The 410331-nt window shown below is 66.4% G+C and carries 367 protein-coding genes, 2 tRNA genes, 1 other RNA gene, 8 pseudogenes and 1 riboswitch (1 of these 379 cut by a window edge); of the genes and pseudogenes, 230 read left to right on the forward strand and 148 right to left on the reverse strand.

Annotated elements, in window-relative coordinates; genetic code table 11:
- On the reverse strand, window positions 1–285 hold the start of the coding sequence (locus AC5Y3Z_RS08165) for a sensor domain-containing protein (RefSeq protein WP_463824675.1). The gene continues 372 nt to the left of window position 1, outside the view; the window shows 285 of its 657 coding nt (coding positions 1–285); it begins with the start codon at window positions 283–285; its stop codon lies off the left edge, out of view.
- Window positions 286–486: 201 nt separating this feature from the next.
- On the opposite strand from AC5Y3Z_RS08165, the gene AC5Y3Z_RS08170 reads away from it, so the two are divergent.
- The 10 genes from AC5Y3Z_RS08170 to AC5Y3Z_RS08215 all read left to right on the forward strand — a co-directional run bounded on the left by AC5Y3Z_RS08170 (window position 487) and on the right by AC5Y3Z_RS08215 (window position 10903).
- Window positions 487–1086 carry a MerR family transcriptional regulator gene (locus AC5Y3Z_RS08170; protein WP_463824674.1) on the forward strand — a complete coding sequence of 200 codons (600 nt, stop codon included), beginning with the start codon at window positions 487–489 and terminating at the stop codon, window positions 1084–1086.
- Window positions 1083–3920, forward strand: a complete 2838-nt coding sequence (locus AC5Y3Z_RS08175) for a DUF4349 domain-containing protein (protein ID WP_463824673.1) — start codon at window positions 1083–1085, stop codon at window positions 3918–3920. The genes AC5Y3Z_RS08170 and AC5Y3Z_RS08175 overlap by 4 nt, the downstream gene beginning before the upstream one ends.
- Before the next feature lie 49 nt (window positions 3921–3969).
- Complete coding sequence (locus AC5Y3Z_RS08180; RefSeq protein WP_473139517.1) at window positions 3970–4482, forward strand: hypothetical protein; 513 nt, start codon at window positions 3970–3972, stop codon at window positions 4480–4482.
- Window positions 4475–5086 (forward strand): RES family NAD+ phosphorylase, encoded by a 612-nt coding sequence (locus tag AC5Y3Z_RS08185; protein ID WP_463824671.1) that lies wholly within the window; start codon window positions 4475–4477, stop codon window positions 5084–5086. Before AC5Y3Z_RS08180 ends, AC5Y3Z_RS08185 begins: the two co-directional genes overlap by 8 nt.
- Window positions 5087–5134: 48 nt before the next feature.
- A complete protein-coding gene (locus AC5Y3Z_RS08190; RefSeq protein ID WP_463824929.1) occupies window positions 5135–5962 on the forward strand; it encodes a hypothetical protein in 828 nt (275 codons plus the stop codon).
- A gap of 439 nt (window positions 5963–6401) precedes the next feature.
- On the forward strand, window positions 6402–7334 hold the full coding sequence (locus AC5Y3Z_RS08195; RefSeq protein WP_463824670.1) for an SAM-dependent methyltransferase: 933 nt from the start codon (window positions 6402–6404) through the stop codon (window positions 7332–7334).
- Window positions 7335–7478: 144 nt separating this feature from the next.
- On the forward strand, window positions 7479–7958 hold the full coding sequence (locus tag AC5Y3Z_RS08200) for an ATP-binding protein (protein ID WP_463824669.1): 480 nt from the start codon (window positions 7479–7481) through the stop codon (window positions 7956–7958).
- Window positions 7959–8017: 59 nt separating this feature from the next.
- Window positions 8018–8467: an anti-sigma factor antagonist gene (locus AC5Y3Z_RS08205; protein WP_463824668.1), complete on the forward strand. Its 450-nt coding sequence runs from the start codon at window positions 8018–8020 to the stop codon at window positions 8465–8467.
- A 232-nt stretch (window positions 8468–8699) separates the two neighbouring features.
- Window positions 8700–10646 carry a molecular chaperone HtpG gene (gene htpG / locus AC5Y3Z_RS08210; protein WP_463824667.1) on the forward strand — a complete coding sequence of 649 codons (1947 nt, stop codon included), beginning with the start codon at window positions 8700–8702 and terminating at the stop codon, window positions 10644–10646.
- A 41-nt stretch (window positions 10647–10687) separates the two neighbouring features.
- The gene (locus AC5Y3Z_RS08215; RefSeq protein WP_463824666.1) at window positions 10688–10903 is read left to right on the forward strand and encodes a hypothetical protein; all 216 of its coding nucleotides are present in this window, start codon (window positions 10688–10690) and stop codon (window positions 10901–10903) included.
- Here AC5Y3Z_RS08215 and AC5Y3Z_RS08220 read toward each other — a convergent pair.
- Together AC5Y3Z_RS08220 and AC5Y3Z_RS08225 are read right to left on the reverse strand one after the other, a co-directional pair.
- Window positions 10900–11868: an aldo/keto reductase gene (locus AC5Y3Z_RS08220; protein ID WP_463824665.1), complete on the reverse strand. Its 969-nt coding sequence runs from the start codon at window positions 11866–11868 to the stop codon at window positions 10900–10902. The genes AC5Y3Z_RS08215 and AC5Y3Z_RS08220 overlap by 4 nt on opposite strands.
- 127 nt (window positions 11869–11995) lie before the next feature.
- Window positions 11996–12307 carry a hypothetical protein gene (locus AC5Y3Z_RS08225; RefSeq protein WP_463824664.1) on the reverse strand — a complete coding sequence of 104 codons (312 nt, stop codon included), beginning with the start codon at window positions 12305–12307 and terminating at the stop codon, window positions 11996–11998.
- A 190-nt stretch (window positions 12308–12497) separates the two neighbouring features.
- Between AC5Y3Z_RS08225 and AC5Y3Z_RS08230 the strand changes: the two genes are divergently transcribed.
- Entirely contained in the window at window positions 12498–13265 is a 768-nt protein-coding gene (locus AC5Y3Z_RS08230; protein WP_463824928.1) for an SDR family oxidoreductase, read from the forward strand.
- 114 nt (window positions 13266–13379) lie between these two features.
- On the opposite strand, the gene AC5Y3Z_RS08235 is transcribed toward AC5Y3Z_RS08230, so the two are convergent.
- A complete protein-coding gene (locus AC5Y3Z_RS08235) occupies window positions 13380–13979 on the reverse strand; it encodes a PaaI family thioesterase (RefSeq protein WP_463824663.1) in 600 nt (199 codons plus the stop codon).
- A gap of 164 nt (window positions 13980–14143) precedes the next feature.
- Here AC5Y3Z_RS08235 and AC5Y3Z_RS08240 point away from each other — a divergent pair, with 164 nt between their 5' ends.
- Window positions 14144–14755 carry a PadR family transcriptional regulator gene (locus AC5Y3Z_RS08240; RefSeq protein WP_463824927.1) on the forward strand — a complete coding sequence of 204 codons (612 nt, stop codon included), beginning with the start codon at window positions 14144–14146 and terminating at the stop codon, window positions 14753–14755.
- Here AC5Y3Z_RS08240 and AC5Y3Z_RS08245 read toward each other — a convergent pair.
- Window positions 14752–16449, reverse strand: a complete 1698-nt coding sequence (locus AC5Y3Z_RS08245; protein ID WP_463824662.1) for a 3-ketosteroid-delta-1-dehydrogenase — start codon at window positions 16447–16449, stop codon at window positions 14752–14754. The genes AC5Y3Z_RS08240 and AC5Y3Z_RS08245 overlap by 4 nt on opposite strands.
- Window positions 16450–16551: 102 nt before the next feature.
- Between AC5Y3Z_RS08245 and AC5Y3Z_RS08250 the strand changes: the two genes are divergently transcribed.
- Genes AC5Y3Z_RS08250 through AC5Y3Z_RS08260 form a run of 3 tightly spaced genes read left to right on the forward strand, consistent with a single transcriptional unit; the run spans window position 16552 to window position 18810 of the window.
- A complete protein-coding gene (locus tag AC5Y3Z_RS08250) occupies window positions 16552–17688 on the forward strand; it encodes a 3-ketosteroid-9-alpha-monooxygenase, oxygenase component (RefSeq protein WP_463824661.1) in 1137 nt (378 codons plus the stop codon).
- A complete protein-coding gene (locus AC5Y3Z_RS08255) occupies window positions 17685–17963 on the forward strand; it encodes a ferredoxin (protein ID WP_463824660.1) in 279 nt (92 codons plus the stop codon). Before AC5Y3Z_RS08250 ends, AC5Y3Z_RS08255 begins: the two co-directional genes overlap by 4 nt.
- Window positions 17964–18018: 55 nt before the next feature.
- The gene (locus tag AC5Y3Z_RS08260; RefSeq protein ID WP_463824659.1) at window positions 18019–18810 is read left to right on the forward strand and encodes an SDR family NAD(P)-dependent oxidoreductase; all 792 of its coding nucleotides are present in this window, start codon (window positions 18019–18021) and stop codon (window positions 18808–18810) included.
- Window positions 18811–18813: 3 nt separating this feature from the next.
- Here AC5Y3Z_RS08260 and AC5Y3Z_RS08265 read toward each other — a convergent pair whose 3' ends face one another.
- From AC5Y3Z_RS08265 to AC5Y3Z_RS08295, 7 genes are all read right to left on the reverse strand, one after another.
- Window positions 18814–19890 (reverse strand): hypothetical protein, encoded by a 1077-nt coding sequence (locus tag AC5Y3Z_RS08265; RefSeq protein ID WP_463824658.1) that lies wholly within the window; start codon window positions 19888–19890, stop codon window positions 18814–18816.
- Between the two features lie 84 nt (window positions 19891–19974).
- Window positions 19975–20883: an alpha/beta hydrolase gene (locus AC5Y3Z_RS08270; RefSeq protein WP_463824657.1), complete on the reverse strand. Its 909-nt coding sequence runs from the start codon at window positions 20881–20883 to the stop codon at window positions 19975–19977.
- Window positions 20880–21704 (reverse strand): SDR family NAD(P)-dependent oxidoreductase, encoded by an 825-nt coding sequence (locus AC5Y3Z_RS08275; RefSeq protein WP_463824656.1) that lies wholly within the window; start codon window positions 21702–21704, stop codon window positions 20880–20882. The genes AC5Y3Z_RS08270 and AC5Y3Z_RS08275 overlap by 4 nt, the downstream gene beginning before the upstream one ends.
- Window positions 21701–22162 carry a nuclear transport factor 2 family protein gene (locus AC5Y3Z_RS08280; protein WP_463824655.1) on the reverse strand — a complete coding sequence of 154 codons (462 nt, stop codon included), beginning with the start codon at window positions 22160–22162 and terminating at the stop codon, window positions 21701–21703. The genes AC5Y3Z_RS08275 and AC5Y3Z_RS08280 overlap by 4 nt, the downstream gene beginning before the upstream one ends.
- A gap of 62 nt (window positions 22163–22224) precedes the next feature.
- Window positions 22225–23214, reverse strand: a complete 990-nt coding sequence (locus tag AC5Y3Z_RS08285) for an acyl-CoA dehydrogenase family protein (protein WP_463824926.1) — start codon at window positions 23212–23214, stop codon at window positions 22225–22227.
- A 35-nt stretch (window positions 23215–23249) separates the two neighbouring features.
- Window positions 23250–24395, reverse strand: coding sequence for an acyl-CoA dehydrogenase family protein (locus tag AC5Y3Z_RS08290; RefSeq protein WP_463824925.1), 1146 nt, complete (start codon window positions 24393–24395; stop codon window positions 23250–23252).
- Entirely contained in the window at window positions 24395–25171 is a 777-nt protein-coding gene (locus AC5Y3Z_RS08295) for a crotonase/enoyl-CoA hydratase family protein (protein ID WP_463824654.1), read from the reverse strand. The genes AC5Y3Z_RS08290 and AC5Y3Z_RS08295 overlap by 1 nt, the downstream gene beginning before the upstream one ends.
- 94 nt (window positions 25172–25265) lie before the next feature.
- On the opposite strand from AC5Y3Z_RS08295, the gene AC5Y3Z_RS08300 reads away from it, so the two are divergent.
- Entirely contained in the window at window positions 25266–27146 is a 1881-nt protein-coding gene (locus AC5Y3Z_RS08300) for a flavin-containing monooxygenase (RefSeq protein WP_463824653.1), read from the forward strand.
- Window positions 27143–28024, forward strand: coding sequence for an SDR family NAD(P)-dependent oxidoreductase (locus tag AC5Y3Z_RS08305; protein ID WP_500001804.1), 882 nt, complete (start codon window positions 27143–27145; stop codon window positions 28022–28024). Before AC5Y3Z_RS08300 ends, AC5Y3Z_RS08305 begins: the two co-directional genes overlap by 4 nt.
- Here the strand turns inward: AC5Y3Z_RS08305 and AC5Y3Z_RS08310 are convergent.
- The 6 genes from AC5Y3Z_RS08310 to AC5Y3Z_RS08335 all read right to left on the reverse strand — a co-directional run bounded on the left by AC5Y3Z_RS08310 (window position 27965) and on the right by AC5Y3Z_RS08335 (window position 32953).
- Window positions 27965–28648, reverse strand: a complete 684-nt coding sequence (locus AC5Y3Z_RS08310; RefSeq protein WP_463824651.1) for a Dabb family protein — start codon at window positions 28646–28648, stop codon at window positions 27965–27967. The genes AC5Y3Z_RS08305 and AC5Y3Z_RS08310 overlap by 60 nt on opposite strands.
- Entirely contained in the window at window positions 28641–28988 is a 348-nt protein-coding gene (locus tag AC5Y3Z_RS08315; protein ID WP_463824650.1) for a hypothetical protein, read from the reverse strand. The genes AC5Y3Z_RS08310 and AC5Y3Z_RS08315 overlap by 8 nt, the downstream gene beginning before the upstream one ends.
- Window positions 28981–29904 (reverse strand): LipP1 family hormone-sensitive lipase, encoded by a 924-nt coding sequence (gene lipP1 / locus AC5Y3Z_RS08320; protein ID WP_463824649.1) that lies wholly within the window; start codon window positions 29902–29904, stop codon window positions 28981–28983. Before lipP1 ends, AC5Y3Z_RS08315 begins: the two co-directional genes overlap by 8 nt.
- Entirely contained in the window at window positions 29901–30701 is an 801-nt protein-coding gene (locus AC5Y3Z_RS08325) for an IclR family transcriptional regulator (RefSeq protein ID WP_463824648.1), read from the reverse strand. Before AC5Y3Z_RS08325 ends, lipP1 begins: the two co-directional genes overlap by 4 nt.
- 143 nt (window positions 30702–30844) lie before the next feature.
- Entirely contained in the window at window positions 30845–31753 is a 909-nt protein-coding gene (gene bphC / locus AC5Y3Z_RS08330; RefSeq protein WP_463824647.1) for a biphenyl-2,3-diol 1,2-dioxygenase, read from the reverse strand.
- A 15-nt stretch (window positions 31754–31768) separates the two neighbouring features.
- Window positions 31769–32953, reverse strand: a complete 1185-nt coding sequence (locus tag AC5Y3Z_RS08335; RefSeq protein WP_463824646.1) for an acyl-CoA dehydrogenase family protein — start codon at window positions 32951–32953, stop codon at window positions 31769–31771.
- Window positions 32954–33039: 86 nt separating this feature from the next.
- Between AC5Y3Z_RS08335 and AC5Y3Z_RS08340 the strand changes: the two genes are divergently transcribed.
- Together AC5Y3Z_RS08340 and AC5Y3Z_RS08345 are read left to right on the forward strand one after the other, a co-directional pair.
- Complete coding sequence (locus AC5Y3Z_RS08340; protein WP_463824645.1) at window positions 33040–34686, forward strand: flavin-containing monooxygenase; 1647 nt, start codon at window positions 33040–33042, stop codon at window positions 34684–34686.
- On the forward strand, window positions 34683–35489 hold the full coding sequence (locus tag AC5Y3Z_RS08345) for a mycofactocin-coupled SDR family oxidoreductase (protein ID WP_463824644.1): 807 nt from the start codon (window positions 34683–34685) through the stop codon (window positions 35487–35489). Before AC5Y3Z_RS08340 ends, AC5Y3Z_RS08345 begins: the two co-directional genes overlap by 4 nt.
- A 151-nt stretch (window positions 35490–35640) precedes the next feature.
- Here the strand turns inward: AC5Y3Z_RS08345 and AC5Y3Z_RS08350 are convergent, their stop codons facing one another.
- Window positions 35641–36492, reverse strand: a complete 852-nt coding sequence (locus tag AC5Y3Z_RS08350) for an alpha/beta fold hydrolase (RefSeq protein ID WP_463824643.1) — start codon at window positions 36490–36492, stop codon at window positions 35641–35643.
- Window positions 36493–36585: 93 nt separating this feature from the next.
- Between AC5Y3Z_RS08350 and AC5Y3Z_RS08355 the strand changes: the two genes are divergently transcribed.
- Window positions 36586–37467 carry a universal stress protein gene (locus AC5Y3Z_RS08355; protein WP_463824642.1) on the forward strand — a complete coding sequence of 294 codons (882 nt, stop codon included), beginning with the start codon at window positions 36586–36588 and terminating at the stop codon, window positions 37465–37467.
- A gap of 9 nt (window positions 37468–37476) precedes the next feature.
- Here AC5Y3Z_RS08355 and AC5Y3Z_RS08360 read toward each other — a convergent pair whose 3' ends face one another.
- From AC5Y3Z_RS08360 to AC5Y3Z_RS08370, 3 genes are all read right to left on the reverse strand, one after another.
- Window positions 37477–38259, reverse strand: a complete 783-nt coding sequence (locus AC5Y3Z_RS08360; protein ID WP_463824641.1) for a glutamate racemase — start codon at window positions 38257–38259, stop codon at window positions 37477–37479.
- Between the two features lie 4 nt (window positions 38260–38263).
- On the reverse strand, window positions 38264–40198 hold the full coding sequence (locus AC5Y3Z_RS08365) for a methyltransferase domain-containing protein (protein WP_463824640.1): 1935 nt from the start codon (window positions 40196–40198) through the stop codon (window positions 38264–38266).
- A gap of 153 nt (window positions 40199–40351) precedes the next feature.
- Window positions 40352–41347, reverse strand: a complete 996-nt coding sequence (locus AC5Y3Z_RS08370) for an NAD(P)H-dependent flavin oxidoreductase (protein ID WP_463824639.1) — start codon at window positions 41345–41347, stop codon at window positions 40352–40354.
- A gap of 115 nt (window positions 41348–41462) precedes the next feature.
- Between AC5Y3Z_RS08370 and AC5Y3Z_RS08375 the strand changes: the two genes are divergently transcribed.
- Entirely contained in the window at window positions 41463–41828 is a 366-nt protein-coding gene (locus AC5Y3Z_RS08375; RefSeq protein WP_463824638.1) for a bleomycin resistance protein, read from the forward strand.
- Here AC5Y3Z_RS08375 and AC5Y3Z_RS08380 read toward each other — a convergent pair.
- Complete coding sequence (locus AC5Y3Z_RS08380; protein ID WP_463824637.1) at window positions 41825–42217, reverse strand: DoxX family protein; 393 nt, start codon at window positions 42215–42217, stop codon at window positions 41825–41827. The genes AC5Y3Z_RS08375 and AC5Y3Z_RS08380 overlap by 4 nt on opposite strands.
- A gap of 100 nt (window positions 42218–42317) precedes the next feature.
- On the opposite strand from AC5Y3Z_RS08380, the gene AC5Y3Z_RS08385 reads away from it, so the two are divergent.
- Both AC5Y3Z_RS08385 and AC5Y3Z_RS08390 read left to right on the forward strand, forming a co-directional pair.
- Window positions 42318–43466, forward strand: a complete 1149-nt coding sequence (locus tag AC5Y3Z_RS08385) for a sulfotransferase family protein (protein WP_463824636.1) — start codon at window positions 42318–42320, stop codon at window positions 43464–43466.
- A complete protein-coding gene (locus AC5Y3Z_RS08390) occupies window positions 43456–44514 on the forward strand; it encodes a DUF7064 domain-containing protein (protein WP_463824635.1) in 1059 nt (352 codons plus the stop codon). Before AC5Y3Z_RS08385 ends, AC5Y3Z_RS08390 begins: the two co-directional genes overlap by 11 nt.
- Here the strand turns inward: AC5Y3Z_RS08390 and AC5Y3Z_RS08395 are convergent.
- Window positions 44511–45290, reverse strand: a complete 780-nt coding sequence (locus tag AC5Y3Z_RS08395) for an SDR family oxidoreductase (RefSeq protein ID WP_463824634.1) — start codon at window positions 45288–45290, stop codon at window positions 44511–44513. The genes AC5Y3Z_RS08390 and AC5Y3Z_RS08395 overlap by 4 nt on opposite strands.
- Window positions 45291–45400: 110 nt before the next feature.
- On the opposite strand from AC5Y3Z_RS08395, the gene AC5Y3Z_RS08400 reads away from it, so the two are divergent.
- From AC5Y3Z_RS08400 to AC5Y3Z_RS08415, 4 genes are all read left to right on the forward strand, one after another.
- On the forward strand, window positions 45401–45835 hold the full coding sequence (locus AC5Y3Z_RS08400; protein WP_463824633.1) for an SRPBCC family protein: 435 nt from the start codon (window positions 45401–45403) through the stop codon (window positions 45833–45835).
- Between the two features lie 2 nt (window positions 45836–45837).
- The gene (locus AC5Y3Z_RS08405; protein WP_463824632.1) at window positions 45838–46620 is read left to right on the forward strand and encodes an SDR family NAD(P)-dependent oxidoreductase; all 783 of its coding nucleotides are present in this window, start codon (window positions 45838–45840) and stop codon (window positions 46618–46620) included.
- Between the two features lie 18 nt (window positions 46621–46638).
- Window positions 46639–47817 (forward strand): acyl-CoA dehydrogenase family protein, encoded by a 1179-nt coding sequence (locus AC5Y3Z_RS08410; RefSeq protein WP_463824631.1) that lies wholly within the window; start codon window positions 46639–46641, stop codon window positions 47815–47817.
- A 70-nt stretch (window positions 47818–47887) separates the two neighbouring features.
- On the forward strand, window positions 47888–48622 hold the full coding sequence (locus AC5Y3Z_RS08415) for a 3'(2'),5'-bisphosphate nucleotidase CysQ (protein WP_463824630.1): 735 nt from the start codon (window positions 47888–47890) through the stop codon (window positions 48620–48622).
- Between the two features lie 28 nt (window positions 48623–48650).
- Here AC5Y3Z_RS08415 and AC5Y3Z_RS08420 read toward each other — a convergent pair whose 3' ends face one another.
- Complete coding sequence (locus AC5Y3Z_RS08420) at window positions 48651–49859, reverse strand: MalY/PatB family protein (RefSeq protein ID WP_463824629.1); 1209 nt, start codon at window positions 49857–49859, stop codon at window positions 48651–48653.
- Between the two features lie 138 nt (window positions 49860–49997).
- Between AC5Y3Z_RS08420 and AC5Y3Z_RS08425 the strand changes: the two are divergent.
- Window positions 49998–50108: pseudogene (locus AC5Y3Z_RS08425) on the forward strand (dihydrodipicolinate reductase); the annotation flags it as partial.
- Here AC5Y3Z_RS08425 and AC5Y3Z_RS08430 read toward each other — a convergent pair.
- Window positions 50109–50954, reverse strand: coding sequence for an SDR family oxidoreductase (locus AC5Y3Z_RS08430; RefSeq protein ID WP_463824628.1), 846 nt, complete (start codon window positions 50952–50954; stop codon window positions 50109–50111). It abuts the pseudogene before it with no gap.
- Between the two features lie 139 nt (window positions 50955–51093).
- Between AC5Y3Z_RS08430 and AC5Y3Z_RS08435 the strand changes: the two genes are divergently transcribed.
- From AC5Y3Z_RS08435 to AC5Y3Z_RS08460, 6 genes are all read left to right on the forward strand, one after another.
- Window positions 51094–52089, forward strand: coding sequence for an LLM class flavin-dependent oxidoreductase (locus tag AC5Y3Z_RS08435; protein WP_463824627.1), 996 nt, complete (start codon window positions 51094–51096; stop codon window positions 52087–52089).
- The gene (locus tag AC5Y3Z_RS08440) at window positions 52086–53273 is read left to right on the forward strand and encodes a cytochrome P450 (RefSeq protein ID WP_463824626.1); all 1188 of its coding nucleotides are present in this window, start codon (window positions 52086–52088) and stop codon (window positions 53271–53273) included. The genes AC5Y3Z_RS08435 and AC5Y3Z_RS08440 overlap by 4 nt, the downstream gene beginning before the upstream one ends.
- Window positions 53274–53551: 278 nt before the next feature.
- Window positions 53552–55126, forward strand: a complete 1575-nt coding sequence (efeU, locus tag AC5Y3Z_RS08445) for an iron uptake transporter permease EfeU (RefSeq protein ID WP_463824625.1) — start codon at window positions 53552–53554, stop codon at window positions 55124–55126.
- A gap of 31 nt (window positions 55127–55157) precedes the next feature.
- Window positions 55158–56306, forward strand: a complete 1149-nt coding sequence (gene efeO / locus AC5Y3Z_RS08450) for an iron uptake system protein EfeO (RefSeq protein WP_463824624.1) — start codon at window positions 55158–55160, stop codon at window positions 56304–56306.
- Between the two features lies 1 nt (window position 56307).
- Window positions 56308–57591, forward strand: coding sequence for an iron uptake transporter deferrochelatase/peroxidase subunit (efeB, locus tag AC5Y3Z_RS08455; protein WP_463824623.1), 1284 nt, complete (start codon window positions 56308–56310; stop codon window positions 57589–57591).
- Window positions 57592–57644: 53 nt separating this feature from the next.
- Window positions 57645–58451, forward strand: a complete 807-nt coding sequence (locus AC5Y3Z_RS08460; RefSeq protein WP_463824622.1) for an MBL fold metallo-hydrolase — start codon at window positions 57645–57647, stop codon at window positions 58449–58451.
- Here AC5Y3Z_RS08460 and AC5Y3Z_RS08465 read toward each other — a convergent pair.
- Genes AC5Y3Z_RS08465 through AC5Y3Z_RS08480 form a run of 4 tightly spaced genes read right to left on the reverse strand, consistent with a single transcriptional unit; the run spans window position 58448 to window position 62416 of the window.
- Window positions 58448–59434: an alpha/beta fold hydrolase gene (locus AC5Y3Z_RS08465; protein WP_463824621.1), complete on the reverse strand. Its 987-nt coding sequence runs from the start codon at window positions 59432–59434 to the stop codon at window positions 58448–58450. The genes AC5Y3Z_RS08460 and AC5Y3Z_RS08465 overlap by 4 nt on opposite strands.
- An 18-nt stretch (window positions 59435–59452) precedes the next feature.
- Window positions 59453–60772 (reverse strand): M23 family metallopeptidase, encoded by a 1320-nt coding sequence (locus AC5Y3Z_RS08470; RefSeq protein WP_463824620.1) that lies wholly within the window; start codon window positions 60770–60772, stop codon window positions 59453–59455.
- On the reverse strand, window positions 60769–61641 hold the full coding sequence (locus AC5Y3Z_RS08475) for a sulfurtransferase (RefSeq protein ID WP_463824619.1): 873 nt from the start codon (window positions 61639–61641) through the stop codon (window positions 60769–60771). Before AC5Y3Z_RS08475 ends, AC5Y3Z_RS08470 begins: the two co-directional genes overlap by 4 nt.
- A gap of 40 nt (window positions 61642–61681) precedes the next feature.
- Window positions 61682–62416 carry a hypothetical protein gene (locus AC5Y3Z_RS08480; protein ID WP_463824618.1) on the reverse strand — a complete coding sequence of 245 codons (735 nt, stop codon included), beginning with the start codon at window positions 62414–62416 and terminating at the stop codon, window positions 61682–61684.
- A 108-nt stretch (window positions 62417–62524) separates the two neighbouring features.
- On the opposite strand from AC5Y3Z_RS08480, the gene AC5Y3Z_RS08485 reads away from it, so the two are divergent.
- Both AC5Y3Z_RS08485 and AC5Y3Z_RS08490 read left to right on the forward strand, forming a co-directional pair.
- Window positions 62525–63067, forward strand: a complete 543-nt coding sequence (locus AC5Y3Z_RS08485; protein WP_463824617.1) for a TetR/AcrR family transcriptional regulator — start codon at window positions 62525–62527, stop codon at window positions 63065–63067.
- Complete coding sequence (locus AC5Y3Z_RS08490) at window positions 63064–64314, forward strand: cytochrome P450 (protein ID WP_463824616.1); 1251 nt, start codon at window positions 63064–63066, stop codon at window positions 64312–64314. The genes AC5Y3Z_RS08485 and AC5Y3Z_RS08490 overlap by 4 nt, the downstream gene beginning before the upstream one ends.
- Here AC5Y3Z_RS08490 and AC5Y3Z_RS08495 read toward each other — a convergent pair whose 3' ends face one another.
- Both AC5Y3Z_RS08495 and AC5Y3Z_RS08500 read right to left on the reverse strand, forming a co-directional pair.
- Window positions 64315–65907: a Na+/H+ antiporter gene (locus tag AC5Y3Z_RS08495; RefSeq protein WP_463824615.1), complete on the reverse strand. Its 1593-nt coding sequence runs from the start codon at window positions 65905–65907 to the stop codon at window positions 64315–64317.
- A gap of 21 nt (window positions 65908–65928) precedes the next feature.
- Window positions 65929–67017: a DUF5685 family protein gene (locus tag AC5Y3Z_RS08500; protein ID WP_463824614.1), complete on the reverse strand. Its 1089-nt coding sequence runs from the start codon at window positions 67015–67017 to the stop codon at window positions 65929–65931.
- Between the two features lie 220 nt (window positions 67018–67237).
- Here AC5Y3Z_RS08500 and AC5Y3Z_RS08505 point away from each other — a divergent pair, with 220 nt between their 5' ends.
- The gene (locus AC5Y3Z_RS08505) at window positions 67238–67663 is read left to right on the forward strand and encodes a protease inhibitor I42 family protein (protein ID WP_463824613.1); all 426 of its coding nucleotides are present in this window, start codon (window positions 67238–67240) and stop codon (window positions 67661–67663) included.
- Entirely contained in the window at window positions 67660–68358 is a 699-nt protein-coding gene (locus tag AC5Y3Z_RS08510) for a mycothiol-dependent nitroreductase Rv2466c family protein (RefSeq protein ID WP_463824612.1), read from the forward strand. The genes AC5Y3Z_RS08505 and AC5Y3Z_RS08510 overlap by 4 nt, the downstream gene beginning before the upstream one ends.
- Here the strand turns inward: AC5Y3Z_RS08510 and AC5Y3Z_RS08515 are convergent.
- On the reverse strand, window positions 68338–69483 hold the full coding sequence (locus AC5Y3Z_RS08515; protein WP_463824611.1) for an acyl-CoA dehydrogenase family protein: 1146 nt from the start codon (window positions 69481–69483) through the stop codon (window positions 68338–68340). The two genes, AC5Y3Z_RS08510 and AC5Y3Z_RS08515, sit on opposite strands and share 21 nt — an antisense overlap.
- A gap of 25 nt (window positions 69484–69508) precedes the next feature.
- Window positions 69509–70069 (reverse strand): TetR/AcrR family transcriptional regulator, encoded by a 561-nt coding sequence (locus AC5Y3Z_RS08520; protein WP_463824610.1) that lies wholly within the window; start codon window positions 70067–70069, stop codon window positions 69509–69511.
- 81 nt (window positions 70070–70150) lie between these two features.
- On the opposite strand from AC5Y3Z_RS08520, the gene AC5Y3Z_RS08525 reads away from it, so the two are divergent.
- The 5 genes from AC5Y3Z_RS08525 (at window position 70151) to AC5Y3Z_RS08545 (ending at window position 75101) form a co-directional block, all read left to right on the forward strand.
- Window positions 70151–71638, forward strand: coding sequence for a serine/threonine-protein kinase (locus AC5Y3Z_RS08525; protein WP_463824609.1), 1488 nt, complete (start codon window positions 70151–70153; stop codon window positions 71636–71638).
- A gap of 262 nt (window positions 71639–71900) precedes the next feature.
- Window positions 71901–73127, forward strand: a complete 1227-nt coding sequence (locus tag AC5Y3Z_RS08530; protein WP_463824608.1) for a M24 family metallopeptidase — start codon at window positions 71901–71903, stop codon at window positions 73125–73127.
- Window positions 73124–74284: a M24 family metallopeptidase gene (locus tag AC5Y3Z_RS08535; RefSeq protein WP_463824607.1), complete on the forward strand. Its 1161-nt coding sequence runs from the start codon at window positions 73124–73126 to the stop codon at window positions 74282–74284. Before AC5Y3Z_RS08530 ends, AC5Y3Z_RS08535 begins: the two co-directional genes overlap by 4 nt.
- The gene (locus AC5Y3Z_RS08540; RefSeq protein ID WP_463824606.1) at window positions 74284–74736 is read left to right on the forward strand and encodes a VOC family protein; all 453 of its coding nucleotides are present in this window, start codon (window positions 74284–74286) and stop codon (window positions 74734–74736) included. The genes AC5Y3Z_RS08535 and AC5Y3Z_RS08540 overlap by 1 nt, the downstream gene beginning before the upstream one ends.
- Before the next feature lie 98 nt (window positions 74737–74834).
- Complete coding sequence (locus AC5Y3Z_RS08545) at window positions 74835–75101, forward strand: hypothetical protein (protein WP_463824605.1); 267 nt, start codon at window positions 74835–74837, stop codon at window positions 75099–75101.
- 23 nt (window positions 75102–75124) lie between these two features.
- On the opposite strand, the gene AC5Y3Z_RS08550 is transcribed toward AC5Y3Z_RS08545, so the two are convergent.
- The 4 genes from AC5Y3Z_RS08550 to AC5Y3Z_RS08565 form a co-directional block, all read right to left on the reverse strand.
- Window positions 75125–76696: a serine/threonine-protein kinase gene (locus AC5Y3Z_RS08550; RefSeq protein WP_463824604.1), complete on the reverse strand. Its 1572-nt coding sequence runs from the start codon at window positions 76694–76696 to the stop codon at window positions 75125–75127.
- A 350-nt stretch (window positions 76697–77046) separates the two neighbouring features.
- Complete coding sequence (locus AC5Y3Z_RS08555) at window positions 77047–78402, reverse strand: hypothetical protein (protein ID WP_463824603.1); 1356 nt, start codon at window positions 78400–78402, stop codon at window positions 77047–77049.
- Window positions 78380–84805 carry an SNF2-related protein gene (locus tag AC5Y3Z_RS08560; protein WP_463824602.1) on the reverse strand — a complete coding sequence of 2142 codons (6426 nt, stop codon included), beginning with the start codon at window positions 84803–84805 and terminating at the stop codon, window positions 78380–78382. The genes AC5Y3Z_RS08555 and AC5Y3Z_RS08560 overlap by 23 nt, the downstream gene beginning before the upstream one ends.
- Entirely contained in the window at window positions 84798–90035 is a 5238-nt protein-coding gene (locus AC5Y3Z_RS08565; RefSeq protein ID WP_463824601.1) for a RecQ family ATP-dependent DNA helicase, read from the reverse strand. The genes AC5Y3Z_RS08560 and AC5Y3Z_RS08565 overlap by 8 nt, the downstream gene beginning before the upstream one ends.
- Window positions 90036–90190: 155 nt before the next feature.
- On the opposite strand from AC5Y3Z_RS08565, the gene AC5Y3Z_RS08570 reads away from it, so the two are divergent.
- From AC5Y3Z_RS08570 to AC5Y3Z_RS08580, 3 genes are read left to right on the forward strand one after another with little or no spacing between them, the layout of a single operon-like run.
- Window positions 90191–90814, forward strand: a complete 624-nt coding sequence (locus tag AC5Y3Z_RS08570) for an AIM24 family protein (protein WP_463824600.1) — start codon at window positions 90191–90193, stop codon at window positions 90812–90814.
- Window positions 90815–90823: 9 nt separating this feature from the next.
- Entirely contained in the window at window positions 90824–91522 is a 699-nt protein-coding gene (locus AC5Y3Z_RS08575) for an AIM24 family protein (RefSeq protein WP_463824599.1), read from the forward strand.
- Complete coding sequence (locus tag AC5Y3Z_RS08580) at window positions 91519–92283, forward strand: AIM24 family protein (protein ID WP_463824598.1); 765 nt, start codon at window positions 91519–91521, stop codon at window positions 92281–92283. The genes AC5Y3Z_RS08575 and AC5Y3Z_RS08580 overlap by 4 nt, the downstream gene beginning before the upstream one ends.
- A 22-nt stretch (window positions 92284–92305) precedes the next feature.
- On the opposite strand, the gene AC5Y3Z_RS08585 is transcribed toward AC5Y3Z_RS08580, so the two are convergent.
- The 3 genes from AC5Y3Z_RS08585 to AC5Y3Z_RS08595 are packed head-to-tail and all read right to left on the reverse strand — an operon-like array spanning window position 92306 to window position 94745.
- Window positions 92306–92974, reverse strand: a complete 669-nt coding sequence (locus AC5Y3Z_RS08585; RefSeq protein WP_463824597.1) for a TerD family protein — start codon at window positions 92972–92974, stop codon at window positions 92306–92308.
- Between the two features lie 31 nt (window positions 92975–93005).
- The gene (locus AC5Y3Z_RS08590; protein ID WP_463824596.1) at window positions 93006–94142 is read right to left on the reverse strand and encodes a DUF475 domain-containing protein; all 1137 of its coding nucleotides are present in this window, start codon (window positions 94140–94142) and stop codon (window positions 93006–93008) included.
- Between the two features lie 27 nt (window positions 94143–94169).
- The gene (locus AC5Y3Z_RS08595; protein WP_463824595.1) at window positions 94170–94745 is read right to left on the reverse strand and encodes a TerD family protein; all 576 of its coding nucleotides are present in this window, start codon (window positions 94743–94745) and stop codon (window positions 94170–94172) included.
- Window positions 94746–94999: 254 nt separating this feature from the next.
- On the opposite strand from AC5Y3Z_RS08595, the gene AC5Y3Z_RS08600 reads away from it, so the two are divergent.
- The 6 genes from AC5Y3Z_RS08600 (at window position 95000) to AC5Y3Z_RS08625 (ending at window position 101322) form a co-directional block, all read left to right on the forward strand.
- Window positions 95000–96100: a hypothetical protein gene (locus AC5Y3Z_RS08600; protein WP_463824594.1), complete on the forward strand. Its 1101-nt coding sequence runs from the start codon at window positions 95000–95002 to the stop codon at window positions 96098–96100.
- Window positions 96101–96123: 23 nt separating this feature from the next.
- Window positions 96124–97284 (forward strand): HpcH/HpaI aldolase/citrate lyase family protein, encoded by a 1161-nt coding sequence (locus AC5Y3Z_RS08605; RefSeq protein WP_463824924.1) that lies wholly within the window; start codon window positions 96124–96126, stop codon window positions 97282–97284.
- Window positions 97281–98552 carry a phosphoribosyltransferase family protein gene (locus AC5Y3Z_RS08610; RefSeq protein WP_463824593.1) on the forward strand — a complete coding sequence of 424 codons (1272 nt, stop codon included), beginning with the start codon at window positions 97281–97283 and terminating at the stop codon, window positions 98550–98552. The genes AC5Y3Z_RS08605 and AC5Y3Z_RS08610 overlap by 4 nt, the downstream gene beginning before the upstream one ends.
- Entirely contained in the window at window positions 98549–99658 is a 1110-nt protein-coding gene (locus tag AC5Y3Z_RS08615) for a cysteine protease StiP family protein (protein ID WP_463824592.1), read from the forward strand. The genes AC5Y3Z_RS08610 and AC5Y3Z_RS08615 overlap by 4 nt, the downstream gene beginning before the upstream one ends.
- A complete protein-coding gene (locus AC5Y3Z_RS08620; RefSeq protein ID WP_463824591.1) occupies window positions 99655–100458 on the forward strand; it encodes an HAD family hydrolase in 804 nt (267 codons plus the stop codon). The genes AC5Y3Z_RS08615 and AC5Y3Z_RS08620 overlap by 4 nt, the downstream gene beginning before the upstream one ends.
- A 162-nt stretch (window positions 100459–100620) precedes the next feature.
- Window positions 100621–101322: an HNH endonuclease family protein gene (locus tag AC5Y3Z_RS08625; RefSeq protein ID WP_463824590.1), complete on the forward strand. Its 702-nt coding sequence runs from the start codon at window positions 100621–100623 to the stop codon at window positions 101320–101322.
- Window positions 101323–101410: 88 nt separating this feature from the next.
- On the opposite strand, the gene AC5Y3Z_RS08630 is transcribed toward AC5Y3Z_RS08625, so the two are convergent.
- Entirely contained in the window at window positions 101411–103405 is a 1995-nt protein-coding gene (locus AC5Y3Z_RS08630; RefSeq protein ID WP_463824589.1) for a serine/threonine-protein kinase PknD, read from the reverse strand.
- A 396-nt stretch (window positions 103406–103801) separates the two neighbouring features.
- The gene (locus tag AC5Y3Z_RS08635) at window positions 103802–104224 is read right to left on the reverse strand and encodes a DUF6636 domain-containing protein (RefSeq protein ID WP_463824588.1); all 423 of its coding nucleotides are present in this window, start codon (window positions 104222–104224) and stop codon (window positions 103802–103804) included.
- An 85-nt stretch (window positions 104225–104309) separates the two neighbouring features.
- Here AC5Y3Z_RS08635 and AC5Y3Z_RS08640 point away from each other — a divergent pair, with 85 nt between their 5' ends.
- From AC5Y3Z_RS08640 to AC5Y3Z_RS08660, 5 genes are all read left to right on the forward strand, one after another.
- Window positions 104310–105059 carry an Rv3717 family N-acetylmuramoyl-L-alanine amidase gene (locus AC5Y3Z_RS08640; protein WP_463824587.1) on the forward strand — a complete coding sequence of 250 codons (750 nt, stop codon included), beginning with the start codon at window positions 104310–104312 and terminating at the stop codon, window positions 105057–105059.
- Window positions 105060–105072: 13 nt separating this feature from the next.
- The gene (locus tag AC5Y3Z_RS08645) at window positions 105073–105930 is read left to right on the forward strand and encodes a serine hydrolase (RefSeq protein ID WP_463824586.1); all 858 of its coding nucleotides are present in this window, start codon (window positions 105073–105075) and stop codon (window positions 105928–105930) included.
- A 53-nt stretch (window positions 105931–105983) separates the two neighbouring features.
- Window positions 105984–107531 carry a serine/threonine-protein kinase gene (locus AC5Y3Z_RS08650; protein ID WP_463824585.1) on the forward strand — a complete coding sequence of 516 codons (1548 nt, stop codon included), beginning with the start codon at window positions 105984–105986 and terminating at the stop codon, window positions 107529–107531.
- Window positions 107532–107608: 77 nt separating this feature from the next.
- On the forward strand, window positions 107609–108337 hold the full coding sequence (locus tag AC5Y3Z_RS08655) for a potassium channel family protein (protein WP_463824584.1): 729 nt from the start codon (window positions 107609–107611) through the stop codon (window positions 108335–108337).
- A 64-nt stretch (window positions 108338–108401) separates the two neighbouring features.
- Window positions 108402–108992 (forward strand): class I SAM-dependent methyltransferase, encoded by a 591-nt coding sequence (locus tag AC5Y3Z_RS08660; RefSeq protein WP_463824583.1) that lies wholly within the window; start codon window positions 108402–108404, stop codon window positions 108990–108992.
- A gap of 5 nt (window positions 108993–108997) precedes the next feature.
- Here AC5Y3Z_RS08660 and AC5Y3Z_RS08665 read toward each other — a convergent pair whose 3' ends face one another.
- The 3 genes from AC5Y3Z_RS08665 to AC5Y3Z_RS08675 all read right to left on the reverse strand — a co-directional run bounded on the left by AC5Y3Z_RS08665 (window position 108998) and on the right by AC5Y3Z_RS08675 (window position 112198).
- Window positions 108998–110362 carry a flavin monoamine oxidase family protein gene (locus tag AC5Y3Z_RS08665; protein ID WP_463824582.1) on the reverse strand — a complete coding sequence of 455 codons (1365 nt, stop codon included), beginning with the start codon at window positions 110360–110362 and terminating at the stop codon, window positions 108998–109000.
- A gap of 66 nt (window positions 110363–110428) precedes the next feature.
- The gene (locus AC5Y3Z_RS08670; protein ID WP_500001805.1) at window positions 110429–111754 is read right to left on the reverse strand and encodes a cytochrome P450; all 1326 of its coding nucleotides are present in this window, start codon (window positions 111752–111754) and stop codon (window positions 110429–110431) included.
- Window positions 111755–111847: 93 nt separating this feature from the next.
- Window positions 111848–112198, reverse strand: coding sequence for an MmpS family transport accessory protein (locus AC5Y3Z_RS08675; RefSeq protein ID WP_463824580.1), 351 nt, complete (start codon window positions 112196–112198; stop codon window positions 111848–111850).
- Window positions 112199–112292: 94 nt separating this feature from the next.
- Between AC5Y3Z_RS08675 and AC5Y3Z_RS08680 the strand changes: the two genes are divergently transcribed.
- Entirely contained in the window at window positions 112293–113390 is a 1098-nt protein-coding gene (locus AC5Y3Z_RS08680; RefSeq protein ID WP_463824579.1) for an NAD(P)H-dependent amine dehydrogenase family protein, read from the forward strand.
- A gap of 121 nt (window positions 113391–113511) precedes the next feature.
- On the forward strand, window positions 113512–115362 hold the full coding sequence (locus tag AC5Y3Z_RS08685) for an Hsp70 family protein (protein WP_463824578.1): 1851 nt from the start codon (window positions 113512–113514) through the stop codon (window positions 115360–115362).
- A gap of 6 nt (window positions 115363–115368) precedes the next feature.
- Here AC5Y3Z_RS08685 and AC5Y3Z_RS08690 read toward each other — a convergent pair whose 3' ends face one another.
- From AC5Y3Z_RS08690 to AC5Y3Z_RS08705, 4 genes are all read right to left on the reverse strand, one after another.
- On the reverse strand, window positions 115369–116211 hold the full coding sequence (locus AC5Y3Z_RS08690) for a putative sodium/potassium/calcium exchanger (protein ID WP_463824577.1): 843 nt from the start codon (window positions 116209–116211) through the stop codon (window positions 115369–115371).
- Between the two features lie 179 nt (window positions 116212–116390).
- Window positions 116391–117338, reverse strand: a complete 948-nt coding sequence (locus AC5Y3Z_RS08695; protein WP_463824576.1) for an SDR family oxidoreductase — start codon at window positions 117336–117338, stop codon at window positions 116391–116393.
- 296 nt (window positions 117339–117634) lie between these two features.
- Window positions 117635–118258, reverse strand: coding sequence for an MBL fold metallo-hydrolase (locus AC5Y3Z_RS08700; RefSeq protein ID WP_463824575.1), 624 nt, complete (start codon window positions 118256–118258; stop codon window positions 117635–117637).
- Window positions 118258–119343, reverse strand: a complete 1086-nt coding sequence (locus AC5Y3Z_RS08705; protein ID WP_463824574.1) for an S-(hydroxymethyl)mycothiol dehydrogenase — start codon at window positions 119341–119343, stop codon at window positions 118258–118260. Before AC5Y3Z_RS08705 ends, AC5Y3Z_RS08700 begins: the two co-directional genes overlap by 1 nt.
- Window positions 119344–119457: 114 nt before the next feature.
- Here AC5Y3Z_RS08705 and AC5Y3Z_RS08710 point away from each other — a divergent pair, with 114 nt between their 5' ends.
- The 3 genes from AC5Y3Z_RS08710 to AC5Y3Z_RS08720 all read left to right on the forward strand — a co-directional run bounded on the left by AC5Y3Z_RS08710 (window position 119458) and on the right by AC5Y3Z_RS08720 (window position 121940).
- Window positions 119458–120477, forward strand: a complete 1020-nt coding sequence (locus tag AC5Y3Z_RS08710; RefSeq protein ID WP_463824923.1) for a class I SAM-dependent methyltransferase — start codon at window positions 119458–119460, stop codon at window positions 120475–120477.
- Window positions 120474–121313: a serine hydrolase domain-containing protein gene (locus tag AC5Y3Z_RS08715; RefSeq protein ID WP_463824573.1), complete on the forward strand. Its 840-nt coding sequence runs from the start codon at window positions 120474–120476 to the stop codon at window positions 121311–121313. Before AC5Y3Z_RS08710 ends, AC5Y3Z_RS08715 begins: the two co-directional genes overlap by 4 nt.
- 114 nt (window positions 121314–121427) lie before the next feature.
- On the forward strand, window positions 121428–121940 hold the full coding sequence (locus AC5Y3Z_RS08720) for a DUF3145 domain-containing protein (protein ID WP_463824572.1): 513 nt from the start codon (window positions 121428–121430) through the stop codon (window positions 121938–121940).
- A gap of 10 nt (window positions 121941–121950) precedes the next feature.
- On the opposite strand, the gene AC5Y3Z_RS08725 is transcribed toward AC5Y3Z_RS08720, so the two are convergent.
- The 3 genes from AC5Y3Z_RS08725 to AC5Y3Z_RS08735 are packed head-to-tail and all read right to left on the reverse strand — an operon-like array spanning window position 121951 to window position 125025.
- Window positions 121951–122577 carry an Rv2253 family sensor-like surface protein gene (locus AC5Y3Z_RS08725; protein ID WP_473139518.1) on the reverse strand — a complete coding sequence of 209 codons (627 nt, stop codon included), beginning with the start codon at window positions 122575–122577 and terminating at the stop codon, window positions 121951–121953.
- Entirely contained in the window at window positions 122495–123448 is a 954-nt protein-coding gene (locus tag AC5Y3Z_RS08730; RefSeq protein WP_463824570.1) for a diacylglycerol kinase, read from the reverse strand. Before AC5Y3Z_RS08730 ends, AC5Y3Z_RS08725 begins: the two co-directional genes overlap by 83 nt.
- Entirely contained in the window at window positions 123445–125025 is a 1581-nt protein-coding gene (locus AC5Y3Z_RS08735; protein WP_463824922.1) for an FAD-binding oxidoreductase, read from the reverse strand. The genes AC5Y3Z_RS08730 and AC5Y3Z_RS08735 overlap by 4 nt, the downstream gene beginning before the upstream one ends.
- A gap of 47 nt (window positions 125026–125072) precedes the next feature.
- On the opposite strand from AC5Y3Z_RS08735, the gene AC5Y3Z_RS08740 reads away from it, so the two are divergent.
- The 3 genes from AC5Y3Z_RS08740 to AC5Y3Z_RS08750 all read left to right on the forward strand — a co-directional run bounded on the left by AC5Y3Z_RS08740 (window position 125073) and on the right by AC5Y3Z_RS08750 (window position 128599).
- Window positions 125073–125645: a TetR/AcrR family transcriptional regulator gene (locus AC5Y3Z_RS08740; protein WP_463824569.1), complete on the forward strand. Its 573-nt coding sequence runs from the start codon at window positions 125073–125075 to the stop codon at window positions 125643–125645.
- Window positions 125645–127180, forward strand: coding sequence for a glycerol-3-phosphate dehydrogenase/oxidase (locus tag AC5Y3Z_RS08745; RefSeq protein ID WP_463824568.1), 1536 nt, complete (start codon window positions 125645–125647; stop codon window positions 127178–127180). The genes AC5Y3Z_RS08740 and AC5Y3Z_RS08745 overlap by 1 nt, the downstream gene beginning before the upstream one ends.
- A gap of 102 nt (window positions 127181–127282) precedes the next feature.
- Window positions 127283–128599, forward strand: a complete 1317-nt coding sequence (locus AC5Y3Z_RS08750; RefSeq protein ID WP_463824921.1) for an MFS transporter — start codon at window positions 127283–127285, stop codon at window positions 128597–128599.
- A gap of 85 nt (window positions 128600–128684) precedes the next feature.
- Here AC5Y3Z_RS08750 and AC5Y3Z_RS08755 read toward each other — a convergent pair whose 3' ends face one another.
- From AC5Y3Z_RS08755 to aceE, 8 genes are all read right to left on the reverse strand, one after another.
- Complete coding sequence (locus AC5Y3Z_RS08755) at window positions 128685–129572, reverse strand: type IV toxin-antitoxin system AbiEi family antitoxin (RefSeq protein ID WP_473139519.1); 888 nt, start codon at window positions 129570–129572, stop codon at window positions 128685–128687.
- Between the two features lie 149 nt (window positions 129573–129721).
- On the reverse strand, window positions 129722–131143 hold the full coding sequence (locus AC5Y3Z_RS08760; RefSeq protein ID WP_463824566.1) for an acyl-CoA carboxylase subunit beta: 1422 nt from the start codon (window positions 131141–131143) through the stop codon (window positions 129722–129724).
- Window positions 131144–131213: 70 nt separating this feature from the next.
- Window positions 131214–132467: a 3-oxoacyl-ACP synthase KasB gene (gene kasB / locus AC5Y3Z_RS08765; protein WP_463824565.1), complete on the reverse strand. Its 1254-nt coding sequence runs from the start codon at window positions 132465–132467 to the stop codon at window positions 131214–131216.
- Between the two features lie 82 nt (window positions 132468–132549).
- Window positions 132550–133800, reverse strand: a complete 1251-nt coding sequence (gene kasA / locus AC5Y3Z_RS08770) for a 3-oxoacyl-ACP synthase KasA (RefSeq protein ID WP_463824564.1) — start codon at window positions 133798–133800, stop codon at window positions 132550–132552.
- Entirely contained in the window at window positions 133797–134144 is a 348-nt protein-coding gene (gene acpM, locus AC5Y3Z_RS08775; RefSeq protein ID WP_463824563.1) for a meromycolate extension acyl carrier protein AcpM, read from the reverse strand. Before acpM ends, kasA begins: the two co-directional genes overlap by 4 nt.
- A gap of 75 nt (window positions 134145–134219) precedes the next feature.
- The gene (locus AC5Y3Z_RS08780; protein WP_463824562.1) at window positions 134220–135128 is read right to left on the reverse strand and encodes an ACP S-malonyltransferase; all 909 of its coding nucleotides are present in this window, start codon (window positions 135126–135128) and stop codon (window positions 134220–134222) included.
- 140 nt (window positions 135129–135268) lie between these two features.
- Complete coding sequence (locus AC5Y3Z_RS08785; protein ID WP_463824561.1) at window positions 135269–136582, reverse strand: PucR family transcriptional regulator; 1314 nt, start codon at window positions 136580–136582, stop codon at window positions 135269–135271.
- A 64-nt stretch (window positions 136583–136646) separates the two neighbouring features.
- The gene (gene aceE / locus AC5Y3Z_RS08790; protein WP_463824560.1) at window positions 136647–139436 is read right to left on the reverse strand and encodes a pyruvate dehydrogenase (acetyl-transferring), homodimeric type; all 2790 of its coding nucleotides are present in this window, start codon (window positions 139434–139436) and stop codon (window positions 136647–136649) included.
- Between the two features lie 149 nt (window positions 139437–139585).
- Between aceE and AC5Y3Z_RS08795 the strand changes: the two genes are divergently transcribed.
- The 4 genes from AC5Y3Z_RS08795 (at window position 139586) to AC5Y3Z_RS08810 (ending at window position 141440) form a co-directional block, all read left to right on the forward strand.
- Window positions 139586–140176 (forward strand): Rv2240c family protein, encoded by a 591-nt coding sequence (locus AC5Y3Z_RS08795; RefSeq protein WP_463824559.1) that lies wholly within the window; start codon window positions 139586–139588, stop codon window positions 140174–140176.
- A 183-nt stretch (window positions 140177–140359) separates the two neighbouring features.
- Window positions 140360–140782 (forward strand): DUF3052 domain-containing protein, encoded by a 423-nt coding sequence (locus AC5Y3Z_RS08800; RefSeq protein WP_463824558.1) that lies wholly within the window; start codon window positions 140360–140362, stop codon window positions 140780–140782.
- On the forward strand, window positions 140782–141243 hold the full coding sequence (locus tag AC5Y3Z_RS08805; protein WP_463824557.1) for a peroxiredoxin: 462 nt from the start codon (window positions 140782–140784) through the stop codon (window positions 141241–141243). The genes AC5Y3Z_RS08800 and AC5Y3Z_RS08805 overlap by 1 nt, the downstream gene beginning before the upstream one ends.
- A gap of 125 nt (window positions 141244–141368) precedes the next feature.
- Window positions 141369–141440: transfer RNA gene (locus AC5Y3Z_RS08810), tRNA-Val, on the forward strand.
- Window positions 141441–141449: 9 nt separating this feature from the next.
- Here AC5Y3Z_RS08810 and AC5Y3Z_RS08815 read toward each other — a convergent pair.
- Window positions 141450–142232 (reverse strand): NUDIX hydrolase, encoded by a 783-nt coding sequence (locus tag AC5Y3Z_RS08815; RefSeq protein WP_463824556.1) that lies wholly within the window; start codon window positions 142230–142232, stop codon window positions 141450–141452.
- Window positions 142233–142322: 90 nt separating this feature from the next.
- Here AC5Y3Z_RS08815 and AC5Y3Z_RS08820 point away from each other — a divergent pair, with 90 nt between their 5' ends.
- From AC5Y3Z_RS08820 to AC5Y3Z_RS08850, 7 genes are all read left to right on the forward strand, one after another.
- On the forward strand, window positions 142323–143066 hold the full coding sequence (locus tag AC5Y3Z_RS08820; protein ID WP_463824555.1) for a VWA domain-containing protein: 744 nt from the start codon (window positions 142323–142325) through the stop codon (window positions 143064–143066).
- A 109-nt stretch (window positions 143067–143175) separates the two neighbouring features.
- Window positions 143176–143673 (forward strand): hypothetical protein, encoded by a 498-nt coding sequence (locus AC5Y3Z_RS08825; protein ID WP_463824554.1) that lies wholly within the window; start codon window positions 143176–143178, stop codon window positions 143671–143673.
- Between the two features lie 13 nt (window positions 143674–143686).
- Complete coding sequence (locus AC5Y3Z_RS08830) at window positions 143687–144856, forward strand: zinc-dependent alcohol dehydrogenase (protein ID WP_463824553.1); 1170 nt, start codon at window positions 143687–143689, stop codon at window positions 144854–144856.
- A gap of 69 nt (window positions 144857–144925) precedes the next feature.
- Entirely contained in the window at window positions 144926–145177 is a 252-nt protein-coding gene (locus AC5Y3Z_RS08835; protein ID WP_463824552.1) for a hypothetical protein, read from the forward strand.
- A gap of 58 nt (window positions 145178–145235) precedes the next feature.
- Entirely contained in the window at window positions 145236–145898 is a 663-nt protein-coding gene (locus AC5Y3Z_RS08840; protein ID WP_463824551.1) for a nitroreductase family protein, read from the forward strand.
- 78 nt (window positions 145899–145976) lie between these two features.
- On the forward strand, window positions 145977–146159 hold the full coding sequence (locus tag AC5Y3Z_RS08845) for a hypothetical protein (RefSeq protein WP_463824550.1): 183 nt from the start codon (window positions 145977–145979) through the stop codon (window positions 146157–146159).
- 1 nt (window position 146160) lies between these two features.
- Window positions 146161–147285 carry an epoxide hydrolase family protein gene (locus AC5Y3Z_RS08850; protein WP_463824549.1) on the forward strand — a complete coding sequence of 375 codons (1125 nt, stop codon included), beginning with the start codon at window positions 146161–146163 and terminating at the stop codon, window positions 147283–147285.
- Between the two features lie 109 nt (window positions 147286–147394).
- Here the strand turns inward: AC5Y3Z_RS08850 and AC5Y3Z_RS08855 are convergent, their stop codons facing one another.
- Window positions 147395–148210: an oxygenase MpaB family protein gene (locus tag AC5Y3Z_RS08855; RefSeq protein WP_463824548.1), complete on the reverse strand. Its 816-nt coding sequence runs from the start codon at window positions 148208–148210 to the stop codon at window positions 147395–147397.
- Between the two features lie 52 nt (window positions 148211–148262).
- On the opposite strand from AC5Y3Z_RS08855, the gene AC5Y3Z_RS08860 reads away from it, so the two are divergent.
- Genes AC5Y3Z_RS08860 through AC5Y3Z_RS08870 form a run of 3 tightly spaced genes read left to right on the forward strand, consistent with a single transcriptional unit; the run spans window position 148263 to window position 152869 of the window.
- Window positions 148263–149294, forward strand: coding sequence for a cobalamin biosynthesis protein (locus AC5Y3Z_RS08860; RefSeq protein ID WP_463824547.1), 1032 nt, complete (start codon window positions 148263–148265; stop codon window positions 149292–149294).
- 21 nt (window positions 149295–149315) lie between these two features.
- Entirely contained in the window at window positions 149316–151085 is a 1770-nt protein-coding gene (locus AC5Y3Z_RS08865) for an ABC transporter ATP-binding protein (RefSeq protein WP_463824546.1), read from the forward strand.
- Entirely contained in the window at window positions 151082–152869 is a 1788-nt protein-coding gene (locus tag AC5Y3Z_RS08870; RefSeq protein WP_463824545.1) for an ABC transporter ATP-binding protein, read from the forward strand. Before AC5Y3Z_RS08865 ends, AC5Y3Z_RS08870 begins: the two co-directional genes overlap by 4 nt.
- A 75-nt stretch (window positions 152870–152944) precedes the next feature.
- Here the strand turns inward: AC5Y3Z_RS08870 and gjpA (AC5Y3Z_RS08875) are convergent, their stop codons facing one another.
- Window positions 152945–154171 (reverse strand): outer membrane porin GjpA, encoded by a 1227-nt coding sequence (gjpA, locus tag AC5Y3Z_RS08875; RefSeq protein ID WP_463824544.1) that lies wholly within the window; start codon window positions 154169–154171, stop codon window positions 152945–152947.
- 145 nt (window positions 154172–154316) lie between these two features.
- Window positions 154317–154499, reverse strand: a riboswitch (cobalamin riboswitch).
- 128 nt (window positions 154500–154627) lie between these two features.
- Window positions 154628–155824, reverse strand: coding sequence for a ribosome hibernation factor-recruiting GTPase MRF (gene mrf / locus AC5Y3Z_RS08880; protein WP_463824543.1), 1197 nt, complete (start codon window positions 155822–155824; stop codon window positions 154628–154630).
- 112 nt (window positions 155825–155936) lie between these two features.
- Between mrf and rpmB the strand changes: the two genes are divergently transcribed.
- The 3 genes and pseudogenes from rpmB to AC5Y3Z_RS08895 all read left to right on the forward strand — a co-directional run.
- Complete coding sequence (gene rpmB, locus AC5Y3Z_RS08885) at window positions 155937–156173, forward strand: 50S ribosomal protein L28 (protein ID WP_463824542.1); 237 nt, start codon at window positions 155937–155939, stop codon at window positions 156171–156173.
- Window positions 156173–156337 carry a 50S ribosomal protein L33 gene (gene rpmG / locus AC5Y3Z_RS08890; protein ID WP_463824541.1) on the forward strand — a complete coding sequence of 55 codons (165 nt, stop codon included), beginning with the start codon at window positions 156173–156175 and terminating at the stop codon, window positions 156335–156337. The genes rpmB and rpmG overlap by 1 nt, the downstream gene beginning before the upstream one ends.
- Window positions 156338–156339: 2 nt before the next feature.
- A pseudogene (locus AC5Y3Z_RS08895) lies at window positions 156340–156481 on the forward strand (uS14 family ribosomal protein); the annotation flags it as partial.
- Between the two features lie 234 nt (window positions 156482–156715).
- On the opposite strand, the gene AC5Y3Z_RS08900 reads toward AC5Y3Z_RS08895, so the two are convergent.
- From AC5Y3Z_RS08900 to gjpA (AC5Y3Z_RS08925), 6 genes are all read right to left on the reverse strand, one after another.
- Entirely contained in the window at window positions 156716–157450 is a 735-nt protein-coding gene (locus AC5Y3Z_RS08900; protein WP_463824540.1) for a class I SAM-dependent methyltransferase, read from the reverse strand.
- A 201-nt stretch (window positions 157451–157651) separates the two neighbouring features.
- Window positions 157652–159151, reverse strand: a complete 1500-nt coding sequence (locus AC5Y3Z_RS08905) for a PE-PPE domain-containing protein (protein WP_463824539.1) — start codon at window positions 159149–159151, stop codon at window positions 157652–157654.
- A gap of 58 nt (window positions 159152–159209) precedes the next feature.
- The gene (locus AC5Y3Z_RS08910; protein WP_463824920.1) at window positions 159210–160721 is read right to left on the reverse strand and encodes a PPE family protein; all 1512 of its coding nucleotides are present in this window, start codon (window positions 160719–160721) and stop codon (window positions 159210–159212) included.
- Between the two features lie 328 nt (window positions 160722–161049).
- Window positions 161050–161712 (reverse strand): GAP family protein, encoded by a 663-nt coding sequence (locus AC5Y3Z_RS08915; RefSeq protein ID WP_463824538.1) that lies wholly within the window; start codon window positions 161710–161712, stop codon window positions 161050–161052.
- 79 nt (window positions 161713–161791) lie between these two features.
- Window positions 161792–162616, reverse strand: coding sequence for a class I SAM-dependent methyltransferase (locus AC5Y3Z_RS08920; protein WP_500001806.1), 825 nt, complete (start codon window positions 162614–162616; stop codon window positions 161792–161794).
- A gap of 95 nt (window positions 162617–162711) precedes the next feature.
- On the reverse strand, window positions 162712–163902 hold the full coding sequence (gjpA, locus tag AC5Y3Z_RS08925; protein ID WP_463824536.1) for an outer membrane porin GjpA: 1191 nt from the start codon (window positions 163900–163902) through the stop codon (window positions 162712–162714).
- Between the two features lie 306 nt (window positions 163903–164208).
- Here gjpA (AC5Y3Z_RS08925) and AC5Y3Z_RS08930 point away from each other — a divergent pair, with 306 nt between their 5' ends.
- Genes AC5Y3Z_RS08930 through AC5Y3Z_RS08945 form a run of 4 tightly spaced genes read left to right on the forward strand, consistent with a single transcriptional unit; the run spans window position 164209 to window position 180900 of the window.
- Window positions 164209–173355, forward strand: coding sequence for a non-ribosomal peptide synthetase (locus AC5Y3Z_RS08930; protein WP_473139520.1), 9147 nt, complete (start codon window positions 164209–164211; stop codon window positions 173353–173355).
- Window positions 173352–178802 carry a non-ribosomal peptide synthetase gene (locus tag AC5Y3Z_RS08935; RefSeq protein ID WP_463824534.1) on the forward strand — a complete coding sequence of 1817 codons (5451 nt, stop codon included), beginning with the start codon at window positions 173352–173354 and terminating at the stop codon, window positions 178800–178802. Before AC5Y3Z_RS08930 ends, AC5Y3Z_RS08935 begins: the two co-directional genes overlap by 4 nt.
- Before the next feature lie 5 nt (window positions 178803–178807).
- Window positions 178808–179866, forward strand: a complete 1059-nt coding sequence (locus tag AC5Y3Z_RS08940; protein ID WP_463824533.1) for a saccharopine dehydrogenase NADP-binding domain-containing protein — start codon at window positions 178808–178810, stop codon at window positions 179864–179866.
- Window positions 179863–180900 carry a Gfo/Idh/MocA family oxidoreductase gene (locus AC5Y3Z_RS08945; RefSeq protein WP_463824532.1) on the forward strand — a complete coding sequence of 346 codons (1038 nt, stop codon included), beginning with the start codon at window positions 179863–179865 and terminating at the stop codon, window positions 180898–180900. The genes AC5Y3Z_RS08940 and AC5Y3Z_RS08945 overlap by 4 nt, the downstream gene beginning before the upstream one ends.
- Before the next feature lie 71 nt (window positions 180901–180971).
- On the opposite strand, the gene AC5Y3Z_RS08950 is transcribed toward AC5Y3Z_RS08945, so the two are convergent.
- The 3 genes from AC5Y3Z_RS08950 to AC5Y3Z_RS08960 all read right to left on the reverse strand — a co-directional run bounded on the left by AC5Y3Z_RS08950 (window position 180972) and on the right by AC5Y3Z_RS08960 (window position 184573).
- Complete coding sequence (locus tag AC5Y3Z_RS08950; RefSeq protein ID WP_463824531.1) at window positions 180972–183311, reverse strand: FtsX-like permease family protein; 2340 nt, start codon at window positions 183309–183311, stop codon at window positions 180972–180974.
- On the reverse strand, window positions 183308–184072 hold the full coding sequence (locus tag AC5Y3Z_RS08955; protein WP_463824530.1) for an ABC transporter ATP-binding protein: 765 nt from the start codon (window positions 184070–184072) through the stop codon (window positions 183308–183310). The genes AC5Y3Z_RS08950 and AC5Y3Z_RS08955 overlap by 4 nt, the downstream gene beginning before the upstream one ends.
- A 138-nt stretch (window positions 184073–184210) precedes the next feature.
- The gene (locus AC5Y3Z_RS08960; RefSeq protein WP_463824529.1) at window positions 184211–184573 is read right to left on the reverse strand and encodes an ArsR/SmtB family transcription factor; all 363 of its coding nucleotides are present in this window, start codon (window positions 184571–184573) and stop codon (window positions 184211–184213) included.
- A 95-nt stretch (window positions 184574–184668) separates the two neighbouring features.
- Between AC5Y3Z_RS08960 and AC5Y3Z_RS08965 the strand changes: the two genes are divergently transcribed.
- Window positions 184669–186639: a heavy metal translocating P-type ATPase gene (locus AC5Y3Z_RS08965; protein WP_463824919.1), complete on the forward strand. Its 1971-nt coding sequence runs from the start codon at window positions 184669–184671 to the stop codon at window positions 186637–186639.
- A 12-nt stretch (window positions 186640–186651) separates the two neighbouring features.
- Here the strand turns inward: AC5Y3Z_RS08965 and AC5Y3Z_RS08970 are convergent, their stop codons facing one another.
- From AC5Y3Z_RS08970 to AC5Y3Z_RS08980, 3 genes are read right to left on the reverse strand one after another with little or no spacing between them, the layout of a single operon-like run.
- Entirely contained in the window at window positions 186652–187500 is an 849-nt protein-coding gene (locus AC5Y3Z_RS08970) for an SURF1 family cytochrome oxidase biogenesis protein (RefSeq protein WP_463824528.1), read from the reverse strand.
- Window positions 187500–187997: a low molecular weight protein-tyrosine-phosphatase gene (locus AC5Y3Z_RS08975; RefSeq protein ID WP_463824527.1), complete on the reverse strand. Its 498-nt coding sequence runs from the start codon at window positions 187995–187997 to the stop codon at window positions 187500–187502. Before AC5Y3Z_RS08975 ends, AC5Y3Z_RS08970 begins: the two co-directional genes overlap by 1 nt.
- Window positions 187990–188667: an HAD-IA family hydrolase gene (locus tag AC5Y3Z_RS08980; RefSeq protein ID WP_463824526.1), complete on the reverse strand. Its 678-nt coding sequence runs from the start codon at window positions 188665–188667 to the stop codon at window positions 187990–187992. Before AC5Y3Z_RS08980 ends, AC5Y3Z_RS08975 begins: the two co-directional genes overlap by 8 nt.
- Before the next feature lie 79 nt (window positions 188668–188746).
- Here AC5Y3Z_RS08980 and cobC point away from each other — a divergent pair, with 79 nt between their 5' ends.
- The 8 genes from cobC (at window position 188747) to AC5Y3Z_RS09020 (ending at window position 194677) form a co-directional block, all read left to right on the forward strand.
- Window positions 188747–189811, forward strand: a complete 1065-nt coding sequence (gene cobC / locus AC5Y3Z_RS08985; protein ID WP_463824525.1) for an Rv2231c family histidinol phosphate aminotransferase CobC — start codon at window positions 188747–188749, stop codon at window positions 189809–189811.
- A complete protein-coding gene (locus AC5Y3Z_RS08990) occupies window positions 189808–190941 on the forward strand; it encodes a Nif3-like dinuclear metal center hexameric protein (protein ID WP_463824524.1) in 1134 nt (377 codons plus the stop codon). Before cobC ends, AC5Y3Z_RS08990 begins: the two co-directional genes overlap by 4 nt.
- A 22-nt stretch (window positions 190942–190963) precedes the next feature.
- Window positions 190964–191701, forward strand: coding sequence for a zinc ribbon domain-containing protein (locus AC5Y3Z_RS08995; protein WP_463824523.1), 738 nt, complete (start codon window positions 190964–190966; stop codon window positions 191699–191701).
- Complete coding sequence (locus tag AC5Y3Z_RS09000) at window positions 191698–192825, forward strand: bifunctional RNase H/acid phosphatase (protein ID WP_463824522.1); 1128 nt, start codon at window positions 191698–191700, stop codon at window positions 192823–192825. Before AC5Y3Z_RS08995 ends, AC5Y3Z_RS09000 begins: the two co-directional genes overlap by 4 nt.
- Window positions 192826–192877: 52 nt before the next feature.
- An RNA gene (gene rnpB / locus AC5Y3Z_RS09005) (RNase P RNA component class A) lies at window positions 192878–193287 on the forward strand.
- A gap of 138 nt (window positions 193288–193425) precedes the next feature.
- Window positions 193426–194028: a DsbA family protein gene (locus AC5Y3Z_RS09010; protein WP_463824918.1), complete on the forward strand. Its 603-nt coding sequence runs from the start codon at window positions 193426–193428 to the stop codon at window positions 194026–194028.
- Between the two features lie 38 nt (window positions 194029–194066).
- Window positions 194067–194297: a type II toxin-antitoxin system Phd/YefM family antitoxin gene (locus AC5Y3Z_RS09015; RefSeq protein ID WP_463824521.1), complete on the forward strand. Its 231-nt coding sequence runs from the start codon at window positions 194067–194069 to the stop codon at window positions 194295–194297.
- Complete coding sequence (locus AC5Y3Z_RS09020) at window positions 194294–194677, forward strand: type II toxin-antitoxin system VapC family toxin (protein WP_463824520.1); 384 nt, start codon at window positions 194294–194296, stop codon at window positions 194675–194677. The genes AC5Y3Z_RS09015 and AC5Y3Z_RS09020 overlap by 4 nt, the downstream gene beginning before the upstream one ends.
- Before the next feature lie 18 nt (window positions 194678–194695).
- Here the strand turns inward: AC5Y3Z_RS09020 and AC5Y3Z_RS09025 are convergent, their stop codons facing one another.
- Complete coding sequence (locus AC5Y3Z_RS09025) at window positions 194696–196231, reverse strand: CYTH and CHAD domain-containing protein (protein ID WP_463824519.1); 1536 nt, start codon at window positions 196229–196231, stop codon at window positions 194696–194698.
- 107 nt (window positions 196232–196338) lie between these two features.
- Between AC5Y3Z_RS09025 and AC5Y3Z_RS09030 the strand changes: the two genes are divergently transcribed.
- On the forward strand, window positions 196339–196560 hold the full coding sequence (locus AC5Y3Z_RS09030; RefSeq protein WP_463824518.1) for a hypothetical protein: 222 nt from the start codon (window positions 196339–196341) through the stop codon (window positions 196558–196560).
- Window positions 196561–196568: 8 nt separating this feature from the next.
- Here AC5Y3Z_RS09030 and panB read toward each other — a convergent pair whose 3' ends face one another.
- A complete protein-coding gene (gene panB, locus AC5Y3Z_RS09035) occupies window positions 196569–197411 on the reverse strand; it encodes a 3-methyl-2-oxobutanoate hydroxymethyltransferase (RefSeq protein WP_463824517.1) in 843 nt (280 codons plus the stop codon).
- Between the two features lie 257 nt (window positions 197412–197668).
- On the opposite strand from panB, the gene AC5Y3Z_RS09040 reads away from it, so the two are divergent.
- The 7 genes from AC5Y3Z_RS09040 (at window position 197669) to AC5Y3Z_RS09070 (ending at window position 207186) form a co-directional block, all read left to right on the forward strand.
- Complete coding sequence (locus AC5Y3Z_RS09040; RefSeq protein WP_463824516.1) at window positions 197669–199228, forward strand: alpha/beta hydrolase; 1560 nt, start codon at window positions 197669–197671, stop codon at window positions 199226–199228.
- 148 nt (window positions 199229–199376) lie between these two features.
- Window positions 199377–200936: an alpha/beta hydrolase gene (locus AC5Y3Z_RS09045; protein ID WP_463824917.1), complete on the forward strand. Its 1560-nt coding sequence runs from the start codon at window positions 199377–199379 to the stop codon at window positions 200934–200936.
- A gap of 67 nt (window positions 200937–201003) precedes the next feature.
- On the forward strand, window positions 201004–202344 hold the full coding sequence (glnA, locus tag AC5Y3Z_RS09050) for a type I glutamate--ammonia ligase (protein ID WP_463824515.1): 1341 nt from the start codon (window positions 201004–201006) through the stop codon (window positions 202342–202344).
- Between the two features lie 84 nt (window positions 202345–202428).
- Window positions 202429–205425, forward strand: coding sequence for a bifunctional [glutamine synthetase] adenylyltransferase/[glutamine synthetase]-adenylyl-L-tyrosine phosphorylase (locus AC5Y3Z_RS09055; protein WP_463824514.1), 2997 nt, complete (start codon window positions 202429–202431; stop codon window positions 205423–205425).
- Window positions 205422–206069, forward strand: coding sequence for a PaaI family thioesterase (locus tag AC5Y3Z_RS09060; protein ID WP_463824513.1), 648 nt, complete (start codon window positions 205422–205424; stop codon window positions 206067–206069). The genes AC5Y3Z_RS09055 and AC5Y3Z_RS09060 overlap by 4 nt, the downstream gene beginning before the upstream one ends.
- A complete protein-coding gene (locus AC5Y3Z_RS09065; protein ID WP_463824512.1) occupies window positions 206066–206926 on the forward strand; it encodes a TIGR03619 family F420-dependent LLM class oxidoreductase in 861 nt (286 codons plus the stop codon). Before AC5Y3Z_RS09060 ends, AC5Y3Z_RS09065 begins: the two co-directional genes overlap by 4 nt.
- Window positions 206927–206964: 38 nt before the next feature.
- Window positions 206965–207186 (forward strand): hypothetical protein, encoded by a 222-nt coding sequence (locus AC5Y3Z_RS09070; protein ID WP_463824511.1) that lies wholly within the window; start codon window positions 206965–206967, stop codon window positions 207184–207186.
- A gap of 63 nt (window positions 207187–207249) precedes the next feature.
- Here the strand turns inward: AC5Y3Z_RS09070 and glnA (AC5Y3Z_RS09075) are convergent, their stop codons facing one another.
- A complete protein-coding gene (gene glnA, locus AC5Y3Z_RS09075; protein ID WP_463824510.1) occupies window positions 207250–208686 on the reverse strand; it encodes a type I glutamate--ammonia ligase in 1437 nt (478 codons plus the stop codon).
- Between the two features lie 219 nt (window positions 208687–208905).
- Here glnA (AC5Y3Z_RS09075) and AC5Y3Z_RS09080 point away from each other — a divergent pair, with 219 nt between their 5' ends.
- On the forward strand, window positions 208906–209337 hold the full coding sequence (locus AC5Y3Z_RS09080) for an RDD family protein (protein WP_463824509.1): 432 nt from the start codon (window positions 208906–208908) through the stop codon (window positions 209335–209337).
- 4 nt (window positions 209338–209341) lie between these two features.
- Here AC5Y3Z_RS09080 and AC5Y3Z_RS09085 read toward each other — a convergent pair whose 3' ends face one another.
- The 5 genes from AC5Y3Z_RS09085 to sucB all read right to left on the reverse strand — a co-directional run bounded on the left by AC5Y3Z_RS09085 (window position 209342) and on the right by sucB (window position 215016).
- Complete coding sequence (locus AC5Y3Z_RS09085) at window positions 209342–210094, reverse strand: DUF4191 domain-containing protein (protein WP_463824508.1); 753 nt, start codon at window positions 210092–210094, stop codon at window positions 209342–209344.
- 26 nt (window positions 210095–210120) lie between these two features.
- On the reverse strand, window positions 210121–211056 hold the full coding sequence (gene lipA, locus AC5Y3Z_RS09090; protein WP_463824507.1) for a lipoyl synthase: 936 nt from the start codon (window positions 211054–211056) through the stop codon (window positions 210121–210123).
- Entirely contained in the window at window positions 211053–211742 is a 690-nt protein-coding gene (lipB, locus tag AC5Y3Z_RS09095; protein ID WP_463824506.1) for a lipoyl(octanoyl) transferase LipB, read from the reverse strand. Before lipB ends, lipA begins: the two co-directional genes overlap by 4 nt.
- A 459-nt stretch (window positions 211743–212201) precedes the next feature.
- Window positions 212202–213125: a TIGR01777 family oxidoreductase gene (locus AC5Y3Z_RS09100; protein WP_463824505.1), complete on the reverse strand. Its 924-nt coding sequence runs from the start codon at window positions 213123–213125 to the stop codon at window positions 212202–212204.
- Window position 213126: 1 nt separating this feature from the next.
- Window positions 213127–215016: a 2-oxoglutarate dehydrogenase, E2 component, dihydrolipoamide succinyltransferase gene (gene sucB / locus AC5Y3Z_RS09105; protein ID WP_463824504.1), complete on the reverse strand. Its 1890-nt coding sequence runs from the start codon at window positions 215014–215016 to the stop codon at window positions 213127–213129.
- A gap of 224 nt (window positions 215017–215240) precedes the next feature.
- Here sucB and AC5Y3Z_RS09110 point away from each other — a divergent pair, with 224 nt between their 5' ends.
- Window positions 215241–217025 carry an SDR family oxidoreductase gene (locus AC5Y3Z_RS09110; RefSeq protein WP_463824503.1) on the forward strand — a complete coding sequence of 595 codons (1785 nt, stop codon included), beginning with the start codon at window positions 215241–215243 and terminating at the stop codon, window positions 217023–217025.
- Between the two features lie 11 nt (window positions 217026–217036).
- Here AC5Y3Z_RS09110 and AC5Y3Z_RS09115 read toward each other — a convergent pair whose 3' ends face one another.
- The 3 genes from AC5Y3Z_RS09115 to AC5Y3Z_RS09125 all read right to left on the reverse strand — a co-directional run bounded on the left by AC5Y3Z_RS09115 (window position 217037) and on the right by AC5Y3Z_RS09125 (window position 220200).
- Complete coding sequence (locus tag AC5Y3Z_RS09115) at window positions 217037–217381, reverse strand: aminopeptidase (protein WP_463824502.1); 345 nt, start codon at window positions 217379–217381, stop codon at window positions 217037–217039.
- Window positions 217382–217483: 102 nt separating this feature from the next.
- Entirely contained in the window at window positions 217484–219043 is a 1560-nt protein-coding gene (locus AC5Y3Z_RS09120; protein WP_463824501.1) for a leucyl aminopeptidase, read from the reverse strand.
- A gap of 11 nt (window positions 219044–219054) precedes the next feature.
- The gene (locus AC5Y3Z_RS09125) at window positions 219055–220200 is read right to left on the reverse strand and encodes an adenylate/guanylate cyclase domain-containing protein (protein ID WP_463824500.1); all 1146 of its coding nucleotides are present in this window, start codon (window positions 220198–220200) and stop codon (window positions 219055–219057) included.
- Between the two features lie 14 nt (window positions 220201–220214).
- On the opposite strand from AC5Y3Z_RS09125, the gene gcvT reads away from it, so the two are divergent.
- Together gcvT and AC5Y3Z_RS09135 are read left to right on the forward strand one after the other, a co-directional pair.
- The gene (gene gcvT / locus AC5Y3Z_RS09130; protein ID WP_463824499.1) at window positions 220215–221318 is read left to right on the forward strand and encodes a glycine cleavage system aminomethyltransferase GcvT; all 1104 of its coding nucleotides are present in this window, start codon (window positions 220215–220217) and stop codon (window positions 221316–221318) included.
- Window positions 221319–221372: 54 nt separating this feature from the next.
- Window positions 221373–222479 carry a branched-chain amino acid aminotransferase gene (locus AC5Y3Z_RS09135; protein ID WP_463824498.1) on the forward strand — a complete coding sequence of 369 codons (1107 nt, stop codon included), beginning with the start codon at window positions 221373–221375 and terminating at the stop codon, window positions 222477–222479.
- A gap of 17 nt (window positions 222480–222496) precedes the next feature.
- Here the strand turns inward: AC5Y3Z_RS09135 and AC5Y3Z_RS09140 are convergent, their stop codons facing one another.
- Genes AC5Y3Z_RS09140 through AC5Y3Z_RS09155 form a run of 4 tightly spaced genes read right to left on the reverse strand, consistent with a single transcriptional unit; the run spans window position 222497 to window position 225524 of the window.
- Entirely contained in the window at window positions 222497–223237 is a 741-nt protein-coding gene (locus AC5Y3Z_RS09140) for an adenosylcobinamide-GDP ribazoletransferase (RefSeq protein WP_463824497.1), read from the reverse strand.
- Entirely contained in the window at window positions 223234–224289 is a 1056-nt protein-coding gene (cobT, locus tag AC5Y3Z_RS09145) for a nicotinate-nucleotide--dimethylbenzimidazole phosphoribosyltransferase (RefSeq protein WP_463824496.1), read from the reverse strand. Before cobT ends, AC5Y3Z_RS09140 begins: the two co-directional genes overlap by 4 nt.
- Entirely contained in the window at window positions 224286–224819 is a 534-nt protein-coding gene (locus AC5Y3Z_RS09150) for a bifunctional adenosylcobinamide kinase/adenosylcobinamide-phosphate guanylyltransferase (protein WP_463824495.1), read from the reverse strand. Before AC5Y3Z_RS09150 ends, cobT begins: the two co-directional genes overlap by 4 nt.
- A 6-nt stretch (window positions 224820–224825) precedes the next feature.
- Window positions 224826–225524: a DUF3043 domain-containing protein gene (locus AC5Y3Z_RS09155; protein ID WP_463824494.1), complete on the reverse strand. Its 699-nt coding sequence runs from the start codon at window positions 225522–225524 to the stop codon at window positions 224826–224828.
- A 157-nt stretch (window positions 225525–225681) separates the two neighbouring features.
- Between AC5Y3Z_RS09155 and AC5Y3Z_RS09160 the strand changes: the two genes are divergently transcribed.
- A complete protein-coding gene (locus AC5Y3Z_RS09160) occupies window positions 225682–226758 on the forward strand; it encodes a glycerate kinase family protein (RefSeq protein ID WP_463824916.1) in 1077 nt (358 codons plus the stop codon).
- 87 nt (window positions 226759–226845) lie between these two features.
- Window positions 226846–227202 (forward strand): HesB/IscA family protein, encoded by a 357-nt coding sequence (locus AC5Y3Z_RS09165; RefSeq protein ID WP_463824493.1) that lies wholly within the window; start codon window positions 226846–226848, stop codon window positions 227200–227202.
- A 4-nt stretch (window positions 227203–227206) separates the two neighbouring features.
- Here AC5Y3Z_RS09165 and AC5Y3Z_RS09170 read toward each other — a convergent pair whose 3' ends face one another.
- Window positions 227207–227857 carry an Rv0361 family membrane protein gene (locus AC5Y3Z_RS09170; RefSeq protein ID WP_463824492.1) on the reverse strand — a complete coding sequence of 217 codons (651 nt, stop codon included), beginning with the start codon at window positions 227855–227857 and terminating at the stop codon, window positions 227207–227209.
- A gap of 183 nt (window positions 227858–228040) precedes the next feature.
- On the opposite strand from AC5Y3Z_RS09170, the gene AC5Y3Z_RS09175 reads away from it, so the two are divergent.
- Complete coding sequence (locus AC5Y3Z_RS09175) at window positions 228041–229015, forward strand: carbohydrate kinase family protein (protein ID WP_463824491.1); 975 nt, start codon at window positions 228041–228043, stop codon at window positions 229013–229015.
- A gap of 139 nt (window positions 229016–229154) precedes the next feature.
- Here the strand turns inward: AC5Y3Z_RS09175 and asnB are convergent, their stop codons facing one another.
- Window positions 229155–231131, reverse strand: a complete 1977-nt coding sequence (gene asnB / locus AC5Y3Z_RS09180) for an asparagine synthase (glutamine-hydrolyzing) (RefSeq protein ID WP_463824490.1) — start codon at window positions 231129–231131, stop codon at window positions 229155–229157.
- A gap of 179 nt (window positions 231132–231310) precedes the next feature.
- On the opposite strand from asnB, the gene ctaC reads away from it, so the two are divergent.
- The 4 genes from ctaC to AC5Y3Z_RS09200 all read left to right on the forward strand — a co-directional run bounded on the left by ctaC (window position 231311) and on the right by AC5Y3Z_RS09200 (window position 234587).
- Window positions 231311–232399: an aa3-type cytochrome oxidase subunit II gene (gene ctaC, locus AC5Y3Z_RS09185; protein ID WP_463824489.1), complete on the forward strand. Its 1089-nt coding sequence runs from the start codon at window positions 231311–231313 to the stop codon at window positions 232397–232399.
- 8 nt (window positions 232400–232407) lie between these two features.
- Window positions 232408–232827, forward strand: coding sequence for a cytochrome c oxidase subunit 4 (locus AC5Y3Z_RS09190; RefSeq protein ID WP_463824488.1), 420 nt, complete (start codon window positions 232408–232410; stop codon window positions 232825–232827).
- Window positions 232828–232998: 171 nt separating this feature from the next.
- Window positions 232999–233937, forward strand: a complete 939-nt coding sequence (locus tag AC5Y3Z_RS09195) for an MmpS family transport accessory protein (protein WP_463824487.1) — start codon at window positions 232999–233001, stop codon at window positions 233935–233937.
- Complete coding sequence (locus AC5Y3Z_RS09200; protein WP_463824486.1) at window positions 233937–234587, forward strand: DUF2561 family protein; 651 nt, start codon at window positions 233937–233939, stop codon at window positions 234585–234587. The genes AC5Y3Z_RS09195 and AC5Y3Z_RS09200 overlap by 1 nt, the downstream gene beginning before the upstream one ends.
- A 62-nt stretch (window positions 234588–234649) precedes the next feature.
- Here the strand turns inward: AC5Y3Z_RS09200 and qcrB are convergent, their stop codons facing one another.
- Genes qcrB through ctaE form a run of 4 tightly spaced genes read right to left on the reverse strand, consistent with a single transcriptional unit; the run spans window position 234650 to window position 239055 of the window.
- A complete protein-coding gene (gene qcrB / locus AC5Y3Z_RS09205; RefSeq protein ID WP_463824485.1) occupies window positions 234650–236317 on the reverse strand; it encodes a cytochrome bc1 complex cytochrome b subunit in 1668 nt (555 codons plus the stop codon).
- Window positions 236314–237543 carry a cytochrome bc1 complex Rieske iron-sulfur subunit gene (gene qcrA / locus AC5Y3Z_RS09210; protein WP_463824484.1) on the reverse strand — a complete coding sequence of 410 codons (1230 nt, stop codon included), beginning with the start codon at window positions 237541–237543 and terminating at the stop codon, window positions 236314–236316. The genes qcrB and qcrA overlap by 4 nt, the downstream gene beginning before the upstream one ends.
- Window positions 237540–238403 (reverse strand): cytochrome bc1 complex diheme cytochrome c subunit, encoded by an 864-nt coding sequence (gene qcrC, locus AC5Y3Z_RS09215; RefSeq protein WP_463824483.1) that lies wholly within the window; start codon window positions 238401–238403, stop codon window positions 237540–237542. The genes qcrA and qcrC overlap by 4 nt, the downstream gene beginning before the upstream one ends.
- Window positions 238404–238443: 40 nt before the next feature.
- Window positions 238444–239055, reverse strand: coding sequence for an aa3-type cytochrome oxidase subunit III (ctaE, locus tag AC5Y3Z_RS09220; RefSeq protein ID WP_463824482.1), 612 nt, complete (start codon window positions 239053–239055; stop codon window positions 238444–238446).
- Between the two features lie 139 nt (window positions 239056–239194).
- Between ctaE and trpD the strand changes: the two genes are divergently transcribed.
- Entirely contained in the window at window positions 239195–240274 is a 1080-nt protein-coding gene (gene trpD, locus AC5Y3Z_RS09225) for an anthranilate phosphoribosyltransferase (protein ID WP_463824481.1), read from the forward strand.
- Here trpD and AC5Y3Z_RS09230 read toward each other — a convergent pair.
- Window positions 240212–242053: pseudogene (locus tag AC5Y3Z_RS09230) on the reverse strand (DEDD exonuclease domain-containing protein); the annotation flags it as partial. The gene trpD and the pseudogene AC5Y3Z_RS09230 overlap by 63 nt on opposite strands.
- 101 nt (window positions 242054–242154) lie before the next feature.
- Between AC5Y3Z_RS09230 and AC5Y3Z_RS09235 the strand changes: the two are divergent.
- The 4 genes from AC5Y3Z_RS09235 to pimB all read left to right on the forward strand — a co-directional run bounded on the left by AC5Y3Z_RS09235 (window position 242155) and on the right by pimB (window position 245788).
- Entirely contained in the window at window positions 242155–242409 is a 255-nt protein-coding gene (locus AC5Y3Z_RS09235) for a hypothetical protein (protein WP_463824480.1), read from the forward strand.
- A gap of 173 nt (window positions 242410–242582) precedes the next feature.
- Window positions 242583–243737 (forward strand): peptidoglycan hydrolase RipC, encoded by a 1155-nt coding sequence (ripC, locus tag AC5Y3Z_RS09240; protein ID WP_463824479.1) that lies wholly within the window; start codon window positions 242583–242585, stop codon window positions 243735–243737.
- Window positions 243738–243778: 41 nt separating this feature from the next.
- The gene (locus AC5Y3Z_RS09245; protein WP_463824478.1) at window positions 243779–244600 is read left to right on the forward strand and encodes a hypothetical protein; all 822 of its coding nucleotides are present in this window, start codon (window positions 243779–243781) and stop codon (window positions 244598–244600) included.
- A 51-nt stretch (window positions 244601–244651) separates the two neighbouring features.
- Window positions 244652–245788, forward strand: coding sequence for a GDP-mannose-dependent alpha-(1-6)-phosphatidylinositol monomannoside mannosyltransferase (pimB, locus tag AC5Y3Z_RS09250; RefSeq protein ID WP_463824477.1), 1137 nt, complete (start codon window positions 244652–244654; stop codon window positions 245786–245788).
- A gap of 24 nt (window positions 245789–245812) precedes the next feature.
- Here the strand turns inward: pimB and AC5Y3Z_RS09255 are convergent, their stop codons facing one another.
- Window positions 245813–247615: an AMP-dependent synthetase/ligase gene (locus AC5Y3Z_RS09255; protein ID WP_463824476.1), complete on the reverse strand. Its 1803-nt coding sequence runs from the start codon at window positions 247613–247615 to the stop codon at window positions 245813–245815.
- A gap of 104 nt (window positions 247616–247719) precedes the next feature.
- On the opposite strand from AC5Y3Z_RS09255, the gene AC5Y3Z_RS09260 reads away from it, so the two are divergent.
- The 5 genes from AC5Y3Z_RS09260 (at window position 247720) to AC5Y3Z_RS09280 (ending at window position 251162) form a co-directional block, all read left to right on the forward strand.
- Window positions 247720–248109 (forward strand): polyketide cyclase / dehydrase and lipid transport, encoded by a 390-nt coding sequence (locus AC5Y3Z_RS09260; RefSeq protein ID WP_463824475.1) that lies wholly within the window; start codon window positions 247720–247722, stop codon window positions 248107–248109.
- 118 nt (window positions 248110–248227) lie between these two features.
- Window positions 248228–248662, forward strand: coding sequence for an SRPBCC family protein (locus AC5Y3Z_RS09265; RefSeq protein WP_463824474.1), 435 nt, complete (start codon window positions 248228–248230; stop codon window positions 248660–248662).
- A complete protein-coding gene (locus AC5Y3Z_RS09270; RefSeq protein WP_463824915.1) occupies window positions 248659–249933 on the forward strand; it encodes an ArsA family ATPase in 1275 nt (424 codons plus the stop codon). Before AC5Y3Z_RS09265 ends, AC5Y3Z_RS09270 begins: the two co-directional genes overlap by 4 nt.
- Window positions 249930–250325, forward strand: coding sequence for a hypothetical protein (locus AC5Y3Z_RS09275; RefSeq protein WP_463824473.1), 396 nt, complete (start codon window positions 249930–249932; stop codon window positions 250323–250325). Before AC5Y3Z_RS09270 ends, AC5Y3Z_RS09275 begins: the two co-directional genes overlap by 4 nt.
- A gap of 87 nt (window positions 250326–250412) precedes the next feature.
- The gene (locus AC5Y3Z_RS09280; RefSeq protein ID WP_463824472.1) at window positions 250413–251162 is read left to right on the forward strand and encodes a lysophospholipid acyltransferase family protein; all 750 of its coding nucleotides are present in this window, start codon (window positions 250413–250415) and stop codon (window positions 251160–251162) included.
- Between the two features lie 24 nt (window positions 251163–251186).
- Here the strand turns inward: AC5Y3Z_RS09280 and AC5Y3Z_RS09285 are convergent, their stop codons facing one another.
- Window positions 251187–252464, reverse strand: coding sequence for a glycosyltransferase 87 family protein (locus tag AC5Y3Z_RS09285; RefSeq protein WP_463824471.1), 1278 nt, complete (start codon window positions 252462–252464; stop codon window positions 251187–251189).
- A gap of 66 nt (window positions 252465–252530) precedes the next feature.
- Between AC5Y3Z_RS09285 and AC5Y3Z_RS09290 the strand changes: the two genes are divergently transcribed.
- The 3 genes from AC5Y3Z_RS09290 (at window position 252531) to AC5Y3Z_RS09300 (ending at window position 255478) form a co-directional block, all read left to right on the forward strand.
- Entirely contained in the window at window positions 252531–253424 is an 894-nt protein-coding gene (locus AC5Y3Z_RS09290; RefSeq protein ID WP_463824470.1) for a hypothetical protein, read from the forward strand.
- 137 nt (window positions 253425–253561) lie between these two features.
- Window positions 253562–254053 (forward strand): polyadenylate-specific 3'-exoribonuclease AS, encoded by a 492-nt coding sequence (locus AC5Y3Z_RS09295; protein ID WP_463824469.1) that lies wholly within the window; start codon window positions 253562–253564, stop codon window positions 254051–254053.
- Window positions 254054–254089: 36 nt separating this feature from the next.
- Entirely contained in the window at window positions 254090–255478 is a 1389-nt protein-coding gene (locus AC5Y3Z_RS09300; protein WP_463824468.1) for a class II 3-deoxy-7-phosphoheptulonate synthase, read from the forward strand.
- A gap of 10 nt (window positions 255479–255488) precedes the next feature.
- Here the strand turns inward: AC5Y3Z_RS09300 and AC5Y3Z_RS09305 are convergent, their stop codons facing one another.
- Window positions 255489–256760, reverse strand: coding sequence for a protein kinase domain-containing protein (locus AC5Y3Z_RS09305; RefSeq protein WP_463824467.1), 1272 nt, complete (start codon window positions 256758–256760; stop codon window positions 255489–255491).
- A gap of 97 nt (window positions 256761–256857) precedes the next feature.
- On the opposite strand from AC5Y3Z_RS09305, the gene AC5Y3Z_RS09310 reads away from it, so the two are divergent.
- Complete coding sequence (locus AC5Y3Z_RS09310; protein ID WP_463824466.1) at window positions 256858–257262, forward strand: Rv2175c family DNA-binding protein; 405 nt, start codon at window positions 256858–256860, stop codon at window positions 257260–257262.
- Here AC5Y3Z_RS09310 and AC5Y3Z_RS09315 read toward each other — a convergent pair.
- A complete protein-coding gene (locus AC5Y3Z_RS09315) occupies window positions 257249–258796 on the reverse strand; it encodes an alpha-(1->6)-mannopyranosyltransferase A (RefSeq protein ID WP_463824465.1) in 1548 nt (515 codons plus the stop codon). The genes AC5Y3Z_RS09310 and AC5Y3Z_RS09315 overlap by 14 nt on opposite strands.
- 4 nt (window positions 258797–258800) lie before the next feature.
- Window positions 258801–259862 (reverse strand): polyprenyl synthetase family protein, encoded by a 1062-nt coding sequence (locus AC5Y3Z_RS09320; RefSeq protein ID WP_463824464.1) that lies wholly within the window; start codon window positions 259860–259862, stop codon window positions 258801–258803.
- 234 nt (window positions 259863–260096) lie between these two features.
- Here AC5Y3Z_RS09320 and AC5Y3Z_RS09325 point away from each other — a divergent pair, with 234 nt between their 5' ends.
- The gene (locus AC5Y3Z_RS09325) at window positions 260097–261002 is read left to right on the forward strand and encodes a mycobacterial-type methylenetetrahydrofolate reductase (RefSeq protein WP_463824463.1); all 906 of its coding nucleotides are present in this window, start codon (window positions 260097–260099) and stop codon (window positions 261000–261002) included.
- Window positions 261003–261006: 4 nt separating this feature from the next.
- On the opposite strand, the gene lppM is transcribed toward AC5Y3Z_RS09325, so the two are convergent.
- Both lppM and AC5Y3Z_RS09335 read right to left on the reverse strand, forming a co-directional pair.
- On the reverse strand, window positions 261007–261654 hold the full coding sequence (gene lppM, locus AC5Y3Z_RS09330) for a lipoprotein LppM (protein WP_463824914.1): 648 nt from the start codon (window positions 261652–261654) through the stop codon (window positions 261007–261009).
- Window positions 261655–261770: 116 nt separating this feature from the next.
- Window positions 261771–262376, reverse strand: a complete 606-nt coding sequence (locus tag AC5Y3Z_RS09335; protein WP_463824462.1) for a GNAT family N-acetyltransferase — start codon at window positions 262374–262376, stop codon at window positions 261771–261773.
- A gap of 284 nt (window positions 262377–262660) precedes the next feature.
- Between AC5Y3Z_RS09335 and AC5Y3Z_RS09340 the strand changes: the two genes are divergently transcribed.
- The 20 genes from AC5Y3Z_RS09340 to AC5Y3Z_RS09435 all read left to right on the forward strand — a co-directional run bounded on the left by AC5Y3Z_RS09340 (window position 262661) and on the right by AC5Y3Z_RS09435 (window position 285163).
- Window positions 262661–263065: an SCO2097 family morphological protein gene (locus tag AC5Y3Z_RS09340; RefSeq protein ID WP_463824461.1), complete on the forward strand. Its 405-nt coding sequence runs from the start codon at window positions 262661–262663 to the stop codon at window positions 263063–263065.
- A 423-nt stretch (window positions 263066–263488) separates the two neighbouring features.
- Window positions 263489–263920 (forward strand): division/cell wall cluster transcriptional repressor MraZ, encoded by a 432-nt coding sequence (gene mraZ / locus AC5Y3Z_RS09345; protein WP_463824460.1) that lies wholly within the window; start codon window positions 263489–263491, stop codon window positions 263918–263920.
- A gap of 1 nt (window position 263921) precedes the next feature.
- Entirely contained in the window at window positions 263922–265094 is a 1173-nt protein-coding gene (rsmH, locus tag AC5Y3Z_RS09350) for a 16S rRNA (cytosine(1402)-N(4))-methyltransferase RsmH (protein ID WP_463824459.1), read from the forward strand.
- Window positions 265091–266215 carry a cell division protein FtsL gene (ftsL, locus tag AC5Y3Z_RS09355; RefSeq protein WP_463824458.1) on the forward strand — a complete coding sequence of 375 codons (1125 nt, stop codon included), beginning with the start codon at window positions 265091–265093 and terminating at the stop codon, window positions 266213–266215. Before rsmH ends, ftsL begins: the two co-directional genes overlap by 4 nt.
- The gene (locus AC5Y3Z_RS09360; protein ID WP_463824457.1) at window positions 266212–268200 is read left to right on the forward strand and encodes a peptidoglycan D,D-transpeptidase FtsI family protein; all 1989 of its coding nucleotides are present in this window, start codon (window positions 266212–266214) and stop codon (window positions 268198–268200) included. Before ftsL ends, AC5Y3Z_RS09360 begins: the two co-directional genes overlap by 4 nt.
- Window positions 268201–268250: 50 nt before the next feature.
- Window positions 268251–269828, forward strand: a complete 1578-nt coding sequence (locus AC5Y3Z_RS09365; protein ID WP_463824913.1) for a UDP-N-acetylmuramoyl-L-alanyl-D-glutamate--2,6-diaminopimelate ligase — start codon at window positions 268251–268253, stop codon at window positions 269826–269828.
- Window positions 269825–271324, forward strand: a complete 1500-nt coding sequence (locus AC5Y3Z_RS09370) for a UDP-N-acetylmuramoyl-tripeptide--D-alanyl-D-alanine ligase (RefSeq protein WP_463824456.1) — start codon at window positions 269825–269827, stop codon at window positions 271322–271324. Before AC5Y3Z_RS09365 ends, AC5Y3Z_RS09370 begins: the two co-directional genes overlap by 4 nt.
- Window positions 271321–272421, forward strand: a complete 1101-nt coding sequence (mraY, locus tag AC5Y3Z_RS09375) for a phospho-N-acetylmuramoyl-pentapeptide-transferase (RefSeq protein WP_463824455.1) — start codon at window positions 271321–271323, stop codon at window positions 272419–272421. The genes AC5Y3Z_RS09370 and mraY overlap by 4 nt, the downstream gene beginning before the upstream one ends.
- Before the next feature lies 1 nt (window position 272422).
- Complete coding sequence (gene murD / locus AC5Y3Z_RS09380; RefSeq protein ID WP_463824454.1) at window positions 272423–273868, forward strand: UDP-N-acetylmuramoyl-L-alanine--D-glutamate ligase; 1446 nt, start codon at window positions 272423–272425, stop codon at window positions 273866–273868.
- A 5-nt stretch (window positions 273869–273873) separates the two neighbouring features.
- Window positions 273874–275451 carry a putative lipid II flippase FtsW gene (gene ftsW / locus AC5Y3Z_RS09385; RefSeq protein WP_463824453.1) on the forward strand — a complete coding sequence of 526 codons (1578 nt, stop codon included), beginning with the start codon at window positions 273874–273876 and terminating at the stop codon, window positions 275449–275451.
- Window positions 275448–276650 (forward strand): undecaprenyldiphospho-muramoylpentapeptide beta-N-acetylglucosaminyltransferase, encoded by a 1203-nt coding sequence (murG, locus tag AC5Y3Z_RS09390; protein ID WP_463824452.1) that lies wholly within the window; start codon window positions 275448–275450, stop codon window positions 276648–276650. Before ftsW ends, murG begins: the two co-directional genes overlap by 4 nt.
- Window positions 276647–278104 (forward strand): UDP-N-acetylmuramate--L-alanine ligase, encoded by a 1458-nt coding sequence (gene murC / locus AC5Y3Z_RS09395; RefSeq protein WP_463824451.1) that lies wholly within the window; start codon window positions 276647–276649, stop codon window positions 278102–278104. The genes murG and murC overlap by 4 nt, the downstream gene beginning before the upstream one ends.
- A gap of 41 nt (window positions 278105–278145) precedes the next feature.
- Window positions 278146–279063 (forward strand): cell division protein FtsQ/DivIB, encoded by a 918-nt coding sequence (locus AC5Y3Z_RS09400; RefSeq protein WP_463824912.1) that lies wholly within the window; start codon window positions 278146–278148, stop codon window positions 279061–279063.
- 670 nt (window positions 279064–279733) lie between these two features.
- Window positions 279734–280876 (forward strand): cell division protein FtsZ, encoded by a 1143-nt coding sequence (gene ftsZ, locus AC5Y3Z_RS09405; protein ID WP_463824450.1) that lies wholly within the window; start codon window positions 279734–279736, stop codon window positions 280874–280876.
- A 100-nt stretch (window positions 280877–280976) separates the two neighbouring features.
- On the forward strand, window positions 280977–281684 hold the full coding sequence (gene pgeF, locus AC5Y3Z_RS09410) for a peptidoglycan editing factor PgeF (protein ID WP_463824449.1): 708 nt from the start codon (window positions 280977–280979) through the stop codon (window positions 281682–281684).
- A gap of 5 nt (window positions 281685–281689) precedes the next feature.
- Window positions 281690–282478: a YggS family pyridoxal phosphate-dependent enzyme gene (locus AC5Y3Z_RS09415; protein ID WP_463824448.1), complete on the forward strand. Its 789-nt coding sequence runs from the start codon at window positions 281690–281692 to the stop codon at window positions 282476–282478.
- A gap of 64 nt (window positions 282479–282542) precedes the next feature.
- Entirely contained in the window at window positions 282543–283226 is a 684-nt protein-coding gene (locus AC5Y3Z_RS09420) for a cell division protein SepF (RefSeq protein WP_463824447.1), read from the forward strand.
- 192 nt (window positions 283227–283418) lie between these two features.
- Window positions 283419–283712 carry a YggT family protein gene (locus tag AC5Y3Z_RS09425; protein WP_499919284.1) on the forward strand — a complete coding sequence of 98 codons (294 nt, stop codon included), beginning with the start codon at window positions 283419–283421 and terminating at the stop codon, window positions 283710–283712.
- 254 nt (window positions 283713–283966) lie between these two features.
- Window positions 283967–284770, forward strand: coding sequence for a DivIVA-like cell division protein Wag31 (gene wag31, locus AC5Y3Z_RS09430; RefSeq protein WP_463824445.1), 804 nt, complete (start codon window positions 283967–283969; stop codon window positions 284768–284770).
- A gap of 114 nt (window positions 284771–284884) precedes the next feature.
- Entirely contained in the window at window positions 284885–285163 is a 279-nt protein-coding gene (locus AC5Y3Z_RS09435; protein WP_463824444.1) for a transcription factor Iwr1, read from the forward strand.
- A gap of 8 nt (window positions 285164–285171) precedes the next feature.
- On the opposite strand, the pseudogene AC5Y3Z_RS09440 reads toward AC5Y3Z_RS09435, so the two are convergent.
- Window positions 285172–285885: pseudogene (locus AC5Y3Z_RS09440) on the reverse strand (phosphoribosyltransferase); the annotation flags it as partial.
- Between the two features lie 205 nt (window positions 285886–286090).
- Here AC5Y3Z_RS09440 and AC5Y3Z_RS09445 point away from each other — a divergent pair.
- From AC5Y3Z_RS09445 to AC5Y3Z_RS09465, 5 genes are all read left to right on the forward strand, one after another.
- Window positions 286091–286915: a PPE family protein, SVP subgroup gene (locus AC5Y3Z_RS09445; RefSeq protein WP_463824443.1), complete on the forward strand. Its 825-nt coding sequence runs from the start codon at window positions 286091–286093 to the stop codon at window positions 286913–286915.
- A 27-nt stretch (window positions 286916–286942) separates the two neighbouring features.
- Window positions 286943–288088: a PPE family protein gene (locus AC5Y3Z_RS09450; protein WP_463824442.1), complete on the forward strand. Its 1146-nt coding sequence runs from the start codon at window positions 286943–286945 to the stop codon at window positions 288086–288088.
- Between the two features lie 450 nt (window positions 288089–288538).
- A complete protein-coding gene (locus AC5Y3Z_RS09455; RefSeq protein ID WP_463824441.1) occupies window positions 288539–289252 on the forward strand; it encodes a MerR family transcriptional regulator in 714 nt (237 codons plus the stop codon).
- A 28-nt stretch (window positions 289253–289280) separates the two neighbouring features.
- Complete coding sequence (locus tag AC5Y3Z_RS09460; RefSeq protein ID WP_463824440.1) at window positions 289281–289553, forward strand: hypothetical protein; 273 nt, start codon at window positions 289281–289283, stop codon at window positions 289551–289553.
- Window positions 289554–289746: 193 nt separating this feature from the next.
- Window positions 289747–289986 carry a metal-sensitive transcriptional regulator gene (locus AC5Y3Z_RS09465; RefSeq protein ID WP_463824439.1) on the forward strand — a complete coding sequence of 80 codons (240 nt, stop codon included), beginning with the start codon at window positions 289747–289749 and terminating at the stop codon, window positions 289984–289986.
- A 496-nt stretch (window positions 289987–290482) separates the two neighbouring features.
- Here the strand turns inward: AC5Y3Z_RS09465 and AC5Y3Z_RS09470 are convergent, their stop codons facing one another.
- A complete protein-coding gene (locus tag AC5Y3Z_RS09470; protein WP_463824438.1) occupies window positions 290483–290812 on the reverse strand; it encodes a carboxymuconolactone decarboxylase family protein in 330 nt (109 codons plus the stop codon).
- Window positions 290813–291077: 265 nt separating this feature from the next.
- Between AC5Y3Z_RS09470 and AC5Y3Z_RS09475 the strand changes: the two genes are divergently transcribed.
- Window positions 291078–291842 carry a recombinase zinc ribbon domain-containing protein gene (locus AC5Y3Z_RS09475; RefSeq protein WP_463824437.1) on the forward strand — a complete coding sequence of 255 codons (765 nt, stop codon included), beginning with the start codon at window positions 291078–291080 and terminating at the stop codon, window positions 291840–291842.
- Between the two features lie 48 nt (window positions 291843–291890).
- Here the strand turns inward: AC5Y3Z_RS09475 and AC5Y3Z_RS09480 are convergent, their stop codons facing one another.
- From AC5Y3Z_RS09480 to AC5Y3Z_RS09500, 5 genes and pseudogenes are all read right to left on the reverse strand, one after another.
- A complete protein-coding gene (locus AC5Y3Z_RS09480) occupies window positions 291891–292325 on the reverse strand; it encodes a type II toxin-antitoxin system VapC family toxin (protein WP_012394840.1) in 435 nt (144 codons plus the stop codon).
- Window positions 292326–292328: 3 nt separating this feature from the next.
- Window positions 292329–292783: pseudogene (locus tag AC5Y3Z_RS09485) on the reverse strand (type II toxin-antitoxin system Phd/YefM family antitoxin).
- Window positions 292784–293269: 486 nt separating this feature from the next.
- Entirely contained in the window at window positions 293270–293848 is a 579-nt protein-coding gene (locus AC5Y3Z_RS09490; protein ID WP_012394838.1) for a carboxymuconolactone decarboxylase family protein, read from the reverse strand.
- Window positions 293811–294983 carry a zinc-dependent alcohol dehydrogenase gene (locus AC5Y3Z_RS09495; RefSeq protein WP_012394837.1) on the reverse strand — a complete coding sequence of 391 codons (1173 nt, stop codon included), beginning with the start codon at window positions 294981–294983 and terminating at the stop codon, window positions 293811–293813. The genes AC5Y3Z_RS09490 and AC5Y3Z_RS09495 overlap by 38 nt, the downstream gene beginning before the upstream one ends.
- Window positions 294980–295348 (reverse strand): annotated as a pseudogene (locus AC5Y3Z_RS09500) (TLP1 C-terminal extension domain-containing protein); the annotation flags it as partial. The pseudogene AC5Y3Z_RS09500 and the gene AC5Y3Z_RS09495, both read right to left, overlap by 4 nt.
- 275 nt (window positions 295349–295623) lie before the next feature.
- Here AC5Y3Z_RS09500 and AC5Y3Z_RS09505 point away from each other — a divergent pair.
- The 5 genes and pseudogenes from AC5Y3Z_RS09505 to AC5Y3Z_RS09525 form a co-directional block, all read left to right on the forward strand.
- Entirely contained in the window at window positions 295624–296148 is a 525-nt protein-coding gene (locus AC5Y3Z_RS09505; protein WP_008256180.1) for a TetR/AcrR family transcriptional regulator, read from the forward strand.
- A gap of 53 nt (window positions 296149–296201) precedes the next feature.
- Entirely contained in the window at window positions 296202–296639 is a 438-nt protein-coding gene (locus tag AC5Y3Z_RS09510; protein WP_041325313.1) for a PaaI family thioesterase, read from the forward strand.
- Entirely contained in the window at window positions 296639–297550 is a 912-nt protein-coding gene (locus tag AC5Y3Z_RS09515) for an alpha/beta fold hydrolase (RefSeq protein WP_012394833.1), read from the forward strand. Before AC5Y3Z_RS09510 ends, AC5Y3Z_RS09515 begins: the two co-directional genes overlap by 1 nt.
- A 92-nt stretch (window positions 297551–297642) precedes the next feature.
- Window positions 297643–298221 carry a TetR/AcrR family transcriptional regulator gene (locus AC5Y3Z_RS09520; RefSeq protein WP_172827193.1) on the forward strand — a complete coding sequence of 193 codons (579 nt, stop codon included), beginning with the start codon at window positions 297643–297645 and terminating at the stop codon, window positions 298219–298221.
- Between the two features lie 147 nt (window positions 298222–298368).
- A pseudogene (locus AC5Y3Z_RS09525) lies at window positions 298369–298794 on the forward strand (IS1380 family transposase); the annotation flags it as partial.
- Window positions 298795–298863: 69 nt separating this feature from the next.
- Here AC5Y3Z_RS09525 and AC5Y3Z_RS09530 read toward each other — a convergent pair.
- Entirely contained in the window at window positions 298864–299829 is a 966-nt protein-coding gene (locus AC5Y3Z_RS09530) for a helix-turn-helix transcriptional regulator (protein WP_046188922.1), read from the reverse strand.
- Window positions 299830–299991: 162 nt separating this feature from the next.
- On the opposite strand from AC5Y3Z_RS09530, the gene AC5Y3Z_RS09535 reads away from it, so the two are divergent.
- The 7 genes from AC5Y3Z_RS09535 to AC5Y3Z_RS09565 all read left to right on the forward strand — a co-directional run bounded on the left by AC5Y3Z_RS09535 (window position 299992) and on the right by AC5Y3Z_RS09565 (window position 307791).
- Window positions 299992–300312: a 2Fe-2S iron-sulfur cluster-binding protein gene (locus AC5Y3Z_RS09535; protein WP_012394830.1), complete on the forward strand. Its 321-nt coding sequence runs from the start codon at window positions 299992–299994 to the stop codon at window positions 300310–300312.
- A 71-nt stretch (window positions 300313–300383) separates the two neighbouring features.
- Window positions 300384–301724 carry a cytochrome P450 gene (locus AC5Y3Z_RS09540; protein ID WP_046188902.1) on the forward strand — a complete coding sequence of 447 codons (1341 nt, stop codon included), beginning with the start codon at window positions 300384–300386 and terminating at the stop codon, window positions 301722–301724.
- Complete coding sequence (locus tag AC5Y3Z_RS09545) at window positions 301721–302923, forward strand: NAD(P)/FAD-dependent oxidoreductase (RefSeq protein ID WP_012394828.1); 1203 nt, start codon at window positions 301721–301723, stop codon at window positions 302921–302923. Before AC5Y3Z_RS09540 ends, AC5Y3Z_RS09545 begins: the two co-directional genes overlap by 4 nt.
- 261 nt (window positions 302924–303184) lie before the next feature.
- Entirely contained in the window at window positions 303185–303595 is a 411-nt protein-coding gene (locus tag AC5Y3Z_RS09550; RefSeq protein ID WP_016889191.1) for an SCP2 sterol-binding domain-containing protein, read from the forward strand.
- Between the two features lie 48 nt (window positions 303596–303643).
- Entirely contained in the window at window positions 303644–305260 is a 1617-nt protein-coding gene (locus AC5Y3Z_RS09555) for a fatty acid--CoA ligase (protein ID WP_016889190.1), read from the forward strand.
- Window positions 305261–305306: 46 nt separating this feature from the next.
- Entirely contained in the window at window positions 305307–306413 is a 1107-nt protein-coding gene (locus AC5Y3Z_RS09560; RefSeq protein WP_012394825.1) for an NDMA-dependent alcohol dehydrogenase, read from the forward strand.
- 277 nt (window positions 306414–306690) lie between these two features.
- The gene (locus AC5Y3Z_RS09565) at window positions 306691–307791 is read left to right on the forward strand and encodes a BtrH N-terminal domain-containing protein (RefSeq protein ID WP_042789224.1); all 1101 of its coding nucleotides are present in this window, start codon (window positions 306691–306693) and stop codon (window positions 307789–307791) included.
- Window positions 307792–308126: 335 nt separating this feature from the next.
- Here the strand turns inward: AC5Y3Z_RS09565 and AC5Y3Z_RS09570 are convergent, their stop codons facing one another.
- A complete protein-coding gene (locus AC5Y3Z_RS09570) occupies window positions 308127–308411 on the reverse strand; it encodes a hypothetical protein (protein WP_012394823.1) in 285 nt (94 codons plus the stop codon).
- Here AC5Y3Z_RS09570 and AC5Y3Z_RS09575 point away from each other — a divergent pair.
- The gene (locus tag AC5Y3Z_RS09575) at window positions 308379–308756 is read left to right on the forward strand and encodes a PaaI family thioesterase (RefSeq protein WP_016889187.1); all 378 of its coding nucleotides are present in this window, start codon (window positions 308379–308381) and stop codon (window positions 308754–308756) included. The two genes, AC5Y3Z_RS09570 and AC5Y3Z_RS09575, sit on opposite strands and share 33 nt — an antisense overlap.
- Window positions 308757–308918: 162 nt before the next feature.
- Here AC5Y3Z_RS09575 and AC5Y3Z_RS09580 read toward each other — a convergent pair whose 3' ends face one another.
- A complete protein-coding gene (locus AC5Y3Z_RS09580) occupies window positions 308919–309608 on the reverse strand; it encodes a TetR/AcrR family transcriptional regulator (RefSeq protein ID WP_012394821.1) in 690 nt (229 codons plus the stop codon).
- 73 nt (window positions 309609–309681) lie between these two features.
- On the opposite strand from AC5Y3Z_RS09580, the gene AC5Y3Z_RS09585 reads away from it, so the two are divergent.
- A complete protein-coding gene (locus AC5Y3Z_RS09585; protein WP_012394820.1) occupies window positions 309682–310551 on the forward strand; it encodes a metal-dependent hydrolase in 870 nt (289 codons plus the stop codon).
- Between the two features lie 166 nt (window positions 310552–310717).
- On the opposite strand, the gene AC5Y3Z_RS09590 is transcribed toward AC5Y3Z_RS09585, so the two are convergent.
- Window positions 310718–311350: a TetR/AcrR family transcriptional regulator gene (locus tag AC5Y3Z_RS09590; RefSeq protein WP_074319847.1), complete on the reverse strand. Its 633-nt coding sequence runs from the start codon at window positions 311348–311350 to the stop codon at window positions 310718–310720.
- Between the two features lie 129 nt (window positions 311351–311479).
- On the opposite strand from AC5Y3Z_RS09590, the gene AC5Y3Z_RS09595 reads away from it, so the two are divergent.
- The 10 genes from AC5Y3Z_RS09595 (at window position 311480) to AC5Y3Z_RS09640 (ending at window position 323942) form a co-directional block, all read left to right on the forward strand.
- The gene (locus AC5Y3Z_RS09595) at window positions 311480–312346 is read left to right on the forward strand and encodes an SDR family NAD(P)-dependent oxidoreductase (RefSeq protein WP_012394818.1); all 867 of its coding nucleotides are present in this window, start codon (window positions 311480–311482) and stop codon (window positions 312344–312346) included.
- A gap of 1 nt (window position 312347) precedes the next feature.
- Window positions 312348–313271 carry a hypothetical protein gene (locus AC5Y3Z_RS09600; RefSeq protein WP_012394817.1) on the forward strand — a complete coding sequence of 308 codons (924 nt, stop codon included), beginning with the start codon at window positions 312348–312350 and terminating at the stop codon, window positions 313269–313271.
- Window positions 313268–314767: a flavin-containing monooxygenase gene (locus AC5Y3Z_RS09605; protein WP_012394816.1), complete on the forward strand. Its 1500-nt coding sequence runs from the start codon at window positions 313268–313270 to the stop codon at window positions 314765–314767. Before AC5Y3Z_RS09600 ends, AC5Y3Z_RS09605 begins: the two co-directional genes overlap by 4 nt.
- Window positions 314768–314814: 47 nt before the next feature.
- On the forward strand, window positions 314815–316332 hold the full coding sequence (locus AC5Y3Z_RS09610; protein WP_012394815.1) for a flavin-containing monooxygenase: 1518 nt from the start codon (window positions 314815–314817) through the stop codon (window positions 316330–316332).
- Window positions 316329–317294, forward strand: coding sequence for an alpha/beta hydrolase (locus AC5Y3Z_RS09615; protein ID WP_012394814.1), 966 nt, complete (start codon window positions 316329–316331; stop codon window positions 317292–317294). The genes AC5Y3Z_RS09610 and AC5Y3Z_RS09615 overlap by 4 nt, the downstream gene beginning before the upstream one ends.
- 61 nt (window positions 317295–317355) lie before the next feature.
- Window positions 317356–318891, forward strand: a complete 1536-nt coding sequence (locus tag AC5Y3Z_RS09620; protein WP_012394813.1) for a flavin-containing monooxygenase — start codon at window positions 317356–317358, stop codon at window positions 318889–318891.
- 115 nt (window positions 318892–319006) lie between these two features.
- On the forward strand, window positions 319007–320464 hold the full coding sequence (locus AC5Y3Z_RS09625) for a cytochrome P450 (protein ID WP_012394812.1): 1458 nt from the start codon (window positions 319007–319009) through the stop codon (window positions 320462–320464).
- Window positions 320461–321114, forward strand: coding sequence for a transglutaminase-like domain-containing protein (locus tag AC5Y3Z_RS09630; RefSeq protein ID WP_012394811.1), 654 nt, complete (start codon window positions 320461–320463; stop codon window positions 321112–321114). The genes AC5Y3Z_RS09625 and AC5Y3Z_RS09630 overlap by 4 nt, the downstream gene beginning before the upstream one ends.
- Window positions 321115–321128: 14 nt before the next feature.
- Entirely contained in the window at window positions 321129–322754 is a 1626-nt protein-coding gene (locus AC5Y3Z_RS09635; protein ID WP_016889183.1) for a fatty acid--CoA ligase, read from the forward strand.
- A 66-nt stretch (window positions 322755–322820) separates the two neighbouring features.
- Complete coding sequence (locus AC5Y3Z_RS09640) at window positions 322821–323942, forward strand: acyl-CoA dehydrogenase family protein (protein ID WP_016889182.1); 1122 nt, start codon at window positions 322821–322823, stop codon at window positions 323940–323942.
- Window positions 323943–324078: 136 nt separating this feature from the next.
- Here AC5Y3Z_RS09640 and AC5Y3Z_RS09645 read toward each other — a convergent pair whose 3' ends face one another.
- Window positions 324079–324558 carry a transposase gene (locus AC5Y3Z_RS09645; RefSeq protein ID WP_078321963.1) on the reverse strand — a complete coding sequence of 160 codons (480 nt, stop codon included), beginning with the start codon at window positions 324556–324558 and terminating at the stop codon, window positions 324079–324081.
- A gap of 356 nt (window positions 324559–324914) precedes the next feature.
- Here AC5Y3Z_RS09645 and AC5Y3Z_RS09650 point away from each other — a divergent pair, with 356 nt between their 5' ends.
- On the forward strand, window positions 324915–325451 hold the full coding sequence (locus tag AC5Y3Z_RS09650) for an HD domain-containing protein (RefSeq protein ID WP_012394808.1): 537 nt from the start codon (window positions 324915–324917) through the stop codon (window positions 325449–325451).
- Window positions 325452–325461: 10 nt separating this feature from the next.
- Here the strand turns inward: AC5Y3Z_RS09650 and AC5Y3Z_RS09655 are convergent, their stop codons facing one another.
- Together AC5Y3Z_RS09655 and AC5Y3Z_RS09660 are read right to left on the reverse strand one after the other, a co-directional pair.
- Entirely contained in the window at window positions 325462–325929 is a 468-nt protein-coding gene (locus AC5Y3Z_RS09655) for an NUDIX hydrolase (protein ID WP_012394807.1), read from the reverse strand.
- Window positions 325930–325934: 5 nt separating this feature from the next.
- Window positions 325935–326753 (reverse strand): hypothetical protein, encoded by an 819-nt coding sequence (locus AC5Y3Z_RS09660; protein WP_012394806.1) that lies wholly within the window; start codon window positions 326751–326753, stop codon window positions 325935–325937.
- Window positions 326754–326992: 239 nt separating this feature from the next.
- Here AC5Y3Z_RS09660 and AC5Y3Z_RS09665 point away from each other — a divergent pair, with 239 nt between their 5' ends.
- The 4 genes from AC5Y3Z_RS09665 (at window position 326993) to AC5Y3Z_RS09680 (ending at window position 332195) form a co-directional block, all read left to right on the forward strand.
- Complete coding sequence (locus AC5Y3Z_RS09665) at window positions 326993–327337, forward strand: SCO3933 family regulatory protein (RefSeq protein ID WP_011893911.1); 345 nt, start codon at window positions 326993–326995, stop codon at window positions 327335–327337.
- Between the two features lie 89 nt (window positions 327338–327426).
- Window positions 327427–328860, forward strand: coding sequence for an FtsK/SpoIIIE domain-containing protein (locus tag AC5Y3Z_RS09670; RefSeq protein WP_012394805.1), 1434 nt, complete (start codon window positions 327427–327429; stop codon window positions 328858–328860).
- Entirely contained in the window at window positions 328857–330362 is a 1506-nt protein-coding gene (locus tag AC5Y3Z_RS09675) for a replication initiator (RefSeq protein WP_012394804.1), read from the forward strand. The genes AC5Y3Z_RS09670 and AC5Y3Z_RS09675 overlap by 4 nt, the downstream gene beginning before the upstream one ends.
- A 186-nt stretch (window positions 330363–330548) precedes the next feature.
- Window positions 330549–332195 (forward strand): recombinase family protein, encoded by a 1647-nt coding sequence (locus tag AC5Y3Z_RS09680; RefSeq protein ID WP_012394803.1) that lies wholly within the window; start codon window positions 330549–330551, stop codon window positions 332193–332195.
- Here the strand turns inward: AC5Y3Z_RS09680 and AC5Y3Z_RS09685 are convergent.
- Window positions 332177–332262: transfer RNA gene (locus AC5Y3Z_RS09685), tRNA-Leu, on the reverse strand. The genes AC5Y3Z_RS09680 and AC5Y3Z_RS09685 overlap by 19 nt on opposite strands.
- A gap of 110 nt (window positions 332263–332372) precedes the next feature.
- Here AC5Y3Z_RS09685 and AC5Y3Z_RS09690 point away from each other — a divergent pair.
- The 3 genes from AC5Y3Z_RS09690 to AC5Y3Z_RS09700 are packed head-to-tail and all read left to right on the forward strand — an operon-like array spanning window position 332373 to window position 334849.
- Window positions 332373–333713, forward strand: a complete 1341-nt coding sequence (locus AC5Y3Z_RS09690) for a M20/M25/M40 family metallo-hydrolase (protein ID WP_463824436.1) — start codon at window positions 332373–332375, stop codon at window positions 333711–333713.
- Window positions 333714–333732: 19 nt separating this feature from the next.
- Window positions 333733–334260: a YbhB/YbcL family Raf kinase inhibitor-like protein gene (locus tag AC5Y3Z_RS09695; RefSeq protein WP_463824435.1), complete on the forward strand. Its 528-nt coding sequence runs from the start codon at window positions 333733–333735 to the stop codon at window positions 334258–334260.
- 28 nt (window positions 334261–334288) lie between these two features.
- On the forward strand, window positions 334289–334849 hold the full coding sequence (locus AC5Y3Z_RS09700; RefSeq protein ID WP_463824434.1) for an alpha/beta hydrolase: 561 nt from the start codon (window positions 334289–334291) through the stop codon (window positions 334847–334849).
- On the opposite strand, the gene AC5Y3Z_RS09705 is transcribed toward AC5Y3Z_RS09700, so the two are convergent.
- From AC5Y3Z_RS09705 to AC5Y3Z_RS09715, 3 genes are read right to left on the reverse strand one after another with little or no spacing between them, the layout of a single operon-like run.
- Window positions 334846–335922: a quinone-dependent dihydroorotate dehydrogenase gene (locus AC5Y3Z_RS09705; protein ID WP_463824911.1), complete on the reverse strand. Its 1077-nt coding sequence runs from the start codon at window positions 335920–335922 to the stop codon at window positions 334846–334848. The two genes, AC5Y3Z_RS09700 and AC5Y3Z_RS09705, sit on opposite strands and share 4 nt — an antisense overlap.
- 2 nt (window positions 335923–335924) lie before the next feature.
- The gene (locus AC5Y3Z_RS09710; RefSeq protein ID WP_463824433.1) at window positions 335925–336167 is read right to left on the reverse strand and encodes a DUF5703 family protein; all 243 of its coding nucleotides are present in this window, start codon (window positions 336165–336167) and stop codon (window positions 335925–335927) included.
- On the reverse strand, window positions 336164–337138 hold the full coding sequence (locus AC5Y3Z_RS09715) for a YncE family protein (RefSeq protein ID WP_463824910.1): 975 nt from the start codon (window positions 337136–337138) through the stop codon (window positions 336164–336166). Before AC5Y3Z_RS09715 ends, AC5Y3Z_RS09710 begins: the two co-directional genes overlap by 4 nt.
- Window positions 337139–337295: 157 nt before the next feature.
- Between AC5Y3Z_RS09715 and AC5Y3Z_RS09720 the strand changes: the two genes are divergently transcribed.
- From AC5Y3Z_RS09720 to AC5Y3Z_RS09760, 9 genes are all read left to right on the forward strand, one after another.
- On the forward strand, window positions 337296–337598 hold the full coding sequence (locus tag AC5Y3Z_RS09720) for a hypothetical protein (RefSeq protein WP_463824432.1): 303 nt from the start codon (window positions 337296–337298) through the stop codon (window positions 337596–337598).
- 63 nt (window positions 337599–337661) lie between these two features.
- Window positions 337662–338492, forward strand: coding sequence for an undecaprenyl-diphosphate phosphatase (locus AC5Y3Z_RS09725; RefSeq protein WP_463824909.1), 831 nt, complete (start codon window positions 337662–337664; stop codon window positions 338490–338492).
- A complete protein-coding gene (locus tag AC5Y3Z_RS09730) occupies window positions 338489–339211 on the forward strand; it encodes a histidine phosphatase family protein (protein ID WP_463824431.1) in 723 nt (240 codons plus the stop codon). Before AC5Y3Z_RS09725 ends, AC5Y3Z_RS09730 begins: the two co-directional genes overlap by 4 nt.
- Before the next feature lie 64 nt (window positions 339212–339275).
- The gene (locus AC5Y3Z_RS09735) at window positions 339276–339863 is read left to right on the forward strand and encodes a DUF3090 domain-containing protein (protein WP_463824430.1); all 588 of its coding nucleotides are present in this window, start codon (window positions 339276–339278) and stop codon (window positions 339861–339863) included.
- Window positions 339847–340662, forward strand: a complete 816-nt coding sequence (locus AC5Y3Z_RS09740; protein WP_463824429.1) for an SCO1664 family protein — start codon at window positions 339847–339849, stop codon at window positions 340660–340662. The genes AC5Y3Z_RS09735 and AC5Y3Z_RS09740 overlap by 17 nt, the downstream gene beginning before the upstream one ends.
- A gap of 17 nt (window positions 340663–340679) precedes the next feature.
- Complete coding sequence (locus AC5Y3Z_RS09745; protein ID WP_463824428.1) at window positions 340680–341468, forward strand: 3'(2'),5'-bisphosphate nucleotidase CysQ; 789 nt, start codon at window positions 340680–340682, stop codon at window positions 341466–341468.
- A 456-nt stretch (window positions 341469–341924) separates the two neighbouring features.
- On the forward strand, window positions 341925–343160 hold the full coding sequence (mshC, locus tag AC5Y3Z_RS09750) for a cysteine--1-D-myo-inosityl 2-amino-2-deoxy-alpha-D-glucopyranoside ligase (protein ID WP_463824427.1): 1236 nt from the start codon (window positions 341925–341927) through the stop codon (window positions 343158–343160).
- Window positions 343161–343184: 24 nt separating this feature from the next.
- Complete coding sequence (locus AC5Y3Z_RS09755) at window positions 343185–344087, forward strand: SDR family oxidoreductase (RefSeq protein WP_463824426.1); 903 nt, start codon at window positions 343185–343187, stop codon at window positions 344085–344087.
- Window positions 344088–344091: 4 nt separating this feature from the next.
- Window positions 344092–345270 (forward strand): FAD-dependent monooxygenase, encoded by a 1179-nt coding sequence (locus AC5Y3Z_RS09760; RefSeq protein WP_463824425.1) that lies wholly within the window; start codon window positions 344092–344094, stop codon window positions 345268–345270.
- 2 nt (window positions 345271–345272) lie between these two features.
- On the opposite strand, the gene AC5Y3Z_RS09765 is transcribed toward AC5Y3Z_RS09760, so the two are convergent.
- On the reverse strand, window positions 345273–346163 hold the full coding sequence (locus AC5Y3Z_RS09765; protein WP_463824424.1) for a PAC2 family protein: 891 nt from the start codon (window positions 346161–346163) through the stop codon (window positions 345273–345275).
- Between the two features lie 350 nt (window positions 346164–346513).
- Here AC5Y3Z_RS09765 and metH point away from each other — a divergent pair, with 350 nt between their 5' ends.
- The 5 genes from metH to AC5Y3Z_RS09790 all read left to right on the forward strand — a co-directional run bounded on the left by metH (window position 346514) and on the right by AC5Y3Z_RS09790 (window position 353464).
- Window positions 346514–350305 (forward strand): methionine synthase, encoded by a 3792-nt coding sequence (gene metH, locus AC5Y3Z_RS09770; protein WP_463824423.1) that lies wholly within the window; start codon window positions 346514–346516, stop codon window positions 350303–350305.
- 73 nt (window positions 350306–350378) lie between these two features.
- A complete protein-coding gene (locus AC5Y3Z_RS09775) occupies window positions 350379–350660 on the forward strand; it encodes a phosphoribosyl-ATP diphosphatase (protein ID WP_463824908.1) in 282 nt (93 codons plus the stop codon).
- Window positions 350661–350662: 2 nt separating this feature from the next.
- Window positions 350663–351508: an ATP phosphoribosyltransferase gene (hisG, locus tag AC5Y3Z_RS09780; RefSeq protein WP_463824422.1), complete on the forward strand. Its 846-nt coding sequence runs from the start codon at window positions 350663–350665 to the stop codon at window positions 351506–351508.
- A gap of 106 nt (window positions 351509–351614) precedes the next feature.
- The gene (locus AC5Y3Z_RS09785) at window positions 351615–352097 is read left to right on the forward strand and encodes a DUF4126 domain-containing protein (RefSeq protein WP_463824421.1); all 483 of its coding nucleotides are present in this window, start codon (window positions 351615–351617) and stop codon (window positions 352095–352097) included.
- Window positions 352094–353464: an FAD-containing oxidoreductase gene (locus AC5Y3Z_RS09790; protein ID WP_463824420.1), complete on the forward strand. Its 1371-nt coding sequence runs from the start codon at window positions 352094–352096 to the stop codon at window positions 353462–353464. Before AC5Y3Z_RS09785 ends, AC5Y3Z_RS09790 begins: the two co-directional genes overlap by 4 nt.
- 79 nt (window positions 353465–353543) lie before the next feature.
- Here the strand turns inward: AC5Y3Z_RS09790 and AC5Y3Z_RS09795 are convergent, their stop codons facing one another.
- A complete protein-coding gene (locus AC5Y3Z_RS09795) occupies window positions 353544–354341 on the reverse strand; it encodes a thioesterase family protein (protein ID WP_463824419.1) in 798 nt (265 codons plus the stop codon).
- Window positions 354338–355189, reverse strand: coding sequence for a RecB family exonuclease (locus AC5Y3Z_RS09800; RefSeq protein WP_463824418.1), 852 nt, complete (start codon window positions 355187–355189; stop codon window positions 354338–354340). The genes AC5Y3Z_RS09795 and AC5Y3Z_RS09800 overlap by 4 nt, the downstream gene beginning before the upstream one ends.
- An 84-nt stretch (window positions 355190–355273) precedes the next feature.
- Between AC5Y3Z_RS09800 and trmI the strand changes: the two genes are divergently transcribed.
- Complete coding sequence (gene trmI / locus AC5Y3Z_RS09805) at window positions 355274–356116, forward strand: tRNA (adenine(58)-N(1))-methyltransferase TrmI (protein ID WP_463824417.1); 843 nt, start codon at window positions 355274–355276, stop codon at window positions 356114–356116.
- 21 nt (window positions 356117–356137) lie between these two features.
- On the opposite strand, the gene AC5Y3Z_RS09810 is transcribed toward trmI, so the two are convergent.
- Window positions 356138–356434: a DUF503 domain-containing protein gene (locus tag AC5Y3Z_RS09810; RefSeq protein ID WP_463824416.1), complete on the reverse strand. Its 297-nt coding sequence runs from the start codon at window positions 356432–356434 to the stop codon at window positions 356138–356140.
- Between the two features lie 6 nt (window positions 356435–356440).
- Entirely contained in the window at window positions 356441–357055 is a 615-nt protein-coding gene (lppK, locus tag AC5Y3Z_RS09815; protein ID WP_463824415.1) for a lipoprotein LppK, read from the reverse strand.
- A gap of 283 nt (window positions 357056–357338) precedes the next feature.
- On the opposite strand from lppK, the gene arc reads away from it, so the two are divergent.
- Window positions 357339–359168 (forward strand): proteasome ATPase, encoded by a 1830-nt coding sequence (arc, locus tag AC5Y3Z_RS09820; RefSeq protein WP_463824414.1) that lies wholly within the window; start codon window positions 357339–357341, stop codon window positions 359166–359168.
- Window positions 359169–359185: 17 nt separating this feature from the next.
- Here arc and AC5Y3Z_RS09825 read toward each other — a convergent pair whose 3' ends face one another.
- Together AC5Y3Z_RS09825 and AC5Y3Z_RS09830 are read right to left on the reverse strand one after the other, a co-directional pair.
- The gene (locus AC5Y3Z_RS09825; RefSeq protein ID WP_463824413.1) at window positions 359186–359827 is read right to left on the reverse strand and encodes a hypothetical protein; all 642 of its coding nucleotides are present in this window, start codon (window positions 359825–359827) and stop codon (window positions 359186–359188) included.
- Between the two features lie 9 nt (window positions 359828–359836).
- On the reverse strand, window positions 359837–360997 hold the full coding sequence (locus AC5Y3Z_RS09830; protein ID WP_463824412.1) for a hypothetical protein: 1161 nt from the start codon (window positions 360995–360997) through the stop codon (window positions 359837–359839).
- 191 nt (window positions 360998–361188) lie between these two features.
- On the opposite strand from AC5Y3Z_RS09830, the gene dop reads away from it, so the two are divergent.
- The 11 genes from dop to AC5Y3Z_RS09885 all read left to right on the forward strand — a co-directional run bounded on the left by dop (window position 361189) and on the right by AC5Y3Z_RS09885 (window position 373130).
- Window positions 361189–362685, forward strand: a complete 1497-nt coding sequence (dop, locus tag AC5Y3Z_RS09835; protein WP_463824411.1) for a pup deamidase/depupylase — start codon at window positions 361189–361191, stop codon at window positions 362683–362685.
- A 115-nt stretch (window positions 362686–362800) separates the two neighbouring features.
- Entirely contained in the window at window positions 362801–362995 is a 195-nt protein-coding gene (locus AC5Y3Z_RS09840) for a ubiquitin-like protein Pup (RefSeq protein WP_065049939.1), read from the forward strand.
- Window positions 362992–363858: a proteasome subunit beta gene (gene prcB / locus AC5Y3Z_RS09845; RefSeq protein WP_463824410.1), complete on the forward strand. Its 867-nt coding sequence runs from the start codon at window positions 362992–362994 to the stop codon at window positions 363856–363858. The genes AC5Y3Z_RS09840 and prcB overlap by 4 nt, the downstream gene beginning before the upstream one ends.
- A complete protein-coding gene (gene prcA / locus AC5Y3Z_RS09850; RefSeq protein ID WP_463824409.1) occupies window positions 363855–364616 on the forward strand; it encodes a proteasome subunit alpha in 762 nt (253 codons plus the stop codon). The genes prcB and prcA overlap by 4 nt, the downstream gene beginning before the upstream one ends.
- A 119-nt stretch (window positions 364617–364735) precedes the next feature.
- Window positions 364736–366094 (forward strand): Pup--protein ligase, encoded by a 1359-nt coding sequence (gene pafA, locus AC5Y3Z_RS09855; RefSeq protein WP_463824408.1) that lies wholly within the window; start codon window positions 364736–364738, stop codon window positions 366092–366094.
- 80 nt (window positions 366095–366174) lie between these two features.
- Window positions 366175–367173, forward strand: coding sequence for a helix-turn-helix transcriptional regulator (locus AC5Y3Z_RS09860; protein WP_463824407.1), 999 nt, complete (start codon window positions 366175–366177; stop codon window positions 367171–367173).
- Window positions 367170–368138, forward strand: a complete 969-nt coding sequence (locus AC5Y3Z_RS09865) for a helix-turn-helix transcriptional regulator (RefSeq protein WP_463824406.1) — start codon at window positions 367170–367172, stop codon at window positions 368136–368138. Before AC5Y3Z_RS09860 ends, AC5Y3Z_RS09865 begins: the two co-directional genes overlap by 4 nt.
- A 91-nt stretch (window positions 368139–368229) precedes the next feature.
- On the forward strand, window positions 368230–368481 hold the full coding sequence (gene tatA / locus AC5Y3Z_RS09870) for a Sec-independent protein translocase subunit TatA (RefSeq protein WP_463824405.1): 252 nt from the start codon (window positions 368230–368232) through the stop codon (window positions 368479–368481).
- Window positions 368482–368599: 118 nt separating this feature from the next.
- Window positions 368600–369460, forward strand: coding sequence for a twin-arginine translocase subunit TatC (gene tatC, locus AC5Y3Z_RS09875; RefSeq protein WP_463824907.1), 861 nt, complete (start codon window positions 368600–368602; stop codon window positions 369458–369460).
- A 107-nt stretch (window positions 369461–369567) separates the two neighbouring features.
- Window positions 369568–372309 (forward strand): DEAD/DEAH box helicase, encoded by a 2742-nt coding sequence (locus AC5Y3Z_RS09880; RefSeq protein WP_463824404.1) that lies wholly within the window; start codon window positions 369568–369570, stop codon window positions 372307–372309.
- A gap of 92 nt (window positions 372310–372401) precedes the next feature.
- Window positions 372402–373130, forward strand: a complete 729-nt coding sequence (locus AC5Y3Z_RS09885) for a DUF4333 domain-containing protein (RefSeq protein ID WP_463824403.1) — start codon at window positions 372402–372404, stop codon at window positions 373128–373130.
- Between the two features lie 3 nt (window positions 373131–373133).
- On the opposite strand, the gene AC5Y3Z_RS09890 is transcribed toward AC5Y3Z_RS09885, so the two are convergent.
- Window positions 373134–374090 (reverse strand): 5'-3' exonuclease, encoded by a 957-nt coding sequence (locus AC5Y3Z_RS09890; protein ID WP_463824402.1) that lies wholly within the window; start codon window positions 374088–374090, stop codon window positions 373134–373136.
- A 41-nt stretch (window positions 374091–374131) separates the two neighbouring features.
- Here AC5Y3Z_RS09890 and AC5Y3Z_RS09895 point away from each other — a divergent pair, with 41 nt between their 5' ends.
- Window positions 374132–375259 (forward strand): M24 family metallopeptidase, encoded by a 1128-nt coding sequence (locus AC5Y3Z_RS09895; RefSeq protein WP_463824401.1) that lies wholly within the window; start codon window positions 374132–374134, stop codon window positions 375257–375259.
- 156 nt (window positions 375260–375415) lie between these two features.
- Here the strand turns inward: AC5Y3Z_RS09895 and AC5Y3Z_RS09900 are convergent, their stop codons facing one another.
- The 4 genes from AC5Y3Z_RS09900 to AC5Y3Z_RS09915 all read right to left on the reverse strand — a co-directional run bounded on the left by AC5Y3Z_RS09900 (window position 375416) and on the right by AC5Y3Z_RS09915 (window position 381965).
- Window positions 375416–376198: a DUF5631 domain-containing protein gene (locus AC5Y3Z_RS09900; protein WP_463824400.1), complete on the reverse strand. Its 783-nt coding sequence runs from the start codon at window positions 376196–376198 to the stop codon at window positions 375416–375418.
- A 2062-nt stretch (window positions 376199–378260) separates the two neighbouring features.
- On the reverse strand, window positions 378261–379220 hold the full coding sequence (locus tag AC5Y3Z_RS09905; RefSeq protein WP_463824399.1) for a hypothetical protein: 960 nt from the start codon (window positions 379218–379220) through the stop codon (window positions 378261–378263).
- Window positions 379221–379335: 115 nt separating this feature from the next.
- Window positions 379336–381639, reverse strand: a complete 2304-nt coding sequence (locus AC5Y3Z_RS09910; protein ID WP_463824398.1) for a putative alpha/beta hydrolase — start codon at window positions 381637–381639, stop codon at window positions 379336–379338.
- An 11-nt stretch (window positions 381640–381650) separates the two neighbouring features.
- A complete protein-coding gene (locus AC5Y3Z_RS09915; protein WP_463824397.1) occupies window positions 381651–381965 on the reverse strand; it encodes a DUF2563 family protein in 315 nt (104 codons plus the stop codon).
- A 202-nt stretch (window positions 381966–382167) separates the two neighbouring features.
- Between AC5Y3Z_RS09915 and AC5Y3Z_RS09920 the strand changes: the two genes are divergently transcribed.
- Window positions 382168–383622, forward strand: a complete 1455-nt coding sequence (locus AC5Y3Z_RS09920) for a phosphoinositide-specific phospholipase C-related protein (protein ID WP_463824396.1) — start codon at window positions 382168–382170, stop codon at window positions 383620–383622.
- A 12-nt stretch (window positions 383623–383634) separates the two neighbouring features.
- Here AC5Y3Z_RS09920 and AC5Y3Z_RS09925 read toward each other — a convergent pair whose 3' ends face one another.
- Window positions 383635–384045: a F420-dependent biliverdin reductase gene (locus tag AC5Y3Z_RS09925; protein ID WP_463824395.1), complete on the reverse strand. Its 411-nt coding sequence runs from the start codon at window positions 384043–384045 to the stop codon at window positions 383635–383637.
- A gap of 35 nt (window positions 384046–384080) precedes the next feature.
- On the opposite strand from AC5Y3Z_RS09925, the gene AC5Y3Z_RS09930 reads away from it, so the two are divergent.
- The 4 genes from AC5Y3Z_RS09930 to AC5Y3Z_RS09945 are packed head-to-tail and all read left to right on the forward strand — an operon-like array spanning window position 384081 to window position 387482.
- A complete protein-coding gene (locus AC5Y3Z_RS09930) occupies window positions 384081–384830 on the forward strand; it encodes an SDR family NAD(P)-dependent oxidoreductase (protein ID WP_463824394.1) in 750 nt (249 codons plus the stop codon).
- Window positions 384827–385999 carry a precorrin-6y C5,15-methyltransferase (decarboxylating) subunit CbiE gene (cbiE, locus tag AC5Y3Z_RS09935; RefSeq protein ID WP_463824393.1) on the forward strand — a complete coding sequence of 391 codons (1173 nt, stop codon included), beginning with the start codon at window positions 384827–384829 and terminating at the stop codon, window positions 385997–385999. Before AC5Y3Z_RS09930 ends, cbiE begins: the two co-directional genes overlap by 4 nt.
- Window positions 385996–386745, forward strand: a complete 750-nt coding sequence (cobM, locus tag AC5Y3Z_RS09940; protein ID WP_463824392.1) for a precorrin-4 C(11)-methyltransferase — start codon at window positions 385996–385998, stop codon at window positions 386743–386745. The genes cbiE and cobM overlap by 4 nt, the downstream gene beginning before the upstream one ends.
- On the forward strand, window positions 386745–387482 hold the full coding sequence (locus AC5Y3Z_RS09945; protein ID WP_463824391.1) for a cobalt-precorrin-6A reductase: 738 nt from the start codon (window positions 386745–386747) through the stop codon (window positions 387480–387482). The genes cobM and AC5Y3Z_RS09945 overlap by 1 nt, the downstream gene beginning before the upstream one ends.
- On the opposite strand, the gene AC5Y3Z_RS09950 is transcribed toward AC5Y3Z_RS09945, so the two are convergent.
- From AC5Y3Z_RS09950 to cobG, 3 genes are read right to left on the reverse strand one after another with little or no spacing between them, the layout of a single operon-like run.
- The gene (locus AC5Y3Z_RS09950) at window positions 387479–388951 is read right to left on the reverse strand and encodes a precorrin-2 C(20)-methyltransferase (protein ID WP_463824390.1); all 1473 of its coding nucleotides are present in this window, start codon (window positions 388949–388951) and stop codon (window positions 387479–387481) included. The genes AC5Y3Z_RS09945 and AC5Y3Z_RS09950 overlap by 4 nt on opposite strands.
- Window positions 388948–389574 carry a precorrin-8X methylmutase gene (locus AC5Y3Z_RS09955; RefSeq protein WP_463824389.1) on the reverse strand — a complete coding sequence of 209 codons (627 nt, stop codon included), beginning with the start codon at window positions 389572–389574 and terminating at the stop codon, window positions 388948–388950. The genes AC5Y3Z_RS09950 and AC5Y3Z_RS09955 overlap by 4 nt, the downstream gene beginning before the upstream one ends.
- A 9-nt stretch (window positions 389575–389583) precedes the next feature.
- The gene (cobG, locus tag AC5Y3Z_RS09960; RefSeq protein ID WP_463824388.1) at window positions 389584–390675 is read right to left on the reverse strand and encodes a precorrin-3B synthase; all 1092 of its coding nucleotides are present in this window, start codon (window positions 390673–390675) and stop codon (window positions 389584–389586) included.
- Between the two features lie 71 nt (window positions 390676–390746).
- Between cobG and AC5Y3Z_RS09965 the strand changes: the two genes are divergently transcribed.
- Together AC5Y3Z_RS09965 and AC5Y3Z_RS09970 are read left to right on the forward strand one after the other, a co-directional pair.
- Entirely contained in the window at window positions 390747–391421 is a 675-nt protein-coding gene (locus AC5Y3Z_RS09965) for an alpha/beta hydrolase (protein WP_463824387.1), read from the forward strand.
- 82 nt (window positions 391422–391503) lie between these two features.
- Window positions 391504–392895: an FAD-dependent oxidoreductase gene (locus tag AC5Y3Z_RS09970; protein WP_463824386.1), complete on the forward strand. Its 1392-nt coding sequence runs from the start codon at window positions 391504–391506 to the stop codon at window positions 392893–392895.
- 33 nt (window positions 392896–392928) lie between these two features.
- Here the strand turns inward: AC5Y3Z_RS09970 and AC5Y3Z_RS09975 are convergent, their stop codons facing one another.
- Window positions 392929–393762, reverse strand: a complete 834-nt coding sequence (locus AC5Y3Z_RS09975) for an SDR family oxidoreductase (RefSeq protein ID WP_463824385.1) — start codon at window positions 393760–393762, stop codon at window positions 392929–392931.
- A 354-nt stretch (window positions 393763–394116) separates the two neighbouring features.
- On the opposite strand from AC5Y3Z_RS09975, the gene AC5Y3Z_RS09980 reads away from it, so the two are divergent.
- Entirely contained in the window at window positions 394117–394440 is a 324-nt protein-coding gene (locus AC5Y3Z_RS09980) for a hypothetical protein (protein WP_463824384.1), read from the forward strand.
- A gap of 257 nt (window positions 394441–394697) precedes the next feature.
- On the opposite strand, the gene AC5Y3Z_RS09985 is transcribed toward AC5Y3Z_RS09980, so the two are convergent.
- Complete coding sequence (locus AC5Y3Z_RS09985; RefSeq protein WP_463824383.1) at window positions 394698–394994, reverse strand: CDGP domain-containing protein; 297 nt, start codon at window positions 394992–394994, stop codon at window positions 394698–394700.
- Window positions 394995–395105: 111 nt separating this feature from the next.
- Here AC5Y3Z_RS09985 and cobN point away from each other — a divergent pair, with 111 nt between their 5' ends.
- Entirely contained in the window at window positions 395106–398681 is a 3576-nt protein-coding gene (cobN, locus tag AC5Y3Z_RS09990; protein ID WP_463824382.1) for a cobaltochelatase subunit CobN, read from the forward strand.
- 18 nt (window positions 398682–398699) lie between these two features.
- Here cobN and AC5Y3Z_RS09995 read toward each other — a convergent pair whose 3' ends face one another.
- From AC5Y3Z_RS09995 to AC5Y3Z_RS10010, 4 genes are read right to left on the reverse strand one after another with little or no spacing between them, the layout of a single operon-like run.
- Window positions 398700–399503, reverse strand: coding sequence for an SDR family NAD(P)-dependent oxidoreductase (locus AC5Y3Z_RS09995; RefSeq protein WP_463824381.1), 804 nt, complete (start codon window positions 399501–399503; stop codon window positions 398700–398702).
- 15 nt (window positions 399504–399518) lie between these two features.
- Window positions 399519–400160: a TetR/AcrR family transcriptional regulator gene (locus AC5Y3Z_RS10000; protein WP_463824380.1), complete on the reverse strand. Its 642-nt coding sequence runs from the start codon at window positions 400158–400160 to the stop codon at window positions 399519–399521.
- On the reverse strand, window positions 400144–401289 hold the full coding sequence (locus AC5Y3Z_RS10005) for a sulfotransferase family protein (RefSeq protein WP_463824379.1): 1146 nt from the start codon (window positions 401287–401289) through the stop codon (window positions 400144–400146). The genes AC5Y3Z_RS10000 and AC5Y3Z_RS10005 overlap by 17 nt, the downstream gene beginning before the upstream one ends.
- Complete coding sequence (locus AC5Y3Z_RS10010; RefSeq protein WP_463824378.1) at window positions 401286–402488, reverse strand: DUF1214 domain-containing protein; 1203 nt, start codon at window positions 402486–402488, stop codon at window positions 401286–401288. Before AC5Y3Z_RS10010 ends, AC5Y3Z_RS10005 begins: the two co-directional genes overlap by 4 nt.
- A gap of 123 nt (window positions 402489–402611) precedes the next feature.
- On the opposite strand from AC5Y3Z_RS10010, the gene AC5Y3Z_RS10015 reads away from it, so the two are divergent.
- Window positions 402612–403001 (forward strand): PPOX class F420-dependent oxidoreductase, encoded by a 390-nt coding sequence (locus tag AC5Y3Z_RS10015; RefSeq protein ID WP_463824377.1) that lies wholly within the window; start codon window positions 402612–402614, stop codon window positions 402999–403001.
- Window positions 403002–403016: 15 nt separating this feature from the next.
- On the opposite strand, the gene AC5Y3Z_RS10020 is transcribed toward AC5Y3Z_RS10015, so the two are convergent.
- Window positions 403017–403709, reverse strand: coding sequence for a dienelactone hydrolase family protein (locus AC5Y3Z_RS10020; RefSeq protein WP_463824376.1), 693 nt, complete (start codon window positions 403707–403709; stop codon window positions 403017–403019).
- A 73-nt stretch (window positions 403710–403782) separates the two neighbouring features.
- Between AC5Y3Z_RS10020 and AC5Y3Z_RS10025 the strand changes: the two genes are divergently transcribed.
- The 3 genes and pseudogenes from AC5Y3Z_RS10025 to lnt form a co-directional block, all read left to right on the forward strand.
- Window positions 403783–404268, forward strand: coding sequence for an FxsA family protein (locus AC5Y3Z_RS10025; protein WP_463824375.1), 486 nt, complete (start codon window positions 403783–403785; stop codon window positions 404266–404268).
- Window positions 404269–404277: 9 nt separating this feature from the next.
- The gene (locus AC5Y3Z_RS10030) at window positions 404278–405882 is read left to right on the forward strand and encodes an amidohydrolase (protein WP_463824374.1); all 1605 of its coding nucleotides are present in this window, start codon (window positions 404278–404280) and stop codon (window positions 405880–405882) included.
- Window positions 405840–408570: pseudogene (gene lnt, locus AC5Y3Z_RS10035) on the forward strand (apolipoprotein N-acyltransferase); the annotation flags it as partial. The gene AC5Y3Z_RS10030 and the pseudogene lnt, both read left to right, overlap by 43 nt.
- Window positions 408571–408586: 16 nt before the next feature.
- Here the strand turns inward: lnt and rbpA are convergent.
- Entirely contained in the window at window positions 408587–408922 is a 336-nt protein-coding gene (gene rbpA, locus AC5Y3Z_RS10040) for an RNA polymerase-binding protein RbpA (protein ID WP_149655556.1), read from the reverse strand.
- A gap of 169 nt (window positions 408923–409091) precedes the next feature.
- Between rbpA and AC5Y3Z_RS10045 the strand changes: the two genes are divergently transcribed.
- Both AC5Y3Z_RS10045 and AC5Y3Z_RS10050 read left to right on the forward strand, forming a co-directional pair.
- Window positions 409092–409442, forward strand: a complete 351-nt coding sequence (locus AC5Y3Z_RS10045) for a hypothetical protein (protein WP_463824373.1) — start codon at window positions 409092–409094, stop codon at window positions 409440–409442.
- 355 nt (window positions 409443–409797) lie between these two features.
- Window positions 409798–410331, forward strand: a 534-nt coding sequence (locus AC5Y3Z_RS10050) for a beta-ketoacyl synthase N-terminal-like domain-containing protein (protein WP_499919612.1), incomplete at its 3' end; no start/stop codon positions are given.

A 410331-nucleotide genomic window follows, 5' to 3' on the forward strand; every position in this document is an offset into this window, starting at 1 on the left:
CTGGGTGCGGGCTTCGCGTCCGGTGTACGTCGCCGGGAACAGGGGATAGCGGCCGAAGCCGACCACCCCATGACATGCCGCTGGATCAGCGCCGATGAACAGCGCCGATTGCATGTCCTCCTCAGAAAGCGGATTGCCGGGCACCACGGAAAACGACCCCGACGGCGTCAACAGGTCGTCCAGTTGCGACGGCTGGATGGGTCCGCTCGACGATGTCGAGCCCCGCTCGGCGACCTTCGCAGTGCCCGGTACGACGTGGCTGCACCGGCTAGGGCGACACTGCACACGAGCGCCAATCGGACAAGACCCGGCGCTGTCCGCCGTGGGTGGCGTCGGGCGGGCGAATCGCGACCGTCGGCAGCAGGCACGATCGGCTCTCCTTCGCAGAACATGAATGGCCTTCCTAGCATCCACCATGCGAACCGGAAATTCGCGACCTGAGCACCAACATTGACAGTGTAATGCTAACAGTGTCACTATCGACTTATGCCCGACAGTCCGTCGTGGACCCTGGATGAGCTGGTCGGCCGGGTGGCCGCCGCGCTGGACAGTCCTGCATACCCGGGTGCGCGCAACGGGCGGGTCCGCGACCTGCCTGATCGACGCGTCGTGCGCTGGTACACCACCACCGGGCTGGTGGACCGGCCGGCCATGCAGGGGCGTAACGCGGTCTACACCACCCGCCAACTACTCCAGATCGTCGCCGTGAAAAGACTGCAGGCACAGGGATTTTCGCTGGCAGACATCCAGGCCGAGCTGGCCGGGGCCGGCGAGGACAAGCTGCGGGCCATCGCCGGCGTGCCCGACCACCTGCTGGGCGTGCAGGCAGTATCGACACCCACGCCGGAGCCCGCCCGCAGAGCCCGGTTCTGGGCCGAACCGCCCACCGAGGCCGCAACCAACGGCACAAGCGATGCCGACGTCACCACGCTGACCGCGGTGAGTCTGCCCGGTGGCACGCTGCTGCTCGTCCCCGGTCAGCCTGACCACGACGACATCCACGCGATCCGGGCGGCCGCCGCGCCGCTGATGCAACTGCTGGCCGATCGCGGTCTGCTGGCCCTTGATGAACGGAGCTCACCATGACCGTCCCCAACGTCACATCAGCGACCGCGGCGCAGCACGCCGACAGCCCCTCCGGGTTGGGCGCGCTGCGCACCGAGCGAGGCAACCTCCCGCTCGATCGCATCGACGTGCGGGTCGAGATCACCGGGCTCACCAGCCAAATCGAGGTGCGCCAGGAATTCGTAAACACCTTCGACATTGCGCTGGAGGCCAGCTACGTCTTCCCACTGCCCGCACACGCCGCGGTCACCCGGATGCAGGTGACGGTCGACGGCCGGCCCGTCGCCGCCGAGTTACGTGAGCGGGAGGCTGCTCGCCGGGCCTACGACGACGCGGTCGCGGCGGGCCGGGTGGCCGCCGTCACCGAGGAGGAGCGACCGGACATCTTCACCATGCGGGTCGCCAACTTGAAGCCGGGTGAGCGGATCGGCGTCGCGATCACGCTGGTCAACCCGCTGAGCTACCGGGACGGCGAGGCAACGCTGCGCATTCCACTCGTCGTTGCGCCGCGATACGTGCCCGGCAAGCCGCGCACCGGCCTCCCGGTCGGCGACGGCTACGCCGACGACACCGACGCGGTTCCCGACGCGTCGCGCATCACCCCGCCGGTGCTCTTGCCCGGATTTCCCCATCCGGTTGCACTGAGCATCGAGGTCGGGATCGATCCCGCCGGTCTGGATCTGTCCGAGGTGCGCTCCAACCTGCCCACCGTGGCCTGCGACGATGGACGCTTACGGGTGCAGCCCGGCGAACGAGCTGACCGGGACTTCATCCTGCGGTTGCGTTATGGCACCGACGACCACACCGCGACGCTCGTCCTGGTTCCCGACGCCGACGGTGACGAGGGCACCTACCAGCTCACCGTGTTGCCGCCGGACGACGGCACACCGCGGCGTCCGCTCGATCTGGTGCTGGTGCTGGACCGCTCCGCCGGCATGGCCGGATGGAAGATGCCTGCCGCGCGGCGGGCCGCTGCACGCATCATCGACTCCCTCCGCAGCGACGACCGGTTCGCGGTGCTCACCTTCGCCGACCGCTTCGACCACCCGCAGGGCTTCCCCGACGAACTGGTCGAGGCCAGCGACCGCAACCGGTACCGCGCCGTCGAGCATTTCGCCCGCGTTGATGCCGCCGGCGGCAAGGACCTCCTCGCGCCCCTGCGCCATGCACTCGAACTGCTATGCGGGACTGCGGATGCGCGTGACGCCGTCGTCGTCCTGGTCACCGATGGACACGTGGGCAACGAGGACCAGATCCTGCGCGGCGTCGCCGATGACCTGAGCGCGGTACGGGTGCATGCGGTCGGCATCGATCAGGTTGCCAACGGGGGATTCCTCGGCCGGCTGGCCGGAATGGGCGGCGGCAGCGCCGAATTCGTCGAAAGTGAAGACCGCCTCGACGAAGCGATGGAATCGATTCACCGCCGCGTCCAAACGCCCGTCGCGTACGCGCTCACCCTGAGCGCCGAGGGGTTGGCGACCATCGACGACACCGCCAGCCCGGCCCGGCTACCCGATCTCTATCCGGGCATCCCGCTGGTGGTGGCCGGCCGGTACCGCGGGGATGCGACGGGGTCGCTGACGGTCAGTGGTGTCAGCGGTTCGGGCGAGGCGTGGTCCAGGACTGTGACGGCAGAGCGCTGTGACGCCGTCGGGGTCACCGCCCGCTGGGCGCGGGCGCATCTGCGCGACCTCGAGGATCTGTACGTCTCAGCATTCGCCGGCAACGGTCACGGCTCGCGCCTCGAACTGGCACAACGGATCGTCGACACCTCGGTGCGGTTCGGCGTGCTGTGCCGGTTCACCGCCTACGTCGCCAGCCGAGAAGGCCGGGTGATAGCCGAGGGGCAGATCCCGCACCGCGTGCTGCAACCCGTCGAAGCGCCGGCCGGTTGGGACCGGGTCGCCGACTCAGGTCTTCCCGTCGCGATCACGTCCAGGTCCGCACGCGAGCCCCGAACAGTCAAGCTGCGCAACGTCATTGCGGTGGCGGTGGCGGGCCTGCTGGTGCTGGCTACCGGATGGGTCTGGTCGCTCGGCCGTGAGGACTCCGCCGCCGCCACGCGCAATGGCGCGGTGGCAGGCAAACCCGCGCCGTCCACGATGGCGGGCCGGCCGGCGATAAGAGGTGGAATAGCGGAAAACACCGTCGTCCCAGCACCTTTGGGGTCACCAGAAGCCCCGCAAGATTTCTCCACACCCCGCGATGTCGTCACCAACGGATCGCTGCGGCTGCGGGTGGCCGAACCCGCGGCGGCCGCCGACCGGCTGGTGTCGTCCGTCAGCGATGCCGGTGGACGGGTCGACTCCCGAGCCGAGCACTCGACGTCGTCGTCACCGATGGTTGATCTGGTGTTGCGCATCCCGGCAGACAAGGTGGATGCCATCTTGGCTGACGCCAAGAAACTCGGTGCAGTGCAATCGATGTCGATCCGCTACACCGATGTCACCACGCAGCGGGTGGACCTGGATGCGCGCATCGACGCGTTGCAAACCTCCGTCACCCGGCTGCTGGAACTGATGGCGAAGGCAACCAACACCGCCGACCTGCTCTCCGCCGAGTCCTCACTGACGCAGCGGCAGGCCGAACTCGACTCACTCAAGGCTCAGCGCACCGCGCTGCACGACGACGTCGCCTACGCCACCATTACCGTCAACCTCTCGGCCGAGCCGACGGTGGACCGTGCCGGTTTCCTCGGCTCGCTCGAACGTGGTTGGCATTCCTTGCTATCGACCGCTCACCGCGCTGTGTTGATGGTCGGATTCCTCATCCCGTGGCTGGCCGTGCTGGCGGTGCCGGTCTTGCTCGGGGTAGTGGTGGTGGTGCGCCGCAGGTATTCCCGCCCGCCAGGCTGAGCGTGTTTCAATTGTTTAAATTAGCGGCGGTTCGGATAGGATGGGTCGCATGTCTCCGATGAGCACGCTCGTCAGCCAGGTCGAGGAAAGAGTTCGGCGCGATCCCGGTTTCGCCAAGCTGCTCGACGCCATGCTGGGCGCGCCGACCTCGCCCATGGGGGAGCTGGAACGTGCCGCCGCCCGCACGCTGAACAACGAACGCCGCCAGGGACTGATGGACGACTTTCGGGCCGGGGCCATCTCCACGCGCGAAGTCCAGTCGCGCCTGGGTTACGAGACGCCGCAGGCGGTGCACGAGTTGCGCCGACGCGGCAAAGTGCTCGGCGCGACGGTCGGCAACAACACCTGGTTCCCGTCCTGGCAGTTCGCCGATGGCCGGTTGCGCACCGACCTGCCCCAGATCCTGGAATTGCTCGCGCGATTCACCTCCGACGCGGTGGCTGCTGACCGCGTCATGCGCATCAGACGCGACGAGTTGGCGGGCGCGTCGATCTCCGAAGGTTTGCGCCGCAAGAAGACCGCCGCCACGGCATGGCAGCTGCTCGCCGCCGTCGGTGCCTAGCGTTGCGGCCGGGTATCGCGGCCCGTTGCCCTGGCAGCGACCGGCCGGACTGGCCAGTCGCACCCTGTCCGCCGGCGTCGTGTTGTGGCGGGTCGAGGCCGCCGAACCTGCGCAGTGGACCTGGGGCGGATTTCCCCAGCCGCGCTTCAGGTTCGACCCGTCGTCGGGAGGATTCCGTACCCGCTACGCCGCGACCGCCCACGAAGGCGCCTTCCGCGAGCGCTACCGCGACACCGGACGGGTGATTCCCGCCGACCACGTCGATCAGCACGTGGTCCGTCTGGTCTCGAATCGACCGTTGCGGATTCTCGACCTGCGGACCCAACGCAACCTGGATGCCCTGGACGTCGACGACCAGATCAGCACGGGGCAGCAGGCCCGCGTCTGGCAACAGTGCCATCAGCTCGCCGACGCCGCCCGACGCTGGTGGCACGATCTGGACGCCATCGTGTACCGCTCGCGAACCACGCCCGAAACATCCACCAATTACGCCTTTTTTGCGCACGACGCGTTCACGATCGAGTCATGGTTACTCGCGGATCGCACCGATATCCTGGTCGACTTGGTGCTTCGGCATGACTTCACTGTCGACTGGGAGCTTTGAATCGTGACCGCAACCGCGTCGCGGCTGCGCACTGCGTTGCGGGCGATCGTGCGCGCTTCGGCGTCTCGCCCTTATGCGGCCCGACGCGCCGCGCGGGACTTCACCAAACCGCTGTTGCCGGCGGTGTGGGCCGAGATCCGCTGGGCGTTCCAGCCGCCGTGGACCTGGTTGTCCGGCGTGGTCGCCAACCTCGTCCTGGCTGCGGTCTGGTTGCTGGTGCAACCGCTGACCACCGTCTACGACCACCACTCCACCCGTCACTTCCATCACCATCAGCTCGACTGGGTGGTCCTGGTCAGCACCTACTTCTCCTCGTTCGTTCTCGCCGATGTCACCACCACGAATCTTCTTGGTGCCGACCACTTTCGGGTCACGAAAGGGTTGTCCGACGGGGTTGCGCTGTGGCGGGTCCTGGTGATCAAGAATCTGGCGCTGATAGCGATCGTCGGGATACCGACCCTTGCGGCGGCGGCGGCGTTGACGGTGTGGAAGGAGGGAATACCCCAACTGGCGATGACGATTCCGAACGTCGCGGTGCCCATCATGTCTTGGATTGGCGTGGGCAACGTCATCTCGGTGCTGCATCCGGTCTCCGTCGAGCCCCTGTTGCGGCGCTGGCGGCAACGCCACAATCTGCGCCGCAGCATCGGCTGGCTGACGGCGATCACCCTTCCCTACGCCCTCTACTACGTCGCCGACCCGATGGACGGCGTCGAGCACCGCTTCCTGTGGACCCAGATTCCGGCCGCGATCGGACCGGTGTTCGGGCGCGACACGAAAAGCTTTGTCCATCTCGGCATGGCGCTGCTGGTGTGGGTGATCGGGACTTCGGCCGCGGTGGTCTGGGCGCGCAAGCGCGGCCTGCGATTCGGGTGAGGTGAGAAACCGTCCGGTACCGCCTCTTCCCTCGAAGGTCCCGGTAGGAGGACAATCGCTCGTTACCGGTTGGCATACAGGAGGTGGGTGATGAACCGTTCTGTGCGGCGTTTCGCACTCGGCGCTGTCGCCCTGACGACAACGATGGTTCCCGTGGTGATCACTCCGGCGCCAAGCCGCGCCGACGACTGCGCACCCGGTTGGGCGTGGAGCGTGGAACTGAATGAATGCGTGTTCGTGCTGCCCGCAGTGAACGGCCCAGGAGGGCCGGGTGGTCCCGGTGGACCGGGCGGACCGGGTGGACCCGGCGGGCCCGGGGGCCCAGGAGGTCCCGGCGGCCCGGGGCGACGCTGACGCTGCACCTCCGCGCCGGCCGCTTATTAACCTAGCTAAGTGTTATACTGGCTAAGTATCACCGGTTGGATGAGGGGAATGCTTCGTGCCACGTACCGACAACGACACCTGGGACCTGGCCACCAGCGTGGGCGCCACCGCCACCATGGTGGCCGCGGCCCGCGCGATCGCGACCAATGCCGACAGCCCGGTGATCGACGACCAGTTCGCGGAACCGCTGGTCCGCGCCGTGGGCGTCGACTTCTTCACGCGCTGGGTGTCCGGCGACCTGGCCGCCGCTGACGTCGACGACGACGAATCGAGCTGGAAGCTCGAGCACATGCCGGACGCCATGGCCGCCCGCACCCGATTCTTCGACGGGTTCTTCCAGGACGCGGTGCAGGCCGGTGTCCGGCAGGCGGTCATCCTGGCCTCCGGGTTGGATGCCCGCGCCTATCGGCTGGACTGGCCGGCGGACATGACCGTGTTCGAGATCGACCAGCCAGAGGTGATCGCGTTCAAGACCACCACCCTGGCAGGCCTGGGCGCTGCTCCCAAAGTCGACTTGCGCACCGTCGCCATCGATCTGCGACAGGACTGGCCCACCGCGTTGCGCGAGGCAGGCCTGGACACGAACCGGCCGACGGCCTGGATCGCCGAAGGACTGCTCGGATACCTTCCGCCGGAAGCGCAGGACCGCCTGATGGACAACATCACCGCGCTCAGTGCGTCGGGCAGCCGGTTGGCGGTCGAAGCCATCCCGGACCGGCCCGAGCGCGACGTCGAGCAGGCGCGCGAGATGATGCGCCGGTCCACCGCCAAGTGGCGTGCGCACGGCTTCGAGTTGGACTGGGAGAACCTCGGCTTCGAAGGCGAGCGCAAGGATGTCGCCGAATACCTGCAACGCCTGGGTTGGCAGTCCAGCGGCACCCAGATGAGTGAGTTGCTGGCCGAGCACGGGCTGGACCTGGTTCCGCAGGCCCACGACTCGGTGACGATGGCCGACACCATCTACTACACCTCGGTCCTGACTAGGTGAGCGCACCGCGCTGGCGTCAAAAGCTGAGCTGACCGGCCCTTCGGTGCCCGGTCGGTGATCGAAACCGTCGGGTCACGCCCTAAAGCACTGGGGGACTGATCACATCAGGTGTATCCGCCCCACCTATGGGGTAGCCCACAGCCCGTGAGCGGTACGACGTCCAGCGATCAGGTCGGTTTCAGTGAAGCCGACCAGCTCTGGCTTTCGCACACCGGGACCGCTGACCCGCACACCGTGGCGATGTTCCGGCGCGACCTGAACGACTGGCTGAGCCGCAACCTGGAACTCGACGAGGACCGCTCGGCCGACATCGTGCTCGCCGCGGACGAAGCCCTGTCCAATTGCGCCGATCACGCGTACCAGGTCGTCGAGCAGGTCGGCAGCATGACGCTGCAGATCACCTACAGCCCGGTGACCACCGAACTCAAGGTCTGCATCAGCGACTACGGCCGGTGGATCGAACCCAATCCCGCGGCCATCAACGCGGTACGCGGTCGCGGCATCATGTTGATGCGCTCGTTGGCTGACGAGTGCTTTATCGACGGCGGGCAGGCTGGCACGACAGTCTGTCTGCGTTTTCGCGGCTGTCCGCCTAATAGCTACGTGCTGAGCCAAGCCAGCTGACATGCGGCGTGAACCCGGGCAGATGCCCACCCTGTCTGCACGGAATGGAGGAGCGCAGCATGAGCCTGGCCGTCACTGAAGTGTTTGCCGCGCCGGTGCGGTTGACGCCCCGCCTGGTTGCCGAACTCGGAGCTGAACACAGCACGCTGCGTGCGGCCGTGCAGGGCTTCGACGCGGCGGTGATCGTCTACGTCGGCGGCGAGATCGACGCCAACAACGACGAGACCTGGCGTCAACTGCTCGCCGAAGCCTCGGCGTTCGCGACTGCGCCGCAGCTTTTCATTGTCGACGTGAACAGCGTGGACTTCATGTCGTGCTCGTCCTACCTGGCGCTGGCTGACGCGGCGCGCTGGTGCCGTCAACGCGGGATCGAGTTGTGCCTGGTCAGCCACCAAACGTCGGTGGCCCGCACGGTCGCCGCGTGCGGCCTCGCTGATGTCCTGACGGTGCATTGCGGGGCACCGCACAGTCTGCAGCTGACGGACCCGCCCCAGAACCAGGCGTGCTGACTCAGCTTCCAGGTCATCTGAAAGTTGCGGTGCTGCATCAGCCGCGCCACCGGGAAGCCGGATCGCCGTGGACATGGCCGCCGCCCCCGGATTGCCTGCCTTGCGGAGGTGGTCGACGAACTGGTTGCCGCCGGGCGACCGACGACCACCGACTGTTAGCCGCCACCCGAGGCTGACCGGCGGATCGCGTCTCGATACATTCGGACGCGATCGACACGTCGGAAGGAAACTCATGAACGCGCAGGTCGAGCAGCTGGAATTCCAGGCCGAGGCCCGGCAACTGCTGGATTTGATGGTCCACTCGGTGTACTCGAACAAAGACTCGTTTTTACGGGAGTTGATCTCGAATGCTTCTGATGCGCTGGACAAGGTGCGCCTCGAAGCGCTGCGTAATAAGGATCTGGACGTCGACACCTCCGACCTGCACATCGAGATCGACATCGACAAAGATGCCCGGACTCTCACCATCCGGGACAACGGCATCGGCATGACCCGTGCCGAGGTGGTGGATCTGATTGGCACACTGGCCAAGTCGGGGACCGCCGAACTTCGCCAGCAGCTCAAAGAAGCCAAGAACGCCGAGTCCTCCGAAGAGCTCATCGGCCAGTTCGGCATCGGTTTCTACTCGTCGTTCATGGTGGCCGACAAGGTCGAATTGCTCACCCGTAAGGCCGGTGAGAGCGAGGCCACCAAGTGGGAATCCACCGGTGCAGGCACCTACACCATCGAAGCCGTCGAGGGTGCGCCGCAAGGCACGTCGGTGACCCTGCATCTCAAGCCTGAGGACCTCGAGGACGAGCTGCACGACTACACCTCGGAATGGAAGCTCAAGAGTCTGGTCAAGCAGTATTCGGACTTCATCGCGTGGCCGATCCGGATGGAGGTCGAGCGCACGATCCAGGTCCCCGTTGCAGGTGCTGACGAGGGGTCCGACGAGACCCGCGAAGAGACGGTCACGGATACCGAAACGCTCAACTCGATGAAGGCGCTGTGGGCGAAGTCCAAAGACGAGGTCACAGCCGAGGAATACAAAGAGTTCTACAAGCACATCGCGCACGCCTGGGACGACCCGCTGGAAGTCATCGCGATGAAAGCCGAAGGAACCTTCGAGTACCAGGCATTACTGTTCATCCCGTCGCAAGCGCCGTTCGACCTGTTCAACCGCGACGTCAAGACCGGTGTGCAGCTGTACGTCAAACGGGTGTTCATCATGGGCGACTGCGACGAGCTCATGCCCGAGTACCTGCGGTTCATCAAGGGTGTCGTTGACGCACAAGACTTGTCGCTCAACGTATCTCGCGAGATTCTGCAGAAGGATCGGCAGATCAACGCAATCCGCCGGCGGCTCACCAAGAAGGTGCTCGCCACGATCAAGGACATTCAGTCGGAGCGGCCCGAGGACTACCGCACCTTCTGGACCCAATTCGGGCGGGTGCTCAAAGAGGGCCTGATGTCGGACTTCGACAACCAGGAGACCCTGCTGACCATCTCCTCTTTCGCCTCGACGCACAGCGAGGAGGAGCCGACGACGCTGGCCGAATACGTGGCACGGATGAAAGACGGCCAGACGCAGATCTTCTACGCCACTGGTGAATCCCGCCAGCAGTTGGAGAAGTCACCGCATCTCGAGGCGTTCAAGGCCAAGGGTTACGAGGTGCTGTTGCTCACCGACCCGGTGGACGAAGTCTGGGTCGGCACCGTCAGCGAGTTCGACGGCAAGGCACTCCAGTCGGTGGCCAAAGGCGAGGTGGACCTCGGTTCCGACGAGGAGTCCTCGTCGGCCGAGCGCGAAGAACAGGAGAAGGATTTCGCCGACTTGCTGACCTGGCTCAAGGAGACATTGAGCGAGCACGTCAAGGAGGTACGGCTGTCCACTCGGCTGACCGAGTCACCGGCCTGTCTGATCACCGACGCCTTCGGTATGACTCCGGCGCTGGCCCGGCTGTACCGGGCCTCCGGGCAGGAGGTGCCGGTCGGTAAGCGGACTCTGGAGCTGAACCCGAATCACCCGCTGATCACCGGGTTACGCCGGGCGCACGCCGACCGTCCGGACGACGCTGCGGTCGCCGACACCGCCGAATTACTGTACGGAACAGCGCTTCTCGCAGAAGGGGGAGCGTTGGAAGATCCGGCGCGCTTCGCCGCACTGCTCGCTGAACGGCTGGCCCGCACCGTCTAGACAGGCGATTGAAAGCTGTCCGCAGCGGTTATCCGGTCCGCATGACGGTGTTCAGAGCCCTCAACCCGTGCGGCGAGGTCGTGGCGACCAGCAATTTCGACACCGCGGAGGCAGCGCACCGGTGGTTCGCCGAGTCCGTCGCCGGCCGATATGCGTCGGGTTGGCGGATGCAGGTCGACGACGACGGGCAGTGGGCGAACTTCGACGACACCGGCGGCTTCACAGCTCCGCTGAGTCGCCGCCGCGTGCCCGGTTAGAACGGCAGCTTTTCGCGAACCAGGTCGGTCAGGAAGCGGCCTGCCGACACCGGTCGGAACGCGCGGGCCGCGGCCGTCAGTGCGTCGTGTGAATCCTTGCTCAGTTCGATGTCGGCGGCGGCGACATTGAATTCCAGCTGTTCGACGCTGGATGCGCCGGGAATGGCGACCACTCCCGGCAGGTTGATCAGCCAGGCCAGCGCGACCTGGGCAGGCTTGGCGTCCACCTCGGCGGCGACGTCGCGCAGCGTCTGTAGCAGCGGCTCGACCCGCCGGAGGTTCTCGGTGCCGAACAGGTAGTTCAAACTCCGCACACCGCCGGGGCGATTGTCGGGACCGTACTTGCCGCCGAGCAGGCCCTGCGACAGCGGGCTGTAGGCGATGACGATCCGATTCTCCCGCTCCGCGAACGGGACCATGTCGTCCAACGCGCCCGGGTTGGCCAGTGAGAAACTGACCTGGTTGCTGATGACCGGGCGCCCCAACGCCGCATCGGCTTTCTTCCAGCGCTCGAGGGAATAGTTCGAGACGCCGGCGGCGCCGATCCTGCCGTTATCGAGCAGGTCCCGCATGCCGGGCATGATCACCGTGTCGGGCACCACCGGGTTGGACTGGTGGATCTGGTACAGCGGGATGCGGTCCAGTTGCAGACGTCGCGCGCTGGCCTGTTCGCGCTGCTTGATCACTGCCGGGAACGGCGCGACCGGGAAGACCTTGCTCGCCACCGCCACCTCGGCGCGTTCCTCGCCGAGTGCCTCGCCGAGGATCCGTTCGCTCTTGCCCAGGCCGTACACCTCGGCGGTGTCGAACAGGGTGACTCCCAGGGCACGGGCGCGCTGCACGATGTCGCGTGCGGCCCCTGAGGCGTAGTTTTCGCCGTACCCCCACTCGCGTGAACCGAACTGCCAAGTACCCAGACCGATCCGGCTCACCCGTCCGACGCCGTCGACGTCAACATATTTCATAAGCCCACCGTATACGGCCGTATTGTCCGGCTCACCCGCGGTGCGGCTGCTCTGGCACGAAAAGCGTTGGCCGCAAATCGTTTCCGCCGATAAACCCCGCGCGACGGAATGGCACCGCGACCTGTGGTCAACTGGCGGGCGGTGGGGCGGCGTCGTCGGAATGCGCGTGGTGCCATTGCAACTCCGCGGCACGAACCTGCTGGTGAGTGTGGCGTAACCACACCAGACCGGCGGCACCGACCGCGAGCGCAACGAGCACCGCCGCCACCCCGACCGACGTGTGGTGCGTGGCGAACGCGGCCAACCCTACGACCAGCGCGATCACACCAGCGGCAACCGCGATGATGCCCGGCGCATTGGCACCGTTCTTCATTGACTCGCCGGCGTGCCGGCGGGTGGTTCGGTAGTGGTCGACCGGGTCGATCTCGGGCTGGCTCATTTCTTTCCTCCTGAGAAGGAGAACTACCCGTCAGTTAGCGGAGCTAAACGGTGACGGGCCCGACCGGCCCACCCGTCCGCGGGCGGTGCGGCGGTCGCGGCAACGACATGCTGCGAAACCGGTAACCCCGTTCTCGTCCGGCCTCGGGCGTATGTCATGCTCTGTCGCGGAGGTCGATATGGCGAAAACGGTGGTGATCGGCGCCTCGAGCGGGTTGGGGCGCTGTATTGGTGTCGGATTGGCACAGCGTGGGGATCGGGTGGCGCTGCTCGCCCGACGGCGTGAGCGCATCGAAACAGCTGCGGCCGAGGCCGGGCACGGTGCGATCGCTGTCGAATGCGATGTGACTGATCAGGCATCGGCGCAGTCGGGAATCGGCGCGGCAGCCGAGGCGCTGGGCGGCATCGACAACGTCGTCTACGCACCCGCGATCAGCCCGCTGGTCCCGCTGGCCGATACCGACGCCGCGACATGGCGGCAAGTGTTCGACACCAACGTGATTGGAGCGGCGTTGGCGACCGCGGCGGCGATTCCGCACCTGACATCGGTGGCGGGCAAAGTGGTTTACCTGTCTTCGGATGCCGGCACTTTCGGACCGCCGTGGCCCGGACTCGGCGCGTATGGCGTCAGCAAGGCAGCGCTGGAGCGTCTGGTCGAGGCGTGGCGCGCTGAGCACCCCGACGTCGGCTTCACCAACCTGATCGTTGGCGAGTGCGCCGGCGGCGAGGGAGACGCCCAGACGGGGATGAATGCCGGCTGGGATCGGGAATTGGCCATGCAGGCATATCCGCTCTGGGTGTCCCGGGGCTGCATGCCGGGCAAGTTGATGCCCGTCGACGACCTCGTCGACGTGGTGCACACCATTCTGCGCACCAACGCATCGACGTCGATGCCCGTGGTGGTCGCCCGCGGGGCGCCGGCCGCGGCGGGAGCCGTGCTGGAATACGGCAAACGCTGAGCGGCGGGAGCGGGGTGGCCTCCGATGGTGACGCTGCGCTGGCGGCGGGGCTCTCTCGCACTTCGCCGCCGTGGGCGCAGAGCCGAGTAGCCATGCGCGCAGCGTCAACGCACCCTAGGTGCGCGGATGGATGAAAACCCCTTCCGCTGAGACCAATACGCCATCTGCGCCGCTGATCTGCCCGACGGCGAATGTCTTGACGCCTTCGCTCCGGTCGACCCACGCGTCGGCGCGCAACGGCTGATTCAACGGGGTGCGCTGGTGATAGCGCAGCGTCAGCGTCCCGGTGTACGCGGGCCGTCCCGGCCGGTGCGCGGTGGCACCGAGAATGTGGTCGAGAATCATTGCCGAGATCCCGCCGTGCACGTGCCCCATCGGGCCCTCGAACGCGGCGCCGAGCACAAACTCCGCCCATACCGATCCGTCGCTTTCGTGATGAACCACCAGCGGCGGAGCAGACGGATTGCGCACTCCGATAACGACATTGCCCGACGCGATGCCCTGCCCATCGTTGATGTCGCGTTCGCCGAACGTACCGGGCATCAGCTCGGCGCTGAGTTCGCTTGTCACGCTGTCGATCTTGGCCGTGGCGGCGGCGATGATGTCGTGGCCCACCTCGGTGCGAATCGTCGCGTCGATCAGGCGTCGCACCGACATCGCCAGCGACTCGTACACCGGCAACGAATCAGTCATCGACGCAAACGAATCCACCATGTCGCCACCATAGAACAGTGACCCGGCCGCGCCGGCAACGCCGTGTCCCAATCAGCGGTCATCGCAAGCGAGTCGGTGCACCCGGTTGTTAGTCTGGCGCAGTGGAGCAGACCAGCGACAAGGGCAAGCCGGCACTTGCCGCCACCAGCTGGGCGTTGCTGGGCATGATGTCCTATGAGGAGGAAGTCTCCGGCTACGACCTGAAGAAGTGGATCGACTGGAGCGTCGACCTCTACTACTGGAGCCCGTCGTACAGCCAGATCTACACCGAGCTGAAGAAGCTGGAGAGCCTCGATCTGGTGACGTCGCGCGTCGAGCGTGACGAGGGCACCCGCAGCCGCAGGCTCTACAGGATCACCCCGGCCGGGATGGCAGCGATCACCGACTGGACCAACAATGCGCCCCTGGACCCGCCGGTCCTCAAGCACAGCATGCTGTTGCGGGTGACATTCGGGCACCTGAGCAACCCGACCCGGCTCAAGGAACTGCTACACGAACACGTGGCGTACGCAGAAGCCCGATATCGCAAGGCGATTGAGGACGCTGAGGGGGCGGAGGCCGAACCCGCTTGGGCCTACTCGGTGATGGCACTGCGGTGGGCGGCAAAGTACTACGCTGCCGAGCGGGAGTTCGCCCTGGAACTCATGAAAGACATCGACGAAGCCAACGCCATCATCGAGCAGGCAGCCAAGGGCGGGTTCGGTAAACCGCGGCCCACCCCGGGATACTGGCGTGAAATTGAAAAGCAGGTCGACGCCAAGCGCGCCGCCGACTAATTCGACGCGTCGCAGGCGGCGATGTAGCCGTAGACCAGGCCCTGTGCGATCGTGGCGCCTGCGCCCGGGTAGGTGGTGCCGAACGCATTGGCGGCGGCATTGCCGATCGCGTACAGACCGTGGATCGGGGTGCCATCCTCGCGCAGCACCCGCGCCCGCCCGTCGGCTTTGACGCCACCGCAGGTACCGAGGTCGCTCAGCACCATCTTCACCGCGTAGAACGGCCCGTTGCGCAACGGGCGCAGGTTCGGGTTGGGCCGGATAGTTGGGTCTCCGTAGTAACGGTCATAAGCGCTGCGGCCCCGACCAAAGTCCGGATCCGCACCGGCACAGGCATTTTCGTTGAACCTGCTCATCGTGTCGGTGAACTCCGCGACCGGCAGCCCGATCCGCGCGCCGAGTCCGGCTAAGGTGTCGGCGCGAGCGGCGATGCCGGCGTCGTACCAGGCCTGCGGCACCTTCATCCGCGGAAACAGCTCGGCGCCAAAGACATAACTGTTGCGGTACTGCTGGTCTAAGACAATCCACATTGCCTCAATCGGGTTGCCGGAACGCTCGAGGGCCAGCAGTCGCTGCCCGAAGGACATGTAGTCGGCTGCCTCGTTGGTGAACCGGCGACCGTGCTGGTTCACGATCAGGCAACCCGGCAGTGATCGTTCAGCCAACATCACAGCGGGCGACTTGCCGGGCAGCGGCGCGATCGCAGGGAACCACCACGCCTGATCCATCAGGTCGATGCCGGCGCCCCGATCCTGCGCTGTGCGAATTCCGTCGCCGGTGTTGCTGTCGGCGCCCAAACTCAGATGCGCGCCCAGCGATGCGGACTGAAACTTCCACCGCATGTCCATGTTGTGGTCGAAACCCCCGGTGGCCAGGACCACCCCGCGGCGGGCGGTGATGGTGATCTCCCGGCCCCGGTGCGCCACGACCGCACCGGTGACCCGGTCTGCCTCGCCGTCGAGCCGCACCAGCGGGGTGTCGGTCCAGATCGGGATGCCGGCGCGCAGGACACCGGCGAACAGGCCGGCCATCAGACCCTGCCCGCCCGCTGCGTACCGCCTGCCCACCGCCAACCCGGCCACGCCCTGCGCGATCCGCTTACCGAAGGTGGGAATTCCCTTGCGCGGCACCCGGGTTACCAGATTCATCCAGCGGTAGTCGGCACCCGTCGTCGGGATCGCGAACGCGGCTTCCAACACGCCGGGTCGCAATCGGTCCCGATAGGGACCGAGCATCGAGGTGTTGAACGGATAGCACTCACAGGTGCGGCCCGCCGCACTGCCGCCCGGTTCCTCCGGGTGGTAGTCGGAGTAGTCCCGGGCCCAGAACAGCCGCAGCGGGGTGGTCCGCCGCAGCATATGGACCGTCGCAGGAAGCTGGTCCAGGAAGCCGGCCGATCGCTGCGGGGGTGCCGATCCTGCGACCACCGCGTCCAGGTAGGTGGCCGCCTGCGCGGCGGAGTCCCCGGCGCCGGCCTCGTCCAGCACCGGCCCGCCCGGCAGCCACAGGGCACCGCCCGAGCGGGCGGTCGATCCGCCGACGTAGGACGACTTCTCCACGACCAGCACCGACAGCCCGAGCTCGTGGGCGGCCAGCGCCGCAGCCAGCCCGGTGCCGGACCCGACCACCAGCAGGTCGACGCAGGTGTCGTCGACGGGAAGTCCGGCCGGGATGGTCGTGCTGGGTGCGCTCACCCCTGGGACGCTAGGCCGGTGCGGCACCGTACCGGAAGAGGTCTCCTGATCAGTGGAACAGGTGATCCCCCATCGCCGGCCGGGAGGCGTTCAATGGGTCCTATGAGTTCGCACACCGACGCCGATGAAATCCGGCTCATCGAAGCGCAGGCCGCGCCGACCCGGTTCGCCCGCGGCTGGCACTGCCTGGGTCTGGTCCGGGACTTCGGGGACGGCACACCCCACGCGATCAACGCCTTCGGTCAGAAGCTGGTGGTATTTCGCAGCGGGGACGGCGACATCAATGTGCTCGACGGATACTGCCGTCACATGGGCGGTGACCTGTCGAAGGGCGAGGTGAAAGGCAACGAGATCGCCTGCCCGTTCCACGACTGGCGGTGGGGCGGGGACGGTCGGTGCACACAGGTCCCGTATGCCAAGCGCGCGCCGCGGCTGGCCCGCACGGCGACGTGGACCACGCTGGAGCAGGACGGCATGTTGTTCGTCTGGAACGACCCCGAACGCAACCCGCCGGCACCGGATGCCACCATTCCGCGCATCGAAGGCGCCTCCAGCGACGAGTGGACCGACTGGCATTGGTACACCACCGTCGTCGACAGCAACTGCCGCGAGATCATCGACAACGTCGTCGACATGGCGCACTTCTTCTACATTCACGGCTCGCTGCCCACCTACTTCAAGAACATCTTCGAAGGGCACGTGGCGACGCAGTACATGAACGGCGACGGCCGGCCGGACATGGGCGGCACCGAGGGTGCGCGCATGCTCGGCACCACCTCGGTGGCGTCCTACTTCGGCCCGTCGTTCATGATCGACGACCTCACCTACCACTACGAGGACGGCGACCAGCAGACCATCCTGATCAACTGTCACTATCCAATCGACGCGAATTCCTTTGTGCTGCAATACGGCATCATCGTCAAGAAATCGGCGTCGCTACCCGACGAGCAGGCCATGCAGACCGCGATCAGTCTCGGCGACTACGTCAAGATGGGTTTCGAGCAGGACGTCGAAATCTGGCGGCACAAGGCGCGCATCGACAATCCGCTCCTGGTCGAAGAGGACGGACCGGTCTATCAACTGCGGCGCTGGTATCAGCAGTTCTACGTCGACGCCGCCGAGGTGCAGCCGGATATGGTGGACCGCTTCGAGTTCGAGTTGGACACCACCCGGCCCTACGAGGCCTGGATGAAGCAGATCGAGGCGAATATGGCGGCCAGGGCGGGCTCGGTCCCATGAGCCTGTCGTCCCGCGCCGACAACCGCCTCGACGACATGCCGATGGCGTCGGTCGGCTGCCACAGCTGCGGTGCGCAGGTACTGGTCCGCAAGAGCAGCTGGAACCAGACCAGCGTGCAGTGGGACGCCGACGCATCAGCGCGATGCCTCGAGCGCCGGGCCGCCATGCAGATCGCCGGCCACCATCGCGGACTGTTCCTGGTCTGTTCGGCGCTGCGGGACTCGATCGAGGCGGCCGTTGCGGCGGGGGAGTTGGCGATCGTCGACGACGGCTGAGCGCCATGCCGGGGGTGCCGAACAGCCGGCCGCACCCGTCCTACAATTCGCTTCGATGAATGTTGCGGTGGTCACCGGGGCCAGTCGCGGTGCCGGACGCGGTATCGCGGCGGCATTGGCCGCCAAGAACTGGCGGGTGTATGCCACCGGTCGCACCATCACCGATGCTCCGCCCGGTGGGATTGCGGTGCGCCTCGATCACCGTGACGACGACGCGGTGGCCGCATTGTTCGAGCGGGTTCGTGCCGATCATGGCGGCCTGGACCTGCTGGTCAACAACGCCGCGGCGGTGTCCGATGATTTGGTGAACCCAAAGCCGTTCTGGGAGAAGCCTCTTGAGCTTGTCGACGTACTCGATGTCGGCCTGCGATCGAGTTACGTCGCGTCGTGGTATGCCGCACCCCTGCTGGTCGCACGGGGCCGCGGGCTGATCGCGTTCACGTCGTCACCAGGCTCGGTGTGCTACATGCACGGTGCGGCCTACGGCGCCCAGAAGGCCGGGGTGGACAAGATGGTCGCCGACATGGCAGTGGATTTCGGCGGCACGGGCGTCGCGACGGTCTCGATCTGGATGGGCATCTTGCTCACCGAGAAGCTGCGCGGCGCCTTCGCAGCTAACCCGAAGGCGCTGGCCAAGACGGCAGAACACGCCGAAACCCCGGAATTCACCGGGTATTTGATCGATGCGCTGTACGGCGATCCGGAACTCGGCGCGCTGAGTGGCCAGACGTTCATCGGCGCCGAACTCGCCGAGCGGTACGGCATCACCGACGAGGACGGCCGCCGACCGCCGTCGCACCGTCACCTCGGTGCGCCGCGCACACCCAGCACGGTCGTGGTGCGCTGAAGCTCAGGCCAACTGAAAAGCACTGATGGGCGCCGCCTCTGGATACTGCGCCGGACCGCCGATGTCGAAAGCGGCATTGAGGGCGGCGATGAACTCCGGATTGTGCAGCGGCTCGCTGGGTATGTCGAGCTTGATGCCCCTGGCATTGACGTCGTCGACCATGATGTCGACGGCCTTGTCTGCGGTCAGGTCGTCGGTGCCCTCCATGTTCTTCTTCAGTTCGTCGAGGTCGGAGAAGACCTCGGCCGACCAGTGCACCAAGAAACGGAGTTCGTCGGTGTGGTGGCGGCCAATCACCTCGTGCCCATTCTTGAGCAACCACTGATCGCGGTCGCCGGGGTCGCCGGTGAACACGGTGTCGAACGCCAGCCCGGCCGGAATCTGGTGTTCCAGCGGGCCGTTGGCCTCGCCGCGGTGCACCATCATTTCGTTCTGCACCACCACGCCGCGGTTGTAGATCGGCGGCAACACCCGCTGAGGTGCCTTGAGCGGACCGTCGGGCCAGTAGGTGAATCCGCTGGTGCTGTCGAGGGAAAACCACGTGATCACCTGCGCCGTCTTGATCAGGTACTCGGTGAACAGGCCGGACTTGCCCATCACACTGGTGAGCCAGGTAGGTGCGTTCTCGTGCCGCACGCCGCGGAAGCTCGGCGAATCCAGGTGCCCCGGATCGCGATTGGCGCAGGGGCCGTTGATGTTGAACAGCATCAACTGCGGCTTGGCGTATTCGGCACCCCAGTAGCTCTTGGCCATCTCCAGGAACCGGGCGTGATAGAAGCAGTCGTGCAGTTGCGGGTAGAGCACCGCGCCATAGTTGGCCAGGTAGCCGCGGAACGTCGGGGTCAAGAAGAGGTCCAGGGACGGCGTGTAACCCTCGTGGAACAGACCGCTCATCGTCGCGATCAACTCATCGGCGGAGGCGAAATGTTGGGAAATGATCAGCCGCCATGGACCTTCGGTGCGGACCACGTCGAGTAACCGCTCGCGTTGATCATCGGTGTAGACGTCAGCGACTTCGCGGGGCGGTGCGGCGGGACGCAGCACATCCGATAGCTCCTCGCGCCGCTGTGCGGAATGCATCACGTGTCTCCTTGTCGCAGTTGCTTGTTCAATCGTGTGGGGTGCGCGCCCGGGCAGCGTCCGGGGTGTCCGGTGACCGGGACGTTAGAAGGGAACGCCGTTGGCGAGTTTGGCGCGCAGCAAGGCTCCGAGTTCGGCGATGGCCAACCGGCCCCGCGCGGTCACCCCGGGCCGCATCAGGAAACCGTGATACATCCCGGGGTAGCGGGTCAGGGTGGTCTGCACGCCTGCGTCGCACAGCCGGGCCGCATAGCGCTCTCCCCAGTCGCGGATCGGATCGCAACCTGCGGTGACCACGATGGCCGGTGGGAGACCGGACAGGTCAGCTGCGTAGGCCGGAACCAGGTACGGGTCACCGGGTGCGCCGGCGTCCCCGTCGGCCACCGCGTGCAGGAAGTCGATGTCGTCGCGGCTGAGCATCGGTGCGTCAGCGAGCGACGTGATGGACGGAACGGTCATGTCGCGATCCAGACCGGGATACAACAGCACCTGAGCGCAGAGCCGTGGCCCGCCGCGGTCGCGGGCAGCCAGGGCGACCCCGGCCGCCAGTGATCCACCGGCGCTGTCGCCGACGACGACGAGCCCGTCGACCCATGGCTGACGTGCGGCCCACTCGGCCGCGGCATAGGCGTCGTCGAACTGGGCAGGGGGCGGGTATTCCGGCGCGAGCCGATATTCGACCGACACGACCGTTGCACCGGAGGTCGATGCCAGCGCGCGGGCGAGCGGTTCGAAGGAATGGTTGGAACCCATGACCATGCCGCCGCCGTGGAAGTAGACCAGCGCCGGTCCGACGGAATCGCTTGTCGGCCGGTAGATCCGGACCGGAACGGAACCGGCGAAAGCGTCGTCGATGCAGACCATCTCGGCCATGTCGTCGGGCAGCGGAGCAGCTTCGATCGCGGCACGCATCGCGGCCAGGCCGCGCTGCCGCATCGGCGGCAGCGGACCGAACGACGCCACCCGTGCGGCCGCGTCCGGATCCAGACTCATGTCAGCTCTGGGCAACGTTGTGTGGCAAGGGATTCGGCGCGGTCGCGCATGGCGTCGACGACCGACGGTTGGGTCACCAGATAGAAGCGTCCCTGGGCCGCCTGCTCGAACAGCGTCGCGGCGGCCGCCCACGGATCCATGGCCGTGGCTTTGACGTCGAGCATGGCCCGCCGTTGCTTCTCTGCCATGCCCACATCGCCGTTCAGGTCGACCCCGCCGGCCGACTCGAAGATGTTAGAGGTCACCGCACCCGGCAGGACAGCCTGGACGTGAATGTGGTTGTCGTGCCCGGCGGTTGCCACCTCCAGACGCAGACATTCGGTCATTGCCAGCACGGCGTGTTTGCTCATGATGTAGGGCGTTTGCAACGGGATTGCCACCACCGCACCGACCGACGAGAGATTCCATACCCACACCTGTTGCCGGGTTGCCATCATCTTCGGCAGAAATGCTCTGACGCCGTGGAAGACTCCGCTGATGTTGACGTCGACGACGCGCTGCCAGTTGGCCAGCGGTGTGTCCCACAGGTAGCCGAATTGCTCGACCCCGGCGTTGTTCACCAGTAGCCGGACCGGACCCAGCTCCCGGTAGGTGCGGTCGGCCAACTCCTGAACAGCACCCGCGTCGCGGACGTCGCACACCACGTCGACGGCGCGGTCGCCGAGTTCGTCGCGCAGCGACGCCACCGCCGCGGCATCGATGTCGGCGAGCACCACCGTCATGCCCAGGTGGCTCGCGTACCGCGCCAGCCCGGCGCCGATTCCGGCACCGGCCCCGGTGATGACGGCAACGCCGCCGGCGAAAGTGTCGCGGGCGCTCACGACCCCGTGGCGGCATGCCGCTCGGCGAGCAGCACCGAGTTGGTGGTGTCCAGCACGACGTCGATGTCGGTGAACTGCAACCCGTCGGCCGTGCGGCGGACACCCACCTCAGCGACGCCGCTGGACACCGCGAACGGCACGAAGTTCGCGACTTGGTTGACGAAGATGTAGAACCGCGCCCGGTCGACGGCGGTCCGGTGCACATTGGTGGCGTGGTGCCGCAACGGGTAGGGGCTCTGCTCTCGGTGTTGGGACAGCCACTCCATGACCGCATCGCGGCCACGCAGCTCCGGCGACATCAGTTCCTCGAAAGGGCTTGCGCCACTGTCGCTTCTGCTGACATAGCGGATGTCTTCGGTGAAGCATGCGGTGAGCTCGTCGTAGTGCGCCTCGTCGTAGTGGTACCAGAAGCCGGCGATGAACTCCTGCAATTCCGGCAGCGTGATGTCGTTGCTCATGGGGCCAGTCAACCCTGCTGAATCAGGGATGAGACCCGGCTTGTCCGGTCAGTGGAACACCATCAGCACCCCGTGATCAGACCCCACAGCCCGCCTGCACTCGCATACAGGGCCGCGTCGGTCACCTGATCGTCCCAGTACCGCAGCGAACCGAACTCCGAGCGCCAGGCCAGCGCGGCCCGGGTGAATTCGTGCAAACGGTGCTCACGGGTGGTACCGATGGCGCCGTGCACCTGATGGGCATTGCGCACCGCCACCGAGGTCGCGTGCCCCGCACACGAACGCGCCACGGCCACCAGGAACTCCAGGTCGGGCGCCGTCCAATCGCTGGCGACCCCGGCGGTCGACGCGGCTTCGGTCGCTGCCCGGGCGAGCGCGGCTTCGGCGGCCAGGTCGGCGACGAGATGTTGTACCGCTTGGAATTTGGCCAGGGGGCGACCGAACTGGGTACGGGCAGTCACATGCTCGATGCACAACTGCAGGATTCGGTCGAGTGCGGCGCACACCTGAATCGCACGCACCAACCCCGATCTCAGCCGCAACTGGGTGATCTGGGCCAGGGTCACCGGTAACCCGGGCAGGTCGGTGACGTCGACGGTCACCTCGTCCCGTGGCTCACCGACCAGGTTGCTGCCAGGCATGATGTGCAGGTCGTCGACCGGGAGATCGGCGGCACGGTATCCGCCCTGCGCCCGCCACACCACCACGACGTGATCCGCCGCGGCCGCCCACGGCACACCGCTGGCGCGTCCGTGCTTGTCGAGCATGCACACCGTCCGCACCGCCGCGCCGGCCGGCGCCCCCAGTGCCGCCAACAGCCAGCACGCCAGTAAATCGTGCTCCGCCAACGGGATTCGAACGCCATGGGACGCCGCGGCGCTTAGCAATTCGGCCGCTTCGTACCACCCGGCGCCGCTGCCCCCGTCCTGCTCGGCGCCGGTGAGTCGCACCAGGCCCAGTTCGTCGAGTTGCTGCCACAGCGCGCGATCCAGTTCGACCGTCGTCGCGGGCGCCGGCTTGGCGCGGTAGTCGGCGAAGACGGAGTCCATCATGTCGACCAGGTCCCGGTCGACGACCGTCCGGCCGGTCACCGTAACCCCAATCCGCGGGCGATGACCCCACGCAACACCTCGTTGGTGCCCCCGCGCAGCGTGAAACCCGGTCGCTGGTCGACCGCCGCCCGGACCAACTCCGTGTAGATCGCGTCGGGGGCATCCAGCACGTCGGCGAACTCCGCGATGTCTCCCTCGGTCGTGGTACCCAGCACCTTGACCACCGCGGCCGGGATGTCGGCCGGATCGTGGCGCTCGAGGGCGCCGGCCACCGCGGTCGACATGTGATGCAGGCCCGCGACACGGGCCACCAGCCGCCCCAGACCCGCATCGCGGGGAATCGCGTTGGCGGCCATCCGATCCGCGCAGACCGCCAGCAGCGGGAAGGTGGACAGGAATCGCTCGGGGCCACTGCGTTCGAAGGCCAGCTCGGACGTGACTTGCCGCCAGCCGTCGCCGATCTCACCGAACACCATGTCATCGGGCACCACCGCACTGTCCAGGATGACCTCGTTGAAATGGTGGGCGCCGTTCATCGAGATGATCGGGCGGATCTCGATGCCGGGACTGCGCAGGTCCACGATGAACTGGCTCAGGCCCGCATGCCGGTGCTGCGGGTCCACCGGTTCGGTACGGGCCAGCGCGATGAACGCTTCGGCGACATGGGCGCCGGAGGTCCACACCTTCGTGCCGGACAGCGACCAGCCGCCCTCGACCCGCTCGGCTCGGGTACGCACGCTGGCCAGGTCGGAACCGGAATCGGGCTCGCTCATCCCGATGCCGAAAAAACATTCCCCGCGCACGATCCGCGGCAGAAAACGCTGCTTCTGCGCTTCGGTGCCGTATTTGAGCAGCGACGGGACTATCTGACGATCGGCGATCCAATGCGCCGCGACCGGGGCGCCGGCGGCCAGCAGCTCCTCGGTGACCACGAAGCGGTCGGTGAAGGTGCGGCCGTGCCCGCCGTACTCGGTCGGCACCGTCATGCCCAGCCACCCGCGTTCAGCCAGCGCGGCGGTGAAGTCCTCGTCCCACCGCGACAACCAGGCGTCGACCGACGGGACGAATGTGCCTGCGGCCAGCTGCTCGGCGATGAACGTGCGCACCTCGGCCCGCAGCGACGCGGTCTCGTCGGTCTCGATGCCGGCCGCAGGCACCAACCGCGGGGGCGCGGTAGCCATCAGCTTGTCCGCCACTTGGCGATGCGCTGCTCGTGCTCGGGATCGCGGTGCGCCAGCGGCTGCATGGCAGCGGCCATTCCCAGCGTCGACTCGAGCGACCCGGTGCGCGACTCCTGCAGCAGCCGCTTGGCCATCCGCAATGCGTGCGGCGGGTTCTTGGCGATCCGTTCGGCCAGCTCCCGCGCTGCCGGGAGCAGGTCTTCGTGCGGTACCACCCGGGTGACCAGACCCCACTCCAGCGCGGTCGCAGCGTCGATCCGGTCCCCGGTGAACGTCATCTCGGCGGCCCGTTGGTACCCGACGACGCGCTGCAGGAACCAGCTGCCGCCATCGCCGGGGATGAGGCCGAGTTGGACAAAACTCTCCGCGAAAGATGCACGCTCAGAAGCGATCCGGATATCGCACATGGTCGCCAGGTCACAGCCGGCGCCAATGGCGGCGCCGTTGATCGCACCGATCAAGGGGACTTCGAGCCGGGCCAGGGCCCGGGGGATGCGCTGAATTCCGTCGATATAGGCATGCCGTTGGTCAAGGGGACTCAGCCCGAACATGCCGGCCTGGTCGGCCATCTCCTTGACGTTGCCGCCCGCCGAGAAGATCTTGCCTGCAGCGGTCAGAATCACGGCGCGGACCTCGGTGTCGGCGTTGGCGTCGTCGACCGCAGTCTCGAACGCGGCGATGACGTCCTTGCCGGTGATCGCGTTACCCACGCTGGGCAGGTTGATCGTCCAGGTCCGGATCGGTCCGTCGGAGGCGATGTCCAAAGCGTTGCTCATGCTGGCCACTGTAGGGAGTCCGATTTCGGGCTCGTGTCCCGCTCAGAGGAAAGACTCGTCGTCGACCTGCTCGCCGGCTCCGATACTGACGGGCATGCCCACGCTCGATCCCGGAGAACTCCGGCGCAACCTGCAGCAGGCTGACCCGGGCGTCCTGGTCGCCGTGCTGGCTCAGCTCACCGGCGACCCGTCGGTGGTCGACACATTCGGCCCGCGCATCTCACACATCCCCGACCCACCGGAACGCGCCGGGGTCGCCGATGCGGCCACCGCGCAGGCATTGGTCACCGCGGTGATGGCTGCCCTGGATCGGCCCGCCGCGCCGGTCGCGGACCCGGCGCTGTTCCAGCGACTGTTGCCGGTGGCGCTGGGCAGTGAAGTGGACGACGAATTCGTGCCGCTGCTGCTCGAACAGGGTGGTTTTCAGCCTTCCCAGCCGACGTTGCCGCGCACCGTGCCGATTCCGTCGTCGACGACGGTGGCGATCGTCGGCGCGGGCCTGGCCGGCATCGTCACCGCACTAACCGCCACCGACGCCGGCGTCGCCTTCGAGATCTTCGACCGCAACGACGAGGTCGGTGGCACCTGGCTGACGACCACCTACCCAGGCATCGGCGTCGACACACCGTCGGCGTACTACTCGTTATCGCGCGAGGTGAATCCGGAATGGAGCAGCTACTACCCGCAGGGCGCCGAGTACCAGGCGTATCTGGTGGCGCTGGCTGACAAGTACGGGCTGCGTGCCCATACGCGGTTCGGCACCGAGGTCGAAGCGCTGTGGTGGGATGAGGACAATTCCCGGTGGCAGATCCACGCCGTCGACCGGCACGGCAACCGCTTCGTCAGCCACGCCCGGGTGGTGGTCACCGCGGCCGGTTACCTCAACCGCCCCCGCTGGCCGGACCTACCGGGCCGAGAAACCTTTGCGGGCAACAGCATTCACTCAGCACAGTGGGACCCGGCGCTGGAGCTGACCGGACAGCGGATCGCCGTCGTGGGCGCTGGATGCACCGCCGTGCAGATCGTCGATGCCTGTGTCGATCAGGTCGCGCACCTGACACTGTTCCAGCGACAACCGCATTGGGTGGCGCCGCGTAAGCGACCGACCGACGACGTCCCGGAATACCGCCGATACCTCGGGCGCCATCTGCCGCATTACGCGAAATGGCACCGGCTGAAGTCGTTCTGGGGCACCGCGGACAACAACTACCCGGTCATTCTGCGAGACCCGGACTGGGCTGGATCGCATCTGTCGATCTCACCGGCCAACGACGTGCTGTTGCAGATGTGTCTGGACTACATCGACCGGACCTTCGGTGCGGGAAGCGAATTGGCGAAGAAGGTCACGCCTGACTTCGCGCCCTACGGTAAGCGGATCATCCGCGATCCCGGCGGCTACTACGCGGCGCTGACCCGCGACCATGTCGACGTCGAGGCCCGCGAACCCGCGGCGGTCAACCCCGCAGGCATCGTCACCCAGGACGGCAGACAGCTCGATCTCGACGTCATCATCTACGCCACCGGATACCACCTCGACTTCTTGTCCACCATCGACATCCGCGGGCGGGACGGGCGCAGGCTGGCCGACGAGTGGGGCGACAGCCCGGCTGCCTACCGCGGCGGCACTGTGCCGGGCTTTCCCAATCTGTTCATCAACTCTGCACCTAACTACAGCCCCGGCCACGGCGCAGGCGCCAATTTCTCGATGGAGGTGATGGCGCACTACATCGTCGAGTGCCTGCAACTGATGGCGCTGCGCGCGGCGACCACGATGGAAGTGACCCGCGAGGCGTACGAGGAGTATGTGGCCGGAATCGACGAGGCGATGGCCGGCACGGTCTGGTGCCACACTCCCAACGCACACACCTACTACCGTTCCGGTTCGGGCCGGGTCGTGGTGGCCACCCCGTACCGGTTGGTCGACCTCTGGCATCAGCACCGCGCGCCGGTCGAAGAGCATTTCGAGTTGCGATGACGGGATTACTCTGCGACCGAACGGCTTTGGTGACGGGCAGCAGTCGCGGGATCGGCCGCGCGATCGCCCGGCGACTCGCCGCCGAGGGCGCCACCGTCGTAGTGACGGCGCGCTCGCTGGAGCCCTCGCAGTCGGTGCGTGGCGGGATCGGCTCGGCGCTGCCCGGAACAATCGGTGAGACGATTGCACTGATCGAGGCCGCGGGGGGTCGGGCGATCGGCGTGGCGGCTTACTTGGAAGATGCCGCGCAGCGCGACGGACTCATCAATGCGGTGCTCGACCGCACCGGCCGTATCGACATCCTGGTGAACAATGCGGGTTTCGCCGACTACGCGATAGTGGAGGACATGTCGCTGCAGACTTTCGACCGAACGGTCGACCACTACCTGCGGATACCGTTCTTGTTGACCAAAGCCGCTGTCCCGCAGATGCGTAACCAGGGCGCCGGCTGGATCGTCAACATCGGGTCGGTCACCGGGGTGGCACCGGTGCGTCCTTTCCGGGATTACAACAAGACCGCCGGCGACGTCGTCTACGCAGCGTGCAAGGCTGCGCTGCACCGCTTCACGCAGGGGGTGGCGGCCGAGTTGCTGGACGCCAATATCGCGGTCAACTGTGTGGGTCCTTCGACGGCAGTGCGCACTCCCGGTGCCGCGCAACTGATTCCGGAGACGTTCCCGACCGAACCGGTCGAGTACCTGGCCGAAACGGTGCTGGCGATGTGTCAGCTACCCGCTGCCGAGCGCACGGGTGTGGTGGCGTTCAGCCTGCATTACCCGTGGTCACACAGCCTGCCGGTGCATTCGCTGGACGGCCTGTCAGTGCTTCCGTCGCTCGAGCCCCCCGCGACCGCCAGCCCCAATATCCCCGTCGGATAACCGCTCCCAGTGCACAGTCGCGGGCAGCGTGCAGAAACTGTGGCACACCCGATCGCGAACGATGGCCTCGGGGCATTCCGGGTCGAACCACCGGTCCACCACCGCCCAGTGGATCGGATGCATCAGATAGGGACCGACCAGACCGTCGGCGTCGGTAAAGGCCTGCTCGAACACGTGCGTCCACCGCGTCTCGCCGACCGCTTCGTCGACCCTACTCAGCTGCCATGCGGTGATGGTGTTCACGTAGCGCGGCATGGACCGGAGTTCGTCCTCGAACCGCGCGATGGTGTCACCGCCGGTGCCGGGTGTGACCCGCAGCAGCAAAGTGCGGTAAACCGTACCGCGGGTGCAGTGGGTGCGGACCGGGTGACCCGGATAGTTGGCCCCGTTGATTCGCGTCACCCCGGGATCCCCGACGGCCGCCGTGAAATCTGCTGCGAGTGCGTGCCATTCGTCTTCGGAGGCAAAGCGCAGGTGAATGAGAACATCGCCGCCGTTGCGGGAACCGGGCATCGTCGGCTGTGCGATCCAGTACGGCGCGCGAGCCGCGACCGCCCGCACGTCGGCGATGATCCGGTCGCGGTCACACGCGGCTACGTCCAGCAACCTGGTGACGCTATACATCGCAGAGACCGTCGATGTCCTGCGGGGCCGCGGCGAAAGACCGCGACCGTTGCTCCACCAAGTCGGCTATCCGCGACCACCAATGGGCGAGAGCGGGATCCGATCGCCCCTGCCAGGTCATCTCCCACCAAGCCTGCACACTGGGCAAGGACCAGGTGATCGTGACGGTGTTGACGTCGTCGTCGAACCAGATCGGCGGGCTCACCAGGACGTCGCGCAGTGTCATGCCCCGATTCCGCGCGCCCGGGGCATAGTCGGCGAGGTAAGCAGCCACGAATTCGCGGGCACACCCCCGCCGGGTGACCACCCGGTCGATCACCACCACTTCTCCGTCAGGCATGGGACGACGCCACAACCGCGTGCAGCGCCGCGCAGGCCTGCTGCCGAGCAACAATTGCGATGTCCAGAGCAGGCATGCTCATGAAACCGTGTATGCCGCCGTCGAATTGAGTCCGCATCACGGTTACGCCAGCGGCCTGTAGGGCGTCCGCATAAGCCGATGCCTCGTCGCGCAGCGGATCGTGTCCGGCGATCACCAACACGGCGGGCGGCAGACCCCGCAGGTCGGCGTGCAGCGGCGCGGCGTACGGGTGGGTGCGATCTGCCGGCTGGGGCACGTACTGGTCCCAATACCACTGCATGGCCGGCTTCGGGTTGTAGTAACCGCTTCCGAACAGCCGGTAGGACTCGGTATCGAAGTCGGCCGCCAGCACCGGATAGATCAGCAGCTGCGCGGCGAGCGCCGGTCCACCGCGATCACGTGCCATCAGCGTGGTCACGGTGGCCAGGTTGCCGCCTGCGCTGTCTCCGCCAACCGCGATACGGCCGGTCTTGGCGCCGAAGGCTCCGGCGGCCGCCGCAGCGGTGACCGCGTACATGTCTTCTGCCGCGGCCGGCCAGCGATGTTCCGGCGCCAGTCGATAGCCTACCGAAATAACAACGGCTGGAACCAGATTGGCGAATGCACGACACAGGCCGTCGTGGCTGTCCAGATCGCAGAACACGAACCCGCCGCCGTGGGCGTACACCAGCACCGGCAGATCGTCACCGTGTGGCCGGTAGATCCGCACCGGGATGTCGCCGCCGGGGCCGGCGACGAGGTCGTCGCGAACGTCGGCTACGTGTTCGGGCTCGATTGGTGGAACGAAGCGCGCCCGGATCGCCGCTCTGGCTTGGGCGCCGGACATGGTGTGCACCAGCGGAAATCCCGCGTCGAGCGTCTCCAGCAGCGCGGCGATCTGCGGATCGAGGATCACGCGTATTGCAGCGCGGGGCGCAGCGGTCGCAGCGGCTGCAGGGTCGGAGCGACGCGTTGCGGGCCGTCCTCGACATTGCGCCAGATGCCCATCGCGATCATGCGGACCGGGGCGGCCAGCCGCTGGTCGAACATCATGCGGTTCATGGGACCACACACCGACACCGCCGCTACGGCTTCGGCGGCGGTACCGATCGGGGCGGCGACGCAACCGAATCCGAGTAACGATTCCTCCCGCTCGTAAGCGACGCCGTGAGCGCGCACCTTCGCCAATTCGACCGCGAGCTGGGACCCGGTGGCGATGGAGTACCTGGTCTTACGCACCCGCAGGTCCACGGTGGAGTCTCCGTCGCGGTAGGCCAGCATCGCCTTGCCCACTGCCGTGCAGTGCGCCGGCTGACGACCGCCAACGCGGGTGGGCAGCGCGCTCCCGATGCGCTCGCCGACCTTGTCCAGGTACACCACGTCGGTACCGTCCAGCACTGCCAGATGTACGACAAGACCTGTGGCGCAGTGTAATTCAGCTAGCAGCGGTTTGGCGGCGCGGACCAGCCGATCCTGGTGGACCGCCAGCGAACCCAACTCGACCAGCCGCATTCCGAGTTCGTAGTCCCGTCCGCTGCGCCGCAACCACCGCAGCTGTACCAGTCGCTCGAGCATCCGGTGCGCCGACGATCGGGGCAGACCGGTGCGGCGCACGATCTGGGCCAAGGTGAGCCGCCCGGGTCCGTCGAAGGCGTCCAGAACCAGGGAGATGCGGTCGATGACGGCGCTGGGGGTTTCGACGGTGCCCGACATACAACCTCCTACATGGAATATTCCTAATAGGAATACCACACGAGTGTGTCGGCTGTCACCCTCACCTGCCGAGCAGACGCAGAATCGTCCAAATCATTGCCCCGTGATGCGATTCTGCGTCTGCTCGCGCCACCTCGCGCCACTTACATCCGCATCGCCGCGGGCGGCTCGTCGATCCACTGGTGCCCCCAGTAGCTGTCGGCGGTGATTTCCTCTGCGGTGTAGGAGGTTTCGTCGACGCGCATACCCTCGGTGCCGAACTCGATGTCCCAGTCGCCGGGGGCACGCACATAGAACGACACCATCTTGTCGTTGGTGTGGCGTCCCAGCGTGGACGACACCTGGAAGCCGTCGGCATTGACGCGGTCTAGTGCCTGCCCGACAGCGTCGAGGGTGTCCACTTCGACCATGACATGGACCAGTCCCGGGTCGCGCTGATGCATCGCGGGAGCTATGGCCAAACTGTGGTGGCGGGCATTGATGCCCAGGAATCTGACCCGGATCGGTCCGAACTCGGCGGGCAGCGGTATCCGAAACGCGCCACGCGACCGGAATCCCAGCACCTCGGTGTAGAAGTCGAACAACCCGTTAGGGTCCCGCGCCGGTACGACCACATGACCCAGGCCCTGGTCGCCCGTCACGAACTTCGCCCCGAACGGTGTGACGACCGGGCTGTGGTCCAGCACGGCGCCGTGAAACACCTCCAGGGTGGTGCCGGCCGGGTCCTCGAAGGTGATGACCTCTTCGACCCGGCGGGCGTCGGCTTCCCCGACTGACAACTCCTTGACCGGGACGCCGGCGCCGTCCAACGCGGCCTTGACCCGCCGCAACGCGGCACGGTCGCGGACCTCCCAGCCGACGGTGATCACCCGGTCGGTCTCGCCAGGCACGACGATGATGCGGGCGGCCCGCTCATCCATCCGCAGGTACAACGCATCCGGGTCGGGGCCCTTCCCCTCGGCGAACCCCAGCACGCCGAACGCGAACTTGCGCCATCGCTCGATGTCGGCGGTCGAAACTGTAATGTAGCCAAGGCTTTTCAAGTCACTCACGGACAACTCCTCAGATCAGATCAGTGCGCGCAGCGGCCCCATCGGCGGTTCCACGCCGAACGAGCTGAGCGCCGAGGCGTGGTAGGTGGAGCCGGGTACATGGATGGCATGCATCTGGCCGACGTGCACGTCGCGCCAATAGCGTTGCAACGGCTTGTCCATTCGCGAGGCGTTGCCGCCCGAGCGGGCGAAGATCTCGTCGACGGCCGACACCGCCCGCCACACCGCGCGCACCTGGGTGCGCCGGCCGGCGGCGCGGTCGGCGAAGGACACCTCCTTGCCGGCGGCGACCATGTCATAGATGCGGTCGGCGTTGGCCAGCAGCTCCTGGCGCGCGGCGTTGATGTCGGCAGCGGCTTCGCCGATGGCGTACATGACGTAGGGATCGTCCTTGATTGCAGTCCCGGTCGCGCCGACCCGCTCCCGCTGGTAGTCCAGGTGCGCAGCCAGCGCCCCTTCGGCGATCCCGATGGTGGCCGCGGAGATGCCCAGCGGGAACATCGTCGACCACGGCATCAGGTAGAGCGGTTCAGTCATCCCGGCCTCGCGCTGCGCGGTGCCGTCCATCACCTTGGTCGCGTCCATGGTCCGGTACGTCGGCACGAATGCGTCGGAGACGACGACGTCCTTGGACCCGGTCCCGCGCAGCCCCACCACATTCCACGAGTCGTCGACGATCTGATAATCCTTGCGCGGCAGGATCATGTGAATCATCTTCGGGGGCATCAGCGGTACGCCCTCGGAGTCGGCCAGCATTGCACCCAGGATGATCCAGTCGCAGTGGTCGGTGCCGGAACTGAATTGCCAGTGTCCGTTGAACAGGTAGCCGCCGTCGACCGGCTTGGCCACGCCCTGCGGCGCGTAGGGGGATGCCATCCAGGTGTCGACGTCGTCGGCCCAGATCTCGGCGGCGACCTTCGGGTCGGCGTAGGCCAACTGGTAGGGATGCACGCCGACCACGCCGACGATCCAGCCGGCCGCCGGATCCAGTGCCGCAGTTGCCATCGTCGTCTCGGCGAATTCGCGGGGATGCACCTCGAAGCCCTGGTACTGCTTGGTCTGCAGCAGCCGGATCAACCCCACCGACTTCATCATCTTGACGGTGTCGTCGGTGAGCCGGCCGATCCGCTCTGCCTCGGTGGCCTGCTCGCGCAGTTGGTCGGCTAGCTCTACTACTCGGTCAAGTACCCGCTCGCTCATGCTGTCGTCCTAACGTATGTGGGGCTGCATCTGTGTCTACTCCACTGGGCGCTGCGACTCACCGGCAATCCCGGTCAGCGGACCAGATGCGTCGCAACCCCGGCGGAGGTCCTACGGTGAACGGTGTGGACGATGAGCAGACCCTGGATGCGGTCGTGGTCGGGGCCGGATTCGCCGGTCTGTACGCCCTGCACAAGCTGCGTTCCCAGGGGCTGTCGGTGCGGGTGATCGAGGCCGCGCCGGCGCTCGGTGGTACCTGGTACTACAACCGCTATCCGGGCGCGCGCTGCGATGTGGAAAGCGTCGACTACTGCTACTCGTTCTCCGATGAACTGCAGCAGGAGTGGGACTGGACCGAGAAGTACGCCACCCAGGCCGAAATTCTGCGCTACCTGAACTGGGTCGCCGACAAGCTCGACCTGCGCCGCGACATCGTATTCGAGACTCGCGTCGTCTCGGCCGTGTTCGACGAGGCGACGTTGCGTTGGACGGTCAGCACCAACACCGGGGAAACATTCACCGCGCGGTTCTGTCTGATGGCTACCGGACCGTTGTCGGATGCGATGATCCCCGACGTCAGGGGTCTGGACACCTTCGCAGGCGAGGTCTATCACACCGCACACTGGCCGCACGAGCCCGTGGACTTCGCCGGAAAGCGGGTCGCGGTGATCGGCACCGGATCCTCTGGCATTCAGACGATTCCGATCATCGCCGAGCAGGCCGCACATCTCTACGTCTTGCAGCGCACCCCGAACTTCAGTGTGCCGGCCGGCAACGCGCCCTTGTCCGCAGCAGAACTCGCCGAGATCAAGGCCGGCTACGCCGAACGCCGCCGCCTGTCCTGGCTCAGCGGTGGCGGCTCGCCGCACCTCACCGCGGCGAAGCCGACGATGGAATTCAGCCCCGACGAGCGGCGTGCTGCCTTTGAAAAGCGTTGGCAGCTGGGCGGTGTGCTGTATTCAAAGACATTCCCGGATCAGATGACAGACGTGACGGCCAACGACGAGGCGCGCCGATTCTACGAGGAGAAAATCCGCGCCGTGATCGACGATCCCGCGACAGCAGAGTTGCTGATTCCCAACGACCATCCGATCGGGACCAAGCGAATCTGCACCGACAGCAACTACTTTCAGACCTTCAATAAGCCGAACGTATCGCTGATCAGCGTGCGCGCCACCCCGATCGAATCGATCGACCCCACCGGCATCAACACCTCAGCCGCCCACTACGACCTTGATGCGATCGTGTTCGCCACCGGTTTCGATGCGCTGACCGGGGCGCTGGGCAAGATCGACATCGTCGGTCGCGACGGAGTGTCGTTGCGCGATAACTGGGCACACGGACCCCGTACCTACCTCGGCCTGGGCATCGACGGATTCCCCAACCTGTTCGTGATTTCGGGCCCCGGGGCTCCCGCCGTACTGGCGAACATGGTGTTGCACGCGGAGGCGCACGTGAACTGGATCGCCGACGCCATCGGCTACCTCGACGACCACGCCTATGCCGCAATGGAACCCACCCGGGATGCGGTGGACGGTTGGGGCGTGGAGTTGAAGCGACGCGCCGACGCGTCCCTGTTCGTCAAGGCCGACTCCTGGTACATGGGCGCCAATGTGCCCGGAAAGCCACGCGGTTTCATGTTGTTCGTCGGTGGGTTCGCCACCTACAACCAGATCTGCGCTGAGGTCGCCGATGCCGGCTACAAGGGATTCGACCTCCTCAAGGCGCCATGAGCACAGGTTTGGCGGGCCGGGCCGTCCTGGTCACCGGGGCATCGCGGGGGACCGGCCGGGTGCACTGCCTCCGGTTCGCTGAGGAAGGCGCCGACGTGATCGCGCTCGACTTCCCGCAGGCCGCCGACGAATTACGCGTCACGGCAAGCGAAGTCGAGGAACGTGGTCGCCGTTGCGTGACGGGCCTGGCTGATGTCGCCGATCTCGCTGCGCTCACCGGTGTCGTCGACGCCGCGGTCAGCGAGGTGGGTCGGCTGGACGTGGTGATCGCTAACGCCGGGATCCACACCGCCGGCGCGCCGTCATGGGAGCTGGACCCGCAGGTATGGCAACGCACACTCGACATCAACCTCACCGGGGTGTGGCACACGGTCCGGGCGTCGGTGCCGCACCTCGGCCCGGACGGGGGATCGGTGGTCATCATCAGCTCCACCAACGGAATTCGGGGTACCGCCAACACCGCGCACTACACCGCCAGCAAGCATGCCGTGGTCGGCCTGGCCCGCACGCTGGCCAACGAGCTCGGCGCGCGCAGGATCCGGGTCAATACGGTGCATCCCGGCGCCGTGGCGACCCCGATGGTGCTGAATGACGATACTTTCCGTCGCCTGCGTCCAGATCTGGAGAATCCGACGGCAGCCGACGCCGCCGAGGTGCTGATGGCGCGCAACCTGTTGCCGGTGCCGTGGGTCGAGCCGGTCGACATCGCCAACGCCGTGGTCTTCCTCGCCTCCGAGCAGGGCCGATACATCACCGGCACCCAGCTCGTCGTGGATGCCGGTCTGACGCAGAAGACCACATGAGACTGGCCGGTAAAGTTGCCCTGATCACCGGTGCGGCGCCGAACGCTGAAGCGACCGGCTTCCCCGGCGTTGACACTGCGCCGGCGGTGTCGTGCTCCCGCAGTTTTGCGCCCTGCACGCAGAGTGATGTGTCGTCGGCCGGGGCCCATGACTAGCGGGACAGGAACGCCAGCACTGTGCTCTCGAACGCGGCCTTGGCTTCAATCATCGCCCAGTGCCCACAGTTGGGGAATACGTGCAGTTCGGCATTGGGAATGGTGCGCATCGGGATCAGCGCCATGTCGAGCGGGCTCACCCGGTCGTCGCGTCCCCAGGTCAGCAAGGTCGGTGCGGTCACCTTGTGCATCACCGCCCACGGCATCGGTCGGTCGGCGGCGCTCATCGCCGCCATCATCGCCGCATACGCGGCCTTCCCGTACATGCGGCGCGCTGCGGCCAGGGTCTGGGGATCGATGGCCAGTTGCCAGCGTTCCTCGACGAGTTCCTCGGTCACCAAGGCCTGGTCGTACACCATCGACTTGAGCCAGTCGACGAGTCGTTGCCTGGTCGGTTCTTCGGTGAACTCCTGCAGCAGTCGGATTCCCTCGCTGGGACCGGGACTGAAGGTGTTGGTGCCGATGCCGCCGATGGTCACCAAACGGTCGATACGGTCGGCGTGCCGGATGGCGAAGTTGATCCCCACCCCGCCCCCCATCGAATTGCCGATGATGTGTACCCGCTCAATATCCAGCGCATCCAAGAACGGCGCCACCACCCCCTGGGCGGTGATCATCGGGTGGCCACCGAGATCGTCGGTAACGCCGAAACCGGGGAATTCCAGGATGAGGCAACGGAAGTGGTCCGCGAAGGCGGGCAGTACACCACAGAAGTTGCGCCACCCGGTCACGCCGGGGCCCGAGCCGTGTAGGAACAGCAGGGTGGGTGCGCCGTCGTTGGCCGAGTCGTAGTAGCGCAACACACCGGCGGAGGTGTCGATGTCGCGGAGGTCAGAAGTGTTGGGCACCACCGTCACCCTGCCATGCTGTTGCAGACGCGCGGCGGCGGTGTACCGCTGAGCGGGTATGTCGGTGTTGGAGAAGTGTGAGGAAGGAATGAGATGAACGCATCCGTCGAGCGGCAGGGCTTGGTCGTGGGAGTTGACGGGTCGCCGTCATCGAACGCTGCCGTTGTCTGGGCGGCCCGTGACGCGGCGCTTCGCAATGTCCCGTTGACCCTGGTTCACATGCTCAATGCCTACGTGCCGACGTTTCCGCAGATACCGCTGCCGGGCGGGGCGGCGGTATGGCAGGAAGACGACGGCCGCCGGATACTCGGTCAGGCAGTCGACCTTGCGCACGAGGCCGTGGGCGCGGATCGGACGATTCAGATCGCGAGCAAACTGAAGACCTCGCCGCCGGTCCCGACACTGGTCGAGCTGTCCGAGCGGGCCGAGCGGATCGTCGTCGGCAGCAACGGGCGGGGCGTGGTAGGGCGGGTCCTGCTGGGTTCGGTGAGTTCCGGTGTCATGCACGGCGCCAAGTGTCCTGTCGTCATCGTCCGCGACGAGGAGCCCGCGCCTGCCGCCGATGCTCCGGTGGTGGTCGGAATCGACGGGTCGGAGGTCTCGGAACTGGCCACCGACATCGCGTTCGACGAGGCGTCGCGTCGTGGTGTCGAGTTGGTGGCGGTGCACGCCTGGAGCGACGGCGAGGTTCTCGACCTCGGCGGGTTCGACTGGGCGGAGCTGGAGTCACAAGCGGGACAGATCCTGGGCGAGCGGCTGGCCCGGTGGCAGGAGCGCTATCCCGATGTCACCGTGCGACGCCGGGTGGTCCGGGACCGGGCGGCCCGCGAGCTGATCGATCAGTCCCGCTCGGCGCAACTGGTGGTGGTCGGAAGCCACGGCCGCGGCTGGATCGCCCAGCTCATGCTCGGCTCGGTCAGCCACGCGGTGGTGCATTCGGTGCACACGCCGGTGATCGTGGCGCGGCCCAGGTAATCCGCCGGGTCAGCAGGCCACGGCGGGTGGGTCTCGGTACCCGACGGTGGCAGCAGTCAGGACGGTGCCCCAGGCCCGCGCCGCGCCGCGCCGCATCGCCTCCGGGTCGCCCGAGGTGAGGAAAAGTCGGGTGGCCGGCGCCGCCTGCTGCAACTGCGGATACCGCGCGGCGATCGCGGCGGCCATGTGTTCGGCCGGATCGATCAGCCGGGTCTGCGGTAGCGCGTCCGCGAACCAGCGGGCGGCAGCGGGGTAGTGCGTGCAGGCCAGCACCAAGGCGTCCATTCGACGAAGCGGCGCCAGGATTTTGGCCAAATCCGCCCGAAACCGCGGGGAGCCGGTGTGACCGGCTTCGATGTGCGCGGACAGCGGCTGTGCCACTCGGGACACCACCACCCGCCCGGATCGGGCGAGTCCGCGGCGGTAATGACCGGCGGTGATGGTGCGCCGCCCGCCCACCACCCCGACGCGGTCCAGCTCGTTGGGAACCGAGGCCAACCCATGAGTGATGATTCCCCGCACCGGAACCGTGGCGGCGCCCAGTCGGTGCGTCACCGTGCTGGCAGCGTTGCAGGCCAGCGCCACCTCGGTCACGCCTCGCTCGGCCAGTGCGCTGACCACTGTCAACAGCCGATCGGTCAACTCATCGGCGGTCATCCGGCCATACGGCAGCACACCGGCATCCGACCAGTACAGCACCGGCAGGCCGGGCACCGACCGGTCCAGGGCTTTGAGCAGGCCGACACCGCCGATACCCCAATCGACGATGCCCAGGCAGGAATTCGGGCTCATGGCGTCACGGGTAAGACAAGGGCGCGGTCTGCCCCTTCGTCAACGGTCCGGAGTCGAAGGCCAGCACCCGCGCGGACATGGTGGCTGTCAATGTGTGCAGTCGGCTGTCGGGGAAACGGCTGCCGAAATACCACCGGTACTCGTGCTCGGCACGAATTGGGTTGTGTTGCAGCATGTTCTGCCAATCCGGGTGGGTGGTCAGGGAGGCCAGATCGGTGACGAACTGAGGCCGGGTGCGTCGGGTGCGCACGTGTGCGGCGGCCGAGCGGGCCAGCACCGGTAGATCGCGCATCCGGGCCGGTTTTTCGACCATATCGACCACCCACAATCGACCACCGGGAGCCAGCACCCGGCGGATCTCGGCCATCACCGGATCCCAATCCAGGTAGCGGAACGAGAGGAACGAGACCACCACGTCCACGTGATCGTCAGGCACGTCCAGCACGGGTCCGTCGACCTTGCCGAAGCGCAGCCTGCCGCGGCCGTGGCTGCGCTCGCGTGCCCGGGCGAGCATGCCAGCCGAACTGTCCACGCCGACGGCGAAGTCGATGTGGCCGTTGTCATCCAGGGCGCGCAGCAGAGCGCCGTTGCCGCAACCGATCTCGAGCACCCGAACGCGGCGGCCGAGGTCGTCGTGGACCGCGGCAATCCGATTGGCCACCCACTTCCACTCCGCGTCGCGGACCCGGATGTCGGCGTAGGCGCGGTCGTAGAGTTCAGCCACCCGGTCGTACGAACGCTCGGGATGGGTTGCGGCGGGCCGACTTTCCATCATCGGTTCGGCGGCGCAACCCAGATACTTGCGCATACTTCCGGACCACCCGTGCGACTTCTTGCCCGGAGCCGCGATCAGGTAAAGATTCGGGCGAGCCGCCGGTTGACGGCCCGCCCACGCAAACCGGTCCCTGCGAGCGGACACGGTGGTGTAGTTGTGGTTGCCGAACGCGGACACCCCGAACACGTCGGCGAAGAACGGGGCGAACCAGCGCGCGGTTCGGCAGGCGTGGAAGTAAGCCCGTCCGTCGGGGGTGAACGGAATGGTGATGGCCCGCCATTCGTGCGGTGAGAACTGCTCAGGCCACTCCGTGGAACCGAACATGGGGCCGTACATGCCCGCATGGCCGATCAGGTGCAGTTGACTGAGCACCCGACCGCACAGCGCCAGCCAGGCGAGTTCGGTTTCAAACTCAGTCTTGTGGCGCAGACCGGAGACGATCACTTCGGCCTCGGGGTGTGCGGCGGACAATTCGCGTCCCATGGTGGCGGCCGCCACGGCGAACTCCGCCGAACCGCCGCGGTAGTGGGTGGTGTATCCCACCCAGATGACCGGCTTGGTCTGAGTTTTCGGCGCGATGGCGGCGAACGGGATGCGGGGATGGTCGCCTGCTGGGATCCAGGCGCCGTAGTCGCCGACGAGTTCGAGCGCCTCGCGGTACTCCATGTCGAACACTCGCATGCCGGCCGGTGGCGGGCTGTACAGGTGCAGCGTGATGCCGTCGGTCTCGGCCGCCATGTCGTGGATGACGTCGGGCGAAATCGTGATCGCCGCCGCCGGCTGCCGCGTGGTCTCCTCGGTAGCCGCGAGTTGTGTTCCCGCCCAGTCGAATCGGCGTTCGTGGAACCGCCCGGTGACGGGGATGACGATGCCGCTGGAGCCGCCGTGGTCATGGGGGGCGCACCGGTGGCCCGGTCGCCAGCGGGCGAGCATGATCTCCACCCGGTCGTCGACGCGCAAAATCGACCGCGAGTAGGGTTCGCCGTCGTTGGGGTCCTGCGCCAGTGCAGACAACAACGGTCTGGCTGCCGCGGTGGCGGCCAGCAGTTCAGGTCCGGGGACCTCGCCGCTGATCGCGGCCGCGGTGAGCGCGTCGAGCAGCGGTGCCAATTCGGCGAGTCGCTCGCGCAGGTCAGGAGGCAGCGGGTGCGCGATATCGGTCATTTCAGGTTCCCTTTTCGACGAAGCCGCCCGAAGTGGCCGTCGTAATGGCGTGGGTAGATGAGTCGTTGCGATGTTGTTATCGACGCAACGTTCTCGCCGGGACCTAAAAGGATTCTTGAAAGATTCTTGGAGCGCCTGGCCGGCGCCGAGATGTCAGGCCGAAGCCGGGGCTGCTGCCGAGGTCATGCCGGCCAACCGGCCCGAAATCAGTTCCTCTGCTTCGCTGACGATACGCGTCACCAGTTCGCCGACGGTGGGGATGTCGTTGATCAGACCCATGGCTGTACTGACGCTCCAGATGCCGGCGTCGACATCACCGTCGTCGAATACCTTGCGGCCCCGGGTGCCGGCCACCAGGTCCTTGATGTCCTCGAACTGGCCGCCGTCCTTCAGGATTTCGACGACTTCGCGGGACACCACGTTGGAAGCCACCCGTGCGGTGTTGCGCAGGCTGCGGAAGATCAACTCGGTGCCGCGCTCGTCGCCGGCCACGATGGCCTCCTTGACGTTCTGGTGGATACACGATTCGGCGGTGCACATGAAGCGCGAACCCATATTGATGCCGTCGGCACCCAGCGCCAAGGCGGCGACCAGGCCGCGGGCATCGGCAAAACCGCCGGAGGCGATCATCGGGATCTCGATTTTGTCAGCCGCCGCTGGGATCAGCACCAGGCCAGGGATGTCATCCTCGCCGGGGTGGCCGGCGCACTCGAAACCGTCGATGCTGATGCCGTCGACGCCCAGGCTCTGCGCTTTGACCGCATGGCGCACCGAAGTGCACTTGTGCAGCACCTTGATTCCGTTGTCGTGGAACATCGGCAGATGCGGTGCCGGGTTGGAGCCGGCAGTCTCGACGATCTTGATGCCCGCCTCGACGATCACCTGGCGGTATTCGTCGTACGGCGGCGGGTTGATCGCCGGCAGGATCGTCAGGTTCACCCCGAACGGCTTGTCGGTCAGGTCGCGGGTCTTGGCGATCTCATTGGCCAGATCTCCCGGTGTCGGCTGGGTGAGCGCCGTGATGAAACCCAATGCGCCCGCATTGGCAACGGCGGCAACCAATTCCGCGCGCCCGACCCACTGCATGCCGCCCTGGGCGATGGGGTGCTCGACGCCGAACGCCTCGGTGAACTTCGTAGTCAGTGCCACTCTGCTGTCTCCTGTTGTGTGCTGCTCCCGCAAGTTACGGTAAGCGGCGCCGATGCGTTCGGTGACAGCGGGCTACCGAATCCGGTGGCTCCGAGCCAGGTGACAGACTGCCGAGGTGCCTGACGTCGAATTCACCTCAGTGGCGCCGATCGTGCCCGTGCGCGACCTCGCGGCCGCCTTGGACCGCTACCGCCGGCTCGGTTTCGACACCCGCGCCTACGACGGCCCCGACCGCTACGGCTTCGTCGACCGTGGATCGGTGTCCCTGCACCTGACCGAGTGGGCCGAACACGATCCGCAGACCACCGCCGCCGGTGTCTACCTGTACGTCAGTGACGCCGATGCCTTACACGCGCAGTGGAAAGCGTTGGACGGTCTCGGCGGCCGGCTGCACCCGGTGCGCGAAACTCCGTACGGATTACGAGAGTTCGCCTATGTGGACCCGGACGGCACCCTGCACCGCGTCGGGTCGCGAACTTAACTGTTGCGGTAAACCTTGAGCGCGGTGGTGATCATCGGAATCTGCAGCGGCAGACGGGCAATGGCGAGGGCTCGCATGTACCACGGCTTGTCCCACCACAGCCGGACCATGTTGACATTGCCGGGAAAGACCCCGAGAAACAGCGCGACGGCCGCCAGCGCCCCGAGTTTCCGGGTTTGCGGCGCAAGCAGTAAGGCCCCGATGCCGACCTCCGCGACGCCGGAAGCGTGAGTGTAGAACCGCGCGGTTCCGGGCAGTTCGACCGGGATGATCTCGTCGAACGGTTTGGGTGCGGCGAAGTGCAGGATCCCCATGCCGACCAAACCCGCACCCATCCGGGATGCGGTTTTCTGGGCTGAGTCACGCTGAGCTATTGCAGTGGAGGTCATGCACCCAGTGTGACCGACCGACTAGCCATACAAACTTGGCATGGCTGTATTCCCTAATCGGTATTACCGACCGCACCGCTCTGGCTCTATCGTCGGCCGTGTGCCCTCCATCGATCAGGTGCTCGGCGAGGCCCGCGCGCAGACCGGCCTGAAAGACTTCGGTGCAGAATCATTCCGCGACGGTCTGGCTATCCTGCTGTCCGCACTCGACCGCGAAGCTCGGCTGAACGACCGGGGACAGGCGTTTTTGCGGCAGCGCATCGTCGGTTATCTCGCACAGCGTCTGCAGGTCGAGGACTGGTATCGGCGGCACCCCGAAATCGACGACGTGCCGCTGGTGCAGCCAGTGATCGGACTGGGGCTGCCGCGTACCGGCTCGACGGTGTTGTCGATGTTGCTGGCCCAGGATCCCGAGGTGCGCTATCTGCGCCGGTGGGAGTCGTCGCAGCCGTGCCCGCCGCCCGCGACGGTGCGGGGACCCGACCCACGCATCCCGCCCGACAAGGGCGAAATGGTCGGCACCCGTTACCACGTGCCGGCCGCAGTCCACGGTCCGATGGAATGCCACGAGCTGATGGCGTTGAATTTCACGTCGCACATCTTTCAGTCGTTCGCCGAAATACCCTCCTATTCATCGTGGTTGGTCGACTCGGCGGATCTGACGTCCACGTACCGCTATCAGCGTCGGGTGATGAAACTGTTGCAATTCGGGGAGCCGCACCGGCCTTGGCGGTTGAAGTGTCCGTCGCACGTGCTGTGGCTCGACGCCTTAAATGCGGTTTTTCCCGACGCACGGTTTGTGATGACACACCGCGACCCCACCGACGTCATCTTGTCGGTTGCCGACCTCTACGCCGACATCATCGGGTCGTTCAGCGACGACGTCGACCTCAAGTACATCGGCCGGCTCAACGTCGAACACTGGTCGCGCGGCATGCAACGGGTCCTGGAATTCCGCGCGGACGATGCCGACGAGCGCTTCTACGACATCGATTTCGTTGCCATGCAACATGATCCGATCGGTGTGGTCACCGAGTTGTACGGTTGGCTGGGGTTGCCGGTGGGGGAGGAGTTCGAAGCGCGCATGCACAGTTGGTGGGCGGCAGCGGCCGCCGAACGCGAACCGCCGTCGCACGCAGACCCGGCGGCGTTCGGCATCGACTTCGACGAGCTGCGAGCACTTTTCGCCGGATACGTCGGCGCCGCGCGGAACTGGACCGCCAATGTCAAGGATTCACATGTCCATTGACCTGACCGGCGGTATCGACCCGGCCCGCGAACTCGTCTTCGCGCAACGCCCCGACGACCCGGAGATGCGTGACTCGGTCAGCTTGTGGGTGGTCGACGACCGCGGCGAACTGGGCTTGCCGCGTATCGGTATCGAAGCGGTCGCCGCCAACTGGGACGCCCATGACATTCAGGTCAATGTCGCGTTCCCCGACGGGCGCGTGTACCGGCTGCGGACCAATGGCACGTCGCTACCGGCGCTGGACAATGCCGGCCGACCCACGGTGCTCGGCGCCGGCGGCTTGGTGTTTCAGTGCATCGAACCGTTCAAGACCTGGACGATGAGCTACGACGGGCCCGCGGTGCAGACTTCGTCCGCCGATCTGGTCCGAGGCCGCAAAGACGGCCCGACGGTCGCTATCAGCTTTCACGTCGAGGCCACCATGGCCGTTCCGCCTTGGGTGCAGGGTGCGCTGCGGACCGACGCCGCGCTGCAGCTGCAGGACTCGATCGGCAACATGATGGGTGGCCCCCGCTACGAACAACTGTTCACCGCTGTCGGGCGGGTATCGGTCGCTGCAACCGAAAAACGTTTCACCGGAAGCGGATTGCGGATCCGCAGACAAGGGGTGCGCAAGCTCGCCGGATTCTGGGGGCACTGCTGGCAGTCCGCGGTCTTCCCCAGCGGCAAGGCATTCGGTTACATCGCCTACCCGCCGCGGCCGGACGGCCAGCCGAGCTACAACGAGGGATTTGTGTTCAGCGGCTCCGGCACGCTGATACCGGCACGCGCGGTGCAAGCACCCTGGCTGACCCGACTCGAACCGGGGCCCGACGACGTGTCACTGGTGCTGGAGACAGCCGAAGGAACCGTCGCAATCGACGGGCAAACGGTGTTCACCACCCACGACATCCACCACAACGACGATATGTATTCGATGCAGGCGCTCAAGCAGGAGACGTCCAGCTTTCCCGCGGTGCAGCAGGCGGGGGTGCGCTATCGCTGGGACGGCGAGGAAACCTTCGGCATGCTGGAACGGTCCAACCCGCTCGACAAGCTCACGCGTTAAACGCCGGTGGCGCGGCGGTTGATCTCGCGCAGCATCCAGGTCGGCGCGGCGTTGGCGATAGTCATCAGTGCCTTGGCCTGCCTGCCGACCGCATAGTGCGGCCCATGCGGCAGCCGGGGCCGGCCCTGCGCGATCTTCAAAATCGTGTCGGCGACGTCGTCAACGGTGAGCGAAATTCCCATCGTGCGCGTGCTGCCGGTGTCCACACCGTCCACCATTCCGGTGTCGACGAACAGCGGCCACACCGCACACACCCGGATGTCGTCGGCGGCCCATTCCAAATCGAGCGCTTCGGTGAGTCCGCGGATCGCGAACTTGGAGGCCGAGTACGTCGCGAGTTCGGCCTGACCGTACATGGCGGACGCAGACGACACGTTGATGACCTGAGCGTTGGGCGTCGCGCGCAGATATGGATATGCCGAATGGCAGCCGTTCAGCGTTCCACCCACATTGACGTCGATGATGCTGCGCTGATCCGGCAGTGATATGTCCACAAAGCGGCCGGCCTTGAGGATGCCGGCATTGTTGATCAGCACATCCAACGTGCCGCCGGTGTGTTCGGCCAGTTCGCGGAGCCGGGTGGCCCAGGCGTCCGGGTCCTGCACCTCGAGGGAGTCCACCACCGCCTCGGGCCGCAGCTGTTCCCGCAGCTCGTCGAGCGCCTTGCGGTTACGGCCGTACGCGGCAACCCGGTAACCCGCCTCGTCGAACTTGAGCGCCGTGGCGCGGCCGATGCCTGCGGTCGCGCCGGTGATGGCGACGGTTTTGCTGCTCACGGTTCATGTCGTTCCCCCCTGGCGCAGGGTGTAACCGGAATCGGCAAGGGTAAATGCCGTTGCACCAGCGGGCAATAGCCGGGCAGCGCCGGCGTTTAGCATGAGTGGCCATGGTCGAAATTCGCGTGGAACGCCGAATCGCCGCACCCGTGGAACAGGTCTTCGACTGGCTGGCCGACCCGGCGGCCCTGGTCGCGGCTCCGCTGGTGATCACGTCGGGGTGGGCGAAGAACTCACCGGCCGAGGGTGCGGGCGCGGTCCGGGAAGTGTGGGGGGCCGGTATGTGGTTCCGCGAAGAGATCACCGCCTACGACCGGCCGCACAGCTACACCTACCTGATCGTGCGCTCGGTCCCCGGATTCGATCACGAGGGCGGCACCTTGACCTTCACCCCCTCCGGCGATGGCACCCAGGTGGACTGGCTGACCAACTACACCCACCCGGTGTATGCCGGCGGCAAGCTGATGGAGAAGGTCAGTCGCCCGCTGCTGCGGCTGAGCTTTCAGGCGATTCTGAATCGCTGCGCCAACGACCTGGAGAGCTGACGATGCCGGATCGAGCACGCTCGCGCACATTCGTCGTGACGGGGGCCGCATCGGGCATCGGGTTGGCCACCGCGCGGCGACTGCTCGACGAAGGGGGCACTGTCGTCGGCGCCGACCTGGCGGCACCGCCGGATCTGGGACCGCGGTTCTGCTTCGTCGCCGCCGACGTGAGTGACGAGGCCGCGGTCGCCGCGGTATTCGCCGCCGTGCCCGACCGCCTCGACGGTGTGGTCCATTCCGCCGGTGTCGCGGGTGGCGGCCCCGTTCACCTGCTTCCCCGATCCGAGTGGGACCGGGTCATCGCGGTCAACCTCACCGGCACATTTCTGGTGGCCAAAGCGGCATTGGCCAGGATGATCGAACAACCCCGGGTCGACGGCGAGCGCGGTTCGATCGTGACGCTGGCCAGTGTCGAGGGTCTGGAGGGCACCGCGGGCGGCAGTTCCTACAACGCCGCCAAAGCCGGCGTGGTGCTGCTCACCAAGAACATCGCGGTCGACTACGGGCCCAGTGGGATCCGGGCCAACGCGATCTGCCCGGGCTTCATCGAAACCCCGCTAGCTGAAAGCGTTTTCGGTATGCCGGGGATGGAGGGCCCGCGCGCTTCGATCACCCGTGAGCACGCTCTGCAGCGGCTGGGCCGGCCCGAGGAGGTCGCGGCAATGGCGGCTTTCCTGGTGTCGCCGGACGCGTCGTTCGTGACGGGTCAGGCCATTGCGGTCGACGGCGGCTACACGGCCGGCCGCGACCACGAGGTGGTGCAGATGTTCGGGTTCCCCGAGTAATGCTGATAGGACAGACGAATGACCGCGATCAAGAGTGAATCGGTGCTGGCGCAGGCGCAGCGGATGCGCGAGTTGGTACAAGCCGAAGCTGCGGCGTCCGAACGGAACCGCACCCTGACCGACGCGATCGTCGACGAGCTGTGGGCCAGCGGGCTGATGACGGCGTTGAGTCCGCCCGAGGCCGGTGGCAGCGAGCCGTCACTAGCCGAGATGATCGAAACGTGGATCGAAATGGCCTGGCAGGATGGGTCTTTCGGTTGGATCGGGATCGCCAATCTGCCGTCGCGGTTCGCTGCGGCCACCTATCTTCCCGACGACGGCTTCGCCGAAGTGTTCACCGCCCACGACAACCACGTCACGATGGGCGGCCAGTTCTTCCCCAACGGACAGGGCATCGTCGTCGACGGCGGGTACCGGGTGAGCGGGGCCTGGAGCTTCGGTTCGGGCACCGGCCATGCACAGTACGTGGCGGCGGGGTTCTTCCCGATGGACAACGGCGAGATGCGCTGGATCGGCGACGGCATCCCTGACATGCAGGTGGCTGTCATGCCGCGCGCGGAGATCCGGTTCAACGACGGCTGGCACGTGCAGGGGCTTAAGGGCACCGGGTCCTATGACTACAGCGTCGAGGACGTGTTCGTGCCGGCCGGACGCACGTTCGCGCTGTTCGAGCGGGTGCCGCAGCGCGGAACCTCGCCGGCTGCCCGGATGGGGCTGATGCCGGTGACCGCCGCCGGACACGCCTCCTGGGCACTCGGGGTTGCCAAGAGCATGCTCGACGACGTCACCGATCTGGCTGCGACGAAATTCCGGATGAGCGACATGGCGTCATTGGCCAGCCGACCCACCTTTCAGAAGGGGTTGGCACACCACGTCTCGGCCTGGCGTGCGGCGCGTCTGCTGGTTCTCGACTCTTTCACCGCCGCCGAATCCGCGGTTGCCGCCGGTGCCGACCTCAGTCCGAGCCTGCGCGCGGATATGCGCGCGGCAGCGGTGTACGCCACCGACACGGCCCGCGAGTGCGCCGAATGGGCTCACCTGGTCGCGGGCACCAGTTCGATCCGCGAAGGCAGCCGCCTGGAACGTGCTTTCCGCGATATCTACACCGGCACCCAGCACGCGTTCATCAGCGAAAAGGTGGCGATCGACGCGGCGCAGATCTGGCTGGGCGTCATCGAAGACCAGTTCGGGCTCTGAGAGCGCTCACGCGTAGACAGGTAAAGACGGTTAACATTGCCAACATTTCCCTGTTGAGAAAGCTGGTGGCATGAACGATCATGACCTGGCCGCGCAGTTGGCCACCGACGCAGGCCAATTGCTGCTCGGCGTGCGTGCGGAGTTCGCCGACGCGGAGGCCGGTGAACGGAAGGCCGCGGGGGACAAGCGATCTCACGATTTTCTCATGACGGCACTGAGCCGTGAGCGCGGCGACGACGCAGTGCTCTCCGAGGAGGGCGCCGACGACCCGGTCCGGTTGCGGTCGCAGCGGGTGTGGATTGTCGACCCGTTGGACGGCACCCGCGAATTCTCCGAACTCGGGCGCACCGACTGGGCGGTCCACGTCGCCCTTTGGGAGGCCGGTGAGCTGGTGGCCGGCGCCGTCGCGCTGCCGGCGCAGGGCGTTACCCTGGCAACGCCCGAGGTCGTGCCACCGCCCGCCACCCCCGACAAGCCCCGCATCGTGGTGTCGCGCACCCGTCCGCCTGCCATCGCGCTGGCCGTGCGGGATGCGCTGGACGGCACCCTGGTCGAAATGGGTTCTGCCGGAGCAAAAGTAGCGTCGATCGTGCAAGGTTTGTCCGATGTGTACGTGCACGCCGGGGGCCAGTTCGAATGGGACTCCGCAGCGCCGGTGGCCGTCGCCAGGGCAGCAGGTCTGCACACCTCGCGTATCGACGGGTCGGCGCTGGCTTACAACCAGTCCGATCCGAGACTGCCGGACCTGGTGGTGTGCCGTCCCGAGTTCGCCGCGGCGGTGCTCGCCGTCACCCGGAACTCGTGATCGACGAACGACTCGCACCGGCTGCAATTCAGCGGCGCTCGCGCACCGCTCGTCCCATCCGCGAAACCGCTTCGGTCAGAATAGCTTTCGAGGTAGCGAAGTTGAGTCGGACGTGACCGGATCCACCGGTGCCGAACACGTGTCCGGAACTGAGCGCGACGCGGGCCCGGTCCCGAAACCAGCGTGCCGGCCCGGACAGGTCGGCCACCACTTTGACCCCCGCGCTGTGCGCGTCTTCGATGCCGAGTTCGCGACAGTCCAACCAGGCCAGATACGTGCCGTCCGGGCGCAGCAGCCGCACTGCGGGCAGGTGTTCGGCGACCAGATCGCCGAGCAGCGAACGGTTTTCGTCTAACCCGGTCAGGAGTGCGTCGAGCCAGTCGCCGCCGGTGCTGAAGGCCGCGGTATGCGCGATGAGCCCCAGGTGACTGGCGCCGTGGCCCACCTCCTCGGGCATCCGGCGCAGGTCGGCGGCCGATTCCGGCCCGGCGATGGCCAGTCCCGCTTTGATGCCGGCCAGATTCCAGGCTTTGGACGCAGACGTCAGCGCCAGAGCGTTGTCCGCTCCGGGCACACTCAGATAGGGGGTGAAGCGCGCCCCGGCCAAGACCAACGGAGCGTGAATCTCGTCGGACACCACGCGGATATCGAACTGGCGGGCAAGTTCGGCGACACCGCTCAGCTCGGCGACGGTGTGTACCGCACCCGTCGGGTTGTGCGGGTTGCACAACAGAAAAGCGACTTTCCCCCTCGCCCCTGCCGACTTACGCGCCTGCGCAAAAGTATCCGCCAGCACATCCGGGTCGATTCGGCCCTGCGGGCCCAGGGGCGCTTCGACCACGCGCCGGCCATCGTGCGAGATGAACGCGTAGAACGGGGCGTACACCGGGGAATTCACTATGACGGTGTCACCCCGGTCGGTGACCAGTCGCAGCATCTCAACGGCGCCGAGCATGACGTCGGGGACGACGCGGGTTCGGCCCACCGACAGCCCGGCCCACTGCCAGCGCTGCGCGGCGAACTCGCTCACCGCCTCGGCGTACGCCTTGCCGTGCGGGTATCCGGTGTCGCCGGCGTCGACCGCCCGCCGGATAGCCTCGGCCACCGACGGCGCCAGCCGGACGTCCATCTCCGCGACCCACAACGGCAACACATCGGCCGGGTGGGCGCGCCATTTCATGCTGGTGCGGTGGCGCAACTGCTCGAGAGTCAATTCCTCCAGCGGGTTGGCCGTCACTCGCGGCAGTTTAGTTGAACGCTTGCCCGCCCCCTCGGCTCGCGGGAGCCAGGCAATGCTGAACAAATGTCAGGTTGACGGCACGGAACAGCGGCTGCAGTTTCTCACCAGGAAAGGATCGACGTGGTGTCCACGACGTCGACGGCGATGCGCGTCGTCAACGCCGTGCCCTACGTGGTCGCCGCTGAAGCGGGCCTGCTCAGCTCGCTGGACGTGCCGATGACCCTGCCGCGGAACGCATTCGACTGATCAGGCCAGTTGAACGCGGCCGGTGATCAGGTCCATGATCGCCTTGCCGGGCGCGAACGATCCGGTGATCGACGACATGGCGTGGCCCTGGTCGACGTTGAGCGTGATGCCGTTGATAGAACCCGACGCGGCGCTGTTGAGCATGATCATCGCTTTGCCGATGTCCTCGGGTGTCAGCGTCGCGCTGCCGGTGTCGTCGCGGTAGTCCTGCGCGAAAGTCAGCCACAGGTCGGCATTCGCGCGGGCCAGCGGGGTGTCGGTGGGACCGGGGCAGACAGCGTTGATCCGCACACCCTTCTTCTGGAAGTGGTAGCCCTGCCATGCGACATAGCCGTTGATCGCCTTTTTGCTGAAGCCGTAGTGGATGATGCCCTGCGGTTCGCGCTCCTGACACCAGTCGTGCGCCGACTTGTAGTCGGGCGTGGCCAGGAAGTCCTGCACCAGCTCCAGGTCGTTCTCCCAGCCCATCCCGGCGACCGACGAGATGAAGCAGATGGCCGAGCCCCGGGGAAGCAGATCCTTGGCGAACAACCGCTCGATGAGGTGGCGGTGCCCGATGAAGTTCACCTGCATCAGCTTCGGTCCGTCGGCGACGCCCGCGGCAGAAAACAGAGAGTGGACGGGCCCGTCGAGTTCGTCGACCGCCCGGTCGATCGAGTCCTGGTCGCTGAGGTCCAGCGAGATCACTTTGTCGGCGTCGTAGTCAACGGACGCGAAGTCCATCACCGTGACATGCGCGCCGAGGTCCTTGGCGATCTGTGCGGCGGCTGCGCCCATGCCGGTCGCTCCACCGACCACCAATACCCTTTTGCCCTTGTAGCCTAGTAAGTCTGACGCCGTCGTCATCTTTCCTCTTTTCCCAGGTGGTTGCTCGATGGACGTTACAATATCCGGACCAGATGTTAGTTTCAAACTAGCTGTTGACCCCGTTCGCCAGACCGACGTAGCGTACGTGGCACAAATATTAGGTTGTCTAGGAGATGGCGTGTACACGCTGCGCTTCGACATGCGGGCTCCGGCGTTCGGGGCGAATCCGACGGCACTTTATGCCGCCGCCCCAGCGATGTGCGCCTGGGCGGAGGGTCACGGCGCCCTGGCCGCTGTGGTCTGCGAGCACCACGGTTCTGAGGACGGGTATCTGCCGTCTCCGTTGTTGCTCGCCTCGGCGATAGCGGCGCGCACCGAGCGGCTGGCGCTGAGCCTGATCCTGATCCTGCCGTTCTACGACGCGGTGCGACTGGCCGAAGACATGGCAGTCCTCGACATCTCCAGCGCCGGGCGGGCGTCCTACATCATGGCGCTCGGATACCGGCCCGAGGAGTACGAGATGTTCGGGTTGGCACTGGGTGACCGGGGCCGGCTGGCCGACGAGAAGCTGGGTCTGCTGCGCCGTCTGCTCGCCGGTGAGACGGTCGTGCAGGACGGGCGTCGGATTGCGGTGACTCCGCAACCGCTGACACCCGGCGGCCCAGCGATGATGTGGGGCGGCGGCAGTCTGGCCGCCGCGCGGCGCGCCGGGAGGTACGGGCTGGGCATGCTTGCCAACGGCAATGTCCCGGGTATGCGGGAGGCCTACGAGAACTCCTGTCGCAAGCACGGTTTCGAACCGGGGCCGGCGTTCTTCCCCGATCGCAATACGCCGTCGGTTACCTTCGTCGCCGATGACGTGGACCAGGCGTGGTCGGAGCTCGGAGAGCACCTGCTGCACGATGCGCGCACCTATGCCGCGTGGAATCCCGGCAACGAGACGTCGGCTGGCTTCTCGCATGTGGACACCGTCGACGAGCTGCGCGAGACGGGTAAGTCGCACGTGATAATAACGGTGGAACAAGCGGTTTCGCGAATCCGGTCCGGCAAGATGCTGACCCTGTCGCCATTGTGCGGCGGGGTGCCGCCGGACGTGGCGTGGCCATATCTGAAGCGGGTCGGTGAGGTCGTAGTGCCCGAAGCCGCTCGTCCGCTCGCCGCGGGGACTGCATGACGACGACCGAGATCTATTACGATCCGTTCGATTTCGACATCGACGACAACCCGTATCCGATCTGGAAGCGGATGCGCGACGAGGTTCCGCTGTACTACAACGACAAGTTCAACTTCTATGCGCTGAGCCGGTATGAGGATGTCGCCCCCGAATTGACGAACTGGGAGACCTACCGGTCGGGCCGTGGTACCACGATGGACATCATCATGAGCGGTATCCAGGTACCGCCCGGTGTGATTCTGTTCGAGGATCCGCCCCTGCACGATCTGCATCGCCGGTTGCTGTCACGGGTTTTCACACCGCGGCGGATGGAGGCGATCGAACCGCTCACCCGAGACTTCTGTGTGCGGGCGCTCGACCCGCTGGTCGGTTCGGGCCGCTTCGACTTCATCGCTAACCTGGGGGCGATGATTCCGATGCGCACCATCGGCTACCTGCTGGGCATCCCCGAGGAAAGTCAGGCCGATATCCGCGATCGGGGTGGGAGGGCGATTAACCTGCGCGAGGGCACATTTCGGGCGATCGACGACGATTTGTTCGAGAAGAGCTATGAGGTGTTCTCCGAATACATCGATTGGCGGATGGAGCACCCTTCCGACGACGTGATGACCCAGTTGCTCAACGCCGAGATCGAGGAGAACGGGGTGGTGCGGCGGCTGGATCGCACCGAAGTGCTGATGTACACCAGCATGATCGCCGGAGCGGGCAACGAGACGACGACCCGGCTGATCGGCTTCATCGGTCAGCTGTTGGCCGAACATCCTGACCAACGTCGCGAGATCGTGGCGGATCCGTCGCTGATTCCGGGAGCGATCGAGGAGGTGTTGCGCTACGAAGCGCCGTCACCGGTGCAGGCGCGTTACGTGGCGCGCGACGTCGAGTGTCACGGGGCCCTGATCCCTGAGGGCTCGATCATGTTGCTGCTCAACGGTTCTGCCAACCGCGACGAGCGCAGATTCCCCGATGGTGAGCGGTTCGATATCCATCGCAGTGGGGGACACCTGAGCTTCGGTCACGGTCTGCACTTCTGCCTGGGTTCGGCGCTGGCGCGCATGCAGGCGCGGGTGGCACTCGAAGAGGTCATCAAGCGGTGGCCGACATGGGAAATCGACTATGCCGCCGCACAGAAGGCGCACACGAGCAGTGTGCGGGGATGGTCAAGTTTGCCGGTGATCACCGGATAGGTCCCCGCACCGGGGACCGCGCCGTCACTCGCGTCCCAGTACTCACCGTCCGGCTGTGTGCAGACGATTGCCCGGCTCCGAGCGACAATCCCACTCCAGCGCGACTTTGCGGGTCAGCACACGCGTCTGGTCACACTGCTGTGCCACGGTGACATCATGACGCCCGAGTGGGTTCAAGCCGTGACTGGGGCGACGCTTGTGACGGCGGGGACGGTGCGGCCAGCAAAGGGCCTCCGCGTGATTTCAGCGATGCCCAGCACCTAGTTAGGCTGTGCTAAGTGAACGGCGTGTTTATCGGCACCTTCCTGATCGGCCTGCGCGAGGGCCTGGAGGCGACGCTCATCGTGAGCATCGTCGCCGCTTTCCTCAAGCGCAACGGCCGGTCGATCCGGCCGATGCTTGCCGGCGCGGCCCTCGCGGTTCTGCTCAGTGTGGGCGTCGGGGTCGGGTTGGATCTGCTGTCGGCGGCGCTGCCGCAGCGACAGCAGGAAATGATGGAAACCGTCATCGGGGCGGTCGCGGTGGTGTTCGTGACCTCGATGATCATCTGGATGAACCGCAACCCGGGCCGGCTCAAGGGCGACCTCGAACGTGAGGCCCGAGACGCTCTCGGCCGGGGCAGTTTCCTGGCGCTGGCGCTGATGGCCTTCCTGGCGGTCCTGAAGGAGGGCTTCGAGACGGTGGTCTTTCTGCTGGCGACGGTTCAGGCGTCGCACGACAGCCACTGGGCGGCTGTCATCGGCGGGTTGACAGGGATCGCGGTGGCAATCGCACTCGGTGTCGGCCTGTACTTCGGCGGCCTGACTCTCAACTTGAGCCGTTTCTTCCGTATCACCGGTACGTTCCTCGTCTTCATCGCCGCAGGGCTGGTGCTCAGCGCATTGCGGACCGCCCACGAGGCCGGCTGGGTGGCGATCGGGCAGCAGCAGGTACTCGACCTGTCGTCCTGGATCCCGGGCAGTTCGGTGCGTGGCGCGTTGATCACCGGGTTGTTCGGCATACCCGCCGATCCGCGGCTCGTCGAGGTGCTCGGCTGGCTGCTCTACGCGGTACCGGTGCTGACGATCTTCCTGTGGCCCGCCCGCAGCGTCGCCAACGCCACTGCCCGTCGCAGGCTGCTGGTGGCCACCGCCGGGGTGCTGATCATCGTCGCGGCGGTGCTGCTGATCGCGGTGCCGGCCCGAAACTCCACACCCGCCGCGCACGCGCGCACGGTGACCGACCATCGCGGCCGCCCCGGCACCGTGTCGCTGGCCGGGACGCTGAGTGGTCGTTCGCTCTCGATCACCACTGACGGCGGACCGGCAGGTACCGTCGCGCTCGTCGCCGCCGGCACGGATTCAGTGGACGGCGTGCCGGTCCGGGTGTGGCAGGCGACACTGCCCGCACCCGCCGACGGCGCCCCGACCGCCACGCTGGCCGAGCTGGCGGGTCTGACCGGCGGCCGCCTTCCAGTGGGAGTATCCGCATCCCGCACCCCGGGCCCGTTTCAGGTCCGATGGGCCACCAGTACCGTGTACACCGTTCGCGCTCAGGATGATTCGGTACTGAGCGCGCAGGCGACAAGCAACCGCACCGCCGTCCTCAGCGGCGGCGGACTTGCAGCGCCGAAGACAGTCAGCCTCGGCGGGCTACCCACCGACTGGGTGACTATTGACGACGAGTCGGTCACCGCGCAACTCAAAGCCAACTCTCAACTGCACGCCGAACGTCTTCTGTGGCGGCTCTGGCTTCCGTTGGTGCTGGCGGTCTTCGCGTTGGGTTGTATAGCCACCGCGCTGCGCAGCCACCGCACCGAACACGCGCAAGGAAAGGGAAGAGTCGCCAATGCCGAAGCGCACCAGCCGGTCTAGCGCGGCCATCGCGACCGCCGCAGCAGTGCTCATGACTGGGTGCAGTTCCGGCGACGCCGACCCGCCCAGGTCCGGGACCCACCAGGTCTCGGTGACGATGACCAACGACAGCGGCAAGGACCGTTGCGTGCTGAGCACCACCACGGTGCCGGCCGGACCGGTGACATTCACGGCGTCGAACACGAGTGCACCGGGCATCTCCGAAGTGGAGTTGCTCAAAGATCAACGCATCGTCGGCGAAAAAGAGAACCTCGCCCCAGGGTTGGATTCGGTCTCGTTCACCGTCACCCTGGACGGCGGCTCGTACCAGATCTATTGCCCGGGCGCTGAAATCGAGTACCAGACCCTGACAGTGACCGGGCGGGCTCCGGCGCCGGCCACCGGCACGGTGGCGACCATCCTGGGCCAGGGCACCAAAGATTATGCGGCCTACATCGTCAATCAGATCGAGCAGTTGAACGACGCCGTGCAGGGGCTCAATGGCGCCGTCCAGGCCGGGAATCTCGACGGGGCCAAGACGGCCTACGCCAGGGCGCGGCCGTTCTACGAACGTGCTGAGACCAGTGTCGAGGGGTTTGTGCTGCCCGGGTTTGCCGTCGGCGACAACGCCGGCAACCTCGACTATCTGATCGACATGCGCGAGTCCACTCCGGTGGATGCGAAAGTCGGTTGGAAAGGCTTCCACGCCATCGAACGTGACCTGTGGCAGGCCGGGGCCATCACCGCCGGCACTAAGGCGCTCAGCACCGAATTGCTGGGCAACGTGGGCAAGTTGAAGGACACTGTCACCAGCCTGCAGTACCGGCCTGAGGACCTGGCAAATGGGGCGGCGGACCTGATCGAGGAAGTGCAGAACAATAAGATCACCGGCGAAGAAGAAGCCTTCAGTCACATCGATCTCGTCGACTTCGCCGCGAACGTGGAGGGTGCTCAGCAGGCCTACGCGGCGCTGCGACCGGGGTTGGACAAGATCGACAGCAATCTGGTCAAGCAGATCGACCAACAGTTTCAGGATGTACTGACCGTGCTGGCCGGGTATCGCGACCCGACAGCGTTGGGCGGCTACCAAACTTTCGTCTACGAACTCCAGGCCCGTGACGCACCGAAGTTGACCGCGGTCATCCAGCCGTTGCACCAGAGCCTGTCCGTGGTAGCCCAGAAAGTGGTCACGGCGAACTGACATGACCGACGACGACAGCAACGAACCGCCGAAACCGTCTGGCAGCATACCGGTTTCGCGGCGACGAGTGCTCGGCGGCACGATGCTCGCCGGACTGACCGGTGCCGTCGGGGGCGGGGCGGCCGGTTACGCGATGGCCGAGCGCGGTGACCGAGACGATCACGACACGGTCGATCTAAGCCGCCGCTACCCTTTTTACGGGCAGACGCACCAGGGCGGTATTGCGACGCCCCCGCAGCGCTATTGCGTATTCATGTCCTTCTCGCTGGCCCCCGGCGCCGGACGTCCCGACCTGCAGGCGTTATTGGCCCGGTGGTCCGCGGCGGCCGCGGTGTTCCAGCAAGGCAATCCCGTTGGCGCAGTGCAGCCGTCGGTCGAAGTGCAGCCACCGGCCGACACCGGCGAGGCCTTCGGGCTCAGTCCCGCGGGTCTGACCGTCACCGTCGGGCTGGGACCGTCGGTGTTCGGCGACAGGTTCGGACTTGCCGGCAAGCGGCCGGCGTTGTTCGCCGACCTGCCGCCGCTCAACGGTGATTATCTGGACCCACGGCTACGCGGTGGCGACGTGTCGGTGCAGGCTTGCGCCGATGACCCGCAGGTCTGCTACCACGCCACCCGCAACCTGACCCGCCTGGGTCGCAATATCGCCGCACCGCTGTGGCAGGTGCTCGGTTTCGGTCGTGCCTCGGCCGGCCCCGGCCAGGCCACTCCGCGAAATCTGATGGGGTTCAAGGACGGAACTCGCAACGTGATGACCGCCGAGCAGTACCGCCGGTTCGTGTGGGTCGACAACAGCGATCAGGCCTGGATGAACGGCGGTACCTACCAGGTCGCGCGAAAAATCCGCATGCTGCTGGAAACCTGGGACACCGACCGAATCGGTGACCAGCAGCAGGTCATCGGTCGCAGCAAACAGGAGGGTGCACCGCTGGGCGGCAACGCCGAATTCGACACGCCGGATTTCGCGGCAACGGGACCGGACGGAAAGTCGGCGATCGACCCGCTGTCCCATATCGGCTTGGCCGCACGGGAAAACAACAACGGCATCATGATCCGCCGTCGCTCCTACAACTACACCGACGGACTGGACGCCACCGGCCAGCTCAACGCCGGGCTGCTGTTCATCTCCTATCAGAATGATCCGCAGAACTTCATCCGGCTGCAGAACCGGTTAGGCGCCAACGATTTGCTGAACGAGTACATCCGGCACATCGGGTCGGCGATCTTTGCCGTACCTCCCGCGCCCAGCCAGGGGCACTACATCGGTCAGTCGCTGTTCAGCTGATTGGTTCAGCAGTAGGCGTTTCAGTTCCATTCCTGCGGGAACACGCAGCCATCATGGACATCACCGTGACCTTTGTCGGAAACGCCACGACGCTGATTCGTGCCGGGGAGATCACGGTGTTGACCGACCCCAATTTCCTGCACAGGGGTCAGCACGCGTACCTCGGCCACGGCCTGATCTCCAAGCGCCGCAAGGAGCCTGCTCTCTCCATCGAGCAGCTGCCGGCGGTAGATGTCGTTCTGCTGTCACATCTGCACGGGGATCACTGGGACCGGGTGACATCGAAACGACTGAATCGCGAACTACCGGTCCTGACCACGCCGCCCGCGGCGAACAGGTTGCGGACGAAAGGATTTGACCGGGCGACGGCACTATCGACCTGGCAGACCCACCACCTCGTCAAGGGTGACGTCCAGCTCACGGTGACGGCGCTACCGGGCCGGCACGCTCCGGTGTGGGCCAATCGGCTCCTTCCGCCGGTCATGGGCAGCATGCTCGAGTTCGGCTCCATCCACGCAGCAGAGAGCCGACGCATCTACGTTTCCGGGGATACCTTGCTCATCGACGAACTGGGCGAGATTCCGGTTCGGTTCGATGCCATCGATGTCGGCATACTGCACCTGGGCGGGACCCGGCTGCCCGCCGGTTCCCGATTGCCGTTCGGGCTCACCGTGACGATGGATGCGCAACAAGGCGCCGGACTTGTCGAGCTGCTCGACCTGCCGAAGATGATTCCGGTCCACTTCGACGATTACACCGTTTTCGCTTCTCCGCTGGCGGATTTCACGGCAGAGATGCAGCGTCGCGGCTGGGCGGACCGTGTCATCGAGATCGAACGCGGTGCAACGGTGTCACTTTAAGCCTTCTGATCCACCAACACCGCCCCCTCAGGTCGGTCTCCGAGTGTCTGCAGATGCAGGTTGATGTCTTTGCCCTGTGCGGTGAGCCGAAGGATGTGAGCGAGCTCGGCCGGGGCATCACATTGCAGGTAGTGATCGGCGGTCGGTATCACCCAGTAACGGCTCTGGCCCGGCATATTCCGCAGGTAGGCCTGCCAGACGTGGTTCGCGACCCGCAGCGGGGCTACGGTGTCGTGCAGGCCCCACACCAGAGTGGCGTTGACGGGGATCTTGGAAAGAGCCTCGAGCCAACGCTTTTCATCGGCAGCGCGCTCGTGCAGATACTGGATGGTGTCCGGCAGGACACGGATGCCGTCGTTGTAGGCAAAGCATTTTGCCAGGGCGGAGATCTCGGCATCCCCGGTGGTGCGGCGCGGCATGAAGGTGGTGATCCCGAGTCCGGCGGCCAGTAGCTCCGGGGTGGTTTCGGCGGCGGCTGCCCGTCCCGTTGCGGAGTCGAGCAGCGCGAGTTGGAACGCGGTGAGGTTGGACAACGGCAGGTAGATGTTTGCATTGGTGATGATGAGATCTACTGGCAGTGCGGACTTCTCCGCCAACAGGCCGGCCGCGATCATGCCGACGCTGCTTCCGCGGTCATGGGTGATCATGCGGTAGTCGGTCAGTTTCCAGACCTCAGTGATCGCGTGGACCAGCAGTCGTGCGTCGTCGTAGAGCGAGTAGACGTACGGCTCGGGTGGTTTGTCGGATACACCGTAGCCGGGAAAGTCGAGGGCGAAAATCTCGAAATCTTCGCTCAGTGCACGCGCCAACGGGTAGTAGTCGACACTGGACGTCGGGAAGCCGTGTACGCACACCAATGCGGGCGCCCCCGGTCTGCCGAACCGGCGCAAAAACACCGTGACCCGCTGCCCGTCGTTGGCATCGGTGGTCGATCGCCAGCTCAATTCCGTTCCGCCACTGTGCCATTCCACGAAAATGTCCATGATCTCGGCCTTTCGAGGTTAGGTGTGGGGGAAGGTCACGACGCCCAGCAGCAGGGGCAACTGATTGGTTTTCAGGACAGGTGCCGGCAGCATCGCGGGCCCGAAAAACGAACCGCTGAGGTAGTTGTCGGCATTCCACACCTGATTCGCGTCGAGCTGACCCTGGTAGCTGAAACCTTCGATGACGTACGGCAGGGCGTCGGCCTCGAACAACGACGGGCCGCTCATCAGCTGGAAATGCAGGTGCGGGGCATTGGAATTGCCGGTATTGCCCAATCTGGCGATCTGCTGACCCTTCTTGACCTGGTCACCGGGCTTGACCATCAGCGAACCCTGGATCAGGTGGGCATACATGGCATAGACGCCACTACCGAGATCCATGATGATGTGGTTGCCGTCGACATTGTCCACGGTCAGCTTCGCGGCCAGTTCGGGCACGGACGCGGGCAGGATGCCGGGTACGTTGGCCTCGAGAGCGTCCAGCGTCGAGACGATGGTTCCGTCGGCCACGGCGTAGATGCCCGAGCCGTAGTCGCTGAAGCTCTCGTTCCTGGTCCGGTCACCGGTATAGAAGTTGCCCTGGTCGTTCATCCGCATCCAGTCGATCGCGAAGCGCTGGCTGTTGTTCAGTTTCATGTTGAGCGGCAATATCGCGTCGCGATGCGCCCAGCCGGGATCGCAGCAGCCGTTGAAAGCCACCCAATTGTTGCCCCGCACCGGCGGCGCGATGGCACGCGGCGTGCCGGCCGAGATGTCGAACGGGGCGCCCAGCATGTCGATCGGGCCCGGAACCTTGGAGGCGCCCGGATTGGTCACCCCGGTTCCGTGCAGCCGCAGCATCACCGCCCGGGGGAAGTCGGTCAGCTTGTCCAGGCGGAAATCGAGCAGCAACGACCTGGACGTCGCGGGTGCGATGGTGAAGTCGGGTGCGGGTGCGGCTGGCAGGATCCGCAACCGGTTGCAGTTGCCGAAGGTGCAGGCGGGATCGACCAGCTGGTTGCCGGAGAACGACGCCAGCACGCGTTTGGGGTCGCGGGCGTCGACGACGTCGACGGCGGTCAGGGCGGAGGGTTCGGCACTGGAGTTGGTGACCTGCATGTCGAAGGCCAAGTGATATTTGTCGTCGGTGCCGGGAAACGGAAACGTCGGCCGGCTGATCGGGGCAACTGTCAACGGAGTGAAGGCATCGGGCACCGTGATTCCGGCCAGCGGATCCGTCCTATCCGGACTGCTCGTCCCGCCGGATTGTTTCGGAGAAGCTGCGCAGGCAGTGAGGGCGAGCACGAACCCGATGACTGCCAAGCTTTTCCGTGCTTGGCTGCGCCGATCGGACGTCATTGTGCCTCCTCGATCAACCCGGGTGAGCGTTGCACGGGACGCGTCGGGTCCGAGCTCCACTCCGACCACGAGCCGGGAAATAACGCCGCCGGATAGCCGGCAGCGGCCAGCCCGGCGACCACCACGGCGGCGGTCACCCCGGACCCGCAATACACTCCGACAGCCGTATCCGGTTCAATACCATTGTCGGACAGGTGTTTTCTCATAGTCTCTGTCTCGAGGAAGCTGCCCTCGGGGGTCAACAGTGTCCCGAACGGCAGGTTCTTCGCGCCGGGAATGTGGCCCGCGACGGGGTCGACGGGCTCGCTGTCGCCTCGGTAACGTTCGGGAGAGCGTGCATCGAACAATTGCACGCCGCCCGCACCTGCTTCCTCGGCCGTCAGGGTTGGTCGGCCGCCGGCGTACAGATCATCATGTGGCACAGTCACATTCCCGGCCGGCGGTTTGACAGGCCCGGTCTCTACTGCGCCCCCGCATGAGCGCCACGCAGCCAATCCACCGTCCAGGATGCGCACATTGGGCAGTCCCGCCGCGGTCAGCACCCACCACGCGCGGGCGGACCCGGCGCGGTTCCAGTCGTCGTAGACGACGATGAGCTCGCCTTGGTGGATACCCCACCGGCGCGCGGCCGCCTGCAGCTGAAATCCCGACGGCAACGGATGGCGGCCCCGGCCGGCCACCTGGTGGTCGCTGAGATCGTCTTCGAGCGAGACGTAAACAGCACCGGGTAGGTGTCCGGCCAGGTAGGCCGAAAGTCCGTCCGGGGTGCCGAGTTGCCAGCGGACGTCCAGGATGGTCAGTGGATCGCCGGCTTCGATGAGGTTGACCAGCTCGGCTGCACTGATCAGCACCTCGCTGCGCACGTTCACTGCTCAACTCTAGCGCCGGGCGCACGGCCAGTCCTGAGGGTCAATCTTCTTCGGGCCAGGCCTGCCAGCTGATCATGCTTCGCAGGGGACCGGCAAATAACGGTTGCACCGCATCGGAGCGCCAGCGCTCCTCGACCAGGGGTGCCACAGCAGCCGCGACAGCCAGCGGGTCATTGTCGAGGTAAACCACAGTGATGTACTGCGGCTCGGACCGCCAGCCGCGCGGCGCCGGATTCCATGTAGGTCCGAACATCCAGGCACCCGCGGTCCCGGGTGCCGCCAGCAGCGCCGGATAATGTTCGGCGACAGACCAGTTCAGCCACTGATCGAACCGCGGGCCGCGCGGTTCCTCGACGATCAGCAACACGCCGCGGTGCGGGCGGAACGGCACTACCTCGGCGGAGACCGCCGATTGAGGCGCGGCGTGGCACTGCAGTAGAGGCAGGCCGCCGATCTGCAGCAGCGGCCGCATGCTGGGCATGCGACCGATGTCCCGCAACGTCCGACCGAGGTCGATGAAGTCGTCCAACGTGTCCTGGACCGGGTCGCCGACCAGGTAGTGCACGGCGTTGCCGATCTGGCCCAGCGGGCCGTGCGACGCCAGGCGGGCCGATGGATAGGCACCGTCGGCGATCCAGCGCAGTCCGTACACGATGCCGGGCAACCGATACTGCTCGGGCATGTGGTCCAACAGGTGCCAGCGCAGATAGCTGCCGTCGTCACCGGGTGGCGCCGCCGCGGTGAAGCTGAAAATGCCCGCCTTGACGCGGTTCACGAGGTACTCACCGCGCAACACCCCTCGTGGAACTCAGTCGGCTTTGCGGTCCCGGTGCTCATCGCGGTAGATTCTAACAGTGCTCGAATTAATCCGAACGAGGATTCAATGACCTCCGCGGTACGCCGTCCGTACGGGGAGCTGGACCGTGACCAGGTGGTGGCCTCGCTGCACACTCTGGCGCGACGTGTCGGCGTGCAGCACGTCACCATGCGGGGAATCGCGGCCGAACTCGGGTCGGCGGTGCCGTCGGTCTACTACCACGTGCCGGGGAAACAGGCCGCTCTGGACCTGCTGGCAGAATCGGTACTTGCCGACATCCCGGTCCCGCAGGACGGCCCGTGGGATCAAAGGGTCGCCGAACTGTATTGTGCGGCAAGGGAAGTGATACTGGCGGTTCCAGGCATCGCGAACATTCTGCAGACCGGCGGGGGTGGGGAGCGGGCCCGGCGGTTGGACCGGTTGAGCCGCTCGCTGCTGGCCGAGGCCGGTCTCGCCAAACCCGTTGCCGCGGCCGCTCATACGGTGCTGTACACCTATCTGCTGGGTTCGGTCAGTCTGGATGAGACGCGGCCGTCCAAACGCCCGTCCACCGCGCGCTTCCGTGCCGGACTCGACGTGATCATTGCCGGGATCAAGGCCTCCTCATGACCGTTCCCAAGCTCGGCTCGTTGGTCGTCGAAAATCAACACGGCCCCGCCGACCGGGACGCCGCAACGGTGCTGGATCCCGACACCTTCGTCGTCGGCGCGCCGTTCGACGCCCTGCAGAGACTGCGAGCCACCGCACCGGTCCATCCGGTGCAATTGCACGGCCTGCCCCGGGCGTGGCTGCTCACCCGGCACGCCGACGTGCGACTGGTCAGCCGCGACACCAACACCTTCACCAGCAACAGAGGCAACACGCTGGTCGAGGTGGAGGCAGCCCCGACCTCGGCGATGCTGCCGGGGATCGACCCGCCGCGCCACGTCAAGATCCGCAAGCTGATCAACCAGGGTTTCACCGTCCGCAATGTGCAACGCCTGGAACCGCACATGCGCAAGGTCGCCCGCGACATCGTCGCCACTATCACCGACAAGGGTGAATTCGACGCTGTGCCAGACATTTCCGCGGAGATGTCGCTGCAGGTGATCGCCGACGTACTGGGTGTGCCGGCCGAAGACAGGTTGGACGTGTTCCGGTGGAGCAACGCCATCGGCAGCCTGGGCATCGAAGATCCCGACTACGCGCCCACCCCGGAAGCGCTGGGTCAGGCCGCCGCTGAAATGTTCGCCTACTGCAACCAATTGGTGAAGCACCGACGCACGCACGGGCTGACCGACGACATCCTGTCGGCGTTGCTGGCCGCCGAGGTCGACGGCGAGAAGCTCAACCGCGACCAGCTCAACGAATTTTTCTTACTGCTGGCCGTTGCCGGCAACGAGACCACCCGAAATACGCTCAGCCACGGCATTTTGGCGTTGTCGCAGCACCCGGAACAACAAGCGCTGCTGGCCCGCGACCCGTCGGCGGTCAAGCCTGCCGTCGAGGAACTGTTGCGCTGGGCCACGCCGGTCCTGCACTTCCGCCGTACCGTCACCTGCGATGTCGAAATCGGCGGGCAAGAGATCCCCGCCGGCGACTGGGTGCTGATGCACTACCTGTCGGCCAATCGCGACGAGGACGTGTTCGACCGGCCCGATGAATTCGACATCACCCGGACCGATGCCGGTCATGCCGCATTCGGTGGCGGGGGAGTGCACTTCTGTCTGGGCGCTCAACTCGCGCGTCTGGAACTGCGGGTGATGATCGAAGAGCTGTACGCCGGCGTGCCCGGTCTCACCGTCACCGGCGAGCCGGAGCGCCTGCGGTCCTCGTTCTTCCACGGCATCAAACGACTTCCGTGTAGTACCGGCTAGCTACTCGACGTCTGCCGGTCCGAGCAGTCGGACCTCTTCCAGGTCCATGGTGGCCTGCACCTCGCGCAGCACGATGTCGTCAATCTGTCGTTGGTCGCGCAGTTTGGTGACGGCTTGACGTTTGCGGTCCAGGACGCGAAGACGCACCTCCCGGATCAGGTCGACCTTCTCTGCCAGTTCGTTGGTGCCGGGGTCGTCACCGCCGGCCGCCACGAGTAGGGCGTGCTCCTGGTATTCCTTTTCCAGACGCGCCAAAATTTTCGGTTCCACGTCGAGTTCGGCGGCGACTTCCGGCAACGCCTCGAGAGCTGCCTGCGCCCCGCGCGTTCGGGCCAGCTGCACTTCGTCGGCGCGGTCAACGTCTTCGGGCAACCGTGCCCACCGAACGACGGCGGGCAGGGTGCTGCCCTGGACCAGAACCGTCACCAGGATCACCACCGAAACGACGAAGATGATCAGGTTGCGGTCGGGAAACGGTGCGCCGGTGTAGGTTTCGAGCGGTACGGCCAGGGCTGCGGCCAGCGACACCGCGCCGCGAAAGCCTGCCCAGCTGGTGACGGTCCGTTGGCGAAAGTCAACATGCCGGCTCCGGCGTCGCATGCTCTTGTCGACGGCACGCCCCAGGACGGTGGTGAGTTCGACCCAGGCGAACCGCGTGACGATGACCACGCCGGTGACGGCCAGTGCCAGCATTGTGGCGCGTCGCAGCCCGTCGCCGTGGTCGTTGATGCCGCGCAGCGCGCCGGGCAGTTGCACACCGACGAACACCCACAGCGATCCGTTGATCAGGAACGTCGAGATGTCCCAGAAGGCGAAGGACTGCAGTCGCGACCGGGCCCTGATGACCCGTGGACTGACATAGGTGATGACGAGAGCCGAGACCAGCACCGCGACCACACCGCTGCATTCGACCGATTGGGCAAGCAGGAAGGCCGCGAACGGCGTCAGCAGGCTCAGCGCCCCCTCCTCGAGCGGTGCGTCGATGCGGCGACGCAATAGTGTCACCAGGAACCCGATGATCAGCCCGGCGGAGATGCCACCGAGGTAGGAGTAGATGAACCGCGCGGTCAGCGCGACCGGGCCAACCTCGTGGCCACCGACGGCGACGGAGACGGTCACCCCGAACAGCACCAGCGCCGTGCCGTCGTTGATCAAGCTCTCGCCCCGCAGCACGGTCAGCGCGCGCCGCGGTAGCTTCTTGGCCAGCCCGGCGACCGCGGCAGCGTCGGTGGGCGAGAGCACGGCACCCAGCACCGAGGCGGCATGCGACTCCATGCCCAGCGCCCGTGCGGTCCAAGACACCGCGAACGCGGTGGCGATCACCAGTCCGATGCTGGTCATCACGATGATCCGCATGTTGGCCTTGATCTCGCGGAAGCTGGTGTTCAGACTCTCCCAGTACAGGATCGCCGGCAGGAAGAGCAGCAGCACGAGTTCGCCATCGATGTGCACATTGCCGAAGCGAGGAATCAGCCCCAGCAGCACACCGAGAAAGATGAGCAGAACCGGTGGGCCCACGCGGTAGCGGCGGCCCAGCAGCGTACCCAGGACGACGGTGGCAACCAGCGCGACGATGACGACAAGCGCAAACACCTGCCCATCCTTGCCTATGGGCTACGAGCAGTCGCAGCAGTCTCCGCAGTCGCAGCAGCAGTCGCAATCGCAATCGCAATCGCAGCAGCAGGCATCGGTGCAGCGGTCCCAGCAACCCCGCTTCTTCTTCGGCTCGGGAGGAAGCTGGCCGGGAGGCGGGTATCCGCCGGGTCCGTATATGCCGTATTGGTTACCGCCGAAGTTGATGCCGTCCTGTTCGCCGTGCGGGCTGCCATACGGGTAGTTGGCCCGCGGGACGGCACCGGCGAAGGTGCGTGAGACCGAGCGGCGTATTTCTTTGGTCAACAGCCGGCGCGGCAGGCGATCGTCGGTGAACTCGACATCGGCCAGTGCCAGTTCGATGCCCAGCACCGCATCATCGCACAGCGTGCGGACCTCGGCCATGGATATCCCGGTGGCGGCCAACGGATTCCACTTTCCATGTGTCAAATCGTCGTGGTAGTCCTCGACCGCGTCCAGCAGATGCGCGACCCGTCCGAAGAGTTGTCCGACCTCGCGCAGCGGTGCCGCATTGGCAGGGCGGCCGGCCAGCACCGCGGTGTGAGCGAATGCGGCGGCCACGGCCGTCTCGGTCGGCTCGGTGACGGTCAGCAACGGACTGCCCGGACCCGTGGTCGCCTCGAGTTGCATCTGCCGGTCCATGGCGCGGACCAGCACGGCGGTGTCGAAACCCAAGCGGCGGCCGGTATCAGTGCCGCGGCGGACCCACCGTTCGGCGACGCGTCGCGCAGCCGGACGTATCCCCGCCATGCCGACTACGCCGTCGCGGTCATCCACGTGGTCACGGACCTTCGCCGCGGCCAGTGCCAGCGACACCACAGCGGCCAGACGCACGCATTCGCCGGTCGCGACGTCGGCGCGTTTCATACCGCGCAGCGGGCAGGGCCCCGCGGTGCGACGCATCGGCTCCGCCTCCGACTGGGCTTCAACGAGCAGCGAGACGATCAGGCCGTCGTAGTTGGTGGCGATCCGCGCCGCTTGCCCGTAGTCGTCACGCAGAGCCAGGCACAGACCGCACAGTTGGGCGCGCCAAGCCGCGGTGAGTTCGCCGCCGAGATGATGACGACAGGGCCGAATGATGCCAAACACGGATTGAAGTTACCTGACCAGGCTGCGGTGCGTCCGCAAACGCGTATTCGATGTGGCGCGCGAATGGCTGCCGCACTGTGGCTATTTCACCAAACACGTTGTCCGCCAGGGTTATCCAAGTGCACTCAGTGCGTAGCACCGATGATCGTGCCGCAACGGAGGTGCACCAGATCCGGTCAGCGCGCACCGGACTGGGGCGGTGAACGGTTAGGGTGCACTGATGAAGGTCAGGCTGCTGGCGGTGGCGACCGTGCTGGTGATGCTATCGGGGTGTTCGAGTCCGGGCAGGGCATCGACCAACGCCATCGACGTGTCCATGGACGAAGTGTTGAAGCAGAACGCCATTACTCGGGATGTCACTCTGTCGGTGGGCGACACACTCAAGGTCTCGCTGGGCGCCAACCACAGCACTCCTTATCGTTGGACACCCGATCCGAAGATCGCCGACGGCGCGGTCCTGACGCAGACCGGTCACGAATACGTCCGGGGTAGCACCGACCGGGTGGGTGCACCAGGCACTGAGGTCTGGACGTTCACCGCGTCGACCGCCGGGACGACCACACTCGTCGCCGATTACGGTTCCATCGTCGGTGATGCCCCGCCTACATGCACGTTCACCGCCAATGTGGCGGTGCGCCAGCCGTGACCACCGTCGATTTCCACTTCGACCCGATGTGCCCGTTCGCCTTCCAGACGTCGGTATGGATCCGTGCAGTGCGTGCGCAGCTGGGGATCACCATCGACTGGCGGTTCTTCAGTCTTGAAGAGATCAACCGGGTGGAGGGCAAAAAACATCCCTGGGAACGGGATTGGTCATACGGCTGGTCGCTGATGCGGATCGGCGCGTTGTTGAGACGCTCGGATATGGACCTGCTCGATCGCTGGTATGCCGCAATCGGACACGAACTGCACACGTTGGGTGGCAAGCCGCATGATCCCGATGTCGCCCGCAGGTTGTTGGTTTCGATCGGTGTCGACGACACGATTCTCGATGCGGCACTAGCGGATTCGACGACCCACGATGAGGTACACACCGAGCATCAACGGGTCGTCGACGCGGGAGGCTTCGGGGTGCCGACGCTGTTTATCAATGGCCAGTGCCTGTTCGGGCCGGTGTTGGTAGATCCGCCGACAGGGGACGGGGCGGTCAAGTTGTGGAACGTCGTCACCGGCATGGTGGAATTGCCGCACGTCTATGAAATTCAGCGTCCCAAGTCCGCCGTCGACGCCGAGTTGATCGGCCGCAGTTTGCGGCCCTACCTGGACGGTCGTGACTGGGTCAGCATCAACCGCGGTGAGGTGATCGACTTGACGAGGATTTCAGACCATGGCCAGCGGTGAGATCTTAAGCCCGATTGCCAAGGCGCCGGCCAGTTCTCGGCTGGCGTCGTAGTCGAAGATCACATGGCCGCTGAGCACGTCGATGTCGCGCTTGGCCCGCTGCAGCGGATTGTTCAGAAAATGTGCACTCGCGCCGGAAGCCTCGAGTAGGTGGCCGACCACCGCACGGGATTCTGTCACGACATGGGCGGCGGCCAAGCGGGCGTCAGCCCGCACGGTACGCGGAACCCGTTCTCCGGCTTGCAGAAGCGTCTCGATCCGGTTAATCGTGTCGGCCACCAAACCGTGTAGCGCGCGCAACCGAACCCGAGCTTCACCCAGCCTCGCCTGCGCCGCGGGCCTGTCTTTCTGCTTGCTGCCCTCATAGGCGATGACGCTCTCGCAGAGCCGGTCGGTGAACAGATCGACCACTCGCTCGGCAGTACCCAATGCCGGCATCGACGCGAGGAATGCCAGGGCGGGCACCATCGGCCAGCGATAGAGGGTCGTGTCGTGCAGCAGCGCTCCCGGCGCGGTGCCGCCGTAGATATCGGTGACCTTGACGAGTCGGTGCTCGGGAACGAAGGCGTTCTCGACCACGATGTCATTGGAGCCGGTGGCGCGCATGCCGTCGGTCTGCCAAACGTCGACGATCTGATAGTCCTCGGCAGGCACCAGCACCAACGCGGGATAAATCCCGTCGTCGGGTCCGCAGAGCGCACCGACGATGGTCCAGTTGCCTTCCATCACCCCGGTGGCCCACGACCAGCGACCGGTGAGCCGGACGCCCCCGGCAGTCGGTGTGCCGCGCCCGGTCGGGGCCAGCGGCGAGGAGGCCAGGAATGGAATGGATGCGAAACCGTCCGCCTGCGCCCGCTCGCCGAACAGTGCCAACATCCAGTTGTGCAGAGTGAAGAAACCCGCTGTCCAGGCGGTCGAGGTGCAACCGTGGGCGAGCCGGCGGACTGGATCCAGGATCGCCTGGAAGTCAGCCTGCTGACCGCCGAATCGGGCAGGCTTGAGCAAATCGAGCAGACCTGACTCGTGCAATTCCTTGACGGTGTCAGCTGGTAGTCGCCGAAGTTCTTCGGCCTCTCGGGCGCGTTGCTGAATCCGTTGCACGAAGTCGTCGGAAATGACGGTCACTGCGACACCATACCTTTTGGTATGTTCACTGCCGCAACATGAAGTCGAGAAAGGCCTCATGGTGCAACCATTTCCGGGGCGACGGACCGGTCAGGTGCAGCAGTCCCACGCCGGCGGCGAAGGTGGTGTTAGCGCGCAGTTCGGCTTCATCGTCGTCGAAGCCATAGTCGCGGAATGCTTGGCGCACTGCGCTGAGTAGCCGGCGGTCCGCCTTCTGGACCGCATCGGCGACGGCCGTATCAGAGCGAGCCCATTCGCGCATGGCCCGTTCCAGTGACCATTGTCTCGGCTGTACCAGCGACGTCATCATCCGGGACAGGCGGTCCCGCGCCGGGATGTCGCGCAGCTGTTCGATATCGCGACGGTCTTCATCTTTGAGCTGGGCCCAGGATTCGATCATCGTCTGACGGTAGGTCGCCATGTCGACGAAGTGCCAGTAAAAGCTGCCTTTTGTGACGTGCAGTCGCGCGCAGAGGCGGTCGAGTTTGAGTGCGTTGAGGCCTTCGTCGGCGATGATCGCGTAGCCGGCCTGCAACCAGTCGTCGACGGTCAGCCGACTGCTGCTCGACGTGCGACCGGTCGCCATGGAATCGCAGCCTACGTATCGTCGCCGAATAACGGGGGCCCTGGATGGGAACCCTGGTATCTGCCAGGAAAGGACACGTGCATGACGTCGCCGCACAGCGGCTCACTACTCGGTACCCGGTTCGGACCCTATGAATTGCGGTCCCTGATCGGCGCGGGCGGAATGGGCGAGGTGTACCGGGCCTATGACACCGCCCGAGGGCGCATGGTTGCGGTCAAATTGCTGCGCCGAGAACTGGCGGCGGACCCGGCGTACCAGGAACGTTTCCGGCGAGAGTGCCGATTGGCGGCGCGGCTGCAGGAACCGCATGTCATCCCCGTGCACGACTTCGGTCAGATCGACGGCGTGCTATTCATCGACATGCGCCTGGTCGACGGAGGCACCCTCAAAGACCTGCTGCACGAGCGCGGTGCGCTCGATCCGGCACACGCGGCGTTGATCACGACGCAGGTGGCCTCGGCTCTGGATGCGGCGCATGCCGACGGCCTGGTACACCGCGACGTCAAGCCGGAAAACATCCTCCTCACCGCCGACAACTTTGCCTATCTCGTCGATTTCGGCATTGCTCAGGCGGGCGGTGACCCGAGTATGACGGCGGCGACAGGCTCGTTGCTCGGCTCGTGCGGTTACATGGCGCCGGAACGGTTCACCGGTGACCGGGTGGGTGCGCAGACCGACGTCTACTCGTTGACGTGCGTGCTCTACGAATGTCTCACTGGCGAAAAGCCTTTCGAGGTACCCGAGATTCACCAGCTGATCAGTGCACACATGTTCTCGGCGCCGCCCCGACCCAGCATCATGCGCCGGGGAATCGACCGGTCCTTCGACGACATCGTCGCCACCGGAATGGCCAAACAGTCTGCGGCACGGTTTGCTTCGGCAGGTGAGTTGGCGACGGCGGTTCGCTTGGCGGCCGGGTCCAACGTGGCACCAGTTCCCGCCCCGGTTGCGGCCATCGCACCGGCTGTGCCACGTCGCACGGTGCGCACCCGGCCGTTCCGGGTGCAATACCCGAACCCGGACGCTACCGGCAACAGTCCTTACCCCGTCCCGCCACCGCCACGGCCGGTGGTCCAGAAGTCTGGCCGGGGACCGGTTCTGGTGGGCGGGCTGGCGGCGGCGATGCTGGTCGTCGCGGCTGTGCTGGCCGGCATCTTGGCGTTCGGCTCCGGATCTGTACGCGATACCGCGGTGCCGGGTGCATCGACATCGCCTGCGTCGCAGTCGTTGTCGCTGTCCGGCCCGGTCGATGGTGCCGACGAATTGGGCTTCGTCGGCCACCCGGCAAGATGCGACGTCGGAAACCCTCCGGCAGCGGTGGTGCGAACCGCCCAGTCCCTGGCGGTGATCTGCCAAACCGGGTCGCAGAGCTACTACTACCGCGGTGAACGGATCCGGGACGGGGCCAACATCGAACTCCGTAACGCGGTGCGGGTCTCCGATGGATTCGATGTGACCAACCCGTCCAACGGAGTTCGTTATGAGATTCGGCCGCGACAGCTTTCGATCATCAGCGGCGATCATGTGGATTCCGCCGAGCCGGTGTTGCAGTACGCCACATCACGTTAGCGGCGATATGCGTGTTGAGAATTCTTGCGCCTGTTCCGCCAGGAACGGCTTGAACTTGTGGCATGTGCCAGGCGGTAGGCGCCGTCGACTTCGTTGATGTCCAGTGCGGGTTGGCCCTCGGGCCGCGGGACGCCCATCGGATACCTTCCCGGGCGAACTAGTGGACGCCTCCGCGGTTCGTCGGCGGTGCCACGCCTCCGGCGCTCGATTGTCACTGGGCTATCTTTGCGTTATTACGCTGTTCGGCCGCGCGGAGAAGTGGGTGGGCGTCATCAAGGACTGGGCAGCGGGAGCCACCATCGGCGGATTGCAGATCCCTGACCGGCCCGATCTCGCACGGATGCGGCGGGATCGGTATGCCCGGCTACAGTCCCAGCTCTCGTCGCAGCGGCTGGATGGCCTGGTCTTACTCGCATCCACCTCGGTGACGTACGCGACCGGTGCCGCGATGCCGGCCATGGACGGCGACCGGGCGGCACTGTTCCGCGCGGTCGCGATCGTGGTCAAGGGCGAGCCGATGCCCCACCTCTACTCGATCGTCGCCGACGGGGTTCCGCTCGGTGTGCACCTGCACCCACCGTTGTTTCCCGATCTCGACGACGGGATCGATGCATTCGCCGCTGCTGTGGCAGACCATTTCCCGACTGGTGCCCGGGTGGGAATCGACCACTTGTCACACGCGATGGTCCGCCGATTGCAGGGTGTTTCATGGGTGGACGCCGCCGGCGTGATGGGTGCGGTCAAATTGGTCAAGACGGTGGACGAAATCGCGTGCGTCCGGGAGGCGCAGCGGCTCAACGAACTGGCGATGGAAGCAGCGTTGCAGGCGTTGCGGATCGGACTGCGCCAGAACGACTTGAGTGCGGTGTTCCTGCGCCACGTGTTCGAGTTGGGGGCTTCGGCAGGCGGCATCGACCCGATCTTTCAGGTGATGCCACCACGGCGGTCACAGGGCCCATGGACGTTGCACGGTGACCTCGCATACCCGACGGTCACCACCGACCGCTTCCTGCGGTACGGCGACGTCATCTGGGTGGATGCCGGGATCATGTGGGAGGGGTACGCATCGGGCTACGGACGTACCTGGATCACCGGACGACACCCGAATGCAACTGAGCTCGCCCAGTTTCGCCGCTGGCGCGCCGTCGTCGATGCGTGTCTGGAGGTCCTGGCACCGGGACTGAATGGCCAGCAACTCTGTCAGGCGGCCATCGATGCCAACAATGGTGTCCGGCCGTGGCTTTCGCACCTCTACCTGGCACACGGGGTGGGCGTCGACAATGCCGAAATGCCGCTTTTCGGAACCGACCTGGGCAACGAATTCGACGCGGGCTTGGCTCTTCAGCCGGGCATGGTCGTGGTGCTGGAACCGGTGATCTGGGAGGACGGCGCGGCGGGATTCCGCGCCGCGGACATCGTGGCCGTGACCGATCGGGGCTGGGTCAAGCTGAGTGGTTCCAACTACCAGCCCTTCGGGTGTGCCCCGTGACCCCGGTGCCGCGCGATCCAGGGGTGCGCGTCGGGACGATGAGCCTGGAGGACGGTGCCCGGATCGACTTCGGCTGGCTGCGTGGCGAGCGGCGGCTGAAAGTGCTGTCGGGCATGGAAACTCACGATCTGGATGCGTTGATTCTCAGCGGTCCGGGAAACGTGCATTACGTGTCCGGTGCCCGGCTGCTGGGCCGGGCCGGGGTGCTGCCCTTCACCCCGCTGGCCGTGGTGGTGCGCTCGACTGGACGTGTCCATTTGCTGTCGTCGTGGGACGAGGGCGTCCCGCCGGAAATCGGTCGCGAGGACCTGTACGGGATGAGCTGGAACCCGAGGAAGCTGATGGCGTCGGTGGCGTCGATACCCGGGATGCGAAAAGCCAAGCGGATCGGTACCGATGGAACCTCGCCGTCGTTCGTGTTACTGGCCGGGCTGGCCAAACTCGGGGAGATAGTGGACGCCGGGCCGCTGATGGAGGCCGCACGCCGGGTGAAGACGGCTGAGGAGATCACCTGTCTGCACGTGGCATCCGCAATATCGGAGTCGGCCCTGGGTGCGCTGGAGGCCGCGTTGCAGCCAGGCGTTACCGAGCGGGAGTTGCTCGGGGTCTACTACGCGTCGATCGCGGCGCTGGGATCGCCCGTTGCACCCTCGGAAAGTGTTTGTTTCGCAACGCCTTTGAGTGGATCGGTGCCTTTCCGGCACCTGGCCACAGACCGACCAGTGCGGGAGGGGGAGTTGATTGTCCTGGCGCCCGGGGCACTGTATGCGGGATACGAAGCTGGGTTGGCCTGCACGCGGATGGTCGGTGGGTCGAGGTCTGTTCGGGCTGCCGCGCTGCTGACGGCGTGCTCGTCAGGTTTGGATGCGCTGGTGGCTGCGTGCCGGCCCGGGGTTACCGGTGCCGATCTGTATCGGGCCTGGGAGCGGTTGGGTCGTGGTGAGCCGGCGGTGTTGTTGGCCCATGGGCTGGGCTTGGGTGCGGAGGCGCCGGCGATCGGCCTGGGACGCGGTCTGAACGCGTCATTGGCGGAAGGGATGGTGTTGAGCGTGCAGTCCTGGGTGACCGAAGCTGGTGTCGGAGGGTGTCTGGAACGTGCCACGGTCCTGATCGGCAGTGCGCGTGGCACCGTGTTGTCCCGCTACGGGAGGTCGTAATGGGTTCGCAGTCGGTCGTTTTCAACCATGTCGGTTTGTGCGTCCGGAGCAGGGAGCGGTCGCGCAGGTTCTACGAGGGCCTGCTCGGATTCGAGTACTGGTGGGAGTTGGACGCGCCGGAGGAGGGGACTGCTCAGCTGCTGCAGCTGCCCCGGCCGGTGGGGTTGCATGCGACCTATCTGGTCAGGGACGGGCTGGTGCTGGAGCTGCTGGACTACTCGGGGCGTGTGGTGTCCGGTGGCGGCGAGCGGACCATGGATCAGGTCGGGTTGACCCACATCTCCTTCTCGGTGTCAAACCTGGCGGCGGTACTGGATCGCGTCGGCGACTTCGGGGGCGAGGTGGTCGACGGTACGGTGTCCGCGGGATCAGCGATGGTCAGGGATCCGGACGGGCAGTTGCTGGAGTTGTTGACGGACGGGTGGATGCAGGTGTTGCCGGCGCGTCCGTAGGGCCGCTTCGCCGCCCGAACCGAAATCCCCGGACATTTTATTCTTCCTTGCGCGCGCCTCACCGAAAAGTCTCAACTAGAGCTTTAACCTTTCGATCCATGACCGTTCGGGGGTGCCTGCACTTACCAGAGCTCGAGATTCTCTCGGCACTGGACTTTGACACCGAGATTCCGTGTATCTGCCAGAAGTTCTGCAACGAAGCTGAGCATCCGGCCGATTGGTGGATCACCCTGTCGTGTGGTTGCCGATACCCGTTCTGCAAGAAAGCGTTACAAATCTCCAAGATCCGGTTGAAAGTGCGGTCGCTGACGTGCCGGTTGTGCTCGGCACCGGACATCACCATCCGGAGCGTGAAGCGCGCCTAGCCAGCTGGGCTCTGACTGGCGATTCAGTTGTACGCCGTGCTCTGCGCCACCGGGTGCGTCGTGCTGATGAGCTTGGCGATGCAGTGATCGCGGTCGAATCCCCTGCTGCTGCACCATGACAACGCGCCCCTGGCGTCGCTGAAGCTGTACCCCGCGATGGTCACCCAGTAGTTCGATTCTGAGAACGTCGACCAGTCGCCGGACCACAGCAGCTTGGCGTTGTAGAGCGATCGCAGCCGCTCGTGCTCCTGTAACGCCATCGCGTTGTCCCAGGCGACGCCACCCTCGACGGTGCCCGGACGCTTGGAGCTGAGCTGCGGAACCCATTTGTTGGCGGCTTCCGATGCAATCAGGGAGCGGTCGAGGTTGACGTATTGGCGCAATTGCTGCTCGGCCGTCTGTGCCTGCGCCGCGGTCGTGGTCGGAATCGCCACCGAGCGTGTCGTCGTCGGCGTCGTAGTTTGGTCAGTCGGCTGAGCCGTCGTCTCGTAAGCGGGTTGCGTCGAAGTTGGATAGGCGACCGCCGAGGAGGGGTAGTCCGAACCCGAGTTGCGGTTCGCCACGACCGCGACCGTGAGGACGACGACGACCACCACCAGTGCGGCCGCGAGCGCGGCCAGCGTGGGCACCAGGTACCGGCGCGCATCCTGCCCCGGTGGGGCAGCGAAATATGTTGGCGCAGAGCTGAATTGCCTGTTGAAATGCTGATTGTTGCGCGGTGGGGGTTGATACTGCGATGCGAAAACCGTGTGATCGGGACCCGCTGTCGGCCTGGGTGTCGACAAGGCGCGCTTGGCCGCGCGCGCAAATGCGCCGGCGCTGCCGTAGCGATCGTCGGGGTGTTTGGCCATGCCGCGGGCGATCACCTCGTCGAGGGCCGGCGGAATCGTGGACCTGGCCATACTGGGCCGCGGCGGCGGCGACGACAAGTGAGCCGCTATCACCTGCTCGGTGTTGCCGACGAAGGGCTGACGACCGGTCAATGCCTCGTAGAGGACACAGGCCAGCGCATACACGTCCACCGCCGGTGTTGCGGGCGCTGCGCTGTTCAGTCGTTCGGTCGCCATGTAGGCGAAGCTGCCTACCTGATAGCCCGTGACGGTCAGATGACTCTCTCCGGGTGTCTCGGCGATGCCGAAGTCGACCAGGTACGCGAAGTCGTCGGCGGTGACCATGATGTTCTGCGGCTTGACGTCGCGATGGATCAGCCCGTTGGCATGCGCGGCGTCCAGCGCTGCCGCCACCTGGCTGATGATCTCGACGGCACGTGTCGGCGTGAGGACCTGCGTGGCGATGATCTCGTGCAAGGTCTGGCCCTGGACCAGCCGCATGTCGATGTACAGCGTGTGGTCGATCTCGCCCCAGTCGTGAATCGGAATGACGTGTGGCTCCTGCAAGATCGCCGCCGCCCGCGACTCACGCAGGAATCGCTCCCGGAACGTCGCGTCGCCGGCCAACTGTTCGCTGAGTACCTTCAGCGCGACGGGCCGGCGCTTGTCGGTGTCGAATGCCTCATACACCTCACCCATACCGCCCTTGCCGAGCAGTCGGTGAATCTCGTACTTACCGAACGTCCCGCCCACAAGTGTTTCCATCGGATTCTGCCTTCCTCCCCGCAGTCAGTATGCGACAGGGGTGTGACACCCGTCAGGCGTTTGCCGAGAAAGCTCGGCCGCGGATGCTCAGTGGTGTGTTTAGAGCTGAGTGCCGCTATCAATTTTCGTAGAAGCCGCTGTCAGGGAGGTGCGGAGGGCTGGGTTTCCGAAACGGGTGTGGCTGATGTGACACTTGTGCCGTGGTGGCCGTCGGTTTGCTGGCTCTCCCGTCGCGGCGGCCCGATGTGAGACGGCTCGGACGGATGCCCGTCGCCAGGTCGTAAGCAACTCGAGTCAGCGACGCCGGCGGCGGGTCAGAGCGGACGTTCATCCATGTACCGACGGGCGCGTCAGCGCAGGTCCACCCAGGACGTCGCAACCTGTATGTACTTGCCATGAGTCGCGATCTGGGACCAGTCGACGTTGTCGCCGAAGGGCAGGTATTCCTCGGCGCGGTTGGTGACCGTCGTGTACCAGTTACCGGAGTAGTCGCCAGTTTCACAGATGTTTATTGCGGCCAAGTACAGACCGGTGATGGTGAAGCGTACGACTGCCAGGTGTTGGACCACCCGTTCGTCGTAGCCGGGAGTTATTGGCGCCCACGCGGTAACGATCCTGAACTGACGAACTTTTGGTGCCAGGTCGCGCCACGTCATGACTTCGTTGACTGATCCCCAGTCGTCAGTGGCGGTGGTCACCCATTGATCACCGCGGCGTACGGCGACATAGTTGTAGCGGCCACCACCCTTGTCGAATCGAACGACTGATCCGTCGATGGGCTCCACCGCAAACGGCCTCGTTGCCGTGCCTTTCGTCGGGAGGGGAGCAAGCTCCTTCTGCATTGCGCTGAGGTCGTAACTCAATGGATCAGCCCGCTCGGGTACGAGCGCGGGCACCGTGCGGGGATCACCGTCCAATAGTTCAGGCGTCGCTTCGCTTGCCTTGATTGCACAGATCCGAACCTCGGCGGCGACCTTCGATCCCCTGATGTCGGCCCAGCACACGGTAAGCAAGCCGCGGTCTCTCAGGTGCTTGATCATCGGAAGAAACTTTTGACTGGTCTGGGGCGTGAGTTGACCGATCTGCTCGTTGTTGATGCGTACTCCCACAAGCGATTTCCGGCCTTCTCTGCCAAGCTCGCGGAGCGTGACGAACAGAACTCCACGGCCGCTTTTCGGAACATGCTTCAACAGGGCGTCGTAGTGCTCGTCTTCCCGGGTGACCTGGACAATCGACGAGCGCGGCAGCATCGTGTAGGGCTCTGTAGGCGGAATGTTGAACGGCAACGCACTTTCGGGATCGCCCAACGAAATCTGCGCGGTGGCATGGAATTCGATCCCGTCCCAATTGTCATATTCGGATGCCCACACCCTGCCTTTGGTCGTGGGCAGGAATCCCGAAGCGACAACTCGCCGCACGACTCCGGCCCAGCGGGGCGCAACCTCAGCTCCGAGGTAGCCGATCGTGTGCCCGTCGACGCGAACTGAGATAGCCGATTGCCCCCGTGACCCGTTTGGTTCCGGTACCAGAACCGCTGTGATGTCGAATGTTTGTCCGTCGCCCGCCCAGTCCGCGGGTAGGAGACTACGGAGCGCCGGCAAGAAAGCCGGTTCCACCTCCAGTTCGTGATCGCACCAGCGCTCATCGGTCCACAGGCTGAAGAACCTCGGCATCTGCCACTCCTTACAGCTGGCCCGCTCGCTCATCGAAAAACCTCGACACCGACGGAGGCACCGGAGTCGACTTGTCGTTGCCCTTGCGCAGCCATTGGTGATCGGACTTCTCAACGACGATTACATGATGCGCATCAGCACCGATCAGCATGCCTTTGGTCGAGACGAAACGACCGTGCTGGCGCGCTTCCTTATGCGTGGGCGGACGAACGTTCAGACATGCCGGACAAAGCAGTAGGCTTTCGAATGATTTTGTCGCACAACGTTTGCAGAGCGCTGACTCGCAGCAGTGGCACGCGGTCATCCCCTCCGTGCACATCGCGCAAACTCGTTCGCCGCAGTAAATGCAATACCCGTTGTCAGGGCCGAAGTGGCCCTCCCTGTCAATGACACCCACGTCGAGCGGACACCCGGTGGTGCAGTCGAGTTGGCGTGCATCGGTCCGGGCAGGGCCGAGATCGACCGCATGCCACCAAAGACGACCTCGTTCGTCGGTGACTGATTCCTCGACGCGAGCCGCGATTGTCAGGGCGGCCCGATACCGTCGGTTCTGCCATCGTATTTTCATGGCAGTGGCGAACCTCGACGGCAGCGCACCGAACTCGGGAGTAGATGCCATTGCGTCCGGCATCCAGATAGCGAACGCACGCTGGGTGCTGTCAGGCGACACACGCATACCCGTTGGTTTGATCGACCCGACGGGTCGCACCTTTCGATCAAACTCGACCGCGTTGAGCACAGACGAGTAGGTGATCTTGTTCGGATCGATGAAGTCCCTGACCTCGTCCGCGTCATCAACGCCCAGTGACCGGGATAGTGCGGTTGCCCATACTGCCAGCGGCGATTCAACAATGGTGTGCCACGATGTTTGCCCGGCGATTCGGATCCCCAGTACGAGGAGTGAAGCGAGACCCGCCACCACGGCCTCGGCAGCTTCCGAAGCTGCGTGGGCATGAATCGTCGGATTCGGATTCCAGCCCTCGCCCACCCACGCCCAGTCGGTTGACTCATCGATCCAGGGGCTGAGCGAATCGTCAAAGCCGGATCGTCCAATGGTCCGATCGACCAGTCCGGACGGTGTGATGATCACGTCCTGCCCGACCCGGTTCCACCACATCGTCAGTTCGATCGGGTCGACCGGTTGCGTACCCTGCAATACGCGTTGCAGTTCGGCAGGTGCCGGTCCTGTAGCGCTGGGCAGCATGCTGGGCGGCTCGAACTCGTCGAGGATCACCTGCGCCAGAACGGCTTCGGTGCTGGGGAACCATTGCAACCGCTTGCCCTGGGCATGATCGTCCAAAGCCCACGACGCATAGAAGAAACGTTGCGACTGCACCACCACATGCGGCGTGTCGAGAGTGGCCTCGGCATCGAGCGGTTCAATCACCGGGGCGACCTGCACGCCGAATCTGCGGCTCGCAGCCAAACGAAGACGATAGTCGTCGCTGATCTCGTTGCAGCCGAATGCAACCCAGCGATCGACTACGCCGTCCCGCAGCACAATCCGCTCGGCAGTCTCACCGCGGTTCAGCACCACGATCGTCGCGTCCGAGTCGGTGCCGATGAGCACCATTGCACCGGCCGCGGCCAGGTCCGTCGGCAAGTCCCGCAACTGCTCGTCCGTGGCGGGAACCAACTGACCGCATGCCGAACATGTTTCGCCCGATCGGCAATCACCGCACATATCTCGGGCGCAGATCGAGCAGGCCCGCACTTGCGGGTCTCGACCACAGTCCGTGCACGCCGCCGCCCCACACACCAGACACTGTCTGGACGAGACCTGGTATGTGGCCGACAAGCAACGCCGACACACCTGTGCCGAACAACCCGGACACGCCACACCAGCCCGCCCATCTACCGGATCACAGGCCCCACATGCCCAGGTTTCGCACGCAGCGCACTGTGCGGACGTACCAGCGGCATAGAAGTGGCCCTCTCGGCAGACACCAAAATCGTTGAGCCGGAACTTGATATCGTCGAGTTTCGGTGCGACGGGCACACCGTCGAAAGTTCGGTAGAGGTGCGCAGCGGTCCCGTGTCCGCGCCATGTCTCGTGGACCTCGTATCCCGTGCACACCACCGCGGTGAATGCGCGACGCGCCCGCTCGAGGAGATGCCTACCGACATCGGGGGGCATCGCATTGGCATCGAGATTGTCTGTCTGTTGACCTGCTACTCCCAAGGCGACAAGTGAGCTACGTTCTGCCGGAACCAATTCGACACCTGGTTCGACTGCGGCGATCTCGGCGACGGGCTCCAGGCGGCGTTCCGCCAGCTCGCATTCTGAGGGGGACAGCACGCCCTTAACCGGCATCCGTTGCGCGTCCGCTAGTTGACCGACACGACCGCCCGGAGCGCCGAGAGTGCACAGCACATTGTGCCAGGCCAGTTGTTCCCCGAGCGAAGCGGAGTCGGGTACGGCGACCCAGTTGGTCACCGTCGCTGCTGCATTGGTGTCGTGCATCGTCACCAGGACGGCCTCGTTGCGGCACTGCACGGATATCTGCAATCCAGCGAGTCCGGCCTCGGCAAGAATCGTGCTGTCTGCGGGTGGGCTGCGCCAGTGCACGGGCACCGTCTGCTCGTCAACCACTTTCCAACCGGATGCGTCGTCGGATTGAACTATCCGCTCGAGGAGATGATCCGGCTGTAGCCAGACTTCATGATGCCGAGGCCGACGGGTCAGCATGATGGCCGGGGGCGTCGGCGGCGGTGCTTCCGCGCGCAGGATCGCCAGCAGTTGGGCCAGCCCAGCGGAACTTTCACCCGCCACGGCCGGCGTCTCATGCGCAGGCAGCTCGCTCGCATCGAAGTCGTCGATCACGGAACCGTCCCGGTCGGCACGGGAGAGTTCGATGTCGACGGTGCCGGTGCTGCGCATCAGCAGGCTGGCCGAGTCCAGAGGCTGCGGGCGGTCGCTCAAGTCCCGCAGTACCAGTCCGATGTCTGCGGGAAACCCATTCTGGGCAGCGTAGGAGCGCAGGCCAATTCGGCGCGGATCGCCGACATCCTCGTCGCGGACAACCAGTGACGGCACCGGGTGCCCCGGTCGCATCAACCGGGCAACACGGTCGCCGACGACAAGCGTCGCACCTCGATTGAGGCGCCACGCCACCCCGAAATTGTCGTCGAGCTCGGGCGCCCGCTCAGGCTCCCCGCACCCAAGACACAGTTCACCGGTGAATTTGCGGCACAGGCCGCAACACGACAGACCGCACACTGTGCAGTCGGCAAACACCCCATCGTCACCGCACGCCCGGCACAGCGTGTTGTCACAGGAGCCGCATTGCACGCCTTCTGATTCGTCGATCAGGTGGGAATCGCAGCACAGGTCGAGAATGGTGATGGTCCGTTGCGACGCAGCGCTTTTGATCTTCGGCGGCCTCGGCAGTCCCCATTCGTAGGTCAATGCGGCCTCACAACCGCGTGGGCCAACCCAGGTTTCTTCGATCAGCCAGTCGTTCTCGTCGAGAATGAAGGCCAGCATCTTGGCGCGGGCCCGGATATCGGGGACCCGGCTGAGTCGGTCTTCCTCGGAACTCAGCGCATTCCGCAGGCGCTGCTGGTCGTCGGGGCCGGCCTCACTGATCTGCGCCAGGTAGGCGGTCTGGATGCGCTGAAGCTCCCGCCGGCGCTCAGCGGTCACTTCTTCTGCCATGTCTTGTCTGAGGGCGTCGAGCGTATCAGCGGCTGCACGCTCGAACTCGGTGATGAGTTGTGTTGGTTTGCCGAATGCCACTGGCAGGGACTCGCCATCCTGCAACGGCCGGCGGGGCAACTTAGCCTTCTTGCGGGCGTTGATGTCGGCGGTGACAACGTATTCGGTCAACTCGGTTTCACCGATGGTGGTCCGGAACGTCGCCTGCCCGCTCCACGTCCCCGCTGAGACAAACCGTCGTTGTACGAGCCTGATGTTGGGGCTATGCCGCAGCGGACTGGGTCCTGGATCCTCCGGAATCACCGGGACGGTCGCGTGCATGTCGCCGCGCATCTTGAGCAAACCGAGCAACTCGTCGAAGATTGGAGACCCGACGGCACACAGTTCGGCGTCCGGATGCTGTTCCATGCCAAGGCGATCGAATGCCACATGCAGCAGCTCGCGTCCGTCGAGTTCCTCGGCGACGACGGCGTTGAACTGGACGGTCAAGAACGCGCCTTCCCCCTCGCCGGTGTCGTGGACGACTTGTGCGTCGAGTGCTTTGAAAACCTCCCGTACCCATTTCTGAACTTTGCGCTGCCGCTTGCGTGCACGTTCGGCGACTTCCGGAGCCAATTCGTTGCTGCCGGCCTTCGTGAGTTCCTTTCGATGCTCAAAAGCTCCTGCCATCCAGCTGCTTTGACCGCTGTCGGCCGCGATCAGCGTCTTTGCGCGCTGACGCGCATCGGTAAGCTCGGAACCCAGCTTTGACAACAGCCGCTCCATCCGAGTGTCATCCTCGGCGAAAAGCGCTTCCAGCACGCGAGATTCGAATGTCGCGGACTTCGACTCGTCGAGCTCACCCAGGATTGTCGTCACCTGTCCGAACAGCAACTCGAACATGCGCAGCTTCTCAGCGAGCAACCGGTAGACCTGCTCGTCGATGGTGTTGCGCGCGAACAGGTTCGCTACGAACACCTCGTCGCGGGGCTGGGTGAGGCGGTCCACACGTCCGATTCGCTGCTCGATTCGCATCGGATTCCAGGGCAGGTCGTAGTTGAGAACGCAGTTGCAGAATTGCAGGTTCTGGCCTTCGGCTCCGGCATCGGTAGAGATCATGATCGGTGCCGCGCCCGATCGGAACGCGGCAACAGTAGCTGCGCGCTCACCGGTGGACATCGAACCATGGAAGGCGCGCGCGTCGAGACCCTCCTGCCCGAGCCGACGCAGCAAGCCGGTCACGGTGTCGGTGTGCTGGGTGAAGATCAACACGCGCCCGTGTTCGCGCACCCACTCGCTGGTGATGCGCAGCGCGGCGTCCTCGCGAGCAGAGTGTTGGATGTCCATGGCGAGATGCCCGAGCTCCTGCAGTGCAACGCGCACCCTCTGATCGGGGTGCCGATCCGCCATGCGCAGCGCAGTCGTCCCCATCGAGAACGGGCTAGCGGTCAACCGCAGTGCCAGGCTGCGCCGGCGCATAGTGTCGGCCGGGTCGCGCATGATGTTGCGCAGTAGCTCAGTGCTCAACGCGTAGAGTTCGTGCTCCCGCGGCCCGAGATCGATCGGCACGTCACTTGGTCGCCGTTTGACGCGATCTACTCCGGCCTGGGCTCGCGTGGTGCGGATCATTGCGCTGCTGATGAGGCGGCGCAGCGCCGCGGGATCGTTGGGTGTGCGGGGGTCGTTGCCGCGCATGTACTGGCGCCTGAATTCGCCTACCGAGCGGAAAGTTCCGGGCCGGAGAAGCTCGATCAGGCGATACAACTCGAGCAAGTCATTCTGTATGGGCGTGGCGGTCAGGAAGAATGCGTAACGGCACTGGGTGGTCAGTGCGGTGATGAGTTCCCGCCTCTTGCGGGCGCCCGAGCCGGCGGCGCGGTGGGCCTCGTCGACGATCACGATGTCCCAGGCCTTTGTGGTGAGTTTGTCGACCGCGCGGGCGCCCAAGGTCAGGCTGAGGATGAGCTTGTCCTGGTTGCCGAGTTGAGTCCCGCTGAGTGCCACGTCGAAGGACAGATCAAACTTGCTGCTCATCTCGTCGCGCCACTGTTCACGCAGGGGGGCGGGGCACAAGATGAGGACACGCTTCGCCAAACCGCGCAGCGTGAGCTCCTTGATCGCGAACCCGGCCTCGATGGTCTTTCCCAGCCCGACTTCGTCGGCCAATACTGCGCGGCCGCGTAGCCGGGAAAGCGCATGACGTGCAACGGCTTCTTGGTGCGGCATTCGTTCGACGTTGGCGACGTCCACCGCCAGCAACTCGTCGAAGTTGTCCAGCGTTGCCAGCTTTTCGCCCTGCAGCCGAAGCTTCACCAGATCCAAGGTGTCGAATCCGGCGCCCTCGAGCTGTTCGGTGAGGAGCTCCCGCGCTGACGTAAGGAACCCTACGGCTCTGTTTTCCTTCGTACTCCAGTCATATTCGGAGTCGGGGTGAAACTGCCGGTCTACTGTCCTCCTGCGAGCCGCCTTACGAGCGGCTCGGGTCTTCTTTCGCGGCACATCACGGTCATTGATCAGCGTTGCCGTGCCCGGCGGGAGCACCGCCAGTCGATATACCTGATCGACTGCCCGCAGCCGTAGCAGACCATTATCCTGACCGTGCTCTTGGAGCCGCTCAAGCAGCATTTCACCACTGATTTTGCGGCTGCGCCCGCTCCATTGAGCGATGAATTGTTCTCCTTCGAGCTCGATGGTGATGCTGGTGCTGTGCTCGGGCAGCAGTAGCGCTGTGCGCTCATTCGCGGTTACAACGAGCTCGCCGGTCTCGAGCAACTGGTGGGTGATTCGCTTCTCAATCATGTTGCGTGAAGGGAACTCCGAGGGTTTGTGCACCCAGTTCGGTCACCACGAGTGATTGGTATGCGCTCGTAGATCCATCGCGTTGGACCGCTCGGCGCTGGATCAGGTTCTTGCCGATGCACTGTTGCACTGCCGTGTCCCAGCGCTTTTCACCATTGCGGACATGTCGCAGCGAGCCGAACTGTGGGCAGCTCAGGACACCCTGGCCCAGCGGCCGGCCTTCGCCGAGAGACTCTTTGCCGAGCACCGCTGCCCGCAGGCTGGCCTCGCCGTAGCTGCCGCGTTTAAAGCTTGACGCCCAGGCCACTGCTTGCAGGACGATGAGTTCGGCGTTGACGAGCAGCTCGGGATCGGCGACGAGATGATCCGGTAGTGCGGACCACGGCGCGGAAGCTCCGTTGCAGACATCGCATTCGGTGATAGCGCGACTGGCGCAATCGGCGACTTCGTCACCGAAGTGCTTAGCCACGGCCACTCGTCGGCACATCGATTCATCGGTGGCATAGTCGATAATCGCCTGGAGGCGCCGGCGCTGCCATTCGTTCCAGCGCGCCGATTCTCTGGCCAGCTCGACCCGAGGCGCGACCCTGCTGAACAACTCGACCCGGCGCAGTCTGCGGGAGCTGGAGAAGGTGACGAGCCGATCGAGGCTCCACTCGATCAGTCGCTGCTCCAAAACGTCCGGGTCGTAGCCACGCTTGTCCTTGAGCTCCTGGAAATCCAGCTGCACGCGGACATTGGGCCGAGCCCGATTGGCTTGATAGAACAACTCGCGAAACAGACGGCGTTCGTCTCCGGAATCAGGTTCCTTGAAACCGACATCCACGGTCCCACGTGCAGAGCAGTCGAGGCCCTGTTTGAGCACCCCGACCCGTTCGAGCCGCGCGATATTGATGTTGAGTTCGTCGTCGTCGATGGCGAGCGCGTCCGCCATCTCGTCGACGTCGAAGACGCGGCTCTTGCCGCGTTCCGGGCACTCCCACAATGCGGTGAGCAACCGTTGGGTCAACTCGGCGTCCGCTGTCGACTCGTGAGAACTGATCAAACCTCTGCGGAAGCCGATGTCGCGCCGGGTATACAACAGCAGGCAGTCTCCGGTGAGGTCACGTTTGCGTGCGGCTCTGCCGGCCTCCTGCGCGTATCCGTCGAGGGAGTCCGGCAAGTCGTAATGGACGACCCAGCCGATATTCGGCTTGTTGATACCCATCCCGAAAGCCTTGGTGGCGACGATGATTCGGGCGGTGTCAGAGTCGAAGTCCTCTTGCACCGCGTCACGTTGCTCGGGGACCATCCCCGCGTGGTAGGGCCGTGCGGCGTGGCCGGCGCGCCGCAACAGCGCTGCGATCTCCTCGGCGAGTGCACGCCGGGTGACATAAACGATTCCCGGTTGTTTGTCCGCCCAGGCGACAAACCTGAGCAGTTCGCGGCTGCGTTCCCGGTCGCTGCTGCACAGCACGACCCGGAAACGCAGGTTCGGCCGGTCGCTGGGTTCCCGTACCAATACCGGATCCTGCATCTGCAGTGCGGAGTTGATGTCGGTTTCGACTTCGGGTGTGGCCGTGGCGGTGAGACCAGCTCGCGGCGGCCGCGCGTCGAACGTTGCGACCGAGGCCGGGACCTGACGGAACTCGGGTCGAAAATCGTGTCCCCACACTGAGACACAGTGCGCCTCGTCGACGACCACACGGTTGAGTTGCTGCCTGCCCAATGCTCCGCGCAGCACCGGGTCGCGCGCTAGACGTTCCGGAGAAACGTAGAGGAGTCGCACCCGTCCCTCGGCGGTGTCACGCAAGATCTCGGTCTGCACCACCTTCGACGTCCCGCCGGTGATGCCCTGGACGGGTCGGATGCCGCGGCGGCCCCGCAGGTCGTTCATCTGGTCTTTGATCAACGCGATCAATGGCGACACGATCACCGTGGCACGCGCCTCCGGCGCCAACAACGCAGGCAATTGATAGCACAACGACTTTCCGAAACCGGTGGGCAGCACCGCCAGGAAATCTCTGCCGTCCACGAAAGCGCGCATAACCTCCAGCTGCTTGGGATGGAGATCGGCGATTCCGAAAAGCCTTTCCGCGGCCTCAATGAATTTGGCGGTCGGATCCTCGCCCGGAATGAGGCGCAGATCCTCCAGCAACTGGGTGACGTCGTCGCGGCCCAATGCAATTGCCGTGCTCAAATCGGGTTTAGAACCCGTGACGAACTCGATCGCGCGGGTCCAGGCGTCGTCGCGGTCGAACGCCTCATGGACGGTCGGCCCGGGCAGGGAATCGAGGATCACGCGTTGTGCCTGGGTGGGGGAGTGGAGCCGACGGTCGCACACAAACGCCGCGCCGCGGTCTTGTTCGTTACGGATCAGACGCCCGAAGCCTTGCGTGAACTGCATTGCGGTCAAAGGCAATACGTAGTCGAGGAAGGGGTCACCGCCACGCTCGGCGATCGCTCGCTGCCGGGCGGCCACGAGCGGATTGTCCGGATGCGGGTAGGGCGGCTTCTCCAGGAACAGGTACGACAGCGTTTCGCCGGGTGCGTCGAAGCCTTCCCAGTAGGACTTCAAGCCGTACAGTACGGTTCCGGGTTCGGAGCGAAATCGGTGCAGGATCTGCGACCGCCCTTGTTCACCTTGGACGAGGAGGTCGACGCCGCGTTCCGCCAACTCGGCGGCATGCGCTTTGACCTGCGCCGCAACAATTTCCATGCGTGTGCGGGCGGTGAATAGAGTAAGTGTCTTCCCGCCGGACAGCGAGAGGAATCCGGTCTGGTCGGCGGCCATCTCCTCGCAGAACTCGCGCTCGTTCGACGGGATCGGTACCGGCAGATGATTGGTGAGGATGAACAGCGACTGCTTTGGGTAGTCGAACGGCGACGGCAGGGTCAGAGCCCGGAAGCTCCCGTCCGCAGGCTCTGGGTCGATCCGGATACCCAGTCGCGAGGCGAGGTAGTCAAAGCGGTGCTGCACTGTGAGCGTTGCCGAGCACAGCACCGTCGAATGGGTTTGGTCGACGATCGCCTGCTGAAATCGCGGAAACACGTGAATTGGGATGCGCTCGTACGTCCAGGCCGCGGGATCGTCGGGTTCGGCGGCGATTTGGTAGACCCACAGGTGGTCGTCCGGGAGTTCGTTGAGAGTGCCCAGCACCTCAATGGCTGTATCGAGCCTTTCGATGTGACCGCGCAAGCGCCGTCGCGCAGAGGATGTTCCGTTGACGTCGGTCAGGGACAGACTCAGTGCGGTGACTGCCTTTCGGAACTGGATCAGCCAATACCGGGTACTGGACGCGGTTTGCCGCAGATCCCGGAACTCAGGGCGGCCGGTGACGACACCGCCGCGTAGCACCGCGGAGACCGAGTCCCCTGCGTACTCGTGCAGGTAAGTGGCGATCGCCGCAGCCAATTCGTCTCTGCAACCGAAGATTTCAGCGCCGGCCGACCGCAGGGCTTGAATGTTCTGTCCCACGGTCTCGTCGCCACCCGCCCGGGATCTGACCTCACGCACCAGCTTCGATTGCGGTGAAAGGCTATTGACCAGGATTTGGAGTTCGAGGGCATCCACGCGTTGGGTCCACGCGGCAGTCAGGCTGTCTTCCAGGGCATGTGCCTCGTCGAAAACGAGATCGGCGCGGCCGTCGGTGAGAACATCGCCGGGAGCGCGGCCGCCGGCCTCCCCGGTCCAGCTGGCAATGAGAGCGTGGTTCACCGAGAGCACTCCCGGTGTTTTCTCCATGCCCGTGGTCTGCTGGATGAGTGGGCAGGTATGAGCCCATTTGCAATTCGCGCGGTCACATCCGCTCGCGGTTGTGCGCAATCGTGCCCGGGTGCGCGCGTAGTGTGCGTCTCCATGGCGGAGGACGTGGTCGGTGACGTCATCCCAGGTGCCAGTCGGGGATGCAGTGATCGCGCGGATAGCGACAGCCATCGCGAGCGCTGAGGACTCACGGTCGGACAGCGCGTCTTCGAGTTCTCGTGCGCAGACGTAGTTGCCGACGCCTTGAACCTGTCGGAACGGAGCCCGCAGCAACCCCTCGTCACGCAAGCGTGCGGCTTCGTTGCGAAGCTGACCCTGCAGTGCCTTGGTAGCGGTGGCGACGACCACCGGTCGTCCGGGCCTGGAGGCGCGCCCCAGTGCGGGCAGCAGGTAGGCGAGTGACTTTCCTGTTCCGGTCGGAGCTTCAACCGCCAGGCGCCCACCACCGTCGACGACCTCGGCAACGGCCTGAGCCATCTCACGCTGCGCAGGCCGAGGTCGCCGGTCCGGCCTGGACAGGAGCAGCGCCAGGTCATCGCGAGCTGCCGACCACGCGTCGGAAGCCGGGGAACCCGTTGGCATCAACAACGGATCGGGTGCACGGGCCAAGGCAGTTAATTGCGGTGCCGCTGCCAGCGCCGGCAGCAAGGCGACCAGCGGGTGATCGAACGCTTCGAGCGTCGCGATCACCAGCTGCCAGGCTGGCTGCCGAATATCGACAGCGGCCAGCAGTCGCTGGACGACCGCAGCGGTGGCGATGGCGTCCGACAACGCGTGATGCGGATTAGGGTTGGCGATGCCGTAGCGGTCAGTGAGATCCGCCAACGACCGGTTGGGCATCGCAACGTCGATCAATGTCGAAAGGTGCAGAGAGTCGACACACGCCGGAAATTGCGGCGGATCCAGACCAGCCCGGCGGCTTGCCTTCTCCACGAATTGCCGATCGAACGCGAGCAGGTTGTGCCCGACAAGGACGTCGATGTCATTGAACGCGGCGTTAACCGCGTGTAGCGCCTGGCCTAGGGAAACGCCCCCCTTTGCATCAGGACTTTCCGTCCCTGACAGGACGGTGAAATCCAGGATGGGGATGCCGTCCAGGCGCACCAGCGCGATTTCCACAATGTCGTCTGTGGCCTGATCGAGCCCGGTGGTCTCGATGTCGAGGACCGCGACCCGGTCCGCAGGGACACGACGCACGCGTGTCGGTCGGTACCAATCGGTATCGGTGAGCGTGTCGTTGTTGGAGTGGTCGGCTTCCGAGTAGGAGACGAATTGCTTGGAGGCGACGGCGAGCAACCCGTCTGCGTTCAGTTGGAAGCGATTCGGATATAGATCCGGAAGCTGGGCGAGACGCTCGATTCTTTGGTGGAATCCTTGCAACCTGAGCAGTTCCAAAAGGGCAGCCGTTGACTGCGGGCCCTGCTCCACGAGGATCTGGTGTGCCGCCTGGAAGGCCGGAGGCATCGGCCGACGTAGCTCAGTCATCCACATCCTCCGCTGCGCGGAACAAGAAGCGCATTTCCCGAACCTTACTTAGCGGCGCCGACAAAGTGAGCGGTTTTGCCGACTCGCCGTAGCTGACCCGCGCCCGATGATCAGCTAACGTTTGCGCTGGCAAGTCAACAGGCTGGGGAGCGTACATGGCGCAGTTGTATCAGCAGCACAAAAAGGTGATCGAAGCCCATCTGAACAACACCAGCATCCGCGCATTGACCGGCGCCATGGTGGCCTACGAGGGCAACATCGCGTTCAAGAACGCCGGCTTCGGGGGTGGCTCGGGCATGCTGGCCGGGCTTAAGCAACGCGTCACCGGCGAGGCGCTGAGCCTGATGGAATGCACCGGCCAGGGCCGGGTGTTCCTGGCGGTCAACGCGCAGAACGTGACGATCATCAACCTCAACAACGAGCAGTTGCAGGTGGAGTCGCGCCAGTTGCTCGCACTGGCCGGCAACCTGCAGACTAACGTGACGTTCACCGGTCTGCGCGGAGCCTCCTCCGGCCAGGGGTTGTTCACCACCGTGGTCACCGGTCAGGGCCAGGTCGCGCTGCTCTCCGCGGGCGGCCCGCTGATTCACCTGGAGGTCAGTCCGCAATACCCCCTGGTGGTCGACCCCGACGCCTTCGTGTGCGCGAAAGGCCAGATGCAGCAGTCGTTTATCACCGACGTGTCGTGGCGGACGGCGATGGGCCAGGGCAGCGGTGAGAACTTCTCCCTGCGGTGGGACGGCCAGGGCATCGTTTCAATACAACCGGCCGAGCGCTAGGGAGCCGCAGTGGTATTCACCAAGGTCAACTCGAAGGTCGTCAAGGTCAATGTCGGCCAGGCCGGCGGCGTCGTGGCCCGCACCGGAGCAATGCTGTTCTACACCGGCGACGTCGCCTTCGCGCCGCACCAGGTTCCCGGAGCGGGGCAAATGGGCGGTATGGGCGGCATCGTCCGGCTCGCCGGGCGCATGATGCAGGGCGAACACGAGCGCACCATGATCGCGCAGGGCAGCGGCGAAGCGCATTACGGCTACGCCGGCCTTGAAGTTCACATCGTCGAGATCCAGCCAGGCCAGGTGCTGCGCGTCGAGGCCTCGCGGTTGCTGGCCAACACCGCCGGGCTGCAATCCTCGGTGGTTTCGGTGGCCAGCACCGGCGGTGGTGGCGGCGGCGGGATGATGGGCATGTTGCGTGGCGCGGCCAGTGGCGCACTGACCGGCCAGGGCTTGTGGACGACGCAGCTGTCCGGACACGGCGCCGCGGTGCTGCTGGCGCACGGCGGGGTTCTCGAACTTCAAGTGGGAGGCCCCAATCCGATAGTGGTGGATCCGCAGGCTTTCGTCGGCGTGTACGGCAACGTGCAGACCGAGTTGAAGACAGCGATGAGTTGGCGGGACGCGGTAGGACGCGGATCGGGTGAAGCGATGCAACTGAAATGCCATGGGCAGGGAACCGTTTTCGTGCAAGCGTCGGAGGAGAAGCTGTGAGCACGTTTGGCCAATCGCTGAATCCGAACACGCTGCCCAACGACGACAACATTCCGGACAACGCCTACGCGTTCTGCATCGACCTGCTCAACCCGTGGTTCATCCGTAAGGGCGCCATGATTGCCTACTACGGGCAGATGCAGTTTCGGGCACTGACCCACGGTCTACAGGGTGGGCTGATGCACATGGTCTCGCAACAGTTCTCTGCGCCACTGTATTTCGGTGATTACACGGTCGCCGAGGGTCAGGGCAAGCTCATCATCGGCGACCGCGGCTATGACATCAACTCCTATGACCTCGACGACGGCAACCTGACCATCCGCGCGGCCAATCTGCTGGCGTTCCAACCGGGTTTGTCGCTCAACCAGTCGATCGTGCCGGGCTTCGTCACCCTGATCGGCACCGGCAAGTTCCTCGCGTCCTCCAACGGTCCCGTCATGTTCGTTGAACCACCGGCGCGCGTCGACCCCGAAGCGTTGGTCGGCTGGGCGGATTGCCCGTCCCCCAGCCATCACTACGACCAGCGGTGGATCGGCAGCTTCCTCGCTGCGGGCGCGGCGCGATTCGGCATCAACTCGGGTGAGGAACGTCAGTTCGATTTCACCGGCGCCGGCACCATCCTCATCCAATCAAGCGAGAAGGTGCTCAGCGACTCAGCGGTGGTGCGCACCATCGAATCTCAGCTCTACGGACTGACCAGCGGCGGATTGCAGCGGCTCAACCAGGTGATCACCGCGCAGCTGACGCAACAGCACCACTAGCGCTCGGCGTTGGGGCGATGCCTCAGTCCTTACGGCCGGCCTGCCACTGCAGACCCCAACCGTAGGCCTGGTCGAGAAACCGCTGGCTGCCGCTGATGTATTGCACCTCGCGGTTGACGTGCAAGGCGCCCTGGGCGTAGTAGACCTGGGCGATCGCGCAGATGCGCGCCTCGTTGTTGGGCGAGTCCATCCGGACCTCGATCTGCGGCCCCGATGTCGGGTACAAGGTGACCACGCCGTCGACTGCCGCCCAGTTCGGTGCGCCCTCGTAGATCATCGCGAAAATCAAGATCCGCCGAAAGCGTTCGGGCTGTTCGAGATTGATGCGCATATTCTCCCCACCGGCCGCTGATCCGGTGCGGTCGTCGGCATCCAGGGCGATGTAGGGAGCCCGGTCCAGCGACCCGTACGAGTTCCCCAGCGCCTGGACGACACCTTTTTGTCCGGTGGACAACTCATAGAGACAACCCAGGTCGAGGTCGACGGCACCGGCGTAGCCGCCGGTGTTCCAGTTGAGGTTGACCCGCATAACGCCTTGTTGCTCACCGGCTTTGGTCAGACTGATCCGCGGGGCATCCTTGGTCAGTTTGATTTTGGACAGGTTGACTCCGCTGGGGGCCGACGGAGGTGGTGGATGCGATGGCGCCGCAGCTGGAGTTGACCGGGGCCGCTTGGTGTAATCGATTGCCATTGCCGGCCTTTCGGTGACGTTGGACGTGCCGCTATTCAATCTCGGCAGGCTGCGGTTCCGGTGTTTCCTCGGCCGCTTCGCGACGGTTGCGGACCACGCTGGTGAGGAACGCCGCGCCGATGAGCACCACGCCGATCATGCCCGTGACCACCTCGGGCAGCTCGTATTTGGGGTTCACCGACACCAACAAGATCACCGCCAGGGCGCCGATCGCCCAGTGCGCGCCGTGTTCGAGGTAGACGTACTCCGACAGCGTTCCCTTGCGCACCAGGAAAATGGTGATCGAACGAACGAACATCGCCCCGATGAAGCCCAGGCCCAGCGCGATCAGGATGGGGTCGGCGGTAATCGCGAAGGCACCGATCACTCCGTCGAACGAGAACGACGCATCGAGTACTTCCAGGTAGAGGAACAAGAAGAAACCCGCTTTGCCCGACGCCTTGGCGAGGTCGGAGGGCCCGACCCGGGCCGGCTCGTCGGATTCGTCCCCGTCCCCGTCCCCGTCCTCGTCGACCTCGAACATGGACCCGAGACCGTCAATGACGATGTAGGTGATCAGGCCCAACAATCCCGACAACATCACCGTGGCGCGTTTGTCGGGTTCCGCGGCGAACTGGGAAGCCAGCAGGATCGACCCTGCGGCCACCGCGACCGCCAGCTGGTCGAGCTTGCCGGCTTTACCCAGCGGCCGCTCCAGCCACGACAACCAGGTGATCTCGCGTTCGCTGAAGATGAAATTCAGGAACAGCAGCAGCAGGAACGCTCCGCCGAACGCGGCGATCTGGGGGTGCGCGTGGTGCAGTGCGGTCTCGTAGCTAGGAGTGCCGTCAGCAAACGTCTCGGCGTGGTTGGGCGGCGGATTGAGCGCTCGGTCGATAGCCTCGCGCGGCCCCATGTGAGCGGTGATCCACACCACCAGCAGTGGAAAGACCAACCGCATACCGAACACGGCGATCAGGATTCCGATAGTGATGAAGATCCGCTGCCAGAATTCGTTCATCCGGCGCAGCACGGTCGCGTTGATGACCGCGTTGTCGAACGACAGCGACACCTCAAGGACGCCCAGGATGGCGCACAGGATCAACGCATGAACACCGCCGTAAAACCAGGCGACGATGAGCGAAATGATCGTGACCAGAAATGACGGCCAGAAGATCCGCAATGCCATACCAGCCCCCCTACCAGGCCGGACGCCCTAGACGTTGACGCCGTAGTCGCGAGCGATGCCGGCGAGGCCGGATGCGTAGCCCTGCCCGATGGCGCGGAACTTCCACTCGGCGCCGTGACGGTAGAGCTCGCCGAAGACCATGGCCGTCTCGGTGGAGGCGTCTTCGGAGAGGTCGTAACGGGCCAGCTCGCTGCCGTTGTTGCGGTCGATGACGCGGATGTAGGCGTTCTGGACCTGCCCGAAGCTCTGGCTGCGAGCGTCAGCGTCGTAGATCGACACCGGGAAGAAGATGTTGGTGATGTTCGGCGGGGTGGCCGCCAGGTCGACGTTGATGACCTCGTCATCGCCTTCGCCCTCACCGGTGAGGTTGTCGCCGGTGTGCTCGATGGTGCCTTCCGGTGAACGCAGGTTGTTGAAGAACACGAAGTGCTGGTCGGAAAGCACCTTCTTGTTCTCGCCGGTGGCGATGGCGCTGGCATCGAGGTCGAAGTCGGTGCCCGTGGTGGTCCGAACGTCCCAGCCCAAGCCGACCGCAACCGCCGTCAGATTCGGCGCCTGCTTCGTCAACGAGACATTGCCGCCTTTGCTCAGACTGACACCCATCGAACACCCCTCCAGATGATTCAAAGAACTTTGTCGGACTAGATACCTGCAAACACCAGTCGTTGCCAACCGTAGTACACCAGCGCTGAGTAAAGCGACGGCTATCGGTAGGGATTCTTGAGCCCCGCTAAGATCGGACTGTGCGCGGGCGGTGGTTCAGACGGTCTCGCGAGCCCGGCAACAACGCGCACCTCGGTCCGGCGCAAGCGGCTCTGACAGCATCGTTTCTGGACCTGGAAAACCGCCGGAACGTGGTGGAATCCCTGTTTGAGGCCGCCGCGGCGGTCGAGCCGCAGCCCTCCCTCGAACCGCAGTTCGACGCCGTCCGCGCGGCGTGTTACGACGCTACCGCTGCCTACCTGTCCGCAACCGGATCGGACAGCGACGGGCTTGGCGCCTCCCGGAAGCCGTACCAGCTGACCGGGGCTACCGAACGGGCGCAGCAACTTATCGATTCGGCGCGGCACGGCCTGGATCAGTTCCATGAACGACACCGCGCGACGATGGACGCGGTGGCCGCTCGCGGCGTTGCTGCGCAAGCCGAGGCTGCTGCGGCGACCACCGAAGCCGATGGTGTCGCGCAGCGGTTGGCGCAGACCGCGCCTGCATTACGGGCCTACCCGTCCGTGCACCGCGCGGGTGAGGAATTGACCGCGGCATACGACAACCTGCAGTCGGTCCGTGCGCAGCGCAACGTGGCGTCGCTGGCCGGTGCCAGCCGCCGACTCAGGGCCGCCGTCCAGGCGGTTTCTGAGGCTCTCGACGCGGCGCCCCAGCTCGACGAACGGGCACAACAGACGGTCGCCTCGTTGCGCACCCGGCTGGATGCGTTGCGCAACCGGGTGGACAGTGTCGACGCCAACCGGTCAGCGCTGCTGCGGGAATTTCACGCCAACAGTTCGAAGGATCTGCTCGACAACGGCCCGGCGAGTCAGAAGCATCTCGAACGCGCCGACGAACTGCTGGCGCGCGCCTCCGCCGTTCAGCGCGAGCGCCAACCGGAAGCGGTGCTGGACCTGGCAACCCAGGCGCGCGCCGAGCTGTCCGCAGCCGAAGAACGCATCGATGCCGTCGCCGACCGGCTTGTCATGCTCCGCGAGCTGCGCAAGGATCCGGCTAGCAAAGAAAAAGAGGTGCGTTTCCGGCTGCGGGACGCCCAACGGTTAGCGGTCGACCGCGGCGCCGCCAAGGAATGGGGTACGGCGTTGGACGCCCAGGCCACCCGCATCGACCTGCTGGTCGAGGGTCTCGGTGTCCCGCACCCGGACTACTGGGGCTATTACCGCGGGATGGAGGACGTATCGAAGTTCATCACCACGATCGTCAACCGGATCCGGCAGGGAGCGGCGAAGTGAGGCACCCGTCGTCGGCGACGGCGATTCGACATTTCCACCATCTGGCGCCAGCCGAACAGGAACGGCTGTTCATCCGCCCTCCGGAGGTGCTGGCCGTCGACGGCGACCGTGAGCTGCTTGCCGTCGGGTTGGGAGCCACCCTGTACATCCCCGCTGACCGGGCCGAACTCGCGGCGACCGTCGCCAGGCGTGCCGCCGAGGGGGTGTGCTCGATGGTCTTCGACCTCGAGGACGCCGTCGACGAGGGTGCGGCAAGTGGTGCACTGAGCAACGTCGTCGGCGTCCTTGATGAGCTTGCCGTGACCGCAGATGCGACGCAGGCAATGCTTTTCGTGCGGGTCCGTAGCGTGGAATGCATTTCCCGCATCGCGGAGGCATTGGCCGACGGACGGGATGTGTTGACCGGATTCGTGATCCCGAAGTTCTGCGCGGCAACTGGCGAGCGGTTTCTGCAAGAGATCACCAACGCCGGCCGAACCCTCGGCAGACACCTGTATGGCATGCCGGTGCTGGAGTCGGCGGAGTTGGCTTTCCGCGAAACCCGCAGTGGTGAGTTGACGGCTATAGCCGAGGTCCTTGCCGGGCACCGGGATTCAGTGTTGGCTCTGCGCATCGGTGCGACCGACATGTGCGGGCTGTTCGGGATCAGGCGCGATCGCGACCTCACGATTTATGACGTGCGGGTGATCGCGGACGCGATCAGTGACATCGTGAACTACTTCGGTCGTGCGGACGGTACCGGATACGTGATCACCGGTCCGGTATGGGAGTACTTCGCCGATCACGAGCGATTGTTCCGGCCGATGCTGCGGACGACGCCGTTTGCTGAGCACGACGCGGTGCGGTTCCGTGATCAGTTGGTGAGCCGCGACTTTGATGCCCTGCTGCGCGAATTGAGCCTCGACCGAGCCAACGGCCTGCACGGCAAGACCGTCATCCACCCCTCGCATGTGCCTGCTGTGCACGCACTGGCCGTGGTGACTCACGAGGAATACCGCGACGCCCTGGACGTTGCCGAGGCCGAGGTGAGTGGAGTGCGCCGCTCGGAATACCGGAACAAGATGAATGAGCCACGGCCGCACCGTATTTGGGCCGACCAAGTGCTACGTCGTGCTCGCGTCTTTGGTGTCACGCGGCAGGGCGTGTCCTTCGTCGACCTGCTCACGGTGCTTGCTGGACGATGACCCGATCGCATTGGGCAACAAACTCTTTCGGTTTCGCGGTCCTGGACAGCGATGGGACCGATCCGGTCTCGGTGACTGATCTGGTGTTGCCCGGACTGCGCCGCAACCCACGCCGTGCCCACTTGCTGGTCTCGACCGTGCTGGGTAAGCACATCGCTGCGTCGCCGGCCTCGGTGACTGGGGCGGGGCACCGGCTCGGCGACCGCATCCGTGATGGCATCGACGGTGAACTCGACGTGCTCGGAATGGCGGAAACCGCGACAGGATTGGGGCATTGTGTCGCCGATCGCGTCGACGCCGCCGTCTATATCCACACGACCCGGCGACCCGCGGCGCCGGAGCTGATCTATGCCGGGTTCCAGGAGGGGCACTCCCACGCCACGGATCACACGCTGCAACCCAGCACCGGCGACTTGCTCGAACAGCGACGGACCTTGGTCATCGTGGACGACGAAATCTCCACCGGTAGCACGGCGTTGGCCGCCATCTGCGCTCTGCAGCGTCGAGCACCCCGATCACGTTACGTGGTGGCCTCCCTGGTGGATGTCCGCGAGCCGCACCACGAACACGCGGTGCAGCGCACCGCCGCGGAACTCGGTGTGCAGATTGATCACGTGAGCCTCGCCAGAGGGCGGGTCACTCTGCCGGACAGCATGGTTGACGACGTGAATGCGTTGCCGTCGCCAACGCTCAATGCCGCGTTCGGTGCTCGCGCCGGCTCCGCCCGCCGGATCGAGGTGGCCTGGCCCGACTCGATCCCGGAAGGAGGCCGACACTGCTTCACCCGGGCGGACCGCCCGGCGCTGGACCGTGCCTTGGAGCATGCGGTGGCCCAGGTGGCTGACGGGTTGGACGCCGGTCGCCCGGTGTTGGTGGTGGGTCACGAGGAGTTCATGTACCTGCCGCTGCGGGTGGCAGACGGGCTCGCGGGTGCGGGGCTTGCCGTGCGCTACCAGTCCAGTACGCGGTCGCCGGCCTACGTGCGCGATGTGCCGGGCTATCCGCTGCGCCGCGGGTACCAATTCAGTGCGTGTGAGCCAGGCGACGACGCGCCCCGGTTCCTCTACAACGGGTGGGCTCCCGAGGAATCGGGTGGTGAAACCCAGCTGGTCCTGATGGTGGACTCTGGCGCCGACACGCTGCGCCTCAACGAATCTGGCGGCATCGTCGATGTCTTGACCACAGCAGGCTACGACATGCTGGTGGCAGCGGTGCACGGACCGGACGTGGCCGGACTGGCCGTCGCGCGTTGCGGTGCGCACTCGTGAAGCCGCTGCGCGGGCCGGCTTTCGGGTCCTACACCGCCGAAGAGGTGAGCTGGCTGCTCACCGACCTGTCCGAGGTTGCGCTGGAGGCGGACACCCTCGAACGGGAGCGGGAGATCCAAAGCGGCCGCGCGCATTACGCCGAATCCCTGCCCATCGAGTACCAGCCCGACCACGACTACCGCGAGCTGTTCACCACCGTCTTGGCGGAGAGCGCGAGACGGCTTGCCGTCGCCGTCGGCGTGGTCACTGAGTTGGTACTGGCCGAGCGCGGCCGCGACGTGGTCCTCGTATCGCTGGCCCGGGCCGGCACGCCGATCGGAATCCTCATGCGGCGCTGGGTGCTGCGCCGGCACGCCAATGCCGTTCCGCACTATGCAATTTCGATCGTCCGGGATCGGGGGATCGACACGGTGGCATTGGATTACCTTGCCGCTCAACATGCTCCGGAGACGGTCGTGTTCGTCGACGGTTGGACTGGGAAAGGTGTCATCACCCGCGAACTCAGCGCCGCCTTGACGGAGTATCACCGGGTGACCGGCATCAGGTTCAACGATGACCTGGCCGTGCTGGCCGACCCCGGGCACTGTGTGCGCACCTACGGAACTCGTGACGATTTTCTGATCGCATCGGCCTGCCTGAATTCGACCGTCTCGGGTCTGGTCTCCCGTACCGTGCTCAACCCCCACCTGCTGGCCCCGGGGGAGTTTCACGGCGCCAAGTTCTATCGTGAGCTGGCCGCCGACGATCAGTCCGCGACCTTCCTCGACGCAGTGTCGGTGCACTTCGAGGACGTCGCCGAGGACGTCCGGCAGGGCGTGGCAGCGGTCCGCGGCAGCGACCGGGCGCCGACCTGGTCGGGGTGGGCGACAGTCGAGCGGATACAGCGCGAATACGGCATCGCCACCACCAACTTCGTCAAGCCTGGCATCGGCGAGACGACGCGCGTCCTGCTCCGGCGGGTGCCGTGGCGAATTGTGCTGCGCGACAACGACGATCCTGCCCATCGCCATATCCGGATGCTGGCGCAGGCCCGCAATGTGCCGACCGTGCACGATCCCGACCTGGCCTTTGCGTGCGTCGGGCTGATCAAGGACATCACCGCATGACGGCGCTGATCGCCTGCGACCTGGACCGCACCCTGATCTACTCGCAGCGCCACTTCGGTGCTGAAGACCGCACCTGTGTGGAGATTTACAACGAATCGCCGGTGTCTTTCATGACTACCGAGGCGGAGGCCGGGCTGCGGGCACTGGCCGCTCGGGTGACAGTGCTGCCCGCCACCACCCGCACCGTTGTCCAATACCAGCGAATAAAACTGCCGGGCGGCCCTTTTCGTTATGCGGTGACGAGCAACGGTGGCAACATCCTGGTTGACTCGGTGGCCGACGCCGAATGGAGCAAGAAGATGGCCGCCCGGATCAGCGGCGGCGGGCCGCCGTTGACGGACATCGTCGCCGCGTTGAAGGCACGCATCAGCGATGACTGGGTGCTCAATTTGCGCGTGGCCGAGAATCTCTTCTGCTACCTCGTGGTCGACGAGGCCTCGATGCCGGCCAATTTTTTGGACGACTGGGCGGGTTGGTGCGGGGACCGCGGCTGGACGGTGTCCCGGCAGGGCCGCAAGATCTATGCGGTGCCCGAGAGCTTGCGCAAGTCGCATGCTGTCGCGGAAGTACGCCGACGCCTGGTCGATGAAGGTGCGTTACCGGAAACGGCGCCGGTGCTGGCCGCCGGTGACGGTGCACTGGACGCCGACTTGCTGAGCTACGCTGACAAGTCCATTCGCCCCGCGCATGGCGAATTGCATGTACTCCACTGGCAGTCACCGCGCACGGTGGTGACCGCCTCCAGCGGCGCCCGCGCGGCCGCCGAGATACTGACCTGGCTGGCTCGGCAGGCGCGCTGACCCGGTGTGACCAGCGGTTCGGTGCGATACGCGGCGGCTCCGTCAGACGGGCTCCACCACGCGACACCGGCTGCGCCGCACTGTCGGTGGCCCGCGGTAGAACTGCGATATGTCACATTGTGCGGGGACCGGGTGAAGCGGCGGAGGGTCGCCGAGGCGTTGGTGATCATCGGGGTCTTGCTGGCCGTAGTGGTCGGCTGCGCGTCGCCGGTCACTCAACCCAAAGCGGTGCCGCCGAATCCCGTGGCGGCGCCTTCGCCCACCACGTCCAGCGCTACCCTCGCCCCGGGCATTTCTCAACACATCGCTCAGTTGTTGAGCTCAGCCGTCGTCATCCCGCGGCTCGCGAACGTCCCGGGATATGAACGAAGTTGCAAGGCGGGCAAGGGTTGTGTGTTCGGGCCGGCGTGGGCCGATACCGAACACACCGGATGCGATACCCGTAATCGGGTGTTGGGGGCGCAGTTGACCGACGTTGTGTTCAAACCCGGGACCAGGAATTGCAAGGTAACCGCCGGAATCCTCCAGGACCCGTATTCCGGCGCGACCCTCGTGTTCGGCGGCCCCGCCCGCGACGCCATCGAGATTGACCATGTGTTCGCGTTGAAACGGGCGTGGGATGCCGGCGCGGCGCAGTGGTCCGCTGCGCGGCGCCTCGAATTTGCCAACGACACCAAAAACCTGCTCGCGGTGTCGGCGGCGGAAAACGGGCGCAAGTCCGACTCCGGCCCGGACGAGTGGCTGCCAACCAATCGCCAGTTCACGTGCCGGTTCATTGAGATCTACCTCGGCGTCGCGGTCAAGTATCAACTCGCCGTCACTGCAACGGATAAGTCTGTCGCTGAAAGTAATTGCCCGCCATGACTGTTCGGGTTCAGTGCGAATGCGCCCGCAGTCGCGTGGTAAAGATCGCCAAATAGCGACTGCTGCATGACCGCTGTCGCAAGTATTACTACTTCGGCTTCAGTGCCACGATCTGGCTGTTGTGTCCTCCGACATAAACGGTGCCGTTCCTGTCGACCGCCAAACCCCACGGATTGTCGAGTCCGGTGAAGCGCAGCTCGACTTGTTCTGAGGATCCTGGGGGCAATTTGAGGGTTCGATTGTGCCCGGCGTCGTTGACGTAGACCGCGCCCTGACCGTCCAGCGTTACGCCGCCGGGTTTCTTCAGGTTTTCGAAGCCCACCTCTTGCTGGTCCTTGCCGGGAGCCAACATCAGCACCCGATTGTTTCCCCCGTCAGCGACGTACACCGTTCCACCGCTGCTGACCACCAAACCGGTCGGACTGTTCAACCCGGAAAAAGGCACTTCTTCTTGCACGATCGACCCGTCGCGCAGCATCACCACCCGGTTGCGCGCGGTGTCGGTGACATAGACGGTGCGGCTGCCGTCCACCGAGAGGCCGGTCGGGTCTTGCAAGTCGGTGAAATGCAGCTCCTCTTGTTTCTGTGATCCGGCGCGGAGCACCAGCACGCGCCGGTTGCGGGCGTCGTTGACGTAGACCGAGCCGCCGGGGTCGGCGGTCACCCCGGTCGGATAGTTGAGGCCCTCGAAGGGCAGCGGGTGCGGCGCGTCCGCGCCCGCGAACAGCGCCAGAATCCGGTTGTGCGGGCTATCGGCGACGTAGACCGTGCCGGCCGCGTCGACCGACAGCCCCTGCGGTTCGCTCAGCCCGCGAAACGGCAGCGTGATCTGGTGAAACTCTTCGGTGGCGGGACCCGAACTACCGAAGGCGACAACCCCGGTCAGGATCGCTGCCACCGTGACCAGGACCGCCGCTGCGACGGCCTTGCGCCGCCACCACGGCTTCGACGGTTGCGGCGGTGTGGTGGCCGGCCGTGCGGCAACCGGCGCAGGGGTGGGAGGTGGAGTTTGCGCCGGTCGCGCCATGGTGGGCGGGCCAGGGTCATGCTGGGGCAGCGGGGTCCGCGGGCCAGGGTCCTGCTGTGGTGGCGGGGTTCGCGGAGGCGGCATCCGCGGGGGCGGCGGCGGCGGGGGCTGCGGTGGCGGGAATCGAGGCGGACGCGGGTCCGGGCGCGCGCCGAAATGGTCGTGGATCGGGACAGCCGGCCGCATCAGCGTGGGTTCCGCTTGTGGCGGTGCGACGAGCGCATCGTTGGCGGCTTTGGCCAACTCCACCGCGGTGTCGTACCGGTCGTCGGGGTGTTTGGCCATGCCTTTGGCGATGACGACGTCCAACGCCCCCGGCAACCCGGGATTGGTGCTGGTGGGCCGCGGCGGCGGCGCAGTGAGGTGACTGGTGACCTGTTGCTGCAGGGTGGTGCCCGGAAAAGGGTGTTGCGCCGTCAGGCATTCATAGAGCACACACGACAACGAGTAGACATCCGAACGGGCGTCGACGGTTGATGTGCTGAAGCGCTCCGGGGCCATGTAATGCCACGTTCCGACAAAGTCTCCCGCCTTGGTCAACGCCAGATCGCCTGCCGCGCGGGCGATTCCGAAGTCGATCAGATATGCGAAGTCGTCGGGGTCGAGCAGGATGTTGGACGGCTTGACATCGCGGTGCAGCAACCCGTCGCGGTGGGCGGCGTTGAGGGCTTTGGCGACCTGGTTGATGATGCCGACAGCGCGCGCGGGCGCCATGGGCCCGGTGTTGAGTTCGGCCTGCAGGTCGCGCCCCTCGATCAAACGCATGTCGACGAACAATCGACCGTTGATTTCCCCGTAGGTGTGAATGGGAATCAGATGGGGATTGTTCAGCCGTGCGGTCGAGTGCGCTTCGCGTCGAAAGCGTTGCTGGAAAATCGCGTCGTTGGAGATCTCGGCGGGCAGGATTTTAAGCGCGACGACTCGTTCGGTGGCGGAGTCGTACGCCCGCCACACCTCGCCCATGCCGCCACGGCCCAGCAACTCGATGAGCTGGTATTTCCCGAACGACGTGCCCTCCAACAAGCCCTCCATCAATTTTGCCAGCAACCCAGCCAAACCATAATGCTCCTTTTCCATGGTCGACCGCTAGGCTGCCCCTGTTTAGCTGCATCAAGTCCGGGCCGGGTGGCGCGCGCTCATCACCCCTTGATCCTCCGGGTCCGCCAATAAGGTTGATTCACAACACAGCTCGTGAATCGGACCCGAAGATGATGCGAGGCAACGTCATCGCTCACCTGTGCGCTGAGCGCGCAACTGGGATCGGTAAGCGCACCGGTTCGGTCCCCGCAGACCGTGCACGGAGCTCATCGTGCCCATAGTGCTGGACGTCGCCGCTGTCCTTTGGACGTCGAGAGCGACCTCGGCCGTTCCCGTAATTCCCGGACCGACCCCGAGCAACACCTGCGCGAGGCGCTTGACAGCTGAAATTTGCTGAGCGCCAATGGGAATGGGCTACCCGAGTTCGAAGGAGTCCCGCGACACTCGGAAGAAGTGCTTGCTGGCGGTGTCGGTGCAGCGCACCCCCGACTGCTCGCTGAGGCACGTCAATGTCCCGGCGCTGATGGTTTTGCCGTAGTCGAGAGTCGGTTCACCCGGCACTTCTGTGGTGTCACCGTGACAGGTGACCGCTCCGGGTTTGCCCGGCGACAACGTGAATCGGTTGCCCCACTTGATGTGTTGGGCGCACTCGGGGGGTGGCGGCGGAGTGAAGGTGTAGTCGCTGATGTCACACTGGACCAGCGTGCTGTCCAGAATGCAGGTGATGTTGCCGGACGGGGATTTGAAGTTCTTCGAGTCCGCGTGTGCAGTGGCCGGTAGGGCGAGCGCCGTCACGGCCGACACCGTTGCAATGGAACCGAGCATCACGATCCGCATTTTTCAGAGCTTAGCCCCCGCGGTTCACAGCTGCGACGGTTCAGGTGAGGGGCGTGAGCAGGCGCCCGGTTGTTACCATCGCGCGGTGAGCCGAGTATCCAGGCGCGACGTGCTGAAATGCGCCGCCGCAGCACCGCTTGTCCTCGCCGCCACGGTCACCGGTCCACGCGCCGCGGCCGCCGGGATCGCCGGCATGAGCGTGTTCCTTGACCCCGGTCACAACGGTGTCGCCGACGCGTCGATCAATCAGCAGGTGCCGAACGGCCGCGGCGGCACCAAGCCGTGCAACACCTCGGGCACCGCGGCAAGCAACGGATATCCCGAACATGCGTTCACCTGGGATGTCACCAACATGGTGGCGGCGAATCTGAGCGGTTTGGGCGTCAACACCCAATTGTCCCGGGGTGACGACAACTCGGCCGGGCCCTGCATCGACGACCGCGCCGCGCGTGCCAACGCCGCGCACCCCGACGCGATCGTCAGCATCCACGCCGACGGCGGCCCCGCGTCCGGACACGGCTTCCACGTCAACTACTCCAGCCCGCCGCTGCGACCTTCTCAAGAGGGACCGTCGATGCAGCTTGCCAACGCGATGCGCAGCGCCCTGATTGCCGCCGGCTTCCGCCCGGCCAACTACATCGGCTCCGACGGTCTGTATGGCCGTGCGGACCTGGCCGGCTTGAACTTCGCGGAATACCCGGCCGTCCTCGTCGAACTCGGCAACATGAAGAACGCCGAGGACGCCGCCCAGATGGAAACCGCCGACGGTCGGGCCCGATACGCCACCGCGGTCACGCAAGGAATAGTTTCTTATCTCCAAGCCAAAGCGGGGTAGCGCCCGACGGGTGATGACGGTGGCCGCAACGCTGGTTGCGGCGGCCGCGATTGTCACGCTCACCGCCGTCTACACCTACCGGCACGGACCGTCGCCGCCACGCTCGGACCCTTCAGTGCCACCGGTGCCGCCCAGCGCACCCACCCCGCACGCGGCCGACCTGGCCGGCGATTTCACCCAGCTGGCCCACCGGCTGAACGCCGCGATGGGCCTGGCGGTGGTCGCCGTCGGAAGTGCAGAACCGCCATTGACATACGGCGACTGGCAGCAGGGCCCGGCCTGGTCGACGATCAAAGTACCGCTGGTGATCGCTGCCTACCGCGCGCAGGGAAAAGTCACCGACCAGATGAAGGCCGCGATCATCGAATCCGACAACGCCGCAGCCGAAGCGCTTTGGCAGCAACTGGGCGATCCAGCCACCGCCGCCGCCACAGTGCAGCAGGTCCTGCAGGAGACCGGTGACCCGACGACCGTCGAATCACGAAGGCTGCGAAGGGAATTCACCATATTTGGACAGACGAATTGGTCGCTGACCAATCAGGTGCGGTTCACCGGCCACGCATTCTGCAACAAGGCAAACGCGCCGATTTTCGCTCTGATGGGCGACATAAGCCCGCAGCAACGCTGGGGCATCGGCCAACTCCCCGGTGCTCAGTTCAAAGGCGGTTGGGGTCCGTCGCCAGCTGGCAAATACCTTGCGCGTCAACTGGGTGTCCTTGACACCCCGACCGGCAAGGTCGCCGTCGCGATCGCCGCGGAGCCCGAGTCCGGCCTGTTCGACGACGGCAAACGCGCACTCGACGCCGCCGCCAGCTGGCTGACCAGTCACCTAGCCCAGCTTCCCGCCGCCCAGTGCAAGGCCGACAGCTAGACATCCCGTGTTGTGCCGCATAATTCCTACGGGAGGCGATGACGGTGTCAGCGGTGGATCAGCGTGTCGGGACGACCTTCGGCAAATACACGATCACCGGTGTCCTTGGCAAAGGCGGCATGGGGGAGGTCTACGAGGCCTACGACAACCAGATCGGCAGGACCGTCGCCCTCAAGATCATCAAGAGTCAGTACGCCAACGACCGCAAGTACCGCACCCGCTTCGAGCGGGAATCGCATGCCGCGGCGACTTTGCAGGAACCGCATGTCATCCCGATACACGGATTCGGCGAGATCGACGGTTCGCTGTTCATCGACATGCGCCTGGTTCGCGGCAGAGACCTAGAGACTTTGCTGGCCAACGGCCCGCTGGATGCGAACCGGGCAGTGATGATCATCAACCAGATCGCCGCGGCCCTCGATGCCGCGCATGCCGACGGCCTCGTCCATCGTGACATCAAGCCGCAGAACATTCTTGTCACCCCAGCTGATTTCGCGTACCTGGTCGACTTCGGAATCGCCGAAGTGGTGGGCGAGCATACCCGGCTGACCGCCACCGATATGCGCGTCGGCTCGTGGGCCTATATGGCGCCCGAACGTTTCACCGGCACCGAGATCACGCCTGCCGCCGACATCTACTCGCTGGCCTGTGTGTTGTACGAGTCGCTGACCGGCCAGCTACCTTTTCCAGCGCAGACCCAGGGTGGTCTCGTCGCGGCCCATATGTCGTCGCCGCCGCCTCGACCCAGCCTGGCCAACCCGCGGGTCCCGCCGGCGCTGGACGAGGTCATCGCGCGCGGCATGGCCAAAGAACCTGACGATCGCTACGGCAGCGCCGGGGCATTCGGTCGCGCTGCCGAACGGGCGTTGCGCAGCGGCGCGCGCACCGCGGTCGACCCCGTCGATTGCACCGAAGAGATGCCGACCCGCGCTGCGGCATGGTCGCCCGTGCCCCCGCCGCCGCGTCAGTATGTCTATCCGCAAACTGTGCCGCCGTCGGGTCCGCAGCCGGTGTCGGTGCCGGAACCTCAGCAGCCGCCGCGGCGGCGCTGGGTCGTTCCCGCGGTGGTCGGCGCATCGGTGGTGCTGATTCTCGGCGCAGTCGGCATGGTTGTCGGCCTGCTGGCGCAACCGGACCCGCCGCACGCCCCGTCGTCAGCGACGGTGCCGCCGACCATTCCGCCCTACGCCGGCGAAAGCGCCCCAACGTCTATTCCGCAGGAATCGATCCCGCCGCGCCCGGCCGATGCCACACCTCCGCTGGTCACGGGACCGGACCAGAGCGCCAGTCGCCAAAGTTGCGACCAGGGCTTCCAGCTGAGCAACACCACCGGGTTCGGGTCACACGGGGGGCGTGGCTCACCCCAGACGTCGTGCTATTTCGCCAACACCGTCCTGCGCACGTACTGGAATACCTACGGCAACGCCACCAATGGGCAGCGAACGGTATCGGCGCCGGGAGCGGTCGACTGCTTCACCGTCCCGGGCGCGAACTGCGATCCGAAGAACGCCGCGAACTTCCTGATGCAGTGCGCCGGCGACGGCGCGAACCCGTGGATCAGGTGCACCGGTGGCAAGGACGCCGTGGTCTACCTCTGGTGAGGCTGTGACCCGGCGGCCTCGCCCGGACCATGATCTGGTCGAAAGTCTTTGATATTCGCCGGGATACGCTGTGCCGCATGACCGAGCCGAGCAAGGAAGAGCTGTGGGTGCGCCGCACCGAATGGCCCTTGGCACTGATCGCCCTGGCCTTTCTGGTCATGTACTCGGTGCAGGTCCTCACCCGGCCCGCTGGTGAGGAGGCCCGACTCCTCTGGCTGGCGACATGGCTGGCGTGGAGCCTGTTCGTCGTGGACTACATCGCGCGCCTGATCCTGGCCACCGACCGCCGCCGGTGGTTCTTCCAGCACCTGATCGACCTGCTGGTGGTTGCGCTTCCGCTACTGCGCCCGCTGCGCGTGCTGCGCCTGCTGGTGTTGGTCGGCGCTTTGCAGCGGGCGGTCGGCGACGTCATCCGCGGCCGCATCCTGCTCTATACGCTGTCCGGTGTCACGCTGCTGGTCTATGTGGCGTCGTTGGCCATGCTCGACGCCGAACGTGGTCAGCCGGGCGCCACCATCGCCTCATTCGGCGACGCGGTGTTCTGGTCGATCACCACGGTGACCACCGTCGGCTACGGCCACCTGTATCCGGTGACGGTCACCGGACGCGGCATCGCCGTCGTGCTGATGATGGGCGGCATCGGTCTGGTGGGGGTGGTGACGGCGTCGCTGGCCTCGTGGATCGTGCAGCGCGTCGAAGAAACCGACACCGCGAACCAGGCGGCAACGGCCGCCCAGATCGAGGAATTGCGCAGCGAGATCGACGCGCTGTCCCAGCAACTCCGACACCGGGACGCAACTCCCTAGTTCAGTCCGAGACGGTTCACCGACTGGGAGAACCAAGAGTTGAGCGTGCTACGTTCTGGCCCAGATGTTTCGTCGCAAACTTTCTGAAGTCCAGCATGTCCTGCAACCCGCCGTGCGGCTGCGCGAGCAGGCGGAGGCGCTGGCTGAGTACGTTGGTCACGGGGACAGTGTGCTCGACGTCGGGTGCGGCAGCGGACACCTCTCGGTGTACCTGCGCGAGATGTATGGGGCGGTGCCCACCGGCATCGACGTCAAGGACTCCCGCTCCGTCGACATCCCGTTCGCCGAGTTCGATGGCACGTCAATTCCATTCCCGGACAAAGCATTTGACAACGTGATCCTCAGTGAGGTACTGCACCACAGCCACGACCCGGTCAGACTGATCACGCAATGCCGGCGAGTGGCGCGCCGGCGCATCATCGTATTCGAAGACATGCCCGACGGGCCCATCGGCAAGCTCGCCCTCTACGCACACGTGCACGCGTTCGCGCGCTACCACCGATATCCCTTCGCGCCAGCGGGTTTTGACGAGTACCGGGAGGCGCTGGCGTGGCTGGGGACGACCGCGACGAGCGTCACGCGCATTCCGCAGCCACCGGAATGGTTAACGGTGTACCCGCGGGTGTTGTTCGTCTACGAACTGGACTGCAACTGAGGCGATCAGGTGCCAGGCAGGGCGTGGTCGACCAGGACTTCGTTCGCGGCCCGTTCGCCGGAACGCACGGCGCCGTCAATCCAGCCGCACATCACCGCCGAACTCTCGGTGCCGGCCCAGTGGATGCGACCACACGGTCGGCGCAGCGCGTGACCGAATTCAGTCAGCACACCGGGCGGAGCGTGGCTGAGCATCCCACCGCCCGAATACCGTTCGCGACTCCAATTCTGCTCGACGTAGTCGACCGGCCTGGCCGCTTTCGGCCCGAACCGTTCCACCAGTGCGTCGAGGACCGCCTGCCGGCGTTCGTCCTGGTCGAGGCATTCGTATCGGCGTGCGATCGGGCCTTCGATGATCACGCACAGGATTCCAGGTGTAGCGGAGTCGGTACACGCATCGATGGTGATGGTCGCCACCGAGCCCGGCGCTGCGGACTGTCCGCACAGGCCGTCGGCCCGCCAGAACGGCTCGTCGTAGACGATGGAGACCTTGACGACGGCACCGCTCGGCATCCGCTGATGCAGAAACGAGCGGTCGGTGGGAAGCATTGGCTCGTAAGCGATTTGGCTGGCGATGGCGATCGGGACCGCAACGACTGCATGCCGGGCGCGGACACTGCCGTGGTCGGAGCGCACGGTGACGCCCTCGAGATCCTGGGTAATGGACCGCACTGGTTGAGACAGCGCGATCGCGTCACCCAGCTCGGCGGACATCGACCCATAGAGGGCGCCCATCCCGCCGACCACCCGGGAGTCCTGGGAGGCGCCGGGGCCGCCGAGCACGAAACCGGGGCCGCCGGCCGAGCCCATCTGGTACAGCATGAACAGCATCGACACCTCCGAGGCCGCCGAGGTGTAGCAGCCCGAGATCGCGGCGTCGAGCAGGTCGTGCGCAGCCTTGGACTTGACGTTGCGGTCCAACCACTGAGCGAGCGTCATGCGGTCCCACGTGGCGGCCTTCTTGGCCTCCCACGGCGCATCCAAGGGAATCGTCTTGCACATGTGGCCGAGTTCGAGGAAACTCGCCCCGAGATTCAGCGCGGCCCATGGGCTCATGCTCCACGGGATGGTGCCCTCGTAGCGGTACTGCTTGCCGTCGACGAACATCATCGCGGCCCCGTCGTGATACTGCTTGAAAGTCTTGACGCCGAACTCATCCAGCAGTGCGAGGATCCGGTCCTGGGTGGGGCCCACCCACGCCCCGCCCCTGTCGATCCAGGATCCGTCGTCGCGCGAGACGGTGAAGGTGCGGCCCCCGACCCGATCGCGTGCCTCGAGCAATCTCACCGAACAGCCCGCCTGCTTGAGTCGCAACGCAGCGGTCAAGCCCGCGAAACCCGCACCTACAACGCAGACGTCGACGTCGGTCATCCTCACAGCCCTACCGGCAAATGGGTTGACAGTCAACGGCGAACAGGTGCAACCGCGCTCGGCGGGCTAAGTCCAGGCGACTGGCAGCGATTTGATGCCGTGAATGAACTGGGACAGCAGTCGCGCCGGCTCTTCGACTGCGACGATGTCCGGTATTTCGCGGCGCAATTCGTCGAACACCACCCGGATTTCGCGACGCGCCAGATTGGCTCCCAGACAGAAGTGAGCGCCGCCGCCGCCGAAGCCGACGTGCGGATTGGGGTTGCGTGCGACGTCGAACGCCCACGGGTCGGCGAATTTCGACTCGTCCCGGTTCGCCGAGCAGTACCACAACGAAACCTTGTCGCCCGCAGCCATTTTGGTACCGCTGAGCTCGAAATCCTGGGTCAGGGTGCGGCGCATGTAGACCACTGGCGAGGCCCAGCGCACAATTTCCTCGACCGCGGTGTGCTCCAACGCCGCATAATTCGCCCACCACTTCTCCCGCTGGTCGGGGTAGCGGGACAACGCCAGCACGCCGTGGCTGATCGCGTTACGGGTCGTCTCATTACCGGCGACCACCAACAGGATGAAGAACATGGCGATCTCCGACGACGACAATCGCTCGCCGCCCACCTCGGCTTCGACCAGCGCGGTGGTCAGATCGTCGTGGTGATCGGTGCTGGCACGGCGGTGATCGTCGGCCAGCTGGGTCGCGTAGTTGCCGATTTCCATTGACACCCGGATGAACTCGTCGTAGTCCGTGGTGAGGTCCGGGTCGCCGAAGCCCAGAATGACGTTGGTCCAGTGGAATACGCATTGATGGTCTTCTTCGGGAATGCCCATCATGTCGCAGATGATCTGCAGGGGCAGCGGGGCGAGTTCGCTGACCAAGTCGGCCCGCCCGTCGGGATGGGCGGTGATCATGGAGGTCACCAGCCGGTGTGCGCGGTCGCGCACCGACGCCTCGATGCGGGCCACCACCTTCGGCGTGAACGCCCGGCTCACGATTGAACGCAGCCGCTGATGGCGGGGGTCGTCCAGCACGATCATCGAACCGAAGTACTCCGCCAACTCCGGGGTCTGATCGTTGATGGTGATACTCGGACTCGAGCTGAACACCTCCGGGTGGCGGCTGGCGAAGAAGACATCGTCCAGCCTGGTCAGCGCCCAGTGCCCCGCACCGGCATCGAATCCTTCCATCTCGACCGCGGGCCAGAACGAGATCGGTGCCTCGCGGCGCAGCGTGGCGAAGGCGCCGTCGCGATAGTCGTCATTGCGCGCCCAGAAATCCAGTGATCCCAACTCGATATCGCAGAGGGGAATCTCCGGTGGCCGCGCCCCGTTGACCCGGGGCGCCAAACTCCTGGAAGCCGGCTTCGCCGCCGCTGCCGGCCTGGTCTTGAGGTCCATTCGATCCTCCTCTGTCCCGCTTCGCCGTTGAAGGGGCCACTCCCGCGAGCCTAGACCTCCGGACTGATCCAGCGTCTGTTTCAAGCCGCGGTGTCAGTGCGAGCAGATGGCCCGACCGGGCGTGCCGGTCGAATGCGCGTCGTTGACCACGTTGCCCGCGACCACGATCTTGCAGGCGATGGTGCCCTGGCCCTGCGCGCTGAGCACGAAGACCTGGCCGCCGAACGCCTGGAACTGGGTCGACCACGGCAACGGCACATTCGTCGCGCGCTGCTGGCCCGACTCGGATTGCCACGAAATGTATTCGGCGACACCGGGGCCGCTCACCTCGTAGCGGACTTGGGGGAACTCGCCGGGTTTGGGGGTGGCGCTGGCTACGCCACAGGAGACCGCGAAGGCGGTACCGACGGCGAAGACGATCGAAGCTGCACGACGACTGCTCATGGTTGTTCATGTTGTCATCACCGAGGGGTGATTACGAGACCCTTTTGACTCAGAAATTATGGTGAACCCGGGGCTGGCTGACTTGGAGGTGCTGATGTCGGAAGTGGGCGCGTTACGCGTTCCTAAGCGGGTCGTGGTGTGGGGCACCGGGTTCGTCGGTCGAATGGTGATCCCCGAGATCGTCAAGCACCCGCTGTTCGAATTGGTGGGTGTCGGAGTGAGCAGCCCGGACAAGGTCGGCCGCGACGTCGGCGACATCTGCGGATCGGCCGAACCGGTCGGCGTCATCGCCACCGACGACGTCGAGGCGTTGATCGCGCTGCAGCCCGACGCGCTGGTGCACTACGGACCCACCGCGATGCACGCCAAGGACAACATCTCGTTGATCACCCGCTTCTTGCGGGCGGGCATCGACGTGTGCTCGACGGCGATGACGCCGTGGATCTGGCCGACGATGCCGCAGAACCCGCCGAACTGGATCACGCCCATCACCGAGGCGTGCGAGTTGGGGGAGTCGTCCTGCTTCACCACCGGTATCGACCCCGGGTTCGCCAACGACCTGTTCCCGATGACGCTGATGGGTCTGTGTTCTGAGGTACGCAAGGTCCGCGCATCCGAGTTGCTGGACTACACCAACTACGAGGGCGACTACGAACGCGAGATGGGCATCGGGCGCGAGCCCGAATACAGCCCCATGCTGGAGAACAGCGACGTGCTGATCTTCGCGTGGGGAGCGACCGTGCCGATGATCGCCCACGCCGCCGGAATCATGCTCGACGAGATGACCACCACCTGGGACAAGTGGGTGACGCCCACCGACCGCAAGTCCGCCAAGGGCGTCATCAAGGCAGGACACGTCGCGGCCGTCCGGTTCACCATCAACGGGCTGTACCAGGGCGAGACGCGCATCCAGCTCGAGCACGTCAACCGCATCGGTCTCGACGCGGCCCCGGACTGGCCGACGGGCCACGACAACGACGTCTATCGGGTGGACATCGAAGGCACCCCGAGCATCTTCCAGGAGACGGCCTTCCGGTTCACCGACGGCTCCGGCCGCGACGCCGCCGCAGCCGGCTGCCTGGCCACCGGCCTGCGGGCGCTGAACGCGGTGTCCGCGGTCAACACTCTGTCTCCGGGCTGGGTGACCGCGCTCGATCTGCCGCTGATCCCCGGGGCCGGCACCATCCGCTGACCGGTGCGGTGGTCGTACAGCCTGCGCATAGCCGACACACAGATTGGCTATAAGTCTTAGCGCAAAGGTTGCGGTTAGGTGAGAATGCAAAGCGTTCCACCGGACACGGGGATTGGACTAGATGGCAGACGGAGTTAGGCCTGCGTTGGGCCTGTCGATCGGTGCCACGAACTTTGCCGCCGTGACACCGGACCACGCAATCACCCGTAAACCCGTGCTGACCCTGTTTCGGCAGCGTGCACCCGAAGTCGGGGTGCCGTCAGAGAATCCCAGACTGGACCAGCCGGGGCTGGTCATCACCGACTTCGTGGACCGGGTCGGCGACCGGGTCGGGATCGTGGCGGCCGACGGCTCGATACACCGCAGCGAAGCGCTGGTGGCCGACGGGCTGCGTGCGCTGGCCTACTCGGTCACCGGCGGACGGCCGTTGCCCGACAATGTGGCGGTCACCTACCCGGCGCACTGGGGCGCGCCCGCGGTGGACGCGCTGGGAGCCGCGTTGAGCCGGGTCTCGGAATGGTCGCACTCCGGCAAGCCGCTGACGTTGATCCCCGACGCCGCCGCAGCCTTATTCGCCGTGCGCGCAAATCCCGGCATCCCGGCGCGTGGCATCGTCGCAATCTGCGACCTCGGCGGCAGCGGCACCAGCATCACGCTGGTCGACGCCGCCGGCGACTACCAGCCCGTTGCCCCGACGGTGCGCCACGACGATTTCTCCGGTGATCTGATCGACCAGTCGCTGCTGACCTACGTGATGTCTGAACTGCCTGCCACCGGTTCGTTCGATCCGACCGCCACCGCGGCGATCGGATCGCTGAGCCGGTTGCGCGGCGAGTGCCGCAACGCCAAGGAGCGCCTGTCGGTTACTACAGTGACCACCCTTGCCCAGGACGCGCCGGGGATGCGCGGTGAGGTCCGGCTGACCCGCAACGAACTGGAGGAGACCATCCGCGGGCCGCTCGACGGATTCGTCCGTGCGGTCGAACAAACGTTGAGCCGCAACGCTATTCACGAGTCGAGTGTGGTCGCGATCGCGACGGTCGGCGGTGGCGCCAACATCCCGGCAGTGACCACGACGCTGTCCGGGCGGTTCGGCGTCCCGGTGGTCACCACACCGCGCCCGCAACTGACCGCCGCGATCGGTGGCGCGCTGCGCGCCGCGCGTGGTCCTGCAGACACCAGCGCGACGGTGCTGACTCCGGCTGCGGCTGTTGCCGCGGCCCCGGCAGCGGCACCGGCCATACGACCGTTGACGCAGCAGGAGGCTCTCGACGGCGGCGCGGAGCTCAACTCCGACGCGCCGGTCTCGCTGATGCAACCGGCGCTGGCCTGGTCGGAGGCGGCCGACGACGCGTCGAGCGTGATGCCGGCCGCCGGCGATCGGCAGGGCTCGGGGCTGACGTCGGCTCGCCCGCAGTTGGCATTCGAGCAGGAAAGTCGACCGGCCGCCGAGCCCAAGAAACCACCGATCCCGTGGTACCGGCTGCCGGCGGTGATCATCGTCAGCACCACGGTGGCGCTGCTGCTGGTGGGTACCGCCGTGGCGATCGGGCTGAGTTCACACAAGCAGGGCGGTACGCAGCCGTCGGTCAGCACGGCTCCCGTCACCTCCGCACCGTCGTCAGCACCGCCCCCATCCAGCACTGAAAGCCCCCCGCCGGAGACAACGCCGCCGCCGTCGCCGACAGCCGAGCCACCTCCGCAGACGCGCCAGGCCCCACCGCCGTCGACTCGGCCGCCGGCCCCCACCACCGAAGCGCCGCCCCCACCACCGCCGACCACGCAACCGCCGGCACCCACACAGCCGCCGCAAACCACCCAGCCCCCGGCCACCCAGCCGCCTGCGCCCCAGCAGCCTACGGTCACGCCGCCCAGCCCGCCGCCGCTGCCGCAGCTGCCGCAGATTCCCGGCCTTCCGCAGATACCAGGAATCCCCGGCGCTTTGCCCGCGCCGGGGATCCGAATCGGCTGAACCGGGTCAGGTCTTCGCCGGTTCCTTTTCGCCTTTGTCCTGCTTGTCGTCCTGCTCCTGCTTGTCTTTCGCGTCTTGGTCAGCCTGGGAATCCTCATCGGAGGCCCGCTCGTCCTTGGCTTCCGCCGACGAGTCGTCGTCGTCATTCTGATCGTCGAACTGGCCTTCTTCCTTGGCCGTCTTGATGATCTCTTCGTTGAATTTCTTGTCCCGCTCGATATTTTCTTCGGCGGTCTTCTTGGCGTCCTCGTACAGCTCGTCGTCGGACTTGTCCGCCAGCTCGGCCGTTTGATCGGCGTTGGCACCCCGGTCGCTGGTGGCGTTCAGGTCCTTCTCCTTGGAACCGTCGTCGCCACCGGAATCCTCTGAGTCGCCGCTGTCGGACTTTGTGGCTTTGTCGCTCTCGGATTTCGCGGAGTCGTCTTGGCGCTGTCCTTCGTCGGAATCTGAATCTGAGTCGGAGTCCGACTTCGATTTGTCCCGCTCGGCCTCAGCCTTGGCGGCCGGCGAATCGTCGTCGTCGGCATACTTGGCGTTACCGTCGTCGTCCAGCCACTCGTTGACGGCGGTGCCGGTGATGGTCCCGCCGGAGCCAGGCAGTACGAGGGTGGGCTGGTATTTGTAGGCCGACCGCATCTCCGCGGCCTTCTCTTTTGCCTCGTCGTCGGGCTTGGGCTTCCCGTCTTCGTCGGTCTCGACTTCGTCGCCGTCGCTGTCCTTGTCGGTCTCGCCCTTGGCCTCGCTGTCCTGGTCTCTTTCCTCGTTGGAGGCCTCGGCAGTGTCCACGCCGCCCCTATCGGTGGTGTCCTTGGTGGCCTTGTCCGCCGATTCGTCGTCGTGTTCGCTCATGCTGATACCCCTTAGAAGTTGCTGATGCGACCCATGCTGTGGGGGAGGTTACCCACTTGGGCATCGCGACGAAACGCACGCTTCCGGCGCGCGCCTCTTGACCAGCACGATCGTGACGATCGGCTGCTCCCGCAAAACGCCGTGCCTAGATCAGCTAATAGCAACAGCGTGCATCGCTGCTACGCGGGATAGCTGACACCCGTGAGACGCTCGGAGGTCTCCCAAAGGCGTTGGCAATCATCGTCATTGGCTGCGCGGCTGGGGATCTTCGCCTCGGCGACACCGCCGCCGGCGGCCTCGTAAAGGCCGCGCGGCCCGTAGAACGCGCCACCTTCGGCCGCCGGATTGGCGGCCGCGTACAACGCCGGCAGTATCCCTTCGTCGATCTCCTGCCACAAGAACGGCGCAAAGCGCCATGACGTCGTATACAGACGTCCCATCAACGTCGGCTTGTCGCGGCCATGGGAGGGGCCGCTGATCTGCAAATTGGTTTTGGTCAAACCCGGGTGTGCCGCGTTGGAGACAATGCCCCAGCCGGCTGCGCGACTGCGCTTGTCCAACTCGCGGGCGAACATCAGAACCGCCAGCTTCGACTGGCTGTATGCGGCCATCGAGGCGTAGGACTTCTCGAACTGCAGGTCGTCGAAGTGGATGCGACCGCGGCGAGCGGCGATGCTGCTCAACGAGACCACCCGCGCGCCCGACGCTGCGCGCAGCAGCGGCAGAAGATGCCCGGTCAGCGCGAAGTGCCCCAGATGATTACTGCCGAACTGTAATTCGAACCCGTCCGAGGTGGTGTCGCGTTCCGGCGGCGTCATCACCCCGGCGTTGTTAATCAGGATGTCGATGGGCCGGCCCAGTGCGTTGAGGTGCTCACCTAACGCCGCGACCGACCCGAGCGACGACAGGTCCAGCGACTTGATGGTCAGCTTGGCATCGGGCACGACTGCGCGGATCTCCTTGATTGCCGCCTCGCCCTTGGCCTGGTTGCGGATGGCCATCAGCACCTCGGCGCCGGCCGCCGACAGGCGCTTGGTCAGGCCGAACCCCAGGCCGCTGTTGGCGCCGGTGACGACCGCTAACTTGCCGGACAGATCGGGCACGGTGGCTATCAGCTCATGAACCATGGGCGCGGCTCCTTCCCGCTGGTGGGTTTCGCGTGCCACCAGTGTCCCCTTCGTGGTGCCGATCCCGCGCGGGGACCCTGGCTCTGCTGGCCTCGCGGTGTCGATCGGGTGGCTGGCGCGCTGCCGACGGCTGTCGCCCCCGAGTCGCCGCTATTCGGTCCCGCCCCCGCCAATTTCCTCCCGCCGGCGCCTTCGCGGCCGAGCGCCGACGGTGTCCGGGTCGAAAGGCCGAAAACACTTGCGGCACTGCGCGATCCGTGGGCACTGACCGAACCCGAGTTCTGGGCGGAGAAACATCAATGTCCGCGGGCGACCCACTCCTCGTAATTGACGATCTCGTCGCCGATCGTCGTGTCGTCACCGTGACCGGTGTGCACCACGGTCTCGCCGGGTAGTGTGCCGAGCTGCTCGGAAATCGACTGCAGGATGGTGGGAAAACTCGAGTAGGAACGCCCGGTTGCGCCCGGTCCGCCGGAGAACAGCGTGTCGCCGCTGAACACCACGCCCAGATCGTGGGCGTACCAGCACACCGACCCGGGGGAGTGGCCGGGGGTGTGCAGGGCCCGCAGTTCCGTTCCGCTCACGGTCAACGTTTCGTCATCGGAGATGTCCCGAAATGCTTTGTCGGGGTGCGTCATTCGCCACAGCACTGCATCGGCTGGATGCAGCAGCACCGGTGCGTCGAGTGCTTCGCCGAGCTCTGGCGCCACAGTCACGTGGTCGTTGTGTCCGTGCGTGCACACCACCGCGATCACATGCCGGCCGTCGACCGCCTCCACGATCGGCGCTGCATCGTGCGCGGCGTCGAACACGATGACATTGGAGTTGTCGCCGACGAGCCAGATGTTGTTGTCGACTTCCCAGCTGCCGCCGTCGAGTTCGAAGGTGCCGTGGGTGACCACGCGATCGATGGAAACCACTACAGCACCACCACCGAGCGCAGAACCTTACCACCATGCATCTTGTCGAAAGCCTCCTCGATGTCTTCTAACCCGATTCGTTCGGAGACAAACTTGTCCAGCGGCAGCCGGCCCTGCAGGAACAGATCGATCAGGGTGGGAAAGTCGCGCTCGGGCAGGCAGTCGCCGTACCACGACGACTTCAGCGACCCGCCGCGGGAGAAGAAGTCCACCAGCGGCATCTCCAGACGCATGTCGGGCGTCGGCACCCCCACCAGCACGACCGTGCCGGCCAGATCGCGCGCGTAGAAAGCCTGCTTCCACGTCTCGGGCCGGCCGACAGCGTCAATCACCACATTGACACCGAATCCGTCGGTCAGGTCTTGAATCGTCTCCACCACGTCCACCTCGCGGGCGTTCACGGTATGGGTGGCACCGAACTCGCGCGCCCAATCCAATTTGGTGCTGTCGGTGTCCACCGCGATGATCGTTCGTGCACCGACCAGCGCGGCGCCGGCGATTGCCGCGTCTCCCACACCGCCGCAGCCGATCACCGCGACGGTGTCGTCGCGGGTCACCCCGCCGGTGTTGATCGCCGCGCCGATGCCGGCCATCACCCCGCAGCCCAACAGGCCGGCCACGGCAGGATCGGCGGCGGAGTCGACCTTGGTGCACTGGCCGGCGGCCACCAACGTCTTGTCGGCGAACGCCCCGATGCCGAGCGCGGGGGTCAGCTCGGTGCCGTCGGTGAGCGTCATCTTCTGCTCGGCGTTGAACGTGTCGAAGCACAGGTGCGGCCGCCCGCGCTTGCAAGCCCGGCACTGGCCGCACACCGCACGCCAATTCAGCACCACGAAGTCACCCGGCTCGACGGCGGTGACGCCGGGGCCGACTGCCTCGACCGTGCCCGCTGCCTCGTGGCCGAGCAGGAACGGATACTCGTCGTTGATGCCGCCCTCGCGGTAAGTCAGGTCGGTGTGGCACACGCCGCAGGCCGTGATATCGACGACGACCTCGCCGGGTCCGGGGTCCGGAATGACGATGTCGACCACCTCGACGGGCTGGCCCTTTGACCGCGAAATCACGCCGCGCACTGTCTGACTCATGCGTTCAAACTACTGTCAGCCACCGGGTGCGGAGTACCCGGTGTGCGCCCACGCTGAGGTGTAGCGTCGCTGTGCGTGACGACAGCCGAAACCACGCAGGAATTCACCGAGCGGATGGTTGAGGTGATCGACAGCGCGGGACTGGCGATCCTGCTCAGCGTCGGCCACCAGACCGGACTGCTCGACGTCATGGCCGATATGCCGCCCTCGACCAGCGCTCAGATCGCCGAGGCCGCCGGTCTCAACGAACGCTACGTCCGGGAATGGCTCGCCGGGATGACCACCGGGCACGTCGTCGAGTACGACCCCGTCGCGGCGACTTATCTGCTACCCGCGTCCCGCGCCGCGGCGTTGACCCGGGCTGCCGGCCTGAACAACATCGCCCGGGTCACCCAGTTCGTGTCGCTGCTCGGTGAGGTTGAACAGAAAGTCATCGACTGCTTCCGCTCCGGTGGCGGCGTGCCCTACCGCGAATATCCGCGGTTCCACAAGGTGATGGCCGAAATGAGTGGCGAGGTGTTCGACGGGGCCCTGATCGACGTGGTGCTCCCCATCGTCGAAGGCCTGCCGGAGCGGTTGCGCGCGGGCGCTGAGGTCGCCGACTTCGGCTGCGGCAGCGGCCACGCCGTTAATCTGATGGCGCAGGCATTCCCGGCCAGCCGCTGCACCGGAATCGATTTCTCCGAACAGGCCCTGGCCGCCGGCCGCGCCGAAGCCGAGCGGCTGGGCCTGGCCAACGCGAACTTCGAAAGCCACGACCTGACCCGGCTGGACAAGGTCGATGCCTACGACGTCATCACCGCCTTCGACACCATCCACGACCAGGCCCACCCGGCCCAGGTGCTGGCCAATATCTACCGGGCACTGCGCCCCGGCGGCGTCCTGCTGGTGGCCGACGTCAAAGCCTCCAGCCGACTGGAGGACAACGTGGGGGTACCGAGAAGCACGTACCTCTACACCGTTTCGACCATGCACTGCATGACTGTCTCACTGGCGCTCGACGGCGACGGGCTGGGCACTGCGTGGGGACATCAACTCGCCACGTCGATGTTGACCGATGCGGGATTCGGCGAGGTACAGGTGACCGAGATCGAGTCGGACCCGTTCAACATCTTCTACGTCGCCCGTAAATGACCGCGGCCCTGGACGCGCTGGCCGACTGGCCCGTCCCGCACGCCGCCGCAGCGGTCGTCGGGCCGGACGGGGTGCTGGTGACGCACGGAGACACCGCGCGCGAGTTCGCGCTGGCGTCGGTGACCAAGCCGTTGGTGGCGCGCGCCGCGCAGATCGCTGTCGAGGAAGGCGTCGTCGACCTCGATACCGAAGCCGGACCGCCCGGGTCCACCGTGCGTCACCTACTCGCGCACGCATCGGGACTGGCCATGCTCACCGGCGATGTGCTGGCCAAACCCGGTGCCCGCCGGATCTACTCCAACTACGGGTTCGCGGTGCTGGCCGAGACGATCGAGCAGGAGTCGGGGATCGAGTTCACCCGTTACCTGACTGAGGCGGTGTGCGAACCGTTGGGCATGACCAGTACCCGGCTGGACGGTGGCGCGGCCAAGGCCGGGTTCGGGGCGGGTTCCACCGTCGATGATCTGGTGCTGTTCGCCGGCGACCTGCTGCGTCCGGCAACGGTGTCGGCGCAGATGCACGACGACGCGATCACCGTGCAGTTTCCCGGCCTCAACGGGGTGTTGCCCGGATACGGTTCCCAGCGCCCCAACGACTGGGGGTTGGGCTTCGAACTGCGGGACTCGAAGTCACCGCACTGGACGGGTGGGCGCAACTCGGCGCGCAGCTACGGCCACTTCGGTCAATCCGGCGGCTTCATCTGGGTGGATCCGGCGGCGGACGTAGCGCTGGTGGTGCTCACCGACCGGGACTTCGGGGACTGGGCGCTAGAGCTGTGGCCAGCGCTTTCCGACGCGGTACTGGCCGAGCAGGCCGCCGGGGAAAATGCACACTAGCGCAACATAGGCATCACAAGGCACAATAGACACGCAAGACACACGAATAATTGCTCTATCGAGTTCACCAGGTCGTTGGGGAAGACGTCCCTCGTGGAACCGAAGGAGCAAAACATGCGTGCGTCGAATCAGTTTGCCGACGTTACGGCCGGTGTGGTGTACGTGCACGCCTCGCCCGCGGCGGTATGCCCACACGTGGAGTGGGCGTTGTCGTCGACCCTGCAGGCCAAGGCGAACCTGGTGTGGACCCCGCAGCCGGCCATGCCCGGGCAGTTGCGCGCTGTCACCAACTGGGTGGGGCCGGTGGGGACGGGGGCCCGGTTGGCGAACGCATTGCGCTCGTGGTCGGTGTTGCGGTTCGAGGTGACCGAGGATCCCAGTCCCGGCGTCGACGGCCACCGGTTCAGCCATACCCCGCAGCTCGGTTTGTGGAGCGGGGCGATGAGCGCCAATGGCGACATCATGGTCGGGGAGATGCGACTGCGGACGATGATGGCCCAGGGCGCCGATACCCTTGCCGCTGAATTGGATTCGGTGCTGGGTACAGCCTGGGACGAAGCGCTCGAGGCGTATCGCGACGGCGGCGACAGCGGTGAAGTGACCTGGCTCAGCCGGGGCGTGGGCTAACAGCTCGCCCTCATCCGACCGGTGTTTCAACGGGTTTCGCCGACACCGGGATGTCGACGTTGCCCGCGCATGCGCCGCTGGCGATGTCGGTATGGAACACACCGGTGAGGATGCCGTATTGCCCCGGCGTGTACACCGTGATCGACTTTGCGGGAGCGTATTCGACGCTGCCGTCGGGCAGGAGGCAGTCCCACTTCCACGTCATTTCGCGCACCCACTGGGCCCCGTTCCAGGTGAATTCGACGGTCTTCGGCATGAATTCGCTCTTCGGTGGCGACGGGTTGATGACGGTGGCCATGCAGACACCCGCCGAGCAACTCGAGGTCAGGGAGACGGTGCTGCGGTGTGCAGATTCGTTCTGTCCGGCCGCAATGCTGGTGCCGGACTTCGCGTTTGCGCCGAGTACCATGACGTATTCACCGTTCCAGGACGCCACTTCGCCCGCCTGAGCCGCAGGCGCCAGGAATGGCGAGGCCAATACGGCTGCCGAACCGATCAACGCGGTCCTACCGAAACTCGACATGCCAGAGACTTCGCGTGCGGTGACCCGCCCGTTACACCTGCTTGGGTCGCAGCACTTGCAGTGCGGCCGGCACCGCGCAGATCTCGGCGGGCAACGGGCAGGCGAAGTCCCCATCGGCGTAGACGTTGATGCCGGGGCACTCGACTTCCACGGTCTTGGCCCGGGCCGTCGTCACGTCGTCGAGTTGCACGTGGGTGCCCTTGATGGCGGTCGGGAAGAAACGGATCAGCCTGGTGCGCGACTGCGATCTGACCATGGTCAGATCCAGCAGGCCGTCGCTGCGATCGGCGTTGGGGCAGATCAACATACCGCCGCCGTAGCTGCGGGTGTTGCCGAAGGCGGTCATGGTGAGGTCGGCCTCGATCTCCTGCTTGCCGTCGAGAACCAGCCGAAAAGGCAACAGGCGCAACTGGGACAGTTCGGCGAGCATCGCGAGGTAATACCGCATCCGGCCGTGCGGCCACGTCATCCGGTTGGCACGGTCGGTCACCAGCGAATCGAATCCCGTCGCCGCCACGGTACCGAACCACTTGACCGAGTCTCTACCGCCGCCACGACCTGTGATCCGGCCCAGGTCAACGGTTTCCGTGCACCCGGCTACCACGATGTCCGCCGCGGCCTCGGGATCCTTTGTCGGGATACCGAATTCGCGGGCATGGTCGTTGCCGGTGCCGGCCGGGACAATGCCCAACGGCACATCGCTCTCGGCGAGCACCTGCAGCGCATTGCTGATGACGCCGTCTCCACCGGTGACCACGACCGCATCGGTGCCCTTCTCGACGGCCGCGGCCAGCAGATACCGGGCGTCCTCGGCGTTCTCGCCGACGATCTCGATGACTTCCACACCGCGATGGTGTAACCGGGCGATCGCACGCTGCGACGCCTCGACGGCGGCGCCGTGCCCGGACAACGGATTGGTCAGCGCGGTGACCTTGTTGATCTCGCGCGTACCCAACCGGCCGATGGCCGGCTTGTCTCGGGTCATGGAATCAGCTTGCCCGGATTGAGGATTCCGGCGGGATCCAGGGTCGCCTTGATCGCGCGCAACAGCTCGACACCCAGCTCACCCACCTCGTCGCGCATCCAGGCCCGGTGGTCGGCACCAACCGCATGATGGTGAGTGATGGTTCCGCCGGTGGCCATGATGGCATCGCAGGCGGCCTTCTTGGCGGCCCACCACTGCTCGATCGGGTTGCCACGTTGCCCCGCGACCACGGTGAAGTACAGCGACGCACCCGTCGGATAGACGTGCGACACGTGGCACATCACCAGTGCGGGGCTGCCCGAGTCGGCCAGTGAATTCGTAATCGCTTCGGTGACAGCGGTTTTCAGCGCCGGGATATTGGACCAGTCGGTGGCGGTCTCCAGCGTCTCACACAGCGCGCCGGCGGCCAGCAGCGAATCGCGCAGGTACGGCGCGCTGAACCGACCGTGCTCCCAGGCCCGGGCGGGTTCGGCGCCCAGCGACGTGCCACCGTGGGCTTCCAGCAGAGCGCGGGTCTCGGCGTGCCGGCTTGCGGTATGTTCTTCGGTTCCTTCGAACAGGGTCAGTCCCAGGCAGCCGCCGGTGTTCTGGTTTTCGCCGATCGTTTCATGGGTGGCCAGGCGGACACCCGTCTCGGCCTCGTCGGAGAGTCGCACGACGGTCGGTCCGGTGCCGGTCTGGGTGATGGCGCGCAACGCTGCGACGCCGGTGGCGAAGTCGGGGAACGACCAGGCCTCGTAGCGGGTGGTCTCGGGCACCCGGTGCACCCGCAACCGGACCTTGGTGATGACGCCCAGGGTGCCTTCCGAGCCGATCGCCAGCTGGCGGAGATCCGGCCCGGCCGCCGACGCCGCCACCCGGCCGAGATCCCAGGTGCCTACCGGTGTCACCATCCGCAAACCCAGGATCATGTCGTTGAACCGCCCGTAGCCGGCCGAATCCTGACCCGAAGACCGGGTCGCCGCGAAACCGCCGATGGTGGCGTACTCGAAACTCTGCGGAAAGTGTCCCAGTGAGAAGCCATGTTCACCCAGCAGGCGTTCGGCTTCCGGCCCCGTGACGCCGCCGCCCAGTTCGGCGATGCCCGACACTTCGTCGAGGGAGTGCAGCTCGTTGAACCGGCGCAGATCCAGCGAGATCACCGCGTTGAACCGACCGCGGGTGGGATCCAGCCCACCGGTGACGTTGGTGCCGCCGCCGAAGGGGACGACCGCGATGCCGTGGTCGGAGCAGTAGCGCAGTATTTCGGCGATCGAGTCGTCGTCGCCGGGCAGTAGCACCGCATCGGGCGCATCCTGGAGGCCCCGGTCTTTGCGGCGCAACATGTCGGGAGTGGACTTGCCGCCGGCCCGCAGCACCCGGTCGTGGTCCCCGGTGCGGAAGTACTGGGCGCCGACGATCTTGGCCAGGCCGTCCTGGTCAGCTTGCGTCAAGGCCGACGGGCGCAACCGAACCTCGTCGAGGCCGAGTTCGGATTCTTGCGAATCCTCAAGTCCGACAACCTGTTTGAGCATAGACCGGATTCCGTCTGAGAGCGGTTTGGCCGCCGCGGGATCCCCCCACGCGTTCCATTTCATCGGCGGAAGGTATTCCTCAGCGTGCGTCATGCGTTACAGTATTACACATGCTGTCAATGAGTAACGACTCCTCGGTGGATGCGGGGGATCGCATACTGGCGGCGGCGGCGAGCTGTGTGGTCGATTACGGCGCCGATCGGGTGACTCTGGCCGAGATCGCCCGGCGCGCCGGGGTGAGCCGCCCGACCGTGTATCGCCGCTGGCCCGACACGCAGTCGATCATGTCGACCTTGTTGACCAACCACATCACCGACGGGATGCGGGACGTGCCGTTCGACGGCGACGATCGTCAGTCTCTGGTGAGGCAGGTTGTCGCAGTGACCGACCGGCTGCGTCGAGACGACCTGATCATGTCGGTGATGCACTCCGAATTGGCGCGCGTCTACATCACCGAGCGACTGGGCACCAGCCAGCAGTTCCTGATCGAGGGACTGACGAAGCGACTGGAAGCAGCGCAGCAGGAGGGCAGCGTCCGCCCGGGCGATCCGCGCCAGTTCGCGACCATGATCCTGCTGATCGCGCAATCGACCATCCAGTCCGCCGACATCGTCAAACCCATCCTGGACGACGCAGCGCTTGCCACCCAGCTCACCTACACACTGAACGGATACCTGTCCTGATGCAGAACCTGACCGCGCTCAACGCCGCCCGACGGACCGGCGACCTGGAGGCCCTCGCCGATGGTGCCGGGATCGACGTCGTGGTCATCGGCGGCGGCATCACCGGGACGGGTATCGCGCTGGACGCCGCGTCCCGGGGGTTGCGCACGGTGCTGGTGGAAAAGCACGACCTGGCGTTCGGCACCAGCCGGTGGAGTTCAAAGTTGGTGCACGGTGGTCTGCGTTACCTGGCCAGCGGCAACGTGGGCATCGCCCGCCGCAGTGCGGTCGAGCGGGGAATCCTGATGGCGCGCAACGCTCCTCACCTCGTGCACGCGATGCCGCAACTCGTCCCGCTGCTGCCGGCGATGAAACACTCCAACCGGGCGCTGGTCCGCGTCGGCTTCCTGGCGGGTGACGCGCTGCGAATATTGGCCGGAACCTCGTCGTCGACGCTGCCCCGGTCGCGCCGAATCTCGGCACGGCGGGTCGTGGAGCTGGCGCCGACGGTGCAGCAGGACGGTTTGGCGGGTGGCTTCCTCAATTACGACGGGCAATTGATCGACGACGCCCGGCTGGTCACCGCCGTCGCGCGCACCGCAGCGCAACACGGGGCGCGCATCCTGACCCATGTCGCGGCATCGGAGGCGACGGCCAACACGGTGCGGCTGACCGATCGGCGCAGCGGACAGTCGTTCGAGGTGCGCGCCGGGGCAGTGATCAACGCGGCGGGGGTATGGGGTGGTGACATCGACCCGGCGCTGACATTACGGCCAAGTCGCGGAACGCATCTGGTTTTCGATGCGGCTTCGTTCGGCAATCCGACAGCGGCGCTGACCATTCCGATACCGGGTGAACTCAACAGATTTGTGTTTGCGATGCCCGAGCAACTCGGCCGCATCTACCTCGGACTGACTGACGAGGACGCGCCCGGCCCGATTCCCGATGTGCCACAACCTTCTTCGCAGGAGATTGCGTTCCTGCTGGACACGGTAAACACCGCACTGGGGACCATGGTCGCGCCGTCCGACGTCATCGGGTCCTATGCCGGTCTGCGGCCGCTGATCGACACCGGCGGCGGCAGGACCGCGGATGTGTCGCGCGACCATGCCATTTTCGAGTCACCGAGCGGAGTAATCAGCGTGGTTGGCGGCAAGCTGACCGAATACCGGTACATGGCAGAGGATGTGCTGAACCGGGCGATCAGCGTGCGAAACCTGCACGCCGGTCCGTGCCGCACGCGCAACTTGCCGCTGATCGGCGCCCCCACCAACCCGGGCCCGGCCGGACCCGGTGCTGGACTGCCGAAATCGCTGGTGGCGCGCTACGGAGCCGAGGCGGCGAATGTCGTCTCGACCGCCACGTGTGAGCGGCCAACCGAACCGGTTGCCGAGGGGATCGACGTGACCCGGGCCGAGTTCGAGTACGCGGTGACGCACGAGGGTGCGCTAGGTGTCGACGACATCCTGGATCGGCGCACCCGGATCGGTCTGGTGCCACGCGACCGCGCGAAGGCACTGGCGGTTGCGCAGGAGTTCCTGGCAGCCGTGGACTAGCGGGTTCAATCCCGCGCGGTTCGGGTACGAAAGGTTTCGATGAAGACCTCCGGGAGCCGCCGATGGTCGCGCGACGAGATCACCGTCACCGATCCGGCTGCGATGAAGCAGGCCATCACGGGCACCGCGATCGGAAACGTGATGGAGTGGTACGACTTCGGGGTCTACGGCTATATAGCCACCACGATCGCGCAGGTGTTCTACCCCGGCAACAGTGTCAGCGCGGTGCACCTGCTGGCCACGTTCGGCACCTTGGCAGCAGCGTTCGTGGTACGTCCGATCGGCGGCATGATCTTTGGTCCGCTCGGCGACCGGATCGGGCGCAAGCGGGTGCTGGTGATCACGATCCTGATGATGACGGCCGGTACGACGATGAGCGGTCTACTTCCGGGTTACAGCGCGATCGGCATCTGGGCGCCGATATTGCTTATCGTCGCCCGGGTGTTTCAGGGGCTGTCCACCGGTGGCGAATTCGTCGGCGCGATGACCTATCTGGTGGAGCAGGCACCGGACCGCAAGCGCGGCATGCTGGTCGGTTTCCTGCCGTTGGGCAACTTGATCGGTTTCGTGTTCGCCGGATTCCTGGTGACCGGGCTGCAGGCCTGGCTGCCTGAGGACGACTGGCTGGCCTGGGGTTGGCGGGTTCCACTGCTGCTGGCCGCGCCGCTGGGTTTGATCGCGCTGTACATGCGGCTGCGGTTGGACGAATCCCCGGCATTCAAGCAACTGAACGAGCGCGCGGAAGCCACCGAAGAAGGCAGCCAGTTCCGGCGCACCGTGGTGGAGCAATGGCGGCCGATGCTGATCTGCGCCGCGCTGGTGCTGACGTCGCAGGTCGCCGATTTCATGGTGACCGGCTACCTGCCGACTTACCTGAAAACCGTTGTGCACGTTAGTGAAACAGCCGCACTGGTGATGATCGTGACTACCCTGGCGATTTTGATGGCGACCATCGTGTTGGTCGCCCGGTTGTCTGATCGGATCGGCGTCAAACCCATCATGCGGACAGGCTGCGTCCTGTTGATCGTGGCCTCGATCCCTGCGTTTCTGCTGATGCGCTCCGGCGGCATTTATCCGGTGATCTTCGGCGGCGTGCTGTTGGTCGGACTGATGGAACTGTGTTTCGACAGCACGACGCCGTCGGCTCTGCCCGCGCTGTTTCCCACCAAGGTGCGCTACGGCGCGCTGGCCATCTCCTACAACCTGTCGATATCCACCGTCGGTGGCATCACGCCGCTGATCGCCCAAGCGCTCATATCGAGCACCGGCGACACGATGGTGCCGGCCTACATGCTGATGGCCGCGGGGTTGGTGGGTGTGATCACTCTGCTGTTCACCCCGGAAGTCGCCGGCAAACCGCTGCCCGGCTCCGGTCCGTCGGTCGAGACCGAGGAAGAGGCCCGCGCGCTGGTGGGTTAGCCCCTTTTGGCGAGCAGACGCAGAATCGCACGACGCGGGTACCCCGCGTGCGATTCTGCGTCTGCTCGGCGAGGCTGGTGCCCCTTCAGCTGGCGATTTCTGCGCGTCTCAAGTGACTAGCGATGCGCTCGACCATGCGGCGCGGTTGGCGCCGGACGTCGGTGATCACGATCGGGACAATCGTCCACCCGACCTCCTGGATCCCCGCGGAGCGCACCTTGTCGTTGAGCATCTCGGTGCGCCCTGCATGCCAGTCGATACTCTCGTACTCGGCCGCGACCCGCGCTTGCGGCCAAGCAAAGTCGACTCGCCACAGTTCGCCGTCGCGACCGTAGATCGGATATTGAAGTTCGGGAACCGGCAGCCCGTTGTCGATCATGACCAACCGAGCTTCACTTTCCATTGCCGATTCGGCGCGTCCATCGGTGAAGGGCAGTAGTTCGCGCACCGCGACGATGCCTCGGCGCCCGCGCTGTTCGGCGACGGCGATCTCAATTTCGTTGCGCGTGCACTGTTTTGAGTGCAATGCGGCATCCAGAGTCGCTAGAGCTCGCGGCCGGCGTAGTTGCCTTGCGACCTCGACGGCTGTCCAGGCGGGGGCGGTTGCCAGACGTCCTGCGACCGAATCCAATCGGGCGCCGTGGCGTTGATGAACCATCAGACCGACAGTGGGACGCATTCGCACGCCAGGATCGAGAACGTGTATAGCGACAGTGTTTTCGGTGTCGAACCCGTATAACGCCGCTGCTGTGCCCAAGCATGGGACAGCTTTCCGTCCCATAAACATGTCAAGTGCTGCCAGGCGGCCCAACAGATCTGGCTGCTGTGCTGCGTAGACGCCGTACCACAAGCGAACGAGTCCGCCATTCTTGACTTGCACATCAAGCTGTTGGCGAGTCATGACCGTCAGCAGTTGTTTAGTGGTGGCGAACCCGCCTGATCTTTCGAGCAGCGATATCGCCTCGGAGTGCACAGCGAAAGCCTGAGGCAGCCGTTTCGCGAGAGCCAGTCACCGCTGGGGATTACTGGTGAGCAGACGCAGAATCGCACGTTTTCACCGGAAAACGTGCGATTCTGCGTCTGCTCGCGGGAGAGGCGGGAGAGGCGGGGGAGGCGGGGAGTTTACAGCGGGATGTTCTTGTGCCGACCGCGGCGAGCGGGGGCCTGGGCCAGCGCCTCAGTGAGCTTGCTGCGGGTGTGCGACGGGTCGATCTTCTCGTCCACCACACCGATGTCGATCGCGCTGTCCACCCCACCGGCGATGCGCTCGTGCTCGGCGGCCAGCTCGTTGTGCAGCGCCTCGCGCTCGTGCTCCGGCGCGGCGGCCAGCTTGCGCTTGTGCAGGATGCCGACGGCTGCCTTCGCCCCCATGACCGCAACCTCAGCGTCGGGCCAGGCGAACACCTTGGTGGCGTTCAGCGAGCGGGAGTTCATCGCGATGTAGGCCCCGCCGTAGATCTTTCGCGTGACCAGGGTGACCCGCGGCACGGTGCACTCACCGAACGCGTGCAACAGCTTGGCGCCGCGGCGGACCACGCCGCCCCACTCCTGGTCGACACCGGGCAGGTACCCCGGCACGTCCACGATAACCACCAGCGGAATGCCGAATGCATCGCACAACCGCACGAAACGCGCTGCCTTCTCGGCACTTTCGGAGTTCAGGCAGCCGCCCAGCCGCAGCGGATTGTTGGCGATCACACCCACCGTCCGGCCCGACAACCGGCCGAGCCCAACGACGATGGACGGTGCCCACTTGGCCTGGAACTCGGCGAACGGCGCGTTGTCGTCCAGGATCGCGGTGACGATCGGATGCACGTCGTAGGCGCGGCGGGCCGACTCCGGCAGCAGCGCTTTGATGTCGGTGTCGCCTGCTTCGGCCTTGCTGCGGTCGAAATGCCCTTGCTGGCAGAACAATCCGACCAGCTCGCGACCACGCTGATAAGCGTCGAGTTCGTCGTCGGCGACGATGTGGCACACGCCGGACTTCTTGTGGTGTGTCTCCGGACCGCCCAACGACGCCATGTCGACGTCCTCGCCGGTGACACTGCGCACCACGTCGGGGCCGGTGACGAACACCCGGCTCTCCGGAGCCATCACGATCACATCGGTCAGGGCCGGACCGTAGGCGGCGCCGCCGGCGGCGAAGCCGACGACCACCGAGATCTGCGGAATGTAACCCGATGCCCGGATCATCGCCTCGAACACCGTGCCGACCGCGTGCAGCGCCCGCACACCCTCGGCCAGCCGGGCACCGCCGGAGTGCCAGATGCCCACGATCGGGCTCTGCTCTTCGATGGCGGTGTCATAGGCGTTGACGATGTGCTGGCAACCCTCGGTGCCCATGGCGCCACCCATCACGGTTCCGTCGGTGCAGAACGCGATGGTGCGGACACCGTTGACCGTCCCCGCCGCAGCGAGCAGACCGGACCGGTCCCGCTCGTGCAGCAGTTCCACGCTGCCGTCGTCGAAGAAGTTGTTCAGACGCAACAGCGGATCGCGAGGGTCGAGCGACTCGCCAACCGCCTCGGGGGCCATGATTGTCATCGCGGGTCTCCTAGTCTCCGGGTGATGCTCTGTTTATCCGACGAAGCTTGGCGTTTCCTTGAGGTGCCGATCAGTAGCGCCCGAAGGCGATCGCCACGTTGTGACCGCCGAATCCGAACGAGTTGTTGATCGCGTAGTTGAAGTTGCCCGACCGCGGCTTGCCGGCCACCACATCCAGATCGATCTCCGGATCCTGGTTGACCAGGTTCAACGTCGGTGGAATCACCTGGTCCCGCAACGCCAGCACGGTCAAGATGGACTCCACCGCGCCGACCGCGCCCACCGAGTGGCCGAGCGCACCCTTGGGTGCGAAGACCGCCGGCCGGTGGCTGCCGAGCGCGTTGTTGATGGCCTTGCCCTCCGCCACGTCACCGACTTGAGTGCCGGTGGCGTGCGCGTTGACGTGGCCGATGTCGGCCGGGGTGAGACCCGCCAGCTGGATCGCCCGCGAGATCGCATGCCCCGCGCGAACGCCGTTGGGGTCAGGCGCCACCATGTGGAAGCCGTCCGAGGTGATGCTGGCCCCCATGATGCGGGCCAGGATGTTCGCCCCGCGCGCCTTGGCGTGCTCCTCGGTCTCGATCACCATCAGCGCAGCCGCCTCGCCGAACACGAACCCGTTGCGGTCTTTGTCGAACGGCCGACACGCACCGGCCGGATCGTCGTTGTTGGTGGACAGCACGATGCGCATGTTGGCGAAGCCGGCGATCGGCACCGCCTCGATCTTGGTTTCCACGCCGCCGCAGATCGCCATGTCGGCTTCGCCGAGCACAATCTGCTGCCACGCGTGCGCGATGCCCTCGGCGCCGGACGCGCACGCCGAGATCGTCGTCATCACCCCGGCCTTGGCCTGCCGTTCCAGGCCCACCGCCGCGGCGGCCCCGTTGGGCATGTACTTCTGCACCGTCAACGGAGAGACCGCCCGGAAGCCGCGCGTGCGCATCTCGTCGTAACCGAAAACCAGCTCCTCGGCCGAGCCCAGGCCGGTGCCGATGGAGACCATCAACCGGTTGGTGTCGACTTCCGGCGAACCGGCGTTCTCCCACACCCGCCGGCCCATGATGGTGGACATCCGCTGCAGGTAACCCGTGCGACGCAACTCGATTCGCGTCAGTTGGTCGTCAAATGACTCCAACAGGTGTCCGCCGATCCGGACCGGCAGGTCGAACTCCTCGACGAACGAATCCTCGAGGGTGCGAATGCCACTTTGGCCGTCGAGCAAACACTTCCAGGTGTTCTCGGCGTCGGTTGCCAAGGCGGTCGTCATGGCAATGCCGGTAACGACCACATTCGGGAAGGATTTCCCGGTAACCAGCTCTGTCATGGCCTGTGCCTCTGTTCCTTCCGTGCTAATGGTGATCGCGAGCCCGGCTGTGCCGGGACACGCGACTCACCACTATTCAGCTTCAGTAGCGCCCAAACGCGAGCGCCACGTTGTGACCGCCGAACCCGAACGAGTTGTTGATGGCGTAGCGGTACTCGCCGTAGCGAGGCTCACCCGCGACTACATCAAGGTCGATCTCCGGGTCGGGGGTCTCGTAATTGAGTGTCGGTGGGATGACACCGTCCCGAAGGGTCAGCACCGTGAGCGCCGATTCGAGCGCGCCGACGGCGCCGATCGAGTGCCCGAGCGCCGATTTCGGCGCATAAACTGCGGCCTTCTCGCAACCGGCTACCCGGATTGCGTTGGCCTCTGCCGCGTCACCGATCGGTGTCGCGGTTCCGTGCGCATTGACGTGGTCGATGTCGTCGGGGGACAAGCCCGCCAGCTCCATCGCACGCTGCATCGCCCGGCCGGCGCGTACACCGTCGGCAGCGGGCGCCACCATGTGGAAGGCGTCCGAGGTGATACCGGCACCCATCAATCGGGCCAGCGGCTTGGCGCCGCGAGCCTTGGCGTGCTCCTCGGTCTCGATGATCATCAGTGCCCCGGCCTCGCCGAACACGAAGCCGTCCCGGTCCTTATCGAACGGTCGCGACGCGCGCTCTGGCTCGTCGTTACGCGTCGACATGGCCCGCATCATCGAGAACGCCGCGATGGGCAGCGCCTCGATGGGCCCTTCGACCCCGCCGCAGACGGCGAAATCCGCATCGCCCATGACGATTTGGCGCCACGCGTGGGCGATGGCCTCCGAACCCGAGGAACAGGCTGACACCGGAGTGATCACCCCGCCACGCGCCCCGAGCTGCAGGCCCACCACCGCCGCGGCGCCGTTGGGCATGATCATCTGAACGGCGAGCGGCGACACCTTGCGGGGGCCGCCCTCGTTCATCAGGTCGTAGCTCTCCACGATCCGCTCGGCGCCACCCAGGCCGGTGCCGACCACGACGCTGAAGCGATCGGGATCGACCTCGGGTGCGCCCGCGGTCTCCCACAGCTGCCCGCTGAGCAATTTGGCCAGCCGCTGAACGTACGACATGCGCCGCAGGTCGAGACGTCCCATGTGGTTGTCGACGGGTTCCTTCAGGTGCCCACCGATTTTGGCCGGTAGGTCCCATTTGGTGACGAACTCGTCTTCGAGGACGTGGATGCCGCTCTCGCCGGCTAACAGACCCTTCCACGTGCTCTCGATGTCCGGCGCGACCGATGTCGTCGCCGCGACGGCGGTTACCACAACGCTGGGGTAACCGCCATTAGCAGTGGAAGGCTTGGTCACTTGCTGTCCGCTTCCAGCCTGGACTTGACGTTGGCGACCGCCTCGGGGTTCTCGGTCTCCAGCTTGGCGCGCAGCGCCTCGGCGGCCTCGGGGTTCTCTTCCTCGAGCTTCTGGATGTAGGCGACGACGTCACCGACGGTACGCAGACCGGCGAGGTCCTCGTCCGGGATCTTCACGCCGTACTTGTCCTCGGTCTGCACAGCGATCTCGACCATCGACAGCGAGTCGATGTCCAGGTCGTCGACGAACGACTTCTCCGGGGTGACCTCGGAGGGCTCGATGCCGGTGACCTCTTCGATGATCTCGGCGATACCGGCGATGATTTCTTCCTGACTGACGGCCACAGTTAGTTCCCTTCGTAATATGTTGTGTGTAAACCGATTTGACGTGCTGTTGATTCTTCTGGCGGGAGCGGGCGGCTAGAGATTCGCCAGCTCGTCCAGATCTGCGGGTGACTTGACGGCTCGCGTCGGAACCCCCCGAAGTTCGCGTTTGGCGATCCCGGTCAGAGTGCCCGCGGGCGGGAACTCCACGATCGCCGTGACTCCGTGCTGACCGAGAGTCGCGGTGCACAGATCCCAGCGCACCGGCCGGGTCAGTTGAGAAACCAGGGACGACATCGCCGCGGCGGCGTCGGCGACCGGCTTGCCGTCGTAGTTGGACAACAGCACGGTGGTGGGCTCGGCGGTGGCGATGCCGGCTGCGGCTGCGGCGTACCCGTCCAGGGCCGGAGCCATGAACTCGGTGTGGAAGGCGCCGGCGACACCCAGCGCGCGCACCCGGGCCTTGGCCGGCGGGTCCTCGGCGAGTTTCTCCAGTGCGGTCAACCGTCCGGCCGCGACAATCTGACCGGCGGCGTTGCGATTGGCCGGGACCAGGTCGAGTTGGTCGAGTCGGGTGAGCACCTCGGTCTCGTCGCCGCCGAGCACCGCGGACATCCCCGTCGGTTCGGCGGCACAGGCCTTGGCCATCTCCGCGCCACGGGTGGCGGCCAGCATGACGGCGTCATCGGCGGCCAGTACGCCGGCGATGGCGTAGGCGGCGATCTCTCCCACGGAGTGACCCGCCACGATGGTGTCCTGGCCGGCGAGCAGCCCGCGCCTGGTCAGCTCCTGGTGAGCGAGCAGCGTGGCCGCCACGATCAACGGTTGGGCGATCGCGGTGTCAGTGATTTCCTCGGTCGACGCCGTGGTACCCAGCCGTGCCAGGTCCAGGCCGCTGGCCTTCGACCAGGCGGCGATCTGGTCTGCGGCGCCGGGTAGTTCCAACCACGGCGACAGCATTCCCTCGCTCTGGGAGCCCTGTCCGGGCGCAAGCAATGCAATCACGTGTCTAAGAGAACACTGTGAAGACGCTTTTACGGGGTGTAACAGATTATGAACCTCGTCTTAGGTTTTTGTATACCTCCTACAAAATAGCTCCGTAAGCTACATGTTTGAGACACACCCGCGATCTGTTGGCTAAATCACTATCGGCCGGAAGGCGCGACAATACCCGCTCTGACCGGGGACGGAAGCGGCGGGATGGAAATAGTGGTGGCGCCAGCGGGATGCGTTGGATAGTTCAGCTGGCCCACCGTCGCCGCCACGCGCAGCACGTACGCATCCCGTGGTTGGGTGGGATCGCGGCCGGTGAAGTCGGTGATCCGCTTCAATCGGTACCGCACCGTGTTTGGATGAACGAACAACTTCCTGGCACAGGCCTCAATCGCGCCGCCGGAATCTAAGAAAGCGTCCAAGGTTTCGACGAGGGTGGGTCCGGCGTCGGCCAGCGGGCGCATGACATCGGTGTGCAGGGCCACGATCGACGATGCGTCCCCCATCAAGGCCCGCTCAGGCAGCAGCTCACGGGCCAGAACGGGGCGCGGCGCACCACGCCAGCCGGCGACGGCGTTCATCCCGGAGATGGCCTCGCTGGCGCTGTGGTAGGCCGCGGTCAGCATCGGTGCGGTCGGGCCGATCACCACCGGGCCGTCGGAGAACGCCTCCAGAAGTTCCTTCAAGAACTTGTCGGTGGGGGTCAACTGACCGGAGACGATGGCCACCAGCCAGGTGCCGTGCACGTCGGTGAGGGCCGCCCGGCCGTGTCGGGCGGCGATGTCGCGGACGTCCTGGCTGGCCCGCTCGCTGTCGCCGTCGACCCCGTCGCGGCCGGGTCCCGGAGTGCCCACCACCACCGTGGCCGGTGCGGTGGTGTCCCAGTTCAGCGCGGCGGCTCTGGACAGCAGTTCGGGGCCGGTGTCCCCGCGCACAATGGCGTCGACGACGCTGGCCTCCATCCGGCTGTCCCAGGCGCCACGCGCCTCGGCGGCGTCGGCGTAGGCGGTGGCGGCGGTGAAGGCCAGATCGCGGCTGTACTTCAGGATGCCCACGGTCAGCGCGGTCAGCTGCTCTTCGGAGCGGGCCAGCAGCGGCACCACTTCTTCGAAGAACTCCATGGTGACCCGCACCATGTCCACGGTGTGGCGCAGCGCGATGCGCCTGGTCAGGTCCTGCGGGACCAGCTCGAAGGCCTGTGCGGTGTAGCTGACGTTGCTGTGCGGGTCCTGCATCCACTCGACGAAGTTGACCACCGCCGTCTGCACCACCAGCGCGACGCTGGCGCGCTGCGAGGCTTCCAGGTCGGCGAAGAACGGCAGCCGCTCGTGCATGGCCGAAACGGCCTCGGTGGACAGCCTTCCCGAATACTGCTTCAACCGCCGCAGCAGCGAGTCCGGCACGGCGTCCAACATCTCCAGTGGTGACTTCGGGCGCTCCCGCGGGGCGGACTGTTTGTCGTCCATCCCTAAAAGCTACGCCGCTTTTCTGGAAGGTTCCCCCAATGGCCGGCGCGACGTTCCGGCGGGCTCAGGCCACGCCGGGATCGGAGGTCTGCTCCGGAGCGGCCAGGACGTCGTCGATCTTGTACTGCTTGGCGGCCTTCACCGCCACCGACTGGTCGATCTCGCCGTCGCGGGCCAGCGCTTCGAGCACCGCGACCACCTGCGATTCGGCGTCGGTGTTGTAGTAGCGGCGCGCCGCAGGCCGGGTGTCGGAGAACCCGAACCCGTCCGTGCCCAAGGTGACGTACGTGCCCGGCACCCAGGGCCGGATCTGTTCGGGGACCGCGCGCATCCAGTCCGACACCGCGATCACCGGGCCGCGGCAGTCGGCCAGCACCTTGGTCACATAGGCCTCGCCCGGCGGCTGGTCCGGATTACGCAGCCGGTGTTTCTCCACGGCGACGCCGTCGCGGTTCAGCTCGCCCCAGCTGGTCACCGACCACACGTCGGCGGCCACGTCCCACTCCTCGGCGAGCATCTCGGCCGCCTTCAGCGCGTCCGGCATCGCCACCCCGGACACCAGGATCTGCGCACTGCTGCCGAGTTCTTCCTTGGCGGCGCGGTAACGGTAGATGCCCCGCAGCAGGCCGTCGGGGTCGAAATTCTCCGGTTCTGGCGGCTGGGCGTAGGGCTCGTTGTAGAGCGTGATGTAGAAGTACACGTTCTCCGGGTTCTTGCCGAACATCCGCTCCAGACCGCTCTCCACGATGTAGGCGATCTCGTAGGCGAACGCCGGGTCGTAGGACACCACCGCCGGGTTGGTGGCGGCCAGCAGCAACGAATGGCCGTCGGCGTGTTGCAGGCCCTCGCCCACCAGCGTGGTGCGTCCGGCGGTGGCGCCCAAGGCAAACCCGCGAGCCATCTGGTCGGCCGCCGCCCACAGACCGTCGCCGGTGCGCTGGAACCCGAACATCGAATAGAAGATGTAGACCGGGATCATCGGCTCGTTGTGCGTGGCGTACGACGTTCCGGCCGCGGTGAACGAGCCCACCGAGCCGGCTTCGTTGATGCCCTCGTGCAGGATCTGGCCGACTTCGCTTTCCTTATAGGCCAGCATCAATTCGGCGTCGACGGCGGTGTACAGCTGGCCGTTGCGGTTGTAGATCTTCAGCGACGGGAACCACGAGTCCATCCCGAAGGTGCGCGCCTCGTCCGGAATGATCGGGACGATACGCTTCCCGATTTCCTTGTCGCGCAACAGTTCTTTGAACGTCCGCACCAGCGCCATGGTGGTGGCGACTTCTTGTTTGCCCGACCCCTTCTTCAGCGCCTTATAGGTGTCGCGACCCGGCAGCGTCAGCACCTTGGCCTTGGTGCGGCGCTCGGGCACGAAGCCGCCGAGGGTGCGGCGACGGTCCAGCAGATAGCGGATCTCCGGGGCGTCCGGACCCGGGTGGTAGTACGGCGGCAGGTACGGGTCCTCTTCGAGTTTGTCGTCACTGATCGGGATGCGCATCGAGTCGCGGAACCGCTTGAGGTCTTCCAGCGCGAGTTTTTTCATCTGGTGGGTGGCGTTGCGGCCCTGGAAGTGGGCGCCCAGCGAATAACCCTTGATGGTCTTGGCCAGGATCACCGTGGGCTGGCCCTTATGGGTCAGAGCGGCGTGGTAGGCGGCATAGACCTTGCGGTAGTCGTGCCCGCCGCGCTTGAGGTTCCAGATCTCCGAGTCGCTCATATTCTCGACCAGCGCCTTGGTGCGCGGGTCGCGGCCGAAGAAGTGGTCGCGCACATAGGCGCCGTCGTTGGCCTTGTACGTCTGATAATCGCCGTCCGGGGTGCTGTTCATCAGATTCACCAGCGCACCGTCGCGGTCGGCGTGCAGCAGGGCATCCCACTCGCGGCCCCACACCACCTTGATCACATTCCAGCCGGCGCCGCGGAAGAACGATTCCAGCTCCTGGATGATCTTGCCGTTGCCGCGCACCGGACCGTCGAGGCGCTGCAGGTTGCAGTTGATGACGAACGTGAGGTTGTCCAGGCCCTCCAGCGCACCTACGTGGGCCAGGCCGCGGCTTTCCGGCTCGTCCATCTCCCCGTCGCCCAGGAAGCACCAGACGTGCTGATCGGAGGTGTCCTTGATGCCGCGGTCGTGCAGGTAGTGGTTGAACCGGGCCTGGTAGATGGCATTGAGCGGCCCGAGTCCCATCGACACCGTCGGAAACTCCCAGAAGTCGCTCATCAGCCGTGGGTGCGGATAGGACGGCAGCCCGCCGCCGGCGTGGCTGTGTTCCTGGCGGAAGCCGTCGAGCCGGTCTTCGCTGAGCCGGCCCTCGAGGTAGGCGCGGGCGTAGATGCCGGGGGAGGCGTGTCCCTGGATGAACACCTGGTCGCCGCCACCGAGGTGCGACTTGCCGCGGAAGAAATGGTTGAAACCGACCTCGTAGAGCGCGGCCGAGGACGCATACGTGGAAATGTGACCGCCGACGCCAACCCCCGGCCGTTGCGCGCGGTGCACCATGATCGCCGCGTTCCATCTGATCCAGGCCCGGTAGCGCCGTTCGACGTCCTCGTCGCCGGGAAACCACGGCTCCAGCTCGGTCGGGATCGTGTTGACGTAGTCGGTTGAGGTGAGCGCCGGGATGGAGACCCGCTGCTCGCCGGCCCGTTCCAACATTCGCAGCATCAGATAACGCGCCCGTGCCGGTCCCGAACGCACCAGCAATTCGTCGAAAGACTCCAGCCACTCCGAGGTTTCCTCGGGATCGATGTCGGGCAGATAGGACGCCACCCCTTCGCGGATCACCCGAACGCGATCGGGTTCGCTTGTGCTGCTTGAGGTTTTGGCCAGATCGTTGCGGGCGAACTCGGTGGTCAACGCACTACTCCTGTAGGTGGCAGGGTCGCTACTTATCGATCGCCCCTCTATCGTGCCGCACTTCCGTCTCTGGCGGATACCCACCGGACGGCACAGCTAAGTCGGTAGGTATGGGCAGTTCGGTTTGTGACCCGGTAACGTCACGTTCCGTGCAAATGGGAAGGCGTGCCGCCCGTCGCGGCCACGTGGGGGAGTTCCCCAGGCGAGGCGCTCTTGCAGTGGGCTGTACCGCCCTGGTCGCGATCGGGATCGTCGGCTGTACGAAGGTCGCCGACGGCAACGGCGCTGCTGATACCAATGTGGCCCCGGCTTACCGGTCCTCGGTGTCGGCGTCGGTGTCGGCGTCGTCAGTGACGTCCAGCTCCCGGGAGTCCCAGCGCCAGCAATCTGTGACGACCAGCATGATCCGCGGCTCGTGCGGGGCGCTGGCAAATGCGGTGTCCGACACGATCGACAAGGTCAACGCCTACGTCGCCGCGTTGAACGCGGGAAAGAACACCGGTCCCACCGAAGGACCGGCCATCGACGCGCTCAACAGCGGCGCCAACGCGGTCACGGGCAGCCTCAACACTGCGCTCTCCCCGGAGCAGCGTGACGCGTTCAACGCCTACGCCGACGCGGCCCGGGCGGTGGCAAACGCCATCTCGACCCATGCCGGGCCCTCGGAGTTCAACAGGCGGGTGGAGGCGTTCAATAAGGCGAAATCCCGAGCGGTGGACTCCTGCCGGGGTTTCATTTAGCGCGCGGGTCTGTCCGATCGCTACCTACGCAGCAACGGCCGAGTTCATCGAATACGTCGACCGTTCAACAACGTCACGGCCACGGCGCAGAAACTGTGCGTGGGCTAGCCGTATCAACTCGGCGATGGCTGTGCGACGATAGCCTCCATCGCTTGTCGTGAGGTCGGTTGAAGGAGGTTCACGGTGGTCGCGGCGGATCACGCCCCGAGCTACGCTCGCAAACTGGGCATCCAACGAGACCAGGTCGTCCAGGAGTGGGGCTGGGACGAAGACACCGACGACGAAATCCGCGCTGACGTCGAGGATGCGTGCGGCAGCGAGTTGCTCGATGAGGACACCGACGAGGTCGTCGACGTCGTGTTGCTCTGGTACCGCGACGGTGACGGTGACCTGGTGGACATCCTGATGGACGCGATCAGCCCGCTCGCCGAAGACGGGGTGATCTGGGTGTTGACGCCCAAGACCGGCCGCTCTGGTCACGTGCTGCCCGCCGACATCGCCGAGGCGGCGCCCACCGCCGGCCTGATGCCGACGTCGTCGGTGAACCTGGGTAATTGGAGCGCTTCCCGACTGGTGCAACCGAAGTCGCGGGCCGGGAAGCGTTGATGCTGGACGTCGGAGCGACTGCCCCCGACTTCACGCTGCGCGACCAGAATCAGCAGCCCGTCGCCCTGAGCAGCTATCGCGGGCGCAAGAACGTGCTGCTGGTGTTCTTTCCGCTGGCGTTCACCGGGATCTGCCAGGGCGAGTTGGACGCGGTGCGCGACAACCTGCCGGAATTCGAGAACGACGACACCGCCGTGCTGGCCATCTCGGTGGGACCGCCGCCCACGCACAAGATCTGGGCGGTGCAGAGCGGGTTCACCTTTCCGGTGCTGTCGGACTTCTGGCCGCACGGTGCGGTCAGCCAGGCTTACGGGGTGTTCAACGACGCGGCCGGCATCTCCAACCGAGGCACGTTCGTAGTGGACCGCTCCGGGATGGTGCGGTTCGCCGAGATGAAGCAGCCGGGGGAGGCTCGTGATCGTGCGGTGTGGAGTTCGGCGCTGGCGGCCTTGCGGGGGTGAGTGGGTGGTTTGTCACAGTGGCCCCGCTGCACCTGGGCCGGGGCATGACTGCTCGTGAAAATCGGTATCGCCGGTGCCGTTTTGGGGCGTCAGCGGTTCGGCGTGTAGCCTGCGCCGGGGCATAAGGGCGCGTAGCTCAGTGGTAGAGCTCTGGTTTTACACACCAGCGGTCGGCGGTTCGATACCGTCCGCGCCCACTTACCGCGTTAGTTGCCAGGGGGCTCTTTCAGCTTGCGCGGACGCCGCACCGGTGGCTGGGTCTGCCACGCGCCGCCGGCGCGGTACAGCTCAGGTGGTCGGCCACCGCGCGGGCTGGATTTGGCTCGCTGCCCCGTCGGCTCGATGTAGCTGTCCGATGTGGCGGCCCGGCCGGCCCCCGGTGTCGGCGTGGTGAGGCTGCGCCGGAAGTTGGCCGGGTCGATGTCGGCCTGCCAGAGCTCCTCGTAGACACTCTGAAGCTCCGACAGCGCGAAAGTTTCGCCGACAAAAGCCGTCGCGAGGTTTGTCTGTTCGAGCTGTTCAGCCGCTCGGTCTACGGCGTCGGACAGGATTCGGCGGTGGTCGAACGCCAGCTCGAGGTGCTGAACCGCGTCAGTGACCGGCCATAACCGGGCCGCTACGGCATCGGTGCCGGCCTGCAGGATGCCGGGATCGGGCGTCACCGCCAGATATGCCACCGTGACGACGTTGGTGCGCGGGTCGCGTCCCGGGTCGCCGTACGCACCGAATTGCGCCAAGTGCTTGGGTGCGGTCACCCCGGTCTCTTCACGCAGTTCGCGTCGGGCCGCATCGTCGAGTGTCTCGTCGGGCCGTTTGAATCCACCAGGCAACGCCCATGTGCCGGCATACGGTTCGCCGCCGCGCTGCACCAGCAGCACCTGCAGGCGGCCATCTCGCAAGGTCAGAATCACGATGTCGACGGTGACGGCGAAGTTCGGATAACGCGACGAGTCGTAGCCTGCCGCGGAGCGCTTTCTCGGGCTCGTCACGAGAGCCATCGTAGGCGGATATTTGTCGAAAAGACAATTACCTGTTATGGTCTTACTGACAATTACTGAGGTTGATAAGGGGGGACTGCCATGGCGGATCAAGCGGATCGTGACGTCGCGCAACTCTTGGCACGGATCGCGAAGTTAGAGGCGTTGCTCGGTCGGCGATCCACCCCGGAGAGCTCTCGCGCAGACATCTGGTTCTTGCTGGACCGGTCCGGATCGATGAAGGTGATCGCCGAAGCCGTGGTAGAGGGTTTCGACGGGTTCATCGCCGAACAACGCAGGGAGAAAGGACAGGCAACCCTGACGCTGGTCCAGTTCGACGGTGCGGACGTCCACGATGTGCTCGTCGACGCCAAGCCGCTGGATCGGGTCGGTTCGATCGCCGGTCGGTTCCTTCCGCGCGGGATGACGCCCCTGTACGACGCGATCGCAGAGATGCTGGACCGCGCCGAGGAATATTCCGAGCGCTCCGGCGCTGACCCGGCGGATCAGTTGGTCGTCATCATGACCGATGGCCTGGAAAACGCCAGCCGGCGGTGGACGGCGCCAGCGATCTTCGATCGTATTGCGCGCCTGCGGAAGTCGGGATGGACCTTCGTTTTCATGGGTGCGAATCAGGACAGTTACGCCACCGGTTCGGAGATCGGTTCGACCGCTGGGAGCACTTCGAACTACACCGCCTCGCGGACGAGCGTGCTGGCCACCCACCGTGGGCTGACGCGGTCCGTACGCGATTGGCGGGGCAAGTCGCGCGACGTTCGGCGCGCCGACGCCGACAACTTCTGGGGCGGCATCAAGGAAGGCGAAGAACAGGGCGCCCGTCAGTGACGCCACGCGAAGGTGGCGAGAGCCGGCGCCTTCGCCGAAGCTGACATCGGCTATTCCGTTTCGCAGGTGCCTGGGCGGGTATCGCACGCCTCAACGGGAGGAGCCCGATGTGAATTCAGCAGTCAGACAGGTGCTGGAACCGGTGAAGAATGTGGTGCGCAAGGTCGCCGACGCGCAGTCTGGCCCAGCCACGGCGCAGACGGTCACCGTCGCGGTCCCCGTGCAGCGCGTCCAACAGTTCTGGACCGACCCCGACCAGTTGTCGGTCGTGCTCGGCGAGATCGCCGACGTCGAGCACACCGACGACGACCGCTACCGGTGGCGCTTACAGCAGGGGCCTGATGCCGGCTGGGAGTCCACGCTGACCGTCGAGTCCGGTCGCATCAGGTACGTCGGTACCAGCGACGGCAACGAGATCGTGGTCAGCTATCAGGCCGCGCCGCGCGACCTGGGTACCGAGGTCACTCTCCGCGTCAAGTCGCCGGTGCCGGCATTGCTGACTGGTGGTGCGATCTACAAGATCCTCTACCGGACGCGTGCGCTGCTGCAGACCGGCGAGGTCCCCACGCTGCGTTCCAACCCGAGCGCGCGGAACTCCGCGCGGTAGAGGAGAGACTGACATGCGCGCACTGTGCTGGAACGGCGTCAACGACCTGTCGGTGGAGACCGTCGACGACCCGAAAATCCTCAATCCGCACGACGTGATCGTCGAAGTCCGGTTGACCACCACCTGCGGTTCGGATCTGCACTTCATCGACGGCTACCTGCCAGGCATGCGCGAAGGCGACGTCTTCGGCCACGAATTCATGGGAGTGGTGGTCGAGACAGGTACGGAGGTACGCGACATCAAAGTTGGTGCGCGCGTTGTGGTTCCGTCGTTCATCGCATGCGACAACTGCTGGTACTGCGACCACGAGTTGTACGCCTGCTGCGATACCACCAATCCCAACGCCGAACTGCAACAGCCGCTGCTCGGCTATCCCTCGGGCGGGATCTACGGTTACACCCACCCATTCGGCGGCTATGCGGGCTCACACGCCCAATACGTTCGGGTGCCGTTCGGCGACGCGAACTGCTTTGCCATTCCCGACGACATCACCGACGAGCAGGCGCTGTTCTTGTCCGACGCGGTGCCCACCGGCTTCATGGGCGCCGACTTCTGCGATATCTCCGGTGGCGACACGGTTGCTGTCTGGGGAGCCGGGGGAGTCGGCTTGATGGCGGCCCGCAGCGCACTGCTGCTCGGCGCTGAGCGTGCCATCGTCATTGACCGATTCCCGGAGCGGTTAGCGCTGGCGCGCAACGGTTTCGGGTTGGAGACGATCGACTACACCGCGGTCGACAGCGTGCACGAAACGATCCGGGAAATGACCGGTGGCCGAGGTCCGGATGCGTGCATCGACGCGGTCGGCATGGAAGGTCACGGCACCGGGTTGCAGCAACTCTACGACAGGGCAAAACAGTTGCTGAGGCTGGAAACTGATCGCGCCAGTGCGCTGCGCCAAGCGATCTTGGCGTGCCGAAAGGGCGGCGTGGTCTCGGTGCTCGGGGTCTACGGCCTGACCGATAAGTTCCCGATGGGCGTGCTGACCAACAAAGGCCTGACCTTGAAGACGTCCCAGCAACACGGGCAGCGCTACGTCAAGCGGTTGTTCGACTACGTCCAGCAGGGCGACCTGGATCCCGCCAAGTTGATCACGCATGACTTGCCCTTGGAGAAGGGCGTGCTTGCCTACGACCTGTTCAAGAACAAGACCGACGGCTGCATCCGGGTGGCGTTGCGGCCTTGACCGGTCGCGTCCCGTTCGATTCGGTGGGTTGGTGCTTAGACTGCCGCGGAGCGGGGCATAGCTGCTCCCATGGCGATCGACGCTGACGACGTCCGGCAATTGCTGGCCCACCAAGACGCGGACGCTGCACTGATTTTGCTTGAGGGCCGCATCGAAGTGAAGACTCCGGCCGAACTCGCGTCGCCGAACTATCGCGGGGCCCTGCAGATCGTGACGCGCGCGGAACTCCAGGAGCGGGCCGGCGGCGTCGACTTCGCCGACCGCGAACTGGCAGAGCTGGCAGCAGACCTCGATACCGCCGTCCAGAACATGGGCGGTTGAGAACCCGCGCGATACGCGCGGATTTCGTCCGGCGCCGTGCCGTGCTGGAATCAACGGCATGAGTCAGCACGAACCCCTGAACATGCCGCTCGAAGAGGCGATGCGCACGCAGCGCGCCATCCGTCGGCTCAAGAGCGACCCCGTCGACGATTCGCTCGTCTTGCATCTGCTCGAACTGGCGATGAAGGCGCCCACCGGTTCGAACGCGCAGAATTGGGAGTTCATCGTCCTCAAGGACCGCGAGGCCGTCGCGAAACTCGCCCGGCTGAACCGCCGAGCCATGAACGTGTTCGGCCCAATCTACAAGCGCGCCTTGGAAAAGCGGATGGACGAGAAGATGCTGCGCATCGAAAAGGCTGTCCGGTGGCAGGCCGATCACTTCGAGGAGATCCCCGTTGTGGTGGTGGCCTGCCTCAAAGGCGTCATCGCGCCGTATCCGACGATCGCAGTCAGCAGTGCCTACGGTTCCATTTATCCCGCAGTGCAGAACCTGCTGTTGGCGGCGCGGGCGGCCGAGTTGGGCGCGGCGTTGATCACCATGCCGCTGTGGAGCACATTCGCGGCTAAGCGTGCTCTGGGTTTGCCCTGGAACATCACGCCGGTCGCGGTGATTCCGATGGGCTGGCCCAAAGGCAAGTACGGCCCCACGTCGCGTCGACCGGTCGGCGAGTTCGTCTCGCTGGACCGGTACGGAAACCGGGCGTTCCGGCAGGCGCCCTGACCCGTCCCGGCACCGCACCGGTGTGGGGGTGGGACAACCCCTTGGACGTGTTTGCCCCGGTATGGCACGCTCGTGGGCGTGAGCGACTCATCTGGCTCTCAGAGCAACAGGCAGACGTCCGGACCGCCGGTGCGGCCACTGTCGTCCGATCAGCAGCCTGCGACCAAAGCCGACCTGTACGCGGCGGTCGACGCCATGCGTGCCGACATGCGCGAACTGCTCGAGCAGATCAGCACCCTGATCAAGGACGCGCAGAAATAGCGTGAAGCCGTTCCGCATCGATGTTCCCGACGACGTTCTCGACGATCTGCAGGCACGGTTGGCCCGCACCCGCTGGCCCGAGGCCGAATGCGTGGACGACTGGAGCCAGGGCATCCCGTTGCGCTACACCCGCGACCTGGCCGCGTACTGGGCCGGCGACTACGACTGGCGCGCCCGCGAGGCGGCGCTGAATCGCTTCGATCAGTTCATCGACCAATTCGACGGCCTCGACATCCATTTCATCCACCAGCGGTCGCCGCACGAGGATGCCTTCCCGCTGCTGATCACCCACGGATGGCCGGGCTCGATTGTGGAATTCCACAAGGTGATCGAGCCGCTGACCGACCCCACCGCCCACGGTGGCCGCGCCCAGGACGCCTTCCACGTGGTGTGCCCGTCGCTGCCCGGGTACGGCTTCTCCGGCAAACCGGGCCGCACCGGGTGGGGCGTGCCGAAGATCGCCCAGGTGTGGGACGAACTCATGCTGCGGCTGGGCTATGCGCGTTACGGCGCCCAGGGCGGCGACTGGGGTGCGGCCGTCACCACCCAGATCGGCCGCAACGGCGGGAACTGCGCGGGGATTCACCTCAACATGCCGCTGGGCACCCCGACCAAAGAGTCGCTGACCAACCCCACCGCGGAGGAGCAGGCGGCGATGGCCGCACTCGCCGAGCACCGTAGATCAGGCACCGGCTATTCCAAGCAGCAGTCCACCCGACCGCAGACGCTGGGCTACGGGCTGGTCGACTCGCCGGTGGGCCAACTGGCCTGGATCGTGGAGAAGTTCTGGGCATGGACGGACTGCGACGGGCATCCCGAGAACGTGCTGACTCGAGACGAGTTGCTGGACAACGTGATGATGTACTGGGTGACCGGCACCGGTGCGTCCTCAGCGCGCCTGTACTGGGAGAGCTTCAAGGTGTGGGGAGACCACACCCGGGTCGAAATACCTACGGGCGTAGCGGCGTTCCCGAAAGAGGTGCTGCGCGCGCCGCGCTCCTGGTGTGAGCCGAACTTCAACATCACGCACTGGACCACCATGCCGCGCGGCGGGCACTTCGCCGCCTTCGAGCAGCCGGAGCTGTTCGTCGAGGACCTCCGCAAGTTCTTTGCGACGGTACGCTGAAACTGCTTCGCCGACTGTGCATTTGACGACGCGACACGCCGGTCCGGCGTCGTGAATTGCGCAGTCGGCGGGTGAACGGGGCGGACGGGCGAACGGGCGGGCCGGTAATTCAGACGATCCGCCGGCCGCGGCGCGCGCGAGACCGCATGTCCCGCAGGTACAGCTCGTAGCCGAGGATCCAGAGTCGGTGCGGTATCAGCCGGTCGGCAAGCCGCAGTGCGGCCAACAGCCACTCGAATCGGCGCTGCTGGGACGGCGACCAGTCCAGCCGCATCATCGCCCGGAACTCCGGGGCCAGGAAACCCGTGGTCGCGAACAGGTTGAAGGGCCCGACCAGCGCCCGCACCGGCCACGGCATGAAGGCCATCGACGCCACCCCGTGCAGGTGCTCGCGCACCGGCGGGTCGATATGCAAATCGTCCAACGAACGCTTCCAGTATTCGTCGAAGGCGACCCGGTCGGCCGGCCACATGCGCTCGGGCACCTGCAACGTGGTGGCCAAGCGCTTGGCGTCCTGATATACGAGCTCGGCTGCGGTGTCGTCGAGCGGGCCGTGCAGGAATTCGTGTTGTTCGACGAAGTAGCGGTACAGACAGGCGGCCACCCACAGCTGCAACTTCGGATCAAAAGCGTTGTAGGACACCGGGCTGGTCGCGGTGGAACGCACCTGCCGGTGCGCGGTGTCGACGGCCTTGCGGATCAGGGTGCGGTCGGCGTCGGTGCCGATGGTCGCCACCGCCAGGTAGGTGCCGGTGGTGCGGGCCCGCTTGAACGGATGTTTGTAGACGTTGCCGCTGTCCACCGGGCTCTCCAGCACGCCGTAGCCGACGCCCGGCAGGGACAACTGCATGATGACGTTCGCCGCCGGCATCAGGGTCGCCGCCGGGTTCAACAGGTCGGCGACCCTGGTCGCCGGCCGCTTCATTGCGGATCCTTGCCCATGGGATCGAGTACATCACGTATGAGACGCTGCCGGAATGCTTGCATCGACCCCACCGGCCCGGATGCTCGGTGTGTGGGCCGGATATCTGGCCGACCTGGTGTTCGGCGACCCGCGCCGCGGGCATCCGGTGGCGTTGTTCGGCGCGGTGGCCGCGAAGCTGGAACGGCTGACCTACCGAGACGCTCGGCTCGCCGGCGCAGTGCACGTGGGTGTGCTGGTCGGCGTGGCGGGTCTGACGGGTGTGATGTTGCAACGCCGCGTGCGCTCGCCGACGGCCGTCGCGTTGGCCACCTGGGTGGCGCTGGGCGGAACGTCATTGGCGCGCACCGGTTCCCGGATGTCGGCGATGCTGGAGCGCGGTGACGTCGAGGGTGCGCGAGTGTTGCTCCCGTCGTTGTGCGGACGTGACCCGGCAGCGTTGGACGAGGCGGGTTTGACGCGTGCGTCGCTGGAGTCGGTGGCGGAGAACACCTCCGACGCGGTGGTGGCGCCGTTGCTGTGGGCGGCCGTGGGCGGTGCGCCGGCGGTGCTGGGATACCGGGCGGTCAACACCTTGGATGCGATGGTCGGGCACCGCTCCCCGCGCTATCTCCGATTCGGTTGGGCCGCGGCACGATTGGATGATGCAGCCAACTACGTCGGGGCGCGGGTGACCGCGGGACTGGTGGCGCTCTGCGCGCCGCTGGTGGGCGGGTCCCCGACAGCCGCGGTGCGGGCCTGGCGTCGCGATGCGGCCCGGCATCCCAGCCCGAACGCCGGCGTCGTCGAGGCGGCGTTCGCCGGTGCGCTGGGGGTGCGGCTGGGCGGACCCACCCAATACCGCCACGAGTTGCAGATCCGCCCGACGCTGGGGGACGGGCATTCGCCGACCGTGATCGACCTGCGCCGCGCCGTGCTCCTGTCGAGGGCGGTGCAGGCCGGGGCCGTCGTGGTCGCCTCGGTGGTGGTCTGGCGACGGCCGGACGCCCGTCCACCCCGGTTACCCTCATCGGAGAACGGACGATCGGGGACTCGTTCAACTCCACTGGTGAGGCGAATCCTGACAGCGATGACCGCAGGGCAGTAATCATTCGGACGGAGGGGATGCGTGCGTCCGCGCAGCGACAGCAGGCCCGCGCAAGCGCCGGCAATCCTGAAATCCGCCCGGGTGACGCTGATCGCGTGCGGTTTGTTGGCCGCGGTCAGCTCGCTGGCCGGGATGGCCCCGCTGTTCGTCGTCGTGGAGGTCAGTCGTCGGCTACTCGTCGGCGACACCGATGTATGGCCCATCGTCATTGTGGCGATCGGTGCGCTGACAGCAAAGCAGTTGGGGGTATTCGCCGCCGGAGTGATGACGCATCTGGCCGATATTCGCGTGTCGTTTCAGATCCGGCGGGAATTGCTGGTCAAGCTCGGCCGCGTACCGCTGAGCTGGTTCGACGAGCGAAACTCCGGCGTGGTGAAGAAAGCGGTCGAAGATGATGTGGCTGCGCTGCACCGCCTTGTTGCGCATTCGATTGTCGAGCTGAGTGCGGCCGTGGTGCCACCACTGGTGGCATTGATCTACCTGTTCTACCTGGACTGGCGCATGGCCTTGGTGACATTGCTTCCGGTGTTCGCCGGGCTGGCCGCATACCAACGCGCGATGGCCAGCGCCGAAACCAAGTATCCAGAGTTCTTGCAATGGTTGGCACGTCTGAACGGCGCAGCGGTGGAATTCGTCAACGGCATCGGCGTCGTGAAATCGTTTGGCACGCCCGGAACAGCGAGCCGGCACTTCCAGGACGTATGTCAAGGATTCGCGCGTTTCTTCCTCGACTGGGCGAAAGCTACCAGCGTCGCGAGTGTGATTGCCGAAATCCTGCTCTCGCCGCCCAGCATCCTGCTGGGCGTCGCGGCGGCGGGCGGAATCCTCACGGCCAACGGCGATCTCTCGTTGCAGAACTTCATCGCCTTCCTGGTGTTCGGCACCGTCATCACGTCCGGTTGGATGTCGCTGTTGATGTCGGTGCAGCCCTTGGTCTCCGCGCTGAAGGTGTACGGGGAGATCCGCGACTTGCTGGCTACCCCGGACCTTCCCACCCCCGACTACCCGGCTGAAATCGACGCCGAGGCGCCCGGCCCGGTGGTGCAGATGCGGGGCGTGCGTGTCTCATACGGAGACACTGTCGCCCTCGACGGGATCGATTTGAGCCTGGCCCGCGGTACCCTCACCGCGCTGGTCGGACCGTCCGGTTCCGGGAAATCCACCCTGGCCAAGCTGCTTCCCCGGTTCAACGATCCGGGCGAGGGCTCGGTCGAACTCTACGGAGTCGACCTGCGTCGCATCGACCCGGCAGAGCTTTACCGGCAAGTCGCCTTTGTGTTCCAGGACGCACACCTGTTGGCGATGAGTGTCCGCGACAACATCCGCCTCGGCTGTCCCGACGCCGACGACGCGACGGTGCGGGAGGCCGCGCGTAAAGCTCAGATCTTGGGGAAAATCGGGCAATTGCCACGGGGGTTCGATTCGATGATCGGACAGGACGCGGCCTTTTCAGCGGGTGAACGCCAGCGGGTCTGCATTGCCCGCGCGATCCTGGCGGACCGCCCGATTCTGGTGCTGGATGAGGCGACCGCGAGCGCCGACCCCGAAAGCGAAGCACGCATCCAAGACGCGCTGACCGAGGTCACCCGCGGCCGCACGGTGTTGGTGATCGCGCACCGGCTCAGCACGATTCAAAGTGCCGACGCCATCGTCGTGCTGGACGGCGGCCGGATCGCCGAACAGGGTGCGCATCGCGACCTGCTGGACAACGACGGCATTTACGCACGGTTGTGGAAGCACGAGAGAGAAGCCGAACACGTTGTTGCCCAACAACTGAAGGTCGACCGTTGATCACCATCATTCGGCATCTGCTCGAGCTGCTCGATGCCCGCGGGCGCCGCCACCTGCGCACCATGCTGGTACTGCAAGGTGCACAGGGAGTTCTCCAGGGCATCGGTTTCTTGTTGGTCGTACCGCTGCTCGGCACACTGTTCGAACGGCCAGTCGCATGGGCCCAGCTGTGGTCATGGATCGCGGCGATCGCGGTAACGGTCGGAGCCCACCACGCGTTGCTCGCGTGGAGCACATCACTGGGGTTCCTGGTCGGCACTGACGTGCTGACCAGTTTCCATACCCGAATCGGAAATCACCTGGCCACCTTGCCGATCGGCTGGTTCGGTGCGGACCGCACCGGTCCGGTCGGACGTCTGGTCAGCAAGGATGCGACCGACGTCGCGGACTTCCCGGCGCATATGCTGCGGCACATCATCGTCGGAGTGACCGCACCGGCCACGCTGATCATCGGCAGCTATCTGAGCGACTGGCGCATTGGCATCGCTCTGACCGTAGGTGCCGTGCTGTGCGCGCTGTCGCTGAAGATGTATATGGGCATCGTGCACCGCAACGACGCCCAGTACGAACACGACGTGGCAGCGACCGCGTCCCGCATCGTGGAGTTCGCCCGCCAGCAGCCGACTTTGCGAGCGTATGGGGTGCTGGACCGTCGATCGCTGGGCGCGCTCGAGGAATCCCTTGTCCAGCAACAACACTCGCAGTCGCGGTTGACTATCCGCGGTGCGTGGGGACTGATTGGATGCTTCGGGACGATGCAACTCGTCGTTACCACGATCATCGGGTTGACGGTCGCCCTGACCTTGCGCGGCGATCTTGCGGTGCCGACGCTGATCGGGCTGTTCATCATCACGTTGCGCATGATCGATCCGATCTCTCAGCTCGGCGACCTGGCCGGTCACGTACAAGTCAACGCCGACGCGATCGTTCGAGTGCGCGAGTTGCTGGCCGTGCCACCGCTGCCGGAGCCCGACCGAGCGGCGACGCCCGCCGGTGCGGACATCGAATTGCGTGGTGTGCGATTCGGGTACCACCACCGCGATTCGAGCCACGAGGTCATAAGCGGCGTCGACGCCACCATCCCGAGCGGCAGTCTTACCGCGATCGTCGGCCCGTCCGGCGCCGGGAAGACGACGTTGCTCAGACTGATTGCCCGCTTCTTCGACGTCGACGACGGCAGCATCCGCATCGGCGGCTACGACGTACGCGAACTCGGCACCAGCGCAGTCGCACACCTGACCGCGCAAGTATTCGACGACGCTTACCTTTTCGACGGCACCATCGCTGACAACCTGCGGATGACCGATCCTGATGCCGCAGAAGCCGAGCTGTCCCACGTTGCCGGCATCGCCCGGCTCGACGAAGTCATCAACCGGCTGCCCAACGGGTGGAACACACGCGTTGGCGAAGGGGGGTCGGCGCTCTCGGGCGGGGAAAGGCAGCGTGTCGCGATTGCCCGCGCGTTGCTCAAGAATGCGCCGGTCGTGCTCCTGGACGAAGCTACGGCCGCGCTCGATGCCGTCAACGAGGCCGCCGTGGCCGCAGCCATCCGCGAACTAGCTCACGAGCGCACGGTTATCGTTGTCGCACATCGACTTTCGACGGTGATAGACGCCGACCAGATTCTTGTCCTCGATGACGGTCGGATCAGCGCACGCGGACGTCACGAGCAGCTGGTCGCAAACCAGGGGACCTATACCAGGTTCTGGGAAGAGCGGTTGCGTGCCCGAGGCTGGCAACTTCGGCGCGATCAGCCGACCCCTGCTGCGTCCGGGTCGGCATAGCCTGCCCCAGCGGAAGATGCCGCGCCGTGTGGGCACCATTTCTACCGCTGAGGCAGGTGTTCGCCGAGAGTTTGCCTACATCTCGACTGGCAGGGGAGGCGGCTCCAAGCCGCCGCCGAATATCTGTCCGACGATGCTGAACAGATTCGCCGTCGCCGCGATCGGACCGACCGGGAGCGCGGGAATCGGCAGGATGCCTTGGAACTCGTCTTCAGTGAAAGTGAGCTCGACTCCGATCGAGTTCAACAGCGAACCGCCGACGCCGTTATAGATCGGTCCGGCGGCACCGTACACAACCTGCCCCGGACTGAAGAGGCCACCGAAACCAAGGCTCAAGCCGGTGACTTGTTCGGTGCCCCCGGTGGGACCGCTGATGAACTGGTTGACTAGCGGCGCAAGGGGATCCAGGTTCAACGTGGCCCCGTTGAAGAAACCGTCAACGACGTTGGCCGGTGTGTTCAACAGGCCGGTGAGCGCCCCCGTCACATTGCCGCCGGTGATATCGGCGAGGACGCCGCCGGCGCTGTTGAGCAGCGCGACGCCGGGGCTTGCGAATGGACCCACGGCACCCATGAGCAGGCCGCTCAAGGGTGAAGCTGCGAAGTTCAGGACTTCAGTGAGCACTACTCCCACCGGCCCGTCGGGGAGGAAACTCTCGATCAGCCCGGTATAGATTTCGTTGTGCGCGTTGGGCACGTACGTCACCGGGTCGGAGATCGTCTGGGTGATACCGCCAAGCGTGTGCTGGGTGACCGCGAGTGCGAGGTCTCTGGGGGCACCGACCAGGGGTATCGCCTGTGCAGCAGCCTGCAGCTTGGCAAAGAAGCCCGCGGGGTTGGTGACGAGGTGGTTGATGCCACCGGTGAACGTGTTCAGGCCGACCCGCGAGGCTCCGAACACCGTCTCGGCGTTCTGCGCCGTCGTCGCGACGACCTGCTCCCACCGGGTGATCGGGTCGACGGCAGTCGCGGCCGCGGGTGCATGGGATGAGCCCAGTGCGCCGAGCAGGTTCTGCTGCGCGTTGGCGACCTCGGCACTTGTGTAGGCCCCGACGCTGGAATTCATCGAGCTGACGAACTCGGTATGAAACGCCAGCGCGTGTGAGTTGACCGACTGGAACTGCCGGCCGAAGTTCTCGAACAACGACGAGATCGCGATGGAGATCTCGTCCTCAGCTGCGGCCGCGATTCCCGTGGTGGGTCCCGAAACCGTCGCGGCGGCATCGGCGAGCGCTCGGCGGATACCCGACAGATTTTGTGCTGCGCTCTGCATCAGATCCGCACTTGCGGTCACAAACGACATGCTTGCTCTCCCTTATTCGTTCGCCAGTACGGTGACCGCCGGTCGGAAAAATTTGCACAGGCGTCGTACGGCCAACCGCACAGGAGGTGGCAAAGGACGCGCAGCATCTGAGGTGGCGGCTTTCTCCGGGGTGCTCCGCCCCGGGTTAGCAGGATGCGATGACACGAGTCTCCTGGCTCTCGGATCGCCGCTCGCCTCGCCTTCCAGCCAAATGGCCGTGGCATGTGAGGGTCGCTCCCCGATGACAGTGGCGGCACCGCGCCGGATTCGCACCGGCTTCCTGCGTCGTCATCGCCGTACGGGCGACATTGTTACACGCCGGGGACCCCCAACGGAACAGGCAGGCCCGCCCCGGCTGCCACGGCGGTGACCTCGTCGGAGCGATGGCATCGCAGCGGCACGGTGTGAGTCCGTCCGTCGCGATTACCGCGCCACCCCTAATTGCCCTCGTTGCAACTAGTTCGCTCGATGGTCGGCGTTCTGAATGGCGGCCATATCGTCGAAAGAATCGGCGGTTTCGGTGAGGTCTTCGCTCCAATCGCCGAACGGATCTGGATAGCGGTCCCAGTCAGCGGGGGAGCAGAGTTCGTCGTCGGTGAGCAGAGCACGGCCGAGACCATCGAGGATTTCGCCGGAGTCCGCGCTGTAGACCAGGATCGTCATTGCCGTGTGCCGGTCGCCGTGCAGGGGGTCCCACCTCAACTGGGCGAGGGCACGGCGTTCGTCGTCGACGCCGGCCAACTCCGCGTCGGTCATGGCAGTGAGCCACTTGTCTGCTGAACCGACCCGCCATCCACCTCCCGCCGATTCCAGCCACATCGCCTGCTGGTCCTGACCGGCTAGCCACAAGCGACCTCGAGTTCGGATCACTCCCTCCAGCAACAGCTCCATGCGGTCGTACAGACGCTGGGGGTGAAACGGACGCTGGGCGCTGAACTCGACAAGTTGGACGGTGCCGGTGGGCTCGAGGGGAGGTTGCCCGGATAGCAACGGGCCGTGCGGATCATCGTCTCGCCCCCGGCGCGCACGACTGTCAAGGCCGGCGAGCACCTGCTCAATTCTGTTCGCTCCGTAGCCGATCCGTGCGCGGGGCGCCAAGCGTCGCAGCACCGTGGCCAGGATTGGCTCCACATCGCTGAGAACGATGACATCCGCGAATTCTGCCTGTCCGACCACCACCTGCGCCTCGGTACGTCCGTCGTCTAATTCGCCCTCACCCAGAACCTGGCGCAGCCACCGCGACGAGTCGACGCACGTCACGACCGCCGCGATCCGAACATCAAGGGCCGCAGGGCCGTCGATGTAGCCGGACGCCACCCTGATCCGGACATTGTTGATCGCCCAGCAGATCGGTTCCGGTTCCAGCCAGGGTGCGAGGTGGACCACGATACGGTCCACATCATCGCGGCGGCTCAGCTGACGCAGCAGCACGAGAAGGTCGTTGCGGATGGTGCAGGAAACACATCCGTGTGCGAGCTCGATGCCGATCTCTGCGGTCGTCAACACGCCGTGTTGCAGATCGACCGTCATGCGGCGCACCGTGTATCCGTCGAAACGATGCTCGACCACGAGCGTTCCACAGGTGCGCAGCAAGGTGCCCACGACCGGATCGGTGTTCTGCTGGCCGGCGACCAAGACTACAGGTTTCCGCATCAGCACCTCTTATCGACAATCATTTTCATTTAGACCGGTCCCAGGGTACCGTCACGGGCAGGGGCTTGTCGAAAACGATTTTCAATAAGCTGGACTGTCAGGAGGTTGTGGGGTGTCTGCTCGGTGTCAGGTCACAGGACGGGAACCCGGATTCGGTAACGCGGTCTCGCATTCACATCGCAGGACGAGTCGGCGCTGGTCGCCGAACATCCAGAGCAAGACGTACTACCTGCCCTCGGAAGGCCGCCGAGTTCGGTTGCGAGTCAGCGCCAAGGGCATCAAGATCATCGACCGCGACGGTATCGAGGCCGTGGTGTCCCGGTTGCGCCGCGAAGGGCAGCGAATCTGATGGCGCGCAACGAGATTCGGCTGATCGTCAAGCTGCGTTCCACGGCCGGTACGGGTTACACATGCATCACCCGCAAGAACCGCCGCAACGACCCGGACCGGCTGGTCCTGCGCAAGTACGACCCCGTGGTTCGGCGCCACGTCGACTTTCGAGAGGACCGCTGACCGAATTGGGCCGTCAGCCCCGAGGCGCCAGTGCCGTACGGGTCCGAAACCGCGACGCCGTCGGCCGTCCCCCGCGGGCATCTGCGCAAGTTCGGCTTGTCCAGAGTCCGGCTGCGCCAATTGGCGCACACAGGCCAACTACCCGCGAACGGCCAGTTGGTGAAACCCGGACGCCGCGGCGGGCCGGCGTGGGCCCGCATCCGGATATCAAACGCGCCAGGAAAACTATGTCAGGTCTGCGCTGCTCGACACCAGGACGACCGGGGTTGAGAATGCGCCGCTTCCTGCGCAACTCGACCGGTATCGGCGATGGGCCGGTCGGGCCGTCCGGCACAACTGATCGGCACAGCAACGGATCTGGGCTCAGGTGACTCTCGGTCACCGCGGCTGCATCAGGCCGATCAGCGGGTGGAGTTCTTGGAAAGTCATGTCGTGTTCTGCGGCCTCGTGGGCAAGCTCTGCGAGACCCACGGTGCGCCAGGTGTAGTTCGTGGTGAATTCCCGAATCACCTGCTGATCCTCGCGCACCACGTAGTGCATGGTCCAGAGTTCTGCATCGGCGCCGGCCGGCTGGCCGGATATGCGAACCTCGTTGTCGCGGCTGCCGATTCGCTGCTGCGCTATCGTCATTTCCGGTATGGCCATGGGCTGGTCGAGCGCCATCACCTCTACGACAACCGGCGCTTGCGGCGTCAGTCGCGAGCGCAGCTGGTCCCAGAATCGATGGCGGGATTGCTTGTCGAGGAATCCGACCACGCCGAAAAGCACTGCGGCGCCCACGCGTTCGGGAAGCTGAAAGTCCTCGACGAAATCGGAATGGACGGTCACGCGGTCAATCAGATCGCTGCGGCCGAGCACGCGTGACACCAGTGCGGCGCGCATGGCGGCGGATGGTTCAACTGCGTGAATAGCTGCGTGCGGAATGGTGTCGGCGATCGTGATCGTCGACAAGCCGGTTCCGGCTCCGATGTCAAGCACGGGCTCGGTCACCTGCCCGCCGCTCTGCAGCGCAGACACCAAGACATCGCGTTTCATCGCCCAGTGGGGCAACGCCATGACTTCGTAGAATTCCGCCGATCGCGCGTACGGATCGACGTCGACAGAGTTGGTCATCTATGCAACAGTCCCAGTCTTCTTGTGCGGCGATGTATTTGCACTGTAGCGCGTGCAATGTCAAAACGAAAATCGTTTTCGATAGCTGTGTGGTAGCGCGAAGTGAGGTGCCGATTGGCAGACGGACAGGTCACACCTCGGAGGAAAGTCATTGCCCGAACGCTCAATTCAGTCCTCGGGCGCTCCCGCCGGGGGTGCAGACTAGCCTGCCCCGAACGGCGGGATCGGAAGCGCGCGTAACAACGAACCAGCGACGGTGGTCACTGCGGACACCCCGGTGATGCTGGGCTGGCCCACATTGATCGTCAACCCGGGATCCAGCGACGGCACAAAGGGATACGCGTTCGGCATGGCCGATGCCGGGAGCAACCCGGCCAGCACCAGATTGGCCTGTATTCCTTGGCCGACTCCTTCGATCAGGTAGCCGCCGACGTTGATCGGGTTGATGAGTGGGAACAGACTGGCCGGTGTGGGCAGGTTTGCATATTCGGTGTTGGGCCCGCCGATATCGCCGTAACCCATGTCGATGAGCACCCGCAACGGCGGCTGGACCATGTTGAGCAGAGGTTGCGGTAGGTTCAACGGCCTGAGCAAGGGCAGGTCCTGCGTCGGGATCATGTAGTAGGTGGTGTTGCCGGATCCCGGAGACACCGGCGCGACGACCGCCGACCCGATCTGCTCGGGCGTGAGACTCATATAAGTGGGCGTCGGCGCCAGGTGGTCGTAGTACAAACCGGCAACGGCGTTCGCTACCGACAGCAAATTGGTGGGGTAGCGGGGAAAGTGCGCGAAGCCGTCGTACTGAATGGTGTAGATGTCGGTCTGGTAGGCCAAGTCGGGTGTTGCACCGCCGAGCGTCTCGTTGAAGCCGGGGATGTAGAGCCCGACGAAGCGTTCGAAGAGGCCGCCGTTGGGATTGTTGGGATTGCCGATGAGGGTGAATCTCAAGTCGGCCGGGTTGGGCGGGTTCGCTATGGCACCGGTGGCGATTTCATTCAGATAGTTGGTGACGACGGTGGCGCTCTGTGAGAAGCCGAACACCGCAGTCTTTGTGCCAGCGGGTTGAGCCGCGATCGCCTGCTTGAGGATCTCCACGCCTCGAGCAACCGAGGTGTCGAACGTCAGACTATTGAGGCCGGTCAGCGGCCAGCCCTGCTGGGGGGTGGTCAGGCCGGTCGGCGTGCCGGTCAGCGGGGCAATCCGAGGAGCGATGTAGGTGTCGTAGACGTAGTTGAGGTAGCCGGAGCCCGGGGTCGGGTTTCCGGTGCCGCCCATGATCAGCGTGGCGTAGTCCGCCGCCGCGAGAGTGGCTGTCGTGCCGGTTGCGGTCGTGCCGATCATCGGGCGACCGAACAACGCCAGGCGGGGCGCGTCGAGCGCGGCGGCCACCTCACGCTGGACCATCTCCAGCGTTGACGAATTGAACGCCTCCGCGGCGCTGTAGGTTGCGGCTGCTGCCCTCAGCGTTTGAACAAGCTGCTGATGATAAGCGCCGACTCGCGCTTCAACGGCGTGAAACTCGGCGCCGAATTCGGCGAACAGCGCCGAGATCGCTGATGACACTTCGTCCGCGCCGGCAGCCATCTGGCCGGTGGTCGACGCCGCAGCCGCCAGCCGCGCGGCATCCAGCTCCGAACGGATTCGCGCCAAAGTCGTTGTCGCCGAACCCAACGCCTCGGGCGTCACCGCGAAAGGCGACACGCCACCCCCCTTGTCGATGTGTCGGGCAGTTGCCGTCGGCCGGTGTAGCCGCGCATGGTCATGTGTATCGCTCGTCGGTGGGCTGCGCAGCAGCGGGCCCGCCGGGTGTCCGCGGCTCCTCGCCGGGCTCACTGCCCCAGGTTTGCGGGAGCATCGGCGCGCGCGCACCGTTGCCGAAGTCCCCGGCAACGGTAGCCAACCCCCCGGGACGGACGTCTTCTGCCCTGGACACCGCGCCGGTGAAGCCCAAGGGTGCGGCGCCCCGCTCGGAGGCACCCGTCGCAGCGCTGACAGGGTCAGGCCCAACGTCCGCACCGTTCATGTCCGCGTACTCGTCCCCGTAATCCCTCAGCACGACACGTCGACGGCGCCGTGCGCGCTGCTGCGCGGACCCCCGGGCCGGCGCTGCTGCCGCCGCGGCGATGTCCGCGGCCGGCGCCTTCGCTGTGCCGCCTTCGGTCAAGGATGGGCCTGCCCCCTCGTCAGGTCCGCCGCTGTAGACCATATAACCGAATCCGGGTGCGCCCGGTGCCGCTGCGGGGCTCGGCGCCGGGGCCGGCGGCGCGGTAGATGCTGGCGACGAAGCGGTGATCCCGCCCGGCGCGGGTGACGGCACCGTCCCGGGTGCCGCGACCGCCGGCAGCGGTCCGAGGGCCGAACCCGGCAGCGCCGCAACAGATTCCGGAAAATCGAAATCGAGCGGAGGCAGCTGCAGCAGTCGATTCAATACGCCCAATCCGCCCAGGCCCGCCAGGCTCAGACCAGCGAATCCCAGCACCGGAGTCGTCAGCAGCGCTGCGGGCAGTCCGAAAGTCACCCCGTCGATGGACAATCCGACAACCATCGCAAAGACGAATGCATTGAGAGTCTCCAGGGACGGAGCCGCCAGAAAGGCTTCCAGGGCCGGAAGTTGATAGGGCACCTCGTTTCCCGGGATTCCGAACAGGCGCAACACCAGGCCCTGGATGAATTGCTGGTAGGCCGTGTAGATGCTCTCCGGGGAGAAGTCGACGGCAGCCGGCGCGGCGTCAGACTTCAGCACCGGCGGTGCCGCATCGGTGACCGGCACCGCAGCCAGGGAGGCCGCGGAAACGTCCTGGTATGTGCTCATGGTGGTGGCGGCCTGAATCCACATTCGCACGTAGTCGGCCTCGTTGAGAGCTATCGGGACAGTATTGATGCCGAAGAAGTTCGTTGCCAACAGCACTGCATGGGTGGCATGGTTGGCAGCTAACTCGGCCAGTGTAGGCATGGTCGTCACAGCGACGGTGTAGGCGGCGGCTTCGGTCTCGTGCTGCAGCGCCGTGGCTGCCGAGTCGGCGGCCTGTTGGGCCAGCCAAGCTACATACGGGGCATTGGCGGCGGCATAGGACTCCGCACTGGGGCCCTGCCATGTTCCGGCCTGCACCGCGCCGACAACTGCGGCGAGTTCCGCAGCCACATCGGCGTATTCGGCGCTCAACGCATTCCAGGCCGCTGCGGCAGCCAGCAACGGCCCAGAGCCCGGTCCGCTGCTCAAGAGTGCTGAATGCACCTCCGGCGGCAGGGCCATCCAGATCGGCGCGGTCACCTCGTGCTCGCCGGCCGTGCCGTTGTTGCGCGGTTGCGGTGAAGCGTGCGGACAACGCGGTCCGTCGGGACGCACCAGCGACAGCTGCCGTCACCACAGAAGTGGGGGACAGACACCGCGGGCTCCTCGGTCGCATAACGGGGCAGAGTCAGACGCGAAACACGTTTATCGTCCTTGCCAAGCTACCCGCTGACGACGCTTAATGAAAGTGGTTTTCATTTGGGGTAACGGCCCGGGTTGTCAAATAATAAGCCAGTGTCAGCCCGTCGGTCGGGAAAATCGGCAGTCCACCGGTGTGTTCGGCACGGCGAATCAAGAATCGACGGATTCACCGCATGCCGGCGCAATGCAGGAGCGAATGTGCGACAAGCACACAACCGGCGCTCAGGCACAACGCGCGTATGACGAGCGGGCCGAAGCGGGTGACGGTTCGTAGGATCCGACGTTGAATACGCCGTGCCCGCGCTGTTCGCCTGCTCCCGAGGAAAAGCACCAGTAGCGAAGGCCATAACTCGATCGCGCAATAGGCGATCACGACTACCGGCCAGACCGAAATCGGAAGCCGATAAGTACTGAGCATCGCGAGGGCGCCCAGATACATGACGTCGGTCGCGGATTGGCCAAAGCCCAGCACGACACCGAAGACGGCAAGCAGCAACGGATTTCGTCGCATAACCGGGAACGTCCAGCGCGGCGCGGCGGAACGCACTCTGGATGGATAGCACGCCACAAAAATGAGTAGCATCCCCAGGGTCAGCTCGCCCGTGTATCGCATCCACGGCGTCAGTCGGATGGTGGTCGGTTCGGTGAAGATAGCCAGACCGACCACGACGGTGATACCGACGGCAGCGGTCGCGGAGAACAACCCGCCTAGGAAGCTCAGTCCGCCGGGCAACGGTGAACGACGTTGCAGCCTACTGTCATACACGATCGCCGAGGTGACGGCTAGATTGAGGACATTGAGAGATTCGACAAGCGCGAACCCCGCCATCGTCAGCAATAGTGCTAGCACGCTTCCGCCCGGGCAATGCGGATGCCAGCCGGCCGGCAACCCGGCCGAGGATGTGGTATCAGTGTGCCGGCGCAGCTCTGAACAGATTGAACTTGTACGTGTTCACCATCCCAGGTGCGAATCTGGCCAGCACCGGCATGCCGTAACGGCGTTGCCACGGCCAGCTTTTGGCGATTTCTGGTTGCGGTGTCGCCAGTGTTCGGCTGTCGAGCAGATCGAGACCGCAGTCCTGGAGTTCGTGCGGGTCGTCGCATACCCATTGCAGACGGGCGCGCACCTGGGCCAGCGATCGGTTGCGGTCCTGGCCGGAGACCATCTTTTCACCCGCCGTGTCGAAGGCGATCAGTGAACCCGGAAAGCGTTGTGCGAGATTGGTTAACGCATTTCGCACCTGATCGCCATTGAGATAGATCAGGACGGCTTCGCTGAGGAACAGGTACGGGGCGGGGGAGTCGGCGATGACGTCGAACCAGTCGTTGTCCAAAACCGAGCCGGCCAGCATCCGGTAACGCTCTCTGTCACTGAAGAATTGGCGGCGCAGCGCGATGCTGTCAGGAAGGTCGAGGTCGATCCAGTGCAGTGTCCCGTTGTCGAGTCGATCGAATCTGGTGTTCAACCCGGTGCCGAGTTCGACTACGGTGCCAGCGGGATTCTCGCGCAGAAAGCGCGCTGCCCAGCCGTCGAAAATCGAGGAACGGTATACCGATCCGGACAGCGAGGGGCCGCGGAAACCGCTGAAGTCGTAGTCGATGGCGTCGACGAGTTCGCGTGCCCGGCGATCGCCGAGCACCGGGCGACTCGACGCGGCGTCGCACGCCCGCGCGTAGAGCGGAATCAGCAAAGTCTCCTGTACATCGCCCAGCTCGGGCGCAGTTCTGCTCATCGATCCGCCTCTCGTCACTCTCGGTTCTAGTAGTCAACCACTGGCACTGCTGCATCCGAGGGCCGGGCGCATGCGTTGGAGCAGTCAGCGTCGGCTCACATCTCGACCGCCGGCGGGAGCGGCAGACCGGGGCCGAGTGCCTGCCCGACGATGCTGAAAAGATTCGCGGCGGCGGCAATCGGACCCACCGGCAGGGCGGGAACCGGCAGAGTTCCGACGAAGTCGTCCGATTCGACGGCAAGCTGCAGGCCCAGGCTGTTGAGCAGCGAACCGCCGACACCGTCGTACCTCGGACCGGCGGCACCGTAGACCACCTGTCCTGGGCTGAACAGGCCGCCGAAGCCGAAGCTCATACCGACGACCTGCTCCTCGGCGCCCGGGCCTGCGAAAAGCTGATTGACCACGGGCGCCAGCGGGTCCAGATTCAGCACAGCGCCGTTGAAGAAGCCGTCGACAACGTTGGCCGGGGTGTTGATCAGACCGTGGAATGCGCCCGTCGCATTGCCACCGGTGATATCGGCGAAGACGCCGTTGACGCTATTGAGCAGTGCCACCCCCGGGCTGATGAACGGCCCCACCGCACCCACGAGCAGCCCACTCAACGGCGAGGCGGCGAAGTTCAAGGCACCGGCGAATAATGCGCCCTCGGAGCCGTTTTCGAGGAAACCCTCCATGAGCCCCTGGTACAGCTGGACGTGAACGTTGGAGACGTCGACGGTTTCGCTGCCGCTCGACTGCGTAATGCCGCCCAGGGTGTGCTGAACTACCGCGGCGGAGAGCTCATGCGGCGCGCCAACCAAGTGCACCGACTGAACTACGGCCGGCAGCTTGCCGAAGAACCCGGTGGGATTGGTGAGAAGTTGGTTGAACCCGGTGGACACGCCACTGACGAGTGTGGTCACTCCGGCATCCCAGGCGCCGAACACCCGCTGGGCATTCTGGGTGGTGCCGGCGAGTACCTGCTGGACACGGGTGACCGGATCGAGACCGCTTGCGGCGGCGGCGTTGGCGATCTCGGCGCGTGAGTAGGCACCTGCGCTGCTGTTCAACAGGTTGACGAACTCGGTGTGAAACGCCTGCGCCTGCGTGCTGACCATTTGAAACTGGCGGCCGAAACTGCCGAACAACGACGAGATCGCGATCGAGATCTCATCCTCAGCTGCGGCCGCGATGCCGGTTGTCGGTCCGGAAACGCTCGCCGCGGCCTCGGTCAACGCCGTGCCGATACCGGACAGATCCTGGGCCGCGCCCCGAACCAGCTCCGTCGTGGCTGCAACAAACGACATCTAGATCTCCTCGGGTGTGGCTGCTGCGAACAAGGCAGTGGTCAGCGCTGAATTGATACCGATTTACTGGTGGTACGGATGCGTGCAGGGTCATTACCGCGGGACAGCGCCGATTCGTGCCTCAGCGTGCCAGCTTCGTCTTCAGGGCCGTTTGCAGAGAGCCGTTGTTGAAAATGATTTTCATGTTATAGGTTGGACCCTGAATGCGTCGCCGTCAACCCTGGAATGCAGGCGGTCCCCGGTGGGAGCCCCAGTCGGCCACCTGACCGGGGCCGCCCGGCGCCGATCAAGTCAAGGAGCAGATGCATGTCCACGGCGACCGGGCAGCGGAATTCGGATCACCATTGCGGTCGGTCCGAGACCGACTTCGCCACGGCGCCAACGGCTCAGCGAGGTATCCACCAGGTCGTTGCCGAGTGGGTGCGCCGACGCCCGGAGTCTGTCGCGCTCCGCATGGTCGGGTCTGCCGGAACAGACGTCTGGACCTACCGGCAGTTCTGGGACCGGGTCTGCCACATCCGCGATGGCGCGTTCAGTGGCTTCCCGTCGGGTTCCCGCGTGGTGATGGCCCGCATCGGCGACGCCGACTACGTAGCCGGATTCGTCGCCGCGATGGAGGCCGGCCTGATCCCGGTCCCGTTGTATCTGCCCTCGGCCGACGCGCCCGAACGGTTTCTCCGACGCGCGGATTATGTGCTGCGGGACTGTGCGCCGGCTGCCGTCTACACCAGTTCCGATCTCGTGGAAGCCCTGGGCCGTGATCCGTTGCTGGACGGGCTCGCCCTGCTCACCCCGGACTCCGTTGCCGCCGGGTCGCGGCAACTGCCGGCCACGGCGGCGATCACGCCCGAACACGTGGCGTTCCTGCAATACACCTCGGGCTCCACCGGACAACCGAAAGGGATTGTCAACACTCACGAAACGATGCTCTGCCAGCTCGGCATCGGCGCTGCGCTGTGGAATCGTCCCGAGGACATCCACACCGTCAGCTGGCTGCCGCTGTATCACGACCTGGGGATCTTCTGGGGTGTGATGCTGGCGCTGACCACCGGCGGGACCGCGACACTCATCCCACCGTTCGACTTCGTGAAGAGCCCACGCATCTGGCTGGAAACCATCCACGCAGTGCGAGGCAACTGGACCGCGGGGCCAGATTTCGCCTACCGCCTCTGCCTCGACGCGTTCGACGAGGCTGCCCTCGCGTCGCTCGACCTGTCCTGCCTGCACTTGGCGATCAATGGTGCCGAACCGGTCCGCGCCGCCACGCTGCGCGAGTTCACGGCGAAGTTCGCGCCGGCAGGTCTCAGGGCGGACGTCATGGCTCCGCAGTACGGGCTCGCCGAGGCAGGTCTGGCAGTCTCCGGCACGGCCCGGCCGCGCCCGTGGGTACAGGCCACCTTCGATGCCGAGCAACTCAACCGCGGCCGCGCGGCCGAGATCGTCGGACCGGTCCCGGCCGGCCACCGGGTGCGCACCCTGATCAGTTGCGGTGACAGCACTTTCGGTTGGGATGTGCGCATCGTCGATCCGGGGTCGCGCGTTGTCCTGTCCGACGGCGATGTCGGCGAAATCTGGGTCGGCGGAGCGGGCCTGCCGAACGGCTACTGGCGACAACCCGAGCTGACCGCCGAAACCTTCGGCGCCACCACCGCCGACGGCATGGGGCCCTATCTGCGTACCGGCGATGCCGGCTTCCGCAGCGACGGCGAACTCTACATCTGCGGACGTTTCCGCGATCTGATCATTGTCGGCGGTGGCAACTATTTCCCCAACGACATCGAGTTGACCGTCGAAGAGGCACCCTGCGGGGTCGACAGCGGCGGCGCGTGCGCGGTGCAACCACAGGATTCCCACGCGTGGTGGCTGGTCGCGGAAACCGCGGCCCCAGCCGAGGACCTCGATGACCTGAGTCGGGTGCTGCGCCGCAGGATTCTCGCGGTGCACCAGACCGCTCCAGAGCGCATTGTCTGGGTCCGCCCCCGCGTGCTACCCAGGACCACCTCCGGCAAGATCCGGCGGCGTAAGACACTCGACATGCTCGACTCGGCGAAATTCGATGTCGTGCACGAGGTTTCGATATCGGCTGGCGGGGCGAGACACGAGCGGCCGACGACCGAGCCGGCCCGATTCGTCGCGGGGTTGCTCGGCGTCGACGTTCACGACCTCGAACTCGACTCCGATCTGACCACACTGGGTTTGACCTCGATGATGACCGCGCAGGTTGTCCAATGGTTTGCGACGATGTCGCGCCAGGTGAACTTCGCCGATCTGTACGCCGACCCGACACTGCGCACGTGGCAGCGTCTCTTCGACTCTGCGCCAACGATTCCGGCGCGGGACTCCGGCACGGCGGGATCCGATGTACCAACGACCGCGCTACAACGCGCGTACTGGATAGGTCGCGATCCGGCGCAGCCCCTGGGCGGGGTGGGCTGCCAAACCTATTTCGAACTCAGCGGCGCCACCATCGACCCGGATCGGCTCGATGCTGCCCTCGGCGAGCTGGTGCGCCGGCACCCGATGCTGCGCAGCAGTTTTCCGGACGCCGGTCGATGTCATATCGGATCTGAAGCTGTTCACGCTCCGCTTCGGGTCCACGATCTGACCGAGGTCGCCGGCACTGCGCATCGGCCGCACCTCGATGAGGTCCGGAACAGACTGCGCCGCCACCGATTCGGTATCGAAAGCGGCGATACCTGGCGGGTGGAACTGACCCGTCTGCCCGACCGCTGCATCCTGCACTTCGCGATCGACCTCATCATCGCCGACCTGAGCAGCATCGATCTTCTGCTGCATGATCTCGCCGCGCTATACCGCGGCGACCGACTCCCCGCCGTGGGTGCGGGTTGTAGCGATCTGGTCCGGGTGCCCACTGCGCCGTCGTCGACCGACAACGTCGAACGGCTGCCGGAATGCCCGCCGTTGCCCTTGGCGGAGGAACGTGCTATCGCGTTCGCTCGCGAACAACACACGTTGAGTGCTCACCTGTTGGCCGCTCTCGACGAGATGTGCCGCGCCCACGGAGTCACCCGCGCGGCGGTGTTCCTCGCCGCCTACACCGCGGTGTTGCACCGCTGGAGCAACAGCGACGAGTTCTTAGTCAACGTGACGACTTTCGGTCGTCCGCCGGATGCCGCGGAAGTGATCGGAGATTTCACCGCGACTCATCTCTACCGGGCGGGCATGGACACCGAGGACGGATTTGCCGACCTGGTGCGCCGCGTCCAGCAAGGACTGCGCGCCGCGTTGACCGCTCCGGAATCCACCGATCTGCTTGCGGCACAGCTGCAGGCCGGCACCGGACACAGCGGGATCGCACCGGTGGTGTTCACCTACGCCGCTGCGACGACCGCCCAGCGGCAACGCGACATCGACACCCTCGGAGCGTTGGGCGAAGTATCCTCGATGACCCCACAGGTGCTCATCGACAATCAGATTGGTACCGTACCCGATGCCTCGGGCGGTCTGATCGTGTCGTGGGATTACCGGGCCAGCTGCTTTCCTCCCGGCGTCGTCACAGACATGTTCGGCGCCTACGTCGGGCTCCTGGAACATCTCGGCAACCGCGAGTGGTCCACCGCGGCCCGCATCGAACTTCCGCAACGTTCGCGACTGATTCGCCGGCAACGCAACGCCACTGCAGCTCCGCGCGCCGACGGGTTACTCTACGACGCGTTTCGGCGACAGGTGCAGGCCGATCCCGGCCGGGTCGCTTTACGTTGGGCAGCGGACGAATTCAACTGCCAGGGTGACGGTGACCCGATCGCCGCGACATACCCGCACCTGTCCTACGGCCACCTCGACGAGCTCGCGCGCCGGGTGGCGGGAGTGCTCGCTGAACGACATGCGCCGGGCTCGGTGATCGGCATTCGACTGGCCAAGTCCCCCGCCCAGGTCGTCGCGGTGCTCGGGGTGATGATGGCCGGTTGCAGCTACCTCCCGATCGGGGTGGACCAGCCGGGCGAACGGTTCGAGCGCATCTGCAGCTTGTCGGGAATGGCCGGGTTGATCGGTTCACCTGAGTTGCTGCACAGTCTGACCGCAGCCCCGGTGCTTCATGACCTCGAATCGCTACTCCAGGGTGTGCCGAGGGATCCGATCCGGGTGGACCCGGACGACACCGCCTACGTCATCTACACCTCCGGATCCACCGGCCAGCCCAAGGGCGTGCTGATTTCGCACGCAGCGGCGCTCAACACGGTGCATGATGTCAACCAGCGCAACGGGATTGGCTGTGCCGATGCACTGCTGGCGATTTCGGCCCTGGACTTCGACCTCAGTGTCTACGACATTTTCGGCCCGCTCAGCTGTGGTGCGAGCCTGGTGATTATTTCCGAGCGATCTCGCCGCGATGCGTTCCGCTGGCGCGCGCTGATCACCGAATTCAAGGTCACGGTATGGGATTCGGTGCCACCTCTGCTGGACATGCTGCTGATTGCGGCGGGCGACAATGAGGAGACGCTGCCGAGTTTGCAGTCGGTGTTCCTGTCCGGTGACTGGATTCCGTTGACCATGCCCAGCCGCCTGCACCGTGCCGCGCCGAATGCGCGGCTGGTCGCGATGGGTGGCGCCACCGAGGCCGCGATCTGGTCGAACGAGTTCGTCTTGCCGGCGACAGGTGGAGTCGATCCCGCATGGGTATCGGTGCCCTACGGATACCCGTTGTCCAATCAGAGGTTTCGCGTTGTCGACAACCGGGGTAGGGACTGTCCCGATTACGTCGCGGGAGAGATGTGGATCGGTGGCGCAGGTGTCGCCCAGGGCTACCTGAACGCGCCGGATATGACCGCTGAGCGCTTCGTCGTGGATGAGATCGGCGACCGCTGGTATCGCACCGGCGACCTCGGTTGTTACTGGCGCGACGGCACTTTGCAGTTTCTGGGCCGGATCGATTCTCAGGTCAAGATCGGTGGTCACCGCGTGGAGTGCGGTGAGGTCGAGCACGCCCTGCGTGGGCATGCCCTGATCGACAGCGCGGCGGTGGTGCCGATCCACGGCAACGCCGCTCTGGGGGCGGTCGTAGTGTGCAGCGGGAGCGCCGGATTGACCGATGCGATCTCGGCCGAACTGCGCGCATATCTCGCAACTCGCCTACCCCACTACATGGTGCCCAGACATTTCGTCCGCGCCGCGGAACTGCCGCTCACCGGTAACGGCAAGGTCGACCGGCGCCGTGCCGTCCGAGAGGTGGAATCCGCGATACGGACGGCGGCGACCGAGCATCCGGGCGCCGAGTTGAGCACGGTGGAGCAGCTGATCGCCGACACCTGGTCAGTGGTGCTGGGACAACCTGTCGCACGTCGAGACGACAACTTCTTCGCTCACGGCGGCGACAGCCTGCGCGCGACGCAGGTGGCCGCGGATCTGAAGCGCCGCGGAGTGCTCGGGGCGGAGGTCGGACAACTGTTGCGCCGCCCCACGCTCGGCGAGTTCGCCGCCGGGTGTGTCATCGGTGCGATGACGCGGCACCCGGCTGAACATGTCGCCGGGCCGGCAATGAGTGATACCGAGTTTCCGCTGACCCGACTGCAGCAGGCCTATGTGCTCGGCAGTGCCGGCCTGAACGGCAGCACCCGTGCGCCAACGCACTTCGCGATCGTTCTGGGTGTCGATGCCACCGACGGCCGGATCGACCTGAACCGGTTCGTCGCGGTAGTGACCTCGTGTGTCGAGGAATTCGCGGTCCTGCGCTGCGGATTGGAGTCCGACACCGGCCAGCGCGTGCACCGCCACACCCCGGACGTGAGAGTCGAGCTCGTGGACGCCGGTGATCCGGATACCCTGCTGCTGCGCATGACCGACGGGGACTTCGATCCACGCGAGGTTCCGGTGATCACCTGTTTCACGCCGTCGGGCTCGGCGCGTTATGTGGGTCTGTTGATCAACTATCTCAGTCTGGACGCCCGCAGCCTGGCCACGGTGATCGCCACGATCATCGCCGATTACCAGCAGACACCCCGGCCGCGGCGGGTAGACCCCAGCGCCGACGTGTTCGTCCGCTTCGCCAGCGAAAAAGCAAGCGGCGAAAGCGATTTCGATGTTGCGTGCCCGCCGCCGACGCTGCCGCTGCGTGACCAGCGACCCGACTCGGCCACCCGGGTCGGCTTCCAGCGCTGCAGCTTCACCCTGAGTGCGGGCGAGTTCACCGGCCTGCGGGATCGGGCAGCTCAACTGCGGGTCACACCGACCGCGCTGATCTTCGAGGCCTTCACGGCGGCGTTGCATGCGGGCGGTGCCGGTGACCGCTTCGCCGTCGTCGTACCAATGTCACACCGACCCGGGTACGCACCCGCTGACCGCGAGGTGCTGGGGAACTTCACCCGGTTAGCGCTGTGCGAGGCCGACTACGGTGCCGCGGGACCGGGCTCGCCGGAGGCAGTGGCCGCCGCGCAGCAGCAACTGTGGCGTGCGGTCGGCAGCGGCACTGATGCAACTGGGCACCTCGCCGCCCTGCGCGCGCGCGGTTCTGCCGGCTATCCGGTGGTGTTCACCAGCACGCTCGGCCTCGTGCCGCAGAGCCCGGCGCAGTTGTCCAGTATCCGCACGATGACGCAGACCCCCGGGGTCTGGTTGGACTGCCAGATCGAGGACGACCGCGGCGCAGCCCGGATCAGCTGGGACACAGCCACCAACCTGATTGCCGAAGATCATCTGGCAGCGGTCTTTTCGTGTTTTCGCCACGCAGTGCACAACCATGCCGAAGCGCCGGCGGGTGAGCCTGATGTGGCCCGGGCGCAGCAGCCGCTGTTAGACGAATCCGATTGGGCCGCAGCGGTCATCGCCGCCGCGGGCGGTCTCTGCGCACCCGGGCACGTCAGACCGGAATATGCCGAAGTAGTGCGGCGGTGGCAGCAACTTCCGCTGTCGACCGGCCACGACACCGCCCGTGCCGCTGGGCGATTGGCCGATATCGTCACCGGAGCGGCGTCGGCGCAGACCTTGATCGGAGACCCACGACTTGCCCCCGAGGCGATGCTGCTGGCCGAAGGGCGGCTGCAGTGGGCGCTCGACGATCTCACCGAACGCATCTTCGGACATGCCCGCGCTGTCGGTCGTCGGCTGCGGATCCTGGAAGTCGGTTCGCGGACCGGATTGGTCACCCAACGGCTTACCGACATGATCGGTGCGGTCGTGGCGGACTATCTGTGCTTCGAGCCCAATCCCGTCCTGGCCGACATCGCGGCCGGCAGGAAGCTGCCCTCCGCCGTGCGGCATATCGTCTCGCCGCACCAAATCCCTGCTGTGGCAGCGGATGTCGTGATCTGTTGCGGATCGCTGCACCAGCTGCCGGACGCGGGGGCCGTGCTCGACGCGCTGACGGTGACCGATACCGGCTGGCTGTGGGCGGCCGAAATCTGTGAGATCACTGCGGCGACGTTGGCCAGCGCGGCTGTTCTCAATCCCGGTGTCCTGTTGCCCGGAGCGTTGCGAACGCCGGACCAGTGGTGGCGGTTCATCGCGCAACACGGCTGGCAGCCGGGACAGATGACGCAGGACGGTGCGGGCCTGACGATCGTGGCGCAACCGCGGCAGCGGATTTCGCCGCGGCGAGCAGCGCTGCGCTCGAGCGCCGCGACACCCGCGGCGGTCCCTGCGCAAACCTCCGTCGCCGACCAATCGGTCCAGGCCACAATCGCCGAAATATGGCGACGGCACCTGAATCTCGCGGATCACATCCTGCCGAGCGCCTCCGACGACTTCTTCCTGCTCGGCGGCGACAGCCTGGTGGCGACCCGGGTCTACGCCGATCTACGGACCGCCGGTTTCGGACGGCTGGCCCTGGTCGACTTGTTCAACTACCCGCTGTTGGGTGAACTTGCCGCGCACGCCGGCGCGCCCGGGACACCGCCGCCTACTCCGGCGCCACCGCCGCTGCACAGCGAGAGCGAAGTGCCGCTGACCGTCGTCCAGCACGCGTACCTGGCCGGCCGCGAAGGTGGATTCATGCTGAGCGGGGTCGCCGCACACTGCTATTTCGAGTTCGAGGTGCGCGACTTCGACCGGTCCAGGTTCGAAGCCGCTGCCCGCCGGCTCGTCGAGCACCATCCAGGACTGCGCACCACCGTGACAACCAAGACGGACGGTGCCGGGTCGCGGTTGTGCGCCACCGTTCACCCGGTGCCGATCGAACCGGTGGTGTGTGATCACCCCGATGTGCGGGGACGGATGCGGGACCAGGTGATCGACCTCACCACCCGTCCCGGAATCGACTTCGGCGTCCAGGCAGGCGTTGGTGACGCCGTCATCGGCATCAGCATGGACAACGTCATGCTCGACGGGACCAGCATGATGATCGCGCTGGCGCAGCTGGATTATCTGTACCGCGGTGGCGATCCCGCCCAATTGCCCACGCTGCAAACCACATTCGCCCAATACGTGCGCGACCACCCCGAGTTGTGGCCGGGTGCAGACGAATCGGTATTGCCGCACCTGGCCGCGGGCCGTGACTATTGGCGCGCGCGCCTGCCATCGTTGCCGCCCGCTCCGCGGCTGGCCCCGACACAGGTGATCCTCGACATCGGAAAACCAGTCTTCGATCGCGTCGAAGCCGTTGTCGCGCGGGATGTCTGGACGAAGATTAGCCAGGCGTGCCGGACCGAAAGGGTCACCGCGGCATCCTTCCTGCTGGCCAACTACGCGCGGGTGCTGGCCGGCTGGGCCGGAACGACGCAGTTCTGCATCAATGTCACGTTGTTCGACCGCGATCCCGGGGTGGCCGGAATCCAGGACGTGATCGGGGATTTCACGTCGCTGCTGCTACTGGAATGTCGAGTCGACGCCGACCTGCCGATCTGGGAGCAGGCGCGCCGGCTGCAGCGGCAGCTGCTCACCGACCTGCCGCACCGCACCGCGGACGCGGTGTGGCTACAGCGGGAACTGCTGCGTCACCACGGTCAACCCGCGAACGCCGTCTTTCCAGTGGTGTTCACCAGCGGGCTCGGGCTGATCGATACGTCGCGCGGATCATCCTTCGAGTTGGGGTCGTTGGTGTACGGGCTCTCCCAGACGCCGCAGACGGTGCTGGACTTCCAGATGTGGGAGAACGCCGGCTCGCTGGCGCTGTCCTGGGATTTCGTCACGCAGGCCATCTCTGCGGATGTCGCGCGGACCAACCTCGACGCGCTGGTCCAAGCCATGGTGTCCGCCGTCGCCACGTCCCCCGCGCCGAACGGAGACGACAGCGGAGCTGAACTCCTCGAACGGGTCTTGCAGATCTGCGCGGTGGCGCTGAACCTGCCCCGCGTGCAACCGGGCCAGAACTTCTTCCAACTCGGCGGCGACTCGGTGACCGCGACCAGGGTCGTCGAGCAGATCAGCCGCGAGATAGCGCCCGGGGCCAGTATGCGGCTGCTGTTCGAGAATCCGGTGATCGGGGAGTTCGCCGCGCGACTGAAGGCGGTCGATCACGAGCCGGCAGGCCAGGATTGGGACATCGAAGAAGGAGTGCTGTGAGTGCCGCCGAGCTGATCGACCAAGCGCGCCGTGTCGGTGTGCAGCTATGGGTCGACGGTGCGAACCTCCGCTTCCGGGCGCCGCAAGGCGTGCTGAGCGCAGATCTGAAAGCGCAACTGTCCGCGGCGAAACCGGACATCATCGCGGTGTTGAACCGCGAGGCGGAGGTGCTGCGAGCGCCGCAGGACAGGTTCGAACCGTTTCCGCTCACCGACGTGCAGGCGGCGTACTCGGTCGGCCGCACCTCGGCGTTCCGATGGGGCGGGGTCGGTTGCCACGGGTACGCCGAGTTCGTCGTCGACTACACCGTTGCGAAACCGAGCGCCGAAACGTACCGGTCGGCGTGGCGCAAAGTCGTCGACGCGCACGACATGTTGCGCTGTGTGGTCCAGCCGGATGGCTATCAGGTCATCTGCCCGGATATCGCGGACGGCATCACCGTCCACGAGAGCGCCGACAACATCGAGGGTGAGCGTGCCCGGATCGGCGAGGAACTGCGCAACCGCAGTTACGCGCTGGGCGCGGGGCCCATGTATGACATCGTGGTCACGATCGGTCCGGACGATGCCGTGCTGCACGTGTCGGTCGACCTGCTGATCGCCGATTTCGTCAGCATCTTCATCCTGATGACCGACTTCGGCCACTGTCTGCTCGATCCCGAACATCGCCTGCCTGCACCCGAATTCAGCTTCCGTGAGTACCTGCTCAACCTCGCCCGCTATCGCGACTCGGTGGCCGGATCGCGTCGGAGACAGCGCGATCTCGACTATTGGCAGGGCCGCCTCGAACAGCTGCCGCCGCCGATTTCGCTGCCCCTGTTGCCGACCGGGCCGGCCGAAACCGCACCGACCTTTTCCCGACGGTCGATGCGGTTGTCCGCCAACGAGTTCGCGGCGTTCACCGGACGCGCGACCGAATGCGGTGCCACGCCCAGTGTGGCGATCGCGGCGGCGTTCGCCACCGTCCTGGGCCGATACGGCGACCGCGACCACTTCCTGTTGACGCTGACGACGATGGCCCGCCTCCCGTTCACCCCCGAGGTCGCCCGGCTGGTCGGGGATTTCACCGGCACCAGCCTGCTGGAAGCAGACCTGCGGGGGCAGCCCCCTTTTGGCGAACTGCTGCGGGTGATGGGCGCGCGTCTGTTCGAGGACATGGACCACGCCACCCTCAGCGGCGTCGACGTAGCCCGGATGCTGGCGCGCAGCGACGAGAACCGCGGCGAGCACTCACCGGTCGTGCTCACGTCGACGCTGGGTTACGCCACGCAGCACACCGCCGCCGACTCCGCTTTGCTACGCCCGATACCGGGTCGCGGTCTGAGCCAGACCCCGCAGGTACTGCTGGATTGCCAGGTCTTCGAGATCGGCGGGGCGTGTGAAATCAACTGGGACACCCGGGACGGGGTGATCAGCGCCGACGCGCTCGACCGTGCGTTCAGCGATTTCCGCGCCGCCCTGCAGACATTGAGCACCGACCCGCCGGCCTGGGAGCGCCCGTTGTTGCCGGCGATCGCGCCGGAACCCGCCGCGGTGCGGAAGATACCGGAGGCGTTGCTGCACTCGGGGTTTCTGATCAACGTCGCGCAGACTCCAGCAGCGGTCGCGATCCGGCAGGGCGACTTGTCCACCACCTACGCTGAGTTGTTCGCCGCTGCGCGTGCGGTGGCCACGGAGTTGTCGGCCAGTGGCGTCGGTGTCGGTGACTACGTCGGAATCCGCCTGCCGCACGGCCGGAGCCAGGTCGCAGCGATTTTAGGTACCGTGCTGGCCGGCGCTGCGTATGTGCCACTGGACGTGCAGTGGCCGGATCATCGGATAGCTCAGATCGTTTCGCAGTGTTCGCCGGCTGCCGTGTTCGAACAGCGTGGGCGGGTTGATCAGCTGCTCGCCGACGCGGCGACCTGGCTGCCCGACGGGGCGGCGACACCGGCGGTTGCGCCGGCGCGGCCCGACGACACGGCGTACGTGATCTTCACCTCGGGATCCACCGGAATCCCCAAGGGAGTCATGATGAGTCACCGCGCCGCACTGAACACCGTCGAGGATGTCAACGAGCGACTGGGCATCCGCGCGACAGATTCGGTGCTCGCGGTATCGCAACACACTTTCGATCTGTCGGTGTACAACATCTTCGGTATGCTCGCTGCGGGCGGCGCCATCGTGTTCGCCGACGGGGACGGGCGCAATGATCCACCCGCATGGTTCCGCACTATCTCGAAACATCGTGTCACCGTGTGGAATTCCGTTCCGGCGCAGATGCAACTGTTGCTGGAGTACGCCGACCGGGCGACGCTGCCGACACTGCGGCAGGTCATGCTGTCAGGTGACTGGATCCCGGTCTCGCAGCCCGAACAGATCGCCGCGTTGGCGCCGGCAGCCGCGATGCTCAGCCTCGGCGGTGCGACCGAAGCCGCGATCTGGTCCATCTGCCAACCCATGGCGGCGCGTCAGTATGCGCGCAGCATCCCGTATGGCACCGCGATGCGCAACCAGTGCGTTCAGGTGCTGACCCACCGTGGTGAGCCCGCGGCTCCGTGGCAGGTGGGCGAGATACATATCGGCGGAGTGGGACTCGCCCAGGGATACCTCGGTGATCCCGACCGCACGGCGGCTGCTTTCCTCACTCATCCGGTCAGCGGAGAGCGACTGTACCGAACCGGTGACTACGGCCGGGTCACCGACGACGGTGTGATCGAATTGCTCGGCCGCCGAGACAACCAGGTCAAGATCCGCGGGCACCGAATCGAATTGGCGGAGGTGGAGGCCGCGTTGAGCGGTCTGCCGGGGGTGCGGACCGCGCTGGCCACCGTCCTCGGCCGGGCATCGCAGGACCGGGTGATCGCGGCCGCGGTAGTCCCAGGGCCGGCCGGCGACGCCGAACTCTCCGAACGCCGCACCAGCACAACGGATACCACCGACGCCATCGACGCCGCACATCAGCGCCGCACCGCCGATCTCGACGTGGAGAGATTGTTACTGTTCGCTACCGCCGCGAAGTCGGCCGCACTGCGGAGTATGTGCGCGGCGCTGGCGACCGCGGCGCTCCCGGGCGAACAGCTCACCGTCGACGAACTGGCCCGCCGGTTGTCGCTGCCGGACCGGTTGCAGCGCCTGCTGTGCCGCTGGCTGGACGTGCTCGCCGACGAAAGGCTGGTAAAGGCGTCTTCGGACGCGGTGGAACTGGTTGCGCACCATGAACTTTCCGCGTGCGTAGCGCAGTGGCAGCAGGTACGCACGCTGGGTGCGGCCGTCGGCTACGGTGATGACTTGCTGGCCTATGTCGGCGAATGCATCCAGAACCTACCGGGCCTGCTGGCCGGTACCGTCGATCCGCTCGCGCTGCTGTTTCCGGAGGCGACCGTTGACATCGCGACGGCCGCTTACCGCGAGAACCTGCTCAGTAGATACGTCAATCAACTGGTGGTGGCCGGTGTGACAGCGCGGGTGACCCGGGCGACGGCGGCGCGGCCGTTGCGGATCTTGGAAGTCGGGGCGGGTGTCGGCGGCACCACCGCGGACCTGCTCGCCGCGCTGGCCTCCAGTCAGGTGCGCTACACGTTCACCGATGTATCGAATTTCTTTCTCGTTCAGGCCCGTCAGAAGTTCGCCGACTACAGCTTCGTCGACTATCGCCTCTTCGATATCAACCTGCCGCCTGCGGAGCAGGGCTTCTCCTCCTGCTCGTTCGACGTCGTCGTCTGCGCCAACGTGCTGCACAACGCGATCAACATCGACGACACGCTCGCCGCGCTGAATCGGCTGCTGACACCCGGCGGGTCCCTGGTCTTCATCGACGCGACAGCCGTCAACCATCCGTTGATGATCTCGATGGAGTTCAAAGAGGGGCTGCACGGTTTCACCGATGTTCGGGCGGGGACGAACTCGGCTTTCCTCACCTACGCGCAATGGCATGTCGCGCTCGAACAGTCACCGTTCGGCGAAGTGTGCAGTTTCCCGCCGGCTGAGCATCCGCTGGGGCGACTGGGCCAGCACGTGTTCTGGTGTGATTCGGCTTCCACCGCGTACGCGCTACGGCCCGAGGAGCTGACCGCGCAGGCCCGGGACGTCCTGCCGAGTTACATGGTCCCGCAACACATCATCTGCCTACCGTCGCTGCCGTTGACGACCAACGGCAAGATCGACCGCGCGGCAGTGACCGCCGAACTCGAGTCGCTGCGCTGCGCGGCTCGTGCCGGCGACAACCGCACGGCAGGAATGTCCGGCCCCCTTGACGACCTGCAGGCCCGAATCGGGGAGATATGGGTTGGTGTGCTGGGCCTGGAGTCGATCGACACCCTGTCACCCGGCGCCGACTTCTTCGCGCTCGGCGGCGATTCGCTGCTGATGGCACAGGCAATCGGCCGCATCCGCCGTGAGATCGCCGAAGCCGCCGGGCTGGCGTGGGACGATCTGCTTCGCGCGATGGTTACCCATCCCACCCTGGCCGCAGCCGCCGAGGTGGTGCGCGCACCCCGGTCGCGACCGGTGCCGGCCGAGGCGGAAGTTGCCGGGATCGGCTCACCGCTGGTGTACCTGGGCCCCGGACCGGGTTTCACGCGGGCCGCCGAGATTGCAGTATGTGTGCACGACGGCAGCGGGGGAGTGGCTCCCTACGACGAGTTGATCCCGTACCTGCGCGCCGCCGGCATTACTGAACTCTATGGGCTGCAACGGATTCCGAGTGACGGGTATGCTCAGATCGCGCCCGCCGAGCTGTTCACCACCCTGGCAGCCCGTTATTGCTCCGCGCTTGTCGCCCTGGCGCCGGCCAAGGTTCACCTGCTCGGCTACTGCATGGGTGGTCTGCTCTCGGCTGAGATCGCGAAATGCCTGGAGGAGGCCGGCATCGAGGTCGGCACCGTTACGGTGGTGAGTTCCTACCGCGTCCCGATGGACGTCGAAGACGACGACGTTCTCGACTACTGCTTCGCCCAGATCCTCGGTGTGTCACCGGAAGTTCTTGGCATGCAGGTGGACGACGACGCGGTCCGCGGCGCGTTCACGCGCGCGCGGGCGCGCTACGCCGACGTGATACCGGCCGGTGCGCTGCGCGGCGTAGCCGAACCTGTGCTTGCGGCTTGCCTGGAGCGCAGTGCCGAGGCCGGCGAGGCACGCCTTGCATTGTTGGCCGAATCCGGTGTGCTGGGCGAGTCCTGGGACGTCGAAACGCTCGGCGAGTTGCGGTCGATCTTCGTGCACAGCCTGCGTGCGGTGGTGCACGGCGCGACCGAGCCGTACCTCGGTGACATCCACTTCCTTCGCCAACGCGGCGATATTCATTTCCTGCCGACGCTGCAGGAGGACATGACCGCGTTCTGGGCGGACTACTGTCTGGGGGAGTTGACCATCACCGACATCGACGGCACCCATTTCGACTGTCTGACTGGCGAAAACGCCCAGTCCGTCGCCAAGCTGCTGGCGAATTCCTGGACCGCCGAGGCATAAGTCCGGTGCGGAATGCATTGCTGCTCGGCAGTACCGGCGCGGTGGGCCGAAGTTGCCTTGCCGTGCTGGCACACCGCGACGACCTGGCTGTGGTGGTCGCCGGTCGCGACGAAACCCGCCTGCGCGAGGCGGCCTCAGCCGTGGTGGGGGACATCGAGACAACGCGACTCGACGTGACCGATCGGGCCGCACTCGACGCTGCCCTGACCCGTTGCGATGTCATCATCAACTGCGCCGGTCCGTCCCAACAGCTCAGCGCACAGGTCGCCGGGGCCGCCATCGAAGCGGGGGTGCCCTATATCGACCCGGGCGGCGACCAGGCACTGCTCGACCGGTATGCGACGGCGCCAGTCCCCGTCGTCCTGCAAACAGGTGTGCAGCCCGGCCTGTCCGGATTGCTGCTCCGGGTGCTTGCCGAGCAGCAGACCGACGACATCACCGTGTGGTGCGGCGGACTGCAGCGGTTGACGCCCGCGTCGGTGCTGGAATACCTCGCCAGCCTGCACGACACACACGGCTACCCGGGTGCCGCCTGGCGCGGCGGGACGGTGCGACGGATCAGCCGTGCTGAGTGCAAACCCGCTCCGGCGCAGTATTTTCCGGGATCGGTCAGCGTGCACCCATACCTGGACGCCGAAACCGTCGCGGTCGCAGCCCGGCTGGGCACCAGCAATGTCCAGTGGCTGAACGTGTTCGACAGTGAACGCACCACGCGTGCGATGCAGCTGTTGGCGGTGGACGACAAGAGGTCGCAAGACCTGAATGCGGTGCTCGAGGCGGCCAAATTGGACCTCTTCGGCCGCCGACCTTACTTCGCGATAGTCGCCGCCGCCGGCGCCGGTCCCGTTCCCAGAACCCTCGCTTTCACCTGCACGGACAGCTACCGCGTCACCGGAGCCGTGACCGCCTACGCGGCCCAGCATTATTCGGACGCGCGGACCGGCGCCCAGCCGTTCTGGAGCATCGAAACGCCGCGGCACGCATTGGACTTCGTCGTCGAGGCCGTGCCAGGCACCGCGGTATCTGTGGTCGACGACTCGACGATCGAGGAAGGTGCCCTGTGACCGCGAGCCGCCGGGAACGACCCACGGCCGTCGTGGTCGGAGCGACATTCGGCGCGGTCTACGCCGAAGGTTTGGCCGCGCCCGAATCGCCCGTGGAGTTGGTCGGACTGGTCTCCACCGGATCTGCGGCGTCGGCACACCTGGCGGATCGGCTCGGCATAGCGCTCTACCCGAACCTGGCCGCCCTGCCGGCTGTCGACATCGCCTTCGTGGTGGTGCGCTCTGCAGTGGTGGGGGGCGAAGGCGCCCAGATCTGCGAACAGTTGCTTGCGCGCGGCATACACGTGCTGCAGGAGCAACCCGTTCATGCCGACGAGGTCCTGAAGCTACTGCGGGTGGCCAAAGCGAACTCGAAACTCTACGCCGTCAACGACTTCTACAGCCGGGTTGCGCCGATGCGCCAATTCATCACGGCGGCAAGAGCTCTCGATAAGATTGCGCCGATACGCTACGTTCACGCCCGCTCGTCGATCCACGTGTCCTATCCGCTGTTCACCGTTCTCAGTGCCGTCGTCGGCCCGCTGACGCCGGCTCGCATCGTGGTGCCGCCCCGTACCGAGGGCCCGCCGAGTTCCTTTGTCGCCGGCCGGATGATCCTGGGCGATGTGACCGTCGACCTGTTGATCCAGAACGAACTGTGCCCTGACGACCCCGATAACTATGCGCGCCTGATGCATACCATCACGGCCGGATCCGAGGCCGGTGAGTTGGTTCTCGCCCATACCCACGGATCCACCTGGTGGCACCGGCGTCCTGACACCCGCGCTGCGACAACAGATGTGCCGATCTCCGAACGCGTCGGCATTGCATACGAACCCGGCACGGCACAGGTTCGCAACCAAATATGGCCCCAGGCAGTTCGGTTGGCGGCCACCGAGTTCATCGGCGCGATCGGCAGTAACCGCACGGTGGTCTCGCAACGGTTCGTGCGTGCGACTCGCTTGTGGTCGGAGTTCACCTCGGCCCTCGGGCCGGCCACTCCCGTGGGGCCGACACCACCGGTGGCAGTGTGCGCTTCGGATCTGGCGACCTGATGACCCGTCCCTGCGTCGACGTTCGACCGCTACCGCCGCACGCCACTCGAGGGGCGCTCAACCCTTCACGATCACAAGGCGCGCTCCCGCACGATCCGTGCCAGATCGATGCCGTAAATCCTTCGCACCACCGGAATCTGCGCCAGCACAGCGGCAAGCAGAATCGCCGATGCGACGACTAGCGGTGTCGCGGTATGCATCTCGAGGCGCACATGGTAGCCGTGGCTGGTATAGGTCGACAACAACAGCTCCGCGTCGAGGATCCCGCCGACAATCCCGAACGGGACCGCGGCTGCGGCAATACTGAAATTCTCGGTCGCGATCAGACGGGCGAGCATGCCGGCGCTCATACCTTCGGCGTGCAGTGCGCCGAGTTCGCCCAACCGTTCGGATATGTTGGCCGACATCGCGTTGTACAACATCGCGGCCGCCATCACGGCCGCGAGGACGAGCATGATGTTGACGAGCGTGTTGTAGAGGCTGAAGGCCTGCCGCATGGTGGATGCCAGCGCTGTCGTCGACCGGTACGCGACCACGCCCGGGACGGCGGCGATCCGGTCTCCTGCCGAGCGCGCGTCGGTGCCCGGCTTGAGTTTGATCCGCACGCCATTCGGCGGCAGCGAAGCCGCTTGTGCCCGAAGCTGGTTCAGTGAGATGTACACGACGGGCGAGAATGGTTCGTCGACGAATCCGGCCACCCGTTCGGTGAACCGGAGTTTCGACTGCGGCACTGCGATGTCGATGCGGTCACCCAGCGAGACCGACAGGGTGTCGCGCAGACCTACCCCGAGCAGGACTCCGTCGCCGGTCAGTCGGTCGGCTCCCGATTCGGCCGGAAACGCGTGCATCTGGGTCTGGGGTGACAGCCCGATCATCATTGTGTCGTACCGGTGGGCGGCAGCAGAAAGGGTGACGCCGTAGGAACTGAAGGCTTCGGCAGCGGCGACGTCAGGGTCCGCGCGGAGCCTGTCCGCAACGGCCTCGACCGGACCGGATACCACCGCGTCGCCATCCTGGCGCTCGATCTGCCCGAACTGGCGGTCGACCATGCTGGGGACCGTGTCGCGCATGCCGGCGAACACCATCACCAGGATCACCGAAACCGCCACTCCCACCGCGGTGAACGCCGTTCGCCGACGATTGCGCAGGATGGACCGCAGCATCATGCGCCACCGGGCCGGGGCGCGCTCGAGCACCGGCACCAGGCGTTCGACCAGGCTGCGACGACCCCGCACGCTCGGCGGGGCCATCCGCATGGCTTCTGCGGGTTGCATTCTGGCCGCGGCAGTCGCCGGCGCCACCGCAGCAACCAGTGCGACCGAGAATGCGGCGGCGGCGGCCAACAGGTATGTCAGTACATGCATCTGGGTCAGGTGCATCGGCAGCGCGATGGCCTCGGTGTACCTGGTGGTGATGAATTGCCCTAACAGGTAACCACCGAGCAACCCGGGCGGTGTCCCCACCGCGGCGCAGGCGAGACCGTAACCCAGGTAATGTCGGCGCACCGTGTTCGGCGAAAGCCCGTTGGCGATCAGGGTTCCGATAACGGCCCGCTGCGCCCACACGATCCGGGACAGGAGCACATACGTCCCCAGCACCACGGCGGCGAGAAACAGCCACGGCAGGATGCCGGCGAGGCTACCGAACTGCTTCACGTCGTCGCGCAGCGTCTGATACGACCCCTGCTGGTCGCGAGGAACGAACTGCAGCCCCGTATTCCGGGCGATGTCGCCGGTGGCGGCGATCAGAGCGCTCGCCTCGGAGCGATCGCGCGCGAACACGGCGATCTGCTCGCCGGCGCGCGGCAGCACACGGCGCAATTCGTCATCGGGCAGGAACACCACACCGAAGTCCTCGGGCGTGGTGAGGATCTCCTGCGCGGAGCGCGCCGGCCACAGGTACTCGGTGGACATCGCCGAGCCGGCGACCGAAAAGTGTTGCCAGCCTTGCGCTCCCAATATTTCTATGGTGTCGCCGCGGTCAAGGTGATAATGGTCGGCGAGGTGCTGCTCGAGCACCACCTGCCCCCGGCCCGGCAGGACCCCGGTTTGCATGTCGAGCAACGACACATCGGGCTGGCGGGCCTCCGGTATGCCGATAGCACGTCCGTAGATGGCGTGCCGGTTCAACCGCAATCCGACGTCGGCGTGATGGCGCGCCTCGACAAGTGGCCGGCCCGGTAACGTGGCGACGGCGTCTGTGAGCCCGACCGCACCGGGTCCGGACACGATCGCGTCCGGCAGCCGTTGGGTGGCGTAGGACCGGTCCAGGGAGTCGTCGAGATTTCGGTAGCCGTCGGTGGCGGCGACGAACACCGCAACGCCGATGCCGATGATTGCGGCGATAGCCGCGAAGCGCCACCGCTCCCGCCAGACATCCCGACGGACTTTGCGCCGCAGCGAGCGACTCACCAGTTCAAATCCGTTGCTGCTACTGGATTTTCGACTACTTCGGACTTGCTGATCGCGCCCGCATGTAACCAGAGGACGCGATCGGCCATCCGGGCGATCTCGGCGTTGTGGGTGACCACGACGAGGGTGTGCTGCTTATCTCGCGTCAGATCGCGCAATGTGGCCAAGACCTGTCGGCCGGTGACCAGGTCAAGGCTGCCGGTCGGTTCGTCGCACAAGAGCAGCGGCGGCTGCTTCACGATTGCCCGGGCGATCGCCACCCGTTGTTGCTGGCCGCCGGACAGTTGCGCGGGAAAGCGGTTCGCAACCGCACCGAGACCCACCTGGTCCAGAGCGGCACGACTTCGGCGCGCCGCGTCCGGGCCGGTCAGTTCGGCGAGTACTTCGACGTTCTCGAGTGCGGTCAAGGTGGGCACGAGGTTGAAGAATTGGAAGACGAACCCAACTTGGTCGCGGCGATACTGGGTGCGCAGCTTGCGATTCAGCAGTTCGACCTGGCGTCCGTACACCTCGATCGTCCCTTCGGACGGTTGATCGATTCCGCCGATGACGTTGAGCAGTGTGGTTTTCCCCGATCCGGACGGTCCGAGAAGTACGACGAATTCGCCGGCCCGGACTTCCAGGTTCACCGCGCGCAGGGCCACGACCTGGGTAGGGGGGGTGCCGTAGGTCCTGCCGACGCCGTTCAATCGCAATGCCGGCGATGCACCGGGTTGCGGTCCTTCGACGGTGTCGTCGCCGACATCGGACCGAGTCCTCATGCGTTCACTATTTCATTTCGATCGCAGCCCGCCCGGCGGCCCCGGGCTGGCCGGTCCCGCCCGCGGCCACCGGTCAAGCGGCCCAACCCAGGTCACCGAGTCGGCAGCATCGCGATCGAGCTCACGGGGAGTTGCGCTTCATCCTGCGGACTGGGTGGGGTCGCTGATGCCGAGACGCCGGTGTTCGCTGTGGTAGATGGCTTGGTCGAGCAGTTCCGCCACGTGATTGTCGTAGAGGCTGTAGACGATGCTGCGGCCGCTGCGGTTACCCACCACCAGTCCGAGATGACGGAGCAATCGCAGCTGATGCGATACGGCTGACTGTTCCATCCCGATCGCGTCGGCCAGGTCGGTGACCGGACGCGGTCCCTGACGCAGTTCGGTCAGGATCAGCAAGCGGGACGGTGTGGCCAGCGCCTGCAGCGTGGCAGCCACATGGGCTACCGCTTCGGCGTCGAGGCGCGTCGTGGGTCGCTCGCGGCCGCCGACACCATGTCCCATACCTGGGCAGTTTATCCCACCACTATATATATGAAGACATGTTCATATCGTCTGGTATCGTCGGCCTGGTTCCGGCTGCGGTCTTGGAGGTATCGGTGTCCATCTCGACATTCGCCGCTGCGCGACCCGAGCGGACACCGGTCCTGCCGGTGCGGCGCACGCCGCTGCTGGCGCTATCGGAGATGCGCTGGGCGGCACTGTCATTGGTGTTCTTCGTCGCCGGTCTGACGGCGCAGCTGCTCGGCGGACCAGGTGAGGTGTGGTGGGCCATGTATCTGGCCTGCTGTGTGGCCGGCGGCTGGCAGCCAGGGTTGGCCGGGTTGCAGGCGCTGCACCGCCGCACCCTGGATGTCGACCTGCTCATGGTGGTGGCTGCCATGGGCGCCGCCGCTATCGGTCAGATCACCGACGCCTCCCTGCTGATCGTCATCTTCGCCACATCGGGTGCGCTGGAGGCTCTGGCCACCGCTCGCACCGAGGATTCGGTGCGCGGACTGCTCGAGCTGGCACCCGATACCGCCACCCGTGTCCGCGCCGACGGCGGCGAAGAGGTAGTGACAGCCGCGGACCTGGACGTCGGCGACGTCATCGTGGTTCGTCCGGGCGAACGCGTCGCCGCGGACGCCGTCGTGATTGGCGGGAGCAGCGACGTGGATCAAGCGACCATCACCGGTGAGCCGTTGCCGGTGGCCAAGAGCGCGGGCGACAAGGTGTTCGCCGGCACCCTCAATGGCACTGGGGCGCTGCGCATCCGGGTCGATCGCCGCTCGGCGGACTCCATCGTCGCGCGTATCGCGGCCTTGGTTGCGCAAGCGAGTGGAACCAAGGCTCGCACGCAGTTGTTCATCGAGAAGGTCGAGCAGCGGTACTCGTTCGCCATGGTGGTGCTGACCTTGGCCGTGTTCGCGATACCGATGCTGGCCGGCGAATCGGTGCAGCGAGCGTTGCTCCGCGCCATGACATTCATGATCGTCGCGTCACCGTGCGCGATCGTGCTGGCGACCATGCCGCCCCTGCTGGCCGCCATCGCCAACGCCGGCCGCCACGGGGTGCTCGCGAAATCCGCGGTCGTGATGGAACAGCTCGGCACCACTTCCCGGGTCGCCTTCGACAAGACCGGCACGCTGACCCGCGGGATTCCCGAACTCAACGAAATACGCTGCCTCGAACCGAGATTCAGCGCCGATGAACTGCTGCGGCTGGCAGCAGGAGCCGAGTACCCCAGTGAGCACCCGCTGGCCGCGGCCGTCGTGACCGCAGCCCGCGAGCGTGGCCTGGACCTGCCCGCGGCCGAAGCTTTCGCCGCCTGCCCGGGACGGGGTGTCACGGCCGTCATCGAGGGGCGTTCGATCGGTGTCGCCTCGCCGGCGTCGCTGTCCCGAGCCACCGGCACCCGCGAGACGTCAGCGCTGGCCGCCGCCGTGGAGGCGCTGCACCGCAGCGGCTACACCGCCATCGCGGTGACATGCCAGCAGCGTCCGGTCGGCGTCTTCGGCCTCGCCGACCAGCTCCGCCCCGAAGCGGCCGCCGCAGTCGATGCTGTGCGGCAATTGACCGGCAGTGCACCGATATTGCTGACCGGCGATAATCCCGCTCCCGCCAACCAGCTCGCCGCCCGGGTCGGCATCACCGACGTCCGCGCGGCGCTATTGCCCGAGGACAAGGTCACCGCGGTCCAGCAACTTCAAGCCGACGGTCACAGCGTCGCGGTGGTCGGGGACGGCATCAATGACGCCCCAGCGCTGGCCGCCGCCGACGTCGGTATCGCCATGGGCGGCGCGGGATCCGACCTCACCCTGCAGACTGCCGATGCCGTGATCGTCCGCGATGACCTCACCACCGTCCCGGCCGTCATCGCGCTGGCCCGGCAAGCGCGCCGTGTCGTAATCGCCAATCTCACGATTGCCGCTGCCTTCATCACCGCGCTGGTGATCTGGGACCTGGCCGGAGCGCTGCCATTGCCGCTCGGCGTCGCCGGACACGAGGGCTCCACCGTGATCGTCGGACTGAACGGGCTGCGGTTGCTCCGCCCGGCCGCCTGGCAGCGCGCCGCCCGAACCGCGTGAAGACAATCCGCCTCAACGCCGGCGACCGTACCGGTCGGCCAGTTTCTCCTCGACGGTCATCGGCATGTCAGCCGCCGGCGCCACCGGCTCCACCGACGGCTGCAGCGCCTTCTCCCGTCGCCGCGCCCGGACCTCGGCGTAGACGAAATATCCCAGCGCGGCGGGAGCCACGACGCCGAACAGAATCCATTGGATGCCGTAGGACAGGAACGGCCCGGCATCCAGGTGCGGCACCCCGATCACGCCGAGGCCTCCGGGCTGGTCCTCGACCAACTGCAGATACGACCCGGCCAGCGGCACGCCGGTCAGCGCCGCGACCTGACCGGTGTTGATCGAATACACCTGTTGATAGCCGTCTCTGGTGAGCGGTTCCTTGCCGGACACCAGCGCCTCGGAATCGCGCAGGCGTGCAGTGAGGGTCACGGTGTGCTCCGGTGGACGCGGGATCGGCGGCACGTGCGACCCGGTCTCGGGCCGTACGTAGCCACGGTCGACCAGCACCGTCGGCCCGCCGTCGACGACGAACGGCGCCAGCACCTCGAACGCCTGGTCGCCCTCGACGACCCGCAGTCTGGCCAGCACCCGCACGTCCGGCAGGTAATGTCCGGTCGCGGTCACCTGGCGCCACTGCGCCTCGGGCGCAGACGAATCCTGTTGCGGCAACAATGTTTTGAGCGCGACCGGGGGTGTGCTCAGGGAATCGGTGATCTGCTGGTTCTCCCGCGACGTCCTGGTGTTCTTGCCCAGCTGCCACGGCGCCAGCACGGTGAAACACAGGTAGGTGAACGCGATGCACACCAGCCACAGCGCCACCCAGCCCGGCCGCAGCAGGAACGTAAGACTCGGGACTCTGCGGGCCATCAACCGGTCCCGTTCTGCGCGAGCCTCTCGTCGACCCAGTCGTGCAGGCCCGGCAGGGCGGCCTCGATGACGACGAAGGCCTCCTCGAAGTCGCCGTGGTCGCCGTAGTAGGGGTCCTCCACGTCGAGGGCGTGCGCTCCTGAGCGGGGGTCGAACGAGCGCAGCATCCGCAGCCGCTGGTGCTCGACGCCGAGTTCGCGCAGCATCCGTTCGTGGTTGCGGCCCAGAGCCACTACCAGGTCTGCTGCCAGATGCTCGTCGTTCAGTTGGGCCGCGCGGTGCTCGGTGGGGTAGCCGTGGTCGCGCAGCACCTGTCTGGCCCGCCGGTCGGCGCCCTCGCCGACGTGCCAGCTGCCGGTGCCGGCGCTGGTCACCCGCACCACGTCGTCCAGGCCGCGTTGCTGAATCTGGTGGGCGAACATCTTCTCGGCCATCGGCGAGCGGCAGATGTTGCCGCTGCACACGAACGTCACATGCAGCTTCTCCGAATCAGACACCCAGGATCCTCCGCAATTCGTCGACGGTCGCGACGTGCGTCACGCGGTCCGGCGGCTCTCGGTCGGCGAAGTCGGCCTGGCCGTATCCCCAACCGACCACCACCGTGTCGATGCCGTGCGCGGTCGCACCGTCGACGTCGTGGCTGCGGTCGCCGACCATCAGTACCCGCTCGGGCAGCGGCTGCAGCTGTGCGAGCGCGTGGGCCAGCACCTCGGTCTTGGACTTGCGCGAACCGTCCGGGCAGGCGCCGGCGATCACCTCGAAGTGCTGGACCAGCCCGAAATGATCCAGGATGCGCACCGCCGTCGGCTCCAGCTTGGAGGTGGCCACCGCCAGCCGCACCCCGGCGGCCTGCAGATCGGCCAGCAGCGGCGCAATCCCGTCGAACAGGCTGTTCATCGCCCATCCGCGAGTCCCGTACTCGGCCCGGAACGCGGTGAAAGCCTCGTCGGCACGCCCATCGAGCCCCAGCGCGCGGAACGTCTCGTCCATCGGGGGGCCGACGATCCGGGCGGCCAGGTCACCGTCCGGAAACGGCGCGCCGACCAGGGTGAGCGCGTTCCGGAAGCACGCCACGATACCGACGGCGGAATCGGTGAGAGTGCCGTCGAGATCGAAAATCACCAGCTGCGGCGTCACGTCCGGGATGGAACCTGTCACGGCCCCCATTGTGGTCGATGCCCATGTCGGGCCGCGCTGGGATGCGCCGGATGTCTGACACCCACGATCGCGCACTAATGTTCCAGTGATGGCAGTTGCGGACCAGAGCGCGTCAACTCGCCTTGCGCTGGCGCGCCATCACGGCGATCAGGACGTCATGCCCGGCATGCTCGATTTCGCCGTCAACGTCCGGCACAGCCAGCCGCCGCCGTGGCTGCTGCAACAACTCGGCGGGCGCTTGACCGACCTGGCCCACTACCCGGGCGCCGCTGACCTGCAGGCCGCCCGACACGCCGTCGCCGCGCGTCACGGCCGGGACATCGACGACGTGTTGCCGCTGGCCGGCGCCGCTGAGGGATTCGCGCTGCTGAGCAACCTGCGCCCGCGCCGGGCGGCGCTGATCGCGCCGTCGTTCACCGAGCCGGAGGCGGCGCTGACCGCGGCCGGCGTCCCGGTGCACCACGTCGTGCTGCGGCCGCCGTTCACCCTGGACACCGCGCAGGTTCCTGAGGACGCCGACCTGGTGGTGGTCGGGAACCCGACCAACCCGACCTCGGTGCTGCACACTCGCGAGCACCTGCTGGCGCTGCGCCGGCCCGGGCGGATCCTGGTGATCGACGAAGCATTCGCGGATGCGATTCCCGGGGAACCGGAGTCGCTGGCCGGCGACGCGCTGCCCGACGTGCTGGTGGTGCGCAGTCTGACCAAGACCTGGGCGCTGGCCGGGCTTCGGGTGGGTTACGCACTGGGGGCACCGGACGTGCTGGCCCGGTTGACCGTCACCCGCCCGCACTGGTCGGTGGGCACGCTGCAGCTGGCCGCGATCGCGGCGTGCTGCGCGCCGCAGGCCGTGGCCGAGGCGGCGGCCGATGCCGCGTGGTTGGCGGCGGTCCGCACGGCGATGGTGGCCGGTCTGGAGTCGGCGGGATTCGCGGTGGTCGACGGGTCGGCGCCATTTCTGCTGTGCCGCAGCCCTGATGCGGAGCGAATACGAAATTATCTGCGCAACAACGGAATTGCGGTTCGCCGGGGTGATACCTTCGTCGGCCTGGACGCGACTTATCTGCGGGTCGCGGTGCGTGCCGAGTGGCCCGTATTGGTGGCACGGCTGATCGAGATGTCCGCCTGCGCGCCCAGCGGGGGGCACCGGTGAGCGCGCGGCTGGTCGATGTCATCGACGTGCTGGAGGAGGCTTACCCGGCTCGGCTGGCCGAGTCGTGGGACTCCGTCGGGCTGGTGTGCGGCGACCCCGCCGACGTGCTCGAGTCGGTGACGATCGCGATCGACGCGACGGCCGCCGTCGTCGACGAGGTGCCCGACGCGGGATTGCTGCTGGCTCACCATCCACTGCTGCTGCGCGGGGTCGACACGGTCGCGGCCAACACACCCAAGGGTGCGTTGATTCACCGGCTGATCCGCTCGGGCCGCTCGCTGTTCACCGCGCACACCAACGCCGACTCCGCGGCACCGGGGGTGTCCGACGCGCTCGCGGATGCACTGGGCCTGACGGTGGAGGCGGTGCTGGACCGCTCGCCGGTCCCGTGCGACATGGACAAATGGGTCATCTACGTGCCGAAAGAGGACGCGGACGCGGTGCGCAACGCGATCTTCGCGGCCGGGGCCGGGCACATCGGCGACTATTCGCACTGCAGCTGGAGTGTCACCGGTATCGGCCAGTTCCTGCCCCACGAGGGGGCCACGCCGGCGATCGGCGACATCGGCACCATCGAACAGGTGGCTGAGGACCGGATCGAGGCCATCGCACCGGCGGCCATTCGCGGCGGCGTCCTGGCGGCGATGCGCGCCGCCCACCCCTACGAGGAGCCGGCGTTCGACATCCTTGCCCTGGCGCCACCACCGGCCGATACCGGGTTGGGTCGCATCGGGGTGCTGCCGCAGCCTGAACCGTTGCGCGACTTCGTGTCCCGCGTCGGTGCGGCGCTGCCGCAGACCTCCTGGGGCGTGCGGGCCTCCGGTGATCCCGAGCTGCCGGTGTCGCGGGTCGCGGTCTGCGGGGGAGCGGGGGATTCGCTGCTCGGTGCGGTGGCCGGTGCGGGTGTGCAGGCCTACGTCACCGCCGACCTGCGCCACCATCCCGCCGACGAGCACCACCGGAAATCGCAGGTCGCCCTGATCGACGTCGCGCACTGGGCCAGTGAATTCCCCTGGTGTGCGCAGGCGGCCGCGGTGCTGCGGGCGCGATTCGGGTCGTCCTTGCCGGTGCGGGTATCAACCCTGCGCACCGATCCGTGGAACCTGGCATCGGGTGGGGACCGGTGCTGAGACCGAGAGCTGGAGATCACGCATGAAAGCCGAAGTAGCACAACAGCGTTCGCTACTCGAACTGGCCACCTTGGATGCCGAGCTGTCCCGGCTGGCGCATCGCGCCGACCACCTGCCACAACGACAGGACTACGAGCGGGTACACGGCGAACACGCCGCCGCCAGTGACCGGTTGGCCGCGGTGCGGATCGCCATCGAGGACTTGGACGCCCAGGTGGCGCGTTTCGAGTCCGAGATCGACGGGGTGCGCAAACGCGAAGACCGCGACCGCTCGCTGCTTTCCTCAGGGGCCACCGACGCCAAGCAACAGGCTGACCTGCAGCACGAGCTGGAGACCTTGCAGCGTCGCCAGGCCAGCCTGGAAGATTCGCTGCTCGAAGTGATGGAACGACGCGAAGAGTTGCAGGCGCAGCACGACATCGAGTCCGGTGCCATCGAGGCCTTGCAGAGTGACCTGGCCGCCGCCCAGCAGGCCCTGGACGCCGCCCTCGCCGAACTCGAGCAGACCCGCGGCGAACACCGCGCCCGCCGCGAGGAGCTGGCCGCGGGGCTGGACGCCGAGCTATCGGCGCTCTACGAACGCCAGCGGGCCGGGGGAGGCCCGGGGGCCGGGCCGCTGCAAGGACACCGGTGCGGAGCCTGCCGGATCGAGATCGGCCGAGGCGAACTCGCCCGCATCACCGCGGCCGCCGAGGACGAGGTACTGCGGTGCCCGGAATGCGGCGCTATTTTGTTGCGAGTCAAAGGTTTTCAGCAGTGAAGGTGGTCATCGAAGCCGACGGCGGATCGCGCGGCAACCCCGGACCCGCCGGGTACGGCGCGGTGGTGTGGTCCGCCGATCACCAGACCGTGCTGGCCGAGTCCAAGCACGCCATCGGCCGCGCGACCAACAACGTCGCCGAATACCGTGGCCTGATCGCCGGCCTGGACGACGCCGTGAAGATGGGCGCCACCGAGGTATCGGTCCTGATGGACTCCAAGCTGGTGGTCGAGCAGATGGCGGGCCGGTGGAAGGTCAAGCACCCGGACCTGGTGGAACTGCACGCCCAGGCGCAGTCACTGGCGGCGCAGTTCCGTCGGATCAGCTACTCGTGGATTCCGCGGGAACAGAACGCCTACGCCGACCGGCTGGCCAACGATGCGATGGACGCCGCAGCCCAGACGGATCGCCGGGTCGACAAGGTCGTCGTGCCGGTCACCGAATCCGCCCGCAAGGGCGTCAGCGAAGCCTCCACCCTGTCCACCGTCGGGCCGGGGTGGACCGGCGCCCGCGGCATCCCCACCCGACTGCTGCTGCTGCGGCACGGGCAGACCGAACTGTCGGTGCAACGCCGCTACTCCGGGCGGGGTAATCCGCCACTGAACGAAGTCGGTTGGCGGCAGGCAGGTTTGGCGGCCCGGTACCTCAATCAGCGGCGCGGGATCGCCGCCGTCGTCTCCTCGCCGCTGCAGCGCGCCTACGACACCGCGACCACGGCGGCCCGGGCGCTGGGCCTGGACGTGACCGTCGACCAGGACCTGATCGAAACCGACTTCGGGGCGTGGGAAGGGCTGACGTTCGCCGAGGCCGCCGCCCGCGATCCCGACTTGCACCGACGGTGGCTCTACGACACCGGCACGGTCCCGCCCGGTGGGGAGAGCTTCGACGACGTGCTGCGCCGCGTTCGTCGTGCGCGGGACCGGATCATCGCCGCCCACGAAGGCGAGAACGTGCTGGTGGTCTCGCACGTCACGCCGATCAAGTTGCTGCTGCGCATGGCGCTGGACGCCGGGTCGGGCCTGCTGTACCGGATGCACCTCGATCTGGCGTCGCTGAGCATCGCCGAGTTCTACCCGGACGGCGCCTCCTCAGTGCGCCTGGTCAACCAGACCGCATACCTGTAGCCGCTGGCCTCTGGCCGTGGCTGAGCTCAGCGAGTACCGTGTTCGTCGCGGACGAGTTGGCTGGGCGACCGCGGCACGGGCTCGGGCAGCGCTGTGTCGAGGAAAGTCCGGACTTCACAGAGCAGGGTGATTGCTAACGGCAATCCGAGGTGACTCGCGGGAAAGTGCCACAGAGAACAGACCGCCACCCTTGCGGTGGTAAGGGTGAAACGGTGCGGTAAGAGCGCACCAGCATCCCGGGTGACCGGGGTGGCTAGGCAAACCCCACCCGAAGCAAGGCCAAGAAGGTCGCACCGACCGTGCGGCTGCGCAGACGTTCGAGGGCTGCTCGCCCGAGTCTGCGGGTAGGCCGCTCGAGGCACCCGGCAACGGTGTGTCCAGATGGATGGTCGCCGCTCTGCCGCCGTTGGTCACCGCCACGGCGGTGGGGAACAGAATCCGGCTTACAGGCCAACTCGTCCGCTCCGCGCCGGCCCACCTGACCCGTCCGACATGATGGTGACCATGACAGCGAGCGTCACCAGAACCTCCGTCGTGAAACGGTCCGCAGGTCAGTCCATCGCCGTCGCGGTGACGCTCGGTCTACTGGCGGCACTGGTGATGTGGACCCCCGGTGCCGGACGCGCATCCGGCGCCGATGCCGCGCCGGCCGGGGACATCCTGTCGATCGGCGACCCGGCGGCGCCGGGCCAGATCGAGTTGTATCTGGATCCGCTGTGCCCCTACAGCGGGAAGATGGTGCGCGAGCAGGGCACCGAGATCGGTCGCCGCATCGAGACCGGTCGCCTCCACATCGAGCTGCGACTCGTCAACTTCCTCGAAAAGTATTCGGCCAGCGGCACTTACGACAGCCGTGCCAGCTACGCGGCCTTCATCGTCGCCGATCACTCGCACTCGAGCGACGTCACCTGGCGATTCATCGAGCAGATCTTCTCCGCCGATCAGCAACCGAAGGAAGAAGGTCCGACGGATCTGAGCAACGAGCAACTCGCCGGTCTGGCCGACCATGCCGGGGCGCCGCCGTCAGCGCAGGAATTGATCAAGCTCGGCCTGCCCATCCCGTACGACGCGCGCGTCATCGCCGCGCACAATCTCGCGTTGCTGCGCGCCCTGCCCGATCCCGGTGTGCCCAAGGTCGTCATCGGCGGTGAATCCGTCGACGGCAACTCTGATTGGCTGAACCGTCTCCCGGCGTTGAACTGACTTAGTCTGACTAGACTAAGTCAGTTAGCCTGGTCGTCATGGCGACCGTAAATATTCACGAGGCCAAGACCCATCTGTCGCAGCTGCTGGCCCGCGTCGAAAACGGCGAGAAGATCACGATCGCGCGGGCCGGCAAACCGGTGGCCGATCTGGTGCCGCACTTGCGCACCGACATCGCCTTCGGCGGGCTCGCCGGCCAATTCGGTTACGACACCGAACGCTTCGATGACACCGATAGCGACGTCAACGCATTGTTCGGCATCGAATGAACGGGGTGTTGCTGGACACCCACGTCCTGATCTGGCTCCTGGAAGACAACCCGCGGCTGGGGACAACGGCGCGCGCTCACATCACGGCGAGCCCCGCCGTATTCGTCTCGGCCGCCAGCACCTGGGAGCTTGCCATCAAGGCGGCAATCGGCAAGCTCACGCTGCCGGACGACCTCGACCAGTCAATAAGCCGATCCGGACTGCAGGACCTTTCGATCACCCGTCACCACACCCTCGCGTTCGAGCTCACCTCGCTACCGCACAAGGATCCATTCGACGCGATCCTCGTCGCCCAGGCGGCCGTGGAGCGGCTCGCCCTGCTCACTGCGGACGCGAAGCTCCTGGCGGCAGTTCCTGATGCCCTCGACGCCAGGCTCTGAACGTCCGCGCGCTTCGACTCAGCGCCGGGCGCGCCGCACCGCCTTGTCCAGGTCGCGCAGCGCCGAGTCCAGCTGTGCGGTGCTGGTTTCCGCGATCTCGGTCTCACGTTGGTAGAGCAGACCGTAGGTGAAGGTGTCTTCACCCGCGGCGTGCGCCGCGTCGGCCTGGGTGAGCAGGTGTTCCCGGCTGACCGCGCTGTCCTGATGGTCGCCGAGCAGACTCTGAATGACCTTGGCCTGCTGAGCGACCTGATCGTCGCCGGTGGCCGCCGCCGTGTACCGCAATCTCTTGGCGCGCTTGCGGATCACGTGCAGGGCTTCATCGGCGTCCACAATCTCGTCCGCGGCGGCTTCGTCGCTGTCAGCCGCCTGTCTGGCGGCCTCGGCTTTCTGCACGGCCTTGCGCACCCGTTTGTAGGCGGCATCGATGGTCACCGGCGCCGGTTCCGCACCGGCGGCGGGCACCGGGCGCTCAGCCACCACTTCGTCCAGCGCGTCGAGCAGGCGGAAGTACCGCTTGGATCGCATCGCGACCAGCGAGCGCCGCAGCCCGACCTGGTAACGCCGTTGCGCGCCCTCGACCAGCCGGTCCCACACCGGCCCGCGCACCAGCGCAGGATCAAGTGCGTTCAGTTCCCGCTCGTAGCGTTCGCCGAGCACCTCGGCGTCGCGGGCCAGGCCCAGCACCCCGGCGAGTTCGCGCAGTTCGTCGAGAATCCAAGCGCCGTCGGCCAATCCGAAGGAATCCTGCGAGTCCTTGAGCAGGCTGCGGATCTTGCGGGTGATCACCCGCAGCTGGTGCACGGAGTCGTAGACGTCGGCGCGCACCGCGCGATCCCAGGCGACCAGCTCCTCGACATGCTTGGCCACCGCCCGATGGACCGGGTCCGTTGCGGTCGGGGCGTCAGCCGGCTTCGCTTCGCGATCGAGCACCCGGGCCAGCTTGGAACCGTGTCCGGCCGGCGCCGCCCCGGCATCCAGCAGCCGATTGCTGAGCCGGTCCAGCAGCTCCTGGTTCGCTCCCTGCCCATCGTCGGTGCCGGCAAGCTCGAGCTCCCACTCGTGCCACTGCTGCTCCTCGGAGTCGGCGGCCGACCATGCGGTCACGTGGTCATCGCAGAACTCTGCCAGCGCCGCACCCTGCCCGTCGTACAGCACCTGACGCTCGCGCCGCGTGGTGATGCGGGCCACCGGTTTGACCGGCCGGTCCCGCACGATGGCCAGCACCACATCCAGCAACTCGGCCGGAACGGTGTCGCTGTCGGACGCCTCCAGCGAGGCGTGGATCTCGGTACGGGAGTCCGGTCCGGCGGGCAACTTCAGATGCCAACCGGCATCGGACCCACCGGTGCGGCGGCGCAGGGTGATCCGGTTGCGGGCCAGGTCCTGTCCGGCGGTGTCGTAGTAGACCGCATCGAGTTCCTGCACCGGCGGCTTCTCGACGCGGGCCACTGCCGCGATGCCTTCGAAGGACGGCGACACGGTCGAGTCGATCACGTCGAACTTGCGCTCGACTTCCAGATGTCGCGCCGACTTCGACGCTTTAGCAGGCATTTGATCTCCAGGGAGAGGACCGGGAGCCGTCCGCTGTTCGTGCGGGGCCAGGGACGGCATCCATAGATTGCCACATCAGGGTTAACGAGCCGACTAGCGTGGGTGCCATGACTGAGCAGTCGTGGAACGTCGTGATCGGTGAAGCGGACGAGCAGAGCACGGGAGTGCCGCCCGTGCCGACCACCGTGTACCAGGGCGACGAGTCCGGTGCCCGAGCCGCCTACGACGAGTTCAGCGCCAAAGCGGACGCGTCCGGATACCGCTACGTCATGTTGCGCGACATCGGCGAAGTGATCGAGCTCTGGGGTACCCCACCGGCCGTCGGCTGAGCGAACCGCTAGAAGCAGTGCTCTTCGGCCGGAAACGTTCCGCTGGCCACTTCTTGCGCGTATTGCGTTGCAGCACGGCGCAATTCACCGCCTACGTCGGCGAACCGTTTGACGAAGCGAGCGGCTTTGCCGCCACTCATCCCGGCCATGTCCTGCCACACCAGCACCTGACCGTCGCAGTTCGGCCCGGCACCGATGCCCACGGTCGGAATGGTCAGCTTGCCGGTGATCTGGGTGGCCAACTCCGCGGGAACCATCTCCATCACCACGGCGAACGCACCCGCTTCGGCAACGGCGATCGCGTCGGCGACGGTCTGTTCGGCGGCGTCACCGCGGCCCTGAACCTTGAACCCGCCCAATGTGTTGACGCTCTGCGGGGTGAACCCGATGTGCGCCATCACCGGGATGCCCGCGGCGGTCAGACAGGCAATCTGCTCGGCGACCCGCTCACCACCCTCGAGCTTGACGGCGTGGGCGCCGCCTTCCTTCATGAACCGGGTGGCCGAGGCCAGCGCAGCCGCCGGTCCGCCCTCGTAGCTGCCGAACGGCAGATCGGCGACGACCAGCGCGTGCGGGGCACCCCGCACCACCCCGCGAACCAGCGGGATCAACTCGTCGATCGAGATCGGCACCGTGGTGTCGTAGCCGTAGACGACGTTGGCGGCGGAATCACCGACCAGCAGCACCGGGATGCCGGCCTCTTCGAAGACCCGTGCCGTCGAGTAGTCGTATGCCGTCAGCATCCCCCACTTGTGGCCTTCGGCCTTCCATTTCTGCAGGTGGTGGGTGCGGATCTTGGGTCGCGGCGCCGAAACTGCAGCAGAATTCGAACCGTAGACGTTCTCAGACATCGTTGTCCTAATGTGGTGGTCGGGTCGATCCTCGTGGCCCTGCACAGGGTCCCCGGGTTCGTCTGACCCCCACAGTCTGCCATCTGGGCGATCCCGACGCATCGTGGTGTTCGCCACGGACCTGCCCGTTGAAGAAGGCAACGGCCGCCCGCGCGGGACTGGTCTCAGTGGGGTAGTGGCCGGGGTGCGAACCCAGCCCGCCCCGAAAATCGGCCGCTGACCAGGTCCGTGCAGGTCCTCTGGCACCATGGTGAGCCATGTGCCTGACTCGCCGCGCCGAGATCGCGCGCCAGCTGCTGGTCTGGGCCGTCCTGGCCACCGTGGTGTCGACCGTGGCGGGCTGCGTTCACGTGGTGGCCGGGCGCGCCCGCATGGCGGAGCCGCGGCTGGGCGCGCCGGTGGTGTGGACACCGTGCCGCAGCTCCAATCCCGCCGCGAAGATCCCCGGCAACGCGATGTGCGGCAAGCTCGCCGTGCCTGTCGACTATGACCATCCCGACGGTGACGTGGCTGCGCTCGGGTTGATCCGTTTTCCGGCGAGCGGGGACAAGATCGGCTCGCTGGTGATCAACCCTGGCGGTCCGGGTGAGTCCGGCATCGAGGCCGCGCTCGGCATCTTCTCGACGCTGCCCAAGCGGGTGCATGAACGATTCGATCTGGTGGGCTTCGATCCGCGCGGGGTGGCGGGCTCGCGGCCCGCGATCTGGTGCAATTCCGACGCCGACAACGACCGGCTGCGAGCCGAGCCGCAGGTCGACTACAGCCAGGCCGGCGTGGACCGCATGGAAAACGAGACCAAGCAGTTCGTGCAGCGTTGCGTGGACAAGATGGGCAAGAACTTCCTGGCGAACGTCGGGACCGTCAACGTCGCCAGAGATCTGGACGCCATCCGCAAGGCGCTTGGTGACGCCAAGCTGACCTACCTCGGCTACTCGTACGGCACCCGAATCGGTGCGGCCTACGCCGAGGCCTTCCCGCAGAACGTGCGGGCGCTGATCCTGGACGGCGCCGTGGATCCCAACGCGGACCCGATCGAGGCAGATCTGCGCCAGGCCAAAGGATTTCAAGACGCGTTCAACGATTACGCGGCCGACTGTGCCAAGGATTCGGGCTGCCCGCTGGGCGACGACCCGGCCAAGGCCGTGCAGGTCTACCACGACCTGGTGGACCCGCTGGTCGACCCCGACAACCTCACCGTGGGCCGGCCCGCGAAGACCAAAGACCCGCGGGGCCTGAGCTACAGCGACGCCATCGTGGGCACCATCATGGCGCTGTACTCGCCGAACCTGTGGCGGCACCTGACCGACGGTCTCAAGGAACTCGCCGACGAACACCGCGGCGACACCATGCTCGCGCTGGCCGACATGTACATGCGCCGCGACTCACACGGCCACTACAACAACTCCACCGACGCGCGGGTGGCCATCAACTGCGTTGACCAGCCCCCGATCACCGACCGCGCCAAAGTCGTCGACGAAGACCGCCGCGCGCGCGAGGTCGCACCGTTCATGAGTTACGGCTCGTTCACCGGCTTTGCGCCACTGGGCACCTGCGCGTTCTGGCCGGTACCGCCGACCAGCCGCCCGCACGCCGTCAGCGCTCCCGGCCTACCGCCGACGATCGTCGTGTCGACCACGCACGATCCGGCCACGCCGTACAAGGCCGGCGTCGACCTGGCCGCCCAACTGAAAGGGTCGTTGCTCACGTTCAACGGAACCCAGCACACCGTGGTGTTCCAAGGGGACGGCTGCATCGACGACCACATCACCGACTACCTGATCAACGGCACCACGCCGCCGGCCGGGGCCAGCTGCTGACGCGCTTGCGCCGTCGACTGTGAACCTCGCGACGCCGCGACGGAGTGTCGCGTCGTGAGACGCACGCTCGGCGACGCACCGCGCGCTGCGCAATAGCGACCAAGGCGTAACCATTTCGCGTCCTGCTGCGGTATTCGACAATGAGACGATTTCGGCCATGTTGCGCCTGAGAACGGTGAGCTCGGCGCTGTTGTCGTGTGGTCTGGTGTTCTGCGGGCAGCCGTTGCCGGTCGCCGGGGCCACGCCCGAACCCGATACCGGGCAGACCCAGATGCCGGCAGCACCCGCCGCGGCACCACAACAGAGCTGGGGACCCTGCCGCGAATTCATCAGCGACACCACCAACATCCCCACCGCGCAGTGCGCCACCGTCGCCGTTCCCGTCGATTACGACAAACCCACGGGGCAACAGGCAAAGTTGGCGGTGATCCGGGTTCCCGCCACCGGTCAGCGGATCGGCTCGCTGTTGGTCAACCCGGGTGGCCCCGGCGCGTCGGCGGTGGACATGGTCGCCGGCATGGCACCCCAGCTCAAGGACACCGACATCACCCGGCACTTCGACCTGGTCGGGTTCGACCCGCGCGGCGTCGGCCACTCCACCCCCGAGTTGCGTTGCCGCAGCGACGCGGAATTCGACGCCTACCGGCGTGACCCGATGGTGGACTACAGCCCGGCCGGGGTCGCGCACATCGAGCAGGTCTACCGGGAACTGGCCCAGCATTGCGTCGACCGGATGGGCCAGGCGTTCCTGGCCAACATCGGCACCGCGTCAGCCGCCCGCGATATGGACCTGGTGCGGCAGGCGATGGGCGACGAACAGATCAACTACCTCGGCTACAGCTACGGCACCGAGCTCGGGACCGCCTACATCGAGCGGTTCGCCCCGCACGTGCGGGCGATGGTGCTCGACGGCGCCATCGACCCGACCATCGGGCCCATCGAGCAGACCATCAACCAGATGGCGGGCTTCCAGACCGCGTTCAACGACTACGCCGCCGACTGCGCAAAGTCCACCGCGTGCCCGCTGGGCACCGACCCGGCCCAGTGGGTCACCCGCTACCACGCGCTGGTGGACCCGTTGGTCACCACCCCGGGCAAGACCTCCGACCCGCGCGGGCTGGGCTACGCCGACGCCACCACCGGCACCATCAACGCGCTGTACACCCCGCAGCACTGGAAGTACCTGACCAGCGGCCTGCTCGGGTTGCAGCGCGGCACCGATGCCGGGGACCTGCTGTTGCTGGCCGACGACTACAACGGCCGGGACAAGCAGGGCCACTACGACAACGGCCAGGACGCGTTCAACGCGATCCGATGTGTCGACGCGCCGACCCCCACCGATCCGGCGTCCTGGGTGACCGCCGACCGGCGCCTGCGCGAAGTGGCGCCGTTCCTCAGCTACGGACAGTTCACCGGATCCGCCCCGAGAGACATCTGCGCGCTGTGGCCCGAGCCGGCGACCTCGACACCGCACGCCGCGGCACCGGCCCCGCCCGGCAAAGTCGTCGTCGTGTCCACCACCCACGATCCGGCCACCCCGTACCAGGCCGGGGTCGACCTGGCCCGTCAGCTCGGCGGGCCGCTGATCACCTTCGACGGCACCCAGCACACCGTCGTCTTCGACGGCAACAACTGCGTGGACGCCGCCGTGGCGCGATACCTGCTCGATCTGACGCTGCCGCTGCCCAATTTGCGGTGTCAGGCGTGAGTGCCGCAACGCGCCTGGCGTGGCGTGCGTAACACGGAATTAACAGAGCGTGCCTAGTGTGCGGGATATGGATCGACAGAAGGAATTCGTCCTGCGCACGCTGGAAGAGCGCGACATCCGCTTCGTCCGGCTCTGGTTCACCGACGTGCTCGGGTACCTCAAGTCGGTCGCGATCGCCCCAGCCGAACTAGAGGGCGCTTTCGAAGAGGGCATCGGCTTCGACGGGTCCTCGATCGAAGGCTTCGCGCGGGTCTCGGAATCCGACACCGTCGCGCACCCCGACCCGTCGACCTTCCAGGTACTGCCCTGGGCCACCAAAGCCGGCCACCACCACTCCGCGCGGATGTTCTGCGACATCACCATGCCGGACGGCTCGCCGTCCTGGGCAGACCCGCGCCATGTGCTGCGCCGCCAGCTGCAGAAGGCCAACGATCTCGGCTTCTCCTGCTACGTGCACCCCGAAATCGAATTCTTCCTCCTCAAGCCCGGTCCCGAGGACGGCACCGAGCCGGTGCCCATCGACAACGCCGGCTACTTCGACCAGGCCGTCCACGAATCCGCGTCGAAGTTCCGCCGCCACGCCATCGACGCCCTGGAGTTCATGGGCATCTCGGTGGAGTTCAGCCACCACGAAGGCGCCCCCGGCCAGCAGGAGATCGACCTGCGTTTCGCCGACGCGCTGTCGATGGCCGACAACGTGATGACCTTCCGCTACATCATGAAAGAAGTCGCGCTGGACGAAGGTGTCCGCGCGACCTTCATGCCCAAGCCCTTCGGCCAGCACGCCGGCTCGGCCATGCACACCCACATGAGCCTGTTCGAGGGCGACGTCAACGCCTTCCACAGCGACGACGACCCGCTGCAGCTCTCCGAGGTCGGCAAGTCCTTCATCGCCGGGATCCTCGAGCACGCCTCGGAGATCAGCGCCGTCACCAACCAGTGGGTGAACTCCTACAAGCGTCTGGTGCACGGCGGCGAGGCACCCACCGCGGCCTCCTGGGGGGCCGCCAACCGCTCCGCCCTGGTGCGGGTACCTATGTACACGCCGCACAAAACGTCGTCGCGACGCGTGGAGGTGCGCAGTCCCGACTCGGCGTGCAATCCCTACCTGGCGTTCGCAGTGCTGCTGGCCGCCGGACTGCGCGGCGTGGAGAAGGGTTACGTGCTCGGACCGCAGGCCGAGGACAACGTCTGGGACCTCACCCCGGAGGAACGCCGCACCATGGGGTACCGGGAGCTGCCGACCAGCCTGGACAACGCGCTGCGCGCCATGGAGTCCTCCGAGCTGGTAGCGGAGGCGTTGGGAGAGCACGTTTTTGACTTCTTCCTACGCAACAAGCGCACCGAGTGGGCGAACTACCGCAGCCACGTCACGCCGTTCGAGCTGCGTTCCTATCTGTCGCTGTAGCTGATCCCCGACCGGCGCGCCGGAACCGCGGCGCGGTTGCGCTACCGTCAGTGGCGTGGGCGCCCATCTTCTGTACCGCTTGGCTTGGCATCGTCGGCGGCGCGGGTCGTGACCAAGCCCGCCACGCAGCGACCGAAGTTGCCCAGCGTCGGCCGGCTCGGACTGATGGACCCCCGGGCCGGCGCCCGGCTGACGGAACTGGGCTGGGATCAGCACGACGATCAGGCGCACGTCGACCTGCTCTGGTCGCTGTCGCGCGCTCCGGATGCCGACGCCGCGCTACGCGCCCTGATCCGGCTGGCCGAGGCGCTGGACTCCGGTTGGAACGAACTGAACGCGGCACTGCTCGCCGAACGCAGTCTGCGTGGCCGGCTGTTCGCCGTCCTGGGTTCCTCCCTGGCGCTGGGGGACCACCTGATCGCCAACCCGCAGTCCTGGAAACTGTTGCGGGGCAAGGTCAAACTGCCGTCCGCCGCCGAGCTGCGCGCGTCGTTCTTCGAGTGCGTCGAGGAATCCTCGAATTCGATCGAGCTGCGCCTGCGCGTCCGCTACCGCGACCACCTGCTGGTGCTGGCCGCCCTCGACCTGGCGCCGACGGTGGAAGACGAGCCGGTGCTGCCGTTCACCACCGTGGGTGCGCAACTGGCCGACACCGCCGACGCCGCGCTGGCCGCCGCCCTGCGCGTGGCCGAGGAGACCGTGTGCGCCGACCAGACGCCGCCGCGCCTGGCCGTGATCGCGATGGGCAAATGCGGTGCGCGGGAACTGAACTACGTCAGCGACGTCGACGTGATCTTCGTCGGCGAGCGCGCCGACCCGATCACCACCCGGGTTGCCGGCGAGATGATGCGGGTGGCGTCGGCAGCGTTCTTCGAAGTGGACGCCGGGCTGCGCCCAGAGGGCCGGCACGGGGAACTGGTTCGCACCGTGGAATCCCACGTCGCCTACTACCAGCGCTGGGCCAAGACCTGGGAATTCCAGGCGCTGATGAAGGCCAGGGCCGCAGTCGGTGACGCCGAACTGGCCCAGCGCTACCTCGAAGCATTGACGCCGATGGTCTGGACCGCCTGCGAGCGTGAGGATTTCGTGCCGGAAGTGCAGGCCATGCGGCGCCGGGTCGAAAAACTGGTGCCCGCCGACATCCGGGGCCGCGAGCTCAAACTCGGCAGCGGGGGACTGCGCGACGTGGAGTTCGCCGCGCAGCTGCTGCAGTTGGTGCACGGCCGCAGCGACGATTCGCTGCACGTCGCTTCCACCGTGGACGCGCTGACCGCGCTGGGCGAAGGCGGCTACATCGGCCGCGAGGACGCGGCGAACATGATCGCCTCCTACGAGTTCCTGCGACTGCTCGAGCATCGCCTTCAGCTGCAGCGCCTCAAGCGCACCCACCTGCTGCCCGAGGCCGACGACGAGGAGGCGGTCCGCTGGCTGGCCCGGGCAGCGCACATCCGTCCCGACGGCCGCCACGACGCGGCCGGGGTCCTGCGCGAGGAACTCAAGCACCAGAACGTCCGGGTGTCGCGGTTGCACGCCAAGTTGTTCTATCAGCCGCTGCTGGAGTCGATCGGCCCGCCCGGGCTGGAACTGGTCGGCGGACGCATGACGTCCGAGGCCGCGATACGACAGCTGGCCGCGCTGGGCTACGAGGCCCCGCAGATCGCGTTGAAACACATGTCGGCGCTGGTCAACCAGAGTGGCCGGCGCGGGCGGGTGCAGTCGGTGCTGATGCCCCGCCTGCTGGACTGGCTGTCCTACGCCCCCGACCCCGACACCGGGCTGCTGGCGTACCGCAAACTCAGCGAGGCGTTGTCCTCGCACACCTGGTACCTGGCGACGCTGCGGGACAAACCCACCGTCGGACGACGGCTGATGCACGTGCTGGGCACCTCGGCCTTCGTGCCGGATCTGTTGATGCGCGCACCAGAGGTCATCCAGTCCTACGGTGACGGCGTGGCCGGGCCCAAACTGCTCGAGAGTGAGCCCGCGGCGGTGGCGCGTGCGCTGGTCGCCTCGGCGGGCCGGCAGAGCGACCCGGTGCGCGCCATCGGCTCGGCGCGCACGCTGCGACGTCGGGAATTGGCCCGCGTCGCCTCCGCCGACCTGCTCGGCATGCTGGAAGTCCGCGACGTGTGCGCGGCGTTGACATCCATCTGGGTCGCTGTGCTGCAGGCGGCGCTGCACGCCGTCGTTCGGGCCAGCCTGCCGGCGGACGGGCGGGCGCCGGCGACGATCGCCGTCATCGGCATGGGCCGGCTGGGCGGTGCGGAGCTGGGCTACGGCTCGGACGCCGACGTGATGTTCGTCTGCGAACCGGCCGACGGAGTGCCCGACTCACAGGCGGTGAAGTGGGCAACCACCGTCGCCGAGCAGGTGCGAAAGCAGCTGGGCACACCCAGCGTCGACCCGCCGCTGGAGGTCGACGCCAATCTGCGGCCCGAGGGCCGCAGCGGGCCGCTGGTCCGCACGCTGGCCTCCTATGAGGCGTACTACGCGCAGTGGGCCCAGGCCTGGGAAATCCAGGCGCTGTTGCGCGCGCACGCGGTCGCCGGCGACGCGGAGCTGGGTCAGCGGTTCCTGCTGATGGTCGACAAGACCCGCTATCCACAGAACGGCGTGTCGCCCGAAGCGGTCCACGAGATCCGTCGGATCAAAGCGCGCATCGAGTCCGAGCGGCTGCCCCGCGGTGCCGACCCCAACACCCACACCAAACTGGGCCGCGGCGGACTGGCCGACATCGAATGGACGGTGCAGCTGCTGCAGTTGCGGCACGCGCATGAGATCCCGGCCCTGCACAACACCTCGACGTTGCAATCGCTGGACGTGATCGCCGAACACGGCCTGGTCGAGCAGGACGAGGTGGATCTGCTGCGCCAGGCGTGGCTGACCGCCACCGCCGCGCGCAATGCGCTGGTGCTGGTGCGCGGCAAACCCACCGACCAGTTACCCGGACCCGGCCGTCAGCTCAACGCCGTCGCGGTCGCCGCGGGCTGGCACAACGACGACGGCGGCGAGTTTCTGGACAACTATCTTCGAGTGACGAGGCGGGCAAAAGCAGTGGTGCGCAAGGTGTTCGGCAGTTGAGTCAGGAGATGGGCGCGCTCGGCGGTGTGGAGTTCGAGGAATTGAGCCCCGCGGAGGCGGACCGGGTGACAGCCCTGCATGCGCCGTTGGCGCAAGCCGTCCGGGAACTCCTCGACGCCACCATCAGTACCGAGGCGGACGACGACGTCATCGCTGCGGCGACAGCCACCGTCGCGGGGGTCACCGAATCGTTGCGGCAGCGAGTCCGGCCCGGCAGAGTGAGTTACCGCGTCGGCGATCGCCCGCTGCCGTTGGGCAATGCCGTTGTCGGCGTGTGCAATCCGATCGCGCCGCCGGTCGTCGTGCAGCATGAGGGCGGCGGGCGGTGCTGGGCCGAGTTCGTCCTCGGTCGCGCTTACGAGGGCCCGCCCACGCTGGTGCACGGCGGGGTCAGCGCACTGGTGCTCGACCACATCCTCGGCGAGGCGGCCAGCGAGGGACTGCTGAAACCGCGTTTCACCGGAACCATCACCGTGAAGTACCTGCGCGGCACACCGCTGGGCCCGCTGCGGGCCGAGGCCTGGATCGACCGCAAAGAAGGTGTCAAAGTCTTTGCGCGCGGCTTCATCTCGGATGCGGCCGGGATCACGGTCGAGGCGGAAGGTGTCTTCATCGAACCGTCCTGGGTAAGGAACGGGCAGTGAAGTTCTACGTCAGCAGCGCCTTCCTGGACACCCCGGAGATCGTTGAGATCGCCAGGGCCGCTGACGAACTCGGCTACGACGGGATCGGCATTCCCGACCACGTGGTGAACCTCGAGACGCTGCAGACCCCGTACCCGTACACCAAGAACGGGCAGCGCCGCTGGCAGCCGTTCACCGACTGGCCGGATCCGTGGGTGCTGGTGGGTGCGCTCGCCCAGGTCACCACCCGACTCAAGTTCGTCAACACCGTCTACATTCCGGCGATGCGCAACCCGTATTCGGCCGCCAAAGCCATTGGGACCGCGGCGGTTCTGGCTTCCGGGCGGGTGGAGTTGGGCATCGGGGTGGGCTGGTGCCGCGAAGAGTTCGAGTTGATGGGGGAGCAGTTCGCGGCGCGGGGCAAACGCACCGACGAAATGATCGCGTTGATGCGGGAATTGTGGCAACCGGGCTGGACCGAATTCGACGGCCGGTTCTACCAGGCGCCGCGACTGGAAATGCAGCCGACGCCTCCGCCGATCCCGGTGTACGTCGGGGGTCTGAGCGACATCGCGTTGCGGCGGGCCGCGCGCTACGACGGATGGATCGGGGACTTCATCAAGACCGACCGCGCCATCGAGCGGGTGGCTAGGCTGCGGGAACTGCGTGCCGAAAACGGTTTGTCCATGGACGGTTTCACCATCCTGACGCCGTTGATCGATGCGTTCACCGCCGCCGACTACCAGCGCGCCGAAGACGCCGGCATCACCGGCATCATCACAATGCCGTGGATGTTCTACGCCGGGCCGCAGGCCACGCTGGCCGAGAAGATCGACGGCATGCGGAGGTTCCGCAAGGACCTCGCGCTCGACGCCTAGATTCGCGGCCGGGCGGCGCCGTGGGCGATACTCCACCCATGCCTTTTACGGTCGTCTTCGGCAACGGTGAAGCACGGGACTACGGAGCCGCGGACAGCTTCGAGATCACCGACGCCGGCCTGCTGATCATTCAGCTCAAGCGCGAGGACATCAGCCGCCACATCGTGGCGCCGGGCGCCTGGCTGGAGGTGGTGGAGATGGTCGAGGGGCAGCCGGTCAAGATGACGCGGGGCATCATCGCGCACCGCCCCAAGCTGTAGCCCGAGACGCAAAACCCCCCATCTCCGTTGCGGGAAATGGGGGGTTTGCGACTGCTAGCGGGTCTACACGTCGTAGTACAGCGCGAACTCGTACGGGTGCGGCCGGATCTGAACCGGCAGGATCTCGTTGTCCCGCTTGAAGTTGATCCACGTCTCGATCAGGTCGGAGGTGAACACCCCGCCCTCGGTGAGGTACTCGTGGTCCTCCTCCAGCTTGTCGATCACTGCGGACAGCTGCACCGGAGCCTGCGGGATGTTCGCAGCCTCCTCCGGCGGCAGCTCGTAGAGGTCCTTGTCCACCGGTGCCTGCGGCTCGATCTTGTTCTTGATGCCGTCCAGGCCGGCCATCAGCATCGCCGAGAACGCCAGGTACGGGTTGCCCGAGGAGTCCGGGCAACGGAACTCCAGCCGCTTGGCCTTCGGGTTGCTGCCGGTGATCGGAATACGGACGCAGGCGCTGCGGTTGCGCTGGCTGTACACCAGGTTGATCGGGGCCTCGTAGCCGGGCACCAGCCGCTTGTAGGAGTTCACCGTCGGGTTGGTAAAAGCGAGCAACGACGGGGCGTGGTGCAGCAGGCCGCCGATGTAGTGGCGCGCGGTGTCCGACAGGCCGGCGTACCCGGTCTCGTCGTACATCAGCGGGTTGCCGTCCTTCCACAGCGACTGGTGGGTGTGCATGCCCGAACCGTTGTCGCCGAACAGCGGCTTGGGCATGAAGGTGACGGTCTTGCCGTGCGCCCAGGCGGTGTTCTTGACGATGTACTTGTACAGCTGCATGTCGTCGGCCGCGTGCAGCAGCGTGTTGAACTTGTAGTTGATCTCGGCCTGCCCGCCGGTGCCCACCTCGTGGTGGCCCTTCTCCAGCTCGAATCCGGCGTTGATCAGGTTGGTCAGCATCTTGTCGCGCAGATCGACGTAGTGGTCGACGGGGGCCACCGGGAAGTAGCCGCCCTTGGGGCGCACCTTGTAGCCGCGGTTGGGGCTGCCGTCGAGCTCGTTGGGCGAACCGGTGTTCCACCAACCCGAGATCGCATCCACCTCGTAGAACGAGCCGTTGGTCCGCGAGTCGAAGCTCACCGAGTCGAAGATGTAGAACTCGGCTTCGGCGCCGAAGTAGGCGGTGTCGGCGATGCCGGTGGAGATCAGGTAGTTCTCCGCCTTGCGGGCGACGTTGCGCGGGTCGCGGGAGTACGGCTCCAAGGTGAACGGGTCGTGCACGAAGAAGTTCAGGTTGAGCGTCCTGGCCTCGCGGAACTGGTCGATCTTGGCCGTGGCAGGGTCGGGCAGCAGCAGCATGTCGGACTCGTGGATCGACTGGAAACCACGGATCGACGAACCGTCGAAGGCCAGGCCGTCCTCGAACACGCTCTCGTCGAAGAACGAGATCGGGATCGTGAAGTGCTGCATCACTCCGGGCAGGTCACAGAAACGGACGTCGACAAACTCGACGTTTTCGTCTTTGGCAAGTTTGAAGACGTCGTCGGGCGTCTTATCCGTCACAGAAAGCTCCTTTACTCGGTGATTCGCGGCCGACGCTAGGGACGTCATGTTGCGAGTCCGTCAACCCCGTGTTGCACAGGCGTTACGTGCCGCAGCACTCGCGACAGCGCTCGGTCAACCGCCGAGCCCTATTGTGAAAGCCATGGCCCGCAAGATCGTAACTGGTGGTCGGTCGAGGCGTTACGGGCCGTCCCAACGCCCGCAATCGTGGACGATCCGATGACGCGGGAATCAGCTCCCGGTTACCCGGGCCAGACGCTGGGCCTGCCGCAGACCGGCCCGGGGTCGCTGGCGCCCACCGGGCGCCGGTTGGTGGCGTTGCTGGTCGACTGGTTGATCGCCGCCGGTCTGGCCCTGCTCGCCCTGACGTTCGGCGCGATCTCCGAGGCCGTGTTGTCGACGGTGCAGCTGGTGATCTGGCTGGTGCTGGGCGCGGTGTCGGTGCGCCTGTTCGGCGTCACCCCGGGCCAGCTGGCGCTGGGCCTCCAGGTGGCGGCGGTGGACGGCCGGCTGCCCATCGGCATCGGCCGCAGCCTGGCGCGCGTCGTGCTGATTTTCCTGGTGGTCCCGCCGCTGTTCACCGACGCCGACGGGCGTGGGCTGCAGGACCGGCTGACCAACACCGCGGTGCTGCGGCGCCCAGGTCGGTAGCGGTCTACCTGCGGCGCACCGTGCGTTGTACACCGCGCATCTTGCCCGCGTTCGGCAGCGGCCCTTTCGGCAGCATGCCGGCGCCGGCCCGCGACCCCAATGCGGCCAGCCGCGACTCCAGCGACTCCATCTGCTTGGCGGAGATGTTCGACGGCAGCCGGGTCAGGTGTCGCTCCAGCTTGGCCAGCGGAATCTCGCCCTCGCCGTTGCCGACGATGATGTCGTAGATCGGTACATCGCCCACGATGCGCGCGGTGCGCTTCTTCTCCTGGGCCAGCAGCGGCTTGACCCGGACGGTCGAACCCTCGCCGACGAAGATGACGCCGGGCCGGCCGATCACCCGGTGCACCGCGTCGAAGTGCCCGGTCTGCGCCACCCCCGGGGTGACCCGCCACTTGCCGCGCAGGTTGTCCAGCACCCACGCGGCGGCACCGGCCTGGCCATCGGCCTGTCGGTAAATGCTGCGCCGGGCCCGTTGCCCGAAGACGATGAAGGCCACCAACGCACCCAGCATCACGCCGAAGATCGGCATCATGATCGCGGTCAGCCCGCCGGCCCACACACCGATCGCCACCGCGGCAGCCATCACCAGCACGAACGCGGCGATCATGTACGGCAGCAGCCGCTTGTCCTGCTTCCGCTGCATGTTGAAGGCCTGCCACAGTTGGCTCCGGCGCTCTTTGGATGCCGCCTTGCGGGCGGCCGTCGCCTCGGCCTTGGCGGCCTTGCTCTCGGCAGCAGATCGGGATTTAGCCATAGTCAGTAAGGATACGTACGCACCGGTCACCCAGACGTCGCGGTGCGGGCGGTGCGGGCCTGCTCGTAGAGTCGCCCGGCCCGATACGACGAGCGCACCAACGGTCCGGCGAGCACCCCGGCGAAACCGAGCCCCTCCGCGTACTGCGCGAACTCGACGAACTCCTCGGGAGTGACCCACCGCTCGACGGGGTGGTGGCGCGTCGAGGGCCGCAGGTACTGCGTGACGGTGATGATGTCGCAGCCCGCGGCGTGCAGGTCAGTCAGCGCGGTGCGCACCTCGTCGGGAGTCTCGCCCAGGCCCAGGATGAGATTGCTCTTGGTGACCAGCCCTGCCTCCCGCGCCTTTGTGAGCACACCGAGGCTGCGCTGGTAGGTGAACGCCGGCCGGACCCGTTTGAAGATGCGCGGCACGGTTTCGACGTTGTGCGCCAACACTTCTGGGCGGGCATCGAAGACCTCGGCCAGCCGGGACGGCACACCGTTGAAGTCGGGGACCAGCAGTTCCACACCGGTGTCGGGGTTCAGTTCCTTGATTGCCCGCACGGTTTCGGCGTATAGCCAGGCGCCGCCGTCGGGCAGGTCGTCGCGGGCGACGCCGGTGACAGTGGCGTACCGCAGCCCCATGGTCTGCACGCTTTCGGCGACCCGCCGGGGTTCGTCGCGGTCCAACTCGGTGGGCTTTCCGGTGTCGATCTGGCAAAAGTCACACCGACGGGTGCACTGGTCGCCGCCGATCAGGAACGTGGCCTCGCGGTCCTCCCAGCATTCGAAAATGTTGGGGCAGCCGGCCTCTTCGCAGACGGTGTGCAGGCCCTCGCGCCGGACCAGGCTCTTGAGTTGGGTGTACTCCGGGCCCATCCGGACCCGCGTCTTGATCCACGGCGGTTTGCGCTCGATGGGCGTCTGGGCGTTACGCACCTCGAGGCGCAACAGTTTGCGTCCTTCGGGAACGACGGTCACCGTGTCGATGGTACGCGGGCGGCGTCGTGTTCCCGGACGGCCAGCACCCCGTCCAACGCGTTGCCCACCGCGTCGGCGACCGCTGCCCGGACCTGCTCCACGGTGACCGTTCGGTGCAACTCCGCGGACAGTGACGTCACCCCGGCGTCGCTGATGCCGCACGGCACGATCGCGTTGAAAGCGCCGAGATCGCAGTCGCAGTTCAGGGCGAAGCCGTGCAGGGTGGTGGCGCGCGCGACCCGCACCCCGATGGCGGCGACCTTGCGCGCCGGCCGGCCCGGCACCCACACCCCGGACCGCCCGTCGACCCGGCCTACCTCCAGGCCCAGGTCGGTGCACACCTTGATCAGGGCTTCTTCGAGGCGACGCACGTAGTTGACGACGTCGAGCGGCTCGGCCAGCCCGATCACCGGGTAGCCGACCAGCTGGCCGGGGCCGTGCCAGGTGATCTTGCCGCCCCGGTCGGTGTCTATGACAGGTGTTGCGTCCAGCGGCCGTTCCTGCGGTTCGGTGCGTCGGCCGGCGGTGTAGACAGCCGGGTGTTCCAGCAGCACCAGCGTGTCCGGGCCGCCGCCGGCGCGCGCGTCGGCCAGGTCGCGCTGCAACTGCCACGCCTCGACATAGTCGATGCTGCCCAACTGTCGGACGTCGAGGGGGGCGAGGCTGGATCTGATGGATCCCGTCACAGTGGCCAGGTTAGCGGGGGTCGCCTGTTGCGTCGCGTTGCGCCAGCGTGACGCTCGATGTCGCCTGCCACGCTGGGGTGACGCTGGGCGGGCGGTGGTGTGGTGCTTGGGCGCGGGTTGTCACGCTGGCGTGACGCTGGGTGGCGACGGTCGCGCTGGCGTGACGCTGGGTGAGGGGGGCGTGCGGCTGGGTGGGCAATGGTGGGGCGCTGGGCGCGGGTTGTCACGCTGGCGTGACGCTCGGCGGCGACGGCCACGCTGGCGTGACGCTGGGCGAGGGGGGCGTGAGGCTGGGTGGGCAATGGTGTGGCGCTTAGCGTGGGTTGTTGCGCTGGCGTGACGCTCGGTGCCGACGGCCACGCTGGCGTGACGGTGGGCGAGGGGGCGTGACGCTGGGCGAGGGGGGCGTGACGCTGGGCAAACCGAGGCGTGACGCTGCGAGGGGGTATGCGTGCGCAGTCAGTCCTGGTCGCGCCGGGCGGTGGCGTACTCCAACGCCTCGCCAATGGTGTTGTGGTGGAACTGAAAACCTGCTCGCTCCAGCGCCGTCGGGATGACGCGCTGACCGGCGAGCAACCCCTCGTCGGCGAATTCGCCGAGCGCCGCGCGCACCGCGAACCCGGGCAGGACCAACGGGGTCGGGCGGTTGATCGCGCGGCCGAACGCGGTGGTGAATTCGGCGTTGGTCACCGGCGCGGGCCCGGTCATGTTGACGGGACCGGACAGCGTGGGGTGGAAGATGGCGAACAGCAGCGCGCGTACCTCGTCCTCGAGGCTGATCCACGACATGTACTGACGGCCGTTACCGAGCCTGGCGCCCAGCCCCACCGAGAAGACCGGGCGCATCATGCGCAGCGCGCCACCCGCCGGTGCCAGCACCACGCCGGTGCGCGCCAGGACCACCCGGGTGCCGTCGTATTGCGCCGGCAGGGTGGCCGCCTCCCAGTCCACGCACAACTGCGCGAGGAAACCCCTTCCGGCCGGGGCGTTTTCGTCGACGACGCGATCCCTGGTGTCGCCGTAGTAGCCGACCGCACTGGCATTGATCAGGGTGCTCACCCCGGCGTCGGCGACGGCGGCGGTCAACACCTCGGTCGGGGTGATCCGGCTGTCGCGCAGGCTCTGCTTGAACGCCCCCGACCACCGGTGTGAACCGACGTTGACCCCACACAGGTTGACCACGACGTCGACGTCGACGAGCACGTCGGGATCCAATTCACCGCTGTCCGGATTCCAGTGCAGCTCTTCGGAATTCGCCGGCGTCCGGCGCACGATGCGCAGCACCTCGTGGTCGGCGGCGCGGAGCGCGGCGGTCAAAGCCTGACCGATCAGACCCGAGGAACCCGCAATGGCGATTACGGCCTTCGGGAAGGCTTGAGCCATCTCAAAGTCCTAGGTCGGCCTCGAAGGCCCCCTCTTCGAGCCGGTTCTTGATCGTAGTGAGGAATCGGCCGGCGTCGGCGCCGTCGATCAGGCGATGGTCATAGGTCAGCGGCAGATAGCAGATCGAGCGGACCCCGATCGACTCGTTGCCGACGTCGTCCACGATCACCCGGGGGCGCTTGACGATGGCGCCGGTGCCGAGCATGGCTGCCTGCGGTGGCACCAGGATGGGGGTGTCGAACAAGGCGCCTTGGCTGCCGATGTTGGTGATGGTGAAGGTGCCCCCGGACAACTCGTCGGGCTTGAGTTTGTTCGACCGTGCGCGGGAGGCGATGTCGGCGATGGCCCGGGCCAGACCGGCCAGCGACAGATCACCGGCGTTGTGCACCACCGGGGAGAGCAGACCCTGGTCGGTGTCGACGGCGAACCCGAGGTGCTCGGCGTCGTAGTAGGTGATCTCTTTGGATTCCTCGTTGTAGCTGGCGTTGACGTTGGGATGAGTCTTGAGCGCGTCGATCACCGCACGGGCGATAAACGGCAGGTACGTCAGATTCACGCCCTCGCGCTCCGCGAACGACGACTTCGCGCGCGCCCGCAACGCCACGATCCGGGTCATGTCGACCTCGTGGGTCTGGGTGAGCTGAGCTGTCAGTTGCAGCGATTCGCGAGTTTTCTTGGCGGTGATCTGCCGGATCCGGCTGGCCTTCTGCGTGGAGCCGCGCAGGTGCGCCAGTGAGGGTGCCGAGCTGACGGCGGGTTTGTCGGCCGGTTTGTCGGCGGCGGGCTCGGCGGCGGCGGGCTTCTTGTCCTGTTGTTGCTTCTCTTCGGCCTTCTTCTCGGCCAGAGCCAGCACGTCCTGCTTGCGGATCCGGCCGCCGACGCCGGTCCCGGTCACTTCGGACAGGTCAATGTTGTTCTCCGAAGCCAACTTCCGCACCAGCGGAGTGACGTAGGGAGTGCCGTCGGAGTCCTCTGATTGCGACTTCGGCTCTTGGCGGGGCTCCTCTTTCGGCTCCTCCTTGGGTGCGGGTTTGCGCTCTTCCTTCGCCTCTTCCTTGGGTTCCTCTTTCGGCTCGTCCTTGGCCGGGGGCTGGTCCGCGGCCTCTTCGGCCGTGGTCTCTTCTTCTTTGGCCTTCTCTTCTTTGGGCTTGTCTTCTTCCGGTTCGGGCTCTTTCTTCTCCGGCTCCTTGGATTCCGGTTCTGTGGACTCCGACTTCTTGCCCGACGACTTCGAGTCGCCGATCTTGGCCAGTTCGCCACCCACCTGGACGACGTCGTCTTCCTCGGCGGTGATGCTGACCAGGACACCGGCCACCGGGGATGGGATCTCGGTGTCGACCTTGTCGGTGGACACTTCCACCAGCGGCTCGTCGACCTGGACCGAATCCCCGACGCTCTTCAACCAGCGTGTCACGGTGCCCTCGGTAACCGACTCGCCCAACTCGGGCATCGTCACCGAAGTCGCGTCACCGTCGGAGCCGCCCTGATCGTCGGCTCCGTCTGCGCCTCCCGCCTCGTCGGAGTCGTCTTCCTCCGATGGCTCCGCCGCCTCGTCGGATTCGGCGTCCTCGGATTCGTCGGCGCCGCCCGAGTCGCTCTCGCCCCCGGACTCCTCGGCGTCCGCCCCACCGCCGCTGTCGTCGCTGTCATCGTCGGAGTCCCCGATGACGGCCAGCTCGCCGCCGACCTCGACCGTGTCGTCCTCCTGGGCGATGATCTTGGTCAGCACGCCCGCGGCCGGCGACGGGATCTCGGTGTCGACCTTGTCGGTCGAGACTTCGACCAGCGGTTCGTCGACCTCGACCGTGTCGCCTTCCTGCTTGAGCCAGCGAGTGACCGTTCCCTCGGTGACGCTCTCACCAAGTGCTGGCATCTCAACGGAGAAGGCCATCGTTGTTGACTCCTCGATCGGTCGTCGGTCGGCACAGCTCGACCTCTGGCTTACCACATGGTCGTGCACCGGGTACGAAACCCGAGTTGATGTCAAAACCCATCCTGTCACGAGCCACCGACGCTGGACATCCAGGGCGCGCGACTCGGATCGCCGAACCTGTCGGTAGCCGCTGCTACGGTGGGCCACTGATAACGCAGCAATTCGCAGGTGGCGGAGGTTCGATGCCGGCAATACAGCAGGTACCCCAGCAGTTCGTCGACAGCGCCGACGGCGCCCGGATCGCCGTCTACCAAGAGGGCAACCCGGAGGGGCCCACGGTCGTGCTGGTACACGGCTGGCCGGATTCACATGTGCTGTGGGACGGTGTGGTGCCCTTGCTGGAGCAGCGATTCCGGATCCTGCGCTACGACAACCGGGGCGTCGGTCTGTCGTCGACGCCCAAGGCGGTCTCCGACTACACGATGGCCCGCTTCGCCGACGACTTCGCCGCGGTCATCGGCGAACTGAGTCCCGGGCAACCAGTGCACGTACTGGCCCACGACTGGGGTTCGGTCGGGGTGTGGGAGTACCTGACCCGGCCCGGCGCCGGCGATCGGGTCGCCACCTTCACCTCGGTGTCGGGTCCGGCGCACGACCAGCTTGTTGCCTTCATCTTCGGCGCGCTGCGCCGCCCGTGGCGCCCGCGCCGGTTCGCCGCGGCCGTGAGCCAGGCGGTCCGGTTGACCTATATGGCGTTCTTCTCGATCCCGGTGCTGGCGCCGCTGTTGATCCGGCTGGCGTTCCGCAGCGCGGCGGTGCGGCGCAGCGTCGCCGACAATCTGCCCGCCGATCGGATCCGTCACTCCGACAACGTCGCCGGCGACGCCGCGAACGCCGTGAAGGTGTACCCGGCCAACTACTGGCGTTCGTACTCGGGCAAGTTCCGCCGCCAAGGCGTGCGCCCGGTCGACGTGCCGGTGCAGCTCATCGTCAACACCAGGGACAAGTTCGTGCGACCGCACGGATACGACGAGACGGCCCGCTGGGTGCCGCGGCTGTGGCGGCGCGACATCCGGGCTGGCCACTTCTCGCCGATGTCACATCCGCAGGTGATGGCCGCCGCCGTGCACGACTTCGCCGACCTGCACGAAGGCAAGCCGGCCAGTCGAGCGCTGTTGCGCGCCCAGGTCGGTCGGCCGCGCGGTCACTTCGGCGACACGCTGGTGTCGATCACCGGCGCCGGCAGCGGCATCGGCCGCGAGACCGCGATCGCCTTCGCCCGGGAGGGTGCCGAGGTGGTGATCAGCGACATCGACGAGGCCACGGTGAAGGAAACTGCCGCCCAGGTCGCCGCGCGCGGGGGCGTTGCGCACCCCTATGTGCTGGACGTGTCAGACGCCGACGCTGTCGAGGCGTTCGCTGAACAGGTGTGTGCTGAGCACGGCCTACCCGACATCGTGGTCAACAACGCCGGCATCGGTCAGGCGGGAGCCTTCCTGGACACCCCGGCCGAACAGTTCGACCGCGTAATCGATGTCAATCTGGGTGGCGTGGTCAACGGCTGCCGTGCTTTCGGGCGGCGGCTGGCCGAGCGCGGCACCGGCGGCCACATCGTCAACGTCTCGTCGATGGCGGCCTACGCGCCGCTGGGTTCGCTCAACGCGTACTGCACCTCCAAGGCGGCGACCTTCATGTTCTCCGACTGCCTGCGCGCCGAACTCGACGCCGCCGATGTCGGCCTGACCACGATCTGCCCGGGCGTCATCGACACCAACATCATCTCGACAACCCAGTTCAGCGCCGCAGTCGGGATTCTGGACGACAAGGTCGACGGCCGGCGCGGACAGTTGGACAAAATGTTCGACATCCGCCGTTACGGACCCGACAAGGTCGCGAACGCGATCGTGTCGGCGGTGAAGAAGAACAAACCCATCCGGCCGGTCACGTTCGAGGCGTACGCGCTGTACGGAGTGTCCCGGGTGCTGCCGCAGGCGCTGCGCAGCACCGCGCGGGTGCGGGTGATCTGACCCGCGCGCGCTCAGACGCGCAGCGGCGTGCCGTCCTTGCGCCGCACCAACACCGCACCGGCCACCCCGACGAGGCCCAGAACGGCCAACGGAATGGCCCAGCTCCGGCGGCCGGACAGCGAAGACTCGCACGCCGCGACGAAGTCGGTGTGCGGAATGATCTGGTTCAAGATCGGGATGTTGGCGCCGTTCCTGTCATTGGCGTTGCGCGCGCCCGACAAATCCGAGGCTAGGCCGTTTCCACAGCTAACCGTTCCGCCGTTGCTGTTGGACACCGTCACCGGCACCAGGAGCCCGATCACGCCGGCCAGCAGCAGCACGGCGCTTACCGCGATAATCAACCGTCGTACCGTCACAATCAGGCCTTTCCACGAGCTATCCGATATGTGCTCAGGTGATTAGCCGCGACCCGGGGCAGTTAAACGCACCCGAGTTTGCTGCCGGTCCGGCGACCTCGGCTAACCGTTGGCCGCGATGTCTTCCAACACCGCGAACATGGTGCGGGTGGGCACTCCGGTGCCGCCCTTAGGGGAGTAGCCCCACGCGCTGCCGGTGTTGTAGGCCGGACCGGCAACGTCGATGTGCGCCCACTCGACGCCGTCGGCGACGAACTCGCGCAGGAACACCCCGGCCACCAACATGCCGGCGAAGCGCTGACCGCTGATGTTGGAAAGGTCGGCCACCTGCGATTTCAGGTCGTCTTTCAGTTCGTCGGGCAGCGGCATCGGCCAACCGTTCTCGCCGACCCGCTGCGAGATCGCAGCGACCCGGTCCCGGAACTCATCGCTACCCATCACCCCGGGGATTCGGGCCCCGAGCGCGACGGTCTGCGCGCCGGTCAACGTCGAGGTCTCGATCAGATAGTCCGGCCCATCCTCGCAGGCCCGCACGATCGCGTCGGCCAGGATGAGCCGGCCTTCAGCGTCGGTGTTCTGCACCTCGACAGTGATGCCGCCGTATTGTGTCAGCACGTCGCCGGGCCGGGTGGCCGTCGACGACGGCATGTTCTCAGCCATCGGCACGGTGGCGATCACGTCGATCGGCAGCCCCAACTGCGCGGCCAGCGTCACGGTGGCGACCACCGCGGCGGCCCCGCCCATGTCGGAGGTCATGTGGTGCATCGACGCGGCCGGCTTGATCGAGATGCCGCCGGTGTCGAAGGTGACACCCTTGCCGACCAGCGCCACCTTCTTGGCCTGCTTCGAGTTCTTGGCCAGTCGGGATCCGCGGTGGATCAGCCGGACCAGCCGCGGCAGCCGCGACGAGCCCTGCCCGACGCCGACCACGCCGCCGAAGCCGGCCTTCTTCAGCGCCTTGTCGTCGAGGACCTCCACCTCCAGGCCTACCGATTCGCCGAGTTCCCTGGCCCGCTTGGCGAATTCGGCGGGGTACAGGTGGCTGGGCGGGGTGTTGGTGAAGTCGCGGGCGGTGGCCACCGCGGTCGCCACGGCGGCGCCGTGCGCGGCCTGCTTCTTGGCGTCCTTGCCGGCGCTGAGCACGGTGATCTTGCGCAGGCCGGCATCCTTGGGCGCCGTCTTCCCGCTGCGGAACGCGGTGAAGCGGTAGCTGCCCAGGATCAAACCCTCGACGGCCGCCGACGTGACGTCTTGACCCGGCAGTTCGCCCAGCGTGGTGAGCACCGCCTCGGCTTTGCCGAGCGAGCGTGCCGCGACACCGGCCGCACGCCGGACCACATCGGCGGGCCACTCGGCGCGCGGCTTACCCAGGCCGACGGCCAGCACACTGCCCACCGGCAGCGACGACACCACCAGCCGGTGCACCTGCTCGGCGCCACCGGTCGCACCCAGCGCCCGCAGGCCGGCCTCGATTTCGGTGACCGCGTCAGCCGAGAGCACAGTGTCGGTGGCGACCACCTGAGCACGCGACTCGTCGTCCTCGCCGGCGGCGACGACCGGTATCAGCAGTACCGAGGAATCCGAGCCGCGCTTGGGCAGCGCTGTGGCGACCGCGGTGGTGGGGGCGTTATAGGGGGCGTAGGCGCCCGATTGGGGTGTCACGCGCAACCAGCCTAGTCACTGCGTGCCGGGTCCGCGTCGAGCGCATCCCGGCGGTGCAGTTCGAAAGCGGTCACCGGCGCATCGAATCCTTTGAGCGTTAGCGGGCCGTGCGCGGCGGCCGGCCAGTCCGGTAACTGGGCGTGCAGGTCCGCATCGGCCAGGATCTGGCCCGGTGCGGCCGCCGCCACCAGCCGCGCCGCCAGATTCACCGGGTTGCCGAAGTAGTCCCCGTTGATGGCCAGCACGGTGCCGAAGGCCAGCCCCGCGCGCACCTGCAGTCCCTCGTCGCAAGCCTTGGGATGGTCGACGAGGTCGACGGCGGCTTTGGCGAGCTGCTCGGGTGACCCGCACACCCACATCACCTCGTCGCCGATGAACTTCACCACCCGCCCGCCGTCGGCGTGCACCACGTCGGACACCGCGCCGGCGAACTCGTTGAGCATTGCCGACAACTGCGCGGGGGTCAGCGCCTGGGTGAGCGCGGTGAAGCCGGACAGATCGGCGAACCCGACGCCGCACACCACACTCGACGAGGTGTCCCGGATGACGCCCTCGAAATGGGTGCGGGCGCTGGCCAGGTGATGGCGGTGCACGATGTCGATCAGCGCGCCGATCCGGGGCACGAACTCCGCGACCGCGCGGTAGGCCTGCGCGGTGGCGAACTCGTCATGCGTGTGCGTCATCTGGATGTCCGGCGTTCCGGCGCGGATGAGCGTCGACTCGGCCTCGGCGAGCCGGGCCATCGCCGCGCCCAGCACCCGCAGCAACCCGTACCCGCCGTCCCGGCCGACCACGCCCTGCAGCGCGACCCACGTCTGCAGCGCATCGACATCGGCCTGACTGAGCGCGGGCACGTCGGAGCCGGCGATGGTCAGTCCCAGCAGCCCCCAGGCGTGCGCCACTTCATCTGCGGACAGACCGAGCTGTTCTGCGGCCGCGGCCACGGTGTAGATCGGCCGCCCGGACCAGCCCAGGACGTCACCGGCCAGCCCGAACAATCGGCCACGCCGCTCGGCTGCCACCATCTCCTCGACGGTGAAGCCGAGATCGTCCAGATACTTGATCAGGTCGGCGCGCTCGCGCGGATTCGCGATTCCGGCGGCTTCCAGACCGTCCCAATCGAACACCTGCCCAAGTGTGCCAGCAGCGGCAGACATTAGGGTGAGACGCCGTGAGCGGTGCGCCAGATCTGCAGCAAGGCCCGTTGGAAGAACGCCATCGTGAACTGGGCGCGACCTTCGCCGAATTCGGCGGGTGGGAGATGCCGGTGTCCTATGGCGGAACCGTCGGCGAACACAACGCCACCCGCACCGCCGTGGGCCTGTTCGACGTCAGCCACCTCGGCAAGGCGTTGGTGCGCGGCCCGGGCGCGGCGCAGTTCGTCAACTCCGCACTCACCAACGATCTGGGTCGTATCGGTGCGGGCAAAGCCCAGTACACGTTGTGCTGCACGGAATCCGGCGGCGTTGTCGACGACCTGATCGCCTACTACGTCGACGACGACGAAATCTTCCTGGTGCCCAACGCCGCCAACACCGCCGCGGTGGTCGAAGCGCTGCAGGCGGCCGCCCCGGCGGATCTGACCATCACCAACCAGCACCGCGACTACGCGGTGCTGGCCGTGCAGGGGCCGCGGTCCAGCCAGGTGTTGAACGGCCTGGGGCTGCCCACCGACATGGACTACATGGGTTATGCGGACGCGGCGTATGCCGGTGTGCCGGTGCGGGTTTGCCGCACGGGTTACACCGGTGAGCACGGCTACGAGCTGCTGCCGCCGTGGGATTGCGCCGCCGTGGTGTTCGACGCGCTGGTGGCCGCGGTCACCGACGCCGGCGGGCAGCCGGCCGGGCTGGGTGCCCGCGACACGCTGCGCACCGAGATGGGTTATCCGCTGCACGGTCATGAACTGTCGCTGGACATTTCGCCGCTGCAGGCCCGCTGCGGCTGGGCGATCGGCTGGCAGAAGGAGGCCTTCTTCGGGCGGGACGCGTTGCTGGCCGAGAAACAGGCCGGACCGCGCCGGCTGCTGCGCGGGTTGCAGATGATTGGGCGCGGTGTGCTGCGTCCGGGGCTGACCGTGCGTGACGGCGACACCACCATCGGGACCACCACGTCGGGAACCTTCTCGCCGACGTTGCAGCGCGGCATCGCCCTGGCGTTGATCGACACCCAGGCGGGGATCGCGGACGGGCAGCAGGTCACCGTCGACGTCCGCGGCCGGGCGGTCGACTGCGAGGTGGTGCGGCCGCCGTTCGTCGAACTGAAAACCCGTTAGCATCGGCGTTCGCAGGCCAAAAATGCGTTTACACGCGGTTATACAATCGGGCCCATGATCAGCGGCCCACTCGAATTCACGGTTTCTCCCGCGGCGAATCCCGCCGGTGAGGCCGAGCGGGTAGCGATCCTGGCCGACCCCGGGTTCGGCAAATATCACACCGACCACATGGTCTCCATCGACTACACCGACGGGTGCGGCTGGCACAACGGCCGCGTCATCGGCTACGGACCGATCGAGCTGGATCCGTCGGCGATCGTGCTGCACTACGCGCAGGAGGTCTTCGAAGGGCTCAAGGCCTACCGGTGGGCCGACGGGTCCGTGGTGTCGTTTCGGCCCGACGCCAACGCGGCCCGGTTGTGCTCCTCGGCGCGGCGGCTGGCGATACCGGAGTTGCCGGAGCAGTTGTTCATCGAATCTCTGCGCCAGCTCATCGCGGTCGACAGCGCCTGGGTGCCCAGGGCCGGCGGCGAAGAGGCGCTCTACCTGCGGCCGTTCATCATCGCCACCGAGCCCGGCCTGGGAGTGCGGCCGGCCAAGGAATACCGCTACCTGCTGATCGCCTCGCCGGCCGGTGCGTATTTCAAGGGCGGCATCAACCCGGTCACCGTCTGGATATCCACCGAATACGTGCGCGCCAGCCCGGGCGGCACAGGTGCGGCCAAGTTCGGCGGCAACTACGCGGCCTCGCTGCTGGCCCAGGCCGAAGCCGCGGAGCACGGGTGCGACCAGGTGGTGTGGTTGGACGGCGTGGAGCGTCGCTACGTCGAGGAGATGGGCGGCATGAACCTGTTCTTCGTGCTGGGCAAGGGCGGCTCGGCGCGGCTGGTCACCCCGGAGCTGTCCGGTTCGCTGCTACCCGGCATCACCCGGGATTCGTTGCTGCAGTTGGCCATTGATGCCGGATTCACGGTGGAAGAACGCAAGATCGACATCGACGAGTGGGAGAAGAAGGCCGCATCTGGGGAGATCACCGAGGTGTTCGCCTGCGGCACCGCAGCCGTCATCACCCCGGTGGCACGGGTCAAGCGCGGCGAGGACGAGTTCACCATCGGAGACGGCGCGCCCGGCGAGGTGACAATGGCGTTGCGCGACACGCTGACCGGGATCCAACGCGGCACGTTCGCCGATACGCACGGCTGGATGACGCGGCTGGATTAGGGGTCACGCTCGGCGCCTCACCCGCGGACCAAACCCGCCAGCGCCACCGCGGCCGCCGTCGTGGTCACCTCGACCGCAGCGCCCAACACGTCACCGGAGACACCGCCGAATCGCCGCGCACAGTGCGCGACCAAACCCGCCCCGCACAACACCGCCAGCAGCATCGCGACCGGTCCCTGCCAAAGCCGGGAACCCACCGGGACGGCAGCGGCCAGCAGCACGGCCAGCCACCCTGACACCACCCAGGTCGGCTGAGTGCCGGCGACCTGCGCGCCCAGCGCACTGCCGTCCGCGGCCACCACGCCGCGCCGGCAGGCCGCCACCGCGGTGACCCGCCCGGCGGCCACGGACACGGCGATGGCGCCCGCCCCCAGCGTCGAGAACGCCAGTCCCTGCAACGCGATGACCATGACGATCGCGGCGACCCCGAACGGACCCGTCGAGCCGTCGCGCATCACTGCCAGTGCGCGCTGGGGCGGGCCGTAGCAGCCCAGACCGTCGGCGGTATCGGCGACGCCGTCGATGTGCAGGCCCCGGGTGGCCAGCAGCAGCACCCCGACCCCCAGCAACCCGGGCAGCGGGCTGGACGCGCCGAACAGCGCGGCACCCCCCACCGTCACCGCCGCGGCCAACGCCCCCAGCGCCGCACCCACCACCGGCAACGCCGTCATCGCCCCGCGACCCATCGGGCCGACCCGCGACGCCGGCACCGGCAATACCGTAGCGAACGTCAAAGCCGTTGCCAGCGAACGGATCACGGGACCGCAGGACCGGACACGTCGGCCTCGGCGAACGTCGCCATCGAGCCCAGGGCCGCCACCGCGGCGCGCAGCACCGGCAACGCCACCGCGGCCCCGGTGCCCTCGCCCAGCCGCATCCGCAGGTCCACGATCGGCTCCAGTTCGAGAGCCGCCAGGGCCAGCGTGTGACCCGGCTCGGTGGAGCGGTGCCCGGCCTGCCACCACTGCCGGGCCCCGGGCGCCAGCCGCTCGGCGACCAGCGCCGCCGCCGTCACCGCCATGCCGTCCAGCAGCAGCGGGGTACGCCGGATCGCGGCCTGCGCGCAGAAGCCGGCCAGCGCCGCGAAATCCGCACCGGCACAACAGCGCAGCAGCGCGACCGGGTCGTCGAGCATCGAACGCGCCCGGAAGAGCGCATCGCGCACCGCCGCCGTCTTACGCATCCACGCGGCATCGTCGATCCCGGTGCCGAAACCCACCACCGCGACCGGTTCGGTGTTGGTCAGCGCCGCCACCAGCACCGCCGCCGGGGTGGTGTTGCCGATGCCCATGTCGCCGGCGATCAGCAGGTCGGCGCCGGCGTCCACTTCGTCGTCGGCGATCTGCTGGCCCGCGGCCAGAGCGCGATCGACCTCGGCCTGGGTCAGGGCGTCTTCGACGGCGATATCGCCGCTGCCCCGGCGCACTTTGTCGCTGATCTGATTCGTCGTGCCCAGCACCGCGTCGCAGTCGACGGCCAGATCGGCGATTCGCACCGTCGCGCCGGCGAGTTGCGCCAGCGCGTTGATGGCGGCCCCACCCGCTTCGATGTTGGCGACCATCTGCGCGGTCACCTCCGGGGGATAGGCCGACACGCCGGACCGGGCCACCCCGTGATCCCCGGCAAACACCACCACCCGGGCACGCTCGAATTGCCGCGGCGGGCACTGGCCCTGGCAGGCCGCCACCCAGACCGACAGGTCCTCGAGCCGGCCCAGTGCCCCGCGCGGCTTGGTCAGCTCGTCCTGGCGGGCCCGGGCGTCCGCCGCGGCGCCCGCATCGGGCGGCTGCACCGGCGCGAACCCGATCATGCCGGCGCCTTGACCGTGAGCGGCTGGCCCGCCACCACCAGCACCACCCGATCGCACAGCGTGGCTGTGCGCTGGTTGAGGCTGCCCAGTTCGTCGGCGAACCGACGCCCGGACGCGGTGGCGGGTACGACCGACAACCCCACCTCCGGACTGACCAGCACCAACGTCGACCCGAATGCGTCCACCGCACCCAGCAACTCCCGCAGCGGCGCTTCCACCGATCCGCCGTCCCACCCGTCGTTGCGGTCCAGGGTGCCCGTCAACCAGGCGCCGAGGTCGTCGACGAGTGTCGGGGTGTCGGGATGTCCGCGCAGTTCGGCGGCCAGATCGGCGGTCTCCACCGTCGTCCAGTGCGCGGGCCGACGGGCACGGTGCCTGGCGATCCGTTGCGACCACTCCGAGTCGGCCGAGTCCGCCGATCCGGCGGCCAGGTAGCGGACCGCCTGCCGGGGCGCCAGTGCCGCGACGACGGCGTGCTCCGCCCACTCGGATTTGCCCGACCTGATACCGCCGAGTACCAGCGTGCGCACCTCGGGTCAGGCGTCTTTCAGTCGGCTGCCGCGTTCGACTTGGGGTCGGGGCATCCGCATGCGGCGCATCTGCGAGGCCCGTCCGGCCGCGTAAATGCCCAACTTCCAATGGCTTTCGGTGTTATTGGGGAACTTCGCGTCGACCAGCCTGCCGACCTTGCGGCCCAGGACGATGCCGTCGATCGCCATCAACACCATCAGCACCAGCATCGCCGGCGACATGTAGTACTGCAGTTGCGGCACGCCGAACATCAAGGCCAGCAGAAACAGCGCCGACGGCATGAACAGGCCGAGCACGTTGCGCCGGGCGTCCACCACGTCGCGGACGTAGCGTCGCACCGGGCCCTGGTCGCGCGGCAGCAGATACGCCTCTTCGCCGGCTTTCATCCGTTCCTGACGCTCGGTCATCCGGGCCCGGCGGGCGTCCCGTTCGGCGCGGCGCTCCGCGCGGCTGAGTTTCGGCCCGGCCAGCGTCTTGCGCCGGGCCCGCGCTTCGGCCGCCGTCATCGGCGCCGGCGCGACCGGACCCTTGCGGCCCTGACGCCTGGCCTCGTCGCGCTTGGGCGTGGGCCGGCCCTTGGGACCGGTGCCGCGCGACGACCGGGTCGCCTGCGCCGGGGCGGCTTCCGTCCCGGCCGGGTCCGGAGTGTCGTCACCTTCGGCCCCGTTGTCTTCGAAGCCTCTGTTGCGGCCCAACAACTTCACAGCGCCAGGTTACTTCGCCGCTCGCGGGCAGCTGAATGCACCTGTTATGCATGCGCTCGCATATCGGTTAGACCTACGCTGGCCAGTGATGAACGGCTCGCAGGCGTCGGATGATGCTGCCGGTGACTTCGGGCCCGGCCGGCTCCAGCTGCCCGCAATGCGGGTGCTGGTGGCCCCCGACTGTTACGGGGACAGCCTTTCGGCGGTGGAGGCCGCCGCCGCCATCGCGACCGGCTGGACGCGGTCCCGTCCGGGTGACTCGTTCATCGTCGCGCCGCAGTCCGACGGCGGACCCGGCTTCGTCGAGGTGCTGGCCAACCGGATGGGCGGGCTGCGCCGACTCGTGGTCTGCGGACCGCTGGGGGCCGACGTCACCGCCCAGTGGGTCTTCGACGAGCGCTCAGCGACCGCGTATCTGGAATGCGCGCAGGCGTGCGGGCTGGGGCTGCTGGACGGGCCACCCACGCCGGAGACCGCGATGGACGCCCACAGCCGCGGCGTGGGCCAGCTGATCGCGGCTGCGCTGCAGGCCGGGGCGCGGCGCATCGTGGTCGGGCTGGGCGGCAGCGCCTGCACCGACGGCGGGCAGGGAATGGTCAACGAGTTGGGCGGCCTGGACCTGGCCCGCCAGCGGTTGGCCGCTGTGGAGTTGATCGCCGCCTCCGACGTCGCATATCCGCTGTTGGGACCGTGGGGGGCGGCACGGGTGTTTGCTCCGCAGAAAGGCGCGGACACCGCGACCGTCGCCAAATTGGAAGTGCGGCTCGAAGCGTGGGCGTTGGTGCTCGACACGGTGGCTGGGCGCGACGTCAGCGCCGAGCCCGGCGCGGGTGCGGCCGGCGGCATCGGGGCGGGCCTGCTTGCGCTGGGCGGGCGCTGCGAATCCGGGGCGGCCATTGTGGCCGAACTCACCCACTTCGCCGACGATCTCGAAGACGCGGACATGATCGTCACCGGCGAGGGGCACTTCGACGAGCAGTCGCTGCACGGCAAGGTGGTGGGTGAGATCGCGGCCGCCGCCCGGCCGCTGGGAATTCCGGTGATCGTGCTGGCCGGACAGGTGTCGGTGGACAAAGCCACCACCCGCGTGTCGGGCATCATGTCTGCGCTGGCCATGTCCGAATACGCAGGTTCGGTGCGGTTGGCACTGGCCGACGCGGCGAATCAGCTGATGGGATTGGCCTCTGAGGTGGCCGCTCGACTCGGGAATAGCGGTCCGGCGGGGTACCGTTGAAACAGTGAGTTTTTCCTGGCAGGCCCCGGACAGTGCGTCGGGGAAGCCGGGCGGGCCACCCGAACACATGAGCAGGTAGGAGAAGCAATGACGGTGCAGAACGAGCCGACCACCGAGGCCCACGGGGTGATCCTCACCGACGCCGCGGCCGCCAAGGCGAAGTCCCTGCTGGACCAAGAGGGACGTGACGACCTTGCGCTGCGGATCGCGGTGCAACCCGGTGGATGCGCGGGGTTGCGCTACAACCTGTTCTTCGACGACCGCACCCTGGACGGCGACCTGACCGTGGAGTTCGGCGGCGTGACGCTGACCGTGGACCGGATGAGCGCGCCGTACGTGCAGGGCGCGTCCATCGACTTCGTCGACACCATCGAGAAGCAGGGCTTCACCATCGACAACCCGAACGCCACCGGTTCGTGCGCGTGCGGGGACTCGTTCAACTGAGCGGTCAGTACTGCCCCGAAGTGCGCAGCACGTAGGAGCACACCAGGATCTGGCCGCGCTGGAACAGCAACTGCGCGACACCCTGGATCTCTTTGCGCGCCGGCCCGCCCGTGGCCGGCGTCGCATTCATGCTGAACAGCACCTGCGCCTGATACTGCGACAGGTACACGATCTTGTCGATTCCGGTGATCTCCACCTCGGAGAACTGTTTGCGGAACGCGTCGCTGCTGAGCTTGGCCAGGGCCAGGTCGGAGCGCTTGTCCTTCACCGCGTCATAGATGCCGCACATCGAATTGCGGACGATGACGTCGGTGTCCTTGTGCGCCAGCGCGTTGAGGTAGGTCTGGATCGCCGACTTGGCCGTGGCCTCGGGGAAGGTGCTGGTGGTGTTGGCCCCGTTGGTGCGAACCCCGTAGACGATGGCGGTCGTCAGGCCCGCGATCAGCGCAATGGTCAGCAGGATGCCGATCAACAGCCGTCGGGGCCGCCGGTTGGGGTGGGGGGCCGGCGCCGGCGGACCCGGATACGGGTGCACCGGTGGCTCGTTGCCGTCACGCGGAAAATCCAGCGTCTCGGGCCCGACCTGGGGGTACGGCTGCCCCTGCGGAGGTCCTTCATCGCCGACCGCGGGGTTCGGCGGGTACGGACCGGCCATCGTTGTTCTCCTACGCTGGTGGACGAGTCGACGAGAGGTTGCCGTCCGAGTCGCGGCAATCAGGGGAGTTCCCCAGGGCAGGCTAGCGCAACCGTTTTCAGCGTCTGCGCTACGACGGCGTTGGTGGCCGAGCTGACGTTCATGAGAGGCTAGACGACCTTAGAAACGAAGGACGGAGATTTAGTGACCATCGCGGTAACCGGTTCCATTGCCACCGACCATCTGATGCGCTTTCCCGGCAAGTTCTCCGAGCAGCTGCTGCCGGAGCACCTGAAGAAGGTGTCGCTGAGCTTCCTGGTCGACGACCTGGTGGTGCATCGCGGGGGAGTGGCCGGAAACATCGCCTTCGCCATCGGCGTGCTGGGTGGCGACGCCGCGCTGGTGGGCGCCGCCGGCCAGGACTTCGGCGAATACCGGTCCTGGCTGCAGTCCCACGGCGTCAACTGCGACAGCGTGCTGATCTCCGACAGCGCGCACACGGCACGTTTCGTCTGCACCACCGACACCGAGATGGCGCAGATCGCGTCGTTCTACCCGGGGGCGATGTCCCAGGCCCGCGACATCTCGCTGGCCGACGTGGTCCAGCAGATCGGCACCCCGGAACTGGTGATCATCGGCGCCAACGACCCGGCCGCGATGGTCGTGCACACCGACGAGTGCCGCAAGCTGGGGCTGGCATTCGCCGCCGACCCGTCGCAGCAGCTGGCCCGACTCTCCGGCGACGAGATCAAACAGCTCATCGACGGCGCTGCGATCCTGTTCACCAACGACTACGAGTGGGACCTGTTGCTGTCCAAGACCGGCTGGTCGGAGGCTGATGTGATGGCGCAGGTCGAGCTGCGGGTCACCACGCTGGGCGCCAAGGGCGTCGACATCATCGGCCGGGACGGCGCCACGCTGCACGTGGGCGTCGTGCCCGAGACGAGCCAGACCGACCCGACCGGGGTCGGGGACGCGTTCCGGGCCGGCTTCCTGACCGGTCGCAGCGCGGGTCTGAGCCTGGAGCGGTCGGCGCAGCTGGGCTCTTTGGTGGCGGTCCTGGTGCTGGAGTCGACCGGGACCCAGGAGTGGGAGTGGGACCGCTCGCTCGCGGAGTCCCGGCTGGCCGGTGCCTACGGCGACGACGCCGCCGCCGAGATCGCCGCGGTACTCGCCTGAGTCCCCGCCTTTCGCCGTCGTCCGTTTCGCTCTGCAGAGTGAAGCGGCGGCTTTCGGTGTGACGCCAGGGCGGAAAGGCAGTCCGAATCCCGACCTGCGCTCACTCCGGAGTGCGTGATTTCACACGCGAAGCCCGAGGCTACAACTCGACGGGGTAGACCGGCTCGCTGATCTGCGGCACCACGCTGTGCTCCACGAAGATCGCGTGCCACAGCATGAAGATCAGCAACGTCCACAGCCGCCGGCTGTGATCGCTGCCGCCGAGCCGGTGTTGGTCGAGCAGCCGGCGCACCGCGGCCAGGTCGATCAGGTGGCCGGCCTGCGACGACTCGACCATCTGGTAGGCCCACTCCTGCAGTTCGCCGGCGCGCAGCCAATGCCGAATAGGGACCGGGAAGCCCAGCTTGGGCCGGTGCAGCACATGCGCGGGCACGATCGGCTCCAGCGCGCGACGCAGCGCGTACTTGGTGGTGGTGCGGGTGATCTTGGCCTGGTAGGGCAGCCGTGCCGCGACGGCGAACACCTCGGGGTCCAGAAACGGCACCCGCAGCTCCAGCGAGTTGGCCATCGTCATCTTGTCGGCTTTGACCAGGATGTCGCCGCGCAGCCAGGTGAACAGATCGAGATGTTGCATACGTGCCACCGGATCCCAGTCAGCCGATTGCGCGTAGATCGCGGCGGTGACGTCGGTGTGGGTCCAGTCCTCGCGGAATCCGGGCAGCACCTCACGCAGTTGCTCGTCGGAGAAGCTGCGGGCGTTGCCGTAGTAGCGCTCCTCGAGCGTCAGCGACCCGCGGTGCAGCAGGCTTTTGCCTCGCATACCCTCCGGCAGTGGCCGCGAGACCCGACCCATCGACCGGCGCACCGGCCGCGGCAGATAGTCGAAGGGCTTCAGCGACAGCGGCTCCCGGTAGATCGTGTAGCCGCCGAACAACTCGTCGGCGCCTTCCCCGGACAACACCACCTTGACGTGCTTGCGCGCCTCGCGGGCCACGAAGAACAGCGGCACCAGCGCCGGGTCGGCGACCGGCTCGTCGAGATACCAGACGATCTCGGGCAACGCGGCGACGAACTCCTCGGCGCTGACCACCTTGGCGACGTGGCGGGCGCCGATCGCTTCGGCCGAGGCCACCGCGACGTCCAGCTCGGAGAAGCCCTCCCGTTCGAAACCGGTCGTGAACGTGATTAGTCGCGGGTTGTGCCGGATGGCCAGCGCCGCGATGGCGGTGGAGTCGATACCACCGGACAGGAACGACCCGACGGTGACGTCGGCGCGCATGTGCTTGGCCACCGAGTCCTCGAGCACCGCGGTGATCTCGTCGTAGCGGGCCTGTTCGTCGTCCGACGTGATCGGCACCGCCGCGAACCGGGGAACGAAGTAGCGGGCTACCTCGGGGTCGGATCCAGGCCGGATGCGGGCGTAGCAGCCCGACTCCAGGCGCCGGATCCCGCGGTGCAGCGTCTCGGGCTCCGGGACGTACTGCAGGACGGTGTAGTGCTGCACCGCCCGCAGGTCGATCGCCTCGTCGAAACCGATCAGATCGGCCAGGTCCAGCAGGCATTTCTTCTCGCTGGCCACCGCGGTGCCGCCGGTGCCGGTGGCCATGAACAGCGGTTTGATGCCGAACGGGTCGCGGGCGCAGAACAACTCGCGGGTTTCGGTGTCCCACAGCGCGAACGCGAACATGCCGCGCAGCCGGGTGAGCACCTCGGCACCCCAGAAGTGGAAGCCGGCCGCGATCGCCTCACCGTCGCCGTCGGTGGCGAAGACCGCGCCGTGCCGGGTACGCAGCTCGTCGCGCAGTTCCAGGTAGTTGTAGATCTCGCCGTTGAAGACCAGCACGTAGCGGTCCGGCGTGTCGGGGGGACCCCACTTGAGCGGCTGGTGCGAATGCGCGATGTCGATGATGGAGAGCCGGTTGAATCCGAACACCACCGAGCCGTCGGAGTCGGGATCGGCCCAGGTGCCCGGCTCGTCGGGACCCCGGTGCCGCATCAGGTGCGACGCGTCGGAGATCGCCTCGTCGGCCCGGGCGGCATCAGCTGCAGCGCGCCGGGCCCCGTCGGGCTCCTCGGAACCGGCCGGAGCGGCGACGAAAGCCAGCAGTCCACACACGGCGCCCCAGTATGCCGCACTTCACCGGGCTTGGGGATGCAGCGTCCGGCGGGTTGCGGTGACCAGGCAGTCGCTAGGTGAGACGGTGTGGTCTACGCTGCGTAGTATTCGACATCCGAGTTAGACCGGGTCAGCCGGAAGGCCAGTCGGCCCAGCTTGTGATACAGGAGGCGCCCAACGTGACACGACGCGGGCTTGGTCGTTCGCAAAGCTTGTCGCAGTGCGGTTCTGGAGGCGTACGCGGCCCGGCCCGGCGTCTCCGGCCGGTGTTGCTGCTCGTCACCCTCGGCGTGCTGGCGGTCACCCTGAGCGGGTGCACCTGGCAGGACGCCCTGGCGCTCGGCTGGCCCGAGGGCATCACCCCCGAAGCGCACGCCAACCGACAGCTCTGGATCGGCGCCGTCATCGCCTCCTTCGTCGTCGGCATCATCGTGTGGGGTCTGATCTTCTGGGCGTCGGCCTTCCACCGCGCCAAAGACTCCGACACCGACCTGCCCCGCCAGTTCGGCTACAACATGCCGCTGGAACTGGTCCTGACGGTGACACCGTTCCTGATCATCTCGGTGCTGTTCTATTTCACCGTCGTGGTGCAGGAAAAGATGCAGCACCGGGAAGACCCCGAAGTCGTGATCGACATCACCGCCTTCCAGTGGAACTGGAAATTCGGCTACCAGCGCGTCGCGTACAAGGGAGACAACGGCTTCCGGTACGAAGGCCTGGACGAGGCGCGAAAACGCGAGATGGTCTCCAAACCGGAGGGCAAGGACCGGCACGGTGAAGAACTGGTCGGACCGATACACGGGCTCAACACCGAGGACCGGACCTACCTGAACTTCGACAAGGTCGAGACGCTGGGCACCAGCACCGAAATCCCGGTCCTGGTACTGCCCGCCCACCGGCGCATCGAATTCGTGCAGGCCTCCGCCGACGTGATTCACGCGTGGTGGGTGCCGGAGTTCCTGTTCAAGCGCGACGTGATGCCCAACCCGGTGGCCAACAACTCCACGAACGTCTTCCAGGTCGAGGAAATCGTCAAGACCGGCGCGTTCGTCGGCCACTGCGCCGAGATGTGCGGCACCTACCACGCGATGATGAACTTCGAGGTCCGCGTGGTGGAGCCGGACAAGTTCGTGACCTACCTGCAGGCGCGGATCGCCGGAAAGACCAACGCCGAAGCGTTGCGGGCGATCAACGAGCCCCCGCTGGCGACGAAGACCGAGCCGTTCGACACGCGGCGCGGTGAATTGGCCCCGAGCCCAAGAGGTTAGGACAACTCATGCATATCGAAGCCAGGTTGTTCGAGTTCGTCGCGGTGTTCTTCCTGGTCGTGACGGTGCTCTACGGCGTGTTGACGGCCATCTTCGCCGTAGGCGGCGTCGAATGGGCCGGGACCACCGCGCTGGCGCTGACCACCGGGTTGGCGTTGATCGTGGCCACCTTTTTCCGGTTCGTCGCACGTCGCCTCGACACCCGGCCCGAGGACTACGAGGGTGCCGAGATCAGCGACGGCGCAGGGGAGTTGGGCTTCTTCAGCCCGCACAGCTGGTGGCCGATCATGATCGCGCTGTCCGGGTCGGTCACCGCCACCGCGATGGCCCTGTGGCTGCCGTGGCTGATCGTCGCGGGAGTGGTGTTCATCCTCGCCACCGTGGCCGGCCTCGTCTTCGAGTACTACGTCGGTCCCGAAAAGCACTGACCGCGTCCCAAAGGTCACAATCCGGGCATCAGTTGTCCGGCGCCTGTTTGCCGCCGCGGCCGTGTCCGGACCGGTTGGGTAGGGTTTCCGAGGCACCATGAGAATTCACCGAGCGCGCGGGCGCGAATGTAGCCGCGGCGCCGCTCGGGCGGTTGGACAGGGTAGGCAGACATGAGCGGGCCGCATCCGCCGGGACGGGAACATGACGAGCCCGACCTTGTCGGCGAACCTGCCGATGCCGAACCCGGCAGCGACGCCCTCGACTACCCCGATGAGCTCGACGAGCTCGACCGGATTGACGAACACGACGACGATATCGGGGCGGCACCGTCCGAGGCCTTCACGCGGGCGTACTCGGCGCCGGAGTCGGAACTGTTTGTCGGCGGCCCGTATCTGCCCGCCGATCTGGGGCTCTACGACTACGACGGCTACGACGACTTCGACCGCGACGACGACCGATCCACACCGCGCTGGCCCTGGCTGGTCGGCATCGCCGCGATCGTCGCTGCGATCGCACTGGTGACGGCCGTGTCGCTGCTCGCGACGAACGCCGACACCGCCAAATTCGCCAAGCCCGAGGTCAGCACGACGACGACCTCGTCGGCGCCGCCCGCCCAGGACGAGATCACCACTACCAAAACGCCGCCGTCGTCCGAGCCGCCGCCACCGCCGCCGTCGTCATCGTCCGAACCGCCCGAAGCACCCCCGTCGTCAGAGCCGGCGACGACAACTACGCCCCCTCCGCCGCCACCGTCGCCGTCACCGACCGCGGCGCCCCCGCCCGCGCCCAGCCCGTCGGTCGCGGCGCCGCCCCCGCCGCCCAGCACCACGCCGGCCGGCCCGCGGCAGGTCACGTACTCCGTGACGGGCAGCAAGGCCCCGGGCGACATCATCTCGGTGACCTACGTCGACTCGTCCGGACGGCGACGCACTCAGCACAACGTGTACATTCCGTGGTCGATGACGGTCACGCCCATCTCACAATCCGACGTGGGTTCCCTGGAAGCGTCCAGTCTCTTTCACGTCAGCAAACTCAACTGCACGATCATCACCAACGATGGAACGGTCTTGTCCTCGAACTCCAACGACGCACCGCAAACGAGCTGCTGATGGTCGGCAGATACTCCGCCTACCGGCGCGGGCCGGATCCGGTGGTCAATCCCGACGTGATCGACCGCGTCATGATCGGCACCTGCGCGGCGATCTGGCTGGTGCTGATCGGTGTCAGCGTGGCTGCCTCGGTCGCGCTGTTCGACCTCGGGCGCGGTTTCCACAAAATGGCGCGCACTCCGCACACCACGTGGGTGCTGTACGCGGTCATCATCGTGTCCGCGCTGGTCATCGCCGGAGCCATTCCGGTGTTGCTGCGGGCCCGCCGCAGCACCCAGGTGGAGCCGGTGGTGCGGTCCAGAGCGCTGCAGGGGCGAAATCCCACTCGGCAGCCGATCGCGGTGGGCGCGCGTCCCGCTTCCCGTGCGGCGACCGACCCGGCGCGCCGCGACCACGTGAAAGCCTATGGCGCGCTTGACGAATGGTCCGGCGAGGCGGTGGACCGCCTGTGGTTACGCGGAACTGTCGCGCTGACCGGCGCCATCGGCACGGCGTTGACCGGGGTCGCGCTGGCGACTTACCTGATGGCCGCGGGCCACGACGGAGCCTCCTGGGCCAGTTACGGGTTCGCCGGACTGGTCACCGCCGGGATGCCGGTCATCGAATGGTTCTACGTGCGGCAGTTGCGGCAGGGTCACGCCGGGCACTAGGTCTGCCGGCCACTGCCACCGACTGCGGCGGTATGGCCTCCGGATTGCGGAGCGCAGCGGCGCTAGTGGTGCTCCCCGTTGGACGAACCGTTCGACGAACCGTTCGTGCTGCGCTCCTGGTGCTCGCGCAACGCCGTGAGAGCCCGGTGTTCGGCCGCGTGGCCCGCCTCGCGCAGCGCCGAATCCTCCGACGCAGGGTCGGCGGTGAGGAAGCTGCCGCTGCCCGGCGAACCGGCGGAGCCCAGTTTGTTCATCTTCTTGGGCAACGGTGCGCCCTGGTATTCCAGGGGCAGCGGGTGACCGTGGTCGTCGACGGGGCCCAGCGGCTGGTGCAGTTCGATGTAGGCACCGTGCGGCAGGCGTTTGATGATGCCGGTCTCCACGCCGTGCTCGAGGACCTCGCGGTCGCTGCGCTGCAGGCCGACGGCCCACCGGTAGGCGATGAAGTAGACCAGCGGCGGCAGGATCACCATGCCGATCCGGGCGATCCAGGTGGTCGCGTTCAACGAGATGTGGAACTTGAACGCGATGATGTCGTTCATTGCCGCCAGCGTCAGCACCATGTAGAAACTGATCGCCATCGCGCCGATCCCGGTGCGCACCGGCACGTCGCGGGGCCGCTGCAGCAGGTTGTGGTGCGCGTAGTCGCCGGTGAACCGCTTCTCCAGGAAGGGGTAGATGATCAGCAGGACGAAGACCAGCCCCATGATGATGCCGACCCACACCACCGCGGGAATCGTGTGGTGGAAGAAGTAGAACTCCCAGGCCGGCCAGATACGGGCCAGGCCCTCGGTCCACATCATGTAGAAGTCGGGCTGCGAGCCCGCCGACACCTGAGACGGCTTGTAGGGGCCCAGGTTCCAGATCGGGTTGATCTGCAGCAGCCCGCCCATCAGGCCGAGCACGCCGACGATGCAGGCGAAGTAGGCGCCGGACTTGACCGCGAAACCCGGCATCACCCGCACGCCGACGACGTTGTGCTCGGTGCGACCAGGGCCGGGGAACTGGGTGTGCTTCTGGAACCACACCAGCGCCATGTGCACGCCGATCAGGGCCAGAATGATGCCCGGGATCAGCAGGATGTGCAGCGCGTACAGCCGCGGGATCAGGATGGTGCCGGGGAAGTCGCCGCCGAACAGCGCCCAGTGCAGCCAGGTCCCGATGACAGGCATGCCCAGGGTGATCGAGGACAGCGCGGCCCGCAGTCCGATGCCGGAAAGCAGGTCGTCGGGCAGCGAGTAACCGAAGTAACCCTCGAACATCGACAGGATCAGCAGCAGCGACCCGATCACCCAGTTGGCCTCGCGCGGCCGGCGGAAGGCGCCGGTGAAGAAGATGCGGGCCAGGTGGACCATGATCGACGCGGAGAACATCAGCGCGGCCCAGTGGTGGACCTGACGCACGAACAGCCCGCCCCGGATCTCAAAGGAGATGTTCAGCGCGGTCTCGTAAGCCCGCGACATCTCCACCCCGCGCAGCGGCTGGTAGACGCCGTTATAGGTGACCTCGGCCATCGACGGGTCGAAGAACAGGGTCAGCCATACGCCGGTGAGCAGCAGGACGATGAAGCTGTACAGCGCGATCTCACCGAGCAGGAACGACCAGTGCGTCGGGAACACCTTGTTGAGCTGACGACGGACGGCCGCCGACGGGTGGTACCGGGTGTCGATGCCTTCGCCCTGGCTGGCCAGCACGTCACCGATTTTGGGGGGACTGAATTTTGGACTCATGTTGTGGTGCGCTCCCAGAAGGCCGGACCGACGGGCTCGATGAAGTCGCCGTTGGCGACCAAATACCCGCTTTTATCGATTGTGATCGGCAGCTGCGCCAGCGCACGGGCCGCCGGACCGAAGATCGGCTTGGCGAAATGCAACGCGTCGAACTGCGACTGGTGGCAAGGGCACAGGATCCGGTAGGACTGCTGCTCGTACAGCGACGAGGGGCAACCCAGATGTGAGCAGACCTTGGTGAAGGCGAAGAACTCACCGAAGTTGAAGCTCTCCTGGCCCTTGCGCTTGACCACCCGGTCCAGGTCACTGGGCTTGATGCGGATGAGCATCACCGGGTTGCGGACGCCCAGCGAGATCTCGGAGAGCTTCTCGTGGGACTCCACAGTGGTGCCGTCACCGTCGGACTCGCGCCACGGGAACACTGTTTCCATGCCGCCGGCGTCGAGGTCCTCGGGACGCATCTTGATGAACGGCGGGCCGTCGTGGGCACCGGTGGCCCGGGCCAGGTAGATGGTCTCGCCTTTGGTCCGCGGGGTCCACCCCGACGTCCACAGCACCGCCTTCATGCCCTCCGCAGTGGGCACGACCGGTTTCCATGGGTTCTTGATCAGGCCGCCGGCAAACGCGACCAGGGTGCCGAGGCCGAACGCGCCCATACCCATCCCGAACGACAGCCCGATCAGCTTGCGCCGGCCGATCGTCGAGCCTTCATAGGCGTCGGTCAGGTTCGCCACCACGGTCCTGCGGTCGATCTCGCGGGAGGCGCCGTCGTGCCGGTCCTGAATCGTAATCTCTTCCGGGATAAAGCGTTTCTGGAAGAGCACGGCCCCGATCGCGATGGACAGCACGGACATCCCGAAGGTGAAGCCGTACAGCGGGGTGGCCAGCGAGTACATCAGGTTGCCGTCGACGCCCCTGGGCTTGTACTCCCACGGCCAGAACAGGAAGACCACCAGCAGCGCGAGTCCGAAACCGCCGCCCAGCAACAGCCAGGTCGCGACCGAGCGCGCGGCGCGCTTCTCGGCCTTGGTGCCTGCGACCGGCCAGCGCGGCTCCTTATAGACGATGTCGACGCCGTCGATCTTGCTGCCGAGGTCGAGCAGCTCCTGGGTGGACATCGCAGCCAGAGCGGCGTCGTCCGGCTCTTTCTGGCCCTGGTGAGTGGCCGTGTCGGTGTCGGTGCCGGCCGCGCCGTCGCGCTCGGTCGGGTCAGGTCTTTCGCTCATGTGCGCGCCCCAATCCACAGTGCCAGTCCGATGGCGCCGACCATGCCAATGATCCACATCGCCATGCCCTCGGGTGCGGGCCCGAATCCGCCCAACCCGTAGCCACCGGGGGTGCGTTCCTCAGCGACGGTCCGCACGTAGCCGATGATGTCCCGCTTCGCCTCCAAGGACAGCTGCCGGTCGGAGAACTTCGGCATGTTCTGCGGTCCGGTCAGCATCGCGGTGAGGATCTGCTGCTCGTTGGCGGGCCCCAGGTCGGGGGCGTACTTGCCGGACGACAGCGCACCGCCCTTGCCGGTGAAGTTGTGGCAGGAAGCGCAGTTGAGCCGGAACAGGTCGCCGCCGCGACCCAGGTCGGTGCCGCGCAGCGACTCCATCTGCAGGCTGTTGTCGGGATTGCGCAGCACGGTGGGACCGCCGCCGTTGGCCTGCACATAGGCGCCGAGCGCGTCGATCTGGCGTTCGTCGAAGATCGGTTCCTTGCGCTGGGCCTGAGCTTCGCCGCGCATCGCGGGCATGCGGCCGGTGGACACCTGGAAATAGACGGCCGCCTCGCCGACCCCGATCAGGCTGGGCCCGTGGTCGGGCACGCCCTGCAGGTTGGCGCCGTGGCAGGACACGCACGAGGTGTCGAAGAGCTGCTTGCCGGTGCGCAGAATGGCCGCACCGGACTCGTCGGCCATCGCGACCTGCGGCGTCGGCGTGAGCACCGCGGCCAGGCCGCCGGCGAAGGTCAGGGCGATCAGCAGCAGCAGTCCGCTGGTCAGCCGACGGCGCAGCCGTCGCCGCGAGCGGTTGGTGCGCGGCTTCTCCGGCTGGCTAGGCCGCCGGCCGGATCGGGTGGATCCCAGTTTTCTCAACTGAGCACTCCTGTTCTCGGGCCTGTGTTTCGGGGGTCGCTCAACGGATGAAATAGATCACGGCGAACAGCGCGATCCACACGATGTCCACGAAGTGCCAGTAGTACGAGACGACGATGCTGGCGGTGGCCTGCGCAGGGGTGAACTTGCTCATGGTGGTGCGCGCCAGCAGGAAGATGAAGGCGATCAAACCTCCGGTGACGTGCAGCCCGTGGAAGCCGGTCGCCAGGTAGAACACGCTGCCGTAGGCGCTGCCCGGGATGGTGGTCCCGTGCGTCACCAGGTGCACGTACTCGTAGGCCTGACCGAGGATGAAGAACAACCCCATCCCGAACGTGAGCAGATACCAGCGGCGCAACCCGAAGACGTCGCCGCGTTCGGCCGCGAAGACCCCCATCTGGCAGGTGAACGACGACGCGATCAGCACCAGCGTCACCGGCACCGCCTGGTAGAGATTCAGCTCGGTCGGCGGCGGCGGCCAGTTCCCCGCCGCCTGTGCTCGCGCCGTGAAGTAGAACGCGAACAGGCCAGCAAAGAACATGAGCTCGCTGGAAAGCCACACAATGGTGCCGACACTGACCATGTTGGGCCGGTTCAGCGAATGCACCCGCGAGGTAATCGCAGTACCCGAGGTCCCTACCGCACTCGTCACATCCGCAAGTATGACGCTTTGTAGTTGTCGCGCACTACCCGGGTGACTAATTTCCGGAAATTCGGTGGGCCGGGCCCGGTCTGCCGGCGGCTCAGGACGCCGGTTGGGCCGCGTTCGAAGCGCGTGGGACCATCGGCGCGTGGCTGCGTCGTCCGGGGGTGTGGTGTCCGCTGCGGTGCCGACGTGGCCGCAGGTGCTGGGCCGGCTGACCCAGCAGCAGGATCTGATCCGGGGCCAGGCCGGCTGGGCCATGGATCAGATCATGGCCGGGGAGGCGCAACCGGCCCAGATCGCGGCGTTCGCGGTAGCGCTGAAAATGAAGGGTCCGCGGGCCGACGAAGTGAGCGAACTCGCCGGCGTCATGCTCGACCACGCCCGCCCGATGCCGGCCGATGCGGTGCCCGCCGACGCCGTGGACGTGGTCGGCACCGGCGGTGACGGGGTCAATACCGTCAACCTGTCCACGATGGCGTCCATCGTGGTGGCGGCGGCGGGCGTTCCGGTGGTCAAACACGGCAACCGGGCGGCCTCGTCGCTGTCCGGCGGCGCCGACACGCTCGAAGCGCTCGGGGTACGCATCGACCTGGGGCCCGAGCAGGTCGCCCGCAGCCTGCGCGAACTGGGGATCGGGTTCTGCTTCGCGCCGCAGTTCCACCCGTCGTACCGGCACACATCGGTGGTGCGTCGCGAGATCGGTGTGCCGACGGTCTTCAATCTCCTTGGGCCGCTTACCAATCCGGCCCGCCCGCGGGCCGGACTGATCGGTTGCGCCTTCGCCGACCTGGCCGAGGTGATGGCCGGGGTGTTCGCCGCACGCCGGTCCAGCGTGCTGGTGGTGCACGGGGACGACGGACTCGACGAACTCACGACCACCACGACGAGCACCATCTGGCGCGTGCAGGCGGGCACCGTGGACAAGCTCAAGTTCGATCCGGCGGGGTTCGGGTTCGCCCGCGCCGATCTCGAGCAGCTGCGTGGCGGCGACGCCCAGGTCAACGCCGCGGAGGTGCGCGCCGTACTGGGCGGCGCCCGGGGCCCGGTGCGCGACGCCGTGGTGCTCAACGCAGCCGGCGCCCTGGTTGCCCACGCGGGATTATCCAGCCGCGCTGAATGGCTGCCGGCCTGGGAAGACGGGCTGCGCCGGGCCAGCGCCGCGATCGACAGCGGCGCGGCCGAACAGCTGCTCGCGCGTTGGGTGCGGTTCAGTCAGCAGGTCTGAGCTGGTTTGCTCACCGGCGAGCCGCGCCGATCGTGCGGTGGCCGCCCAGCCGGCCCAGGCGCCCGCCGACCGCAGCGGTGTGGCCCACCCCGGGGTGTCGGCGTCGCCGGCGACCCGCACGATCCGCACCCCCGGCGTCGCCAGCCAACGGACGATCAGCGCGGTCTCTTCCACCAGCGTGCCGCCCAGCGGGGCGGGCGACGGCAGGATCGACTGCGCCCCCGCGACAATCGCCTCGACCACCGGCATCGGCGGCACCCCGCGCCGCGCGGTGCCTGCCGCGGCCAGCCGGCCGTGCCGGATGACGGCGAGCTGGTAGCCGTCCGAGCCGTCCGGCTTGGCGGCGATCAGTTCGGGCAGCACGGTCAGGGCACGCAGCCGTTGCCCACGCCAAAGCGCCTCGACGGCAGTGGCGATGTGATCGCGCAGCCGGGCCGCGCTCTCGTAGTGATGCCGGGCGGCCAGGGCCGCGACGTGGGCGACGGCCGCGCCCAGCGCCGTGTTGTCGGTGCCCTCGATCAACCTCGACGCGCGCCGTGTCGCCGCGGCGTACTGCTCGGCCGTCATATCCCGGGCGGCGGGGCACGGCGAGATTTCCAGTTCCGGACATGCGGGGCCGTGCCGGGCGGAGCGGGCCAGGCGCTTGGTGCAGGTCCGCACCCCGGTGAACCGGGCCAGCAGGTGTGCGGTGTCCACAGCGTCGGCGCGGGACCGGAACGGGCCGACGACCCGGTCATGCCGGGGGTTGCGGACCACCGAGAAGCGCGGGAACGCCTCGTCGGTGAGCACCACCCACCACCAGCGGTGCGGGAACCGCGACCGGCGGTTGTACGGCGGGGCGTGGGCGGCCAGCAGACGGAGTTCGCGCACCCCGGCTTCCAGCGCGTGCGCGCACTCGACGTAGTCGACCCCGTCGGCCAGGGCGACCATCTCCTTCATCCGGCTGCGCGGATCGGCGCCGTTGAAGTACTGGCTGACCCGGCGGCGCAGGTCCACGGCGGTGCCGACGTAAAGCACCTCCGCCGCGGGTCCGCGGAACAGGTAGACGCCCGGGCGGCGTGGCAGCGCATCGGCGAAGACCCGTTTGCGCCGCTGCGCGGGGGTGACGTCGGGCAGGTACGAGCGCAGCTCGGAGTAGGTGTGGATGCCCTGGTTGCCGACCCGCTCGATGAGCGCGTGCAGGACGTCCACGGTGGCCCGCGCATCGTCCAGCGCGCGGTGCGTGGGCTGGGTTGCCACGGCGAACAGCCGGGCCAGCTCGGCCAGCCGCACGCTGGGCGCTTCCTCCCGGCTGAGCACCCGCCGGGCCAACCGGACCGTGCACAGCACCTTGGGCCGGGGCCAGCGCAACCGGCAGCGCTCGGTGGCCGCGCGCAGAAAACCCATGTCGAAGCCGGCGTTGTGGGCCACCAGCACCGCGTCGCCGGCGAATTCGAGGAACATCGGCAGCACTGCGTCGATGGTGGGGGCGTCGCACACCATGGCGGTGGTGATGCCGGTCAGTTGCACGATCTGCGGCGGGATGCTGCGCTGCGGGTCGACCAGGGTGGCGAATTCACCCAGGACGGCACCCCCGCGCACCTTGACCGCGCCGATCTCGGTGATCGCGTCCGGGGTGGCACCGTCGCGGCCGACGGCCCGACCGCCGGTGGTCTCCAGATCGACGACGACAAACGTGGTTTCGCGCAGGGTCGGTTCGGTAGGCGCCGCCCAGCTGTCCAGCCCGGCGAAGCTGAGTTGGGTCCCACCGCTCGCGCCCATGACCGTGACGTTAGGCATGCGCACCGACACCTGTTGATTTCCCACGCCGACCGTTGTTGTCGGTGCCCGCCGTTACCGTGCATTTCAGTACGCAGGCCCGACCGAGAGGACCGACTCAGATGGCATTCAGCAGCGGAACCGAAAGCCGCGGTGGCAGTGCGCCACGCCCGGGGGAGCCGGTTGTCATCGACTGCGATGACTGCGCGGTGCGCGGCCCGGGATGCCGCGACTGTGTGGTGAGCGTCTTGCTCGGCGTACCCGAAACCCTTTCCTACGACGAGCAAGTCGCGTTGGAAGCGCTGGCAGAGGTGGGGATGGCGCCGCGGCTGCGCCTGGTGCCGATCCGGCGCGGAAGGGAGTCTGGCGTGGCGTGATACCTCGTGTAGGGTCGACGACGGCATGAACCCGGCTTCACATAAAAATGACAGAAATCTACCTAATTTCTTAACCCGTCCCTTTGGACAAACGTCGATATCATTTCGTAACCTGTTTGAGACCTAAACCAGCTCGTCGCATTGGCGTCGATGGCAGTTTAAGGAAGCAAATCTTGAGGCTCGACTTTAGGCACTTGACCGCGCGCGCAATCAAGCAGTTTGCCATCGGTTCGTTGACGAGCTTCGTCGTGTTTTCCGGCATCACGGCCGCCGCGGTGATGGCCGATCCGGCCGAGGACGCACTGGCAAAACTGAACGAACTCTCCCGTCAGGCCGAGCAGACCACCGAGGCGATGCACAGCGCCCAACTCGACCTGAACGAGAAGCTGGCCGCCCAGCGGGCCGCGGACAAGAAGCTCGCGGACGACCAGGCTGCCGTGGGCGCCGCGCAAGCGAAGTTGGCCACCTTCCAGACCGCAGTGAACAAGCTCGCCGCCGCGACCTACATGGGTGGCCGCACCGACGGGCTGGACGCCATCCTGACCGCCGACTCTCCGCAGCTGCTCATCGACGGGCTGTCCGTGCAGCGGGTGATGGCAGGTCAGATGTCCGCGCAGATGGCCAGCTTCAAGGCCGCCGGCGAGCAGGCCGCCAAGGCCGCGCAGGTCTCCGCCAAATCCGCGGCGGACGCCAAGGCCGCCGCCGAGCAGGCCGCTGCGGTGCGGGCGAACCTGCAGCACAAACAGAGTCAGCTGCAGGTGCAGATCGCCGTGGTGAAGTCGCAATACCTGGCGCTGACCCCGGCGCAGCGCACCGCGCTGGCCAGTCCCGGTCCGGTGCCCGAGCAGGTTCCGGGGGCACCGGCTCCCGAGGCCCTGCCGCCGGGTGCTCCACCGGCCCCCGAGGGCGCTCCCGCGCCTGGCGAGCCGCCGGTGACCGGCGCGCCGTTCACCATGCAGCCCGGCGGAGGCGGGGGTGGCGGGGACCGTGCCGTCGTGGTCCAGGCCGCGTTGACCCAGATCGGGTCGCCCTACGTGTGGGGTGGTGCCGCGCCCGGTGGATTCGACTGCTCCGGCCTGGTCATGTGGGCCTTCCAGCAGGCCGGCATCTCGTTGCCGCACTCCAGTCAGGCGCTGGCGCACGGCGGTCAGCCGGTGTCGCTCGGCGAGCTGCAGCCCGGTGACGTGCTGACCTTCTACTCCGATGCGTCACACACCGGCATCTATATCGGCGACGGAATGATGGTCCATTCCTCCACCTTCGGCCAGCCGGTCCGGGTGGTACCGATGGACTCCTCCGGTCCGATCTACGACGCCCGCCGCTACTGACGATCGCGGCCTCACGCCGGCGTTCCCTGCCGCTGGCGTGCGTGCTGGTCGCTGAGCTGTGTGCGGCGCTGGTCGTCGCGGTTCACCAGCAGGCCGAGCAACCCGCCCCGGTTGTCACCACGTCGTCGGACAGCATCGAGCACCGATTCGCCGTGGGCACCACGCCGGATCGCATCGTGCGGTCAACGAATGAAGGTGGGCCCGATGCCGGTCGCCTGCTGTCCCGGGTGGCAGCGGACATGCGCCCGGCTGTCGAGGCGGTGGTCGCGTTCTGGGGCCCGGACTGGTCACCCGAGATCCCGGTGATCGCCACCGGTACCGATGAGCAGTTCCGGGTCGCCGCCGGGGGTGGTCCGGCGGCGCAGTGGACGGACATCGCCGCGGTCACCGTGGTCGACCGGGTCGATCCGGCGCTGCGCACCGCCCTGGGCGCCCGGATCGTGTTCGCGCCCGGCGCGGCCGGGATGAGCGTGGGTGCATTGCGAATTGTGTTGACGCACGAGCTTTTTCACTTCGCCGCTCGGGCGGACACGGCTACCGACGCGCCCCGGTGGCTGGCCGAAGGTGTGGCCGACTACGTGGCCAGGCCGCCGACCGCGGTGCCCGCCGACGCGGCAACCACCCTGCCCACGGACTCCGAACTGGACGCCACCGGTCCGCAGCGCTCGCAGGTATACGACCGGGCGTGGTGGTTCGCGCGGTTCGTCGCCGATATCTACGGGGTGCCGAAATTGCGCGAACTCTACCGGTCCGCTTGCGGGGTGGGGCATGGCGATGTGCAGACCGCCATCCGTGCCGTGCTCGGCGTCGACGCTGCCGACCTGCCGAACCGGTGGCGGAACTGGGCGGCCGACCGAACCTGATCTGCGCGCGCCGAGGACCGGTTTGCGGACCGGCCGGGCTAACGTGACGTGGTGAGCCGGGTCCTGCTGGTAACCAACGACTTTCCGCCGCGGCGCGGCGGGATCCAGTCGTATCTGGCGGAATTCGTCAGCCGGCTGGCCGGCGCCGGTGCGCACACCGTGACCGTGTATGCGCCGAAATGGAAGGGCGCCGAGGCTTTTGACGCCGCCGCCGGCTATCGCGTGGTGCGCCATCCCACCACGCTGATGCTGCCCGTTCCCACCGTGGACGCCCGGATGCGCCGGCTGATCGCCGAGCACGACATCGACACGGTCTGGTTCGGCGCGGCCGCACCGCTGGCCCTGCTGGCGCCGCGCGCCCGGCAGGCCGGGGCCACCCGGGTGCTGGCCAGCACCCACGGCCACGAAGTCGGCTGGTCGATGCTGCCGGTGGCGCGGTCGGTGCTGCGCCGCATCGGCGACGGGACCGACGTCGTGACCTTCGTCAGCCGCTACACCCGATCTCGGTTCGCGCCCGCCTTCGGGCCCGGCGCGTCACTGGAGTACCTGCCGCCCGGGGTGAACAGCGACCGGTTCCGGCCGGACCCGGCCGCCCGCGCCGAGCTGCGCAAGCGCTACCGGCTGGGGGACCGGCCGACGGTGCTGTGCCTGTCCCGGCTGGTGCCCCGCAAGGGCCAGGACATGCTGATCAAGGCACTGCCGGCGATCCGGCAGCAGGTTGACGGCGCGGCGCTGGTGATCGTCGGTGGCGGACCTTATCTGGAGACGCTGCGCCAGTTGGCGCGCGACCGTGGGGTCGCCGACCACGTGACCTTCACCGGCGGGGTGCCGGGCGACGAACTGCCCGCCCATCACGCGATGGCCGACGTGTTCGCCATGCCGTGCCGTACCCGCGGCGCCGGAATGGACGTCGAGGGGCTGGGCATCGTGTTCCTCGAAGCCTCAGCCACCGGGGTACCGGTGGTTGCCGGCGATTCCGGTGGAGCTCCGGAAGCGGTGCAGCACAACAAGACCGGGCTGGTGGTCGACGGCAACTCGGTGCAGGACATCGGCGCAGCTGTCACCGGGCTGCTGACCGATCGCGACCGGGCGGCGGCGATGGGTGCCGCCGGCCGGGAGTGGGTGCAGGCGCAGTGGCGCTGGGACACCTTGACCGAGCGGCTCGCGGGCCTGTTGTCCGGGGACTGATCCCGGCCGGCCACGCGCCCGTCGCTATTCCTTGTCGTAGATCGCTTCGATGTCGGACGCGAACTTCTCGGCCACCACGTTGCGCTTGACCTTCATGGTCGGTGTCAGCTCGCCGGTGTCCTCGGTGAAGTCCACCGGCAGAATCCGGAACTTGCGGATCGACTCGGCGTTCGACACCTGCAGGTTGGCCTGCTTGACGGCGGTATCCACCTCCGCCATCAGATCGGGATCGGTGGCCAGATCGCCCACCGAGGCACTGTCGGCTTTGCTGTTGCGACTCTTCCAGCCGTCGAACGCCTCGGGATCGATGGTGATCAGCGCGCCGATGAACGGCTTGTTGTCCCCGACCACCATCGCCTGGCTGATCAGCGGGTGCGACCGCAACTGGTCCTCGAGCACCGCGGGCGCAACGTTCTTGCCGCCCGCGGTGACGATCAGCTCCTTCTTGCGGCCGGTGATGCTCAGGAAGCCGTCTTCGTCGATGGAACCCAGATCTCCGGTGCGGAACCAGCCGTCGGCGAAGGCTTCCTCGGTGGCCTGCTCGTTCTGCCAATAACCGCTGAACACCACGCCCCCGCGCACCAGCAGTTCCTTGTCTTCGGCGATCTTGAGGCTGTTGCCGGGCAACAGGCTGCCGACGGTCCCGATCTTGAGGCCGTTGACCTGGTTGACGGTGATCGCGGCACTGGTCTCGGTCAGGCCGTAGCCCTCGTAGATGGTCAGGCCGACACCGCGGTAGAAGTGCCCCAGCCGGGCGCCCAGCGGTGCCCCGCCGGACACCGCAGCATGGCAGTCGCCACCGAGCGCCGCGCGCAGTTTGTGGTAGACCAGCCGATCGAACACCGCGTGTTTGGTGCGCAGCACCAGGCCGGGCTTGCCGTCGTCGAACGCGCGGCTCCAGTCGACCGCGGTCTGCGCCGCGGCCTTGAAGATGGGACCTTTGCCGTCGTTGGAGGCGTTCTGCGCGGCCGTGTTGTAGACCTTCTCGAACACCCGCGGAACCGACACCACCACAGTCGGTTTGAACTCCGCGAACAGCGGCAGCAGGTTCTTGATGTCGCTGGTGAAGCCGACCGTGACTTTGCTGGTGAACGCGGACAGGGTCAGCGCGCGGGCCAGCACGTGGGCCAGCGGCAGGAAAACCAACAGCCGCTGACCCTCGCACAGCAACGTCGGCAGGCAGTCCTGGGTACCGCGGATCTCGTGCAGCAGGTTGGAATGGGTGAGTTGGCAGCCCTTCGGCCGTCCGGTGGTACCCGAGGTGTAGATCAGCGTCGCGGGATCCTCGGACCGCAGCCCCTCCTGGCGTGCGGTCAGCTCGGCGGGGTCGACCGATTCGCCGGCCTCCACCAACTGATCCAGAGCCTTGGGACCGGAGCCGTCGATGTGCAGCACCCGGCGCAGTGCGGGCAGGTCGCCGGTGAGTTCGGTGACGGTCGCCGCGTGCGCGTCGGTTTCGGCGAACGCCAATACCGCTTCGGAGTTCTTCAGCACCCAGCGCACCTGCTCGGCCGACGACGTTTCATAGATCGGCACCGTGACCGCACCCACCGCCAGGATGGCCAGATCGAGGATCGCCCACTCGTAGCGGGTCGCCGAGAAGATACTGACCCGGTCCCCGGCCTCGACGCCCAGGCCGATCAAACCCAGTGCGGCAGAACGAATTTGACTTGCGGCTTCGGCGCAGGTGACATCGGTCCAGACGCCGTCGATCCGGCGTTGGTAGATCACATAGTCAGGGTCGTCGCGTTCGTGCTCGAACACCACGGCCGCCACATTGTCGTGCTCGGCTACCGAAAAGCGGGCAGGGACACTGTACTGACGCACTCTATTTCCTCGCTTGACCTAGGTGGGGTCGGCTTGCTGTCAACAGCCTAGTGCGGTACCGGGTCGCACCGTCGCGACGTCGGCCAGTATGTGAAGCTGAGGCGATGAACAGCATCCAGATTGCTGACCAGACGTATGTCGCGGCCGACGGGGCGCTGGTCGGGGCCGCGGTCGCCGATCAGTCGAAGTGGCGCCGGTGGTGGCCCGATCTGCGGCTGCAGGTCACCGAGAACCGTGCCGAGAAGGGCATCCGATGGGCGGTCACCGGAGCCCTGACCGGAACCATGGAAGTCTGGCTGGAACCGTCGCTGGACGGCGTGATCCTGCACTATTTCCTGCACGCCGAGCCGAGCGGCGTATCGGCCGCGGAGTTGGCCAAACTGAACCTGGCGAAGATGACGCACCGGCGCCGAGTAGCGGGCAAGAAAATGGCGTTCGAGGTGAAGACGACCCTGGAAGAGTCACGTCCGGTCGGTGTTTCTCCGGTAGTTTAACCGGGTCGAGGTTGGCATCGAGCCGACCGAAGGACGCAGCTCAGGGGAGTACCGTTTCAGCCGGGAGAAGGGCGCTCCCGAGAACGGTGCGGGACGGGAACGCGAAAGGGACTGCCAGGTGGCGGACAAGACGGAGCAGACAATCTATATCGACGCCGATCCGGCCGAGGTGATGGCGGCGATCGCCGACCTCGAGTCCTACCCGGACTGGATCAACGAGTACAAGCAGGTCGAAGTCCTCGAGACCGACGACGACGGCTACGCCAAGAAGGCCTGCATGCTGATGGACGCGACCATCTTCCGGGACACCCTGATCATGAACTACGAGTGGCCCGCGGATCGCAACTCGCTGAGTTGGACGCTGGAGTCCAGTTCGCTGCTCAAGTCCCTCGAGGGCTCATACATCTTGGCGCCCAAGGGTTCTGGCACCGACGTCACCTACCAACTCGCTGTTGACCTGGCCGTCCCGATGATCGGCATGCTCAAGCGCAAGGCCGAGCGCAGGATTATCGACGGCGCGTTGAAAGACCTGAAGAAACGAGTCGAGGGCTGAGTGATTCCGCCGCGCCCACCCCGGCTCGGATCAGCCTTTTCGTCGGCAAGGGCGGGGTAGGGAAGTCCACCCTGGCAGCTGCTACCGCGGTGTGCGATGCCAGCGGTGGTCGGCGGGTGCTGATCGTGTCCACCGACCAGGCGCACTCGCTGGGCGACGTACTGGGTGTCCCGGTGCCGCCGACGGGTACCGGCGACGCAGTCCGAGTCTTCACCGATCTGGAAACCGAAGACGCCGAGCCCAGCGGCGGCTCCCTGGACGCCCTGGCCCTGGACACGCTCGCGTTGCTGGAGCACCGCTGGCGCGACGTCGCCGAGGCGCTCGATGCGCAACTGCCCGACTCCGACCTGGCCAGCATGGCCCCCGAAGAACTCTCGGCGCTGCCCGGCATCCAAGAAGTGCTGGGTCTGCACGCGGTCGGCGAACTCGCCTCCTCCGGCCGCTGGGACCGCATCGTCGTCGATTGCGCCTCCACCGCCGACGCCCTGCGCATGCTGACTTTGCCTGCGACCTTCGGCCTCTATGTCGAACGCGCGTGGCCGCGGCACCGCCGACTGAGCATCGGCGCCGACGACGCCCGGTCGGGCGCGGTGGTGAACCTGCTGGAACGCATCAGCGACAGCGTCGATCGTCTGGGCTCGCTGCTGGCCGACGGGGAGTCGGTCAGCGCGCACCTGGTGCTGACCCCCGAGCGGGTGGTTGCCGCGGAGGCCGCCCGGACGCTGGGGTCGTTGGCCCTGATGGGTGTTCGGGTAGAGGAACTCCTGGTCAACCAGGTGCTGGTGCGTGACGAGAACTACGAGTACCGCAGCCTGCCGGACCATCCCGCGTTCTACTGGTATGCCGAACGGATCTCCGAGCAACGCGCGGTGCTGGAGGAGTTGGACGTCACCATCGGCGACGTGGCGCTGGTGCTGGTGCCGCACCAGGCCGGCGAGCCGATCGGACCCAAGGCCCTGGCCGGACTGCTCGACAGTGCCCGGCGCCGTCGCGGCGAGTCCCCGCCCGGCCCCATTCGTCCCGTCGTCGACCTGGAATCGGGGTCGGGGCTGGATTCGATATACCGACTGCGACTAGCGTTGCCCCAACTCGATCCCGGCTCGCTCACCCTGGGGCGGTCCGACGACGATCTGGTCATCAGCGCAGGTGGGGTGCGTCGCCGGGTGAGGTTGGCTTCGGTACTGCGACGATGTACGGTGCTGGACGCCCAATTGCGCGGCACCGAGCTGACAGTACGATTTCGACCAGATCCGGAGGTATGGCCAAAGTGAGTGGGGCTCATACCGACATCGGTCCCGAACTGCGCCGGCTGGCGCAGTCGATCCTGGACGGCATCGATCCCGGGGTGCGTGCGGCAGCCATGACGGCGATCAGCGGCGGGGCCGGCAAGTGCCAGCAGGTGTGGTGCCCGGTGTGCGCGCTGGCGGCGGTGGTGACCGGCGAGCAGCATCCGCTGGTGACGATCATCGCCAACCACAGTGTCGCGCTGCTGGAAGTGGTCCGGGCGATCGTCGCCGACATCGACGACACCGTGGTGCCTCCCGAAGACGACGTATCCGGTGGTGCCGATTCCGGCGGCCCGGGCGCCGACGGTAACAGCGCCACCGGCGACGGCACCGCGAAAACGCGCTACCAGCCCATCCCCGTTACGCTGCACGAGTGAGCCACCCGGTTGCGAGGTGGTCGGAGCCATCGTCGATGGGTACAGTTGGCGCAGACACCGTTCCGGTGTGGGGCATGAGGGAGAACCATGTGGTACTACCTGTTTAAGTACGTCCTCCTCGGCCCGTTGCTGTCCCTGCTCGGTCGTCCCAAAGTCGAAGGGCTGGAACACGTTCCGAGTTCCGGCCCGGCGATCCTGGCCAGCAATCACCTGGCGGTCATGGACAGCTTCTTCCTGCCGCTGGTGGTGCGTCGGCGAATCACCTTCCTGGCCAAAGCTGAATACTTCACCGGCACCGGGCTCAAGGGCTGGTTCAACCGCTGGTTCTACACCGCCGTCGGCCAGGTGCCGATCGACCGCAGCGACTCCGAAGCCGCGCAGGCCGCGCTGGAGACCGCCAAAGAGGTTCTGGGCCAGGGCAAGCTGCTGGGCATGTACCCCGAAGGCACCCGTTCCCCCGACGGTCGGCTGTACAAGGGCAAGACCGGGCTGGCCCGGCTCGCCCTGCAGACCGGGGTCCCGGTGATCCCGGTGGCGATGATCGGGACCAACGTGGTCAACCCGCCCGGCACATCCCGGTTGCGGTTCGGCCGCGTCACGGTGCGCTTCGGTGAGCCCATGGACTTCTCCAGGTTCGACGGGCTGGCCGGCAACCACTTCATCGAGCGTGCCGTCATCGACGAGGTGATGTACGAGCTGATGGGCTTGTCCGAGCAGGAGTACGTCGACATCTACGCGGCCAGCGTCAAGGACGGCAGCGCCACCGAAGACGGGCCGGCGGGGTCCAAGTCGGAGACCTCCGACGCGGCGCGGATCCCTGAGACCGCCGCCGGTTGACTAGCCCCGAGTGACCCGGAATAGCTAGGCGGCCGCTACCGGCGTGCGTTCGGGGGCGGTAGCGCGTGGTGATGTCAGCTTCGCGGTGACCGTGAGGCCCGCGACGAGGATCACCGCCAGTGCCCACCACACGTAGGACATCCCCAACAGCTGCCGCCACCAGGCCGCGGTCAACTCGTGATGCTTGGGCAGCAGGTCGATCGGCGTCCACCGCATCAGCGCCACGCCAGCGGCGGCGACCACGGCCAGCGCGACGTTGCGCCGCCGCCAGGCCAGCACCGACAGCACCATGACCGCGGGCAGCATCCAGACCCAGTGGTGCGACCACGACACCGGGGACACCACCAGCCCGAACAGGGCCACGCAGATAACGGCCAGCGACGGCTCGTCGGCCCGCAGCACCCTACGCATGGCCCACACGGTCAGCGCCAGCACCACCAGGCACGCCAGCACCCACCACGGCAGCCGCGCGTGTTCGCCGAGCCCCAGCCGGGCCAGCGACCCGGCGATGTTCTGGTCAGTGTTCAGCGCGGAGTCCCCGATGCGATCGGTGTGCCGCAGCGTGTGCGTCCAGTACTCCCAGGAGTCGCCCCAGGCAAGCACGAAGCCGACCAGCGTCGCGACCGTGAAGGTGCCCAGCGCAGTGAGCGCGGCCCGGGTGTCGCGGCGCAGCAGAAAATACAGCAGGAACACCGCCGGGGTCAGTTTGAGCGCGATGCCCACCCCCAGCAGCACTCCGCGCGGCCAGGGAGTGCGACGCGGGAAGCAGTCGGCGATCACCAGGGTCATCAGCACCGCATTGATCTGACCATAGGCGAAGTTCGAGTTGATCGGTTCCAGCCAGACGGTGGCCGCCGCGACGATCAGCACCGCCAGCCAGGACCGGCGCAACAAAGCCGGGCCGGGCAGCAGCCGGGAGTCGTCCCAGACGTTCAGGCTGCTCAGCACGATGGTCGTCGACACCAACAACACCAGCAGGGTCAAGACGGTGATCACGTGCGTGGCGGCCGCCATGCCCATCCAGGCGAACGGGCTGAACACGATCGCGGACAACGGGGGATAAGTGAAGGGCAGATCGACGATCGGTGTGTGGAACAACACGTTGCCGCTGTAGAGCGGACGGCCGTCCAACCAGGCCTGGGCGCCCATCTGGTAGATGTCGATATCGATGCGATAAGGGATGTCGACGAACAGGTCCCAGCACGCGTAGCCCAGTGCCAGCGCGGCGAGGAGCCAGAGCAGGCACCACAGCGAAACCCGCCCGAGTCGACTGCCCACGTCGGGCGACCGCCATTTACTCATGTCGAGGACAGCCTATCGTTGCGGCGCCGGGTGTTGTTCGCACAGCGCGGCTTCCGGGTTGTGCGGATGCGCTGGCGTAGCTTGTGGGGAGTGCACCACTGGCTGCAGCACGACATCATCGATCGCGGCCATCTGCCGCTGCTGTGCTGCCTGGTGGCCTTCATCCTGACGTTTTTCGTCACCCGCACCTTTGTCCGCATCATCCGCCACCGGGACGTCCGCGGCGGTGCCCCGGCCAAATGGTGGCAGCCGCGCAACATCCACGTCGGGTCGCTGCACATCCACCACGTCACGTTCGGGGTGGTGCTGGTGATGGTCGCCGGACTGACGTTGGTGACGTTGTCGGTCGACGGTCAGGTACCCCAACTGTCGGTGGCCGCGACCTTCTTCGGCATCGGCGCGGCGCTGGTGCTCGACGAATACGCGCTGATCCTGCACCTGTCCGACGTGTACTGGGAGCAGGACGGGCGCACCTCGGTGGACGCGGTGTTCGCCGCGGTGGCCGTCGCCGGTCTGCTGATCCTGGGCCTGCACCCGCTGATGTTCCTGTTGCCGATCCGCTACGACGGCGACTGGGTGGTGCTGCAGAGCACCCTGGTCGGCGCGGTGGTGGTGACGTTGCCGCTGGCGGTGGTCGTGCTGCTCAAGGGCAAGGTGTGGACCGGTCTGCTGGGCATGTTCCTGGTGGTGCTGCTGGTGATCGGCGCGGTTCGGTTGTCGCGGCCGCATGCACCGTGGGCGCGCTGGCGCTACACCACCCGGCCGGGCAAGATGCGGCGCGCGCTGGCCCGCGAGCGCCGATGGCGGCGTCCGGTGGTGCGGGCCAAGCTGTGGCTGCAAGGCGCGATCGCGGGAACGCCGCAGCTGCCCGACGACCGCACCGTCGACGCCCAACTGGACCTGGATGTGCACCCCGCCCCGCCGCCCGACGGCACCGAGCCCATCCCTATCAGCAGCTGACCCCCCCTGCGCGAGCAGACGCAGAATCGCACTCCGGCGGGCCGGATCGTGCGATTCTGCGTCTGCTCGCCGGGCGGAGCCGGGCGGAGCCGAGCGGAGCCGGGCTAGCCCGAGCTGAGTCGCACTAAGCTGCGGCGGTGCGGTATTTCTACGACACCGAGTTCATCGAGGACGGCCGCACCATCGAGCTGATCTCGATCGGGGTGGTCGCCGAGGACGGCCGCGAGTATTACGCGGTATCCACCGAATTCGACCCGCAGCGTGCCGGGCCCTGGGTGCGGACCCACGTGCTGCCCAAGCTGCCCTCGCCGGCCTCCCAGCTGTGGCGCTCGCGCAGCCGGATCCGCGCCGACCTGACCGAGTTCCTGCGGGTGGACGGCCCCGACCCGATCGAACTGTGGGCGTGGGTGGGCGCCTACGACCATGTGGCGCTGTGCCAGCTGTGGGGCCCGATGCCCGCTCTGCCCAAAGCGATACCCCGGTTCACCCGCGAGCTGCGCCAGTTGTGGGAAGACCGGGGCTGCCCGCGGCTGCCGCCACGATCGGCTGACGTGCACGACGCCCTGGTCGACGCGCGGGATCAGTTGCACCGCTACCGGATAATCACCGCGGAGCAGCGTTCGCCCTGATCAGCCGGTGCGCACGGCCACAGTTACGATGGACCGATGAACTGGACCGTCGATATCCCTATCGACCAGCTGCCGCCGCTGCCGCCGCTGCCCGCCGATTTGCGTGCGCAACTGGACGCAGCGCTGGCCAAACCGGCCGCTCAGCAGCCCAGCTGGGACACCGAGCAGGCCGCGGCGATGCGCACGGTGCTCGAGAGCGTGCCGCCGGTGACGGTGTCGTCGGAGATCGTCCGCCTGCAGGAACACCTCGCCCAGGTCGCTCGCGGCGAGGCATTCCTGCTGCAGGGCGGCGACTGTGCGGAAACCTTCACCGACAACACCGAGCCGCACATCCGTGGCAACATCCGCACCCTGCTGCAGATGGCCGTGGTGCTGACCTACGGCGCCAGCATGCCGGTGGTCAAGGTGGCGCGCATCGCCGGCCAGTACGCCAAACCCCGGTCGGCCGACATCGACGCGCTGGGCCTGAAGTCCTACCGCGGTGACATGATCAACGGCTTCGCGCCCGACGCCGCGGTCCGCGACCACGACCCGTCCCGCCTCGTGCGCGCCTACGCCAACGCCAGCGCCGCGATGAACCTGGTGCGCGCGCTGACGTCGTCAGGCTTCTCCTCGCTGCACCTGGCCCACGACTGGAACCGTGAATTCGTGCGCACCTCGCCGGCCGGCGCCCGCTACGAGGCGCTGGCCAGCGAGATAGACCGCGCGCTGCGGTTCATGAGCGCCTGCGGGGTGGCCGACCGCAACCTGCAGACCGCCGAGATCTACGCCAGCCACGAGGCGCTGGTGCTCGACTACGAGCGGTCCATGTTGCGCCTGTCCGAGGACGAGAACGGCGAACCGCAGCTTTACGACCTGTCGGCGCACACGGTGTGGATCGGCGAACGGACCCGCCAACTCGACGGTGCGCACGTCGCTTTCGCTGAGGTGATCGCCAACCCGATCGGCGTCAAGATCGGGCCCACCATGACCCCCGAGTTGGCCGTGGAGTACGTCGAACGGCTCGACCCGCACAACAGGCCGGGCCGGTTGACGCTGGTGAGCCGGCTGGGCAACAACAAGGTGCGCGACGTGCTGCCGCCGATCATCGAGAAAGTCCAGGCCGCGGGCCACCAGGTCATCTGGCAGTGCGACCCGATGCACGGCAACACCCACGAGTCCTCGACGGGGTACAAGACGCGGCACTTCGATCGCATCGTCGACGAGGTGCAGGGCTTCTTCGAGGTGCATCGCGCGCTGGGTACGCATCCGGGTGGCATCCACGTCGAGATCACCGGCGAGAACGTCACCGAGTGCCTCGGCGGCGCGCAGGACATCTCCGACAGCGACCTGTCCGGCCGCTACGAGACGGCGTGCGACCCGCGGCTGAACACCCAGCAGTCGCTGGAGCTGGCGTTCCTGGTCGCGGAGATGCTGCGCGACTGACCCCGGCCGATCAGCCGGCGTGCAGCAGGCTGCTCAGGTGCACCCCGATGTTCCAGCCCGCGGTCGCAACCAGCCCGGTCAGGGTCAGCACCACCGCCGCCCAGATCAGGATCATGCGCCGGCCGTGCTGGCGCTCCCACCTGAACTCGTCGAGCGGGATGCCGGCGAAGTGCCCGGAATCGTCGGCGTCGAAGTCGACGTCCTGATCGAAGTCGGCCGGCACATCCGGATCGTCGGGTTCGGGCCAGTCCCCGGGTTCCCGGGTGAACTGACGGGTGGGGTGGGGCACCGGCGCGCCGGCCGGGCGCCCGGCCATCCGATCGTGGTGCAGCGCCGCAGAGCGGTGCTGGGCGGAGTTGCGCGGCGTCGGCACCCGGAAGTCCGGCAGATTCAGCTCTTCGGCGATCGATTCCACGTCGGCGGCCATCTCGATGGCGTCGGCGTAGCGCTGCGCGGGGTCGAGCGCGGTGGCGCAGGCGACGAAGTCGTCGAGCTGCGTGGGCACGCCCTCGATCGCGGCGCCCGGCGGCGGGACCTCGGTGTCCAGCCGCTGATACGCGATGGACAGCGCGGTGTCGCCAGTGAACGGGGTTCGCCCGGTCAGCAGTTCGTAGGTCAGAATCCCCACCGAGTAGACGTCGCTGCGGGGTCCGGCGGTGCCGTCGCGCACCTGCTCGGGTGACAGGTAGGCGGCGGTGCCCAAGATCACGCTGGCCGAGGTGATTCCCGCTGCCGCCACGGCGCGGACCAGACCGAAATCGGCGATCTTGACCTCGCCGTCGTCGGAGATCAGCACGTTCTCCGGTTTGACGTCGCGGTGCACCAGACCGGCCCGGTGCGCGGCGGCCAGCCCGTTCAACACCGGGCGCAGTACCGCTATCACCGCGTGCGGGGGCATCGGTCCGCGCTCGATCAGCAGCTCACGCAGCGTGCCGCCGTCGATCAACTCCATCACCAGAAACGGGTACCTCCCGTCTTGGCCCTGGTCGTAGACCGCGACCAGGTTCGGGTTCTTCAGCCGGGCCACGGTGCGCGCCTCGAGCTGGAACCGGGTCAGGAACTGCTGGTCACCGGAGTAACGCGGGTCCATCACCTTCACCGCGACGGGCCGGTCCAGGCGGGTGTCCAGGCCGCGATACACCGTCGAGGTGCCGCCGCTGGCGATCTTTTCCTGAATGAGGTAGCGGCCGTCGAGCAGCGCGTCGTGCAGCGGGTCCCCGGCCGGGCGACGGTACGGGCCGGTGCGTCCCGGCGGGATGCCGGGCGATCCAGGTTCGGCCACGCAGTCATCGTAGGGGTCGACGCGACTGACCCGCGGTAGGCGCAGATTCCGCACCGAAGGCGCAGACGCGGCCGTCCTGCGGTTCTAGACTGACCTGGTGGGCAGCATCCCGGCCGGCGACGACGTACTCGATCCTGAAGAACCGACCTACGACCTGTCCCGGGTCGCCGAACTGCTCGGCATACCGGTGAGCAAAGTGCAGCAACAGCTGCGGGAGGGACACCTGGTCGCGGTGCGCCGCGCCGGAGGCCTCGTGGTGCCGCAGGTCTTCTTCACCACGTCCGGCCAGGTCGTCAAGAGCCTGCCCGGGTTGTTGACGATCCTGCACGACGGCGGCTACCACGACACCGAGATCGTGCGCTGGCTCTTCACCCCGGACCCCTCATTGACCGTCACCCGCGACGGCTCCCGGGACGCCCTGAACAACGCGCGCCCGGTCGATGCGTTGCATGCGCACCAGGCCCGCGAAGTGGTGCGGCGCGCCCAGGCTATGGCGTACTGAGGGCAGCGTCGTCCGGCGCGTCCTCGACTTCCGGGGCGCGGTTCAGCGAATGCCAGGCCCACAGCGCGGCCGCGGTCGCCAGCCCGACGTGCAGCCAGGAGTACATGCCGTGCGAGCCGTCGGGTTTGAAGATCACCATGATCCACGTCGAGAATCCGGCGATCACGGCCATCGCGCGTCGCGACTGGGCCAGCGGGGCCAGCACCGCCAGCGGCCACGAGTAGTACCAGGGCAGTGCGGCGGGCACGAACAACACCACCACCAGCATCACCGCGGCGATGCCGGTCAGCGCGGCACGGTCGTCGCGGCGGTACCGCCACCACAGCACCGGGAGTGACACCGCGATCACGCCGATGCCCACCAGCCGGGCGATCCGCAGCACGGCGTAGAACTGCACCGGCAGAAACCCGCTGGTGAAAGCGTGAATCAGGTTCGCGGCGGCGGTTGGCACCGTGAGCCAGTTGATGATCTTCACCGACCCGGCCAGCGCGGTCAGCCAGCCCAGGCCGACCCCGGCCGCGACCGAAATCACCCCGAACACCGCCACGAAAATCGCCACCGTGGACAGCGCGGCGACCAGGAACGCCGGCACCGGCCGCCAGCCCCGGTCGTCGCGCAGATGCCGCATCCACACCCACCCCAGGAACGGCAACGCCAGCCCCGCGGTGGCCTTGACGGCGATTGCGAAAGTGAGCAACACGATCCCGGCTACCTGCCGGCGTCGCAGCGTCAACGCGATGCCGGCCGCCATCAGGCCCACCATCAGCATCTCGTTGTGCACCCCGCCCATCAGATGGATCAGCACCAGCGGGTTCAGCACGCAGATCCACAGCGCCCTGGCGCCGTCGGCGCCGACGTGGCGTGCCAGCCGCGGCGCCGCCCAGATCAGCAACGCCAGCCCGGGCAACATGCACAGCCGCAGCAGCATGGTTCCGGCCACCACGTTGTTGCCGACGAGCATCGTCACCAACTTGGCCACCAAAATGAATGCCGGACCATACGGGGCGGTGGTGATCGTCCAGATCGGGCTCACGTCGTCCAGCAGCGAGTTCGGATTGCCGACCGGGCCCACCGCGTACGGGTCGAAGCCGTCGCGCAACAACGCCCCCTGAGCCAGGTAGGAGTACGTGTCGCGACTGAACACCGGTGCCGAGAGCAACAGCGGGGCCAGCCAGCAGGCGGTGGTCACCCGCATGGTGAACTCGTCGGCTGCGCCGGCGAGTACCCGTCGACCCAGCCGCACCCAGGCGATCAGCATCAGACCCACGCCGACCCACAGCACGATCGACGAGAGCACCAGCCCGTGGCCGAACCGCAGCCAGGACATGTGGATCGCCTCCAGCAGCGGGTCGTGCTGGCGGGTGCTGCCCGCACCCAGACCGCCCAGGGTGATCAGCACGGACCCCACGAACCCCAGTCGCGCCGGCCCGCCCTCGGAGCCGGTAGCGACCGTGCGGAAGCGGGAAAAGCGTTGGCCCACGGTTACTTTCGGAGCCGTGGTGTCGGCGGCCGGGGTCGGCGTCGGAGCGCTCATCGATTCAGGCGGACCGGTCGGTGGCCACTCGGGCCAGGTCGGTCAACCCTGCTTTGGCGCTCGCGCTGATCGGCGCCGAGGCCAGCGTGGTCAGCGCACGTTCGGTGAGTTCGGTGATCCGGTTCTCCGCGGCGGCCAGCGCACCCACCCCCTCGATCAATTGCCGTAGTTCGCGCACCTGGGCGTCGGTCAGGTCGGTGCCGATCGATTCGCGCAACAGCCGGGCCGCCGCCGGATCGGACGTCTCGGCCAGGCGGGTGGTCTCGGCCAGCAGCACGGTGCGCTTACCCGACCGCAGATCGTCCCCGGACGGCTTGCCCGTGACCTCGGGGTCACCGAACACCCCGAGCACGTCGTCACGCAGCTGGAACGCCACCCCCAGATCGGTGCCGAACGCCTCGAAGACGGCGGCCACCTCCGGACGGTCGGCGGCGGCGGCCGCCCCGAGCTGCAGTGGACGGGTCACCGTGTAGCAGGCGGTCTTGAAGGTGGCGACGGTCATCGCGGCGGCCAGCGATTCGTCAGCCGAAGCTGATACCGAGGCTTCGGCGACCACGTCGAGGTACTGGCCGCCGAGCACCTCGGTGCGGATCGCCGTCCAGACCCGCTCGACCCGGTCCCGGGCCTCGGCGGTCAGCGGCGCACGGGACACCACATCGTTTGCCCACGTGTGGGTGATGTCGCCGAGCAGGATCGCCGCCGAGATGCCGAACTGGTCGGCGGACCCGCGCCACCGGCGAGCGCGATGCAGCGCTGCGAAGTGCATGTGGGCGGTCGGCTTGCCGCGGCGGGTGGCCGATGCGTCGATCACGTCGTCGTGGATCAGGGCGAAGGCGTGCAGCAGTTCCAGCGCGGAGAACAGCAGCAGCGCATCGGGATCGGGCGCCCGGCCGGCGACCGCGTCCCACCCCCAGTAAGCGAACACCGGCCGCAGGCGCTTGCCGCCGGTGAGGACGAAATCCGCCAGCCAATCGGTCAGGGAGTCGAACTCGGCTCCGAGGTAACCGGATTCACCGCGCCGGTCGTCCAGGTACCGCCGCAGTTGTTCGGTGACAGCGCCGGCCACCTCGACGGTCGCCGACGTTGCCGATGCTTCCAGACTCAGCGCGGCGCCCCTTTCCGATTCGGTGTGCCTCTGGCCCGACAGTGTATGCCGCCGCGGTGTTTGCCGGAGTACGCGGAGCCGCAGCCACCGGCGGCTCGGAGCCGCTGACTACCGCGCCCCTATGCTGTCGTGGGGTCTGTCCAAGCTTTGCGCGACGGAGCGCGAGAACAACTTGTCTGCAGAATGAGGGGCCGCGTGACGCTCAACACCATCGCGCTGGAATTGGTGCCACCGAATGTGGACGACGGCCGCGAGCGGGCTTTGGAGGACGCGCACAAGGTGGTGCGGTACGCCGCCGAGTCGGGCCTGGACGGGCGGCTGCGGCACGTGATGATCCCCGGCATGATCGCCGAGGACGACGACCGTCCGGTGCCGATGAAGCCCAAGCTCGACGTGCTGGACTTCTGGTCGATCATCAAGCCGGAGCTGCCCGGCTTGTACGGCCTGTGCACCCAGGTGACCGCGTTCCTGGACCAGCACACCCTGGGCGAGCGCCTGGCTGCACTGACGGCGGCCGGCATGCAGGGGGTGGTTTTCGTCGGGGTGCCGCGCACCATGAACGACGGCGAGGGCTCGGGCGTGGCGCCCACCGACGCGTTGTCGATCTATCGCGACGCGGTGACCAATCGCGGCGTGATCGTGATTCCGACCCGGGACGGCGAACACGGCCGGCTGAACTTCAAATGCAACCAGGGCGCGACCTACGGCATGACCCAGTTGCTCTACTCCGACGCCATCGTCGGGTTCCTGACCGATTTCGCCAAGGAGACCGACCACCGGCCGGAAATCCTGCTGTCGTTCGGCTTCGTGCCCAAAGTGGAGAGCCGGGTCGGGCTGATCAACTGGCTGATCCAGGATCCGGGTAACTCCGCGGTGGCCGAGGAGCAGGAGTTCGTCAAGAAGCTGGCGGCCAGCGAGCCCGCGGACAAACGCGCTCAACTCGTCGACCTGTACAAGCGGGTGGTCGACGGGGTCGCCGACCTCGGTTTTCCGCTGAGCATTCACCTGGAGGCCACCTACGGGGTTTCCGGGCCGGCTTTCGACACCTTCGCCGAGATGCTCGCCTACTGGGCGCCCTCGCCGGAGACAGTGGGCGGGTAGTAACTCAGGCCGACGACGACTGGTCGGTGGGCGCGGTGAACCGCGGCGAGCGGTCCCGGCTGACCCACGCCAGCATCGCCACCACCCCGGCGACCGCGAATGATGCGATGCCCAGCCAGATGCCGGCCCCGGTGAACGAGCGGGTGTTGGGGTCGGTGTAGCGGGCCGTCGCGGTCATGGTGCTGACCACTCCCGGTTTGAGTTTCCACTGCACGACTTCGGGCTCGATCCGGTCACCGTTGGTGGAGGTGACGGTGCCCGGGAAGGCGACGGTCAACCCGACTTCGGCGTCGGGGTCGGTCACCGAGGTCAGATCGGCGCGACCCTCCAGGATCACCAGGTTGCCGTTGCGGCGCATCGACAGGTTGACCCCCGCGGCGTCGGGGTTCATGTGGGCCAGCTGGGGCAACTCGGCGAAGGTCAGATCGGAGAACACCGCCTGTGAGCCGACGTAGCCGTCGCTGTCGTAGTTCGAGATCGCGACTTTCTGACCGAACGGCAGATTCGAGTCCAGTTGCGGCCCGGTGTCCTTGTTGTTCTTCGGTTTGGCGGCCGCGATGATTTCGCCGGACACCAAGTCGTCGGGCGAGACGGTCAGCGAGGCCCGGACCCGCAGGCATCCGGTGGCCAGCGGCACCACCATCAGCAGCATGACGATGGCCAGCAGCTTGCGGCTCCGGCGGGAGCGCAGCGGGGAAAGTGGGGGAGAGCTGGCGCGCACCAGGTCATCGTGCCAGACCCGGTGTGCCGCACAGCTGCGCCATCCGGTCATAGCGGCAGGGCGCGTCCGAGAATGGCGAACGCGCGCGGATCACCGGCGAAGTAGTAGCTGCGGATGACGTCGGTGAAACCCAGCCGTCGATACAGCCGCCAGGCCCGGTTGGACTCGCCGTTGGTCTCCGGCGTGGACAGCAGGACGTTCGCCTCGTGGCGACCCGCCAGCAGCCGGCGGGCCAGCGCCTCGCCGAGTCCCCGGCCCTGGGCGCGGGGGTGAATGTGCAGTTCGGTCAGTTCGAAGTAACTGGTCATCAGCCGGTCGATGGCCGCCGGCGCCAGACCGCTGCGCTGCAACCCCAGGATGACCTGCTGTTGCCACCACTGGCCAGGGGCGCCCGGGTATCCGTAGGCGATGCCCACCAGCGGTGCGTTGCGGAGTTCGGCCGCCGGGGGTGGCGGGCCGTCCGCGGCCCGCTTGCCCACCTCGACCGCGGCCACCGCCTGCCAGCCGGGCCGGCGGGTGTGTTCCAACCACATCGCGGCACGCTGGTTCTCGGTGCCGCGCGGGTAGCGCATCGCGTCGACATATACCCGCAGCGCGTCGGTGAGGCGGCGCTCCATTTCGGCAGCCGGCAGGTCGACGAGGAAGATCGCCACGTCGCGGTGTCCTCCTCAGCGTTGGTCGGGGTCGGATCGGTGGGTCCAGTATCGGACGCGGGCTCGGCTGCGCGACAAGCAGTCTTGCCGAGCCAGGATGTGCGGCGTGGCACCCGGTGCTGTTGCGGGCCGTATCGCGGCGGCGGTCGTCGCCGGGATAGAATCGCGGGCGAATCAGTGGTACCGCACTAAATGACCTCGTATCATCGGAGTTAATTGCCCCGCAACGGGCTATATGTGTGCTATCGGTGATGACGTCACAATCTTTCGGCAAGGAGGGACGAATGCCACTCTCCGATCATGAGCAGCGAATGCTCGATCAGATCGAGAGCGCCCTCTACGCCGAGGATCCCAAGTTCGCGTCGAGTGTCCGCGGGGGTGGCTTTCGTGCCCCGACCGCGCGGCGCCGTCTGCAGGGCACCGCGTTGTTCGTGGTCGGCCTGGCCATGCTGGTCTCCGGGGTGGCATTCAAAGCCACGATGATCGGGACCTTCCCGGTGTTGAGCGTGCTGGGATTCGTGGTGATGTTCGCCGGTGTGGTGTACGCGGTCACCGGTCGGCCGTTGCCCGGCAAAGCGGATCACGGGGTGTCGCCGCCGAGTGCGTCGCGCTCGCGTCGCGCCAAGGGCGGCGGTGGTTCGTTCACCAGCCGCATGGAGGACCGGTTCCGGCGTCGCTTCGACGAGTAGTCCTGCGCGCCAACACATGACGGGGTAGCCGAGCGGCTGCCCCGTTTCTGTTCGCCGGCCCGATCGTGCCGGTCGGTGCCGGAGCGTCCCGCGCCGGGTCGACGGACACAGTGGCAGATTCCGGACCGCCGGACACCCACAACGCGGCGTACGAAGCCATTCCGTGCCGAACTCGTAGCGAACTTGTGTCCGGTGCCCCCCACCTCGCCCCACCGCCGTTTCGGCGCTGCCAAATAGGCTCTGAAATGCGCTTTTCTGGGTCTTCGAACCCTGTCTGCGGCAGTCTTGCGCACCCCGATGGCGACCCGGTTCGGTGATTCGCCGCTTCGACACTCGCGGAAGGGGTGTTTATGGGGAGAAGTGGGGGATTGTGGGGTATGGTGGCCGAAGTGTTTGGGTGAGAAGCAAGTTGGAGGTGCCGCCGTGTTTCTCGGCACCTACACGCCCAAGCTCGACGACAAGTGGCGGCTCACGCTGCCGGCCAAGTTTCGCGACGCGTTGGCAGGGGGGTTGATGGTCACCAAGAGCCAGGACCACAGCCTCGCCGTCTACCCGCGCTCGGAGTTCGAGCAGCTGGCACGACGGGCCAGCAAGGCGCCCCGCAGCAACCCCGAGGCACGGGCCTTCCTGCGTAATCTCGCCGCCGGCACCGATGAGCAGCACCCCGACGCGCAGGGCCGCATCACGTTGTCGGCCGACCACCGTCGTTACGCCGGGCTGTCCAAGGACTGCGTGGTGATCGGTGCGGTCGACTTCATCGAGATCTGGGATGCGCAGGCCTGGAACAACTATCAGCAAATCCACGAAGAGAACTTCTCCGCGGCCAGCGATGAAGCACTCGGCGACATCTTCTGAGGTGCATGCCGGTGCACCGTGGTCTCTGCCCGAACCGACCCTGGCGTACTTCCCCAACGTCAGGTGCGTGCTTTCGGTCAGAGACCACGGTGCACGGGCGACCAGGCCGGTAAGTCGGTGCGGCCCGAACCGGGGAGGTGTCCAAGTGCCTGACCCGGATTCCGGCGAATCAGGAAGCAGCGCAGGTGATTTCGGTCATGTGCCGGTGCTGGCGCAGCGGTGCATCGAATTGCTCGACCCGGCGCTGACCCGACACCACTCCGACGGTTCCGGTGCCGTCCTGGTCGACGCGACACTCGGGGCCGGTGGGCATGCCGAACGGTTCCTCACCGCCCTGCCGGGGCTGCGACTGATCGGGCTCGACCGCGACCCGACCGCGCTCGACATCGCCGGCGCCCGGCTGGCCCGCTTCGCCGACCGGATCACGCTGGTCCACACCCGCTACGACGGCATCGACGCCGCTCTCGATGAAACCGGTTGTGGCGCAACAGATTCCATCGACGGAGTGCTGTTCGATCTGGGCGTGTCCTCGATGCAGCTCGATCGGGCCGAGCGAGGCTTCGCCTACGCCAAAGAGGCACCGCTGGACATGCGGATGGACCCGTCGTCGCCGCTGACGGCAGCCGACGTGGTGAACACCTACCCCGAAGCGGAGCTGGCCGGCATTCTGCACCGCTACGGCGAGGAGCGCTTTGCCCGGCGCATCGCGGCCCAGATCGTACGGCGACGCGCCCGCACCCCGTTCACCTCCACCGCCGACCTGGTCGCGCTGCTCTACGAGGCGATTCCGGCGCCGGCCCGGCGGACCGGCGGACACCCGGCCAAACGGACCTTCCAGGCGCTGCGCATCGCGGTCAACGACGAACTGGGGTCGTTGCGCAGCGCCATTCCCGCCGCACTGGACGCACTCGCGGTGGGTGGCCGGATCGTGGTGCTGGCCTACCAGTCGCTGGAGGACCGGATCGTCAAACGCGCGTTCGCCGACGCGACGGCCTCCCGGACACCACCGGGGTTGCCGGTCGAACTTCCCGGCCACGAGCCGCGATTCCGGTCGCTGACGCACGGCGCCGAACGCGCCGATGCGGCCGAGATGGAGCGCAACCCCCGCAGCACCCCGGTGCGGTTGCGGGCACTGCAACGAGTAGAGCGGGCAAGCGGGAAGGGCTATGCATGAGCACACAGCGCGAGGCGTCGAAACGTCGCGACACCGATCGTCGCGGTCGACGTGCGGCCCGGACCAGTGCCCGCAACGCGGCTGACGCGTCGCAGCGCCGCAACCCGTCGCGCACGCCGGCGGGTGCCAACCGCGAAGCCCGGGTGCCCAGATCGGGGCCGCAGACCAGCCCGATAACCCGACCCGCGGAACGGCCGGGCCGGGCGAAGAACACCAGCCAGGCCAAGGCTCGGGCCAAGGCCCGGAAAGCCAAGGCGCCCAAGGTGGTACGGCCCAAACTCACCGAACGGCTGGCCGCCCGGCTGGCCGAGATCGACCTGCGGCCACACACGCTGCTCAGCCGTATTCCGTTCGTGGTGCTGGTCATCGGCTCGCTCGGAGTGGGGCTGGGACTGACGCTGTGGTTGTCCACCGACGCGGCTGAGCGCTCCTATCAGCTCAGCGATGCCCGGGAGCGGACCCGGATGCTGCAACAGCAGAAGGAGTCGCTGGAGCGCGACGTGCGGGAGGCGGAATCGGCGCCGGCGCTGGCCGAGGCGGCGCGCAAGCAGGGCATGATCCCCACCAGGGACACCGCCCACCTGGTTCAGGCACCGGACGGCACCTGGGTGGTGGTGGGCACACCGCGGCCCGCCGACGGCGTGCCGCCGCCGCCGTTGAACGCCAAACTGCCCGACGCGGCGCCCCCGCCACCCCCGCCACCGCCGGTGGTGAGCCCGCCTGAGGTTGCGGTCCGGGTCGCACCGGGCACCGGGGACCCGACGCCGCCGCAGGTCTTGCAGCGCGGGCCGAACGGCGCAACCACCCTGGACGGCCCCCACCTACCAGGTATGACACCGGGGGCTCCGACGACCGTGCCGGGTGGTCCGCTACCCGTGCCGGGATCGGCAGTGCCCACCCCGGCGCCCAACTCCGTGCACGCCGACCTGCTGCCGTCCAACGGGTTCGCGCTCCCGGCGCCCGCCGCGCAGCCGCCGGTGCTGGTACCCACACCGCAGCCGCCGGTGCTGATGCCCACACCGCAGCCACCGGGCCTGGTGACCACCCCGCTGCCGGCCAACCCCGAACAGTTCGGGCCCGTCATACCGACGGCGCCCGCGGCCCCCGGGGCCACCCGATGAACCGCGGCGAGGAGCGGCGCACTCCCCGCAAAGCCCGCGACGCCCAGGCGGTGCGGCAACCCAAGCGATCACGGAAAGCCGCCGACGCCAAGCGATCCCGGGCGACTGCCCGGCCCGAGGCAGCGCCGGCAGGACACTCGGCGCGCGCTCGGCGCACCCGCCAGGCGGCCGAAGTCACCACCCGGGGCGCCTCGTTCATCTTCCGGCATCGCGCGGGCAACGGCATCATCTTCGTACTGATGCTGGTCGCCATCGCTCAGCTGTTCTACCTGCAGGTGTCCAACGCCTCGCAGCTCAACGCCCAGGCCGCCGGCCAGCTCAAGGTCACCGACGTCGAACGGGCGATCCGCGGCGCCATCGTGGACCGCCACAACGACCGGCTCGCGTTCACCATCGAGGCCCGCGCGCTGACCTTCCAGCCCAACCGGGTCCGCCAGCAGCTGGAAGAGGCCAAGAAGAAGTCGTCGCGCGCACCGGACCCCCAGGAGCGGCTCGCCGCCATCGCCAAAGAGGTGGCCGGCCGACTGAACAACAAGCCCGACGCGGCGACCATCCTGAAGAAGCTGCAGAGCAACGAGTCGTTCGTCTACCTGGCCCGCGCAGTGGATCCCGCTGTCGCACACGCGATCTCGGCGAAGTTCCCCGAGGTCGGCTCCGAGCGCCAGGACCTGCGTCAGTACCCCGGCGGGTCGCTGGCAGCCAACATCGTCGGCGGCATCGATTGGGACGGCCACGGTCTGCTGGGTCTGGAAGATGCGCTGGACGCCATGCTGGCCGGCACCGACGGTGCGGTCACCTACGACCGCGGGTCCGACGGCGTCGTGATCCCCGGCAGCTATCGCAACCGGCACAAGGCGGTGCACGGCTCGACCATCCAGCTCACCCTCGACGACGATATCCAGTTCTACGTCCAGCAGCAGGTGCAGCAGGCCAAGAACGCGTCCGGCGCCCACACCGTCTCGGCGGTCGTGCTGGACGCCAGGACCGGCGAAGTGCTGGCCATGGCCAACGACAACACCTTCGACCCGTCCCAGGACCTCGGGCGGCAGGGGGAGCGGCAACTGGGCAACCTGCCGGTGTCCTCGCCATTCGAACCGGGCTCGGTGAACAAGATCATCACCGCGTCCTCGGTCATCGAGTACGGCCTGTCCAACCCCGACGAGGTGCTGCAGGTGCCCGGCACCATCTCGATGGGCGGGGTCACCATCCACGACGCCTGGGAACACGGCGTGATGCCCTACACCACGACCGGCGTCTTCGGGAAGTCGTCCAACGTCGGCACGTTGATGCTGGCGCAGCGGGTCGGTCCGGAGCGCTTCTACGACATGGTGCGCAAGTTCGGCCTCGGTCAACGCACCGGCGTCGGGTTGCCCGGCGAGAGCGCGGGCCTGGTGCCCCCGATCGACCAGTGGTCGGGCAGCACCTTCTCCAATCTCCCGATCGGACAGGGTGTTTCGATGACCCTGCTGCAGATGGCCGGCATGTACCAGGCCATCGCCAACGACGGGGTGCGCATCCCGCCGCGCATCCTGAAGGCCACCGTCGCACCGGACGGCACGCGAACCGAGGAACCCCGCCCGGACGGCATCCGGGTGGTGTCGGCGCAGACCGCGCAGACGGTGCGCAACATGTTGCGCGCGGTGGTGCAGCAGGACCCGATGGGTTACCAGCAGGGCACCGGACCCGCAGCGTCGGTGCCCGGCTACCAGATGGCCGGCAAGACCGGCACCGCGCAGCAGATCAACCCGAGTTGCGGGTGCTATTTCGACGACGTCTACTGGATCACCTTTGCGGGCATGGCCACCGTCGACAACCCGCGCTACGTCATCGGCATCATGATGGACAACCCGCAGCGCAACGCCGACGGCACCCCGGGGCACTCCGCCGCGCCGCTGTTCCACAACATCGCCGGCTGGCTGATGCAACGCGAGAACGTGCCGCTGTCACCGGATCCGGGCCCACCGCTCACCTTGCAGGCGATGTAGCCGACTTCCGCACCCACACCCGAGGGGTGTGGCTAGGTAGGGTGTCATGGCTGATCATCGCGATCACGCGACGTCGTACGGAGGTGGTGACTGTGGCGTTGGCCCCCACGGACCTGCGTCCCAGCACCGGCGCCGGGATCCCGCTGGATGTGTTGGCCGCCCAGGTCGGCGCGGTGCTGCCGACGGGCCCCGATCGACCAGATTGCGTCCCAGACCTGCCGGTCACCGGGGTGACGTTGCGTGGTCAGGACGTGCGGCCCGGTGACCTGTTCGCGGCCCTGCCCGGTTCGGTCACCCACGGCGCCCGGCACGCCGGTCAGGCGATCGAACGCGGCGCGGTCGCGCTGCTCACCGACGCCGCCGGCCTGGCCGAGATGGGTGCTGTCGAGATCCCGGTGCTGGTGCATCCGGCGCCCCGCAGCGTGCTCGGCGGCCTGGCAGCCACCGTCTACGGGCGGCCGTCGGCGCGGATGGCGGTGGTCGGCATCACCGGTACGTCCGGCAAGACCACCACGACCTATCTGGTCGAGGCCGGGCTGCGGGCGGCCGGTCGGATCGCCGGGCTGATCGGCACCATCGGCATCCGGATCGACGGCACCGACATCCCCAGCGCGCTGACCACGCCGGAGGCACCCGCCCTGCAGGCCTTGTACGCGGCGATGGCCGAGCGCGGGGTGGACACCGTGGTGATGGAGGTGTCCAGTCACGCGCTGAGCCTCGGCCGGGTGGACGGCACCGAGTTCGCGATCGGGGCGTTCACCAACCTCTCGCGGGACCATCTGGATTTCCACCAGACCATGCAGGAGTACTTCGAAGCCAAGGCACTGCTCTTCGACCCGGCCTCGGCGCTGCACGCCCGCCGCGCCGTGGTGTGCATCGACGACGACGCCGGACGCGCGATGGCCGGGCGGGCAACCGATCCGATCACCGTCAGCGTCACCGGCCGGCCAGCGCACTGGCGCGCCGCCGACGTCACGCCAGTGGGACCGGCCGGGCAAGAGTTCACCGCCATCGACCCCGCCGGCGCGCAGCACCGCGTCGGGATCGACTTGCCGGGCCACTACAACATCGCGAATTGTCTTGTCGCACTGGCGATTCTGGATGCGATCGGGGTGCGGCCGGAACAGGCGGCGCCGGGGTTGCGCCTTACCCGGGTACCCGGGCGGCTCGAGTTGGTCGACCGCGGCCAGGATTTCGTCGCCCTGGTCGACTACGCCCACAAACCCGAAGCGCTGCGTGCGGTGCTGAGCACCCTGCGGCACCCGGATCGGCGATTGGCGGTGGTGTTCGGCGCCGGGGGCGACCGCGACCCCGGCAAGCGGGCGCCGATGGGCGAAATCGCCGCCGAACTGGCCGATCTGGTGATCGTCACCGACGACAACCCGCGCAGTGAGGATCCCGCCGCGATCCGCCGCGAGATCCTGGCCGGCGCCGCCGGCGGTAAGGCCCAGGTGCTGGAGCTCGGCGACCGGCGCGCGGCGATCCGGCGCGCGGTGGCCTGGGCAGCGCCCGGTGACGTGGTGCTGATCGCCGGCAAAGGACACGAAACCGGTCAGCGCGGTGCCAGCGAGGTGCGCCCGTTCGACGACCGCGTCGAACTGGCCGACGCGCTGCAGGACCGCGTGTGATCGACCTGACCGTCGCCCGCATCGCCGAGATCGTCGGCGGCACCCTGGCCGACATCTCCGCCGAGCAGGCCGCGGCCACCCACGTCACCGGGACGGTGGAATTCGACTCGCGTGCCGTCGGTCCCGGCGGACTGTTCCTCGCCCTGCCCGGGGCGCGCGCCGACGGTCACGACCATGCCGGGGCGGCGGTGGCCGCCGGCGCGGCGGTGGTGCTGGCCGCCCGCCCGGTGGGCGTACCGGCCATCGTGGTGGCGCCGCGTCCGGCGCCGGACGGTCGGGCCGGCGTCCTCGAACACGACGTGGACGGTTCCGGCGCGGCGGTGCTGGCCGCGCTGGCCAACCTCGCCGCTGCAGTAGCTGCCGAGCTGGTGGCCGGCAAGCTGCGGATCATCGGCATCACCGGATCGTCGGGCAAGACCTCGACCAAGGATCTGGTGGCCGCCGTTCTGCAGCCACTCGGCGAGGTCGTCGCTCCGCCGGGATCGTTCAACAACGAACTGGGCCATCCCTGGACGGTGCTGCGGGCCACCCGCGACACCGACTTCCTGGTGCTGGAGATGTCCGCGCGCCACCCCGGCAACATCGCCGCCCTGGCCGAGATCGCCCCGCCGTCGATCGGCGTGGTCCTCAACGTCGGCACCGCGCACCTAGGCGAGTTCGGCTCACGCGAGATCATCGCGCAGACCAAATCGGAGCTGCCGCAAGCAGTTTCGCCTGACGGGGTGGTCATCCTCAACGCGGACGACCCGATGGTCGCCGCGATGGCGCACGTGACCCCGGCCCGCGTGGTCCGGGTGAGCCGGCACCGCGACGCCGACGTGTGGGCCGGCCCGGTCGCCCTCGACGAACTGGCGCGTCCCCGCTTCACCCTGCACGCCGGCGGCGCGCACGCCGAGATCCAGCTCGGCGTCTCGGGCGATCATCAGGTGGGCAACGCCCTGTGCGCGGCTGCCGTCGCCCTCGAATGCGGCGCCGACGTCGCACAGGTGGCCGCGGTGCTCGCCGGTGCCGGGCCGGTGTCGCGGCACCGCATGCAGGTCAGCACCCGCTCTGACGGGGTGACCGTGATCGACGACGCGTACAACGCCAACCCCGACTCGATGCGGGCCGGACTGCAGGCGTTGGCGTGGATGGCGCACGGCGCGGCCGATCAGACCGGTGATCGGCGGCGCAGCTGGGCGGTGCTGGGGGAGATGGCCGAACTCGGCGACGACGCGATAACCGAGCACGATCGCATCGGCCGGCTCGCGGTGCGATTAGATGTGTCTCGACTTGTAGTCGTGGGAACCGGGAGGTCGATGAGCGCCATGCACCAGGGTGCGGTGATGGAGGGCTCGTGGGGATCGGAGGCCGTCCAGGTACCCGACCGGGACGCCGCCCTGGCGCTGCTGCGCGCCGAGCTGCGAGCCGGCGACGTGGTGCTGGTCAAGGCGTCCAACTCGGCCGGTCTGGGCGCGATGGCCGACGCGCTCGTCGCCGAAGGTGACCCCGCGTGAGACAGATCCTGATCGCCGTCGCCATTGCGGTGACCGTGTCCATCCTGCTCACCCCGGCGTTGATCCGGCTGTTCACCCGGCAGGGTTTCGGTCACCAGATCCGCGAGGACGGCCCGCCCACCCACCAGAGCAAACGGGGCACGCCGTCGATGGGTGGGGTGGCGATCCTGGCCGGTATCTGGGCCGGCTACCTGGGCACGCACCTGTTCGGCCTGCTCTTCGACGGCGACGGCGTGACCGCCTCCGGCCTGCTGGTGCTGGGGCTGGCTACCGCGCTGGGCGGCGTCGGTTTTCTGGACGACCTGATCAAGATCCGCCGTTCGCGCAACCTGGGGCTGAACAAGACGGCCAAGACCATCGGGCAGATCACCGCCGCCGTGCTGTTCGCGGTGCTGGTGCTGCAGTTCCGCAACGCTGCCGGCCTGACGCCGGGCAGCACGGATCTGTCCTATGTCCGCGACATCGCCACCATCACCTTCACCCCGGCCATGTTCGTGCTGTTCTGCGTGGTGATGGTCAGCGCCTGGTCCAACGCGGTCAATTTCACCGACGGGCTGGACGGGCTGGCCGCGGGCTGCATGGCGATGGTCGCGGGCGCCTACGTGCTGATCACCTTCTGGCAGTTCCGCAACGCGTGCGCGTCGATGGCGTTGCTGGGGCCGCAGACCTGGCTGCAGGGCTGTTACAACGTGCGCGACCCGCTGGACCTGGCATTGGTGGCGGCGGCCACCGCCGGAGCCTGCATCGGTTTTCTGTGGTGGAACGCCGCCCCGGCCAAGATCTTCATGGGCGACACCGGGTCGCTGGCGCTGGGCGGCATCATCGCCGGGCTGTCGGTGACCAGCCGCACCGAAATCCTCGCTGTGGTGCTCGGTTCGTTGTTCGTCGCCGAAGTCACCTCGGTGGTCCTGCAGATCCTGGCCTTCCGCACGACCGGGCGCCGCGTCTTCCGGATGGCGCCGTTCCATCATCATTTCGAGTTGTCCGGCTGGGCGGAAACCACAGTGATCATCCGGTTCTGGCTGCTCACGGCGATCACCTGCGGGTTGGGCGTGGCCCTGTTCTACGGCGAGTACCTCTCCACGATCGGTGCGTGACGTGCTGGGCCCCTTAACGGCGGGCGCGCCCGTCCTGATCGCCGGTGCGCGGGTGACCGGCCGGGCGGTGTTGGCGGCGCTGCACGGGTTCGGCGCCGCCCCGACCCTCTGCGACGACGACCCCGCCATGCTGCGCCCGTACGCCGACCGGGGCGTGGCCACTGTGGCTCCGGCGGCCGCGATCCGGCAGATCGCCGACTACGCGCTGGTCGTCACCAGTCCCGGTTTCCAGCCGAGTACTCCGGTGCTGGCGGCTGCCGCGGCAGCCGGCGTGCCCATCTGGGGTGACGTGGAACTGGCCTGGCGGCTGGACGCATCAGGCCACTACGGGCCGCCGCGGCGCTGGCTGGTGGTGACCGGCACCAACGGCAAGACCACCACCACCTCGATGCTGCACGCCATGGTGACCGCCGGCGGGCTGCGCAGCGCCCTGTGCGGCAACATCGGCGACCCGGTGCTGGACGTGCTCGACAAGCCGTCGGACGTGCTGGCTGTCGAGTTGTCCAGCTTCCAGCTGTTCTGGGCGCCGTCGCTGCGGCCCGAGGCGGGCGCGGTGCTCAATGTCGCCGAGGACCATCTGGACTGGCACGGCACCATGGCCGACTACGCCGCGGCCAAGGCGCGGGTGCTCACCGGCCGGGTGGCGGTGGTCGGCCTCGACGACGCCCGCGCCGCGGCATTGGTCGACACCGCGTCGCAGCGGGTGGGTTTCCGCCTCGGCGAACCCGCTGCCGGGGAGTTGGGCGTGCGCGGCGGGTTCCTGGTGGACCGCGCTTTTGCCGACGACCTGCCGTTGCTGGCGGTCAGCGCGATACCGGTGCCCGGCCCGGTCGGCGTGCTCGACGCGCTGGCGGCGGCCGCGCTGGCCCGCGCGGTGGGCGTTGGGGCCCCGGCCATCGAGTCGGCGATCTCGGCGTTCCAGCCCGGCCGGCACCGCTCGGAGGTGGTCGCGGTGGTCGACGGCATCACCTACGTCGACGATTCCAAAGCCACCAACCCGCACGCCGCCGAGGCGTCGGTGCTGGCCTACCCCCGGGTGGTCTGGTTGGCCGGCGGACTGCTCAAGGGCGCGTCGGTGGACGCCGAGGTCGCCCGCATCGCATCCCGGCTGGTCGGGGCGGTCCTGATCGGCCGGGATCGCGGCGAGGTTGCCGACGCGTTATCGCGACACGCGCCCGATGTCCCCGTCGTACACGTCGTCACAGGCGAGGATGATGTGATGCATGAGACTGGTGGGGCATTTGTTACTAATGTGACGCATGTTAATAACGACGACGAGACCATCGGCACCCGGGTGATGACCGCGGCGGTGGCCGCGGCCCGCGAACTCGCCACACCCGGCGACACCGTGCTGCTCGCCCCGGCCGGCGCCTCGTTCGACCAGTTCAGCGGCTACGCCGCCCGCGGTGACGCCTTTGCCGCCGCCGTCCGCGCCGCGGTCCGGTAGGCGGCGTGGCTATCGCGCTGACCCGGCTGCTGCGCCGGGACAAGACCGTCGGCGACGAGAACTCCGATGCCGAAGGCGTGGCCGAGGCGGCCGAGCAGGATCCGGCCAGCGCTGACCAGCCCACCAAGAGCCCCGCGCCGCCGTCGGGCCCACGCACCCGGTTCGGCACCTGGCTGGGGCGGCCGATGACCTCGTTTCATCTGATCATCGCCGTCGCGGCATTGCTGACGAGCCTGGGCCTGATCATGGTGCTGTCCGCCTCCGGCGTCGAGTCCTACGGCAACGACGGGTCGGCGTGGATCATCTTCGGCAAACAGGTGATGTGGACGATCGTCGGCCTGGTCGCCTGCTACGCCGGACTGCGGATGTCGGTGCGCTTCATCCGCCGGATCGCCTTCACCAGCTACGCCGTCACCTGCATCCTGCTGGTCCTGGTGCTCGTTCCTGGCATCGGCAACCTCGTCAACGGGTCGCGGAAGTGGTTCGTGATCGCCGGCTTCTCGATGCAGCCGTCGGAGTTGGCCAAGATCGCGTTCGCAATCTGGGGGGCCCACCTGTTGGCGGCGCGGCGCGCCGAGCGGGCCGGGCTGCGCGACATCCTGGTGCCGCTGGTACCGGCCTCGCTGATTGCGTTGGGGCTGATCATGGCCCAGCCCGACCTCGGACAGACCGTCTCGCTCGGCATCATCCTGCTGGGCCTGCTGTGGTACGCCGGCCTGGACCTGCGGGTGTTCATCAGCGGTCTGGTCATGGTGGTCATCGCCGGGGCGATCTTCTCGATGTCGGCGGGCTACCGCTCCGACCGGGTGCGGTCCTGGCTGGACCCGGAAAACGACCCGATGGACACCGGTTACCAGGCGCGCCAGGCCAAGTACGCGCTCGCCCACGGCGGCATCTTCGGCGACGGGCTGGGCCAAGGCGTGGCCAAATGGAATTATCTGCCCAATGCCCACAACGACTTCATCTTCGCCATCATCGGCGAGGAACTCGGACTGATCGGCGCGGTCGGATTGCTGGGCCTGTTCGGACTGTTCGCCTACACCGGGATGCGGATCGCGCGCCGCTCGGCCGACCCGTTCCTGCGGTTGCTGACCGCGACCACCACGCTGTGGATCCTGGGCCAGGCGTTCATCAACATCGGCTATGTAATCGGTCTGCTGCCGGTCACCGGATTGCAGCTGCCGCTCATCTCAGCTGGTGGAACATCAACGGCGACAACGCTTTTCATGATCGGCATCATGGCCAACGCAGCTCGCAACGAGCCCGAAGCGGTGGCCGCGCTGCGCGCCGGGCGCGACGACAAGGTCAACCGGCTGCTGCGGCTGCCGGTGCCCGAGCCGTACGCACCCACCCGTCTGGAAACATTCCGCGACCGCAAACGCGCCAAACCGCAGCCCAAGCCGCCGGTCCGCCGCGCCGCCACCCCGCCGCGGCAGGCGTCGGCGCGCACCGCGGAACGGTCGGGTCGCCGGTCTGCGGGCAACTCGCACTTGCAGAAGAGGCATCATGGATCTGGCCAGCAATACGCCGGCCGGCGCCGCACGGGGCGCGCTCGCGCATTGGAAGGTCAGCGTTACGGGTGAATGACATGGTCAGCGAGTCCACCGGCGGGTTGGGGGCAGCGCCCCTGCCCGCCGGTAGCGCGTTGCCGTCCTTATCGGTCGTGTTGGCCGGAGGCGGGACCGCCGGGCATGTGGAACCCGCGATGGCCGTCGCCGACGCGCTGACCTCGCTGGACCCCCAGATCCGGATCACCGCGTTGGGCACCGCGCGCGGGCTGGAGACCCGGCTGGTGCCCGCCCGCGGCTACCACCTCGAACTGATCACCCCGGTGCCGCTGCCCCGCAAACCCAGCGGTGACCTGGCCCGGCTGCCACCGCGGGTGTGGCGCGCGGTCCGAGAGGCCAGGGCGGTGCTCGACGACGTGCGCGCCGACGTCGTCATCGGCTTCGGCGGCTACGTCGCGCTACCGGCCTACCTGGCCGCCCGCGGCAGCCGGGTCTCGGGACGCCGACGCCATCGCGTCCCGGTGGTGATCCACGAAGCCAACGCCCGGGCGGGACTGGCCAACCGGGTCGGTGCCCGCTCGGCCGACCGGGTGCTGGCCGCGGTGCCGGGGTCGGGTCTGCACGGTGCCGAGGTGGTCGGGGTGCCGGTGCGGGCGGCGATCACCGCACTGGACCGGGCCGCGCTGCGCAGCGAGGCGCGCGCCTACTTCGGTTTCCCCGGGGACGCGCGGGTGCTGCTGGTCTTCGGCGGTTCCCAGGGCGCGGTCTCGCTCAACCGGGCGGTGTCGGCGGCGGCCGCCGGGCTGGCCGGCGCGGGGGTCTCGGTGCTGCACGCGCACGGCCCCAAGAACACCCTGGACCTGCGCACCCCCGAACCGGGGGACCCGCCCTACGTCGCATTGCCCTACCTGGACCGGATGGATCTGGCGTACGCCGCGGCCGACATGGCGATCTGCCGGTCCGGGGCGATGACGGTGGCTGAGGTGTCGGCCGTCGGGCTGCCGGCCATCTACGTGCCGCTGCCGATCGGCAACGGCGAACAACGGCTCAACGCGCTGCCGGTGGTCAACGCCGGCGGCGGCATGGTGGTCGCCGACGCGGCCCTGACGCCGGAGCTGGTGGTACGGGAAGTCGCCGGGCTGCTCAACGACCCCACGAGGCTGGCGGCCATGACGGCGGCGGCTGCGCTCGTCGGGCATCGCGACGCCGCGCTGCGGGTGGCGCAGGCGGCGCTGGATCTCGCGCGCTCGGCCTCCTCCGGAGGACGGCGGTGAGCGCCGAACAGCTGCCCCCGGAGCTGCACCGGGTGCACATGGTCGGCATCGGCGGCGCCGGCATGTCGGGCATCGCCCGCATCCTGCTGGACCGCGGCGGGCTGGTCTCGGGGTCCGATGCCAAGGAGTCGCGAGGTCTGCATGCGCTGCTGGCCCGCGGCGCCAAGATCCGCATCGGGCACGACGCGTCCTCGCTGGATCTGCTGCCTGGCGGGCTCACCGCCGTCATCACCACCCACGCCGCCATCCCGAAAACCAACCCCGAGCTGGTCGAGGCCCGACGGCGTGGCATCCCGGTCGTGCTACGGCCGGTGGTGCTGGCCAAGCTGATGGCCGGGCGCACCACGCTGATGGTCACCGGCACGCACGGCAAAACCACCACCACGTCGATGTTGATCGTGGCGCTGCAGCACTGCGGGCGCGACCCGTCATTCGCGGTCGGTGGCGAACTGGGGGAGGCCGGCACCAACGCCCACCACGGCAGCGGTCACTACTTCGTCGCCGAAGCCGACGAAAGCGACGGCACGCTGCTGGAGTACACACCCAACGTCGCGGTGGTCACCAACATCGAGTCCGACCACCTGGACTTCTACGGCAGCACCGACGCCTATGTCGGGGTGTTCGACGCGTTCGTCGAGCGGCTGGCGCCGGGCGGCGCGCTGGTGGTGTGCACCGATGACCCGGGGGCGGCGGCGCTGGCCCAGCGCACCGCGGCGCTGGGTATCCGGGTGCTGCGGTACGGGTCCACCGGCGACGACCTGGCCGCGACCCTGTTGTCCTGGGAGCAGCACGGCACCGAGGCGGTGGCCCACCTGCAACTTCGCGGCGAGGCGCAGCAGCGGGTGATGCGACTGTCGGTGCCGGGACGGCACATGGCGCTCAATGCGTTGGGGGCGCTGCTGGCGGCGACCGAGATCGGCGCGCCGGTCGAGGAGGTGCTCGACGGGCTGGCCGGTTTCGAGGGGGTGCGGCGCCGCTTCGAACTGGTCGGCACTGCCGACTCGGTGCAGGTGTTCGACGACTACGCCCACCACCCAACCGAGGTCGCGGCCACCCTGGCCGCGGTGCGGTCGGTGGTCGAGCAGCGCGGCGGCGGGCGCTCGTTGGTCGTGTTCCAGCCGCACTTGTATTCGCGGACAAAGGCTTTCGCCCACGAATTCGGTCGGGCACTGGATGCCGCCGACGAAGTGTTCGTGCTCGACGTCTACGGTGCCCGCGAGCAACCGTTGGCCGGGGTGAGCGGAGCCAGCGTCGCCGAGCACGTGAGTGTGCCGGTGCGCTACCTGCCGGATTTCTCGATGGTGGCCGGCGAGGTGGCGGCCGCAGCCGGTCCGGGTGACCTCATCGTCACCATGGGCGCCGGTGACGTGACGCTGCTGGGGCCCGAGATCGTGGCGGCGTTGCGGTCCCGGTCGAACCGCAGCGCGCCGGGTCGCCCAGGAGTGTTGCAGTGAGCGAGCCCGACCCCGAGGAGTCCGCGTCCCGCGGAGCCGACCTGGTCGACGGTCCGGCCGAAGCGGTACCTGAGTCCGGCGCCACCGAACCTGTTGCGACCGAACAACCCGCGCCACCGGAGGAAACCTCCGAGCCGGACGATTTCGAAGGTCCACGCCGGCGCGAACGCCGGGAACGCGCCGAGCGGCGCGCCGCCCAGGCCCGGGCCGTCGCGATCGAACAGGCCCGCCGGGAGGCCAAGCGGCGCGCCCGCGGCAACGTCCTGCCCGAGCCCAAACCTGTTGCGCGCGGCGTGGTCCGCGGGCTCAAGATGCTGCTCGCGACGGTGATCATGGTGGTCGTTGGCGTCGGGCTGGGGCTGATCCTGTACTTCACGCCGGCGATGTCGGCCCGCAATATCGTGGTCACCGGGACCGGAGTGGTGACCCGCGAGGACGTCCTGAACGCGGCGCAGGTGCGGGTCGGGACGCCGTTGCTGCAGATCAACACCAGCCAGGTCGCCGAGCGGGTGGCCGCGATCCGGCGAGTGGCCAGCGCCCGGGTGCAGCGCGAGTACCCGTCGGCGCTGCGCGTCACCATCGTCGAGCGAATCCCGGTGGTGGTGAAGGATTTCCCGGACGGACCCCATCTGTTCGACCGCGATGGCGTCGATTTCGCGAACGACCCGCCGCCGCCGGCGCTGCCGTACATCGACGTCGAGAACCCCGGCCCGACGGATCCGCCTACGCTGGCGGCGCTCAAGGTGCTGATGGCCCTGCGACCCGAGGTCGCCGGGGAGGTGGGCCGGATCGCGGCCCCGTCGGTGTCCTCGATCACGCTGACACTCTCCGACGGCCGGGTGGTGATCTGGGGGACCACCGACCGTGCGGAGGAGAAGGCGGAGAAGCTCGCGGCGCTGCTGACCCAGCCCGGCCGCACCTATGACGTGTCCAGCCCTGACCTGCCGACCGTCAAGTAGCCGCCGGGTCCACCCCGGGATTGCCACGCCCGCGTGACACTCGGCGCGCGGTCCCCGCGTTTGTCACGCCAGTGTGACGCTGGGCGTCGAGCGCTGCGCTGGTGTGACGCTGGGTGGGACGCCGGCTGGGGCGGGCGCCAAATCTGTCGCGGGTGTCACGCTGGTGTGACGCTGGGCGTCGAACGTTGCGCTGGTGTGACGCTGGGTGGGGCGCCGGCTGGGGCGGGCGCCTAATCAATCGTGGGTGTCGCGCTGGTGTGACGCTGGGCGTCGAACGTTGCGCTGGTGTGACGCTGGGTGGGGCGCCGGCTGGGGCGGGCGCCTAATCAGTCGCGGGTGTCGCGCTGGTGTGACGCTGGGCGTCGAACGTTGCGCTGGGGTGACGCTCGGTGGGGCGCCGGCTGGGGCGGGCGCCTAATCAGTCGCGGGTGTCGCGCTGGCGTGACGCTCGGCGACCACGCTCACGCTCGGCGAAGACACAGCACAAAAATCACCCGCGGCGCGTCGGCGCGCCTGCGGCGTTAGTGCCCGTCGTACCCATACGGTTCTGGTTACGCGGAACTACTTGACATAACTCTAACTCTATGGTTGAGGTTGAGACTTTTGCAAGTAGACACACCGCACCGAAGACATTCAGGGGAACGTGAGCCCTCAGGGAGGAAGACGAATGATGACCCCCCCACATAACTATCTGGCCGTCATCAAGGTCGTGGGCATTGGTGGTGGCGGCGTCAACGCCGTCAACCGGATGATCGAACAAGGCCTCAAAGGCGTGGAGTTCATCGCGATCAACACCGATGCGCAGGCCCTGTTGATGAGCGACGCCGACGTCAAGCTGGACGTCGGCCGCGACTCGACACGTGGCCTGGGCGCCGGTGCCGACCCCGAGGTCGGCAAGAAGGCCGCCGAGGACGCCAAGGAGGAGATCGAGGAGCTGCTGCGCGGCGCCGACATGGTCTTCGTCACCGCGGGTGAGGGTGGTGGCACCGGCACCGGCGGCGCGCCCGTCGTCGCCAACATCGCGCGCAAACTCGGCGCGCTGACCGTCGGTGTGGTCACCCGGCCCTTCTCCTTCGAGGGCAAACGGCGCAGCAATCAGGCCGAAAACGGCATCTCAGCGCTGCGGGAGAGCTGCGACACGCTGATCGTGATCCCCAACGACCGGCTGCTGCAGATGGGTGACGCCGCCGTGTCGCTGATGGACGCCTTCCGCAGCGCCGACGAGGTGCTGCTCAACGGCGTGCAGGGCATCACCGATCTGATCACCACACCGGGCCTGATCAACGTCGACTTCGCCGACGTCAAGGGCATCATGTCCGGCGCGGGCACCGCGCTGATGGGCATCGGCTCGGCTCGCGGCGAGGGCCGCTCGCTCAAGGCCGCCGAGATCGCGATCAACTCGCCGCTGCTGGAAGCGTCGATGGAAGGTGCGCAGGGCGTGCTGATGTCGATCGCCGGCGGCAGCGACCTGGGGCTCTTCGAGATCAACGAGGCAGCCTCGTTGGTGCAGGACGCCGCGCATCAGGACGCGAACATCATCTTCGGTACCGTGATCGACGACTCGCTCGGCGACGAGGTGCGCGTCACCGTCATCGCGGCCGGCTTCGATGCCGGGCCGGGCCGCAAGCCGGTCACCAGCGCCACCGAGACCGGCGGCGCCCACCGGATTGAGACCGCCAAGGCCGGCAAGCTCACCTCCACGTTGTTCGAGCCGGTCGACGCCGTCAGCGTGCCGGTGCACACCAACGGTGCGACGCTGAGCATCGGCGGTGACGACGATGACGTCGACGTGCCGCCCTTCATGCGCCGCTGAGGTCTCGATTTGCTTGCCACTGCGCGACGAACCGGCCTCGAAACATAATGGCCTCACGTCGAAGCACTCTGGCGGGCAACCGATTCCAGATACTGGGCAGGTGAGCGTTCGCATCCGTCGGGTGACCACCACCCGGGCGGGCGGTGTGTCGAAGCCGCCGTTCGACAGCTTCAATCTCGGCGACCACGTCGGTGACGACCCGTCGGCCGTCGCTGCCAACCGTGCCCGGCTGGCTGCGGCCGTCGGCCTGCCCGACGAGCGGCTGGTGTGGATGAACCAGGTACACGGTGACCGCATCGCGGTGGTCGACGAGCCGCGACACGCGGCGATCGACGACACCGACGGGGTCGTGACCGGCACGCCGGGCCTGGCGCTGGTGGTACTGACCGCCGACTGCGTGCCGGTCCTGCTCGCCGACGCGCGCGCCGGTGTGGTCGGGGCGGTGCACGCCGGTCGGGTCGGGGCCCAACATGGCGTGGTGACCCGCGCGGTAGAGGCCATGGTGAGCCGGGGTGCGCGGCCCGGCGACATTTCCGCACTGCTCGGCCCGGCGGCCAGCGGCAGTCGCTATGAAGTGCCCGCCGCGATGGCCGACGAGGTCGAGACGACGCTGCCGGGCAGTCGAACCACGACCGCCGCCGGAACGCCCGGACTGGACCTGCGTGCCGGAATCGCTTGCCAGCTCCGCGATTTGGGAGTGACTTCGATCGAGGTCGATCCGCGCTGCACCATTTCCGACGCGACGCTGTTCAGCCACCGGCGCGGTGCGCCGACCGGACGGCTGGCGTCGTTGGTGTGGATGGAATGAGTGTGATGGCCACGGAGAACCCGGTGCGGGGAGGCGGCGGCGACCGCCAGACGGAATTGACCACGGCCCTGGGGGCGGTGCGATCCCGGCTGGCTGCGGCCGCCGCGGCCGCCGGCCGCAATGTCGCAGAAATTGAGCTGCTCCCAATTACCAAATTCTTCCCAGCAACCGACGTAGCGATTTTGTCCCGATTAGGTTGTCGGGCCGTTGGCGAATCGCGCGAACAGGAAGCTGCGGCGAAGGTGAGTGAAGTCACCCGGCTGTTGACGGCCGCTGCACAACACACCGGATTGCGGGATTTGCATTGGCACATGGTCGGTCAGATTCAGCGCAAAAAAGCCCGGTCCCTGGCGCGCTGGGCGCACACCGTCCACTCCGTCGACAGCATGCAGTTGGTGACCGCGCTCGACCGGGCGGTGACCGTTGCGCTGGCCGGGCACGAGCGGGAGAACCGGCTGCGGGTCTACGTCCAGGTCAGCCTCGACGGCGATGTGTCGCGCGGTGGCGTCGACATGGACGAACCCGGTGCGGTGGACCGCATCTGCGCCCAGGTGCAGGACTCGCGCAGCCTGGAACTGGTCGGTCTGATGGGCATCCCGCCCGTGGAATGGGACCCGGAACAGGCCTTTGACCGGCTGCAATCCGAGCACCAGCGGGTGCGCGCGGCGTTCCCGACGGCGGTCGGGCTGTCGGCCGGCATGTCGGGTGACTTCGAAGTCGCCGTCAAACATGGTTCGACGTGTGTGCGTGTCGGTACCGCGCTATTGGGTCAACGGCGGTTACGGTCACCGTGAATAGTCACTGTAGTCACATCTTCATCACAGGCAACAGATATCCCAGGCTAGAAGGGGTCGTACGATGAGCACACTGCATAAGGTCAAGGCCTACTTCGGGATGGCTCCGATGGAGGATTACGACGACGAGTATTACGACGACCGCGCGCCATCGCGCGGTTATTCGCGGCCGCGATTCGACGACGAATACGGTCGTTATGAGGACCGTGACCGCGATTACGACGATCCGCGCAGAGATCCCCGCGCCGACCCGCGCGGCGACCTGCGCGGTGAGCCGGCCGACTACCCGCCGCCCAGCAGTTACCGCGGCGGCTATGCCGACGAGCCGCGCTTCCCGACGGGCGGGTTCGACCGTGCCGACCTGGCTCGGCCGCGGCTGGGTTCGTGGCTGGGACGCGGCGGCGCCACCCGCGGCGCGTTGGCGATGGACCCGCGCCGGATGGCGATGATGTTCGAGGAAGGCCACCCGCTGTCGAAGATCACCACGCTGCGTCCCAAGGACTACAGCGAGGCGCGCACCATCGGCGAGCGGTTCCGCGACGGCACTCCGGTGATCATGGACCTGGTGTCGATGGACAACGCCGACGCCAAGCGGCTGGTCGACTTCGCCGCGGGCCTGGCGTTCGCGCTGCGCGGCTCGTTCGACAAGGTCGCCACCAAGGTGTTCCTGCTCTCACCCGCGGACGTCGACGTGTCCCCGGAAGAACGTCGCCGGATCGCCGAAACCGGTTTCTACGCTTACCAATAAGCTCACCGGCAGGGGCTTGCGCCGAATAGTTTCCGCACCGCCCGGTAGGTCACCAACTGGCCGACCGGGCGGTGCGCTGTCGACAGCCCACCACGGGAACGGGGCGGGTCGGTAGGCTTGCTGTCGCCGCTACGCCGGCGGCGACGGACATTCTCATCAACGTCATCGTGAAGGTCGGGACTCTCGTTGGTTGTGTTGCTGTACATCGTCGGGTACACCCTGCTGGCCTTCTGGTTGCTGCTGGTCTTCCGGGTCGTCATCGAGTGGATCCGGTCGTTCAGCCGTGACTGGCGGCCCACCGGCATCACTGTGGTGATCCTGGAGATCATCATGTCGATCACCGATCCGCCGGTGAAGCTGCTGCGCCGACTCATCCCGCCGATCACCATCGGCGCCGTGCGCCTGGACCTGTCCATCCTGGTGCTCTTGTTGATCGCCTTCATCGGCATGCAACTCGCGCTCGGCGCAGCCGACGGCGCCACGTAGGCGACCCGAGTTGGTCTTTTAGAGACGGTTCGGCCACGATTTGGCGTCAACTCAGGCGCGTGTTTTTTGAAATCTAAGGAATGTGATTTATTGGCTGCAGAGCTCTAAAAAGAATGAAATCTGTCCTTATTTATTACTCCAATCGGCAACCGCCGAGTCTGGTGTGACAGGATGGGCGGCAGTTGCGCGACGGCTACCGCACCGTTCTACACTTTCAGATTGTTCGACCGTCCAGGAACTCGAGGGGACAAAGAATGCCGCTTACACCTGCCGACGTCCACAATGTGGCGTTCAGTAAGCCGCCTATCGGCAAGCGCGGGTACAACGAGGACGAGGTTGACGCCTTCCTTGACCTGGTGGAGAACGAACTGACCCGACTGATCGAGGAGAACTCCGATCTGCGGCAGCGGATCGCCGAGTTGGACCAGGAGCTGGCCGCGGGAGGCGGCGCCTCCGGTGCCGCGCCCACGGTGGCCCAGCCGATCCCGGCCTACGAGCCCGAGCCCGAGCCGGTCAAGCAGGCCGCGCCGACCCCGGCGCCGGCGCAACCGAGCTCCTCCAACGAGGAGCAGGCGCTCAAGGCGGCCCGCGTGCTCAGCCTGGCCCAGGACACCGCCGACCGTCTGACCAGCACCGCCAAGGCCGAATCGGACAAGATGCTGGCCGATGCCCGCGCGAACGCCGATCAGATCCTCAGCGAGGCGCGGCACACCGCCGAGACCACGGTCTCCGAAGCGCGGCAGCGCGCGGACGCGATGCTGGCGGATGCCACGGCGCGCTCGGAGAGCCAGCTGCGCCAGGCGCAGGAGAAGGCGGACGCGCTGCAGGCCGATGCCGAACGCAAGCACTCCGAAATCATGGGGACCATCAACCAGCAGCGCACCGTGCTGGAAGGCCGTCTCGAGCAGTTGCGGACCTTCGAGCGCGAGTACCGGACCCGCCTGAAGACATATCTGGAGTCCCAGCTCGAAGAACTCGGCCAGCGCGGATCGGCGGCTCCGGTCGATTCCAGCGCGGACGCCGGCGGCTTCGAACAGTTCAACCGCGGCGCCAACTGACCGCTGGGCGGCAACCTGCCCGGAACGCGACGCCGGACACGCGCCAGGCGCGAGTTCAGCGTCATCGACCCTGGTAGGTTTGGCAGTCGCGCCTCGCGGCTGGAGGGATGACCGATGTTGATCATTGCGCTGGTATTGGCCCTGATCGGGCTTGTCGCGCTGGTGTTCGCGGTAGTGACCAGCAACGTGCTGGTTGCCTGGGTGTGCATCGGCGCCAGCGTGGTGGGCGTGATCCTGCTGATTGTGGACGCGGTCCGGGAACGTCAGCAGCGCGATGCGGCCGTCGATGAGGACGACGATGCGAACGCCGAGTCCGAGGACACCGTCGACTATCCGGACGAAGACGTCGAGGCGCCCGAGGAACCGGCGCGGCGTGATGAGGACGCCAAGTAGCGGTCGGTCTACCGCGGTTCGGTCGCAGTGGACAGCAGGGCGCGCACCTCGTCGTCGCTGACCTGATGGAAGTCGGCATAGACCTGCCCGACGGCGTTGAAGTCCCGGGGCATGGTGGCGCACACCACGTCGTCGGCTTCGCGCGCCAGCATCCGGCACCCTGAGGCCGGCCCGACGGGAACCGCGACCACCACCGCCTGTGGCCCGGCGGCGCGCACCGCCCGCACCGCGGCTAACATGCTGGCGCCGGTAGCGATGCCGTCGTCGACCAGAACCGCAATCCTGGCGCGCGGGTCGGCGCCGGGACGCCCGCCGCGGTAGGCCAGTTCGCGCCGCCGCAGTTCGGCCGACTCGGCCTCGATTACCCTGTGCACCTGCTCGTCGGAGATGCGCAGGCTGGACAGCACGTCCTCGTTCATCACCACTCGGCCGCCGCTGGCCAACGCCCCCATCGCCAATTCCGGTTGCGTCGGGACACCCAGCTTGCGCACCAGAAACACGTCGAGGTCGGCGTCCAGCCCGGCGGCGACTTCCCATCCCACCGGGACGCCACCCCGGGCGAGCCCGAGGACCAGCAGATCCGGCTTGCCGCGGTAGGCGGCCAGGGAGTCGGCCAAGACGCGGCCGGCTTCGCGTCGGTCGCGAAACGTGCGGGTCGGCGTGCGCCGAAACAGGGCTCTCGATGGGGTCCGCGGTGGGTTCATGGGTCGCACTCCGCCCTGTGCTGGCAACCACCAAAGCCTACTGACTCACCGCGCCGCTGGGCAGTCAGCAGCAACTCGGTTGCTCGTTACAGCGGGATTACCGACGTATTTCCGAAACATTGCCGAAATTCCTGGTTCCCGTGCTGGCAGGCGCGCTTAATAAACGGGTCATCCACCGCCGGCCGACCTCCGAAACGGGTGGCGCTGCCGATAGGAGAACCCGATGTCCTTCGTGACCACGTACCCCCAAGCATTGACGGCCGCAGCGGGCGCACTGCAACACCTCGGGACGGCCATGGCCGCCGAGGATGCCGCCGCCGCGCCACCGACCACCAGCGTCGTCCCGGCCGCCGCCGACGAGGTGTCCGCACTGCAGGCTGCACAGTTCGCGGCCTACGGCACCTGGTATCAGCAGGTCAGCGCGCAAGCCAGAGCCGTGCATCAACAGCTGGTCACCACCCTCGGGTCCAATGCCGACGCCTACGGCGAGACCGAGGGGGCCAATCAGAGCGCGGCCGGCTCGGAATCGATGTCCGGCCTCACCAACGCGGCATCCGCGGCGGCCGCCAGCCCGGCGGAGGCGGCCGCGTCCGACGACGCGATCATCGGCACGCCGTTCAACTGGTTCCAGAATGTCGGCGCCGCGGCGTCGAACTTCATCGCGCTCGGCCAGGGGCAGTTCCTGCCCGGTTCGGTGACTTGGAATCCCGCGATGGCCGATTTCCCGCCGCTGGGCGTCGGTGCGGCGCCCGCGTTACCGACCTCGGCTATCGCTGGACCACCGGTGGCGGCAAGTGTCGGCGAGGCCGTGTCGATCGGGGCGATATCGGTGCCACCGAGTTGGGCGGCCGGCATGCCTGTTGCTGGCGGAACGCCGGCAACGCTGACGGGCGCGGGCTGGACCAGCGCCGCGGCGCATTCCGCGCCGATCACGACGGTGCCCGCCGGCCTGCCGGCGATCGCATCGGCCGACCGTTCGAGTGCCGGATTCGGGGCGCCGCGCTACGGCCTCAAACCGATCGTCATGCCCAAGCCGACCGTTGTCTGAACCCCCCACTTTAGTAAGGACCGAGAAATGCCTTTTGATTTTGGCGCGCTGTCCCCAGAGATCAATTCAACCCGTATGTACACCGGCCCGGGAGCGGCGCCGCTGATGGCCGCCGCCGCGGCCTACAGCAACCTGGCTGCCGAACTGAGCAGCACGGCGACGGCCGCCGAGTCGGTGATCTCGACGTTGACCGAGGACGAATGGCGGGGCCCGTCCTCAGCGACGATGGCCACCGCCGCCGCCCCCTATGTGCAATGGCTGCTCACCACCTCTGCGTCGCTGCAGCACGCGGCCGACCAGGCGATGGCGTCGGCGGCCGCCTACGAGGCCGCGTACGCGATGACGGTGCCGCCGGCGGTCGTCGCGGCCAATCGCGCCCAGCTGGCAACACTCGTCGCCACCAACATCGTGGGTCAGAACACGCCCGCGATCGCGGCCAACGAAGCGCTCTACGGCGAGATGTGGGCCCAGGACGCCGCCGCGATGTACGGCTACGCCGGATCGTCGGCGCTGGCCGGGCGACTGGACCCGCTGACCGCACCGACCCCGGCCGCCAACCCCGCGCCGAGCGCCACGGCGGATCAGGCCGCCGGCACCTCGACAGGGCTGTCCGCCTTGGTGTCCAGCACGCCGAGTGTCGTTCAGTCGCTGGCAAACCCAGCGGCGGCGGCGCCGGCATCGGCCGTCGGCGACTTCTTCAGCGACAGCCTGGTGCAGAACATCCCCAACGGCATTATCGACATGGCGGCCTGGAACGGTTTCAACGCAATTGTCACTGCAGTGCTGTACTCGCACACCTTCGACGCGGGCCTGATCGCGAGCCAGTTCCCGCCGGATTTGGGCGCCATCGGGATCGGGCCGGCGCAAATGGCTGCGGGTCTGGGTTCCGGCGGCGCGAGTGCTGCGTCGGTATCCGCGGCGGCCGGCCAGGCGACGACGGTCGGCAAGCTCTCGGTGCCCGCCTCGTGGTCGGCCGCCACCCCGGCCACGATGGCAGCGTCCACCGCGCCGTTGGCCGGTTCGGGCTGGACGGTGCCGGCAGAGCAGGGTGCTGGGGTAATGAATGTGGCCACCGGGATGCCGGCCTACGCCTCGGCGGGCCGCGGCGGCTACGGTGTTGGCCCACGCTATGGGATTCAGCCGACCGTGATGCCCCGGCAGGTCCTCGTGTAGGTGTGTTCGCGGCTGCGCCGCTCAACACACTGCACCGGCTTGTCGGAGGTGTGTTCGCGGCTGCGCCGCTCAACACACTCCCTCGGCTCGGAAATGAACGCGAGCGTTCATTTCGCTCGCCTCAGTCGGCTTGTCGGAGGTGTGTTCGCGGCTGCGCCGCTCAACACACTCCCTCGGCTCGGAAATGAACGCGAGCGTTCATTCGCTCGCCTCAGTCGGCTTGTCGGAGGTGTGTTCGCGGCTGCGCCGCTCAACACACTCCCTCGGCTCGGAAATGAACGCGAGCGTTCATTTCGCTCGCCTCAGTCGTGTGTCCGAGGGGGGAGTTGTCCACCTGCGACACGAGTTGAGACTTTTCGACTTAGTCCTTGACCGAACAAACGATAGCCATAGTCACGCTTTTGATCTGCAGGTATTGCGTAAATATGTCTTACAAGCGACGATATATGCATGAGCGAGATGACGGCTGTGGCCGGCGCGGAGATTCTGGGCGTCTCGGCGCGGCAGGTCGCGCGGCTCGCCCGGGCGGGGGAGTTGACGGTGACGCGGACAGTCGGCGGTGCGTTGTTGTTGGATGGTGCGTCGGTGCATCGGCTGGCAAACCAGGTCCGCCACAACGGGCGCCCCTGGACGCCGGCCACGGCGTGGGCTGCACTCGCGTTGCTCTCCGGTGAGCAGGTGGACTGGCTGGAGGCTTCGGCGTTGTCGCGGCTGCGGCACCGGCTGCGGGCTACCAGCGCGTCGCAGTTGTGTTGGATGACGCGTCGCCGCGCCGCGGTGCGTCGGATGCGTGGGTGGGGCACCGACATCGGGCTGCTGGCCTCGGGAGTCAGCGCCTTGCACGATGAGGCGATGTCGGCGCTGTTCGATCTCACGGCTGTCGATGCGGGAGTCGATGGTTATGTTCGTGCCCGCGATGTGGCCGACGTGGTCTCCGCGGCCGGGCTGGTCGACGACGTCGGCGGTGGCGTGATCGTGCGGGTGGTGCCTGAGGATGCCGGCTACGCCGTCGACCACGTCGTGACGGCCACGGTGGCGGTCGACTTGGCCGAGTCGCTGGACACCCGTGAGTCTGCTGCGGGGATCGCTGTCCTGGAGGATCTGCTCTACCGGTTACGTTCCGGGGACACCGGTCGGCGCGTGTCCGGACGACGGCACGGATGAGTCCGCAGGCCGAGAATCGACCTGGCAGGTGAATGCTCCAGCGGGCGAATGGCCGTCGCCGTGGCCGCAGCTCTTCGAGATCGCCCACGCCGTCCCCTGCACGCAGTGGACGCTGGTGGGCGGATTGATGGTGCAGCTGCACGCCGTGCGGGCGGGGATGCCACTCACCCGCGCCACGCGGGATGTGAACATGATCCTGCACATCGAGACCGGTGCGGCGACATTCGGTGGCGCTCGGCATGAGTTGGAACGCCTCGGCTATCGCCTGCGTGAACCTCTCGGCCGCGGGCCGGTACACTGATTTGTCCGCGGTGCTAGTGACGCCGAGACGGTCGACGTCATGGTGGCTGATCGCCTTGCGTCCAAGGTTCATCCGAAGGTGTTGCAGCGGAAGGTGTTTGCCGTCCCCGGTGGGACTTCGGCGCTGCGCAAGACGGTTAACTGTGAAGTAGGGGCCAGCACGGGCGTCGTCACGCTCAGCATTCCCGACCGCTGTGTTGAACCGTCTGCGTCGTGCGCAAGGACAACTGGCAGGCGTGATCTCCATGATCGAGAATGGTCGCGACTGCAAGGACGTCGTCACCCAGCTCGCCGCGGTATCGCGGGCACTGGACCGGGCCGGCTTCAAGATCGTGGCGACCGGACTGCGGGAATGCATCAGCGGTGTCGGTGCCGACGGAGCCAAGCCGATGACGGAAGCCGAGTTGGAGAAACTCTTCCTCGCCCTCGCCTAAGGGTTTCGGGGTTGCAAACGACCTCCCTGGGTCGGGGTGCAGTCCAGCGCGAGTTTTTTTGTTCGGGTAGCTACGCGCTTTTTGTGCCGGTGAGTGGCATATCCGGGGCATCTTCCCCAGCGAGGTCGGAATGGTGATGTCCCTAGCCTGAACCCCAGCTCTCAGGTCCGACGTGCCGGCGCGCCACACCGGGTGGGAAATGATTTGGCAGTAAATGCTCATCGACCCAACCGAGGCTGGGTGGGCGAGCGTGTCGATGTTGTCGACGCGGGTGTCAAGCTTGATATGCGCGGGTTGCTTACCGCAGGACGGACTGTTCTGCTGGAGCGGATCGCTGGTCTAGCTTCGGGCGTAATCACATGCCATGCAATGGAATTGCTCATAGGGGCATTCGCGGATCGCCCGCGGTGCTGTCTACCCCGGCTCTGGTTCGGACAATTTTGGGTGGCTGCCGTTACGTGTCGAGGACCGCCAGCGACCGGCACGAGCCAGGCTACTACTCACCTTCGGCGATGCTCCTCATCGCCTTCCAGCCGTGGGTTACGCCGCCACCGGCACGCAAGGCGGCGGCCACCATGACTGCTTCGGCAACATCAGCCTTGGAGGCGCCAGCTTTGACGGCGCGCTTGGCGTGGTCCTCGATGCAGAACGGACACTGTGTGGTGACGGCGACGCCGACTGCGATCAGCTCCCTGGTGGCCAGGTCCAGGTTGCCACTGTTCTTACTGAACACAGCCTTGTCGAAGGCAAAGAACGCCGAGACCATCTCCGGCGCGGCGTTTTTGATGTCGGCCATGAATTTCACTTCGTCGTCGTGCGAATGCATCGCTGATCCTTTAATTGTCTCGTCGTTCCCGCTTTGTACGCGCAGGCATAGGATCCAGCCTATACTCTAGGGGGGTATAGGTAAACACGCGGATGCGCTTGCCTCCGCGCCAGAACTGTCAGATTCGGCTGGAAATCGCTTCGTCAGGTCGTTGGCGCGGTCCGCACCAGCTCGAGTCGAGGGTGACCGGATCGTAGAAGAAGCCGCTCGTCTTCGGACGCGGGCTCGCCGTGGACCCAGCCTGGCATCCAACAGGAAATCGCGTGTGCCGGACGCGCTGCGCGGGTTGTTGTTCTGTGCCATATGTGGTCGGCGAATGCAAGGTGCTGACCGCTCCTCAAAGCAAACACCACGCATTCTGTACCGCTGTGAGTTGGGTAAATCACGCTCGGTGCCCACCGAACTCGGCGATCACCCGCGCACCGTCTACCTGCGTGAAGACGAGGTGACTGAGCAGCTTGACCCATGGATCGCCAGTCTCGCTGATCCGGTGTCCCTCGCGCGTGGGCAGGACGTGGACTCAGCCCGCAACGCTGGGTATGCGGCTCTGCAGCGCGAACTCGGTGAGGTAAACCGCAAAATCGCCGCTCTGGTCGCGGCGGTGGAGTCGGGTGTTGCCGTCGAGGAACTGAAGGATGCATTGCTTCGCCGCACCGCAGAACGTGACGAACTCAAGGCAAAGCTTGAACGAACTGAGCAGCCGCAAGTCATGTCTGCAGCGCAGATCAAAGAACTGGTGAAGGAATTGGGTGGGCTCTCTGCAGTCCTCGACGCGGCGACACCGGGCGAGCGAGCAGAGGTGTACGTAAATTTGGGCCTGCGTCTTGACTACGATGCGTACCTGCGACAAGTTACGGCCACGGCCGACCTAAGTCGTGTCGCCGGTCGTGTGATCGCGGCTTCGCCGCTCAACACCCTCCATCGGCTCAGAAATGAACGCGAGCGTTCATTTCGCTCGCCTCAGTCGGGTGTCCGAGGGGGGACTTGGCCACTTACGACACGGGTTCTGACCTGGCGAATCGGTACCTGATCGTCATCCATGCCGGGGTCGACCCACCTCTGACGTCGAGCGGTCGGATTAGGGGTCGAGTTGGGCGGGGGCGAGTCGGCACCCGGCGGCTTGGGCTCCGGCGTGCAGGCGTCGGTCCCAAACGGCGACGATCAGGCCGGGTTCGCCGACTGCCAACGCGCTGGCCAGATGGACAGCGTCGGCTTCGCGCAAGGCATGGGCGCGGGCGAGGCGGCCGGCGTGCTGTTCAACCGTGGCGGTGAGTTCGATTGGGCGGGTGGCGGCCCAGAAGTCCTCCCAGTCACGCTCGGCGTCGGCGAGCTCGGATTCGGTTAGGTCGTGATTGCGGGCTGCTGCAGCGAGTGCGGCGCGGACTTCGGGGTAGGCCAGGCGGCTGGACAATGCGGCGTCGCAGCCGTCCCACAGCGCGGATGCCAGCGAGCTTCCTGTCTCGGTGGTGAGAAGTTTAACGAAGGCGCTGGCGTCGAAGTAGACGAGCGGCACCGGTCAGCGCCGCTGGTCGCTGACCTGGTCAGACACCGGCCGCCGCGGTCGGGGCCGGGACCGTCCCGCAGCGACGGGCCGCTGCGCGGTGGCCCTGGCAATCACGCCTTCGGCCGTGAGACGCTCCAAGGTGCCTGCGCTGTCCAGCGCAGCGAGTCGCGCGACCGGAATCCCGCGGTCGGTGATGACGACCTCATCACCAGCCCGAACTCGATCGAGCCAATCGCTAAGGTGCGCGCGCAACTCGGTCACGGATACCTCCACACCGTGAACTGTACACTCGCTGAACCGTGATTTGTACATGTCACTTCTGAGTGTGGCAACGACGACCTGAGAGATTGACCCGCGCAAGCCGGAGGCGAGGTGGCAACGGGCCGGTACACCGATTCGTCCGCGGTGCTGGCGACGCCGAGACGGTCGATATTATGGTGGCTGGTGGCCTTCCGTCCAAGCTGCATCCGAAGGTGTTGCGGCGGAAGGTGTTTGCCGTCCCCGGTGGGACTTCGGCGCGGCTGGCGTTCGTGGTCAGCTGTATGAAGACGGCAGCGCCTCGGTGTCGGACGCCGGGTCTAGCTTGCAGCAGCGGGCTCTTGAATTCTCTGCGTGAGGTGCTGTGTGCGGTGACTGCCGACGATCGCCTTCATTGGCGTTCTGTTGCCAGCGACCCGATTGAACGACTCTCCCAGTAGTAACAGTTGGCCTGAGTCGCGAAGAACCTCGACATCCCTTGGATCGTATTCGTATGACGGAGCGTGCTTCAAGCTGGTGTAGGCGTCCCAGAACAGTTGGCTCCACATGTCCAGTTGGTGGCATTACCCCGAGACCGTGGCTAAGAGACCGAAATCACAACTACCCGTTTGAAATTCAATAGCCCACAACTGACTAGGAACATAAGGGGTAACCGAGCTTCAACTTGGGTGCGATTGCTGAACAACCGTTTTTACTCAATCGTCACGTCGAGGGGCTCGCCCATCGGGCGGCCAGGAGTCGGTACCCGACTCAAGCGGAATATTCAAGGATCGAAGCAGGATCGAAAAGAGCCGCCAATTGGCGATCGCTCCGACAAGTTCGACCAAAACCGCGTGATCGCCATTGAATGCCTTGTGGCACGCGGCCCAGTTTTCCTCGGCAATGACCCCGTCACGTACCACATCATCGGTCGCCGCCAGGACCGCACGCTCGGCATGGCCCAGACGATTGGAACTCTGCCAGTCACGCACCGCCAGAAGGTCATCCGAAGCCACACCGAGCAGCGTCGCGATTCGCCAATGCTGTGTCCACTCATATACCGACCCCGTTACCCAGCCGATGCGCATGATGATCAATTCGCGTAGCCGGGCGTCGAGCACACCGTTAAATAGCAGCGCCTCAAGCATTCCGTACAGGGCCACTGCGAGGCTCGGCTGGTGAAGTGCCACGCGAAATACTGACAGTTCTGCCATCTCTGCGGGCAGCCCACACTCGGCAGCCCGCAGCCGGGCCTGCTCAAGGTCGAGCATCGGTACGCGTTCCGTTCTCGTCACGTGTGACCTTCCTCTGTTGAAGCTCCGCATGCTGTGAGGGCGTGGGCACGAAGACGTTGTGCAGGGCCGCACTCGATTTGGCATTTTCATCTGCAAGCGAACTGAGCAGCGGCGCGAGACCAGCGAATCCGGTTGATTCTCTTGTGATCCGGTCGAACGGCCAGCGGCGCGTGGCCAGAATCTCGAGGGCTGCCCGGTAGGCGGGATACTCCACGCCGAGTGCACCGGCGATGTGTAATTCCTTATACACCAGCGTGTCTGGTTCAAAGCCGGGCGCGCCGCCTCCGCCGCGGGTGCCAGCAACCACGACCCTGCCGCCAGGCCTGGCAAGGGCGACGGCGTCGGCGAACGCGGAGGGTGCTTTGGCGGTGACATCGATGACCACGTCGGCAAGCTGTCCGCCTGTCTCACGCTGGAGCGCTGTCACTGCATCGTCCTGCGATACGTCGATGGGCAGGTCGACACCGAATGATCTGGCTATGGCCAGTCGCTGATCGTCGCGTGGACCGATGCCGGTCATCGCGACGAAAGCGGCTCCCGCCTCTTTCGCCGCCACCGCCGCGCAGATCCCGCGGATGCCCGGTCCCAGTATCGCTACGATACCCCCCGCCTTGGTGTCGGGAAGAGTTTTCCCCCATTGGATACCGGCCCCGAGAGGGTTGAACAACGTGGCGAGAACGGGGTCCATGTCTTCGGCAATCGGGAGTAGCATCGCGTCCCACGGAAGCTCCACATGGGTGGCGTATCCGCCCCATAACCCGGCGCCGATCTCCACGTCGACGAACCCGAACATGGTGGCGATGCCGTTCACCGCACATCGCCGGTATTCGCCGCGGCGACACTCCGGGCAGTCTCGGCAGGACCGGAACACCTCGACGGCCACGCGCTGGCCGGCCCGGACGCACCAGCGTTCGCTGGCCGCATTGCCGACATGTTCGACGATGCCGACGATTTCGTGACCTGGAACGAATGAGAAGCCGGCAGGCAGGTGTCCGGTGAATTGTTCGTGATCTGTACCGCATAGACCACATGCTTCAACTCGCAGGATCGCACCGCGGTCACCGACGTCGGGGATGGTCATCTGGCGCCGCTCCAGATTCCGCGGTCCGGTCAACACCATGGCCTCGGCGATCATGGAAGCTCGAATCCCGTGGACGACCCTGTGTTTCGGAGGCAAACCGTTCTGCCAACGTACATCTCGCCCGCCATCGCCTCGGCAATCTGCGGATCGTCGCTGCGTGCGACGACTCTTCGCCCGTCGGACAGGTGCGCGATGGTCGGTGTCCATCGAGGTCGCCCGTCTCGGTCGTATTCGACCGTGTACCCGTCCACTGTCGCGCGACCGGTCGCCTCGTCGACGCCTGCGACGGCCAGCCGCGATGAATCGATCGGAGTTTGTTCGTCTGCCGTGTCGATCAGTCGCCACCCGGTTGGTGGAGGGGTGGCCGACCACACACCGACCGAATGTTTCGTCGAATACCAACCGAGGCCGGTGACGACGTCGTCCCCGCGATGGGTGACTTCGCCTACGCCGACCGCCACCGGAGTACGCGCTTCTACCGACAATCGATCACTCGCTCAGGGCCACGGGCTGTTGTGAGACACGAATGCGATGGTGTCATATCTGCAGTCAAGCCACAATGGTGTGCGCCCGCGGCATACTGGCTGTTGTGTCGACGAAGTTGGTGCGATGGGGTGCCGCCGCGCCGTCAGATCGTGATTCCGCTCGCGACCGATTGCTAGATGCTGCCGAGCGGTGCCTAGAGAGTTGCGGCGTGGTAGGCACGACCATGGAGGACATCGGCAGAACAGCGGGTGTCTCCAGGGCAACGGTGTATCGCTACTTCCCTAATCGGGAGGCGGTGATGTCGGGCGTCATCATTCGCGCCGCCGAGCGCTATCTCGATCGCATCAACCCCCGGATCGCGGAGCACACCGATCTGGGCTCCGCTCTCGTCGATTTCGTGGAATACACAGTTGAGGCCGCGCGCCGCGAAGAGATCATCGGATTGTTGTTCGGCAGCGACGAGGAACTCGCCGGCGTTGGCCTCGCGGCGGGGACCTCGACGTCACTCTTCGAACTCGTCACCGAGTTTCTCCGTCCCATCTTCAGGAGACACTGGAGTTACGTAGAACCGGGCGTCTCCGTCGACGACGCCGCCGAGTGGGTTCTCCGCACGATACTGAGCCTGCTGACTGTTCGAGGACCGCGGGAGCGCAGTCGTGACGGGCTCCGGACATTTCTTTCAAGGTTTCTCCTTCCCGCAATCCTGGCGAGCGACCATTGTCGACCGATGTGACAGACAAGGCGTAATGTCTCAACCACAGCTGAGGTAGGAGGCCGGACATGTCTGTGCAGTTCACCGCGTTCAACCAGCAGGTCGCTGAACAACTGCAGAGCGCAGCAGAAACCACGGGCGGGCTGGCCGGTTACCTCGGCTTCCGGCACACTGAATTCACTGCTGGACGGCTCGTCGCGGAGATGGACGCACGCGACGACCTGAAGACGCCTTTCGGCAACTTGCATGGCGGCTGCTTGTCGGCCATGGTCGACCATTGCCTTGGAGTGGTGTTTTATCCCGTGATTCCGATGGGATCCTGGGTCGCGACGACGGAGTTCAAACTGAATTTGCTTCGTCCAGTCTCCAGCGGAACCTGTGTAGCCACGGCTGAGATCATCTCGCTGGGCAGAACCAGCGGTGTGGCACGTATCGACATCTGCAACGACGGCAGAGCGGTGTGTGCGGCGCAGGGCACCGTCACCGTCGTCGCACCGAAGGCCATCTCTTGATGTCTGCAAACAGAGCACATGATTCGTCCGCTCCTGTCGTCGAGCGCGTGCCCACGGTGGATGGGCTCTCGCTGGCGGTCGACTTCTACCGCTGTGACGGACCGCGGGCGGTCGTGTTGCTCCTTCACGGCGGTGGTCAGAGCCGGCACGCCTGGGATGTCACCGCCCAACGATTGCATCAGCGGGGCTACACCGTTGCCGCCTACGACGCAAGGGGACATGGTGACAGCGACTGGGATCCAGACGGACGCTATGACATCGAACGGCTGGGGTCCGACCTGTTGGCCGTGCGCGCGTACGCCGGCTCCGCCCGCCCAGTTGCCGCGATCGGGGCATCGTTGGGCGGTTTGACCATCCTCGGCACGCACTTGCTCGCCCCATCGGAGCTATGGCAGGCCGTCGTCCTGGTTGACATCACTCCGCGAATGCAGATGCACGGCGCCCGCCGAGTCCTATCGTTCATGTCGGCCCATCCCGAAGGTTTCGACAGCCTAGAGTCGGCCGCTGACGTGATCGCCGCCTACAACCCGCACCGCCCTCGCCCCGAAAACGTCGACGGCCTTCAAAAAGTCCTCCGCCGACGTGGAGACGGTCGCTGGGCCTGGCGATGGGATCCGGCGTTTGCGACGTCGAATTTTCAGTTCCTGCAGAGTGATTCAGACGACGGCGCAGAGGAGTTCGAGATGATGAGCGCATTCCTTGTCGATGGCGCGCGACAGGTGTCCGCGCCGGCGCTGCTGGTCCGCGGCCTGCTGTCGGACATAGTCTCCGAAGAGACAGTGAAGGATTTCCTCACCTTGGTTCCCCACGCGCAAACCGTTGACGTGTCGGGCGCGGGCCACATGGTTGCTGGCGACAACAACGACGCATTCTCGACGGCGGTCGTCGACTTTCTCGACCGTACCGTTTGACGCCAGTCGTCGGGCTGCGCGGGAGATCCCAGTTCGCCACCTATTCTGCTCGTATGCCAACTGATTCGGCGCGGATGTCGTTTCGCCGACATATCCGCGAGCAGGTCTTGAGGGCGACACGGGAACTCACCATTGAGAAGGGCTGGGAACAAGTCCGAGTGAGTGAGGTCGCCGAACTTGTCGGCGTCTCCCGACCGACGCTATACAAGGAGTTCGGCGATAAGCAGGGACTTGGTGACGCGCTCGTGGTGGCCGAGGGTCAGCGCTTCCTGGAGGGTATCCACGCCATCCTCGCCGAACACACCGGCGACGTTCAGGGCGGCATCACCGCAGCGGTGCGGTTCACCCTGCGTGAAGCAGAAGCCAGTCCGCTCCTGAAGTCGGTGCTGACGTCCAGCCACTCAGGGGATGATCGCGCCGGTGCGCCGACGACGGGCGTTCTTCCTCTCCTGCCGACATCGGCGTCCCTGCTCCAGCTCTCCTCCGCGGCTTTGGTCGCGTGGTTTCACGACCACTTCGCCGATCTCGACTCCGAAGACGTCGAGGAGGTCGCAGACGTTCTGGTGCGGCTCACCGTGAGTCACGTCGTCCTTCCCTCCGCGGACATCGCCACCACGGGTGCGCGGATCTCGCGGGTGGCGCTCCGCTACCTCGGCGTTGGCTATAGATAGCTGTGACTTGAGCGGTCTTAGCCTCGATCCACTGACAATGGACTGTTTGTCGGGGTGTCGGGATAAGGAAAGTGCGTTCTGAGCTGGGAAGATTGATATTGTTCAGGCAACAATCGGTCCAGTTCGAGAACGGCACTTCCGGCGCGAGTGTCCCACACGTTCACCCCGCGGTCCGATGTGTTCGATGAGGACATCTGGTGTCGTGCGCGGGCCTGGTGCCGGTGATGGCGCTGGCTGAGCAGGCAGGCCTATCGGAGTTGTTGGCCAACAAGATTCACATCGCAGCTCCCAGGGTCAAGTCGAGGTCGGCCAATCCGGCTCCGAAACTGGCCACCCTGATCGCGAGCATGTACGCGGGCGCGGATTACATCGATGATGTCGACCTGGTCCGCGCTGGCGGCATAAAAACCCTTTTTCCGCCGGGTGTATCCCCCGTCAACGATGGGAACGCTGTTGCGGGAGTTCACTTTCGGTTATGCCCGCCAATTGGATTCGGTGCTGGCCGAGCATCTGGCCGGCTTGTGTGACCGGGTGAATCTGCTGCCCGGCGCGCAGGCTCGGGCCTTCATCGAACACCCGGGGAGAGGCGACGCTGCAGAAAGACGCCGCAAAGGTCGGGATCTCCGGACCCGCCGGGACAGCTCAATGTGGTGAGAGCCGAAACTCGCTCGGAGAGCGGCCGGTCCATCGCTTGAAGGCGTGTGAGAAGTTGGCGAGGTCGCTGTATCCGAGATCCGTGGCGATCTCACTCACCGATAGGGATCGGTCGAGTAGCTGCAGCATCGCGCGCTCGCGCAGGAATGCTTGGCGCAACTCGCGAAAGGTGGTCTCCTCTTCGGAGAGGCGCCGCTTGAGTGTGCTGGTGGACATCGACAGCTCATGTGCGAACCAATGTTTACTTCGGCGTCCGGGCTCCTTCTGCAGCAGCCGTCTCACCTTCTCCGAGAACGACGTGGTTTCGCTCCGCTGGTCGAGAGTTCGCTGCAGATCGACGATGGCGAGTCGGTATGCGACGGGATCGGAGAACCGGCACACCTCGTTGAGCGTGTCCGCGGGAACATGGAGGAAGGACATCGGAGCGTCGAAGAACAGGCGCCCGGCGGTAAGGTCGTCCTCGCGATCTTTCAAGGCGGCGGGCGCTGGCCAACTCAAGTGGAGTGTGAGGGTCGGCGCCGCACGGACGAGCATGTCCAGCAGTCGCAACAACGCCAACCCGGCGTACGTGACGGCGAGGCAGTCCAGGGCACGATCGCTGGTGTGTCCCCAGAGCCCGACGGTGAGGCCTTGGTCATCTGGATGAAACTGTGCTTTGACAGCCGTCGTGATCAACGGCAGATAAGTCAGCAGCTCTACGATCTCGGCCACTGAGCCCGCGCTGACCAGCGGAACACTCAGCGGGCCGAAGGACGTCAACTGTGCCTGTTCGGCTAACGCAAATCCGAGCAGCGTTGCCTGATCGATGTCTAGACCGGGGTACGCCTCACGAAACCACCGTAACGGGGCCTGGATATCACGCTGAATCAGCGTCGCCTCGTCGGTTCCTTCGCGAGCCATGATGTTGCGAAGCCGCGCGACGGCGTCTGGGTCAAACGCCGGGCTCTCGAGCATTTGCACGAATGCGAGTGGGGGCACACCCGCGTCATTGGGGTTCACTGACCATGGCCCCTTTGAGCCGAAATCACAAGTTTCTGACTCCGGCGAACATAGCCGCAGCGCTCATCTGGCGCAAGACTTGTGTCAAGTAACTGAGGACACGCAAGGAGCCTGGCTATGGCAGTTGTCACATTTGTCTCCCACGGCGGCGAGAAGTATGAGGCGCCTCTCGAGGAAGGTCAGTCACTGATGCGGGTCGCGACCAACAATGCGGTGCCCGGCATCGACGGCGACTGCGGAGGCGAAGCCGCGTGCGGCACCTGCCATGTGATCGTCGATCCGCAATGGTCCGATCGGGTCGGCCTCTCCGGGGCCAATGAAGAGGAGATGCTCGCGATGAACCCCGAGCGTCAGCCGACCTCCCGGCTGTCCTGCCAGATGCAGGTCTCTGAGGCGTGGGACGGTTTGATCGTCCATCTGCCCGAGTTCCAACTGTGATGACGAAAGAGAGGTGAGACGTGAGCAATATTCGCGAGGCAGTCACTGCCAAGGCTCAGGCAACAATTCCGATGGACCGAATAATCCAGGGCGCCCACCTCTACGACAGAACGCGGCGCTGGGTCACCGGCACCAACGGTGAAAAAATCTTCATCGAGCGACCGATCCCGCCGGCTGACGAGGTTGAACTGACCGACATCGACCTTAGCAATCCTTTCCTCTATCGTCAGGGTCGCTGGAAGTCCTATTACGAGCGCCTACGCAACGAGGCTCCCGTGCACTATCAGGCCCACAGCGCGTTCGGCCCGTTCTGGTCGGTGACGCGGCATGCCGACATCGTGGCCGTCGACAAGAACCACGAGGTCTTCTCCTCCGAGCCGTTCATCGTCATCGGGAGCCCGCCGCGCTTCCTCGACATTGCGATGTTCATCGCGATGGACCCCCCAAAACACGACCGGCAACGGCAGGCTGTCCAGGGTGTGGTCGCACCGAAGAACCTGCGTGAGATGGAGGGCCTCATCCGCGAGCGGGTGGTAGACGTGCTCGACGCTCTGCCGCTTGGCGAACCGTTCAACTGGGTGCAGCACGTCTCGATCGAGCTAACCGCGCGCATGCTGGCCACGCTGCTGGACTTCCCGTTCGAGCAGCGGCGCAAGCTCGTCCAATGGTCCGATCTCGCCACCTCCATGGAGCAAGCCAACGGTGGGCCCTCGGACAACGACGAGATATTTCGCGGCATGGTCGATATGGCTAGAGGTCTCAGCGCTCACTGGCGGGACAAGGCAGCCCGGACAGCTGCCGGAGAGCTGCCCGGCTTCGATCTGATCACCATGTTGCAGAGCGACGAGAGCACCAAGGACCTGATCGATCGCCCGATGGAGTTCTTGGGCAACTTGGTATTGCTGATCGTGGGTGGCAACGATACGACCCGCAATTCCATGAGCGGTGGTGTTCTGGCGCTGAACGAGTTCCCTGACCAGTTTGAGAAGCTGAAGGCGAACCCCGAGCTGATCCCCAACATGGTCTCGGAGATCATCCGGTGGCAAACCCCGCTCGCGCATATGCGCCGGATCGCCAAGGCCGACACTGTGCTCAACGGGCAGTTCATCCGCAAGGGCGACAAGGTCCTGATGTGGTACGCCTCGGGCAACCGCGACGAGCGCGTGTTCGATCGGCCCGATGACCTGATTATCGATCGGGCCAACGCCCGTAACCACATCTCCTTCGGTTTCGGCGTGCACCGCTGTATGGGTAACCGGCTGGCCGAGATGCAGTTGCGGATCCTGTGGGAGGAGCTGCTTCCGCGGTTCGAGAACATCGAGGTCGTCGGTGAGCCCGAGTACGTGCAGTCCAACTTCGTGAGGGGGATCAGTAAGCTGATGGTCCGCCTCACCCCGAAAGGTGGCGCATGACCGTGCAGCGAGCGGTCATCGCGGGGGCCAGCCACGCGGGCACCCAGCTCGCCGCCAGTCTTCGCCGAGAAGGGTGGGACGGCGAAATCGTCCTCGTCGGCGATGAGTCGGCGTTGCCCTACCAGCGGCCCCCGCTGTCCAAGTCGTACCTGGCCGACAAATGCGAACTGGCCGAACTCGCGATCCGCAACTCGGATTTCTACGCCAAGCAGCGGATCCGACTCCTGGATGCGACGGTGGCGGCGGTCGACCGCTCGGCTGGTCATGTCGTGCTGAGTACCGGCGACGCACTGCCCTACGACAAGCTCGCGCTGTGCACTGGCGCCCGGCCTCGTCGGCTCCCCACCCCGGGAGCGGACCTGGCCGGAGTCTTCTACCTACGCACCGCCGCGGACGGCGAGATGATCCGAGAGGCCGCCGGCCCCGGGCGTCGGGCGGTGATCGTCGGCGGCGGCTACATCGGACTGGAGACAGCCGCCTCGTTGCGTGCACTGGGTCTGGAGGTCACCCTGCTCGAGGCGACCGGGCGCGTCCTTGAACGGGTCACCGCCCCGGAGGTATCGGAGTTCTTCGACCGGATCCACCGGGAGGAGGGCGTCAACATCCGGACGGGCACGCTGGTCGAGGCTCTGTCCGGCGACGGCAGGGTCCGCGAAGTAATCCTGGCCGGTGGCGAATCAATTCCCGCCGACCTCGTCATTGTCGGCATCGGCGTGGAGCCGAACACCGAGCTCGCCGCCACCGCGGGCCTGGTCGTCGACAACGGCGTCGTGATCGACGATCAGGCCCGGACTAGCGACCCCGACATCGTGGCCGCCGGGGACTGCGCCAGCCACGACATGGCCCGTTACGGCCGTCGCATCCGCCTGGAGTCCGTGCCGAGCGCGGCCGAGCAGGCCAAGGTCGCCGCCGCGACCGTCTGTGGGAAGTCCAAGAAGATAGCGGCCCTTCCATGGTTCTGGTCAGATCAATACGACCTCAAGCTCCAGATCGCCGGTCTCAACACCGGGTACGACGAGGTCGTCCTCAGCGGCGACCCGACCCGGGAGCGCGACTTCACCTGCTTCTACCTCCGTGCCGGCGAGCTTCTTGCCGCCGACTGCATCAACCGTCCCCGCGACTTCATGTTCAGCAAGCGGGTCATCACGCAGCAAGTCGCCGTCGAACGGGCCGAACTGGTGCTCGCCGGCTCGGACTGAGGTGCCGGCGGTGCGTAGGCGGTGGGAACGACGACGGCGGATGCGACGCGTGTCTTGGAGAGGTACTTCAGTGACAATTGCCATCCAGCCCCGCTGGCAAAGGAACGCTAGCGGCTGCCCGGCGGTCGCCTTGGCGCAGCGCATCAGGACCTAGTGGGGTTTCCCAACGAGCATGACGATTCTTTCCGGAGGAGCAGCGTCAGAAGTCGGTGCCTGTTCTGTTCTGTTCTGTTCTGACAATGAGGTTAGTTGAGGTTGACGGTGGCGGTATTTAGGGACGAGGACGAGGTCTATGCCTTCCTGGGCGGGATCTTTCGGCGGGGTTTGGAGAAGGAGGGTCTGGCGGACAAGCTCGCGAATTCGGGTGTGGTGTTGCGGGTGCATTACACAGATCCGGATGCGGTTGTGACGGTGGACATGCCGAACAAGGTGGTGGAGACCGGAGCGGCCAGTACCGCGGTGCCCAACGTGGAGTTGTTCATGTCGGCAGACACGGGGAACAAGTTCTGGTTGGGGAAGGTGAACTTGACGATGGCGATGGCCAAGGGAACGGTACGTGCGAAAGGTCCGGTGCCGAAGTTGATCAAGTTGATCCCGCAGGCCAAGAACCTGTTCCCCGAGTACCGGTTGATGCTGGAGAGCCAGAATCGGCAGGACCTCATCGATGCGTGACCCTCGCCTCACCGCGGGCTGTAGGGCGGGTGTGCGATGAGGAGCACGATGCAGGACGTTGCGTTGACTGTGCCCGCGATCGTGGCCCATGCTTCGGCAGTCCATGGCGATCGCGAGGTGCTGACTGCGCGCGGACCCCGGCAGATCTCTGGGGTGTCCTATCGCGAGGTGGGTGAGCGTGCGGCACGGTTGGCAAATGCTTTGCGCCAGATCGGCATCCGTGGAGATGAGCGTGTCGCGACGCTGCAATGGAGCAACCAGGAGCATCTGGACTGTTACGCGGCGGTGCCGTCGATGGGCGCGGTGCTGCATACGTTGAACCTGCGGCTGCCGCCGGAACAGCTGACGTGGATCGCCAATCATGCCGAGGATCGGGTGATCATCGTCGACAGTACGGTGCTTGCCCTTTTGGCGGCGGCGTTGCCGTCGATGACCTCGGTGCGCACGGTGCTAGTGACCGGAACCGGCGATCTTGCCGCGGTCGAGGGGTGCGGAAAGGACGTCCTACGGTACGACGATGTGGTGGCCGCCCAGTCGAGTACGTTCGAGTGGCCCGATGTCGATGAGCGGTCGGCTGCAGCGATGTGCTATACGAGCGGTACCACCGGGCACCCGAAAGGTGTTGTCTACAGCCATCGTTCGACGTGGTTGCACTCTCAGGCGGCGTGCACCTCGAATGCCTTGGGCATCGGTCATGACGACACGGTGTTGGCGATCGTTCCGATGTTCCACGCCAACGCGTGGGGGTTGCCGTATGCGGCGATGATGGCCGGCGCGCAGCTTCTGCTGCCTGACCGTTTCCTGCAGGCGGGGCCTTTGGTGGAGATGATCGAGGCGGTGCGGCCGACGATGGCGGGGGCGGTGCCGACAATCTGGACCGATGTTCTGCATTACTTGCGCGACAATCCTGGCCATGACGTGAGTTCGCTGAAGATGGTGGCCTGCGGTGGTTCGGCGGTTCCGCGGTCGTTGATGACCGCCTATGACGAGCTGGGCATCCGCATTGTGCAGGCTTGGGGGATGACTGAGACTTCCCCGCTGGCCTCGGTCGCTCTGCCGCGGAGTTCTGATACCCCGGAGAGGTCGCTTCACCTGCGCGCAACCCAAGGCCGGGTGGTGGCCGGTGTGCAGGCCCGCATCGTCGATGACAGCGGTGCAGAACAACCGTGGGACGGAAAATCGGTGGGGGAGATTCAAGTCCGCGGCCCGTGGATCACTCAGTCGTATTACGAGAATGACAGTCCGGCGGCGTCGCCGGACGGGTGGTTGCGTACCGGGGACGTCGGGACGATCAGCGCGGACGCGCTCATCGCGCTGACCGACCGCTCCAAGGATGTCATCAAGTCCGGGGGCGAATGGATCTCCTCGGTGGAATTGGAGAACGAGTTGGCCGCTCACCCTGCGGTGCGCACCGCCACGGTGATTGGAGTGCCCGACGACAAGTGGCAGGAACGGCCGCTGGCGGTGGTCGTCCTGGCTGCCGACCGCACCGCCACCGCGGCGGAGCTGACCGAATTTCTGCGTGCGCGGGTGGCCAAGTGGTGGCTACCGGAACGGTGGGCGTTCGTCACCGACATTCCGCTGACTTCCACTGGCAAGTTCGACAAGAAGAAGCTGCGCCGCCAGTTCGCCGACGGTGACCTCATCATCGAGACGCTGGCGTGAATCATCAATCCACTGCGACCGAAACACTGACGTTAAGGAGACACACATGAAGACACGTGCTGCAGTGCTGTGGGGCCTAGGAGAAAAGTGGGAAGTCGAGGACATCGAGTTGGATCCTCCCGGCCCCGATGAAGTGCTCGTCCAGCTGACCGCGACCGGGTTGTGCCATTCCGACGAACACCTCGTGACCGGCGACCTGCCCATTCCGCTGCCCGTCGTCGGTGGCCACGAGGGTGCCGGCACCGTGGTCGAAGTGGGTGCGGGTGTCGAGAACGTCGCCGAGGGCGATTCGGTGATCCTGACGTTCCTGCCGTCGTGCGGGCACTGTTCCTATTGCGCGCGGGGGATGGGGAACATGTGCGACTTGGGTGCCGCGCTCATGATGGGACCCCAGATCGACGGCACTTACCGTTTCCATGCCAGGGGTGAGGACGTCGGCCAGATGTGCCTGCTGGGCACGTTCTCGGAATACACCGTGGTCCCCAAGGCGTCTCTGGTCAAAATCGACCAGGGGACACCGCTGGACAAGGCGGCGTTGATCGGGTGTGGTGTGACGACCGGGTACGGGTCGGCGGTGCGCACCGGTGAGGTGCGTGCCGGGGATACCGTGGCGGTGATCGGAGCCGGTGGCATCGGCATGAATGCGATTCAGGGTGCCCGCATCGCGGGCGCGTTGAACATCGTGGCTGTCGATCCGGTGGCGTTCAAGCGTGAACAAGCCGGCGGTTTCGGTGCGACGCATGCCGTTGCCACGATCGACGAGGCCTGGTCACTGATCAGTGACATCACCCGCGGCAAACTCGCCGATGTCTGCGTCTTGACCACCGATGTCGCCGAAGGGTCCTACATCGGCGAGGCGCTGTCCTTGGTCGGTAAACGCGGCCGTGTGGTCGTTACCGCGATCGGGCACCCCGAAGACACCTCGATGTCGGGTTCACTGCTGGAATTGACGCTGTATGAAAAGCAGATCCGCGGCGCTCTGTACGGTTCTTCGAACGCCGCCCACGACATCCCGCGGCTCGTCGAGCTCTACAACGCCGGACACCTCAAGCTGGATGAGCTGATCACCCGTGAGTACACCCTCGATCAGATCAACGAAGGCTACGCGGATATGCGATCGGGCCGCAACATCCGAGGACTCATCCGATTCTGATAAAGCAGCCGAAGCGCGGGAGCGCGACCACGGGAGCAAGCGAGCTGAGTACAACGGTTGAGTGCTGCGCGTCTGTGGCTCTTACCGTTGACGTGTTGATGCAGGACTAGCGATCGAAAGTCAATGTGCCCCATCGCCATAGGCTGTCGAGATGCGCGGCTGAGGTTGGCTGCGGTCACGCGTGTTGGTGTTGGCACCTACTGTCAGCCGGGAAGCCGTGATGAAACGTAGCTTTTGACGAGTCTCAACAGTGCTACTGACAAGGAAGGAAGCGGCGATGACGAGGATTCAAGTTCCCTATCCCCATAGGAGGGGAGGGCACTGTGGTTCCGGTGCGCTTCGTGACCTTACTGAATGGGCCCAACTCGGATGGGGGACAGAAGCACTCAGTGAAGGATTGGTCTTCACCCTCGGCGGAGTCTTGGACTTCTCGTACGTCCGCTCTACGCAGTTGTTCCCCCAGGTGTACCTGGTAGGACGAGGAAGCGACCTGGAACAGGATTACCTCTCCCGGGTTGGCGCAAAGTTCGTCGTGCGATCGACCGATGACCCGGACGTGGGATGGGCATTTGTGACCGACGAAATCGACAAAGGTCGACCCGTCATGGTCTGGGCTGACATCGGCGAACTTCCTTACCTGCGCGTCCGATTGCACATGAGCCGTCACGACATTGTCATCACCGGATACGATGACGAACAACGGGTCGCCTATGTGGTCGATAATGACCGCGAGACAACCCAGACGGTGGCCTACGACGACCTACGCCGGGCGCGGTCCTCGGTCGGGTTTCCCACACCTACCCGGCACACCACATATCACGTCGACTGGCCAGAGCGAGTGCCAGACCTTGGGCCGATCGCGGCCGCTGCACTCGCCGCGAGCGCAGCGTTCATGCGCGGCGGTGCCGTAGGTGCGCCGCTACTGCGCATCGAGGCAGCTGAAGTCGAATCTTCCGGTTTGAAGGGTGTGCAGGACTTCGCCGATGACGTAGGGCATTGGCCAACGCTGTTCGATGACGATGCCCTGACCGCGGCATTGTTCGGGCTCGGGGCGTTCATCGAGAAAGCCGGTACCGGCGGCGGGCTCTTTCGTACGCTGCAGGCAGACGGTTGCCAGAACATCGCCGATCTCCTAGATGACGCCGCCACTGCCGAAGCGGCTGCCGCGGCCCGACATGCTTCCAAAGCGTGGTCTACGCTTGCGGCCGCAGCCACGGATGCCGGCACATCGCTACGGAGTCGTAGTCTAGCTGCGGCCAAAGTCGCCGCGACGATCCCGGACGCCGAAACGCGCCTCGTCGAAGCCCTCGAAACGGCCAGTCGATCCGTTGGCACTGTCGATACCGGCATCGAAGCTCATCTGAAAGGCTATCTGTGAGTGGCACTTCAAATCAATCGAGTTTCCTGAAGACTACTGGTTTCTCGATTGGCAGCATGACGATGTTCAGCGCTTCGCCCAGAACGCGGTCGGTGACGTTCGTGACCCTTGTGCAGAAGGCGAGGTTGACCGTCACCGCTGTGGGGGACAGGATTTGGTATGACCCCTATAGCACCGACGACGACCCCGAGCATTATCGGGCGAGCTATGCGGCGACAGCGTCGAGGGCGTATTGCGGGGCAGGACCAAATGGCTGATAGTGACGGAACTGGAAGGTGTACCGCAGCGATGATCTCGGCGGGCTAACGAGTCCTTTACATACTGTCTTCGGGCGATCAGCCCAGCCGACGTCGGCGCAGTTCTTCAGTCGCATGGTGGTCCATGCACTGCGTGGTCCTATTTAGGAGGATTTCGTCATCGACGAGCAAGCGGAAGAAGATTCGGCCATCGCGTGGTGGCATAACTTTCAGAATCGTGTTATCGCCGCCGACGGCGACTACCTCGATGCGCACCATCCGTGGTGCCTTGGTTGCGGCACAGACAATCCGCACGGTCATCGCCTGCGAGCGCGTCGGCGTGGCGACGGGGTGGGCGCCAGGCATATCTTCGACGGCCGACATCGCGGCGCACCCGGGATCGCACATGGCGGCGCAGTCATGACGGTTCTTGACGACACGGTGGGCATGCTGCTCTACGTCGTCGGTGAGATGGCCGTCACCCGTAAGCTCGACACCGAGTTCTTCGCGCCGGTATTGCTGGGGGTTCCCTACGAGGTCAGCGCGGAGCTCGTGTCCAGAACCGGCCGGAAACTCGAAGTGCGGACAGAATTGCGCGAGGAAGCCACCGGCCAGCTGGTCGCGTCCGCGTCCGGGTTATTCGTCGTCGTCACGCTGGATCACTTCACTAGCTCCATACAGAAGGCGTCGTCAATACGCTGCACTGCGCGACCACCCTGGGAAGGATGACTCAACCCGTAAATCTGCTCATTTTTCAACCGGCGCAGGCTGCTCAGGATTGAACCGGGGCCGACAGGGGGTTTGCTAAGCAAACGCGTACTCGACCACATCGTGGTGTACCAGCCTTCGGTAGCGTGACGCCGCAGCGTGTCGGCGAAAATACCGCCGGTCTCATCTGTTGTGGCCCGCCGGGGAGTTGATATCGACCTGGATGTGCGAAGCGGCCGGGTCAGGTTTCTGGCCGAGGGTATACAGGCCAAGACTGCCGAGAAAACCCGCACAATGCTCGATAAGCACTTCGGTCGATAGGTTTAGTTGTCCGTCTATCCAGCGACGGAGAATCTCGAACAGGCCCCCGACACCGTAGGTAGCGGCGAGATCTGCGACCTGAATCACCTCGCTGGGTATATCGAGATGCAGGCGGGCCTCTCTGAGGACGAGCTCCGCAAATTCGGACATCAGTTCGCTTCGCAGCTGCCGAAGCAGGGGTTCAGCGCCCGATTCGACAAACAATATGCGGGCCATGCTGGGATCGTTCTCGATCATCTGAACCAGGGCCTTTATCGGAGCGTAAGCGAGTTCTTGAGGAGCAACGGTGTCATCCGGTATCGCCTTGGTGATCACGGCTTGGAAGGTGGTGGAGATCTTGGTGAACATCGCACGCAGGAGCGCGTCTCTGTCGCGAAACTGCTGGTAGAAGTACCGGCTCGTCACTCCTGACTCCGTACACACAGCGGTCACGGTGCACGCGGCGGCTCCCTGCTTGCCCATGAGCGCGACCGCGGCGTCAATCAGCAGTGCGCGGCGCTGCGCATCGCGTTGAGTTGCGGACAGCCCGCCATAAACACGTGCTGGACTCATGCCCTACATTCTGGCAGTCTCATGTGACAAGGCCTAAAGTCAGATCACGCAACGGAGGAAGGACCCCGTCAAGATGCCGGAAGATCGAGCCTCGACCAAGAGCCGTGTATTGCCAAAACCCCGGCGCGTTCGTTTCCCCATGCCCACCTCCACGAAGCGGCGACACTTCGTGGATGGCGACCTGGTGATGAGCCATTTCATCTCGGTGCTTTCTGCGACCTTCCCGGAAGGGGAAGACTTCTTCATCCGCTCGGTCAAGTATTTCCAGAGTTCCATCGACGATCCCCAATTGCTGACAGCGGTCAAGGGTTTCATCGGGCAAGAGGCCACACACCGACACCAGCATCGGCTCCTCAACGAACGGCTCCAGGCCATGGGTTATCCGACCGCGCGGATCGACCGCCACGTCGCACGCCTGATCAAGCGATTGGAGCGGCGCTTTTCGCCAGAAATGCGGCTGTCGATGACCTCTGCATTGGAGCACTACACCGCGACGCTCGCTGAAATCATTCTCACCAGCGATGACGCGCAGAAGCTCATCGGACAGACAGAGGTTCGACCGATTCTGCTGTGGCATGCGTTCGAGGAGTCGGAGCACAAAGCCGTCGCCTTCGACGCCTATCGGCTGATTGGAGGCACCGAGCGCACCCGCGTACGGGGCATGCGGATCGCCTCTGCAATTCTGTTCGGCGAACTCATTCTGCAGACTGCGCTGTCGATGGCCTCTGACAAGGCCTCGTATAACCCGGTCACGTTGGTGCGTAGCCTACGTCGCTTCAGTCGCACCCCGATGTTCACCGCCGATGCGCTGCAGCGATTCCGTTCGTACAACCGCCCCGGCTTCCACCCTGATGATTGGGACAGCACCGCGGTCCTGGAGCGATGGAGCAAGGAACTGTTCGACCAAGACGGCTCACAGAAGGTCATCGCTCAGCCGGGGTAGCAAAAGTGCGTGAGGAGGGCGACGCAGAAAGACACTGTTTCTGCGTCGTTCCTCCAAACAATCGACAGCGCGCCTGTCGTCACGGATTGGATGCCCGGTGGCGGGTCAAGGCGACAGTCATACAGACAAGTGCAGTCGGCCTCGAAACTCACGGAAAGGTTAAGCCTCAGCCGCTGACGACGTAGCGTTGAGCCAAGGTTTCAGCCAGTCGGCTCGTGTGCGCGACCACTTCCTTTTCGGTCACCGCGAGCAAACCGGAGTGCCAGGCCGTGATGACTTCGACGAACCCCCCCACCGCAACCAAAGTGTCCATACGAAGGGCCGTCTCGTCGGCGTCTTCTCTGAGATGTGGCCGGCTTGCCTCGACGACCAACTGCGTTGCCTCCTGCAGCGCCACAGCGCGGCGATCTTGCAGCGGTGAGCTACCTACATGCTGAGCGAGGAGGATGTGCGCCCGGCCAGGATCGCGTGCGATCCGGTCGACCACGATGGCGATCGCCGCGGTGATGGTTTCGATCGGCGGCCGATCCACACGCTCGTCGAAGAGCGCGGAAACCTCGCCGAGCATGTCATTGCGAACGCCATCCCACGCTGCGACGAGAAGATCCTCGCGCGTCTTGAAGTCCTCGTAGAAGTATCGATCGTTGAGCCCTGTCCGGGCGCACACGCCGCGCATAGTCACTGCGGCCCAACCGCTCTCACTCCAAATCTCGGTCGCAGCCTCGATCAATTGCTGCCGTCGCTCTGCTCGACGCTCAGCACCGGTCCGACCACCCCAGCGCGTGTTTCTCGACCGCACATCAAACATCTTGACAAAACGTCGGGCTCACGACCAAACTGGTGGCATGCGACACCAATGGTGGCTGATGCCCCCAAATCAATGGTCTCCCGCACCGGAAATCAGTGTCGCGATCCGAAAGGCAAGCAGATGAGGTTCTTGCCGTTCGGTAGTTCACCAGGTAGAACCCACCGCGCCCACGCAGTAGTCACAGGCGCAGGGAGCGGTATCGGCCGCGCGTTCGCCGTTGAGCTTGCACGCCGAGGTGGACGTGTTGTGTGTGCGGACAAAGACCCCATCACTGCGAAAGAGTCGGCCGAGTTGGTGAGGCAGGCCGGCGGCGAGGGTTTCGACGTCGTATGCGACGTCACCGACCTTGAGCAGGTCCGTAACCTCGCTGATGCCAGTGAAGACTGGTTTGGCAAGGCGGCGAGCCTGGTGATCAACAACGCCGGAATCGGTGCGGGCGGCAATCGCATCGGCGCTACGTCGGTCGAGGACTGGAACGCTGCGATTTCTGTCAACCTTTGGGGTGTTATCTACGGGTGCGAGACTTTCGTTCCCCGGCTCCGGAGCAACGGCCGTGGCGGAGTGATCAATGTGGCGTCCGCCGCGAGTTTCGGCTCGGCGCCCCGAATGGGGGCATACAACGTGAGTAAGGCCGGAGTGCTCGCTCTGTCCGAGACCTTGGCGGCCGAACTGAGCGGTACTAACGTCAATGTCACAGTGCTTTGCCCCACCTTCGTCAAGACGAACATCGCCAAAAATCCTCAGATTGAGGAGTCGGCGGCGAAACTCGCGACCAACCTGATGAGGTGGACCGGCATTTCGCCGGATCAAGTGGCTCGAACGACCTTGAACGCGCACGATCGCGGACAAATCTATGTAGTGCCCCAACTGGACGCGAAAATTTTGTGGCAACTGAAAAGAGCTTTACCCGGTCAGTTTACGCGGGCGTTGGGGCTGGTGGAGCGCGTGGCCTCATGGAACGATCCAGCCGAACAGAGGGAGCAGTGAAATGGCGTTCGCATATAGCGACATGCTCGAGACGATCAAGAACAAGCAATGGGCTCTCGCCGATATCGATTGGGGCGCCCCTGGTGCGGAGTTGATCACCGACGAACAGCGTCCCAAACTCAAGCAATTCATGTCCGACGTGGTGTGGATTGAGCATGTCGGAGCGCGCGCCTTTGCTGCGATGGCCCCGAAGGCGCCCTTCGAAGCGCTCGGAGACATTTACCGTTACTTTCACGCCGAGGAGCAGCGTCACGCCAACGCCGAACTTGCTCTGATGCGTCGCTGGGGCATGATCGAGGAAGGCGAAAAGCCTGTACCGAATAAGAACATCCGTCTCGTGATCGAGTGGCTAGATCGGTACGCTGAGGCTCTTCCTCTGACTGTCATCGGCGCCGCGATTCCCGCACTGGAGACCGCGCTGGACGGGGCCCTGCTGAAATTTCTCCTTGATGAGGTCGACGACCCAATTTGCGGGGAAGTATTCAATAAGGTCAACAGCGACGAATCGCGGCACCTTGCAGTAGGTTTTCAAGTCCTGAATGACCTCGGCGCCAGTCCCATGCGAATCCATGCAATCCAAACGGTCGGCGCTGTGATGGACCCCCGTATTCTCACTGGCGCGTTGCTGTATATACCGCTTCTCACGCGCATGTTGATGAATCTCAACGCGATGGGGCTATCCGAAGAGAAGCTGTACAACGCGGTGACGCGATATGGCAATGTCGGGGACCGCAGTGAGCACACGCGGAGGGTGCCTGGATATCACATCTTGAAGGCCCACATGTCCTCCTCGATCAAGCGGTCCCAACCCCTTCACTTCGTTTCCCAGCGCTTAGGCAATGCGATCGACATCTTCCCCGTGCAAGTACTCGGGCGACCGCCTTCATGGACGGATGAACTGACCTATGAACCGGTCGCTAAATGACGGACACGGTAACGACTTTGATCGTCGGCGCCGGCTTCGCGGGTATCGGTACGGCGATGAGAATGCTTCAAGCGGGCGTTAACGACTTTGTCATCTTGGAGCGATCACATCGCGTCGGGGGCACCTGGCGTGACAACACTTACCCCGGCGCCGCCTGCGACATTCCGTCATTGCTGTACTCCTACTCGTTCGAGCCGAACCCAGGCTGGACTCGCGCATACTCGGGGAGCGCAGAGATCCTCGCCTATATCGACGCGATTGTCGCGAAATACGATCTTGGGAGGTTCATTCATTTCGGTGCGGACGTGAGTGCACTGGAATTCGACGAGGATGCCGGAGAGTGGGTTGTCGACACGACCGGCGGCAGGCGGTATCGGGGCCGTTCAGTCGTGATGGCTAGCGGACCACTTGCTGACGCCAGTTTCCCGGATATTCGTGGCATCGAGTCGTACGAGGGGAAAAAGATTCACAGTGCTCGGTGGGACCACTCCTATGACATGAGCGGTAAGAGGGTGGCGGTTATCGGGACCGGGGCGAGCGCTGTGCAGATCGTTCCCGAATTGGTCCAGTTGGCGGCGTCGGTCAAGGTGTTTCAGAGGACGCCCGGCTGGGTCCTACCGAGGGTGAATTTCCGGCATCCGGCCTGGGCGCGTTCGACTTTCAAGCGCATGCCGGCAACCGAACAGGCCCTACGAGGTGCGTGGTTTTGGGCGCATGAGGTCATGGCCGTGGGCATGGTTTGGGATACCGCTGCCACATCTGTCATCCAAGCGGCCGCGAAGGCGAATCTGCGTCGGCAGGTGAAGGATACCTGGTTGAGACGTCAGCTAACACCGCAGTTCAGACCTGGGTGCAAACGCATGCTTATGACTAACGACTATTACCCTGCTCTCCAGGCCGATAACTGCAAACTCGTCAGCTGGCCGATCGCCACACTGGCTCCGAACGGAATTCGAACCGCCGACGGCATCGAGCATGAGGTGGACTGCATAGTATTCGCGACAGGCTTCGATGTGTGTAAACGCGGTACGCCATTTCCGATCCTGGGGCGCGACGGGCGAAAACTCGAAGACGCGTGGTCTGAGGGGAGATTTGCCTACAAGAGCGTGAGTGTGGCCGGGTATCCGAATTTGTTCTTCACTTTCGGGCCTAATTCCGGTCCTGGCCACAACTCCGCTCTTCTATATATGGAGGCGGCAATCGATTACATCGTAAAAGCGATCGAGCTCTTGCGCGACCAAGGTAACGGAGTCCATACCCTGGATGTGAAAGAGAATAGCCAAAACGCGTACCACTCCAATATTCAGCGGCGGTTACGACGCACGACATGGAACTCGGGTTGCAGCAGCTGGTATTTAACAGAGGATGGCTATAACGGCACGATGTATCCGGGCTTTGCGACTCAGTTCACCAGGGAACTGTCCCGTCTGGATATGCGGGATTACGATATCACTCGGCGTGACGATGCTGACCTGAAGTTGACACAAACACGCTGAACTGCAGCAGCGGATAGGGTAAACATCAAAGCGCACGTGAGGAAGTAATGGGTTCTGAGTCTGGGCAGCACTACGAAATTGTAATAGTCGGAGCCGGGTTTTCTGGGATTGGTACAGCGATCAGCCTGTTGAAGGCCGGATTTGCGGACTTTCTTATAGTCGATGACGCCGATGGCGTCGGCGGTACATGGCACTGGAATACGTATCCGGGAATAGCGGTCGATATTCCGTCCTATAGTTACCAGTTCTCTTATGAGATGCGAACATCCTGGTCACGTACTTACGCTCACGGGGATGAGTTGAAGGCTTATGCAGAGCGGTGTGTAGAAAAATACGGACTCCAAAATTACATCCGGTTCAACACGACTGTGGACGAAGCCTGTTTCGACGAAGGCGCCGCACTATGGCGGCTGAGCTGCTCCTCTGGTCAGAATCTGACCGCGCGTTTTGTGATAAATTGCTCTGGCGTTCTCAGTCGGCCGAAGTGGCCTGATATTCCAGGAGTGCGCGACTTCGCCGGCGTGACGCTGCATACGGCCAGATGGGACCATACGAAAGATCTCACCGGTAAGCGGGTGGCGGTGATCGGGACTGGGGCATCTGCGGTGCAGCTGATTCCCGAAGTCGCGAAGATCGCATCAAGTCTGACGGTCTTCCAGCGAACGCCGATTTACTGCTTGCCGAAGCCGGATTTCTCCATACCGAGCTGGGCCGCGACAGTGATGCGGTTGGTGCCAGGGGCACAACTGATGACGCGCACTGCGAGTCAGGCGTTCGTCGAGTTCACATTTCCCATCGCAGCTCATTTTCACTCGTTGATCCCTGTGTCGGACCTCATGGAAGAGGCGGCGAAACGCTATATGCGTCGGGCGGTCGACGATCCGGTGACTCGAGACCAACTCATTCCTCGCTATTCGTTGGGTTGTAAGCGACCGAGTTTCCACAATTCCTATCTCGCAACGTACAACCGTCGCAATGTTTCGCTCGAGACCAGCGGCATCACCCATGTCGACCATGCCTCGGTTCACACTGAAGATGGCAAGAGTTATCCGATCGATGTCATGGTCTTGGCCACCGGGTTCAAAGTGATGGAGTCGGGCAATATGCCGACTTATGTGCTGAAGGGACGCGGTGGAGTGGAGCAGTCTGCCTGGTGGGATGAGCACCGCCTCCAAGCCTTCGAGGGTGTGAGCGTCCCAGGGTTCCCGAATCACTTCAATATCTTCGGTCCCTATGGTTACAACGGCTCCTCGTACTTCACACTCATCGAGGCGCAAAGTCGGCATATCGTCCGCTGTCTTCGTCGTGCGCGCACGCTGAAGGCTGATTACGTAGAGGTCAGACAGCAGGCGAACGATCGCTACTTCGGTGACATGGTTAGCCGCCGACATCGACAGGTTTTCTGGCAGCCGAGCTGTTCCAATGCCAACAGTTACTATTTCGACAAACACGGCGATGTTCCGTTGCGTCCGTCAACTACCCTGGAGACTTACTGGCGTAGCCGCACCTTCCGGCTCTCCGATTACCGATTTGAACGTCGCGCAGAATCCGTTGGCGCACGGTGACCAACACTGATGCGGCGGACCGGCGCCCCAGTCTTGCAAGTCATTTCGTGGCAATGACTTCGCGAAACACACTGCGTCCGCTGTCGCAACTCATCCCGTCGAGCGCCCACGGCCTCGCGGTGATGGATCGCGTACTCCGGATGGCGCTTGTGGGATCGCGGCCCCGCCGAAGCGTGGCGGTTCGCACAATAGATACCGAGTTCGCCGGGAATCAGATACGCGGGGATTGGATCACTTCTCCTGCAGTCGATCCACACGCGGTTCCGTTGCTCTACATTCATGGCGGCGCCTACTCCATGTGCTCACCGGCTACCCACCGCGGCCTGCTCGGTGAACTTGCCTCCGCGAGCGGTCGGCCCATCTTTGCGGTGAGGTATCGGCTAGCTCCACGCTATCCCTTTCCCGCTGCCGCCGACGATGCACTGAACGCATACCGCTGGCTCGTCACAGGGCAGCCTTCGGCTTCCGGCGAACGCGGTGTTGCGGTGGCCGGGGACTCGGCGGGCGGCCAGCTCACGATGGCCACCGCCCTTGGCGCACGTAGTGACGGACTGCCGCTGCCGGATTCGATGCTTCTCATGTCTCCGGTCCTGGATCTGACATGTGAACTCGCGAGGGCACGCGAACTTCGCCGCCGTGATCCTTTCGCCTCTGCTCGGTCCGCGGCCCGCGCTCTTGACCTGTACGTGGCTGGTGCAGATCACCGCAATGAGCGAATCAGCGTGCTCGACGCAGACCTCAGGTCCATGCCACCGATCCTGATTCAGGTAGGCGGAAGAGAAATGTTGATCGATGACTCGAGGCATCTTGCCGACCGCCTCCGATCGGCCGGATCAAGCGTTGAGATACAGGTGTACCGGGGACAGATCCACGTGTTCCAAGCCATGTTCCGAATCCTGCCCGAGGCTCGTGAGGCGATCCACCGCGCTGGAAACTTCCTGAAAGCTTCGGCCCACCGGTGAAAGTGTTGGGACCGTGGATGCTCCACTGCCACCGCGCCATCAACTGCTTCTTAGCTGTCTCATGACAGGCGGCTTTGCGAGGGATCCTCGAGGACACGATCCGTCGATAGTGATCATCGGGGCCGGCGTCGCGGGTATCGCCATGGCCCATCAGCTGAAGAGGGACGGATTCACCAACTTCACCATGGTGGAAAAGGCTGCAGACATCGGCGGCGTCTGGCGCGACAACACCTATCCAGGAGCGGCTTGCGACGTGCCGTCAGCGTTGTACTCACTCTCGGACAAGCCCAACACTCGTTGGTCGAGACGTTATGCAGAACAGCCCGAGATACTCCAATATCTTCGCCGACTCGTCCTGGCCGACGGAATGGACCTGCATTTGCGCACGCGGACCGAAGTCGTCGAGATGACCTTCGATGAACAGGCCGGCCGTTGGCGTTTGGTGACCGGATCCAGCGAGACGATCTGGTGCGATGTCGTGATTTCGGCCGTGGGGCAGCTCTCGCGACCTCATACGCCGAATATTGCCGGCGAAGACACCTTCGAGGGGCCGCGTTTTCATTCGGCGCGTTGGGACCATTCGGTATCGCTGCGCGGCAAGGAAGTAGCCGTCATCGGGACAGGCGCAAGCGCGATACAGTTTGTGCCACGGATCGCACACGAGGCACAGCGCGTAACGCTGTATCAGCGCACGGCGCCTTGGATTTTGCCGAAGTGGGACAGCAGGTACGGACGTCTTCACCAACAGCTGATTAAGGTTCTGCCGCTGTGGCTGCGTCTTGAGCGTTTCGCGGTATGGCTGATTTTTGAAGTGCTCGCAGTGACGTTGGTCGACGCGAAGCCCTTGTCACGCATTCTCGGCGCGGTCGCCCGCTACCACCTCCATCGGCAGGTTGCCGATCCAATGCTGCGCCGGCAACTCACGCCATCAGATGCGCCGGGGTGCAAGCGGGTGTTGTTCTCGAATGATTACTACCCCGCGATTGCCAACGGTGAAGTCTCGTTGGTGACCAACGCGGTTGCGAAGCTTTGCGACAAGGGAGTCGTGACCGACGATGGCGTACTCCATCGCGCGGATGTCGTCATTTACGGAACAGGTTTCCGCGCTACCGACTTCCTCGCCCCGATGCGTGTTCGCGGCTGGGGCGGAGTGACTCTGGACGAGGTGTGGGGGACGCAGGCGCACGCATACCTGGGCATTACAGTCCCGATGTTCCCGAATCTCTTTCTCCTCTATGGCCCGAACACGAATGTCGGTTCCGGGTCGATCATTTACATGATCGAGTCTCAGGTCCGCTATGTCGGTGCCCTCATCAAGATTTTGGCGAGTGACCCAGGGCGTACGGTCGACGTCAGGCCAGACATCGAGCAAAGCTACAACACACGATTGAGCCGGCGGCTGCGAAGGTCGGTGTGGGCGCTTTGCGCGAGCTGGTACACGACCTCGAGTGGCGCGATCCCGACGAACTGGCCTGGGCCTACATTTGCCTACCGGATCCTCACCCGCAAACCACGCAGTCACGATTATCTATTCAGGCACGTTGAACGCCTTCAGTTAGACGGCCCGAGTGAGAACCGCGCGAGGCTGCGCAGATGATCCGGGTCGCAGGCGGTGTCTAACATTTCACTGTTAACTGTTCGAATATTGACATTCAGCACATCTATGTAAACTATTACCAGATACCCGTGCAGCAGAGCGCCCAGGAGGCATCGTGGCTAATCAGCTTCTCGCAATCACGCGTCACCCCAAGGAGCGGTTGACGTCTGTCCTGTTGGCGCCCGCCCCCCGCGTCGTCGATGACAAATGGCGACAGTGGAGTCGGGACTGGAGAGTCCGGGAACTTGCGCCGGCCCCCGCCGGATCTGGGCTGAGAGCCGTCCTAGGGGACGCTGGACTCCCGTTGCTGGGGCACACTGTCGACTACATCCGATTTGGTTCAGAATTCAGTCGGGAGCGTTACGAACGTTTGGGCTCGGTGTCGTGGATGGGCGCATTCGGTACCAAAATGGTGGTCATCGCCGGTCCAGACGCAACGCGTGAGGCGTTCACAAGCGAAGCCAAGGCCTTTTCTCAAGATGGCTGGTCCTTCCTGATCGATGCTTTCTTCCATCGCGGGTTGATGCTCATGAGCTTCGACGAACATTTGATGCACCGGCGCATCATGCAGGAGGCGTTCACGCGTCCTCGCCTGACCGGATATGTCGGGCAGGTGGCCCCGTGCGTTCGCGCAGCCGTGCCCGCGTGGCCGACCGGTCCGTCGGTCCGGATCTACCCGTTGTTGAAGAATCTCACCCTCGATATTGCCACGGATGTCTTCATGGGTGGCCGCGGCAAGGACGAGAGCGCTGCTGTCAACGAGGCGTTCGTGTCCACTGTTCGCGCGGCGAGTTCCTTTGTGCGAGTTCCACTCCCGGGCACCAGGTTCCGCGCCGGCGTGCATGGGCGGCGCGTGTTGGAGGACTACTTCTCCCGACACCTGCCGGCCGCGCGTGCAGGCGAGACCGACGATCTATTCGCCGCCCTCTGCCAGGCGACCACAGAAGACGGTGAACGGTTCTCCGACGAGGATGTGATCAACCACATGATCTTTCTCATGATGGCCGCCCATGACACCTCCACGATCACCACCACTGCTGTCACCTACTTCCTCGCTAAACATCCTGAGTGGCAGGAGAAGGCAGCGGCGGAGGCGCGGTCCTTCGGTCACGATTCGCCAGATATCGACGAACTGGAGCGGATGACGGTCCTCGATCTGATCCTCAAAGAAGCTCTGCGTCTGCTGGCGCCCGTTCCGCTGGTGATGCGCAAGACCGTCCGCGATGTCGCCATCGACGGCTATCACATCCCCCGTGAAACCTTGTGCGCAATCACACCCGCCGTAAATCACTTCGACCGCAGAATATGGAGCGACCCGGACCGTTTCGATCCGTCGCGCTTCGATGAGCCCCGGCGCGAGGACCAACAGCACCGATTCGCCTGGGTGCCGTTCGGCGGGGGGGCGCACAAATGCATTGGGATGCAGTTTGGCACACTCGAGGTGAAGGCAATCCTGCACCAGATGTTGCGTACCTACACTTGGACGGTCCCAAACGACTATCACGTGCGTTGGGACAACACCTCGCTGCCCATTCCCGTGGACGGACTGCCTGTGACGTTGCGGCACCGATGAGCGGTGAGAACTCGCCTTACCTGGAGCCCACGGAGTTCCTCGATTGGCAACATGAATCGGTACGCGACTTCGTTGCATCGGCGACCCGCGGCGCGGTCGACGACACCACGAAGGCCATAGCCATCTTCACTGCGGTCCGCGACTCGATTTGGTATGACCCCTACACCGTGACCGATGACCCGCATGCGTATCGCGCCAGCACCATCGCAACTGCAGACCGCGCTTACTGCGTCCCGAAGGCGGTGCTCTTGACGGCGGCCTGCCGAGCAGCAGGCATCCCAGCGCGGCTGGGGTTCGCCGATGTCCGAAACCACCTTCAGACCGAGACATTGCGTGAGCGGATGGGCGGTACCGACGTCTTCGTCTACCACGGATACAGCCTCATGCATCTCTGCGGTGTCTGGGTCAAGGCAACTCCGGCGTTCAATCGCGAGCTATGCGCACGGTTCGGCGTCCCGCCAATTGATTTCGACGGGCGCACAGACGCCCTGCTGCACGGGTTCGCCGGTGACGGCACACAACACATGGAATATCTGAGGGATCGAGGCGCCTTCGACGATCTACCGCTGGCAGAGATCCTGCAAGCGCTCAGAACCCACTACGGGACGCTCATAGGCGATGCGAGTCGCCATCCAGACCTGTTCGCCTGAAGGGCCGATGCGTAATGCACAGCACGATGCAAGACGTCCAGCTCACAATCTCGGCAATTGTCCGCCATGCCGCCTCCATTCACGGAAACAGCGAGGTGATCACCCCCGACGGAATTGGATACCGAAGTATGTCCTACCGTAGCGTCCTGGGGCGAGCGGGCCGACTTGCCAATGCGTTGCGCGGGCTCGGAATAACGGCAGATCAACGGGTGGCCACTTTTCAGTGGAGTAACCAAGAACATCTCGAGGCCTACTGCGCGGTTCCCTCCATGGGCGCGGTGCTGCACACCCTCAACATTCGTTTGGCTCCAGAGCAACTCGCGTACATCGCCAACCATGCCAGCGATCAGATCATCCTGGTGGATGCGTCGGTTGCGCCATTGTTGGCTAGTGCGCTACCAGCGATGGAGTCGGTGCATACGGTCATCGCCACCGGGGGCGGCGACCTCGCTCCGCTGCAGCGATGCGGGAAGACGGTGTTGCGTTACGAGGAGATCCTGGCGCAGCAACCGGAGACTTTCGATTGGCCCGAGATCGATGAGCGTTCCGCCGCGGCCATGTGCTACACCAGCGGGACTACTGGAAATCCCAAAGGTGTTGTCTACAGCCACCGTTCGACCTACCTACATGCACTGACCGCCTGCACGTCGAACGCCCTGGCAGTGAGCGAGGCCGACCGTATCCTGGCCATTGTCCCGATGTTTCACGCCAATGCGTGGGGACTGATCTACGCGGCGTTGATGTCTGGTGCGGACTTGGTATTACCCGATCGCCATCTGCAAGCCGCGCCGCTGGTGTCGATCATCGAAGAGACTCAGCCGACTATCGCCGGTGCAGTGCCGACGATCTGGAACGATGTCGATCGATACCTGGAATCGAATCCCGCCCGGGACATCTCCTCACTTCGGCTGGTTGCCTGCGGGGGATCGGCAGTCCCCGTCTCGCTGATGCGGGCATTCGAAGACAAGTACAACGTGCCTATCGTGCAGGCATGGGGCATGACCGAAACCTCGCCGCTGGCTACCGTCGCACGCGCAGCGCACGGAGTAGGCGAGACCCGTGCGTGGGAGATGCGCGAAAGCCAGGGTCGGCCGATGTGCGGTGTCGAGATCCGGTTGCGTGACGACCACAAGAAGACAGTGCCGTGGGACGGTCGATCAGCGGGTGAAATACAGGCGCGAGGCCCGTGGATCACCGGCGCCTACTTCGGCGACGATGATCCGGACAAGTTCGACGGAGGGTGGCTGCGCACCGGCGACGTCGGCCGGATCGACCCGGACGGGTATCTCACGCTGACCGATCGTGCGAAGGACGTCATCAAGTCAGGTGGAGAATGGATCTCCTCAGTCGAGCTGGAAAACACGCTGATTGGTCACCCGGCGATCTACGAGGCTGCGGTGGTGGCAGTTCCCGACGACAAATGGCAGGAAAGACCGCTCGCCCTGGTCGTGGTTCACCGTGGAGCCGAGGTCGACATCGACCGACTGCGCGCGTTTCTGTTGGACAAGGTCGCCAAGTGGTGGATCCCGGAGCGGTGGAGCTTCGTGTCTGAGATTCCCCGAACAAGCGTCGGGAAATACGACAAGAAGGCCATACGCGCGCGTCACTCCGCCGGCGAGTATCAGATCGAAACGTCCTAAGAAATCAAACCCATTGATATTGAACAGCCGAGAGGGAATCCTGTGACAGCATCAATTTCTCCCTGGATGAGCGCCGAATTGCTCGAGCTTCGTGACCTTGCCGCGAAGTTCTTCTCGACCGAATTGGCCCCACATGCGCAACGTTTCGCAGACCAGCACCAAGTTGACCGAGAATTGTGGCACAAAGCCGGCGAACTAGGCCTGCTCTGCATGTCCATACCCGAAGAATACGGCGGGGGAGGCGGCACATTCGCGCACGAAGCCGTCGTACTCGAAGAGCAAGCCCGAGTCGGGGACAGCTCATGGGGCGCAGGGCTGCACAGCGGAATCGTCGCGCACTACATCCTCCAGTATGCGGCCGAAGAACTACGGAGGCAGTGGCTGCCCAAGATGGCCTCAGGCGAAATGATCGGTGCTATCGCCATGACGGAGCCAGGGACCGGTTCTGATCTGCAGAGTGTCAAGACCAAAGCAATTCTTGACGGTGACGAGTACGTGATCACCGGCGCAAAGACCTTCATCACCAACGGTCAGCAAGCCGACCTGATCATCGTCGTCGCCAAGACAGATCCAAGTCAGGGCGCCGCCGGCATCTCGCTGATCGTCGCCGAAGCCGATCGACCCGGATTCCGGCGCGGCAAGGTCCTCGACAAAATCGGCCAACGCGGACAAGACACCTCCGAGTTGTTCTTCGACGACGTAAGAGTGCCCCGCTCGCACCTCCTGGGCGAGACCGAGGGTCAGGGTTTCATTCAGCTGATGACGCAGCTACCTCAAGAGCGGCTCATCGTCGCGGTTGGGGCGGTCGCGGCGATGGAACTTGCCGTGGAGCAGACACTCAAATACACCCGTGAGCGGGAAGCGTTCGGACGGCCCGTCTTCGGCTTCCAGAACACGAAATTCATCTTGGCCGAAGCTGCAACCGAAACGCGCATCGCACGAGTATTTTTGGACTACTGCATCGACCTACACCTCGCGGGCCAACTCGACGTCCAGACCGTCGCCATGGCGAAATGGTGGACCACTGAGCGAGCGATGAAGGTGCTCGATGACTGTTTGCAGCTCCACGGCGGATATGGGTACATGACCGAGTACCCCATCTCGAGATTGTGGGTGGACCAGCGCGTGCAGAAAATCTACGCCGGCACAAATGAGGTGATGAAGGAAATCATCTCGCGTTCCCTATGACCCTGAACGATTAGCCACCTGCACATTACTCACCTGGGAGGATTGATGGCATCTACAGAGGTGCCATATCGCCACGAAATGGGTGGACATTGCGGATCGGGTGCCCTTCGGGAGTTGATACCAGATGCTCCTATCTTCAGGCAATGAGTTCTTCAGGCAATGAGTTCGTTGGTTCTTCTGCTGGGTTGGCGGAGGGCGTGGTAGATCTCGCGGGCGATGTACGCTTGATGCAGCGCATGATCTCGTTCTTGGTTTTGCCTTCGGCCAGGCGGTGAACGAAGTAGTCGCGGGTGGGCTGGTGACGGCGCATGCGCACCACCAGGATGACGTGCAGGGCACGGTTGGCGTCGCGATTGCCTCCCCAATTGAGCCGGTGGCGGATCGTTTTGCCGCTGGAGGCTTCCAGTGGGCTGACCCCGCAGAGTTTGGCGAAAGCGGCGTCGCTGCCGATCCGAGCGGGGTTGTCGCCGAGGGCGGTCAGCAGCGTGGCAGCGGTGTCGGGCCCGACGCTGTAGCTCGGGTGCGGCGGTGGCGGTGATGGTGTCGACGTGGCGTTCGAGTCGGGCGGCTGCGGTGTCGAGCTGGTGGCAACGTGCCGCCATCGACTTGATAGCAGTAAAGAAAGTTCTCACATCGCAGGCCAGCGGCGGTCAGGCGGGCGTTGGTCGCGCCTGCTGCCCGCGGCGTCTCGATGCGGCGAGGAGCGAGGACAGTCCTGGCTTGTCGTGGTGCCAGGATGCCGTGGCCGTTGAGATGTACAGCGCTCGTCGTCGTGTGCAAGCTTGTGTGGCGGCGGACGGAGGGCGAAGCGTAGCGAGCGGCGCGGACGGGAGCGCCAGCGGACGGGAGCAGAGGGAGTGTAGCGAAGCCCGCAGGTAGCCGCCGGTTCCTCGCGGGCTATGGCGGCCCGGGCTCCGCTGAGCATCAGTTGCGGGTCTGCGCCATGGCGATGGGACTCGTAGGATGGCGGTTGTGAGCGGGATGCTGGCGCAGCGTGCACGGCGAGAGGCCGAGACGCGACTGGTGGGGCAGCTGCGGCGGTTGGCGCATGTGCGGGGTGTCGCGACGACTGCCGAGCGGCTGAGTCGGCGGTTCGATGCCCAGACAGCGGACTCTTTGGTGGCAGCGGCGTGGCTGCACGATATCGGCTACGCACCGTCGTTGCGCCGGACCGGGTTTCATCCGCTCGATGGCGCAGAGTTTGCCCGGGCGGCGGGTTTTCGGGAGCTGGTCGCCTCCCTGGTGGCGTTCCATACTGGGGCGCACGCGGAAGCTGCCGAGCGCGGCTTGTCAGGTTTAGCGGCGTTCAGCGATCCGCCCAGCGATGTTCTGGATGTGTTGACCTTTTGCGATCTGACGACCGGGCCGGACGGGGCGCCGGTATCACCGCGAGATCGATTGATCGAGGTGTTGGGCCGCTATGGACCCGAGGACCCGGTGCACCGCGCGGTCGACGCGGGGCGCGACGAACTGTTGGCGGCGGTCCGACGGGTACGCGATTGGCTGTAAACCCAGCCGGTTAGCCGAGGTAGGGGCTGTCGCGGTGTTGCAGGTAGTGCTCGATGCGCAGTCGCATCGACGGGTGCATGTCCAGATTGGGGATGTCGTCGGGATCGGTCCAGGCGATGTCGGTGCTTTCGTGATCGATGGCCAGGGTACCGCCGAGAACCTTGGTGGTGAAGGACAGAGAGAACTGTTGGCGGACTTCGCCATCGGTGAACGCGACGACATGCTGCGGGTTGGTGTAGACACCGACAAGGCCGGTGACTTCAATGTCGAGCCCGGTTTCCTCTTTGACTTCCCGGACGGCGGTGTCGGCAATCGTTTCGCCGATGTCGTGTCCGCCGCCGGGTAGCGCCCACAGGGTGTTGTCGCGGCGTTTGATCAGCAGGATACGACCCTGTTCGTCGGTGACGATGGCCGAGGCTGACGGAACGACGCTGTTGGGCAGCGGGGCGTTGGGGTCGTTGTAGTAGTCGGTTCGCATAGGGTTCAGCCTTTCGCGCTGAGCGGTCTGGCGCGATCCCAGACCTGGGTGAAAGCGTCTTCGAGGGTGGCCCAGAGCCGTGGTTCGTGGTGGCGCGACAGCACAAGCACGGGGTTGTTGCGCCCGGGTGAGCCGTAGATGTGGAAGTTGACGATCATGGCGTCGTCGACCCGGAAGATCGACGTGTAGAGCGTGGTGTCGTGGGTGCGGATATCCAGCCCCGGGGTATCGGCATGCGGGGCGAGCAACTCCACGGACGTGCGGCAGCGGGCGATGACGGCCTCGCCGATGCCTTCCTCCTTGCCGCGCAGGATCGTGGTGGCAGTGTCAGGATCCCCGACGAGAAACCGCACCGCCACACCGCGGGCGGCGGCGTCGAGCAGAATGTCGAGGAAGCCGTCGAGGGTGTCAAACAGGAACGTGGCCGCCAGGACGAGGATGTCGATGCCGGTGGTGGCGTCGCCGAAATGCTGCTGCCACGTCGTGATCGGCAGCTGGGTGCGGCTGGCATACAGCGTCGCGGTGAACGGACCACCCAGCGACGTCGTCGCCAGCGCGCTCGCGGTAGGGGCAGGATACTGGTTGGGCCACAGGTTGTGCGGTGTGCAGCCAAGCAGCTTAGCGGCGCGGCGGGCGTTGTCCTCGCGGACGTTGTAGTCGATGTTGGCCAGCCAGCGGCGCACCGTCTTGATATCCACGCCCACCGCAGTGGCGAACCTCTGTGGGGAGAGTCCCTTGGCGTGCAGCCGTTGGGTGAGGCGATCGTTGGGGATCGTGGCGGCCTCGGCGTCGCCGTCCTGATCGCCCGTCGTCTCAGCGCACATCTTTCCGTGTCATCCCTGTCCATCCTCAGCGCGTGGTTCCTAGTTTGCCATGCGACTGCCGCCGCCCCGCGGCGGTGATGCCCGTCCGATGCCCACGGGCATGTCCCTGTCGTGTCCGAAATGTCTGCGGCAGTGTCGGCAATGCCTGCCAACGTCCCTCGCTACGTCCGCGATGTCCACGTGAACTGAGCCCAGCGCCGCAACGGGCGCAAACAGATCACGAAAGGAACAGCGGGACAATGCGTTTAAGAATCGACACATCAGGCACACGGTTCATCGTCACCCGAGCGGCCGAGCCGCGGCTGAACTTCGAGACCGGCAGCCCAAAAGTGGACACCGCCACCGGCGTGCCACTGTATGCCGCGCAGCTGTTGGCGTTGGATGACACCGGTGGTGAAGTGCTCAACGTCACCGTCGCCGGGGATCCGAAAGTGACAGTCACCCAACCTGTTTCAGTCGCGGGTCTGGTTGCTATCCCTTGGGCTCAAGGTGATCGCAGCGGCGTGGCGTTCCGTGCCGACGCCATCACCCCCACCAACCCCGCGGCTGCGCCGAGCGATCAAGCGTCCCGCGCGCAGAAATAACCCCATTTGCTGGGGCGCGGCGCTCGTGGGTGTCGCGCCCCAGCACGTGAGCTGCTATCGACCATTCACTCACCAGAGGGACGCCTGTCATGGCATCAAACTACAAAAACAGCAAGAACTCTCAATCCAACGACGACGACTGGATCACCGACCTCATCCTCTCACTGTTCAAAGCGGCCGGGTATCTGCTGTGGTGGGCGGTCCTGTTCCCGGCCATCAGCATCCCGATCATCGCCAGCGTGGCGATGGCCATTACCCATGGCTCACGCGCGGGTCTGATCATCGGTATTGCTTTCGCTGCCGCGTATGCGGGCTGGGCGTGGCTGGACCCGCGATCGTTTCACGGATGGGTCACCGAGCCGGTGCGGCGGCGCTGGTTGACCTGGTCGCGCTACACCCGCACCTGGCAATCGGTGTGCACCCTGCACGGCCTGACCGCCACACTTGGCGAACGCACCTTGGTGCCGACCTTGCAGTCGGTGCGCATCGGCAAGACGACCGACGTCCTGGCGCTGCGAGTGGTCACCGGCCACTCCCTGGCTGATTGGCACAAGCAATCCGAGGCGCTAGCCGCCGCCTGGCGTGCCGACCGGATCGCCATCCGCGCGACCGCGCCCGGAGAGCTACGCATCACCCTGATGCGCGGCGACGTGCTGGCCGACCCGATTGCCCTGCCCATGCCCACGACGGCGACTGCGGTGGATGTGGGGTCGGTGCGGGTCGGGATCACCGAAACCCGCCACTGGTGGCACCTACCTCTGCTTGGCCACCACCTGCTCGTGGCTGGCGCGACCGGCGCGGGGAAAGGTTCAGTGTTGTGGTCACTGATCGCTGGCCTCGCCCCCGCCGTGAAAACCGGACAAGTGCGGCTCTGCGTCATCGACCCGAAAGGCGGCATGGAACTGGGCGCCGGAGCACCCATGTTCACGGTGTTCACCCACGACGCCACTGGCACCACCCTGTACCTGCTGCGGCAACTAGTGGAGGTGATGCACGCCCGCGCCAATCGGTTACGGGGCAAGACGCGCATGCACACCCCGACTCCGACTGAGCCGTTATTCGTGGTGGTGATCGATGAGATCGCCGCGCTGACTGCGTATGTGACCGACCGCAAGGTGCGCAGCGAAATTGAACAGCTGTTGGGCCTGCTGCTCTCCCAAGGCCGGGCCGTCGGCATTTCGGTGGTGGCAGCGGTGCAAGATCCGGCCAAAGACACCCTGCCGGTGCGGCAGCTGTTTACCGTGCGAATCGGGTTGCGGTTGACCGAAGCCACCCAAACCACCATGGTTTTGGGCCAGGGCGCCCGCGACGCGGGGGCCGACTGCGATCACATCCCCGACACCACTCCCGGTGTGGGCTACATGATGATCGATGGCACGGCCCAACCGGTGCGGGTACGGGCATTTCACGTCGCCGACCACGACATCGCCACTCTGGCAGCACGATTCCGGCCACCTCGTGCCGCGACCCGAACCAACCAGTCCAACAGCGGGCGCACCGACACCGCCCGGGGTCAACGGTGACTACTGCAACGACAGCCCCCACGCTGGTGTTGCCCGGGGTTCCCGGCTCGATCGACACCAATGCGGTGGTGGATCAGATGGTGCGCCGCGCGTCCTCGACGGGGTTCGAATCGTGGTGGCGGCGCGCGGAATCTGTTGGCTTCTGCGCCCACCCCATCCAACTCAGAGGTACCGACGAGATAGGCCGCGATCGGGTGGTGTGGACACGGTGCAACAACCGCCGCGCACAGGTATGCCCATCGTGCTCAGACCTGTACGCCCGCGACACGTGGCAGCTCGTGCACGCTGGCACCGCCGGCGGCCACCACAACATCCCCGCAGCAGTGGCCGATCGTCCGCAGGTGTTCGTCACCCTCACCGCACCTAGCTACGGGCCTGTTCACGCCGCCGCGCGTGCAGGCGACAAGAAGCAGCGTGTGTGTCGCGACCACCACCACACTGGCGGCTACCGCCGATGCCCGCATGGAAAACCACTGTGGTGCAGCACAACCCACGGCGAAGGTGATATCTATGCGGGACAGCCGATCTGCGCGGACTGCTACGACTACACCGGGCATGTCCTGTTCACATGGCACCTGCCCGAACTGTGGCGACGCTTCACCATCACCCTGCGACGCACACTGCGCCGAGAGCTACGTGCTTCGGGCGCCGACCCGGATGCGGTGCAGGTCAGCTTCATCAAAGTCGTCGAACTGCAAGCCCGGCTCATCCCGCACATTCATGCCCTGATCCGCCTCGACCCGCCCGACAGCGATGACTCTGGCGGTCATGACTGGCATGCGCCCCTTGCGGCAACCGAACTGGCCACCATCATCCAACAGGCCGTTCGAACCGTGGCCGTGACGGTCACCGACTCATCCTCAAATACAGCGACACGGGTGATCAGGTTCGGCACACAAGTCGACACCCAACCCATCGACAACCGGCACGCCGGCACGGACGGCTCTGCTGTGCAGGAGGATTCACCACACGGCGGGGTTCTTCCAGGCCGCCGCGTAGCTCGCTACCTCGCGAAATACGTCACCAAATCCTTAGCTGACGTCGGGATCAGCGCGCGACGCATCTCCACCGAGGCCATCGCTGACCTCGATGTCTGCGACCACGTTCGGGCGATCCTGACCGCCATCAGCCAACTCGCCGATAAGGGACTGGCCGGTGTCGGTCGGTGGCTGCACACCCTGGGCTACCGGGGCCACATCACCAGCAAATCCCGCCGCTATTCCACCACGATGACCGCGCTGCGCGAACGTCGCGCGGCCTGGACCCGTGAACAACGTTTAAAAAGCACTGCGCACCAACATGATCTCGGCCTCGACTCCACCGATGGCGATGATCTGGTGGCATGGGAATTCGATCGTGCCGGCCCCACCAGCCTCGGCGACCGGACCCTCATCTACTCCGCGGCCGTCCAACACATCCACACCCGCCGCATCGGACTGATCGAAGTCCGTGGCCAAGCCCGCAATCAACAATGGGATCCGCCAGGGGGAAGCGATGGCTGACAGGTCCCGAGCAGCACGTGCTCGCTCCGGGTGTGACGCTCGTCCCGATGCGCCGACGGTGTCAGAGGGGGGTGTTGAAATTGTTGTGCCCAACCAATATCGACTTCCGTCCGAGGCCAACCGCGCGCTGGTACACGTGATAATGGCTGTGCGGGACCGGATGCTTGGATCAGGGAGGGGAGTGGCGTGAGCCTGAGGTTCGCCTTCTATGGCCGAGTGAGCACGGAGGACGCTCAAGACCCGGAGGCGAGCCGCAGCTGGCAGAAGCGGCGTGCCATGGACCTGATCACTCCGCACGGCGGATTCATCGCCGCCGACTACTTCGATGTGGGACAGAGCCGTTCACTGCCGTGGAAGCGCAGGCCAGAGGCGTCACGTCTGCTTGCTGATGTCGCTTGTCGGGACCGTAGCTTTGATGCCGTAGTGATTGGGGAACCCGCCCGTGCGTTCTACGGGCCGCAGTTTGCGCTCACCTTCCCTGTCCTCACGCACTACGGAGTTGGCCTGTGGGTACCCGAGGTCGGCGGAGCGGTCGATCCCGGCTCCGAGGCACACGACCTGGTGATGACTCTGTTCGGCGGCATGAGCAAGGGAGAGCGCGCTCGAATCCAGATGCGCGTCCGTACGGCGATGTCAGCACTCGCGCACGACACCGCCAGATATCTCGGTGGTCGACCACCCTACGGTTACCGGCTCGTCGATGCCGGCCCGCATCCAAACCCTGCCAAGGCCAATCTTGGGCAGCGGCTTCACCGCCTCGAACCCGACCCCGCGACATCTTCGGTCGTCGAGCGGATCTACCGCATGTACGCCGACGGAGCGGGCCTGCGCTATATCGCGCAACGGCTCACCGACGATGGTGTACCGTCACCGAGCCAGTACGACCCGGCACGGAATCGGCATCGTGACCCACGAGGATGGTCCCATTCGGCGATCCGCGCGATACTCGACAACCCGGCGTACCGCGGTATCCGTGTTTGGGGCAAGCAGGAGAAATACGAGGTTCTGGTCAACCCCGATGATGTCGCTGCGGGGTATGAGACTCGTATGCGGTGGCGTGATGAGGCCGACTGGATCGCACCAGAACGCCGCACGCATGAAGCGCTGATCCGTGACGAACTAGCGCAGGCTGTTCGTCTTCGGATGCAGGCGCGGCGGGGTCCCGGTCTTGTTTGCAGCAGAGAGTCAACAGTGCCATATGCACTGCGTGGGCTGCTGTTCTGTGCCGCATGTGGACGGCGGATGCAGGGCGCTGCCCGCGCCGGGAAGCGAACAACACGCATCCTCTACCGTTGTGAGCTCGGTAAGTCGCGTTCGGTACCCGCGGACCTGAGTGATCACCCGCGCACCGTCTACCTCCGTGAAGATGAGGTGACTGCGCGACTTGACGAATGGATCGCCACCCTGGCCGATCCGGCCGACTTGGCACGCGGGCAAGACGCGGACCCGGTAGCAGGGGCTGGCTACGCGGCCTTGCGGCGCCAGCTCAGCGAGGCGAATGCGAAGGTTGCTGCTCTGGTTACCGCCGTGGAGTCTGGTGTGGCCGTTGAGGATTTGACTGTTGCATTGCGCCGCCGCACCGCCGAGCGCGACGAGCTGAAGGTCCGTCTTGAGCAAGCGGAGCGACCTCGCGTCATGACTGCCGCACAAATCAGCGAGTTGGTTGAGGAATTGGGCGGGCTGTCAGCAGTGCTTGGTGAGGCAACCGGGGCGGAACGCGCTCAGGTATACGCAAGCCTGGGCCTGCGCCTCGACTACGACCCGCATCTTCAGCGAGTCACGGCGACTGCCGACTTAAGTCGTGTCGCCGGACGTGTCCGAGGGGGGACTTGAACCCCCACGCCCATTAGTAGGGCACTAGCACCTCAAGCTAGCGCGTCTGCCATTCCGCCACTCGGACATAACCAACCGCAAGAGTTGGCAGCTAAGGCTATCGGATCGGTCCGCCACGACCCAATCGGCCCAGCACGGGCGGCGGGAGCGCGCTGCGGAGTGGTAGGAAAGGAGACTGTGACCCTTCCCGCTGACCAGGTTTTCGTCGACGACGTGGCTGAGGTGGTCAGCACGCTGATCCGGTTCGACACCACCAACACCGGCGATCTGGCGACCACCAAGGGCGAGGAGCAGTGTGCCCAGTGGATAGCCGGGCAACTGGCCGAGGTCGGCTACCGGACCGAATACGTCGAGTCCGGAGCGCCGGGTCGCGCCAACGTGTTCGCCCGGCTGCCGGGGGCCGATCCGTCCCGGGGGGCGCTGATGATCCACGGGCACCTCGACGTGGTGCCCGCCGAACCCGCCGAGTGGAGTGTGCATCCGTTCTCCGGCGCCATCGAGGGCGGCTACGTTTGGGGCCGCGGCGCGGTCGACATGAAAGACATGGTGGGCATGACGTTGGTGCTGGCCCGCCATCTGCGCCGGACCGGCATCGTCCCGCCGCGCGACCTGGTGTTCGCATTCCTCGCGGACGAGGAGAACGGCGGCAAGTACGGGGGACAGTGGCTGGTGGACAACCGCCCCGACCTGTTCGCCGGGGTGACCGAGGCGATCGGCGAGGTCGGCGGCTTCTCGCTGACCGTGCCGCGCCGCGACGGCGGGGAGCGCCGCCTGTACCTGATCGAGACCGCCGAGAAGGGCATCTCCTGGATGCGGCTGACCGCGCAGGGCCGCCCCGGGCACGGGTCGATGGTGCACGACCACAATGCGGTCACCGTGTTGGCCGAGGCGGTCGCCCGATTGGGTCGCCACCAGTTCCCGCTGGTCATCACCCCCACGGTCGCGGAGTTCCTCGCCGCGGTCGGCGAGGAGACCGGACTGGTCCTCGACGTCACCTCGCCCGATCTCGACGGGGTCATCGACAAGCTGGGCCCGATGGCCCGCATGCTCAAAGCGGTGCTGCACGACACCGCCAACCCGACCATGCTCAAGGCCGGGTACAAGGCCAATGTGGTGCCTGCGACCGCGGAGGCGGTGGTGGACTGCCGCGTGCTGCCGGGACGGCAGGCGGCCTTCGAAGCAGAGGTGGACGCGCTGATCGGGCCCGACGTGACCCGAGAATGGATCCGCAGCCTGGACTCTTACGAGACCACTTTCGACGGCGACCTGGTCGACGCGATGAACGCCGCGGTGCTTGCCGTCGACCCGGACGGGCGGACGGTGCCCTACATGCTCTCCGGCGGTACCGATGCAAAAGCGTTCGCGCGCTTGGGAATTCGTTGCTTCGGGTTCAGTCCGCTGCGGCTGCCGCCGGAGTTGGACTTCTCGTCGCTGTTCCACGGCATCGACGAGCGGGTACCCATCGAAGCGCTGCGGTTCGGCACCCAGGTGCTGGCGCACTTCCTCACGCACTGCTGATCACACGAAAGGACTGTTCATGACTGTGCCCAATCCCTATGACGCGTTGCCCGACCTGCCGTCGTTCACCCTGACCTCGGAGTCGATCACCGACGGAGAATCGCTGGCCAACGCTCAGGTCAGCGGAATCATGGGCGCCGGCGGTGAGGACGTGAGCCCGCAACTGAGCTGGTCGGACTTCCCGGCGGAGACGCGCAGCTTCGCGGTCACCGTCTACGACCCGGATGCGCCCACCGCCTCCGGATTCTGGCACTGGGCGGTGGCCAACCTGCCGGTCGACGTCACCGAACTTCCGGCCGGCGCCGGCGACGGCAACAACCTGCCGGGCGGCGCGCTGACGCTGCTCAACGATGCCGGGCAGCGACGCTACATCGGCGCGGCCCCACCGCCCGGGCACGGGCCGCACCGCTACTACGTCGCCGTACACGCGGTGGATGTCGACAAACTCGAACTCGACGAAGACGCCAGCCCCGCCTACCTGGGTTTCAACCTCTTCCAGCACGCGATCGCCCGGGCCGTGATCCACGCGACCTACGAGCAGAAGTAGGCGCCGGGCACGCTCGATGCGCGGCTGCGTGCTGGTGCTGCCGGGTGGGCAGGTCCGCAGCGAGCAAACGTTTCGGTGGTGGCAGCCGGCCGGGTTGCGGATGGCTTTCCTCGTCTACGCCTTGCGGCGTCGGCTCGGACGCGGTGTCAAAGTGGTTCTGGTGCGCTACCGGCTGCGGGGGTGGAACAGCCCACGCCAGGATCCGGTAGGTGACGCCCGGACCGTGCTCCGTCTGCTCCGCGCCCGCTGCGAGCCGGAAAAGGTTGTGCTGGTTGGACATTCGATGGGCGGGCGGGTCGCGGCGCACCTGGCCGCTGAGGGTGGCATCGATGCGGTGGTGGCCTTGGCGCCGTGGTGGCATGGCGACAAGGGCGATCTGATCCCGGTCGGTACGCGACTGCTGGTGGTGCACGGCAGCGCGGATACTCGCACCGACCCGCAGATCTCCCGTGCGCAGACGCAGCGCGCCCGGCAGCGCGGGGTGGACGCCCAGTGGGTGGGCATCGAGGGGGTCGGCCACCACATGATCCGGCATTGGCGCGAATGGCACTCGCGCACCGCCGATTTCATCGCCGACCAGTTGAGCTAACCCGGCGGTGTCTCTCTGCCGACCGCGGATCCGACGGCGTCACCCAGCCCGCGGAAGCCACCGTCGCGCAACCGCTGGGCGAGGCCGTCGTGAATGTGCTTGGCCCACAGGCCTCCTCCGTAGACGAAGCCGGTGTAACCCTGCAGCAGCGAGGCTCCGGACACGATGCGCTCCCAGGCGTCGTCAGCGGTCTCGATGCCGCCCACGCTGATCAGCGCCAACCGATCCCCGACACGCGCATACAGTCGGCGCAGCACCGCCACAGCGCGTCGCGCCACCGGCGGGCCGGAGATGCCGCCGGGGCCCAACTCGTCGACGCCGGGCGTACGCAGGCCGTGCCGCGACACAGTGGTGTTGGTGGCCACGATGCCCGCCAGACCCAACTCCACGGCCAGATCGGCGATGTCGTCGATTTCGGCATCGGCGAGGTCGGGAGCGATCTTGACCAGCACCGGCGTCGTGGGGGCTTCGGCCAGCACGGCCGAGAGCACCGGCCGCAGGGACTCCACCGCCTGCAGATCACGCAGGCCCGGTGTGTTCGGCGAACTGACGTTGACCACCAGATACGACGCCAGCGGCGCCAACAGCCGGGCGCTGGCCCGGTAGTCTTCCACCGCGTCGGCGGCGGTCTTGGTCTTGCCGATGTTTACCCCGAGCGGCACCTCGGGCACCCACTGGGCCAGCCGCGCGGCCAGCGCGCCGGCGCCGTGGTTGTTGAAGCCCATCCGGTTGAGCAGGGCGCGATCCTCGGGCAGCCGGAACAACCGCGGAGTCGGATTGCCGGGCTGCGCGTGGGCGGTGACGGTGCCGATCTCGGCGTACCCGAAACCCATTGCGCCCCAGACTGACAGGCCGGTCCCGTCCTTATCGAAGCCGGCCGCCAACCCCAGGGGCGCCGGAAAACGCACCCCGAACACGGTGCTGGCCAGGATCGGATCCGTCGGGGCCAGTCTCCGGCTCAGCGCGCGGCGGGCCGGCCCGCCGGCGGTGGCACCGCGCAGCGCAGCAAAGACCAAGGTGTGCACGCGTTCGGCCGGCACCTGGAACAGCACGCCACGCAGCAGACCGTACACGCTCACGGTTCCGACGGTTCGGTTACACGAATCTTCTTGCGCCGCAACAACACCCGCCTGCTGCCATCGGTGTAGAGCCGCACCCGGGTCAGCTCCCAGCCGCGGTACTCCGCCTCGATCGACAGCCGGGTGGACGCGCTGAGCCGGGTGACATCCGGCGGCAGCCGCAGCGGGGCCCACTCGTACTCGTCGGACATATCCGCTTCCCACCCGGCGGGCAGTCGGCTCCACCGCGGCGCCGTCACTGCCGGCCCGCCGCGTGCTCGATGACCTGAACTCCCGCACCGGACGCGGACACCACATACAAGGTGTCCGACGCCTCGTCGAAGGCCAGCGAGTTCGGTTGCTGCACGGTTGGGTAACGCACCTTTTCCACGGGGATTCCGGTGCTCAGATCGTAACCAACGACCTCGTTGGACGCCGTCTGGGACACCCACGCCAAGGTGTTGGACCCGACCAGACCGTAGGGCGCCCGGCGCACCGGGAACGCCTGACGCAGGATCAGCGGGTTCACGCCGTACACCAGCAGCAGGCCGCCGCGGGTGTCGGCGACCAGCACCCGGCCCGCCGGGTCGACGGTGAGCGTCGTCGCCCCCTCCCCGGCCCGCAGCGCCTGCTCGGCGCGGCCGTCGGCGCCGATCGACGTCACCGAGGTCTGCCCGCAGTCCAGCACAACGGTCGTATCGCCTTGTGTCGCAAGCGCATCGACGCGCGCGAAGATCTTGGTGCGGTTGGCGATGTTTGTTGGGAGTACGTCGCCGTCGAGCGTGTATACCGCGCCGTCGGCGCTGCCCAACACCAGCCTGCCGTCGGCACGCCGCGCGATCGCGGTGAAATCCACCCGCTCGGCGACGCGCACCGCGGTGCTGGTGCCGCGCGCCAGGTCGACGGTCAGGTAACCGCCCGAGGTCGCCAGGTAGGCCGTCCCGCGCCCGTCGCCGGCCAACGCGGTCGCGGGTCCGGGCAGTGGGATCTCGCGCGGTGCGGCCTGCGCGCCGATCAGGGCGATGCTGGCGGGTGCGGCCGGGTCGGGGCCGGGGGACAGGACCACCAACTGGCGGGTGCCGGCGTCGAATACGGCGCGTTGCGGGTGCCCCCCGAGTGGTCGCACCGTGCCGGCCGGATTCGCAGCGGGCGGTGCCACCGCGGGACCGGCGGGTTGGATGGTGGGTGGCGCGGCCGTCAGCCCATCCGACGAACACCCAGCCACCAGCATCAGCAGCGTCAGCAGCGCCACCGCGCACCGATTCGGTGACCTCAACCGACCACTCCCGCGACGTCGGCGGCAACCCTGGCTTGTCGAAGGAACGGCACCGCGCTCAATTCCGTCATTTTGGCGGTGTGAAACGGTACGGCGGGGGTATTCTGCCCGTATGACCGTCATCGTTGACCGGCATATTGCAAACCATGAGTTTGTTTTCGAGGACATCAGCGCTGGAATCTTCGCCAGCGGGTATGGACAGGTCGGGGATGGCCGCAGCTTCTCCTTCCACATCGAGCACCATGCGCTCGTCGTTGAAATCTACCGGCCCCGCCTCTCGGGACCCGTTCCGCAGGATGAAGACGTGGTGGCGCGCGCTGTGCGCAGCGTCCGCGACATCGACCTCACCGATGAACGCAGCCTAGCCGCCGCGGTACGCGACTCCGTCGCCCACGCGGTACCCGTCGCGCGCTGAACCGGTCTCCGCAAGCTCCACCCTCAACCAGGTACGGTCGTCGTCGTGTCCGCCGTCGTGCCCATGTCCTGGGGACAAGTCGTCGTCCTTTCCGTGGTGCAGGGACTGACGGAGTTTCTGCCGGTCTCGTCCTCGGGGCATCTGGCGATCGTGTCGCGGGTGTTCTTCAGCGGGGACGCCGGTGCGTCGTTCACCGCGGTCAGCCAACTGGGGACCGAGGCCGCGGTTCTGCTCTACTTCGGGCGCGACATCGTGCGCATCCTGCGTTCGTGGTGCAACGGGCTGATCGTGAAGTCTCAGCGCGACGCCGACTACCGGCTGGGCTGGTACGTCATCATCGGCACCATTCCGATCTGCGTGCTGGGCCTGCTGTTCAAAGATCTGATCCGGTCCGGCGTGCGCAATCTGTGGGTGGTGGCCGCGGCGCTGGTGGTGTTCTCGGGGGTGATCGCGCTGGCCGAATATCTGGGCCGGCAACGACGCGACATGGAACATCTGAACTGGCGTGACGCCGTCATCGTGGGCGGCGCGCAGTGCCTGGCGCTGGTACCGGGAGTGTCGCGCTCCGGGGCGACCATCAGCGCCGGGTTGTTCCTGGGGCTGGAACGCGAACTGGCCGCCCGCTTCGGTTTCCTGCTGGCCATCCCGGCGGTGCTCGCCTCCGGCCTGTTCTCGCTGCCCGACGCTTTCCACCCGATCACCGAAGGGATGAGCGCCACCGGCCCACAGCTGCTGGCATCGACCCTGATCGCGTTCGGGATCGGCCTGGCCGCGGTGTCGTGGTTCCTGCGTTTTCTGGTGCGGCACAACATGTACTGGTTCGTCGGGTATCGGGTGCTGGTCGGTGGCGCAGTGCTGATCCTGCTGGCGACCGGGACGGTCGCGGCGACATGACCGTGCTGCTGGTGCGTCACGGCCGGTCCACGTCGAACACAGCGGGGACCCTGGCCGGCCGCTCCGAGGGCGTCGACCTTGACGACAAGGGACGCCAGCAGGCCGCCGGGCTGGTCGATCGGATCGGTGATCTGTCGATCCAAGCGGTGGTGACTTCGCCGCTGCTGCGGTGCCGTCGCACCGTGGAGCCGCTGGCTGAGGCGCTGTGTCTGGAGCCGCTGGTCGAGGACCGGATCGCCGAAGTCGACTACGGCGAATGGACCGGCCGCAAGATCGGCGAGCTGGTCAGCGAGCCGCTGTGGCGGGTGGTGCAGGCCCATCCCAGCGCGGCGGTGTTTCCGGGCGGGGAAGGCCTGGCACAGGTCCAGGCTCGCGCGGTGGCTGCCATCCGGGAGCACGACCGCCGCCTCGGCGAGCAGCACGGCGGTGACGCGCTGTGGGTGGCCTGCACCCATGGCGACGTCATCAAAGCGGTGATCGCCGACGCCTACGGGATGCACCTGGACAGCTTCCAGCGCGTCAACGCTGATCCGGCGTCGGTGAGCGTGGTGCGCTACTCGCCGCTGCGCCCGTTTGTGTTGCACGTCAATCACACCGGGGCGCGGCTGTCGGCCGGCCTGCACGCGGCGCCTCCAGCTCAGCCGGAGGAAAAGCCCGCGGAGGCGTCGGACGGCGAAGTGGCTTCCAGCGACGCCGTGGTGGGCGGCTCCACCGGTTAGCGGGGCGCGCCCTGGGAATACGAGTCGCACAGCGACATCACCTGCACGGTATTTTGGAAGAGCCATGGCCCGCGCAATTCACGTATTCCGTACACCCGACCGCTTCGTGGCCGGGACCGTCGGGCAGCCCGGAAACCGCACCTTCTACATCCAGGCGGAGCACGACTCCCGAGTGGTGTCGGTGGTGCTGGAAAAACAGCAGGTCGCGGTGCTGGCTGAACGGATCGGCGCGCTGCTGCTCGAGGTCAATCGGCGCTTCGGCACGCCGGTGCCCCCCGAACCCACCGAGGTCGACGACCTGAGCCCATTGACCATGCCGGTGGACGCCGAATTCCGGGTCGGGACGATGGGGCTGGGCTGGGATTCCGAGGCGCAGACCGTGGTGGTCGAGCTGCTGGCTGTCACTGATGCAGAGTTCGACGCTTCAGTGGTGCTCGACGACACCGACGAAGGTCCCGATGCGGTGCGGGTGTTTCTGACCCCGGAGTCGGCCCGCCAGTTCGCGACCCGGTCCAACCGCGTCATCTCGGCCGGCCGTCCGCCGTGCCCGTTGTGCGATGAACCGCTGGATCCCGAGGGACACATCTGCGCACGCACCAACGGCTACCGGCGCGACGCGCTCTTCGGGTCCACCGATGAACCCGAGGTCTGACGAACGCGAGGCGCTGCGGGACGGCGAACTGACAGTCCTCGGCCGGATACGCTCGGCGAGCAACGCCACCTTCCTCTGCGAGGCAGCGCTGGGTTCGGTGGCCGTGCACTGCGTCTACAAGCCGGTCGCCGGGGAGCAACCCCTGTGGGACTTTCCCGACGGCACGTTGGCCGGCCGCGAACTCGGGGCCTATCTGGTATCGCAGGCGCTGGGGTGGAACATTGTGCCGCACACCATCATTCGCGACGGGCCCGCCGGTCCCGGCATGCTGCAGCTGTGGGTGCAGCAGCCCGGCGATGCCGCCGACTCCGATCCGCGGCCCGGCCCCGACCTGGTGGATCTGTTTCCCACCGGCAAACCGGAGCCCGGTTACCTGCCGGTGCTGCGGGCCTACGACTATGCCGGTGACGAGGTGGTGCTGATGCACGCAGACGACGCGCGACTGCGGCGGATGGCGGTCTTCGACATCCTGGTCAACAACGCCGACCGCAAGGGCGGCCACGTCCTGCACGGACTGGACGACAACGTCTACGGGGTCGACCACGGCGTGAGCCTGCACGTGCAGGACAAGCTGCGCACCGTGCTGTGGGGGTGGGCCGGCAAGCCGATCGACGAACCGACGCTGGAAGCGGTCGCCGGGCTGGTCGACGCGCTGCGCGGCCCGCTGGCCGCCGAGCTGCGGGGCCGGATCACCACCGCAGAGATCGCGGCGCTGACCCGCCGCGCGCACGCGTTGCTGGACGATCCGGTGATGCCCAGCCCGAACCGGCACCGCCCGATTCCGTGGCCGGCGTTCTGACCGGCGATACTGGGGCGGTGAACCCGGCCGCGAGCGACCTGACGGACGCCGCGCTGGCCGCGGAGCTGGCCGTCGACGCGGGAAAGCTGCTGCTCAAGGTGCGCGACGAGGTCGGTTTCGACTACCCCTGGGAGCTGGGCGATGCCGGTGACCGCCGGGCGAACTCCCTGATCTTGCGTCGCCTTGCGGTTGCGCGGCCCGAGGACGCAGTGCTCAGTGAGGAAGCTCACGACGACCTGGTCCGGCTGAAATCCGACCGGGTGTGGATCATCGACCCGCTGGACGGCACCCGCGAGTTCTCCATGCGGGGCCGCGACGACTGGGCGGTGCACATCGCGCTGTGGCAACGCCCGTCCAATGGCAGGCATCAAATCACCGACGCCGCGGTGTCGCTGCCGGCGCGCGGCAACATCGTGTACCGCACGGACACCGTCACCGCGGATGCCGCGCCCGTCGGCGTTCCCGACGTCATCCGCATCGCTGCGAGCGCCACCCGCCCGCCGGCCATCCTCTACCGCATGCGTCAGCTCATCGACATCGAGCTGGTGCGGATCGGGTCGGCGGGCGCCAAGGCAATGGCGGTCATCGACGGGGTGGCCGACGCCTACGTGCACGCTGGCGGGCAGTGGGAGTGGGATTCGGCCGCGCCGGCCGGTGTGGTGCTGGCCGCCGGGATGCACGCCTCGCGTCTGGACGGCTCGCCGTTGCTGTACAACCAGCTGGACCCCTACCTGCCGGATCTGCTGATGTGCCGCAGCGAGGTGGCGCCGATCCTGCTGGACGCGATCCGCCAGTCGTGGTGGTGACCCCGGTTCGGTCACCGGGCGAGCCGACGGCGTTGGGTGTGAGCTGACGGCCTTGAGTGTGAGCCGACGGCGTTGAGTGTGAGCCGACGGCGTTGAGTGTGAGCGCTGTGCGGCAGAATCGCGAAAGTAGCGCCCTCAGCTCACTCTGAAATCCGTGTCTTCACACTCAATTGCCGGCCCGCGCTGCTCATGAACGGCTGCATCGTCCGGCGGGATTGATTGCGCGCCTTCTTCTCAGCCCGCTGCGCGGGCTGCATCGTCGCCACGCGGGGTCTGATTGCGCGCCTCCTTCTCAGCCCGCTGCGCGGGCTGCATCGTCGCCACGCGGGGTCTGATTGCGCGCCTCCTTCTCAGCCCGCTGCGTGGGCTGCATCGTCGCCACGCGGGGTCTGATTGCGCGCCTCCTTCTCAGCCCGCTGCGCGGGCTGCATCGTCGCCACGCCTAAAGTACGAGCCATGCGGTCGTGGTCTTCTCCGCCGGTCCCGGCCCTGCCGGGACGCGGCCCCGAGCTGCGGCTCTATGACACCGCCGACCGTCAGGTCCGACCGGTAACCCCCGGCCCGAAAGCGTCCATGTACGTGTGCGGCATCACGCCCTATGACGCCACGCATCTGGGCCACGCCGCCACCTACCTCTCCTTCGACCTGATCCACCGGCTGTGGCTCGACCTGGGCCACGATGTGCACTACGTCCAGAACATCACCGACGTCGACGACCCGCTGTTCGAGCGCGCCGACCGCGACGGCGTCAACTGGCGCGATCTCGGCGACCGGGAGACCGAGCTGTTCCGGCAGGACATGACCGCGCTACGGGTCCTGCCGCCGCACGACTATGTCGCAGCCACCGAAGCGGTCGCCGAGGTCGTGAAACTCGTCGAGAAGATGGTGGCAGCCGGCGCAGCCTACGTCGTGGACGGCGAGTACCCCGACGTCTACTACCGCGCCGACGCCACCCTGCAGTTCGGCTACGAGTCCGGCTACGACCGCGACACCATGCTGGAGCTGTTCGAACAGCGTGGTGGCGACCCGCACCGCCCCGGCAAGACCGACGAACTCGACGCGCTGCTGTGGCGCGCGGTGAGGCCCGGCGAGCCGTCCTGGCCCTCGCCGTTCGGGCCGGGCCGCCCGGGCTGGCACGTCGAGTGCGCGGCGATCGCCCTGAGCCGCATCGGCAGCGAACTCGACATCCAGGGTGGCGGCAGCGATCTGATCTTCCCGCACCACGAGTTCACCGCCGCGCACGCCGAATGCGTCACCGGTGAACGCAGATTCGCGCGCCACTACGTGCACGCCGGGATGATCGGCTGGGACGGGCACAAGATGTCCAAGAGCCGCGGCAACCTGGTGCTGGTCTCGAAGCTGCGAACCCAGGGGGTCAACCCCTCTGCGGTGCGGTTGGGCCTGCTGGCCGGCCATTACCGTGCCGACCGATATTGGAGCCAGGCGGTGCTCGACGAAGCAGAGAGTCGCCTGAACCGTTGGCGCTCGGCGACCGTGCTGCCCGCCGGGCCCGACGCCGCCGACGTGCTGGCCCGGGTGCGCCGCTACCTGGCCGACGACCTCGACACCCCCAAAGCGGTTGCCGCACTTGATGGTTGGACCACCGACGCGCTCGACTACGGCGGCCACGACGAGGCGGCGCCAGGATTGGTGGCGACCGCGGTGGACGCCCTGCTGGGAGTGGACCTGTAAGTCCGCGATGGTACGTTTTCGGCCATGACTCGGGTGCAGGGCACAGTGCAGGACAAAGTCGTTCTCATCACGGGCGCCGGGCGGGGGATCGGCGCGGAAGTCGCCCGTCGCCTGCACCGCAAAGGCGCCAAGCTCGTGCTCACCGATCTGGGTGAAGAAGAGCTGACGACGATCGCGAGCGAACTCGGCGGGGACGAGCGGGTGCTGACCGTGGTCGCCGACGTGCGGGACCTGCCGGCGATGCAGGCGGCCGTCGCTCAGGGAGTCGAGAAGTTCGGCGGCATCGACGTGGTCATGGCCAACGCCGGCATCGCCAGCTACGGGTCGGTGCTCAACATCGACCCCGAGGCCTTCAAGCGGGTGATCGACGTCAACCTGCTCGGCGTCTTCTACACCGTGCGCGCCGCCCTGCCGGCCATCATCGACCGCCGCGGGTACGTGCTGGTCGTCTCGTCGCTGGCGGCGTTCGCCGCCGCGCCGGGGATGGCCGCCTATGACATGTCCAAGGCCGGCAACGAACATCTGGCCAACGCGTTGCGCTTGGAGGTCGCGCCGCTCGGCGTCGCCGTCGGTTCGGCGCATATGTCGTGGATCGACACCGCGCTGGTCCGCGACACCAAGGGCGATCTGCCCGCGTTCGGCGAACTGCTCGCCAAATTGCCGTTCCCGCTGAACAAGACGACCTCGGTCGACAAGTGCGCCTCGGCGTTCGTCAAAGGCATCGAAGGCCGCAAGGACCACATCTACTGCCCGGAATGGGTCGCGGGATTCCGGTGGCTCAAGCCGGTGTTGACCACCCGGCTCGGCACCCTGCCGACCAGCCGGGCCGCGGTCGAGGTGGTGCCCAAGATGGACGAGCAGGTCGCCGCGCTCGGGCGTTACACCAGCGCCTACACGCAGGGTCTGGAGAAACCGCCGAATCCATGACGCCGTGAAGGTCATCATTTGCGGTGCCGGCATCGCCGGGCTGGCCGCGGCAGAGCGCATGTCGAGCCTGGGCGCCGACGTCGTCGTGCTGGAACGAACGCCCGAGCCTGACGAGCGGGGCTACCTGATCGACTTCTATGGCGCCGGATACGAGGCTGCCGAGGCGATCGGCGTGCTGCCCGCCGTCAAAGACGTCTCCTACCGCATCGACGAGGCCACGCTGGTCGATGAGCAGGGTCGCCGGCGGGCCGACCTGCCGTACAACCAGATCGCCAAGGCGCTCGGCGGCCGAGTGTCCAGCATGTTGCGGGCCGACTTGACCAGCGTGTTGCGCGGCAATCTGCCCGAGGCCGTCGAGGTGCGTTTGGGCACCTCGCTGTCCGCGGTGACCGACAACGACGACGGCATCTCGGTGACGCTGGACAGCGGGGAGCAGCTGGTGGCCGATCTGCTGATCGGCGCCGACGGCATTCACTCGACGGTGCGGGCGATGGTGTTCGGGGCCGAGTCGGATTACCTGCGCTATCTCGGATTTCACTGCGCCGCTTTCGTGTGCGACGCCACCGACATCGGCCGTCAGGCCGATGTCGAGCAGATCGTCCTGACCGACACCCTCGAACGCCAGCTGGATACCTTCTTTCTTCCGGACGGTCGCGCCGCAGTGTGCGGGACATTCGCCGCTGCCGACCCGACGCTGGCCGACGACCCGCGCGGCGTCGTCCGGGAGAAGTTTGCCGGGATGGGGTGGTTGGTGCCGGCGATTCTGGACCGTTGCCCACCGTCGGAGCAGATCTACTACCAGGCGGCCGCTCAGGTCATCATGCCCCGCTGGAGCAAGGGCCGCGTGGTGCTGATCGGTGATGCTGCCGCCGCGGTCTCACCGCTTGCCCCGCACGGCCCGTCGCTGGCGGTGGCCGGGGCCTACGTGCTGGCCGAGCAGCTGCGCACCACCTCCACGGTGGAGCGGGCGCTGGACTTCTACGAGAAGCTGTGGCGGTGGGTGGTTGAGGATAAACAGAAGGTCACCCGCGATACCGGCTGCTGGACGCTGCCGACCTCGCGTCGCGTTGCGTTGCGGTTCACCGCACGCCCACTGATCAACCGGTTCATCTCCACAGCGCTGGCCGGCGAACCGACGACCGTCGTCGCGATGCTGCGCCGGGGCACGACTGAGCCCGACTGAGGCTAGCGCCCGAATCCCGGCCGGCGCCGCTTCAGATACCGCTCGAATTCGGCGGCCAGCGCGTCGCCGTCGATCTGGCCGAGCGCCTCGTTGACGTCCACGGCGGCGTCGCCGTGCTGTTCGAGCGACTGCACGTATTCGGCCAGTTCCTGGTCGTCGGAGGCCATCTCGGTGATCTCCCGCTCCCACGCCTCGGCCTGCGCGGGCAGGTCGGCCAGTGGCACCTCGACGTCGAGCACCTCCTCGACGCGGTGCAGCAGCGCCACCGTCGCTTTCGGATTGGGCGGGTGGGACACGTAGTGCGGCACCGCCGCCCAGAACGTGACGGCCGGGATACCGGCCGCGACGCAGGCGTACTGGAAGACGCCGGCGATGCCGGTGGGCCCCTCGTAGCGGGTTTCCTCCAAGCCGAACAGCCGCGCCGACTCCGACGAATATGCCGCCCCCGAGACCGGCACCGGCCGGGTGTGCGGCGTGTCGGCCAGTAGGGCGCCGAGGATCACCACGGTGTCGACGTTGAGCTTGTCGATCACCGCCAGCAGTTCGTCGCAGAAGGTGCGCCACCGCATGTTCGGCTCGACCCCGGACATCAGCACGACGTCGCGGTCGCTGTCAGGGGGGCGGCAGTGCGAAATCCGCATCGCCGGCCATTCCAGCTCCCGGGTGACGCCGTCGACCTGGCGGATCACCGGCCGGTTGACCTGGTAGTCGTAGTAGGCCTCGTCGTCGATCTCGACGATGGGAGCGGCGTCCCAGATGTCGAACAGGTGAGCCACCGCGTCGCTGGCCGCGTCACCGGCGTCGTTCCAGCCTTCGAACGCCGCCACCACGACGGTGTTCTGCAGGCGCGGCAGCGTGTCGCCGCCGTCCTGGTCACCGTCGGGAAGTGTCATCCAGTCAGCCTAACGGCGTTGCGGGTGCCATACCGATCCGGACGTGCGGTGCGCCGGGACCGATCGCCTTAAGCGAGGATGGTCCTGCTGCGCTGAGCGCCTCCACATGTGCGGCAAATCAGCCCTCAGACCGGCATTGTGAGGACGCTCGTGGCGGAAATAGCTGCGACGGTGAGCTGGTTGACCCTGGTGACAACGACATTGCCGATAAGATCCGGGTCGGGTCTAGCTGGGCGTCCAGATGTCGGAAGACCGACGTAGACTTGCCGGGTCGAGAGGCGTTGCAACGGAGTCCGGGGTCAGCACCGGCCATCCGCCACGCTCGGCAGATCTCAAGGACGCCTTCCGCTGTGGAAGGAACGTACGTGAACGCCGCTCAGTCGAACAACGCCGCGTCGAACATTTTCGAGCCGAACATCCGCCCGGACTGCACCGACGAGCTGGCGGCCGCCCTGCGCCAGCGGATCCTGGTGATCGACGGCGCGATGGGCACGGCGATTCAGCGCGACCGCCCGGACGAGGCCGGATATCGCGGCGACCGGTTCACCGAGTGGCCGACCGCTCTGCAGGGCAATAACGACCTGCTCACGCTGACCCAACCGCAGATCATCGAGGGCATCCACCGCGAGTACCTCGATGCGGGCGCCGACATCCTGGAGACCAACACCTTCAACGCGAACGCGATCTCGCTCGCCGACTATGACATGGCGGACCTGAGTTATGAGCTGAACTACGCCGGTGCGGCGCTGGCCCGCAAAGCCGCTGACGAGTTCAGCACGCCGGACAAGCCCCGCTACGTGGCTGGTGCCATCGGCCCGACGACGCGCACCGCGTCGATCTCGCCGGACGTCAACGACCCCGGCGCCCGCAACGTCTCCTACGACGAGCTGGTGGCCGCCTACCTCGAATCGGCCAACGGCCTGGTCGACGGCGGTGCCGACCTGCTCATGATCGAGACGATCTTCGACTCGCTGAACGCCAAGGCGGCGGTGTTCGCGGTCGAGACACTGTTCGAGGAACGTGGTCGCCGCTGGCCGCTGATCATCTCGGGCACCATCACCGATGCCTCTGGGCGGACCTTATCCGGGCAGGTCACCGAGGCGTTCTGGAACGCGATCAGGCACGCCAGGCCCATCGCGGTCGGCCTCAACTGCGCCCTGGGTGCGCCGGAGATGCGGCCCTACATCGCCGAGGTGTCGCGGATCGCGGACACGTTCGTCTCCTGTTACCCGAACGCCGGCCTGCCCAACGCCTTCGGCGAATACGACGAGTCCCCGGAGCGCCAGGCCTCCTACATCGCCGAGTTCGCCGAGGCCGGGCTGGTCAACCTGGTCGGTGGCTGCTGTGGGACGGCGCCGCCGCACATCGCCGAGATCGCCAAGGTGGTCGAGGGGAAATCCCCGCGTGAGGTGCCGCAGATCCCGGTGGCCACGAGGCTGTCCGGGTTGGAGCCGCTCAACATCACCGACGATTCCCTGTTCGTCAACATCGGTGAGCGCACCAACATCACCGGCTCGGCCCGGTTCCGCAACCTGATCAAGGCCGAGGACTACGACACCGCCCTGTCGGTCGCCCTGCAGCAGGTCGAGGTCGGTGCGCAGGTCATCGACATCAACATGGACGAGGGCATGATCGACGGCGTCGCCGCGATGGACCGGTTCACCAAGCTGATCGCCGCCGAACCAGACATCAGCCGCGTGCCGGTGATGATCGACTCCTCCAAGTGGGAGGTCATCGAGGCCGGCCTGAAAAACGTGCAGGGCAAGCCAATCGTCAACTCGATCTCCATGAAGGAGGGCGAGGAGAAGTTCATCCGCGAGGCACGGTTGTGCCGCAAGTACGGCGCGGCCGTCGTCGTGATGGCCTTCGACGAACAGGGGCAGGCCGACAACCTCGAGCGTCGCAAGGAAATCTGCGGGCGCGCCTACCGGATCCTGACCGAAGAGGTCGGCTTCCCGGCCGAAGACATCATCTTCGACCCGAACTGCTTCGCGCTGGCCACCGGCATCGAGGAGCACGCGACCTACGGCATCGACTTCATCGAGGCATGCGCCTGGATCAAAGAGAACCTGCCCGGGGTGCACATCTCCGGCGGCATCTCGAACGTGTCGTTCTCGTTCCGCGGCAACAACCCCGTGCGCGAGGCGATCCACGCGGTGTTCCTGTTCCACGCCATCAAGGCCGGCCTGGACATGGGCATCGTCAACGCCGGCGCCCTGGTGCCGTATGACTCGATCGATCCCGAGCTGCGGGACCGGATCGAAGACGTCGTGCTGAACCGTCGCGAGGACGCCGCCGAGCGGCTGCTGGAGATCGCCGAGCGGTTCAACAAGACGGAGAAGTCCGAAGACCCGAAGGCCGCTGAATGGCGCAGCCTGCCGGTGCGCGAGCGGATCACGCACGCCCTGGTCAAAGGTATCGACGCCAACGTCGACGACGACACCGAAGAGCTGCGTGCCGAGATCGCCGCGGCAGGTGGTCGCCCGATCGAGGTGATCGAGGGCCCGCTGATGGACGGCATGAACGTCGTCGGCGACCTGTTCGGCGCAGGCAAGATGTTTCTGCCCCAGGTGGTGAAGTCGGCCCGGGTGATGAAGAAGGCCGTGGCCTACCTGCTGCCGTTCATCGAGCAGGAGAAAGCGGACTCCGGGGCCGCCCAGGATGGAAAAGCCGGCAAGGATACCAACGGCACCATCGTGATGGCGACCGTCAAGGGTGACGTGCACGACATCGGTAAGAACATCGTCGGAGTCGTGTTGCAGTGCAACAACTTCGAAGTGATCGACCTCGGGGTGATGGTGCCCGCCGAGAAGATCCTGGCCGCGGCGAAGGAGCACGACGCCGACATCATCGGGCTGTCCGGATTGATCACCCCGTCGCTGGACGAGATGGTCAACTTCGCCGTCGAGATGGAACGCGAGGGGCTGGAGATCCCGCTGCTGATCGGTGGTGCGACCACCTCGCGCGCGCACACGGCAGTCAAGGTCTCACCGCGTCGCAGTGGACCGGTGGTCTGGGTCAAGGACGCCTCCCGGTCGGTGCCGGTCGCCGCCGCGCTGCTCGACGACAAGCAGCGACCGGCCCTGTTGGAAGCCACCGAAAAGGACTACGCATCGCTGCGCGAACGGCACGCTCAGAAGAACGAGCGCCCGACGCTGACCCTGGAGAAGGCCCGCGCCAACCGGACGCCGATCGACTGGGACGGTTACACGCCGCCGGTACCCGCCGCGGGCCTCGGGGTCCGCGAGTTTCTCGATTACGACCTCGCCGAGCTGCGCGAATACATCGACTGGCAGCCGTTCTTCAACGCCTGGGAGATGAAGGGCCGGTTCCCCGACATCCTCAACAACCCGGCCTCGGGTGAGGCGGCCCGCAAGCTCTACGACGATGCGCAACAGATGCTCGACACCCTGATCAAGGAGAAGTGGCTGACCGCCAACGGGGTGATCGGCTTTTTCCCGGCGAATGCAGTCGGGGACGACGTCGAGGTCTACACCGACGACACCCGTACCGAGGTGCTGACCACGTTGCACAATCTGCGTCAGCAGGGTGAGCACCGCGACGGCATCCCCAACCGGTCGCTGGGCGACTTCATCGCCCCGAAGGAAACGGGTCTGCGCGACTACGTCGGCGCCTTCGCCGTCACCTCCGGGCTGGGCGGCCAGGAAAAGATCATGGAGTTCAAAGAGGCTCTCGACGACTACAGCGCAATCCTGCTGGAGTCGATCGCCGACCGCCTCGCCGAGGCGTTCGCCGAACGGATGCACCAGCGGGTCCGCGAGGAATTCTGGGGATACCAGCCGGATGAGCACCTGGACAACGAGGCGCTCATCAGCGAGAAGTACCAGGGCATTCGGCCCGCCCCCGGTTACCCGGCCTGCCCGGAGCACACCGAGAAGGTGACGCTGTGGAAGCTGATGGACGTCAAAGAACGCACCGGCATCGAACTCACCGAGTCGATGGCGATGTGGCCCGGTGCCGCGGTCAGCGGCTGGTATTTCTCCCACCCGCAGTCGCAGTATTTCGTGGTCGGCCGGATGGCCCAGGACCAGGTCGCCGACTACGCCAAGCGCAAGGGTTGGACCCTGCGGGAAGCCGAGCGCTGGCTGGCCCCCAATCTCGGCTACAACCCGGAGGACTGAACTTGGGCGAGCAGACGCAAAAGCGCCCTTAAACCCGGCGTATCGGGTGCTTTTGCGTCTGTTCGGCACGGACGTGGAACAATCGCTGGCCGTGAAGACCTTCGAAGATCTGTTCGCCGAACTCGGCGAACGCGCCCGCACCCGGCCGGCGGGCAGCGCCACCGTGGCAGCGCTGGACGCCGGCGTGCACGCGCTGGGCAAAAAGATCTTGGAGGAGGCCGGCGAGGTGTGGCTGGCTGCCGAGCACGAACCCGACGCGGCGCTGGCCGAAGAGATCAGCCAGTTGCTGTACTGGACGCAGGTATTGATGATCGCCCGCGGCCTGTCCCTCGATGACGTCTACCGGAAGCTGTGAGCATGCTGCGCGTGGCGGTACCCAACAAGGGCGCGTTGAGCGAACCGGCCGCCGAGATCCTGTCTGAGGCCGGCTACCGCCGACGCACCGATCCCAAAGACCTGACCGTCATCGATCCCGCCAACAACGTCGAATTTTTCTTCCTGCGGCCCAAGGACATCGCCATCTACGTCGGTTCCGGGGAACTCGACTTCGGCATCACCGGACGCGATTTGGCGCTGGACTCCGACGCGCCGGTGCGGGAACGGCTGGCGCTGGGCTTCGGGTCGTCGAGGTTCCGCTATGCCGGCCCGGCCGGGCTGGACTGGACGACGGCGGATCTGGCGGGCAAGCGCATCGCTACCGCCTACCCCAATTTGGTGCGAAAAGATCTGGCCGACAAAGGCATTGATGCCACTGTCATCAGACTCGATGGCGCCGTGGAGATTTCCGTGCAACTGGGAGTTGCCGACGCCATCGCCGATGTGGTGGGCTCCGGACGCACCCTGAGCCTGCATGATCTGGTGGCTTTCGGTGAGCCGCTGTGCGATTCGGAAGCGGTGCTGATCGAACGCGCAGACAGCCAATCCGGCGCTGCCAGTGACCAATTGATCGCCCGGGTGCAGGGCGTGGTGTTCGGTCAGCAGTACCTGATGCTCGACTACGACTGCCCGCGCTCGGTGCTGGACAAGGCGACCGCGATCACCCCGGGTCTGGAGTCGCCGACCATCGCCCCGCTGGCCGACCCGCAGTGGGTCGCGGTCCGCGCGCTGGTGCCGCGCCGCGACGTCAACGGAATCATGGACCAGCTGGCCGTGATCGGGGCCAAGGCGATCCTGGCCTCAGACATCAGGTTCTGCAGATTCTGACCCGCTGCCCGGACATTAGCTGTGCTAGCGTCCCGCTGGAACCCGTGCATCCACGGAAGTCCGGCCGCCGTATCCAGGCGCTACGTCTGTCCCAGGAGGGATTGCTGTGACGCAAGTTACTGTCCTGCTGCTGGCCATGCTCATCGGTGTCGTGGCGGGTCTGCGATCCCTGACGGCGCCTGCTGCGGTCAGCTGGGCGGTGGCGCTGAGCTGGCTCAACCTGACCGGAACCTGGGCTGCCTGGGTCGGCAACCTGGTGACCGTGGTGATCCTGAGCCTGCTGGCAGTCGCTGAGCTGGTCAACGACAAACTGCCCAAGACGCCGCCACGCACCGCGACACCGGTGTTCGCGGTCCGGCTGATCACCGGCGGGTTCGCCGGCGCGGTCCTCGGCACCGCGTGGGGGCACAAGTGGGCGGCTCTGGGGGCCGGCATCGTCGGGGCCGTGCTCGGCACCATCGGCGGCTACCAGGCCCGGCGCGCGCTGGTGGCCAAGAACGGCGGCCACGACCTGCCGATCGCCCTGCTCGAAGACGCGGTTGCCGTGCTGGGCGCGTTCGCCATCGTCGCCGTCGCGGCAGCTTTGTGACGCAGACGTTCGACGCGATCGTCATCGGCGCCGGCCAGGCCGGACCGCCGTTGGCCGGGCGGCTGACCGCCGCCGGACAGCGGGTCGCAGTCATCGAGCGCCAGCACGTCGGCGGCACCTGCGTCAACTACGGCTGCATCCCTACCAAGACCCTGGTGGCCAGCGCCCATGCCGCGCACCTGGCGCGGCGTGGCGCGGAATACGGAGTCGGGACCGGACCGGTCACCATCGACATGGGCAAGGTCAAGGCCCGCAAAGACGACATCATGCTCAAGGACCGCCACGGCGTCGAATCCTGGTTGGACGGCATGAAGGGCTGCACCGTCTTCCGCGGACACGCACGATTCGAGGATCCGCACACCGTGCGGGTCGGGAACGAACTGCTGCGCGCCGACCGGATCTACCTCAACGTCGGCGGCCGCGCGGTGGTGCCGGACATCCCCGGCCTGGCGGAAGTCGACTACCTGACCAATGTTTCGGTGCTCGATCTCGACACGGTGCCCGAGCATCTCGTGATCGTCGGCGGTAGTTACATCGCGCTGGAGTTCGCGCAGATGTACCGCCGCTTCGGTGCCCGGGTGACCGTCGTCGAGCGGGGGCCGCGGTTGGCCGCCCGTGAGGACGAAGACGTGTCGGCGACCATCCGCGAGATCCTGGAAGCTGAAGGCATCATCGTCGTCACCGGCGCCGACGGTGTACGAGTCAGTAAGCGCGACAACGGATTTGAACTCACGTCGAGTGCCGGTGCCGATGCGATCGCGGGGACTCATCTACTGATTGCGGTGGGCCGCCAGCCCAACACCGACGAACTCGGCCTAGACGCGGCCGGTGTGCAGACCGACGCGCGCGGCTACATCGAAGTCGACGACCAACTCAAGACCAACATCGACCACATCTGGGCGCTGGGGGACTGCAACGGCAAGGGTGCTTTCACCCACACCTCCTACAACGACTTCGAGATCGTAGCCGCCAACCTGCTCGATGACGACTCCCGCAAGGTCAGCGATCGCATCACCACCTACGCCCTCTACATCGACCCGCCGCTGGGGCGCGCCGGTATGACCGTCCGGCAGGCCCGCGACTCGGGCCGCACGGTGCTGGTCGGCAAGCGGCCGATGACGCGGGTCGGCCGGGCCGTGGAAAAGGGTGAGACACAGGGGTTCATGAAGATCGTGGTCGACGCCGACACCGACGAGATCTTGGGCGCGGCGATCTTCGGTGTCGGCGGCGACGAGGCCGTGCACTGCGTCTTGGACGTCATGTCAGCCAAAGCGCCGTACACCACGCTGTCGCGCACCATGCACATCCATCCGACGGTCAGCGAACTGATTCCCACGGTGCTGCAGGAGTTGACGGCGCTGGACTAGGGGCCCTGCAGGTCAGATCCCGGCACCGCACGGCCCGCGCCGCCGGTGGCTGAGAGAGGCCAGCGCCTGCGCCGCTGCGCTATCGCCGTTGGATCAACAGCGTCTGCGCGGAGGTGCCGATGAATCCCGCGATATCGAAGATCTCGCCCGTGGTCACCCCGGCGCCGTCCGGGCCGACGGACGCGCGGGCACGCAGCGCGAAGTCGTTGCCGACGGGCAGTCGATGCAGATGCACCACGGTGTCGGTGTTCATGAACGCGAATTCGCCTGGATCCAGAATTTTGCCGACCCCGTTCGCGCAGTCCACCACGGCGGCGAGGCGCTGCAGGGCCGTCGTCTCCTCGGCGTCGACGATGCGCACGATCGGACTGAACCAGGACAGCGCCTCGGCGCCGTCGTCCACGCGCTGCGGGCGCCAGGTGATCGCATCGAAATAGCCCCCGGCATCGGCGAATACGTCCGGGACGGGCTGGGCGGGACCTTCTGGTACCGGCGGATAGCGGTCCGAGGCGGCGTCGGCGGTGTCGGATACCGCGATCAACCACGCGGACAGGCGCGCGACGGCGCGGGTGGAGCCATCCGTCCGGTCGACGTGCATCTCAGCCGACATCATCGCCACCCGCGATCCCGGCCGCTGCATCCAGGCGCGGGCACGCACCGGGGCGACCGGGATTGCGCCCAGAATGTCCAGGCTGAGTCGGCCGATTCGCAAGCCTGATCCCGCCGAGAGTTCTTCCACCAGCTTGGTCAGCAGCGCCATCGGCGGAGACCCGTGCTGCAGATCCGGCCCCCAGTTGCTGCGCGTGAATTCCGTCGATTCAAACCGTTCATCGCCGTCGCCGAGTCGGGGTAGACGGCGGTAAAAGCTGCCGCTCATGCCGCCGGTTCGGTCGGCCAGCCCGGGTAGGGCGGCGGGGTGCCACCGAAGGCTGGGCAGTGCACCTGGTGGGCACACCAGTTGCACAACCGCGATGGGCTGGGCCGGAAATCGCCTGTCTGGCCGGCAGCTTGGATCGCGCGCCACATCGCCATCAGTGTCTTCTCGAATCGCAGCAGTTCGTCACGGTCCGGCGTGTAGTCCAGCAGTTGACCGTCGGCGAGGTAGATCAGCCGCAGCCGGGTAGGCAGCACGCCACGCGAGCGAAACAACGCCACCGCATAGAACTTCATCTGGAACATGGCCTTGAATTCGGCCAGGGCGCGCGCTTCCGGCGGCGCCTTGCCGGTTTTGTAGTCGACCACGCGCAGCTCACCGGTGGCAGCGACGTCGATCCGGTCGATGTAGCCGCGCAGCAAGGTGCCGTCGGCCAGTTCGACCTCGACCCGCTGCTCGCAGCACTGCGGGTCGAAACGGGTCGGGTCCTCGAGCCGGTAGTAACCCGCCAGCAGCGCCCGCGCCTCGTCGAGCAGCTGGGTCCGCTGATCGGGTTCCAGTCCGGCGAGCAGGTCTGGCTCGCGGGCCAGCACCTGCTCCCACGCCGGCTCGACCAGAGCGCTGGCGGTCTGCGGATCGCGCTGCCCGGCGGGCAAGCCGTACAGCCGCTCCAAGGCGGCGTGCACCAAGGACCCGCGCAGCTGGGGTGTGGACGGCGCCTCCGGTAGCCGGTCGATCGCCCGGAACCGGTACAGCAGCGGGCACTGCTTGAAGTCCGCAGCCCGCGACGGGGACAACGCCGGCCGCGAGCTGTGCGCAACCGGCGGGGCAGCCGCCAGCTGATTGGTCATATTCGCAGCTTATGACCGGCCTACGACAAATCGTGGTCAACCCCGATAAACGTGGTCGGCGAGTCGACTGGCACGCTGGACGGCGTGTCAGCCACCGGTCCGTTCACTGTCGGCGAGCGCGTCCAGCTCACCGACGCCAAGGGCCGCCACTACACCATCACGCTCACGCCGGGCAGCGAATTCCACACTCATCGCGGCCGCATCGCCCACGACACGATCATCGGCCTGGAGCAGGGCAGCGTGGTCAAGTCCAGCAACGGCGCGCTGTTCCTGGTGCTCCGTCCGCTGCTGGTCGACTACGTCATGTCCATGCCGCGCGGACCGCAGGTGATCTACCCCAAAGACGCCGCCCAGATCGTGCACGAGGGCGACATCTTTCCCGGCGCGCGGGTGCTGGAAGCCGGCGCCGGTTCCGGTGCCCTCACCCTGTCGCTGCTGCGGGCGGTCGGCCCCCGAGGGCAGGTCGTGTCCTACGAGCAGCGCGCCGACCACGCCGAACACGCCCGGCGCAATGTCGGCAGCTACTACGGCGAGCTGCCGGACAACTGGCAATTAATCCTCGGTGACCTCGCCGATTCCGACTTGCCCGACGGATCCTTCGACCGCGCGGTGCTGGACATGCTGGCGCCGTGGGACGTGCTCGATGCGGTGTCGCGACTGGTGGTCGCCGGCGGCGTGCTGGTGATCTACGTCGCCACCGTCACCCAGCTCTCTAAGACGGTGGAGGCGGTGCGCGCCCAACAGTGCTGGACCGAACCGCGGTCCTGGGAGACGTTGCAGCGCGGCTGGAATGTGGTCGGGTTGGCGGTGCGGCCACAACACACGATGCGCGGGCACACCGCCTTCCTGATCGCGATGCGCCGCTTGGCGCCCGGCACGGTTGCGCCGATGCCGCTGGGTCGCAAGCGCGAGGGTCGCGACGGCTGATCGGCAACAGACCGAGCTGGCCTAGTCGTCGTCGCTGCGGTGCAATCCTCTGCGCGCCGAGAGCAGCTCGAATTCCGGGTGTGCCGCGACCAGCCGTTCGGCCCGGTCGAGAACGTCGAGCGCATGCGCCCGATCGGCCGACACCACCGCCAACCCGATCCCCGCGCGACGATGCAGATCCTGTGACCCGGTCTCGGCGGCGGACACGCTGAACTTGCGGTGCAGTTCGGCGACGACCGGGCGGATCACCGAGCGTTTCTGCTTGAGGGAGTGCACATCACCCAACAGCAGATCGAATTCCAGCCAGCCGATCCACACGGTGCGCTACGGCGTCGGCGACGGGCTGGCGGGCGGCGCGGGTGCCGGGCTGGGGTCTGAGCCGGGTACCGGGGGAGGCCCGGGCGGCGGCGGCGATGTCGGGGGCAGCGTTCCCGCATTCTGCATGGCCAACAGCATCTCCGCGGTCTTGCGTGACAGCTGCCATCCGCCCTGGAACGGGGTGAACTCCATCGGGAAGGTGAACTCGCGGTGCTGCGGGTTGGCGGTGGTGACCACGACGGTGGCCATCGCGTTCGACGGGTTCTGACTTGACCAGGCGATGTTGTTGGCGACGAACGTCATCGGCAGGTAGCCGCCGTCACGTGCGGCGGTGGTGAAACGGTCCAAGGCGCCGACGGTATCCGGACCGGAGCCCTGAACAAGATTCAACTTCTCGGCACCAGGCACGGCTGGATCGGCAAGCCGAACCAGGATGTCGCTGAGAGCTTCGGGCGCGGGCAGGGGAGCGGTCGGCGGGGCGGCCGGTGCGCTCGACGAGGCAGCAGGCAGCGACGAATCGTTGGCGCCCATATTCTTTGCGGTGTCATGCGAACAGCCGGCTATCGCGACCGCCGCTGTGACGAGGGCGGCGCTCAGTGTTACGCGGACGTTGCGGGACATTCGTTTGCGGGCGCGGTTATCGCCGATAAGTGGGTAACCACCGGAATGAAACGTAAGTCACATCCGGGCTTGCGCAGCCTGTCGTCGCATCGATAAGAATGCCTGTGGCTAGGGATTTCGTCGTCACAGAAGTCCTTTCGCGCGGCCCGAGTAGAACCCGAGATTACCAGCGTGACCCAACTTGTAACTTTTCAAGGGCATTTGACTGCGCACATCATTCGCGGTTGGCCGGTAGCTTGGATGTATCCGCCACGCCATTCCTGGTGCGGGAAAGGAGCGCAACATGGGTGACTCAGAGCGTTCTGAAGCATTCAAGAACCCCCGCGATATCCCCCTGTCCAGCGAAGATGCTGCCGAGTTGGAACAGTTGCGTCGTGAAGCAGCAGTGCTGCGCGAGCAACTGGACAACGTAGCGGCCCATCAGAGCTCCACGCGCACGGCCCGCGACGTCCATCAACTCGAAGCCCGTATCGACTCACTCGCCGCGCGCAATTCCAAATTAATGGAAACTCTTAAAGAGGCTCGCCAACAACTGCTGGCGCTGCGCGAAGAAGTGGACCGGTTGGGGCAGCCGCCCAGCGGTTACGGCGTGCTACTCGGCACGCACGAGGACGAGACCGTCGACGTGTTCACCTCGGGTCGCAAGATGCGTCTGACGTGCTCGCCGAACATCGACACCTCGTCGATGCGGAAGGGCCAGACCGTCCGGCTCAACGAGGCACTGACCGTGGTCGAGGTCGGGACGTTCGAATCGGTCGGTGAGATCTCCACGCTGCGTGAGGTGCTCAACGACGGGCACCGGGCGTTGGTGGTCGGCCACGCTGACGAGGAGCGCATCGTCTGGCTGGCCGAACCGCTGGTCGCTGAGGACCTGCCCGAAGGGCATCCCGACGCCCTCAACGACGACAGCCGGCCCCGCAAACTGCGGCCGGGTGACTCGCTGCTGGTCGACACCAAAGCCGGCTACGCGTTCGAGCGCATCCCGAAGGCCGAGGTCGAGGACCTGGTGCTCGAAGAGGTGCCGGATGTCAGCTACTCCGACATTGGTGGTCTGACCCGTCAGATCGAGCAGATCCGTGACGCCGTCGAGTTGCCGTTCCTGCACAAGGATCTGTACCGCGAGTACGCGTTGCGTCCGCCCAAGGGTGTGCTGCTCTATGGCCCGCCCGGTTGCGGTAAGACCCTGATCGCCAAGGCGGTGGCAAACTCGCTGGCGAAGAAGATGGCGGACCTGCGTGGGGACGACGCCCGCGAGGCCAAGTCCTACTTCCTCAACATCAAGGGCCCCGAACTGCTCAACAAGTTCGTCGGCGAGACCGAGCGGCACATCCGGCTGATCTTCCAGCGGGCCCGGGAAAAGGCCTCCGAGGGCACCCCGGTGATCGTGTTCTTCGACGAGATGGACTCGATCTTCCGCACCCGCGGCACCGGCGTCTCCTCGGACGTCGAGACCACCGTGGTGCCGCAGTTGCTGTCCGAGATCGACGGTGTCGAGGGACTCGAGAACGTCATCGTGATCGGCGCCTCCAACCGCGAGGACATGATCGACCCGGCCATCCTGCGGCCCGGCCGTCTGGACGTGAAGATCAAGATCGAGCGCCCGGATGCCGAAGCGGCACAGGACATCTTCTCCAAGTACCTGGTGGACACGCTGCCGGTGCACGCCGACGACCTCGCCGAGTTCGAGGGCGACCGCGGTGCCTGCATCCGGGCGATGATCGAGAAGGTCGTCGAGCGGATGTACGCCGAGATCGACGACAACCGGTTCCTGGAGGTCACCTACGCCAACGGTGACAAGGAAGTCATGTACTTCAAGGACTTCAACTCCGGGGCAATGATCCAGAACGTCGTCGACCGGGCAAAGAAGAACGCGATCAAGTCGGTGTTGGAGACAGGCCAGCCGGGTCTGCGCATCCAGCACCTGCTCGACTCGATCGTCGACGAGTTCGCCGAGAACGAGGACTTGCCCAACACCACCAATCCCGATGACTGGGCGCGGATTTCGGGCAAGAAGGGTGAACGGATCGTCTATATCCGCACCCTGGTCACCGGCAAGTCGTCGAGCGCGTCGCGGGCCATCGATACCGAGTCGAACCTGGGTCAGTACCTGTAGCCCAGGCGCGTTCAGACTCAGGTCACCAGCGAATAGCTGTTGGTCAGGTCATCCTGCAGTACCTGAGCGGCTTGGGTGGTGGTGTCGACGCGCAACTCGTCGGAGAGCACACGCGAGTGATACGCCCAGCCCGTCGGCAGGTTGAGTCGCTCGCCAAGCTTGGGCAGATCCGCCCGCGACAGGTTGGGGTCGGCCACCTGGCTCCAGGTTTGCATCACCCACTGCCGGCCGTGCGGGTCCTGAAGTTCATAGATCTCCTGGCCAGCGTCGAAGACGAACACTGTGTTGCGGCTCACCTGGTTGACGGTGTACGGCGACGGGTTCATCGACGAGAGCAGCACAGTGGCCTGCAGCAACATGTCGATGCCCCCGAAGGTCTTGATGATCTGCATTCCCGCAGAGGGCTTCTCGATGCTGTTCATCAACCAGTAGCGCGGACCGTTGAGTAGCGCAGTGGCCGCACCGTTTTCGGTTGCGATGGCGTGAGCGTCCAGAGCCGACCAGAGCTCGGCCGGACAGTCGTTGAGCGGGAAGCTGTTGTAGACGGTGGCTTGCGGACCCGCCTCGCCGGGGGTTACGAGAAGTACTTCGCCGTAACGCTTCCCGGACAGGTCACCCGCGGCATGGCGGGATGTGGAACTCGATTGTGGGGCTGACACAGGGTGAACCTAATCACCCAGCTCACCAGCGTCAATCATCGGCGTAGTCGCTACCGGACCGCGATACCGGCCACGCGCCACCAGGGCGGCACGCAGGTCGGCGATCAGCGGGTCGACGAACGTCGCGCGGTAGTCGTCGTCGCCGGCCGCGCGGGCGCTGACGTACATGAAGGTCAACGCCCCCAGGAATAAGCACAAATGAGTCAGCGAATCAGGCACGGGAACCGTCAGGTTCAGAATCGTCGAGTTGGCCTCGGTGGTGCGGGCCCACTCTTTGAGCAGGGCCGGAGTCAGCACGATCAAACCGAGGACCACATAGATCCCGCTAGTGAGCGCCGCGACCACCGTGATCTGGGTCAGTTGCGAGGCGACCAGCACGAAAACTACGTTGACGCGCTCAATCCTGCTCAACGCGGGTGCGTTCGGCGGGTCCGGCATCGCCGCAAAGGGCGTGTCGGCTAGGCGTTCTGCCTCGTCGGTGACCCCGGTTGGCGAGCGCAGCATTGGCCGGATACGTTCTGCGGTCGCAGAGACCACGAACGCGGCGGAGATGCCGACCAAGAACACCACTGCGAGCGCCAATCGGCCGCCGGTGATGGTCGCCGACATCAGCCAGACATTGCCATTGAAGAAGACCAGGGTGGTCAGCAGAACTACCGGCAGCGCCCGAACTGCGAGGCCGCCGATCGTGGTGAGGTGCGACAGCGTCATGCGGGCCGACCAACCGGCGACGGACCCGACCCCGAGTCCGGTCAACAGCATCAACACCGCGGCGGTGCCCGCAGCGTTGCCGAGATGCTGCGGTCCGTTCTGGAGAGCAATCACGATCCCCACCAGCGCTGTAGACACCGTCGAGGCCGTCGCGCGTCTACGACGGTCCGCCATCCGCGACACCAGCCAACCGACGACCGCCATCGCCACCGGGGCCAGTCCGAGGAGCGCCAGTAGGAAGAAGTCCCGAGGGGTGAGCTGTCCTTCGATCACGATGTGCTCCGGGTCCGCGACGAACAGGATCGGCAGAGTCCAACAGTGCAGCGTGGCGTAGGCCGCCAACATCGGCGCCGACCGCGACCAGAGTCGTCGCCACCGCCCGCGTGTCGTCAGCACCGACGGCAGACCGCGCTGCAAGAACCAGCTTTCCGCCTGGTCCGTGGCCGATGATGGGCTCATGGCGGGTCACAGTAGCCGTTCACTCTGCGCGCAGGGTGCGGCTTACTCGCACTTTGTCGCCCTAGACGCAGAGCCAACGGCGGGGGAGCAGCCCCCGCAGGGGCTGCATCGTCGGCGGGCTCGGCTTGATTGCCCGCCTCCTCACCAGCCCCCGCAGGGGCTGCATCGTCGGCGGGCCTAGGCTTCAAGGCATGCAACGGATTATCGGGACGGAGGTCGAGTACGGCATCTCCTCGCCGTCGGACCCGACCGCCAACCCGATCCTCACCTCGACCCAAGCCGTTCTGGCCTATGCCGCGGCCGCCGGCATCCAGCGCGCCAAACGTACCCGCTGGGATTACGAGGTCGAATCGCCGCTGCGCGACGCGCGTGGGTTCGATCTGAGCCGCTCGGCCGGACCGCCACCCGTCGTCGATGCCGACGAGGTCGGCGCGGCCAACATGATCCTGACCAATGGGGCCCGGCTCTACGTCGACCACGCCCACCCGGAGTATTCGGCGCCGGAATGCACCGACCCGATGGACGCGGTGATCTGGGACAAGGCCGGCGAACGGGTGATGGAGGCGGCCGCACGGCATGTCGCCAGCGTGCCCGGTGCCGCGAAACTGCAGCTCTACAAGAACAACGTCGACGGCAAGGGTGCGTCCTACGGGTCGCACGAGAATTACCTGATGTCGCGGCAGACGCCGTTCTCGGCCATCATCGCCGGCCTGACGCCGTTCCTGGTGTCGCGACAGGTGGTGACCGGATCCGGGCGCGTCGGCATCGGCGCCTCCGGTGATGAGGCCGGCTTCCAGTTGTCGCAACGGTCGGACTACATCGAGGTCGAAGTCGGCCTGGAGACCACCCTCAAGCGCGGCATCATCAACACCCGCGACGAACCGCACGCCGACGCCGACCGGTACCGACGGCTGCACGTCATCATCGGTGACGCCAACCTCGCCGAGACCTCGACCTACCTGAAGCTGGGCACCACCGCCCTAGCGCTGGACCTGATCGAGGAAGGGGTCGACCTCAGTGACCTGGCCCTGGCGCGCCCGGTGCACGCCGTGCACGCGGTCAGCCGCGACCCGTCGCTGCGTCAGACCGTCGCGCTGGTCGACGGTCGCGAGTTGACGGCCCTTGCGCTGCAACGGATCTACCTCGATAGGGTCGCCAAGCTGGTCGACAGCCGCGACCCGGATCCCCGTGCCTCGCACGTCGTGGAAACCTGGGCACACGCACTCGATCTGCTCGAACGGGACCCGATGGAGTGTGCCGAGCTGCTGGACTGGCCGGCCAAGCTGCGGCTGCTGGAAGGGTTTCGCCAGCGCGAGAACCTGAGCTGGTCGGCGCCGCGGCTGCACCTGGTGGATCTGCAGTACTCCGACGTGCGATTGGACAAAGGCCTGTACAACCGCCTGGTGGCGCGCGGATCGATGAAGCGCCTGGTTAGCGAGCATCAGGTGCTCGAGGCGGTGGACAACCCCCCGACGGACACCCGCGCATACTTCCGCGGCGAGTGCCTACGCCGGTTCGGGGCCGACATCGCCGCGGCCAGTTGGGACTCGGTGATTTTCGACCTCGGCGGTGACTCGCTGGTACGGATCCCGACGCTGGAGCCGCTGCGTGGCAGCAAAGCACATGTGGGGGAGTTGCTGGATTCGGTGGACAGCGCCGTGGAGCTGGTGGAACAGCTGACGCGGTGACCGGTTGACGGCGTGGTCAGACCGACGAAATGTCGGGGCCGACCGGTAGGGTAGAGAAAAGTCAACGGGCGAATGGACACCCGCCCGAAGGGCGTATGACGAGCAGGAGGCGGCGATGGCGCAGGAGCAGACCAAACGCGGCGGTGGCGGCGGCGATGACGACGACGTCACCGGTGCGGCGGCCGCTGGCCAGGAACGCCGCGAGAAGCTGACCGAGGACACCGACGATCTGCTCGACGAGATCGACGACGTCCTGGAGGAGAACGCCGAGGACTTCGTGCGGGCATACGTCCAAAAGGGCGGCCAGTGACCTGGCAGTCGCCCGATCGCCTACCCATCAACTCAGCACTTCCCGGATCCTCAGGCATAGACCTGTCGTCGTTTGCTGACTTCCTGCGCCGCCAGGCACCGGAGTTGCTGCCCGTCGGGATCACTGGTGCCTCGCTCGGCGACCAGCTGCCGCACGGCACCACCATCGTCGCGCTGAAGTATCCGGGCGGAGTCCTGATCGCCGGAGACCGGCGATCCACGCAGGGCAACATGATCGCCGGGCGCGACGTGCGCAAGGTCTACATCACCGACGACTACACCGCCACCGGCATCGCAGGCACCGCGGCGATCGCGGTCGAATTCGCCCGCCTCTACGCGGTCGAACTCGAGCACTACGAGAAGCTCGAAGGCGTGCCGCTGACGTTCGCCGGCAAGGTGAACCGGCTGGCGATCATGGTGCGCGGCAACCTGCCCGCCGCCATGCAGGGCCTGGTGGCGCTGCCGCTGCTGGTCGGTTACGACATCCATGCCGCCGACCCGGAGTCAGCGGGTCGCATCGTGTCCTTCGACGCCGCCGGCGGCTGGAACATCGAAGAGGAGGGCTACCAGTCGGTGGGCTCGGGCTCGATCTTCGCCAAGTCGTCCATCAAGAAGCTGTATTCCCAAGTCGCCGACGCGGATTCGGCCCTGCGGGTCGCGGTCGAAGCGCTCTACGACGCTGCCGACGACGACTCCGCGACGGGCGGTCCGGACCTGGTCCGCGGCATCTATCCCACCGCGGTCACCATCGACGCCGACGGCGCGATGGAGATCCCGGAGCGCCGGATCGCTGAACTCGCGCGCGGTGTCATCGAAAGTCGTTCGCGCGCTGATACTTTCGGCCCCGATGGCGGTGAGAAGTGAGCTTCCCGTATTTCATCTCGCCCGAACAGGCGATGCGCGAGCGCAGCGAGCTCGCCCGCAAGGGCATTGCCCGCGGACGCAGCGTGGTGGCTCTGGCCTACGCCGGTGGCGTGCTGTTCGTCGCGGAGAATCCCTCGCGATCGCTGCAGAAGATCAGCGAGCTGTACGACCGGGTCGGTTTCGCCGCGGCCGGCAAGTTCAACGAGTTCGACAACCTGCGCCGCGGCGGCATCCAATTTGCCGACACCCGCGGCTACGCGTACGACCGTCGCGATGTCACCGGCAGGCAGCTCGCCAACGTCTACGCCCAGACGCTGGGCAGCATCTTCACCGAGCAGGCCAAGCCCTACGAAGTGGAACTGTGCGTGGCTGAAGTCGCCCACTACGGCGAGACGAAGGCCCCGGAGCTCTACCGGATCACCTACGACGGGTCGATCGCCGACGAGCCGCATTTCGTGGTGATGGGCGGCACCACCGAACCGATCATCAACGCACTCAAGGAGTCGTTCGCCGAGGAAGCCGAGCTGCCCGACGCCCTGCGGATGGCGGTGGAAGCGCTGCGCGCCGGCAGTGCCGACTCCAGTAGCAACGGCCAGGCCAGCGTAGGTGTGGCCAGCCTGGAAGTCGCGATCCTCGACGCCAACCGGCCGCGGCGGGCGTTCAAACGCCTCACCCGGTCGACGGTGGAAAGCCTGCTGCAGGACGGCGAGCCGGAATCGGACAGCGCTGCAGAGTCCGAAGGCGAGTCCCCCGAGTAGGCGCGGCATCGGAGTGCGCCGCGGGTCTGCCGGAAACAGGTCCGACGCGTCCGGTCACAGTTGCGGCACAGGCGCGGCTTGCTGACTGCAGCGGTAGGACAGCAAGTACCCTCGATAACGTGCAGCGACGAATCATGGGCATCGAGACCGAGTTCGGTGTCACCTGCACCTTCCACGGGCATCGTCGACTCAGCCCGGACGAGGTGGCCCGCTATCTGTTCCGCCGCGTGGTGTCGTGGGGACGCAGCTCCAACGTGTTCCTGCGCAACGGCGCCCGGCTCTACCTCGACGTGGGCAGTCACCCCGAGTACGCCACCGCCGAATGCGACAGCCTGGTGCAACTAGTCACCCACGACCGCGCCGGCGAATGGGTGCTGGAAGACCTGCTGGTCGACGCCGAACAGCGGCTCGCCGACGAGGGCATCGGCGGCGACATCTACCTGTTCAAGAACAACACCGACTCCGCGGGCAACTCCTACGGCTGCCACGAGAACTACCTGATCGTGCGCGCCGGCGAATTCTCCCGCATCTCCGACGTGCTGCTGCCGTTCCTGGTCACCCGCCAGCTGATCTGCGGGGCCGGCAAGGTGCTGCAGACCCCCAAAGCCGCGACGTTCTGCCTGTCCCAGCGCGCCGAACACATCTGGGAAGGTGTGTCCAGCGCGACCACCCGCAGCCGGCCCATCATCAACACCCGCGACGAACCGCACGCCGACGCCGAGAAGTACCGCCGTCTGCACGTCATCGTGGGTGACTCCAACATGTCCGAGACCACCACCATGCTCAAGGTCGGCACCGCCGCGCTGGTGCTGGAGATGATCGAGGCGGGGGTGGCGTTCCGGGACTTCTCCTTGGACAACCCGATTCGCGCCATCCGCGAAGTCAGCCACGACGTCACCGGTCGCCGCCCGGTCCGGCTGGCCGGCGGCCGTCAGGCCAGCGCGCTGGACATCCAGCGGGAGTACTACAGTCGCGCGGTCGAGCACCTGCAGAACCGTGAACCCAACGCGCAGATCGAGCAGGTCGTCGACCTGTGGGGCCGCCAGCTCGACGCCGTGGAGAGCCAGGACTTCGCCAAGGTGGACACCGAGATCGACTGGGTCATCAAGCGCAAGCTCTTCCAGCGCTACCAGGACCGCTACAACATGGAGTTGTCCGACCCCAAGATCGCGCAGCTCGACCTGGCCTACCACGACATCAAGCGCGGCCGCGGTGTCTTCGACCTGCTGCAACGCAAGGGTCTGGCCACCCGGGTCACCACCGACGAGGAGATCGCCGACGCGGTGGACCACCCGCCGCAAACCACCCGCGCCCGGCTGCGCGGGGAGTTCATCAGCGCAGCCCAGGCTGCCGGTCGTGACTTCACCGTCGACTGGGTGCACCTGAAGCTCAATGACCAGGCGCAGCGCACGGTGCTGTGCAAAGACCCGTTCCGGGCGGTCGACGAGCGGGTGAAACGACTCATCGCGAGTATGTGACCGAACCCGGCGCTACTCGAACCTGCGCATAAGCTCGCGCCCGCGCATGAAAAGGAGTCGAGGCATCTAACCTAGGACGGATGCCCACTTCGAAAGTCGAACGGCTGGTCAACCTCGTGATCGCCCTGCTGTCCACGCGCGGCTACATCACCGCCGAGAAGATCAGGTCCAACGTCGCCGGCTACTCCGAAAGCCCCACCGCCGAAGCGTTCTCGCGGATGTTCGAGCGGGACAAGAACGAGTTGCGCGACTTGGGCATCCCGCTCGAGGTCGGCAGAGTGTCCAATCTGGACCCCACCGAGGGCTACCGCATCAACCGCGAGGCCTACGCGCTGCCGGAGGTCGAGTTGACTGCCGCCGAGGCGGCGGCGGTCGCGGTCGCCACCCAGTTGTGGGAATCGCCGGAGCTGATCACCGCCACTCAGGGCGCCCTGCTCAAGCTGCGCGCGGCCGGTGTGGAGGTCGATTCCGGTGCCCCGGTGGCCATCGCCTCACCGCCCGGTGTTCCCGGCCTGCGGGGCTCGGAAGACATCCTGGGAATCCTGTTGGCGGCCATCCAATCTCGGCAGGCCGTCCAGTTTCCGCACCGCCCGTCGCGCGCCGAACCGTTCACCACCCGCACGGTCGAACCGTGGGGCGTCGTCACCGAGAAAGGCCGCTGGTATCTCGTCGGGCATGACCGGGACCGCAACGCCACCCGCACGTTCCGACTCTCGCGGATCGGTCCCGGCGTCACGCCCATCGGGCAGCCCGGCGCGGTCACCGTGCCCGAGGATGTTGATCTTCCCGGGATCGTGGCCGCCGCCGTCGCCGAAGCGCCGACCGGCGCGCAGGCCAGCGTCTGGGTGGCCGACGGACGCGGCACCGCATTGCGGCGCACCGGCAGGCCGGTCGGCCCGCAGCGACTGGCCGGCCGCGACGGCGACGTGATCGAGATCGACATCGGATTCAGCGACCGACTGGCCCGTGAGATCGCCGGTTATGGCGCCGACGCGATCGTGTTGCAGCCGCAATCGCTGCGCGAGGATGTCCTGGCGCGGCTCCGGGCGGCGGCCGCTGTGGCGGAGGCGCCGGCGTGACCCAACTGTCCAACCGGCTGGTGCGACTGCTGAACATGGTGCCCTACCTGATGTCGAATCCGGCGATCACCAAAGCCGAGGCGGCCGCCGAACTCGGCGTGTCCGACAAGCAGTTCGAAGCCGACCTCAACCAGCTCTGGATGTGCGGTCTGCCGGGCTATTACCCCGGCGACCTGATCGACTTCGAGTTCTCCGGCGACACCGTCAAGGTGACGTTCTCGGCGGGAATCGACCGGCCGCTCAAACTGACGTCGCCGGAGGCAACCGGGCTGTTGGTGGCATTGCGCGCGCTGGCCGACATTCCCGGCGTCGTCGATCCGCAGGCAGCGCGCAGCGCGATCGCCAAGATCGCCGCGGCGGCCGGCGCCGTCGGACATGAGGACACCGTGTCCGCGGTGGAAAAACCAGCGCCGGTGGAGAGCCGCGCCGCAGCGGTCGTACGTGCGGCCATCCGCGACGGACATGCGCTGACCCTCGACTATTACGCCGCCTCGCACGACTCGCTGACCCAGCGGACCGTCGACCCGATCCGGGTGCTGCTGATCGGCGGCCACAGCTACCTGGAAGCGTGGTCGCGCGAGGCCGAGGGGGTCCGACTGTTCCGGTTCGACCGCATCGTCGACGCCACCGACCTGGGTGAACCCGCCTCGCCGCCGGAACCGGCACGGCAATCGCCGCCGGACACCTCGCTGTTCGACGGCGACCCGTCCTTGCCGTCGGCGACGCTGCTGGTGGCGCCGTCCGCGTCGTGGATGTTCGAGTACTACCCGTTGCGGGAGGTACGCGAACACTCCGACGGCTCCTGCGAGGCGACGATGACCTATGCCTCCGACGACTGGATGGCGCGGCTGGTGCTGGGCTTCGGATCCGAGGTCAAGGTGCTGGCGCCAGAGTCGCTCGCGTCCCGGGTCCGATCCGCCGCGGAGGCGGCCATCGCGGCCTACCAGGCCGCTGAACTCGGCTGATGCCGGTCGCGCCGACGGCGCGCAGCGCGCGTGTCCCGGTGCGGCAGCCGTACTGCGGTAACATCAGGGCCAACGTCTGGAGGTAATCAAAGTGGGCAGTCTTCAACCGTGGCACTGGCTAATCCTGGCCGTTGTGGTGATCGTGCTGTTCGGTGCCAAGCGGCTCCCCGATGCAGCGCGCTCGCTGGGCAAGTCGCTGCGGATCTTCAAGTCCGAGGTCCGCGAGATGCAGAGCGAGAACAAGACCGACGCCGCCATCGAAAACCCCACGCCGGTGCAGTCGCAGCGCGTCGAACACCCCGCGCCCGCGGAGCAGGGTCACACCGAGGCGCGGCCGGCCTAGCCCGGCGGCATTCTGACCGAATGTGGTGAAAGGTGCCAGGGCCTCAGCGCGCGCTCTCGGTCCGCTGAGACGGCTGAACCCGCGTAACCGGCGCAGCCGGGTCAATCCCGACGCGACCATGTCGCTGGTCGACCACCTCACCGAACTGCGGGCCCGGCTGCTGGTTTCGCTGGGCGCGATCGTGGTTACCACGGCGTTCGGATTCATCTGGTACTCCCACCCGATCTTCGGGGTGGAGAGCCTGGGCGAATGGCTGCGCCAGCCGTACTGCGCACTGCCGCAATCGGCGCGCGCCAGTATCAGCGCCGACGGGCAATGCCGGCTGCTGGCCACCGCGCCGTTCGACCAGTTCATGCTGCGGCTCAAGGTCGGGATGACGGCCGGAATCGTGGCCGCCTGCCCGGTGTGGTTCTACGAGCTCTGGGCGTTCATCACGCCCGGCCTGTACAAGAAGGAACGCCGGTTCGCGGTGGCGTTCGTGATCCCGGCAGCGTTTCTGTTCGTCGCCGGCGCGTTTCTGGCCTATCTGGTGTTGTCCAAAGCGCTCAGCTTCCTGCTGACGGTCGGCAGCGACGTGCAGGTGACCGCGCTGTCGGGCGACCGGTACTTCGGCTTCCTGATCAATCTGTTGGTCGTATTCGGGGTCAGCTTCGAATTTCCGCTGCTGATCGTGATGCTCAACTTCGCCGGTGTGCTCACTTATGAACGGCTCAAATCCTGGCGGCGCGGCCTGATCTTCACCATGTTCCTGTTCGCCGCGGTGTTCACCCCGGGCTCCGACCCGTTCTCGATGACCGCGCTCGGACTGGCGCTGACCGTGCTGCTGGAGTTCGCCATCCAGATCGCCAGACTGCACGACCGGCGTAAAGCCAAACGCGAAGCCGCCGCCATTCCCGACGACGAGGCATCGCCAATCGACAAGCCCGAGCCGATACCCGCGCCGTCGGTGATCGGCGGAAGTCATGACGACGTCACTTAAGCACCCACGCGCCACCGTTGCGGCGCCCAGCGCCCCTAAATGTGCGACAAAAGGGCATTTTGACCGCCAATTTGGGGACGCTCGCGCAAGCCCGGCAAGGTGGTGGGGTGACTGATCTGCCCGAGTTGGCCCGATTCAGCGCCGAACTGCCCTTTGCCCTCGACGATTTTCAGCGGCGGGCCTGTGGCGCGCTGGAGGGCGGCCACGGCGTGCTGGTCTGCGCGCCGACCGGCGCCGGAAAAACAGTGGTCGGGGAGTTCGCCGTGCACCTGGCGCTGGCCGCCGGCGGCAAATGCTTCTACACCACCCCGCTCAAGGCGCTGAGCAACCAAAAACACTCGGACCTGACGGCCCGCTACGGCAAGGATCGGATCGGGTTGTTGACCGGCGACGTGTCGGTCAACGCCGATGCCCCGGTCGTCATCATGACCACCGAGGTGCTGCGCAACATGCTCTACGCCGATTCGGCTGCGCTGCAGGGGCTTTCCCACGTGGTGATGGACGAGGTGCACTTCCTGGCCGACCGGATGCGCGGGCCGGTGTGGGAGGAAGTCATCCTGCATCTGCCCGACGAGGTGCGGGTGGTGAGCCTCTCCGCGACGGTCAGCAACGCCGAGGAGTTCGGCGGCTGGATTCAGACGGTGCGCGGTGACACCACCGTGGTCGTCGACGAGCACCGGCCGGTCCCGCTGTGGCAGCACGTCCTGGTGGGCAAACGGCTGTTCGACCTGTTCGATTACCGGTCGCAGGGCCCCAAGGACAAGCCGCACGTCAACCCCGAGCTGTTGCAACACATCGCGCATCGCCGCGAGGCCGACCGGATGTCGGACTGGCAGCCGCGCCGGGGCCCACGCGGTGGCCCGGCGCGCGGTGGGGGACGACCCAGGTTCTACCGCCCTCCCGCGCGGCCGGATGTGATCGCGTCCCTGGACTCCGCCGGGCTGCTGCCCGCCATCACTTTTGTCTTCTCCCGGGTCGGCTGCGACGCCGCCGTCCAGCAGTGCCTGCGATCACCGCTCAAGCTGACCACCGAAGCCGAACGGGCCCGCATCGCCGAGGTCATCGACCACCGCTGTGGCGACCTGGCCGACGCCGACCTGGCCGTCCTGGGCTATTACGAGTGGCGCGAAGGTCTGCTGCGCGGCCTGGCCGCCCATCATGCGGGGATGTTGCCCGCCTTCCGCCACACGGTGGAGGAGCTGTTCACCGCTGGCCTGGTCCGGGCCGTCTTCGCGACCGAGACCTTGGCGCTGGGCATCAACATGCCGGCCCGCACGGTCGTGCTGGAGAAACTGGTCAAGTTCAACGGTGAGCAGCACGTACCGCTGACGCCGGGGGAGTACACGCAGCTGACCGGCCGGGCTGGCCGCCGCGGCATCGACGTGGAAGGCCACGCGGTGGTGCTGTGGCACCCGGATGTGGAACCGTCGGAGGTCGCGGGGTTGGCCTCGACCCGTACCTTCCCGCTGCGCAGCTCGTTCGTGCCGTCGTACAACATGACGATCAACCTGGTGCGTCAGCTCGGGCCCGACGAGGCGCATCGGCTGCTGGAGCAGTCGTTCGCCCAGTATCAGGCCGACCGATCGGTGGTCAGCGTGGTGCGCGGCATCGAACGCGGCAAGAGCATGCTCGACGAGATCGCTGCCGAGATCGGCGGTCACGATTCAGCAGTCCTGGATTACGCCCGGTTGCGCGCCCAGATCAGCGAGCTGGAACGTACGGCGGCGCGGGCTTCTCGGCTGCACCGCAGGCAGGCGGCCAGTGATGCGCTGGCCGCGCTGCGTCGCGGCGACATCATCACCATCAACCACGGCCGCCGGGGCGGGCTGGCCGTGGTGCTGGAGTCCGCTCGTGACACCTCCGACCCGCGGCCGCTGGTCCTGACCGAACACCGTTGGGCGGGGCGGATCTCGTCGGCCGACTACACCGGGGCCACGCCCCCGGTCGGTTCCATGACGTTGCCCAAGCGGGTCGAGCACCGCCAGCCGCGGGTACGACGGGATCTTGCGTCCGCGCTGCGGGCCGCCGCCGAGGGGCTGACGGCTCCTTCGGGGCGCCGCGCGAAGGAGAACGCGCATTACGATCCGGAGCTGACGGCGCTGCGCGAGCAGTTGCGCCGCCACCCGCTGCACAGTTCTGCAGGTCTCGAGGAGCAGGTCCGCCAGGCCGAGCGCTACCTCCGGATCGAACGCGACAATGCGCAGTTGCAGCGCAAGGTGGCCGCCGCCACCAATTCGCTGGCCCGCACGTTCGACCGGATTGTCGGACTGCTCACCGAGCGGGAGTTCATCCGCGGCCCGGCAACCGATCCCCAGGTGACCGACGACGGCCGGCTGCTGGCCCGGATCTACAGCGAGAGCGACCTGCTGGTGGCCGAGTGCCTGCGCACGGGTGCCTGGGCCGGCCTGAAGCCGCCCGAGCTCGCTGCGGTGGTGTCGGCAGTGCTGTTTGAAACCCGCGGCGGGGACGGTCCTGGCGCGCCGTTCGGCACGGATGTACCGACCCCGGCGTTGCGCCAGGCGTTGATGCAGACTGCTCGGTTGTCGACGGCGTTGCGGGCCGATGAGCAGACCCACCGGATCGCCCAGAGCCGCGAACCCGACGACGGTTTTGTGCGGGTGATCTACCGCTGGGCGCGCACCGGCGACCTGGCCGCGGCACTGGCCGCCGCCGACGCCGCGGATGCTGGAACACCGTTGTCAGCAGGGGATTTCGTGCGCTGGTGCCGTCAGGTGCTCGACCTGCTGGACCAGGTTCGCAATGCGGCCCCGGACCCCGATGTGCGTGCCGCCGCCAAGCGCGCTATCAATGACGTTCGGCGCGGCGTCGTCGCAGTTGACGCCGGGTAGGCTAGGCCGAGCTACGGTTACATCCGGACGTGATCGACACAGGACTGGACGGCCCAACGCGTGGCCAGGACAAACCGGACTGAGGAGTAACGATGAGTGGACCAGACCCGAGGTGGCAGCAGCCCGGCCAGGGCTCCTCGGACCCGACGGTGGCCGGGTCGCCCTGGCAGCAGCAGCCGGGTCAGGACGCGACCTGGCACGCGCAGTCCTACCCTGCCGCCGAATATCCCGCCGGATACCAGCAGCCGGCCGAGCAGGCCTACCCCCAGCAGCAGTACGCCCAACCCGGGTACGATCCCAACTCGCAGGCCACCCAGTTCGGCGGGACTCCGCAGTACGACCAATCCCAGTACGGGCAGCCCCAGTACGGGCAGGCTGCTCCGTACGGTCAGCCCCAGTACGGCCAGCCGGGTCAGCCCGGCCAATACGGACAACCCGGCCAGTACCCGGGCCAGCCCTCGCCCTACGGCCAGCCCGGCCCCAAGCGTTCCAAAGGCCTCATTTTCGGTGTGGTCGGCGGCATCTTGGCGCTGCTGATCGTGGTCGTCGGCATCCTCGGGTTTGTCGCGCCCGGTTTCTTCGTCACCACCACACTGGACGTCAACAAAGCCAACACTGGCGTGCAGACGATTTTGACCGACGAAACCAATGGTTATGGCGCCAAGAACGTCAAAGACGTCAAGTGCAACGGCGGATCCAACCCGACCGTGAAGAAGGGCGGTACCTTCGACTGCACGGTCAGCATCGACGGCGCATCCAAGCGCGTCACGGTGACCTTCCAGGACGACAAGGGCACCTACGAGGTTGGCCGGCCGCAGTAGCGGCTACGACGGCAGCCCGTCGAGCGCTTTCTGCAACCGGCCCACCGAGGAACCGACGCGGTATTCGGTCGCCAGCTCAGCAGTGCGTTTGGGATCGGCTGCGTGCAGGGGCAGCTTGTCGTTGCGCGTCGACAGTGTGATCGGGGCGTCGGTAGCGACCCGCACCACCTTTTCTGCTGCCGTGATGTAGTCGGTGGCGTCGCGCAGTTTGGTGCGCACTCCCTTGGCCATCTTGGACTTGGGGTCCGCCGCGGCAGCCATGAGTCGCTCAAGTGACCCGTACTGGGCCAGCAGGGTGGCGGCAGTTTTCTCGCCCACCCCGGGCACACCCGGCAGGCCGTCGGATGGGTCCCCACGCAGCAGCGCGAACTCGGCGTAAGCGGGCCCGGCCCGGTCCACCGGAACGCCGTACTGGTCTGCGACCTGTTCGGGCCCGAACAGGGTGGCGTTCTTCAGGCCGCGACCGAGGTAGAGCACCCGCACCGGCACCGGCTCCTCGGACACCACCTGAAGCAGGTCCCGGTCCCCGCTGACCACCACCACTGGATCATTGCGTTCCTTGGCGGCCAAGGTGCCCAGCACGTCGTCGGCCTCGAACCCGGGCGCGCCCGCCGTCGCGATCCCGAACGCGTCCAGCAACTCCATGATCATGTCGACCTGCGGAGTCAGTTCGTCGGGCACTTCCTCGACGTCGGGTTCACCCGCCGGCTCCTCCTGAGCCACCCGATGAGATTTGTACGACGGGATCAAATCCACCCGGAACTGGGGGCGCCAGTCCAGATCGAGGCACACCGCGAGCCGACTCGGCTTCTGTTGGGCGATCACCGCAGCCATCGAATCGATGAAGCCGCGAACGGCGTTGACTGGGCGGCCGTCCGGGGCTTTGATCGACGACGGCAACCCGTAGAAGGAACGAAACCACATGCTGGCGCCGTCCAGCAGCGCTAGGGGGGCGGGCATGCGGATCATCCTGCCAGGTTGCCCGGTTAGCCTGACTGACCATGGACTCTCACCGATTCGACGCCGGGGTGTATGCCCGTCGGCTGGAGGCCGCCGCCGGGTTGGCCGCCCGGGCAGGTCTGGCCGGCCTGGTGATCACTCCGGGTTACGACCTGAGGTATCTGCTGGGCTCGCGCGCAGAGACATTCGAGCGGCTCACCGCCTTGGTGCTGCCCGCGCTCGGTGACCCGACGGTGGTGTTGCCGCGGTTGGAGCTTGCAACGCTGAAGGATTCCGCAGTGCTGGAAATGGGCTTGCGGGTCCAGGACTGGGTCGACGGCGACGACCCGTATCGGTTGGTGAGCGAGGTATTCAACGTCGCTCCCGCCGCGGTGGCGGTCACCGATTCGATGCCCGCATTGCATCTGCTGCCGCTGGCCGGTGCGCTGGGCGTGATGCCGGTGCTGGCCACCGATGTGTTGCGCGAGCTCCGAATGGTCAAGGAAGAGGCCGAGATTGACGCGTTGCGCAAGGCCGGCGCGGCGATCGACCGGGTGCATGCCCGGGTGCCCGACTTCCTGATACCCGGCCGGACCGAAGCCGACGTCGCCGCCGATATTTCCAAAGCGATTGTCGCCGAGGGGCATTCAGATGTGGCGTTTGTCATCGTCGGGTCCGGGCCGCACGGCGCCGATCCCCATCACCGGTATTCGGATCGCGAGTTGGCGGTCGGAGACATCGTGGTCGTCGATATCGGTGGCACCTACGAGCCGGGATACCACTCCGATTCGACGCGAACCTACAGCATCGGAGAGCCCACTTCGGAAGTGGCGGAGCAATATTCGTTGCTCCAGCGAGCTCAGCGTGCGGCTTTCGACGTTGTCCGGCCAGGGGTGACCGCAGCGCAGGTCGATGCGGCAGCGCGTGATGTGCTGGCTGAGGCCGGACTCGCGGAGTATTTCGTGCACCGCACCGGGCACGGTATCGGGCTGTGCGTGCACGAGGAGCCCTACATCGTCGCCGGCAACGATCTGCCGTTGGCCGCGGGGATGGCGTTCTCCATCGAGCCGGGCATCTACTTTCCGGGTCGGTGGGGTGCGCGGGTGGAGGACATCGTGGTGGTCACCGACGACGGTGCGATGTCGGTCAACAACCGTCCGCATGAGTTGATCGTGGTGCCGGTGGACTGACTCGGCGCCCCGGTCGGGCGGTCAACGTCCCTGCGTCGGTGCAGGATTGGCACGGCGGCGCTGATTTTCGCCGGCTAGCCAGGTAGCACAGCAGGGCGAACTTGCGATAGCCGGGACGGAACTCGTCACGGGTCCGACCGGTCCGTGGTTTGGCTGCTAACTGTCGGCGGTCGGTCTGCCGGCCAGGAACCAGGCGAGGTGGTAGTTCGCGATGGTCTTGTTGTCGCTGATGAGCGCTTCGATTGCCGCCAGCAGTTGCCAGTTGCCGACGGCGTGGGCATCGATCTTGTCGGGGTAGCCGTCGAGCACTTGGGAGCTGATGGTGTTCAGGTGCTGGTGTAGCAGGTCAACCTCGGAATCAAGCACACCTGTGCCCGCCGAAGCCGCCTTGGCCAGTGTGTGAGCAAGTCGCGGCAGCCCGTCGCGCCATTGCGTGGCCTGGCACAACTCCCAGCCGAGATCGGTGATGTCGGGCGCAGATCGGGGCCGCGTCGACGTTGCTGGGGGATCGCCGTCGTCGCATGCAACATGATGGATCGGTGTGTAGCTGGCGACGACGGTGACGTCACCGAGCAGGGCTTCCAGGTTGCGGCGGCGCCGGGCCGGAGTCAGCAGCGTCACCGCGGAAGGCAGGTCGATACTCGGCGGGACCCATCCGCTGGCCAAATCCGTTGTCAGCACAGTGGTTTGGTCGGCGCGGTCGCCGGCAGCCCAGGCCAGGCGAGGTTGTTGACGCGCGACCGAGTTGACCAGGCGCTGCAGTCTGGCTCGGGCGGCGGCGTCGGCTGACGCCGCGCCGACGGCAGCTCCGGTGGCGGTGGCAGCGACAGCGTGGGCCGCGACCCCGGTTCCCGGCGACGGCGGGGGAGTCGCTGGGCTGGTGCTTTGGCGTACGACCGCAGGCTGGCCCGCGCCAGACTGGCCCGCCGATGGGTTCACCGGCGCCGAGCTCGGCGTCGCCGGCAACGGTGGCGGCACGCTCGAAGGCGCGGGCGGGGCGAGGTTAGTCGTGACCGGGGGCCGTAGGTCAGCACCGTAGGAGGGAAGTGGCCCGACGGGCTGCGGCGTGACGGCGGGTGCCACCGCAGGTGCGGCGGCGACTATCTGCGGGGCCGGCGAGGGTCCTTCGGAGACGGTCGGGTGGTGAACCGGTGGGGGCGAATCCGTCACTGGAACATGTACCGGCGCGTTGGAGACTGCTGCGGGAGTCGTTGACACGGGATGGGTGAAATGCGACTCCGCTGACGTGGTTGGAGTCGACGGCATCGCGTGTACCGGTGGGGAAATCGGTGCGCCAGTTTCGAGACCCCTATTGAAGCTTTGGGCGAGTTCGGAGGGGGAGAGAGCTGGTGACGGAGTAACGCTGGGCATACGAGAATCGATGACGGCGCTTGGGGTCGGTGTTGAAAGGGGCTGACCCACTAGCAATGGTGTTGAAGACGTAGACGCACGGGGCGCGGGCGTCGCGGCACCACCTGTTGGTCCTGCAGTGGCAGCCGGCGAAGGGGTTGCGAGCCGACCCGATACGGGACTGAACTGGGGTTGCGTCCGAAGGTTTCCGGGCACATTTGTGTGCTCGCTATGCAGCGGTGGGTGGGCGCCGCTGGGAAGATGGCTATCCGCGAGATGACCCGGTAGCCGGACTTCCTCTCGAATCCCGGTCTCGAAAGACGATCCGGGCGGCGCCGTCGGATGGTCTGAAGCATTGCCGGGCAAATTGGAATGGCCGGGTTGTTTGTTAAGCATAGCCCGTACTTGGTCCTCAACCTCTCGATGATCAGTAGGTTGTCGGAACATTTGGCTAACGTCGATTCCTTGAGTTGATGCGAATGCGCGGGCTGATTGATTGGAAGCATCTGCATCTAAGATATGCTGGATTCCCTCCAGTAAGTTGCTACCATATTTGGCTGCTGAGAGATTTGCCTGCTCGCGATATTGCTCAATGATTGCGACGATCGAAGCGAGTTTAATGCCAGTTGGTTCTTTGGACTCTTGGACCTGTTTGATTTCTTTGTTGCCTTCTTCTGCCAAGGTAATTAAAGACTGACGAAGGCTCTGCATACTGTTGTAAGCTGTGCTATACGCCCTTTCCTTCACGGCATTCTTTTCTTCGATGCACCGAGCGTGCATCTCTCCGAGGCGAAATTCTTCGCGTAGGTAATCAATAGTTAAACCGCTTTGCTGCGCTAATGATTCCAGTTGGGCCTTGCGCATCCTATTAGCAAAGTCGGAAAAATTGTTCTTGAGTGTCTGCCGATTAGATCTTGCATTTTGCAACGTTAACATTTCGTGTTCACTAGGCCACTGGTCGCCGACGAGAAGATAAGACCATTCCCCCGGTGGCAAGTCGGTCACTTGCAGAGTCCATCGATCTTCGACGAAAGCCGGTCTACTGATTGGCGCGTCGGCTCGACATCGGAATCGCGAGCGTCTGCAAGATAGCTAATCGCGAGTTCTTGATAAGCCTCCGCAATCGAGTGCATCGCCTCTGCTAGCTCTGCATCTGTGGCGGGCTCTGCTGCGAGCTTCGAAAGGAGGTAGCGACTGCCCACCTCGAGTGCCTGTCGGGAGCTAGTAGCAACCGCGAGGCCAGCGGTAGGGTCATCACCCCCATCGCGTGCACCTACTACCGCAAAAGCTTGATGCACCTTCGCATACGCAGCGCATACCTTCCCCTTCGCATCCGCTACCTGTTGACTCGAATACGTCGGCGCCGGAGGCGGCTTATACGGAGCAGGAATAGGACGCAACCAGGCTGCAATAGCGACCCCGATCGCAACCAGTGCGATCACGAGTGACACCAACGCGGGCCACCGCGACGGCGGACGAAGTGGAGAGGCGACCACGGGCCACGGCGGTGGCACTGGCTGCGGAGGAGGCACATTCGACACGCGTGGATCGTATCGTCCATCAGAAATTCCGCCAGTCAGACTTTGCCCGACCAGACAAAATAAGCCTGTGAACACCGAATCAAGGACCCCGCAGCATTTGCTGAAGAATCTCAGCGGCCGGAATCGGCGCCGTCGTTGCGCTTGTCGTCGGGCAGCAGGATGCGTCGAGTCGGCACCGGCTTGCCTTCGACATGCTTGACCACCGCTGGTCTCGGTGGCGGCGCGGTGATGCGTCCCTGCACGGGCGCCCCGTTTTTCACCGTCGGCCCTACGATGCGTTTGGTATCGGGCTTGGCGTCACTGCCGCTGTTGGCGGCGCCCTGCATGGCGCCCGGCGGCATCATCGGCATCGCGCCCATCCCCCCACGCGGACTTGCCGCAGGTTCGGCCGGGGGCGTCGCCACCGGCGACGCGGCGTGGGAGGACGCCGGCACGGTACCGGCCGACGGTGTTGGCGGTGGGCCGAGCATCGCCGTCGGCGTGGTTCCCTCAAGACCTGCGCCGCCACCTCCGCTGGCGCCACCACCGGCCCCGGCGGATCCACCACTGCCACCGCCGAATTCACCGTCGGCGTCCAGCATGTCGGCGGGCTCGGTCTCGCCCAGATGCGAACCTTGCTGCTGCATCATCCCCATTCCGGCTTGCATGGCCTGCTGGCCAGCCTGGGCGAGCTGGGAGGGAATCTGGCTGAACGGTTGCAGCAAGCCTCCCAGCGCGCCTGCTATACCGCCGGCGATACCGGATGCCATCTGCGGCATCTGCTGCAACATCTGCGACATCTCGCCCTGACCGCCGACGCCGGCCAGCTGCGCAGCCGCCTGTTCTTCATTGGCTGGGAACTTGGCCAGTGCTTCAGATGTCTTTGCCTCGCGCTCGGCGTGCCCGGCCAGAGCTTCACCATTGTCTTCGGCATCACCGGCGTTGGCCGCTGCACCCAATGCGCGTAACAACTGGCTGATTTTCGAGCTCCCACTCGCCAACTGGTCAGGCGTGATCATGGGCGGAGCCGGTATCCCCAGCAGCTGGGAAAGCTGCTCGAGGATGATCCGCAGCTGGTCGTCCCCGCTCATCACGTCCTCCCATTCATGACGCGTCCCTGCGCGACCGGTCCAGCGAGCCGGCCAGGCGACCGGCTCCCGGAGATCGGGTGATGGTATCGCCTGACAGCACGTCGAGTTAGTCAGCTCAGCGTGGAGCTAGCGGGGTCGGTTCGGCGACGACGGCGTTGTAGCGGTTCATCATGTGCTGGTCAGGTACGACGGGCGCGGGCGCCGCCGGGTCGTGACCGAAGCTCTGGTTGAACAAGTTCACCAATGCCTGATTGAGCACGTGGTCGTACTCGTCGGCGCTCAAACCGCCTATCACGCCGGCCAATTCGTCCGGTGTGCCGATATGTCCGTTCACCAGGTATGCGTCTGGAACGGGGACGTGTTGTCCAGAAGCGATGAGAGCGTTGAGAATTTCTCGGTCAGCCCTCCCAATGGACATCAACGGCACCGACGGATTATATGAACTCGATGGCTGGGGTGCCTCACCCAACACATCACCTTCGACTATCCCGCCCAGGATGTTTACCGCAGCACCACCAATCGTTCCGGCGGGCGTCAAACCCACTGCGGTACTCGCAACTTTGAGTCCGGCTTCGTACGCGGTCTTTCTAAAGTTATACTCGGTCCGCTGGGCGGCGTCCTCCGCGATTTGATGATTAACTACTTGGGCCTGAACCGCGTTGTGAATGCCGGTATCCACCAGTCCGCGCAACGCCATCGCCGAGCCCAATTGAGTGTTGTAGCTGTTCATATTCGGTGCATGGCTGACGAGATCTCTGGCGTAGGCAGCTTCGGCCAGCAGCGCGTGCTGTTCGGCGGCACCGTTGAAATAGTTGGAAGCTGTTTGGTCGGTGCTCAACACGGAGAAGATTCCTTTTGCGATCGGCATCCGTCCGTTCTCGATGTCACCGATCGCATCGACAGAATTGCCGAATTCGACCAAACTGCCCGGAATTCCGGCGATATTGTTCACGTAGGGTGCCAGCCCGTGCGCCATGCTCTGCACCAAGTCCGGATTGATCTCGCCGACAGTGTGCCCACCGGCAAGGTGGAGCAAGTCCGTTGAGTGGGTCCCGATATACACGCCGTACGCCCGCGCCGTCTCGCCCGCAAGTCGGGCTTCTGGTCCCTGTGCGGCGCCTTGCACCCATTCGAACAGAGATGCAGCACTTTTGCCGCGGTCCAGCCAGGGGTGGCTGGTGAGGTTGTCGAGAAACACGTTGCCCTCAGGGCTGACCACCATGTTGTGCACTATTTGATGATCCGGCGCGACCAAGGCAAGGATTTTGGTGACGACGACGTCTTCATATTTGTCTAAGCCGTCTCTCATCACCGACGCGGCGTGCTGCAGCATGATTGCGTCAAAGCCCGTGTTCGCCCGTAACTTGGGGTCTCCCGCGCTGGCTATCTTGGTTATCCGCTCCAGCACGAAAGGGTTCCATCGGCCGCGAAGCAGAACGTCAGACGGTAACAGAGCGGTCGGCAGGAGGTCCGTATTGCCTTCGACTATTTCGGTACCCTGCACCGCGCCAGGTTTTAGTTCGGTTCGCGGAAACTTCAACCCAGGCGTGCTCATGAGTTGCCAGGAGTTGGCAATCAGTTTCCCCTGGTCACCGAGGTGGCAGAAGGCAGCGTGAAATGCCTCGATCGTCATCCCATTCTGCTGAGCCTGCAATTGACTGAGCACAGACGCCTGCTCGGGCGTGAGCGGCGCCTTGCCGGCCCGTTGTTCTTCTGTGATCGAGTCCAGGATGTCGTTAATCCGCGTCGCGGCCTGGAGGTCACCGGCTAGGGCGGCGTGAACGTCGCGCTCAGCCTGCTCGGGCGTCTCGATGTCGTGCCCATCCCATGCCGCTACGGGTGCCGCATCGTAGCCATCTTCGGACCGCATCTTGTGGGTCAAGTGTCGCAACACATCTGAGTACCGATCCCGGATGAAGTTAATTTCACGCAGCGCGTTGTTGATGCCGCAGACGGCTTGCCCTATGAGGTCGTTGATGGCGTCAGTAGGCAGCCGCAAATCCCACGGGGGCCAGCGGCCGGTCAACGCATGATTGAGTGTTTCACCAAACTTGGGGTCAATTCTTTCCAACTGCTGCTCCAGTGCGGCGATCCGCGCGGCGGATGCACGCTGCGCTTGAGCTAGAACGGCCGCCAGCTGCTCGAGGTCGACGGCAATCTTGGGTAGTTGCGACGCCTGCAACTTGAGTGACTTGGTGACACGCCGGACCTCGTCCGCGTCGTTGATCGGGTGCTCACCGTTCTTGCGGTTCCAGGCCTCTTCAAAACGTCGCCGCGCTTCTTCGAATGCGGCGTCCGCCTCTTTAGTCGATTGGCCCGCCTCGTGAAATGCCTTTGCCAGATCCGAAATCTGTGCCGGACTACCGCGCTGCAGGGTTTGATCGACCGCCCAGGGATCACCATCGGCTCTGGCAATCAATCCTTGAACGTCTAGGTATCGTAAGTGCACCGCACTGCCCTGATCCGGCTGGCATTGTCGCTATCCATCTCGGCGAACCGGGTCGCGGCGACTCGTGCATTCGTGCCGACTGATGCCAGAGTCTCCCGATGGTTCAACAGCATTCGGCCATGACGATCCTGCGCCGAGGACGCGACGTGATGAAATGCATCCGCAGCGGCAAAATCACCGAACATCAGTGCCGTCAGCGACCCCTGCGCCAGGTGGTTTCCGGCGCGGTGTGCATGCTGACCGGCATGCTGAGATTGGTCGCCCCCGGAGTGCAGTAACCCGTTGTCGACGAACACAGATTCTCCTCTCGGTCCGGTCAGTAGTTCGATATCGCCACGGCAACAACAGATCCGCCTCAGATGCTCGCGACGTTAATGTCGGGCCGACCGGCTCGCAATTCACCTCGGGTCGCTGCCTCGTCACGAGGCGGTTGCAACACTCACACGACTCGACAACATTTCTCGTCCCCTCCAACGCCACCGTGCAAAGGTTGCGCGCATGCCCAGCGCCCCGTGGCTGAAATGTGCGGTCGTGTTGAGTGCGTTGGTGTTGACGTGGGCAAGCACTCCCGCGGTGACAGCTGACGTCAACGACGTCCCTAATCCGCCGTCACCGACTGCACCGTGCAACGCCATCAGCCCGGTTGCGTTTCCGTGCGTGGGGACCGGAAAGTTCGCTGACGCCGTTGCCGCCGAATGCCGTCGCATCGGGGTGTCCGACAATTTGTGCCGAGTTCCGCTCGCCCACAAGGTGACTCAAGCCGCAACGCTCGCCTACCTGCAGTCCTGGGTCCATCGCACCGCGCAGTTTCAGTATGCGTTGGGTGACTCGGTCCCGTTCGGTAGCGCACAGTGGATCGGCACCCACAATTCCTTCAACAGCCTCGCAGATCAGTTCACCCCGTCGCACGCCGACTCCAATCAGCAGCTGTCGATGCCCCAACAGCTCGACATCGACGTCCGGGCAATCGAATTGGACCTGCACTACATCCCCCAGATCAATCAACTCGGCGGTCGTGGCGTGGCCGTCTGCCACGGTCGTCCGGCAAGTCAAGCAAACCTGGGTTGCACCACCGAACCGTTGCTGACCCAGGTGTTGCCAAGCATCACGGCCTGGCTCAATGCCCACCCGAACGAGGTCGTCCTGATCATCGTCGAGGACCAGTTGCAGGACCCGACGGCGTACGCGTCGGCCTTCGACACCCTGGACCGAGAGTTGCGCCGTCCCAACGGAACAAGCCTCATCTATCCGCCGAACCCCGCCGACATCGGTCCCACCGGCTGCGCGCTGCTTCCCCGCTCGATCTCGCGCAACGATGTGCGCGCCGCGGGTGCGCAGGTAGTGCTGGTCAGCGGCGGGGTCTGCGCGCCGGCGCTGGGCACCGTTGTCTTCAACTGGCAAGGCGAAGAGGTCGAGAGCGGCAAGACCTCTCTCTACCAGCCCTACCCGGCGTGCGATGGCACCTATGGGCCGTCGGTCTATGCGAGCAACATCGTGCGCTACTACGAGGACTCGACCTTCATCTCGGCGCTGGTCAACCCGACCACACCGCCTAACAATCCGGAGACGATCACCCCGCTGAAGGCGCAGTCGATGACCAATTGCGGTGTCAACTTATTCGGTTTCGACCAGCTGTTGCCCGAGGACGGACGCATCCAGGCGACGCTGTGGAGCTGGGCCCACGAAGAGCCGCGTGTCGGTGCCGGCCAGTGCACGCTGCAAAGAGCTGACGGGCGCTGGGTTGCAGCACCCTGTACGGACCCGCATCCCGCGGCATGTCGATCCGCAGCGGGCAGTTGGTCGGTGACGGCGACAGTGCCGTTCACCGGTGCCGCGGCAGCCTGCTCCGGGATGAGTTCGACGTTTGCGCTCCCGCGAACCGGAGTGCAGAACTCCCGGCTGCATGCCATAGCCGGATCCGGCGGTGGAGCGTGGGTGAACTACAGCTTCTGAGACTCGCGAGGGCTATTCGCTTCGGTCCAGCAATTCTGAGGAGCCGAGCACTCGCTCCACCTGAACCTCGATGACGACCCGTCGCGGATTGGCCCGCGGGGTGCGATAACGCTGCGCGTAGCGCAACTCGGCGTCGCGAATGGCGTCGATGTCCTTGTTCACGACGGACCGGCCCTCCAAGGACAGCCACCGGGCCCCGTCGACCTGGCTGAGCACGGCTACGCCGCCGCGCTCAGCGTTGACGGCCTTCTGCGAGCCGCCGGTGGTGATGACCCGCGCGATGTGGGTCTTGGGGTCGAACGTGAAGCCCACCGCGACCACATGCGGGGAGTTGTCCGCTCGCAGGGTGGTCAGCATGGCCAGATGACGTTCGGTGAGAAACGCCAGCGCATCATCGGTGAGGCGGGTCGTGGTCTTGGCCATCGCCCTTCACGCTAGCGCAGGCCATAATCACAGCCGTGGACGACACGGGCGTTGGGCCGATAGTAATTTTCGGCGGTCGCAGCGAGATCGGCGCTGAACTCGCGCGGCTGTTGGCCTCCGGCAAGCCCGTAGTGCTGGCCGCTCGCCACGCTGACCAGCTCGCTGAGCAGGTCGCCGCGCTGCGCGACGCCGGCGCCACCGCCGTGCACACCACAGAGTTCGACGCCGACGACCTGACCGCACATGGCCCGCTCGTCGACTCGATCGTCACCGAACACGGCCCCATTGGCACCGCGGTGCTGGCCTTCGGCATCCTCGGGGACCAGTCCCGCGCCGAAATCGACGCGGCGCATGCGGTCGCGATCGCGCACACCGATTACGTCGCCCAGCTCAGTCTGCTCACCCATCTGGCGGTGGCGATGCGTCGCGCCCAGCGCGGGGAGCTGGTGGTGTTCTCCTCGGTGGCCGGGGTGCGGGTCCGGCGCGCCAATTACGTGTACGGGTCGGCCAAGGCCGGCCTGGACGGCTTCGCCAACGGCTTGGCCGACGCCCTGCACGGCACGGGGGTGCGGTTGTTGATCGCGCGGCCGGGCTTCGTCATCGGGCGGATGACGCGGGGGATGACGCCGGCGCCGCTGTCCAGCACCCCCGAACAGGTTGCCGCCGCCACGGCGAAGGCTCTGGCCAAAGGTCGCCGCAGCGTCTGGATCCCGTGGGCGTTGCGTCCGATGTTCTTTGTGATGAAGCTGCTTCCGCAGTCCGTGTGGCGACGGATGCCCCGATGATCACGGTGGTCGGCATCGGCGCCGACGGCATGTCCGGCCTCTCGGCAGCTGCTAAAGCTGAATTGACAAGGGCCACAGTTATTTACGGATCGAAGCGGCAGCTCGATCTGCTCGACGACACCATTGCCGCGGCGCGCCGCGAGTGGCCGTCCCCGATGCTGCCCGCGCTGCGGAGTCTGCCCGTGACCGGACCAGACATTCACGTTGTGGCCAGCGGCGATCCGCTGCTGCACGGCATCGGCGGCACCCTGGTCCGCGTGTTCGGCACCGGCGCAGTCCGCGTGCTGCCGCATGTGTCGTCGGTGACCCTGGCGTGTGCGCGGATGGGTTGGAACGTGCACGAGACGGAAGTGATCAGTCTGGTCACCGCGAAGGCCCACACCGCGGTGCGGCGCGGGGGACAGGCGATCGTGCTGTCCAGCAACCGCGACACTCCCCACGCGCTGGCGGTGCTGCTCGACGTGCACGGGCGCGGCGACTCGCAATTCACTGTGCTGCAACAACTCGGCGCACCGCACGAACACCGCCACGACGGCACCGCCCGGGACTGGGCCCGCAACGCACCCCCCGACGTCGACGATCTCAACGTGATAGCCATCCGCTACCTGCCCGACGAACGGACCGCACTGCTGGCCGATGACGCCTTCACCCATGACGGCCAGATCACCAAGCACGGAATCCGGGTGGTGACCCTGGCTGCGCTGGCCCCGGGCCCGGGACAGCGTCTGTGGGACGTCGGGGCGGGATCGGGGAGCATCGCCGTCGAGTGGTGCCGCAGTGGGCCGGGATGCACCGCGGTAGCCTTCGAACTCGACCAGCAGCGCTGCCGCAACATCGAAGCCAACGTCGCGGCCCACGGCGTGCAGGTCGAGGTACGAGGTGAAGCGCCGGCCGCTTTCGGCGGCGCCCCCGAACCGTCGGCGATCTTCGTCGGCGGCGGGGTGACCCGGCCCGGGCTGCTGAACAGCTGCCTGGACCACCTGCCGGTAGGTGGACGTCTGGTCGCCAACGCCGTCACGGTCGAGTCCGAATCCGCGCTGGCGCAGGCACATTCGCAGCGCGGCGGGGAACTGCGCCGCTTCCAGCACTACCACGGCGAACCGCTGGGCGGTTTCACCGGCTGGCGCCCGCAGTATCCGGTCACCCAGTGGTCGGTGGTCAAACGATGACGGTGTATTTCATCGGCGCCGGCCCGGGCGCCGCCGACCTGATCACGGTCCGTGGCCAACGGCTCCTGCAGCGCTGCCCGGTGTGCCTCTATGCCGGATCGATCATGCCCAAAGACCTACTGGGACACTGTCCTGCGGGTGCCAACGTCATCGATACCGGCCCGCTGACGCTCGATCAGATCATCGGCGAACTCGCCGGGGCCGATGCCGCGGGTCACGATGTGGCCCGGCTGCACTCCGGTGACCCGTCGCTGTACAGCGCGCTGGCCGAGCAGTGCCGCCGTCTCGACGCGCTCGGCATCGATTACGAAATCGTGCCAGGAGTACCAGCTTTCGCCGCTGCCGCCGCCGTGCTCAAACGCGAGTTCACCGTCCCCGGCGTCGCCCAGACCGTGATACTGACCCGGGTGTCCACCCTTTCCACCGCCATGCCACCCGGGGAAGACCTGGCCGGCCTGGCCCGATCCGGTGCCACCCTGGTGCTGCACCTGGCCGCCGCGCAGATCGACGTCATCGTTCCCCAGCTGCTCGACGGCGGATATCGACCTCAAACACCGGTAGCGGTGGTGGCTTTCGCCAGCTGGCCGAAGCAGACCGTGTTGCGCGGCACCCTCGCCGGCATCGCCGGGCAGATGCATCAGGTCGGCATCACCAAGACGGCTGTCATCGTCGTCGGCGACGTCCTGGCGGCCGAAGGGTTCACCGACAGCTACCTGTACTCCCTAGCCCGGCGCGAGACCCATTGATGCGGGTGTTGTTACTCGGCGGCACCGCCGAAGGGCGGGCATTGGCGAAGACGCTGCACCCGCAGGTCGACACCATCAGCTCACTGGCCGGACGGGTGCCCGATCCCGCCCTGCCCGTGGGCCCGGTGCGCATCGGTGGATTCGGCGGCACGGACGGGCTGCGCGCGTGGTTGCGCGAGCAGCGCATCGACGCCGTCGTGGATGCGACTCATCCGTTCGCAGCCACCATGACCGCGCACGCCGCCGCCGTGTGCGACGATCTGGGCGTCCCCCTGCTGGTGCTGGCCCGCCCGCCGTGGGACACCGGTGCAGCCACCGTCGTCAATTCCGATGCCGAAGCAGCTGAAGAGGTTGCTCGACAACGGTATTCGCGGGTCTTCCTGACCAGCGGTCGGTCGGCCATCAACGCCTTCGTCAACAGCGACGCGTGGTTCCTGATCCGCGTGGTCACCGCGCCGGACGCGCTGCCGCGTCACCATCAGCTGCTGCTGTCCCGCGGCCCGTATCATCGCGACGACGAACTCGAGTTGATGACCCGCCACCGCATCGATGCGCTGGTGACCAAGAACAGTGGCGGCGAGATGACCCGCGGCAAAGTCGATGCCGCTGCCGCACTTGATATTCCGGTGGTGATGGTGGCCCGGCCGCCGTTGCCCGACGGGGTGACGACGGTCGCGACCGTCGATGCGGCCGCACACTGGGTGACCGACCTGGCCTCGGCTCTCGGCGCCGGCTAACCCGGGTACCGTCGCAGCGTGAAAACTCGGTCACCGTAATCGGTTGATTGCCAACGTGTTTGCGACGACCCGATGATCAGCAGGCAGCGCATGTCGACATCGGCGGGGTCGAGGTCGGCCAGCCGCACCACGCGCACCTGCTCATCGGCCCCAGCCACGTTGCGGCCGATCACCACTGGCGTGCACGGTTGCCGATGTTCGAGCAACAGGTCCCGCATCGCACCGACCTGCCAGGTCCGCGATTTCGAGGCTGGATTGTAGATCGCCAGCACCAGGTCGGCGGCGGCCGCGGCGCGCAACCGCGCGGCGATCACCTCCCACGGTTTGAGCCGGTCTGACAACGAGATCACCGCATAGTCGTGACCCAGCGGAGCACCCACCCGGCTCGCGACCGCCTGCGCGGCCGTCATCGCCGGAATCACCCGGACGTGCACTCCCGGCCAGTTCTCGGCCTCTTCCAGCACCGCGGTGGCCATCGCGAACACACCCGGATCGCCGGAGGACACCACCGCCACCGCGTGACCCTGCTCCGCCAGCGAGCAGGCCAGCCGGGCGCGCGCGGGTTCGTCGGTGTTGTCGCTGGAGTGGTGGCGCTGCCCGTCGCGGACCGGCACCCGATCCAGATAGGTGCGGTAGCCGATCACGTCGCTCGCCGCGGCCAGTTCGCGGCGGCTCTGCGGCGTCATCCAGTCGGTGTCACCGGGTCCCAGGCCCACCACCGCTACGGAGCCGACGGGGCTGCTACGCCGTCGGCCGCCCGGCAGCATGGCCAGCGAGAAGTACGGCACGCTGGTCTCGTCGACCTCAGCGGCGGGCAGCACGCGTTGCCCCGCGGTGCTGGCTCGCTCCACATAGAACGTGTCGCCGAGCTGACCGGAGGCCGAAAGTGCTTCGCGCACATTGTGATACGAACGTCCGAGCTTCAGAATCACCGCAGCGTCGGCATCGGCGAGACGGCGGGTCAGCTCGCCGACCGGCAACGTGCCCGGCAGGATCGAGAGCACTTCGTCCCCGGCCACCAGCGGCGTCGCGACCGCCGCGGAGGCGGCGCTCACCGACGTCACCCCCGGCACGATCACGGCGTCGAACCGTTGGGTCAGCCGGGTGTGCAGATGCATGTAGGAGCTGTAGAACAGCGGGTCGCCCTCGGCCAGCAGCGCGACGTTGCGGCCGGCGGTCAGGTGCGCGGCGATCCGCTCGGTGGCCGCGACGTAGAAGTCCTCCAGCGCGCCCGCATAACCGCCCGGGTGATCGGTGGTCTCGACGGTCACCGGGTAGACCAGGTGTTCCTCGATCTGGCCCGGCCGCAGATAGGGCTCGGCGATGCCGCGCGCGATGCTGCGACCGTGCCGGGCGCTGTGATAGGCGACCACGTCGGCCGCGCCGATCACCCGGGCCGCTTTGACCGTCACCAGTTCCGGATCGCCCGGACCCAGCCCGACACCCCACAGCGTGCCCCGGCCGGTCATTCGCGTTCGGTCGCGATCGCATTGACCGCAGCAGCGGCCATGGCGCTGCCGCCGCGGCGCCCCCGCACCACCAGATACGACATGCCGCGCGGGTTGTCGATCAGCTCTTGTTTGGACTGTGCGGAGCCGACGAAGCCAACCGGCCCGCCGAGCACCGCGGCGGGAGCGGCGACACCGTCGTCGATCAGCTCGAGCAGCCGGAACAGCGCCGTAGGGGCGTTGCCGATCGCGACGACCGCGCCGGGCAACCGATCGGCCCACAGCTGCACCCCGGCCGCCGATCGCGTGGTCTGTGCCGACGCGGCCAGCCCGCTCGCGCGCGGGTCGGCGACCAGCGAAACCACCTCGTTGCCCGCCGGCAGCCGCGCCCCGGTGATGCCGGCGGCCACCATGGAGGAATCGCACAGCACCGGAGCACCGGCGCGCAGCGCGGCGCCGGCCCGCACCACGACATCGTCGGTGAACGCCACGTGCTCAGCGACGTCGACCTGCCCGCAGGTGTGGATCAGCCGCACCACCACCCGCTCGACGTCGGCGGGAAAACGGGTCAGGTCGGCTTCGGCGCGGATGGTCGCGAACGACTGCCGGTAGATCTCCGCGCCGTCGCGGATGTAGTCGAGCACCCGCTCACCTTAAGACCTCAGGACGCGGTAGCCCGTGCCGGTGGCGACCAGCACCTCACCAGCCGGCGGACTGCCGCAGGCTCGTTCGCATCCGACGAAGTGCCGGTGCACGGTGCACGCCTCGTTCAGCGATCCCGCGGCGTCGGCCCGAACATCAACAGAGGAGTGCGCGCAGCCCGGGCTGCCGGTGCACGCGCTGACATTCAGCCACGGGGAGTGCTCATCGAACACCAGGCCCAGCGGAGCCAGCACGCGAACGGCTACCTCTGCCATATCTTCGCTGAGGTCACACACCAGCACCGACCGCCACGGCGTGATCACCAGGGGCGCCTCGATCGCTCCGAGAAACTCCGCCACCCGGGCGGGCAGCGTCCCGAGCGGCACCCCGGCGCCGAGAGCGACCCGGCCGTCGTCCTGGGGTAGCCAACCCACCGGTGGTCTGGTGACCGGCGCGTGTCCCGCCCCCAGCACGACGCCCGGAACCAGATCGGTGAGGTCATCGAGTTCCGTTACACGCCAAGCTTTTTGGCGGATCTGCACAAATCTCAAAGCCACCTCGATCAGCGCCGCGGTGACATCGTCGACGTACATCCCGGTGTCGCGCCCGGCGACCAGCAGCACCGGTCCGTCCTGGGTGACATGCACGCCGACGTCCGCACGCAGCCCGGACACGTCACCGCGGCCATCGTCGAGGCTGAACAGGAAACGCCCACCCAGCCCGGAGAGCCGCGGCTCAGCGCAGATCGCCGCGTCCAGTTCGGCCACCCATGGGCGCACGTCCGCAGCACCACCGAGCCGTCCCGACAACGGCGACGCCACGATATTGCGGACCCGCTCGTGGGATTCCGACGGCAACAGCCCCACATCGGCCACGGCGCGGGCAACCGCGTCAACGTCGGCGATCGCACGCAACTGCACATTGCCGCGCGCGGTCAACTCCAGCATTCCGGAACCGTGTGCACTCGACAGGGCCGCCAGCGTCGTCAATTGATCGGCGGTGATCATGCCGCCGGGCAACCGCACCCGCACCAGCGCGCCGTCGGCTGCCTGGTGCACCTGCAGCGCACCGGGACAGGCGTCGAAGTCGCGCGACCTGGCCACCCGTCTACGGTACGACTCCGGCCGGACTGCGCTGTGGTTTGGAGTCGATCTTTGCGGGCACCCCGCTTCCTGTGCGAACGGTCGAATACGCCCCCGGACGGCTGGCCGACGTGTTCGGTGATCCAGACCAACCCCTCGTCCTGCTGTGGCACGGCATGCAGACCGACGCCAGGGTGGCGGTCCGGCCGCTGGCGGAACTGATCGCCGGCCATGACGCCGCGGTGGTGGCGCCCGACTGGAACTCACACGCAGCGGACGGCGGCCGCACCGATCTGCTGGGATCACTGGATTTCGCGCGCAATCACGGCAACGACGCCAACGGCATCGTGCTCGTCGGGTGGTCGCTGGGCGGCGCTGCCGCGGCCGGTCTGACGATCGACGCGGAGCGCCACGAAGTCGTTATCGCACATACGGTTTGTCTCGCAGGCGCTTTCATCGCCCGGGATCCGATCACCGGCCGGCGGGCCACCGAGGACTTGCCGACCGACCACGTCGGTGCGCCATTCACGTTGCTGCACGGGCGGTCGGACGACGCGGTGCCGGTGACCGCGAGCCGCGAGTTCGCCGCAGCGCTGCAGCAGATCGGCTGGCCAGTGGAACTGGTGGAGATGGACGCCGATCACGGCTCGATCGCCGGGGCCGAATACGACAGCGCCGCCGACCGTTACGTGCCCGGACACGGCGCAGCGACCCGAGCCACGGCCGCGGAGGTCGCGGCTCGCATCGCGGCGACGTTGCGAATATAGGTAGTCGGCTACTCTACGGCCCGCGTCGGGCGCGGCGGACACTTCGAACAGTCCAGCAACGTTCGAGGGTCAGGGGAAGGCGATGGCACATCGGAGTGGTCATGCGGTGGTGTTGGGCGCCAGCATGGGTGGATTGTTGGCGGCGCGGGTACTGGCCGACTGCTACGACCGGGTGACGGTTGTCGAGCGCGACGTGTTGCCGACGGGTCCGCAGAACCGGCGAGGTGTCCCGCAGGGCAAACAGATTCACGCCTGCCTGGCCCGGCTCACGCAGATCCTCGACGAGCTGTTCCCCGGATTCACCGACGAGTTGGTGGCCGCCGGCGTCAGCTACTGGGACGACGGCGACTTCTCCCGCCTCGACACATCGTTCGGGGGACATCGAATGGTCCGATCGGGCATCGTACCGGATGCACCCCGCATTCTGTCCCCGAGCCGGCCGGTGCTGGAACATCATGTGCGACAACGGGTCCGGGGTATCGGCAACATCGTCTTCCAAGAGGCCCACGACGTCATCGGACTGATCGCAACGCCGGACCGGCGCCGGATCACCGGGGTGCGCGTGGTGGACCGCGCCAGCGATCGCGCGACGACGGTGAGCGCTGACCTCGTCGTCGATGCCACCGGCCGCGGCTCGCGAACGCCGGTCTTCCTCGAGCAACTCGGTTACGGACGTCCCATCGAGGACGAGGTGAAAGTGCATCTGGCCTACGCGGGTCAGCGGCTGCGCATCCCGCCCGGATTGCTGACCGCGAACATGATCATGAGGTTCCCCGAGCCGGGGCAACCGCGGATGTTCGGTCTGGTCAAGTACGAGGACGACACCTGGATGATCGGCGCTGGCACCATGACGGGAGTCGAACCTCCGCGCGATCGCGCCGAGATACTGTGTCTCGTAGCGGAATTGGCGCCGACAACAGTGGTCCAGGCGCTGCACGCCGCGGAGCCGCTCGACGGTGTGGTGCACCACCGGGTCCCGTCCAACCGCTGGCGGCGCTACGACAAGATGCGCCGGCTGCCCGAGGCCCTGCTGGTCGTCGGCGATGCGGTATGCAGTTTCAACCCCATCTACGGTCAGGGCATGACGGTGGCAGCGATCGAGGCGACGGTACTGCGGGATTGCCTGCGCCGCAACAACCGTGGGCTCACGCGGCGCTTCACCCGGCTGTCGGCCAAGACGGTCCGGGTGGCCTGGCAGACTGCCGTCGCCTCCGACTTGGCGCTGCCCGAAGTGCCCGGGCCGCGCCCGCTGTCGATGCGGATCAGCAACGCGTGCTTCGAGCCGGTGATGATTGCGATGGAGACCGATGCTGTGGTCGCCGCGCAGTTCATGCGGATCACCGGGATGCTGGACTCACCGCTTCAGCTGCTGCGGCCGGCCATGATGCGCCGTATCGTGCGGGCCCAGCGCCGCCGGCCGACGAAACAGACGCTGCTGCCCGAACCTGTCGACGCGGCGATTCAACCGGCCTGACGCGCCACCTGATGTCTGCGGGCTGGTCGGGGGTCAGGACGTCCCGGTCCGCTGCGCGTAGCCGGCACGTTTGTCCGGTTGCAGGTCGGTGGTGAAGACCCGTCCGGTACCCAGCAGACGCCCCAACGCTTCGGCCCACTGACGCGGCATGAAGCGCTGCTGCAGCGAGACCGTGGTGCCCAGCGAGGACGGCACGATCACCCGAGACCGCGGCTTGCCCAGCACGTCAACCACTGCCGCCGCGACGTCCTCCGGCTCGGCGTTGTTGAATCCCTTCGCGTGACCGACGCCCAGGACCATGTCGGTGTTCGTCAGGGTCGGCATGATGGCGGTGAAGTGGACACCATTGCCGCGGTTCTCCAGTCGCACCGAATCGGTGTAGCCCAGAACGGCGTGCTTGGTGGCGCAATAGGTGGCGATTCCCTCGGTGGGCAGGATGGAACCGAGGGAGGCGATGTTGATCACGTGACCGCGGCGGCGGCCCCGCATCCGCTGCGTGGCCAGCTTGGTGCCCAGCATCACGCCGAAGACATTGACGTCCAGCAGTCGTCGGGTGACGGCGTCGTCCTCGTCGGCGGCGTCGCCCACCGCGATCACCCCGGCGTTGTTGACCAGGACGTCCACCGGTCCCAGCTCGTTCTCCACCGCATCGAGAAACTCGATGAACGACGCACGGTCGGTGACGTCCAGCGCGCGCGCAATCGCCAACCCCAGACGCTCACCCGATGCCTTGACGGCGGTTTCGTCGATGTCCCCGATGGCCACCTTGGCGCCCAGCCGGTGCAGGGCCGTGGCGATGGCCAGCCCGATTCCGCGGGCACCGCCGGTGATGGCTACGACTTTTTCGGCCACATTCTGAGCAGTCATTGCTACACGGTACGACCTCGCGACGATCCCTCGGTGAAAGACTTGATGCGACATCGGAAGTGGTGATGTGCTGTGGGTAAGCAGTTGTGCCGGATTGGTGATCCGGTGGTGGCTGGTGTTCGGGTGCGCACCCGTCTGCACCTGACCGATCGATGCCGTCAATCAGGAGGATGCGTGCAAGAAGCCACGACGGAGCCATCCGGTGACGACGAGGCTGGCGGCGTCGAACGCAAGGGGCAGCGCCACCGACCGTCTCATTCCGGTCTTCGAGGTTCAGATCACCGGGTGAGCGAGGGAAAGGCAGACGTGGAAGGCGACAACCCGAGCCGTCGGCCCGGATTCACCCGGCGATAGATGATCGTCGGTGGCGCCGCGGCAACAGTCGCGGCCACCTGGTGGGCGAGCAGCCCGGTAGCGCGCGCGGACGACCTCGGCGGGCTGCGATCAGCTGTGCGGGGACGGGTGTGGCTACCGTCGGACCCCGAATTCGAACGCGCGAAGACACCGTGGCTGCTCACCGCGGACCAATCGGTGCGCGCGGTGGTCCACGTCGCAGACGACCAGGACGCGGCGGCGCTCGTCGGCTTCGCGGCCGACCACGGGTTCGCGCTGTCCTGCTTTTGGATCGAAAGCCGGGGCGCAGCTTGCGTGCCGACGTCGACGATCAGCGGGGCATAGGGTCGAGCAGGTCGCGCAGGCGCGCCGTGTCGTTATAGACCCGGCGCGGACCGACCCGGCGAACCGGCAACTCATCGCGAGCGAGCCCAACAACGGTGCCGCGTCGGCAACAGGCAGCAGCGGCAGCGCCTCCCATCGGCGTTCCGCACCGCCGGCAGCCCAGGCTGGCCGGGCTGCTCTCACCCGAACACCCTCGAAACGATGTCCGGTTGTGCGCCAACGCTTTACGGTGAGACCCTCCGGCCCCGACCGCCGGCTCAGTCGTCGATGTGCGACGGCGGGTCTGCCAAGGCGGGATCTCCCGGACGCTGGTCCGGACCCAACACGTCACAGCGTTTGTCCGGCACCAGGTGGGAGCTGGCGCCGTTGGGCACGTAGGACATGAAACCCACGCAACGTTGCCAGGTGCCGTCCGGCTGAATGGGACCGTCGCACCTGCTGATGATCCCCGGACCGCCGTACTGGCAGCCCGCGTTGGCCGGAGGCGACGCAACGATGAGGCCTCCGGCAAGCAGCACCGCGGCGAATCCTGCTCCGACGAGGGAATGCTTCATGGTGATCTCTCCTCGATGGCCGCCGTCTAGCTGGGGGCTACTGGAATACCCAAGTTCGCTGCTCGTCACCCGCGATTCGGCGGCACTGCGACCCTGCGGTACGAATGGGGAGTGGCCGAACCGACCGTCCTGCTGTTGTCGACGTCCGACACCGACCTGATCAGCGCCCGCTCCACCGGAAAGAACTACCGGTGGGCCAACCCCGCGCGGCTGGCGGACGTGGAGCTGCCCGACCTGCTCGTCGGCGCCTCGATTGTGGTGGTGCGGATCCTCGGCGGCTACCGCGCTTGGGAGGACGGCATCGACGCGGTGCTGGCCAGCGGCGTGCCGGTGGTGCTGGTCAGCGGTGAGCAGGCCGCCGATGCCGAGTTGACCGGACTGTCTACGGTCGCCGCGGGGATTGCGGTGCAGACCCACATCTATCTGGCCCACGGCGGCGTCGAGAACCTGCGCCAACTGCACGCCTTCCTGTCCGACACCGTGTTGATGACAGGCTTCGGGTTCACGCCACCGGAGCAGACCCCGACCTGGGGAGTGCTCCAGCGTCGAGACGCCGGCACCGTAACCGGCCCGACGATCGCGGTGCTCTATTACCGTGCCCAGCAGCTGGCCGGCAACACCGCATACGTCGAGGCGTTGTGCGCGGCGATCGAAGAAGCCGGTGGGCGGGCACTGCCGGTGTACTGCGCCTCGTTGCGCACCGCCGAGGCGGAGTTGCTCGACACGCTCGGCACCGCCGACGCCATGGTGGTCACCGTGCTGGCCGCGGGTGGGGCCAAGCCCGCCGCGGCGTCCGCTGGCGGCGACGACGACAGCTGGAATGTGGAACACCTTGCCGCCCTTGATATTCCGATACTGCAGGGGCTGTGTCTGACCAGTCCGCGCGCGCAGTGGTGCGCCAACGACGACGGGCTGTCCCCGCTGGACGTGGCCACCCAGGTCGCGGTGCCCGAGTTCGACGGCCGCATCATCACGGTCCCGTTCTCGTTCAAGGAAATTGACGACGACGGGTTGATCTCCTATGTCGCCGACCGCGAACGGTGCGCACGGGTCGCAGGTCTGGCGATCCGGCACGCGCACCTGCGCCGGGTCGCGCCGGCCGACAAGCGGGTGGCGCTGGTGTTCTCGGCCTATCCCACTAAGCACGCCCGCATCGGCAACGCGGTCGGTCTGGACACTCCGGCCAGCGCGGTGGCCCTGGTGCGGGCCATGGACGAGGCCGGTTATCAGGTGGGCGAACTGCCCGGATTGGCAGCCGGCGACGGCGACGCGCTGATTCACGCGCTGATCGAACGCGGCGGCCAGGACCCGGACTGGCTCACCCGGGGCCAGCTGGAAGGCAACCCGATTCGGGTGTCCGCCAAGGACTATCGCGCCTGGTTCGCCACCCTGCCCGCCGATCTGACCGACGCCGTCGTCCAGCACTGGGGTCCGCCACCCGGCGACCTGTTCGTCGACCGCAGCAACAATCGTGACGGTGAAATCGTCATCGCCGCAATCCAATCCGGCAACCTGGTGTTGATGGTCCAGCCGCCGCGCGGGTTCGGCGAGAAACCGGTGGCGATCTATCACGATCCCGACCTGCCGCCCAGCCACCACTACCTGGCCGCCTACCACTGGCTGGACTCCGGCTTCGGGGCGCACGCCGTCGTACACCTGGGCAAGCACGGCAACCTGGAATGGCTGCCCGGCAAGACACTCGGCATGTCGGCTGCCTGCGGACCCGATGCCGCGCTGGGCAATCTGCCGCTGATCTACCCGTTCCTGGTCAATGACCCCGGCGAGGGCACTCAGGCCAAGCGACGCGCGCACGCAGTGCTCGTCGACCATCTCATCCCGCCGATGGCTCGCGCCGAAACCTACGGCGACATCGCCCGGCTGGAGCAGTTGCTCGACGAACACGCCAACGTCGCCGCCCTGGACCCCGGCAAGCTGCCGGCTATCCGCCAGCAGATCTGGACCCTGATCCGGGCCGCCAAGATGGACCATGATCTGGGTCTGACCGAACGGCCCGAAGAGGACACCTTCGACGACATGCTGCTGCACGTCGACGGCTGGCTGTGTGAGATCAAGGATGTGCAGATCCGCGACGGCCTGCACATTCTCGGCCAGAAACCAACGGGTGCAGGCGAACTCGACTTGGTGCTGGCCATTCTGCGGGCCCGTCAACTCTTCGCCGGACAACAGGCGCTCCCGGGGCTGCGGCAGGCGCTCGGCCTGTCCGAAGACGGCACCGACGAACGCACCTCGGTGGATGCGGCCGAGGCGGCGGCCCGCGAACTGGTCGCCGCGCTGCAGCAGGCCGACTGGGACCCCGCCGTCGTCGAGCGCATCACCGACAACGCCGACGTTGCCGCGGTGTTGCGGTTCGCCGCCACCGAGGTGGTGCCGCGGTTGGCCGGCACCGCCACCGAGATCGAGCAGGTGCTGCGGGCGCTGGACGGCCGGTTCATCGCTGCCGGGCCATCGGGGTCGCCGCTGCGCGGCCTGGTCAACGTGTTGCCCACCGGACGCAACTTCTACTCCGTCGATCCCAAAGCGGTGCCGTCGCGGCTGGCCTGGGAAGCCGGTGTGGCACTGGCGGATTCGTTGCTGGCCCGGTATCGCGCCGACCATGGGGTGTGGCCGCCGTCGGTGGGGTTGTCGGTGTGGGGCACCTCGGCGATGCGCACCGCCGGCGACGACATCGCCGAAGTGCTTGCGCTGCTGGGTGTGCGGCCGGTCTGGGACGACGCGTCGCGCCGCGTCGTGGACCTCACCGCCATCGAGGTGTCCGAACTTGGCCGGCCCCGCATCGACGTGACAGTGCGGATCAGCGGATTCTTCCGCGACGCCTTCCCGCATGTCGTGACGATGCTCGACGACGCGGTCCGCCTGGTCGCCGACCTCGACGAATCCGACGATGACAACTATGTGCGCGCACACGCCAACGCCGATTTCGCCCAGCACGGCGACCAGCGACGCGCCACCACAAGGATTTTCGGGTCCAAGCCGGGGACCTACGGCGCCGGACTGCTGCAGCTGATCGACAGCCGCAACTGGCGGGACGACGCCGACCTGGCTCAGGTGTACACCGCATGGGGCGGATTCGCCTACGGGCGCAACTTGGATGGCTGCGAAGCCGTGGACGACATGAACCGTCAGTACCGGCGGATCGCGGTGGCGGCCAAGAACACCGATACCCGGGAACACGACATCGCCGACTCCGACGACTATTTCCAGTACCACGGCGGCATGGTGGCCACTGTGCGCGCGCTCACGGGACAGGAGCCGGCCGCCTACATCGGCGACAACACCCGGCCCGACGCCATCCGTACCCGCACCCTGTCCGAGGAGACCACCCGGGTGTTCCGGGCCCGGGTGGTCAACCCGCGGTGGATGGCCGCGATGCGTCGTCACGGCTACAAGGGCGCCTTCGAAATGGCCGCGACCGTCGATTATCTGTTCGGCTACGACGCCACCGCCGGTGTGATGGCGGACTGGATGTACGAGCAACTCACCGAGCGCTACGTGATGGACCCGGAGAACCGCAAGTTCATGACCGAGTCCAATCCCTGGGCGCTGCACGGCATGGCCGAGCGGTTGTTGGAGGCCGCCGGCCGGGGGATGTGGGCCGAGCCGCAGCCCGACACCCTCGACGGGTTGCGCCAGACGCTGCTGGAAACCGAGGGTGACCTGGAGGGCTAGGCCCTTTCGCGGCGGTCCTCAGACGAAGTCGCTGCCGCCGTCCACGTTCACCGTGGCGCCAGTGACGTAGCCGTTGCGCTTCGATGCCAGGTACGCGGTGATCGAGGCGATCTCCTCCGGCAAACCCGCGCGACCCAGATCGCAGGGTTGGTGAAAGTTGTTGTCAATCCAGGTCATGACATCGCGCGGATCGGTGGCGTCCAATCCGTCGGCGGCCAGGATGTCCCTGAGGTTTTCGGTGAAACTGGCGGTCACGATGGTGCCCGGGCAGATGCAGTTGACCAGGATATCGTCCTTGGCAAGGCTTTTGGCCAGATTCTTGGTGAGGCTGGCCAGCGCCGCCTTCGAGGCCGTGTAGGCCACGATGCGCGGGTTCTGCCGCTGGATCGAGTGCGCCGCGAACGTCACAACCCGAGCCCATTCCGCTGACCGCAGCATCGGCAGCGCAGCCCGGATCGACCGCACCGCCGCCATGGTGCCCAGCGCGAAAGCGTTGTCCCAGTCGGTATCTGACATCTGCTCGAAGTAGCCGTCGCCCGGGCCGATGGTGTGCACCAGGCTGTTGAGGGCTCCCCACCGTTCCTGCACCGCGGCGAATCCGGCAGCGATCGATTCGGCGTCGGTCATATCCACGCTGACCCCGAGGGCGTCCGGTGCGCCCGCCGACCGTAATGAGCGCACAGCGGCGTCCAGCGCCTCTTGTCCTCTGGCCATCACCGCCACCTTCGCGCCCTCAGCGGCAAGCGTTTCGGCGACGGCCAGTCCCATTCCTTTGCTGCCGCCGGTGACCACCGCTGTAGCGCCGGCATATCCCAGATCCATCGACCATCTCCCTCGTTAGACGTCCACACCCAATGCGCGCAAACAGAACCGCAGAATGTTCTCGCGAAGCTCTGCGCGGTCACAGTCACCGATTGTCCAGTGCCGCTCGATGCCCGCCCACACCACGCCGTGGATGAACTGTGCGTCGGTCGACGGGTCAATGCCTCGGAATGCGCCGCGTTGCAGCCCACGCGTCAGGGTCTCGTGCAGCGGCAACAGCATTTCAGCGTACGCGGGCTGAATCAGGCTGGGGGAGGCCGAAGTCTGGGACTGTGCCTCCAGCGACAGCCGCCGCAGGTCCGAGCGCACGCCGTCGTCGAACGCCAAATCGAGTCGCCCGTCGATCCAGGCCACCACTGCGTCGATTTCCGTTGCAGCACTCAGCATTCGGCGACGCAGACGGCGTGTCTCGGATCGGGCTGATTCCAGGAACACTTCGGCCACCAGTTCATCCTTGGACGCGAAATGCCGGTAGAACGCACGGGTGCCCAGGCCGGCGCGGTCCAGCACCGCGGCGATGCTCAGCCCCCCGACGCCCTGGGCCTGCAGTACCGCCGTTGCCGCCGCCAGGATTTCGCGCCGGACGTCGGGGTCTGGCGCGAGCTTCGCGCGTCGGCGGGTGCGCGGACCGATCGTCTGGTCAGGCTGTTGCGTCATAGGTGGCGAGATAGTCCGCGAACCGTTCCCGAACTCCGTCGGGAGTCAGGCCGTAGTCGGACAGGTCATAGTCGTGCGCGCCGCGGGAGCCCGGCTTGTGCTCCTGCGCCCAGGCTTGCACCGAACCCAGCGTGGCATCGGTGAACGTCAAACCCAGCGTGTCGTAACTCTTCGTCAGCGTGCCCACCGGGTCGGATTGCAGATCGGCGAACGAGACGTCAGCGAAGCGGTCGCTGCCGACCCGGCTGCGGAAATCCATGGCCCGACGCACGCCTTCGGCCCAGCTGTCGACCTGCTCGGCGCCGAGTTCATGGGCGTCGTCGCGGTCGCTGCTCCAGCTGCGCACGTACCGGATCAGACTGCACACCGATCCCATCACCTTGGCCGGATCACGGTGACTCCACAGGAATTTGGCGTTCGGATACGCCTCGACCAGAGCATCCAGAGCGAAGATGTGCACGGGTGTCTTGAGGTGCCACAGGGTGGGCGGGCAGTGCCATTGCAGCAGCTTGAGCACCCGCCGGTGGTAGGTGTAGGTCTCGCGCATGTCGCAGTCCATCAACCAGGCCAGATACTCCGGCGCGCGTACCGCGCCGTCGAAGTGGAACGTCCGGAAGCTCATGCCCATCAAGTCCTGGCACTCGGTGGGCGCCGTCGCCTCGGAGTTATAGAGCGTCTTCATCAACGGAAACATGTCGTCGAGCATCTTCAGACCCGCTTCGGCCTGGGCGATGCGCGGATCGTTGTGCTGCGTGGCGGCTTCGGGCGGCGGCACCGGCGCCTGGGACTCCCACATCCGCAACGAACGAAACTGCGGATCGGCCGCCACCAACTGGCTCAATGCGGTGGTACCGGTGCGGGGCAAACCGATCACGAACACCGGGCCGCCCACCACCTCGTCATCGATCTCGGGATGGCGAGCGTAGGTGTCCTCGACTTTGAGGCGCTGGATCAATGCATTGCTGATGGTGGCGTGCTGGATCACGCTGCCCAGTTCGTTCAGATCGGCGGCCGTGTTCAGCGCGTCGACGATCCGTTCCAGGCCCTCCCGGTAATACGTCGAACCGAAGTCCTCGAGACCTGTTGCGGCGCAGGCGCCTTGCTCCAATTCATCGGCGTTGAACGTCATCGTCGGAACCTTTCGCGTACGGCGCTGCGGCGCGCAGCCAATATCGATGCCCGCTGCTGCGGGGTAACCCAGATGGTGTCGGCCGGCAGTGCCGACTCGATTTCGCCGAAGGACACCACCCGTGTCGTCGGCGTCGGGGCGGTCTCGGTGCGCACGCAGCGCAGAATGATCGGACCGTTGCTGTGGCCTGCGGTGTCCAGCCAGTTCGCTACCCCGGGGTCATCGGCGCTGAGCACCACCCGCACCAGTCCGTCCGAATCCACCACTGCCTGATGGGCGTTCAGGCTGGACTGATGACGGCCATAGTGGATGGTCTCCCACCACGGGTTGCCGATCGAGTAGCTCCAGTAAACTCCTCCGGGCGGCTGGACTTCCACGATCAATGCCTCATCGGGTGCCAGCTCCCAGCGCCCTATCACCGGACGATTCTCTGCGGCGGCTCCCATATCGCTGCGATCGATGGGGGGCAGGAACCCGTTCACCGGCGCCGCGGCCCCGAACTGCATGAAGAACTTGAGGTTTTCTTCGACGAAGTCCCCGAGCGCGACCAGCTGCCGTGCCAACGCGCCGCCCGCATCGGATGGTCCGTCGCCGGCGGCCACCGGGTCGCCGATCCGTTCGATGCGCAGCGAGGACGCCACCTCGGTATCCCAGTCGTAGAAGAAGTGTCGCACCGTCAGCGTCGGATGCTCGCCTTCGATTCGCATCCAGTTTCCGGGCCGCTCGTCACCGGACAGCATCACTTCGAAATTCCCGTCGGCGTCCACCTCCAACTCGTCGACGAGCGCATTGGCTGTGGCCGCAGCGCCATTCATCGTCTGCAGCCCGACGTAGCGTGCCGTACCACGGTTTCCGAACAGCCGGTAGCTTTCACCGCCCCGCAAGACCGCGCGGGTGTAAATGCAGTCCGGGCATTCCATGCCCCAGGTGATCACGTCGTCGGTGCTGGTGGGCTGTACCCGCAGCGGCGGCTCCGGATCGAATCGCAGCACCTCGTCAATGCCCGTGGTCAACAGCACGAGCAGATGGCGCATGCCGGCCGTCAGGTCGGCGCGATTCCGATTGGCCGGGTCGGCTTCCACGGCTTGGGCGGCGGAGCCGAGCCGCTCCAGGAGGTGGGTCCAGGCCTGTCCGAGACCGGGCGTCTGGCTGCTTTCCGACGATGCGGCTTCGGCGATGGAGAACGGCAACCAGGACAACAGCCAACCCCTTAAATGAAAATAGTGTTTTCATTTAACTCCGCTCCGCGAGCAGACGCAAACTCGCACCACAACGGGCCTGCGCGTGCGAGTCTGCGTCTGCTCGGCGAGTAGGTTGGCACCGTGACGCCCTCGTTCGCCGACCTGGCCAAAGCGCAATACCTCCTGCTCACCACGTTCACCAAGGACGGCCGACCCAAGCCCACTCCGATCTGGGCGGCGGCCCAGGGCGACCGGTTGCTGGTCGTCACCCAGGAAAAGTCGTGGAAGGTCAAGCGGATTCGCAACACGCCGCGGGTCACGCTGGCCATCTGCGACATGCGTGGCAATCCGAAGAGCGAGGCGGTCGAGGGCACGGCAGCGCTGCTCGACAAATCGCAGACCGGGGCCGTCTACGACGCGATCGGCAAGCGGTACGGCATCGTCGGCAAGGTCTTCAACGTGTTCAGCAAGCTGCGCGGTGGCATGGCGAACAACATTGGCCTCGAACTCAGGGTCGCCGCAGACAGCTGAGCCGCGCCCGCGCCATCAGCTCAGGTGTTCACCGAAGAACGCGAAGACCCGCTTCCAGGCGTCTTCGGCCACCGCTTCGTCGTACCCGAATCCGGTGATGCGCAGCAGCGGTTGCCCGGGTAGCTGGTTGGCGAAGCTGTGCCCGGCACCGGGGTAGGACTTGATGTCGGCGGTGATCTGTTTGGCATCGGTCACCTTGCGCAGCCGCTTAGGTGCGCCGATGCCCAGCGGGTCCCGGCTGCCGAAGCTGGCCACGATGGGGCAGGCACCGTCCAGGGTCTCGCTGAGGTTGCGTGGCAACGGGGTGCCGTAGAACGGTGCCGAAGCACCAAAACCTCTGGGCGACAGCACAAGTGCGAACTGCCCACCCATGCAGAAACCGGCGATGCCGACCTGTCCGGAGCACTCGGGCATGGCCAGCAGATGTTCGCGGGCGGCAAGCACGTCGTCGATGGAACGGCCCCGCTTGGTCAGCACTTCGCGCATCACTCTGGTGATGCAGCGCGCGCGGCCACCGCGCGCGTACAGGTTGGGTGTGATCGCCAGATAGCCCGCGCGGGCGATTCGCTGCGACACCGCCTCGTTGTCGGGTGCGTAACCGATCGCGTCGTGCACCACGACCACACCCGGCCACGGCCCGTCACCGGCGGGGACATTCAGTAGTGCATCGATCGGTCCGGCCGGGGTGTCGAGTTCAATCGTCGTCATAGCGTCATCTAACTGCAGCCCCGGCGCGACCGTGCGCGGAACTCACACCACACCCGTAGACGTTGAGCTTCACGTGATTGGACGGCTGCTTCTCGGATATGCCGTCGTCGAGCTCGTGGTGACTGTCGGGCTGGCGGCAGCAATCGGTGTCGGTTGGACAGCGGTGGCGTTGACAGCCACGTTCGTCCTGGGTTTGGTGCTGTGGGCGCCGATGGGTGGGGTGCAGCTCAGCCGCCAGTTCAGGCAGCTGCGGACCGGGACCCAAGAGCCGCGTCGCGCGCTGACCGATGGCGCGCTGACCACTCTGGCCACCGCCCTGGTCGTCGTTCCCGGCCTGGCCAGTACCGCGCTGGGCCTGCTGCTGCTCACCCCGCCCATCCGGGCGGCCGCCCGCCCCGCGCTGGCGTCAATCGCCGGGCGGCTGTTCGACCGGCGGACTCCGCTGATCACCACTGTTACCCGGAGTTGCGATTACATCGACGGCGAGGTGATCGACGTCATCGACGCCGAGCCGCCCGCTCTGCCTGTCGCCTACCGGCGGACCGCCCGGCACCCGTAGCTTTGCCGTGTGAGGCAGATCCCGACCCGGTTGCTGCTCAATGGCCGGGTGCACAGCCCGACCCACCCGGATGCCACCGCCCTGGCGGTGCGCGACGGCGTCATCGCATGGCTGGGCAGCGACGACGTCGGTCGCAACCAATTCCCGGACGCCGAGGTGCAGGATCTTGACGGCGCGTTCGTGGCTCCCGGATTCGTCGACAGCCACATCCATCTCAGCGCGACCGGGCTGTCCCTGAGCGGGCTGGACCTGCGCGCGGCCGGATCGAAGGCGCAATGTCTACAGCTGGTGGCCGCCTACGCGGCTGCCCACCCCGGGCGCCCGGTGTGGGGACACGGGTGGGATGAGTCGGCGTGGCCGGAGAACACCCCGCCCAGCACCGCCGACCTGGATGCGGTGCTTGGTGATCGACCTGCCTACCTGGCCCGGGTCGACGTGCACTCGGCGCTGGCGTCCGCTGGTCTGCGACGGCTGCTGCCGGACCTGGCCGCGGCCCCCGGTTTCTCCGCCCAGCAGCCCCTGACCGGCGATGCGCATCACGCGGCCCGAGCGACGGCCCGTGACCTGCTCACCGACGGTCAGCTGGCCGAAGCGCGTGAGGCCGCGTTGGCGGCACTGGCCGCGGCGGGCATCGTCGCGGTGCACGAATGCGCCGGTCCACAGATCGGCGGGCTCGACGACTGGTTGCAGCTGGCGGCGCTGCGCCCGGGTGTCGAGGTGGTCGGTTACTGGGGCGAGGCAGTGACCAGCGCACAGCAGGCCCGCGCGCTGCTGGCCGAGACCGGGGCTCGCGGCCTGGCCGGAGATCTGTTCGTCGACGGTGCGCTGGGGTCGCGCACCGCGTGGCTGCACGAGCCATACGCTGATGCGCCCGGTTGCACCGGCACCCGCCACCTCGAGCCCGCCGCCCTGGAAGCGCATCTGCGGGCCTGCAGCGAGGCCGAGATCACCGCCGGGTTCCACGTGATCGGCGATGCCGCGGTGTCGGCGGTGGTCGACGCCCTGGAACGGGTCGTCGACGACATGGGAGTGGCTGCCGTCGCCCGCTGCGGGCACCGGCTCGAGCACCTTGAAATGGTCACCGCCGAGCAGGCCGGCAAGCTCGGATCGTGGGGAGTCATAGCCAGCGTCCAGCCCAATTTCGACGCGCTGTGGGGCGGTAGCGACGGCATGTACGCGCGGCGACTCGGTGCGAATCGAGGTGGCCGGCTCAACCCGCTGGCGCTGTTAGCATCCCAAGGCGTGCCCCTCGCCCTCGGTTCTGACACGCCTGTCACCGCCTTCGAGCCGTGGGCCGGCGTGCGCGCCGCGATGCATCACCGGACACCGGGCAGCGAGTTGTCGGCGCGCGCGGCATTCGCTGCCGCGACCCGCGGCGGCTGGCGGGCGGCTGGTGTGCGCGACGGGGTGAGCGGCACCCTGGTGCCGGGTGCGCCGGCGTCGTACGCGGTGTGGGAGGCCGGGATTCTGGACGTCAGCGCACCCCGCGACAGCGTCCAGCGCTGGTCCACCGACCCCCGCTCGCGGGTCCCGGCGCTGCCGCGGCTCGATGTGACGGACGCGCTGCCGCGGTGTCGGCAAACCGTGCATCGAGGTGCGGTTATCTATGGCTGAGCAGCCACCCGAAGAGGCCCCGGCGGCGGCCCCAGAGCACACGTCCGCTGATTTGCCGGCAGACGCTGCCGATAGTTTGCCAGCTGATTCCGCGCCGGGTCGGACCCCGGTGCTGTCCCGGCTGCGCAGCGCACTGCGGCCCCGGTTGGCCCGGTTGGTCGCTGCATTGATCGCCGGCAGCCTGATGTACGCCAGTTTCCCGCCGCTGGGCTGGTGGTGGGCCGCGGTCGCCGCCGTCGCGCTGCTGGTGTGGGTGCTGACCCGGCCCGGTACCACTCCCGCCGGCGGTTTCGGCTACGGCTTCCTGTTCGGGCTGGCGTTCTACGTGCCGTTGCTGCCCTGGATCAGCACGCTTGTCGGGCCGATGCCCTGGTTGGTGCTGGCGGCGGTATGCGCGCTGTATCCCGGCCTGTTCGGACTGTGCGCGGTCGTGGTGCGACGGCTCCCGGGTTGGCCGGTGTGGTTCGCGGTGGTGTGGGGCGCGGTGGAGTGGCTGAAATGCAGCTTTCCGTTCGGCGGGTTTCCGTGGGGCGCGGTGGCGTTCGGTCAGACCGGCGGTCCGCTGTTGCCGCTGGTCCAGTGGGGCGGCGTCGCGTTGTTGTCGACCTCGGTGGTGCTCTTAGGTGCCAGCTTGACCGCGATGGTGCTCGAGATCGTGCGCTGGTTGCGAGCCGGGGTGCGGGCCACTGACGGGACCACGCCGCCGGCAGTGCTGTTGCCCGGCGTCGCCATCTGCGTGGTGTTGTTGGCCGCCATCCTCGTCTGGCCGCAGGTGCGCAAAGCGGGCGTCGGGTCGGGCGGGGAGCCCAGCGTCACGGTCGCCGTCGTGCAGGGCAACGTGCCCCGGCTGGGTCTGGGTTTCAACGCGCAACGCCGGGCGGTGCTGGACAACCACGTCAGCGAAACGCTGCAACTGGCCGAGGACGTGCGTCTGGGAACCGCGCCGCAACCTCAGTTCGTCATCTGGCCCGAGGACTCCTCAGACATCGACCCGCTGGTCAACCCGGATGCCGCCCAAGGTATCTCCCGGGCCGCCGACGCTATCGGGGCGCCGATCCTGATCGGCACGGTGATGGAGGTGCCCGGTCGGATGCGGGATACCCCGGCCTACACCAACACGATGATCGTGTGGAATCCAGGCACCGGACCGGCAGAGCGCCACGACAAGGCGATCGTGCAGCCGTTCGGCGAGTACCTGCCGATGGCGTGGCTGTTCCGGCACCTGTCCGGATATGCCGACCAAGCCGGGCATTTCGTCCCGGTCTCCGGCACCGGCGTGGTCCGCCTGGCCGGAGTTCCGGTCGGCGTCGCCACCTGCTGGGAGGTGGTCTTCGATCGGGCACCGCGCAACGCCGTGCGCAACGGCGCACAGCTGCTGACGGTGCCCAGCAACAACGCCACCTTCACCAAGACCATGAGTGAACAACAGCTGGCCTTCGCCAAGGTCCGCGCCGTCGAACACGACCGCTACGTGCTGGTCGCGGGCACCACCGGAATCAGCGCGGTGATCGCACCCGACGGCGGGGAGTTGCTGCGCACCGACTTCTTCGTGCCCGCCTACCTGGATACTGCGGTACGTCTCAAGACGAGGCTGACCCCGGCGACCCGCTGGGCACCGATCGTGCAGTGGACGCTGGTCGGAGCGGCCGTAGTGCTCATTCTCGCCGCGATACGGCAGAATGGTCGGTTCGCGAGCCGTCTCCCGGGTTCGTTTCCGCGGCCGACGCGTCGGCGCTCCGGATCAGTCGATGACGTTGCGGATCCCGCTACGCCCTCGGCTGAACGGGACGACTCGGAAGCTGAGAACGAATCACCTTCGGCACACGTTGAGATTGCGAACGACGCCGCGTCCTCCGACGATGAAGACAGCGGGCGCACCCCTATCGGGCGAAATGAAGGAGCTACATGACCACCGGCCAACCTGTCCCTGCGGTACCGGGCGACAGTCCCAGCCAGCGTGTCCTGGTGATCATCCCCACCTACAACGAACTGGAGAACCTGCCGCTGATCCATCGGCGGGTCAAGGACGCGTGCCCTGACGTACACATCCTGGTCGTCGACGACAACAGTCCGGACGGCACCGGCCGGCTTGCCGACGAGCTGTCCGCCGCAGACGCCGGCCGCACCCACGTCCTGCATCGCACCGCCAAGAACGGCTTGGGCGCCGCATACCTGGAAGGCTTCGGCTGGGGACTGAGCCGGGACTACGCGGTCCTGGTCGAGATGGACGCCGACGGCAGTCACGCGCCCGAGCAATTGCACCGCCTGCTGGAGGCGGTCGACGCCGGCGCGGACCTCGCGATCGGTTCGCGCTACGTGCATGGCGGCACTGTGCGGAACTGGCCGTGGCGCCGTCTGGCGTTGTCCAAGACGGCGAATACCTATTCGCGGCTGGCCCTGGGCGTCGGTGTGCACGACATCACTGCCGGGTACCGCGCCTACCGTCGCGAGGTTCTCGAGACGATCGATCTGGACACCGTCGACTCCAAGGGCTATTGCTTTCAGATCGAGATGACCTGGCGCACCGTCAACGCGGGTTTCGATGTGGCCGAGGTGCCGATCACGTTCACCGAACGCGAGATCGGCGTGTCGAAAATGAGCGGATCCAACATTCGCGAGGCGCTGTTCAAGGTCACGCGGTGGGGCGTGCAGGGTCGCCGAGAGGGCCGCAAGACCAGCCGCGCCCGCAGCCGCGCCTGACGGGTCAGCCGCGCCGGCGCGAGCGGATCAGCTCGAGGCGTTCTTTGAGCAGTTCTTCGAGCTCTTCGACCGAACGCCGCTCCAAGAGCATGTCCCAGTGCGTACGAGGCGGCTTGACCTTCTTCGGCTCCGGCAGGTCGCCCTCGATGAGGGTGCCCTCCATGCCGTTGCGGCACAGCCAGGTGCCGGGGATCTCGGCATCGTCGGCGAACGGCACTTCGAACTCTTCGCCGTTGTCGGTGCGGTACCGCGCAATCTGTCGGGGGGCGAGGTCATGGTTGCGGTCCGTCTCGTAGCTCACGGCGCCGAGGCGACTGCCTCGCAGGACACGATCAGCCATTGCTGCTCCTTTGGGTCCGGTGCGCTTGTGACGCTCCCGTAATGAGATTCTCTCTAAGCAAACGTTAAGACCGTTCACGTAGTTCCCGGCTGTCAGCCGCGGCATATCGCGCGACTCGGCACCCCATGATACCGGGATCGACGGGCGGACCGGACTAAAGTCGGCAGGCGTGAGTCGCCGCACCCGACCCCAGCCCTGTCGGTGGTGTGGTCGTGACGTGACAGAGGTCGGAATGGGACGCCGTCGCCAGTACTGCCGGCAGTCGTGCCGGCAGCGCGCCTACGAGCAGCGGACCATGATCACTCGTGGCGACGCCGCGGCTCTTCCTGCCGATGCGGTGGTGTTGTCGGCCGAGGAGGCCATGGACCTTTCGGATCGCGTCTATCAGGTGCGGTGCGCGGCCGAGGACGTCGCGACTGCCCTGGATGAAGGCGCCGCCGGCGCTGAGTTGCGCGAACTCTGCGACCAGCTGTTGCAGGCTGCCAGAGCGGCCGACGGATGGCGGCGCGTCGGCGTCTAGCTTCGCTTCACCGACGGTCTTGCGGTGGTGCTGAGCGGGGCCGCGGGACGGCGGTGCCCTGACAACGACGCCCGCACAACTATTGGCGGTACAGTTCGCGCCATGGGCCGCGGGCCGGGTGCACAAGGGAGTGCAAGCCTGTCGGTCGATGTGCGGCACGGGCGCCCGAGTGCTTATCGGTGAAGTCGGGAGTGCCCGACGTTTTTGAGATACTGCTGGAGTTGGCGATACTCACCAGCGACATTCTTGGTCGGAGGTCAGCCCGAAGTCGCCGCTTCGTGCAGCCACCTCGATGACTCGGCAGCAGCCGCAACCGACGGTCAACGACGACCAAATTAGGCGAGGGGTTCAGGTAATGGTTGATCAACTCCAGCATGCAACCGAAGCGTTGCGAAAGGCGCTGGTGCAGGTTGAACGCCTGAAGCGCACCAACCGCACGCTGCTGGAGCGGTCGAGCGAGCCGATCGCCATCATCGGAATGTCCTGCCGATTCCCCGGCGGCGTGGATTCCCCGGAGAAGCTGTGGCAGATGGTGGCCGATGGCCGCGACGTGATCTCCGAATTTCCCACCGACCGCGGGTGGGACGTCGGCGCGCTGTTCGACCCTGACCCCGACGCGGCCCACAAGACCTACGCGAACACCGGCGGCTTCGTCGAAGGCGTCGCCGACTTCGATCCCGCCTTCTTCGGAATCGCACCCAGCGAGGCGCTCGCGATGGATCCCCAGCACCGGATGCTGCTAGAGCTGTCCTGGGAGGCTCTCGAACGAGCCGGCATGGATCCGAGCGGACTACGCGGAACCGCGACCGGAGTGTTTGCCGGGATCATCGCACAGGGTTACGGCATGTTTGCCGAGGAGATCGAGGGCTACCGACTGACCGGCATGACA

This window comes from Mycobacterium sp. NGS61 (assembly GCF_059812325.1).

Coding starts and splice junctions, on each gene's coding strand:
- AC5Y3Z_RS08820 (WP_463824555.1), top strand. CDS start 142,323: ATGGCGGATCAAGCGGATCGTGACGTCGCGCAACTCTTGGCACGGATC.
- AC5Y3Z_RS09080 (WP_463824509.1), top strand. CDS start 208,906: ATGACGCGGGAATCAGCTCCCGGTTACCCGGGCCAGACGCTGGGCCTG.
- AC5Y3Z_RS08930 (WP_473139520.1), top strand. CDS start 164,209: ATGTCCACGGCGACCGGGCAGCGGAATTCGGATCACCATTGCGGTCGG.
- AC5Y3Z_RS08670 (WP_500001805.1), bottom strand. CDS start 111,754: ATGGACCTCAAGACCAGGCCGGCAGCGGCGGCGAAGCCGGCTTCCAGG.
- AC5Y3Z_RS09595 (WP_012394818.1), top strand. CDS start 311,480: ATGAGGTTCTTGCCGTTCGGTAGTTCACCAGGTAGAACCCACCGCGCC.
- AC5Y3Z_RS09070 (WP_463824511.1), top strand. CDS start 206,965: ATGCCTTTTACGGTCGTCTTCGGCAACGGTGAAGCACGGGACTACGGA.
- AC5Y3Z_RS08680 (WP_463824579.1), top strand. CDS start 112,293: ATGTCGGAAGTGGGCGCGTTACGCGTTCCTAAGCGGGTCGTGGTGTGG.
- AC5Y3Z_RS09840 (WP_065049939.1), top strand. CDS start 362,801: ATGGCGCAGGAGCAGACCAAACGCGGCGGTGGCGGCGGCGATGACGAC.
- AC5Y3Z_RS08485 (WP_463824617.1), top strand. CDS start 62,525: ATGACCTCCGCGGTACGCCGTCCGTACGGGGAGCTGGACCGTGACCAG.
- AC5Y3Z_RS08995 (WP_463824523.1), top strand. CDS start 190,964: ATGAAAGCCGAAGTAGCACAACAGCGTTCGCTACTCGAACTGGCCACC.
- ftsL (WP_463824458.1), top strand. CDS start 265,091: ATGAGCACACAGCGCGAGGCGTCGAAACGTCGCGACACCGATCGTCGC.
- AC5Y3Z_RS09895 (WP_463824401.1), top strand. CDS start 374,132: ATGGACTCTCACCGATTCGACGCCGGGGTGTATGCCCGTCGGCTGGAG.
- AC5Y3Z_RS08620 (WP_463824591.1), top strand. CDS start 99,655: ATGACGGCGCTGATCGCCTGCGACCTGGACCGCACCCTGATCTACTCG.
- AC5Y3Z_RS09925 (WP_463824395.1), bottom strand. CDS start 384,045: ATGGCCAAGACCACGACCCGCCTCACCGATGATGCGCTGGCGTTTCTC.
- htpG (WP_463824667.1), top strand. CDS start 8,700: ATGAACGCGCAGGTCGAGCAGCTGGAATTCCAGGCCGAGGCCCGGCAA.
- AC5Y3Z_RS08235 (WP_463824663.1), bottom strand. CDS start 13,979: ATGGTGGATTCGTTTGCGTCGATGACTGATTCGTTGCCGGTGTACGAG.
- AC5Y3Z_RS09260 (WP_463824475.1), top strand. CDS start 247,720: ATGAACAGCATCCAGATTGCTGACCAGACGTATGTCGCGGCCGACGGG.
- AC5Y3Z_RS08355 (WP_463824642.1), top strand. CDS start 36,586: ATGAACGCATCCGTCGAGCGGCAGGGCTTGGTCGTGGGAGTTGACGGG.
- AC5Y3Z_RS08730 (WP_463824570.1), bottom strand. CDS start 123,448: ATGACCCGAGACAAGCCGGCCATCGGCCGGTTGGGTACGCGCGAGATC.
- AC5Y3Z_RS08270 (WP_463824657.1), bottom strand. CDS start 20,883: ATGAGTCTGGATCCGGACGCGGCCGCACGGGTGGCGTCGTTCGGTCCG.
- AC5Y3Z_RS08715 (WP_463824573.1), top strand. CDS start 120,474: ATGACCGCGGCCCTGGACGCGCTGGCCGACTGGCCCGTCCCGCACGCC.
- AC5Y3Z_RS08465 (WP_463824621.1), bottom strand. CDS start 59,434: ATGGACATTTTCGTGGAATGGCACAGTGGCGGAACGGAATTGAGCTGG.
- AC5Y3Z_RS08390 (WP_463824635.1), top strand. CDS start 43,456: ATGTCCATTGACCTGACCGGCGGTATCGACCCGGCCCGCGAACTCGTC.
- AC5Y3Z_RS08565 (WP_463824601.1), bottom strand. CDS start 90,035: ATGACTGAGCTACGTCGGCCGATGCCTCCGGCCTTCCAGGCGGCACAC.
- AC5Y3Z_RS08410 (WP_463824631.1), top strand. CDS start 46,639: ATGACCGCGATCAAGAGTGAATCGGTGCTGGCGCAGGCGCAGCGGATG.
- AC5Y3Z_RS09800 (WP_463824418.1), bottom strand. CDS start 355,189: ATGACCAATCAGCTGGCGGCTGCCCCGCCGGTTGCGCACAGCTCGCGG.
- AC5Y3Z_RS09945 (WP_463824391.1), top strand. CDS start 386,745: ATGCGGGTGTTGTTACTCGGCGGCACCGCCGAAGGGCGGGCATTGGCG.
- AC5Y3Z_RS08710 (WP_463824923.1), top strand. CDS start 119,458: ATGGTTGAGGTGATCGACAGCGCGGGACTGGCGATCCTGCTCAGCGTC.
- AC5Y3Z_RS08785 (WP_463824561.1), bottom strand. CDS start 136,582: ATGGACGACAAACAGTCCGCCCCGCGGGAGCGCCCGAAGTCACCACTG.
- kasB (WP_463824565.1), bottom strand. CDS start 132,467: ATGACAGAGCTGGTTACCGGGAAATCCTTCCCGAATGTGGTCGTTACC.
- AC5Y3Z_RS09290 (WP_463824470.1), top strand. CDS start 252,531: ATGCGCTGGCGTAGCTTGTGGGGAGTGCACCACTGGCTGCAGCACGAC.
- AC5Y3Z_RS08335 (WP_463824646.1), bottom strand. CDS start 32,953: ATGAGCGAGCGGGTACTTGACCGAGTAGTAGAGCTAGCCGACCAACTG.
- AC5Y3Z_RS09720 (WP_463824432.1), top strand. CDS start 337,296: ATGACCGTCATCGTTGACCGGCATATTGCAAACCATGAGTTTGTTTTC.
- AC5Y3Z_RS08840 (WP_463824551.1), top strand. CDS start 145,236: ATGAGTCAGCACGAACCCCTGAACATGCCGCTCGAAGAGGCGATGCGC.
- AC5Y3Z_RS09420 (WP_463824447.1), top strand. CDS start 282,543: ATGAGCACACTGCATAAGGTCAAGGCCTACTTCGGGATGGCTCCGATG.
- AC5Y3Z_RS09610 (WP_012394815.1), top strand. CDS start 314,815: ATGGGTTCTGAGTCTGGGCAGCACTACGAAATTGTAATAGTCGGAGCC.
- AC5Y3Z_RS08460 (WP_463824622.1), top strand. CDS start 57,645: ATGGACATCACCGTGACCTTTGTCGGAAACGCCACGACGCTGATTCGT.
- AC5Y3Z_RS09630 (WP_012394811.1), top strand. CDS start 320,461: ATGAGCGGTGAGAACTCGCCTTACCTGGAGCCCACGGAGTTCCTCGAT.
- AC5Y3Z_RS09195 (WP_463824487.1), top strand. CDS start 232,999: ATGAGCGGGCCGCATCCGCCGGGACGGGAACATGACGAGCCCGACCTT.
- AC5Y3Z_RS08745 (WP_463824568.1), top strand. CDS start 125,645: ATGCAGAACCTGACCGCGCTCAACGCCGCCCGACGGACCGGCGACCTG.
- qcrB (WP_463824485.1), bottom strand. CDS start 236,317: ATGAGTCCAAAATTCAGTCCCCCCAAAATCGGTGACGTGCTGGCCAGC.
- AC5Y3Z_RS08520 (WP_463824610.1), bottom strand. CDS start 70,069: ATGGCGACCGGTCGCACGTCGAGCAGCAGTCGGCTGACCGTCGACGAC.
- AC5Y3Z_RS08255 (WP_463824660.1), top strand. CDS start 17,685: ATGAGCCTGTCGTCCCGCGCCGACAACCGCCTCGACGACATGCCGATG.
- AC5Y3Z_RS08250 (WP_463824661.1), top strand. CDS start 16,552: ATGAGTTCGCACACCGACGCCGATGAAATCCGGCTCATCGAAGCGCAG.
- AC5Y3Z_RS08540 (WP_463824606.1), top strand. CDS start 74,284: ATGGGTTCGCAGTCGGTCGTTTTCAACCATGTCGGTTTGTGCGTCCGG.
- cobT (WP_463824496.1), bottom strand. CDS start 224,289: ATGATCGGGTTCGCGCCGGTGCAGCCGCCCGATGCGGGCGCCGCGGCG.
- AC5Y3Z_RS08430 (WP_463824628.1), bottom strand. CDS start 50,954: ATGACGACGGCGTCAGACTTACTAGGCTACAAGGGCAAAAGGGTATTG.
- AC5Y3Z_RS09200 (WP_463824486.1), top strand. CDS start 233,937: ATGGTCGGCAGATACTCCGCCTACCGGCGCGGGCCGGATCCGGTGGTC.
- AC5Y3Z_RS08240 (WP_463824927.1), top strand. CDS start 14,144: ATGATGTCCTATGAGGAGGAAGTCTCCGGCTACGACCTGAAGAAGTGG.
- gjpA (WP_463824544.1), bottom strand. CDS start 154,171: ATGTCGTTTGTGACCGCAAGTGCGGATCTGATGCAGAGCGCAGCACAA.
- AC5Y3Z_RS09620 (WP_012394813.1), top strand. CDS start 317,356: ATGACAGGCGGCTTTGCGAGGGATCCTCGAGGACACGATCCGTCGATA.
- AC5Y3Z_RS08760 (WP_463824566.1), bottom strand. CDS start 131,143: ATGACAATCATGGCCCCCGAGGCGGTTGGCGAGTCGCTCGACCCTCGC.
- AC5Y3Z_RS08665 (WP_463824582.1), bottom strand. CDS start 110,362: ATGACCGACGTCGACGTCTGCGTTGTAGGTGCGGGTTTCGCGGGCTTG.
- AC5Y3Z_RS08490 (WP_463824616.1), top strand. CDS start 63,064: ATGACCGTTCCCAAGCTCGGCTCGTTGGTCGTCGAAAATCAACACGGC.
- AC5Y3Z_RS09640 (WP_016889182.1), top strand. CDS start 322,821: ATGAGCGCCGAATTGCTCGAGCTTCGTGACCTTGCCGCGAAGTTCTTC.
- efeO (WP_463824624.1), top strand. CDS start 55,158: ATGACTGGGTGCAGTTCCGGCGACGCCGACCCGCCCAGGTCCGGGACC.
- efeB (WP_463824623.1), top strand. CDS start 56,308: ATGACCGACGACGACAGCAACGAACCGCCGAAACCGTCTGGCAGCATA.
- AC5Y3Z_RS08635 (WP_463824588.1), bottom strand. CDS start 104,224: ATGCGGATCGTGATGCTCGGTTCCATTGCAACGGTGTCGGCCGTGACG.
- AC5Y3Z_RS08720 (WP_463824572.1), top strand. CDS start 121,428: ATGCGTGCGTCGAATCAGTTTGCCGACGTTACGGCCGGTGTGGTGTAC.
- AC5Y3Z_RS09495 (WP_012394837.1), bottom strand. CDS start 294,983: ATGATCGCCGAGGCCATGGTGTTGACCGGACCGCGGAATCTGGAGCGG.
- AC5Y3Z_RS08525 (WP_463824609.1), top strand. CDS start 70,151: ATGACGTCGCCGCACAGCGGCTCACTACTCGGTACCCGGTTCGGACCC.
- panB (WP_463824517.1), bottom strand. CDS start 197,411: ATGTCTGAGAACGTCTACGGTTCGAATTCTGCTGCAGTTTCGGCGCCG.
- AC5Y3Z_RS09725 (WP_463824909.1), top strand. CDS start 337,662: ATGTCCTGGGGACAAGTCGTCGTCCTTTCCGTGGTGCAGGGACTGACG.
- AC5Y3Z_RS08555 (WP_463824603.1), bottom strand. CDS start 78,402: ATGAGCGAGCGGGCCAGCTGTAAGGAGTGGCAGATGCCGAGGTTCTTC.
- AC5Y3Z_RS08740 (WP_463824569.1), top strand. CDS start 125,073: ATGCTGTCAATGAGTAACGACTCCTCGGTGGATGCGGGGGATCGCATA.
- AC5Y3Z_RS09755 (WP_463824426.1), top strand. CDS start 343,185: ATGACTCGGGTGCAGGGCACAGTGCAGGACAAAGTCGTTCTCATCACG.
- AC5Y3Z_RS09905 (WP_463824399.1), bottom strand. CDS start 379,220: ATGAGCGGGGACGACCAGCTGCGGATCATCCTCGAGCAGCTTTCCCAG.
- AC5Y3Z_RS09985 (WP_463824383.1), bottom strand. CDS start 394,994: ATGAAGCATTCCCTCGTCGGAGCAGGATTCGCCGCGGTGCTGCTTGCC.
- AC5Y3Z_RS09515 (WP_012394833.1), top strand. CDS start 296,639: ATGTCTGCAAACAGAGCACATGATTCGTCCGCTCCTGTCGTCGAGCGC.
- AC5Y3Z_RS08735 (WP_463824922.1), bottom strand. CDS start 125,025: ATGAAATGGAACGCGTGGGGGGATCCCGCGGCGGCCAAACCGCTCTCA.
- AC5Y3Z_RS08220 (WP_463824665.1), bottom strand. CDS start 11,868: ATGAAATATGTTGACGTCGACGGCGTCGGACGGGTGAGCCGGATCGGT.
- AC5Y3Z_RS08980 (WP_463824526.1), bottom strand. CDS start 188,667: ATGGGGGCCGTGACAGGTTCCATCCCGGACGTGACGCCGCAGCTGGTG.
- AC5Y3Z_RS08660 (WP_463824583.1), top strand. CDS start 108,402: ATGTTTCGTCGCAAACTTTCTGAAGTCCAGCATGTCCTGCAACCCGCC.
- rpmG (WP_463824541.1), top strand. CDS start 156,173: ATGGCGCGCAACGAGATTCGGCTGATCGTCAAGCTGCGTTCCACGGCC.
- AC5Y3Z_RS09890 (WP_463824402.1), bottom strand. CDS start 374,090: ATGCCCGCCCCCCTAGCGCTGCTGGACGGCGCCAGCATGTGGTTTCGT.
- AC5Y3Z_RS09830 (WP_463824412.1), bottom strand. CDS start 360,997: ATGAGCCCATCATCGGCCACGGACCAGGCGGAAAGCTGGTTCTTGCAG.
- AC5Y3Z_RS09715 (WP_463824910.1), bottom strand. CDS start 337,138: ATGCTGGTGGCTGGGTGTTCGTCGGATGGGCTGACGGCCGCGCCACCC.
- AC5Y3Z_RS09975 (WP_463824385.1), bottom strand. CDS start 393,762: ATGACTGCTCAGAATGTGGCCGAAAAAGTCGTAGCCATCACCGGCGGT.
- AC5Y3Z_RS09585 (WP_012394820.1), top strand. CDS start 309,682: ATGCCGGAAGATCGAGCCTCGACCAAGAGCCGTGTATTGCCAAAACCC.
- AC5Y3Z_RS08695 (WP_463824576.1), bottom strand. CDS start 117,338: ATGGTTCATGAGCTGATAGCCACCGTGCCCGATCTGTCCGGCAAGTTA.
- AC5Y3Z_RS09160 (WP_463824916.1), top strand. CDS start 225,682: ATGCGGGTGCTGGTGGCCCCCGACTGTTACGGGGACAGCCTTTCGGCG.
- AC5Y3Z_RS08590 (WP_463824596.1), bottom strand. CDS start 94,142: ATGGCATTGCGGATCTTCTGGCCGTCATTTCTGGTCACGATCATTTCG.
- AC5Y3Z_RS09030 (WP_463824518.1), top strand. CDS start 196,339: ATGACTGAGCAGTCGTGGAACGTCGTGATCGGTGAAGCGGACGAGCAG.
- AC5Y3Z_RS08175 (WP_463824673.1), top strand. CDS start 1,083: ATGACCGTCCCCAACGTCACATCAGCGACCGCGGCGCAGCACGCCGAC.
- AC5Y3Z_RS08315 (WP_463824650.1), bottom strand. CDS start 28,988: ATGCCTGACGGAGAAGTGGTGGTGATCGACCGGGTGGTCACCCGGCGG.
- AC5Y3Z_RS09885 (WP_463824403.1), top strand. CDS start 372,402: ATGAGTGGACCAGACCCGAGGTGGCAGCAGCCCGGCCAGGGCTCCTCG.
- AC5Y3Z_RS08225 (WP_463824664.1), bottom strand. CDS start 12,307: ATGAGCCAGCCCGAGATCGACCCGGTCGACCACTACCGAACCACCCGC.
- AC5Y3Z_RS09125 (WP_463824500.1), bottom strand. CDS start 220,200: ATGTCTGCCGCTGCTGGCACACTTGGGCAGGTGTTCGATTGGGACGGT.
- AC5Y3Z_RS09165 (WP_463824493.1), top strand. CDS start 226,846: ATGACGGTGCAGAACGAGCCGACCACCGAGGCCCACGGGGTGATCCTC.
- AC5Y3Z_RS08750 (WP_463824921.1), top strand. CDS start 127,283: ATGAAGCAGGCCATCACGGGCACCGCGATCGGAAACGTGATGGAGTGG.
- cobC (WP_463824525.1), top strand. CDS start 188,747: ATGGCAGTTGCGGACCAGAGCGCGTCAACTCGCCTTGCGCTGGCGCGC.
- AC5Y3Z_RS09860 (WP_463824407.1), top strand. CDS start 366,175: ATGCCCACTTCGAAAGTCGAACGGCTGGTCAACCTCGTGATCGCCCTG.
- AC5Y3Z_RS08290 (WP_463824925.1), bottom strand. CDS start 24,395: ATGGCTACCGCGCCCCCGCGGTTGGTGCCTGCGGCCGGCATCGAGACC.
- cbiE (WP_463824393.1), top strand. CDS start 384,827: ATGATCACGGTGGTCGGCATCGGCGCCGACGGCATGTCCGGCCTCTCG.
- AC5Y3Z_RS08585 (WP_463824597.1), bottom strand. CDS start 92,974: ATGGCAATCGATTACACCAAGCGGCCCCGGTCAACTCCAGCTGCGGCG.
- AC5Y3Z_RS09025 (WP_463824519.1), bottom strand. CDS start 196,231: ATGCCTGCTAAAGCGTCGAAGTCGGCGCGACATCTGGAAGTCGAGCGC.
- AC5Y3Z_RS08955 (WP_463824530.1), bottom strand. CDS start 184,072: ATGAGGACTCGGTCCGATGTCGGCGACGACACCGTCGAAGGACCGCAA.
- AC5Y3Z_RS08360 (WP_463824641.1), bottom strand. CDS start 38,259: ATGAGCCCGAATTCCTGCCTGGGCATCGTCGATTGGGGTATCGGCGGT.
- AC5Y3Z_RS09540 (WP_046188902.1), top strand. CDS start 300,384: ATGGACCGAATAATCCAGGGCGCCCACCTCTACGACAGAACGCGGCGC.
- AC5Y3Z_RS08505 (WP_463824613.1), top strand. CDS start 67,238: ATGAAGGTCAGGCTGCTGGCGGTGGCGACCGTGCTGGTGATGCTATCG.
- AC5Y3Z_RS08830 (WP_463824553.1), top strand. CDS start 143,687: ATGCGCGCACTGTGCTGGAACGGCGTCAACGACCTGTCGGTGGAGACC.
- AC5Y3Z_RS08310 (WP_463824651.1), bottom strand. CDS start 28,648: ATGTATAGCGTCACCAGGTTGCTGGACGTAGCCGCGTGTGACCGCGAC.
- AC5Y3Z_RS10020 (WP_463824376.1), bottom strand. CDS start 403,709: ATGACGACGATTGAACTCGACACCCCGGCCGGACCGATCGATGCACTA.
- AC5Y3Z_RS09450 (WP_463824442.1), top strand. CDS start 286,943: ATGCCTTTTGATTTTGGCGCGCTGTCCCCAGAGATCAATTCAACCCGT.
- AC5Y3Z_RS09280 (WP_463824472.1), top strand. CDS start 250,413: ATGTGGTACTACCTGTTTAAGTACGTCCTCCTCGGCCCGTTGCTGTCC.
- AC5Y3Z_RS09300 (WP_463824468.1), top strand. CDS start 254,090: ATGAACTGGACCGTCGATATCCCTATCGACCAGCTGCCGCCGCTGCCG.
- AC5Y3Z_RS09190 (WP_463824488.1), top strand. CDS start 232,408: ATGCATATCGAAGCCAGGTTGTTCGAGTTCGTCGCGGTGTTCTTCCTG.
- AC5Y3Z_RS09170 (WP_463824492.1), bottom strand. CDS start 227,857: ATGGCCGGTCCGTACCCGCCGAACCCCGCGGTCGGCGATGAAGGACCT.
- AC5Y3Z_RS08595 (WP_463824595.1), bottom strand. CDS start 94,745: ATGGGTGTCAGTCTGAGCAAAGGCGGCAATGTCTCGTTGACGAAGCAG.
- AC5Y3Z_RS09605 (WP_012394816.1), top strand. CDS start 313,268: ATGACGGACACGGTAACGACTTTGATCGTCGGCGCCGGCTTCGCGGGT.
- AC5Y3Z_RS08645 (WP_463824586.1), top strand. CDS start 105,073: ATGACGGTGGCCGCAACGCTGGTTGCGGCGGCCGCGATTGTCACGCTC.
- AC5Y3Z_RS09135 (WP_463824498.1), top strand. CDS start 221,373: ATGATCAGCGGCCCACTCGAATTCACGGTTTCTCCCGCGGCGAATCCC.
- AC5Y3Z_RS09795 (WP_463824419.1), bottom strand. CDS start 354,341: ATGAGCGGCAGCTTTTACCGCCGTCTACCCCGACTCGGCGACGGCGAT.
- AC5Y3Z_RS09445 (WP_463824443.1), top strand. CDS start 286,091: ATGTCCTTCGTGACCACGTACCCCCAAGCATTGACGGCCGCAGCGGGC.
- AC5Y3Z_RS09360 (WP_463824457.1), top strand. CDS start 266,212: ATGAACCGCGGCGAGGAGCGGCGCACTCCCCGCAAAGCCCGCGACGCC.
- AC5Y3Z_RS08300 (WP_463824653.1), top strand. CDS start 25,266: ATGCCCACGCTCGATCCCGGAGAACTCCGGCGCAACCTGCAGCAGGCT.
- lppM (WP_463824914.1), bottom strand. CDS start 261,654: ATGCTGCTGATGGTGGTGCCGCTGGCCACCGGATGCCTGCGGGTCCGG.
- AC5Y3Z_RS08180 (WP_473139517.1), top strand. CDS start 3,970: ATGTCTCCGATGAGCACGCTCGTCAGCCAGGTCGAGGAAAGAGTTCGG.
- AC5Y3Z_RS09560 (WP_012394825.1), top strand. CDS start 305,307: ATGAAGACACGTGCTGCAGTGCTGTGGGGCCTAGGAGAAAAGTGGGAA.
- AC5Y3Z_RS08970 (WP_463824528.1), bottom strand. CDS start 187,500: ATGGCCCGCAGAGTCCCGAGTCTTACGTTCCTGCTGCGGCCGGGCTGG.
- AC5Y3Z_RS09660 (WP_012394806.1), bottom strand. CDS start 326,753: ATGTGCGCTGAGACGACGGGCGATCAGGACGGCGACGCCGAGGCCGCC.
- ftsZ (WP_463824450.1), top strand. CDS start 279,734: ATGACCCCCCCACATAACTATCTGGCCGTCATCAAGGTCGTGGGCATT.
- AC5Y3Z_RS08545 (WP_463824605.1), top strand. CDS start 74,835: ATGACCGTTCGGGGGTGCCTGCACTTACCAGAGCTCGAGATTCTCTCG.
- cobM (WP_463824392.1), top strand. CDS start 385,996: ATGACGGTGTATTTCATCGGCGCCGGCCCGGGCGCCGCCGACCTGATC.
- AC5Y3Z_RS09040 (WP_463824516.1), top strand. CDS start 197,669: ATGTGCCTGACTCGCCGCGCCGAGATCGCGCGCCAGCTGCTGGTCTGG.
- AC5Y3Z_RS08170 (WP_463824674.1), top strand. CDS start 487: ATGCCCGACAGTCCGTCGTGGACCCTGGATGAGCTGGTCGGCCGGGTG.
- AC5Y3Z_RS08860 (WP_463824547.1), top strand. CDS start 148,263: ATGCTTGCATCGACCCCACCGGCCCGGATGCTCGGTGTGTGGGCCGGA.
- AC5Y3Z_RS08570 (WP_463824600.1), top strand. CDS start 90,191: ATGGCGCAGTTGTATCAGCAGCACAAAAAGGTGATCGAAGCCCATCTG.
- AC5Y3Z_RS08365 (WP_463824640.1), bottom strand. CDS start 40,198: ATGACCGATATCGCGCACCCGCTGCCTCCTGACCTGCGCGAGCGACTC.
- AC5Y3Z_RS08215 (WP_463824666.1), top strand. CDS start 10,688: ATGACGGTGTTCAGAGCCCTCAACCCGTGCGGCGAGGTCGTGGCGACC.
- AC5Y3Z_RS09020 (WP_463824520.1), top strand. CDS start 194,294: ATGAACGGGGTGTTGCTGGACACCCACGTCCTGATCTGGCTCCTGGAA.
- AC5Y3Z_RS09920 (WP_463824396.1), top strand. CDS start 382,168: ATGCCCAGCGCCCCGTGGCTGAAATGTGCGGTCGTGTTGAGTGCGTTG.
- AC5Y3Z_RS09470 (WP_463824438.1), bottom strand. CDS start 290,812: ATGCATTCGCACGACGACGAAGTGAAATTCATGGCCGACATCAAAAAC.
- AC5Y3Z_RS10000 (WP_463824380.1), bottom strand. CDS start 400,160: ATGACGCAACAGCCTGACCAGACGATCGGTCCGCGCACCCGCCGACGC.
- qcrA (WP_463824484.1), bottom strand. CDS start 237,543: ATGAGCGAAAGACCTGACCCGACCGAGCGCGACGGCGCGGCCGGCACC.
- AC5Y3Z_RS08400 (WP_463824633.1), top strand. CDS start 45,401: ATGGTCGAAATTCGCGTGGAACGCCGAATCGCCGCACCCGTGGAACAG.
- AC5Y3Z_RS08835 (WP_463824552.1), top strand. CDS start 144,926: ATGGCGATCGACGCTGACGACGTCCGGCAATTGCTGGCCCACCAAGAC.
- AC5Y3Z_RS08405 (WP_463824632.1), top strand. CDS start 45,838: ATGCCGGATCGAGCACGCTCGCGCACATTCGTCGTGACGGGGGCCGCA.
- AC5Y3Z_RS09970 (WP_463824386.1), top strand. CDS start 391,504: ATGGCACATCGGAGTGGTCATGCGGTGGTGTTGGGCGCCAGCATGGGT.
- tatC (WP_463824907.1), top strand. CDS start 368,600: ATGTCGCTGGTCGACCACCTCACCGAACTGCGGGCCCGGCTGCTGGTT.
- AC5Y3Z_RS08725 (WP_473139518.1), bottom strand. CDS start 122,577: ATGGGGACTTCGCCTGCCCGTTGCCCGCCGAGATCTGCGCGGTGCCGG.
- AC5Y3Z_RS09110 (WP_463824503.1), top strand. CDS start 215,241: ATGCCGGCAATACAGCAGGTACCCCAGCAGTTCGTCGACAGCGCCGAC.
- AC5Y3Z_RS09315 (WP_463824465.1), bottom strand. CDS start 258,796: ATGAGCGCTCCGACGCCGACCCCGGCCGCCGACACCACGGCTCCGAAA.
- AC5Y3Z_RS08610 (WP_463824593.1), top strand. CDS start 97,281: ATGACCCGATCGCATTGGGCAACAAACTCTTTCGGTTTCGCGGTCCTG.
- AC5Y3Z_RS10005 (WP_463824379.1), bottom strand. CDS start 401,289: ATGACGTTCAACGCCGATGAATTGGAGCAAGGCGCCTGCGCCGCAACA.
- AC5Y3Z_RS08340 (WP_463824645.1), top strand. CDS start 33,040: ATGCGTCGCAACCCCGGCGGAGGTCCTACGGTGAACGGTGTGGACGAT.
- dop (WP_463824411.1), top strand. CDS start 361,189: ATGCAACGGATTATCGGGACGGAGGTCGAGTACGGCATCTCCTCGCCG.
- AC5Y3Z_RS09665 (WP_011893911.1), top strand. CDS start 326,993: ATGCGTTTAAGAATCGACACATCAGGCACACGGTTCATCGTCACCCGA.
- AC5Y3Z_RS09600 (WP_012394817.1), top strand. CDS start 312,348: ATGGCGTTCGCATATAGCGACATGCTCGAGACGATCAAGAACAAGCAA.
- hisG (WP_463824422.1), top strand. CDS start 350,663: ATGCTGCGCGTGGCGGTACCCAACAAGGGCGCGTTGAGCGAACCGGCC.
- mshC (WP_463824427.1), top strand. CDS start 341,925: ATGCGGTCGTGGTCTTCTCCGCCGGTCCCGGCCCTGCCGGGACGCGGC.
- AC5Y3Z_RS09455 (WP_463824441.1), top strand. CDS start 288,539: ATGAGCGAGATGACGGCTGTGGCCGGCGCGGAGATTCTGGGCGTCTCG.
- glnA (WP_463824515.1), top strand. CDS start 201,004: ATGGATCGACAGAAGGAATTCGTCCTGCGCACGCTGGAAGAGCGCGAC.
- AC5Y3Z_RS09570 (WP_012394823.1), bottom strand. CDS start 308,411: ATGTCGGCCGTCGAAGATATGCCTGGCGCCCACCCCGTCGCCACGCCG.
- AC5Y3Z_RS08560 (WP_463824602.1), bottom strand. CDS start 84,805: ATGATTGAGAAGCGAATCACCCACCAGTTGCTCGAGACCGGCGAGCTC.
- AC5Y3Z_RS08285 (WP_463824926.1), bottom strand. CDS start 23,214: ATGATGGACTCCGTCTTCGCCGACTACCGCGCCAAGCCGGCGCCCGCG.
- AC5Y3Z_RS09435 (WP_463824444.1), top strand. CDS start 284,885: ATGTTGATCATTGCGCTGGTATTGGCCCTGATCGGGCTTGTCGCGCTG.
- arc (WP_463824414.1), top strand. CDS start 357,339: ATGGGTGACTCAGAGCGTTCTGAAGCATTCAAGAACCCCCGCGATATC.
- AC5Y3Z_RS09530 (WP_046188922.1), bottom strand. CDS start 299,829: ATGCTCGAGAGCCCGGCGTTTGACCCAGACGCCGTCGCGCGGCTTCGC.
- AC5Y3Z_RS09010 (WP_463824918.1), top strand. CDS start 193,426: ATGTGGACCCCCGGTGCCGGACGCGCATCCGGCGCCGATGCCGCGCCG.
- AC5Y3Z_RS08920 (WP_500001806.1), bottom strand. CDS start 162,616: ATGAGCAGAACTGCGCCCGAGCTGGGCGATGTACAGGAGACTTTGCTG.
- AC5Y3Z_RS08345 (WP_463824644.1), top strand. CDS start 34,683: ATGAGCACAGGTTTGGCGGGCCGGGCCGTCCTGGTCACCGGGGCATCG.
- AC5Y3Z_RS08325 (WP_463824648.1), bottom strand. CDS start 30,701: ATGTCGGGCACCGTCGAAACCCCCAGCGCCGTCATCGACCGCATCTCC.
- AC5Y3Z_RS08705 (WP_463824574.1), bottom strand. CDS start 119,343: ATGAGTCAGACAGTGCGCGGCGTGATTTCGCGGTCAAAGGGCCAGCCC.
- AC5Y3Z_RS08550 (WP_463824604.1), bottom strand. CDS start 76,696: ATGGAAACACTTGTGGGCGGGACGTTCGGTAAGTACGAGATTCACCGA.
- AC5Y3Z_RS09555 (WP_016889190.1), top strand. CDS start 303,644: ATGCAGGACGTTGCGTTGACTGTGCCCGCGATCGTGGCCCATGCTTCG.
- AC5Y3Z_RS09735 (WP_463824430.1), top strand. CDS start 339,276: ATGGCCCGCGCAATTCACGTATTCCGTACACCCGACCGCTTCGTGGCC.
- AC5Y3Z_RS09545 (WP_012394828.1), top strand. CDS start 301,721: ATGACCGTGCAGCGAGCGGTCATCGCGGGGGCCAGCCACGCGGGCACC.
- AC5Y3Z_RS09535 (WP_012394830.1), top strand. CDS start 299,992: ATGGCAGTTGTCACATTTGTCTCCCACGGCGGCGAGAAGTATGAGGCG.
- AC5Y3Z_RS09655 (WP_012394807.1), bottom strand. CDS start 325,929: ATGCGAACCGACTACTACAACGACCCCAACGCCCCGCTGCCCAACAGC.
- gjpA (WP_463824536.1), bottom strand. CDS start 163,902: ATGTCGTTTGTTGCAGCCACGACGGAGCTGGTTCGGGGCGCGGCCCAG.
- AC5Y3Z_RS09670 (WP_012394805.1), top strand. CDS start 327,427: ATGGCATCAAACTACAAAAACAGCAAGAACTCTCAATCCAACGACGAC.
- AC5Y3Z_RS08470 (WP_463824620.1), bottom strand. CDS start 60,772: ATGACGTCCGATCGGCGCAGCCAAGCACGGAAAAGCTTGGCAGTCATC.
- rbpA (WP_149655556.1), bottom strand. CDS start 408,922: ATGGCTGATCGTGTCCTGCGAGGCAGTCGCCTCGGCGCCGTGAGCTAC.
- AC5Y3Z_RS08855 (WP_463824548.1), bottom strand. CDS start 148,210: ATGAAGCGGCCGGCGACCAGGGTCGCCGACCTGTTGAACCCGGCGGCG.
- lppK (WP_463824415.1), bottom strand. CDS start 357,055: ATGTCCCGCAACGTCCGCGTAACACTGAGCGCCGCCCTCGTCACAGCG.
- AC5Y3Z_RS09765 (WP_463824424.1), bottom strand. CDS start 346,163: ATGACACTTCCCGACGGTGACCAGGACGGCGGCGACACGCTGCCGCGC.
- sucB (WP_463824504.1), bottom strand. CDS start 215,016: ATGGCCTTCTCCGTTGAGATGCCAGCACTTGGTGAGAGCGTCACCGAG.
- AC5Y3Z_RS08675 (WP_463824580.1), bottom strand. CDS start 112,198: ATGAGCAGTCGTCGTGCAGCTTCGATCGTCTTCGCCGTCGGTACCGCC.
- AC5Y3Z_RS08960 (WP_463824529.1), bottom strand. CDS start 184,573: ATGGGACATGGTGTCGGCGGCCGCGAGCGACCCACGACGCGCCTCGAC.
- AC5Y3Z_RS09340 (WP_463824461.1), top strand. CDS start 262,661: ATGCCACTCTCCGATCATGAGCAGCGAATGCTCGATCAGATCGAGAGC.
- wag31 (WP_463824445.1), top strand. CDS start 283,967: ATGCCGCTTACACCTGCCGACGTCCACAATGTGGCGTTCAGTAAGCCG.
- AC5Y3Z_RS08440 (WP_463824626.1), top strand. CDS start 52,086: ATGACGACGACCGAGATCTATTACGATCCGTTCGATTTCGACATCGAC.
- AC5Y3Z_RS08805 (WP_463824557.1), top strand. CDS start 140,782: ATGCTGGACGTCGGAGCGACTGCCCCCGACTTCACGCTGCGCGACCAG.
- AC5Y3Z_RS09235 (WP_463824480.1), top strand. CDS start 242,155: ATGGCATTCAGCAGCGGAACCGAAAGCCGCGGTGGCAGTGCGCCACGC.
- AC5Y3Z_RS09635 (WP_016889183.1), top strand. CDS start 321,129: ATGCACAGCACGATGCAAGACGTCCAGCTCACAATCTCGGCAATTGTC.
- AC5Y3Z_RS09730 (WP_463824431.1), top strand. CDS start 338,489: ATGACCGTGCTGCTGGTGCGTCACGGCCGGTCCACGTCGAACACAGCG.
- AC5Y3Z_RS08205 (WP_463824668.1), top strand. CDS start 8,018: ATGAGCCTGGCCGTCACTGAAGTGTTTGCCGCGCCGGTGCGGTTGACG.
- AC5Y3Z_RS08305 (WP_500001804.1), top strand. CDS start 27,143: ATGACGGGATTACTCTGCGACCGAACGGCTTTGGTGACGGGCAGCAGT.
- AC5Y3Z_RS09415 (WP_463824448.1), top strand. CDS start 281,690: ATGGCCACGGAGAACCCGGTGCGGGGAGGCGGCGGCGACCGCCAGACG.
- AC5Y3Z_RS08900 (WP_463824540.1), bottom strand. CDS start 157,450: ATGACCAACTCTGTCGACGTCGATCCGTACGCGCGATCGGCGGAATTC.
- AC5Y3Z_RS08260 (WP_463824659.1), top strand. CDS start 18,019: ATGAATGTTGCGGTGGTCACCGGGGCCAGTCGCGGTGCCGGACGCGGT.
- AC5Y3Z_RS08690 (WP_463824577.1), bottom strand. CDS start 116,211: ATGAGCGAACACGACGACGAATCGGCGGACAAGGCCACCAAGGACACC.
- AC5Y3Z_RS08380 (WP_463824637.1), bottom strand. CDS start 42,217: ATGACCTCCACTGCAATAGCTCAGCGTGACTCAGCCCAGAAAACCGCA.
- AC5Y3Z_RS09085 (WP_463824508.1), bottom strand. CDS start 210,094: ATGGCTAAATCCCGATCTGCTGCCGAGAGCAAGGCCGCCAAGGCCGAG.
- AC5Y3Z_RS08295 (WP_463824654.1), bottom strand. CDS start 25,171: ATGAGCAACGCTTTGGACATCGCCTCCGACGGACCGATCCGGACCTGG.
- mrf (WP_463824543.1), bottom strand. CDS start 155,824: ATGCGGAAACCTGTAGTCTTGGTCGCCGGCCAGCAGAACACCGATCCG.
- AC5Y3Z_RS09995 (WP_463824381.1), bottom strand. CDS start 399,503: ATGGATCTGGGATATGCCGGCGCTACAGCGGTGGTCACCGGCGGCAGC.
- AC5Y3Z_RS09580 (WP_012394821.1), bottom strand. CDS start 309,608: ATGAGTCCAGCACGTGTTTATGGCGGGCTGTCCGCAACTCAACGCGAT.
- AC5Y3Z_RS08915 (WP_463824538.1), bottom strand. CDS start 161,712: ATGGCGGGGTTCGCGCTTGTCGAATCTCTCAATGTCCTCAATCTAGCC.
- AC5Y3Z_RS09980 (WP_463824384.1), top strand. CDS start 394,117: ATGATCGTCGGTGGCGCCGCGGCAACAGTCGCGGCCACCTGGTGGGCG.
- AC5Y3Z_RS09565 (WP_042789224.1), top strand. CDS start 306,691: ATGACGAGGATTCAAGTTCCCTATCCCCATAGGAGGGGAGGGCACTGT.
- AC5Y3Z_RS09950 (WP_463824390.1), bottom strand. CDS start 388,951: ATGACCGGCCGGGGCACGCTGTGGGGTGTCGGGCTGGGTCCGGGCGAT.
- AC5Y3Z_RS08655 (WP_463824584.1), top strand. CDS start 107,609: ATGACCGAGCCGAGCAAGGAAGAGCTGTGGGTGCGCCGCACCGAATGG.
- AC5Y3Z_RS09100 (WP_463824505.1), bottom strand. CDS start 213,125: ATGGCTCAAGCCTTCCCGAAGGCCGTAATCGCCATTGCGGGTTCCTCG.
- AC5Y3Z_RS08685 (WP_463824578.1), top strand. CDS start 113,512: ATGGCAGACGGAGTTAGGCCTGCGTTGGGCCTGTCGATCGGTGCCACG.
- AC5Y3Z_RS08280 (WP_463824655.1), bottom strand. CDS start 22,162: ATGAGCAACGACATCACGCTGCCGGAATTGCAGGAGTTCATCGCCGGC.
- AC5Y3Z_RS09015 (WP_463824521.1), top strand. CDS start 194,067: ATGGCGACCGTAAATATTCACGAGGCCAAGACCCATCTGTCGCAGCTG.
- AC5Y3Z_RS09285 (WP_463824471.1), bottom strand. CDS start 252,464: ATGAGTAAATGGCGGTCGCCCGACGTGGGCAGTCGACTCGGGCGGGTT.
- AC5Y3Z_RS08415 (WP_463824630.1), top strand. CDS start 47,888: ATGAACGATCATGACCTGGCCGCGCAGTTGGCCACCGACGCAGGCCAA.
- AC5Y3Z_RS09695 (WP_463824435.1), top strand. CDS start 333,733: ATGACTGTGCCCAATCCCTATGACGCGTTGCCCGACCTGCCGTCGTTC.
- AC5Y3Z_RS09740 (WP_463824429.1), top strand. CDS start 339,847: ATGAACCCGAGGTCTGACGAACGCGAGGCGCTGCGGGACGGCGAACTG.
- AC5Y3Z_RS08265 (WP_463824658.1), bottom strand. CDS start 19,890: ATGCATTCCGCACAGCGGCGCGAGGAGCTATCGGATGTGCTGCGTCCC.